The organism is Paracoccus sp. DMF-8, from assembly GCF_029309835.1.
Classification (GTDB): Bacteria; Pseudomonadota; Alphaproteobacteria; order Rhodobacterales; family Rhodobacteraceae; genus Paracoccus.
Genome location: NZ_JARJHL010000011.1, coordinates 1 through 386,329 on the forward strand (window position 1 = coordinate 1; position 386,329 = coordinate 386,329).

Sequence of the window (386,329 nt, forward strand, 5' to 3'; positions counted from 1 at the left end):
AAACCCATCGCCGGCAAGAAGAAATAAGGGGGCACAGGAATGGCACGCGATAAGACCCGCATCAAGCGCAAGGAACGCAAGAACATCGCTTCGGGCGTCGCGCATGTGAATTCGTCGTTCAACAACACCAAGATCCTGATCTCGGACGTGCAGGGCAATGCGATCTCGTGGTCGTCGGCCGGCACCATGGGTTTCAAGGGTTCGCGGAAATCGACCCCCTATGCCGCGCAGATGGCCGCAGAAGATGCAGGCAAGAAAGCGCAGGAACACGGCGTCCGCACGCTGGAAGTTGAAGTTCAGGGCCCCGGTTCGGGTCGTGAATCGGCCCTGCGCGCGCTGGCTGCTGTCGGGTTCAACATCACCGCGATCCGTGACGTCAGCCCCATCGCGCATAACGGCTGCCGCCCACCAAAGCGCCGCCGCGTCTGATTTCGGACAAATTCAGGCGTCCTGCGCATTTTGCGCGGGGCGCTCTATTCGCATTTCACCTCGGGCGTTCCCGGCTTTCGGACATGGGCTGGGAACTGGTATGGAGGCCAACGCATGATCCGCAAGAATTGGGCTGAACTGATCAAGCCGACCCAGCTTGACATCAAGCCTGGTGCAGATGCGACCCGCGTGGCGACCGTCGTCGCCGAACCGCTGGAGCGGGGCTTTGGCCTGACGCTTGGCAACGCGCTGCGCCGTATCCTGCTGTCGTCGCTGCAAGGCGCGGCAATCACCTCGGTCCAGATCGACAACGTCCTGCACGAGTTTTCCTCGGTCGCGGGCGTGCGCGAGGATGTGACCGATATCGTCCTGAACCTCAAGGGCGTCACGCTGCGCATGGATGTCGACACGCCCAAGCGCCTGACGCTCTCGGCCAAGGGTCCGGGCGAGGTGCGCGCTGGCGACATCACCGAAACCGCAGGCATCCAGGTCCTGAACCGCGACCACGTCATCTGTCACCTTGACGAGGGGGCGGAACTGCACATGGAACTGACCGTCCAGAACGGCAAGGGCTATGTCGCGGCCGACAAGAACCGTCCCGAGGATGCGCCCATCGGCCTGATTCCGATCGACGCGATCTTTTCGCCGGTGAAACGTGTCAGCTACGAAGTCACGCCCACCCGCGAAGGCCAGGTGCTGGATTGCGACAAGCTGACGATGAAGGTCGAAACCGACGGTTCGCTGACCCCGGAAGATGCCGTGGCCTATGCCGCGCGCATCCTGCAGGATCAGCTGTCGGTCTTCGTGAACTTCGAAGAGCCCGAGCAGGCTGGCCACAAGGATGCCGACGACGGTCTGGAATTCGACCCGCGTCTGCTGAAAAAGGTCGATGAGCTTGAGCTTTCGGTCCGTTCGGCGAACTGCCTGAAGAACGACAACATCGTCTATATCGGCGATCTGATCCAGAAAACCGAGGCGGAGATGCTGCGCACCCCGAACTTCGGCCGCAAATCCCTGAATGAAATCAAGGAAGTGCTGTCGGGCATGGGCCTGCATCTGGGCATGGATGTCGTGGATTGGCCGCCGGAAAACATCGAAGACCTGGCCAAGCGTTTCGACGACCAGTTTTAAGGGAGTGGTGGGGTAAAACCCCACCCTACGACCACCGGTAGGGTGGGGTTTCACCCCACCTTTCCGAGCCCTGGGCAATCTTGCCCCAAGGAGAGTGGCCCGCACGCATGGGTTGCCCGGACAAAGCAAAAGACGTGAATAGGAGATCATCATGCGTCACGCCAGCGGTTACCGCCGCCTGAACCGTACCCACGAACACCGCAAGGCGATGTTCGCCAACATGGCCGGCTCACTCATCGAGCACGAGCAGATCAAGACGACCCTGCCCAAGGCCAAGGAACTGCGTCCGATCATCGAAAAGCTGATCACCCTTGCCAAGCGCGGCGATCTGCACGCCCGCCGTCAGGCCGCCTCGCAGCTGAAGCAGGATCAGCATGTCGCGCGCCTGTTCGAAATCCTCGGCCCGCGCTTCAAGGAACGCAATGGCGGTTACGTCCGCGTCCTGAAGGCCGGTTTCCGTTACGGCGACATGGCGCCGATGGCGATCATCGAATTCGTTGACCGTGACGTCAGCGCCAAGGGCGCTGCCGACCGCGCGCGGCTGGAAGCCGAAGAGGTTTCGGGCGAAGAATGATTCGCCTCGGCCGCTTCGCGGTCATGAAAACGATCCGGATACCCCGAAGATCTGTCTTCGGGGTATTATTTTTTCGTGATGGGTGCTGGCAGGCTCTGGGCGAAAAGTGACCGAAGGGCGATCAGGCAGCCAGTTGGCGCGGCGAAAACCGCAAAAGACCGCTGGAATCGCCAAAATCCATGCCTAAATGAAAAAGCATCAGAATCTTCGCCATCGTCCGGGTATTGTGGACTTTTTAACTTATTTCCGACTAGACTGGGCCATCCATACGATACTCATGGATGTCCCCGGGCACAATTTGTCTAAAGAGATATGTCTTCACGCGCTGAAATCAACGCAATCCTGCAAAAGCTGAGGAAGCTGTCCCCCTCGGGCTACTTCATCGGATTGCATATCCGTTTCGCTGCACCCCTCATGCAGTTCCAGACCTATCCGGAAAAGTGGTCTCAGCGCTATTCCGAACGCGCATACGCTTTGCGCGACCCCACGATCGCCTGGGGCTTTTCGACGACGGGCGCCTGTCGATGGAGCGTGTTGCCGATCCCGGATCCCTTTTCGATCCTGCAGGACGCCGCCGATCACGGCCTGACCTATGGACTTGCCCCATCGCACGGCCCGATGCAGTCGCGCACCATTGCCTGTTTCACACATAACAGGCGAGAATTCACGGATGACGAGATCGATGCGGTCTCGACCATGATACGACGGCTTCACGACATCACAGAGCCGCCGGAGAGCCTGACGAAGGCTCAACAAGAAGCCCTCCGGTGTATCGCGGAAGGGGATCGTCATGCGGCAGCGGCTGCTAAACTTGGGATCACGGAAAGCGCCTTCAAGGCGCGGCTGATATCGGCGCGGGAAAGACTGATGGCCCGCACGACGGCCGAGGCGCTGCAGCGGGCCAAGGATTACCGTCTTCTGTAGGGCGGTGCTCAATCGTTCGCATATGCCTGAGGGTTACCCCTAAACCCCAGGAGACGACCATGCAAACCACCACGCTTTCTTACTCGAACCTGCACAACCACGGCGAACTGTTCGCAAATGTCTTTCGCGCTCGCAAACAGAGCTTCATCATCCAGAAAAACTGGGATCTGCCCCAGACCGACGATATGGAGTTCGACCAGTATGACACCCCCTTCAGCCGTTGGGTGGCTATCCATGACTTCGACCGCGTCCTTGCCGGTGTCCGGCTGACCCCTTCGACCGCCCGCTGCGGCATGTATTCCTACATGATCCGCGATGCCCAACTGGGTCTTCTGGGCGGTTCGATCCCCAAGGACCTGCTGGATGATGTCGCGCCGGTCGAACCCGGCACATGGGAGGCCAGCCGCCTGTTCGTCGACCATTCGACCCCGCAGGCGCAGCGCCGCAGCGTCCACAAACACCTTCTGCAAGAGATGACCGGCTCTGCTCGCGCGCTTGGTGCGGTCAAGCTGGTCGCGCTGGTCGCGGCGACATGGCCGCGCTGGCTGCTGCCGACGGGTCTGGATGTCCAGCCTCTGGGTCGGGTGATGTGGATTGATGACGGCTATTTCCAATGCGTCTCGATCAACCTCGCGGCCAAGATGCACTAGGCCGATGCGGGCCGCGGGGGCTTTTACCCCCGCGGCCTCCGGCGTAACATCGCGCCATCATGGCAGATCTTTTCGACGGTCCGGAACCAGCCGCCCCTGCGGGCCGACCAGCCGCCAGGCCGCTGGCCGACCGCATCCGGCCGGCGCAACTGTCCGATGTCATCGGGCAGGCGAAGCTGCTTAGCCCGGACGGCCCGCTTGGCGCCATGCTGGCGGCGGGCAGCCTGTCGTCGCTGATCCTGTGGGGGCCGCCCGGTGTCGGCAAGACCACGATCGCGCGTCTGCTGGCGCGCAGATCGGACCGGCATTTCGTCCAGATCTCGGCGATCTTTTCGGGCGTCGCCGACCTGCGCAAGGTGTTCGAGGCGGCGCGGCTGCGCCACGATCAGGGCCGCGGCACGCTGTTGTTCGTGGATGAGATCCACCGTTTCAACAAGGCGCAACAGGACAGCTTCCTGCCCTATGTGGAGGATGGCACCATTGTTCTGGTCGGCGCCACCACGGAAAATCCCAGTTTCGAACTGAACGCGGCGCTGCTGTCGCGCGCGCAGGTGCTGATTCTGGAACGGCTGAGCCTGACCGATCTGGAACTGCTGGCGCAGCGGGCGGAAAAGGACATGGGCCGCGCGCTGCCGCTGACAGGCGAGGCGCGCGACCGCCTGCTGGAAATGGCGGACGGGGACGGGCGCGCCGCGCTGAACCTGATCGAACAGGTCATGGCCTGGAAGGTCACGGGCAAGCTGGATCCCGACGCCCTGTCGAAACGCCTGATGCGGCGCGCGGCGAAATACGACAAATCGGGCGATGAACATTACAACCTGATTTCCGCCCTGCACAAATCGGTGCGCGGCTCTGACCCGGATGCCGCGCTTTACTGGTTTGCCCGCATGCTGGAGGGGGGCGAGGATCCGCGCTATCTGGCCCGCCGCATCACCCGCATGGCGGTCGAGGATATCGGTCTGGCCGATCCCGCCGCGCAGCGTCACTGTCTGGATGCCTGGGCGCTTTACGAACGCCTTGGTTCCCCCGAGGGAGAGCTTGCCTTGGCGCAGGCCGTGGTTTACCTCGCCCTGGCGCCGAAATCCAACGCGGTCTATGTCGCCTACAAGGCCGCCCGCGATCTGGCGCGGCGCACGGGCAGCCAGATGCCGCCCGCCCATATCCTGAACGCCCCGACCGAATTGATGAAGGGGCAGGGCTACGGCGCGGGCTATGCCTATGACCATGATGCCGAAGACGGTTTTTCGGGGCAGAATTATTTTCCGGACGGCATGAACCGCCCGGTCCTCTATACGCCGGTCGAACGCGGATTCGAACGGGAACTGAAAAAGCGCGTGGAATGGTTCGCCGGCCTGCGCCAGAAGCGGCGCGGAGCGGAGCGCAAATGAACAACACATTCCTGCATGTCGCCCTGGGCGGCGCGATCGGTTCGGTTGCGCGCTACGGCGTCAATATCATGACGACGCGGCTGGCGCCGGGGCTGCCCTGGGGCACATTGACCGTGAATATTCTGGGCTCCCTGATCATGGGGCTGGTTGCGGCGTGGTTCGCCCTGCGCGGCGGGCAGCATCTGGCGCCTTTTGTGATGACCGGGGTTCTGGGCGGATTCACGACCTTTTCCGCCTTTTCGCTGGACACGATGACCCTGTGGGAACGCGGTGACCAGATGCTGGCCCTGGGCTATGTCTTCGGCTCGGTCATGCTGTCGCTGGCGGCCATCGCGCTTGGCCTTTCGGCCGGCCGGGCGTTGCTGGCATGAGCGCGGTTCAGGTGGTCCGCATCGGCGCGGACGAAGGCGACCAGCGGCTGGATCGCTGGCTGAAGCGGAAATTCCCGCAACTGACGCAGGGCGCCGTCGAAAAGATGTGCCGCACCGGGCAATTGCGCGTCGATGGTGGCCGGGTCAAGGCCAACACCCGGATCGAGGCGGGGCAGGAGGTCCGCGTGCCGCCGCTGCCGGATGCACCGCCCGAACCGCGCGCCCGCGCGGGTCAAGGCCCTGAACAGTTCGGATGCCGAGATGATTCAGGCTGCCGTGCTGTGGCGCGACGAACATGTCATTGCGCTGAACAAGCCGCCGGGCTTGCCGTCGCAGGGCGGATCGGGGCAGGGCAATCGTCACGTCGATGGCCTGACCGAGGCGCTGAAATTCGGCTACAAGGAACGGCCGAAACTGGTTCACCGGCTGGACAAGGACACCTCTGGCGTCCTGCTGCTGGCGCGCACCGACCGCGTCGCCCGCGCCCTGTCCGAGGCGTTTCGCCACCGTGCCACCCGCAAGATCTATTGGGCGGCGGTGGCGGGCGGTGCCGAGATCCGCGCATGGGTTCGATCAAATACGGGCTGGCCAAGGCGCCGGGGCGTGGGCGCATGGGCGAAGGCGAAAAGATGATCTGCGTCCATCCCGCCCGCCTGTCCGAGGTCGAGGGCGCAAAGCGCGCCCACAGCGATTATGCGGTGCTGGATGCGCTTGGCACGCGCGCGGCATGGGTCGCGCTGGTGCCGATCACCGGGCGCACCCATCAGCTGCGCGCCCATATGGCCGAAATCGGCCATCCGATTGTTGGCGATGGCAAATATGGCGGCTCGGGTCAGGAAAACCTGGGCGATGGCTGGGGGGCGCAACTGGGCGGCGAAATCAGCCGCAAGCTGCATCTGCATGCGCGATCCATCCGGTTCGAGCATCCGATCACGAAAAAGCCGGTCACCATCACCGCGCCGCTGCCCGAACATATGCTGCGCACCTGCGAAACCTCGGGCTGGTCGGAAAACGACGTGCCCGCCGATCCCTTTGCCGAGGAATGATGAAACTGGTCGTCTTTGACGTGGATGGAACGCTGGTCGACAGCCAGCAGATGATCGTCGGCTCGATGAATGCGGGTTTCGAGGATGCGGGCCTTGCGCCCATCGACCGCCAGCAGGTGCTGTCCATCGTCGGCCTGTCGCTACCTGTCGCCGTCGCCGAACTGACCCCGGATGTCGCGCCCGAAACCCGACCAAAGGTCGTTGACGGCTATCGCGCCGCCTTTCAACGCTCGCGCATGCACGAAGGCGCGCCGTTGTATCCGGGCGCGCAGGACTGCCTGGACATGCTGGCCGCCCGCGACGATATCCTGCTGGCCATCGCCACGGGCAAAAGCCGTCGCGGTCTGGATGCCCTGGTCGAGACGCATGGCTGGCAGCCGCTGTTCGTCAGCCGCCAGACGGCGGATTTCCACCCCTCGAAACCGCATCCGGCGATGTTGCAGGCGGCGCTGGACGAGGCGCGGGTTGCCGCGGATCGCGCGGTGATGGTCGGCGATACCGAATTCGACATCGCGATGGCGCTGTCCGCCGGGACCGGGGCTTATGGCGTCGGTTGGGGCTATCACCCGTCCGCGCGGCTGCTGTCGGCGGGTGCGGCGCTGGTCGCACCGGATTTCGCGGTGCTGTCGCGTGCCTTGCAGGAGTGGGCGGATGAGTGAGTGGAAAGCCCGCCGGTTCTGGAAACAGGCCAGTGTCACCCGTGAAGGGGACGGCTGGACGGTCTTGCTGGACGACAGGCCCCTGCGCACCCCCGGCAAGCAGCCGCTGATCGTCCCGACCGAAGCCTTGGCGCAGAGCCATTGCCGCCGAATGGGACGCGCAGGGCGATATCATCCAGCCCGGTCAGATGCCGCTGACCCGCGCGGCGAATTCCGCCATCGAAAAGGTCCGTCCCCAGCAGCAGGCGGTGGCGGCGATGCTGGCCGAATACGGTGGTTCCGACCTGCTGTCCTACCGCGCCGACCAGCCCGAGGCGCTGGTGCGTCGTCAGGCCGAAGGCTGGGACCCGCTGATCGACTGGGCGGCGACCGAACTGGGCGCGCCGATCCGCATCACCGCACGGGTCAGTGCATGTACCTCAGGACGATGACAGCCTGCGCAAATTGCGGGCAGAGGTCGATGCGCTGGACCCGTTCACCCTGACCGCGCTGCATGATCTGGTGACGCTGCCGGGGTCGCTGATCCTGGGTCTGGCCGTGCTGAAAGGCCGCCTGACAGCCGAGGAATCCCATGCGCTTGCCAGCATCGACGAAAAGTTCCAGGCCGAAAGATGGGGCGTCGATGACGAGGCAGAGGCGGCCGCAGCCGGGCGTTTGCAGGCAATTCGCGACGCCGAAAGGTTCTGGATGCTGCTGCAGGCCCAGGGGGGACCCAGCGTCAGCAGCCCAGAGCCTTGACGCCGGGGCGCGGGTTCCTTCATGCTGAATGTCGAGGACGCCGATATCACTGGGGCCCCCTCTGGATTGATCGGTGCGCCTATAAAAGGCGTTACCAAGGTCGCGCCATAAACATAACAGTGGGGAAATTCATGAAGAATACGGTCTTTCTCGGGTCAGTGACCGCTGCGGCGCTGGCGGCAGGCGCGGGCTTTGCCGCCGAAGGGGATACGCTGAAAGAGGTGCTGGCGCGGGGCGAACTGAACTGCGGCGTGAACACCGGCCTTGTCGGCTTTGCCGCGCCGGACGCCAATGGCAACTGGACGGGCTTTGACGTCGCCTTTTGCAAGGCGGTCGCGGCGGCCGTTCTGGGTGACCCGGCCAAGGTCAAATATGTTCCCACGACCGGCCAGACCCGCTTCACCGCCCTGTCCTCGGGCGAGGTCGACCTGCTGGCGCGCAACTCGACCTTTACCTTCCAGCGCGACACCGACCTCAAGCTGGACTTCATCGGCGTGAACTATTTCGACGGTCAGGGCTTCATGGTGCGCAAGGATCTGGGCGTCAGCTCGGCCAAGGAACTGGACGGCGCGACCGTCTGCATCCAGACCGGCACCACGACCGAACTGAACCTTGCCGACTACTTCAAGTCGAACAACATGAGCTATCAGCCGGTCAATATCGACAGCAACGCCGAAGGCGAGCAGCAGTATCTGGCTGGTGCCTGCGATGCCTATACGACCGATGCCTCGGGTCTGGCCGCGACGCGGGCGGCCTTTGCCGATCCGGAAAACCACATCATCCTGCCCGAGATCATCTCGAAAGAGCCGCTTGGGCCGGCGGTGCGCCACGGCGACAACAACTGGGGCGACATCACGCGCTGGACGCTGTTCGCGCTGATCGCGGCCGAAGAATATGGCGTGACCTCGGCCAATATCGACGAATTGGCGAAATCATCGACCAACCCCGAGGTGCAGCGTCTTCTGGGCACCACCGACGATCTGGGCAAGATGATCGGCCTGAATGCGGACTGGGCCAAGAACGCCATCAAGGCGGGCGGCAACTATGGCGAAATCTTTGCCGCCACGATCGGCGAACAGACCCCGATCGGTCTGGCGCGGGGCCTGAATGCGCAATGGACGCAGGGCGGCCTGATGTATGCGATGCCGTTCCGCTGATCGCATCTGCTGTCATCGCGATGTGCGGCCCCTGCGCTGCACATCGCCAAGGCAAAACGACTGAACAATAAAAACGTCCTGGCGGAACGGATGGCGCAAAGTCACCGTAGCCGGGGAACAGGGGAAAAACATGGTCGCAAACACGGAGGCGGTTGACCCGCCGTTCCGGTTGTCGATGCTTATCTATGATCGACGCTGCCGGGCTTTGACCATTCAGGCGGTCGTCTTCATTCTGGTCATGCTGGTCGCCGCCTGGCTGGTGCGCAATACGATCAACAACCTTGCCATCGTGGGCAGGCCTTCAGTTTTGATTTTCTTTTCCGACGCGCGGGTTACGATATCCCGCAACAGCTGATCCCCTATAATTCGGATGACACGCATCTGCGGGCGACCATGGTCGGCCTGCTGAACACCCTGCAGGTGTCGATTCTGGGCTGTATCGCCGCGACCGTTCTGGGGGCTTTGGTCGGTGTGCTGCGCCTGTCGTCGAACTGGCTGATTTCGCGGATCATGACCGTCTATGTCGAGGTTTTCCGCAACGTCCCCCTGCTGCTGTGGATTCTGGTGATCCTGGCGGCCTTTACCGAAATCCTGCCGCCGCCGAATGCCTATCGCGGCGAAACCCCGCAGGCGACGATGCTGCTGTTCGACACGATCGCGCCGACGAACCGCTATACGGCGGTGCCGACGCTGGCGATGACCGAACAGTCCCGGCGCGATCAGCCTGGGGCGCGAGACGCTGAACTGGGCATGGGTCGTCTTTGGCCTGGTGTTGCTGGCGGGGATCTATGTCCGTCGCCTGATTTCAGCCTGGGCCGGCCGCGTTCAGGACCAGACCGGGCGCCGCCCGACGACATGGTGGATGCAGATCGCTGTCTTTCTGGTGCCCTTCCTGCTGCTGACCTGGTATTTCGGCCTGCATCTGGAGCCGCCGGTGCTGCGCGGCTTCAACTTTACCGGCGGCATCAATCTGGACAATGCGTTCGTGGTGCTGTGGCTGGCGCTGACCCTGTATACGGCGTCCTTTATCGCGGAAATCGTGCGTTCGGGCATCATGGCCGTCAGTCGCGGCCAGTCCGAGGCCGCCGCCGCCCTTGGCCTGCGTCCCGGCCGCACCATGTCGCTGGTCATCCGGCCGCAGGCGCTGCGGGTCATCATTCCGCCGCTGATTTCGGACTATCTGAACCTGACCAAGAACTCGTCGTTGGCCATCGCCGTCGGCTTCATGGATCTGCGCGGCACGCTTGGCGGGACGACGCTGAACCAGACCGGACGGGAAATGGAGGCGATGATCCTGATGATGGGGATCTATCTGGCGCTCAGCCTGCTGATTTCCGGCGGGATGAATTTCTATAACAGCCGCGTCAAGCTGAAGGAGCGTTGAGATGAGCGAGACACACGCCCAAACCACCGCTTACGTCCGCGACATGATGATCCCGCCCGAACCACCGCCCGCATCCGCCGCGGGGCCGGTGCTGTGGCTGCGCAAGAACCTGTTTTCCGGCCCGGCTGAACATTGCCCTGACCGTCGCCGGTGTGGCGATCATCTGGGCGGTTTTCAATCTGGTCTGGCCGTGGTTTGCCCATGCTGTCTGGAACGCGTCGAGCATCAACGAATGCCGCCAGATCATCGCCGAAAGATGGGGGCCGGATGCACATGGCGCCTGTTTCGCGGTGATCCGCGAACGCTGGCATCAGTTCATGTTCGGCTTTTATCCACGCCCCGAATACTGGCGCCCGACGCTGGCCTTTGGTGCGCTGTTTCTGGCCCCGACGCCGGTTCTGTTCGGCGACAACCAACGTATCCGCCGCATCGTCATGGCGATTGCCGTGATCGTGACCGTTGTTCTGCGCCAGTTGCTGCAGGCCACGACCGGGCAGTTGGTCTTTGTCGCGGTGCTGCTGCTGGCGTGGGTCGCGCTGAACGAAATGCTGCCGCGCGCGGCGCTGCTGGCCACGGTCTGCTATCCGTTGCTGAGCGTCTGGCTGCTGTGGGGTGGCTCGATCTGGACCGAGGTCGGGGTTCTGGCAGGCTTTGTCCTGGGCTTTGTCGTCTGGCTGCTGCGGTCGGACAGGCTGGGCATGCTGGCCGTCGCCGCCGGGGCGGTCGTGACCGTGCTGTGGTGGCTGTTCGCGAACGCCGCCTTTGCCGGGCTGCTGCATGGCATCGCGCCGATTGCCCTGCGCGCCGTCCCCTCGACCCAGTTCGGCGGCTTTGTGCTGGCGATCACCATCGGCGTATCAGCCATTGCCATGTCGCTGCCTCTGGGGGTGATCTCCGGCGCTGGCGCGGCGTTCCGATCTGCCCATCGTGAAAACATTCGCGGTGATGTTCATCGAATTCATCCGGGGCGTGCCGCTGATCACGCTGCTGTTCGTGGCGTCCTTGCTGCTGAACTATTTCCTCGCCGCCGGGCACCAGTTTCGACATCATCCTGCGCGTCATCATCATGGTCACGCTGTTCGCCGCCGCCTATATGGCCGAGGTGATCCGGGGCGGTCTGGCCGCCCTGCTCGCGCGGCCAGTATGAGGCCGCGGATGCCCTGGGGCTGGACTACTGGAAGGCGCAGCGCCTGATCATCCAGCCGCAGGCGCTGAAGATCAGTATCCCTGGCATCGTGTCCACCTTCATCGGGGTGTTCAAGGACACCACGCTTGTCACCTTCGTCGGCCTGTTCGACCCGCTCAAGGCGATGGCCGACACCGTGCGCGCCAGCTTTGAATGGAAGGGCGCCTATTGGGAGCCCTATGTCTTTACCGGTGCCATCTTCTTCATCCTCTGCTTTGGCATGTCGCGATATTCCATGTATCTCGAACGCAAGCTGAAGCGCGACCATCGCTGAGAGGTATTCACATGAGCCAACAACAGACCCTCGCGCCGCTGACCGATGGCGATTACGCGATCGAGATCCGCAACATGAACAAGTGGTATGGCACGTTCCATGTGCTGCGCGACATCAACCTGTCGGTGACGCGCGGCGAACGGATCGTCATCGCCGGGCCTTCGGGTTCGGGGAAATCGACCATGATCCGCTGCATCAACCGGCTGGAGGAACACCAGAAGGGCCATATCTTCGTCGATGGCGTCGAACTGACCAACGACCTGAAAAACATCGACAAGGTGCGTTCGGATGTCGGCATGGTGTTCCAGCATTTCAATCTGTTCCCGCATCTGACCGTGCTGGAAAACTGCACGCTGGCTCCGATCCGGGTGCGCAAGGTTCCCAAACGGCAGGCCGAGGAAACGGCCATGCATTTCCTTGAAAAGGTCCGCATCCCCGAACAGGCCAGCAAATACCCCGGCCAGCTGTCGGGCGGTCAGCAGCAGCGCGTCGCCATCGCGCGGTCGCTGTGCATGCAGCCCAAGATCATGCTGTTCGACGAACCGACATCCGCCCTCGACCCCGAGATGATCAAGGAGGTTCTGGACACCATGATCGAACTGGCCGAGGACGGCATGACCATGCTGTGCGTGACCCATGAAATGGGTTTCGCGCAGGCCGTGGCGCATCGGGTCATTTTCATGGATCAGGGCCAGATCGTCGAACAGAACACCCCGACCGAGTTTTTCAACAACCCGCAGTCGGAACGCACGAAACTGTTCCTCAGCCAGATCCTGGGGCACTGAAACGCGGGTTGCCGCACCGGCACGGCCCGGTCTATGGTGCGGCATCTTGCTGCCTTGGGGGTTTCTGAATGAACCAGATGCTGTTTTTGATGCTTGGTCTTGCCGGTCTGGCGGGGCTGGGCGCGCTGATGTCCAGCAATGACGACAACGAACCCCCCGAAGACCCCGAAGATCCCTATGGTGACCGCGAGGTCATCGAAGGCACCAGAGACGAAGACGTCGACGACACCATCACCGGATCAGACGCGGATGAGGCGATCCTGGCCTATGACGGCGACGATCTGGTCGATGGCGGCGCGGGCGACGACCGGATCTGGACCGGCTATGGCAACGATACCGTCGCGGCGGCGGCCGGTAACGATCTGGTCTATCTGGGTGGCGACGACGACCTGTATGGTGCCTATAATCCCGGTTTCGACGAAGGCCAGGACACGATTTCCGGCGGCAGCGGTCGGGATGTCATCATCACCAACGGCGGCACGCATGAAATCTATGGCGATGGCAATCCCAACGACGTCAACGACAATGACGACGATTATGGCAGCAATGATTCCATCTACGACAATGGCGGCACGGTCTATGTCGAAGGCGGTTACGGGGACGATCTGATCTGGTCGCCCGACGCTTCCGACCCCGAGGCCCCGGATACCCTGCTGGGCGGCGATGGTGCCGATACGATCTATGCGGGTGCCTATGATATCGTCGATGGCGAACGCGGCAGCGATGTCTATATCCTCGACGGCACGGCCGGCGGTCCCGCCGATATCACCTGGGGCGGCAATGACCGGATTCAGGTGCTGCTGCCCGACGGATATGAGGGCGAGGGCGAAGTCGCCTTTGAACAGGATGGCGACGACGTGGTGATGACCGTGGACGGCAATCAGATCGCCGTCCTGCGTGATGCGGATGTCAGGGATGTGCGCCACACCATCATCAGCGAAGACGACCTGCCGGTTCCGCCCTGGGTCGAGGGCAGCTAAGGCCCCGCTGGCGCAGGAAAAAGGTCCGGCGCAGGACAAAAGGCCCGCCCCGTTCGTCGGGGCGGGCCTTGTCGATTCCGGGCGGCGCTGGCGTCAGACGGCTGCCTTGCGCGATTCATCCAGATAGATCTCGCGCAGGCGGGTCGCGACCGGGCCGGGGGTGCCGGTGCCGACCTTCACGCCATCGACCTCGACCACCGGCATGACGAAGGCCGATGCCGAGGTAAAGAATGCCTCATCCGCGGCCTGCGCCTCGGCGATGGAAAAGCTGCGTTCCTCGATCTGCAACTGCGCCTCGCGGGCGAAACGCAGCAGGGATGCGCGGGTGATGCCGTGCAGGATGTCGTTGGACAGCGCGCGGGTGATGATCTTGCCGCCCTTGACAATATAGGTGTTGTTCGAGGTGCCTTCGGTCACCAGCCCGTCCTCGACGAACCAGGCGTCATCGACGCCGCGATGCTTGGCCTCCATCTTGGCCAGCGACGGATACAGCAGTTGCACGGTCTTGATGTCGCGGCGGTGCCAGCGCAGATCGGGGATGGAAATCACCTTGATGCCGATCTTGGCCTGCGGGTTGTCGGCCAGACCGGGTTTCGATTGCGTGAACATCACCACGGTCGCGGGCGTGTCGTCAGGCGGAAAGGCGAAATCGCGGTCGCCGGGATTGCCGCGCGTGACCTGCAGATAGACCATGCCTTCGTCGATGTCGTTCAGTTCGACCAGCTTGCGATGGGCGTCCAGATATTGCGCCTCTGTCAGGGGGTTGGTCATCTGCAATTCGTTCAGGGAACGGGTCAGCCGGGTCATATGGGCCGCGAAATCCAGCAGTTTGCCGCCCAGCACGCTGGTCACCTCGTAAACCCCGTCACCCATGACGAAACCGCGGTCGAAGATCGACACCTTGGCCTCTGTCTCGGGCAGGTATTCGCCGTCAAGGTAAACTGTGCGCGCCATGTTGTCCTATCCTTTTGTGATGTGCCGCCGACCTGTTCGGGTTTACCCCCGTTCTGGTCCGGCGCAACAGGTTTCGCCGGGTTCCTGACCATTTGGTGGTGAATGCGGGTGCAGAAACAGGTGTGGGTCATGCTGCGGATGCGAAATGTCCTTGAAGGTGTCGGGGCAATAATCTAACGATCAGGCAGCAATCTGCGACATATCATTGCCAAAGAGGTTTGCATGTCCTTTCGCACCCAACCCCCCGCGCCCGCCCGTCTGAACCGCTGCCAGCTTTTCGGCCCCGGCTCGCGCGAGGCGCTGTTTGAAAAGATGGCGGGGTCTGCGGCGGATGTGATCAACCTCGATCTGGAAGATTCCGTCGCCCTCGACGATAAGCCGCAGGCGCGCAGGAACATCATTCAGGCCATCGGCGATATTGATTGGGGCAACAAGACGCTTTCGGTGCGCATCAACGGGTTGGACACGCCCTTCTGGTATCGCGATGTCGTCGATCTGCTGGAACAGGCGGGCGACCGGCTGGACCAGATCATGATCCCCAAGGTCGGCAATGCGGCGGACGTCTATGCCGTCGATGCGCTGGTCACCGCGATTGAATCCGCCAAGGGCCGGGCCAAGCGAGATCAGCCCGGAGGTCATCATCGAAACCGCCGCAGGCATCGCCCATGTCGAAGAGATCGCGGCCTCCAGCCCGCGCCTGCAGGCGATGAGCCTTGGCGCCGCCGATTTCGCGGCCAGCATGGGCATGGCCACGACCGGCATCGGCGGCACACAGGAAAACTATTACATGGCGCGCGAAGGCCAGAAATACTGGTCCGATCCGTGGCACTGGGCGCAGGCCGCGATTGTCGCCGCCTGCCGCACCCATGGCGTGCTGCCGGTTGACGGGCCTTTCGGCGATTTCAGCGATGAAGAGGGCTTCCGCGCGCAGGCCCTGCGTTCGGCGACTCTGGGCATGGTCGGGAAATGGGCGATTCACCCCAAGCAGGTCGCTCTGGCCAATGAAATTTTCTCTCCCGGTGAAAAAGCGGTGAAAGAAGCGCAGGAAATTCTATCTGCGATGGAAGATGCGAAAAAAAGTGGTGCCGGAGCGACGGTATACAGAGGTCGACTTGTTGACATCGCGTCCATTCGTCAGGCACAAGTGATCGTGCGGCAGGCAGAGTTGATCGCCAGCCAGCAATAGAATGCCCGGGCGGCCGTGCGGGAGGCACCGCTGCCCAATCGAGGGAGGGAGACAGGCCCTGCGCCAGCGCGGGGCCTGTTGCGCTCTGTGCCCCCCGATCACATGTCCGGTGACGCGCCGGTCAGAAATCGAACAGATCCGACAGAAAGGATTCGCGGCGCTTGCCGTGATGGCCCCGCCCGTCGCGCCCGTCGCGATCATCGCTGTAATAGCGGCGGTCGTCGTCGTCATGGCGGCTGTCGCGCCGATCATCACGCCTGTCGTCACGCCGATCTTCCCTGCGGTCATCACGTCTGTCATCGCGCCGGTCGCTGTCACGCCCGCCCGCCGCGCGTTCGACGATCTTGTCCAGCTCGCCCCGGTCCAGCCAGACGCCCCGGCATTTCGGGCAATAGTCGATCTCGACTCCGTTGCGGTCGGCCATGACCAGGGTTTCACCGTCGATCGGGCATTGCATGATGCGTTCCTTCCTGATGTCGCGGGTTCGACATGGGCGCGCGGCGCGGGTGCTGCAAGGGGCTGGCTTAACCGTGATCGGCGGCAGGCGCTCAATCCGCGGGAATCCGCGGAGTGGCCGCGACAAGCTGCCGCGTCGCGGGATGGCCGGGCGCGGTCATGACCTGTCCGGTCGGGCCGGTTTCGACGATCCGCCCCTGATCCATGATGCAGATCCGGTCGGTGATGCGGCGCACCACGGACAGGTCGTGGCTGATGAACAGATAGGCCAGCCCGTGATCGCGCCGCAGCCAGGCCAGCAGGTCCAGCACCTGCGCGCGGACGCGGACATCCAGCGCGCTGACCGCCTCATCCAGCACGATCAGGCGCGGGCGGATGACCAGCGCGCGGGCGATGGCGATGCGCTGGCGCTGGCCGCCCGAAAACTCGTGCGGAAAGCGGCGCAGGGCATCGCGGGGGATGCCGACCTCGGCCAGCGCCTGCGTCACCCGCGCGCGCCAGTCGGCGGGGCGGCCGGTCAGGTGAAAGGGTTCGGCGACCAGATCCTCGACCCGCCAGCGCGGATCGAAGCCGCCACAGGGATCCTGAAAGACGCATTGCACCATCGCGCGCAGATCGCGGCCCATCCGTCCGGCGCGCACCGGCTGGCCGTCCAGCAGGATCTGCCCGCCCTGCAGCGGATCCAGCCCGAGGATCATGCGCGTCAGCGTCGATTTCCCGCAGCCCGATGGCCCGACCAGCCCAAGCGATTCGCCCGCATGCAGGGTCAGGCTGACATGATCCACCGCGCGCAGATGCCTTGGCGTGCCGAACCAGCCGCCGGGCAGGGCGTAATCGCGCACCGCGTCCTGCACCTGCACCAGCGGCGGCCCGATCTGCGCCGCAACCGCCGCCGGCTGGTGGTCCGAGGCCGCGAAAAGTTCGCGCGTATAGGCGTGGCGGGGCTGGCGGAACAGGGTCCGGGCCGGGCCCGCCTCGACGATCCGGCCGTCCTGCATCACCGCCACGCGATCCGCGATTCCGGCGGTCACGGCAAGGTCATGGGTGATCAGCAGCAGCGCCATGCCCTCGTCCCGGACAAGGCCGCGCAGCAGGTCAAGGATCCGGGCCTGCGTCGTCACATCCAGCGCGGTCGTCGGCTCATCCGCGATCAGCAGGTCGGGGCGCAGGGCGATCGCCATCGCAATCGCGACGCGCTGGCGCTGACCGCCCGACAGCTCATGCGGATAGAGCGACAGGGAAAGCGCGGGGCCGGGCAGGCCGACGCGGTCCAGCCGGTCCCGCGCCTGTGCCTGCGCGGTGCGGCGGTCGGCGCCGGTATGGATGCGGATGACCTCGGCCACCTGATCGCCGATGGTCATCAGCGGGTTCAGCGCGGTCATCGGCTCCTGAAAGATCATGGCGATGCGCTTGCCGCGGATGCGGCACAGCTCATCCTCGGGCAGGGACAGCAGGTCGCGCCCGTCCAGCGTGACCCGGCCTGTCGCGCGCGCGCCCTGCGGCAGCAGGCCGATCAGGGCCAGCGCAGTCATCGACTTGCCCGAGCCGCTTTCCCCGACCAGCCCGGTGACCTGACCCGGTTCCAGCCGCAGATCGACGCCTTGCAGGACGCTGCGGCCGGCGATGGTGACGGACAGGTTGCCGGCCTCGATCATTCCGCGCCGCCGTTGTTGCGGGTCAGTCTGGGGTCCAGCGCATCGCGCAGGCCATCGCCCAGCAGGTTCAGCCCCAGCACGGTCAGGACGATGCACAGCCCCGGAATGATCGCGACATGGGGCGCCATCATCGCCATCGTCTGCGATTCCGCCAGCATCCGCCCCCAACTGGGCAGCGGAGGCTGTGCGCCAAGGCCGACATAGCTCAGCCCCGCCTCGGCCAGGATGCCAAGGCTGAACTGGATCGTGGCCTGCACGATCAGCAGGTTTGCGACATTGGGCAGGATATGTTCCAGGCTGATCCGCGCATCGCCCTTGCCCGCGACATGGGCGGCGCGGATATAGTCCAGCGTCCAGACCGGCAGCGCCGCCCCGCGTGTCACCCGCGCGAAAACCGGGATGTTGAAGATGCCGATGGCGATGATCGCATTCACCGCCGACGGGCCATAGGCCGCGGTGATCAGGATCGCGATGACCAGACTGGGAAAGGCAAAGACCAGATCGTTGCCGCGCATCACCACCTCGTCCAGCCAGCCGCCGCGCCGGGCCGCCGCGACCAGCCCCGAGGGCACGCCGACCCCCGCCCCGATCCCCACCGCGACCAGCGCCACTGTGATGGAAACCCGCGCGCCCACCATCAGCATCGACAGGATGTCGCGCCCCAGATGATCGGTCCCCAGCAGATGCGCGGCCGAGGGCGGCCGCAGCCGTTCCGCGACGCTGATCTGCGTGACGTCCCAGGGCGTCCAGACCAGCGACAGCAGCGCGGCCAGCAGGATCGCGGCAAAGATCGCGCCGCCACCAGATCGCGCAGCCTCTATCTGCGGCGCAGCCTCGGGTCGGTGGCGGCATAGGCCAGATCGACCAGAAAGGTCACCAGAATGACCGCCGCGACCAGCACCAGAACCGCCGATTGCACGGTGATCAGGTCGCGCTGGTTGATCGCCTGAAAGATCATCCGGCCCAGACCGGGCAGGGAAAAGACGTTTTCGATGATGATCGCCCCGGCCAGCAAAAAGGAAAACTGCATCCCCATGATCGTCAGCACCGGGATCAGCGCATTGCGCAGCGCATGGCGGCGCAGGGCGCGCCCGGCCGAAAGCCCCTTGGCGCGGGCGGTGCGGATGAAGTCCTGATCCATCACCTCGATCAGGGCGGAACGCAGGACGCGGGCCAGAATCGCCGCCTGCGGCAGGGCCAGCGCGACCATGGGCAGGATCAGCGCACGCAGGGCGGCGGCAGGGTCGCCCCAGCCGGGAAACCCGCCCGAGGGCAGCAGCCGCCATTGCACGGCAAAGACCAGAACCAGCAGGATCGCGAACCAGAAATTCGGCAGCGCAATGCCAAGCTGGGTCGCTGCCATGACCGTGGCATCGCTGCGGGTTCCCCGGCGCGCGGCGGCGCAGATGGCCACGGGAAACGCGATCAGCACCGACAACGCCAGCGCCCCCGCCGCCAGCGGCAGCGACACCTGCATCCGGTCCAGGATCATCTGCCCGATCGGTGTCCTGTAGGTAAAGCTGGTGCCGAAATCCCCGCTCCAGAACCCCGCCCAGCCAATGCGCGTAGCGCAGCGCAAAGGGCTGGTCCAGACCCATCTGCTGGCGCAGCGAGGCCAGCGTTTCGGGTTGCGCACCGGTCCCCAGCACATAGCTGGCCGGATCGCCTGGCACCATCTCGACCACCGAAAACACCACGAGGGATGACGCCAGCAGGCTGAGGCCGAACGAAATCAGCCGCCGCAGCAGATAGCGCGTCATGGCGCGGCCCCCGGGAAACCGGATGCAAGGGTGCGGGCCTTTGTCGCGGCACCTCGATCTTGCCGATCAGGGGCATGTCGTCGTCGGGCGAAACGGTATGACGCTCGATCAGGCGATGGACATGGGGCGCGCCGGGGCCTTTGTGCAGTTTCGCAAGTTCCTCGGTGACGGTGGAATCGGCCTTGGTGCGGCGCATGTTGTGGCGGACATATTCGTCCCAGGTCGCGATATGATAGCTTTCCGACCAGATCGCCGGGTTTTCCAGATCGCGCAGCAGCGCCCAGTTGCGCGCCCGTCGCGGCGGCGGATGTTGCGGCGCCGGGCCATCAGCTCAAGGAATTCGGGCGCATCCTGCTGGTCGATGTGATAGTCGATCATGACCATGATCGGCCCCGACCGCCCGCGCAGATCCAGCCGCAATTCGGGTTCGCGAAAGCGGTTGGCCGGGTCCAGATCCAGCGTGCCGAATTCGGGGACGGACAGCCAGCGCCCGACCAGTGCGCCGATCAGCAGCGGCACGGCGGCCAGCGCCAGTGCGGTATCCGTCCCCGATGCGCTGGCGACCGAACCCCAGATCCACGACCCCGCCGCCATCCCGCCAAAGGTCGCGGTCTGATACAGCGCCAGCGCCCGCGCCACGACCCAGCGCGGCGTCGACAACTGGACCGAGACATTGAACAGCGACAGCGCCATGACCCTGCCCATCCCGGCGGGCAGGATCGCCAGCCCCTGCAGCCAGATGCTGTCGGTAAAGGCCAGCGCCAGCGCCGCCACCACGAAACTGGCGAATGAAATCTGGACGATGATTTCATTCGACAGCCTTTCGCGGATGATCGGATTGGCGACCGCCCCCAGAATGGCGCCGACGCCGTAGCAGCCCAGCAACATCCCGAACAACAGCGACCCGCCCTCGGCATGGATTTCGCGACCAGCGGCAGCAGCACCGGGATCGAGACGGCGGAAAAGCCGAACAGCCCCGCCCGGATCAGCACGCGCACCAGATTGGGCGACAGCGCGACATGGCGCAGCCCCGCACCGACCGCGCTGACGAAAGGCTCGCGCGAGATTTCGCGCTTTGGCGCAGGCGGTCGCCACAGCAGCAGCGCCGCCATCAGGGGAATATAGCTGAGCGCATTGACACGAAAGCCGCAGCCGCCCCCCAGGCCGCCGTAATGATCCCGCCCGCCGCGGGCCCGACGCTGCGCATCAGGTTGAACCCGACCGAATTCAGCGTCACCGCGCCGGGCAGATCCTCGCGCGGGACCAGATCGCCCATGCTGGCCTGCCAGGGCGGGTTATACAGCGCCTGACCCATGCCGATCAGAAAGGTGAACGCCAGCAGCAGCCAGGGCGTCATCAGCCCCGTCCATGCCGCCACCGCCAGCAGCGCCGAAACGATTGCCATAAAGGCCTGCGCCCCGATCAGCAGCGTGCGGCGGTCGAAATTGTCGGCCAGCGCGCCAGAGGCCAGCGCGAACAGCATGATCGGCAGCGTGTTCGACGCCTGCACCAGCGCGATCAGCGTCGGCGAATCCGTCAGTTGCGTCATCATCCAGGCGGCGCCCACCGCCTGCACCAGCCCGCCGAAATTCGAAACCAGGGTGGCCGACCACAGCGTGCGGAAATCCTTGTGGCGAAACGGGGCGAGCGGATTCTTGCGATCGGACAAAGCTGGCATTCCGGTATGGTGACGGCCCTAACTTAACACTGACGCGCCCGGCTGCAATCTTGGCCAGGGATGCCGCAAATCCGGGCAGGTCAGGCCGTCGCGATTCTGTCGATTCGGTTCTTTCTTTCACGTTTTCGGACTATCCGTGAATATTTCGTCAGATATTCGCCATGTTGCCGGATGATCTTGCGTGTAATTCCTGGTGGACGGGCTGAAACGGGATTTCTTTTCACGCCGAACGCCTATCCTTGCCAAAGGAAAGCGATCAGCCGAACAGGGGGAGCGTCGGGTCATGAAAGTCATCATTCTGGGTGCGGGCGTCATCGGGGTCACCTCGGCATGGTATCTGGCCCGCGCGGGCCATGACGTCACGGTGATCGACCGCCAGACCGGCCCCGCGCTGGAAACCAGCTTCGCCAATGCCGGAGAGATTTCGCCGGGCTATTCCTCGCCCTGGGCGGCGCCGGGCGTGCCGCAAAAGGCGATCAAATGGATGTTCCAGCGCCATGCGCCGCTGGTTCTGCAGCCGCGTTTCGACATGCAGCGCGCCAGTTGGATGGCGCAGATGCTGAAGAACTGCACCGCCTCGGCCTATGCGCTGAACAAAAGCCGGATGGTGCGTCTGGCCGAATACAGCCGCGACTGCCTGCGCGACCTGCGCATGGAAACCGGCATCCATTATGACGAACGCACGCAGGGCACCTTGCAACTGTTCCGCAGCCAGAAACAGATCGACGCGGCGGCCAAGGATATCGCGGTGCTGCAGGCCGACGGCGTCCCCTTCGAGGTGCTGGACACCGATGGCTGCGTGGCTGCCGAACCGGGGCTGGCCGCATCGCGCGACCGGATCGTCGGCGGGTTGCGCCTGCCGGGCGATGAAACCGGCGATTGCTTCAAATTCACCAACAACCTTGCCGAAATGGCGCGGGCGGCGGGCGTGACCTTTCAATGGGGCGTCGATATCCGCGCGCTGCACGCCGATGGCGGGCGGATCACCGGGGTCGAAACCGATCAGGGCATGATGAGCGCCGACCGCTATGTCGTGGCCCTAGGGTCCTATTCGCCTTTCCTTGTCCGGCATCTGGGGCTGAAACTGCCGATCTATCCGCTGAAAGGCTATTCGCTGACCATCCCGGTCGTCGATACGGATCGCGCGCCGGTGTCGACCGTCATGGATGAAACCTACAAGATCGCGATCACCCGGCTGGGCGACCGGATCCGCGTCGGCGGGTTGGCCGAAATCGCCGGTTTCGACATGCGCCTGAACCCCCGCCGCCGCGAAACGCTGGAGCTGTCGGTGGGCGATCTGTTCGGTGGCGCGGGCGATCTGCGCCGGGCGGATTTCTGGTGCGGGTTGCGCCCGATGACGCCGGACGGCACGCCCATCGTCGGTGCGACGCATCTGCCGAACCTTTACCTGAACAGCGGTCACGGCACCGCGGGCTGGACGATGGCCGCAGGCTCGGGCCGGGTGCTGGCCGATCTGATGTCGGGCCGCGCCCCGGAAATCGAATCCGAGGATCTGGGCTATGTCCGTTACACGCGCGGCACGCGGCGCAGCCATCCCGTCGCGCAGCCCCAACCGGCGCGCGCCTAGGGCAGAAGGCGGGGCAAAACGCAGCCTGTGGGCAACAGTCTTGTGACGAAAGGTGAGGCGATTCTGGGATGCTCTTGACGATTCACCGGGTTAACTGACCTTTAGCCTGCAAATCGAATCGTGCGGGGGCGCGCGCAGCCATGCTTGCCGCCTTCGCCACTGCTGCCCCGGCCGCGATGCCTGTCGCGCCGCTGCGTTACGAAGGAAGAAAAAAATGCGTACCGCCCCGCTCATGCTGATTCTGGCGTTGGGTCTGGCCGCCTGCACGGACCAGACGCCTGCCAACTCGACCACCTCGACCGTGACGACCACGCCCGCGATCTATCAGGCCCGTGTCGATCAGGGGCCGAATGGCGAACCGATCACGATCCCCGCCATCCGCCCCGCTTATCTGAGCGAACGCAACATGCGTCAGCGCGTGGCCTATAACGGCCCCGAGGCACCCGGTTCGATCGTTGTCGATCCCTATTCGCGTTTCCTCTATCACGTCATGCCCAATGGCGAGGCGATGCGCTACAGCGTCGCCGTCGGCCGTGCGGGCAAGGGTTTCGCGGGCGAGGCGACGATTCAGCGCAAGGCGGCATGGCCGTCCTGGACCCCCACCGCCAATATGGTGCGGACCGAACCCGAGCTGTATGGTCATCTGGCGGGCGGCGTGAAAGGCGGCGCCGACAATCCGTTGGGCTCGCGCGCGCTGTATCTGTATCAGGGCAGCGCCGATACGATGTATCGCATCCATGGCACGATGGACCCCAGTTCCATCGGCAAGGCGACCTCGGCCGGTTGTATCCGCCTGTTCAACCAGGACGTGATGGACCTGTTCAACGAGGTGCCGCGCGGCACCTATGTCAAGGTCCGCTCGGCCGCCGAAAGCCGCATGTATGAGGGCGAACTGGTCGAGACGCCGGATGGCTACATGGTTTCGCCCGCCGAATATCAGGCCCAGCAGGCCGCGCTGGCAGAACGTCAGGCGGCAGCCGCCGCGCGCAAACGCTAAGCGGCCCTGCCCTGACAACGACAGTTGCGCGCCCTGGCCAGTCCGGGGCGCGTTTTCCATTGGCGGGACGGTTTGCAAAGCGCGCGGGCTTTGCTATCCCTTGCCCGCGCTGATGTTGATACCCGCCCTTTCCCTGTTCCGGTTTCCGCCACGATGCGACGTTTTCTGTTGGCTGCCCTGATTGCCCTCACCGCTGTGCCGGCTTTCGCCGCGCCGGTTTCCGCGCGCGAAGCGGCCGATGCCGGACCGGCAACCCCGACCGCTGCCGCCGAAAGCGCGGACCGGCGCTGCACCGCTGACGGGCGGGTCTGCATCGCGCTGGCCAACTATGTCCCCGATGTCTGCCGCGCCATCGAGCTGGCCTCGGCCCAGCATGGCATCGACCCGCATTTTCTGGCGCGGCTGCTGTGGAAGGAAAGCCTGTTCGAGGCGGGTGCGATCAGCCCGGCGGGCGCGCAGGGGATCGCGCAATTCATGCCCGGCACGGCCGATATCGTCGGGCTGGACGATCCCTTCAACCCGGCGAAATCCATCGACATCTCGGCCCGCTACCTGCGCCAGTTGACCGATGGTTTCGGCAATATCGGGCTGGCCGCCGTCGCCTATAACGGCGGCGAAAACCGCGCCGCCCGCTACAAGCAGCAGGGCGGCAGGCTGCCTTGGGAAACGCTGGATTACGTCGAGGCGATCACCGGCCATTCCGCCGATGTCTGGCGGCTTGAACCGCCCGATGCCGACAAGCTGGACCTGCGTCTGGACAAGGACAAGGAATTCTTTCCCGCCTGTGTCACGCTGGCCGGCAACCGCACGATCCGCGAATTCCAGACCCCGCAACGCGCATGGCCCTGGGGCGTGATCGTCGCCTCGCATCCCAGCAGGGCGGGGGTGAACCAGCAGATCACGCGGCTGAACCGCCAGTTGCGCCCGATTCTGGGCGGCAAACGGGTCAGCTATCTGCAACGCCGCCTGTCGGCCGGCGGGCGGCGCGTCTATACCGCCCAGATCGGCTACGAAACCCGCAACGAGGCGCTGGCCTTTTGCAACCGGCTGAAATCCTTGGGTGGCCGCTGTCTGGTGCTGAAGAATTAATCCTGCCAGCGCAGCCCGGCCAGATCATTGGCGGGCATCGGGGCGTCCTGCCACAGCCCCTGCAACCCGGCATCGGCAACGCCGACCTTTGGCAGTTGGAACAGCCAGCCATTGACGTAATCCGCCGCGATCAGTTCCTGCGCCTGACGCAGCAAGGCGCTGCGTTCGTCGGGATCGACGGTGGCTTTCAGTTGCGCCATGACCTGCTGAAATTCGGGGCGGGCGTAGTGGAAATAATAATCCTCGCGGGCGTAGATGCCGATATCCATCGGCTCGACATGGCTGATGATCGTCAGGTCGAAATCACCGCCCTTGAACACGGTTTCCAGCCATTGCGCCCATTCCATATTGGTGATCGCGGTCCGGATGCCGACCGCGCGCAACTGCGCCGCGATGATTTCGCCGCCGCGCCGGGCATAGGGCGGGGGCGGCAGCGCCAGCCGCAGGTTCAGGTCTGATGCGCCCGCCTCGGCCAGCAGCTTTTTCGACAGTTCGGGGTCGTAAGCGGACAGGCCGGTCAGGTCGACATAATCGGGATGCATCGGCGCGAAATGCGTGCCGATGGGCGTGGCGACTCCGAACATCGCGCCGTCGATCACGTCCTGCCGGTTGATCGCATGGCTGATCGCCTGCCGGATGCGGATATCGTCCAGCGGCTTTTGCGCGTTGTTCATGGCCAGGATCGTTTCGCCTTCGGTCGTGCCGATGATGACCTTGAAACGCGGGTCCGATTCGATCTGGGGCAGGGTTTCGACGGCGGGATAGTTCGGAAAGGCATCGACATCGCCCGCCATGATCGCGGCAAAGGCCGCCGTCGGATCGGCGATGAAACGAAAGGTGGCATTGGTGATCGCGGGCGTGTCGCCCCAGTAGTCCGCGAACGCCTCCAGCCGGATGCTGTCGCCCTGCCGCCAGCCCGCCAGCCGATAGGGGCCGGTGCCGATGGGGGCGGTCGCGGCCTGATCCGCGCTGGCCGGGTCCGAGATCACCGCATCGCCCCGAGCCATGTTATAGGCAAAGCCGCCATCGGGCGCGTTCAGCGTGACGCGGACGGTCCGGGGGTCGATGGCCTCGACCGTTTCGATGCCCTGGAACAGTTCCTTTTGCGCGTTGGTGCTGTTTTCGGCGCGGGCGCGGTCCAGCGTGAACACCACATCCGATGCGTCAAAGGCGCTGCCGTCGTGAAAGCTGACGCCTTCGCGCAGGTGAAAGACATAGGTGCGGCCGTCATCCAGCACCTCCCATGAAGTGGCCAGCGCGGGCTGGACCGCGCCATCGGCCGCGATGCGGGTCAGGCCCTGAAAGATGTTGCCATAGGTGATTTCATCCACCGCCGCCGCCGCCCCCGATGTCGGGTCAAGGTTTGGCGGCTCCAGCACCATGCCGATCGTCACATCGTCGCGTGCCTGTGCCAGACCGGCGGTCAGAGCCAGCAGCGCGGTCGAAAGGGTAAGGCGAAAGATCATCTGTGTCCCCCGGGTGAGCGCCCGTATGCGGGGCCTGTGTCGCGGGCATATTTCAGCGCAAATGCGCCGGGATCAAGCTTTGGGTTCGGTCAGTTGCTGCACGAAGCCCGCGCACATCAGCCATAGCGAGGTGATGATCAGCCCCCAATGCGCCCAGCTTTCGGGGTGGAAATCGACAAAGGTCGCCCAACCGGCAAAGAACACCCAACCCGCCGTCATCGGCAGCGAAATCGCGCGCCAGCGTTTGGTGCGGACCGGGTGGATGAACTTGATATTGGTGAACATCGCATAGGTCAGGATCACGACCACCGCCAGGCTGACCCACCATGCGGGTTGCAGCGCGAACAGCACCAGCACCACCATGTTCCAGCAGCCGGGAAAGCCCGCGAATGAAAAATCACGGGTTTTCATGCGGGTATCAACGAAATACAGGACCGATCCATAGACGATCACGATAATCGCGAACCACCCCGTCCAGCCCGGCAACAGCCCCGACCCGAACAGGGCAAAGGCCGGGATGAAGACATAGGTCAGATAGTCGATGATCAGGTCCATCAACACGCCGTCATAGGTCGGCCAGTGTTTCTTGACCCCGTAAAGCCGCGCCAGCGGGCCGTCGATGCCATCGACGATCAGCGCGATCAGCAGCCAGAAAAACATCTGCGACCATTCGCCCTGGACCGCGGCCAGAATGGCAAGCATCGACCAGATCGCGCCGGTGGCGGTCAGCAGGTGGACGGACAGGGCTTTGATGCGCGGCGTTTTGATAAGGGGACTCATGGCCGCCGTTACTGTCACCGAATCGACGCATCCGCAAGAATTGTCTGGGGCTGACAGAAGGAAAGCGGCAAATGCGCGGTATTTTTACCCGATTCACGCGGCGGATTCAGATCAGGAATTCGTCGCGGCCATAGCCTTGCAGATATAAAAGCGCCGTCAGATCGCCATGATTGACCCGGATGCTGACCTGTGCCGCGACCGATGGCTTGGCATGCAGCGCAACCCTCGTCCCGGCAAGCTGCAACATGCCCAGATCATTCGCGCCGTCGCCCACCGCAATCGCATCCTGCGGCGTCAGGCCGCGTGCGGCGGCGATGTCATGCAGGGCCTCGACCTTGGCCTCGCGGCCCAGAACCGGCAGGCCGACATGGCCGGTCAGCACGCCGTCATCGGACAAAAGCGTGTTGGCGCGGTCTTCGTCAAAGCCCAGCATTTTCGCGACCGGGCCGGTGAATTCCAGAAACCCGCCGGACACCAGCGCCGCATAGGCGCCCTGTCCGCGCATCGTCGCGACCAGTTCGCGCCCGCCGGGGGCCAGCGTGATGCGTTCCGCCAGCACCTGCGCAATCACCGATTCGTTCAGCCCGGCCAGCAGGCCGACACGCTCGATCAGGGCCTCGTGGAAATTCAGCTCTCCGTTCATGGCGCGGGCGGTGATGGCGGCGACCCGTTCGCCGACACCGGCGAAATCGGCCAGTTCGTCGATGCATTCCTGCTGGATCATGGTCGAATCCATATCGGCGATCAGGATCGCCTTGCGCCGCGTGGCGGTCGGCTGGATGGCCATGTCAAAGCCAAGGGCCTGCATGTTTTCCCATTCCTGCCAGAAATCGCCGGGGATCTGGTCGACGGGGAATTCTGCAGCGATTCCAGGGGCAAGCCAGATCGTATGGCCACCCTGCCAGCGGTCGCGCAAAGCGTCGATGATGCTGTCGGAAAGATCGGCGCGCGTCGGCGCGGCCAGAAGCGTGATGGTCTGCACGGCGGTTTCCCCAAGGCTGGACGGGCGGGCTGGTCGCGCCATTCGGTAGACCAGCCGTGGCAATTTCGCCAGTGCAAAGGTGGCGCGGAAAGAAAGTCGAAAGCGACCCATTTTCGCTCTTGCGCGACTCGGACCTTGGGTCTAGTGCGGTCAGCGGGACACCTCGCCCCAACGCGAGGCTATATACCTGGAAGGGTAGAACATGACTGCACAAGCACCGGCAACGCGGCCGGCGAATCCGCGTTTTTCCTCGGGCCCCTGCGCCAAAATCCCCGCATTTGATCTGAACATGCTTTCCGACGCGCCTTTGGGCCGCTCGCATCGTTCCGCTGTGGGCAAGGCAAAGCTGGCCGAGGCGATTGATCTGACCCGTGACATTCTGGGCGTGCCCGCGGATTACCGCATCGGCATCGTGCCCGCGTCGGATACCGGCGCCGTCGAAATGGCCCTGTGGTCGCTGCTGGGCGCGCGGCCTGTGGAAATGCTGGCCTGGGAAAGCTTTGGCGAAGGCTGGGTCACCGATGTCGTCAAGCAGCTGAAGCTGGACGCGGTGGTGCGCAAGGCCCCCTATGGCGAGATCGTCGATTTCGCGCAGGTCGATTTCGCGCGTGATGTGGTGTTCACCTGGAACGGCACGACCTCGGGCGTGCGGGTGCCGAATGGCGATGTGATCCCGGCGGACCGTCAGGGGCTGACCATCTGCGACGCGACCAGCGCGGCATTCGCGATGGATCTGCCCTTTGACAAGCTGGATGTGGTGACCTTCAGCTGGCAGAAGGTTCTGGGCGGCGAGGGCGCGCATGGCGTCCTGATCCTGTCGCCCCGCGCGGTCGAGCGGCTGGAGACTTATACCCCGGCATGGCCGCTGCCCAAGATTTTCCGCATGACCAAGGGCGGCAAGCTGATCGAGGGGATTTTCAAGGGCGAGACGATCAACACGCCTTCGATGCTGTGCGTCGAAGATTATCTGGTCGCGCTGAAATGGGCGCAGGCCCTGGGCGGGAAAGAGGCGCTGTTTGCGCGGTCGAACGCCAATGCGGCGGCGGTGCGCGATTTCATCGCGGACAGGGATTGGATTGCGGATCTGGCGGTGGACCCGGCGACGGCCTCGAACACTTCGGTCTGCGTGCGGTTCACGGATGCGCGGATCAAGGATGGCGCGGCTTTTGCCAAGACGGTCGCCAAGCGGCTGGAGAAGGAAGGCGTGGCGCTGGATGCCGGTGCCTATCGCGATGCGCCTGCCGGTCTGCGGATCTGGTGCGGTGCGACGGTGGAAACGTCCGATGTCGTGGCGCTGATGCCCTGGATCGAATGGGCCTTCAACGCCGAGATCGCGGCGCAGGCCTGATTTTTCCGTCCCGGCCGTGGCCGGGGGCGCTGCCCTCGGACCCCCGGGGTATTTCAGTGATGAAGAAGGGATGACGGGTTGGCCCGGTCGGTCCCGCATATCCAGAGGATAGAGAAGATGCCCAAGGTTCTTGTTTCGGACAAGCTTTCGGAAACCGCCGTCCAGATTTTCCGTGATCGCGGGGTTGATGTCGATTACCTGCCGGATGTCGGCAAGGACAAGGAAAAGCTGGCCGAGATCATCGGTCAATATGACGGTCTGGCCATTCGTTCGGCGACCAAGGTGACCGAGAAGCTGTTGGCCAATGCGACCAATCTGAAGGTGATCGCGCGGGCCGGGATCGGGGTGGATAACGTCGATATTCCGGCAGCTTCGCGCAAGGGTGTGATCGTGATGAACACGCCGTTCGGCAACAGCGTCACCACCGCCGAACATGCGATTGCGATGATGTTTGCCGTGGCGCGGCAATTGCCCGAGGCCAGCGCCAGCACCCGCGAGGGAAAGTGGGAAAAGAACCGCTTTATGGGCGTCGAGGTTTTCAACAAGACGCTTGGCGTGATCGGTGCGGGCAATATCGGGTCGATCGTCATCGACCGTGCGCTTGGGCTGCGGATGAAGGTTCTGGCCTATGACCCCTTTCTGTCGGAAGAGCGGGCGACCGAGCTGGGCGTGAAGAAGGTCGAGCTGGACGAGTTGCTGGGCAAGGCGGATTTCATCACCTTTCATGTGCCGCTGACCGAAAAGACCCGCAACATCCTGTCGCGCGAGGCGATTGCCAGGCTGAAGCCCGGCGTGCGCGTCATCAACTGTGCCCGTGGCGGGCTGGTCGATGAGGAGGCGCTGGCCGAGGCCTTGAAGGAGGGTCGGGTGGCCGGCGCGGCCTTTGACGTCTTTGCGGTCGAGCCTGCCACGGATTCGCCGCTGTTCGGCCTGCCGAATGTCGTCGTGACGCCGCATCTGGGTGCCTCGACCAATGAGGCGCAGGAAAATGTCGCCTTGCAGGTGGCGGAACAGATGTCGGATTACCTGCTGACCGGGGCGGTGCAGAACGCGCTGAACATGCCTTCGGTCACGGCGGAGGAAGCGGCGGTCATGGGGCCGTGGATCAAGCTGGCCAGCCATCTGGGCAGCTTTGTCGGGCAGATGACCGATGAGCCGATCAAGGCCATCAACATCCTGTATGACGGTGTCGCCGCGACGATGAACCTGAATGCGCTGAACGCGGCGGTGATCGCGGGTCTGATGAAGGCCTCGAACCCTGACATGAACATGGTGTCAGCCCCGGTTGCCGCGAAAGAGCGCGGCATCCAGATCGCGACCACGCATCAGGACAAGCAGGGGATTTTCGACGGCTACATCAAGGTCACCGTCGTCACGGACGCGCGTGAGCGGTCGATTGCGGGCACGGTTTTTTCGGATGGCAAGCCGCGTTTCATCCAGATCCGCGGAATCAATGTCGATGCCGAGATCGGGGCGCATATGCTGTATACCCGCAACAAGGACGTGCCGGGCGTGATCGGTGCGCTTGGGATGACCCTGGGCGATCTGGGCGTGAACATCGCGAACTTTACCCTTGGCCGGTCCAAGGCCGGGGATGATGCCATCGCGATCCTGTATCTGGACGAGCCGATTGCCGAAAGCGCGCTGGCCGCGTTGTCGGCGACCGGCAAGTTCCTGCAGGTCCGGCCGATGCAGTTCGAGGTCTGATCGGCCCCGAAGCTGCTTGACCCGAAGTTCGACCCCGGCCACCAATGGCCGGGGTTTTCGATCCAGGAGAGCGGGATGACCATCCATGCCATCGGCGACATTCACGGAGAGCTGGACAAGCTGCGCGATCTTCATGCCCGGATCGAGGCGCGGGCCGGTCGTGATGCGCAGATCGTCCATGTCGGCGACCTGATCGACCGGGGGCCGGATTCGCGCGGTGTCGTCGAATATCTGCGCGAAGGGCAGGCGCGGGGGCGGAACTGGATGGTGCTGCGCGGCAATCATGACCGCTTTCTGCCGCGCTTTCTGGAAAATCCGGAATGGGTCGATCCGGCGCTGAGCCATCCGCTGACATGGCCGGTACATCACGGGTTGGGCGCGGCGGCGACACTGGCGAAGCTATGGCATCTCGCCCGATCAGACGCTGGCCCAGACCCATGCCGAGGCCCTGCGCCGCGTGCCTGCCGAACATGCCGAATGGCTGGCCGCGCTGCCTTTGTGGTATCTGCAGCCGCAGGCGCTTTTCGTCCATGCCGGCGTGCGGCCGGGGGTCGATCTGGCCGATCAGGACGAACAGGATCTGGTCTGGATCCGGCGCGAATTCCTGGAGATCGCCGCTAGATCATGGCGTGCTGGTCGTTCACGGCCATACCCCGGTCGGCGCGGTCGAGCATCACGGCAACCGGCTGGCCATCGACACCGGCGCGGTCTTTGGCAGGCAGTTGACGGCGGTCGAGATTTCGGATCGTGGCATTGCGGTTTTGGGGCCGGATGGCGCGGTTGCGGTCGAGGTATTGCCTTGACGCGCTGATGCGCGATCTGTCGGTATCTGGCGGTTCGCATTGATGCCGATTTCAGGTTTTTTACCCATTTTCTGCGTTATTCATTTGGAAATCCCGAAGATTTACCTTCAAGGCATTGCAATCAATGTGCCGCGAAATCCTGGCTGACGACAGCCGGAATGGATGCGGAAAGCCTCGGGCACTGGCGAAAAGGACAGGCATAAACCCTGAAAGATTTGTTGTTTTGACACAGGGTTTTGCGCAAATGGACAAAGCCGGTGGAATTTTGCCGATTCCCGTTTTTGCGTTCATCCAAAGGAGAGTCCCATGCCAGATCCCATTCTGACAATCGAAGGCGGCCGTGCCACCGAAGGCGGTTATATCGACTTTGTTTTGCGACTGTCCGAGCCGGCTTTGGATGCCGTGACGGTGAATTTCAACACATTGTCCGGGACCGGCGAACGGGGCGTGGATGTTTATGGCTCCAGCTCTTATCCGCTGGCGGGGACCGTTACCTTTACCCCCGGCCAGACTACCGCAACCCTGCGTATTCGCGCCGACAGTGAAAGTCAGGATGAGATGGATGAAAGCGTCCATCTGGAACTGAGCAATCCCAATGGCGCGCGTTTCGAAGGCCTGAACACCAGTATTTCCGCTGTGGGATGGGTTCTGGACAATGACGGTCCGGGCAATAACCACGCCATCGAGGTTTCCAATCCGATCGTGGTCGAGGGCACGGGGCAGGCGCTTTTCACCATCAGCCTGTCGCAACCCTATGCCGAGGATCGCAGCTTTACCTATCGCACCCATGATGGCAGCGCCGTGGCGGGGTCGGATTATGTCGCGCGGACCGGAACCGTGACATTCCTGGCCGGCCAGACCGAAGCTGTCGTTGCCGTCAACATCGTCAACAACAATATCGCCGAAGCGACCGAGAATTTCTTTCTTTCGGTCGAAGGGGCGCATGGCGTGGCCGGAGCGACGGGCACGGCGCGCATTCAGGACACCGACGGCCCGCAGCCGATCCTGTCCATCGAAGGCGGTTATGCGACCGAGGGCGGTTATATTCCCTTTACCATCCGTCTTTCGCAACCTGCGACCGATGCGGTTACGGTCGATTTCGACACCCTGTCGGGCGCGGCCGAGCAGGGCGTCGACGTATACGGCTCAAGCTCCTATCCGTTGAACGGCACAATCGTCTTTCAGCCGGGGCAGACCGTCCGCACGATCTATATCAGGTCCGACAGTGAAAGCGTGGATGAAATGGACGAGGATTTCACCGTCCATCTGACCAATCCCACGAATGCCGGATTTGGCAATGGCAATCATACGATCAGCGCCACGGGCTGGGTTCTGGACAATGACGGTCCGACGAACAACCGCGCCATTTCGGTGTCCAGCCCCGTCGTCGTCGAAGAAGCGGGGCAGGCGGTTTTCACCATCAGCCTGTCGCAACCCTATACGGATGACCGGACCTTTACCTTTCAGACGCAGGATGGCAGCGCGCGGGCCGGATCGGATTATGTCGCCCGCACCGGGACGGTCACCTTTCTGGCCGGGCAGACCGAGGCTGTGGTTCGTGCCAATCTGATCAATGACAATATTGCCGAGGCGGCTGAAAGCTTCGGCCTGATCGTGACCGGGGCGCATGGTGTTGCGGGGGCCGCGGGCACGGCGCGGATTCAGGATACCGATGACAGCCTGCCCGTGCTTTCCATCGAAGGCGGGCGCGCGACCGAAGGGGGCTATATCCCCTTTGTCATCCGGCTGTCCCAACCGGCCAGCGATGCCGTGACGGTGAGTTTCGACACATTGTCCGGCACGGCCGAGCGTGGCAGCGATGTCTATTCTTCCAGCTCTTATCCCTTGTCGGGGACCATTACCTTCCAGCCCGGACAGACCGAACGGACGATCTATATCCGCTCTGACAGCGACAGCATCGACGAAATCGACGAAAGCTTTTTCGTCGAGCTGCGCAACCCTTCGGGGGCGACATTCGGCAATGGCAACCAGCGGCTGGTCGCCACGGGCTGGGTTCTGGACAATGACGGGCCGGGGATCAACCGCAGCATCGCGGTGTCAGATGCCGATGTTCGCGAAGGGCCGGGCGGTCGCGTTGCGGTCTTTGTCGTCGAACTGTCGCAGGCTGCGACGACGGCCGTGACGGTCAGCTATGAAACCGTCGCGGGCACGGCGCTTGCCGGGTCGGATTTCACGGCCTCGCGCGGCACTATCACCTTTCAGCCGGGCCAGACCCGGATCGAGATTCCCGTCGCAATCACCTATGATCTGCAGCTTGAGGATACCGAGCGGTTCTATCTGCGCGTCGCACCGCCCTTTCCGGCAGAGATTTCCTCGCGCACCACGATCGCGACGGGAACGGGGACGATCCATGACGGGACGCTGCGCGGCACCGCGGGCCATGACGTGCTGACCGGCACCGCCATTGGCGAGCGGATCGAGGGGTTCGCGGGCAATGACCATCTGCGCGGGATGGGGGGCAGTGACATCCTGTCCGGCGGTGCGGGCAATGATACGCTGGACGGGGGCGCCGGGGCCGACCGGTTGATCGGCGGTGCGGGCAATGACGTCTATATCGTCGATGCGCAGGACACCATCGTCGAGGTCGCGGGCGGTGGGGTCGATACCGTGCGGGCCGCGCACAGCTATCAACTGACGGCTCACGTCGAAAACCTGGTGCTGATCGGTGCGGGCAATATCAACGGCACCGGCAATTCCGCCGCCAACTGGCTGTATGGCAATGCCGGGCGCAATATTCTGGCGGGTCTTGGCGGCAATGACACCTATGTCATCGGCGCAGGCGACATTGTCCGCGAAGTTGCGAACCAGGGTCATGATACCGTCCGGGCCAATTTTTCCTATACGCTGACCGCGAATGTCGAGGCGCTGGTCCTGCTGGGCAATGGCCACCTGACCGGCACCGGCAACGGACTGGGCAACAACCTGACCGGCAATGCGGGCAATAACCGGCTGAGCGGTCTTGGCGGCAATGATACGCTGATCGGTGCCGGCGGGCATGACACGCTCTTGGGCGGGAATGGCAATGACCTGCTGAACGGCGGCGTCGGCAACGATGTCCTGAACGGCGGCAACGGTCATGATTCCCTGTTGGGCGGGGCGGGCAATGACCAGTTGCTGGGGCTGGCGGGTAATGACGTGCTGAACGGTGGTGCGGGTCATGACACGCTGAACGGCGGGATCGGCAACGACATCCTGACCGGGGCCGGGGGCAATGACCGGCTGATCGGCGGTGCCGGTGTCGACCGGCTGATCGGTGGCGCGGGCACGGATATCATGACCGGCGGCGCGGATCGCGATGTCTTTGTCTTTACCGCGATTTCGGACAGCCGGCCCGGTGTTGCGCGCGACCGCATCACCGATTTTCAGGTCGGGGTGGATGATATCGACCTGCGCCAGATCGACGCCAATGCGCGTTTGGGCGGGAATCAGGACTTCAGCTTTTCGGGGATGCAGGCGCAGGCCCATTCGGTCTGGTATATGCAGGCGGGTGCAGATCTTGTGGTGCGGGCCGATGTGACGGGCGACCGCATTGCCGATTTCGAACTGCTGCTGACCGGCGTGTCGCGACTGACGGCGGCGGATTTCCTGCTGTAAGGGGCATTGCCAGCCCGACCGGCGCAGCGATGAGGCCGATGGCCGGGGCAACCCGCAACTTTGGTATGAATAACGCCCCGGCCCATGCTTTGGCCGGGGCGTTTTCATCGCCGTTGCGCAACGGATTTGTGTCGGTGTGCCCCTGAACGGTGCAATATGGTGGACAATCCGACCGCTGCGAAGTATCTCCGCACCACCTGAAAATGATGAACATGCAGCCGACGTTGAAAATCGCGAAATACAATCTGGGTCAGATCGTGCGGCACCGGGAACATCCGTTCCGCGGGGTGGTGTTTGATGTCGATCCGGAATTCGCGAACACCGAGGAATGGTATGAATCCATCCCCGAAGAGGCGCGTCCGGCCCGCAATCAGCCCTTTTACCATCTCTATGCGGAAACCGAGGCGACCTATTACGTCGCATATGTTTCCGAACAGAATCTGGTGCCCGATTCTTCGGGCGAGCCGCTGGAACACCCCGAGGTCACCGCGATGTTCGGTGAGTTTGAAGACGGCCGCTATCCGCTGCATCTGCACCTGAACTGATTCTTGCCATGGTGCCCGGGGCTGTCCGTCAGGACAGCGCCAGTTGCGCGGGGGCGCGGCCCGGATCGCTGTCCTGATCGGGCACGGTAAAGGCCAGCACATTGCGACGGTCTTCCCGGATGTAGCGAATCGAATGGGTCAGCCCCTGGATCAGGGACCAGCCGAAACCGCCTTCGGGCAGTTCGGCGACCAGCCCGGCATCCAGTTGGCGGCCGCGCATTTCGATCTGGTAATCCGGGCCGCGCAGGCAGGAATCGGGCAGCGGCACGCCGTCATCGGTCACCGCGCAGATCAGCCCGTTGTCCTGACGGATCACGCATAGATGGATCAACGGCACGTCGCGCGTCCCTGCGCCATCCGGCCGGTCTGAAAATTCGGTCCGGGCCGGGATCGACATGATTTGGACGCCATGTTCGCAGATGTTGTTCAGAACCTCGGCCAATGCCAGTTCCAGACGGCCGATGACATCATCATCCGCATAGGGCTGAAACCGTCCCTTCAGCTCCATCAGGGCGGATCGGATCGCCGAACTGTCGGCGCGAAAGACGCGATGAAACATCGGTTGGCGCCGAAAGTCCTGACGCAGCGCCCCCCGTGAAAAAGAGATGATCCCCCTCATTCCTTGTCACCTTCCTGCGTGGGTTGCTGCGGTGCGTTGCCGTCGGCATTGGGACGGATGTCGAACACCAGATCCATCCGCGTCAGCCTGAAGACCCGTTCGACATTCGGCGTCAGCCCGGTCAACTCCAGCTTGCGGCCTTGCGGCATTGATTTCAGCACCGCGATCACGGCGCCAAGGCCCGAACTGTCCATGAAATTGACATTGCGCAGGTCCAGCATCACCAACCCTTTGGCCTGAGGGGTGATTTCGCGCATACGGTCCTTGAATGCCGTTGCGATTGCCGCATCCAGACGGGGTTCTTCAACCTCGACCAGATGATATTCGCGCAAAGGGACGACCTTCAGTTTCATTGGTGATCCTAAATCAATTCTGTTCCCGGGCCACGATATCCAAAAAGGATTACCGGATCGTAAGCACAATCTGACCTTTCCGGCAGGTGCGGATCTTGTTTGCCTAATGTGTTGTAATGGAATATGAAAATATCTGTTTCGACGCTCTGATTGGCCTCGGGCAAATGTATCAAGTTTTATATGTCATCTGAATTTCATCCGGCCGGGATATGCGGCGGCGCTTTGCACCGCGCTGCACCAGCGCCTGATCCGGGACGGGGCAGCCATGGCAGGGGATGTCGTGGCCCATCTGCGCGGGCATGGCCTGAAGGGTCCGGGGCTGGTGGCGCAATTGGTCGTCACGCGCGACGGCCGACGCTACGCAACGCCAGAGATGACGTTGACGGTCATGGATCGCGGGGCCATACCCCGGACCCAGTTGCGCCGCTTTGCCGATGACCTGATCGCCGGGCTGGCGCCATCCAAAGATTGACGTGTGGATGAGAGCGGGGACCTGTCATGAGCCATGATTTTCGCGCAACCGGATTTGGGCTGCCGCAGGCTGGGTCCGCAACCATCGGCGGCACGGGTCACGTTGCGGGCCATGTTGCGGGTCATGTCACGGGCCATCCCTCTGGCCCGGTGATGCGGGCAACCCATACCGAGCGTCGCGATGCGCCCGAGGGGCGTGGCACCCCCTATGAGATCGCCGTCGGCGACAGTTTTCGCGGCACCATCGGCACCGCTTACGATCAGGACTGGATCCGCATCGTCATCCCTGCCGGGCAGACGGTGCGGATCAATCTGGATGGCACGGGCGCCGGTGCGCTGACCGATCCCTATCTGCGCCTGTATGACGCCAATGGCCAGATGATCGCGCGGGATGACGATTCCGGCCCCGGATGGAATTCCATGCTGGAATATTACACGGCGACGGGCGGCGTTTTCTATATCGCGGCAGAGGCCTATTCCAGCAGGACCGGCGCCCATACGATTTCCACCACCAATCTCCGCACGGTCCTGCCCACGCAACCCTATACGATGACCGAAATCGCCCATCAGCTGACGGATGGTTTCTGGAACAGCGTGGGTGCCGCGCGCAGGTCGTTCAACGTGGCGCCGGGCGGCGGGCTGGATGTCGATATCGCGGGGCTGACGGCGCTTGGACAGACATTTGCGCGGGCGGCGCTGACGGCGTGGGAACAGGCCATCGGCATCAGTTTTCGCTACAATGTCGCGGGCAGCGCGTCGCATATCGTCTTTGACGACAAATATGATGGCGCCTATTCGACCTCGACGACCATCGGGAACCGCATTCTCAGTTCCTTCGTGAATGTCAGCACCGACTGGCTGGCGACCTATGGCGGCGGTTTCGACACCTACAGCTACCAGACCTATCTGCACGAGATCGGCCATGCGCTCGGGCTGGGACATGCCGGAAACTACAATGGCGCGGCGGTCTATGGGGTGGACAACCATTATGCCAATGACAGTTGGCAGGCGACGCTGATGTCCTATTTCGACCAGAGCCAGAACAGTTACGTCAACGCCAGCCGCGCCTTTACCGTGACGCCGATGGTTGCCGATCTGATCGCCGTGCGCGATCTGTATGGCCCGGCGCGTCTGCGTGTCGGGGATAGCGTTTACGGCGAAACGACCAATCTGGGCGGCAATTACGCGCGGCTGGCCGCGATGCTGCGCGACCCGTCGCAGCGCGATTACATCACCTTTACCATTCAGGATGATGGCGGGCGCGACCGGCTGGAATTCGGGTCGGATGGCGCAGATCAGGTGATCCGGCTGGTGCAGGGCAGCGCGTCGAACATCTATGGGCTGATAGGCAATATGCGCATCGCCCATGGCACCATCATCGAGGATGTCGTCGCCGGGCGCGGCAATGACCGCGTGATCGGCAATGTCGCCGACAACCGGCTGTGGGGCGGTCTGGGCCATGACACGCTGGAAGGCGGCGCGGGCAATGACACGCTTTACGGTGGTTTTGGCAATGACCGGCTGATCGGCGGCGCGGGCAATGACAGCTATGTCGTTCTGGGCGACGACATCATCGTCGAGACCGCGGGCGGCGGCATCGACACGGTGACCATTCTGGACCGCAACTATGCGCTTGGCGACCATCTGGAGCGGCTGGTGATCGGTGGCACGGGCGTCTTCGGTGGCTGGGGCAATGCGCTGGACAATGTGCTGACGGGCAATGGCATGAACAACCGGCTGTTCGGCCGTGGCGGGCATGACAGCCTTGTCGGCGGCTTTGGTCACGACACGCTGGAAGGCGGCGCGGGCAGGGATACCCTGACCGGGGGGCCGGGCGCCGATCTGCTGCGCGGCGGGATGGGCAACGACACCTATAACGCCGATGCGCTTGACCAGATCGTCGAAAACGCTGGGCAGGGCATTGATACGGTGCGCATCGCGGGCGACCATGCGCTTGGCGCCAATCTGGAACATCTGGTCCTGACCGGGACCGGGGGTTTTACCGGGCGCGGCAATGCGCTGAACAATATCCTGAACGGCAATGCGGGCAACAACCTGCTGGTCGGCGCCATCGGCCATGACACGCTGAACGGCGGCCTGGGCGACGACAGCCTGCGCGGCGGTCTGGGCGAGGATACATTCATCTATGCCGCGGGCCGCGATGCCATTCTGGATTTCCAGAACGATATCGACACGATCCGGCTGAACAACGCGTTATGGGGCAACCGCGACCTGAGCGTTGCGCAGGTGATCGACATGGCAACCGTGGTCAACGGCAATACCGTTTTTAACTTTGGCAATGGCAATGTGCTGAGAATCGCCGGTCTTGGAAATGCCAATGCGCTGATCGACGATCTGGTGATCTTCTAGGCACAGCCCGGATATCCCGGCGTTCGCGGGGTTCCATTCCGCAGCCCCGCCCCGTCCCCCGGGTCCGGGCTGCATGTTTTTGCGCGTCATCTGCATAATTTTTACGCATCTGCCCCTTTCCGGTCAGCTTCTTGGAACTGGTCCCCCTGCTGCGCTCTTGGGTTCATGGACAAGGCGGGCGGGATTGTCAGGCTTGGGGACGAAGACGTAGCGAGGTGCGGCCATGTATTTTGACGAGATGTTCGACGGCGACCATGTCCGCAATCCCTATGCGCTGCTGTCGGAATGGATCGACACCATGCCCGCCGAGTTTCGTCAGATGAAACAGGCCGAGGCAGAGGCCCTGTTTCGCCGCATCGGCATCACCTTTGCCGTCTATGGCGAAGGCGGCGACCCGGATCGCCTGATGCCCGTTGACATGCTGCCCCGCGTTTTCATGCAAAGCGAATGGCGCAGGCTGGAACGCGGGATCAAGCAACGCGCCCGTGCGCTGAATGCCTTTCTGCGCGATGTTTACGGTCGCGGCGAAATCATCCGGGCGGGCCGGGTGCCGGCCAGTCTGGTCTATCGCAACGTGGCCTATGAAAAGGCGGTGGTGGGTTTCGTGCCGCCGCGCGGGGTGTTTTCCCATATCGTCGGCATCGACATCGTGCGCACCGGCGCCAATGACTTCATGGTGCTGGAAGACAACTGCCGCACGCCCTCGGGCGTCAGCTATATGCTGGAAAACCGGGAAATCATGATGCGCATGTTCCCCTCGCTGTTTCGCAACAACAAGATCGAACCGGTGGACAGCTACCCCGGAGGTCCTGCGCCGCACCCTTGCATCCGTCGCGCCTGCCAAATGCAACGGCCAGCCGACGGTCGTGATCCTGACGCCGGGCCCCTATAACAGCGCCTATTACGAACATTCATTCGCTTGCCAACCTGATGGGCGTCGAACTGGTCGAGGGCAGCGACCTGTTCGTCGATGGCGAATATGTCTATATGCGCACGACGACCGGGCCAAAGCGGGTCGATGTGATCTATCGCCGGATCGACGACGCTTCCTTGATCCGCTGTGTTTCCGCCGCGATTCCGTTCTGGGCGTTCCGGGGCTGATGGATGTTTATCGTTCCGGCGCCGTCTCGATTGCCTCGGCGCCGGGTGCCGGGGTCGCGGATGACAAGGCGATCTATATCTTTGTCCCCGAAATGATCCGCTTTTATCTGGGCGAAGAACCGATCCTGAAAAACGTCGATACCTGGGCGCTGTGGCGCGATGATGACTATAAATACGTCATGGACAATCTGGCCGATCTGGTCGTGAAAGAGGTCCACGGATCAGGCGGTTACGGGATGCTGATCGGCCCCAAGGCGACCAAGGCAGAGATCGAGGATTTCGCCCTGCGCATCCGCGCCAATCCGTCGAACTACATCGCCCAGCCCACCCTGTCGCTGTCGACCTGCCCGGTTTTCGTCGACGAAGGCGTGGCACCCCGCCATGTCGATCTGCGGCCCTTCTGCCTGTGTGGCGACCGGGTCGAACTGGTGCCGGGCGGGCTGACGCGGGTCGCGATGCGAGAGGGGTCTTTGGTCGTCAACTCGTCGCAGGGCGGGGCGTCAAGGACACCTGGGTTCTGACGGAATAAGGGGGACAAGCCATGCTCAGCCGCACCGCCTCGCATCTGTTCTGGATCGGTCGCTATCTGGAGCGCAGCGAAACCGCCGCGCGCCTGCTGGATGTCGGCGCCCGCATCACCCTGATCCCTTCGACCGCCGAAGGTTATGAAAACGAATGGAATTCCCTGCTGCGCGCATCTGGCACGGCAGAGGCGTTTTCGACGAAATATGCCGAGGTCAATCAGGAAAACATCGAAAGCTTCATGTTCTTTGACCGCTGCAATCCGTCATCGGTCGCGTCCTGTCTGGAAAAGGCGCGCGAAGGGGCGCGGATCGTGCGGACCGCGCTGACCAGTCAGGTCTGGGATGCGCTGAACACGGCCTATCAGGAATTGCGCGCGCTGGAACGCATCCCCCGGTCGCGGCTGGACACCGCCATGCTGACCGATTTCACGACGCGCCACACCTCGACCGTGCGGGGCGCGATCAACGCGACGCAGCTGCGCAACGACGGCTGGCATTTCATGAATCTGGGCTATGATCTGGAACGCGCCGACGCCACCGCGCGGCTGCTGGACGTGAAATATTTCGTGCTGCTGCCGCGCGTGGAGATTCGTGGGTTCCGGTCTGGACAACTACCAGTGGCAGGTGATCCTGCGCGCGCTGTCGGCGCATCGGGCGTTTCACTGGGCCTATGGCGGCGATATCACGGCGGCGCAGGTCGCGGATTTCCTGATCCTCAACCCCGAAAGCCCGCGTTCGCTGATGACCGCCCTGACCGAGGCCGTGGCCCATCTGTCGGGGCTGGTCGCGCGCTATGGGCCGGGCGTGCCCGCCACGGCGCATGATCTGGCCCGCCAGACGCTGGAGGATCTGAAGGGCCATGAAATCGGGGGCATCTTTGACGATGGCCTGCATGAATTCCTGACCTGGTTCATCCGTGAAATCGGCAGCGTCGCCAATGCCGTGCAGGATGATTACCTGAGCGGGCGGGCGTGAGCGGGACAGGGAAAGGGACAGGGCATGAAGCTGCAGATCGTTCATGAAACCACCTATCGCTATCAGGCGCCGATTCTGGGGCTGGTGCAAAGCCTGCGCCTGACCCCTTCGGTGTTCGAGGGCCAGCGCGTCGCAAGCTGGGACATTTCTGTTTCGGACGGACAGCGCGGCGCGGGTTTCCGCGACGGCGCAGGCGACTGGATCGAGGCCTGGACCATGCGCGGCGCCTGCGAGGAAGTCACGGTTTCCGTCCTTGGTCAGGTCGAAACCCGTGACACGGCGGGCGTGCTGCGCGGTCATCGCGAAATCATCAACCCGCTGGTCTATCTGCGTTCGACCGCGCCGACGACGCCGGATGACGCCCTGCGCGATCTGGCGGCGGGCAAAGGCGGCACGGATGGCACGGACACCGCCCACCGGCTGGCCGAGACCGTGGGTCAGGCCATCGCCTTTCTGCCGGGCGTGACCGAAACCACGACCACCGCCGCGCAGGCGCTGGCGCTTGGCTCGGGCGTCTGTCAAGATCACGCCCATGTGCTGATCACCTGCGCGCGGTTGTCGGGGCTGCCGGCGCGCTATGTCTCGGGCTATCTGCATTCGACGATCGACGGCGAACCGCATGACGCGGCCCATGCCTGGGCGGAAATCCACACCGGGACATTGGGCTGGGTCGGATTCGACTCGGCCAACCGATGCTGTCCGGATGACCGTTATGTGCGGCTTGGTTCGGGATTTGACGCAGCGGATGCGGCGCCGGTGGTCGGCGTGACCCTGGGTCGCGGCGCCGAAAGTCTGGATGTGCGTGTGCAGGTGCAGGAAATGGATCAGTAAGCCAAACGTCAGATTGGCCCAAAAGCCGGATTGATCCCGGTCCGGCCATGCCGCACAAACAGGCAGAGGGGGGCAAGTTGTGACCTGTGATCGCCGGACGATTTGAATGACCTATTGCGTCGGTTTGAAACTGAACGAAGGCCTGGTGCTGTTGTCGGACACGCGCACCAATGCGGGGCTGGACAATATTTCGACCTATCGGAAAATGTTCTTTTTCGAGGAACCGGGCGAGCGCGCCATCGTCATCATGACGGCGGGCAGCCTGTCGGTGACCCAGACCACCATCGCCCGCCTGCACGAGGCGATCAGCGACCCGGATGCCGACGAAAACACCTCGATCATGAAAGCCGGGTCGATGCTGCGCATTGCCACGATCATCGGCGACACGCTGCTGGATACGCGGCGCGAGATCGCCGAACACATGCGCGACATGCAGGGCATGGCGCCCTCGGCCAGCATGATCGTCGCGGGCCAGCGCCGGGACGGCCATATGCGCCTGTTCCTGATTTACCCAGAGGGCAATTTCATCGAAGCGACCGATGACACGCCCTTTCTGCAGATCGGCGAACATAAATACGGCAAGCCCATTCTGGACCGCGTCGTGCGCCCCGACACCAGCCTGCAGGACGCGCAAAAGGCGGTGCTGCTGTCGATGGATTCGACGCTGCGCTCGAACCTGTCGGTCGGCATGCCGCTGGATCTGGCGGTGATCCGCGCGGATGATCTGCGCATCTCGACCAGCCGCCGGATCGAGGAAGGCGACCCGGCATTCATGGAAATGTCTGTGGCCTGGTCGAACGCCCTGCGCGAAAGCTTCATCAAGATCCGGATCTGAGCGCCGGCGGTTCCAGACCGCAGGCGTCAGGCCTTGCCCGCCTGCAGGTCCTTGAGTTCGTAAAGCAGCGCCAGCGCCTCTCTCGGGGTCATGGCATCGGGGGAAATCTCGCGCAGGCGGTCATCCACGGGCGACGTTCTGGGCGCGGGGGCAGGGGCCGCCGTCGGGGCCGCGCGAAACAGCGGCAGATCGTCCAGCAGCGCGGCGGGACGGGCCGCGCCGTCGCGTTCGCCGCTTTCCAGCGCGGTCAGGATTTCGCGTGCGCGTTCGACCACGGACCCCGGCAGGCCCGCCAGCCGCGCGACCTGCACGCCATAGCTGCGATCCGCCGCGCCCTTGCGGACCTCGTGCAGGAAAATCACCTCGCCTTCCCATTCGCGCACCGCGACGGTGGCGTTTTCGACGCCGGGCAGGCGGGCCGATAGCGCGGTCATTTCGTGGTAATGGGTGGCGAACAGCGCGCGGCAGCGGTTGGTGGCGTGCAGATGCTCCATCACCGCCCAGGCAATCGACAGTCCGTCCCAGGTCGCGGTGCCGCGCCCGATTTCGTCCAGAATGACCAGCGCATTGCCATCGGCCTGATTGAGGATGGCGGCGGTTTCGACCATTTCCACCATGAAGGTGGATCGCCCCCGCGCCAGATCATCGGCCGCGCCGACGCGGCTGAACAACTGGCTGACCAATCCGATATGGGCCGATGTCGCGGGCACGAATGCCCCCGCCTGCGCCAGCACGGCAATCAGGGCATTCTGGCGCAGAAAGGTCGATTTACCCGCCATGTTCGGCCCGGTCAGCAGCCAGATCGCGGGGGTCGCGCCGCTGGTCAGCGCGCAGTCATTGGCGACGAATGCCTGCCCCTTGCGCTTCAGCGCGCGTTCCACGACCGGGTGGCGGCCGCCCTGAATGTCAAAGGCGCGGCTGTCGTCGACATGGGGGCGCACCCAGCCCTCGGCCATGGCCAGATCGGCAAAAGCGGCCTGCAGGTCGATTTCGGCCAGCGCACGCGCCGCCTGCCCGATGGGGCCGGACTGGTCCAGAACCGCGGCGGTCAGGCGGGCAAAGATCGCGCGCTCGATCTCCAGCGCACGGTCGCGGGCGTTGAGGATGCGGGTTTCCAGTTCCGACAGTTCGACCGTGGTGAAACGGATCTGGTTGGCGGTGGTCTGGCGGTGGATGAAACGTTCGTTCAGCGGTGCGGCCAGCATGCGTTCGGCATGGGTCGTCGTGGTTTCGATGAAATAGCCCAGAACGTTGTTGTGTTTGATCTTGAGGCTGGAAATCCCGGTGTCGCGGATGAACTCCGCCTGCATCCCGGCGACGACGCCACGCCCTTCGTCGCGCAAGCGGCGGGTTTCGTCCAGTTCCGCGTCATGGCCCGGCGCGACGAAACCGCCATCGCGGGCCAGCAAGGGTGGTTCGGCCACCAGCGCATCGTCCAGCAGGTCGATCAGATCCTCATGGCCGACCAGCGCGCGGGCGGCGTCGCGCAGGATATCGCCCGCATCACCCGGCAGCAGCGCCGCAATCGCCGCGCCCTGCGTCAACCCGGCGCGGATCGCGGCCAGATCGCGCGGTCCGCCCCGGTCCAGCGCCAGCCGCGACAGCGCGCGATCCATGTCGGGCACGCGCGCCAGCGTGTCGCGCAGATCGGCGGTCAGGCGCGGGGCATCCGTCAGAAAGGCGACAGCGGATTGCCGGGCGTGGATTTCGCCCAGATCGCGGGATGGCGCGCTGATGCGGCGGTCCAGCAGCCGCGCCCCCGCCGCCGTCACGCTGCGGTCGATGGCGGCCAGCAATGAACCCTCGCGCCCGCCCGACAGCGCCTGTGTCAGTTCCAGATTGCGCCGGGTCGCGGCGTCGATCTGCATCGCGCCGCCCGAGGGTTCGCGCACGGGATGGCGCAGCAGGGGCAGGCGGCCCTTTTGCGTCAGTTCCAGATAATCGGCAATCGCGCCCATCGCGGACAGTTCGGCCCGGCCAAAGCTGCCGAACCCGTCCAGAGAGGCGACACCGAACAGCCTTGACAACCGCCGCGCCCCCGCCGCGCTGTCAAAGGATAGCGCGGGCAGTTCGGTCAGCGCCGTGCCGCTGTCGCGGGCCAGTTCGTCCAGCCTGCTGCCCTCGACCGCCAGCAATTCGCGGGGCGCGTGCCGCGCCAGTTCCAGGCCAAGCCGCATGGCGGGGCAGGGGGCCACGCGAAACGCGCCGGTGGAAATATCGACCCATGCCAGCGCCGATTCGTCGCGCACCGTGGCAAAGGCCGCCAGAAAGTTGTGGCGGCGGGCTTCGAGCAGCGATTCCTCGGTCAGGGTGCCGGGGGTGACCAGACGCACGACATCGCGGGCGACGACGGATTTGCTGCCGCGCTTTTTGGCCTCGGCCGGGTCCTCCATCTGTTCGGCGATGGCGACGCGAAACCCCTTGCGGATCAGGGTCAGCAGATAGCTTTCGGCGGCGTGATAGGGGACGCCGCACATCGGGATCGGCTCTCCCAGATGGCTGCCGCGCTTGGTCAGGGCGATGTCCAGCGCGGCCGATGCGGCAATCGCGTCGTCAAAGAACATCTCGTAGAAATCGCCCATGCGGTAGAACAGCAGCGCACCGGGATTCGCCTCGCGGATTGCAAGATACTGGGCCATCATCGGGGTGGGCTGATCGGACATCGGGCGTCTCTGGCAAGGGATTGGCTGTTCTTAGACGCTGGCGCGCGGCTTTGGAACCGCTGGAAAGAAGCGACGTGCCCGGTCTTGAAGGCGATGATTCGACAGCGGAAACATGGCCGGCGGGTTCGTGTTGGCGAAAAATTGCTGAAATATCGCCCGATATATCGGGGGCCATCGGCGTAAACCTGCTGAAAAGACAGGTGACGCGATTTAAGCACGGTTTATGATTGACCGTAATCTGCCGTGTGGCCCGCGTTTTGGGCTCTTTGACGCGACAGCATGAGTGTTTTTAGCGAGTTCGAAGAAAATGGCGACCATTGCGGGGACTGGCGGGGCGGGCGCGCTGATCGGCGCGTCCGCCGGTGTGTTTATCGCTGCCGGGGAAGGCACCGATACGGATAACGGCGGCGATGCGCCGGCGTTTTACGCGTTCAAATCTCTGACCACGGTCGAATCCGGCCATGCCGATGGTGCGATGGCGGCGATCGTTGACGGCATCGGATTCAACATCCACGCCGGGGAAGGCAATGACACGATCAGCCCCGATGATGTCCCTGCGGTGGCGCGGATGGGCGCCCCGGACATTCCCGGCTTTACCCGCGGCACGCTGATCCTCTGCCCCGAAGGAGAGCGTCGGGTCGAGGATCTGCGCGTCGGCGATATCGTCCGCACCTGCGACAACGGCGACCGCGCCATCCGACGGATCGGGCGTTGCGGCCTGACACTGTTTCCGGAACTGCGCGATGGCGAGGTTCCGGCTTCGGCCCGGCCATTGATCCCCGGCCGCAAGGCCCGGCGTCTGGTCGAACGCCACGCAAGACACGGCCGCCCATTGCTGGATGGACGGATATAAGCAACGGCAGGCAAACGGAAGGATGCGGGGATGAGCTTTGATGCAATCGCTGATATGCAACCGGTGCTGACGCTGTTTACCGCCGCTACCGCAAGCGGCGAGGGGGACAGCTATCGCCTGAATGATCGTTTCGTCGAAGGGATGCGCCAGCATCTGCGCGACTGGCCCGGCCCCGTCCGTGTCGTGATGCGCGACAGCGGGCCGGGCGAATATCCCGGCAGCCGTCTGCATCCTGTCGCGACGCTGGATTACGCGGTGGTCCTGCTGCCGCCCGGGGTGCCGCTGGAATCGGCGCTGGTGGCCGAACCCGGCGTGGTCATGGCCGATGCCGATCTGCCCGACCACCTGCCGCTGGCCCGCGCCGCGCGGCGCCTTGGGCTGGGCGTGGTCTTTGGCGTCGAACAGACGCTGCAGACCCGGCTGCGCGCCGTGATGCACAACCGCAGCAAAAGCCTGGGCCGCAGGCTGTGGTCGGCGGGCTGGAACCTGCGTCAGGAATACCGCCTGCGCCGCGCCCTGCGCGATGCCGATGGCGTGCAGCTGAACGGCTATCCCGTGTCGCGCGAATATGCCTGCCTGAACCGCAATGCCATGCGCTTTCTGGACAATCGCATGCGCCGCGACATGCTGGCCGATCATGCGGATCTGGCGGCGCGCCGGGCTTATCTGACCGGTGGCGGCCCCCTGCGGCTGGTCCATTCCGGCCGGTTGGAGCCGTGGCTGGGTGCGCAGAACCTGATCCCGCTGGCCGATGCCCTGCGCAGTCGTGCGATTCCCTTTACTCTTGTGATCGAGGGGCGTGGCAGCCTGTCCGACCACATCCGCGACCAGATCGCCGCGCGCGGGCTGGGCGATCATGTCACCCTGCCGGGTCTCGTCCCGTTCGAGCGCGTGCTGGTCCCGATGTTTCGCCGTCAGGCCGATCTGCTGATCAGTTGCCGCGTGCAGGCCGAACCTTCGGGCGTCTTTGTCGAGGCGATGGCCAGCGGCCTGCCGGTGCTGGGCTATGAAAACCTCATGCTGTCACCGCTGATCCGCGACAGTGGCGGGGGCTGGACCGTGCCGATGGACGATCTGGCGGGGATGGTGCAGGTGATCGACGGGCTGAACCGCAATCGCCGCCGCCTGACCGAACGGTCCGAGGCGGCGCTGGATTACGCCCGCCGCCATGATTTCGAAACCGAATTCAGGGCGCGGACGACCCCATCTGCATCAGGTCTTTGTCAGGACCCGCCCCGAGCCGATCGTCCTTGGCGCATTGCTGCGATGGCGTGACCCGGCAAAATCGTGAAGCCTTTGGCATAGCGCGCGGCCAGCCGTCTGGGGTTGGACAGCATCCGCCACATCCATTCCATCCGGGCCTGTCGCAGCAGTTTCGGCGCGCGCCTCTGATGGCCGGACAGAAAATCCAGCCCCGCCCCGATCGAGGCAAGGCCGACCCCTTGCAGCGCGTCGCGTGCGCGGATGGCAAAACGTTCCTGCCGGGGCGCGCCAAGCGCCAGCAGGCACAGCCGCGCGCCGGATGTGCGGATCATGCCGATGACCTGATCGGCCTCGGCCCCGTCGGGGTCAAAGGGGAAGCCGGGGGCGTGGCGCAGCACGATGTTCAGGCCCGTCACCAGTTCCTGCAACCGCCGGCCCGCCTTGTCCATCAGATCGTCATTGCCGCCGATCAGCGCCACCGGCCAGCCGCCCGCCGCCGCGACCTGCATCAGCGGCACCACCAGATCCGACCCCGGCACCAGCGAGATGCGTTCCCCCGCCAGCCGCGACAGCCAGACGATGGGATTGCCATCGGCGCAGATCATGTCATGGGCCATATAGGCGCGCCCGAAGGCCCCATCCTCGCCCAGCCTTTGCAGGTGATCGACGTTCAGCGTGGCAATGGCAAAGCCACGGCCCGCCCGCAGATGGTCCCGCACGCCGTCCAGCAGGCTTGCGCTGTCGCGAATGTTGATCCCGACGGTCACCCCGTCGGCAAAACGGAACTGCATCTTGCCCCTTGCCCCGGCTGTTTCATTTCCCGGCTATCCCATGCAGAGCATGGCCCCGGCCCTGCGCGAATTCAATCCTGGACGTCAGGCATGGTTTCCAAAAGCTTTATGACAGGCGGGGAAGGCGCCCGGCCCCTGACGGTGAAAAGCCGCTCCGGCGCCGAAGAATTGACTCTGGCCGCCATCGCCATGATCCTTGGCCTGAACATGGTCGATCTGGTCACGGATGCACCGCCCGCCGGATGTCCAAAGGCAGCCGTTTTGCCCCGGATGGCGCGACAAAAGCGCCCGGTCTGACGAAAAAGACAGGATTGAACGCAGTCCTTTAGACGCTAGGTCGCCAAGAGGGTATATAAGCGGGAAATCGCCGGTTGAGTCGTTGCTCATCATGACCGGCACCTGCCAGAAGTTTTTAGTTTGAGGGTGTCGATAATGTCTTTGGATCGCACGACTGCCGCGCAGAATGTCGAACTGGGCGTGGAATCGACCGATATCGCGATTGTCGGCATGGCCGCGCAACTGCCCGGTTCGCAGGATGTGTCCGAATATTGGGACAACCTGTGCAAAGGCGTCGAATCGATCCGGCGGCTGTCCGAGGACGACCTGCTGGCCGCGGGCGAATCCCGTGGCCGGATGCGGGATCCGAATTACGTCCCCTCTGCTGCGGTCCTGCAGGAATTCGACGGGTTCGACGCGGAATTCTTTGGGCTGTCCCCCAAGGAAGCCGCGATCATGGACCCCCAGCACCGCAAGTTTCTGGAAACCTGCTGGCACGCGCTGGAAGACGCCGCCCATACCCCCGAAAGCTTTGGCCGCCCCATCGGCGTCTATGCCGGTTGCGGCATGGGCAGCTATTTCTATTGGAACGTCTGTTCCAACCGCGATCTGGTCGACAATGTCGGGCATTTCCTGCTGCGCCACACCGGCAATGACAAGGATTTCCTGTCCACCCGCGTCAGCCATGTCCTTGACCTGACCGGGCCAAGCGTGAACGTCCAGACGGCCTGTTCGACCTCGCTGGTGGCGATCCATACGGCTTGCCAGTCGCTGCTGTCGGGCGATTGCGACATGGCGCTGGCCGGTGGCGTGACCATCGAAATGCCCCATGCGCGCGGCTATCTGTATAAAGAAAACGAAATCCTGTCGCCGGACGGTCATTGCCACGCAGCTGACCATCGCGCGCAGGGCACGGTCTTTGGTTCGGGCGCGGCGGTCGTGGTGCTGCGGCGTCTGTCGGATGCGCTGGCCGATGGCGATCATATATGGGCCGTCATCAAGGGCGGCGCGCTGAACAATGACGGCGCGGCCAAGGCGGGCTATCTGGCGCCAAGCGTCGAAGGCCAGGCCAGGGCGATTTCCGAGGCGCTGGTGATGTCCGGCGTGACCTCGGACAGCGTGGGCTATGTCGAATGTCACGGCACCGGCACGGCGCTTGGCGACCCGATCGAGGTGGCCGCGCTGAATCAGGCGTTCGAACGTGTGCAGGAGCGTCCGCGCAGCGGGCCGTGCTATATCGGCTCGGTCAAGACGAATATCGGCCATCTGGACACGGCGGCGGGCGGGGCCAGCCTGATCAAGGCGGCGCTGTCCGTCCACCACGCAAAAATCCCGCCCAGTCTGGGGTATGAGCGCCCGAACCCCGCGATTGATTTCGAAAACGGTCCGTTTCAGGTCGCGGACCGGCTGATCGAATGGGACAGCCCGCTGCGCCGCGCGGGCATCAACTCGCTTGGCGTCGGCGGCACCAATGCGCATGTGGTGGTGCAGCAACCCCCCGTTCAGGCCCCGGCAGCCGAGTCTGACTGGCCGTTCCACATCATCACGGTTTCGGCCCGGACCAAGGCCGCACTGGATGCCAATTCGACCGCGCTGGCCGAATGGCTGACCGCTCATCCGGGCACCGATATGGCCGATCTGTCATTCACCCTGACCCGAGGGCGCCGCCGTTTCGACCGCCGCCGCGTGCTGGTCGCCCGCGACACGGCCGAGGCCGCGCGGCTGCTGGCCGCCCCCGATCCGCAACTGGTGTTCGACCACCAGCCGGTCGACAATGATGCGGGTGTCGTTTTCATGCTGCCGGGCGGTGGTGCGCAATATGCGGGCATGGCGCGCGATCTGTATGCGACCGAGCCGGTTTTCCGCGAATGGATGGATCGCGGTCTGGCCCATATGGCCAAAGCCACGGGCGAGGATCTGAGGGGGCTATGGCTGCCTGCGGATGCCGACCGGGCCGAGGCGGATCGCAAGCTGCTGAAACCCTCGATCCAGCTCCCTTTGCTGATGATCGCCGAATATGCGCTGGCGCAGTTGTGGATCAGTTGGGGCGTCCAGCCCGCCGCGCTGATCGGCCATTCGATGGGCGAAAACACCGCCGCCTGTATCGCGGGCGTCATGTCGTTCGAGGATTGCATCGGGCTGGTCCATCTGCGCGGCCAGTTGTTCGATACCGTGCCGGCTGGCGGCATGATCAGCGTCGAACTGGACCCCGCCGATTTCGCGGCAGAGGTCGACAGCCTTGAACTGGACCTTGCCGCCGTCAACGCGCCGGGCCTGTCGGTCGTGTCCGGTCCCGATGACGAGCTGGACGCCTTCACGGCGCTGATGGCCGCGCGCGGGGTGCAGGTGCAGCGCATCGCGATCTCGATTGCTGCCCATTCACGGATGCTGACGCCGATTTTGGGGCGTTTCCGTGACTACCTGACCAAAATCCGGCTGAGCCCCCCGCAGATCCCGATCATTTCCAACCGCACCGGCGTCGAACTGACCGATCAGCAGGCGGTGGACCCGGATTACTGGGTCGCCCATCTGCGCGGCACCGTCCATTTCGCCGATGGCATCGACCATTTGGCGCGGCAGGGCGACCGGGTTTTCCTTGAGGTCGGGCCGGGCCGCGCGATGAAGGTCATGGCGCAATCCCATGCCGATATCGGCGCGCATCAGGTGATTTCGACCCTGCGTCACCGCGACCATGCGGTGGGCGATGACGTCTATTTCGTGCTGGCGCTGGCCCGTGTCTGGGCGGCGGGCGTCGCGATCGACTGGGGTCAGATCTGGGGCGGCATCCAGCGCCGCCGCCTGTCGCTGCCGGGCTATCGGTTCCAGCGCAAGCGCTATTTCATCGAACGCGCCACCACCGACGCCGCCGCGACCGGGGTCGAGGACCTGCTGCGCATCGAAAATCCCGCCGAATGGGGCTGGCGTCCCGCATGGCGTCTGGCCGCGCCGCGCGTCGAAATCGGCGCGGATGGCCGCCCGGTTGCGGACGGGTCGCGCCGCTATCTGGTCTTCATGGATGATGCGGGGCTGGGCGAACGCCTGACCGCCAGCCTGCGCGCGGCGGGTCAGCAGGTCGCGACCGTGGCCGCCGGTGACCGCTTTACCGATCTGGGCGAGGGCGCCTTTACCCTGCCCCAGATCCGACCGCGAGGGTATGAGATGCTGCTGGCCGCGCTGATCCAGCAGGATCGCGCCCCCGACCGCATCCTGCATCTGTGGTCGTCCACGGCGCAGGACAAATTCCGCCCCGGCTCCAGCATCCTGAACGCGCGGTTGGAGCGTGGTTTCTTCAGCCTGCTGCATCTGACGCAGGCAATCGGCGCCGAACTGCCCGATACCCCGGTCGACCTGATCGCCGTCACCAGCGACGCGCTGAGCGTGGCGGGCGAAGCGGCCGCCCATCCCGAAAAGGCGACGGCGCTTGGCGTCATCCGCGTCGCCCCGCATGAGATGGCGGGGATCACCACGCGGCTGGTCGATATCCGCATCCCGCAGGCGCCGCGCGCGGGCTTTGGCCGCGGCGGGGGCGACGGCAGCCAGATCGACGCCATCGCCGCCCATCTGCTGGAAGAGGCGCTGTCCGCCCCCACCGGCCAGACCGCCCCCACCGGCCAGACCACCGTCGCATGGCGCGACGGTCGGCGCTTTGAACAGGGGCTGGAACGGGTCGCCCTGCCCGAAACGGCTCCCGAAACCGCAGCGGCGATCCAGCCCGGCCAGACCTGCCTGATCACCGGCGGTTTCGGTGGTATCGGCCAGACCATCGCGCGCGATCTGGCCGCGCGGGGCGGCGCGAAACTGGCCCTGCTGACGCGCGGCAAGCTGACCGATCCCCGGGTTCAGGCGGCGGTCGCCGAAGTGCAGGCCATGGGCGCCGAGGTCCTGCCGATCCGCGCCGAGGTCACCAGCCCCGAGGATATGCGCCGCGCGGTGGCCGCGGCGCGCGAACACTTTGGCTCGGTCGATGTGGTGCTGCATGCCGCCGGGATCACCCGCGACAGCCTGATCGCGGCCAAGAATGACGATGATGCACGGGATGTGCTGGCCCCGAAACTGCTGGGCACGCAGGCGCTGCAGGCGGCGCTGGCCGAACATCCCGCGCAGATGGTGGTGCTGTTTTCATCGACCAGTTCGGTGATCGGTGCTGCGGGTCAGGTCGATTATGTCGCCGCGAACGAATATCTGAACGCGGTGGCACGTTCGGCGCCTGCGGGCTTTGGCCGGACGCTGGCGATCAACTGGGGTGTCTGGGCCGACGCCGGCATGGCCGCGCGCGCGGCCGGTATCGCCGGCGCGACCCCCGACATCGCCGGTGCCCCGGTCCCGCGCCCCTTGCTGGACGAGGCGCTGCCGCTGCCCGGTGGGCGCCAGTTCCGCAAGCTTTTGCGGATCGAGGATTGGATCATCGGCGGCCACCGCACCGCGCAGGGTCAGGCGCTGATGCCCGGCACGGGCTGGGTCGAGCTGATCGCCGAGGCGGCGGTCGAGGCGGGGCTGGCCATGCCCGTCGCCATCCGCGATCTGGAATTCATGCGGCCCGTCATGGTGCCCGATGGCGGCGCGGCACTGGTGACGGTGCGGGTAGAAACCGAAGGCGGTCGCCTGCGCGTCAATATTCTGGAGGACCCGACCAGCGAACCCAATGTCACCGCGCTGATTTCCACCGCCGACAGCGCGCCGCAATGGCCGCTGGCCGTGCCGGGCGACTGGCAACAGGACGGCGGCGGGCAGGCGCTGCGGTCCGCGCAGGACAGCCAGATGCGGTTCGGGCAACGCTGGCAGGTGCTGCGCCGCTACCGCATCGACGGCGACCACGGCAGCGCCGAACTGGCGCTGGATGCGGCCTTTGCCGCCGATCTGCAACAGGGCTATATCCTGCATCCGGCGCTGCTGGACATCGCAACGGGCTGGGCGATGGAACTGATCGAGGGCTGGCGCCCGGATCACCTCTGGGCCCCGATGAGCTATGGCCAGATCGTCATTCACCGCCCGATGGGCGGCCATGTCATCAGCCATATCCGCAATGCCGGGGTGAATACGGCGGCATCCGGGATGGCGGAATTCGACATTACCCTGACCCTGCCCGACGGCACGGTCTGCGTGGAGATCAAGGGCTTTTCGATCCGTCGCCTCCAGGGTGGTTTCGGTGCGGCCCGCAAGGTCGAACCGGCACGGCCGCTGTCGCCCGCCGAACGCAGGCTGCACCACAATATCTCGCAGGGGATTCCGGCGGCGCTTGGCCCGTCGATGCTGGAGCGGGCGCTGGCGACCGGGCTGGGGCAGGTCTTTGTTTCCTCGCTGGATCTGCCCGCGCTGGTGGCAGAGGCCGCGCTGACCGAGGAAGCGCAATCGACCGAAGGCGGCTTTGAACGCCCCGATCTGGACGCCGATTTCGTCGCGCCGGAACCGGGTGTCCAGACCGAACTGGCGCAGATCTGGTCCGAGCTTCTGGGCATCGCGCAGATCGGCGCGGCGGACAGCTTTTTCGACCTTGGCGGCCATTCGCTGATCGCGGTCCGCATGTTCGGCGCGGTGCGCAAGGCGATGGGCATCGACCTGCCGATTTCCACCCTGTTCGAGGCGCCGACCATCGGCGAATTGGGCGCGCTGATCGAATCGCGCATCGGCCCGCGCGATACGGGTGGCGCGGTGCAGGAACTGCGCCCGGTGGCCGTCGCTGGCGACCGGCCCGCGCGGCGTTTCGTCGTCGATATGGGCGGGCGCGACGGTGCCACGCCCTTCTTCATGGTCGCGGGCATGTTCGGCAATGTCATGAACCTGCGCCAGATGGCGCAACGTCTTGGCACGGATCGGAAATTCTATGGCCTGCAGGCGCGCGGCCTGTTTGGCGACGACAGGCCCCATGACAGTTTCACTGACGCCGCGCGCGACTATATCGACGAGGTCATGCAGGTCCAGCCCGAAGGCCCCTATCTGCTGGGCGGCTTTTCGGGCGGCGGGCTGATCGCGCTGGAAATGGCGCGGCTGTTGCGCGAACGCGGGCAAGAGGTTGCCCAGCTTGTCATGCTGGACACGCCCCTGCCGATGCGCCCCTCTCTGTCCAGACAGGATAAGCTGTTGATCCGGCTGGCGGAAATGCGCGAACAGGGACCGGCATTCGTCGGCAACTGGCTGCAGGGCAAACGGGCCTACAAGCAGAAGATGCGTGACCGCGAACGCGCGGGCCTGCCCGAGGGCGAGGGCGTTTTCCACGATCTGGCCATCGAGGCCGCCTTTCGCGCCGCCCTGCCCAAGGTGCAACTGGCCGAATGGGACGGGCCGGTGGCGATGTTCCGGCCGCCGCTGGACCGGCGCTGGAAGGTTTCGGGCGGGAAATGGGTCACGGCGGGGCGCGAATACCTGCTGGAGGATAACGGCTGGTCCGACTGGATGCCGCAACTGCGCGTGATCGAGGTGCCGGGCGACCATGATTCCGTGGTGCTGGAACCGAATGTCCGCCGTCTGGCCTCGGTCCTGCGCGATATCCTGCGCGAGGCCGATACCGATACCTACAGCCGCGCCGAGGCCGCAGAATGACCGGACCCGTCCTGAACACAATCGTCCTGAATTTCCGCACGCCCAACCTGTCGATCATGGCGGTCGAAGGCGCGCTGCGCGAGATGCAGGGTATCGCGGGCGGCGTCACGCTGGTCGATAATGACGGCGGCGGCGATGGCTCGCTGGAAAAAGATGCAGGCAGAGGCGCGGGCGCGGGGCTGGCTGGATGACGGCCGGCTGGTCATCGTCAGTTCGGGGCATAATGGCGGCTTTGGTGCGGGCAACAATTTCGGCATCCGTCGCGGCGTGCCGCCCGACGGGGCGCGCGCCGATCTGGTTTACCTGCTGAATTCCGACGCGATCCCGCAGCCCGGCGCGATCCGCGTGCTGGTCGATTATCTGGCCGCCCATCCGCAGGCGGGCATTGCCTGTTCGCGCATTCGCGGCATGGATGGCGAACCGCATCAGACGGCCTTCCGCTTTCCCTCGACCGCCGGAGAGTTTGAGGCGACCATCAAGACCGGCCCGGTCTCCAGACTGCTGCGCAACCGTATCGTCGCCATGCCGCAGCCGCTGGAATCGCTGCGGGTGGATTGGTCGGCAGGGGCCTCGATGATGATCCGCATGGATGTGCTGGACCAGATCGGCCTGTTTGACGAAGGATTTTTCCTGTATTTCGAAGAAACCGACCTGTGCCGCCGTGCCGCCGATGCGGGATGGCAGACGCATTACGTCTATGACAGCGAAATCGCCCATATCGGTTCCGCCAGCACCGGCATGAAGCGTTGGGCGCGGGTGCCCGATTGCTGGTATGACAGCCGCCGCCGCTGGTTCGAAAACACCGCGGCCGGGCCGGGGCGCTGGTGACGACCCTGGCCAATCTGTCCGGCACGGCGCTGTGGCGTCTGCGCTGCACGCTACAGCGTCGCGAAACAGGTGTGCCCAAGGGCCATATGGCCCGGATGGCGCGCACGCGCTGAGAAATGCGCGGCCACAGCTCCGGCATATTGAAAAGGCCAGCATTTTGAAAGGGTTGAGTGATGACCGAATTTTCCGCCATTCTGGTCGGCAATGGATCGCTTTTGCGCCACGCGGCCGAGGTTCTGATGTCTCGGGGGCATCGCATTGTCGCGGTGGTGACGCGCAACGCCGATCTGCGGGACTGGGCCAGGCGCGCAGGTCTGCAGGTCGAGGATCAGGACGCCCCGGTGGCGGCAGATGTCGCCGGGCGCGGACCGGCTGTTCTAAGCGTGGCAGAACCTGTCGATCCTGAAGCCCGAGATGCTGGCGCGCGGGCGTTCCGGGCGCGATCAATTTCCACGACGGCCCGTTGCCGCGCATGGCCGGGCTGAACGCGCCGGTCTGGGGGATCATTCAGGGCCAGACCGGCCACGGCATCACTGGCACATGATCGACGGCGGCGTCGACGAAGGCGATATTCTGGCCCAACGCCATTTCCCGATTGCGGGCGATGACAATGCCCTGACGCTGAATGCCCGCTGTTTCGCGCGCGGGGCCGAAGCCGCCCCCGGCGATCGCCGTCCGGATGCTGGAAAACGGCGCGCCGATCCGCCAGAAGCAGGACCTGTCGCTGCGCAGCTATCTGGCCCGGGACCGGCGGCCCGAAAACGCCATCGGTCCTTGATCTGGGCCGGCCGGGTGCGGGCCATTCTGGATCTGGTGCGGGGTCTGGATCATGGCGGCTGTGGAACCCGCTGGCCGAACCCAGAAACTGATGCTGCCCTGCAGGAATGATCCTGCCGGTGCGCGGGGCGGAATTCGTCGAAGGCGCAGGCCAGCCGGGCCGGGTGTTGGATCCGCACGGGCGACAGCGTGACCGTCGCCTGTGCCGATGGCGCGGTGCGGCTGGATCTGGATGCGCAGGCGGCTTTTGTCGGCGAAACCGTGGCGGTGCTGACGCCGGAACAGCGCGCGGCGCTGACGCAGGCGGGTGACCGGGCGGCAAAACAGGACGGTTTCTGGCGCAAGCGGCTGTTTTTGATGAACCCGGCGGTGCTGCCCGGTGTTTCGGCGCCGCAGGCGCCGCGCGAACGGGTCGCGCTTGGTGCGGCATCGGGGGATCAGGCGCTGGCGGTGGTCGTGGCGGTGCTGGCGCGCCTTGCCGGGCTGACCGAAACCGGCTTTGGCCTGCGTCCGGACGGGGTCGATCTGTATCCGGGGATCAGTTCGGATTGGGTGCCGCTGGCGGTCAATGCCGCGCCGAAATCAACATTTCCACCCTGACCGAGACGCTGAGCGCGCAACTGGGCGACATCCGCCAGCGCGGCGTCTTTGCCGATGACCTGCTGCGCCGCGCGCCGAATTGCGCGACCGCGCCCGCCCGGATCTGGCCATCGACCTGCGCGGCGATGCGCCCGCCGATGGCGCGGCCCTGCGGGTGACGCTGGCCGAAGGGCAGGAGCTGGATCGACTATGACCCGGCCGGATTTCGCCCGCGCGCGCCGAACGTGCGGCGACGGCGATGCGCGTGGGCTTTGCCCTGCCGGGCGATACCGCCCTGCGCGATATTCCCGTGCTGACCGATGCGGAACGCAGCGCCCTGCTGCACGGCCGCAGCGACACCGCGGTCGAGGTTGCGCCCGAATGCATGCACGAAGTCATCGCCCGCAGCCTTGCCGCCGACCCCGATGCGGTGGCGCTGGTCTTTGAAAACCGCATGATGACGCGGGGCGAGCTGGATCGCGCCTCGAACGCGCTGGCGGCGCAACTGGTCGCGCTTGGCGTCGGGCCGGACAAGCCGGTGGGGATTTTCGCCAAACGCTCGCCTGAAATGGTGATCGGGGCGCTGGCGATCCTCAAGGCGGGGGGCGCCTATGTGCCGCTGGACCCGGATTATCCCGCTGATCGCATTGCGATTTATGTCGAAGACAGCGGCGCGTCCATCGTGCTGGCGCAGGACGGTCTGGCGGGCCAACTGCCGCCCCATGGCGCACAGGTCGTGACCATCCCGACCGCGATTCCGGCCCATGACACGCCGGTTCCCGCGACGAGGGTGACGGGCGCGAACCTTGCCTATCTGATCTTTACCTCGGGTTCGACGGGTCGGCCCAAAGGCGTGATGATCGAACATCGCAATGTCACGAATTTCTTTGTCGGCATGGATGAATTCATCCCGCATCAGCCGGGCGATGCCTGGCTGGCGGTGACCAGCCTGTCATTCGACATTTCCGTGCTGGAGATTTTCTGGACGCTGGCGCGCGGCATGAAGCTGGTCATCGCGGGCGAGGAATCGCGGCTGGCGGTGTCGGGCAGCGGCCATCGCGGTGTGCCCGGCGGGATGGAATTCAGTCTGTTCTACTGGGGCAATGACGACGGCCCCGGCCCGCAGAAATACAAGCTGCTGCTGGATGGCGCGCGTTTCGCCGATGAAAACGGCTTTGTCGCTGTCTGGACGCCGGAACGCCATTTCCACGCATTCGGCGGCCCCTATCCGAACCCCTCGGTTTCCGGCGCGGCGGTGGCTGCGGTGACGAAAAACATCGGCGTGCGCGCGGGTAGCTGCGTCTTGCCGCTGCATCACCCCGCCCGCGTGGCCGAGGAATGGGCCGTGATCGACAACCTGACCGGCGGTCGTGCGGGTCTGGCGATCGCCTCGGGCTGGCAGCCGGATGATTTCGTGCTGCGCCCGGAAAACACGCCGCCGAACAACAAAACCTCGATGATCGAGGGCATCGACCAGTTGCGCCGTTTGTGGCGGGGCGAGGCTGTGCCATTTGCCCGCAACGACGGCAAGACGCATGATGTCGTGACGCAGCCGCGCCCGGTCCAGCCCGAACTGCCCCTGTGGATGACCGTCGCGGGCAATCCCGACACATGGCGCGAGGCCGGGCGCCTTGGCATGAACGTGCTGACCCATCTGCTGGGCCAAAGCATCGCCGTGGTCGAGGAACGCATCAAGGATTACCACGCCGCCCTGCGCGAGGCGGGCCATGATCCCGAGGATTTCACCGTCACGCTGATGCTGCACACCTGTTTGGCCGATGACCGCGAAACCGCGCGCGACATCGCCCGTGAACCGATGAAGGCCTATCTGCGCTCTGCCGCCGCGCTGGTGAAGCAATATGCCTGGGACTTCCCGGCCTTTCGCCGCCCCGAAGGCATGTCGAACCCGATGGCCATCGACCTTGGTTCGCTGACCGAGGATGAAATGGACGGCATCCTTGAATTCGCCTTCCTGCGCTATTTCGAGGATTCGGGCCTGTTCGGGTCGCTGGACGATGCGGTCGCGCGGGTCGAGCATCTGAAAGCCATCGGCGTGGGCGAGATCGCCTGCCTGATCGACTATGGCATCGCGCCCGCGCAGGTGGTTCAGGGCTTTCCGCTGCTGGCCGAACTGCGCGCCACGGTGAACCGGAATGCCGAGGATGATGGCGATTATTCCATCGCCGCCCAGATCCGCCGGCATCAGGTCACGCATCTGCAATGCACCCCCAGCATGGGCCGGATTCTGGTGTCAGATCAACTTGTTGCGCAGCAGTTGGGCCGGTTGACATGCATGATGCTGGGGGGCGAGGCGCTGCCGCCGTCGCTGCTGGCCGACATCCGCGGCGTGACCAATGCCCGGATTTTGAACATGTATGGCCCGACCGAAACGACGATCTGGTCCACCGTGGCCGATTTGTCGAACAGGGCCGAGGTGACGCCTGGCCGTCCCATCGCCAATACCCAGATCTATGTGCTGGACAGCGAAGGCAACCCCGTGCCCCCCGACGCTCAGGGCGAATTGTGGATCGGCGGGCATGGCGTCACGCGCGGCTATTGGCGGCGCGACGATCTGACGGCTGCCGCCTTCCGCCCCGATCCCTTTGTTCAGCCGGATCGCGTGGCCCCCGGCGGCGAGCGGATGTACAGGACGGGCGATCTGGTGCAATGGCGCGAGGATGGCTTGCTGGATTACATCGGCCGCGCCGATCATCAGATCAAGCTGCGCGGTTTCCGCATCGAGTTGGGAGAGATCGAGACGGCACTGAACGCGCTGCCCGGCGTGCGCGAGGCCGTCGCCATCGTGCGCGAAGACACGCCCGGCGACCGTCGTCTGGTCGCCTATGTCACAGGCAGCCAGATCCCCGACGAAACGCGGATGCGCGAGGCGCTGACCACGCATCTGCCGGGCCATATGGTTCCCGGACGCATCGTCGCGCTGGACCGCATGCCGCTGACCCCGAACCGCAAGATCGACCGCAAGCAATTGCCCGCCCCCGCCGCAGCGGGGCGCGCGCAGCCGCAATCGCTGACGGCGCCGGTCGCGCCTGCACCACAGCCCCCGATTGCCCCCCCGATTGCGCCGCCGGTCGCGCCCGGGGCGACGCCCGCGAACCAGCCGGAAACCCCCGTCGCGGATAGCGGTGCCGCCGATCTGGCCGAGGGCGTTCTGGCGATCTGGAAGGAAACGCTTGGCGTCCCGCATATTGCTGCGCGCGATAATTTCTTTGCGCTTGGCGGGCATTCGCTGCTGGCGATCCAGTTACACCGGACGCTGCGCGACCGGCTTGGGCTGGCGCGGCTTGGCGTGACGGATATCTTCCGCTTCCCGGTCTTTGACGCCTTCCAGAAACATGTCGCGAAACTGGCCCCCACGGGCGGCGCGGTTCCGGCGGCACCCCGCCCCATGCCAGAGCCTGCGCGGCCTGTCGCCGCCCAACCCGTTACCGCTCCGCCGCCCGTCGTATCCCAACCGGTGGCGCCGCCGCTGGTCGCCGCCGTCACCCCGGCCGCGCCGCCCGCCGCCCCGGCGGCGGGGGCTGCGGATGACACCATGGCGCGACGCCGCGCCCTGCGCGCCCAGCTTCGCGGCAACGGTTGAGCGTCGCGGGCGCGGCGAAATTACAGGCGCTGGCCCGGCACATTGCCGCGCCGGGGCTTTTCTGCGCGGTTGCCCCCATCGACATGGCGACACCGGCGTTGCTGCCCGATGAACTGGCCTGCGTCGCGCGGGCCATACCCCGCAGGCGCCACGAATTCGCGGTTGGGCGGATGGTGTTGCGCCACGCGCTGCATCTGGCGGGGCACAAACTGCCCGCGGCACAGCCGATTGTTGCCAGATCCGACCGCCAGCCTGATCTGCCGCCGGGGCTGCGGGCCAGTCTGTCGCATAGCCGCGACTATTGCATCGCTGTCGCGGCAAGCGATCCGGCCCTGTGTCCGGGTGTCGATATCGAACGGATGGCTGCGGACCGGCCCGATGATCTGGCGCAGGTGATCGCGCCCTGGCGCCAGAGGCCGCCGGTTGCGGATGCCGAGCTGCTGGCCTTCAGCGCGAAAGAATCGCTGTTCAAAAGCCAATATCCCGAAACCGGGATGATGCTGGATTTTACCGATGCGGCCCTGGCCCTGTCCGGGCATCGGATGCGTGCGCGGCTGGCCTGCGGGCGATTTCTGTCAGGTGCCTGGGGGCAGGCCGCCGGGCATTTTCTGGTGATCAGTTGGCGCACCCGGCAAACAGACGGGCCGGAATTTTTGCCGAAGGATTGACATCGCGGCGGGCCAGCGCCCGCGGCCTTGCCGCGTGTTTCATAGCGGTCTGCGCGGCGGTGATCATGCAGACCGGCCCTGCCCGCGATACAGGGGCGGCCGCATCATCACGTATCGCAGATCGGTGAATCGTCGGCCCCTGACGCGGCGGCGCGGCGATTTCATGGCAGAGGAAGTGATGCGAAAGCGGCGGAAAAGTGTTGACAATGCGTCCGATTCGTAGATTCATCTGGCGTGTTATCTACTTATACGTGTGACATTTTGGACGGTACGGATTGGTATAGGCAGCTAGTTGCCGAGTTGCATGACAGTTTGAGCGATTTTGGGCCTGTATAAAACCATTCTGATAAGTTTGCTTTAATCCTGAACCAATTTCAGGACAATTAACCTCAAGGTAACGGTCTGCAGATTACGCTGTGGTTGTGGACCTGACCGAAACAATTGGATGGCAAGGAAGGAGTACGAAACTGCTGGGAACTCTTTTCATATCCGCTGCTACAGCATCTGCCGCCGCCGTTGGCCTGACGGCTCTGCTGGACATTTCGCTGCTGATGGGCCTGCTGGTCTATTCGGTCGTCGGCGCTGCGACCATGATCTTGCTGTCCTGGCGGCGTTTTCTTCTGTCCGAGCGGGAAGAGGAAAATGGGCACTGGGTTGGCGCCAATGCCCATCGTGGCTACGTTTCGCTTTCCGTTGAACGGCGGCAGTAGTCAGTAGCCCGTCCCGCGAAGCACGACCGCGACCGTTTGCAGGATGATCCTGGTGTCGTTGCGCAGGCTCAGGTTGGCCGTATAGGCTGCGTCGAAGTTCGCGCGAGCGGCAAAGGTGCTGTCATTGCGATCCGAGATTTGCCACAGGCCGGTGACGCCGGGGCGCAGGTGGTAGTAATCGGCGCCCGGATACAGTTGGGCCTGTTCCAGCAACATCGGACGCGGCCCGACGATGCTCATATCCCCGATGAGCACGTTCCAAAGCTGCGGCAGTTCGTCCATCGACGATTTGCGCAGAAAACGCCCGAAGCGGGTGATGCGGGGGTCTTTTTTCAGCTTTTGCGTCAGGTCCCATTCGGCCCGGGCCAGTGGGTTGCTTTGCAGATGGGCTTCGAGCTGGGCATCCGCGTTCGGCACCATGCTGCGCAATTTCCACAGACGGAAGCTGCGGCCCGAACGACCGACGCGCAATTGCGAATAGAACGGCGAATGCCCGTCCGTCGCGACCAGAATCGACAGGATCAGAAGCACCGGCACGACGATCGGAAGCGCCAGCACGACGAGCAGAATATCCAGCGGACGCTTGATGAAACGTGCATGGACGGATTTTATCCCTGTCGGAAGCCCGTCGAAACCCGTGTTGGTCTGAAAATTGCTAAACTCGATCTTTCGGGGATCGTTCGCAGAAAGATTGATTTCATGCTTCATCGTTACGCCCGCAACTAAAGTACTGTCGCAGTATAGTCCTGCATTTTAATAAAACTAGATCTAACCACCCCGCTGTCGAAAAGGACAGGTTTAATATTTTTCAATGGCTTACAGGGGATCGAGAGGCCCGCGAAATGAACATTTGTCCAGTTTTGTCAAGTTTGCCGGGATCGCTCTTTGCGGGTATCGCCTTAATGGCGATGAATATAATCAAGATCAACTTCAGGTTGTAGATTGCATATCATTTGCACATGTTCCGATCGCAGAAATTGCGGCATGTGCCTGGGTCATTTGTATTCGATCAGCCCTGATTTGCGGCCCAGCACCCGGCGCAGATGGTATTCGGCGATGCCAAGCGCCTCGGGGAACTTGCCCAGCATATTGAAGGCGGCGCGGGCCCATTTGTCCTGCGGATCGCTGTCGCGCCGTGCCATGCGGACAATCTGGGCGGGATAGATCAGCAGCGCCAGCAGGAACCACGGCTGGACCAGCGCCAGCAGCAGGATCACCGGCAGCAGCCCCGCCCAGATTGCCGCGCGCCGCGTTTCACGCTTCCAGAAACCTTCGGGGCCGTTGCGATAGCGCCAGGAGACCTCGGCAAAGGCGTGGCCGGTGCGGCGGTTGCGTTTCCACCATTGCGAAAACCGCGTCATGGCCGCGTCATGCAGGGTCATGTCGCTGTCGATGCGCCGGATCTGCCAGCCCGCGCGGGCCAGACGCAGGCACATCTCTGGTTCCTCGCCCGCGATCAGGGTCGGGTCATAGCCGCCGACTTCCGCGATCGCCGCGCGTCGGGCCAGCATGTCGCCCCCCACCGCCTGCGCCGGGCCGATCGGCGTGTTCCATTCCGCATCGCAGATCCGGTTATAGATCGAGGCTTCGGGAAAGCGTTCGCGCCTGCGCCCGGCGACGACGCCAAGCCGGGGATTGGCGGCCATTTCGGCCAGCGCGCGGTCCAGCCATTGGCCGTCGACCTCGCAATCGCCATCGACGAATTGCACGAATTCGCTGTTGCCGACACGCGCGAAACCGGCGTTGCGGGCGCGTGCGGCGGTAAAGGGGCGGGACATGTCCGGGGACACGACTTCGGCCCCCAGATCCAGCGCGCGGGCGGTGCTGCCATCGGTCGATCCCGAATCGACATAGACCACCCGCGACACCCGCGACGCAAGCGAGGTCAGGCAGCGGACCAGCCGTTCCCCTTCATTGCGTCCGATGGCAATCGCCGTAACGTCAGGAGAATTCTTTGCCAAATCGGTCATGTCTCTATTAATTGTATTGGCGATTCCGGCTGTCGCCTGCATGACGGCGACGGTATCATGCGTGGGTTGAGGGTATCGCAGGCAATGGGCCGCTTACCGAGGGATACGATGTTGACAGGCGTGAGCCAAGAGGGAAGCGACATGGATGATTCGACGCGGGTCGAGGCCGTTTCGTCGACCCCGGTCGCCGCCCCGGCCGGGGATGGTCCCGAAGAGCCGTCTGCCGCCGGGAATCTGTGGGACCGCACCCGTTTCCGCCCTTCTCGCAAGGGCGGCGTCGCGATGACGCGCGTCCAACAGGCCGAACATGAAAAGCGTATCGCCATGCTGCGCACCCGGATCATGCGCGAGATGCGCGAAAGGGGCTGGAACCGTCTGGCCGTGATGCCGGTGACCGCAGGGGCCGGGGCAACTACGCTGGCCGTCGATCTGACCCGGATGATTATCCGCCACCGGGGCACACGGGTCATGCTGATCGACGCCAATCTGGGCAATCCGGCGATTGCCGCGCGCATCGGGGTCGAGGGTTGCGGTTCGCTGTCCCGCGCCGTTCAGGCGGGCGAGGATCTGTCGCGGATCCTGCAGGTCCTGCCCGATCAGCGCAATCTGGCTGTGCTGGCGCCCTCTGAACCCGAAAGCGAGGCCTCGGAATTCCTGCAGGGGGGCCGCCTGCCCGCCGCGCTGCGCAGGCTGGCCGAAAACGATCCGGCCCATGTCACGCTGATCGACACCGCGCCGCTTCTGGGCACCGATGTCGGCATTGCCGCATTGCCGCTGGTCGATGCGATCCTGCTGGTCGCCGATGCGCGCCGCACGACGGCGGCGGATATGAAGGAATGCGAACGCCTGCTGGTCGATATGCCGCCGCTGATGGGCGTCGTTCTGAACAAGACATCAAGTTAGGTCTGGCACGTTGGGACCCATTCAATCCATTCAAGACCTGATTTCCCTGATCATGCGGCGGCTGCCGGTGATCATGACCATTCTGGCGATCGGCATTCTGGGCGCGCTGTATCTGGCCGTCACCTCGCCCCGCGTCTACGAGGCGGTTGCGGTCATCCAGATCGAGGCGCCGGCCATCGTCGATTCGACCAATGACGCGGGCCTGCCGGCGGCCCGGCGCGTGCAGTTGATCGAACAAAGGCTGATGGTGCGCGCCAATGTGCTGGACGTGATCGAGCGGCATCAGCTGTATGTCGGCCTGCCCCTGTCCGAGAATGCAAAGATCGCGCTGTTCCGCGGTTCGACCCGGATCGAAAGCGTTCAGGCGACGGGGCGCGACCCCACCAGCGGCGCCTCTCTGGTGGCGATCGTGATTTCGGTCCAGGCGGAAACCGCGCAAAAGGCTGCGGATCTGGCCAATGATTTCGCCGATTCGATCATCGGTCAGGACGAGGCGAGCCGCGAGGCCCGCGTTCAGGAAACCCGCGAATTCCTGCTGGCGGAAGAACGTCGGATCGAACGCGAACTGGATGCCCACGGCCGCCGCATGGCCGATTACAACACCCAGAACGAAGACGCGTTGCCGAGCGCGCAGGAATATATCCAGCAGGAACTGACCCAACTGGCCGAGCAGGAGGCCGCGCTCGACCGCGAAATCATGTCGCTGGACCGCGAGCGGCTGGCGGTTCGGGCCGGCGACGGGATGGGGCTCGGGCGCACGGTCAGCTCGCTCGCGCAGCAGCTTCGCGTGGCGGAACTGGAACTGGCGCAGGCGCGCCGCACCTTTTCGGCCGACCACCCCGAAATTGCGCGGCTGGAAGCAAACATCAGCCGCCTGTCGGAGGGCGGCGTCAGCGAGCCGTCGGGGATCGTCCAGCAGGTGCAGCTGATCGACACGCAGTTGCAGCAGTTGCGCCAGCAGATCGCCCAGATCTCTGCGCGGCAGGGCGAAATCGAACGCGCCCGCGCCCGCACCCCCGAGGTGCGTCGCGAAGTCGAACAGATGACCCGCGAACAGATGCGCCTGCAGGACCGCTATGCGGAAACCTCGCGTCGTCTGGCCGAGGTCGAGATGCTGCAATCCTTGCAGGAAAACAATCAGGTCGAACGCTTCGTGGTGCTGGAACGCGCCGTGCCGCCCGAATATCCGGCCCTGTCGGGGCGCAAGAAAAGCGCGCTTCTGGGCGGTTTGGTGACCTTGATGATCGCCGGGGGGGTGGCCTTGTTGCTGGACCTGCGCCAGCCGGTGCTGCGCAGTTCCAGCCAGTTCATCGCGGCGACCGGGCTGCGGCCGGTGGTGGAACTGGCCTATGTGCCGGATGAAAAAGACCTGCTGACGACCCGGATCACATGGTATTATCTGGCCTGTCTGACGGTCGCGACGCTGATCGCGATGGTCTGGCTGGCCGGATACCTGCCCGGCGTGCCGTCGCCCGGCGTCGTCGGCCCGATGGGGTCCGGGGGCGCGTGAACCCATCTCCGGGACGCCGCTGAAGCGCCCCGAGACGTCGCGCGGCAGGCTGGCGATACGCACGGCATTCTTGCCGCGCAAGCCATGCCGCCGGTGAGCCATATTCCGATGGTCAGTCGGGCTGGCCGCCGTGCCCTGTGGCTGCATGCCGACAGGACCGCGCCTGTTTGCGCTCGCATCGCGAAAACCGGGGCGCGGCTTGCGTTTTCGGCCCATGGCCCGGCGATACCCCCTTGTGCATCCCCCGCCGTTTCGCTTTCTGGACGCAGTTTGAGCGGATCACGGCATGAGGGGGAAATCAGGGTATGGACGACAACACACCGCGCCAGTCGCGCATCACGGCAGAAGAGGCGCTGGCCTATCACCTTGAACCGCGGCCGGGCAAATATGACATCGTGGCCTCGACCCCCATGGCGACGCAGCGCGACCTGTCGCTGGCCTATTCGCCGGGGGTTGCCGTTCCGGTTCAGGCCATCGCCGAACGCCCGGAAACCGCCTATGACTATACCGTCAAGGGCAATATGGTCGCGGTCGTGTCGAATGGCACATCCATTCTGGGGCTGGGCAATCTGGGCGCGCTGGCATCCAAACCGGTGATGGAAGGCAAGGCCGTCCTGTTCAAGCGTTTCGCCGATGTGAACGCCATCGACATCGAACTGGACACGCTGGACGCCGATGAAATCATCAAGGCCGTCCATCTGATGTCGCCCACCTTTGGCGGCATCAATCTGGAAGATATCAAGGCGCCCGAATGTTTCATCATCGAACAGCGGCTCAAGGAAATCTGCGATATCCCGGTGTTCCACGACGACCAGCACGGCACGGCGGTCATCTGCGCGGCCGGGCTGATCAACGCGCTGGAACTGTCCGGCAAGCGGATCGAGGATGTGAAGATCGTCCTGAACGGTGCGGGCGCGGCAGGCATCGCCTGTCTGGAACTGGTCAAGACCATGGGCGCGCGGCATGAAAACTGCATCATGTGCGACACCAAGGGCGTCATCTGGCAGGGCCGCACCGAAGGCATGAACCAGTGGAAATCGGCCCATGCCGTCAAGACCGACGCCCGCACGCTGGAAGACGCGATGAAGGGCGCCGATGTCTTTCTGGGCGTGTCGGCCAAGGGCGCGGTGACGCAGGACATGGTCGCTTCGATGGCCGAAAATCCGGTGATCTTCGCGATGGCGAACCCCGATCCCGAAATCACCCCCGAGGATGCCCATGCCGTCCGCCCCGACGCCATCGTCGCGACCGGCCGCAGCGATTATCCCAATCAGGTCAACAACGTCTTGGGCTTTCCCTATCTGTTCCGGGGCGCGCTGGACATCCATGCCCGCGCCATCAACGATGAGATGAAGATCGCCTGTGCCGAGGCTCTGGCCATGCTCGCGCGAGAGGACGTGCCCGACGAGGTCGCGGTCGCCTATGGCCGCAAGCTGCAATTCGGCCGCGATTACATCATCCCGACGCCCTTTGATCCGCGTCTGATCCATGTCGTGCCGCCCGCCGTCGCCAAGGCCGGGATGGATACCGGCGTGGCCCGCCGCCCGATCATCGACATGGATAGCTATGTCCAGTCGCTGAAGGCCCGGATGGACCCGACCGCGACGATCCTGCAGGGCATCCACGCCCGCGCGCGTCAGGCGCAGGCGCGCATGATCTTTGCCGAAGGCGACGACCCGCGCGTGCTGCGCGCCGCCGTGGCCTGGCAGCGCGGCGGCATGGGCCAGTCCATCGTCGTCGGCCGCGAGGCGGATGTGCGCGAAAAGCTGGAAGCCGCCGGTCTGGGCGATGCGGTGCGTGAACTGACCATCGCCAATGCCAGCAATTCGCGCCATCTGGATGCCTATCATCAGGCGCTGTATACGCGGCTGCAACGCAGGGGTTTCGACCGCGAGGATGCCAACAAGCTGGCCAACCGCGACCGCCATGTCTTTGCCGCGCTGATGCTGAAACACGGCCACGGCGACGGTCTGGTGACCGGCGCGACGCGCAAGAACGCGCATGTTCTGGCCCAGATCGGCAATGTCTTTGACGTGACGCCCGCCGATGGCGCGGTCGGGATCACCGCCGTCCTGCTGAATGGCCGCATCGTGCTGATGGGCGATACGCTGGTCCATGAATGGCCCGAAGACGAGGACCTGGCCGATATCGCGACCCGTGGCGCCCATGTCGCCCGCGAACTGGGGCTGGAGCCGCGCGTGGCCTTTCTGTCATTCTCGAACTTTGGCTATCCGGTCAGCGAGCGCGCCGTGAAAATGGCCCGCGCGACCGAGGTGCTGGACCGCCGCAAGGTCGATTTCGAATATGAGGGCGAAATGACCGTAGACGTCGCGCTGAACCCGGCGGCGGCGGCGAAATACCCGTTCTCGCGCCTGACGGATGTTGCGAATGTGCTGGTGGTGCCGGCGCGGCATTCGGCCTCGATCTCGGTCAAGCTGTTGCAGGAAATGGCCGGGGCGACGGTGATCGGCCCGATCCTGACCGGCGTGCCGCAACCGATCCAGATCTGCGGGACGAATTCGACGGTGAACGACATCCTGAACATGGCCGCGATTGCGGCGGGCAAGCTGGGTCAGGTCAAGTGATAGGGGGCCCTTTTTCTGATAGCGTCAAGTATTCTCCGCGGCACGCCTTGTTGGCCTCATTCCCGCTCAAGTGCCTGTGAGATAGGATATGCCAGATTATAAAGCTATCGATTCGGAGCGCAAATGAGGGGCATTGAAGAAGAGGCGCAGGCGCAGCTGGAAGCATATATTTCTGCCAATAAGGCGTTGGGGGTCAATTTCAAACGCCCCGACGGTATGGGGCAATTGGCGGTCAAAGCCGCTGAGCTGGACTTGGAAAAGGATATGGGGCTGCTTGGCGAGTGGCGTGAGGTTTCGTGTAGCAGCGACTGGAGCTTCACCGATGCAAGGCTTCTACGAAGCGCACGCCTGGATGCCGCAGAGGCAAAATATCGCTCTGCGCAGGCAAGTAGGTTCGCTTGGTATGCAATGAGTTCGGCCGCCAAAACATATTATGCGTGCTTTATTCTGATCGTGCTGAACCTTGGGCAATTTGGCTTGATCTGGTGGCTCTTAGCGCGACAAAGCTAGGGTCTGGACTCATTGAGTTTCAAAGCCAGTAGATGACGAGGGCAGCAAGTGCGATTGCTGACAAGAATACCTTGGGGCAACGGTCGTACCGGGTCGCCACACGCCTCCAATCCTTGAGCCTGCCGAACATGATCTCGATCCGGTTGCGCCGTTTGTACCGGCGCTTGTCGTACTTGACGGTTTTCTTCCGCTGCTTCCGGCCTGGGATGCAGGCGCGTATCCCTTTGTCTTTCAACGCTTCTCTGAACCAGTCGGCGTCATAGCCGCGATCCCCGAGCAGCCAATCGACATCCGGCAGGCTGCTCAGCAATGCCCGCGCGCCGATGTAATCGCTGACCTGTCCGGCAGTGACGAACAGGTTGAGGGCGCCCCTGGCTGTCGCAGATGGCGTGCAACTTGGTGTTCATGCCGCCCTTGGTGCGACCAATCAGGCGCCCACGCCCCCTTTTTCACGCCCATGCTGGTCGCGGTGCGGTGGGCCTTCAGGTAAGTGGCGTCGATCATCACGGTCTTCTCTTCGCCGTGCCCGGCCGCCAGACCCGCCATCATTTGGGCAAAGATGCCCTTGTCGCTCCACCGCTTCCAACGGTTGTATAGTGTCTTGTGCGGGCCATAGGCTGCCGGGGCATCGCGCCACCGTAAGCCATTGCGATTGATGAAGATAATCCCGCTTACACGCGTCGATCATCGACGCGAGGCTACCGTGGGACTTGGGAAGAAGGCTCAAGACGCGCCATCTGCGCGTCCGTCAACCAAAAAAGATCCAGACATGGTCACCGCTCGCTTTTCGAACCGTGGATCACGCCGCCAGTCGGAAATCAATGGGTCCTGAGCCTGGATGTCATATCTGCCCTGCTGCCCCAATTCACCGCGTTCGGACTGGCGTTGGCGTTCGCGGAACCGGGCGCGGTCGGCGTCGGTGTATTCGCCCTGACAGCGATGGCAGCAGACGCCCGGCTCAAACTCAGGGCGTTGTTTGTCGGCGGGGGACAGCGGGCGGCGGCAGGCGTGGCACAGATCGTAATCGCCCTGTTTCAGCCCGTGGCCCAGGCTGACGCGCTTGTCGAATACGAAACATTCGCCCTGCCACAGGCTGTCTTGCTGCGGCACGTCCTCCAGATATTTCAGGATGCCGCCTTTTAGGTGAAAGACCTGATCGACGCCTTGCGACATCAGATAATTCGTCGATTTTTCACAGCGGATGCCGCCGGTGCAGAACATCGCGATGCGCTTGTTGTGAAAGCGATGGGCGTTTTCTTCCCACCATGCGGGGAAATCGCGAAAGCTGCGGGTCCGGGGATCGACGGCGCCCGCGAATGTGCCGATTTCGACCTCGTAATCGTTGCGGGTGTCGATGACGGCCACGTCGGGGGCGCTGATCAGGGCGTTCCAGTCCTGCGGATCGACATAGCGGCCGACGGCGGCGGTGGGGTCGACATCGGGCTGGCCCATGGTGACGATCTCGCGCTTCAGCCGCACCTTCATCCGGCCAAAGGGCATTTCGGCGGCGCTGCTTTCCTTCCATTCCAGCCCCGCGCAGCCGGGCAGGGCGCGGATATGGGTCAGCACGGCGTCGATCCCCGCGCGGCTGCCCGCGATGGTGCCATTGATCCCCTCGCGCGCCAGAAGCAGGGTGCCGCGAATACCGTTTGCCTCGCAGCAATCCAGCAAGGGACCGCGTAGCGCGGCGGGATCGGCAAGGCGGGTAAAGTGATACAGGGCGGCGACGGTGAACATTTCGGCCCCTTGCACCAAGTTCGCCGGTGGCGCAAGCGATCCCTGTCGTGATCGCAGCAATTTGCTTGCAGCCGGTCGGAAAAGCCGCGAACCTAGACGCCCTGACCAGAGGAGCGGGACGAGGCTGCCGGGCATGAGCATATGGGGGCGCTGATGGGCAATGCATTGATCGTCATCGATATGCAGGTGGATTTCTGCCCCGGCGGCGCGCTGGCCGTGGCGGGTGGGGACGACCTGGTCGCACCGATCAACGCCATGATGCGCGACTATGATGCCGTCATCCTGACGCAGGACTGGCATCCGGCCAATCACAGCAGCTTTGCCGACAATCACCCCGGCGCGGCGCCTTTTTCGCTGGTGGAGATGCCCTATGGCCCGCAGGTGCTGTGGCCGCGCCATTGCGTCATCGGCTCGGGTGGCGCCGATCTGGTGCCGGGACTGGACACCAGCCTTGCCGATCTGGTGCTGCGCAAGGGCTTTTGCCCGGAAATCGACAGCTATTCGGCCTTTTTCGAAAATGACCACAGCACGGCCACCGGGCTGGCGGGCTATCTGGGCGAAAGAGGTCTGAGCCATCTGACATTCGTTGGCCTTGCCCTGGATTTCTGCGTCGCCTGGTCGGCAATCGACGCGGTGAAACTGGGCTTTGGGGCGGCCGTGGTCGAAAGCGCCTGCCGGGCCATCGACCTGGACGGATCGCTGGAACAGGCGCGCCGCAACATGTGCGCCGCAGGAGTGACAATCGCATGATAACCCCGACCGTCGATATCGCGACGCGCGTATACAACCATAAATGGAAAATCGACCCGATCGTCCGTTCGCTGATCGACACCGACTTTTACAAGCTGTTGATGTGTCAGTCGATTTTTCGGAACCGTCCTGATACGAATGTGCAGTTCCAGCTGATCAACCGCACCAAATCCATCCGTCTGGCCGATATCATCGACGAAAGCGAATTGCGCCAGCAACTGGATTATGTGCGCGGGCTGTCGCTGTCGCGGGGGGAAAGCACATGGCTGCGCGGCAATACCTTTTATGGCAAGCGCCAGATGTTCCGCCCCGATTTCATGGAGTTTCTGGAAAACCTGCAACTGCCGCCCTATCGGCTGGAAAAGAAGGACGGGCAATACGAACTGACCTTTGAAGGCAAATGGCCCGAAGTCATGCTGTGGGAAATTCCTGCGCTGGCGATCATCATGGAACTGCGCTCCCGCGCCGTGCTGAACGATATGGGCCGGTTCGAATTGCAGGTGCTTTACGCCCGCGCCATGACCCGGATCTGGGAAAAGATCGAGGAATTGCGCAAGCTTAGTCCCGATCTGCGCATTGCCGATTTCGGAACGCGGCGGCGCCACAGCTTTCTGTGGCAGGACTGGTGCGTTCAGGCGATGATCGAGGGGCTGGGCGATACGCGCTTTACCGGGACCTCGAACTGCCTGATCGCGATGCGCCGCGATATCGAGGCGATCGGCACCAACGCCCATGAATTGCCGATGGTCTATGCCGCCCTTGCCGAAAACGAGGATGCCCTGCGGCAGGCCCCCTATCGCGTTCTGGCCGACTGGCACGAGGAACATGACGGCAACCTGCGCATCATCTTGCCCGACACCTATGGCACGCGCAATTTTCTGGAACATGCGCCCGACTGGCTGGCGGGCTGGACCGGGATCCGGGTCGATTCCGGTGACCCCGCAGAGGGGGCAGAGCGCGCCATCGCCTGGTGGACCAGCCGTGGCGAAGATCCGCGCGACAAGCTGATCATCTTTTCCGACGGGCTGGATGTCGCCAAGATTGCCGAGCTGTTCCACCGCTTTCATGGCCGGGTCAAGGTCAGCTTTGGCTGGGGCACCTTGCTGACGAATGATTTCCGCGATCTGGTGCCGGACAATCAACTGGCGCCGTTTTCACTGGTCTGCAAGGCCGTGGCCGCGAATGGCCGGCCCACCGTCAAGCTTTCGGACAATCCCGAAAAGGCAACCGGCCCCAAGGACCAGATCGAACGTTACAAGCAGGTGTTCGGCGTCGGCGCGCAAAGATCGGTCGCCGTCGAGGTCTGAGCGGTCCTGAAACGGAAAAGCCCCGGCCGTTTGATACGGCCGGGGTTTTCAATTCGTATTCCGGCGCCGATCAGCCGCGCCCGGCGCCTTGCAATTCGCGCCCGTTGGCGGCGTGGCGTTGTGCCAGTTTGCGCCCTTCGCGGCCCGTGCCGATCGGACGCGCCGCTGCGAATTCGTGATCCGCATCGGTCAGTTCCGGGAACAGCGCAATCATTTCCGCGCGCGCTGCCGGATCGACGGCCCGCAGCGCCTCGGTTCCGGTGAACAGCGACTCGGTCGCGGCGCCTTCGGACAGGATGATTTCGTGCTGGTCGAACAGCAGGTGGAAATATTCCAGATCTTCGGCGCTGTCGTCGATGTCGATACCGTCGATATCGGTCAGGAACTTGGCGGCGATCAGCACCTCGGTTTCGCCCATCATGCGGGCCGCGATTTTCGAGCTGATCAGAATGCGGTGCTGCTGCGAGACATACAGATCGCGTTCCGGCAGGTTCTGGCCAAGCGCGCCGGCCCGGATGCGGACGGGGCGCAGTTTCGGGAACATCTGCAGCAGTTCGGAACCCATCTTTTTCGAGCCGATCCAGCGCAGCGGCTGCAGCCCGTTGTCACGGGTGACGACCAGATCGCCGACCTTCAGATCCTCGACCGCGACATTGCCGCGATCCGTCAGGATCATGGTGCCGTTGCGAAAGCAGATGAACGCCGGGGCGTTGTCCATCTGGTAACGCGACGTATCAAGATGCGTAAAATCGTTTTGGGCGACGGATGTGATCTGAATGGATTGTATGGGTTTGGTGGTCAGCGCCTCGATCTCTTGCGCCGTTGCCCCGTGAGGCGGCGGCACAAGCCCGAGATTGCCAAGCGTGTCCTGCACCACGCGCAGCAGGACGTTCTGCGCCACAGTTCCGTCCGTGTATGTCACCGTCCCGCGATAAAGGATGCCGGTGTCGATTTCGACCGTGCCGCCCACATGCGTCACAGGATCGTCGCGGTCGGAACGGTTGGACATATTGTCGAAGGGAATCAACCCGTCCGAGTTTGAATCATACAGCGAAACTTCGTTGATGTTGCGCGCAAGCGGATTGTCGGCGCTTCCGAAGGTCTGACCGACCAGCTCCCCCGCGCGCTCAGCGCCGGCGGTGGGAGTGCCGTTGTTATACTCGGTCGGATCCAGGTCGCGATGGTGTCCCAGTAAAATGACACCGATTGTGGTGGTCGTCGGCATGGTATTTCCACTCTTTCACAGCAACCCAGAAATTGAGTTGCGACAAGTTGAACATTTGAACCTATGGGCGCGCTGACTGCCTTGGATATTGGCCATGACCTCGTCCGAAAGCGTCGGAGAGAGCAGCCGTGTGCACCCGCCAGAAACCCAATCAATACGCAAATTACAGCAGGTTTCCAGCTGTCGGAAAAGCTGGGTAATGAAACCAGCTTTATTGAAATTTTTCTAATTTTTTACCAGTCTTTGGGTGGTGTGCTGGTGTTCAGCCCCCGGAAACCCGTGGGCGGGCTGGCGATGAGGCTGCCCGCCCGACACGGTATGTCGTCTAGATCCGGTCGCGCCAGCGATTGACCAGCGGGTAACGGCGATCCAGCCAGAATGCCTTGGTGGAGATGCGCGGGCCGGGTGCGGCCTGATAGCGTTTCCATTCGCTGATATACAAAAGCTTTTCGATTTTTGCGACGGTTTCGGCATCGAAACCCTGCGCGACCAGATCGGCGAGCGACTGGTCCTTTTCCACCAGACCCTCAAGGATGGCATCCAGCACCTCGTAAGGGGGCAGGCTGTCCTGATCCTTTTGGTCGGGGCGCAGCTCGGCCGAGGGGGGTTTGGTGATGATGCGGGGCGGAATGACCTCTCCGGCGCGGCCCAGCATCCAGTCGCGGTGATTGGCGTTGCGCCAGCGGCAGGTTTCAAAGACGCGGGTTTTATACAGGTCCTTGATCGGGTTATAGCCGCCCGCCATGTCGCCATAGATCGTGCAATAGCCGACCGCGACCTCGGACTTGTTGCCGGTGGTCAGCAGCAGCGCGCCGAATTTGTTGGAAATCGCCATCAGCATGACGCCGCGCAGGCGGGACTGGATGTTTTCCTCGGTGATGTCGGGGGTGGTGCCCGCCATCAGATGGGCCAGCGCGCCAGACACGGCATCGCGGGCGCTGTCGATATGGACCTCATCCATCTTCGCGCCGATGCGGGCGGCGCAATCGGCTGCATCCTCAAGGCTTTCGGCCGATGTGAACTCGCTTGGCAGCATCACGCATTGGACGTTTTCGGGGCCGATGGCATCGGCGGCGATGGTCGCGACCAGCGCCAGATCGATCCCGCCCGACATGCCCAGAAGCGCCCTGGAAAAGCCGGATTTGCGCATGTAGTCGCGCAGGCCCAGCATCATCGCCTGATAATCCTGTTCCCATTCGTCGGGCTGGGGGTCCATCTGGCCCGGCTCTGCCCGCCAACCCGCATCGGTGTTCACGAAATCCAGATCGACCAGCATCTCGGCAAAGGGTGCCAGTTGCATGACCTTGACCGCGCCGCCATTCGGGCCGGGGTTCAGCACGAAACTGGCGCCGTCATAGACCTGATCGTCCTGCCCCCCGACCGAGTTCAGATAGACCAGCGGCAGGCCGGATTCGACGACGCGGCCGACCATATGGCCCATGCGCAGGTCCAGCTTGCTGCGGTGATAGGGGCTGCCGTTCGGGACCAGCAGGATTTCCGCCCCGGTTTCCGCCAGCGTTTCCGTGACCTCGGGCCACCAGCTGTCTTCGCAGATCGGGCTGCCGATGCGGACCGGGCCAAGGCGGTAGGGGCCAGAGATCGGGCCGGGATCGAACAGGCGCAATTCGTCGAACAACTGCTTGTGCGGCAGGTTGTGTTTCAGCACGCGGGCGACGATCTGGCCGCCTTGCAGGATGTAATAGGCGTTGAACAGCTTGCCGCCATCCGCCAGAGGTCCGCCGATGCCGATCGCCGGGCCATCTGCACAGTCGCGGGCCAGATCCGCGATCACCCGCATCGCATCGCGGGTGAATGCCGGTTTCAGCACCAGATCCTGCGTCTGATAGCCGGTCACGAACATCTCGGGCAGGGCCAGCATGTCCGCGCCGCGCGCCTTGGCGGTTTCCCATGCCGCGCGCGCCTTTTGCGCATTGCCGGACAGATCGCCCACGGTCGGGTTCAACTGGCCCAGAGTGATGCGGAAGCGTTCGGTCATGGCGGTCTCCGTGGTTCCTTCGCATTGTTGATAGGCGAGGCGGCGCGAAAGGAAAAGTCGGCCTTTGCGCCCGCTGGCCTCATGCGGTAAACCCGGTGAAAACACGGCCAACGGAAATATGGCCAGCGAAAACACGGGCAACCCGGTAGGAGAGCAGGGCGATGAAGGCAGCGATTGCCATTGCGGCGGTATTTCTGGCAAGCGCCGGGATGGCTGCTGCGGAATCGGTCATCACCAAGCAATATGATGACGGCGGCGTCTACGAAGGCACCTTCCGCAACGGCAAGCAGCACGGGCGCGGCACCTATACGCTGCCCAACGGCTATTCCTATACCGGCGATTGGGTCGAGGGTGAAATTCTGGGGCAGGGCAAGGCGAGCTTTCCCAATGGTTCCGTCTACGAAGGCGCCTTTGCCCAGGGCAAGCCGAACGGCAAGGGCCAGATCACCTATGCCGATGGCGGCACCTATGAAGGCGATTGGCTGGACGGCGAGATCACCGGGCAGGGCGTGGCGCGCTATGCCAATGGTTCCGTCTACGAAGGCGGTTTCCTGAACGCGCTGCACAATGGCAAGGGCGTGCTGACCCAGCCCAACGGCTACCGCTACGAAGGCGATTGGGTGCGCGGCGCCAAGGAGGGGCAGGGCAAGATCACCTATCCCGACGGCGCGGTCTATGACGGCGGAATGCTGGCCAACCAGCGCGCCGGTCAGGGCACGCTGACCATGCCGGACGGGCTGACCTATACCGGCGGATGGGCCGCAGGCCAGATGAGCGGCGAGGGCAAGCTGGTCCAGACCTCGGGCGACACCTACGAGGGCCGCATGGCCAATGGCAAGCGCGAGGGCGAGGGCGTCGCCACCTATCAGAACGGCGACCGCTATGAAGGCACGTTCCGCAATGACCGGCGCGAGGGGCGCGGCGTCTTTACCGGCACCGATGGCTATGCCTATGACGGCACCTGGGTCGATGGCCGGATGGAGGGCGCGGGCCGCATCACCTACCCGGATGGCGCGGTCTATGACGGTGCCTTGCTGAACGACCTGCCCGAAGGCAAGGGCCGCATCACCTATCCCGACGGTTCGACCTATGAAGGCGATTGGGTCGCGGGCGTGATCGAAGGGCAGGGCACCGCCAGATATGCCAATGGGCTGGTCTATGAAGGCGGCTTCCGCAATGCCCGCAACGACGGTCAGGGCCGCATGGTCTATCCCGATGGCTATGTCTATAACGGCGCCTGGCGCGAGGGGCAGCGCCACGGCGAAGGTCAGGCCACCTATCCCGACGGCACCACCTATGACGGCCATTTCGTCGATGGCCTGCGCGAAGGCCGTGGCCGCCTGATCACCCCCAACGGTTTCCGCTACGAAGGGAGCTGGAAGGCCGGGGAAATCGACGGCGAAGGCACGGCCACCTATCCGAACGGCGATGTCTATACCGGCAATTTCGTCGCGGCCAAGCGTCAGGGCGCGGGCGTCATGCGCTATGCCACGGGTCAGGTCGCGGCAGGCGAATGGGAAGACAACCGCCCCGTCCGCCTTGATCCCGAACAATCCGTCAACGCCCCGGCAACAGAGGCCGAAACCGCCCCGGCCGACACCCCCGAGACGCAGGTCCCGGACGAGCCCGATCAGTGAATTCGTCGCGCTGCCCGTGACGGCGGCGGTCATGTCGCGACATGCTGCGCTGAAGGGCGGCGCAATGGCACAGGCGCATATGACGACCAAGGATCGCAGCCGGGCCGACGACGCCTTGCCCTGCGGTCCCAAGGGGCGACGGAACGGCCTGTCCCCTTGGCGTCATGGACGGAACCGGAAAACTTTCCGTCCCGCAGCATATTCGGAACAGGCGACCGGGGCGTCCGGGTCTGTCGCTGCCTGTGCGGGTGGGCGTGATTGGCTGCCGGCGACCTTTGGGCGGCAGGGCTGGCATTCCGGAAAAGCAGGCGTTGCGGATTGGCGGTCGCAATGCCAAGAATGCGGCCGGAACGACCCTGAAACGGAGCCCGTCATGACACCTTTCAACAGGCCGGTGGGCCTGTCGCTTTGCGCGCTGATGGCGCTCGCGACGCCCGGACTTGCACAGGATGAGACGCCCCGGCCCGCCGAGCAGGCTGCGGTCGCCTCTGTCGCCACCTGCGGCGGCGAGACTGCCGCCTGGATCGCTAATGCGGCGGATGGATCGGATGTCTCGGGTGCCGAAAGCCCCCTGCAGATGTCGGTCGGCGCCCATGCCCAGGGCGGTGCGCTGATCGGTTTCCGCGTCACGGGCGAAAGCGAAGGCGTCCGGATCGAGGCCGTCTCGAACGATGGCGATCCCAGCATCGTGCTGCTGACCGCCGATGGCGACAGCATTGCGGAAAACGACGATGCCGGGGGCACGCTGAATTCGCGGATCGAAACCACGCTTGGGCCGGGCGATTACTGCGTGCGTGTCCAGTCATTTGACGGGGGCGGCGTGGCGGCGCAGGTGCAGGTCGGCACGCAGGACCAGCCCCGGCTGTTCGAAGACAACGTCAGCGCAAGCGACCGCATCGGGACCTGCAACGCCTCGACCGAGATGGTCGAACTGATGCCGGGCGATCTGGATCAGGGGCTTGAGAATGGCCGCGTTTCGCTGGCCGTTCCGGGCAATCGGGTCAGCTATCTGCGCTTCGATCTGGCCAAACCCACGGCGCTGACGCTGCGCGCGGAATCGGACCGGCTGGACCCGACGGTCGTGCTGTTCGACTTTGCCGGTCAGCGGCTGGCGGAAAACGACGACGCGGATGGCACCAATTCGCGGCTGGATTTCCCCGCCCAGCTTGAGGCGGGCAGCTATTGCCTTGCCGTCACGGCGCTGACGGCGGGCGAACAGGACATTCAGGTTTCGGCCGAGAAACTGGACGCGGAAAGCTTTCTGGCGGGGGCTTACCGTCGCGGCGAAATCGTCCCCCCGTTCGATGGCGATTTCCCGGTGACCCAACTGGATCTGGCCAAGCCCGCGCATACCCCCGTCCTGCTGGGGGGCAGCGCGCAGTGGTTCACCTTTCAGATCGACCGCAACGCGGTCGTCGTGATCGAGGCCTATGGCTCCCTGTCCGGCGCCGATCCGAAACTGGCGCTGTTTGGCGAAAACGGCGCAGTTCTGGCCGAAAACGATGATTACGGCGATTCGCGCGATTCCCGTTTGCCGCCGACCAGGCTGGCACCGGGCCGCTATATGATCGCGCTGACCGATGTCGGCGCGTCAGGCTTTGCCAGCGGTTCGGCGCGTGCCGTGGCACTGGTGACCGAAAGCTATCTGCGCGCCGAATAGGCGCGGCGATATCCGTTGACAGGCGCCGGTCCGGTTTCGGGCCGGCGTTTTCATGTCCGGCCGGGTGACAATCCGGGATGGGTGTTGCGAAAAGAATGGTTTACAGAGAAAAATGGATTTGTGACAGGTTAACTATCTCTTAATTCTTTGCTCCATTCCTTGCGCGTTTCATGGATATATTCGGTTTTGAGTGGGTGATTCTTTTGGTGAGTGTAATTTGATGCTCATGTTGGGCACGCTATTGGGGCTGGTATTCGGTGGTTTGGCGCTTGATGCGACCATCAATGCCACCAATTCCGACAGGGAAAATGACGACCCCGGCGAAAATCCGGGTGAAAATCTGGGCGAGAATCCCGGTCACAATTCCACGCCCGGAGACACGCTGACCGGCACCTCGGGCGACGATTGGCTGGGCGGCACGGATCGCGACGACCACCTGATCGGCGGCGCGGGCGATGACGATCTGTTCGGCGGTCAGGGCCATGACAGGCTGGAGGGTGGCGACGGCAATGACTGGCTGCATGGCGATGGCGATTACGGCCCCGGTGGGGATGACCTGCTGATCGGCGGCAATGGCGACGACATGCTGGCCGGTGACAATGGCAATGACACCTTGCTGGGCGGTGCGGGCGACGACAGCCTGATGGGCGGCGATGGCGATGACAGCCTTGTTGCCGGACCAGGCCATGACACGCTGATGGGCGGCGCGGGCAATGACACGCTGATCGCCGGGCCGGGCGAAGATGACCTGTCCGGCGGCCTTGGCGACGACCTGCTGATCGGTTCGGACAGCCCCGGTCGTGCGTGGATGCATGGCGGCGAAGGCGACGATACGATCATCGGCCATGACGATGACTTCATCGAAGGGGGCGAGGGCAATGACCTGTTCATTCTGGCCGCCGACAGCCCCGCCACGCCGCCGCTGATCGGCGATTACGATGCGCGTTTTGACCGCATCGAAATCTGGATCGACCGCCAGCCCGGTGACGCCGAACCCTGGATTTCGGTCGCGACCGATGATGACGGGATGAGCGTGATCAGCGTTGACGATATCGCCGTCGGCCGGGTTGCGGGCTCTGCGGTCGAATTGCGCGATCTGATCGTGACGCGGATGACGGGCGCCTGATTCAGCTTTTCTTTTGCTGCGTTTGGCGCTATAGCCCCTCGATCCGTTTGGGAAACCGGGCGGTTTGCATGACGGACCTTGCTGGACGACATCCCGGCCTGTGCCCGAAACCCTTGTTTCTGAAAGGAGATCCGATGTCGATCACTGCCGAGGAAAAAGCTCGCGTCATGAGCGAATTCGCAACCAAGCAAGGCGACACCGGTTCGCCCGAGGTTCAGGTCGCGATTCTGTCCAGCCGCATCGCCACCCTGACCGAGCATTTCAAGACCCATAAAAAAGACAACCACTCGCGTCGTGGTCTGCTGATGATGGTCGCGCAGCGCCGCAAGCTGCTGGACTATCTGAAGCGCAAGGAAGAAGCGCGCTATACCGCGCTGATCGCGAAACTGGGTCTGCGCCGCTGATCCGTTCGCCGATTTCGGACGACGCGCCCGTGGCTTATGCTGCGGGCGTTTTCTTTTGTCGGACAGGGTAGGGGCGGCATGGCGGCACTGGCGTTTTCGGCAGATCTGGGGCTGCTCTGGCCCGGTCTTGCACCTGACAGGGCGATTTCACGCGCGGCGGCGGCAGGGTTCACCGCGATCGAACTGCATTGGCCCGATGCAGGGGACATTCCCGCGATCCGCGCCGCGCTGGACCGGACCGGCCTGCCGCTGCTGGGGCTGAACACGGCGCGCGGCGATGTCGCAGCGGGCGAATTCGGTCTGTCGGCGCTGCCCGGCCGGTCGGATCAGGCGCGCGCGGCAATCGAGGACGCACTGGCCAAGGCCCGCGCCCTGAACGCCCGCGCCGTCCATGTCATGGCAGGCAAGGCGCAGGGCGATGCCGCGCAGGCGGGTTTTGTCGCGGCGCTGCGCCATGCCAGCGATCTGGCCGCGCCCCACGGCATCACCGTTTTGATCGAGCCGCTGAACCACAGGGATGTTCCCGGCTATTTCCTGACCGACCCGGCCCATGCGGCGGCGATCATTGCCGAAACCGGGCGCGACAATATCCGGGTCATGCTGGACTGCTATCACATGGGGATGAACGGGCTGGACCCTTTGGCGGTGCAGGCCGCATTGGGCGATCTGGTCGGCCATGTCCAGTTCGCCGCCGTTCCCGACCGAACCGAGCCTGACCACGGCCGGATCGACTATGCCGACCTGCTGCCCCGGATGGCGCAGGCCGGCTATCGCGGCTGGTTCGGCGCCGAATATCGCCCGTGCGGCGATACCGCTGCGGGGCTGGGCTGGATGAAGGGCTTTGCTGCGGGGCGAGCCGGGTCGAACGGCTGACGCTGCCATCCGACCTCATCAGGTCCGGGTCGGGATATCACCTGCATCCCGCTGGCCGTCGAAGGCGGGCGTCCGGCTATTCCGGCACCCCTCCGCTGTCGGATCCGATGGTCAAGGGTTCCGGCAGCGTCAGGATCAACGGTCGCGGGGTGATGCGTATCGGCGATCAAACCGCGCATGGCGGCCGAATTGTGGCCGGGATTCCCACGCTTATATCCGATTGATTCCCCGTCAGCCCATTCGAACGTCTGAAGGAGCTTCAGGACCACATTCTCCGACGCGGGTTGGAGTGACCGGCACCGGCCGTCCTTGCAAAGACCCAGCTGAATCTGCTCAGGTTAAGGCGCTAATCCCCCTGTCCGACCCTTGACTGCAGCGGCAGCAACAATGCTGTCGTAATCTATTGCCCCCAGCCCCCTCTATCGAGATCCATGCTCGTCGGGATTACCCCCAGGATATTAAGACGTATCTCGACCTCCTGCGCGCGCTCAATTCCCTCCTTTGAATAAGACGGATGGCCTTCAACGGCCTGCCAAAGCGTGGATTGCGGCACGATCAGAGTGCCGCCATTCATGGGCTGCACAATCTCGGCCTCAGGAACTTCTGCCGGCGCCAGAGAAAATGGCACCCAGCCCATCCAGCCGATTCCCTCACGGCTACGATCCAGGGGGTGTTGGTCCATGTAATAATGCATGGGCCCAAATCTGATATGGTGGGGGCGACGCCAGCGCGTGATGATATCGAGCAGATCCGCTCCGCTTTGCGCATCAATCTTTATGGCCGGGCGGCTTTTGTATATCTCTCCGGACAGCATTGTCGGCTGTTGGACGCCGGAATCAGAATCCCACCATGTATAGTCGAAATCGTAAAGACGTTCACTTGCCTCGTTCACCCAGATCTGATTCATCCCCTCCATGTTTCGATTTGCTTCGCGAAATTTTTCCAGGAACTCATCTTTCCGGGCCTGCAGACTGATCGGCCGCTCATGTTCGTTCCACTGAGCGGTCCATTCCACATTGAATGCGGGGATCTTTCTCATCCGGGCAAGCAGATCAAGAAAGCTATCCGCTTCCGTGTCGAAATTCGTTTGTAACTGCGGAAACTTGGCGACCAAAGTCAGATCCAATCGCTGTGTCATCAGGAAACCTATGCTGTGAAGGGGCGATATTCTCGTTCAATGCGCCACCAACCGGAGTTGAGGAATATCTGGTAGACGTAGGGGCGTTGTTGCAGAACTCTCTTCTCTGAGGGGTTCCCATCGTGAATCCAGTGGGCTACGCCCCTGGGATGAGTAATCCTGAGCGCAGCCGCTACCGCAGGACGAACTGGACATCCTGCAAGGATGCCTTGAGGCGTCGGGGGTCGTTGCTGATCTGGCTGGACAAGGACATGGTGTGGCTGGCGCCCAGGGCTGGTCGTAATGGTCGGCCGCCGGTGTTCTCCGATGCCGCGATCCAGTTCTGCCTGATGGTGAAGGTCCTGTTCGGGCTTCCGCTTCGGCAAACAACCGGGATGGTGGCGAGCATCCTGTCGATGGCCGGGCTCGACTGGCCGGTTCCGGATTTTTCGACCCTGAGCTGCAGGCAGAGGAGCATCGAAGTGCAGATATCGAGCCGCCGTGCACCGGGGCCGCTGAACCTGCTGGTGGACAGCACGGGGATCAGGTTCCCCGGCGACGGGGAATGGCTGGCGCGCAAGCATGGCACCCGCCGCCGACGCCAGTATCGCAAGGTCCATCTGGCGATGGCCCCTGTCACCGGTGACATCCGGGCGGTGGAATTCACCTCCAGCGACAAGGGCGATAGCCCCATTCTGCCTCACCTGCTCGACCAGATCCCACCTGATGAGCAGATTGGCACCGTGACCGGGGACGGCGCCTTCGACACAAGACGCTGCCACACTGCGATCCTCGAACGCGGTGGCACGGCGGTCATACCCATACGCAAGAACGGACGACGATGGCGGCAGGACTGCCCTGCCGCCGCTGTCCGCAACGAGATCCTCCGGGCAACCCAACGCCCGGGCAGGACCATATGGAGGCGCTGGTCGGGTATCACGCCCGAAGCAGGATCGAAGCCAGGATGCGGTGTCTCAAGGCATTCGGTGAACGCATCGCATCCAGAGACCCGGACCGCCAAACCGCCGAGATCCATATCCGCGTCGCTCTGATGAACCGATCCAATGCCCTCGGCTCCGCCGAGATCGAACGCGTGGCATGAAACAAACGGGGAAAGGGGCACCGGCGCTAACACCCTGACTTCTGCAACAACGCCGTTGCGACGCTAAAGCGGTGCGGATGTTGTGATTTGGTCCTCTTCAATGCACATGCTTGGATTGCATCTACCGTGTTGGCGCATCTTGATCTGCAACCACATTTTCAAAGAAATAAAATCCCATAGGCGAGCGGCGATGAAATTAGCCATTTGAAGCCGTTCAAGAGCACGCGAAACGCAAAGCGGAGCGCAATACCGAAGGGTGATCCGCGGGAACCCGCTGAGGAGCTTGTAACGTGCAGGCCATCCGCGCACCTGTCTGTGGCGCAGGTCAACCTTGCCTCTGATCTGGCGCCCTCGCGGCTTTCAAAAAGGCGTTTCATCGGCCTAATATGGGGCATGAATCTTCGACTTTCAGCTTTTCCCCTTCGCCCCGAGCGGGTGCATGAAGCCTGCGGGCCGATGGCAATCGGCTTTGCGGTGATCGCTGCGGCGCAGGCCGGTCATATCCTGTGGGTCCGCGACAGCTGGCGGCCCGAGATGATCGCACCTAGCGGCCTGAGCCCCTGGCTGGATCCTGCGCGCATCACGATAGCCCTGACAGCGGATCAGACCGAAACCCTGGCAGTGGCCGAGGAAGGCCTGCGCGATGGTGCTGTCGATCTGGTCGTCCTGGAGCTGACGGCACCTGTCGGTCTCACCGCCGGACGCAGATTGCAACTGGCGGCGCAGGCCGGACACACCACCGGGCTTTGCCTGATCCCCGAGGGCATGGGCAGTCCGGCGGCAGAGACGCGCTGGAGATGCGCTGCCATTTCCGACCCCGATCCGACCGAAGACTCGACTCTTCAAAACTGGCAGCTTATCAAGAACAAATCGGGAACAATTGGGTCTTGGCATGTTCGATGGAGCCGCGCGGCGCGTCGTCTCACTGTGGTTTCCCGGGCTGGCGAGTGACCGGGCACTGCGGGCGCGTGCTGCCCTCGGGCCTTTTGCGCTGACGATCCATCAACACAACACCAACAGGATCCATTGTTTGAACGCGGCAGCTGAGCGGTTTGGTTTGCATGTGGGGATGGCCGTTTCGGATGCCCGTGCCTTTTGTCCCGACCTGCAAAGCCGGACCGCCGACCCTATGGCCGACCGGCGCTTTCTGACCGGGCTGCGACGATGGGCGACGCGCTATTGCCCTTGGGTCGGGCTTGAGGGGAACGGTCTGGTTTTGGACATCACCGGCTCGGCCCATCTGTTCGGTGGCGAGTCGGGGCTGATCGACAGCCTGCGTCACCGCCTGACCCGCGCCGGGCTGACGGTGCAGATCGGGCTGGGTGATACGCGCGGCGGCGCATGGGCGCTTGCGCATTATGGCGGTGGTATGGCGCAGCCGGGCCAGCCCTTGGCCGCGCTTGGCCCCTTGCCGGTCGCGGCGCTGAGGCTGGAGGCTGAAACCGTCACCGCGCTGCAACGGCTTGGGCTGCGCACGATCGCGCAGCTTGAGGCTACGGCCCGCGCGCCCTTGGCGCGGCGTTTCGGACCGGAGCTGCTTCGGCGGCTGGATCAGGCCCTGGGCAGAGAGCCAGAGCAGATCTCGCCGGACCCCGACCCGCCGCATTATGGCGTGCGGATCAGCCTGCCCGATCCCATTGGGCTTGAGGCGGATGTCACGGCGGGAACCGCGCGCTTGCTGGAACGCCGTTGCAGCAAGCTGGCCGGACACGGCACAGGCGCGCGCGTGCTGGAATTGACGCTGCGCCGGGTCGATCAACAGGCCGAACGGGTGGAACTGCGCCTTGCCCGCGCCATGCGCGACCCCGCGCGCATCCTGCCGCTGTTCGCCCGGTGCATCGGCACGGTTGATTCGGGCTTCGGCATTGACCAGTTACGGCTGGAGGCAACACAGGTCGAGCCGTTGCCAACCGAACAGATCGGCACGGGCGATGCAGCCCGGGCGGACAGGCTGGACGATCTGATCACCCGCATCGGCACCCGCATCGGGATCGACAATATCCGCCGTTTTCACCCTGCCGACAGCCATATCCCCGAGCATGGCTTTACCCTTGTGCCTGCGGCCTGTTCCCGCCCCAAACCATTCTCGCCGCCCGCGCACCCCCGGCCGCTGATCCTGTTTCCGCCGGAACCGATCACCGCCACCGGCCCGCATCCGCCGCAGAGGTTTCGGTGGCGGCGCATGCAAGTGGACATATTGCGCGCGACGGGGCCTGAACGGATCGCCCCTGAATGGTGGCGCGATGACCCGAACTGGCGCAGCGGCATCCGCGATTACTGGCGCATCGAAACCATGCAGGGTCGGCGGCTGTGGCTGTTTCATACGCCGCAAAACCCCGGTTGGTTCGTGCAGGGGGAATTCGCATGATGCAGCCTGATACCCCCACCCCCGATTATGCCGAACTTTGCGTCACCTCGAATTTTACCTTTCTGACCGGGGCCTCGCACCCCGAGGAATATGTTGCGCGGGCCGCCGAACTGGGGCTGGCCGCCATCGCCATTACCGACCGCAATTCTCTGGCCGGGGTGGTGCGGGCCTATAGCGCGCTGCGCGAATTGCAGCGTGCGGTGGATGAAGCATTGCCGATCCGGTCGCAGCACCGGACGGATACATGCTCGCGGCAGGAAATCGGCACGCCCGAGGATCTCCCCCGCCCGGCTGCGGCCAGTCTGCCCCGGCTGATCATTGGCTGCCGTCTGGTGCTGTCAGACAGCGCGGTGGAGTGGCTGGCGCTGCCGGGCGACCTTGCCGCATATCAGCGCCTGACCCGGCTTCTGACCCTTGGCAAACGGCGCGCGGGTAAGGGCGAATGCCGGCTTACCCTGCAAGATCTGCTGCAAGGCGGCGCAGGTCTGATCCTGATTGCACTGCCGCAGGGCATGGCCGGGGCACAGGATATTCAAAAGGTGGTCCGGCACTTTCCCGGCTTTGTCTATCTGGGGGCTGCGCCGCGCTATGACGGCTCGGATCAGGCATGGTTTGACATCTGTGCGCGCCACGCACGGGATTGCGGTGCGCCGATGGTCGCGGTGGGCGATGTGCTGATGCACCGCGCGGCGCGGCGCCCGTTGGCGGATGTGCTGACCTGCCTGCGCGTCAGTTGCACCATCGACGATATCGGCACCCGCGCCTTGCCCAATGCCGAGCGCCGCCTGAAAGGCGCGCCCGATATGGCGCGGTTGTTTCGCCATCATCCCGATGCCCTGAGCCGCACGCTGGAAATCGCCGCCCGCTGCCGTTTCAGCCTGTCCGAACTGAAATACCAGTATCCTGATGAGGTCACCGAAGGCGGCGAAGCCCCGATGGACCGGCTGCGCCGCCTCGCGCAAGATGGCCTTGCCCGGCGCTATCCACAAGGTGCGTCGGCCCGCGCGCTTGGGCTGCTGGAAAAAGAGCTTGCCGTGGTCGAAGAGTTGAACTTCCCCGCCTATTTTCTGACCGTCCACGATATCGTCCAATACGCCCGCAGTCAGGGGATCCTGTGTCAGGGGCGCGGGTCGGCGGCGAATTCGATCCTGTGCTATCTGCTGGGCATCACCGATGTCTCGCCTGACACAATCGGCATGGTGTTCGAACGCTTCATCTCGCGCCATCGGGGCGAGCCGCCCGATATCGACGTCGATTTCGAACATGAACGCCGCGAAGAGGTGATCCAGTGGATCTATAGCAAATACGGTCGCCACCGCGCCGGGCTTTGCGCCACGGTGATCCATTTCCGGTCCCGCGCCGCGATCCGCGAGGTCGGCAAGGTGATGGGGCTTAGTCAGGATGTTACGGGGGGCCTCTCGGGGCAGATCTGGGGCCACTCAAGCGACGGCCCCGATCCTGTCCGTATCCGCGAACTGGGCCTGAACCCCGATGACCGTCGTCTGGCCCTGACCCTGCGCCTGATCCGCGAAATCATCGGCTTTCCACGCCATCTGTCGCAGCATGTCGGCGGCTTCGTCATCACCAAAGGCCGGCTGGACGAACTTTGCCCGATCGAAAACGCCGCAATGGAGGACCGCACCCTGATCGAATGGGACAAGGACGATATCGACGCGCTCGGCATCCTGAAGGTCGATGTGCTGGCGCTTGGCATGCTGACCTGTATCCGCAAGGCGTTCGACCTGCTGAAAACCCATGAAAATCAGCATTTCCGCCTTGATACCGTCCCGCCCGAGGATCCCGCGACCTACAGGATGTTGCAGGCTGCCGACGCTGTTGGGGTGTTTCAGGTCGAAAGCCGGGCGCAGATGAATTTCCTGCCCCGCATGAAGCCGCGCGAATTCTATGATCTGGTAATCGAGGTCGCCATCGTCCGCCCCGGACCCATTCAGGGCGGCATGGTACAGCCCTATCTGCGCCGCAGGCAGGGCCTTGAACAGCCCGAACCCTTTGGCCCCGCGCTGGCAGAGGTCACCAAACGCACCCTCGGCGTGCCGCTGTTTCAGGAACAGGCCTTGCAGATCGCGGTCGTCGGCGCGGGCTATACCGCAGAAGAGGCCGATCACCTGCGCCGCGCGCTGGCGTCGTTTCGGCGCATGGGCACGATTGGGGAACATCGCGACAAGTTCATCACCGGCATGCTGGCGCGCGGCTATTCCCCCGAAATCGCGGCCCGGTGTTTTTCCCAGATCGAGGGCTTTGCCGATTACGGCTTTCCCGAAAGCCATGCGGCGGCCTTCGCGCTGCTGGTCTATGTTTCGGCCTGGCTGAAACGCCATCATCCGGCGGTCTTTGCCTGTGCGCTGCTGAATGCGCAGCCGATGGGATTTTATGCCCCCGCCCAGATCGTGCGCGATGCGCGGGACCACCGGGTCGAGATCCGCCCGGTCTGCGTCAATGCAAGCCTGTGGGACAACAGCCTTGAGCGGCGGCATGATGGCACCCTGGCGCTGCGACTCGGCTTTCGCCAGATCAAGGGCTTCCGCCAGGACGATGCCGACTGGATCGCGGCGGCGCGGGGCAATGGCTACCCGGATCCGCAGGCGCTGTGGCTGCGCGCGGGCATAGCACCTGCCATTCTGGAACGCTTGGCCGAGGCGGATGCATTTTCGGGGATGCGCCTGACCCGGCGCGAGGCGCTTTGGCAGGTGCGCGCCATTCACGGGCAGGCGCCGCTGCCGCTCTTCAACGATCCGATCGACGGCGAGGCGATTGCCGAGCCACCCGCCGCCCTGCCCCCGATGCATATCGGCGAAGAGGTGGTCGAGGATTACGTCGCCACCCGCCTGACCCTGCGCGCCCACCCGATGGCCCTTTTGCGCCCGGACCTGCCGGGGCTGACCCCGCATGACGCGCTGCGCACCTCGCCCTTGCGCCGGACCACGGTCTGCGGTCTGGTCATCACCCGCCAGCGCCCCGGCACAGCCTCGGGCGTCGTGTTCCTGACGCTTGAGGATGAAACCGGGGTCAGCAATGTGGTGGTCTGGCGCAAGGTATTTGAACGCTATCGCCGTTCGGTCATGGGCGGGCGGCTGTTGCGCGTGACGGGGCGGCTGCAACGCGAAGGAATCGTGACCCATCTGATCGCCGAAGGGATCGAGGACGTGTCGTCTCTGCTTGCGACTCTGGGCCATCCCCTGGCAGATGCCATCGCGCAGACCACGCCCCAGACCGACAGCGCCCCGCGCGCGCGTCCGATGGCACGCGCGCACCACCCCCGCGAGCAGGCAAAGCGACTGTTCCCAAGCCGGGATTTCCATTAAGCGGGGCTCAGACCGTCTTCGGTAAGACCCTTGTCCCTTCTTGCCCGCCATCATGTGCCTGACATTATCGAACGCAGGCTCTCATCGTCAGGGCAGTTACAACGGACCGACACGATCAGAGCACCTCGCGCCGGGTTCAGATCCGGTGATCAGCTTCGGTTGCGGCTTCCGTTGCCCGCAGAAGCGTACAGGCATCTGTTTCCAGCGCACGCGAAAACACGATCCGTTCGACAACATCGATCCAACGTTCGCCACTCTCGATCCTGACGACAAGCGATTAGTGACAACGCAATCTTTGTGCCAGTTCGGCCTGGGTCAGGCCAGCGGCCTGCCGGGCGGCAATCAGCGCCCGGCAAAGCGCCGCGTGACCATTGCTTCTGATGGTTCTGGCCTCCCGAGGCAAAAGGGAGCCGCTGCCCAGCACCGCAAACTGCAGGGCAGCGGCGAGGATGAGCGCGTTGACCGCCGCAAGATCAGGTCTGGCGGTTTCCACACCTGGACCGAGGAACAGGCTCAGAAATTCCGCGACCACCACGCCAGCGGCACGGTTGCCCGGATGGCGTTTGAACTGATCGTCGGCACGGGAGCGGCCCGGCAGGATGTGCGGGCCATGGACTGCATGAACATTAAGGGCGGGAATATCTGGTATCGCCGAATCAAGACTGGGCAGGATGTTGAGCTTCCGCTGGAATACCTGCCCGAGCTTGTGACCGAACTTCGCCAGCTTCTGCCGACGCAGGCGACATTCATTCTGAACCGAGACGGCAACCCCAATGTGACCGAGAGTTTCGGAAACTGGTTCGCCGATCAGTGCAGCGATGCCGGATTGCCTGATGAGTGCCGGGCGCATGGGCTGCGCAAGTATGGCGCGACCCGTCTTGCGGATCAGGGCGCTTCTGAATTTCAGATTATGGCCATTCTTGCGCACAAGATCCCGCCAAGAGGCCCGGCGCTACGTCCAAGCCGAAAATCGCGTGAAGTTGGCTGCTGATGCCCTGGCGCTACTTCAATGTCCAACACCTACACCCGTTGGACAAAACGAGCAGGTAAAACCATGAAATGAATTTGGTGGTGAGCCCAACAGGATTCGAACCTGTGACCCACTGATTAAAAGTCAGTTGCTCTACCAACTGAGCTATGGGCCCATCACAGGGCGCCTGACTAGTGGCCGATGCGAATGGGGTCAAGAGGAAAAACGAATGATCTGGTGGAATCTTTTTCCAGGGCCTATATCGCCGGGATGAGCACGCAAACCTACCGGCAAACCTCTTTCGGCCTGCCTTTCATGAAGATGCATGGGCTGGGCAATGACTTCGTGGTGATCGACCTGCGTGCGGGGGGCGATCTGCCTGATGCTGGGCTGGTCACGCGCATTGCAGACCGCCATCGTGGCGTGGGGTTTGACCAGCTTGCGGTGATCGGATCCGATGACGAATCCGACGCGCGGCTGACCTTTTTCAATGCCGACGGCACGCTGTCGGCGGCTTGTGGCAACGCGACGCGCTGCATTGCGCGTTGGCTGATGGATGAAACGGGGGCGCAAAACCTGCGGCTGCGCACCGATCATGCCGTGCTTCTGGCCGAGGATGCGGGGGCGGGCTGACGCGGGTCAACATGGGCGCTCCGGTTCTGGACTGGCAGGCGATTCCCCTGGCGCAAGAGGTCGATACGCTGCATCTGCCGGTGCCGGGCGATCCGGTCGCGACGGGCATGGGCAATCCGCATATGACCTTTTTCGTCGATGACGCGGCCGCCGTGGACCTTGAGTCCTTTGGCCGCCGGAACGAACACCACCCGCTGTATCCGCAGCGCACCAATGTCGAGGTCGTGCAGGTGCTGTCCGACCGCGAGATCCTGCTGCGGATCTGGGAACGCGGGACGGGGCCGACGCTGGCCTCGGGGTCGTGTTCCTGCGCGGCGGCGGTTGCGGCGGCGCGGCGCGGGCTGACCGGGCGGCGCGTGACCGTGAACGTCCCCGGTGGCCAGCTGGATATCGACTGGCGCGAGGATGGCGTGTGGATGACCGCGCCCACCGCGCATGTCTTTGACGGGATCTGGCGCGAATGACCCAAGACGCGCCCATTTTCGCAACGCTTGGCTGTCGCCTGAACGCCTATGAAACCGAGGCGATGCGCGAGATGGCCGAGGCTGCCGGCCTGCATGGCGCGGTGGTCGTGAACACCTGCGCCGTCACCGCCGAGGCGGTGCGCAAGGCCCGTCAGGAAATCCGCCGTCTGGCCCGCGAAAACCCCGGCGCGCCCGTCATCGTCACCGGCTGCGCCGCCCAGACCGAACCCGAGACCTTCGCCGCCATGCCAGAGGTCACGCGGGTCATCGGCAACCATGAAAAGATGCAGCCCGCGACATGGGAACAGTTGCGTTCGCCCAACATGGCCCCCGACCTGATCGGCGAGACGGAAAAGATCCGCGTCGATGACATCATGTCGGTGCGCGAAACGGCGGGCCATCTGATCGACGGTTTCGGCCGTCACCGCGCCTATGTGCAGGTCCAGAACGGCTGCGATCACCGCTGCACCTTCTGCATCATCCCCTATGGCCGGGGCAATTCGCGTTCCGTCCCGGCGGGGGTCGTCGTCGAGCAGATCAAGCGGTTGCGCGACCGGGGTTTCAACGAGGTCGTGCTGACCGGCGTCGACCTGACCAGTTGGGGTGCCGATCTGCCGGGGACGCCGCGGCTTGGCGATCTGGTCATGCGCATCCTGCGTCTGGTGCCGGACCTGTCGCGCCTGCGCATCAGCAGCATTGACAGCATCGAGGCCGACGACAACCTGATGCTGGCCATCGCGACCGAACCGCGCCTGATGCCGCATCTGCACCTGTCCTTGCAGGCGGGCGATGACATGATCCTGAAACGGATGAAGCGCCGCCACCTGCGCGATGACGCCATCCGTTTCTGCGAGGATGCCCGCCGTCTGCGCCCCGGCATCGTCTTTGGCGCCGATATCATCGCCGGTTTCCCCACGGAAACCGAGGCGATGTTTGAAAACAGTCTGAAGCTGGTCGATGACTGCGGCCTGACCTTTCTGCACGTTTTCCCCTATTCCGCCCGCAAGGGCACGCCTGCCGCGCGGATGCCGCGCGTGCCGGGTCAGGCGATCAAGGAACGCGCCGCGCGTCTGCGGGCGGCTGGCGACGCGGCCCTGACCCGCCATCTGCAGGCCGAGGTCGGCCAGACCCTGCGCGTATTGACCGAAGGCCCGCGCCTTGGCCGGACCGAACGCTTTACCGAGGTCGCCTTTGACCGCGACATGCCCGAGGGCACGCTGATGGATGTCACCATCCGCGGCCATGACGGCGCGCGGCTGGTCGCCTGATGCAGGTGCTGCTGCACGGCAGCCTGATGGCGGACCGTGCCAGCACGAATCGCGAAATCGAACGCGCCTTTGGCCTGCCGGACCGCAGCATCACCAGCCCTGAATCGCTGCTGAACGCGCTGGCCACGCATCCGCCCGCCCGTGTCATCTGGCAAGGTCACGGTGCTGCGGTCGCGGCGCTTGGGCTATATGCCGACCGGATCGAGGCCGCACTGGGCCGGTTGGAGCAGTTCGATCTGGATATCGACTGATCGTGCCGGGGCGGCTGGTCGCGCCAGTGGACCGGCCGGGCAGCCTTTGCGGTTTTGCGTGGTCTGCCTGACGGCTGCCGCATCGACCTTTATTCCGGGCGACCGCGCGACATGGTCGTCCGCCGGATTGTCATCACCCTGTCATCCGGCTGCGCAATCAACGACCTGCTTGTCTGCGTCGGACGCGCCATGCCATCCTTGATCGTGCCAAGCTGAGCCGAACCGCCCATGCCGGGATCCAGAATGTCCCCAGCCACGCCGCAGACCGGAACCTTTGCCGAGGTATTCCGGGCCTTTCTGAAACTGGGCCTGACCTCTTTCGGCGGGCCGATCGCGCATCTGGGCTTTTTCCGGGATGAGCTGATCGCACGGCGCAAATGGTTGTCCGACAGCGATTATGCCGATCTGGTCGCCCTGTGCCAGTTCCTGCCCGGCCCGACCTCGAGTCAGGTGGGCTTTGCGCTTGGCCTGATGCGGGCGGGGTGGCGAGGGGCGCTGGCGGCCTTTGTGGGCTTCACGCTGCCATCGGCGCTGATGCTGACCGCCTTGGCGCTGGCGGCCAGCCGGTTTCAGGCGCTGCCCGACAGCGGCGTGCTGCAGGGGTTGAAAATCGTCGCGGTGGCGGTCGTCGCGCAGGCGGTGCTGGGCATGGCGCGCAGCCTGTGCCCTGACGCGCCGCGCGCGGGGATTGCGGTGGCGGCGCTGGTGGTGCTGGCGCTGATGCCCGGTGCCTTTGCCATGCTGGCGGTGATCGTGCTGGGCGGCGCGGCGGGGCTGGTCCTGTGCCGTGCCACGCCGCAGGAACCTGCGCTGGCGGCATTTCCCGTCAGCCGCCGGGCGGGGGGGGCGGCGCTGCTGGCCTTTGTCGCGGGCTTTGTGCTGCTGCCGCTGCTGGCGCCCCTTGGCCACGGGCTGGCGATGATCGACGGCTTTTTCCGCGCCGGATCGCTGGTCTTTGGCGGTGGTCATGTCGTCCTGCCCCTGCTGCAGGCGGAAACCGTCGCGCAGGGCCGGGTCGCGCCGGATCTGTTTCTGGCCGGTTACGGTCTGGCGCAGGCGGTGCCGGGGCCGCTGTTCACCTTTGCCGCATGGCTGGGCGCGGTGGGCGATCTGCCGCCGAATGGCATTGCGGGCGCGGTGGTCGCGCTGCTGGCGCTGTTCGCGCCCGGCTTTCTGCTGCTGGTCGCGGCCTTTCCCTTCTGGTCGGCGCTGCGCCGCCAGCCCCGCGCGCAAAATGTCATGCAAGGGGCGAATGCGGCGGTGGTGGGCGTGCTGGCGCTGGCCCTGTATGACCCGGTTTTTACCAGCGCGATCAAGGGAAAGCCCGATTTCGCGCTGGCCGTCCTGTGCTTTGTCGCGCTGACCGCCTTTCGCCTGCCGCCCTGGGTGGTGGTGCTGGCGGGCGGGCTGGCCGGGGTGGCGCTGCCTGTGGCCGCATGATCGCCACTTGCCGCCGACCCGCGAATGAGACCAGACTGTCACCATATGGATGGCGAACCGCAATCGTGGCAAAGGGGGACAGCATGGCGGACAAGGCGACGATCTATGATATCGGTCTGGACAGGAATCCGGCCAATTTCGTGCAGCTTTCCCCGCTCAGCTTCATCCGGCGCACCGCGCAGATCTATCCGGACCTGACCGCCGTGGTCTATAACGACCTGCGCCGCACCTGGGCCGAAACCTACGCCCGCTGTTGCCGCGTCGCGGGCGCGCTGGCCGGGCGCGGGATCGGCAAGGGCGACACCGTTTCCGTCATCGCCGCCAATATCCCCGAGATGTTCGAGGCCCATTTCGCCATCCCCATGACGGGCGCGGTCCTGAACACCATCAATTCCCGTCTGGATGCCGAGGCGATCGCCTTTATCCTCAACCATGCCGAGGCAAAGGTCCTGCTGGTCGATCCCGAATTTGCCGAAGTCGTGGACCGCGCCATCAAGATCGCCCACCGCCCCGATATGCTGGTCGTCGATATCCTGGACCCGTCCTTCGCGGGCGGGCAGCGGATCGGGCGCATCACCTATGACGACCTGCTGGCCGAAGGCGACCCGAATTTCGCATGGGTCATGCCGGGCGACGAATGGGACGCGATCAGCCTGAACTATACATCCGGCACGACCGGCGATCCCAAGGGCGTCGTCTATCACCACCGGGGCGCGGCGCTGAATGCCATGTCGAACATCATCACATGGGGCATGGGCCATCATGCGCGCTATCTGTGGACGCTGCCGATGTTTCACTGCAACGGCTGGTGTTTTCCCTGGACGATTGCCGCCAATGCGGGCGTGTCGATCTGCCTGCGTGCCGTCCGGGCCGAGCCGATCTTCCAGCTGTTCCGCGATGAAAATGTCACGCATTTCTGCGGTGCGCCCATCGTCCTGAACATGCTGGTTCACGCACCCGATGAGCTGAAGGATTTCGACCACGAGATCAAGGTGATGACCGCAGGCGCCCCGCCCCCCGCCGCCGTCATCATGAACATGGAGGCGATGGGCGTCGATGTGACCCAGGTTTACGGGCTGACCGAAACCTATGGCCCTTCGGTCGTCAGCGCATGGCAGGGGAAATGGGACGCGCTGGATGCGGATGCCCGGTCGCGGATGAAGGCCCGGCAGGGCGTCAAGAATGTCGTCTTGGACGACATGATGGTCGCCGACCCCGCCACGCTGGAACCCGTGCCCGATGACGGCGTGACGATCGGTGAAATCTTCATGCGCGGCAACAATGTCATGAAAGGCTATGTGAAAAACCCCACGGCGACGGCCAAAGCCTTTGGCGGCGGCTGGTTCGCCTCGGGCGATCTGGGGGTGATGCATCCCGATGGCTATGTCGAGATCAAGGACCGGTCGAAGGATATCATCATCTCGGGCGGGGAAAACATTTCCTCGGTCGAGGTCGAGGACGTGCTGTATCGCCACCCCGCCGTGATGGAGGCGGCGGTGGTCGCGCGGCCGGATGAAAAATGGGGCGAAACGCCTTGCGCCTTTGTCACGGTGAAACCCGGCCAGCAGATCACCGAAACCGACCTGCTGGAATTCTGCCGCCAGCATATGGCGCGCTTCAAGGTGCCAAAGACCGTCGTCTTTACCGAATTGCCCAAGACCTCGACCGGCAAGGTGCAGAAATTCGTGCTGCGCGACCGGGCGCGGGCGCTTGGGGATCAGGGTGGCGGTGCGGGGTTCTGAACCGGCGGCAGGGGGGCGTTGCGCCCCTGATTCTGTCTGATCGCAGACCGCGCGCCGCACCGCGCAACCACCGGGCGAAACGCTGGCGGCGCGACCGTGCCGGGCGACGCCGCGCGCCCCTCTGCTGCCCCGGTCCGGGGCCCGATCTGTGCCGGCGGCCAGCGGCGCGGATTGTTCATCCAACTGATATAACTCGTATTTTCGTGGCCGAAATCCAACGATCACGCTTCCGGCATCAAGCGCACTTGCGCAAGGCCGCCATTCTGTAATGATCGAAACAGGGACGCGCGAAAAGACCGACATAACGGACAACTGGCCCGGCAGGAAACCGGCATCGCAGGGGGAGGGAGCCTGAAGATGACTTCGGAAATGACCACCACGCAGATCGACCGCATGTGGGGGCTGATGCAGCGCGCGCAGCAACTGGGTATCAGCGCCCACAGCAATGCGCTGGCCAAGGCGACGGGATCGGAATTTTCCGTCGTCGATGCCTCGACCGTCAGCGAAGCCTATCTGCGCGCCATGTTGGATCTGGCGCAGCGCCCCTGGGATCTGGTGACCTATCAGCATGAGGTCATGCGCGATGTCGGCAAGGCCTGGATGAACGCATGGCGCGCGACGGAAAGCGAAGGCCCGGCCGACCGGCGATTCCGCGATGCGAAATGGGATGAAAACCCCGCCAACCGCGGTATGCGCGACGCCCATCTGGCGCTGGAGGCCGCGACCGACCGCCTGCTGTCCACCCTGCCAAGCGGCACCAAGGAACAGTTGCGCGTGCAATTCTATACCCGCCAACTGCTCAGCGCGCTGTCGCCCAGCAACTTTCTGATGCTGAACCCCGCCGCCCGCGACCGTTTCATGCGCACCGAAGGCGACAGCCTGCTGGACGGGCTGGAAAACCTGCTGAACGATATCGAACGCGGCGACGGGCGGCTGGATATCGCGACCAACGACACCTCTGCCTTCGAGGTCGGCCGCGATCTGGCGACGACGCCCGGTCAGGTGATCTATCAGAACGAATTGATGCAGCTCATCCATTACGCGCCGCTGACGGAAAAGCAGTTCAGGCGCCCGCTGCTGTTCGTGCCGCCCTGGATCAACAAATACTATATTTTCGACATGAAGCCCGACAACAGCATGGTGCGCTACATGCTGGAACAGGGGCACAGCGTCTTTCTGATTTCATGGGTCAACCCGACCCGCGAACATGGTCATCTGAGTTTCGAGGATTACATGCGGCTTGGTCCCCTGACCGCGCTGGACCAGATCACCAAGGCGACCGGGGAAAAGGAATTCGATATCCTCGGCTTTTGCATCGGCGGCATTCTGGTCACCGCGACACTGGCCTATATGGCGGCAAGGGGCGACAAGCGCATCAAGACCGCGACGACGCTGGCCACGATGGTCGATTTCACCGATGTCGGTGAAATCGGCGTCTTCATCGACCGCGAAAGGGTCGAGGCGCTGCGTCACCACATGGCGGAAAAGGGCTATCTGGAAAATCACCATCTGCAGGACATGTTTTCGATGATCCGCGAAAACGATCTGGTGTGGTCCTTCCATGTCATGAACTATCTGATGGGGCGCAAGCCCCCGGCCTTTGACCTGCTGTTCTGGAATTCGGACAGCACCCGCCTGCCGGCCGCGATGCTGCTGTGGTATCTGGAAAAGATCTATATCGAGAACGGCTTGCGCAAACCCGGCCATCTGACCATGGACGGCGTGCCGATCGACATCAGCAAGATCGACATCCCCTTTTACGTCCTGTCCACCAAAGAGGACCATATCGCCGTCTGGACCTCGGTCTATCCGACGACGCAACTGCTGGGGGGCGATACGACCTTTGTTCTGGGCGGCTCGGGCCATATCGCGGGAGTCATCAACCCGCCCGCGACACGCCCGAAATACGGCTATTGGACGCGGCCCGACTATCCGCAAAATCCGGCCGAATGGCTGTCGGGGGCGGAACGCCACGAAGGTTCGTGGTGGCCGCATTGGGCGAACTGGATCGCGGCTCTCAGCCCCGGGGACCAGGTGCCCGCCTATCAGCCCGGCAAGGGCAGGCTGAAGCCCATCGAGCCCGCACCGGGCAGCTATGTCCGCGCCCCGTGATGGCCATTGCCGCGACGCGGTGACGACTGTTGCCGCGATACAGCGAGGGCGCTTTTCGGGGCGCCGCACCGCTGCGCTTGACTGATGCGGCCGCGCCACAGGCTGGTCGTCACGCAATCGTTATTCCTTGCGCATCCGGCCCCTGATCCGGCGGTTTATCCGCTGGATTGTCGTTTCAACCGACTGAAACACGCATGAAATCGCAAATGACGCGCCCGCGATCCCGCGTGATCGTTGCGGGACGGCGCCGCGCGCGGCGCAATCGCGTATGGGTTCCGCATATTTCGCGACCCGGCGGAACGATTGACGCAAGACAGGCGGCTGCCTATTTTTCTGCGGTGCAGCATCGTTCTGGCGCTGCAATTGGATCGCTGATCAGGGAAAGGGCACAGGCAGGTTGCCGTCATGTTCGAAGCCGCGCGCAATTCGATTTTCCGGCGCTCGCTGTCGGGGCTGGATATCCGGAACCCGGACGGGTTGCAGATCACGCTGCGCGGCCTGTCGCCGCGCGACGTCCAGCAACATCAGGACCACCTGCAACGCCTGACCCCCGAAGACCGCCGCCTGCGCTTTCACAGCGCCATGAGCGATGGCGCGATCATCGATTACGCCCATCGTCTGGACTGGAGCCATGCCTATATCTTCGGCATTTTCGTCGATGGCATCCTGCGCGGCGTGGGTGAGCTGGTGCGGATCGACGACACCAACGAAGGCGAGCTTTCGGTGTCCGTCGAAAAGGAATTCCAGAAGGCCGGTCTGGGCCGCATCCTGACCCGCGCGCTGGTCGTCGCGGGCCGGAAACTGGGCCTGAAACGCATCCGCATGCTGTATGTCCGCGAAAATACCAGGATGAAGGCGCTGGCCAACAATCTGGGCGCAACGTCGCAATACGCCCATGACGTGATGGAAGGCGTGGTGTCGATCGACGCCGATGCCGACGCCGGCGACCAGCCCCTGCGCGCCGGTTGAACCGCTGCGGCGCGGCACCGCGCCAGCGGCCTGCGTGCCCCCATTCGAACATTCAGGTTTCATTCACCAGATGCGTTCTGGCCAGCTTGACTCTGCCATCGCGCGAATGTCAGGCTTGACCCTGGACAGCCCGACCGGAACAGGGGCTGCGGGAGAAAATCAGGGGGAAGATTTCCACGAAAAAGGTGCTTGTTGCGGCGGTGTTCGGCCTTGCCGCATCGGTTGCCGCCCATGCCGATGGCGTGGTGGATGTGTCCAATGTGAACAGCGATCTGATCGCGACCGCGGATGACAAGAAATATACCATCGCCACCGTGGTCAAGGTCGACGGCATCGCCTGGTTCGACCGGATGCGCGACGGGGTGGAACAGTTCAAGGGTGACACCGGCCATGATGTCTGGATGATCGGCCCGTCGCAGGCCGATGCGGCGGCGCAGGTGCAGATCGTCGAAAACCTGATCGCGCAGGGCGTCGATGCGATCACCATCGTGCCCTTTTCGGTCGAAGCGGTCGAACCCGTGCTGAAAAAGGCCCGCGATGCCGGGATCGTGGTGATTTCTCACGAGGCGTCGAACATCCAGAACGTCGATTACGATATCGAGGCATTCGACAACCTCGCCTATGGCGCCAACCTGATGAAGGTTCTGGGCGAGGCGACCGGGGGCAAGGGCAAATATGTCGCCACCGTCGGCAGCCTGACCTCGAAAAGCCAGATGGAATGGATCGACGGCGCGGTGGCTTACCAGCAGGAACATTTCCCCGAAATGTCCGAGGCGATGGGCCGTCTGGAAACCTATGACGACGCCAATCAGGATTACACCAAGCTGAAAGAGGCGATGACCGCTCATCCCGATATCGTGGGCATCGTCGGCGGGCCGATGCCGACCTCGGCCGGTGCGGGCCGGATGATCGCCGAAGGCGGGCTGAAGGGCAAGGTGCATTTCGCGGGCACCGGGCTGCCCTCGGTCGCGGGCGAATATCTGGCGAATGGCGATATCGGCTATATCCAGTTCTGGGATCCGGCCGTCGCGGGCTATGCCATGAACATGCTGGCCGTCGCCGCGCTGGAAGGAAAGCGTGACCAGATCGCCGCAGGTCTGAATCTGGGTCTGGAAGGTTATGACAGCCTGATTGCCCCGGTCGAAGGCCAGCCGAACATCCTGTATGGTGCCGGTTGGGTCGGCGTGACCGCCGAAAACATGGCCGATTACGACTTTTGATCGCAACGGCCGGGGCTGGTTGTCCGGCCCCGGTCTGCACACGGCCCGACTACGGATCTCGGATACGGATCGAATCATGGCGCCCTTGATCGAGCTACGCGGCATCACCAAACGCTTCGGCGGGGTGACCGCTCTGGATGACGTTTCGCTGCGGATCGAACCGGGCGAGATTCATTGCCTTGCCGGGGAAAACGGGTCGGGCAAATCGACGATCATCAAGGTGATATCTGGGGTCTATACGCCCGATCAGGGCGAAATCCTGATCGACGGCACAGCCGTTGGCGCGCTGTCGCCGCCCCTGTCCATCGCCCATGGCATTCAGGTCATCTATCAGGATTTTTCGCTGTTTCCGACGCTGACGGTGGCGGAAAACATCGTGCTGAACAGCCTGCTCAAGGACGGGCGGCGCGCAATCAACTGGCGCGTCGCCCGCCGCGATGCCATCGAGGTTCTGGAAAGGCTGGGCGTCCAGCTTGACCCGTCGGCGACGGTGGAAACGCTGCCGACCTCGGGGCGGCAGATCGTGGCGATTGCCCGCGCGGTGCTGGCCGATGCGCGGCTGATCATCATGGACGAACCCACCACCGCCCTGACGGGAAAAGAGGTGGACAACCTGTTCCGCATCGTCCGCGATCTGCAATATCATGGAATCGCGGTGCTTTTCGTCAGCCACAAGATGCGCGAGATGCTGGAGATCAGCGAAAGGCTGACCGTGTTCCGCAATGGCCGCAAAGTCGCCGAAGGCCCGATTTCCGAATTCGACGAACCGGCGATCACCCGCGCCATGACCGGCCGCGACCTGACCGCGCGCCGCTATGACTGGGTGCCGACCCGTGGCATGCCCCGGCTGGAACTGCGCAGCCTGACCGTGCCCGGCGAAATCTACGACATCAATCTGGCGCTGATGCCGGGCGAGGTCGTGGGCGTGTCCGGCCTGATCGGCTCGGGCCGGACGGAACTTGCGCTTGCGCTGTTCGGGATGCGGCCCGGCTACCGGGGCGAGATCTGGCTGGACGGCAAGCCCGCGCATCTGCAGACCGTGCAGCAGGCCATCACCGAAGGCATCGCCTATGTCCCCGAGGACCGGCTGAGCGAGGGGCTGTTTCTGCCCAGATCGATTCAGGACAATGCCATCGCGGGTTCGATCCCCGGCTATTCGCGCGGCGGGTTGCTGGATTTCCGCCGCGCCCGTGCCGACACGCTGGACATGTTCAAGGCGATGCAGATCGCCGCGCCGGGCACGGATGCCGCCGTCAGCACGCTGTCGGGGGGCAATCAGCAGCGCGTCGTGATCGGGCGCTGGCTGATGACCGGCGCGCGCGTCCTGATCCTGAACGGGCCGACGGTGGGGGTCGATGTCGGATCCAAGGCACAGATTCACGCGATCATTCATGGCCTTGCCCGCGACAAGGGGCTGGCCGTCCTGATGATTTCCGACGACCTGCCCGAACTGGTGCAGAACTGCAACCGCGTCGTCCATATGCAGCAGGGCCGCCTGACCGGCGAGCTGTCGGGCGATGCGCTGACCGAGGATGCGGTCGGCGACAAACTGCGTTTCCGGGGGTAGGGGATGAGGCTTGCAGCAAGCAGCGACATGGTGATTGCGGCGATCCTGATCGTCGCCATGGTGGTGATCGGACTGATCAACCCGGCCTTCTGGTCGCTGGACAATCTTTTCAGTCTGCTGAAGTCGAATGTCGTCATCGGCATCATGGCGCTGGCGGTGCTGCTGGTGATGCTGTCGGGCGGCATCGACGTGTCATTCACCGCATTCGCCGTGGCGGGCATGTATCTGACCGTTCGGACGATGGTCGATATCGGCTATGACGGCGTCGTCCTGCCCCTGCTGGCCGCGACCGGGATCGGCGCGGCGCTTGGGCTGGTCAATGCGCTGATCGTCCACAAGCTGCGGATGATCCCGCTGATCGTGACGCTTGGCACCGGGGCGGTGGTGCGCGGGCTGGTGCTGGGTCTGGTCGGCACCTCCATCGTCAATATCAACAAGATGCCCAGGGAACTGATCGCATTCGGTCGCAGCGATATCCTGACCATGACCAATGCCGGGGGCACGACATTCGGCCTGACCGCGATGCTGCCGATCTATCTGGGGCTGGCGCTGGTGCTGCATCTGGTGCTGACGCGCACGCTGATCGGGCGTTCCGTCTATGCCTATGGCGCATCGCCCGAGGCGGCGAAGCGCGTCGGTTTCCCGATCGGGCGGACGCTGGTGTTCGTCTATGTCACGGCGGGCGCGCTGGCCGGGCTGGCGGGCATCTTGCAAAGCGCGATGATCTGGCAGGCCAACCCCCGCGATTTTCTGGGCTGGGAACTGGACGTGATCGCCGCTGTCGTGCTGGGCGGCGCCTCGATCTTTGGCGGGCGCGGGACGGTTCTGGGCACGGTGCTGGGGGTGTTCATTCTGGTGATGATCAAGAATTCGCTGATCCTCATGGGGATCGAAACGACCTGGCAGCGGGTCGTGGTAGGCGGCATGCTGATCGCGGCCACGGCGCTGACCGCGCTGCGCGATCGCAAGGCGCTGGTATAGGGGGCGCCGATGACCACCGAAACCACCCCCGCAAAACCCGCGCCCCAAAAGACAGAAACGAAACGCAACTGGTTCGACACCAACCTGCAACTGGCGGTCGTCTGCGTGCTGATCTTTGTCGTCATGGCGCTGCTGAACCCGCGCTTTCTGACGCCCTACAACTTTCAATCCATGGGCTTTTTCGCGCCAGAGCTGGGGATTCTGGCCATCGCCATGATGATCGCCATGCTGACCGGCGGGATCGACCTGTCGGTCGTGGCGATTGCGAACCTTGCCGGGATCGCGGCCGGCCTGTGGTTTCAAAAGGCAGGCACCGGCGGCATCGGCATGGTTGTCGGCGGCGTGGCGATTGCGCTGATCGCGGGCACGCTGGCGGGCCTGTTCAACGGGCTGGTCATCGCGAAACTGCGCGTCACGCCGATTCTGGCGACGCTTGGGTCGGGACAGGTCTTTACCGGCCTTGCTGTCGTGCTGACGGGCGGGCCCGCCATCGTCGGTTTCCCGCAGGCGTGGAATGCCATCGGCAATGCCAAGCTGGCGGGCGTGCCGGTGCCGCTGGTGATCTTTGCGGTGATCTGCGTGGCGACCTGGGCGCTGCTGGCGCGCACGCCCTTTGGCCTGAACCTGATGCTGATCGGCACGAACCCCAAGGCGGCGGTCTTTGCCGGGCTGCGGCGCAGCCGGATGATCCTGTATAGCTATGCCTTTACCGGCTTTCTGGCGGCGATTGCGGGCATCCTGCTGTCGGCGCGGACCAATGCCGCGAAATCCGATTACGGCGCATCCTATCTGTTGCAGGCGGTGCTGATCGCGGTTCTGGGCGGGACCAATCCGGCGGGCGGCAAGGGGTCGGTGCTTGGGGTGGCGCTGGCGCTGATTTCGCTGGTGCTGCTGTCGTCGGGGTTCCAGATGATGCGGGTGTCGCTGCATATGATTGACTTCATCTGGGGCGCCTTCCTGATTCTGGTCATTGCGCTGAATGCCTGGCGCAACCGCAAATCCGAAGGATAGCCATGGTGGTTTCGATCCCGCTTTTCCGCGAACTCGCGGCGGATGCACCGCGCATCATCGCCACCGCCCAGGGCATGAGCGCCAGCCTGCGCCGCTATCCGACAGGCATCGAATCGCTGACCATCGCCACGCCGCGCGGATGGGTCGAGCTGTTGCCCTGGCTGGGCCAGATGGTCTGGGATGCGGAATTCGACGGGGTGCGGCTGACCATGGGCAGCCCGTTCGAGGCGCCGCGCCCGGCGCGCGTCATCGTCGAAACCTATGGCTGTCTGGCCTTTCACAGCGGGCTGCTGCGCAACGGCTGCCCCGGTCCGGGCGACGACCACCTGCTGCATGGCGAAATGGCCTGCGCCACGATGGATTCCGCGCGGCTGGAAATCGGCACGGACGGGCAGGGGCCGTTCATGCGGCTGGCGGGGCATGTCGATCACATCATGGGCTTTGGCCCGAATTACCGGGCGGAACCTTCGGTCATGGTCAGGCCCGATGCGACGGTATTCGACATGGCGATGCGGGTGACGAACCGCAGCTTTGCGCCGATGGATCTGATGTATATGGCCCATGCGAATTTCGGTTTCGTGCCGGGCGGGCGCATCCATCAGGCGGCGCCCTGGACGCCGGATCGCACCCGCGTCCGCACCGCCATTCCCGCGCATGTCCCGGCGACGCCCGCCTATCGCGCCTTTCTGGACGAACTGGCCGCCCGGCCCGACGCGATGGAGCGGCTGGACCAGCCGGAGCGCTATGATCCCGAACAGGTTTTCTACATCGAACAGCCCGCGACCGATGCCGCCGGCCTGACCCATCTGATGCTGGAACGCCCCGAGGGCGACGGTTTCGTGATGACCTATGCGCCTGCGGAATTTCCGAAACTGGTGCGTTGGGTGCTGGTCAATGGCGATGCGCAGGTGGCGGCTTTCGCGCTGCCCTCGACCTGCTATCCCGAAGGCTTTTCGGCCGAACAGGCGGCGGGCCGCGTGCGGCAGCTTGCGCCCGCCGAAACGGCCGCGTTTTCCGTCAGCATGGGCTATGCCGACCGGGCGGCGGCGCAGGATATCGCCGCGCGCATCGCGGGTTTGAACAAAGGATAGGATGATGGCGGGCCGGATTGGCGTGATCGGATCGAATATGGTTGACCTTGTGACCTATGTCACGCGGATGCCCGAACGCGGCGAAACCATCGAGGCGCCCAGTTTCGACATGGGTTACGGCGGCAAGGGCGCCAATCAGGCGGTCGCGGCGGCGCGGCTTGGGTCGGATGTGATGATGCTGACGCGGGTCGGGGATGACATCTTTGGTCAGGGCGTGCTGGAAAACCTGCGCGAACAGGGCATCGACGTGACCCATTCCGCCAAGGTGCCGGGCATGGCGAACGGCGTCGCCCCGATCTTTGTCGAACCGTCGGGCGAAAACCTGATCGTCATCGTCAAGGGCGCCAATGCCACCCTGTCCCCCGCCGATATCGACGCGGCGGCGGATGATCTGAAACGCTGCGACCTGATCCTGCTGCAGTTGGAAATCCCGCTGGATGCTGTCTATCATGCCGTTGCTTTCGCTGCGGAAAACGGCATCACCTCGATCCTGAACCCGGCGCCCGCCGCGCCCGATCTGGATGTGTCGCGGCTGAAGGGGCTGGGCTGGTTCTGCCCCAATGAAACCGAACTGGCCCTGTTGACCGGCCTGCCCACCGAAACCGAGGATGACATCACCGCAGCCGCCCGCGCCCTGATCGCGCGCGGCATCGAAAATGTCGTGGTGACGCTTGGCGCGCGCGGGGCGCGGCTGGTGACCGGGGACAGCGTCACCCGGATCGCGCCGGTGCCGGTCACGCCGGTCGATACGACCGGGGCGGGGGATGCGTTCATCGGGGCGTTTGCGCATTTCCACGCGGGCGGTGCCGCGCCGCAGGATGCGCTGGCGCAGGCCGCGCGTTATGCGGCGCTGTCGATCACCCGGCGCGGGACGCAGAAATCCTATGCCACGCCCGACGAATTCGCCGCATTCGCCGCATCCCATCCCGGCTGAGCCACCGCGCGCGCCGGGTCCAGACAGTCGATCAGCCGCCGCCCAAGCGGGCCGGGCCTGCGATGCGCGGGCCATGCCGCGACGACGGTGCGGACGGGGTGGAACTGCATATCCTCGCAGGTCAGGGCCACGACCTCGCCGCGCCTGATTTCCGCCTCGAAGGTGCGGGTGCCGGAAAAGCACCAGCCCAGCCCCGCCTTGACCATATGCTTGATCCTTTCGACATCGTTCACCGTCCAGACATCGGTTGAAAACAGCCGCCCGACGCGCTCCATGTCGATGCGGGGCGAACCGACGTAATAGATCTGGCGCTCGCGGTCGAAGGCGCTCATCGGCAGGGGCCGGGGCAGGCGGGTCAGGCGGTGGCCCGTGGCGCAGACCGGGCCCAGAGTCTCGCTGCCCAGATGCCGTGCCGCGATATCCGACGGAATCGCGGCAGCCAGCGTCAGGGCAAAGTCGATGCCGCCGTCGCGCAGATCATCCCACAGCGTCGCCAGCGAGGAATTGAAGAACTGGATCCGCGTCTGCGGATGTTCGGCGGAAAAATCGGCCAGCGCGCGGATCAGGTCCGCCTGCGGAAGCAGCACATCGACCAGCACGCGCAGCCGCGTTTCCTGCCCCTTTTCCAGCGACACCGCATGAGAGGTAAAGCCGCGCGCCCGTTCGACCACCGCGCGCGCCTCGGCCAGCAGGGCGCGGCCGCGTTCGGTCAGTTCGGACCGGTGCGGGCCGCTCCCCAGCAGGGCAAATCCGCAATGGCTTTCCAACTGCGCCAGCGAATAGCTGATCGAGGAAATCGGGCGCCGCAATTCCCGCGACGCGGCGGTCAGCCCGCCATGATCGACGACGGCGCAAAAGGCGGTCAGGTGATCGACAAGGTTGGGGTGCATTTCAAGAAACCTGAAAGAACTTTGCTATTCTTTTCGGTTTACCGGAAAGCAAATGCAATGCTAGCCTTTCCAGACATCCAGAGGTCGCAGATCGACCTGCAAGACTGTTTTGGGAGGAGCAGCCTATGCACGGAGCATTCGCGCCGCTTTCGCGGTGCCATCCTGACATCCGGTGCCGCGCATGAGCGGTGCGAAACAGGGCGATGATGTCCTTGTCTGCGACCATGTCCTGCGGCGTTTCGGCGGTGTCGTCGCGCTGAAGGACGTGTCCGTCGCGATCAGGCGCGGCGAGATTTTCGGGCTGGTCGGCCCCAATGGCTCGGGCAAGACGACGCTGGTCAATGCGGTGACGGGTTTCTATCCCCCGCAAGAGGGCCGCATCACGCTGGACGGCACCCGGATCAACGGGTTGAAACCCTATCGCATCGCCGCGATGGGCGTGGCGCGGACGTTCCAGAACGTCGCGCTGTTTCACGGCATGAGCGTGTTGGACAACATCCTGATGGGCCGCCACATCTATATGAAGCCCAATCCGCTGGCCTCGCTGTTCTACCCGTGGTGGGCGCGGCGCGAGGAAATCGCCCATCGCCGCAAGGTCGAGGAGGTCATCGACCTGCTGCAACTGGCGCCCGCGCGCGATGAGCATGTCGACGTCATTCCCCTGGGCCTGCAAAAGCGCGTCGAACTGGCCCGCGCGCTCTGCGCCGAACCGCGCCTGCTGGTGCTGGACGAACCGATGGCGGGCATGAATCAGGAAGAAAAGGAATATATGGTCCGCTTCATTCTGGATGCGCAGGAGGAACTGGGCCTGACCGTCCTGATCATCGAACATCACATGGATGTCGTGACCGGCATCTGCGACCGCGTGCTGGTCCTGAACAACGGTCGGGAAATCGCGCAAGGCCCGGCGCGCGAGGCGATCGCGCAGCCGCAGGTGATCGAGGCCTATATCGGAAAGCCCCGCGATGCTGCATGAACCCTTTGACACAGGCGCGTCCCGCGCGCTGCATCCGAACTGGCAGGATGGTGACCATCTGCTGGCGATCCTGGCCCGCAATGCCGCCCAACACCCCGATGAGATCGCCATGCGCGAACGCGACCGGGGCATCTGGCATGAATATTCATGGGCCGATTACCTGAAGGCCGTCACCGAATTCGCCGCCGGGCTGGAAAGCCGTGGCATCGCGCCGGGGGATGTCGTGCTGGTGATCGGGGAAAATCGCCCGAACCTGTATTTTGCGATGCTGGGGATCTGTGCCCTGCGCGCCATCCCCTCGCCCGCCTATTCCGATGCCCTGACCGAAGAACTGGCCGCGCAGATGGCGCGCGAAAACATCCGCGTGGCGATTGCCGAGGATCAGGAACAGGTCGACAAGCTGCGCGAGGCGCAGGCCAGCTATCCGGGCCTGTCGCTGATCATCTATGACGATCCGCGCGGGCTGAAGGGGCGCGAGCCTGATGGTGTCGCGGGCATCGACGATATCCGTGCCGCCGGTGCCGCGCGGTTGGCGGCTGACCCGGCACTGGCGGGCGATCTGATCGCGCGGCCTTCGATCCATGATGTCGCGGTGCTGATGCATTCGTCCGGCACGACCGGCGCGCCCAAGGAGATTCCCCTGAAACATGGCCATGTCCTGTCGGGTGTCAGGAACGCTGCCGCCGCCGGATATTTCCGGCAGGGCGAGGTTCATATGGCCTATCTGCCGATGGCCTGGGTCGGCGATTTCATCTTTTCCATCGGCGCCGCGATCGAACTGCGTTTCAGCGTCAACATCCCCGAAGATCAGGAAACCGCCGCGCATGACCTGCGGGAAATCGCGCCGACGCTGTATTTCTCCAGCCCGCGGGCGTGGTCGGCGATGCTGACGCGGGTGCAGGTCGGCATGGCCGAAACCGGGGGGCTGAAACGGCGGCTGTATGATTACTTCATGCCCCGCGCCATGGCCGCCGAACGCGCCAAGCTGGATGGCCAGCCCGTGCGGATGGGCGCGCTGACCCGGCGTTTGGGCGAAATTCTGGTCTATGGCCCCTTGCGCGACCGGCTTGGGCTGGCCCGCGTCGAACGTGCCTATACCGCCGGCGAGGCGATTGGCGAGGATGTTTTCCTGTGGTTCCGCGCCCTTGGCCTGAACCTGCGCCAGTTCTATGGCCAGACCGAAAACTGCGCGCTCGCCGTCGCGCAAAAGCCCGAAGACATCTCGCTGACCACGGTCGGGCGGCCTTTCCCCGGCGTCGAGATGAAGATCGACGAACATGGCGAAATCCTGTTGCGCGGCGACAATATCTTTGACGGTTATTTCCAGAACCCGAAATCCACGGCCGAGGCGCTGGTCGATGGCTGGCTGCATACCGGCGACGCCGGGCAGGTCGAACCGGACGGGCAGCTTGTGGTTCTGGGCCGGGTGTCCGAGGTGGTGGAAAAGGCTGACGGCACCCGTTTTATCGCGACCTATATCGAAAACCGTCTGAAATTTTCGCCCCATATCAAGGACGCGGCGGTGATCGGCAAGGGCCGCGATATCCTGACCGCGATCATCTGCATCGACTTTCAGGCGGTGGGGCAATGGGCGCAGGAAAACGGCGTGGCCTATACCTCCTATGCCGAATTGTCGCAGCAGCCCGCCGTCTATGACCTGATCGCCCGCGAGATCGCCGAGGTGAATGCGCATCTGCCGCATGGCCTGTCGGTGGCGCGTTTCGTCAACCTGCACAAGGAATTCGACCCCGACGACGGCGAGGTCACCCGGACCCGCAAACTGAAACGCAATGTCATCGACGACCGTTATGGCCCGATCATTCAGGCGATGAACGACGGCGCGTCGCAAATCGATTTCAAGGCACGGATCACCTATGAAAATGGCCAGACGGGTTCGCTGGATCGCGTGTTGCGGCTGGCCGATGTGCAGGGGGCGGCGTGATGGCCTATTTCTTTGAACTGCTGATCAACGGTGCGCTGACCGGGCTGATGTATTCGCTGGTCGCACTGGGTTTTGTGCTGATCTACAAATCGGCGGGCGTGCCGAACCTTGCGCAGGGCGCGGTGGTGATGACGGCGGCTTATGCGGTCTGGATGTTCATGTCCATGGGCCTGCCGCTGTTTCTGGCGATCCCCGCCGCGATGGTCGTGATGTTCCTGTTCGGTCTGGTGGTCGAAAGGTTGCTGCTGCGGCGCATGGTCGGCCAGCCGGTGATCATGGTCGTGATGCTGACGCTTGGTCTGGATATCCTGCTGCGCGGTCTGGTGCCGGGTGTGCTGGGCTCGACACCGAAACCGCTGGACCTTGGCATCAGCTTTGCCCCCGTCATCGTCGGAGACGTGTTCATCAACCGCACCTATCTGATCGGCGGCGTGATCGCGCTGGCGCTGGTCGGGGCCTCGCTGGCGTTCTTTCGCACAAGGCTGGGGACCAAGTTGCGCGCCGTGTCGGACGACCATATTTCCAGCTGGGCGGTGGGTATTTCGGTCGAGCGCGCCATCGGGATTTCCTGGGGCCTTGCCGGGATCACGGCGGTGGTCGCGGGCACGCTGTGGGGTTCGGCGCAGGGCGTCGACTGGACGCTGTCGGCGCTGCTGTTCCCGGCGATTGCCGTGGTCATTCTGGGCGGCATCGATTCCATTCCCGGCGTGCTGGTCGGGGGCATTCTGGTCGGCGTGCTGGGCTCGGTCATTCCCGGCTATCTCGACAGTATCGTGGGGGGCGGGACGCGTGATGTCGTGACCTCGCTGATCATCCTGTTCACCATCATGGTCCGGCCCTTCGGCATCTTCGGACGTGAAGACATCGAGAGGATCTGACCGATGTTCTACCGCCTCTCTGGAACCTATCACACGAGCTATGAATCCGACCGCCGGTTGTGGAAGATCCCGGCCGACCGCTGGCTGGTTCTGGCTGTCCTGGTCATCGCGGTTCTGGCGCCCCTGTTCGTGGCGCCGCTGTATCTGGGCAGCTATGTCCTGCCCTGGGTGATCTGGTCGGCGGCGGCGCTGTCCCTGACCCTGCTGATGGGCATGGCCGGGCAGTTGCATTTCGGCTTTGCTGCGGTGATGGCGATCGGCGCCTATGCCTCGATCCACCTTGTCCGGGCAGGGGTGCCGTTTGAAATCGCGCTGGTCCTGTCGGGGCTGATATCCGCCGCCATCGGCGCGGTGTTCGGCGCGGCCGCCCTGCGGGTCAAGGGGCTGTATCTGGTCATGGCGACGCTGGCCATGCAATATCTGGTCGACTGGACCGTGGTGAACGTGCCCGCGATTTCCGGCGGCGCCCATGCGACGCTGCGCACGCCTGCCGTGAATTTCCTGTTCATGCCCATCGACAGCCTGTCTGCGCGCTACTGGCTGGCGCTTGGCTGGGTCGTCTTGCTGACCCTGTTTTGCCTGAACGTCCGCCGCACCAGTTTCGGCCGCGCGCTGGTCGCGATCCGGGACAAGGATTTCGCCGCCGCCGTCATCGGCGTCGATCCGTTCAAGACCAAGCTGATGGCGTTCTTCACCTCGTCCTTCATGGGCGGCGTGACCGGCGCGATCCTGGCATTCTGCTATTATCGCGCGGTGACGCCGGAACAATTCGGCTTCAACGTGTCGATCCAACTGGTGGCGATGGTGTTGGTCGGGGGCCTGGGGTCGGTGATCGGGTCCTATCTGGGCGCGGGCTTCGTGCTGCTGGCGCCGATCTTCCTGACCAACTTCATCGCCGGGCTTGCGCAAGCGGGTTGGGTGCCGGTCAGCCAGAATTTTCTGTCGCACCTGCCCCTGATGATCTACGGCGCGATGATTATCGGATTCCTGCTGTTCGAGCCGTTGGGACTGGCGAAAATCTACGACAACATCCGCAAATATTTCCTGGTCTGGCCATTCCGCCACGCCAAAAGCTGACAACCCTGGGGAGGGGGATGCGTAAAATGGGAGGGAACAAGATGAACTGGATGCGCAAGGCGGCATTGTCATCGGTGCTGGCGCTTGGCCTGACGGCCGGTCCCGTCACCACTGCGATGGCCGAGGAAATCAAGTTCGGCCTGCTGCAGGATTTCACGGCGGTCTATACCTTCGTGACCGGGCAATACAATCAGGGGCAACAGGATTACCTGACCCTGATCAACGAAGAGGGCGGCATCGGCGGCAATACCTTTACCGCCATCGTCCGCGACACCGGCAACCAGCCGCAACGCGGGATCGAGGCCTATAACCGCGCCAAGGAAGAAGGCGCGATCCTGTTCGATTTCCTGTCCACCCCGGTTTCCGCCGCGATTCTGGATCAGGCCAATGCCGACAACCGCATCGTCATCACCCCCGCGCATGGCCGGGGCGATGCGTCCGACGGGTCGGTGTTCCTCTATATCTTCCCGATGATGGCGACCTATTGGGCGCAGGCCGCCAACCTGATCGACTATATCAAGACCCATGACGGCGGGCTGGAAGGCAAGAAGATCGCTATCGTCCATATTGACAGCCCCTTTGGCCGCGAGCCGCTGCCGATCCTTGACGCTTTGGCGGAACAGGAAAAATTCGAGTACCGCGCCTTTCCCTATGCCTCGCCGGGCAATGAACAATCCGCCGCATGGTCCGAGGTGCGCCGCTATCGCCCCGATCACGTCCTGATCTGGGGCGCGGGTGGCGGTCAGGCGGTGTCGGTGCGCACCGCGATCCAGAACGGCGTGCGTCCCGAACAGATCCTGTCGGTGATCTGGCTGGCCGAAACCGACGCCGCCAATGTCGGCCCGATGATGAAAGGCGTGAAACGGTTTGAGGCGACGGCCTCGGGCACCGATCACCCGATCATCCAGCGCATTCAGGAAAAGGTCATCACGCCGGGCAAGGGCTCGGGCGATGCGGCCAATGTCGGCACCAGCTATTACAACCTTGGCGTCGCGACCATGGCGGTTTCCGTCGAGGCCGCGCGGCTTGGTCTGGAAGCGGGCGGCCCGCTGACCGGCGAAACGCTGAAGGCCGGTTTTGAACAGATCGCGGGCTATGACGCCGAAGGGCTGATGCCCGCCATCACCATCACCGGCGCCGACCATCAGGGCGGTGGCGCGGGTCGCGTCTCGCAATGGGACGGCGCGGCATGGGTGCCGGTGTCCGACTGGCACGCCGCCTATCCCGAACTGGTCCGCGCCGAGATCGAGGAATCGGCCGCCAAATACGGCGCGGGGAACTGATCCCATGCCCGCGCTGGTTCTGGAAAACGTCGAGGTCATCTATGACAAGGTGTTCCTTGCCATCAAAGGTGTCTCGCTTGACATCGGAGAGGGCGAAATGGTCGCCCTGCTTGGCTCGAACGGCGCGGGGAAATCGACGACGCTGAAATCCATCTCGGGGCTTTTGGGCCCCGAGCGCGGGCTGGTCACGCGCGGCGATGTGACCTGGGACGGGCGGTCGATCATCGCGATGGGCGCGCCGGAACGGGTCGCCTCGGGGCTGGTCCATGTGCTGGAAGGGCGGCGGATCTTCGGCCATCTGACGCCGGATGAAAACCTGATCGCCGCCTGGCGCGGCGGAAATTCGGGTCGTTTCAATGAACTGCGCGAACAGGTCTATGCCTATTTCCCGCGCCTGAAGGAACGCATCAAATCCAAGGCGGGCTATCTGTCGGGCGGCGAACAGCAGATGCTGGCGATTGGCCGGGCGCTGATGACCGAACCCGAGCTGATCATGCTGGACGAACCTTCGCTTGGCCTGTCGCCGCTGCTGGTTCAGGAAATCTTCGGCATCATTTCCGAAATCAACGCGCGTGAAAAGCTGTCGGTGCTGCTGGTCGAACAGAATGCGGCGGCGACGCTGGACATCGTCGACCGCGCCTATCTGATCGAACAGGGGCAGGTCGTCATGTCGGGCGCGGCGGATGTGCTGAAAGCCAACCCGGATGTTCAGGATTTCTATCTGGGCGGCGCGGGCAAGGTCGATTACCGCAATGTCAAACATTACCGCCGCCGCAAGCGCTGGCTGGCCTGATCCGCCATGTCAAAGAAGATGACTGATAAAAAGATGGAGCGTTTCCAATGACAAACGCGCTTTATGACCCGTCCGAGGGACGATCCCCGCAGGACCGCGAACAGGATCAGTTGGCCCGGCTGAACGCCCAGATCGCCCGGATGCGGCAGGGGCAGCCCTTTTGGGCGGAGCGGCTGGACGGCACGCCGCTTGGCAGTCTTGCCGAAATGGCGGCGCTGCCGGTGCTGCGCAAATCCGATCTGGTTCAGATGCAGGCCGGGACGCCGCCCTTTGGCGGGCTGAACGGCAATCCGGTGGGCAGCCTGCGGCGGCTGTTCATGTCCCCCGGCCCGATTTTCGACCCCGAGGGGCGGGGGCCTGACTGGTGGGGTTCGGCCCGCGCGCTGCATGCGGCGGGGGTGCGGCCGGGCGATATCGCGCTGAACACCTTTTCCTATCACCTGACCCCTGCCGCCTTCATTTTCGAGGCGGGGCTGGACGCCATCGGTTGCCCGGTCATCCCGGCAGGCCCCGGCAATACCGCCGACCAGCTGGCCGCCATCGCCCATTTCCGCCCGCGCGTCTACATCGGCGTGCCCGATTTCCTGAAGATCCTGATCGACAAGGCGGATGAGACGGGGGCGGATCGCTCCTCGCTGGAAATCGGCATGGTGACGGGGGCGGCGCTGCCGGGATCCCTGCGCGCGGAACTGGCGGGCAGGGGGATTGCGGTGCGGCAATGCTATGGCACCGCCGATCTGGGGATCATCGCCTATGAAACCGGCGACCGGAACCTGACACATCCGGGCATGGTGCTGAACGAAAACGCCATCGTCGAAATCGTCCGTCCCGGCACCGGCGATCCGGTGGCCGATGGCGAGGTCGGCGAAATCGTCGTGACCCGTCTGGATGCCGATTACCCGCTGCTGCGTTTCGCGACCGGCGACATGTCGGCGATCCTGACTGATCCCGCGCCGGATGATGGCCGCACCAACCGCCGCATCAAGGGCTGGATGGGCCGCGCCGATCAGGCGACCAAGGTCAAGGGCATGTTCGTGCGCCCCGAACAGGTTGCGGCCATCGCCCGCGCCGTGCCCGGCTGCGGCCGTCTGCGGCTGGAGGTCAGGCGGGACGGCGAACAGGACCGGATGCAGCTTTTGGCCGAACATGCCGATCCGGCGGCGCAGGCGGCGCTGCGCGATTGCCTGTCCGAAATCACCCGGCTGAAAGGCGCGGTGACGGTCGTGGCGCCGGGCAGCCTGCCGAATGACGGGCTGGTCATCGCAGATCTTCGCCGCTAGGGCGCCGGTTTCGGGCATTTTCCCGCCCAGGCTGAACGCGACGTTCCGGAAAAAGCCGGTGAAACACGCGAAATCCCGCCTTTGGTGGGGCAGGGCGGCGGCAAGATGCTGCCGCCGCGATTTTGCGCCCCGCCCGATCTGAGGCACATTCGACAGACCCGCGCGCTCTTGCGGGTTGTCAATGCAGATGGGATATCGTGACCACGACAGACCGCCCGAACCGCGATGCGGGCCGCATCCGCCATGCCGCCACCCGGTGGTTGCGCGCATGACGGTGATTGCGATCCAGCTTTGCACCTATCGGCGACCTCAGGTCGTCGAAACGCTGGCCTCGCTGGCCCGCCAGCGCGTGCCGGGCGCGGATCTGCATCTGTTCGTGATCGACAATGACGAAACCGAAAGCGCGCGCGACCGGGTGGTCGCGGCGGCGGAACGGTTGCCCTTTGGCTACAGCTATCTGCACGCGCCCGCCCGCAATATCGCGATTGCCCGCAACGCCTGTCTGGATGCGGCGGGGGATGCGGACTGGATCGCCTCGATCGACGATGACGAAATCGCGCCCGAGGGCTGGCTGGCGCGGCTGTTTGCCCGCGCGACCGACAGCGGCGCCGATGGGGTCTTTGGCCCGATCCGTGCGGCCTATCCGCTGGATGCGCCGAAATGGATGCGCGATCTGGCGCCGCATTCGCGCAGCTATGGCCCGCGCCAGCCCCATCCGCGCACCGGCAATACCGGCAATGCCCTGCTGCGCTGGCGCGGCGCGCCCTGGCAGGATCGCCGTTTCGACCCCCTGCGCGGGCGCACGGGCGGCGAAGATATCGCCTTTTTCAGCGCGCTTCACGATATGGGCGCGCGTTTCGCGATTGCCCCCGATGCCGAGGTGGTCGAGCCGGTCGAACGGCACCGCCTGCAACTGGAATGGCTGGCCCATCGCCGGTTCCGCACGGGGCAAAGCCATGTCGCGGTGGCCGGCTCGCGGCTGGCGCGCTCTCGCTTGGGGATGGGCGGGCTGCTGTTGTCGGCGGCGGTGCAGGCGGCCTGTTGTCAGGCCATGCAGTTCCTGACCAGCCATAACGAAGCCCGCCGGAACCACTGGTTCCTGCGCCGCCAGCAGTTTCGAGGCACCTGCGCCGGGCTGATGGGCCGCGAAGAGCGGCTGTTTCACAGCCGCCCCGATCCATAGACCGCGCCCGATCCTGCCTAGACGATCAGGATATCCAGCTGGTTGAAAAGCGCGTTGTTTTGCAGGTCGGCGACCATCACCGACGCCGCACCGCCCGCGCCATCGACATCGAACCACAGCGTCTTGTCCGTGCTGCGCAGGATGAAACGGTCGTCGGCATCCTGGCCGGTGTTGAAATTGCCGGTGCGGAACTGGCCGGCCGCAAGCACTCCGGCCGTCAACCCGCCGCCAAAGGCGGAACCGACGATGCGGATGACGTCGTTGTTGCCCATGCCGCGCCCGAAATCCTGAATCACGTCGCCGATGTCGTCCAGGCTTTGGAAGACAAAGACATCATTGCCCGCCCCGCCGCGCAGGGTATCGACACCCTCGCCGCCGATCAGCTGGTCATTGCCTGCGGCACCGAACAGAAAGTCATTTCCGCCCCGTCCGTTCAGCAGGTTGTTCGATGCGTTGCCGGTGATGCGATCCGCGCCATAGGCCGAACCGACCACGTTTTCGACGTTCAGATAGCTGTCGCCCGTCGCGGATCCGCCGCATTCACGGCCGTCCAGAAAGACGATGGCCCCGGCCGATCCGGCCAGATTCACGACATCGACGCCCGCGCCGCCGTCAAAGGTTTCGGCATTGGCCGAATTGATCAGCCGGTCGTTTCCGTCGCCGCCCAGGATATTGCCGATCACCGTGCCACCGCGCCCGTCAAAGACGTCATTGCCCGCCCCAAGCTGGACATCGCCGATCAGGGTGCCGGTGTTGCGCACCATGTCGTTGCCGGTTCCAAGCATGATCGAAACCGTGCCCTGTATGATTCCGGTATTGGTCAGCGAAAAGTTCGAAGCGCCGCTGATGCTCAGCCCCGCACCGGTGCCAAAGATCTGGCCTGTATTGGTCAGCGACTGGCTCTGACCCGCGCTGCCCACGAAATAGACCCCGTAAGTGGATCCCGAAATCACCCCCGCGTTGGTCACGGAAGACTGGTCGCCATAGATGCGCGCGGCATAGGTGCCCGACAGAAAGCCGCCTTGATCGACGATAAGCCTGTTCGCGAAATCCGTGGTGCCGTCGCCAAGCTGTATGGCGTTGCTGTTGCCGCTGACCGTGCCGCGCACCCAGACATGATTGCCGCCGACCAGCGACTGGATGCCGTCGCTGGTCGTTGAATTGATCAGCGCGTAGTCGGGAACCAGCGACTGCCCGCCGTTGACCGTGTATCTTACGCCTGCACCGTTTGAGCTGCCAAGAATCGTTGCCATGTCTTCCTCCTGAAACATCAGATGAGAAGTCCGCAAGGCGCCGCCTTGCATGGGAAAGTTCCGTCCTTGTCAATGGATGGCAGTGCCGGATGTCACGCTCCGCCCGCGTTCGATGATATGGGCGTGGCATCAGGCGCCTGTCCGGGGCGCGATTGCCCGCGGGTAAAGTTTACTCCTGCCCAGGTCAAAACCAAACAGAAGTTTTGCGCCCCATGCGGAAAGCTCAGGGATTTTGCGCGGCCTGTTCGCGCATCCAGTCCCGCGCTGCGGCAAGCACGCTGTCATGGGTCGCGCGCCCGATCCATTCGCCCAGTTCGGTGTGCAGGCCGGCATAATCGGCCGTGCCGGGCCGCGCCGCCAGCGCGATGCAATCGGTCCCGGTTCCCGTGGCCGTGCCGGTCGAAATCGCCATGCCGATCTGGATGATCGCGGCGGTCCGGGCCTCTGCCGCGATGGTCAGGGCCTCGATCATGGCGCGGTCGGTCAGACCCGCGTCAAGGCGCAGCGCGATATTGATCGTGCCATAGGCGGGCAGGTCGTGGTCATGCAGGGCCCGGCGGTGGCCGACGCGTTCGGCATTGCCAAGTCCGACGGTCGCCGTGCAGGACACGCTGCCCGCGCTGGCCTGACGGAACCGCGCGACCGCGCGCGAGGTCATCATCGCGACCGCAGGCGGGCCGTCCAGCGCGGTGACCTGATGCGCCAGCCAGCCCTCGGCATCCAGATCGGGGGTCAGGTCACTGTTGCGCACCTCGCGCCACAGGATGCGTTCGGCGGTGACAAAGCCGGGGCGATGGGGGGCAAAGGACAGGACGCGCATCGGCCCGCCCAGATCGGCGATCAGCCAGGGTTCGCACAGGGTCAGTTTCATAGCCGGGCCAAAGGCTGAAAGACCGGCCCCTGCGGCGTTTCCTCGAACCAGCCCGAGATGCCGAAGGCGCGGGCGAGGTGGTCGGGCGACAGCACGGCGCGCGGGGCGTCATCGGCGGTGATGCGGCCCTGTTCCAGCAGCACCAGCCGCGTGCAATGGCGCACCGCCAGCCCCAGATCATGCAGCGAGGCGATGACGCAGCGGCCTTCGTCGGCCAGGGCGCGAAAGGTTTCCATGGCGGTGATCTGATGGGCCGGGTCAAGGCCCGCGATCGGTTCATCCGCCATCAGGACGGGCGTATCCTGCGCCAGCGCGCGGGCGATCAGGACGCGGGCCAGCTCGCCCCCCGACAGTTCGGTGGCGGGGCGGTCGGCCAGCGCAGTGACGCCCATCCGCGCCATCGCGCGGGCGATATGGGCCTGATCGGCATCGGGGCGGCGGTGCGGGATCCGGCCAAGCCGGACCAGATCGGCGGCGCTGACCGGCCAGGCGATGTCGCGGCCCTGCGGCATCCATGCCGCCGCCAGCGCCCGCCGCGCCGCAGGCAGTTCCGCCAGCGACGACCGCCCCCCGGCCGCGATCAGCCCCAGTGCCGCGCGCATCAGCGTGGTCTTGCCCGCGCCATTCGGCCCGATCAGCCCGACGAATTCGCCCGGCCCGACCGACAGGCTGGCGCGGTCCAGCGTGACGCGCGCGCCGCGCCGCACGGTCAGGTCGGTCAGGGTCAGGCCGCTTTCCGTCATCCCCCGCTCCTTTGTCGCCAGATCAGGTGCAGGAACACCGGGGCGCCGACCAGCGCGGTCAGCACGCCCAGCTTCAGGTCGCGTTCGGGCAGGACCAGCCGCACCGCGATATCGGCAGCCAGCACCATCGCCGCCCCGCCAAGCGCGGATGCCCCCAGCAGGCGCGCGGGTTGCGCGCCCACCCGGCGGCGCAGCAGATGCGGCACGACCAGCCCGACGAAACCGATGGCGCCCGCCACCGCCACCGCTGCGCCCACGCTGGCCGCGACCCCCAGCACCACCCGCAGGCGCAGCCGGGGCAGGTCGATACCAAGCGATGCGGCGGCATCCTCGCCCAATGTCAGGGCGTTCAGGCCGCGCCCCACGCCCGCCAGCGCCAGCCAGCCGGCCGCCATGACCGGGGCGGCGATGGCGACATGCAGCCACGACCGGTCCGCCAGCGACCCCATCATCCAGAACACGATTTCATTGGCCGCATAGGGGTTCGGCGACAGGTTCAGCACCAGCGAGGTCGCCGCCCCCGCCAGCGCCGACACCGCGATACCGGCCAGAATCAGCGCAAGGCTTTGCCCGCCCGGCCCGGCCAGCAGCATGATCGCCATGACCGCCAGCAGCGCGCCCGCCAGCGCCGCCAGCGGCAGCGCCAGCGCGAAGGTCGCGGCCAGCCCGGTCTGCAGGGCCAGCACCGCGCCAAGCGCCGCCGAAGACGACACCCCGATCAGCCCCGGCTCGGCCAGCGGATTGCGCAGATAGCCCTGAATCGCCGCCCCCGACAGGCCAAGGCTGGCTCCGACCATCACCGCCAGCACGGCGCGGGGCAGGCGGATTTCCTGCATGACCAGCACCAGCGGCCCGTCGCCCCCGAAAATCGCGGCGATGCTTTCGCCGATCCGCGCATCGGCCGGGCCGATCAGCACCGACAGGGCGAACAGCGCAAGGCACAGCAGCGTCAGGGGCAGGATCGGCGATCTCATTTCACGGCCCCGGCCCTGTTCTCTGCGGCCAGTTCGGCGGCCAGCGTGGCGGCTTGTGGCAGGCCGCAGATCCAGTCGCGGTCGGGCACCGGGTGCCAATCCGCCTGCAGGCGGCGCAGGGCGGGATGGGTCAGGATTTCCTCGGAGCGAGAGGGCGTCGCGTAGCGTTGGCCGGGGATGATCAGCGCGGGTTGCTGCATCACCAGCACCTCCAGCGGCAGGTTGCCGCCGTAATCCATGCCCAAACGGTCGGTCAGCAGGGTCAGGCCCGCCTGCCGTTGCACATCCCCGGCAAAGGTCAGGCTGCCGGTCGTGTAGCCGTTGGGATTGTAGTTCACCGCAACCGGACCCGTCCCCGGACCCGGCAGCGCGGCCAGCGCGGCGTCGAAACCGGCCAGCACCTGCGCCGCGCGATCCGGGCTGTCCAGCAGGGTGCCCATCCGACCCACCAGCCCGCGCACCTCGGCCAGCGTGTTCGCGGTGGGCAGGGTTTCGACCCGCAGGCCAAGCCGGCGCAGCATCCGCAGGGTTTCGGGGTTGGTATAATCCCCCGCCAGCACCAGATCGGGGCGCAGCAGATAGATTTCCTCGGCCCGGCCGTGGTGGGCGGGCAGGGCGCGGGCCTGTTCGGCCATCAGCGACACCATCGGATCGGCGGCCAGCGGCGACAGCGCAAGGATCTGTCCCGGCCGCGCGACCAGCAGCGCCAGCTGATCGGTGCACAGGTTCAGCGACACCACCCGCTGCGGCGCCTGCGCCGTTGCCGCACCGGCCAGACAGCATGTCAGAGCGATCTGTCGGATGATGCGGGGCAGGACGGCGACTCCTTTCAGGACGGTTGTGGATAGGCGGGCGCGGGTCGCGCTGTCAATCGCACAGGCCCCGCAACCCTTTGCCGGTGGGGGCCGGGCGCCAGCGGGTCGGACCGACCTGTAGCCCCGGCCATATGGCCGCCAAGGCCGGTTTTATCATGGCGCATGGCCGGTTTACCCACGGTTTCGGCGATTTGTCGCGCCCGCGGCAGCCGTCGCGGCGACGTGAGGGAACCCGACCGCTTCGGGAACGGTTTTTCTGCCAGCTACCATTTCAGGCGCGACACTGGGTAGCGAAACCGGGCGGCCCGGACACGGCCGCTCTCTCTTGTCCCGCCCCGGCCCCCGCCGGGGCGGTTCGTGTATCGGCGCGCGTCCTGATGTCTGATCCCGACGCTGGCTTGTCTCGACAGGGGCGCGCCCGGCGGCTAGGGTCGTCGCGCGACAAAAGGAAGCCCCCATGTTCACGCTTGCCACCTGGAACATCAACTCTGTCCGACTTCGCGAGGGGCTGGTTGCGCGGCTTTTGCGCGACGAGGCGCCGGATATCCTGTGCCTGCAGGAATGCAAAAGCCCGGTGGACAAGATCCCCGTCGAACAGTTCCACGCGCTTGGCTATACCCACATGGTCGCGCGCGGGCAAAGGGCTATAACGGCGTCGCCATCCTGTCGCGCATCCCGATCGAGGATGCGGGCGATCGCGATTACGCCAGCCTTGGCCACGCCCGCCATGTCGCCGCGCGCCTGCCTTCGGGCATCGTGATCCACAATTTCTATGTCCCGGCGGGGGGCGATATTCCCGACCGTGAACAGAACGTCAAATTCGGGCAAAAGCTGGATTTCCTGACGGAAATGCGCGACGCATTCCACGCCGACAACCCCGTGCGTTCGATCATGGTCGGCGATCTGAACATCGCGCCCCGCGAAGATGACGTGTGGAATCACAAGGCCCTGCTGAAGATCGTCAGCCACACGCCCATCGAAGTCGAACATCTGGCCGCCGCGCAGGATGCCGGGAAATGGGTCGATATCACCCGCAAGGATATCCCCGAAGGCCGCCTTTATTCGTGGTGGAGCTATCGCGCCAGGGATTGGGACGCCGCCGACAAGGGCCGCCGTCTGGACCATGTCTGGGCCACGCCCGATATCGCCAATGCCGGCCACGGCAGCCGCGTCCTGCGCGATGTCCGGGGCTGGGATCAGCCAAGCGACCATGTTCCGGTGCTGGCCAGCTTCGATCTGACGCCCTGACGCCACACCCGCCCTTGGCGCGGGCCGGGCCGCACCTATATTCTGCCAAAGCACACAGACGATTACGGGAACCGACCACCATGCTGCTGACCGATTCAGCCGAGACACAGCCCAACACCGCCGATCTCATCAAGGATGTGACCGAGGCGAGTTTCATGCAGGACGTTGTCGAGCGCTCGATGGAGGTGCCGGTCATCGTCGATTTCTGGGCGCCGTGGTGCGGCCCCTGCAAGACGCTTGGCCCCCAGCTAGAGGCCGAGGTCGCCCGCGCCAAGGGCCGCGTTGCCATGGCCAAGGTCAATGTCGATGAAAACCAGATGATCGCCAGCCAGTTGCGCGTGCAGTCGATCCCGACGGTCTATGCCTTTTTCCAGGGCCAGCCGGTCGATGCCTTTCAGGGCGCGATCCCGCAAAGCCAGATCAAGCAATTCGTCGAAAAGCTGATCCAGCTTGGCGGTGACGATGGTGGCCTTGGCGCCGCGCTGGAAGCCGCCGAAACCATGCTGGACGAAGGCGCCCATGACGACGCCGCCGAAACCTTTGCCGCGATTCTGGGCGAAGAACCCGAAAACCCGCAGGCCTGGGGCGGTCTGATCCGCGCCCGTCTGGCCGGTGGCGATCTGACGGCCGCCGAAGACGCGCTGTCGCAGGTCCCCGCCGCCGCCGCCAATGCCGCCCCGGTCGAGGCCGCGCGTGCCCGGTTGCAGCTTGCCCGGCAGGCGGAATCGGCTGGCCCGCTGGATGACCTGAAAGCCCGCATCGACGCCGACCCGACCGACCAGCAGGCGCGTTTCGATTACGCCACCGCGCTGCATGCCGGGGGCGATGTCGAGCAGGCCATCGACCAGTTGCTCGAAGCGTTCCGCCGGGACCGCGAATGGAATGACGGCGCGGCCAAGGCCCAGCTCATCACCATCTTCGATGCGCTGAAACCCACCGACCCGGTTGCGCAAAAGGGGCGGCGACGGCTGTCATCGCTGATCTTCTCATGATTGCGCGGCGGTTCGATCTGCCGCAGACCCTGCCACTGTTCCCGCTTGCGGGGGCGGTGCTGATGCCGCGCGGTCGCCTGCCCCTGCAGATCTACGAACCCCGATATCTGCAAATGGTCGAAGACAGCCTGCGCACCCCGCAGCGCCTGATCGGGATGATCCAGCCACAGGAAAACGGGCTGGACGATCTGGCGGGCGTCGGCTGCGCGGGCCGCATCGCCGCCTTTTCCGAAGCGGATGACGGGCGCTACATGATTACCCTGCGCGCCATTTCCCGCTTTCGCCTGACCGAGGTTCAGCCCGGATTTACCCCCTATCTTCAGGGGATGTGGACTGGTCCGGCTATCGCCGCGACATGTCCAACATGGCCGAGGCCGATACCCGGCTTGACCGCGACAGCTTTCTGGAACGCCTGCGCCGCTACGCCGAGGCGCATGAGCTGGCCACCGATTGGGAAGTCGCCCAGACCGTCGAGGATGAGATGCTGGTCAATTCCCTTTCGATGGCGCTGCCCTTCGGTCTGGAAGAAAAACAGGCCCTGCTGGAGGCACACACCCTTGCAGAACGGCGCGAGTTGCTGGACGGGTTGATGGAATATTCGCTGCGCGGCGGCGACAACGAGGAAACGATCCAGTGAGCCAGGACAACGACACGACACCCGAACGCCGCCGCCAGTTCGACCGCCACATGCTGGAGGCGCTGGTCTGCCCGGTCACCCATGCGCCGCTTGCCTATGACGCGACCCGGCAGGAACTGGTCTCGAAAGCGGCGGGTCTGGCCTTTCCGATCCGCGACGGCATCCCGATCATGCTGGTCGGCGAGGCCCGGCAGATCAAGGCCGATTGAGCGCAAACGCCGGGCATTCGACCCGGCGTTTTCTTGACGATCAGCGGTTTACAGCCCGGCCGCCTCATCCGTGCCCAGCATGATGTTCAGGTTCTGGACCGCGGCGCCAGATGCGCCCTTGCCCAGATTGTCCAGCACGGCGACCAGCACCGCACAGCCGTTTTCGTCATTGCCATGCACCGAAATTTCCAGCCGGTTCGTGCCGTTCAGCCGGGTCGGGACGACCCGCGCCTCGGGGGCGACGACACTGACGAATTGCTGTCCCGCATAATGCGCCGCCAGCGCGTCATGCAGCGCCGCCAGCCTGCGCCCGTTCAGATGCAACGGCACCTGCACCGCCATGCCCTGCGCGAAATTCCCGACCGAAGGGGCAAAGACCGGGCGCCCCGACAGCCCGGCATATTTCACGATTTCCGGCAAATGCTTGTGCTGCTGCGCCAGGGCATAGACAAAGGCATCCGGGGCCTCGCCGCGTTCATATTCGCCGATCAGATCCTTGCCGCCACCGGTGTAGCCGGACACCGCATTGATTGACAAAGCCTCGGCCGGATCGACCAGCCCGGCAGCGACCAAAGGCGCCAGCAGCGAAATCGCGCCGGTCGAATAGCAGCCGGGGTTTGACACCAGCCGGGCATCCGCAATCCGGGCGCGCGCGGTCGCAGTCAGTTCCGCGAAACCAAAGACCCAATCCGGATCAACCCGATGCGCGGTCGAGGCGTCGATGAACCGCACCGCCAGACCATCCGCCAGCGCCACAGCCTCTCGCGCGGCGGCATCCGGCAGGCACAGGATCGCGACATCGGCAGCGGCCAGCGCCGCGCGCCGGGCATCGGCATCCTTTCGGCGCGCGGGATCGACCTGGATCAGCTCGATATCGGCGCGCTGCATCAGCCGCTCGCGGATCTGCAGACCCGTGGTGCCAGCCTCGCCATCGATAAAGACCTTATGTGCCATGCGCGCCTCCTGATGTCCGGGCAACCGCGCCCGCCGACTCGGCTGTCAATTAGCGCGCCCAAGCGGCAACAGCAACGGCAGCGGGGCGCGCAACATCGCTGCGCGCGGCCAGCCTGTCAGATCTGGCAGATTTCCGACCGGGTCAGGAATCGCTTTTCGCGACCATTGTCCAAGCTGAACATGCCGCCCCGCCCGGGCACGACATCAATGATCAGCCTGGTATGCTTCCAGGCCCCATATTGGGGCCCCGAGATATAGAAAGGCATCCCCCCGATCTCGCCCATCTGGACGTCATGATCGGCAATGCGGAACTCGCCCTGCGGATAACACATGGGCGACGACCCATCGCAGCACCCGCCCGACTGGTGAAACAGCACCGGCCCGTGATCTTCGATGATTTCGGCCAGCAATTCCAACGCGGCAGGCGTGGCGCTGACCTGATCCAGTTTCTCTTTCATGAAAATACCCCCGCCGGAGGCGCAGGCCCCGCCATCGGCGGGGCCGCTTTCTTGCTTAGAAAAAGCCCAGTTTCTTGGGCGAATAGCTGACCAGCATGTTCTTGGTCTGCTGGTAGTGGTCCAGCATCATCTTGTGGGTTTCGCGACCGATACCCGACTGCTTGTAGCCACCGAATGCCGCATGGGCCGGATAGGCGTGGTAGCAGTTGGTCCAGACACGGCCGGCCTTGATGCCGCGACCCATGCGGAAACAGGTGTTGGCATCGCGCGACCACACGCCCGAACCAAGGCCGTACAGCGTGTCATTGGCGATCTCCAGGGCCTCGGCTTCGTCCTTGAAGGTGGTCACCGACACGACCGGGCCAAAGATTTCTTCCTGGAAAATCCGCATCTTGTTGTTGCCGCGGAAGATGGTCGGCTCGATATAATAGCCGCCCGACAGCTCGCCGCCCAGATCGGCAGCCTTGCCGCCGGTCAGAACCTCGGCGCCTTCCTGACGACCGATGTCCAGATAGGACATGATCTTTTCTTTCTGCTCGCTGGATGCCTGCGCGCCGATCATGGTGGCTGCATCGCGCGGGTCGCCCTGCGTGATCGCCTGAACGCGTTTGACGGCGCGTTCCATGAAGCGGTCATAGATCGATTCCTCGATCAGCACGCGCGACGGGCAGGTGCAGACCTCGCCCTGGTTCAGCGCGAACATCGCGAAACCTTCCAGCGCCTTGTCAAAGAAATCATCGTCTTCGCGCGCCACGTCGGCAAAGAAGATGTTCGGGGATTTGCCGCCCAGTTCCAGCGTGACCGGGATCAGGTTTTCCGCCGCATATTGCATGATCAGACGGCCGGTCGAGGTTTCGCCGGTGAATGCGATCTTGGCGATGCGCGGGTTCGAGGCCAGGGGCTTGCCTGCTTCCGTGCCGAAACCGTTGACGATGTTCAGCACACCCGGCGGCAGCAGGTCGCCGATGACGCTGATCCACACCATGATCGAGGCCGGGGTCTGTTCGGCCGGCTTGATGACGACGCAGTTGCCGGCAGCCAGCGCGGGCGCCAGTTTCCAGCAGGCCATCAGCAGCGGAAAATTCCACGGGATGATCTGGCCGACAACGCCCAGAGGCTCGTGGAAGTGATATGCAACGGTGTCGCTGTCGATTTCCGACAGGGTGCCTTCCTGCGCGCGCAGGACCCCGGCGAAATAGCGGAAATGGTCGATGGCCAGCGGCACGTCAGCGGCCATGGTTTCACGGATCGGCTTGCCGTTGTCCCAGGTTTCCGCCGTGGCCAGCAGCTCCAGGTTCTGTTCCATCCGGTCGGCGATCTTCAGCAGGATGTTCGCGCGCTCGGTCGGCGAGGTATGGCCCCATTTGTCCTTGGCGGCATGGGCGGCGTCCAGCGCCAGTTCGATGTCATCGGCGTTCGAACGGGCGATTTCGCCGATTTCGACGCCGGTGATCGGGGTGGTGTTGGTGAAATACTTGCCCGAGCGCGGTGCGGCCCAATCGCCGTTGATGTAGTTGTCATAGCGCTTGGCAAAGGGGGTGACGTTCACGCCTTTGAATTCATGCGTCTGGTCGTTTGGCATCTCTCTCTCCCTATAAAATCCGGCCCTCCAGCCGGGATATGGATCAGACTGGGCAATGGTGCCGCGATGCGTCAACGGGCGCATTCGCGCCGCGGTGCAGAATGTGTTTCACGATTGAGACAGTCGGCCGGGGTTTTCGTCGATCCCCAGCCTGGACATGCGCCGATACATCGTTGCACGCCCGATCCCAAGCGCCCTTGCAGCGGCGGACACATTGCCTTCGGCCCGGGCCAGCGCCCCCATCAGGGCGGCGCGTTCGGCCCGGGCCAGTTCGGGTGATTCGTCTGTGCGGCCCAGAATGTCGCCCGCCGGACGGGGGCGCAGGCTGCCTTCCTTTTCCAGCCCGAAGGCCCGGCGCGCGGCCCGGTTCGCGCCGATGGTCAGGTCGTCCTGATCGACGGCCAGCAGCAGCGCCGATTCCCCTGCCGCCGGATGCTGGGCGACGATGATCCGCGCATCGGGGAAAGAGGCCCGGAAAAACGCCGCTTCGATCATCCGCGCGGTCTGTGCGACCTGCGCCGAAATCAGCGCGTTCCACTGTTCGCTGCCATCGGATCGGGCATTGCTGACATCCAGCGCCGCGATGATGCGCCCGTCCGGTCCCCAGATCGGGGCGTCGATGCAGGACACGCCGATATTGCGGGCATAGAAATGGTCGTCGCGGTGGATAACCACCTGACGTTCCTCGATCAGACAGGTGCCGATGCCGTTCGTGCCCTCGATCTCCTCGGACCAGTTGACGCCCCGGCACAGGCCCCATTCCTGAAAAGCTGCCGCATCGCCATCGCTGACGCGCTGTTCCAGCACGATGCCACGCGCGTCGGTCAGCAGCACATTGCGGCCGGTCGGGCAGACAAGCTGGAAAAGCTGGTCAAGCTGCGGCCCCGCGACGGACAGGAACTTGCCCATTTCGTCCCGACGCAGGGCCAGTTCCGCATCGCTCAGCCGTTGGCGGGCCTGCGCGCGGGCCGGGTCCAGCCCGTGCTTGACGATCGACCGCCGCCAACTGGCCGCAAGCCGCGTCACCGCCCCCGGCGATTGCGACGCGGATGAGACTCGGTCTTCGTGACGGGTTTCCTGACGCGCTTCGGGCAAGGCTTCCTCCCCCCTTACTCGACCAGGGGATTATCACGCAGTCGGACCCATCCGGCAAGTCTCGCCTTTTCGGCAGGGTAAATGCTGCGTGAACGGCGGTCTTGCGCCCATCCCCGGCGGTGTCGCCGGGGCCGCGCGGGGCGGCTTTGGTCAGGACGGTTTCGCGTGACTTGCCGCAGGCAGGTCAAGCCGCGACATCGTGCAGGCCCAGACACCCCGCGCACAGCGGATCAGGGTGACGCCCTTCTTTGCGGCGATGGGCGTCGCCCCCTGCATCACGGGGCGATGCGCACCGTTCCGCCATCCGTCCAGGCGCGGAATTCGGGGCGATACATATCCTCGACGCTGGCGGCGGGGTGGCGGAAGGTGCCCGGCGTCACCGCGCGGACGATATAGGCCAGCCGGAACGGCTCGGCGCTGGACCAGCTCAGCGAGGCCGCGAAACGGTCCTGCCGGAATTCGGCCATATCGGTGCCGTTCATCGCTTCGAGCCAGCTCAGCGCGGAAATATCGCCCGCCTGCAACAGGTTCGGGTTGTCGATTTCGAACCCGGCGGGCAGGGGGTCTGTCACCATCAGCCGCCCCCCGTCCGAGCTGTCGGGCCGCACCGTGACGACCGTGACCATGCGCGTGCCCAGCCCGACCTCGGCCGGGTCCAGCGCCGCGCCCTCCATCGAATAATAGTCGCGGGTGATCGCATAGCCCTTGCCGCCCGCAGCCGGGGCCGCCAGCGGTTGGCCGGTGGCGGTCAGCGTGACCTCGATGGGCGTGGTGCCGGGATTGGCCAGCGCCGCGCCTTCGGGCAGGGTCGCCACGGCGGAACTTAGCGCCGCGCCGTTCAGGGTCAGTGCGCTGGCGTCCTCGGACAGGCTTTCGGCGGCCAGCACCGACCAGACCAGTTCCTGCGTGGACCGGTAGATGCGGTTTTCCTGTTGCCGCGCCAGTTGTTCGGCCACATCCAGCGTCAGCCGGTTCAGGTCGAATGCTGTGCTGCCCGCCTCGGATGCCAGCGACAGCAGCGCCAGCTTGTCGCGCAGATAGGTGCCGTAATCGCTGCGCCAGACCCGTTTTTCCGGGGGCGCCTGCATTGCCAGATCATAGGCGCGGCCAAACATCGCATCGGCGCGCGGCTGGTCGCCATAGGCCGCCAGCGCCGCCCCGATATGGCCCGCCGACATGGGCGTCCTGAAGGCTTCGGGCGCGGTATCGGCATAGTAGCGCAGATCGCCGATGGTCGCGGCCCTTTCGCGGGCCAGCACGGCGACGGCATAGGCCAGCGCGGCGTTTTCATCGGCGGATGCGGAATTCGGGTCGGTCGCGTAATTCACCCGGTTGCGCAGGTTGTCGATGGCCGATCTGAAGGCATTGTCCGGCACCTGATGGCCGGTTTCACGCGCCCGCGACAGAAAATCGGTGACATAGGCATCCAGCCACAGATCGCCCGAATCCGCCGACCACATGCCGAAACTGCCGCCCGAGGTCTGGCGCGTCAGGATCCGGGCCACGGCATCCTCGATGGATGTGGGGTTGGGGTTGTTGGTCTCGATCCCCTCCAGCACGGACAGGCGCGGCAGATACAGCAGCGGCAGCGCGACAGAGGTCGTCTGTTCCGTGCAGCCATAGGGGTAGCGTTCCAGCGCGGCCAGCGCGCCCGCCACGTCCAGTTTCGCGTAATTGCCGACCGCCATGGACAGATCGGCGCCGGGCATCAGCCCCTGCGTCAGCGACATGGGCACCGTCAGGCTGGCGCCGGGGGCCAGCACCAGACGGTCCTGCCGCTGGATATCGGGTTCGTTCATCGCGACCAGCATCGCGATATCCTTGGTCAGTTCCTCGCCGCCCGGCGTGGTCAGCGTCAGGCGCATCCGCACAAGGCCGGTGCGGTCCTGCGCGGTGATCGGGACGTTCAGCCGCGCCTCGCCCTTTTCCGTCAGGGTGACGCTGTCTTGCGTCGGGGCGGCATCGACGGCGGCGTCGCCTTCGGTCTGGGTGATCGCGATGCGGGCCTGACCGGCGGGGCCGCTGGCATGGGTCAGCCGCAGCCCGATTTCGGCGCTGTCGCCCGGCGCCAGAAAGGCCGGGGCGGTCACGGTCATCACCACCGGGTCGCGCGACAGGATCGTCGCATCGGCCTGACCGATGCCGGTTTGCGACCACACGACCGCCATGACGCGGATTTCGCCGTTGAAATCCGGCACCGGGATGTCGACCTGCGCCGTCCCGTCCGGGCCAAGCGTGACCGGGCCGGAAAACCAGCTCATCAGCTTTTCGGTGGGGGGCGGGGCGTCGCTGCCCGACACCTGCGCATCGCCGCCTTCGCGCAGGGCGCCATCGGGCGCGCCGGTGGGCAGGATCAGCCGCCCATACAGATCGCGCAGCGCAACCCCAAGCCGGCGCTGGCCGAAATAGTGTTTCGACGGATCGGGCGGGGTGAAGGAGGTCAGGTTCAGGATTCCCTGATCGACCGCCGCAATCGTGGCATGGACGGTTTCGCCCTGTTCCGCGCCGTCAACCCTCAGCGTCACGGTGGCATTGCCGCGCGGGCGGATTTCGGTCGGGATCTCCAGACTGGCCTTCAGCGCGCGATTGCCCGGATCGACGGCGGCATGGGCAAGGCCAAGCGCGCGGGCGGGCATCCGGTCGCCCGGTAGCAGATTGTCCAGCGGACGGATCGCGCTGACCGTCACATAGACGCCCGCGCCCCATTCATCGGTCACGGGCAGGTCGATGGTGTTTTCGCCCGCCTTCAGATCGACCATCTGCAAGGACACGATATCGCCCGACAGGACCGACACGATCCCCGTGCCATCGGCCAGCGCATCGACCGTCACCCGCGCGGTGTCGCCGCTGCGATAGGCGGGCTTGTCCAGCGCAACCTTGAGCCGGTCGGGCGTATCGGTGCCGGAACTGGCCACGCCCCAACCCGCATAAAAGCTGGTCGAGGCACCGGCCCCGCCCTCGCCCGCGATTTCGGCGACCAGTTCATAGCTGCCCCATTCGACGGGAACCGCGATTTCGGCCGGGGTGTTGCCGGTCTCGACGGTGCCGCCGCCGATGCGGTTGCGGCGGGTGATCGCTTCCCACTGCCACTGGCCGTTCAGCGAATACCATTCATATTGGGTTTCGACCCGGTTCACGACCCAGTTGATTTGCGCGGCCTGCGGTTGCAGGTCGGGGCCTGCGGCGATCAGGGCAAAGCGCGCCTCGGTCCCTTCGGCGACGGTCATGTCCTCGAACAGGGGGCGGATGCCGGGGATCGGCTGGTCCGGCATCACCAGTTTCGATGTGCTGCGTTCGACCGGACGGCCCGCCCCTTCGCGGACATTGACGGTCAGCCGCGCCTCGACCGGACGCTGACCCAGGGTCTCGGCGTCGGGCAGCGTGATATCGGTCTGGAAATGACCCTGCGCATCGGTTGCGCCGCCAGGGATGCTGTCGGCCGTGGGCTGGGCATCGCTGTCATGGCGGCCAAAGCTGTAGCCCGCAAAGGCATCCAGCGTGCGGCGCGGCACCATCCACAAGGCGCCTTCGACCGGCAATTCCGCCGCAGGGGCACCGAACAGCCAGCGTGCGTCCAGCGACAGGCGCATCGGCTGGCCCGCCGTCGCGGGGGCATCATCCGCCCCGTCGGTTACCGAAACCGTGGGCGTGAAATCAATGCGTTCGGGCAGGAAATCCTCGACCAGCACGCGGGCGGATGCCAGCGCGGGGCCGTTCGCTTCGGCACGGATATCCAGCCGCCATGTGCCGCGCGGGGCATTGGCGGGCAGGGTCCATGACAACACATAGCCGCCCGCGCCCGCGTCGGTCAGGGGCACGCGGGCCTGTTCGACCCCATCGGGGCGCAGGATGACGCCGGTCAGCGGCAGTTGCGCCAGCGCGTGAACCGATGTGTCGCGGGCCAGAACCGTGGCATTGATGGTTTCGCCGACGCGGTAGGCGCCCCGGTCGGTGGTCGCGAAGACGTCGATGGGCGGCGCGGGCGGCTGGCCTTCGACCCCGCGATCCGACAGGTCGAATTCGGGATCGGTCAGCGACAGGAAAGCCATGTCGGTCGGCGCGCGATCCGCCCCCTGACCCTGCCACGCGGTCACCGTCAGCAGCGCGGGCGCCGCCCCGTCGCGGCCAAGCGACAGGCCGGGGGCAAAGCGCACGATGCCCTGATCGTCGGTCGCGGCGCGGGCCAGAACCTCGTTCGCGCGGGAAATCAGCGCGACCTCGGCCCCCTGCACCGCCCGGGTGGTGGCAAGGCTGCGCACGGCGACGGTCAGCCCGTTGTTGCCCGACAGCGTGCTGATGCCGAAATCGGAAATCACGAACCATTGCGTCGCGGCGCCGGTATCGCCCGGATTTTCGCCGGTGACGGTGGCTTGCAACACGTAGATGCCCGGCGCCAGATCGCCGGCCTCGGCGGCGATGGGCAGGCGGGTCGTCACCTCGGCATTGCGGGTGCTGCCATCGGCGGGTTGCGGCACCGCCGCCGTCCCCTTCCAGATGGTCGAGGCGATGCGGTCACCGAAATAATCCATCTCCCAACTGTCCAGAGGGGTGGCGAACATGCCTTCGGACATGGTGCGCAGCAGGTTGCGGTCGGACATGCGCATCAACACCAGATCCAGCAGATCGGCATTGACCGTGACCACCCCCAGCCCCTGATCCCCGCCCGAGGGCAGGACATAGGCCCGCCCCGGAAAGCGGACCGAGGGGTCGCGGTCGCGGATATAGCTGCGCAGGGTGACATCGCGGGCCAGCACCTCGCCATCGCTGGCGGGCAGACCGGCGCGCAGGGTGATTTCCAGTTCCTGGCCAAAGGTCAGCCCGCTGATGCACAGATCCCGGCCCGATGCGGTGACGGTCATGTCCTGCGCGGGCAGGCGCAGGAAATCGGCGTAATCCAGCCCGGCATTCAACTGGCGCGACATGGTCACGCAATAGCGCGGGTTGGTGCTGTCGGTCGTTGCCTGACTGTCGGTCACGCGCATCCCGTTGCGGTCCTGCGATTTTTGCAGCGCATCGGCGATGCCCGCGTCATTCGGCGCCAGTCCGGCGGCCAGCCGCAGCACGCCCAGCCCGTCCTGCCCCCGGCCCATGCGTTCATAGGCGGCGGCCAGCCAGTTCAGGGCGCGGGCGGCGGTCGCGTCGTCATCGGCGCGCAGATAGGCATTGGTCGCGGCCATGGCGATGCTGCGCGAGCGCGCGCCATCGCTGGTCTCGCCCTCGGTCAGCATCAGCCGGGCAAGGTTCGACCAGTCTTCGGGGCGGTCGCGTTGGGCGGTGACAAGGCCGGTCATGCGGGTCGCCGTCGCGACATCGCCGATTGCCTCGGCCCGGGCCGAGGCGGCGGCGGGGTCCAGTTCATCGCCCGGCGGATACATCGCGGCCATCGACAGCGCCTGCGCCCGCGCCGCCTGCCGGTCGGATTCGGTGATGAAACGGGCGGCGGCATTGGCGCGGCGGCTGGCCAGCGCCATCGATTCGGCCGGGGTCGTGACCATGCGGCCCGACAGCGCGGCGGCGAAGGGCGTCGGCGCGCCCGCGCGGTCATCTTTCGGGAAACAGGCGCGGGCCTGGCCGTTGAAGGTCAGCCCGTTGCAACTGTCCAGATTGAGACAGGCATTCACGCAGGCCTGCAAGGTCGTGTCAAAGATCGGCCCCAGATCGCCGCCCGGCATGTCATAGCCGGCGGTCAGATCCAGCCGGCGCTCGGGCAGCAGGGTCATCGGATTCTGTTGGGGATCTTGTTGAGCCATCACCGTTTGCGGCAGGCCAAGCCCCAGACCAATCAGCGATGCGGCAAGGATGTTCCTGAAAAGCTGTGACATGCGTTTCCCCGATGCTGATCCCGAAAGCAGTCCGAAGCGGCGGGCCGCACCCGTCCGACCCTGTCGGATTTGTCTCATCCGGCGGGGGTTTTGGCAATCACTCCCATTCCAGTTCGGCATAGGCCGTGGCGGCATTGCGGGCGGTCACGGCGTCGAAATCCAGCCATTCCGGCGCCAGATCCTGCATGGCGGCGACGGTTTCGGGGATGGCTGCGGACAGGGCCGCGCCCTGGGCGATCTGGTCGCGGATGGTCGCGCGCAGGCGGTCCAGATAGCGGCGCCCGGGCGCGGTGGCAGCGTCCCAGCTATCGCTGACGGGGCCGTGACCGGGCACGATCAGGCGCGGCGGGGCGCCATCCGGCCCCTGCGGCGGGCCAAGGTCGATCCAGTCCAGCCAGCCGCTCAGCGACCCGTCGATGCTGGGCGTCAGCCCCCCCTGAAACACCAGATCGCCGGTGAACAGGGTGCCGGTCGCGCTGTCCAGCACGGTCATGTCATTGTCGGTATGGGCAGGCGGGACAGGCGTCAGGATCAGGTCGCGCGCGCCAAGGTCGATGACCTGCCTTGCCCCGATCGTGATATCGACGGCAACCAGCCGCGTGCCCGCCAGCGCCCCCGTGCCGATCTGGTCGGGGATGGATCGCAGCCAGCTTTCCCCGCGCAGGGCCAGCGCATCGGGCAGGCGGGCATTGGCGGTGACGCGGGCGCCCGCCTCGGCAAAGACCTCGGCGCCCAGAATGTGGTCGGGGTGCATATGGGTCAGGATGACATGGCTGACGGGGCGGTCGCTGTGCTGGCGGATGGCGGCATACAGGGCCTCGCCCTGCGCGCGGCTGGCGCCGGGGTCGATGACCGCGATGCTGTCGCCGATGACGACGCCCAGATTGGCGATCCAGCCCCGGTTTTCCGCCGAGATCTGGCCCGCCGCACCCTGATGCAGCCAGACACCATCCGCGATTTCGGCCAGTTCCAGCGCGGCCAGATCCTGCGTCGGCACGCAATCCTGCCCCTGCGCCGACAGGTCGGGGTGACGCGCCAGCCAGTCTCGCGCGATGGTTTCGGCCCCCGCGATACAGGCCTGCAGGTCCGGCGCATCGCCCGCAGGCAGCAGCCGCGATTCGCAGGCCTCTGGCGCGGAAATCAGGCAGGCAGTCAAGACAACGTGATACATGGCACCCCGATCACATAGACTTTTCCACGTCTTTCAACCAATTCGACCGCTGATATACGACCTTTGGGTGGTTGACTGAAAGCCTGCACAACCTAACATTCATCTAATCGCACGACCATGCGGTGCCATCAATCGGAGGAGTTGACTTATGGCCTGGACCAAACCCACCCTGAAGGAAATCGCCTGCGGCATGGAAATCAACATGTACGCACCGGCAGAGGATGAGCCCGTTCTGTTCTGATTGAACAATTCGCGCAATCCTTGCCCTGCCCGGACAATCTACGGGCAGGGCTGCTTTCTGGTATCTGACTGAATGCAAATCATCATTCTGGGCGCGGGGGCCGGTGGCGGTCTTCCCCAATGGAACTGCGGATGCCGCAATTGCGATGCGGCGCGGGCGGGCCGGATCCCGGCAATGACGCAAAGCAGCATCGCGGTCAGTGCCGATGGCCTGAACTGGGCTGTGATCAATGCGTCCCCCGATCTGCGCGAACAGCTGGGGGCAACGCGGGCGCTGCATCCGACGGGGTTGCGGGTTTCGCCGATTCGCTCGGTTCTGGTGACGAATGGCGATCTTGACCATGTCGCGGGCCTGTTGACGCTGCGCGAAAGCCAGCCCTTTGATCTGTTCGCGACACCTGCAATTCAGGCGGTTCTGGCCGAGAACCCGATTTTTCAGGCCATGAACCCGCAATTCGTCACCCGCAAGCCGGTGGCGCTGGACCAGCCCTTTGCGCTGCTGCCCGGCCTGACGGCACGGCTTTTCGCGGTGCCCGGAAAGGTGCCGCTGTATCTGGAGGGTGAAGACGTGCAGACCGATCTGCTGGGCGAACAGACCGTTGGCGTCGAACTGACGGCACAGGACGGTGCCGGACAACAGGGCAGGCGCGCCTATTACATTCCCGGCTGCGCCACGGTTCCCGACTGGCTGAAAGCCCGCATCGACGGGGCGGATCTGCTGATGTTCGACGGCACCCTGTGGCAGGATGATGAAATGATCCGCGCGGGTCTGGGCCGGAAAACCGGCCGCCGCATGGGCCATGCCCCGGTTTCGGGCGCGGATGGCAGCATTGCGGCGCTGGACGGCGTCCGGCTGGGGCAGCGCATCTTTGTCCATATGAACAATTCGAACCCGCTTGCCGATCCGGGCAGCCCTGAAACCGCGCAGGCCGTGGCCGCCGGCTGGCAGATCGGTCGCGACGGGATGGAGATTTCCGCATGAACGCCCCCAAGGTCAACGCCCCCCAATCGCGCGCCGAATTCGAACAGCGCCTGCGCCGCATCGGGGATGAGCGTTACCACGACAAGCACCCTTTTCACGCGCGTCTGCACGGCGGCCAATGCACCCCGGACGAGGTGCGGGCCTGGGTCATCAACCGCTGGCAGTATCAGTCGCGTATCCCGATGAAGGACGCGGCCTTTCTGTCGCGTGTCACCGACCCCGACCTGCGCCGCCGCTGGCGGTCGCGGATCGAGGATCATGACGGCGGCGTCACCGAAGGCGGCGGCATCCGGCGCTGGCTGGCGCTGGCCGGCGCGGTGGGGCTTGATCCGGATTATGTGGCCAGCGGCGTCGGCGTGATGCCGGCCACGCGCTTTGCCGTCGATGCCTATGTCCGCTTTGTCCGCGACATGCCCCTGCTGGATGCGGTCGCGGCCAGCCTGACGGAAATGTTCGCGCCCAAGATCCACACCGAACGGATCGAAGGGTTGCTGAAACATTACGATTTCGCCGATGACACCAGCCTTGCCTATTTCCGCAACCGTCTGACAGAGGCGCCAAAGGACGTGGCATTCGGCCTGAACTATGTGCTGGACCACGCCGATACGCTGGAAAAACAGGATGCGGCGGCGGCGGCGCTGACCTTCAAGACGGATGTGTTGTGGGCGCAGCTTGACGCGCTGTGGCATGGCTATGTTGAGGGCAATATCCCCCCCGGCGCATGGCGCCCGGATGAGGGTCTGGCGAAAGGTTCCGCCACGCCATGAACGCCCCGCAGCAGCCACCCGCCACTGCAGATCTGGACGACGCCGCCATTCCCTATCTGCCGCGCGGCGTGCGGCTGCAGGATGACCGGGTGCGCGGCATCCGTGTGCTTCAGGCGCCGGAACGCGCGATGCAACTGGATGCGGTGGGGGATGCGATCCTGTCCGAACTGGACGGGGAAACCGGCCTTGGCGCGCTGATCGACCGGCTGGCGCAGAAATATGACGCACCGCGCGACCAGATCGCCGAAGATGTCCGGGGCTTTCTGAATGGTCTGATCGACCGCCGCATGGTCTTCGTAAGGGGGCGTGAATGAAACAAGATCGTGCCGAAGATATTCGCGGCAATCCGGTAACGCCGGGCCTGCCCATGGCGATGCTGGCCGAACTGACGCATCGCTGTCCGCTGGCTTGCCCCTATTGTTCCAATCCGGTCGAACTGAGCCGCGCCTCGTCGGAAATGACGGCGGATGAATGGGGTTCGGTCTTTCGGCAGGCGGCGGATCTGGGGATCTTGCAGGTGCATCTGTCGGGCGGCGAACCCGCCTCGCGCCGGGACCTGACCGAAATCGTGCGCCATGCCCGCGATGCCGGGCTTTACGTCAACCTGATCACCTCGGGGATCGGCCTGACCGAGGCGCGCCTGCGTGAACTGGATCACGCCGGCGTCGATCACGTCCAGCTTTCGCTGCAGGGGATCAACGCCGAAATGGCCGACTGGATCGGCGGCTACAAGGGCGGTTTCGACCGCAAGATGCAGGTCGCCGAATGGATCGGGCAGATCGGCTTTCCCCTGACCGTGAACGCGGTGGTGCATCGCCAGAACATGGACCGCCTGCCCGAGATGATCGAGATGGCCGTGAACCTTGGCGCCCGCCGGATCGAGGTCGCAACCGTGCAGTTCCACGGCTGGGCGGACCTGAACCGCAAGACGCTGATGCCGACGATGGCGCAGGCCATGCAGGCGCGCGCCGTGGTGAACGAGGCGCGGGCGCGGCTGCGCGGGCGGCTGGTCATCGACTATGTTCCCGCCGACCACCACGCGAAATTCCCGAAAAGCTGCATGGGGGGCTGGGGCTCGACCGGGCTGAACGTCACGCCCGAAGGGCTGGTCCTGCCCTGCCACGCCGCCCAGACCATCCCGAATCTGGATTTCGACAATGTGCGCGAGGTGCCCTGGCGATGATCTGGCAGTTCGGCAGCGCCTTCAACGCCTTTCGCGGCACGGCATGGATGCCCGATCCCTGCCAGAGCTGCGAACGCCGCGATATCGACTTTGGCGGCTGCCGCTGTCAGGCGATGGCGATGGCGGGCGATCCGACGGCGACCGATCCGGTCTGTTCGCGTTCAAGTTTCCACGCCGAGTTGCAGGCCCGCGCTGACGAAGATTCCGCAAGCACCGATGTTGCGCTGGTCTATCGCCGCATGCCACGCGAGCAACGGCCATGATGCGGGGGCTGATCGGGGCGCCGATCCGGGCGCTGGCCTGCGCGCTGTTGCTGGCCTTGCCGGGTGCCGCGCTGGCGCAAGCTGTCGGGGTGGAAAACCCGCTGCAGCCTTCGCCGGAATGGGACGATATGCGCTCTGCCGTGATCGGCACGGATGACGAGCCGATCATCGACCCCGCGATTCTTGATCTGTCCGCGCCCTTCCGGGCCGACAATCCGGCGCTGGTCCCGGTCCGCATCACCCAACCCGAAGGCGCCCCGGCCATCGTTGCGCTGGCGCTGGTCATCGACCACAACCCCGCGCCGGTCGCCGCCGAATTCACCTTTGGCCCCGCGCTGATGCCGCTGGATTTCGAGGTGCGGGTCCGGGTCGATGCCTATTCCGACGTGCGCGCCATCGCGACGCTGGCCGATGGGCGCAAGGTCATGGCCGGGCGCTTTGTCCGGGCCTCGGGCGGGTGTGCGGCGCCTGCGGGCAAGAGCATGGATCAGGTCCGCGCCACCATGGGCGAGATGCGTTTTCGCCGGACCGAGGATCAGGGCCGCGACAGTGGCACGCTGATGATCCGACACCCGAATTTTTCCGGCCTTCAGCGCGATCAGGTGACGTTGCTGACCATCCCCGCCGAATTCATCCAGACCTTGCAGGTCCGGCAGGGTCAGGACGAACTGTTCACGATGGACGCCGGAATCTCGATTTCGGAAGACCCGGTCTTTCGTTTCGCCTATAATGACGGCGATGCCCCTGTGACCGTCCATGCCCAGGATACCGATGGGCGGGTCTGGGACGCCCGATTTTGATCTTTCGCGACGTTGCTGCGCAACCTGTTGGCAGCGACAGGTCAGGCTGCCCTCGTGCTGGTCACGGTCTGGCCGACACGCAGATCTGCTACCAAAGTCGTAGATGGCGCGCATAGCCCACTTGCGCAAAGCGGGGCGTGACGTAAGATTGCAGCCAAGCCGGACGGGCCTTCCCGTCTGTCTCGTTTTTGGGAGGAAAACGATGACAACCATAGCTACGCAGGAAAAATCGAACCAGCCGCGCCCGTCGGCGGATCGTGTCCGTGAAATTCTGATCGTCGATGACCACCCGCTGATGTGCGATGCGCTGGCACTGACATTGAAGATCAGCTTTGGCCTGAAAAATGTCCGCACGGCCCGCAGCCTGTCGGCGGCGGTTGAACAGATCCGCACGCTTGGCGCGCCGGATGCGGTGATCCTGGACCTGAACCTGCCCGATGCGCGCGGCTCCGAAGGGTTGGTGACGCTGCGCCGTCAGATCCCCGATGTGCCGATCACGATGATTTCTGCCGATCTGGAAAACGCCATGATCGGGGCCGCGATGGCTGCGGGGGCGCAGGGTTATATTTCCAAATCGCTTGGCCGCGAGGCGCTGGTCGACAGCCTGCGCCGCATGTGGGACGGCGAGCGCGTCACCCCCGAAGGCTATGAACCCGATGCCGCAGGCGAAGAAGACGGTGCCCGCGTCGAACTGGCCCGCCGTTTCGCCAGCCTGACGCCGCAGCAGATGAAGATCCTGCGCCTGATCTGTCAGGGCAAGGCGAACAAGGAAATCAGCTACGAGCTGTCCATCGCCGAAGCGACGGTCAAGACGCATATCACCGCGATCATGTCCAAGATCAACGCGCGGCGCCGCACGCAGGCCGTCCTGCTGGCCAACACCGTCCGCCTGTTCGAGCCGACATGATCCCGACGACAGGGCAAGCGACGGGGCAGGGCATCCGGGCAATGCGTCCGGCGCCGGGGCATGATATGATCCGGGGTGCGACATGATGCAGGGCATGCAGGGTGCAACCGCGCCTTGGCCGATGCGGCGTGACGTGGCGGCGATATCGCTGGCCGCGCCCGTCGTTGTCACGGCGGATGAAAGCAGCGAGGATGCGGCCGCCGATCTGCTGGCCCGGATCGCGCCCGCGAAACCGGGGCTGGTGCTGATCTTCGCCTCGGACGGCAAGCATCTGTTGCCGCTGTCGCGCCGCCTGCAACCCGAATTGCCCGATGGCTGCCAGATCGTCGGCTGTTCCTCGGCCGGGGAAATCGGGCCGGGCGGCTATTGCGCCGGCACGGTCACGGCCATCGCCTTTCCCGCGCAAAGCTTTCGCGCGGCGGTCTGCGTGCTGCCCGAACAGGAACATATCCCGGTGTCGCGCTGGATGTCGCAACTGCGCCAGTTCCGCACCGGCTTTGCCCATGATCCGCGCCGCGCGGCATTCGGCATCCTGCTGGCCGATGGCTCTGCCGGGCACGAGGACGTGCTGGTCGCCACGCTGGATGCGACGATCCCCGGCGTGCCGGTGGTCGGCGGATCCTCGGCGGACGGGCTGCGCTTTGGCCGGACCTGCCAGATCGTGAATGGCGAGGATCGGGCCGGGGCCGCGATCTTCATTCTTGTCGAAACCGATTTCGCCGTGTCGGAAATCACCTTTGCCCATTTCAGCGCGACGGCGGACCGGGCGGTGGTGACGGCCGCCGATCCGCAGAACCGCACCATTCTGGAACTGAACGCCGAACCCGCCGCCGTGGAATATGCGCGGCTGGCGCGGCTGGCCCCGGACAATCTGACACCCACCGATTTCGCCCGCCACCCGCTGATCCTGCGCGTCGGGCGGCGCAACCATGTCCGTGCCATTCGCGGGGTCACCCCCGACGGCGGGCTGGAACTGATGTCCGCGATCGAGGCGGGCACGATCCTGCGCCTTGGCCGGGTCGAGGGGCTGACCCAGGGCTTTGCCGATGCCGTGGACCGGCTGCCGCGCCCGCCGGTGATGGTGCTGGGCTTTGACTGCGTGCTGCGCCGCCTTGCGCTGGAACGCGCGGGCCTGCGCGATGAAATGTCGGGGATTTTCCGGCGTTATCGCGTCGCCGGCTTCAACACCTATGGCGAACAGCACAGCGGCATGCATGTCAACCAGACCTTTGTGGGCATGGCCATCGTGCCGCCCACCCCGACATGATGGCCCCGACATGATGCTGCACCGGCTGGAGGACAGCCCTGAACGGCGTGTCGAGAAACTGAACCGCATCACCGATGTGCTGATCGACCGCATCGACCGGCTGGAGGACAGCCGGGGATCAGCATGGTCGATGTTTCAGGCCGCCGTCGCGCTGGAGCAAGAGGTCGAGGCCCGCACCCGCCAACTGGAACGCGCGCTGGCCGATCTGTCGGAAAAGAACCGCGAACTGGCCGTGGCCCGCGCCGCGGCCGAAGAAGCGAACCGGTCGAAAACCCGCTTTCTGCGCGCGGCCAGCCATGACCTGCTGCAACCCTTGTCTGCGGCGCGGCTGTTTCTGACTGCGCTGACCGATACCGAACTGGACCCGCTGCAAAAGGAACTGGCCGAACGCCTGACCGGCGCCTTCGAATCGGTCGAGGAACTGATGCATGCGGTTCTGGACATCTCGCGGCTGGACAGCCAGCGTATCGAATTCCACCGCAAACCCGTCAACCTTGGTGAAATGCTGCGCCGTCTGGCGGTCGAATATGCCCCCATGGCCGAGGTCCGGGGGCTGGCGCTGACCTTTGTGCCGACCTCGGTGGTGGTGGACAGCGACCCGACATTCCTGCGGCGCATCGCGCAGAATCTGATCTCGAACGCGATCAAATACACCGAATCGGGGCGGGTGCTGGTCGGTGTGCGTCGGCGCGGCCAGCAGGCCTGGCTGGAGATCTGGGACACCGGCATCGGCATCCCGGCCGAGGATCGCAGCCGCATCTTTGACGAATTCCAGCGCGTCGGCCGCGAAGGCACCGCGCCCGGCATGGGGCTGGGCCTGTCGATCGTGCGCCGCGCCTGCGCCAAGCTGGCCCATCCCATCGCCGTCGACAGCGAACAGGGACGCGGCACGGTCTTTCGCGTCGGCCTGCCGCTGGTCGCCCCGGTCGAGGAATTGCACACCGTCGCCGTCGCGGATTCCGCCGATACGCTGCGCGGCCGTGTCGTGCTGGTCGTCGAAAACGACCCCAGCATGCGCCGCGCCTATGAACTGGTCTTGCGCGACCAACTGGGCATGGTGCCGCGCATCGCGGGGGGGACTTCCGAGGCGCTGGCCACGATGGGCGACGAACCGCCCGATCTGATTCTGGCCGATTACAATCTGGACAATGGCGAAACCGGATTGCAGGCGATTTCCCAATTGCGAGAGGCCGCGCAAAGCGGCATTCCGGCGATCATGGTCACCGCGCAACGCGATGCGGATATCACCCGCGCCTGCGCCAGCATCGACGTGCCCCTGATGGAAAAGCCCGTCCGCAGCGAAGAGCTGCGCGATGCTGTTGCAGCGCGTCCTGACCTAAGACAAAGGGACCAGCCATCCGGGCATCGGCTTTTGCCGCGCCGCAAGCGGATGCAGGCTGGACCATATCGGAGGGAGAGACCGAGATGAAGATATTGCGCCCGCTGGCGCTCTGGGCCGCTTTGGCGACCGGCCTGGGCCTTGCACCCGCTTTCGCAGACGAGGCAGGTGAACTGGTATTTGCCGAACGCGGCCCCCGGCAGCTTGGCGACAGGACGATCACATGGCGGCTGGATGTCGCAGGCCCCGCCACGGTCGAGGGCTTTGTGCCGGTCACCGACGGGCGCATCGAACTGGCGGAAGCCGTCGATGCCTCGGACGGGGAAGCGGTGCTGGAACTGCACGAAGACACGCCGCATCTCAAACGCACGATCGGCCCCTATCCCGTGTCGGGCGGCGATCCGGCGCTGGTGTTCTTTCTGGAAACCACGGCCCGCGAAATGGCCCGGATCACCGGCGGCAGCCCGTTCTACATCCGCAACCGCATCAAGGATGCCGTCTTTCGCGGCGGCGAGGTGGTCGAGGTGGACGGCACCCGCAAGGCCGTCTTTCGCCCCTTTCAGGATGACAAGAACAAGGACCGCATGGCCGGTTTCGACACGCTGGAGCTGACCTTCGACGTGGCCGATCCGAAACAGCCGATCTCCAGCATGGTCGCCGCGACCAGCGCCGAGGGGCTGGGCTTTCGCATATCCATGGTGCGGCAATGAAACGGCTGGCCCTGACCCTTGCGCTGATCGCCCCGGTTTCGGCCCATGCGCAGGCGGTGAACGACTATCCGACCAATGCGCGGGCCGATTACGTCTTTGTCTGCATGTCGACGAACGGCCAGACCCGCGACATGCTGGACCGCTGTTCCTGCGCCATCGACCAGATTTCGGAAATCCTGCCCTATGACAAATATGTCGAGGCGGAAACCGTGATGCGGATGCGCCAGACCACGGGCGAACGCTCGGGCATGTTCCGGCAGGGCGGGCGCATGGCCGGAATCGTGGGCGAATTCCGCCGCGCCGAGGCCGAGGCGGAAATCCTGTGCTTCTGACCCCGACCTGACACCGCGTTACTGGACAAGCGGGCCCTTTTGGGGTCTTTTGCCCGGTATCCGAGCGAAAGAGGTGGTCATGGATCTGGGGATCAGGGGCAAGCGCGGCCTTGTCTGCGCGGCGTCGAAAGGGTTGGGTCGCGGCTGTGCCGAGGCCCTGGCCGAGGCGGGCGTGGATCTGGTCATCAACGCCCGCAGCGCCGATACGCTGGAACGCACGGCCGCCGAAATCGCGGCGCGTCACGGCGTCCGCGTCATTCCGGTCGCGGCAGATATCACCACCGAACAGGGCCGCGCCGCCGTGCTGGCCGCCGTGGGTCAGGCCGATATCCTTGTCACCAATGCGGGCGGTCCGCCGCCCGGCAAATGGACCGACTGGACGCGCGACGATTTCATCCGGGTGATCGATGCCAATATGCTGACCGCCGTTGCGCTGATGCAGGCCTTGGTGCCGGGCATGGCGGAACGGGGCTGGGGGCGGGTGGTCAATATCACCTCGCAATCCGTGCGCTCGCCCATCGACGTGCTGGGCCTGTCGAATTCGGCGCGGCTTGGCCTGACCGGCTTTGTCGCGGGCATGTCGCGGGCGGTCGCGCCGAACGGCGTCTGCGTGAACAACCTGCTGCCCGGCATCCATGCCACCGACCGGGCCGAAGGGCTGGACAGCGGCGTGGCCCGCGCACAGGGCATTTCCATCGAACAGGCGCGTGAAAACCGCAAGGCCGCGATTCCCACCCGCAGCTATGGCACGGCCGAGGATTTCGGCGCCACCTGCGCCTTCATGTGCAGCCAGCACGCGCGTTTCATGGTCGGCCAGAACATCATGCTGGACGGCGGCGCGGCGAATATCTCGGTCTGACCGGATGGTGCAGCCCCCGCAAGACAGCGCCAGACTGGAGGTCGCGGGCCTGTGTCGCGATTTCGCGGGGCGGCGGGTGGTCGATGACGTGTCATTCGCCGTCCGCCCGGGCGAGGTCGCCTGCCTGCTTGGCCCTTCGGGCTGCGGGAAATCGACGACCCTGCGGCTGGTCGCGGGGGTGGACCGGCAGGATGCGGGCGTGGTGCGCGTCGATGGGCGGGCGATCAGCGATGACGCGACCCATATGCCGCCCGAACGCCGCGCCATCGGCATGATGTTTCAGGATTTCGCGCTGTTTCCGCATCTGACGGTTGCCGAAAACGTGGGTTTCGGCCTGCCCGGCGGGGCGCGGCGGAATGCGGATCGCGTTGCCGATCTGCTGGCCCGCGTCCGCTTGCAAAGCCATGCCCGCGATTACCCGCACGCCCTGTCCGGTGGCGAACAGCAGCGCGTCGCGCTGGCCCGCGCGCTGGCGCCGCGTCCGGGGATCCTGCTGATGGACGAGCCGTTTTCCGGGCTGGACGAACGTCTGCGCGACGGCATCCGCGACGAAACCCTTGCGCTGCTCAAGGACGAAGGCACCGCCGTTCTGCTGGTCACCCATGACCCGCAAGAGGCGATGCGCATGGCCGATCAGATCCTGCTGATGCGCGGCGGCCGCATCGTCCAGCGCGGCGCGCCCTATAATATCTACAACGCCCCGTTGGACCGGCAGGCTGCGGCGTTTTTTTCCGATGTGAACGTGCTGGATGGCCAGTCGTGGGGGGCGCTGACCGAAACCGCCTTTGGCGAATTCCTGACGCCCGGCCTGCCCGATGGCACGCCCGTCGAAATCGTCGTGCGCCCGCAGCATGTCCATATCGATTTCGACCGCAACGGCAATGGCCCCCTGCCCACGGCCGAAACCGGGATGGGCGCCCGTGCCCGCGTCCTGCGGGCGCGCTTCATGGGGCGTGAATCGCTGGTCGAATTCCAGTTGGATCAGGGCCGCTTTGATCAGGTGGGCGCGCGGATAAACGCCGTGCTGCCGGGGGTGTTTCTGCCGAAACCCGGCACCCGCATGTGGCTGACCCTGCGCCGTGACCGCGTCTTCGTCTTTCCGCGCGGCGAGGCGCTGGCCGCGTCCGGCAGGACCGCAGCGGAATAAAGCACTTGCCCGGCGCGCGAACTCTGTCTAAGACTTTTGGCTGAGTGGGAGACGCTGGCGCAAGTCAGGGCCGAAGGAGCAACCGCCCCGGTAAACTCTCAGGCAAAAAGACCACTCGCGACGACAAGCTCTGGAGAGTGGCGCCCGCGCCCGCCGAAGGGATAACGATCTCAGGCGCCCGTTGAGGGCAGGGACAGAGGGGGCATCTTTTGCGGCCATCAGGCCGCGCTGTTGCGGCAGGTGATGCTTTGGGGGCTGTCATGGGCGAATTGCGCCGGACCGAATTACACGATCTGCACATCGCGCGTGGCGCGAAAATGGTGCCCTTTGCCGGGTGGGACATGCCCGTCCAATACCCGATGGGCGTGATGGGCGAACATCTGCATTGCCGCGCCCATGCCGGGCTGTTCGATGTCAGCCATATGGGTCAGGTGATCCTGCGCGGCTATGATGTCGCGGCGCGGCTGGAAACGCTGGTTCCGGCGGATATTCAGGGGCTTGGCGCGTGGCGTCAGCGTTACGGGCTGTTCACCGCGCCGAATGGCGGCGTGCTGGACGATCTGATGATCGCGAACAAGGGCGATCACCTGTATTTGGTCATCAACGCCGCCTGTGCCGATCAGGACATTGCCCATCTGCGCCAGTTGCAGGGCGTCACGGTCGAGGTCATCGACCAGTCCCTGCTGGCGCTGCAAGGCCCGGATGCCGAACCCGTGCTGGCCCGGCTGATCCCTGCCGTGGCTGATCTGCGTTTCATGGACTCGCGCAATGTCGACTGGCAGGGCACGGAATTGTGGATCAGCCGCTCGGGCTATACCGGAGAGGACGGTTTCGAGATTTCCGTGCCGCATGACCGCGCCCGCGCGCTGGCCGATGCGCTGCTGGACCAGCCAGAGGTCGCGCTGATCGGTCTGGGTGCCCGCGACAGCCTGCGGCTGGAGGCCGGGATGCCGCTGTATGGGCATGACATGGACGACGGAACGACGCCTGCTGCGGCGGCGCTTGGCTGGTCGATCCCCGAGCTGCGCCGCAATGGAGGCGCGCGGGCCGGTGGTTTTCCGGGGGCGGATGTGATCCTGGCCGAGCTTGATGCCGGGCCTGCCGTCACCCGTCGCGGCTTGCGCCCCGAAGGTCGCGCCCCGATCCGCGAGGGTGTCGGGATTTTCGCGGCGGCCGAAGGTGGCGCGCCGATCGGCCGCGTGCGCTCGGGCGGGTTCGGGCCTTCGGTCGGCGGTCCCGTCGCGATGGCCGAACTGCCCGCCGATCTGTCCGAAGGCGCCACGGTTTTCGCCGAGTTGCGCGGCAAGCGCCTGCCCGTGACGGTCGCGGCCCTGCCCTTTATCCAGCCACATTACAAACGCTAGGAGCATTCCATGCTGAAATATACCGAAGATCACGAATGGCTGCGCGCCGAGGGCGACGAGATCACCGTCGGCATCACCGCCCATGCCAGCGAGCAGTTGGGCGATGTCGTTTTCATCGAACTGCCCGAGGTCGGCCGCGAGGTCGAGGCGGGCGAGGAAATCGTGGTCATCGAATCGGTCAAGGCGGCATCCGACATCACCGCCCCTGTCGCGGGGGTGATTACGGCGGTGAATGACGCGCTGGCCGATGCGCCGGGCGATGTGAATGCCGATCCGCTGGCGGCCTGGTTCTTTCGCATCAAGCCCGCCGATGCCGCGGCGGTCGATGGCTTCATGAATGAGGCCGCCTATCAGGCGCTGATCGGCTGACGTCGCCGCCCTTTTGGGTATTTGGATGATGAAGAAAGGCGGGGCCGGGGTGCGGGCCCGCCGTGGCATGACAGATCAGGGCCTGATGATGGCAAAGTGGATCCCTACCGATTACAATCCCGATGATTTTGCGAACCGGCGGCATATCGGGCCTTCGCCGGCAGAGATGGCCGAGATGCTGGCGGCGGTTGGCGTGCCGGATCTGGAGGCGCTGATCGCGCAGACGGTTCCCGCGCAGATCCGGCAAGAGGCGGGTCTGGACTGGCCCGCCTTGTCGGAATCGGCCCTGCTGGCGCGGATGCGTGAGGTGGCCGGGCGCAATCGCGTGATGACCAACCTGATCGGGCAGGGCTATTACGGCACGGTCACGCCGCCTGCGATCCAGCGCAATATTCTGGAAAACCCGGCCTGGTATACGGCCTATACGCCCTATCAGCCCGAGATCGCGCAGGGGCGGCTGGAGGCCTTGCTGAATTATCAGACCATGGTGTCGGATCTGACGGGCCTGCCGGTTGCCAATGCCAGTCTGCTGGATGAGGCGACGGCGGCGGCCGAGGCGATGACCATGGCGCAGCGGGGCGCCAAATCCAGGGCGCGGGCGTTTTTCGTCGACCGCAACCTGCATGAGCAGGTGATCGCGGTCATCCGCACCCGTGCCGAGCCGTTGGGGATCGAGGTGATCCTGGGTGCGCCCGAGGATTTGGATGCCGCCTCGGTCTTTGGCGCGATTTTCCAGTATCCGGGGACCTATGGGCATTTGCGCGATCTGACGGATGATTGCGCGGCGCTGCATGGCGCGGGGGCCACAGCGATTGTCGCGACGGATCTGCTGGCGCTGTGTCTGCTGAAGGAACCGGGCGCGATGGGGGCGGATATCGCGGTTGGCTCGTCGCAGCGGTTCGGGGTGCCGATGGGGTATGGCGGCCCTCATGCCGCGTTCATGGCCTGTCGCGATGAGCTGAAGCGGGCGATGCCGGGGCGGATCGTCGGCGTCGGCATCGACGCCAAGGGCAACAAGGCCTATCGCCTGTCCCTGCAGACCCGCGAGCAGCATATTCGCCGCGAAAAGGCCACGTCCAACGTCTGCACAGCGCAGGCCTTGCTGGCGGTGATGGCCTCGTTCTACGCGGTGTTTCACGGGCCTGTCGGGTTGCGGGCGATTGCGCAGCGCGTGCATCTGCATGCGGTGACGCTGGCCAATGCGCTGCGCGAGGCGGGGGCAGAGGTCGCGCCGGATGCGTTTTTCGACACGATCACGGTGCGCGTCGGCGTCGGGCAGGCGGGCATTCTGGCCGCCGCCCGGCATCGCGGTATCAACCTGCGCAAGGTCGGGCGGGATCGTGTCGGGATTTCGGTGGATGAGACGACCGATGCGGATGTCATCGTCCGTGTGCTGGACGCCTTTGGCATCACGGAGGCGGCGGTGCCGGCCGATGCGCCCGCGATCCCCGAGGGTTTGTTGCGTGACAGCGATTATCTGACCCATCCGGTGTTCCACATGAACCGCGCAGAATCCGAGATGATGCGCTATATGCGCCGTCTGTCCGACCGCGATCTGGCGCTGGATCGCGCGATGATCCCCTTGGGTTCCTGCACGATGAAGCTGAATGCCGCAGCCGAGATGATGCCGCTGACATGGCCCGAATTCGGCGCGCTGCACCCCTTTGCGCCGCAGGATCAGGCGGCGGGCTATCACGAGATGTTTGCCGATCTGTCGGACAAGCTGTGCCGGATCACCGGCTATGACGCGTTTTCCTTGCAGCCGAACAGCGGCGCTCAGGGCGAATATGCCGGGCTTTTGACGATTGCCGCCTATCACAAATCGCGGGGCGAGGATCGCGATATCTGCCTGATCCCGGTTTCTGCCCATGGCACCAACCCGGCCAGCGCGCAGATGTGCGGGATGAAGGTCGTGGTCGTCAAATCCGCCCCGAATGGCGATATCGATCTGGAAGATTTCGCCGACAAGGCCGCCAAGGCAGGCGACCGGCTGGCGGCGGTGATGATCACCTATCCCAGCACCCATGGCGTGTTCGAGGATACCGTGCGCGAGGTTTGCCGGCATCACCCATGACCACGGCGGGCAGGTCTATATCGACGGCGCGAATATGAATGCGCTGGTCGGTCTGGTGCGGCCCGGCGATGTCGGCGGCGATGTCAGCCATCTGAACATGCACAAGACCTTTGCCATTCCGCATGGCGGTGGTGGTCCCGGCATGGGGCCGATCGGGGTCAAGGCGCATCTGGCGCCATTTCTGCCCGCCGACCCCCGAATGGGTGAGGGGGCGGTCAGCGCGGCGCCTTGGGGATCTGCGTCGATCCTGCTGATTTCATGGGCCTATATCCTGATGATGGGCGGCGAGGGGCTGACGCAGGCAACGCGCGTCGCGATCCTGAATGCCAATTACATCGCCAGCCGGTTGCAGGCCGCCTATCCGGTGCTGTTCATGGGCAACCGGGGCCGCGTCGCGCATGAATGTATTCTGGACACGCGTCCCTTTGCCGAATTTGGCGTGACCGTGGACGATATCGCCAAGCGTCTGGTCGATAACGGTTTCCATGCCCCGACGATGAGCTGGCCGGTGGCGGGCACCTTGATGGTGGAACCGACGGAATCGGAAACCAAGGCGGAAATCGACCGTTTCATCACCGCCCTGCTGGCCATCCGGGACGAGATCGCCGATGTCGCCGAAGGCCGCATCGCGGCCGAAGACAGCCCCCTGCGCCACGCCCCCCACACGGTCGAGGATCTGGTCGCCGACTGGGACCGCGCCTATTCGCGCGAACAGGGCTGTTTCCCGGCGGGGGCGTTCCGGGTGGACAAATACTGGCCCCTCGTTGGGCGGGTGGACAATGCCTATGGCGACCGCAACCTGATCTGCACCTGCCCCCCGGTCGAGGATTACGCGCAGGCCGCACAGTAAGCCGCCCCGCCAGTGACCGCAGTCTGACGGCTGCGGTCACTGGCATGACCTTTTGGCATTCGACCGGATTCGAGTTGGGGGTTTGAGCCCATTGCGGACAGTCTTGCCCGGCTACTGATACTCCTCCCCTTCATCACCGTAGATGCCGGCGCTGAGGTCTTCAGCAAGTTGGCGCAGTAGCTTGCGAAGAAAGCTGCTTGGCTCATCGAAGTCTCGCGATGCGTTTACAGAGGCGCGGCCGTCGCTCCATCGCAGCGCACGGACCCATGCCTGCGCCTCCTCAACCCAAATTTCAGCGTCACCGTCGGTCGATGTCCTGCTGATCCGTTCGCCACTTTCCGGGTTCACAACCGAGCGCTCTGCTTCTTGAGAAAGGCGCAACAGAGGGTGCTTGGCAACAACCCCTTTCCATTCCTGAAGAGTGACCGCAGCACCTTTCGCTCTCTCTAGATGGATACAGTATGCCATTTCACTATCGCCCCCCGCTAAACAGTTTGAATGACTGTTTTGTCCCGCATAGCAGACATTATCATTGCGATCCGATCCGCGTTGAATTCTGACGGAAAATCATGGTCGGGGTGTCTGCAAAAGCCGTGGGGTCGGTCAGCCGCCTTCGAAATAGCGCAGGCCCTTGACCACCAGATCGGCGATGGAATTCGCGCCCAGTTTTTCCTTCAGCACAAGGCTGACGTTCGACACGGTCTTGTAGCTGATGCAGGCGCGGTCGGCGATGTCGCGATAGGACAGGCCGTCGGTGATCATGCCCTGGATTTCCTCTTCCCTTGGGGTCAGGCGGGTGCCGGTCTTGCTGCGGGCGCCGGGGACGTTCATCAGCGCGATCTGGGTTGCCAGCCGCGTGTCCAGATAGTTGTCGCCGCGCAGGACCTGCGTGATCGCGGTGCAGACCTCGGACGGGGCCGAATCCTTGTTGATCAGGCCGTTCGCGCCCGCCTCCAGCGCGCGGCGGGCCAGGATCGGGCTGCGGTGCATGGTGAAAACCAGCATCGGAATACCGGGGTCCAGCCTGCGGATGCGGGTGATCAGCTTGATGCCCGCGACCTTATGGTCGCCGAATGTCAGGTCCACGACGATGATGTCGGGGCGGTTGTTGCGCCATGCCCGCCAGCCGTCGATGACGCTGGCCGCCGTCGCGATTTCGCAGGGGAAATTCACGCGCAGGATGCGTTCCCACCCCTCGACCACGACGGGGTGGTCGTCGATGATCAGGACGCGGGGGACCTTGTGGCCGTTCTTGGCGGGGGCTTCGCTCAGCGCATTCATTCGAGTGGCATCCTTAGTTCGGTCAGGGTCCAGCCTTCGTCCCGCCAGGGCGGCAGATAGGTGCCGCCAAGGGCGCGGGCGCGGTCGCGTATGCCGATCTGCCCCATGCTGGGGCTGGCGTTCAAGCCGGGGCCGATGCCGTTGTCGGCGACGCGGGTGACGATGGCGCCGCTGCCGCGCAACAGCTTCAACGAGACCCGGATATGGTCCGCCTGTCCGTGACGCAAGGCATTCAGCACGCTTTCACGCACGAAACGATAGATCGACAATTCACCCAGATGACTCGTTGATACGCCCTTATCCGCCGAAAGTGTGATGCGGCCCTCGGGCGCGATTTCCGACAGCGAGGCGACCAGTTCTTCCAGCAGCTCGCTGAGGCTGGCGTCGCCGGCCAGCATCGGACGCAGGTCGTTGATCGCGTCGCGGGTGCCGCGCTGGACCTCGGCGGCGTGGCGGGCGATGGCGTCCAGCGCCTCGTTCAACTGGGCAAGGCCGGGGCCGGTGACCTGCGTCGCGGCGGCTTCGGCCTGCTGGACGGCGGCGCGGACCGCGAACAGCAGGGGGCCCATTTCGTCATGCAGATCGGATGCGATGGCGGCGCGTTCGGCCTCGGACAGGTTGATCAGCCGGGCCTGCAACAGATCGTTTTCCGCCCGCTGCGCCTGCAGGTGCGAGGGCAAGCTCGTTCACGCGGCTTCGGCAAGGCTGGCCAGTTCGACGAACTGGCTGTCCGGCGCGCGCCGGGTCAGGTCGCCCGCCTGAATATGGGCCATGGCATCCTGCACCAGTTGCAGGCGCCGCAGGACAAAGACGGTCAGGCCGACGGCCAGCGCGATCAGCGACAGGGCGGTGCCGATCAGCACCGGCAGGACGATGCGGAAATCCTCCCATGCTTCGGCGATTTCGTCATTCGGGTCGGTCGAGATATGCAGGAACCCCAGCACGTTCGGATAGCGGGTGATGGCCAGGCGATCCTCGCTCATCTCGGGGCGCATCAGGGCCGCGAACCAGGCGGGCGGCGGGTCCTCATCCTGAGGTTCCGGCATGGTCGGGCGCATAGATCGGGTCACCCGCGGGTCGGTGATATCAGCGGCGACATGGCGCAACCCGTCCAGTTCATCGGCAAGCTGGCGGGCAATCGCCATGGTATCATCGGTGCCGCGCGTTTCCTGCGGCAGGCGCATGCTGGCCGAGGCGCGGGCGATGCCATAGGCGGACTGGATTTCCTGATTCACCGCCTCGCGCGCGTTGACGATCAGGATGGTCGCCACGGCGACGCATCAAAGCAGCCCGAATACCGCCGAGACCAGACCGACCAGCAGCCGGATCGGGATACGGCGCTGGAACATCGTGCCGACAAGGCCCGAGGTCTGCTCGGCACGGCCGATCTGGGCGCTCTGGCTCATTCGCCGACCCTGGGCTCTGGGGTTTCGGCGGCGTCGGGGTGGCCCGAGAGGGCGGCCTCTGCGGCGGCGGGGTGATCGACCCCGGCGCGGCGCTGGACCAGATATTGCTGGACGATCGGGCCGAAACTTTCGCCGTCGCGCAGCGCATCGGGGCGCGACAGGTCATCCAGAAGCTGCGTCAGGGGCAGGTCGGGGTCATTGGCATGCACCTCATACCAAAGCTGGGCGGCGCGGTTGACGACCATGCGCGCGCTTTCGCGATATTGCGCATCCAGCGCCGTCAGCCGCGGTTCGATATCCGCGCGGGGCGTGTCGGTGATGCGGGCCAGAAAACCGGCGGGATCTTCGGTATCGCCGATTTCCAGCCACGCGCTGCCTTGCGCCGGCGACGCGGCGGTGGTTTCGGCAGCAGTTTCCGAAGCAGCGGGCAGGGTTTCATCTTCATCCTGACGACATGCGGACAGGGTCGCGGCGGCCATGATCAGGGCGGCCACGACGGCGGTTGTGCTGGGTCGCTTGGGAACCATTCCGTGCGCCTCCCGCCGACAGAAGATGATTCGCGGGCGCTGTCGTCCCGATTTTCGAAAGTTAGGTCCACCTTAGGTTTTAGACAACCTGCGAACCTTCGCACAATGGTATGACGCATTCGCTGTTGACACACGAAACCCCCTGATTTGGGCAGGGTAAATCCCCTGTCAAAGTCGGGTCATCACCCATCAAGACGGCAGGGGTGGCTGGTGTTTCAATCAACATGGTTGGCGCAGGAGGATTGCCGACTTCCGGTCGTGGAGGCGACCCGGAGATCGCGACAGGCGCCTATTGCCGAATGGGGAGAGAGAACGTGATGAACAGACTAGCACGAAACGGGATGCGTCAGACATCGGCGCTTGCGCTGACGATAGCGCTTGGCGTCGCGGCGGGACCCGCGCTGGCCAATGACCAGCTGGTCGAGCTGGCCAAGGACCCGGCGAACTGGGTCATGACCGGTCGCGACTACAACGCGCAGAACTATTCGGAAATGACCGAAATCAACAAGGAAAACGTCAAGCAGCTGCGCCCGGCATGGTCGTTCTCGACCGGCGTTCTGCATGGGCACGAAGGCACGCCGCTGGTCGTCGGTGACAAGATGTATGTCCATACGCCTTTCCCGAACACCGTCTTTGCGCTGGATCTGAACGATCCGGGCCATATCCTGTGGCAAAACAAGCCCAAGCAGAACCCGACCGCGCGGACCGTTGCCTGCTGTGACGTGGTGAACCGCGGTCTGGCCTATTGGCCGGGCGACGACAGCCGTGGCCCTCTGGTGTTCCGCACCCAGCTTGACGGTCAGGTCGTCGCGATGGATGCCGAAAGCGGCGAAACGGTCTGGGCGATGGAAGTCGCCGACATCCGCGTCGGCGCGACCCTGACCATCGCACCCTATGTCATCAAGGACATGGTTGTGATCGGTTCCTCGGGCGCCGAACTGGGGGTTCGCGGTTATGTCACGGCGCTTGACGTGAAAACCGGCGAACAGCGCTGGCGTGCCTTTGCGACCGGCCCGGACGAAGAACTGCTGCTGGCGGATGACTTCAACGCGCCGAACCCGCATTACGGTCAGAAAAATCTGGGCACGGAGACCTGGGAAGGCGAAGCCTGGAAAATCGGCGGCGGCACCAACTGGGGTTGGTATGCCTATGACCCCGAAGAGGATCTGTTCTATTACGGTTCGGGCAACCCGGCGCCGTGGAACGAAACCATGCGTCCGGGCGACAACAAATGGACCATGGCGATCTGGGGCCGTGAGGCCACCACGGGCGAGGCGAAATTCGCCTATCAGAAAACCCCGCATGACGAATGGGACTATGCCGGCGTCAACGTCATGATGCTGTCGGTGCAGAAGGACAAGGAAGGCAACGAACGCAAGCTGCTGACCCACCCCGACCGCAACGGCATCGTCTATACGCTGGACCGCACCAATGGCGACCTGGTTTCGGCCGACAAGATGGACGATACGGTCAACTGGGTGAAAGAGGTCAATCTGGAAACCGGCCTGCCGCTGCGCGATCCGGAATTCGGCACGCGCATGGACCACATGGCCCGCGACATCTGTCCTTCGGCGATGGGTTACCACAACCAGGGCCATGACAGCTATGACCCGGAACGCGAACTGTTCTTTATGGGGATCAACCATATCTGCATGGATTGGGAACCGTTCATGCTGCCCTACCGTGCCGGCCAGTTCTTTGTCGGTGCGACGCTGAACATGTATCCGGGACCGAAAGGCGACCGTCAGAACGCCCTGGGTCTGGGTCAGATCAAGGCCTATAACGCCATCTCGGGCGAGATGAAATGGGAGCACATGGAACGCTTTGCCGTCTGGGGCGGCACCATGGCGACCGCTGGCGGCCTGACCTTCTACGGCACGCTGGACGGCTTCATCAAGGCGCGTGACAGCGACACGGGCGACCTGCTGTGGAAATTCAAGCTGCCCTCGGGCGTGATCGGTCACCCGATGACCTATCAGCACGATGGTCGCCAATATGTCGCCATTTACTACGGCGTCGGCGGCTGGCCGGGTGTGGGTCTGGTCTTTGACCTTGCCGACCCGACGGCTGGTCTGGGTTCTGTCGGTGCCTTCAAACGCCTGCAGGAATACACTCAGATGGGCGGCGGCATCATGGTCTTCTCGATCGATGGCGAAGGCCCGTATTCTGACCCGATGGTTGGTGAATACGTGTCGGGTCAGCCTGCCTGATCTGGCGATGACGGACAGTCGGCCGGGCGACGGCCGACTGCACCTGACCTGAAAATCTGGAGAGATGACATGAAACCCCTTGCTCTGCGTGGTGCCCTGATCGGCACCGCATTGATGGCGCTGCCCCTGGCCGCATCGGCCGAAGGCGCCGCCGAGGTTGACCCGAATGCCCTGCGCGTCTGCGCCTCGACCAAGGACGCGCCCTATTCGGACAGGGACGGTTCCGGTTTTGAAAACCGCATCGCCGCCGTTCTGGCCGAAGAAACCGGGATGACGCTGGATCTGGTGATGATCGACAAGGATGCGATCTATCTGGTTCGCGACGGTGTCGATGAAAACCTGTGCGACGTGCTGGTGGGCGTCGATGCGGGCGACGAGCGGTTGCTGACCTCTGATCCCTATTACAAGACCGGCTATGCGCTGGTGTCCCGTCAGGATCGCAACTTCGACGGCGACACCTGGCAGTCGGTGGATCAGGAAGGCTTCAACACCTTTGCCATGCGCTATCACACCCCGGCGGAAACGATCCTGAAATATACGGGTCGCTACGAATACAACATGATCTACCACGCCTCGCTGTCGAACTTCGAGGACCGGCGCAACAAATACACCCAGATCCCGGCTTCGCTGGTGGTGTCCGAAGTGTCGGCGGGCAATGCCGATCTGGGCATCATCTTTGCCCCGGAAGCCGCGCGTTACGTCCGCGACAGCCGCGAACCGCTGAAGATGACGCTGATCACCAACGGGATCGAGCGTGCGGACGGTGTCGTCATCCCGCTGCAATACGAACAGGCCGTGGGCATCGCGAAATCGCGTCCGGAACTGGTCGAACCCATCAACAAGGCGCTGGTCTCTGGCAAGGACAAGATTGACGCCATCCTGAAAGAGGAGGGCATCCCGACGATGCCGCTAAGCTGAATATGAACCAACACAGCAAAACGAAGCTTGCCCTTGTGGCAGCCGCAGCGATCCTGGCGGGCAGCGCAGCATTCGCGCAGCAGCAGTTCTACAATATCGTGGACGGATCGCCGCTGAGCTTCGACGACGCCATGGAAGAAGGCCGTGATACCGAAGCCGTGAAACATTTCATGGAAACGGGCGAAAATCTTTACAATGAAAGCGAAGATCCCGAAGTCATGGCCGAGGCGGAAGACCTGTATCTGGCGATGTGTTCGGGGTGTCACGGCCATTATGCCGAGGGCAAGATCGGCCCCGGCCTGAATGACGACTACTGGACCTATCCCAGCAACGACACCGATGTTGGCCTGTTTTCAACGCTGTATGGCGGGGCGACGGGTCAGATGGGGCCGATGTGGGGGTCGCTGACGCTGGATGAAATGCTGCACACGATGGCCTGGGTGCGGCACCTCTATGTCGGCGAGCCGAACACTGCGGGCTGGCTGACCGAGGAACAGCGCGCCCGTTTCACCCCTTTCAAACCCAAGGAAAAGGACAAGGCTGACAGCGAACAGTCCTGACCCGGCACCACCCCTCCGGGCGGCCTGTTCGCCCGGCAGGACCCTGCAAGGCAATCATTCCTGAGGAGGAGGACAGATGAAAAAGATCGCCCTGACACTTGCCGCCGCATTCGCCCTGTCGGGCCCGGCGCTGGCCTATGACGGCACCAACTGCAAGGCGCCCGGCAACTGCTGGGAACCCAAGCCCGGCTACCCCGAAAAGGTCGAAGGGTCGCAATACGACCCGCAGCACGACCCGGCCGAGCTGAACAAGCAGACCGAGGCGCTGGCCAATATGCAGCAGCGCAACGAATGGCGCATCTACAACGCCAAAAAGACCGGCACCTTCGAATTCGACGTCAAGAAGATCGAAGGCTACGACGAGACTGCGGCTCCTCCTGCCGAATAAGCAGGTGGATGCGCTGCGCATGGGAATCTCTTCGCCAAGGGACTTTCTCCAGACCATGCGCAGCGCGCCCCGAAGGACGAGGACATGATGGCTGACATTTCCGGCAACACCACCGTCGGCCATGCCGAATGGCGCGATCGTTTTCAACAGGCCGAGACCGCGCTGAACGGCGTGGTCATCGGCCAGACCCGCGCGGTGCGGCTGATCCTGCTGTCGGTGCTGTGCCGTGGCCATGTGCTGCTGGCGGGCGATGTCGGCACCGGCAAGACGACGCTGCTGCGCGCCGTGGCCCGGATCATCGGCGGCCCCTATGCCCGGATCGAGGGCACGGTGGACCTGCTGCCGACCGACATGCTCTATACCGCCCATATCGACGACGACGGCCGCCCGCGCATCGAACCCGGCCCCGTGCTGTCGCAGGGCGAAGATCTGTCGATCTTTTTCTTCAACGAAATCAACCGCGCGCGCCCTCAGGTCCATGCGCTGCTGTTGCGGCTGATGGCCGAACGCAGCCTGACCGCCTTTCGTCGCGAATGGACATTCCCGCATCTGCAGGTCTTTGCCGACCGCAACCAGATCGAACGGGACGAAACATTCGAATTGCCCGCCGCCGCCCGCGACCGTTTCATGATCGAGGTGCCGGTGAACGCGCCGACCGACCCGGACCAGCGCATCGCCCTGGCCTTCGACACGCGCTTTCACGACACCGACAGCCTGATCGCGACCCTGCCGCAGGGGCTGCTGTCGTTCCGGCAGTTGAACGGGCTGGCGCGCGAGATCCAGGACGTGACCTTCGCCAGCCCGACCCTGCAACGCTATGTCCTTGACCTGTCCGAGGCCCTGCGCGACCCCGCCGCCGCCGGGCTGGAGGTGCAGGGGCTGGACGTGGCGCGGCTGGTGCGCGGCGGCGTCAGCCCGCGCGGGTTGCAGGCGCTGGTGCGCGCGGCCCGTGCCGCCGCATGGCTGGACGGGCGCGATGCGGTGATGCCGCAGGATCTGCGGCAGGTTCTGGCCCCGGTCATGGGGCATCGCATTTTCCTGACGCCGGGGTTTGAACCCCGCCGCGAAACCATCGTGCCGGCGCTGGTTCAGGCCGCCTTCGACAAGATCCCGGTGCCTGCCTCATGACAGCCGACCCGGCCGAAATCAGCCTGTTCGACGCGCTCGCATGGCGGTTGCGCGCGGCGCTGCCCGGCCATCATCCGGGGCCGCATCGCGCGCGGATGCGCGGTGCGGGGGATGCCTTTGCCGATGTCGCGCCGCTGCTGGCCCATCCCGATCCGCGCCGGCTGGATGTGCGGCGTTCGATCACCGATCCCTTCGGGACGATGTTCGTGCGCCGCTTTGAAACCCGGACCGATCTGGTGCTGCATATGCTGCTGGACGCATCGGCCTCGCTGTCGGCGGGGGCGCGTTCCGACCGGCAGGGGCTGGCCGCGCTGCTGGTTGCGGGCTTTGCGCAGGCGGCGTTTCGCGGCGGCGATCTGTTCGCCCTGACGGCGGTCGGCGGCGATGCGGTGCTGGCGCAGACCCCGCGCGCCCGCCGCGCCGGTCTGGGCGCCGAATTGCGCGAAGAGGTGCGGGCGATGGTGCCCGCCGGTTCCGGCGTCTCCGGCCTGTGCGAGGCGGCGGCGGCCCTGCCGCAAAGCCGCGTTCTGGTCACCCTGCTGTCGGATTTCGACCACACCCCGGATGAGCTGGACCGGCTGCTGTCGGCGCTGGACCCGCGCCCGGTCCTGCCGATCTGGCTGCGCGACAGCGGTCTGGAAAACCCGCCCGGCCGCTTTGGTCTGGCCGAGGGCCGTGACCCCGAAACCGGGCGGCGGCGGACCTTTCTGACGACGCGGAAATGGGCCGCGCGGCAGGCGCGGGCCGCGCAGGATCACCGCGCGGCGCTGATGTCGGTCTTTGCCGATCACGGGCTGCATCCGGTTGAAATCCTTGACCGCGTCGATGTCGGCGATCTGGTCGCGGCGCTTGCGGGGGCGACCGGATGAGGATCTGGCTGGCGCCTGTCCTGCTGTCGCCTGCCGTGGCGGATGCCGCCCCCGGCGGCGTGCGGGTGGCGATCCTTGCCGATCACGGCCTGTTTCCCGCTGCGCCCCCCGGCCGCGTCACGACGCCTGCACCTGCGGGGGCTGCGGCATGAGGCTGTGGCTGATCCTTGCCCTGCTGCCGCTGCCCGCGCTGGCAGAGGTCACGGCCGACAATCCCCGGTTGCATGGCTGGTGGCTGGGCGATCAACTGGAGCAGCGCGTCCGGATCGACCTGCCGCCGGGCGTTACGCTGGATCCGGCCTCGCTGCCCCGGCCGCGTGCGGTGGAATACTGGCTGGACCTGCACTCCGTCACGACCCGCGACACCGACAGCGGGGTCGAGGTCATCCTGCACTGGCAGAATTTCTATTCTCCGCTGGAACCCAGCCTGCGGGAAGTCCCCGCCAGCCCCCTGATGCTCAGCGATGGCAGCCGCGTGCAACTGCCCGGCTTCAATTTCGTCAGCTCTCCGCTGCGGCCGATTCTGGCGCCGTCCTCGCCCGACCAGCTTTTGCCGGATGCGCGTTACCGGCTGATCGACCCGCTGCCCGCGCGGGTGGGGCTGGCGGCTTCGGTTCTGGCGCTGCTGGCGACGCTGGCCGCGCTGGCGTGGCATCAGGGCTGGTGGCCGTTCCATGCGCGCCCGGCGCGGCCCCTGACCTGGACCCGGCGGCGCATCGCGCGGCTTGGCGATGCGCCTGCGGCGCGGCTGCGGCAGGAACTGCACCGGGGGCTGGATGCGGCCTACGGAAGGGTGCTGATCGGCCCGGACCTGCCGGGTTTCATCGAACGGCGCCCCGAATTCACGGGCCTGACCGACCGGCTTGGCGGGTTTTTCGCGGGGTCGGATGATGCCTTTTACCGCGCCGCTGGCCGCGATGGCGACGGGGCGGAACTGCGCGCGCTGGCCCGCGACCTCGCGGCGGTCGAAAGGGGGCGGGCATGATCGGCTTTACCTGGCCGCTGGTGCTGCTGGCCCTGCCGCTGGCGCTGCTGCCGCTGTTCAGGCGCTGGCTGCGGCCGTCCATGGTGACGCGGCTGGACCTGCGCCCGCGCGACGGCGCATCCGCGCTGATCGACCGGGGGCTGACCGCGATGGGGATGCTGGGGATCGCCGCGCTGATCGTCGGCATCGCCGGGCCGTTCCTGCGCGGCAGCACCGTGCCCCATCGCGGCATCGGGGCGAATATCGTGCTGCTGATCGACCGTTCGTCCAGCATGGACGACACTTTCGCGGGCCGCGCGCCAAGCGGGGCCGAGGAAAGCAAATCCAGCGCCGCCCGCCGCATCCTGCTGGATTTCATCACCCATCGTCCCGATGATCGCGTTGGTATTGCCGCGTTCTCGACCTCGCCCATGCAGGTGTTGCCGATGACGCAAAGCCGCAGCGCCATTTCGGCGGCGATCGCCGCGCAAGGCGAACGCGGCCTGTCGCAGACCGATATCGGGCGCGGGCTGGTGCTGGCCATGCGCATGCTGGAGGACACGGCCGCAGACGGCTCGCGCGCCATCGTCATGGTCTCGGACGGGGCGGGCGTCATCGCGCCGGAGGTGCAAGAGGTCATGGTCGAAGAGGCCCGCCGCCGCAGCATCAACCTGTATTGGCTGTATCTGCGCACCGCCGGATCGCGGGGGATCTTCGACATTCCCGCCCCGGGCGAGGTCGACACCGCGCAGCGCCGCCCCGAACGCCATCTGCATCTGCTGTTGCAACGTCTCGGCCTGTCCTATCAGGCGTTCGAGGCCGACAGCCCCGACGCCGTGGCCCAGGCCGTCGCCGAAATCGACAAGCTGGAGGCGCATCCGATCCTGACCGAACGGCAGGTGCCGCGCCGTGATCTGGACGGGTTCGCCCGGTTGCTGGCCGCGCTTTGTGCCGCCGGTCTGACCGTTGCCCGTTGGCTGGAACGCGATTACGCCCCGCGCCCCGCTAAACCCGCACTGGTGCGGGCATGAGGCGGCTGATCTTTGCCCTGTTGGTGCTGCTGGTCGCGGGTTCCGCGGGCGCGACGGGCTGGTTCGGCTGGCGGGTCTGGGGCGATCATGCCGACAACCGCGCGATCCGCGATCTGGCCGCCGGGCGCGCGGCCGAACCGCGCGATGGTGCCGACCCGCGCGTCGCCCATGCCCGCATCCTGTTTCTGGCCCGGCGCGACCGCATCCCCGAGGCCGAGGCGCTGGTCCCCGCCCTGTCGGGTGCCGCGCCCGCCCTGCAATCGGGCGCGCGCATGACCATTGCCAACGCCCGGATGCGGCGCGGCTATGACGCGCTGGAGGCGCGGGATCTGGACGGCGCGATGGCCGAGGTCAATCTGGCCAAATCCGCCTATCGCGACGCCCTGCGCGCCGATCCGGGCAATTTCGACGCCAAGGTCAATCTGGAACTGGCGACCCGCCTGTTCCGCGACCTGCCGCGCGAAGGCAATGACGGCGAGGAAAACCCCGACATCAAGCCGTCGGAACTGTGGACCGATCTGCCCGGCCTGCCACGGGGCGCGCCATGAACCGCCCAATCCTGAACCGCCGCATCCTGAAACGCCCAATCCTGCAACGCATGGCCTTGCCCGCGCTGGCCGGGCTGCTGGCGCTGGCCGCGCTGGCCGATCCCAAACTGCCGATGACGCGCGATCTGCGCGATGCGCTGGTGGTGGTCGATGTCACGCGCTCGATGAATGTGCGCGACATGGACGGGGTTTCGCGGCTGGATGCAACGCGCGACACCTTGCTGCAATGGGTCTCGGGCCTGCCCTGCGGCAGTCGCATCGGGTTGGCGATCTTTACCGAACGCCGCAGCCTGACCCTGTTCGAGCCGGTCGAGATCTGCGCCGATTACGCCAGCATCGCAGGCAGCCTGCAGGCGATGAGCTGGCGCATGGCATGGGAAGGCGACAGCATGATCGCCAAGGGGCTGAACCATGCGCTGACCCGCGCACAGGGCTTTGGCGTGCCGCTGGTTCTGATCACCGACGGGCAAGAGGCCCCGCCCTTGCCCTATGCCGGTCCCGATGCCTGGCGCGGCGACAGCCCCGGCGGGGTGATCGTGGGGGCGGGGGGCGACACCCCCGCGCCGATCCCGATGTTCGACGATCTGGGCCGCGAAACCGGCTTTTACGGGCCGAATGACGTGCAGCACGCGCCAAGCCGGGTCGGCCCCTGCCCGCAGATGCGACGGAACGTCCGGGCTATCATCCGCGCCAGAACCCCTATGGCGAATCCGATCTGGAAGGCGTCGAACATCTGTCCGCCCTGCGCGCCGATTACCTGCGCGCGCTGGCCCAGGAACGCGGTCTGGGCTTTGTCCGCCTTGGCGAAGGCGCGGCGGCCCTGGATGCGGCATTGGCGGCCAACGCGCCCCGACGCAGCACCCGCACCCTGCGCGGGCTGGGCCCGCTGCTTGGCCTTGCTGCCCTGATCGCGCTTGGCGCGGCATGGCCGACGGGCCGGGCGCGATCAGGCCGGTCAGATGGCCCGCGTAACCCATCCCCAACCATGTCAAGACAGGAGAAACTGACATGATGACGCGACTTTGTGCCCTTGCGATATCGGCGGCGCTGGCGCTGCCCGCCTTCGCGCATGGGCCGACCCCACAGACCGCGACCAAGAACATTCAGGTCGATGCCGCGCCGGATGTGGTCTGGACGCTGGTCAAGGATCCCTCGAAACTGGCCGAATGGCACCCCGACGTGAAATCCATCGCCATGGAAGGCGAAGGCAAGGGCGCGCGCCGCACCGTCGAATTCGAAACCGGCACGCTGGTCGATGGCATCGACAATATCAACGACGAAAACATGAGTATCCGCTGGCGACTTGGCACCGAAGCGATCGAGGTTTTCCCGGTCAGCTTCTACACCAACGACATCACCGTGACCCCGGACGGCGCGGGTTCGGACATCAAATGGCACGCCAGCTTTTTTCGCGCCGACACGACCAACGAACCCGAGGAACGCTTCAGCGACGAAGCCGCGGTGACTGCGATGGACGCCTATATCAGCCACGGTCTTGACGGGCTGAAGGCCGCTCTGGACGGCGAATCCGGTTCCTGACACTGGACAGCGCGCCCCTTGCGCCGGATGCTGGGCAGATGCGGATGGCGACCGCATCAGGCCCGGCAGGATCCGCGAAAGGGGCGCGACATGGCAGAATATCAGGCGCAGGCACGGCAGGAAAATTTCCGCTTTTCGTCGCTTGCGCAGGTGATGGCGGCGGCTTCGGCAGAACGCTCGGGCGACCAGCTGGCCGGGATTGCCGCCGACAGCGCCCTGCAACGGGTGGCGGCGCGGCGGGTGCTGATGGATCTGCCCCTGACAACCTTTCTGAACGAGGCGCTTGTCCCCTACGAAGATGACGAGGTCACGCGGCTGATCATCGACAACCATGACGCGGCGGCATTTGCACCCCTGTCCGCGATGACGGTGGGCGATCTGCGCGACTGGCTGCTGTCGCCCGAAACCGATGCGGCGGCCCTGGCCCGTGTCGCGCCGGGGCTGACGCCCGAAATGATCGCCGCCGTGTCGAAGCTGATGCGCAATCAGGATCTGATCCGGGTCGGGCGCAAGCCGGAAATCGTCACCGCATTCCGCAACACCATCGGCCAGCGCGGCACGCTGTCCACGCGGCTGCAGCCGAACCACCCCGCCGACGATCCGCGCGGCATCGCGGTGTCGATCCTTGACGGGCTGCTGCATGGCGCGGGCGATGCGGTGATCGGGATCAACCCGGCCTCGGACAATCTGGCGAATTGCCGCGATCTGCTGATCGTGCTGGACGATCTGCGCCAGCGTTTCGACATTCCGACCCAGAATTGCGTGCTGACCCATGTCACCAATTCGCTGGAACTGCTGGAACGCGGCGCGCCGGTCGATCTGATCTTTCAGTCCATCGCGGGCACGCAGGCCGCGAACGAAGGGTTCGGCGTCACCCTGTCCATGCTGGCCGAGGCGCAGGCGGCGGGCCTTGCCGCCCGGCGCGGCAGTATCGGGCAGGATGTGATGTATTTCGAAACCGGGCAGGGTTCGGCCCTGTCAGCGGATGCCCATCACGGCGTCGATCAGCAAACGCTGGAGGTCCGGGCGCAGGCCGTCGCCCGCGCCTTTCGCCCGCTGCTGGTCAATACGGTCGTGGGCTTCATCGGCCCGGAATATCTGTTCGACGGCAAGCAGATCATCCGCGCGGGCCTTGAGGATCATTTCTGCGGCAAATTGCTGGGCCTGCCGATGGGCGTCGATGTCTGCTACACCAACCATTCCGAGGCCGATCAGGACGATATGGACAGCCTTGCCACCCTGCTGGTCGATGCGGGCGTCAGCTTTCTGATCACCGTGCCGGGGGCCGATGACGTGATGCTGGGTTATCAAAGCCTTGCCTTCGACGATCTGGCCTATCTGCGCGAGGTGTCGGGCCGCAAGCCCGCCCCGGAATTTGAAAACTGGCTGGACCGGATGGGGCTGGCGCGCGGCATGGGCGCCCGTGCCTTGCCCGATGCCGGTGATCTGGCCCGCAGGTTGGGGCTGCCCGCATGACCGATCCCGTCACGCGCTTTCCGGGTCTGAGCCGCCTGACCCCCGCCCGCGTCCGGCTGGACGCCCGCGCCGGGCCGGTGCCGATGCGCGATCTGCTGGCCTTTCAGGAAGACCACGCCGCCGCCCGCGACGTGATCCACAGCAGCGCCGACTGGCAGGCGATTGCGCGCGATCTGGCGCCCTTGGACAGTATTCAGGTCAGCAGTCGCGCGCAGGGCCGTGCCGAATATCTGCGCCGCCCCGATCTGGGCCGCAGGCTGGCGCCGGGGCAGGATCTGCCCTGCGGCAACCCGCCGCTGGTCGTCGTTCTGGCCGATGGGTTGTCGGCACAGGCGCTGGACCGGCATGGCGCGGCGGTGGTTCATGCGCTGGCCGCGCGCCTGCCGGAACTGGCGCGGCAGCCGGTGGTGCTGGCCAGCGGCGCGCGGGTCGCGCTTGGCGATGACATCGGTGCGGCGATGGGGGCCGGAATGGTGCTGGTCCTGATCGGTGAACGGCCGGGGCTGACCGTCGCCGACAGTCTGGGTGCCTATCTGACGATGGCGCCGCGCCCCGGTCTGCGCGACAATGCCCGCAATTGCGTGTCAAACATCCATGACCGGGGCGGGCTGTCGCATGACCGCGCCGCCGACCGGCTGAGCTGGCTGATCACGGCCGCGCGCAATCTGGGCCAGACCGGCATCGCGCTGAAGGACGGCAGCGCCGACGCCCTGCCGCTGGACGATCCGCACCCCGGCAGCCTGACCGGGGATTAGCCCCGCCCGTGGGTTACACCGGGCCATCCCTTTGCCGCCCTGTATGTGCGCATGATTGCAACCGTCGCCTGCGCATCCGGGTCGGGGGCGGGGGGGCATTGGGGGCATGGGGCCTGCCCGGAAACGGTGGCGCATATTGGCGCGATCTATGGGCATTGCTGCGACCCGGACGGGTCCATGCCGATCCGATCCAGCGGATGGCGGGACTAAACGCCCATCACCCTTAAACGCCCGCCACCTTTAAACGCCCATCACCTTGCTGGCCGCGCTTTCGGGCCAATGGGCAAAGGGCAGGACGCCGCCCTTGCTGCGGCTTTCGGCGACGCGGGCCAGATCGACCGTCGCCTTGACCCAACCGGGCTGGTCCATCTCGCCGATCGCGACGATGCCGTTTTCGGGCCACAAACCATCCGGCGGACCATAGATCGCTGCGGCGCCCCGGTTTTCGTCGATGGCGGGATTCCAGTCGACATTGCCCACGGTCGGCGATTGCACCACGACGCATTGGCTTTCCAGCGCGCGGGCCATGGCGCCGATGCGGACGCGGTTATAGCCCGCGACGGTATCGGTGCAGGACGGCACCAGCAGGATTTCAACCCCGGCCTGAGCCAGTTCGCGGGCCAGCAGGGGGAATTCGCTGTCATAGCAGATCAGGATGCCAAGCCGCCCGACGGGCGTGTCGAAGACGCGCAATCCGGGGGCTGCGACGACGTCCCAGTCCTCGCGTTCGAACCGGGTCATGATCTGCTTGTCCTGATGCCCGATCCGGCCATCCGGGCCGAACAGCACGGCGCGGTTCACCGGGCGCGTGTCGTTGGGGCGCGGGCCATCGAAATGCGGCCCCGAAGCCGCAAGGATATGCACCCCATGCCTTGCCGCCAATGCCACATGCAAGGCGTCGCGGGCATCGGCATGGCGGGCGACCTCGTGCAGGGATTGTTCCAGATCCCGCGCGATTTCGGGACCGCCAAGCGAGGCCAGTTCCATCGCGCCATATTCGGGAAACAGCAGCAGGTCGCAATCAGCGGCATCCTGAACCCACCGCGTCACCTTGGCGGCATAGTCGTCAAAGCTGTCGAACCAGTCGAAAGGATAGGCAGAGGTGGCGATGCGAACCTGAGTCACAGCTCTTTCATCCAGAATTGCAGGGGTTTGCGGGTGGATGCGGGTTCCCCGATATCCTTCCAGTCGAATTCGGCGATGACGCCGGGCAGCGGCGCATAGCCGCGTTTGCGCCAGAACCCGTCCAAGGGGCGGTAATCGGCGGGGCGCATCGGGTGATCGGCCGGGCGCTTGACGCTGGCGAATGCGCTGTAGCGGCGGCCAAGGCTGCGGGCCTGCGCCTCGCGCCCGTCGAAAAAGACATGGCCCAGACCATGGCCGCGATATTCGGGCAGCAGGACCGATTCCGAACAGTAAAAGATCTGATCCAGCTTTTCCGGGCGATGGGCAAAGGCTGCGGCGAAATCCGCGGCGTGATCTTCCATCGGGGCGCCGGTCGAGGCGCCGATCATCCGGTCGCCGTCCCAGGCCGTCACGACGACGGCGCCGGGCGCCTGATAGACTTTCAGATAGTCGCGTTCGTAATCCAGATCGCCGTCGTAAAGGTAAGGCCAGTCACGGAAAACCGCGATGCGCAGCCGCGCCAGATCCTCCAGCGCGGGGGCGACGTCATGGCCTGTCAGAACGCGGGTGGTGATCATCCGACGACCTGACGCGTCCATTCGTTCAGGTTGTAATAGGTGGTGACGCGGGTGATCTTGCCGCCCTTGACGTCAAAAAACGTGCCTGCGGGCAGGCGATAGGTCTGGCCGTTCGCTTCCGGCAGGCCCTCATCCGTTTTCAGATAGGTGCCGTTCACGACGAATTCCGCCGCCGCCCGGTCGCCCGATCTGTTGGCGAACACGACGATATCCGTCAGCAGTTCCTTGTAGCTGCTGGTCATATGCGCGTTGAATTCGCGAAACATCTCGATGCCTTTGCGGACACCGCCTTCGTTGACGTGATGTTCCACGTCATCGGCCAGCATTTTCAGCATGTCGTCGGTGCGGCCTTCGTTGAAGGCCTGATAATAGGCGGTGATGAGCGCTTTCGTGTCCATCGTGATCTCCTGTCGGTTTCAAGGGGTTTTAGCCGGTTCGCGCGCCCCGGTCACTTACATCCTTTGGTTTAGGCGGTGGCTTTGCGTCAGGGCGGTGGATTTTCCGCGCGCCTTCTGCGAACAAGGCGCCATCGCCCAAGGACAGGAGCCCGCGATGACCGCCCAAGGACCGCGCCAGATCGACTGTTTCAAGGCCTATGACGTGCGTGGCAGGCTGGGAATGGAACTGGACGAGGATGTGGCCTATCGCATCGGTCGTGCCTTTGCGCAGGCGCAGGGCGCGCGGGATGTGGTGGTCGGGCGCGACAGCCGCGACAGCTCGCCCGCGCTGGCTGCGGCGCTGATCCGGGGGCTGACCGACGGCGGCGCGGATGTGCGCGATCTGGGGCTGGCCGGGACCGAGGAGATGTATTTCGCCACCGCCCGTTCCGGCGCCGATGGCGGGATCGAGGTCACCGCGTCCCATAACCCCATCGACTACAACGGCATGAAGCTGGTCGGCGCGGGCGCCCGTCCGCTGGACCCCGCGACCGAATTCGCCGATCTGGCCGCGCTGGCGCAATCGGGCGATTTCGCGCCCGCCGACCGTCAGGGCACAACCCGCGATTTCGGTCAGGCCCGCGCGGATTACGCCCGCGCATTGGTCGATTTCATCGACGTTACCGTGCTGCGGCCGATGGTGGTGCTGGTCAATGCCGGGAATGGCACGGCGGGGCCGACCTTTGACGCGATTGCCGCCGAACTGGACAGGCGCGGCGCCCCCTTGCGCTTCATCCGCATCCATCACGACCCGGACGGCAGCTTTCCGGTCGGTATCCCGAACCCGCTTTTGCCCGAAAACCAGCCGATGACGGCGGATGCGGTGCGCGAACATGGCGCGGATCTGGGCGTGGCCTGGGATGGCGATTTCGACCGCTGTTTCTTTTTCGACGAAACCGGGCGCTTTATCCCCGGCGAATATATCGTGGGCCTGCTGGCGGCGGCCTTTCTGGAAAAATCGCCGGGCGAAAAGATCGTCCATGACCCGCGCGTGGTCCTGAACACCCGCGATGTGATTGCGGCGGCGGGCGGGCGGGCGGTGCAGGCCCGCACCGGCCATGCCTTTGTCAAAAAGGCCATGCGAGAGGCGGGCGCGATCTATGGCGGCGAGATGTCGGCGCATCACTATTTCCGCGATTTCGCCTTTGCCGACAGCGGGATGATCCCCTGGCTGCTGGTCGTGGAACTGCTGTCGCGCAAGGGCGTGGCGCTGTCGCAACTGCTGTCCGAACGGATGCGGGCCTTTCCGTCCTCGGGGGAAATCAACTTTCGTCTGGACGACCCGCAGGCCGCGATGGCGCGGGTCATCGACCATTTCGCGCCGGACGCGCTGCGCCGCGACGATACCGATGGCACCAGCCTGGAATTCGCGGGTTGGCGGTTCAACCTGCGCAGTTCGAACACCGAACCCGTGGTGCGGCTGAATGTGGAATCGGTGGGCGATGCCGCGCTGGTGCGCGACCGCGCGGCGGAAATCGGGGCGATGTTGCGAAACGGCTAAGGCGGCTCAGCGCGAGGGCAGCGCCGGGCCGGGGCGGGCTGGCGGCAATTTGCCCGCCGCGCCCTTTTGGCTGATGGCCGCGGGGCCGGGGGCCTGTGTCGGCTGCCGCGCCGGGGCGGGCGGCAGGTTCAGCAGCGATTCGTGATGGGCTATCGCCTCTTCCAGATCGTCGAACAGGGTCAGGTGGCCCCGGTCCAGCACCGCGCCCATGTTGCACATCGACCGCACCATCCCCATCGAATGCGAGACGACGACCGCGCCCGATTGGCTCATCCGGTCGGCAAAGACGCTTTGCGATTTGGCCCGGAATTCGGCATCGCCGACGCTGGTCACCTCATCCACCAGATAGGTGTCGAACTTGATCCCCATGCTGGTCCCCATCGCCAGACGCGAGCGCATCCCCGATGAATAGGTCCCGAAGGGCTGGTAGAAATGCGCGCCAAGATCAGCGAATTCAGCGACATAGCTGATCAGCTCATCGGTGTCGACGCCATAGATGCGCGCGACGAAACGGACGTTTTGCGCGCCGGTCAGTTCGGGGTGGAAACTGCCCGCAAAGCCCACCGGCCAGGAAATCGTCCCGGTCGAAACGATGCGCCCATAGGTCGGCGAGATCGTGCCCGCGATCATGCGCAGCAGCGTCGATTTCCCCGCGCCATTCCGCCCCAGCAGCGCAACCGAGGCGCCGGTCGGGAAAACCGCGTTGATATTGTCGGCAACCAGCGACCGGTTGCCGTTGCGGCGAAAGACCTTGGTCAGGTTTTCCAGCCGGATCATCGGATCAACCGCGGTCGCGGACGCTGTAATAGACCAGCGTCATGATCGACCAGCCGATCAGCAGCAGGCCCGCCGTCAGCGCCAGCAGGCGCAGCCTTTGGGGTTGGGTCGAGGCCCGGGCCACGCGCGGCGTGATATGCGGGGCCAGATAGCGCGACTGGCGCTGCGCCTCGACCAGCGCGGATCTGTAAGCGATGCGGGCACCGCGATAGGCGGCTTCGGCGAATTCGCGGTCAACGGCCAGTTTTTCATATTCGGCGACCAGTTGGGCATAGCTTTCGCCGCCCGGCCCGTGGCCTTCCTCGCCGAATTTCGCGCGCTCGCGGGCGATCAGGTTCTGCAGCGCGTCGATTTTCTTTTGCGACTGGATGACGCGGTTGTCATCGGCGCGGACATTGTTGTCCAGCAGCAGGTCGTGCTGGACCATCTGTTCGGCCAGCTGCGCCTGCAATCCGCTGAGAATGCCCATCTGCCCGGCCAGATCGGCCTGCGGGTCGACGATCTGGGTTTCCATCCGATAGGCGGTCATGGCCTGCCGCGCCAAGGTCAGCTCGACCCGCGATTTTTCCAGCTCTTCGCGGGCCATGCGGGTCGCGTCCTCCCGCGCCACCGACGACAGTTCGTTGATCTTGTCGGTGCTTTCCTCAAGGATCGCCTGCGCGATGTCGCGGGCATCCTGCGGGGTAAAGGCGCTGACGTTCAGCGTGATCAGCCCGGTCGCGCTGTCGTAATAGATCTGGACCTGACGCTGCCAGAAATCGGTCAGATCCTCGATCGTGCCGTCGGGGTCATAGGCAAAGACAAAGTCATTCGGCCATTGCTGCGAAAACTTGTCGCGCAGATCCAGCTGTTCGTCGACCTTTTCGACCATATCGGCGCTGCGGATATACTGATACAGGATATCCGTGTCCGAGGCCCCGCCAGAGCCGCCCCCCAGTGCCGCCAGACCGCCCAGCAGGTCGATCGAGGGCTGGGCGTCCTCTTGCCGCACGGAAAACCCCAGGGATGAGACATATTGATCCGTGGCGCGGTTCCACAGATACCAGGCGGCGATCAGGCTGGGCAGGATGACGACGGCGATGAAACTGGCCAGCAACATCCAGTGCCTGCGCCGGGGCGCGGCGGCATGGACCGGGCTGCGCACGGGCTGCGCGGGGGCTGCTGGTGGCGGGCTTGCGGGGCGGGCGACCTGCTGCTGGCCTGCCGGGCGGGGCGCCAATGCGCCTGCGGCGGCGGGGGTTGCGCCTGCGGCGGCGGGGGTTGCGGCGGCAGGGGCTGCGGGGGGCGCGGCGGCGCGCATCTGCATCGGGCGGGCCTTGAAGGGACCGGCCCCCTGCTGCTGACCGCCGATCCGGGCGGCGCGGGCGGCCTGCATCGGGCGTGCGGTAAAGGGACGCACCTCATCCCCCCCGGCGGCCTGTTCGGCGGCGGCGCGGCGCGCGGCCATGGCTGCGGCACCGGGGCGCTGTTGCGGGTTCGGCTTGCCGTCCTGTGGTCCTGCGCCCTGTCGCTGGATGCGGGGACCGCCATCCGCACCTGCCGCGTCGGATTGATCGGCCCGGCGTTCTGGCCGCCCTTCGGTGGGATCGGAGTTCTGGGACACGGCGGTCAGGCTTTCGCTGGTTTACCTTTTCCGCGCAGTTGTTACATATTGCCGTTCGCCAAGACCAGCCTTTGCATTCACATGTCCGACATCCCCGACCCCAATTCCAATACGGGCACAAGCCCAGGTGACCGGCCGGGACCAGAGCCGCAGCGGGCCTATCTGCGCGCGCATCAGACGCCCCGGCCCCGCTTTCAGATGGGGCGGATCATCGCCGCGCTGATGCTGCGCGAGATGGCGACGACCTATGGCAAGTCGGCGGGCGGCTATGTCTGGGCCCTGCTGGAGCCGGTCCTGGGCATTGCGCTGCTGTCGACGGTATTCGCACTTTCCTTTCACAAACCGGCACTTGGCACGAATTTTCCGCTGTTCTACGCCTCGGGGTTCCTGCCCTTCATCATGTTCAACGACATGTCGAACAAGACGGCGGCGTCGATCCGTTTCTCGCGTCCGTTCCTGGCCTATCCAAGCGTCACCTTCATGGATGCGATACTGGCGCGGATGATCCTGAACACGATGACGCATGCCTGCGTGATCGGGATCGTCCTGGCCGGAATCATCATCATCTTTCAGTTGCCGATGAACGTCCGCATCGGTCCGGTCCTCGAATCACTGATGATGGTGGTGATGCTGGGGGTCGGTATCGGCGTGCTGAACTGTTACCTCATCACCTCATTCCCGGTCTGGGAACGGATCTGGCACATTCTGACGCGACCGCTGTTTCTGGTTTCGGGCGTGTTCTTTACCTATGACATGATGCCGCCGATCGCGCAGAATATCCTGTGGTATAATCCGCTGATCCATTGCGTCGGCATGATGCGGCGCGGGCTGTATCCCACCTATGAGGGCAGCTATATCAGCATCTCCTATGTCTTTGGCCTGTCGGCGGTCCTGCTGTTCTTTGGCCTGCTTCTGCTGCTGCGCAACTATCGCGACCTGATGGAACGCTAAAGCAGGAAGTCGTTGCCCGACAGGATGGTGACGCCCGGCAGGCGGATCGTCAGATCGGCCGCGCCATCGCCGTTCACATCCACGCCAACCACCGCCGCACCCTGTTCGACGCTGTATCTGACCTGCCCCGCGCTACGCGTGAAATCAGCCGTTCCGATATAGCTGAAGCCCATCCCGCGCATGTCGATCCTGTCCATGCTGCGCGTGAAATCCGCAATCGTATCGGTCGAGCGGTCGAAATGTCCCGCAGCGTTGAAGACAAAGAAATCCGCCCCGATCCCGCCGATCAGCCAGTCGCTGCCCGGCCCGCCGATCAGCGTGTCGGATCCCGAGCTCCCCTCCAGCCGGTCGTTGCCGATGCTGCCGTCCAGCCGGTCATTGCCCGCGCCCCCCTGCAGCGTGTCATTGCCCGCCTCGCCGAACAATTGATCGTTGCCCGCATTTCCACGGATCATGTCATGGCCGAAACCGCCATAAATCCGGTCGATCCCGCCGCTGCCGATCAGCGTGTCGTTGCCCGCGCCACCGTAAAGCGTATTGTTGCCCGGCCCGGCGCGGATCAGGTCATGGCCGTCGCCGCCAAGCAGCAGGTCATTGCCGCTGCCGCCGTGGATCGTGTCCTTGCCCGCGCCGCCCCGCAGCAGGTCGTTCCCGTCGCCGCCGCGCAGCAGGTCCGTGCCCATGCCGCCGTCCAGCGTGTCATTGCCCCCCTCGCCCAGCAGGGTGTCATTGCCAAGCCCGCCAAGGATCGAGTCATTGCCAAGGCCGCCCCGGATGCTGTCATTGCCCCATTCGCCGAAAAGCCGGTCATTGCCCGCGCCGCCGAACAGGATATCGTTACCATTTCCGCCGCGGATCGTGTCATTGCCCAGCTCGCCATGGATCGTGTCGTTGCCCGTGCGGCCGTAGATCAGATCATCGCCCGGTCCGGCAAAGACCAGATCGTCCCCGGCGCCCGCATCGACCGTGTCCCGCCCGCCGCCGGAACGGATCGTGTCATTGCCGATCCCGCCTGAAATATTGTCATTGCCGCCCCCGGTCGTCAGCAGGTCGTCACCATTGCCGCCCCACAGCCGGTTCGAGCCGAGCAGATCGGTGATCGTGTCATTGCCGATCCCGCCATACAGGTGATCGTCGCCCGCCTCGCCAAAGATGCGGTCATTTCCAGCCTCGCCGTGAAGGGTGTCGTTGCCGGCGCCGCCATACAGGATATCGTCGCCCGTATTGCCCCACAGCCGGTCATTGCCGATGTCGCCGCGCAGGGTGTCGTTTCCGTCGCCGCCATAAAGGCTGTCATTGCCCGCGCCGCCCACCATCAGATCATGCCCCGCACCGCCGCGCAGCGCATCGTCGCCCTGTTCCCCCATCAGCGTGTCGTTGCCATTGCCGCCAAACAGCGTGTCATTGCCCTGTCCACCGGCCAGATATTCGTTGCCGATCAAGCCATAGATCAGATCATGCCCCGCCATCCCGTAAAACCGCGTCAGGCCCGGACCGCCCAGCAGAGTGTCGTTCCAGCCCGTGCCATAGACGGCATTGACCATCAGCGCGGGCGGGTAATGGGCATGGGGAAACATCGCATCGGTGAACCATGACGTCGCCAGCGGCCCGCCTGATGCGGAATGGATGTCGATCACCACATCGCCGTAAAAGATCTTGATGCCATAGGCCTGCGGTTTCATGATCAGTTGCAGCGTGCTGCGGACCATGCCCAGATTGGTCAGGTCCAGCCTGTCGATGCCCGGCTGGAAATCGCGAATGGCGATGCGGCCCACGCCCATCGGGCTGGCCACGAACAGATCGGCCCCCGCCCCCCCGGTCAGCGCGACCGATCCGCTGCCCGCGATCAGGATGTCGTCGCCATCGCCGCCCGAGATGCTCAGCGTGCCGTCGCCCGCCATCAGCAGGTCGCTGCCCGATGTGCCCGTGACATGGCCCGGACCGACGGTCGTGGTCAGCCCGATTGCGCCGGGGTCAAAGCTGAACTGGGTGATCCCGGCTTCGGTTTTCGAGGTCACGAACAGCGCGATCTTGCCGCCGATGACCTGCGCGGTGATCGAGGCGACCTTGGCCAGCGACATCCCGTCCTGATCGGCCAGCGTGGTCAGATGCAGCAACCGGCCGCCGGGCATGATGGTAAAGACCGAAATGCCGTCGTCATTGCCCCCCGCAAAGATATAGGAGCGCCCGCCAAGCGTCACCGTTTCCAGCGCGGTGACCCCGGAAAAGCGGGTCGTGCGTTCGTCGATGACATGATCGACCGGAAACAGTGTCCCCGCCGCCGTCAGCCGCATCGTGGTCAGCGATGAACTTTCCCCCGAGGCGACCACCAGAAAGGTCACCCCCTGAATGGTCATCGCCTTGACCTGCGTGGGTTTTTCCAGGCCGATACCGTTTTGCGCGCTCAGCATCCGGGCGATGCCCAGGCCGCCGTCAGCGTCGATGCGCTGGACCAGAACGGCATTGGCCAGGGCAGAGACGGTGACCAGATACTGGTTCTGACCGGCCCGGACGACCAGCATGTCGTCGATCTCGGTGCGCGACAGGGTGCCGTTGAAGGGCAGGCTGTAGCGGTTCGCCAGCGTCAGCGACCCGTCGCCGCCCATTTTCCAGGTGTCGTAACCGGTCATGCCGTTGCGGGCTGAAACCAGAAAATCACCCGCCGGCGTCGAATATTGCGCCAGTTCGATCACGTCATTGGCCAGCCCGCCGGTTCCGGGAAACCTGAAGCTGGCGCCAAAGGCCCCGGCGCCTTCCAGCGCGGCGCCAAAGCTGGTGCCGAGACGGATGCCGGTGCCCATGACCACATCCTTGCCGCCGATCCTGATCACCTCGATCTTCGGGGCATCGACATAGGCCATCGCCATGCCATAGGGGCGGCCGCCCAGATAGGAAATCGGCGCATCCGCCGATGCCAGCGCAAAGGCGGCCATGCCGCCGCCGATATGCGTGGCACTGATCAGGCGCCAGCCCGTATCCGTCCACACGACCGCAAGGTCAGTTATGTTGACCGAATAGGCTTCGTCCGAAGCCAGATAGGTCGCAATGTGCCGAAGCTGCACCACGTCAAACGATCCACCGAATTTTCATCCACACCGGGGGTCAGGCTAGGATTGGCGGGTTAACAATGTGTCGATATGCGGGCCGATCTAAGGCACAGTTTCGCTTGCATTTTAGTCTTGTTCTGGGCATCGGCCTTGTTTTTCCGGCCCTGCTCGGCCATAGCGTCCCTGACATGGGCTGCAAATGACGAGTGATCGATGCAGATTGAAACGACGGCGCTTGCGGGGGTTCTGATCCTGACGCCCAGGCGTCACGGCGACGCCCGTGGATTTTTCTCGGAAAGCTGGAACCGCAGGGCCCTGGAAGGGGCCGGGGTTCATCTGCCCGAATTCGTGCAGGACAATCATTCCTTTTCCACGGCCGTCAACACCCTGAGGGGGCTGCATTTTCAGTCGCCCCCCCATGCGCAGGGCAAGCTGGTGCGCTGCGGGCGCGGGCGGCTGTTCGATGTCGCGGTCGATATCCGCAAGGGCAGCCCGACCTATGGTCAATGGGTGGGCGAAGAGCTGTCCTTTGAAAACGGTCGCCAGCTTTGGATCCCGGCGGGTTTCCTGCACGGCTTTGCCACGCGCGAACCGGATACGGAAATTGTCTACAAATGCACCGATTTTTACAGCACCGACTGCGATGGCGGCGTGGCCTGGGATCTGGTCGGCATCGAATGGGGCTGGGCGGCGATCCGATTCTGTCGGCCAAGGATACGACGGCGGTGAAACTGGCCGATTTCGACAGCCCCTTTACCTATGAGGCGCGGGCATGAAGATCCTTGTCACGGGTGGCGCGGGCTTCATCGGTTCGGCCGTGGTGCGGCTGGCCGTGGCGCGGGGGCATCAGGTCGTCAACCTGGACGCGCTGACCTATGCCGCCAATCTGGAAAACGTCGCCTCGGTCGCGGATTCGCCCGATTACAGCTTTGAGCAGGCCGATATCCGCGACCGTGCCGCACTGGACCGCATTCTGGACCAGCACCGCCCTGACGCGATCATGCATCTGGCCGCCGAAAGCCATGTCGACCGCTCGATCGACGGGCCGGGCGCTTTCGTGGAAACCAATGTGACCGGCACCTACAACCTGCTGGAGGCCGCACGCGCCCATTGGACCGCGCAGGGCAGGCCGCAGGATTTCCGCTTTCACCACATCTCGACCGATGAGGTTTTCGGCTCGCTTGGCGCGGATGGGCAGTTCACCGAAACCACGCCCTATGACCCGCGCAGCCCCTATTCGGCGTCCAAGGCGGCCTCGGATCATCTGGTCCGCGCCTGGCACGAAACCTATGGGCTGCCGGTCGTTTTGACGAATTGTTCCAACAATTACGGGCCGTTCCACTTCCCCGAAAAGCTGGTGCCGGTCGTCATCCTGAACGCGCTGCATGGCCGCCCGATTCCGGTCTACGGCGATGGCGGCAATATCCGCGACTGGCTGTATGTCGAAGATCACGCTGATGCGCTGCTGCTGGTTCTGGAAAAGGGCGAAATCGGCCGCAGCTACAATATCGGCGGCGAGAACGAGGCGAAGAACATCGACCTCGTCCGCACGATCTGCGCCGAAATGGACCGGTTGCGCCCCGATGCCGCGCCGCATGACCGGCTGATCACCTTTGTCACCGACCGGCCCGGCCATGATCGCCGCTATGCCATCGACCCGACCCGCATCCGCACCGAACTGGGCTGGCGCCCCTCGGTCACGGTCGAACAGGGGCTGCGCCGCACCGTCGAATGGTATCTGGAAAATCAGGATTGGTGGCGCCCGCTGCTGGACCGTCAGGGTGTCGGCGAAAGGCTGGGCAAGGCATGAGCGGGCTTCTGGTTTTCGGCAGGACCGGGCAGGTCGCCACCGAATTGGCGCGGCTTGCACCCGATGCCCGCTTTCTGGGCCGCGCGGATGCCGATCTGACCGATCCCGCCGCCTGCGCCGCCGCCATTCGCGATTCGGGCTGCGCGGCGGTGATCAACGCGGCGGCCTATACCGCGGTCGACAAGGCTGAAAGCGATCAGGGCACCGCCCGCGCGGTCAATGCGCTGGCCCCTGCCGCGATGGCCAGGACGGCGGCTCTGGCGGGCGTGCCCTTTGTGCAGATCTCGACCGATTACGTTTTCGACGGCAGCGGCACGGCGCCCTGGCGGGAAAGCGACCCGACCGGCCCGCTTGGCGTTTATGGCGCGACCAAGCTGGACGGCGAACAGGCGATTGCGGCGGCGGGCGGCCAATGGGCGGTGCTGCGCACCTCCTGGGTGTTTTCGGCCCATGGTGCGAATTTCGTGAAAACCATGCTGCGCCTTGGCGCCGAGCGCGACGAGTTGCGCGTCGTCGCCGACCAGCATGGCGGGCCAACGCCGGCGCGCGATATTGCCGCCGCCTGCCTGACCATGGCTCAGGCGATGCGGGCGGATCCGGGGCGTGGCGGGACCTATCATTTCTCGGGCGCGCCGGACACGAACTGGTCCGGTTTTGCGCGCGAAATCATGGCGATGGCGGGGTTGACCTGCCGGGTCACCGATATCGCGACCGCCGATTACCCGACCCCGGCGCGACGTCCGGGCAATTCGCGCCTGAACTGCGACCTGATCGCGCGCGATTTCGGCATCGCGCGTCCCGACTGGCGGGCCGGTCTGTCCGAAGTGCTGAAGGATCTGGGACGATGAGCAACACGACATTGCCGCGCAAGGGCATCATTCTGGCCGGCGGATCGGGCACGCGGCTGTATCCGATCACCATGGGCATTTCGAAACAGCTTTTGCCGGTCTACGACAAGCCCATGATTTATTATCCGATTTCGGTCATGATGTTGGCCGGGATCCGCGATATCGCGATCATCACCACCCCGGACGATCAAAGCCAGTTCCAGCGTCTGCTGGGTAGCGGCGAACAATGGGGCGTGCGGTTCGAATGGATCGTGCAGCCTTCCCCCGACGGGCTGGCGCAGGCCTATATCCTGGCCGAGGATTTTCTGGCCGGGGCGCCCTCGGCCATGGTCTTGGGCGATAACATCTTTTTCGGGCAGGGCTTGCAGAATTTGCTTGGCGCTGCGGATGCCCGGACCAGCGGCGGCACGGTATTCGGCTACCGCGTCGCCGATCCGGAACGCTATGGCGTCGTCGCCTTTGGCGAAGATGGTCAGGCCCATGCGATCATCGAAAAGCCCGCGGTGCCGCCGTCGAATTACGCGGTGACCGGTCTTTATTTCCTGGACGCCGAAGCCCTGGCCCGCGCGCGTCAGGTCAAGCCTTCGGCGCGTGGAGAGCTGGAAATCACCACGCTGCTGGAAACCTATCTGCATGAAGGCAACCTGACGGTCGAGCGCATGGGTCGCGGCTATGCCTGGCTGGACACCGGCACCCATGAAAGCCTGCTGGATGCGGGAAATTTCGTGCGCACGCTTGAGCGTCGGCAGGGTTTGCAAACCGGCTGCCCTGATGAAATCGCCTTTGAAAGGGGCTGGATCGATGCCGATGCCCTGCGCGAACGGGCCCGCAAATTCGCCAAGAATGACTATGGGTTGTATCTGTCGCGCCTGATCCCCTGAACCTCCGTTCAGACCGGATCAGCAGGGTCGGAAATTCGCGAGATCCGGGTTTCCGGCCAAGGCGTGATTGGTGACGAAGCCGCGCTTCAGCCCGACCGGATCCGCAAACGCCCGGCAAGTGCGGCGGCCATGACGGCCGCGGTTCCGCTGCGCGTCTGCCGATAAAGCCCCATGCGGATGAATGCCGCTATCATGGCGGGTCCCGGACGTTCCAGCGCATGTCCGAAACGGTGCAGCAGGTCCCTGTTTTCGGGGGTCAGCAACTCCTGAACCGGCATCAATGCAGCCTGATTTTGCCGCAGCCATCCGGCAAAGGTTCCATCGGTCAGCATGTTCAGCCGCGCGGCCCGCGCGCGCGTCGTGTCGTTGCGGCCCATCAGGTTCTCGGGATGCTGGCGATACAGCAGGACCTGCGCGCGATCCCGCATCATCGCCGCGCCGGCACCGGACATGCAGCTGATAGATCCACCAGTCATGCGATATGATTCCGGCCTCCCGTGCCGCCCGCGTCGCCCGGCGCAACAATGCGGCGGCCGACTGGTTCAGCACCGTCGTATTGCCGGGCAGACACGCCTGAATCAGCGCATTGCGAAAGCGCAGCGGCCGGACAAAGGCGGGGGCGGGGGCGACAGGATTCAGCGCCTCGTCGCAGATCGTGGTGCGGGCGGCATAAACGGCAGGGCCGTTCTGATCCTTCAGAAACCTTGCGGCGCGTTCAAGTTTATCGGGCAGCCAGACATCGTCCTGATCGCTGAGCGCCAACCAGTGATCGGGATCCGCCTGTTCGATCAGGTGCAGGAAGTTGCTGGTCGAACCCCGCCCCGGTCCGCCGATGATCCTGACCCGCCCGGCAGGATGCGACGATGCAAATCCCGCGCGAAATATCCAATGTGTCATCCGTCGACCCATCGTCCGAAATCAGCAGCCGCCAGTCCGCGAATGTTTGAGCGGCGAAACTGTTCAGTTGCGGCTGCAGGAATCTTGCGCCCTGATAGGTCGCAAGCGCGATCGTGATGGGTGGCGGCACTGTCTGGTCCGTTTGGGTTGCCCGCAAGAATTAATGTGCTGGACGGTGTGATGCCAGCCCTGACATCGCTTGAAACGCAGCCAAAGTCATGCGGGAGAATTACCCTATTGCCGGGCAATATCCTCGACCAGAACGTTCCTGACATCGGTGCCGCTGGCCTCTTGCGCCGCAGCAAGCAAGACGGCGCGCAATTCCTGCATCTGGACGTCCGAGGTGAAGTTGCCATTGAACCCTCCCGTATTGGCCCGGATCATGAGCGCGCGCAGCAGCGCGTCGCGCAGCCGGTGTTCTTGCGCGTTGATCCGTTCCGTCGCCTCTTGCGGCAACTCAAGCACCAGCGACAGGATCATCGTGCCCGAGACCTGGCCGTTTTGCATCAGGGGCACAAAGAACTGCGTTGGGAATTTGAACCAAGTCAGTTCCGTTTCGCTGTCGTCCTTTTGCGCTTCCTTGCCAGTGTCGGCAGGTTCCCCGGCTGCCTGCTCCTGGGTGGCTTCCTTTTGCGGTTTCAGAAACATGCCGCCTGCCGCGCCCCCGGCAAGGGCGGCAAGCGCCAGAATGACGAACAGGATTTTCTTTTTCATCAGAGGGCCTCAGTAGGGCAGAATGATATCGGCGATCTGCTGGCCGTAACGGGGTTGCTGCACGTCGGAAATCTGTCCGCGACCGCCATAGGAAATGCGCGCGCCGGCGATGCGATCATAGGCGATTTCGTTGCGGCGCCCGATGTCAGAGGGGCGCACGAAGCCGCTGACCGTCAATTCGCGGATTTCATAATTCACGCGAACCTCCTGCGAACCCTGAATGTGCAGGACGCCATTCGGCAACACGTCGATGACGGTGGCCGCCACGCGCAGCGTCAGTTTTTCGCGGCGCGAGATATTGCCCGTGCCCTTGAACGAGGATGACGAATCCGCCTCGACCATATCGGCCATCGACGCCCCTTCGGGCAGTTTCCTGTCGATGCGTTGGAGCAGGCCGACCATCGACGGAATGCTGACTTCGTCCGCCGATGATCTGGAGCGGCCCGACGTGTTCTGGAACTCGGCGCGGTCGTTGATCTCGATCGCGACGGTCAGGATGTCGCCGCGCTGACCGGCACGGCGATCCCCGACCAGCGACATCGGCCTGGTCGTCCAAAGCGAAGCGGCGCCGGTCGCGGTCTGCGGCAGCGGCGGTTCCGAATATGCCGCCGCCGTCATGGCCTGAAATTCCTCGGTTTGCTGGGCCGAGGTCATATCGGGGACGCTGCCCACATTGGCCACCCGCGCGCAGCCGCTGGCACCGACCGCGACGGCAATCCCGAGAAGAGCGGAAACAGACGATTTCTTCATCATGTGAATACTCATTTTTTCTGAACGATGACCGTGCCGTCCGGCTCGACGCGGCCTGAAACGGTGGTGCGCGATGAAAGATTCATGACGCGGATGACCTGACCGGCCTGTCCCGGCTCCAGCGCGCGGCCTTCGGCCTCGATCCGCATCAAGGGGGTCTGATAGGCCAGCCGGATGACCTGATTGCGGGCGACCAGCACGGGTTCGATCAAACGAGAGGGATGGATCGGCCGGCCTTCGTAAATCATCGCCCGGGTTTGCATGCCCAGCACCTCGCCAAGGCTTGCGCCCCTGGGGTCGTCCGAGGGCTGGATGAGGACATCTTCATCCTGAATGACGGTTCCCGCAGCAAGCGTGCGTGCGGCAACCAGCGTATCGGCGAAAGCCGGGGCGGCGATCAGCGCCAATGGAATGACAAGCCAGCGCATCAGCGGATCTGCACCGTCGTGCCCAGCATCTGGTCGGCGGCCGTGATCACCTTGGAGTTCATTTCATAGCCCTGCTGCGCCTTGATCAGCTCGGTGATCTCGCGGACCGGATCAACCGAGCTTTCTTCGAGATAGCCGTTGCGCAGCACGCCAAGGCCTTCGTCCTCCGGCATGGCGACCTGCGGCGCGCCCGAGGCAGGGGTTTCCAGAAACAGATTCGATCCGATCGCCTCGAGACCCTTTTCGTTGACGAAATTCGCAAGCGTGAACTGACCCAGGTTTTCGGGTTCGACCCGGTCGTTGAAATAGGCGAACACCTCGCCATTCGGGTTGATCGCGATGCTGCGGGCGTCGGCGGGAATGGTGATGCCCGGCGCAACCGGATAGCCGTCCGAGGTGACGATCAGCCCATCCGCCGAGCGTTTCAGGCCACCGTCGCGGGTATAGGCCGACATGCCCGAAGGCAGCGTCACCTCAAGATAGCCATTGCCGTCGATGGCGACGTCCAGCTCGCCCCGCGTTTCGTGCAGCGGTCCCTGGGCCAGCACGACGCTGACGGCCGTCGGGCGCACCCCCAGACCCATCTGGACGCCGGTCGGCACCATCGTGCCTTCGGTCGAGGTCAGCGTGCCGGGGCGCACGGCCTGCTGATAGTAGAGATCGGCAAATTCGGCGCGGCGGGCGTTATAGCCGGTGGTGGACATGTTCGCGAGGTTGTTCGAAATGACCTCGACCCGGGTTTGCTGGGCGTTCATGCCGGTGGCGGCGATCTGAAGGGCTCTCATCGGGTTACCTTTCAACGAGTAAGCGAGGTGATGACGGTCCGGATGCGCTGGTCTTCGCGATCCAGAAAGCTTTGGCCCAGCTCATAGGCGCGCTGAACCTCGATCATGCGGGTGATTTCCAGAACCGGGTCGACGTTCGATTCCTCCAGAAAGCCCTGACGCACGCGGGGATCCTCCAGCGGTTCGGGGTTGTTGCCGGGGGTGAACAGGGTTCCTTCCTGATGCAGCAGTTCCGAAGGGTCGGGCGCGGCATAGACGCCGATCCGACCTATCGGCTGATCGTCTGCGGATATCGTGCCGTCGACACCGATTCCGACATTTCTGACGCCTGCGGGAATGGCGATCGGGGCCCGGCCGTCGTCCAGCAGCGCATTGCCGGCCATATCGACCAGTTCGCCGTCGGCATTGGGCGTAAAGGCGCCGGCGCGGGTCAGGCGCGGCCCTTCGGCAGTCTGGACCATGAAGAAACCTTCGCCCTCAAGCGCGATATCGAACTGGCCGTTGGTCTGGGTCAGGACGCCGGGGCTCAGATCGACCATCCGTCCGCGCGCATTGGCCATGGCCAGCGTTTCCCCGCGACGGTCCAGCGACACCATGTATTCGGTGAAGACCACACCTTCGCGGCGAAAGCCGTTCGTGTTCGCGTTGGCGATATTGTTAGCCACGGTGCGCATTTCGCGCATCAGGCCCGATTGCCGGGTCAATGCGGCATAGATGGCGTTTTCCATGGGTCAGCCTCCGCTGATCAGGGGGATGATCTGGTCGGTGAAAAGCCCGACAGGATTCGCCGTCATGAAGCTCATCGTGACCCAGAACACGACCAGCATCAGGCCGACCTTGGGCACGAAGGTCAGTGTCATTTCCTGAACCGAGGTCAGCGCCTGAAACAGGCCGATGACCACGCCCGTCACAAGGGCGGCCAGCAGCAGCGGCGCGGCCATGCGGACTGCGATCCATAAAGCCCGGCGCGTCAGGTCAAAGATGAGATCTTCGGGCATCTCGGCCTCAGACCGGCATCCGCAGGATTTCCTGATAGGCTTCGACCACCTTGTCGCGGATCGCCGTGGCGGTTTCCAATGCGACTTCGGCGCGGGCGATGGCCTGGACCAGATCATGGGTTTCGGCCTGTCCGGTCATTGCTGCGGTCGCGGTCGTGTCGACGCCTTGCATGACGCGCGCGAATTCGGTTGCGGCATTGGTCATGCCCTGCGGCAGCGATTCGGCCTCGGGGGCGATCGAGGGCAGCGCGCGACTATAGGCAGAGATGGCAGAGGTTGCTGAAATCATGGGATGTGCCTTTCTAGCGGCGGATCAGATCAAGAAGGGAAGAGTTCATCTGGCGCGATTGCTCAAACACGCGCAGGTTCGCCTCATAACTGCGGCTCGCCTCTCGCAGATCGGCGATTTCGACGATCAGATCGACGTTCGAACCGGCGTAATAACCATCATCATTGGCCATCGGATGCGCCGGGTCATAGACCTGCGGCAGTTCCCGCGTATCCAGCCGGGTCGGGCTGGGTTCGACGCCGCCGGTGCGGGTGCCGCCATCGACCGCCTGCTGAAAGGTCACCAGCTTGCGCCGATAGCCGGGCGTGTCGATATTGGCGATGTTTTCCGATACATGGCGGAGTCGGACGGCCTGGGCCTTCATGCCCGAAATGGCGATCTGGCTGGCCGAGAGGGTGTCTGACACGGGCTGATTCCTTTACGCGCGGCGGCCGATGCTGGTGCGGATCAGGCCAAGCGAGGTTTTCGTGACTGTCAGCGCCAGATCGAATTCGCGTTTGGCATCGGCCAGGCGGAACATCTCATCCTCGATCGAGACGGTGTTGCCGTTCGGCGCGGGTTCGCCATCCGCATCAATCAGGCGCGACGCACCCATGCCCCAGCCCGAACCCGGGATATGGCGATCATGGGTGGCGCGCAGGCCCGTCGGCGCCGTTTCGTCATAAGAGCGGGCAAAACCGGCCAGATCCTTTGCGCGATAATCCGGGGTATCCGCATTCGCGACATTGGTGGCGATCAGCCGCTGGCGTTTTGCGCCATGGGCGATCAGGGCATCCGCCATCCGAAGCGTATCGATTCGTTCAAACACAGAAATCTCCCATCCGTCGATAACCCGGTCTTAACCCCGATAGGTTTAGAAACCGTTTCGAAGGGCGCGGATTTCAGAACGGAAGGGCACGGGAATTGGAACGAATTCTCTCGATCACCTCGCGGATCAGGCAGATGCGGCCCGTCCGCTATTATGGCGCGGTGCATGCGATTCAGGCGGGGGTGGTGCTGGTCGCAGGGCTGAACGACCATGCCGCATTGGGGGATCGCGTGCGATTCGACATGCCCGGCGGCGCGGAACTGGCAGGCGAAATCATCGCGCTGGAGGGGCGAATCGCATCGGTCCTGACCGAGGGCCCGGCAGAGGGGCTGCATATCGGCGCGCGTGCCGAACTGCTGTTTTCCCCCGCCATCGCGCCATCGGAAAGCTGGGTCGGACGAATCATCGACCCCTTTGGCCGGCCGCTGGATGGTCGGCCGCTTGGCGCTGGCCCGGCGGAACGACCCTATCGCGCGGCCCTGCCGCCCGCCGCAACGCGCAAGCGGTTGGGGACAAGGCTGGCGACGGGGCTGGCGATCTTTGACACCTTGCTGCCCTTGGTGCGGGGGCAGCGGGTGGGCCTGTTCGCGGGTTCCGGTGTCGGGAAATCGACGCTTTTGTCCAATCTTGCCAAGGGGGTTGCGGCGGATGTCGTGGTGATCGCCATGATCGGCGAGCGGGGGCGGGAATTGCGTGAATTCGTCGAATCGGTTCTGGGCCCCGAAGGGATGGCGCGGGCGGTTGTCGTCGCGGCAACCTCGGATCAGTCGCCGCTGATGCGCCGGCGCTGTGCCTGGGCCGGGATGAGCGTGGCCGAACATTTCCGGGATCAGGGCAAGCATGTGCTTTTTCTGGCCGATTCCATCACCCGCTTTGCCGAGGCGCATCGCGAAATCGCCCTGGCGGGCGGTGAAAGCCCCCAGCTATCGCGGCTTTCCGCCCTCGACCTCGAACCTGATCATGGCTCTGGCGGAACGTTCCGGGCCGGGGCCCGAGGGGGCGGGGGATATCACCGGGATCTTTTCGGTGCTGGTCGCCGGTTCGGATATGGAGGAGCCGGTGGCCGATATCCTGCGCGGCGTGCTGGATGGCCATGTCGTGCTGGATCGCGCGATTGCGGAACGGGGGCGTTTCCCGGCGATCGACGTGCTGCGCTCGGTGTCGCGGTCCTTGCCGCATGCTGCGACATCCGACGAAAACCGCATGATTGCAAAGGCCCGCGCCATGCTGGGCTCCTATTCGGAATCCGAACTGATGATTCGCGCCGGCCTGTATTCCCCCGGCTCTGACCCGATTCTGGACGAGGCGGTTCGCCTTTATCCGGGGCTGGACCATTTCGTGACGCTGGCCAGCCCCTCTGTCGCGCAGAGCTTTGCGATGCTGGGCGAAAGCCTGTCGCCCGGCGCGGCGCGCGGCGGTGCGCGGGGTTAGGAATTCATTGGCACAGCCGCCAGCCGCCGTTGCGCGGCTTCACGTCGAAATGCAGGTGATCGTCATGGGCGGCATTGGCGCCGGGGCCCAGAACCGTGGTGAAATACAGGCAGGCGGCGCTGCGGATCGCCGCCTGAAAGGCTTCGGCCAGATCGCCGCTATCCTGTCGCGGCGTGATGTCGAACCGCGAACCGTCGGAAAATCCGAAAGCCATGATATCAAAGGCATTTCCGGTCGCATGTTCGGACAGATCGCCGCCGCCCCCGTTCCCGATCACATCGCGGCATTGATAGGTAGAGCCGGGTTCGATGGTGGTCAGACGTGCCGCGCCGGGCAGAAAATGCGTGGCGGGCAGCAAATGGTCGCGGGACCAGAACGCGAGTTGCCGGGCGGTCTCGCAGCGCATCACCGGCGCACCCGAAAGGGTCAGGCCGGGCAGGATCTCCGATATCCGGAGGGGGCGTTCCATGCCGCAGCCGGGCTGGTCGGTTTCGCGGATGGCGGGCAGTTCCTCATATCTGCTGCCAAGGGAATAGAGCGTCAAAAGGCAGGCGGAATAGGCAAACTCATCCTCGGGCGGGATGGTCGCGGGGGGCGTCTGGTCCGCGTCATTCCCGGACGGCGCCGGATCGCCCTGTTCGGCTGCGGCGGGTTCATCGGTCGCGGGGGCGTCTTCGGTTGTCGCTGGCCCCGATTGCGGGGGCCTTGCGGGATCTGTGGCGGGGTCGGGCGTCTGTGCGGTATCGGGCTTGGGTGCCGGGCGATCGGCTGCGGTTTCCTGTGCCATTGCGGGCAGGCCAAGCGCCAAAAGCGCAAGGGCGATCCGGGCGCCGCGCCACATCCTAGTGACCTGTCCGCGCGGCGTTCGCCGGGGTCACGACCGTATCCGCAGGCGGTGCGGCACGACGGCGCGGCGGGGCTGTCGGCGACAGGGTGGGTTGCGGGCTTTCGCTTGCCACGGGTGCGGCGGGCAGGGTGGTCGTGGTGATCGTGCCTGCGGCATGTGCCGGGGAAACTGCAGTGGGATCGGTCGGGACGCCTTCGGGACCGACAGCCTGCGCGATGGCCGATGACAGGGGATCCGCCCCATCCACCGGCGCCACCGGCAATGTGGATGAGGGGGATTGGCCGGCCACCGTTTCGGCGACCGCCGCCGCCGCAGGTGTCTGGTCGGGCAGGGCCGTCACGGCGGCGGGTGCGGTTTCGTTCGGTGCGTCAGGTGTTTTTGGCGTGTCGGGCGTCGCGGGTTGTGGCGCGGACATGTCGACGATCCGGGGGCGGGCCATGGGCCGCGTGGCGCTGACCGAAACGACGGTCGTGGCCACCGCTGCCGAGGTCGTCGCGGCGGGTGTCGTCACCCCAGTCACATCTGCGATGGCTGACCCGGGGCCAGGAATTCGACGACGGTCTTGCCGGACTGCACCATGCCCGCCAGTTCCCGCGCGTCCCAGTTGGTCAGGCGCACACAGCCATTCGACTGGCTGACGAACAGCTTTGACGGGGTCGCGGTGCCGTGGATGCCATAGGTCGGCTGCGACAGGTCGATCCAGACATTGCCGACGGGGCCGTTCGGTCCGGGCGGAATCGTCAGGACGCGGTCATTGTTGCCCTGCTTGAAATTCCGGTTGGGGTTGTAGGTATAGACCGGGTCCAGTGCGACCGCATCGACCGTATGGGTGCCATGCGGCGACGGCGTCTGATCAGAGCCGACGGTCGCCGGATAATCGGCAACCATCCGGCCGCGGTCATCATGGGCCGCAACCCGGCGGGTCGCCTTGTCGATGATGATGCGCGCAACCTTGCCGCGAATCGGCTTGGCCGGGACGGTTGCCTGAATCGTGGCGCCGGGAACAAAGGCGATGCCGGGGTTCAGCCTGACCAGAAACTTTTCGTCCATGTGAAAGCGTTCGGCCAGCTTTTCCTCGATCGAGGTATAGCCCTGAGAGGTCATCTTGGCCTTTTCGCCGTAGTCCGAGGGGATGTTGTCGACCAGCCCATAGCTGTCTTCGTCGGTGATCGTATAGGTCATGGTCAGCGGTTCGGCGGCAAAGGGCTGCAGCAACTGCCAGACCACCGGGCTCATCCGCCCGTCCGCCGGGCAGACCGGCACGGGCGCTGAAAGGCCTTGATGGCGCTCGCTCATCCCGCCGCGCCAGCCATCGACCACGCCGGGCGAAATGCCCGACCGGTCCAGCAGGATCTGCACCCTGGCGGTGATCGCCGACTGCCCCGAAGGCAGGTCGCCGCACTGATAATCCGCAGCCTCGATATCGGCGTGTGGTGAAGCGCAGCGCCGTGGCCGTCTGCGCAGGAGCTGGAGCCTGTCGCCAGCGGCGGACACGCCAGCGTTTCGGCAGAAAATGCGGCCTGCCACACCCAGAAAACACTGCGCACTGGGTGATGCCGGAAACGGCTGCGGGTCAGATGCGGCAGCAATCCTGCGCACGGGCAAGGATCGGGGCTTTGGTCTACGGACGGCTCCGGGGCTGCTCGGAACGTTTTTTTCGCTTCGGCGGGCGCTTGTCCGCCGCGTTGCAAGCGCGGTGGGATCACGATTGATTCAAGACAGCGTTCTGGGGGAGACGGTGGCGACAAAGCCGCGCCACACCCGGTCAGGGTGATGGCCGCGGCATCAGATCGTCGAGTTCAGCGTATAGCCTTCGCGGAAATACTGGCGTGAAACCGTGACCGCGACGGCATCGGCCCAATAGGTCCGTTCGATCATCAGCACCGGCGCACCCGCAGAGCGCATGCACCGACCCACGAAATCAGGCAGTTGCGCCGTATTCGTCGCGGACACTTTCATGGTTCCGTGGTTCCAGGAGACATTGGCCGACAGCCATTCATGCGGCGAAACCCGGTCCAGATCGGCAAGGGCGAAGCCCGGTGCGGCCTCGGATTGACCCAACGCAATTCGCAGCAATAGGCTGGTCATCGAGCCAGATGGATGGCATGGCTTCACTCGCGGGCATGCCGCAGCCAAGGATCAACTGCCGGGCGACCTTGTCGCAGGAATTGTCAGATCGCGCCCGACAAGCCGAGTAGCCATACAGGGCGCCGCGCGCCTCGATTTCGTCGCGGATAAAGATCTTGGGCAGCGTCGATTGCTGCGGCGGGTGCTGTGCGACCCTTGTGCCGACCTTGCGCCGCCGTTCCAGCAGGCCGCTTTCGGCCAGCGAGGTCAATGCCCGGTTGATCGTCGCCCGCGCGCAGCCGAATTCGGCAGCCAGCGTTGTTTCGGTGGGGATCAGCGTGCCCGGCCATTGGCCATTTCGGATCCGCGAAAGAACCTCGGATTGTACTGCCTGCCACGTCATCATGCGGCGAGTTCCCTTTACCTGCTCGGGCGATATCGGAGTCGGCGTGGAACGATCAGTTAAGACATTGATGCTATTCATGTTCATTATAGGGTAAACGGGGCGGTTTGACTATGCATCATTAACATAAACATATACAAGGTTATGTTATAATGAACCGACGGGTTTACATCAATAGCTTTGCTGAATACCTGATTTCCGGCATACGCAATCACCTTGTCGAGGATTGACATTCCGGCAATGCGGGCAGAAGCCTTCCGGATTGCGAGAATTTTCAGCGAATAGGTCGAAAATGACGGATTCAAGCGCAACGCGCATGGCCGCGCCGACGGCGACGGCCTGGACCGTTCTGGTTGCTCTCAGCCTGTGCCACATGGTCAATGATGTGATGCAGTCGATGTTGTCGGCGATTTATCCGCTGCTGCGACAGGAATTCGACCTCAGCTATCGCCAGATCGGGCATATCACCTTTGCCTTCCAGTTCACCGCCTCGATGCTGCAGCCGCTGGTGGGGATCGTGACCGACAAGCATCCGATGCCCCGGTCGCTGGCGCTTGGCATGGGTTCGACCTTCATCGGGGTGATGATGCTGGCGCTTGCGGAAAGCTACGGGTTTTTGCTGGTCGGCGCGATGCTGATCGGCATCGGATCGGCGGTGTTTCACCCGGAAAGCTCGCGTGTGGCGCGCACCGCATCGGGGGGGCGGTTCGGGACGGCGCAGTCGCTGTTCCAGCTGGGCGGCAATTTCGGTCAGGCGCTTGGCCCGCTGCTGGCGGCCTTTCTGGTCGTGCCCTTCGGGCGCCCCTCGATCGTCTTTGTCGCTGTGGCCGCCGCGATCGGGACGATGGTGCTGTATCGCATCGGATCTCGGGCCGAGGGGCGGCGACGCGCCACCGCCGTCACCGGCCAACGCCCGCCCCTGCCGCTGCCGAAACCCGTTGTCGTGCGCGCGATCATCGTGCTGGCGATCCTGACCTTTACCAAGAACATCTATACCGCCAGCCTGTCGAGCTATTACACCTTTTTCCTGATCGAGAAATTCGGCGTGTCCGAACAGACCTCGCAGCTCATGCTGTTCCTGTTTCTGGGCGGGATGGCGGCGGGTGTCATGCTGGGCGGGCTGGTCGGCGACCGGGTCGGGCCGCTCAAGGTGATCTGGTTCTCGATCCTCGGCGTGCTGCCCTTTACGCTGGCGCTGCCCCATGTCGGGTTCGAGGCGACGGCGATTCTCAGCGTCGTCATCGGGCTGATCCTTGCCTCGGCCTTTCCGGCCATTGTGGTCTTTGCGCAGGAACTGGTGCCCGGCCGGACCGGCATGATCGCGGGCATCTTTTTCGGCTTTGCCCTTGGCATGGGCGGGGTTGCCGCCGCCGTTCTGGGCGAGGTCGCGGACGCACGCGGCATCGAATATGTCTATTGGATCTGTTCGTTCCTGCCGTTGCTTGGCGTGCTGACGATCCTGCTGCCCAGGTCGATGCACAGGCTGCGCTGATGGCCCCCGTTCCGAAGGCCCCGGTCACGCGGGTCTTTCACATCAGCCCCGAGTGGTGCGGGCAGGAACGCGTGACGCAGGCCTTTCGCCTGAACGGCTACCGCGCGCTGTGCGACGACAGCGGCGCGGTGGCCCGTGACATCGTCTTTTCGCAGGCGACGGGCCGCGCGGCCCTGACGCGCTGGCCGCGCATCTGCCTGTTCACCGGCCTCTATGCCGCCAGCCCCGCATGGCAGCCCCCGCTGGAGGCATGGCGCCGGTTCGCATGGCTGGACCGGACCTTTCCCCGCGCCGCCTTCATCCTGACCACGCGCGACCCCGAGGGCTGGATTCTGGATCGCCTGACCCGCGACGGCGGCGCGCTGGCCCGCTGCCATGCCCGGCATCTGGACGTTGCCCCCGATGCCTTGCCCGACATCTGGCAGGCCGATTGGCACGCCCATCAGGCTGCGGTTCAGGCCCATTTCGGCGATGATCCCCGGCTGATCCGCGTGGATATCGACCGCGAAACCCCGGCCGACCTGTGCCGCAGGATGGCCGCGCTGATGCCCTTGAAACCGTGCCTGCGGGGCGGGCGTGGCTGCCTGAAACCGACGCGGCCAAGGGCCTGCTGTCCCTGCTGGAGACCGCGCCGGAACCGGCGCCCTCGATGCCGCTGATATCGCGCGCGATATCGCGGATTTCTGCCTTGCCGGGCTGTCGCCGGATGGCACGGGAACCGAGGCGGTCTCGCGCTATTCCTGCCACTGGGACGGCGGCGATCAGCTGCGCGGGCGGCATGGCGCGGTATTGCCGATTGCCCTGACCGGCGCGGGAAACGGCACCGGCACGCGGCGCATCGCGGTCGCCGATCTGGACCTGCATTTCAAACAGGGGCGGCTGGCGGGTGTCATCAACGATGTGCTGCGTCTTGGCCGCGCCGATCCGATCCGCGTCGATATGGAGGATTCGCGCTGGATGGGCTCGCCCGATGGCAAACCCCTTGGCGCGCCCGTCCTGTGCCGCAACCGCCGCGCCGGCGCGCGCAATGTCGTCCTTTGGCCGCTGCCGGGGCAGCACGATATCGGCCTGCCGGGCTTTGACCCCGCTGCGCGCCCCGATCCGATCCCCTTCGAGGACAAGCTGGACAAGGTGCTCTGGCGCGGCATGATTTCCGGCAATCTGGTGACGGGCGAACGCCGCCCCGGTCTGCCGTCCTTTCATTTCCTGAACGATCTGGAACAGGCGGGCGATGACCCTGCCGCGCGGGCCGAGGCTTGGGACAAGCTGTCGCGCACCTCTCGGCTGGCGTTCGTGCGGGCCTGGATCGACCATCCCGATTTCGATATCGGCGTCGTCATGGCCTGGCGCTTCCGCGGTTTTGCCGATGACCCGCTGCTGGCCCCCTATTGCCGCCCGCGCGCGGGGCGCGGTCTGATGAATCGCTACCGTTATCAGCTGTATATGGCGGGTTACGATCACGGCTCGAATTTCATCGGCGCCATCGACAGCCAGTCGGTGCTGCTGAAGGAAGAAGACGGTTGGGAAGTGTTTTATTCCGGACGCTTCAAACCGTGGATACATTATATACCGCTGGAACGGTATTGCGCCGATATTGCCGAAAAACTGGCCTGGGCGCGCGAAAACCCCAACAAATGCAAAGAGATGTCGCAGGCCGCGCGGGTTCAGGCCGCCTATCTGCGCGACCCCGCGATCCGGCGGATGGCCTTGACCCATATCCTCGACGGAATCGGCGGGGCGGGTTAATCAGGCCACAACCCGAGGAGATGACATGACCACGATCAAGGCCACCCCGATCACCGCCGCAGCCTTTGCCCCCTTTGGCGAGGTCCTGACCGCCCGCGATACGCCCAGCAAGATGATCAATGCCGGGAAATGCGAACGCCATCATGCGCTGGCCACCGTGCAGCGCGGCGGGGGCGAGGCGATCATTTCCATCTTCCGTTCCGAACCCGTCAGCCTGCCCTATGAATGCCGGTTGCTGGAACGCCACCCGCTTGGCTCTCAGGCCTTCATGCCGTTGGGCGACCAGCCCTGGCTGTCGGTGGTCGCCCCGGACGAAGGCGGCAGGCCCGGCCAGCCGCTGGCCTTTATCGTGCCCGCAGGCGTGGGCGTGAACCTGCATGCGGGAACCTGGCACGGGGTGCTGACACCCCTGGACCATGCCGCCGATTTTCTGGTCGTGGACCGCGAAGGCGATGGCGTGAACCTTGAGGAAGTCGTGATTCCCGGCGTGACGATCACCCGATGAAAACCTTTCCCGACCTGAGTTTCGAGGAAGCGGCACGGGCACGCGGCGCGCGCATCATCGCGGGCGTCGACGAGGTCGGGCGCGGCCCGCTGGCCGGGCCGGTGGTCGCGGCGGCGGTGATTCTGGCCGGGCCGCTGCCCCCCGGCATCAATGATTCGAAACAGACCAGCGCGCGCCGGCGCGAAAATCTGGCCGAATGGATCATGGAGCATTGCATCTGGGGGCACGGCCTTGCCGATGTCGCCGAAATCGACCGGCTGAACATCTACCACGCCTCGCATCTGGCGATGTGCCGCGCGGTGGAACGGCTGGCCCAGCATCCGCGCGGTATGATGCCCGATTACGTTCTGGTCGATGGCAAGGCGGTCCCGTAGGCGTTGCAGATCCCGGCCGAGGGAATCATCAAGGGCGATGCCCGTTCGCTATCGATCGCGGCAGCCTCGATCGTGGCCAAGGTGCTGCGCGATCGGATCATGGTGGATTTGGCGCAACAGCATCCCGGCTATGGCTGGGAGAAAAACGCGGGTTATCCGACAGCGCAGCATCGCGAATCTATCCACAGGCTGGGGATAACTCTACATCATCGGCGTTCGTTCAAACCCATCCACAACATCTTGTGTAAAGACCAAAAGCCAAGTTGTTGATTCAATAAAGAAATTGACGGCGAATCGGCTCTGACTCATCATAAGCGGCATACCAGATCGGCGAATAACAGCCGGCAGATGAGGCAGTGATGACGAAAACCCAATCGACCCGGAGCGCCGGGCCGCAGGACCTTCCTGTGAACTCCATTCTGGCTGGCGACTGTATTCAGGTCATGAACAGCCTGCCTGAAAACAGCGTGGACCTGATCTTTGCAGACCCGCCATACAACCTGCAGTTGCGCGGCGATCTGCATCGCCCCGACAATTCCAAGGTCGATGCCGTTGATGACCATTGGGACCAGTTTTCTGGCTTTGCGGCCTATGACCAGTTCACCCGCGAATGGCTGGCCGCCGCGCGCCGCGTGCTGAAACCCGATGGGGCGATCTGGGTGATCGGGTCCTATCACAATATTTTCCGCGTCGGATCGGCGCTGCAGGATGCCGGTTACTGGATCCTGAACGATGTGATCTGGCGCAAGTCCAACCCGATGCCGAACTTTCGCGGCAAGCGTCTGACCAACGCCCATGAAACGATGATCTGGGCCAGCAAATCCGAAGGCGCGAAATACACATTCAACTACGAGGCGCTGAAATCTCTGAACGAAGGGGTTCAGATGCGTTCCGATTGGGTGCTGCCGATCTGCACCGGCGGCGAAAGGCTGAAGGACGCGAATGGCGGCAAGGCCCATCCGACGCAAAAGCCCGAATCGCTGCTGCATCGCGTGCTGATCGGTTCGACCAACCCCGGCGATGTCGTGCTGGACCCGTTCTTCGGCACCGGCACGACCGGCGCCGTCGCCAAGATGCTGGGCCGCAATTTCATCGGGATCGAACGCGAGGACGCCTATCGCGCCATCGCGCAAAAGCGTCTGGACCGGGTGCGCCGTCTGGATGCCTCGGCGCTGGCCACGACCACCGGCAAGCGGGCAGAGCCGCGCGTGCCCTTTGGTCAGGTGGTCGAGCGCGGCATGCTGCGTCCGGGCGAGGAACTGTATTCGCTGGACAACCGCCACAAGGTCAAGGTGCGCGCCGATGGCAGCCTGATCGGCGATGACGTCAAGGGCTCGATCCATCAGGTCGGCGCGGCACTGCAACGCGCGCCGTCCTGCAATGGCTGGACCTATTGGCATTTCCAGCGCGAGGGTCAGATGGTCCCCATCGACATCCTGCGCCAGCAGATCCGCGCGGAAATGCAGGCCGACGAAACCGGCCGCCCGAACTGATCCGACACAGGAATTGCGTTTCGCCGAGTCCCGCTTGCCGTGAGTTCCGCACGGCCGGGACCAAACTTGCCCCGCCTTTTGCATCGGTCCGCCGGTGCCAAGGGCGGGGACTTTTCGTTTTCCCCTTGCCGTGGCATTCAGGCGCGATGACGCATCCCTATGACGACCTTCCCGACAGCGCCTTCTGGCGCAGCGCCGTGGCCGAGGCGGGGCCGCAGGCGCTGGAGGGGATCTTCACGCCGAAATTCCCGCTGGACCGCAGCGCGGCGATTGCCACGGCGGGCAGTTGCTTCGCCCAGCATATCGGGCGGGCGCTGCGCCGGGCCGGGCTGAACGTGCTGGACGCCGAACCCGCGCCTGCGGGCAGGCCGAAGCGCGTCGCCGAGGCCTATGGCTACGGCGTCTATTCGGCGCGTTACGGCAATATCTATACGACCCGGCAACTGGTCCAGCTGATCCGTGACGCGATGGCGGGCCGTGTCGATCCCGCCGATATCTGGACCCGCGACGGGCGTTTCCATGACGCGCTGCGCCCGACCGTCGAGCCGGGCGGGCTGGCCTCCTTGGACGAGGCGGTGGCCTTGCGTCGGGCCCATCTGCGCGCGGTGCTGGGGATGCTGCGCAAGGCGTCGCATTTCGTGTTCACGCTTGGGCTGACGGAATGCTGGGCGGATCGCGAAACGGGCCGGGTCTGGCCGACCTGTCCGGGCGTGGTGGCGGGCGAATTCGACCCCGCGCAGCACGAATTCCTGAACCTTGGCTGGCAGGATGTCATGGCCGATCTGGCGCTGGCCCGCGGGCTGTTGCAGGATCTGCATCCGGGGATGAAGATGATCCTGACGGTGTCGCCCGTGCCGCTGACCGCGACCGCATCGGGGCGGCACGTCCTGCCCGCGACCAGCCGGTCCAAGGCGGTGCTGCTGGCCGCCGCCAATGAATTCGCGGCCGGGCATGATGATGTCGATTACTTTCCGTCCTATGAAATCGTGACCAACCCGGCGGCGCGCGGCGGGTTTTTCGCCCCGAACCTGCGCGAGGTGACGCAAGCCGGCGTCGATACCGTCATCGCGACGTTTCTGGGCGCCCATGGCATCGACGCTCCCGCGCCGCAGCCGCTGGAGGTCGACACCCCGACCGACACCACTCCCGCCGAAGATGTCATCTGCGAGGAAATCCTGCTGGAGGCGCTGCGCAAATGATGCCGCGCAACCCTTTGGTGATCGGCAATTCGCATACTGCGGCGGTGCGGATCGCGCTGCGCGACGGGCCCGGACGCTGGCCCGGTTTCGACCCGGATATCTTTGCCATGCCGGGGGGCACGCTGTTCAGGCTGGAACTGCGTGACCGCGCATTCGTGCCGACCGATGCCGAGACGAAAAAGCAGATGGTCTTTTACAACGGCGTGCCGGAACTGCCGCTGTCGGGCTATGACGGCTTTGTCGTGCTGGGGGGCATTTCCTTCAAACAGATCGCCGAATTGCAGGCGACGCATCGCAGCGGCGATTTCCCCTCGGTCCGGGCGGGCAAGGCCTGCCGTCTGGTCTCGACCGGCTTTGTCGATGCGATGATGCAGCGCCGGATCGCCGATTCCTCGGCGCTGCGGGTCATGCGCGCGCTGCATGGGCTGGGTCAGGGGCCGGTGGTATTCATGGATACGGTCTTTCCTTCGGCCGAGGCGCATGTGGGGGCCAAGGGTTTCAGGACCTATGTCGAAATGGTCGCGCGCGGCGATGGTGCGGCCTTTCACGCGCGCTATATCGACCTTTTGGACCGCGAAATCGGCGATGCGGCGATCCGGCTGCCGCAGCCTGCTGAAACCGTCGTTGACGGGCTGTTCACCGCGCCGGAATGGATGCGCGGCTCGATACGGCTGAACCCGCATGACGACGTGCCCCATGACGCGGATGATTACGGCCATGCCAATGCCAGCTATGGCGCCTTGCAGGTGGATGCGGTGATCCGGGCCTTTGCTGCGCTATAGCGCGCCGCAGGATATTGTTTCGCGGCGCTATAGCGCACCGCGCGGGGGCGGGTTTTCGCCGCGGGTATAGGGCGCCCAATCCGCGATCTCGGGATAGAACTGGCGCCGCCATGCGCGGACGCGCGGGTTCATGCGCCGCCGCCAGACCGGCGGGATCATCGCGACAAAGGTCATCGCGGGATAGCCGAACGGCAGTTGCGGGGCATCTTCCTGCGAATAGGTCTGCAACAGGGGAAAGCGGCGGTCGGGTTTGTAATGGTGATCCGAATGGCGTTGCAGGTTGATCAGCAGCCAGTTCGACGCGGTATGCGAGGCATTCCAGCTATGACGCGGCAGGACATGTTCATATTTGCCATTGCCCAGATATTTGCGCGTCAGGCCGTAATGTTCGACGTAATTGGTCAGCTCCAACTGCCAGATCGCGACAAAGGCCTGCCAGATGAACAGCAACAGCCCCGTCCCGCCACCCAAGACCAGGGCCAGCGCCAGCATCGCCAGTTGCAGCGCCCCGTAGCGCCAGAACGGGTTGCGCAGATCAAAGGCCGACCGTCCCGACCGCGTCAGCCGCGCGGTTTCGGCGCGCCATGCGCTGGCCGGGCAATCGGCCGAGACACGCAGGAAGTAGCGGAAAAAGCCTTCGTTATACCGTGCCGTCACCGCATCGCGGGGCGTCGCCACCCAAGAATGATGCACCAGCAGATGTTCGGTGCGGAAATGCGAATAGAGCGTCGAGGCCAGCAGCAGATCGCCCAGCCACCGCTCTGCCCGGTTGCGCTGGTGCAGCAGCTCATGGGCGTAAACCATGCCGATGGTGCCGGAACTGACGCCGATGCCGAAAAACAGCCCCAGCTTTTCAGGGCCGCCCAGATGCCCCTGCCGCGTGACATACCAGATCGTGCCAAAGATCAGAGCCGCCTGAACCGGAAACCAGATCAAGGTGATGGCGCGATACCAGAACAGATGTTCCTCGGGCGTTTGGGGATCGGGGTTTTCGCCGTTCAGCCCCAGCACCAGATCCATGAAGGTGACCAGATACCACGCATAGGCGGGCAGGGTCAGGAACCACCAGCCGCCCTTGAGTGCCGCCAGCACCGTCAGGGGGATCATGCCAAGCGACATCCAGAAGGGCAGGGCGTCGATCAGCCGGTGGCGCAGCGGTTGGGTCATGTCAGGCTCCGGGCAGGGCTGGTTGCGGTGGGATCTGCCGGACAGGCCAGCGACCAGACCTTGCGCATCAGGCCGGGCAGCGCCTCTGGGTCGAATTCGTCCAGGGGACAGCCTGCCGCGCGTCGCTGGCGTCGCAAGGGGGCGGCCATCACTGTAAGCTCCAGCGCGAAATGGGTAAAGATGCGGCGCACCGCGCCGACCTGACGCCAGTCGGCGGGGGCGGGCGGGGGCAGGTCGCTGCCGTCCCACCCGGTCGAGGGGAAGGCCAGCGTGCCGCCCAGCAGGCCCTTGGGCGCGCGTTCCTCGACCAGAACGGCGCTGTTCGTCAGCCCGACCCAGGCAATGCCCCGACGTTCGGGTTTCGGCTTTTTCGGGGATTTGCGCGGCAGATCGGCGGCAATGCCCCGCGCGCGGGCGTCACAATCGTCCGTCAGGGGACAGATCGTGCAGGCCGGGCTGCGCGGCGTGCAGATCGTCGCGCCCAGATCCATCGCGGCCTGCGCGAAATCGCCCGGCCGCTTTTGCGGGGTCAGGGTCGCGGCCAGATCGCGCAAAACAGGCTTGGCGGCGGGCATCGGGGTTTCGACGGCAAACAGCCGCGCCGTGACACGTTCGACATTGCCGTCGACCACGGTTTCAGGCGCGTCATGGGCGATCGCCGCAATCGCGGCCGAGGTATAGGGGCCGACGCCGGGCAGCCCGGCCAGCCCCTCGCGCGTGGTCGGAAAGCCGCCCTGCGCCGCGACCTGACGGGCGCAGGCGACCAGATTGCGGGCGCGGGCGTAATAGCCCAGACCCGCCCATTCGGCCATGACCTGCGCATCATCGGCGCGGGCCAGATCCTCGACCGTTGGCCACAGCGTCGTAAAGCGTTCGAAATAGGATTTCACCGCCGCGACAGTGGTTTGCTGCAACATGATTTCCGACAGCCAGACGCGATAGGGGTCGCCGCGCCCCGCGCCGGGCGGGACGCGCCAGGGCAGCTTGCGGGCGTGGCGGTCATACCAGCCGAGCAGCCGTGTCGCGATCACTGAGCTTTCACGCAATTTTCAGACCTTGTCTCTGGCAAATGGATGCGGGGCGGTCCAGACTGCGGCGCAGTTTAACCATGCGGTTCCAGATGGCCCAGACCAAAGCCAAGCACAATGCCGACAACCGCCGCAACGATGCTGGCCTGCGCCGTCGCATGCGCGGCTTTGAAACGGCGGCGGCGCTGGTTGCAACCCCGGTGCGGGCGGTCGGTGAGACGCGCGGCTTTGCCGTGGCGCGGCTGTTGACCAACTGGGCCGAGGTGGTCGGCCCCGAGCTTGCGCAATCGACCCGCCCCGTCCGCATCAGCCACGGGCGCGGTTTTGGCGCGACGCTGACCCTGCTGGTGCAGGGCGCCCATGCCCCCCTGATCGAAATGCAAAAGGACCGCATCAGGGAAAAGGTGAACGCCTGCTACGGCTTCAACGCGGTGTCGCGCATCACCCTGACCCAGACCGCGCCCACCGGCTTTGCCGAGGGGCAGGCCAGCTTTGACCACGGGCCGAAGGAACCCCGCCGTCGCCCGCCCAGCCCCGAAGCCTGCCGGCAGGCCGAGGCCATCGCCGGCGGTTTTCAAGATCCCGTCCTGTCCGCCGCAATCCGGCAGATGGCGCTGAACACCATGTCCAAAACGGACGACAACGACCGAAAGGCACGCAGATGACCCTTGACCGCCCCTTCTTCATGGTGGCCGCCGCCGCCGCGATTTCGGCTCTTACCTTTGGCCCGGCGCTGGCGCAGGACGCCGCCCCCGCCCAGGGCGAAACCGCGCAGGCCAGCCAGGAAGCCCCCGAGGGCAAGGTCCTGCCCGACATCGTGCTGGGCCAGGAAAGCGCGCCGGTCACCTTCATCGAATATGCCAGCTTCACCTGCAGCCATTGCCGCGATTTCCACAACAACAACTTTGACAAGCTGAAGACGGAATATATCGACACCGGCAAGGTCAAGTTCATCCAGCGCGATGTCTATTTCGACGCGGTCGGCCTGTGGGCGGGCGTGCTGGCGCGCTGCGGCGGTGACGACAAATATTACGCGGTCTCGGACCTGCTGTTCACCGAACAGACGACCTGGCTGGCGGGCAAGACCGGCGAGGAAATCGCCACGAACCTGCGCAAGATCGGCGCCAAGGCGGGCATGGCGCCCGACCAGATGGAAGCCTGCTGGAACAACCAGCAGACCGTCGCCGATCTGGTCACGACCTTCCAGACCAACGCAGGCGGCGACAAGATCGAAGGCACGCCGACCTTCATCATCAATGGCGAAACCGTCCACAACCAACCTTAGGAATCGCTGAAGGAGGTTCTGGACGCCAAGGTTGCGGCAGCGGGCTGATAGGCCGTGAAGCCTCTGGCCGGGCTGAAAGTCGTTGAACTGGCACGGATTCTGGCTGGCCCCTGGGCCGGTCAGACGCTTGCCGATCTGGGGGCCGAGGTCATCAAGGTCGAAGCCCCCGAAGGCGATGACACCCGCCGTTGGAGGCCGCCCTTCATCACCCGCGACGGCGACGAAAGCGCGGCCTATTTCCACGCGACCAATCGCGGCAAGGCATCCGTCACCGCCGATTTCCGCACGGCCGAGGGGCAGGCCAAGGTCCGCGACCTGATCCGCGACGCCGATGTCGTGCTGGAAAACTTCAAGCTGGGCGGGCTGGCGAAATACGGGCTGGATCATGCGTCGCTGGCGCAGGTGAACCCGCGGCTTGTCTATTGCTCGATCACCGGCTTCGGGCAGACCGGCCCCTATGCGGCCCGCGCGGGTTACGATTACATCATTCAGGGCATGTCCGGCCTGATGAGCGTGACCGGCGCGCCCGATGGCCAGCCGCAAAAGGTCGGCGTGCCGGTCGCTCGATATTTTCACGGGCATCTATGCCGTCGTCGGCATTCTGGCGGCGCTGCATCAGCGACAGACCACGGGCCGGGGCCAACGTATCGATATGGCGCTGTTCGATGTCGCGACGGCGGTGATGGCCAATCAGGCGATGAACTATCTGGCGACGGGGACGGCACCGCAGCGGCTTGGCAATGCCCATCCCCAATCTGGTGCCCTATGCGGTCTTTGACTGCGCCGATGCCTGGATCATCATCGCGACCGGAAATGACGGGCAATATCGCCGGCCTGTGCGCCGGTTCTGGGCCTGCCCGCGCTGGCCGATGCGCCCGATGTCCACGACCAACGCCCAACGCACATCGCCAACCGCGAGAGCCGACGGCGGCCCTGTCATCCGTGACGAAACTGTGGAAACGCGACGAGCTGCTGGCCGCCTGTGAATCGCAGAGCGTGCCCGCCGGTCCGATCAACGACATGGCCGATGTCTTCGCCGATCCCCAGATCATCGCGCGGGGCCTGCAAATCGCCCCCGAAGGCATCCCCGGCGTCCGCACCCCCATCGTCTTTTCCGATTCGGAACTGTCGCTGGACCGGGCGTCCCCGCGTCTTGGGCAGGACGATTAAAGCCCGAGCGCGGCAAGCTCGTCGGCCAGCGGCGCCGCATCGTCCAGACGCAAGCGCACCGGCAGGGTCAGCACCTTGGGGCGAAAGCTGCGGGGCAGGCGCACGGCGTCCTTTTCGGTGGTGACAAGCTGGGTGCCGGTCAGCCGCGCCTCGGTTTCCAGACGGGTCAGCAGGGCCTGGGTAAAGGGCTGGTGATCCTCCAGCGCCTCGGCCCGGATGATCTGGGCGCCAAGGCCGGACAGCGTGGCAAAGAATTTCTGCGGATGGCCGATCCCGGCAAAGGCCAGAACGCGCAGGTCGTGCCAGTCCATGCCCATCTGCAACGGATCCAGCGAACCGGTCAGCCGCGCCACGCCTGATGCCGCATCGCCCCAGTTGTCCGCGAACCGCGCCTGCGCGGCGGCGTCGCCGATGGTCAGCAGCAGATCGGCGCGGGCAAGGCCGCGCGCGACGGGTTCGCGCAGCGGGCCTGCGGGCAGGCACAGCCCGTTGCCGAAACCACGCGCGGCATCGGCGACGACCAGCGATAGGTCGTGATGCAGCGACGGGTCCTGAAAGCCGTCGTCCAGCACGATCACCTGCGCGCCATCCGCCACCGCCGCCTCTGCGCCCGCCACGCGGTCATCTGCGACCCAGACCGGCGCGAAGGATGACATCAGCAGCGGCTCATCCCCGACCTGCGCGGCCTTGTGCCGGCGCTCATCGACGCGCAACGGTCCCTTTTCGCTGCCGCCAAAGCCGCGAGAAACGATCTGCACCCGCACCCCGCGCTGGTCCAGCATCTGCGCCAGCATGATGACGGTCGGCGTCTTGCCGGTGCCGCCCGCGTTGATATTGCCGATGCAGATCACCGGCACGCCGACGCGCCTGCGCGACCCGCGCGCCAGCCGCCGGGCCGTGCCCGTGGCGTAAAGCGCGCCAAGCGGCGACAGCGCGCGGGCAGCCAGTCCGGGCTTGCGGTCGTTCCAGAACCGGGGCGCGCGCAGCGTCACTGGCCGCGCCCCGATCGCGCCCAGCACCGTGGCGGCGATATGGCGGATGACCGCCGCGCCGCCGGTGCTGACGCCCCTGGCATTCTGTGCCAGAACCGCGGCCTGATCGGCGGCGGACAGGTCGTTCAGGGCCTTGCGCAGCCCTTCGGCATCGGGAACGGGACGCGCCGCCCCCGCGCCGTCAAGTTGCGCCCATTCGGCCTCGAACGGGCCGGGCAGGGGGCCGTGGATGATGGCCGAGCCAAGCGCCGCCGGTTCAAAGGGATGGCGGGGGGGCAGGCCCTCGCCCTCGATCAGCGTGCCGCCCATGAAACAGACCGGCGCCAGCCGATACCACAGGCCCATTTCGTCATCCTCTTCGGCGATGAGGATCTGGTCATCCGCGCAGGGGTCTTCGTCATCGGAACGCAGCACCACGGCCATCCCCATTTCCGCAGCCATTTCCGTCAGTTCGGGGATGATCCGTCCGGGCACGCCCGCCGGGATCAGCATGGCGCGGTGGTTGTATTGCAGCATCTCCTGATGGGCGGCGATTGCGACATGCGCCTCGGGGATGGTGGGCGAGGCGGCCAGCCAGATGTGGCGCTCGCGCAGCAACTGGGCCATGACCAGCCGTTCGGGCTCATTGCCGCGCAGGGGCGCGCGAATATCGGTCACCGGCCCTGTCACCTCGATCGCGGCCCGGCGGCCGCCAAGGTCGCGGGCCAGCGTGGCCGAAGGCTGGTCGGGGGCCAGGATATGGTCGATGCGCGAAAACAGGCTGCGCGTCAGGCTGTTTTTCCAGAAGCCGCGCCGGTTCTGGCCGGTCAGGCGCGATTCGGCCATGATGATCGGGGCGTGGCGATGGGCGAAATCCGCGATCAGCGCGGCGGGCAGATCCTCGCCCAGAATCAGCAGGGCGGCGGGGTCCAGTTGCGCGGTCATGCGCGTGGCGCTGGCGGCGTCGGGCAGGGGCGGCATCCGCAATGTCCCGCGCGGCAGCCCGTCCAGGCTGGTCCCGCCCCCCGAAATCAGGATGCGCAGATCCGGGCGCGAGGATCGCAGCGCCTGCAGCACGGGCGCCAGCGCCGCAGGATCGTCGGCGCCGCTTTCCAGATGCACGAACAGCAAAGGCCCCGGCCCCGGCAACTGGCCGGGTTCGGGGATCGCGACATCCTCGGTTGCGGGAAAGGTCTTGCGCAGGTGCAGCCACAGCGCCAGCTTGCCCGCGCTGTCATGCAGCGCCGCCAATCCGGGTCAGCCGCCCAGCTTTTCGGTGGCGCTGGCCTCGATCTCTTCGTCGCGCAGGCGATGCAGATGGGCGATGAAATAGCGGGTCTGGGCGCTGTCCACGGTGCGCTGCGCCTCGGCCTTCCAGGCGGCATGGGCGGCTTGGTAATTGGGGAAAACGCCGACGACGTGGATCTTGTCGGGGTCGCGGAATTCGGTCCGCGCGGAATCGACAAGCTCTCCGCCGAAGACGAGGTGAAGACGTTGCGTCATGCTCTTGCTCTCGTGCTGGGTGATCGGCGCGAACTTAGCCGAGCATATCGCCGCAACCAAGGCTATTTCCTAAAAACCTTGGGGCTTTGCGTTTGCGTCGAATCACCGCCGGGGCTATGGATGAAGAAGGGCCGGGATGGTCAGGTTCAGTTTGTTAACTCGTGCGTGGTTGTGTGGTGGCACGCGCGATAGAAGGGTTCCGGCCTTAGGGGGGCTGGGACCCTTCATTATTTCCCGCCTGACGTCGCGTCGCACCGCATCTTTTCGCGTGACTTTCGGAGCCCTGTCAGTGCAGCGGATCTGGCTGTCCGGACGCCCGTTTGCGGGCGGAACCGGCATTGGGGCGGTGGTGCGGGCGGCGGGACTTGAACCCGCACAGGCTTGCGCCCCAGGGAGTTTAAGTCCCATGCGTCTACCATTCCGCCACGCCCGCAAGTTGTTTCTGACTAGCGCGCCTTGGGTTACCGCGCAAGCGCGGCGACACACATAGGGCGTGTCGTCAATAGCTGCGCGTGGGGCGGTCGAAAACCTTGCGGCCCATCAGGCTGCCGACCAGTTCGACCATCAGCCGCGCCGTCTTGCCGCGTTCATCCAGAAAGGGGTTCAGCTCGACCAGATCCAGCGAGGTGACCAGCGCGCTTTCGTGCAGCAGTTCCATCACCAGATGCGCCTCGCGGAAGGTGGCGCCGCCGGGGACGGTGGTGCCGACGGCGGGGGCGATCGCGGGGTCCAGGAAATCGACATCAAGGCTGACATGCAGCATGCCGTTTTCCGCCCTGACGCGGTCCAGAAATTCGCGCAAGGGCGCGACAATGCCGCGTTCGTCCAGCACGCGCATGTCGTTCACGATGATGTCGGTCTGCATCAGCGCGGCATTTTCGGCGGGATCGACGCTGCGGATACCGAACATGCAGATGTTTTCCTGCGGGATCCGCAGCGGAAAGGGGAGCAGCGGATCAAAGCCCGCGCGCCCGGCCGCATAGGCCATCGGCGTGCCGTGCAGATTGCCCGAACTCGTCGTCTCGAAACTGTGGAAATCGCTGTGCGCGTCCAGCCAGATCACGAATTGCGGACGGTTCAGCGCCTTGGCCTGCGCGGCGACCCCCGCGACCGTCCCCAGGGACAGCGCATGGTCCCCGCCCAGAAAGATCGGCATGCCGTCAACCATTGCGGCGGTGCCTGCCGCGGCCAGCGCCTCGGTCCAGGCGATGATTTCGGGCAGATGGTGAATGGCAGCATTCGGGTGGCTGGCGGGGCGCAGCGGCGTCGGAGCGACGTCGCCGCGATCCTCGACCGTGTGGCCCAGTTCTTGCAGGGTCTGGGCGATGCCCGCGACGCGATAGGCCGCCGGCCCCATGACGCAGCCGGGGCGGCGCTGGCCTTCGTCGACGGGGGCGCCGATCAGGATGCAATGGGTCATGGCTTTTCCTGCTGATGGATGGGTCGGGGTCAGGATGCCGCCAGTTCGGGCAAAGGTCCACCGGCAGCCTTGCCCGTCGATGCAGAAAAAAGCCGCCACGCATCGCGCGGGCGCCTGAATTCGGAAAGCTCCGGGCCTAGCTGCGGATGCCCTTGAACCGCTCCTGCCATTCGTCGCGCTGTTCGTCGCTGATCTTGGCGAACATCACATCCGGCGTGGTAAAGGCATGACCGGCGGGCAGCGCCTGCAACGCGGTCGCGATATCGCCCGGCCAGTCGCGGTTCCCGGTGCCCATCGCGGCCAGCATCTGATCGGCGGCAAAGGGGATGAAGGGCGCCGACAGCACCGCATACAGCCGGATCAGGTTCAGCCCAAGCCGCACCTGCATCGCGGCCTTTTCCGGGTCCGTCTTGTAGGTGGACCAGGGCGCGGCGGATTGCAGGTATTCATTGCCCAGAACCCAGATTGCGCGCAGTTCGGCGGCGGATTTGCGGACCTCCATATGGTCCATGAAGCCCTCATAGGCGTGGATGCGGGTGGCCAGCGCCGCGATCAGCGCCTCTTCCTCGGGACCATAGCTGCCGCCTTCGGGCACCACCTCGCCGAATTTCGAGCGGCAGAATTTGGTGATGCGGCTGACGAAATTGCCCAGCACATCGGCCAGGTCCTTGTTCACCGACTGCTGGAAATTGTCCCAGGTGAATTCGCTGTCACCCGATTCCGGCGCGTGGGACAAAAGCCACCAGCGCCAGTAATCGGCGGGCAGGATCGACAGCGCCTGATCCATGAACACCCCGCGCCCCTGGCTGGTGCTGAATTGCCCGCCGTCATAGGTCAGGTAGTTGAAGCTCTTGATGTAATCGACCAGCTTCCACGGTTCACCCGAGCCGATGATCGTCGCCGGAAAGGACAGCGTATGGAAAGGCACGTTATCCTTGCCCATGAACTGGGTATAGGTGACGTCCCCCGCGCCTTCGTCCAGTCGCCACCAGCGCCGCCATGCGCTGTCGGGTTCGCCGCGCCTGTCGGTGCCTTCGGCGGTGGCGGCGATATATTCGATGGGGGCGTCGAACCAGACGTAAAAGACCTTGCCCTCCATCCCCGGCCAGGGCTGGTCGCCCTTTTTCACCGGGATGCCCCAATGCAGGTCGCGGGTGATGCCCCGGTCCTGCAGGCCGTCGCCGTCATTCAGCCATTTGCGCGCGATCGAGGTGGTCAGGATCGGCCAGTCGGTCTTGCTGTCGATCCATGCCGCGATCTGGTCCTTCAGCGCGCGCTGGCGCAGATAGAGATGCTTGGTCGTGCGCACCTCAAGGTTCGTGCTGCCGGAAATCGCGGAACGCGGGTCGATCAGGTCGGTCGGGTCCAACTGCTTGGTGCAGTTTTCGCACTGATCCCCGCGCGCTTTGTCGTAACCGCAGTTGGGGCAGGTGCCCTCGATATAGCGGTCGGGCAGGAAACGGCCGTCGTCAATGGAATAGACCTGTTTTTCCTCGACCTCGGAAATCCAGCCGTTTTCGTCCAGCTTGCCCGCGAAATGCTGGGTCAGCCCGTGGTTGCGCTGGCTGGACGACCGCCCGAAATGGTCGAATGACAGGCCGAAGTTGCGCGCGATTTCGGCCTGAACCTCGTGCATTTCGGCACAGAACACCTCGACCGGCTGGCCTGCCTTGGCGGCGGCCAGTTCGGCGGGCGTGCCATGTTCGTCGGTGGCGCAGATGAACATCACCTCATGCCCGCGCCCGCGCAGGTATCGCGCAAACAGGTCCGCCGGCAGTTGCGAGCCGACCAGATTGCCGAGGTGCTTGATCCCGTTGATGTAGGGGATCGCCGAGGTGATGAGATGCCGGGCCATGTGCGCGTCCTGAAAAACCTGCGGGACTCTTAGCGTCAGGTGCCCGCCTTGACCAGATGCCAGCCGTTCCCGCGCAGCGCATGTCAGGATGAGCGTTTTGCGGGCCGGACAACCTGCAGCATCGAAAAACTTGCGGATCTGACGTGGCGGGCATAGTATCCGAACGAGCGTTTGACAAAAAACCTGCGCAGAACCGTCACGCAAAGATCGGCTGAACGTCATGAAACTTTCTTATGGGCCGATGCGGCCACCGTCATTCTATCTGTCATGGGTGCTGGCACTGACCCTGGGCGCGCTGATCGCCGATCTGGTGCTGAGCGATTCCATCACCCAGGTTTTCAAGGAAAATCACAGCATCGAAGGCATGTCGGCCATTCTGTTGCTGGTGGCGGCGGGCATGTGGTTCGGCTTTGGCGCCCATCGCCGCCAACCGCGCGACTGGCATATTCCGGTCATCCTGATCCTGATGGCGCTGCGCGAACTGGATTTTGACAAGGCCTTCACGACCGAGGGCATCTTGCAGCTTCGCCTGTATTCGGGCGCGGCGCCGCTGTGGGAAAAGGCCATCGGGGCGTTTTTCGTCCTGCTGATCCTGATCTGCGGCCTGCGGCTGGCATGGTTCAACCTGCCCCGCTGGTTTCGGGGGCTGCGCAGGGGCGATCCGACCAGTTGGCTGGTCGGCGCATCGAGCGTGCTGCTGATCGTGGCGAAATCGCTGGACGGGATCGACCGCAAGCTCGCGCCCTTCGGCATCAGTTTTTCACGCGATTTCGTCACCCAATCCGGCCGATTCGAGGAGCTGATGGAGATGGTGATGGCGATCCTGCTGATTCAGGCCGTCATCTATTACGCAAGGCCGGTGCGTGATCTGGGCGCGCAGCGATCCGGTCAGGCGGATCGCGGCAAGTTCAGCGCGCGGCGGATCACGCGGTCCACGGCCGCGCTTGTCGGCAGCGCGCCCGACAGCGCATCGCCGACGGGCACCCAACTGGCCTCCAGCGCGTCATCGCCTGCGACGGGAAAGCCCTCCAGATAGTCGCACAGCACCGCCGCCAGCAGGAAATGAAAGCGCAGCGTGCCATCCTCGCCGTGCTGAATCACATCGACATTGTCCAGATAGGCCAGCGGACGGGCGGTGACGCCGGTTTCCTCGACCAGTTCGCGGGCGGCGGCGTCCAGCGCGGTCTCGCCCGGCTCGACATGGCCGCCCGGAAAACCCCAAAGCCCGGCGTCCGGCGGATTTTTCCGCCGCACCAGCAGCACCTGACCGTCGCGGATCACCACCGCCAGCGCGGCAAGACGGGGGTAAGATGGCGCAGCGGTTGTCGTCATGTCTATCCGGGCGTGGCGCCGACACTGTTCAGGATGGACTGGCGCATCGCGGCTTTTTGCTCGTCGATGGCGGTGGCCAGTCCTGCCTCGAACTCTTCACGGTTGAAATATTCGTCCAGTTTGACAACGGCATAATCAACGGCCAGCCAGCCCACGACCGCGCCGGCAACACCGCCGACGACGGTGCCCACCGGGCCGACGACGCTGCCTGCCGCCGCACCTGCCGCCGCCGCGCCGCCGATGCCGCCTGCCTTGCCCAGACCCTTGGCCGCCGCCTTGGCGGCGGTTGCGGCCACGACTTTCTTGGCGATGGGTTTGACGATGGCGACGACCGCCACGGTCGCCGAAGCCGAGGCCAGCGGGGCGGTGACCAGCATCCGCCGCTGTGCATCGTGCAGCGATTTTTCGATTGCGTCGGTCAGGGGCTGGCCGGTGGTTTCGGCCAGTCTCTCGCCTTCGCGCGTGAAGGCATCGGTGACGGTTGTGCGATAGATCTCGGTCAGCGCGGCCATCTCGGCGCTGTGACGATCCTCGAACCCGGCAAACAGATGTTGGCGCATCAGGCTGCCGACTTCTTCCTCGATGCCAAGCGTTTCCGCGCCTGCCGCCAGCAATTCGGCATATTGGCCCCAGACCGAATAATGAAAATCGGCATAGGCGGGAATCGCGGCATGGACGGGCCGGAACATGCGGTCCAGCGCCGGGTCCAGATGGGCCGCGACCGCCTGTGCGCCCGCCTGCCTTGCGCGGGTTTCGATCTGGCCCAACTGTTGCTGCGTCAGGCTGGCCGGCGCCGGGGGCGCGTCGGGCAGGGGGCGCAGCAGGGCCAGACCGACCAGAATCAGCGTGGCCGCGATCAGGACCAGAATCGTCGCCCAGAAGTAAAAGCCGATCCCGCGTCCCGTCGGCCTGGTCGTGGCGGGTGAAAGCGGGTTCATGCGCGCAGCCTGACGAGGTTGAAAGTCGTGGCAATATCGCCGAAAAACCGGCCAATCGCCATGAATATCAGCGCATTATAGACAAACAGCAAGGCCGCGCCGCCCCAGATCCTGTTCAGCGATTTCAGCATCCAGCGGATCGCGGCTTCCAGCAGTTGCAGCGCGCTCAGCGCCTCGATCATGCCGTCGCGGCGGGCGGGCAGTTCCTGCAAGGCGGCGTTCAGCACCTGCGCGAAACTGCCCGCGTCCAGATAGGCGGGGGGCGGCAGGATGTTTTGCTGCATCCAGAAATGGACAAGGCAAAAGGGCAGCGCGACACCCGCCGCGACCCAAGCGCTGGCCGAAACCGCGAATTCCGGGCGCAATTCGCGCGCGGCGATGCGGCGCAGGGCGGCCACCGCGGCCAGCGTGCAAAGCCCAAGCGCGGCGGCCAGCAGCAGTTCCGCGCCATGGGCGCCAAGCGCGAAATGAAAGACGCCCAGAGTGATCGCGCCCGCCTCGACCACGGCCAGAATCGCGCCGCTGATCCGTCCGGTGAACCAGTGCTTATAGCGCGATTGCGGCAGAAAGACGCTTTCGCGCAGGGCCAGAACCAGACGGATGCGGCGCTGCCAGATACCTGCGCCGACCAGCAGAAAGGCGGCCAAAGGGGCGATCATCGCGGCCGGGGTCGCGGGATAGCCCACGCGCCACAGGGCAAACAGCAGCGCACAGCAGGCCCCCGCCAGGATCTCGGGCCAGAAGCCCGCCGGTTCGCGGGCCGCAGCCACCTTAGCGGCGACGGTCGCGGCGCGAACTCATGGGCTGGAATGCGACGCTGACATGCGCCTCGCAATAGGGTTTGCCGGGTTGGCTGGGCATGCCGCAGAACCAGAATTTTTCCGTCGCGGGGTCGCCGATCGGCCATTTGCAGGTCCGCTCGGTCAGCTCCATCAGGGTCAGCTTGCGCGATTTCTTTTCGATCTCGCGGACCGAGGCCAGCGTTTCGGGGCTGATTTCATTCGTCGGCACCGGGGGCAGGGGCTGGCCGGCCGGGATCACGGTGCGGCGCAATTGCGGTTGCGGCGCGGTTTCGGCCACCGGTGCGGGCTCGGCCGCGGGTTCTTCGACCGGGCGGGGCTGCGGTTCGGGCGCGGGCTTGGCCGCAGGCGCGGGTTTCGGCGCGGCGGTTGCAGCGGGTTCGGGGGCCGGTGCGGGCGCTGCGGCGGGTTGCGCGGCTGCCGGGGCCGGGGTTTCGTCATTGCGGTTCGACAGGCCAAGCCGGTGGACCTTGCCGATCACGGCGTTGCGGGTCACGCCGCCAAGCTCTTTTGCAATCTGGCTGGCCGATTGGCCTTCGGACCACATGCGTTTCAGCGTTTCGACGCGTTCATCCGTCCAGGACATGACTTGCCTTTCCATTCCGGGCGCGGATCGCCCGAGAGACTTGTTGCGGCTTTAATTCTGCGAGGCCCGCATCTAATACGGGATGCACTGAAATACCCGCACAACCCGGCAAATTCAAGGAGCGCCGATGCGCGACCCCGCGACTACCCCAGAATTTTCCGATTTCGGCGTGCGCCGCTTTGGCCGCGTCAACTGGATCGGCCTGTATACGCTGTGCCGGCGCGAGACGATGCGCTTTATGTCCGTGTGGCAGCAGACGATCTTTGCGCCCCTGATGACGGCCGCGCTGTTCGTCACCGTTTTCGCCCTGGCGATGGGCGAGGGGCGCGGCGCGGTCATGGGCCTGCCCTATCTGGAATTCCTTGGCCCCGGCATCCTGATGATGACGGTGATCCAGAATGCCTTTGCGAATACCTCGTCTTCGATGATTTCGGCCAAGATGCAGGGCAATATCGTCGATACGCTGATGCCGCCGCTGTCGGCGGGGGAAATCCTGACCGGCTATCTGACCGGCGCGCTGATCCGGGCGCTGATCGTCGCGGCCGTGATCGCGGCGGGCATGGCGCTGGCGATCGGGCAGGGCGTTGCCCATCCGGTCTGGGCGCTGGTCTTTGTCGTGCTGGGCGCGCTGCTGATGGGCGGGCTGGGGTTGCTGGGCGGGATCATCGCGCAGAAATTCGACCAGATGGCGGTCATCACGAATTTCATCGTGACGCCGCTGTCCTTTCTGTCGGGCACCTTCTATTCCGTGCAGGCCCTGCCCGAGCCTTTCCGCACGCTGGCCCATTGGAACCCGATCTTTTTCCTGATCGACGGGGCGCGCTATGGTTTCGTTGGCGTCAGTGACGCGCCGGTCTGGCGCGGCTTTTGCGTGGTGCTGGTCTCGGTTCTGGTCGTCGGCTTCATCGCCTGGCGCTGGCTCAGGACAGGCTATCGGATGAAGCCATGACCAAAAGCCCGTCCCGCGTCGCCAGGACCGAGGGGTTTTCGCGCATCACCGCCCACCACCGCGACAGGACCTGATATTCGGCCAGCACTTCTGCCCCTTCGCGGGCAGAGGCAAAGGCGTCGATCATCCCCGCCAGATGCAGGTCGCCAAGCGTCGGGTTCTGTGCCGAATTCGGGGCGACCAGCCTGTCCAGCGCGGCCAGCACCTTGCGGCTGGCATCCAGCCCGGCGTGGATGCGCCAATGTTCGACCTCATACCCCTTGGCCGGGGAAAAGACCGCGTTGGTATAGACCTGACGGACCAGCGGGTCATAGCCGTAGTTGTCCGCGACCTCGATCACCTGCGCCATGCGGGCGCGGCGGATCGGGCCTTTGGGTTGCAGTTTCGGGCCGTCGAAGGCCTCGTCCAGATAGCGGCAGATCGCGCCGGTTTCATAGATCGCGAAATCGCCATGTTCCAGCGCGGGCACCTTGCCGAAGGGATGCAGCGCCAGATGGTCGTCGGGCAGCGGGCCAAAGGGGTCGATTTCCGCCCATTCAGCCGTCAGGCCCTTGGCATGCAGGACCATGCGGGCAATGCGGGAATAGACGCTGTAGCGGTAGCCGTGCAGGATGATGCTCATGCGCGCGTCATAGCAAATGTGGCGGGCCGGGAAAATACGATCTGTTGTGTCGGGAATATATAGCGGATCTTGAAAAATGCCGGGTTGCGTCCCGCGGTTTGGCGGCGCAGGAAAAGGGCGGCCTGTCGTCAGCCCGCCCGTCGAGGAAGGAAAACCATGCAAATCCCCTTTGTTGCCGTCATCTTCGTCATTCTGGCAGGTGCCTGCATTTCCATTCAGGCACCGATCAACGCGGCCCTTGGGCGCGCGGTGCAAAGCCCGCTGGTCGCGGCGGCGATTTCCTTTGCCGTGGGTTTCGTGCTGCTGACGCTGGCGGCCTTTGCCTCGGGCGACGGGCGCGGGTTTGCCACCGCCTTTCGTCAGGACTGGAAGCTGTGGCTGGGCGGCATTCTGGGCGCCTTTTACGTCTGGACCATCGTCTGGACCCTGCCGCGCATGGGCGTCGTCACCGCGATCTGCGCCATGGCGCTTGGCCAGATGGTCGCGGCGATCATTCTGGACCGTGTCGGGGCCTTTGGCCTGCCGGTGCGCGAGGTCTCGATCCCGCGCATCGTGGCGGCGCTGATGGTGGCGGGCGGGTTGGTGCTGTCGCGGTTCTAAGCCCGCTTGCGAATCTGCGATTTCCGCGATATGCGGGCGCCATGATCATCCGGACCGCCCTTTCCATCCGTCCCCGACGTTGACATTCAACGCCCGATCACGCCTGCCTTTTCCAAACATCGCCAACGCCGCCCTGCGCGGCTGATCCCTGCAAAGGATATCGCCATGATTCCGCATGTTTTGCCGACCTATAACCGCGCCGATCTTGCCTTTGAACGGGGCGAGGGTTCCTGGGCCATCGCGACCGACGGGACGCGATATCTGGATCTGGGCGCCGGGATCGCGGTCAATGTGCTGGGCCATGCCAACCCCGATCTGGTCGCGGCGCTGACTGAACAGGCGGGCAGGATCTGGCATGTATCCAACCTGTATCACATCCCGCAGCAGGAAAAGCTGGCCGATCAACTGGTCGAAAGCACCTTTGCCGATACGGTTTTCTTTACCAATTCCGGCACCGAGGCCGCCGAACTGGCGATCAAGATGGTGCGCAAATACTGGACCGATCAGGGCCAGCCCGACCGGATCGAGATCCTGACCTTTGAAGGTGCGTTCCATGGTCGTTCGACCGGGGCGATTGCCGCTGCCGGGTCGGAAAAGATGGTCGCGGGTTACGGCCCCCTGATGCCCGGTTTTCGCAGCCTGCCTTGGGGCGATATCGACGCTTTGAAAGCCGCGATCAGTGACCAGACCGCCGCTGTCATGCTGGAACCCTTGCAGGGCGAAGGCGGCATCCGCCCGCTGCCCGATGCCGATCTGGCCGCCATCCGGGCGCTTTGCGACCAGACCGGCGCGCTGCTGGTCTTGGACGAGGTGCAATGCGGCATGGGCCGGACCGGCAAGCTGTTTGCCCATGAATGGGCGGGCATCACGCCCGACATCATGATGGTCGCCAAGGGTATCGGCGGCGGGTTCCCCCTGGGCGCCGTTCTGGCCACCGAAAAGGCGGCGAAAGCGATGGTCGCGGGCAGCCATGGTTCGACCTATGGCGGCAACCCGCTGGCCTGCGCGGTCGGTGCCCGCGTCATGGATATCGTCGCCACCCCCGAATTTCTGGCCGAGGTGAACCGCAAGGCCGCCCTGTTCCGCCAGAAGCTGGAATCGCTGGTCGCCGCCCATCCCGCCGTGTTCGACAGCGTGCGCGGTCAGGGCCTGATGCTGGGCCTGAAGCTGAAAATCGCGCCCGCCGATCTGGTCAAGGCCGGTTACGCCGAACATCTGCTGACCGTTCCCGCCGCCGACAACACCCTGCGCCTGCTGCCGCCCCTGAACATCGCGGACGAAGATATCGCCGAGGCCGTGGCCCGGCTGGACCGGGCTGCGGGGCGGCTGGATGGCTGAGGACCAGCAACCCGATGCCAGCGAAGGGGCGGGGGTCACCTATGACTTCCGCCCGGTCGCGCATGGCGACATGATCCTGCTGGCGCGCTGGCTGCGCGAACCCGTGGTTGCGGCATGGTGGCGCGACCCGGTGCGTCAGCTTGCCGAAATCCAGCAGGATCTGGCCAATCCGCAGATGGAACAGGTCATTGTCACCGCCGACGGCGACCCCATCGCCTATGCCCAGGTCTACGAAGTCCACGCCTTTGACGCCCCGCATCTGGCCGCGCAGCCGCAGGGCGCGCTGGCCATCGACTGCTTTGCAGGACCCGAGGGGCTGGGGCATGGCAAGGCATGGCTGCGCGAACTGGGCGACCGCCTGCTGTCAGGCGCATTCGTCATCGTCGTCGATCCCGAACCCGGCAATATGCGCGCGGTCGCGGCCTATCAGGGCGCGGGCTTTACGGATCGCGGCATGGGCAATGACGCTCAGGGCAACCCGGCCCGGATCATGACGCGCCACCGATGAGGCGTGCAAAATCCGCACCAGAATCCCCGGTTTGCCTGTCGTTCCCCACTTGACCCGCCACCCGCCTTCTTGCTTGGCTCGCGGGATGCATCTGAAAGCCAATGTCACATGAACAGTTTCCTTGATATCCACACCACCGAAAAATCCGAACTGCGCGGCATGATCGAAAGCGCCCGCCGCATGAAAGAGGCGCGCAATGGCCGGCCCAAGGGCGCCCCGGACGACGAGCTGCCGCTGAAAAACCGCATGGTCGCGCTGATTTTCGAAAAGCCCTCGACCCGGACCCGCGTCAGCTTCGACCTTGGCGTGCGCCAGATGGGCGGGCAGACGATGGTGCTGTCGGGGACGGAACTGCAACTGGGGCATGGCGAAACCATCGCCGACACCGCCCGCGTGCTGTCGCGCTATGTCGACCTGATCATGATCCGCACCTTCGAGGAAGCGACCCTGCAGGAAATGGCCGAATATGCCGATGTGCCGGTCATCAACGGGCTGACGAACCGCACCCACCCCTGCCAGATCATGGCCGATGTCCTGACCTATGAGGAACACCGTGGCCCCATCGCGGGCAAGAAAGTCGTCTGGTCGGGCGATGGCAACAATGTCTGTGCCAGCCTGATTCAGGCTGCGGGGCAATTCGGTTTCGACTTTACCTTTACCGGCCCGGCGGCGCTGGACCCGGAACGGGTCTGGATGGATTTCGCCCGCGAACAGGGGGTGGCCGCTGAAATCCAGCGCGATCCGGCCAAGGCCGTGGCGGGGGCGGATCTGGTGGTCACCGATACCTGGGTGTCGATGCATGATCCGCAATCCGCCAAGGAACGCCGCCACAACCAGTTGCGCGGCTATCAGGTCAATAAAAAGCTGATGGCCCATGCCAAGCCGGATGCGCTGTTCATGCATTGCCTGCCCGCCCATCGCGAGGACGAGGTCACCAGCGCCGTCATGGACGGCCCGCACTCCGTGGTCTTTGATGAGGCTGAAAACCGCCTGCACGCGCAAAAGGCGGTAATGCGCTGGTGCCTGAACGTCTGAAAACCCGGTGATGATCTTCCCTGCCGGGCTGCGGCGGGGAACGTCGCTGGCCCCCGCGCGATGCGGGCCGTTCTATCCCGTCCCATCCCGGCTGATGGCCCCGATCAATGGCCCCGATCAATGGCATGGGCGATCATCGCGGGCACCTGGGCGGCGAGGCCGATAGGGGGCAGGACGACGCCTTCGAATTCCGCCTCGGCCAGGGCGCGGGGCAGGTCCTGGGTGACATGGTCCGCGCGCGTCGCAAAAAACGGCAGGCAGATCGCGCGCTGCCCGAATCCACGCGCGGATTCAAAGATATGCGGGGCTTCCTCGACAAAGCCGCAGGCGGTGCGGGCGACATGGGGGATCAGCTTTTCGGCCAGCGCATAGACCGCTTCGGCGGGTGCCCGCGACCGCCCCGAACCGTGACCCGCGATCATCACGCCCGTCTCTGCCAGCCGCCAGCCCTGCGCGGCGGCGGCCTCGGTCAGCAAGGCCAGCGCAAGCTGCGCCAGACCCGGATCGGCGCCGAAAGGGGGCAGGATGCGGGGCGCGCCAGCCTCGATTCCGGCCCCCACCTCGGCCAGCCTGCGCGGCAGTTCGACCCGCGTGAACCAGCCCCCGGCCATGAACATCGGATAGACCAGCAGGCCGCGCCCGGCGCCGGCCTTGCCGACGGAGGCCGCGACCGCGCGCTCCAGCGCGCCGGGCATGGCCAGCGTCGCGCCCCGGACATCGCGCGCGCCCAGCATGGCCGAAACCTTCGCCGCCAGCCCCTCGACCGCCTGTTGCTGGCCTTCCGGGTCGCCCGGCTGGCCGTGGGCGACGATGAGGATGGCGGGCTCAGTCACGAAAGGATGTCGCGAAAGGTTCGGGAATATCGAATTCCTGCAAGGCCCGCGCCCGCGCCATGGCCGACATCTTGCGCGCCGTCTTGTCGACGATGCGGACCATTTCATCGGGTTCGCGCGTCCCCGCAAAGGGACCCATATACCAGCGGATAAAGGTGAAACAGGCGACATCCTCCAGCGCCTGCACATCGGGGTCGCGCTTGATCCCCTGTTTCATCAGCATCTTTTCGGCATGGTGCACCGCACCGTCATCATAACCGGCATCGCGCATGATGCCCGCGACGCGGGCGGCGTGGCGGCGGCCCTGTTCGGTGCGCCAGGCCAGATAGCCCGCGCGGTCCATCGGGAAATCGGCGCGGGGCAGGGTCCAGCGTTCGATATGCTGGCCCCGGCAGGCGATGCGCAGGGGGGCGTCCGCATCGGGATACAGCAGCTCCTGTTCGGCGGTCATGCGCTGGCCATAGAGCAGTTCGGCAGGCTGGCCGTCGGTCAGGTGCGGGTCTTGGGCATTGGCCTTGTCGATGGCGTCGAAGGCGGTCTGAAGGCGGGACATCTGGGGCTCCGGATTTGGCTGGGGTCATTTTGCCGCAGCAGGCCGGGGCGTCAATCGCATTGCCGAGGATGCGGCGCGGCAATAGCCTGTCGCCATGATGTCTTGGGTCGAATTCATCGCGGCGCTGGCCGCATTTCTGGCGGCGCATATGGTGCCCGTCCGCCTGAAGGGACCGCTGACCGCGTTGCTTGGGCGGCGCGGCTATATCATCGCCTTCAGCCTGCTGTCGCTGGCCTTGCTGTATTGGCTGATCATGGCCGCAGGCCGCGCGCCACATGTCGCGTTCTGGCCACAGCAGGAATGGATGCGCTGGCTGGTCAATATCGTGATGCCGCTGGCTTTTCTGCTGGGCGCGACCTGCGGCATGGCAGGGATCCTGACCGGCTTTGCGCTGTGGTCGGGCGCGCATCTGATCGCGAACGGAGACCTTGCCCATGTCATCCTGTTCGGGCTGATGCTGGCCTATGCGCTGGCCGGTCTGGCCCGCGCAAGGCCCGCATTCCGGCCAAGGCCGACGCCCCTGCGCATCGTGACCGGACTGGGGCTGTGGGCGGTTGTCTGGCATCTCCACACCGCCGTCATCGGCGTGTCGCCCATGCCCTAGGGGCGAAAATCCGGGGGCACGCGGTCGCGCCCCTCCAGCACCAGATCGGCGATCATGCCGGCCACGGCGGGGGCCATGCCAAAGCCGATCTTGAACCCGCCATTCGCGACGAACCGCCCGGGCCGCCCCGGCCAGCCCCGACCAGCGGCGCGCGGGATCTGGCGCGCGGACGCAGCCCTGCCCAACGGTCGATCACCTCGGCCCCTTCCAGCGCGGGGCACAGGCGGCGGGCCAGGTCGATCAACTCGTCCAGTTGACCATCTGTCCCCAGCCCGTCGCTTTCGCGTTCCGAGGTCGACCCGATCCCCACCGTCCCGTCGCCATGGGGCACGATATGCAGTGCCTCGGCAAAGACCTGCGGCGCGTCGCACGCGTCGAAACGCAGCAGCGCCGACTGGCCCTTGACGCCATTGCCGCCGAATTCGGCCAGCCCCTGCGCGCCGGTCGCCCAGATCATCGTGTCATCGGGGGCGGGCGTACCCTCGATCACCTCGGCGCCGGCGGCCCGCAGGGCGGCGGCCAGCGCGGCCAGTGCGCGGCGCGGATTCAGCCGCGCGGTCAGGTTGTCGAACAGCCACAGCCCGTCCGGGCTTTCGGGGATCAGGGCCGCATCGGGGCTGTCCAGAATTTCCAGCCGCGCCCATTCGGGCCAGTTCCGGCGCGCGGCGGCGATGCGGTCCCGGATGCGCGGCAGGGTCGCGGCGGCCAGCGGTTGCAGGCGGCCGGTGCGCCCGTAACCGGGATCTGTCTCCCCCGCTGCGGCGATGCCGGCCCACCAGTCGGCGGCGCCGGCCAGCGCCTCCAGCTGCACCTGTTTCTTGTCATTCCAGTTTTCAGGCGCATGGGGGGCCAGCGCGCCGACGGTGCCGCCCGACGATCCCGCGCCGATCTGCCGCGCTTCGAACAGGCGGACGGGGGCGCCGCGCCGGGTCAGTTCCCATGCGCAGGACAGGCCGAAAATGCCGCCGCCCGCGATCGTCACGGGTTTTTCGCTTGCCATTCCGCCGCCCTTTCCGCATCTGCCCCGAAACGCCGGAGTTAGCGCGAATGACCGCCACGGACCAGAGCCAGCCCGATGCAACCGATCCCGCGCTGGAATGGCGCGAGGGCGGGATTCCCGTCTCGACCCGCTTTGACGACCCCTATTTCAGTCTGGCGGGGGGGCTGGATGAGACGCGCCATGTCTTTCTGGCCGGAAACGATCTGCCCGCGCGGCTGCGGCCGGGGTTGCATATCGCCGAACTGGGCTTTGGCACCGGGCTGAACCTGCTGGCGCTGGCGCAGATGGCGGGGGATATGGCCCTGCGCTACACCTCGTTCGAGGGGTTTCCGATGAGCGTGGCGGAGCTGGCCCGTGCCCATGGCGCTTTTCCCGAACTGGCCGATCTGGCCGCAGAGCTGCGCGCGGGCTGGTCCGCCCCACGGTTTCGCCTGCGCCGGATCGAGGTCGAGATCATCACCGGCGATGTCCGCGCCAGTTTGCCCGACTGGCCGGGCCGCGCGGATGTCTGGTTCCTGGACGGTTTTTCCCCCGCCAAGAACCCGGATATGTGGGGCGAGGATGTGATGGCCGGGGTCGGGCGCCACACCGCGCCGGGCGGCACGTTCGCGACCTATACCGCTGCGGGCCATGTCCGCCGCGCCCTGCAGGCGGCGGGGTTCGCGGTCGAAAGGGCGCCGGGTTTCGCGGGCAAACGGCATATGAGCCGGGGGCGGATGCCGGGTTAGGCGCGCGCGCCCCGCAGGATCAGCCCCGGGGGCCGCCGCGACGATCCCGGCGCACCTCAGGGATATGGCTGGGCCGGAACTTCGTGGCCGGATGGGGCGGCTGGCCGCGTGTCCGGTTCCAGAAGGCGGTGCCGCCGCGCCGCAGGAACAGCGGCAGCGTCAGCAGGATGCCCGCGACAAAGCCGCCGTTATGCGCCCAATAGGCCACCCCGGAATCGGCGCCGCTGGTCAGCCCCATGATCAGTTGCAGCCCGAACCAGACCAGCAGGATCACCCATGCCGGAACGACAATGCGGCGGATCAGGATGATGATGATCGCGATCACGTCGATGCGGGCGCGCGGAAACAGCAGCAGATAGCCCCCCATCACCCCGGCAATCGCCCCCGAGGCCCCGACCATCGGCACCGTCGAATAAGGATCGGTCACAACCTGCGCCAGCGCCGCCAGCATGCCGCAGGCAAGGTAAAAGACCAGAAAGCCGGCATGGCCCATCTGGTCCTCCATATTGTCGCCAAAGACCCATAAAAACAGCATGTTGCCTAGAATATGCAGCAACCCGCCATGCAGGAACATATGGGTGACCAGCGCGGGCAGGCGCATGCCTTCGGTGATGGCCAGCGGATACAGCGCGTTTTCGACCCAAAGCCGCAGCATATTGCCGCCCCAGCTTTCGGTCAGGACATAGATCAGCAGGTTCAGCGCGATCAGCCCGATGGTGACATAGGGCGTCCGGGACGATGGATTGTGATCGCGGATCGGAAACATGCGCGGCTTTCGGGTAAAGTCACAGGCTGCCCCGCCATGGGCCGCCGCGCAAGTGGCAGCGGCCGCCACCCCGGAATTCCGGGGATGACGGGCCTTAGCTGGCCAGCGTCCTGCTGCCCATCGCCAGATATTTCTCGCGGCGCGACCGGATTAGATCGGCGGGGGACATGCCGTCCATTTCGCCCAGCATATCCGCAATCGCGCGGCCGACGGCGCTGATCGCGGCCTGCGGGTCGCGCTGTGCGCCGCCCATCGGTTCGGGAATGATCTGGTCGATGACGCCCAGCTTTTTCAGGTCCTGCGCGGTCAGGCGCAGCGCCTCGGCCGCTTCGCGCATCTTTTCGGCGTCCTTCCACAGGATCGAGGCGCAGCCTTCGGGCGAGATCACCGAATAGATCGAATGTTCCAGCATGGCGACGCGGTTGCCGGTGGCAAAGGCCACGGCGCCGCCGGACCCCCCCTCGCCGATGATGACAGACACCAGCGGCACGCCGATCTGCAGGCATTTTTCGGTGGAACGGGCGATGGCTTCGGACTGGCCGCGTTCCTCGGCACCCTTGCCGGGATAGGCGCCCGGCGTGTCGACCAATGTGATCACAGGCAGGTGAAAGCGATGCGCCAGATCCATCAGGCGGATCGCCTTGCGGTAGCCTTCAGGGCGGGCCATGCCGAAATTATGATGGATGCGGGTCTTGGTGTCATTGCCCTTTTCATGGCCGATCACCACGCAAGGCGCATCGTTGAAACGCGCCAGACCGCCCATGACGGCGTGATCCTCGCCAAAGGCGCGATCACCGGCCAGGGGGGTGTATTCGGTGAAAAGCGCCTGAATATACTGGCTGCAATGGGGCCGGTTCGGGTGGCGCGCGACCTGCGCCTTGCGCCACGGGTCAAGGTTCTTGTAAAGGTCGCGCAGCAGGTCATCGGCCTTTTTGTCCAGCGCGGATGCCTCTTTCTCCAGATCGACGCCTTCGCCCTTGGTGGCCAGAACACGAAGCTCTTCGGCCTTGCCTTCGATATCGGCAAGGGGCTTTTCGAAATCGAGATAGGTCATCCGTTGCTCCGGTGCGTGGACAGTCGTGGCCTATATGCGGTGCATAGGGCGGAATTGCAACTTTCAGGTGGCAGTCCAGCGGGCCAGCGCGGCGTCGTCGCTGTCCCTGGCCGTGACCCATGCGCCGGGGCCGTCGGCGGTGATTTCGCGCTTCCAGAAGGGCGCGCGGGATTTCAGCCAGTCCATCAGGAATTCCGCCCCCTGAAAGGCTGCGGCGCGGTGGCGGGCAGCGGTGGCGACCATCATGATCGGCTGACCGACGGCGATCAGGCCGTAACGGTGGATGACCAGCCAGTCCGACAGGCCGAACCTGTCGGCGGCCCTGCGCCCGTAATCGTTCAGCAGGTTTTCGGTCATGCCGGGGTAATGTTCGATTTCCAGCCCGGTCAGGCGCCCCCCTTCGCCCCGGACCAGCCCGGAAAAGGTGACGATCGCACCCGCGCCCTTGCCGAAACCCGCCAGTTCTGCGGCAAGGTCAAAGGCTGCGGTCTGGACGCGGGCGACCATCCTAGCCCCCGGTCATCGGCGGGAAAAAGGCGATCTCGCGCGCGCCCGTGATCGGCGTGTCCAGTTCGGCCAGTTCCTGATCGACCGCGCAGCGCACCGCCTGCATGTCGGCAAAGGCCAGCGCGTGCCAGTCATCCATCGCCGCAAGCTGCGCAACCAGTTCGGCAACGGTCGCGGCTTCGGTTTCGATCCGTTCCCTGGGCTGGCCGATGCGTTCGCGCAGCCATGCGAAATACAGGACATCAACCTGCATCGCGGTCACGCAGATAGGGTTTGGCCTTGACGAAATAATCCCAGCCCGTGATGGCGGTCAGCGCCGCCGCGATCCAGATCAGCGCCAGCCCCGCCTGCGTCGCCAGATCCGACCAGCTGTCGGACCATGGCAGGCTGGTTTCGCCGACCAGCGGCGGATGGCCGGTTTCGTAATAATTCAGCCCGGTGCCCAGAAACAGCACGGCAATCGCCACCATCTGAAAGGTGGTTTTCCATTTGGCGATCCTGGTGACCTTGAGCTTGCTGGCATTGGCGCCCAGGAATTCGCGCAGGCCGGACACAAAGACCTCGCGGAACAGGATCACGGTCGCGGGCAGGATCAGCCAGGGGTTCATGCCGGAATAGCCGGTGATGACGACCAGCGCGATCACCACCATCGCCTTGTCGGCAATCGGGTCCATCGCCGCGCCAAAGCGGCTTTCCTGCCCCCATTTCCGGGCCAGATGGCCGTCGAACCAATCGGTCACGGCGGCGATCAGGAACAGGGCAAGGGCTGCGAAATCGGCCTCTGGCCTGCTGAAGCAGAAAAACATCAGCGGCACCAGAGGCGCCGCGATCAGCCGCAGAAGGGTCAGGATATTTGGCAAGGTCCAGCGCATGCGCGCAATCTAGGGCTTTGCGGCGGCGGGGGGAAGGGGGCAGTCATCCGCAAGGACCCGCCCATCCCGCCGACAGAGCTTGCCCCCGCTCCGGTGCCGGTCCAAGACGGGTGCGTAATGAGTTGAAAGGATCGGCCATGACCCAACCGGAACGGAAACAACCCTGGTATCGCAGCTGGCAAAAGCTTGCGGCTGCGCTGATCGTGGCGGTCGCCTTGGCGCCCTTTGCCGCGATGATGCTTGGCAAGCCCTTTCTGCCGTCTCCGGCATGGGCGGAAAGGTCGCAGACGGCCGCGCTGATCGCGGGCGGATTGATTGCCGTGTTCTTTGCGATCTGGGTCGCGGGGGCGATGTTTCCGCATTACCATCCCCTGCGCCGGATCGTGGCCCGGCTGGCCTTTGCGGGCGCGGGATTCGCCCTTGGCCTGCTGGTGGTTTCCGTCACCGCGCCGATGGCGATGGCGCTGGTCGCGGGGCAGCAGACGCAGATCACCTATGTCGTCGACAATGTGCCACGCTATGACCGGCGCGGCTGCCGCGGTTCCGTCGAACTGCAGGACATGCCGCCGATCTACGACAGCCTGTGCGGCATCCGGTCCGAGGTCCGCAGCAAGCTGGCGCGCGGACATCGGATCGCGGTCGAGGGGCGTGGCACCGCGATGGGCCTGTTTCCACAGCGGATCGTCACCGCGCGCTGAGGGCTAGCCCGCGTTGAAATGGTCGTGGATTTTCCGGGCCAGCGATTCGCTGATCCCGTCGACGGCCATCAGATCGGGCATACCAGCGCGGCTGACCGCCTTGGCGCTGCCGAAATGCGCCAGCAGCGCGCGTTTGCGCGATGCGCCGACCCCCGCGATTTCGTCCAGAGGGTTCGCCATCACCGATTTCGCCCGCCGCGCGCGGTGGGTGCCGATGGCCCAACGATGCGCCTCATCCCGCAGGCGCTGGATGAAATACAGGACCGGATCATTCATCGCCAGGGCAAAGGGGCGCTGGCCGGGACGGTGGAATTCTTCCTTGCCGTGATCGCGGTCGACGCCCTTGGCGACGCCCAGAACGGGGATGTCGTCGACCCCCATCTCGACCATGATTTCATGAACCGCGCTGATCTGCCCCGCGCCGCCGTCGATCAGCAGCAGGTCGGGCCAGGCTTCGGTCCGGCGATCCGGGTCGTCTTTCAGCAGGCGGGCAAAGCGGCGGGTCAGCACCTCTTTCATCATGCCGAAGTCGTCGCCGGGGGTGATTTCCGTCCCCTTGATGTTGAACTTGCGATACTGGTTCTTCATCCAGCCATCGGGCCCGGATACGACCATGCCGCCCACGGCATTGGTGCCCTGGATATGGCTGTTGTCATAGATCTCGATCCGGCGGGGCGGGGCGTGCAGGTCCAGCTTTTCCGCCAGACCATCCAGCAGGCGCATCTGAGTCGCGCTTTCCGACATGCGGCGGGCCAGCGATCTGCGGGCATTGCGCAGGGCGTTTTCCACCAGCTCGGATTTTTCGCCGCGTTGGGGGACGCCGATGGTCACGCGACGCCCCGCGCGTTCCGACAGAATGTCGGTCAGCAGATCCTGATCCTCGACCCCGTGGGACAGCAGGATCATGCGGGGGGGCACCTTGCCATCGTAGAACTGCGCCAGAAAGGCCTGCATCACCTCATCATGTGATTCGGCACCGCCAAGCCGGGGATAAAAGTCGCGGTTCCCCCAATTTTGATTGCCACGGATGAAGAAAACCTGAACGCAGGCCTGTCCGTTTTCCATATACAGCGCGAAGATATCGGCCTCGGGGACGCCGCGCGGGTTGATCGCCTGCACCGATTGCACGGCGGTCAGCGCCTTGATGCGGTCGCGCAGGGCGGCGGCGCGTTCGTATTCCATATCCTCGGACGCCTGCGCCATCTGGGCCGCAAGCTCGGCCTGAATGCTGGTCGATTTGCCCTGCAAGAAGCGTTCGGCATCCGACACCAGCGCCTGATAATCGGCCAGCCCGATCCGGCCCACGCAGGGACCGGCGCAGCGCTTGATCTGAAACAGCAGGCAGGGCCGGGTGCGCGACTGAAAGGTCGCATCCGTGCAGGATCGCAGTTGGAACACCCGCTGCAACTGGTTCAGCGTCCGGTTCACCGCGCCCGCGCTGGCAAAGGGGCCGTAGTAATCGCCCGGCTCCGATTTGGCGCCGCGATGTTTCTTGATCTGGGCGAATTCGTGGGATTTCGCGACCAGGATATTCGGGAACGACTTGTCATCGCGCAGCAGCACGTTGTAGCGGGGCTTGAGCTGCTTGATGAGGTTCTGTTCCAGCAGCAGCGCCTCGGTTTCGGTGCGCGTGGTCAGGAACATCATGGAACAGGTTTCGCGGATCATCCGGGCGATGCGCCCCGAATGGCCGGTCATCCGCGCATAGTTCGACACCCGCGCGCGCAGGTTCCGGGCCTTGCCGACATACAGAACCGCGCCCTGATGATCCAGCATCCGGTAGACGCCGGGGCTGCCGTCAAGGTTGCGGACATAGTCCTGGATCAGGGCGCTTCCGGTCAGGCCAGCGGGCCGCTCGGGTGCCTTTTCTGGGGGTGCGTCGGTCATGCTGTTAACAAAGTGATTCCCGCGACTGGCTGCAAGTTCCGAAGGGTGAGATCAAGGCGAAACCTATCCACGGAATCTGTGGATAACTTTGTGGAGAAAGGTTCAATCACAGAGTGTAACCCGCGGCTCACCGGGTTTTCGATGGTTTGCTTAAAAAATAGGCATCTTTTAAGTGCATTGAAAATAAAGGAAATTTTATGTGATAATCGCAAGCCGCTGATATTCCGAGTGTTTTTCTGACGGAACCGTGACGGATAGGTGAAAGGTGCACAACTTGTCGCAGCCCCTGCGTGTGCGGCCTATTCCACGCCCAGAATATCCGGGGTGCGCCAGCCCAGATGCTGCCCGCCATCGACGCAGATCAACTGTCCCGTGACCGAGGGCGAATCGAGGAAAAAACCCACTGCCGCCGTCACATCCGCAGCATCCGCGCCGCGTTCCAGAATGGTCGCGGCGCGCTGGCGGGCAAAGTGATCGGCGGATTGGCGGATGCCCTGCATGGTCGGTCCCGGCCCGATGGCATTGACGCGGATATCGGGCGCCAGCTCTCGCGCGGCGGTCTGTGTCAATGTCCACAGCCCGGCCTTGGCCAGCGAATAGGTCATGAATTCCGGCGTCGGTTTCAGCACGCGCTGATCGACCATATTGATGATCAACCCCTGCGCGACAGGTTCGGCCCCGCTGCGGTCGGCGGCGGGGACCTGCGCGGCAAAGGCCTGCGTCAGCAGAAAAGGCGCCTGCAGGTTCGAATGGAAATGCCGCCGCCAGCTTTCGCGGCTGGCCGTGCGGATATTGTCATATTCAAAGATCGAGGCGCTGTTGACCAGCACCCGCAACGGGCCAAGCGCCTCTGTGACGCGCGGCACCAGTGCCTCGGCCGCGTCCAGATCCAGCAGATCGGCCTGAAAGGTTTCGGCGCGGACGCCAAGGGCGCGGGCCTCGGTCGCGGTGGCCAGGGCGTCTTCGGCCGAGCCGTTGTAATGGATCGCCACATCCATGCCGCGCCCGGCCAGATACAGGGCGATCGCCCGGCCAAGACGGCGGCCGGCGCCGGTCACGAGTGCGGTCATCGGATGCCTCCCTAGCGGCGTTTGATGCCCAGGAAGCGGGCGATGGTGCGGCGAACGGCGGGACCGGCCAACAGCGCCAGCGCCACCATGATCAGCAGGAAGGTCAGGACGATCTTGACCATCAGCCGCGAATCCCGAACCGCATTTCAGCGGCGCGACGTTCGGCGGCCTCGACGAAATCATCGGCGCTGAGACCAAAGCGGCGCAGCAGCGGCACACGCTGGCCATAGGGCAGGAAGGCGACATCCTTGCCGTAAAGTTCGCGCATCTTGGGGATCAGATGGCCGATGCCGTCGGCAAGGCCCAGTTCGACCGCCTGATTGCCGGTCCAGATATCGCCGGTGAACAGGTCGGTATCCGGCGCCAGCCGGTTGCCGCGCCGCTGGCGGACGTAATCCTTGAACGTCTCGTGCATGGGTTCCAGCAGGCGGTTCAGGCGTGCGACATCTTCGGGTTTTTGCGGCTGGAACGGGTCCAGCATGGATTTCGAGCGCCCGGCGGTATGGACGCGCCGTTCGATCCCGTAGCGCTGGATCAGTTCGGTAAAGCCGAAGCCCGCCGAAATCACCCCGATCGACCCCAGGACAGAGGTCGCATCGGCCCAGATCCGGTCGCCCGCGCAGGCCAGCCAATAGCCGCCGGAAGCCGCGACATCCTCGACAAAGATATGCACCGGCATGTCCAGCTCATCCCCCAGGCGGCGGATGCGGGCGGCGATCAGGCTGGATTGCACCGGCGATCCGCCGGGAGAGTTCACGGCAATCGCCACGGCCACCGGCTTGCGGCGGCGGAAGGCACGTTCCAGCATCGGCGCGACCGAGGCATCCGACAGCGATGTGCCGCGTGTGGACATGCCGATTGGCCCTTGCAGGCGGATGACGGCGACGGTGGGCTTGCGCGTGATGAACGGGATTCTCGTGCCCTCCGACATAGGCGCGCGGGGCAGGGCTGGCAAGGGATCGGCGCGGGTTGCCGCGAAGTCCCGCAGGCAAAGTTCCGCACGGGGCGGGCCGAAATGAAAAACGCGCCCCAAAGGGCGCGTTCCATGTCGTTGATCCTGCGGCGATCAATGTGTTTCGTCGCGGTGTTTGATCGGCCACCACAGGCGCTTGTTGGTCAGATAGAGCAGCGCCGACAGCACGATCAGGAACAGGACCGAAACCAGACCGACCTGTTTGCGGTCCATCAGCTTCGGTTCCGCCGTCCACATCAGGAAGGCCGCCACGTCCTGCGCCATCTGATCGACGGTCGCGGGCGTGCCGTCTTCGTAGGTGACCTGATCGTCCATCAGCGGTTGCGGCATCTGGATCCAGTTACCGGCAAAGGCGGCGTTGTGATACAGCGTCGTCCCGGCCTCTTCCTTGGTTTCGCCGTCATAGCCGACCAGAACCGCGTGGATGTATTCCGGGCCGCCGATCCCGTTCACAAGCTGCGAAAGACCGGTGCCGTAGGGGCCGTGAAAGCCGGCGCGCGCCTTGGCCATCAGCGACAGATCGGGACCCATGCCATCGGCGTGGGGGATCGTCGGGAAATGGTCGGTGACGACGCGGGGACGTTCTTCGCCGGTTTCGGCGTCGATGATCGGGTTCAGGTTCGCGGCATAGGCCTTGACCTGATCTTCGGGCAGGCCGACGCCATTCGGGTCGGACAGCGTGCGGATCGGGACGTAGCGCAGACCGTGGCAGGCCGCGCAGACCTCGGTATAGACCTGAAGGCCGCGTTGCAGCTGGAACTGGTCGAACTTGCCAAAGGGACCTTCGAAGCTGAAGGAGATGTCTTCGATATGCGCGGCGGCATGCAGATCGCCTTCTTCGGCAGCATGTTCACCTTCGGCGGCCGGGGCAGCTTCGTCCTCGGCGGCCGCAGCTTCTTCAGCGGGGGCTTCCTCGGCTGCCGGGGCAGCGTCGGTTTCCGCAGGCGCTTCCTCTGCTGCGGGGGCTTCGGCCTCTGCCTCGGGGGCGGCGGCTTCGGCTTCTGCGGCCGGTTCCTCTGCTTCGGGTTCCGCGACGGGCGCCTCTGCTGCGGGTTCCTCTACCGCGCTTTCTTCGGCGGCGGCCGGGGCGGCCTCTGCTTCCGGGGCGGTCTCCGCTTCTGCTTCGGGTGCGGATTCGGTTGACGCGGCTTCCGGTGCGGCTTCTGCTTCGGGCGCGGCTGCGCCCGAATGATAGCTGGACCCGGCAGGGGCGGTGACGCCCGGTGCCGTGCTGTTGTCCTGCGCCATGACACCGCCTGCCAAGGCAACCGTCAGGGCCGCAACAGCCGTGAGCGTCGTGTTTCTCAGGGTCATTGTTGCCTCTCCTTACTCGGCAGGATGGGTTTGGGCGCCGTAATGCGCGTCAAAGTCTTCCTCGATCGTCTGCGGCATCGGCAGCGGCTTTTCGACCACGCCCAGAATCGGCAGGATGATGAGGAAATAGGCGAACCAATAGGCTGCGCCGGCCAGCGAGATATAGGGATAGATCCCTTCTGCAGGCATGGCACCGGCCCAGGTCAGGACGACAAAGTTCACCGCAAACAGCCAGAACCACCACTTGAATTGCGGACGGAAACGGCCCGAACGCACGCGCGAGGTGTCAAGCCACGGCACCAGTGCCAGCACGATGATCGCGCCGAACATCGCCAGAACGCCAAAGAATTTCGCGTCGATGATGCCGAAGGACAGCCAGTTGACCAGCATGACCAGCCAGACATCGGCGGTGAAGGCACGCAGGATCGCGTAGAAGGGCAGGAAATACCATTCCGGCACGATATGCGCGGGCGTGACCAGCGGGTTCGCCTCGATATAGTTGTCGGGGTGGCCCAGGTAGTTCGGCATGAAGCCCACGATCGCGAAGAACACGACCAGGACGATGGCCAGGCCGACGAGGTCCTTGATGACGAAATAGGGCCAGAAGGGCAGGGTGTCTTTCCGGGCGACCTCTTTCGATTCGCGACGGACCTCGACCCCGGTCGGGTTGTTGTTGCCGGTGGTGTGGAAGGCCCAGATATGGACGATGACCAGCGCGGCGATCACGAAGGGCAGCAGATAATGCAGCGAGAAGAAGCGGTTGAGCGTCGCGTTGTCGACAGCCGGTCCGCCGAGCAGCCAGGTCTGGATCGACTCGCCCACGCCGGGGATCGCGCCGAACAGGCCGGTGATCACGGTCGCGCCCCAGAAGGACATCTGACCCCAGGGCAGCACATAGCCCATGAATGCGGTTGCCATCATCAACAGATAGATCAGCATGCCGACGATCCAGGTGATCTCGCGCGGGGCCTTGTAGCTGCCGTAGTAAAGGCCGCGAAAGATGTGGATATAGACGGCAAAGAAGAACAGCGAGGCGCCGTTGGCATGCAGGTAACGCAGCATGTAGCCGCCGTTCACGTTGCGCATGATATGTTCGACCGAGGCAAAGGCCAGATCGACATGCGGCGTGTAGTGCATCACCAGAACGATGCCGGTAACGATCTGAAGTGCAAGGCAAAATGCCAGCACGATGCCCCAGATCCACCACCAGTTCAGGTTCTTGGGGGTGGGGATCATGATCGTGTCGTAAACCAGGCCGATGACAGGCAGCCTGCGACCAAGCCAGCGCTCGAAAGCGGTCTTGGGCTCGTAGTGGTCGTGGGGAATTCCAGCCATGTGCCTCTCCTCAGCCCAGCTTGATGGTGGTTTCGTTCAGGAAAGCGGCGACGGGAACATGCAGGTTCTGCGGTGCCGGACCTCTGCGGATGCGACCCGAGGTGTCGTAATGCGAACCGTGGCAGGGGCAGAACCAGCCGCCGAAATCGCCCGCGCCGTCGCCGATCGGAACGCAGCCCAGATGGGTGCAGACGCCGATCATCACCAGCCATTCGCCCGCTTCGTCCAGCGTGCGGTTTTCGTCCAGCGCGGGTTCGCCCGGCTTGTTGGCGTTTTCGGCGTCCTGGTCGATGAGCTGGTTCAGCTCGACCGCACGGCCATCGGTGATTTCCGCTTCGGTGCGGCGGCGGATGAACACGGGCTTGCCCAGCCACTTCACGGTCAGCTGCGTGCCGACGGCAACACCGCTGACATCAACCTCGATCGAGCTGAGTGCCTGGACATCCGCCGAAGGGTTCATCTGGTTGACAAGGGTCCAGGCGGCCGCCCCGGCCGCGACGGTGCCGGCACCGGCCGTCGCGTAATAAAGAAAATCTCTCCGAGTGGCGCCGTGATCGCCTGCGTGTTCGTCTGCGTGGGACACGATCAGATCTCCAATTCTGCCCGTAGGGCTATACGGCTATACGACAGTATGGGCCGCGTTTTGCGCGACCTTCGCGGGGCGGTTGTAGCGATCAAAATCCTGTCAGTCCAGCGCCCGCCAGCCATCAAACCGGGGCAATCCGCCGCAACTGTGGGATTTTGGGCGCGCAATTCCGCTTTGCATTTGGTCAAAGGCAGCGGATTCACCCCTGACGCGAGGCCGGAGCGCCCGACATTGCGGTGATCGCGCCAACAAATCCGCTGCGACGGTGAGTCGCAGCCTTTGCCGCGAGAAAGGATTCGTTTTCGCGACAATCGCATGACGGCAAGGCGTGGCGATATCCCCCCTACAGCAGACCCTGCGCCCGAAAGCTGAGTTCGCGGGATTTTCCGATGATCAGATGATCGTGGACGGTGATTTCCATCACTTCGGCCGCGTCGATGATGCGGCGGGTCATGATCATATCCGCTTCCGAAGGCGAGGGATCGCCCGAGGGGTGATTGTGGACCAGAATCAGGGCGCTTGCGTTCAGTTCCAACGCCCGGCGGACGATTTCGCGCGGATAGACCGGGACATGGTTGACCGTGCCCTTGGCCTGTTCTTCATCCGCGACCAGCACGTTCTTGCGGTCCAGATAGAGGATGCGGAAATGTTCGATCTCGGCATGGGCCATCGCCGTGTGGCAGTAATCGACCAGTGCATCCCAACTGCTGAGAACGGGGCGGTTCATCACCTTGGACCGCGCCAGCCGGCCCGCCGCCGCCTCGACGATCTTGAGTTCCTGAACCACGGCCGGGCCGACGCCGGAAATCGCGGTCAGCCGTGCGGGGCTGGCCGACAGCACACGGTTGAAATCGCCGAAATGGTCCAGAAGCCGACGCGCCAGCGGTTTCACATCCCGCCGGGGGATGGCGCGGAATAGGACGAGTTCCAGCAATTCGTAATCGGGCATGGCCGCGGCGCCGCCGGACATGAATCTTTCGCGCAGGCGGGCGCGGTGATCCGCGATATAGCTGGGCAAACGCCCCGCGCCCTTGGGCAGCAGGGCGACGGGACCCGCCTCATTGCCGCCGATGACCACCGGAGCGGAGTGGCCGAACAGCGGTAATGGGGCTTCGTCGAAGGCATGATTCTTGTCCATGCCCCAGCTTTGCAGATGAGTGGTGAAAAATGCGTTAACGGGCCCCGAAGGGCCCGTTGGTCAACCTTTCATCTCATCCCAGAAATTCTTGATCTTCTGGAAGAAGCCCGAGGTTTGCGGGTTGTTGTCGGCCTGGATCGCTTCGAATTCGCGCAGCAGTTCCTTTTGCCGCGCGGTCAGGTTCACGGGGGTTTCGACGGTCAGCTCGATCAGCATGTCGCCATGATCGCCCTGCATTCCCGCGCCGTGACGCAGGGGCGGCATGCCCTTGCCGCGCAGGCGCATCTGCCGCCCGGTCTGGGTTCCCGCAGGCACCTTGACGCGCGAACGTCCGCCTTCGATCGTCGGAACCTCGATTTCGCCGCCAAGGGTCGCGGTCGCCATGCTGACCGGAACCGCGCAGGCCAGCATCTTGCCGTCGCGCTGAAAGATCGCGTGTTCCTTGACCTCGATGAAGATATACAGGTCGCCCGAGGGGCCGCCGCGCATGCCGGCCTCGCCCTCGCCCGCCAGACGGATGCGGGTGCCGGTTTCGACGCCCGCCGGGATGTTGACGGACAGGCTGCGGTCCTTTTCAATGCGACCGGCGCCGTGGCAACTGGTGCAGGGGTTCTTGATGATCTGGCCCTGACCGCCGCAGGTCGGGCAGGTGCGTTCGACCGTAAAGAAACCCTGGCTGGCGCGGACCTTGCCCATGCCCGCACAGGTCGGACAGGTGGCCGGATCGACCGCGCCCTCGGCGCCGGTGCCGTTGCAGGCGGTGCAGGCAACCGAGCCGGGAAGGGTGATGGTCTTTTGCAGACCATTATATGCCTCTTCCAGGGTGACGCGCAGGTTGTAGCGCAGATCCTGGCCACGGCTGGCGCGCGAGCGCCCGCCGGGCTGGCCGCCGCGACCCATGAAGTCGCCGAACAGATCCTCGAACACATCGGCAAAGGCCGAACCGAAATCGCCGCCGGGCTGGCCGCCGCGCCCGAAACCGCCACCGCCGTTTTCAAAGGCGGCATGGCCGAAACGGTCGTAGGCCGCCTTGCGCTGGCCGTCTTTCAGGCAGTCATAAGCCTCGTTCACTTCCTTGAAGGCGGCTTCGGACACCTTGCAATCCCGATTGCGGTCGGGGTGCAGTTCCTTGGCCTTTGAACGATAGGCTTTCTTGATTTCATCGGCCGAGGCAGCTTTCGTGACACCCAGCACGTCGTAATAATCACGTTTTGCCATGTGGTTCCCGCAGGGGCCTTTCATGTGAATGACCGGCCCTGCGCCTGTGCGTCATGGGCCGGTCTTGTGTCATCCGGATCGCTTACTTGCGCTTGTCTTCGCCAAGGTCCTCGAAATCGGCATCGACGATTTCATCGTCCACGTCGCGGGGACCGGGTTCGCCATCGGCGCTGTCACCGGCTTCGGACTGGCTGGCCTTGTAGATCGCCTCGCCCAGTTTCATCGAGGCGTCCATCAGGTTCTGAATGGCGCCCTTGATCTTGCCGGCATCATCTGACTTGAGCGCGTCTTCCAGAGCGCCGATCGCCAGTTCGATCACTTCGACGGTCGAGCCGTCGACCTTGTCGCCATGTTCTTCCAGCGATTTCCGGGTCGTGTGAACAAGGCTTTCGGCCTGATTGCGGGCCTCGACCAGTTCCTTGCGGGCCTTGTCGGCTTCGGCATTCGCCTCGGCGTCCTTGACCATCTTCTCGATATCTTCGTCGGACAGACCGCCCGAGGCCTGGATCGTGATCTTCTGTTCCTTGCCCGTGCCCTTGTCCTTGGCCGAAACCGAGACGATGCCGTTGGCGTCGATGTCAAAGGTCACTTCGATCTGCGGCATGCCGCGCGGTGCGGGCGGGATGTTTTCAAGGTTGAACTGACCCAGCAGCTTGTTGTCGGCCGCCATTTCGCGTTCGCCCTGGAACACCCGGATGGTCACGGCGTTCTGGTTGTCTTCCGCGGTCGAAAAGATCTGCGACTTTTTCGTCGGGATCGTCGTGTTGCGGTCGATCAGGCGGGTGAAGACACCGCCAAGCGTTTCGATGCCAAGCGACAGCGGCGTCACGTCCAGCAGGACCACGTCCTTGACGTCGCCTTGCAGAACGCCGGCCTGAACGGCGGCGCCCAGAGCCACGACCTCGTCGGGGTTCACGCCCTTATGCGGTTCCTTGCCAAAGAATTCGGTGACGGCTTCGATGACCTTGGGCATGCGGGTCTGACCGCCGACCAGAATCACCTCGTCGATGTCGGCCTTGGACATGCCGGCGTCTTTCAGGGCTTCCTGAACCGGCTTCATGGTGCGCTTGATCAGGTCGCCGACCAAGCTGTCCAGCTTGGCGCGGGTCAGTTTCATGACCAGGTGCAGCGGCGTGCCGTTCTGCGCATCCATGGTGATGAAGGGCAGGTTGATTTCGGTCTGGTTCGAGCTGGACAGTTCGATCTTGGCCTTTTCAGCCGCCTCTTTCAGGCGCTGCAGGGCCATCTTGTCCTTGGTCAGGTCGTTGCCATGCTCTTTCTTGAACTCATCCGCGAGATAGTTGACGACGCGCATGTCGAAATCTTCACCACCCAGGAAGGTGTCGCCGTTCGTGGATTTTACCTCGAACAGGCCATCGTCGATTTCCAGAATGGTGATGTCGAAGGTGCCGCCGCCAAGGTCATAGACCGCGATGGTTTTCGATTCCTTTTTGTCCAGACCATAGGCCAGCGCGGCGGCGGTCGGTTCGTTGATGATGCGCAGAACCTCAAGGCCCGCGATCTTGCCCGCGTCCTTGGTCGCCTGACGCTGCGCGTCGTTGAAATAGGCGGGAACCGTGATGACGGCCTGCGTGACGGGTTCGCCCAGATAGCTTTCGGCGGTTTCCTTCATCTTTTGCAGGGTGACGGCGCTGATCTGGGCGGGCGAATAGTTTTCGCCGCGTGCCTCGACCCAGGCATCGCCATTGCCGCCATCGACGATGTCATAGGGAACCAGACCCTTGTCCTTTTCCACCTCGGCGTCAGAGACCTTGCGGCCGATCAGGCGCTTGACGGCGAAAATCGTGTTGGTCGGGTTGGTCACGGCCTGACGTTTCGCAGGCTGGCCCACCAGACGTTCGTTTTCGGTGAATGCGACGATCGAGGGGGTCGTGCGCGCACCCTCGGAGTTTTCGATGACCTTGGGTTGGCTGCCGTCCATGATGGCGACGCAGCTGTTGGTCGTGCCCAGGTCGATGCCGATAACTTTAGACATATACCATATCCTCTCTTGCGGCGATTTGACGGCCCTCAGATCCTGTCCGGCCTCTGGGACCTAATCCCTGATGAACACCGACGGAACCTTGCAGCCCCGTGGCGGCTCGCAACTCTATATAGGGTGACGAAACCGGGCTGCAAGCGGTCAGGAACAGATGATTTTGCAGATCTTCACCGCCGGTCAGACCGTGCCGATGAAGCGTTCCGGCAGCAGATGCAGGTCGCCATCGACGAACCAGTCGATCTTGTACATGCCGGTGCGGCCTTCCTTGAAACTGTCGATGACGCGCTGGCGATGGCGCGAGAAATCAAAGGCATTTTCGTCGTCGATGATGCGCTGGCGCAGAAAGGCGTTCGACACCATCAGATAGGTCTGTTCCGACCATGCCCAACTGCCCGCGCCGACGATGACCTCTTGCCCCTCGCCGTCCTTGAAACGCAGCTTCAGCCGGTCGCGGTGGCGGTTGATGTGAAACATCTGGTCGAACCATTTCAGGTGGAACGTATACAGATTCGGGTCCAGATGGATCTGGTGATAGGACGATCCATGCCCATCCGGGCCCCAGATGATCGGCACCGAGGTCATGCTGGGCTTCGTATACCAGCCGTTCATCCGCACATAGCGGCGCTGCGCGAACATCGGGCGGGAATAATCGTAGTCGTTTTCCTGATCGAAGCGGTGGCACAGCTCCAGCCCAAGGGCGGTGATCACCTCTTGTTCGCGGGGGATGCCCAGAATGTAATCGACCAGCCCCGCGCCGTGCTGCGGGTCCAGCACCAGGATTTCATCGACATCGTTCCACACCACCCGCTGATAGCGTTCGGTCAGTTCGGAACAAAAGGTGCTGAGCCAGACAAAGCGGTCCTGATCCAGTCGCGGGTTCAGGGGATCGCGTTCGATTTCGATGACATTGCAGTCGCCCGCCATCTCATGCGCATAGGGCTGGGGGCCGTGGGTGATGATATACAGGTGCTCCGGCGCGACATGCTTGCGGTAATGGCGCAGCCAGATATCCAGAAAGAACTGGTCGTTATAGACCATCGTGACAAAGGCGACGGACATCTGCGCGCGTCACTTTGGCAAAAAGATCGCGGCGTGCTTGCCGGCGCGGACATATTCGTAATTCCGCGCCTCCATGAATTCGCGCTGTTCGGCGATGTCGCGGCCGGCAAGGTTGGCGACGACAATGGGGCGGTCGTTTTCCAGCACCTTTTCCGCGCCGCGCAGGGCATAGATTTTCTGGCCGGGCGTATCCAGATGGATCAGGCCAAGGTTCTTGATGCCCAGACCGTCGATGGTGGCGGACTGCAGCTTGCCGCCGTCGCGCCGCAGATAGGTCGCTTCGGACAGGCGGTCGGGCCGCGAACTGGCGCGGGTCATGGCCGAGGTTCCATCGTCGATGATGCAATCATGCAGCACCACCTGAGAGGTCTTGAGATTGGCCTTGATCGTGCGGCGCAGCGGATCCTGCATGACCTTTTGCGGCTCGACCAGATGCAGTTTCGAGGGGGCAAGAAAGCGGTGCATGACCAGCCCCGACAGGCCGGTATAGCTGCCGACATCCAGCAAGGCCCGTCCGTTCAGATCGGGCAGCAGATCGAACAGTTGCACGAACAGCACCGGGTCCGGCACCGTGTGACGGGTCGCGATTTTCAGTTGATAGCCGTCAAAGGCCGCCTAGGGCAGCGCGATCTGAAAGACCTCATCCTCGTAAAAGACGGGACAGGTGCCGTCGATGGGGTTGGATTGCAGCCCGACCTGATGCTCCAGCCTGACCAGCAGGCGGCTGGCCTGTTCCAGCAGTTCGGCGCCTTGCAGCGTGGTTTCCGCCACGGCAGGATCCCCGGTTGCAAGTTCCAGATGCTGTTCGGTACTGTCTTTACTCATGACCCGTTTCCCCAAGATTGGCGGATTTCCGCTTATCTTGGCGGTGGCTGACGGGCAAGTGCAGAATAATCCGCTGTGATGGATAAGCCGCACCCGGATCCGGTCAGGCTGAACGCCGGGCCGCGCGCAAGAAAGGCATGTTTACCTGCCCGCCGCCTTTATTTGCCCGCCGACCAGCTTGCCGACATGGCGTTGCGGGTGACGAATTCCGCCATCAGCCCGATCATCAGCACGGCAAGGCCGACATAGATCGGATATTCCAGATTGGAATTGCGCGGGGCGTAATTGATGAAGGTGAAGCCGCGCGTCTGGTCCACGATATGGAACAGCGGGTTCCAGTCGAACATCTTCAGCATGAAGGGGGGCAGGGTGTTCGCCACGAACATCTTGCCCGATGCGATCATGTTGATGCGCTGGAAAAGCTGGGTCAGGATCTTTGTGCCCTGCGGCCACCACGGGCGCAGGGCCAGAAAGACCAGGCCGACGGTCGCGCCCGAAAACCAGGCCAGCAGCAGCATCGCGTAACAGGCCAGCGGCTGGTCCAGCGTGATCGGCTTGACCAGAACGTGATAGCCCCACAGCAGCACAAAGATCGAAATCGTCTGCCGATACAGCACCGCCAGCGCGGCGGCCGTGATCATCACGGCGGTGCTCAGCGGGCCGTGCTTGGTCAGCCCGCCGACCCCGCCCGCACCGACACCCGCGACCGCGCCCATGGTCTGGGAATAGGTCATGAACATGAAAATGCCGGACATGATATACAGGATGAAATCGCCCCGGATCGGCGAATTGCGCACACCCATGATCATGTAGATGCCGTAAAAGCCCAGAATGAACAGGCTGGATTGCACGATCGTCATCAGCAGGCCGACGACGGCATTCGCATGTTCCTTGCGCAGATCATAGACCGTGACATGATAGATCAGCGCCAGCGTGGTGAACGCGGCCTCCACCATGTTGCGATTTCGGCGCGCTGTGAACATGAATGCGATCGACCGTGCTGTGTTTGACCCGGGCGGCTTGCCCATCCCGTCCCGGCGGATCATAAGAGGCCGCGCGACGGGGTTCAATCGGGTTACACCCTTCCGCCGCCGGGCGGGAAAGGATTTTACATGCAATCTGAATCAATGATGATCGAACTGCGCCGTCTGGCGCTGGAGGCCGGGGCCCGGATCATGGAAATCTATGGCGCCGATGATTTCGAGGTCCGCGCCAAATCCGACGCTTCGCCCGTGACCGAGGCGGATGAGGCCGCCGATGCGCTGATTTCCGCCGGTCTGCGCGCCGCTTTCCCCGATATTCCGCTGGTAACCGAAGAACAGGCCGCGACCCATGGTCAGACCCTGTCCACCTTCCTGATTGTCGATCCGCTGGACGGCACCAAGGAATTCGTCCAGCGCCGTGGCGATTTCACCGTCAATATCGCCTATGTCGTCGACGGCACCCCGGTTCTGGGCGTGGTCTATGCCCCGGCCAGGGAACGGCTGTTCTACACCACCGCCGAAGGAGGCGCGGTCGAGGAAAAGGGCCCGTTCGGCCCGACGCCGGGCGAGGTCGCCCCGATCGGCGTCAACTCGACTCTCGACAACCGCGCGCTGATGGTCGTCGCCTCGAAATCGCACCGCGATCAGGCGACGGACGACTATATCGGCCAATATGGCGTGCGCGACATGACCAGCGCGGGGTCGTCGCTGAAATTCTGTCTGGTCGCGACCGGAGAGGCGGATCTGTATCCCCGCCTTGGCCGCACCATGGAATGGGACACGGCGGCCGGCGATGCGGTTTTGCGCGCGGCAGGCGGGCAGGTCGTGCGGTTCGACGATCACACGCCGCTGGCCTATGGCAAGCCGGGCTTTGACAATCCGTTCTTCATCGCCTTTGCGCCGGGCGTCCTGCTGGTGAAGGGCTGAGCCTTGTCCACCGTCATCGTCATTCCCGCGCGCTACCAGTCCTCGCGCTATCCGGGCAAGCCGCTGGTCGCGCTGAAGGGCGCCTCCGGGCGCGAACTCAGCCTGATCCAGCGCAGCTGGATGGCCGCGCAAGAGGTCGCCGGTATTGATCGTGTCGTCGTCGCGACCGATGACGACCGCATCCGCGACCATGCGCAGGGATTCGGGGCCGAGGTCGTGATGACCTCGCCCGCCGCGCGCAATGGCACGGAACGCTGCGCCGAGGCGGTGACCAATCTGGGCATCGCCCCCGAAATCGTCGTGAACCTGCAAGGCGACGCGCCGCTGACCCCCGCATGGTTCATCGAGGATCTGGTCACCGGGCTGCGCGCCGATCCCGGCGCCGATGTGGCGACCCCGGTGCTGCAATGCACGGGCGCGATGCGCGCCGATCTGATCGAGGATCGCAGGCAGGGCCGCGTCGGCGGCACCACGGCGGTCTTTGGCCATGACAATCGCGCGATGTATTTTTCCAAAGAGGTCATCCCCTATGCGGGCGGCGATTACGGCGACGATCAGCCGACGCCGGTGTTCCACCATGTCGGCGTCTATGCCTATCGTCCCGCCGCGCTGGCCGAATACGCGACCTGGGACGAAGGCCGCGCCGAGGTGCTGGAGGGGCTGGAGCAGTTGCGTTTCCTTGAACGCGGCCGCCGCGTGCTTTGCGTCCCGGTCGAGGCGCGGGGGCGCGAGTTCTGGGAACTGAACAACCCCTCTGACGTGGCGCGTATCGAACAGATGATGCACCGCATGGGACTGGATTGAGCGGGCAGGTCCAATCGACGGCAGGGGCCACGGCCCCGACCCGTCTGCCGCGTCTCAGCATCGTCATCCTGTCCCGTCACCGTCCGCAGGCGCTGGCGCTGTGCCTTGCGGCGCTGGAACGGCAGGATCATCCCGATTTCGAACTGGTGCTGGTCGCGGATCCGGCGGGTCTGGACCTGCGCCCGGACCTGAACATCAAGCGCATCTCCTTTGACCGGGCGAATGTCTCGGCGGCGCGCAATCTGGGGATCGCGCAGGCTGCGGGGCAGGTGATTGCCTTTATCGACGACGATGCGCTGGCGCCGCCGAACTGGGCGCGGCGGCTTTGTGCGGGTTTCGCCGATCCGCGCGTGATCGCGGCGACGGGGTTCACCCGTGGGCCTGACGGGCTGTCATGGCAGGCGCAGGGCGAACGCATCGCGCCAAGCGGGGAAACATTCGCGATTGCCGTGGCCGACAGGGTCGGCCTTGGCCCGCGCGACGGCTGCCCGGTCAGCACCATCGGCACGAATTGCGCCTTTCGCCGTGACGCGCTGCTGGCGATTGGCGGTTTCGACCCGGCGTTTCGCTATTTTCTGGATGAAAGCGACGTGAACATGCGCATGGCCGCCCGCTTTCCCGACGCGCTGACCGCCATCATTCCGGATGCCGAGGTGATCCACGGCATTGCCGCAGGTCCGCAACGCGCCGCGCAGGGCGTGCCGCGCAGCCTGACGGATATCGGCCGCTCTGCCGTGATCTTTGCCCAGAGGTATCGGGCGAGCCTGCCGCCGCTGGAACTGGAACAGCGGCAACGGCTTTGCGGCATATGCTGGGGGGGCGGCTAGGCCCGCTTGGCGTGGGGCGCCTGCTGGCCAGCCTGCGCCGGGGCATGGCCGAGGCGCTGCACCACCCGCCGCCCGCGCCACCCGCACCGATCCGGGCGGAGGATCGCGATTTTCTGCCCCTGAACGCGGTCCCGCTTGCCGACGCTGCGCCACTGGTGCTGACCGGCTGGCACTGGCAGGCCGCCAGGCTGCGCGCCCGCGCCGCGCAGGCCGTGGCCGCCGGCCGCACCGCCTGCCTGCTGCTGCTGACCCCGACCATCCTGCCCCATGAGCTGACCCTGACCCCCGGTGGCTGGTGGGAACAGCGTGGCGGGCTTTGGGGGCAGGTGAAAAGTTCCCGACCATTCGCCGTCCGCCTGCGTCGCAGCCGCAATCTGCTGGTTTCACGCTTTCAGGCGGCGATGATTCGCCGATTTGTAGGCAACGGGCCAGAAAGCCTGCGGAAAAGTAAAGCAGATCAATATTCTACCGACGGCAACCAATTCACCAATCTTTAGTTGATCCATCGCAGGGTGACACATAAACACACCCTCAAGGATCGTGCGTAAACGCATCAGGAGAAGATCGTAATGACTCGTAAGGTCACCAAAGCCATTTTCCCCGTCGCGGGACTTGGGACGCGCTTTCTGCCGGCGACAAAAAGTATTCCCAAGGAAATCATGACCTTGGTGGATCGCCCCCTGATTCAATACGCCATCGACGAGGCGCGTGAGGCGGGCATCACCGAATTCATCTTTGTCACCTCGCGGGGCAAGGGCGCGCTGGAAGATTACTTCGACCACGCGCATGAGCTGGAATCGAGCCTCAAGAAATCCGGCAAGACCGAACTGCTGGACATTCTGCGCGGCACCAATATGGACAGCGGCGCCATTGCCTATGTGCGTCAGCACAAGGCGCTTGGTCTGGGCCATGCCGTCTGGTGCGCCCGTCGCCTGCTGGGCGACGAACCCGTTGCCGTCATCCTGACCGATGACGTCATCATGGGTGAACCGCCCTGCCTGCAACAGATGGTCGAAGCCTATAAGGAAACCGGCGGCACCATGGTTGCGACCATGGAGGTGCCGATCGAAAAGACCAAGGCCTACGGTGTTCTGGACATTGCCGAGGATATGGGCGCCATCGTCCGCGCCAAGGGCATGGTCGAAAAGCCCAAGGAAAACCCGCCCTCGAACCTCGCGGTGATCGGGCGTTACATCCTTGCGCCGACGGTGATGGACAACCTGAACAAGCTGAAACAGGGCGCGGGCGGGGAAATCCAGTTGACCGATGCCATCGCCGACGAAATCGACGAAGGCCGTGGCGTCTACGGTCTGCGCTTTCGCGGCCAGCGTTTCGACTGCGGGTCCAAGGCCGGGTTCCTGCAGGCGACCGTGGCATTCGGTCTGGCGCGCGACGAACTGAAGGATGAATTCGCCGAATATCTGCATGACATCATGTCGATGCGCAAAGCCGCCGAATAACCATGGCGGACAGGGTTCTGGTGACGGGCGGCGCGGGCTATATCGGCTCGCACGCCTGCAAGGCATTGAAAGCGGCGGGGTTCATCCCCGTCACCTATGACAACCTCTGCACAGGCTGGGAACAGGCGGTCAAATTCGGCCCCTTTGAACGCGGCGACCTGATGGACCGGGCGCGGCTGGATCAGGTGCTGGCCGAACACCGCCCCATCGCCGTCATGCATTTCGCCGCCCTCAGCCAGGTGGGCGAGGCGATGCGGGAACCGGGCAAATACTGGCGCGGCAATGTCACGGCCTCGCTGTCCTTGATCGAGGCGGTGATTGCCGCAGGCATCCGCGATTTCGTCTTTTCGTCGACCTGCGCGACCTATGGCGATCATGACGGCGTGGTGCTGGACGAAAACACCCCGCAGACGCCGCTGAACGCCTATGGCGCCAGCAAGCGCGCGATTGAAGACATGCTGAAGGATTTCGGCGCCTCGGACAGGTTGCGCTCGGTGATCTTTCGCTATTTCAACGTCGCGGGCGCGGATCCCGATGGCGAGGTCGGCGAATTCCACCAGCCCGAAACCCACCTGATTCCGCTGATTCTGGATGCCGTTGACGGCAAGCGTCCGGCGCTGACCATCCACGGCACCGATTACCCGACCAAAGACGGCACCTGCATCCGCGACTATGTCCATGTCATGGATCTGGTCGATGCCCATGTGCTGGGTCTGAAACGTCTGCGCGAAGGCCGGATCATCCCCGATGGCGGGACCGAGGTGTTCTGTCTGGGCACCGGCAACGGCTTTTCCGTGCGCGAGGTCATCGACCATTCGCGCCATGTGACCAACAGGACCGTGCCGATGACCGAAGGGCCGCGCCGCGCCGGTGATGCGGTCAAGCTGGTCTGCGGCAGCGAACGGGCCATGTCGGATCTTGGCTGGCAGCCGGATCGTTCGACCCTGCCGCAGATGATTGCCGATGCGTGGCGCTGGCACCAGAACGGCGGTTATGACCGCTGAACCGGGCATCCTGCTGGATGTCTCGCGGCTGGTCTCGCGTCTTGGGCGGGGTCCGCTGACCGGCATCGACCGGGTCGAGGCCGAATGGCTGGACCATCTGCAGGGCCGCGATCACCTGTTGCTGTGCCGGGTTTCCGGCGGGCAGCTTTTGCTGCCGCCGGCCGCTGGTGCCCTGCTGCTCGGCTGGTCGGCGGGCGATCTGTCGGACCTGCCCGCGCCCGGCCTGCTGGACCGGTTGCGCGGGCGCAATGGCGCCCCTCACCGCGCGCAGGCCGCGCTGCGCCGCATGGCGGTGGCCGCAACGACGCGCCGCGCGCATGGGCTTGGCGACAGGGCGGCGGCGCGGCTTGGGGCAGGGGCGGTTTATCTGAACCTGGGCCATGCAAACTGGGACCGCCGCGTCTTTGCCGCGCTGTCCCCCTTGCACCGGGCCGTGCTGATCCATGACACGATCCCGCTGGACCACCCCGAATTCACCCGCAAGGGCCAGTCACAGGTCTTTCGCGACCGCTTCATGGTTGCGGTCGGCATGGCGGATCTGGTGCTGACGGTATCGCAGGCCAGCGCCGATGCGGTTGCCCTGTGGCGGGGCAGGCTGGCCATCGCCCGCCGCGCGCCGATCGTCGCGACGCCCATCGGTACAAGGCTGGCGCCCGCCGGAAACCCGCCGCAGGGGCTGGACCTGACGCGGCCCTTTTTCGTCACCCTTGGCACGATCGAGCCGCGCAAGAACCATGCCCTGCTGCTGGATGTCTGGGACCGTCTTGCCCGCGATCTGCCGCCCGCCGATCTGCCGCGCCTGTTCATCATCGGACGCCGGGGGTGGGAAAACCACGACACATTTGCCCGTCTGGACGCCCTGCCGCAGGACGGTCCGGTGCGCGAATTCAACGATCTGGACGATGCGACCGTCGCGGCATTGCTGGAACGCAGCTACGGCCTGCTGATGCCAAGCCGGGCCGAGGGCTTCGGCCTGCCCCTGACCGAGGCGGCCGGGCGCGGCATCCCGGTGCTGGCCACGCCCCTTGCCGCCGCGCGCGAAATGCTGGGCGATTACGCGATCTGGCTGGACCCGGACGATCCCGCCGCATGGGCCGAAACCATCCTGCGCATGGCGAAAGAATCGCGCCAGCGACTGCCGCAATACGGGAATGTTACCTGGCAACAACACTTTGAAAGTGTGCATCGCGTCATTGATGAAGCAAGGCGACTGGTCTATCAGACTGGTTAACGGGGTGGTCGGGCATTGGTGCGCATTATCAGGAAAATAAAGCGCAGGCTGAAGATGCGTGCCCACAGGCAATACCTGCTGGGCCGTGCCATCCGTCGTCGCCGCAGGCTGCACCCCATCGTCAACCGCACCCGCCAGATCGGGCGGGGCGATATCCTGCTGTTCATGACGCTGCGCAATGAAAAGCCGCGCCTGGCCTATTTTCTGGACTATTACCGGCGGCTTGGCGTCCAGCATTTTCTGGTCGTCGACAACGATTCCGATGATGGCAGCGGGGAATATCTGGCGGGCCAGCCCGATATTTCAGTCTGGTCCACGCGCGCCAGCTACAAGGACAGCCGCTTTGGCATGGACTGGATGAACTACCTGCTGCGGCGCCATGGCAGCGGGCATTGGTGTCTGACGGTCGATCCCGACGAATTTCTGGTCTATCCACATTGCGATACGCGGCCCCTGCGGGCGCTGACCGACTGGCTGGATGCCTCGACGATCAAATCCTTTTCCGCGATGCTGCTGGACATGTATCCCAAGGGCCAGATCACCGAACAACCCTATGTCGAAGGGCAGAACCCCTTTGAAATCGCCTGCTGGTTCGATCCGGCGAATTACGCGATCCGCAAGAATGGCGAATTCGGCAATCTGTGGATTCAGGGCGGGCCGCGCGGCCGTGTCTTTTTCCCCGAGGATCCGCAGAACGCCCCCGCGCTGAACAAGATCCCGCTGGTCCGGTGGGAACGGTCCTATGCCTATGCCAGCTCGACCCATATGCTGCTGCCGCGCTCGCTGAACCTCGTCTATGACGAGGATGGCGGCGAAAAGGCCTCGGGGTGCCTGCTGCATGCGAAATTCCTGTCCACCTTCGTCGCCAAATCGGCCGAAGAACTGGACCGCCAGCAGCATTATGCCGACAGTCAGGAATACCGCGCCTATCATTCCGCGTTGAAGGATGACATCGACCTGTGGTGCGACCAGTCGCGGCGCTTCGACGACTGGCGCCAGCTTGAGGACCTTGGCCTGATTTCCAAGGGCAACTGGGCATGACGATGGCGGTGGCGGGCGGCAGGCAGGTCAAGCTGGGCGTGGTGATGCTGTGCCACAACGAACTGGCGCTGGCCGCGCGCATGGTGCGGACCTGGGTCACGGGCGGGGCGGCGGTGTCGGTCCATGTCGATGCCCGCACCCCCGATGCCGAGGTGGCCGGGATGCAGGCCGCGCTGGCCGATCAGCGCGATGTCGTCTTTTGCCGCAGGCGGCCCTGCGAATGGGGCATGTTCGGCATGGTCGACGCCACACAAGAGGCGGCGGCGATGCTGCTGGACCGTTTCGAGCATGTTACCCATGTGCTGCTGGTCTCGGGCTCTTGCCTGCCGCTGCGTCCGATTGCCGATCTGGTCGCCTTTCTGCAACGCCACCCGCAGCGCGACTTTCTGGAAAGCGTCACGGCGGTTGATGTCGGCTGGACCGTCGGCGGCTTGAACGAGGAACGCTTTACCCTGCGTTTTCCGTTTTCCTTTCGCCACCGGCGCTGGCTTTTCGACAATTATGTTGACCTGCAACGCCGGTTGCGGGTGCGGCGCAGGATCCCCGAAGGCATCGTGCCGCATCTGGGATCGCAATGGTGGTGCCTGACGCGGGGCACGCTGACTGCGATCCTGACCGATCCGCGCCGCCCGGAATTCGACCGCTATTTCCAGCGGGTCTGGGTGCCGGATGAAAGCTATTTCCAGACGCTGGCGCGGCGCCATTCGGTGAATATCGAAAGCCGGTCGCTGACGCTGGCGAAATTCGACGATCAGGGCAAACCCTATATCTTCTACGAAGATCACCGCCAGATGCTGGAGGAATCGGGCTGTTTCATCGCCCGCAAGATCTGGCCCCATGCAACCGGGCTTTACGATTATTTTCCGCGCCCGGCAGGGGTCGCGCCATCCGCCGCCGAACCGCAGCCCGCGCGGATCGGGCGGCTGATCAACCGGGCGGTGGCGCGGCGCAATCTGGGGCGGCCGGGGCTGTATATGCAAAGCCGCTTTCCCAGACAGGACTGCGAAAACGGCAAGACCGCCGCGCCCTATGCGGTGCTTTACGGCTTTTCCGACATGTTCCCCGGCTTTCAGGAATGGCTGCAGGCCCGCGTCGATGCCGATGTCCATGGCCATCTGCTGGCCCCGGACGAGGTCGAATTCGCGGGCGGGGCGCAGGTCGGGCCGGGGGCGCTGCCGAACAGTGCGGCGCTGCGCGATCTGGACCCAAAGGGCTTTCTGGCCAACCTGATCCGCGCCTCGAACCGGACCCAGATCTGGCAGTTCAGCCCGCGCGACCGCCAGAATCTGAACTGGTTCATGGCCACCGACCCCAATGCCCGGCTATTTGTGATCACAGGGGCATGGGCGCTGCCCCTGTATCAATCCGGCATGCCCTTTGACGATGTGCGGCGGATCGCGGCGATCCTGCAGCGCAAGGAAACGGACATGCTGGCCGTGCTGCAATCGGTCTGGCTCAAGGCGCGGGTGCACAGCTGGAACCTTGCCGATTTCTCGGCCCGGCCGGCGGCGGCGCTGCAAACCGTGGTGCAGCGCCTTGGCGGAGAGCCGGCGCAGGCCGCGGATCCGCCTGCGATCCGCGATCTGACGGGCATCGGGCGCTTTTTCCAGCGTCTGCGCAACGCGGGGCTGCGCCCGCAGAACATGGGTGATTTCGCGGTCGAAGAACCGCCACAAAAGGCAGGGCCGACATGAGCGACAGTCCCAAATTCAAGCGTTTCGTGATCTTTGCCGAAATGCGCACCGGCTCGAACCTGCTGGAAGCGACGCTGAACGCGCTGAAGCGCGTCACCTGCTTTGGCGAGGCCTTCAACCCCTATATGATGGGCTGGCCCGACAAGGACGAACTGAAGGGCATCACCCGCGCCGAGCGCGAGGCCGATCCCCTGCGCCTGCTGGCTGCGCTGTGGGACAAGCCCAACCACCTGCCGGGCTTTCGCTATTTCCACGACCATGACCCGCGCGTGTTCGACGCGATCATGGACGACCGCGAATGCGCCAAGATCATCCTGACGCGCAATCCGGTGGACAGCTATGTCTCGACCGTGCTGGCGCGCGAAACCAACCAGTGGAAGCTGAACGAGACAGAGACCCCGATCCCCGCCGCGATCCGTTTCGACGGCGACGAATTCCGCCGCGATCTGTCCGCGATCGAGGAATTTCAGCTGCGCGTGCTGAACCGCTTGCAGACCAGCGGGCAGGCCGGGTTCTGGTTGGGGTATGAGGATTTGCGCGACGCCGATGTGATGACCGGCCTGCTGCATTGGCTGGGCCGCACCGATCTGGAACGGGTCGAGCCTGCCAATGATCAGGTGCCCCAGAACCCGCGCGAACTGGCGGAAAAGGTCACGAATTTCGACGAGATGCAGGCCGATCTGGCGCAGCTTGATCCGTTCATGCTGCGCCGCATCCCGAATTTCGAACCGCGCCGCGGCCCGAATGTTCCCGGATTCGTCGGTGCCGATGCGGGGCGGGGCATCCTGTTCATGCCGGTCAAGGGCGGGCCGGCCGATGCCGTGATCCAGTGGTTGCGCGCGCAGGGCCGGCTGGAACGCAGCTTCAACCAGAACAGCCTGCGCCAGTGGAAACGCGACCGTCCGGGGCATCGCAGCTTTACCGTGCTGCGCCACCCCCTGTTCCGGGCATGGACCGCGTTTCAGGCGCTGCTGACCGGCAAGAACGCCGACCAGCGCCAGATGATGCGTCAGGTTTACCGCGTCAACCTGCCTGCGGACATGGATATCCCTGCCATGACGCAATCCGAAACCATTGATCGTTTTGGGGAATTTCTGGACTTTCTGCGCCGCAACCTGAATGCGCAGACGACGCTGGCCGTTCACCCCGGTTGGGCCAGCCAGTCCGAGGTCCTGCAGGGCTTTGCGCGCTTTTCCCCGCCCGATTTCGTGATCCGCGAAGATGATCTGGCGCGGGGGCTGGGCTGGGTGGCCGACAGCACGGCGGTGGCGGGCGACGGCGCGCCAAGGCCGGAAACCATGCCCGCCTTCATCGACAAGCCGCGCCTGCACAAGGCCGCCCGCGCGGCCTATCTGCGCGATTACGTTGCCTTTGGCTTTGAATGACGCCAACCCTGCGGCGTCATCGCCTTGCGCTGGCGGGCGTGGCGGATGCCCAGTTGACGTTCGCGCCAGATGATCGCGATTCCCGCCGCGACGACGATGGCCGAACCGGTCAGCATGGTCAGCGTCGGGGCTTCGTTGAAACCGACATAGCCGATCACCAGCGCCAGCAGGATCGAGGCATATTCGAACGGCGCCACCAGCGAGGCATCGGCATGGCGATAGGCCGAGGTCAGCAGGATCTGCCCGATCCCGCCCAGCAGGCCCGTGGCGATCATCATCACCAGCGTCCACCCCGTCGGCACCACCCAGCCAAAGGGCAGCGTGGTCAGCGCCAGCAGCGATGAGGTGATCGAAAACCAGAAAACGATGACCACCGTGCGTTCTTCCTGCACCAGCTTGCGGATGAAGATCTGGGCCAGCGCCGAACAGCTTGCCCCTGACAGGGCCAGCACCGCGCCAAGCGTCTGCGCCGTCGTCAGATGCGCGCTGTCGACGCCGAACCGGGGCAGCAGGACGATGACCACGCCGATCAGCCCGACCAGCACGGAAATCAGGCGAAAGGCGCGCACATCCTCGCCCAGAAACATCGCGGCAAAGATGACGGTCAGCAGGGGTGCGGCATAGCCGATGGCCGTCGCCTCGGGGAAAGGCAGATAGCCAAGGGCGGCAAAGTTCAGCGCCATCGCCGAGGTGCCGATAAAGCCGCGATAGAAATGTTTCATCGGCTGGCGGGTGCCGACGCCCTGCCGCAGTTCCCGCCGGATCGCCAGCCAGATGACGATCACCGGAATCGCGAAAAAGGACCGGAAAAACACCTGCTCCCCCGGTGGCGCCGCGTCCGAGGTCGCCTTGATCAGCGCGGCCATCAGGGTAAAGACGATAACGCTGGACAGTTTCAGGGCGATGCCCTTGCCTGACTGGCTCATGACAACCTTTCGACCGCCCAGAGGGCGGCATCTGCGACGGCGGGATCGGGGTCCTGGGTCAGGCGCTGCGCGCTGGCCCGCAATTCGGGGCGGCCGGAATTTCCGATGGCATACAGAACATTGCGCACGATCCGGTCGCGCCCGATGCGCTTGATCGGCGACCCGGAAAAGCGTTCGCGAAATCCGGCATCGTCCAGCGCCGCCAGATCGGCCAGGTCGGGGGCGCGATGGGGGCCGTGATAGCGCAGTTCGCTGGCCTCTTGCGCGAATTTGTTCCAGGGGCAGGCGGCAAGGCAATCGTCGCAGCCATAGATCCGGTTGCCCAGTTGCGGGCGGAATTCGGCCGGGACGGGCCCCTTGTGTTCGATTGTCAGATAGGAAATGCAGCGCCGCGCATCCAGTTGATAGGGCGCCGGAAAGGCATTGGTCGGGCAGGCGTCCAGACAGGCGCGGCAATTGCCGCAATGCGACACCTCGGCGCCGTCACCGGGCAGGTCGATGGTGGTAAAGATCGAACCCAGAAAGAACCAGCTGCCAAGGCGGCGCGACAGGAGGTTGGTGTGCTTGCCCTGCCAGCCCAGACCTGCCGCCTGCGCCAGCGGCTTTTCCATGACCGGGGCGGTGTCGACAAAGACCTTGATCTGTTCGCCGGGGCGCTGGTCCAGCAGCCAGCGACCGACGCGCTTCAGCCGCTTCTTGACCAGATCGTGGTAATCGCGGCCCTGCGCATAGACGCTGATCGCGCCCTTGTCGGACTGGCCGACGGTGTCCATCGGGTCGTAGCCCGGCGTATACAGTTCGGCCAGCATGATGACGGAACGCGCCTCGGGCCATAGCGCGGCGGGGCTGGCGCGCCAGTGGCTGCGCTCGGCCATCCAGCCCATGTCGCCGTGGCGGCCCTGTTCCAGAAAGGCGGCCAGCCGTTCGGGCAGGGCGGGGACCGCGTCGGGGCGGCAGATGCCGATGTCGGAAAACCCCTCGCTCCGCGCATGGTCCTGCAGCCGCGCCTTCGACGCGGCCGGGGTTTCAGAAATCGAGTTCGGCATAATGCGGCGCCGGGGGCACGCCCGGCAGGTGATCGGCCAGCAGGCTGCGAAAGGCGGGGCGCGACTTGATCGTCGCATACCATTCCTGCAGCAGTTCCGACCGGGTCCAGTCCACGTCCGAGATATAATCCAGACAGGAAAAATGCGCCGCCGCCGTGAAATCGGCCAGCGTCATCGTCGGCCCGGCCAGCCAGCGGCGGGTTTCCAGCAGCCCGGTCAGGTAATCCATATGATCCTTGATTGCCCGAAGGCCCGCCTTGACGGTGCGGCTGTCGGGGTAACCGGCCTTCATCACCTTTTTCCAGACGCGTTCGGTCATCACCGGCTGCGTCACCTCGGCGTTGAATTTGTCGTCGAACCACGCGCACAACCGGCGCACCTCGTAGCGGTCGGCGGGCGCGGTCGGCATCAGGGCCGGAATCGGATAGGTTTCATCCAGATATTCGCAGATCGCCTGGCTTTCGGCCAGCAGGCGGCCATCCATGCGCAGCACCGGCAGCTTGCCCGCCGGGTTGCGGCGCAGCAGTTCCGAGCCGGGTTCCCAATAGCGATCCTCGACCAGTTCGACCTCGATCCGCTTTTCGCCCAGAACCAGCCGGACCTTGCGGCAATAGGGCGACAGCGGGATGTGGTAAAGGCGGATGGTCTGCGAAGAGGACGAGGTATTCATTGCGCGGCTGGACCCGGACTTGTGGCTTTGGGCGGTGATACGCCCGCGGCTCTTGCGTTTCAACCGCGACGCATTGCCGATCCGGGATCAGCAGGCGTTTTCGCGCAGCGACAGCCCAGGGCAGCGGTCGCGCCCGTCGCGCGCGATGGTCGCCGCGCCATCGGCAATGGCCCTTGTGCGGCGCGATCCGGTATCGGGTCTGCGGCTTTTCGGGGCGGGCAGGATGCTGGCCAGCGCGGCGGCCTGACGGGTGGTCAGCTTGTCGGGCGTGGTGCCGAAATGGTGGCGCGCGGCGGCGTGGATGCCAAAGACGCCGGGGCCGAATTCGGCGACGTTCAGATAGACCTCGACGATGCGGCGCTTGGACCACAGGGCCTCGATCAGCGGGGTATAGGCGGTTTCCAGAACCTTGCGCGGCCAGCTGCGGCCCTGCCACAGATAGACGTTCTTGGCCGTCTGCTGGCTGAGGGTCGAGGCGCCGCGCGACGATCCCGAAGCCACGACCTTGCGGATTTCGGTCATGTCGAAACCCCAGTGATTGCAGAAATTCGCATCCTCGGCCGCGACGACGGAACGGATCATCACCGGCGCGATGTCGTGATAGCGGGTCCATTGCCGCGCGGTGCCGGGATGCTGGCGGGTTTCGGCCACGATGGTCCATGTCGTCGGCGGGTTTATCATGCTGTAAAACAGCACCAGCCCGACCATCAGCGCGGCAAAGCGCAGCCCAAGCCAGCGGACCCAACCCCAGAGCCACGCAAATAGGCCCCGAAACAAGCTGTTCCGGGACCGGCGTTCCGTATCAGAGAGGTTGCCACCCTGCCGCATGGGGGCGTGGTGTCATGATGACGGTGACAAGGTCAAGCGTTGACAGCAGACTGCGCGGGCGAGGCTGCTGAAATCAGCGCCCGATGGGGCCGGGATCGGGGACCGGGGGCACGTCGGTCGTGGGGGCCGCAGGCGGCGCGTCGGTGTCGGTGCCAGTGTTAGTGTTCGTGTTGGCGCCGGGTTGCGGTGCGACGGTTTCGTGCAGCCTGCCGCCCGCAAAGGCCTCGCGCAGGCGGTCTTCATCGGCATTCGACAGCGAGCTTTGCAGGACGCGGCCACGTTTGTTGAAAGCCTCGATCCGGGGCAGGACCTTGTCGGCCGTGACCTTGCGCAGTAGCACGAAAACCGCCGAGCCGCCGGGGACGACGGCATGGCTGACCTCGCGCATGAAATCGTCATTGATGCCGATATCGGTGAAGCGCCCGGCAATCGCGCCGGATGCCGCGCCCACCGCCGCGCCAAGCAGCGGGTTCAGGAACAGCACCCCGACCAGCGCGCCCCAGAAGCCGCCGCCGACCGCGCCCGCGGCGGTCAGGTTGACCGCCTGATGCAGGCGGATGTCATCTTCGGAACTGCGGGTGGCGACGACGACGTCATCCATTTCCAGCAGGTATTCCTTTTGCATCTTGACCAGTTCGGCGCGTAGCTCGAACCCGGTTGGCTCATCTTCGAATGCGATGACGATCAGATCGGACATGAGGGATTTACCTTGTGAGATTTCGGCTGTGACGGCCAACGCCGTGGCTGGCGGCTCTGTTCCGCCGCGCCTGCGTATTGTGCAGAGATTACATAAAATATCTGGAAAAGCGGTTCAGTTGTTAATCTTACGTTCACACCTGCAAGCGTAGAACATGGATGTGCAACGGGAAACGCGCCCGTATGTGGCCGCAAGGCCGAAGGTGGAACTGGTGTGGATCTGCCGCAGGCCCGTGATCGTGCCGCGGCAATCGAAAGGGGCGGCATGGCTGCCGCCCTTTTCTGTAACACCGGCCTGCCTTGTCGGCCTATTCGGCGGGGATGGCGTCGTTTTCGGCCACATCGGCCAGTGGGTATTTCAGATGCGCCAGCATCTCGGTCGGGCAGATCTGCAGGAAGTTGGCTTTTTCGGTTTCCCAATGGTTCAGGATCTCGGCACCCTTCAGGGACCCGGTTTCCTTGACATGGGTTTCGATCAGTTCCTTCAACTGGGCTTCCCAATGTGCATGTCCGATGGGGCAGGTCACCAGCGTTTCCGGGTTGATATAATCCGGCGCAATGCCGTCGGGATCATACAGATAGGCCATGCCGCCGGTCATGCCCGCGCCGAAATTTGCGCCGATCCGGCCCAGAATCACCGCCACGCCGCCGGTCATATATTCGCAACCATTGGTGCCGCAGCCCTCGATCACCACCTTCGCGCCCGAGTTGCGGACGGCAAAGCGTTCGCCCGCACGGCCCGCCGCGAACAGATAGCCATCGGTCGCGCCATACAGGACCGTGTTGCCGATGATCGTGTTGTCGGCGGCGACCAGCGGGCTGTCCATCGGCGGGCGCACGGTGATGGTGCCACCCGACAGGCCCTTGCCGACATAGTCGTTGGCATCGCCCGAAACCTCGATCTTCAGCCCCGGCGCGGCAAAGGCGCCAAGCGACTGGCCCGCCGAACCCGTCAGCCGCACGGTCAGGTGATCGGGTTGCAGTTTGTTGCGCATCCCGAAGGTCGAGACGATCATGCTGGAGGTCCGCGTCCCCACCGTGCGCAGCGTGTTGCGCACCGCATAGGACAGCTGCATTTTCTCGCCATCGCTGAAGAACCGCTCCGCATCGCGGATGATTTCGGCATCCAGCGTGTCCATCACGGCATTGCGCGGTTTGGAACGGTCATAGACGATCTTGTCCGCGCCATCGACAGTGATCAGCAGCGGGTTCAGGTCGAGATCGTCCAGCGATTTGTCGCCACGGCTGACCTGCGTCAGCAGATCGGCGCGGCCGATCACTTCGTCCAGCGAACGCGCGCCGATGCTGGCCAGCACCTCGCGCACTTCGGTCGCGTAGAAGGTGATCAGGTTCACGACCTTGTCCGCGCTGCCGGTGAACATGGCGCGCAGCTTTTCATCCTGCGTGCAGACGCCGACGGGGCAGGTGTTCGACTGGCACTGGCGCACCATGATGCAGCCCATCGCGATCAGGGCGGCGGTGCCGATGCCATATTCCTCGGCCCCCATCATCGCGGCCATGACGATGTCGCGGCCCGTGCGCAGCCCGCCATCGGTGCGCAGGGTGACGCGTTCGCGCAGCTTGTTCATCGCCAGAACCTGATGCGCCTCGGTCAGGCCCATTTCCCAGGGCAGGCCCGCGAATTTGATCGATGTCGCGGGGCTGGCGCCCGTGCCGCCGTTATGGCCCGACACCAGAATGATATCGGCCTTGGCCTTGGCCACACCCGCCGCAATCGTGCCGACCCCGGACGAGGCCACCAGCTTGACGGTGATCTTGGCGCGCGGGTTGATCTGTTTCAGGTCATAGATCAGCTGCGCCAGATCCTCGATACTGTAGATATCGTGGTGCGGCGGGGGCGAGATCAGCGTCACGCCCTTGGTCGAGTGGCGCAGGCGGGCGATCAGATCGGTGACCTTCATCCCCGGCAACTGGCCGCCCTCGCCGGGTTTGGCACCTTGGGCGACCTTGATTTCCAACTCCTCGCAGGCGTTCAGATATTCCGCCGTGACGCCAAAACGGCCCGAGGCAACCTGCTTGATCTTGGCACAGGGGTTGTCGCCATTCGGCAGCGGGTGGCTGTGGGCCGGATCCTCGCCGCCCTCGCCGCTGTCGGATTTTGCGCCGATGCGGTTCATGGCGATGTTCAGCGTCATATGCGCCTCGGGCGACAGCGCGCCGGGCGACATCCCCGGCGTCACGAAACGCTTGCGGATGCTGGTGATGCTTTCGACTTCCTCGATGGGCACGGGTTTGCCAAGCGATTTGATATCCAGCAGGTCGCGGATATGGATCGGCGGATTGGCCCGCATCTGCGCGGAATATTGTTTCCAGATATCATAGGACGCCTTGTCGCAGGCGAGTTGCAGCAGGCGCATGGTGTTGGCTTCCCATGCGTGTTTTTCGCCAGATCGCCGCGCCTTGTAGAAACCGCCGACCGGCAGCAGCCCGACCGCATCCTGACCAAAGCCCTTTGCCATGCGCCTCGATCAGCTTGGCCTGCGCCGTGCAGGCCGATGCCGGAAATCCGCGACTGCATGCCGGGGAAATATTCGGCGACCATGGCGCGGCTCAGGCCGACCGCCTCAAAGTTCAGGCCGCCGCGATAGGACGACAGGACCGAAATCCCCATTTTCGCCATGATCTTCAGCAGGCCCGCGTCGATGGCGTGGCGATACAGGTCCATGATGTCCTTCAGCTCACCCGCCAGCAGGCCGCGTTCGATCCGGTCGGCCAGCGTGGCCTGCGCCAGATAGGGGTTCACCGTGGTCGCGCCGCAGCCGATCAGCACCGCGAAATCATGCGGGTCGATGCAGTCGGATGCACGGACGTTCAGCGCGCAGAAGGTGCGCAGCCCCTTGCGGGTCAGCCAGCCGTGAACCGCGCTGGTCGCCGTGATCATCGGCACGCCGATGCGGGCATCGCTGATGCCTTCGTCGGTCAGGATGATATGGCCTTCGCCCGAACGCACGGCATCCTCTGCCTCGGCGCGGATCCGGGCCAGCGCCTCGCCCAGTGCATCCGGCCCGCCATCGGCGGCAAAGGTGCAGTCGATTTTCGTGACCTGTTCGCCGAACATCACGGACAGCGCCTCGAATTCACGATCGGCCAGGAAGGGGCTTTCCAGCATGGTGATTTCGGTCTGGGACGAGCTTTCCTCCAGCACGTTTTTCAGGTTGCCGAACCGCGTGCGCAGGCTCATCACGCGGTTTTCGCGCAAGCTGTCGATGGGCGGGTTGGTGACCTGGCTGAAGTTCTGGCGGAAGTAATGCGACAGCGGCCGATACTGGCGCGACAGCACCGCAGGCGGCGTGTCATCCCCCATCGAGGCCAGCGCCTCCTTGCCGTCCTCGCCCATCGGGGCCAACACCTGTTCGATCAGTTCGACCGTATAGCCCGCCGCGATCTGGCGGCGGCGCAGGTCGTCGCCCGCATGCAGCGGCAGTTCGTCCAGCTGGGCCATTTCCTCGGACGGCTGGATGACTTTTTCGACCCAATCGCCAAAGGGCAGGCTGGCGGCCAGCGTGTCCTTCATCTCGCGGTCGTGATAGAGGCGACCTTCGGCCATATCGACGGCGATCATCTGGCCGGGGCCAAGCGCGCCTTTTTCGACGACAAAAGCCTCGTTCACGGGGACCATGCCGATTTCCGAACCGGCGATCAGCAGCTTGTCCTGCGTCACGACATAGCGCATCGGGCGCAAGCCGTTGCGGTCCAGACCGCCGCAGACCCAACGGCCATCGGTCATGGCCAGCGCCGCCGGACCGTCCCAGGGTTCCATGATCGAATTGCAATAGGCATACATGTCGGCCCATGCGCGCGGCATGTCGGTCGTGGCCTTTGACCATGCTTCGGGCACCAGAATCGTCTTGACCATCGGGGCCGAACGGCCCGAGCGGACCAGAACCTCGAACACCGCATCCAGCGCCGCCGAATCCGACGACCCGCCCGGCACGATCGGTTTGATTTCGTCCGCCATCTCGCCAGCGGCATTGCTGGCCATGCGGATTTCATGGCTGCGCAGCCAGTTCAGGTTGCCTTTCAGCGTGTTGATTTCGCCGTTATGGGCCAGCATGCGGAAAGGCTGGGCCAGCCACCATTGCGGGAAAGTATTGGTCGAATAACGCTGGTGATAGATCGCGAATGACGATTCGAACCGTTCATCCTTGAGGTCGGGATAGAATTCCGCGACCTGTTCGGCCAGCATCATGCCCTTGTAGATGATCGACCGGCAGGACAGCGAGGCGAAGTAAAGCCCCGCGATCTGCGCTGCAATCGCCGCGCGTTCGATGCGGCGGCGGATGATATACAGCTCGCGTTCAAAGCGGATCTCGTCGATGTCCTTTTCGCAGCGGATCAGGATCTGTTCGATTTCGGGGCGCGTCGCATTGGCCTTTTCGCCCAGAACGCTGGTGTTCACGGGGACGTGGCGCCAGCCGTAGATATAGTGTCCCATGCGCAGGACTTCGGATCTGACGATGGTCCGGCAGCGTTCTTGCGCGGCAAAATCGGTGCGGGGCAGGAACACCTGGCCGACGGCGATCAGTTTCGACTTGTCGGGTTCATGCCCGGTGCGGCGGACCTGATCGTAAAAGAAGGGGACGGGGATCTGGACATGGATGCCCGCGCCGTCGCCGGTCTTGCCATCGGCATCGACCGCGCCACGGTGCCAGATCGCTTTCAGCGCGTCGATGCCGCTTTCGACGACCTTGCGGCTTGGCTTGCCCTCGATGGACACGACCAGCCCGACGCCGCAGGACGAATGTTCGTCTTCCTCGCGATACAGCGAATTCTGCGCCATCCAGTCGCGGCGGGCCTGCTCTGCGGCTTCCCAGTTGCTGTCGAATTCGGTCATGGCTTGGCTCCCTTCAGGCGGGGTTGGCTGGATCGGATGCGGGATCGGCGAAGAGCGCCTCGACCTCTGCTCCGGTCAGTTTTTCGGTGGGACCGGCAAAACCCCATGCGTCGGGTTTGCTGTCGAAATAGATTTCGTGGGCCAGCCGCATGTCGGACAGATCGTCCAGCAGGCCCGCCGACAGGTAATAATCGCTGCCCGGCTGGTTCATGCGAAACCACAGGGACGAACCGCAGCGGCGGCAAAAGGACCGGCTGGCCCATTCCGACGAGACATAGGTTTCCACCCATTCCGCCCCGGTCACCGTCAGCGCATCGGCGGGCACCATCACGGTCATCGACATCGCGCCATTGTTGCGCCGGCAGCTATCGCAATGGCAGGCGTGCAGATCGGCGCCCAGATCGCGCATCTGCACGCCCACCGCCCCGCACAGGCAGCGGCCGCTGCGGTCATGCAGCAGGGCGCCGGTCACAGCTTTGCCCCGGATTGCAGCGGGTCGCTGGCGCGGACCATCTGCAGGTCGCAGTCATATTGCGGCGTGGTGTCGCCGAAACCGGGCTGGCCGGGAAAGGCAAAGCGCACGGGCGTGTCGTTGTCTTCGACCGCATTGCCGGTCCAGTCGGTCGATTTTTCGGTCCCGCCATAGAAACGGCCATGGGCGCGGCTGATGAACTGGCTGCCCTGACGGTGGATCAGCAGATCGCCGGATTCGCTGTAGGTTTTCAGGTCGAACTGCGTGACCTCCAGCGCGACGCCGCTGATTTCGGTCGTTTCGCCGGTCAGGATGTCATGGCCGACATGGTGCAGACGCTCGCCCGTGTTCGAGACGGTCCAGAAATCGAAATCGTCGCGCCCGCTGTCCAGCAGGGTCGAGAAAGACGCATGGTCGGGTGAATCGTCCACCAGCGTATCGGCCAGCCCGGACAGCAGGTTGCGGCTTTGCATCCAGCGGGTTTCGACGTCGATGCGCGATTCATAGACCGGCCCGTCGGGGGTAAAGATCGTGACGCGCTGATCGCCCGCCTGATCGGCGGTGCAACGATAGTGCTGCGACACGGTGCAACTGCGGTTCTGGACGGTGATTTCCAGCGTGCAGCCAGCGGGCGGCGTGAAAATACCTGCGGCGGCAGCGGGTTGTGCCGAAAGGGTCATCATTGCTGCCGTAACTCCAAAGGCGGCGGTCAGAATCGGCATCGGGGAAAAGAAGTTACGAAACATCTGCATCCTGCCTTTCGTCATTCCGCCGCGATGCGCGACGCATTGGTCAGATATTCGGCGATGCTGTCGGCGGCTTCGCGGCCGTCGCGGATCGCCCAGACAACCAGACTTGCGCCGCGCACGATATCGCCCACGGCATAGACGCCGGGCAGGCTGGTCGCATGGGTCTGGAAATCGGCCTTGATCGTGCCCCAACGGGTGACCTCCAGCCCGTCGACACCCCACAGGCGCGGGATTTCTTCGGGTTCAAAGCCAAGCGCCTTGATGACCAGATCGGCGGGTTCGTCGTAATCGGCGCCCTCGATCAGTTCGGGGCTGCGGCGGCCCGACACATCGGGGGCGCCAAGCCGCATCTTGTGCACCCGGACCGATCCCACGCGCGGATCTCCCACGCGCGGATCGCCGTCCACGTCGATTTCCTGCGCGGTCGCGGCTTCGCCGGTGACATGGCCCGCGAAGGCGCCGGGGGCGGACAGCCAGACGAATTCGACGCCCTCTTCCTCGGCGTTTTGAACCTCGCGCTGCGAGCCGGGCATATTGGCGCGGTCGCGGCGATACAGGCATTTCACCGACGTCGCGCCCTGACGGATCGCGGTGCGCACGCAATCCATCGCGGTATCGCCGCCGCCGATGACGACGACGTTCTTGCCCTGGGCGTTCAGTTCGCCATCTTCGAAATCGGGAACCTCGTCGCCCAGATCGACCTTGTTCGAGGCGGTCAGGTAATCCAGCGCCCGCACGACCCCGCGTGCATCGGCATTGTCGATGTCCAGATCGCGGGTCTTGTAAACGCCGGTCGCGATCAGCACCGCATCATGGCGGCCCCGGATCGCGTCAAAGCTGATATCCTCGCCGACATTCTGGTTCAGCACGAATTCGACCCCGCCCTGCGCCAGATGGGCATTGCGGCGTTCGACCACGTCCTTTTCCAGCTTGAAGCCGGGGATGCCATAGATCAGCAGCCCGCCCGCGCGGTCGTGGCGGTCATAGACGGTGACCTGAAAGCCCATGCGGCGCAGGCGGTCGGCGGCGGCCAGCCCGCCCGGACCCGCGCCGATGATGCCGATGGATTCGGCACGTTCGACCGATGGCGCGATGGCGCGGACCCAGCCCTGTTCCCATGCCGTGTCGGTGATGTATTTTTCGATCGCGCCGATGGTGACGGTGCCATGGCCGGATTGTTCGATGACGCAATTGCCTTCGCACAACCGGTCCTGCGGGCAGATGCGGCCGCAGATTTCGGGGAAAGTGTTGGTTTCCTGCGACCGCAGATAGGCTTCTTCGGTGCGGCCTTCGGCGGTCAGGTGCAGCCAGTCGGGGATATTGTTGTGCAGCGGGCAATGCGACTGGCAATAGGGCACGCCGCATTGGCTGCAGCGGCTGGCCTGTTCGGTCGCCTTCGCCTCGGCGAATTCACGGTAGATTTCGTGAAAATCATGCGAGCGGTCTGCCGCGTCACGTTTCTCGGGCATCTCGCGGCCGATCGTGACGAATTTCAGCATCTTTTGCGTGGCCATTGCTGCGCATCCCCGGTGAACAATCCTTGTCCACAGGGAATACGCGCTGGCCCCGTCAATTAAAAGTCAGTTCTGCTTACCTATTTTACGTTTTCCAGGCCCGGCGGGTTAATTTTTTCCGCTGATGGGTGAAAAATAGGTCAGCAAGATTTACCCAATTGTCGCCAGCCCCAGCAAAGCCACGCTGCCGACGATGATTCGCCACCAGGCGAACAGGGCATATCCATGTGCGGAAATATAACCCAGAACGCCCTTGACGACGACGATGGCGGCCAGAAAGGCGCAGACAAAGCCGATGATGACATTGGACAGGGCCGCCCCTTCCAGCAGGTCCCGGTTCTTCATCAGGTCATAGGTGAAGGCGCCCAGCATGGTTGGCATGGACAAATAAAAGCTGAACTCTGCTGCGGAACGCTTGTCCGCGCCCAGAAGCAGCGCGCCAACGATGGTCGAGCCGGAACGCGACACGCCGGGGATCAGCGCCAGACATTGGAACAGGCCGATCTTGATCGCCATGGGCAGGGGAAAATCCTCGGCCCGGAAATGGCGCGGATGATCGGCCAGCTTGTCCACGACCAGCAGGATCACGCCGCCGACGATCAGCATCGCGGCAACCAGCGCGGGCGTTTCGAACAGCACCGATTTGATGAAACCATGCAGCAACACGCCGACAAAGGCCGCAGGCAGAAAGGCCAGCAGCGCGCCGGTCAGGAACCGCCGCGATTCACTGTTATGGCTGGCGGTCGTGATCAGATGCCACAGCTTGGTCGAATAGACCCCCAGCACCGCCAGAATCGCACCCAACTGGATCAGCACCTCAAAGGTGCGGCCGGGCGAATCGAATCCCAGAAAATGGCCGACAAGCAAAAGATGCCCTGTCGAGGAAACCGGGATGAATTCGGTCAGCCCTTCGAGCAGCCCCAGAATGGCCGCGACGATCGTGTTGTGTTCCATCAGTTCCGGCGCAGTTGCTTGGCTGTGTCGATGATCGATTCGTATTGGCCAAGCGGGCGGAAGCGCCACAGATATTCACCGATCACGGCACCTGTCGCGGTCGGCTCGATCCCCAGATCCGCAAAGCCGGGCGTGTCCTGGCCGCGGATATTGTCGTGGCGCAGTTGCCTGACCTGATCCCTGGTCAGGATGCGGTTGGTCAGCAGCCCGCCCGACACGACCTGCACCGCGTCCAGAACGCCGCCCATGATCCCCGCCATCCACAGCGGCAGGCCCAGAATCAGGCGGCGGCGGTCGACGGTCTTCAGGACCTGCTGCGCGATTTCGCGCATGGACATGACATCGGGACCGGCCAGTTCATAGATGCCGGGCTGCAGCCTGCCTTCGGCGCCCATCGCGCCGACGCGGGCGACATCCATGACATAGACCGGCTGGAGCCTTGCCCCGGCGCCCGGAACCGCAAGGATCGGGCCAAAGCGGGTCATGCCGGCCAGGCGGTTGTAGAAGCTGTCGTCCGAACCAAAGATCACCGAGGGACGCAGGATCACCGCATCCGCGCGATGTTCCAGCACGGCGGCTTCGCCCTGCCCCTTGGTCGCGGCATAGCGGCTGTCCGATCCTGCATCGGCACCAAGCGCCGAGACATGGACCAGATGGGGCACAGCCAGTTGCGCCGACAGCCGCGAGATCCGGCCCGCAGCTTCGACATGAACGGCGTCAAAGGTGTTGCGCCCCTGACGGACGATGATGCCGACGCAGTTCACGACGGCATCCGCATCGGTCATCGCGGCCTGCACCGACAGGTCGTCGCGGACGTTGCAAAAGACCGGCTCGACCTGACCCGGCGCACCATAGGTGCGCACAACCCCGGCCTCGTTCGGCCTGCGGACGGCGACGCGGACGCGCCAGCCCTGTTCGGCCAGCATTCGCGTGATCTGCCGGCCAAGGAACCCCGAGCCGCCATAAACGGTGACCAGTTTCGCTACGGACATGCGCCGCTCCTTTGGTAGGTGCCCTCCCGCTCATTACCCAAGCTGCCCGCCAGCGGCAAGCACCGTGCGGCGCCCTGTCACGGGCACAGCGGCGGAAACACCGGGGATCGTCGCGATTTTCACCCCGCACCGAAAGCTGTGGCAGAAAGAAATGAAGAATTTGCAAAATTTCTGTCATGGCCCCGTTGACACCCCTGCGGGCTGGGTCTAAATCCCGCCTCCACAACACCGGCCCAGGTGGCGGAATTGGTAGACGCGCACGGTTCAGGTCCGTGTGCCGCAAGGCGTGGAGGTTCGAGTCCTCTTCTGGGCACCATTAAAAAGCCCGTGATCCCGAAACGGATCGCGGGCTTTTTAATTTTCCGGACATGGCCCGAAATATGGCCCGAAAACGCCATCTGCGGGGCGGATATGTTCAGCGAACTGTCATCCACAAGATATGGAACTGTTCCCGCTGTTATGCGGCGGTGTCACAATCATCCGCTAGATATGCTGCTGAACAGCATTGCATTGGGGATGGCCATGAACCCCTGGTGGAAGACCTCTGTCACGATCAACCGCGCCCTATGCGGCAACAAGACCGAACCCTTGTGCTCGCGCGTCTATCGCCAGCAACCTTCGGCGGCGCGGTCGGCCTTTATCCGGGCCATGGATCTGTTCTTCAAGGAACAGGACCATTGCGCGATGATCCATTCGCGCTGGAACGAACTGCACGACGCCTGCACGATGGCGCAGGATGTGGGGCGCATCCGGGCTGGAATGTGACCGCGAAAAGGGATTAGACGGGGCCAGACAGATTTCCGGGGCCCCCGCATGAGCATCCATCTTTACCAGCACGACCTGCCTGACGATCTTGACCTTGGGCCGGTGGTTGCGATCGACACCGAAACCATGGGGCTGGACCCGCGCCGCGACCGGCTGTGTCTGGTGCAGATGTCGTCGGGCGATGGTGCCGCGCATCTGGTCCAGATCGCCCGTGACCAGCGCGAGGCGCCCAATCTGGTGCGGATGTTGGCCGATCCCGATGTGCTGAAACTGTTCCATTACGGGCGTTTCGACATTGCCGCGCTGGAGGCGGCCTTTGGCGTCGTCACCGCGCCCGTCTGGTGCACCAAGATCGCGTCCAAGATGGTGCGGACCTTCACCGACCGGCACGGGCTGAAATACCTGCTGTCCGAACTGGTGGGCGTCGATATTTCCAAGCAGCAGCAGACCAGTGACTGGGGCGCGGCGGATCTGACCGATGCGCAGCTGGAATACGCGGCCTCGGACGTGCTGTATCTGCACAGGCTCAAGGCCGAACTGGAAAGGCGGCTGGAGCGCGAGGGCCGGACCGGCCTGGCGCAGGCCTGTTTCGATTTCCTGCCCGCCCGCGCCCATCTGGATCTGATGGGGTGGGGGGATGAAAATGACATTTTCCGGCATTAGATAGCTGCCATGAACGCATATATCGACACCGCCCGCCGCGTCATCACCACCGAAGCCGAAGGTCTGGCCCGGTTGGCTGACAGCCTTGATGACGGCTTTGCCCGCGCGATTGAACTGATCCTGGCGGCGAAAGGCCGCGTGATCGTGTCGGGCATGGGCAAATCCGGTCATATCGGGCGCAAGATCGCGGCGACATTCGCATCCACGGGGACGCCCGCGCAATTCGTCCACCCGGCCGAGGCCAGCCATGGCGATCTGGGCATGGTCACGCAGGGCGATGTCGCGCTGGTGCTGTCGAATTCCGGCGAAACGCCCGAACTGGCCGATCTGATCGCCCATACCCGGCGCTTTCAGATCCCGCTGATCGGCGTCGCCAGCAAGGCGCAATCGACGCTGCTGCGTCAGGCCGATGTGGCGCTGGTCCTGCCCGCCGCGCCCGAGGCCTGCGGGACCGGGATCGTGCCTTCGACCTCGACCACGATGACATTGGCGCTTGGCGATGCCCTCGCGATCGCGCTGATGGAACATCGCAAGTTCACCCCCGAACATTTCCGCACCTTCCACCCCGGCGGCAAGCTGGGGGCGCGGCTGTCGCGGGTCGGCGACCTGATGCATCGCGACATTCCGCTGGTCGCGGAAAACGCGCCGATGTCGGATGCGCTGCTGGTCATCAGCCAAAAGGGTTTCGGCGTCACCGGCGTCACCGATGGCAGCGGCGCGCTGGTTGGCATCATCACCGACGGCGACCTTCGCCGCCATATGCAGGGGCTGCTGGACCAGACCGCGGCGCAGGTGATGACCCGCAATCCGCGCACCATCCAATCCGACGCGCTGGCCGAATCCGCGCTGGCCGAGATGCAGGACCGCAAGATCACCAGCCTGTTCGCGGTTCAGGACGGGCGGCCCGTCGGCATCCTGCATATCCACGATTTCCTGCGGATCGGGGCGGTCTGAGATGACGCGGACCCGGATCGTCGGCTGGCTGCGCGTGATCCTGCCGCTGACGGCGCTGGTGATCCTGTCGACGCTGTTCCTGCTCGGCAGGAAACCCGAACCGGGCGCGTCGCTGCCCTATGCCGATGTCACGCCCGAGGAACTGGCCGCGCGCCCGCAGATCACCCAGCCCCGCTTTGCCGGGGTTGCCGGCGACGGGACGGAAATCGCGGTCGAGGCGAAAAGCGCATCCCCCGGACAGCAGGACGGGCGCAGCACCGTGGATGAGGTGCGGCTGACCCTGACCGGCACCGATGGCGTCGTCGCCCATGTCGATGCGCAGCAGGGCGAGATGATGGGCCAGCAGTTGCGGCTGGCCGATGATGTCCGCATGGATACCTCGACCGGATGGGTGCTGACCTCGCAGGAATTGCTGGCCGAACTGGATCAGGGCACGCTGCGCTCCGACAGCCGGGTCGATGTCACTGCCCCGTTCGGCGAGCTGACGGCAGGCGGGATGACGCTGCGCCGCACGCCTGACGGGGCCGGCAACCATGTTCTTGATTTGAATGGTGGAGTGCGGATGTTATATCGCCCGTGATCCGCTGATGCTGCTGACTCGCCGGCCTGACCCTGGCCGGGCGTCCCTTGAAAGGGTTTCCGATGCCTCGATTCCTTTGCGCTGCCTTCGCCGCTCTGGCCCTGATGCTGCCTTTTTCGGCGGTGGGGCAAAGCGTCAGCTTTGGCCAGCGCGCGGATGTGAAGGCCCCGGTCGAGGTGACGGCCGACAATCTGTCGGTCGATCAGGCCAGCGGGCTGGCGACATTCACCGGCAATGTCGTGATCGGGCAGGGGGCGATGCGGCTGGCGGCGGACAAGGTGACCGTGACCTATGCGCAGGGCGGCCAGAACCGTATCAGCGCGCTGCAGGCCACCGGCAATGTCACGCTGGTCAACGGTCCCGACGCGGCCGAGGCGGCGCGCGCCGATTACAGCGTCGACAGCGGCAATGTCATCCTGACCGGCGATGTCGTGCTGACGCAGGGCCAGAATGTCCTGTCGGGCGAAACGGTCGAGGTGAACCTTGCCACCGGCACCGCCAATGTCGCGGGTCGCGTGCGTTCGGTCTTTCAGCCGGAATCCCGCCCATGAGCGTGGTCGGGGCAGGGCAGGGCGATGGCGCAACCGGCCTGGGCGCAACCGGCCTGAATGTGCGCGGGCTGCGCAAAAGCTATCGCAACCGCCCGGTGATCCGCGATGTGTCGATGGAACTGGCGCGGGGCGAGGTCGTGGCGCTGCTGGGGCCGAACGGTTCGGGCAAGACGACATGCTTTTACTGTATCGCCGGGCTGGTCGCGCCGGATGCGGGGCAGGTGCTGATCGACGGCGCGAATGCCATCGCCTTGCCGATGTTCCGTCGCGCCCGCATGGGCATCGGCTATCTGCCGCAGGAAATGTCGATCTTTCGCGGCCTGACGGTCGAACAGAACATCAATTCCGTGCTGGAACTGGTCACCCGCAACGCCCATCACTGTCAGGAACGGCTGGAGGAGTTGCTGGGCGATTTTTCCATCGGCCATCTGCGCGGCGCATCGGCCATGGCGCTGTCGGGGGGCGAAAGGCGGCGGGTCGAGATCGCGCGCTGCCTTGCGGCAAATCCGCGCTATCTGTTGCTGGACGAACCCTTTGCCGGGGTCGATCCGATTGCCGTCGCTGAAATCCGCGGTCTGGTCCATGACCTGAAAAGCCGTGGCATCGGCGTGTTGATCACCGATCACAACGTCCGCGAAACCCTTGGGATCGTGGACCGCGCCTATATTCTGCACGACGGCCATGTCCTGCGTTCCGGCACGGCCGAGGAAATCGTCGCCGACCCGCAGGTCCGTCAGGTCTATCTGGGCGAAGGCTTTCGCATGGGCTGATGGTTGTGCGCGGCGCGGTCCTGCGCGCATGACGCGAATCCGCCGGTTCATCCATGCCCGTTGACAGATGCGCGGACCTGTCCCCAAATGAGGTGATGGGAACGTGGCCTTGGCTTCTCTTTCCCAGACACATCCCGACCGGCGCGGGTCGGACGCTCTGCGCCCAAGGGCAACCGAAAGGACATAACATCATGCGCTACCAAATCAGCGGAAAACAGATCGATGTCGGCGAAGCACTGGCCTCGCATGTCAAAACCGAACTGGGTGCCACGGTCGAGAAATACTCGCAGCGGCCGACGGATGCGACGGTGACGTTTTCGCGCAGCGCTCATGAGTTTCTTTGCGATTCGGTTGTGCATCTGTCCACCGGCCTGACCGCGCAGGCGCAGGGCCGGGCCACCGAAATCTATGCGGCATTCGAACAAAGCCGCGAACGCATGGACAAGCAGCTTCGCCGCTACAAGCGCCGGATCAAGGATCACAAGAAGGATCGGGTCGAACCGGTTGCCTTTGAAACCGCCGGGCTGTATGTGCTCGCCTCTGATGAAGATCAGTGGGAAATGAAAGACGACGGTCTGCCCCAGCCCATGATCATCGCTGAAATGGAAACCCGGGTTCCCACCCTTTCCGTCGGCGAAGCGGTCATGCAGATGGAACTGGCAGGCAAGCCGCTTTTCGTGTTCCGCAACGAACAACATGGTGGCGTGAACGTCGTCTATGCCCGCGAAGATGGCAACGTCGGCTGGATTGATCCCCGCAACCTCACGAACTGAACCGCTGCACCCGCAGCAAGTCGTCCCGGTTGCCATTTGCAGCCGGGACTGGGATAATTGGATATGCAGATCGTAGATATTCTGGCCCCGGCGGCGGTCAAGACACTCTCGCAGACGACCAGCAAGAAACGCCTTTTCCAGGATATCGCGGAAATGGCACGCCAGGTCTACGGCGTCGATGCCGTGCAGACGCTGGATGCGCTGCAGGAACGCGAAAGCCTTGGGCCGACCGGCGTGGGTCATGGCGTGGCCCTGCCCCATGCCCGGCTGCATGGGCTGGACCATGTCGTGGGGCTGTTCCTGCGTCTGGACAAGCCGCTTGATTTCGATGCCGTGGACCGCCAGCCGGTCGATCTGATCTTTGCGCTGCTCGCGCCCAAGAATACCGGCGTCGATCACCTCAAGGCGCTGGCGCTGGTGTCGCGGACGCTGCGCGATCAGGATCTGCGCGCCAAGCTGCGGGTGAATGACGATGCGGTAACGCTGCATGCGCTGCTGTCCGCCGCGCCGGGCATCAAGGCCGCGTAATTTTCCCGCAAGAGTTGCTGATTTCGGCGCGGGGATGGGCTATGCTGTCCCCGTTCCGTTCGTATCAAGTGGAGGTGATGCAAGATGGACAAGAAATCCCCGCCCCCCGCGCAACCGACCAGCACCGGGCGTTTCCGTCATTTCGTCCGGCAAGAGCGTGAATCGGGCATTCACCCCGCCATTCGCGCCCTGCATTCCCGCGCCAAGGGCGAGGCGGTCGGCCAGGGCCGCGCCGTTCAATATGCGCGGATCGAACGCGGCCACACGGCCTGATTGCGGTCTGCGCCAAAGCAAAACCGGGCCAAAGCAAAACCGGCCGGGGCGCGTTGCCCGGCCGGTTTTTTTCATGCCTGCGTGATACGTCTTAGCTGCGCACCAGCTTTTCATAGATATCCGACACCTCGCGCGCGATCGGGCCGACGGTAAAGCTGTAATCGCCGATCTGGGCGACCGGGGTGACCTCGGCCGCGGTGCCGGTCAGCCAGCATTCTTCGAAATCGGCCAGTTCCTCGGGCAGGATGCGGCGTTCGTGAACGGTGCGGCCCGCGTCCTTCAGCAAGGCGATGATGGTCTGGCGGGTGATTCCGTTCAGGAAACGGTCGGCCAGCGGGGTGTGGACCTCACCGCCCTTGGTGAAAAAGATGTTGGCGCCGGTCGCCTCGGCCACGAAACCCTCCCAGTCCATGAACAGCGCATCCGAACAGCCTTTTGCCTCGGCGGCGTGTTTCGACATGGTGCAGATCATGTAAAGCCCCGCTGCCTTGGCTGCGGTCGGGATGGTTTCGGGGCTGGGACGCTTCCATTTCGCGATGTCCAGTTTCGCGCCCTGCCATTTCGCATCGCCGTAGTAATTGCCCCATTCCCAGGCGGCGATGGCGATGCGCACCGGGTTGCCCTTGGCCGAGACGCCCATCTCGGGGCCGGAACCGCGCCACATCACCGCGCGGACATAGGCGTCGGTGAAGCCGTTGGCCTGCAGCACCTGTTCCTTGGCCGCGTCGATTTCCTCGGCCGTGAGGGGTGATGGCATGTCCAGCAGCCGCGCCGATTCGATCAGGCGCAGCGAATGTTCATGGCCCTTGAAGATCTTGCCGGCATAGCAACGCTCGCCTTCGAAAACAGAGCTGGCATAGTGCAGGGCGTGGGTCAGGATATGCACCTGCGCATCGCGCCAATCGACCAGTTCGCCATCCAGCCAGATTTTCCCGTCACGATCGTCATAAGCGCCAGCCATTACCTTGTTCTCCGCTTTAGTTAAGAATGTTGCGCGGTTATCCGGTTCAATCGGAATAAAGTTGCCCAACTTGTCATTCCGGCTATCCATTCGTGATTGGAAAGTCAACAAGTCTGACGTAATAAGTGCCAGCACATCACGGGTATCGCAGGGGTCGCCATGCAAAAAGAGGGTTCTATCGTCGGGAATCACAGCGAAAATCTGCTGTTTCTGACCGATGACCAGATCCGGCAGGGGATCGAGGCGCTGTATTTTTCCTATCGCGCCTTTACCTCGGACCCCGATCTGATCCTGCAGGACATCAACTATGGCCGCGCCCATCACCGGGCGCTGTATTTCATCAACCGCGAACCGGGGCTGACGGTGACCGCGCTTTTGGATGTGCTGCGCGTGACCAAGCAATCGCTGAACCGCGTCCTGCGCACCCTGATCGAGGACGGGCTGGTCGACAGCCGCGTCGGCCGCCGTGACCGCCGCGAAAGGTTGCTGTTCCTGACCGAAAAGGGGCAGGAGCTGGAACGCCGCCTGTCCGAACCGCAACGCGCGCGGGTGCGCAGCGCCTATCGCAACGCGGGGCCTCAGGCGGTTGCCGGGTTTCGTCAGGTGCTGGAATCCATGATGGATCGCGATACCCTGCGCCAGTTCCACGCGATGCGCGACGACGCCCAGCAATGAGCCCAGCAATGAGATCCGCCGAATGAGCCAGCCGGAAACGCATATCCTTGTCGTCGATGACGACGAACGTATCCGTGCGCTGCTGGGCAAGTTCCTGCGCCGCAACGATTATCTGGTAACGACGGCGCGTGATGCCGAACAGGCGCGGCGGCTGTTGTCGGGTCTGGAATTCGACCTGATCGTGCTGGACGTGATGATGCCGGGCGAAGATGGCTATTCCCTGACCCGCAGCCTGCGCAAGAAACGCGCCACGCCGATCCTGCTCTTGACCGCCAAGGGTGAAACCGGCGACCGGATCGAGGGGCTGGAAAGCGGCGCCGACGACTATCTGCCCAAGCCCTTCGACCCGCGCGAATTGTTGCTGCGGATCGGCGCGATCCTGCGCCGCGTGCCGGTGTCAGAGGCAAAGGGGCCGCAGTTCCTGACCCTTGGTCGTCTGCGCTATGACATTGAAAAAAGCGAACTTTGGCAGGGTGAAAATCTGATCCGCCTGACCGGGACGGAACAGGCGCTGATGCGCAGGTTGGCCGCATCGGTGGGCGAGGCGGTCAGCCGCGCCGATCTGATCGAGGATCTGGGCCGCGCGCCCGCTGATGATGCAGGCGAAAATTCCGAACGCGCCATTGACGTTCAGATCACCCGCCTGCGCCGCAAGATCGAACTGGACCCGAAAGAGCCGCGTTTCCTGCAGACCGTGCGGGGCACCGGCTATATGCTGGTGCCCGACTAGGCCGGCAGGCTCAGGCCGCTTCGCGTTCCGGATACAGCGCCCAAAGCGCCAGCAGCGGCGCGTCGTCTGCGGATTTCATCGCATGGACGACATTGGGCGGGTTGTAGAAGCTGCCGCCCATGCCGGGGGTGAACCAGTCCGGACCGCTGTGGTTGCGGAACTGGCCGGGCGACAGGACCAGATAGGTTTCCTCGGGTTTGTGCTGGTGGTCGGGATAGCGCGTGGCGGGGGCCAGCAGGCTGAGACCGATCCAGACATCCCCGCGATGTTCGATCCCGCCGGGGCCAATCAGCATGGCATTGGCGTGGTTGTCGTCGAATTCCGGGGTGGTATCGCCTTCGCGCCCCGAAGGGCGCCAGCACATCAGCGGCGCCAATTCGCGCAACGCGTCAAACAGCGCATCCAGATCGGCGGCGCCCGTCGGTTGGTTCAGCGCGGGTTCCAGCCATGAACAGACGGGCAATTCGGCGGGGGCGGCCCCGCCCTCGACCGCCTGGGCCAGCGCCTGTTCGATCCTGTCCAGCGATATTGCCGCCGCGGGTTCCGGCGCGCGCGCCCGCATGGCGGGCAGGGCGGTATCGACAAGGCGTTGAAGTGCTGCGGGGCGCGGCATGGTGGCCTCCAGGGCAATGACACGGGGCATGGAACATGAACGGCCGCGGCAGGGCAATCCCCGCCGGTCGCGGCATCCGCCAAAGGTCGCAGATGCGACAGGGGGCCAGATGCGACAGGGGGCCAGATGCGACAAGGGGCAGGTCCCGCGACCCGCCCCTTGCCCCTGTGTCTGTGCCGCTGCGTTACGATCAGGCCAGACGGCCGTGGCAATGCTTGAACTTTTCGCCCGAGCCGCAGGGGCAGGGGTCATTGCGCGAGGGGTTGCCCCAGGTTGTCGGGTCGCCCGCGTCAAAGCCCGGCGCGCGTGCGCTTGGTTCGCCGCCCTCGGCTTCTTCGTGGGTGGCCTGCATCTGGCGTTGCGCGGCGGCCTGTTGTTCGGCGTATTCGCGGATCATCTGTTCACGTTCGGCATCGGTCAGCGGGCGGATGCGTGCCAGTTGCTGCGTGACCGCGCCGCGCAGGCCGTCCAGCAGGCGTTCGAACAGTTGGAAGCCTTCGGTCTTGTATTCGGACAGCGGGTCGCGCTGCGCATAGCCGCGGAAACCCACGACGGAACGCAGATGTTCCAGCGTGATCAGATGTTCGCGCCATTTGCCGTCGATCTGTTGCAGCAGGATCTGCTTTTCGATCTGGTTCATGTTTTCGGCGCCGAACTGTTCGATTTTCTGCGCCATATAGTCGTCGGTCGCGGCCAGAATTTTTTCGGCCACGCTTTCCTGATCGACGCCGTCTTCCTCTATCCAGTCGGTGATCGGCAGGTCCATGTTCAGCCGGTCGATCACGGCGCCTTTCAACCCCGTCACATCCCATTGTTCCGCATAGGATTTCGCGGGCATGAATTCCTCGACCAGATCGTCGATCACCTGTTCGCGCATGTCGCGGGTGATGTCGCTGACGTCTTCGGATTGCATGATTTCCAGACGCTGGCTGAAGATCGCCTTGCGCTGGTCGTTCATCACATCGTCGAATTTCAGCAATTGCTTGCGGATGTCGAAGTTGCGGCCTTCGACCTTGGCCTGGGCGCGTTCCAGCGATTTGTTCACCCAGGGGTGAATGATCGCCTCGCCTTCCTTCATGCCAAGCGTGGACAGCACCTTGTCCAGCCGTTCCGAGCCGAAGATCCGCATCAGGTCGTCTTCCAGCGACAGGAAGAACAACGAGCGGCCGGGGTCGCCCTGACGGCCCGAGCGGCCGCGCAGCTGGTTGTCGATGCGGCGGCTTTCGTGGCGTTCGGTCGACAGGACGAACAGCCCGCCCGCGTCCAGAACCGCCTGTTTTTCCGCGGCGTGCTCGGCTTCGATACGGGCGCGCAATTCGTCGGGATGGGCCTCGGGGTCGGCGGCCAGCGCCTCCATCACCTTCATCTCGACATTGCCGCCCAGCTGGATGTCGGTGCCGCGACCCGCCATGTTGGTGGCAATGGTGACGGCGCCCAGCTTGCCCGCGTCGGCGACGATCTTCGCCTCTTGTTCGTGCTGGCGCGCGTTCAGGACGTTATGGGCGATGCCCTGCTGGGTCAGGATATTCGCCAGCATTTCTGATTTCTCGATCGAGGTGGTGCCGACCAGAACCGGCTGGCCCTTGGCATGGGCCTCTTTCAGGGCCTCGATCACGGCATCGTATTTCTCGGCCGCCGTGCGGTAAACGCGGTCATGTTCGTCGATGCGCTGGATCGGGCGGTTGGTCGGAACCTCGACCACGCCCAGCTTATAGATCTCGGCGAATTCCTCGGCCTCGGTGGCGGCGGTGCCGGTCATGCCCGACAGCTTGTCATACAGGCGGAAATAGTTCTGGAAGGTGACCGAGGCCAGCGTCACGTTCTCGGGCTGGATGGTGACGCGTTCCTTGGCCTCGATGGCCTGATGCAACCCGTCGGACAGGCGACGGCCCTTCATCATCCGGCCGGTGAATTCGTCGATCAGGACAATTTCATCGTCGCGCACGATGTAATGCTGGTCCTTCTGGAACAGCTTGTGCGCGCGCAGGGCCTGGTTGATGTGGTGGACGATGGTGGTCGATTCCGGGTCATACAGCGTCTGCCCTTCGGGCAGGACGCCCGCCTCGTGCAGGCGGTTCTCCAGATATTCGTTGCCCTCTTCGGTATAGGTCGCGTTGCGGGTCTTTTCGTCCAGCGTGTAATGGTCGGGCGTCAGTTCCGGGATGAAGGCATCCAGCGTCACATACAGTTCCGAACGGTCCTGCGAGGGGCCGGAAATGATCAGCGGCGTGCGCGCCTCGTCGATCAGGATGCTGTCCACCTCGTCGACGATGGCAAAGAAATGCCCGCGCTGCGTCATCTGGTCGATGGCGCCCTTCATATTGTCGCGCAGGTAGTCAAAGCCCAGTTCGTTGTTCGTCGCATAGGTCACGTCGGCCTGATAGGCCGCGCGCTTTTCCTCGTCGGGCTGGAACGGGTAGACGACGCCGGTGGTCAGGCCAAGGGCGCCGAACACCTTGCTCATCCATTCGCCGTCGCGTTTGGCAAGGTAGTCGTTCACGGTGACGACATGCACGCCCTTGCCCGCCAGCGCGTTCAGATAGGCGGGGAAGGTCGCCATCAGCGTCTTGCCCTCACCCGTTTTCATTTCGGAAATATTGCCCTGATGCAGGAAAATCCCGCCCATCAGCTGCACATCGAAGGCGCGCAGGCCAAGCGCGCGGCGCGCGCCTTCGCGACAATTGGCAAAGGCCTCGGGCAGCAGCTTGTCCAGGCTTTCGCCGGATTGCGCGCGGCCCTGCAATTCGCGGGTCTTGCCGATCAGATCCGCATCCGACATCGCCTGAAACTGCGGTTCCAGTGCGTTGATCTGTGCGACGATGGGGCGGGTTGCCTTGATCTTGCGGTCGTTGGGCGTACCGAAGACCTTCTTAGCCAGAGTTCCGAAGCCGAGCATATGAGCCTTCAAATTCGTGTATCGGGATGCACTGCGCCTTTCGGCCACTTGCCCGCACCATCGGCCTTGCCCTATCACTGGGCGGCAATAATGGCGGCGGGCGCGCATTATCGGTTGCGCCGGATGTATGCCTCGACCGTCCAACTGTCAACGCTTGCGCCGGTCTGCCGTCCCGCATACCCGGCCCGGCATGGGGAATAAGATGATGAAACCGATCTTTGCGGTCGCGATCCTGACTGCTGCGCCGGCTTTTGCACAGGACGCCGACACCGTTGTCGCGACCGTCAATGGCCAGACCATCACGCTTGGCCAGATGATCGCGATGAAGGAAGGGCTGAATGATCCCTCGACCGCGAACCTGCCGGATTCCGTGCTGTGGGAACTGATGCTGGACCAGATGATCCGCCAGACCGCCGTGGGCCAGCCCCGCGCCGAGGCCCTGACCAAGCGTGACGAGGCCGCGCTGGAAATCGACCGCCGCGCCTATCTGGCCGGTGCCGCGCTGGAGGAAATCGCGACGCCCGATCCGACCGACGACGAAATGCGCGCCATCTATGACCGTCTGGTCGGCGATGATGGCGAGGCCCGGATCGAATACAACGCCGCCCATATTCTGGTGAAAACCGAAGACGAGGCCAAGGCGATCGAGGCGGAACTGGCGGGCGGCGCCGATTTCGGCACGCTGGCCGAACAGAAATCGACCGACAATTCTTCGGCCAACAAGGGCGATCTGGGCTGGTTCCAGCCCGCCCAGATGGTCGCCCCCTTTGCCGAGGCCGTGCAGGCGCTGAAACCCGGCGAACTGTCGAAACCCGTCGAAACCCAATTCGGCTGGCATGTCATCAAGCTGAATGAAACCCGCAATGTCGAGCCGCCGAAATACGAAGAGGTCAAGGAACAGCTTGCCATTCAGGTTCGCCGCGAGCGTGTGGAAAGCCAGATCCAGAAAAGCGTTGACGAAGCCACGATAGAAAAGGTCGAAGGGATCGACCCGGCCCTGTTGGGCAAGACCGAACTGCTGGAGCAATAAGATCATGGCAAAGGGCGACAAAAAGCTGAAAAATCTCAGCGAAGCCGACAAGGTCAAGGAACTGAAGCGGCGCCTGAAAAAGCTGAAGGCCAAGGGCGCCGATGCCGTGACCGGGGCTGTCGCGGGCGTCGAAGGCGCGGTTGCGGCGGCGGTGACCCGCGTCGCTTCGGCCAAGGCGGGGAAAAAGCTGTCTCCGCTGGCGCCGGCGCGTTTCCCGACCATGCCGGTGATTGCGGGCGTCGAATTCGCATCCGGCGCGGCGGGCGTGAAATACAAGGGCCGCACCGATGTCACGCTGATCCGTCTGGCGCCCGGCACGGCGATTGCCGGGGCCTTCACGAAATCCTCGACCCGCGCGGCATCCATTCTGGATTGCCAGCAAAAGCTGGCGGCCCATGCCGAAAGCGACGGCGGCGCGGCGATTGTCGTGAACTCGGGCAATGCCAATGCCTTTACCGGCGCGGCGGGGCAGGCCTCGGTCAATGCGGTGACGGCGGCGGTGGCGCGCGCGACCGGCGTGCCGCAGGGCCGGGTGTTTTCCTCGTCCACCGGCGTCATCGGCGAGCCGCTGCCCCATGACCGCATCGTGGCGATGGTCGGCGATCTGGCGGGCAAGCTGGATGCGAACGGGCTGAAAGGTGCGGCCGAGGCGATCATGACCACCGACACCTTCCCGAAAGGTGCCGCGGCCGAGGTGCAGGGCGAAGGCGGCACGATCCGCATCGCGGGCATTGCCAAGGGCTCGGGGATGATTGCCCCCGATATGGCGACGATGCTGGTCTATATCTTTACCGATGCGAAAATCTCGGCGCCGGTTTTGCAAAAGATCGTGTCGAAACAGGTCGGCGACACCTTCAACGCGATTACCGTGGACAGCGATACCTCGACCTCGGATGCGCTGATCGTGGCGGCGACGGGCAAATCCGATGCCGCGCCGCTCGCCGATATGCGCAGCAAACCCGCGCGCGAATTCACGGCGGCCCTGCGCGGGGTCATGCTGGATCTGGCCCAGCAGGTCGTCCGTGATGGCGAGGGTGCCACGAAATTCGTCGAGGTTCAGGTCACGGGCGCGGCCAGCAAATCCGATGCGAACAAGGTCGCGCTGGCGATTGCCAATTCGCCCCTGGTCAAGACCGCCATCGCGGGCGAGGATGCGAATTGGGGCCGTGTCGTCATGGCCGTCGGCAAATCCGGCGCACAGGCCGACCGCGACAGGCTGACGATCCGTTTCGGCGATCTGGTGCTGGCCGAAAAGGGTTGGCGCGCCCCCGATTACGACGAGGAAAAGACCAGCGCCTATATGAAGCGCGACAATCTGGTGATCGGTGTCGATCTGGGGCTGGGCGACGCGGCGCGCACGGTCTGGACCTGCGATCTGACGCATGGCTACATCGACATCAACGCGGATTACCGGTCGTGAAAATCACTCTGGTCGCGGCCGTGGCGCTGATAGATGCGGATGGCCGCGTGCTTCTGGCCCAACGCCCCGAAGGCAAAACGCTTGCGGGGCTGTGGGAATTTCCCGGCGGCAAGGTCGATCCCAGCGAAACCCCGAACAGGCGCTGATCCGTGAACTGCACGAAGAGCTGGGCATTGATACCTGGACCTCGTGCCTTGCGCCGCTGACATTCGCCAGCCACAGCTATGATGATTTCCATCTGCTGATGCCGCTTTATGCCTGTCGGCGCTGGAATGGCACGCCAATCCCGCAAGAGGGTCAGAAACTGGCCTGGGTTCGTGCGCTTGATCTGGGCAAATACGACATGCCGCCCGCCGATCTGCCGCTGATTCCCATTCTGCGCGACTGGCTGTAATCGGAACAATACGCGCGGCGCAGAAAAATAGTGTAAATGCGCATCATTTCTGCACCGCGGCGCATATAAAATATTAACTTCCCGAAAATTTTATGAAGATACTATGAAACTCAGAGGGAGGAGGAGTGGACATGATTCGCACGGTCACGATCGGAAGCTGTATTTCAGTCCAGGGTATCTTTGAACGTCAGGCGTCCAACGGAAATATTGTGGTCCGGGTCGGCACCAAGACTTACGAAGGTAAACCTGTCATTTCCTGACGTCAAAAGCCGTTGTAACGATTTCCGAACGAGGTGTTGGGGAAACCGGCGCCTCGTTTTTTGATGGCCGGTTCGCGGCAAAAGTTTGTAGCATAAGAAAAGGGCGCCCCGAAAGGCGCCCTTTTGTCGATTGGCAAGGGGGCTTGGACATTACAGCTGGCGCTGCACTTCCTCGCGCTCGAAAATCTCGATGATATCGCCCTTGCGGATATCGTCGTAGTTTTCAAAGGCCATGCCGCATTCCTGACCGGATTGCACTTCCTTGACCTCATCCTTGAAGCGTTTGAGCGTCTTGAGCGTGCCTTCGTGGATCACCACGTTGTCGCGCAGCAGGCGCACGCCAGCCGAACGGCGGGCAGCGCCAGCCCGGTGACCAGACAGCCCGCAACCATGCCGACGCCCGAAACCCGGAAGGTTTCGCGGATCTCGGCATAGCCGATGAAATGCTCGCGCACCTCGGCGGACAGCAGGCCCGAGGCCGCCGCTTTCACGTCATCCACCAGATCGTAGATGATCGAGTAATAGCGGATTTCCACGCCTTTCTGGTTTGCTGCATTGCGCGCGGGGGCGTTGGCACGGACGTTGAAGCCGATGACCGGCGCGCCCTGAGGCTTCGGCCAGGCCGATATCGGATGCGGTGATCGCGCCGACGCCGTAATGCAGGACGCGCACGCGAACCTCGTCGTTGCCGATCTTTTCCAGCGCCCGGACGATCGCTTCGGCCGAACCCTGCACGTCGGCCTTGACGACGACCGGCAGCTCGGCGACGCTTTCATCGGCCTTGGCCTTGGCCAGCATCTGGTCCAGCGTGATCGCGGCACCGGCGGCGGCGCGTTTGTCCTTGGCGGCCTGTTCGCGGTAATCGGCGATTTCACGGGCCTGCGCCTCGGTTTCGACGACGTTCAGCACATCGCCCGCTTCGGGCGTGCCGTTCAGGCCCAGCACCTCGACCGGGACCGAAGGTCCGGCCTCTTCGACGCGGTCGCCCTTGTCGTTTATCAGCGCGCGGACCTTGCCCTATTGTTCGCCGACGACAAAGATGTCGCCGCGTTTCAGCGTGCCGTTCTGGACCAGAACGGTGGCGACGGGACCACGGCCCACGTCCAGCTGCGCCTCGATCACCGCGCCCATGGCGGGGCGGTCGGGGTTGGCTTTCAATCCCAGGATTTCGGCTTGCAGCGCGATGGCTTCCAGCAGGTTGTCCAGGCCCTGACCGGTCTTGGCCGAGATCTCGATATCCTGCACATCGCCGGACAGGGCTTCGACGACAACCTCGTGTTGCAGCAGGTCGGTGCGGACCTTTTGCGGGTTGGCGGCGGGCTTGTCGACCTTGTTGATGGCGACGATCATCGGGACACCGGCGGCCTTGGCGTGGTTGATCGCCTCGACCGTCTGCGGCATCACGGCGTCATCGGCGGCAACCACCAGAACGACGATATCCGTGACCTGAGCCCCGCGCGCCCGCATCGAGGTGAACGCGGCGTGGCCCGGCGTATCCAGGAAGGTCAGCAGCGCACCGGAATCGGTGCGGACCTGATAGGCGCCGATGTGCTGGGTGATGCCACCGGCTTCGCCCGCGACGACATTCGCCTTGCGGATCGCGTCCAGCAGCGAGGTCTTGCCGTGGTCGACATGGCCCATGATCGTGATGATCGGGGCGCGCGGCTGCAGATCTTCGGCCTTGTCCTGAACCTGATCAATGACCTGTTCCACGTCCGAATCCGACACGCGCACGGTGCGGTGGCCGAATTCCTCGATCACCAGCTCGGCGGTATCGGCGTCGATCGCCTGGTTCGCCGTGACCATCATGCCCATGCGCATCAGCGATTTGACGACATCGGGCGTGCGTTCGGCCATGCGGTTGGCCAGTTCCGACACGACGATGGTTTCCGGCAGCTGCACATCGCGCACCTGCTTTTCGGCGCGGGTCGCACCGCCCATCGCCTTCTGGCGGGCCTTTTCCTGCTTCCGCTTCATCGCGGCAAGGCTGCGCTGACGCCCGCCTTCGCCATCGCCAAGTGCCTGGCTGATCGACAGCTTGCCGGTGCGGCGGCTGTCATCACGGCCCTTGTTTCGGTTGTTGCTGTCGTCGCTGCGGGTATCGCGTTCACGATCCGGCTGCTTGCGCGGCCCGGTCGAGCTGACGCCCTTGGTTTCGGCGCGCGAGGCTGCGGCCTCGGCAGCGGCGCGGTCCGCCGGCGTGGCGGGTTTCGCGGCGGCTGCGGGCTTGGCGCGGACCTCTTCTTTCTTCTGGGCGCGCAGTTCCGCCTCGCGGGCTTTGCGCGCGTCCTCTTCTTCCTTCAGGCGCAGGGCCTCAAGACGTTCGCGCTCTTCACGCTCTTTCGCCTCGATTTCGGCGCGGCGACGCTCGCGTTCTTCCTCGCGGGCCTTTTCGTCGGCGGCGCGCTGTGCGGCCTCTTCGACCTCGCGCTGCTTGGCGGCGCGCAGGGCGGCCAGACGGCGCTCCATCTCGGCATCCGAGATCCCGGCGGGACGTTTCGACGGATCACCAGAGACCGCCGAGCCCGAGCGTGACGCATTGCCGCCAGCCGCACCGGGCTTGCCCGGCACGACGACGCGCTTGCGTTTGGTCTCGACAACCACATTATGGGTCCGGCCGTGGCTGAAGCTTTGCTTCACATGGCCCGAACGGCCAGCACCACCACTACCAAGACCCAGGGGTTTCTTTCCGTCACTATCGCTCATTCCGATCTTCAATCCTTCCCGGCGGAGCTTCCGCCGTCATGCCCGCGCAGACCTGTCAGCCTGCTTGCGTCCCTGATGACGCGTTCCGTCAGGCCCCCCGGCGCAAGCGCGCTGTGTATGACATGATCGCGTCCAAAGGACAAACCCAATTCTGATGCGGTCAGGCAGCCGAACCAGCGTCCACCCTCGGGTGTCCACAGCTTGCCTTTTCCGCGTTCCGACCCGTCCGATGCCTGCAGCAGAACCTTGGCCCTGCCCTGTGCAAGCCAGTCCTTGACCTTCTCGAATCCGGCGACCGCATCGCCCGCTTTTCTGGACAGCGAAACCAGCCCGACAATGCGCTGCGCGAGGCCCGTTTCGATCAGGTCCAGAAGGTCGTCGGAGGCGCTGACCGGGGCCTTTGCGCCGCGCGCAAACAGCCCCTTTTTCATCGCTTTCCCCAATATAGTGCGATCGGCCGTCACCCAGAAGCCCCGGCCGGGCAATTTTTCCGCCAGATCCGGCACCACCGTGCCATCGGGTCCGGCGACAAAACGGATCAGCCCGTGTTTCGGCCCGACATCGCCCGTGACGATGCAGCGCCGATCAGGCGTCTCGCGGTCCTTGGTCCGGCCCCCGCGTGTCATCCATTGTCCGGGGCGTTACACCCCGGCCTCCTCGGTGTCGTCCTCGGCGCCGTCTTCGGACGCGTCGGATTCCAGCTCGGTCGGATCGACCCAGCCCAGCATGATTCGCGCGGTCATGATCAGGGTCTGCGCATCTTCCAGCGATACGCCAAAGCCTTCCAGCAACCCGTCGTCCTTGACGCGCTGGCCGTCCACGGTCGTCCAGCCGCCCGCCAGTTCCCAATCGGCGCAGGTGGCGAAATCTTCCAGCGTCTTGATGTCGTCCTTGGCCAGCGCCTCGACCATCTGGGGCGTCAGCCCTTCGAATTCGATCAGGCTGTCTTCGACCCCCAGGGCGCGGGCGTTTTCCAGCGCGGCGCGGTTCGCGGCCTCCAGATGTTCGCGGGCGCGGGTCTGCAGTTCCTCGGCGGTGGCTTCGTCCACGCCTTCGATGGACAGCAGTTCATCCGATTCGACATAGGCGACTTCTTCCAGGTTGGTGAAGCCTTCGGCGACCAGCAACTGGGCAAAGAATTCGTCCAGATCCAGCGCGTCGATGAACAGCTGGGTGCGGGCGTTGAATTCGGCCTGACGGCGCTTGGATTCTTCTTCCTCGGTGAGGATGTCGATATCCAGCCCGGTCAGCTGGCTGGCCAGGCGGACGTTCTGGCCGCGACGGCCGATGGCCAGCGAAAGCTGTTCGTCGGGCACCACCACCTCGATGCGCGAGGCGTCTTCGTCGATGACGACCTTGGCGACCTCGGCCGGTTGCAGCGCGTTCACAAGGAAGGTCGCCGCATCCTCGTTCCACGGGATGATGTCGATCTTTTCGCCCTGCAATTCGCCGACGACGGCCTGAACGCGCGATCCGCGCATACCGACGCAGGCGCCGACCGGGTCGATCGAGTTGTCATAGGAAACCACGGCGATCTTGGCGCGCGAACCGGGGTCGCGGGCCACGGCCTTGATTTCGATGACGCCGTCATAGATTTCCGGCACTTCCATCTTGAACAGTTCCGCCATGAATTGCGGATCGGTGCGCGACAGGAAGATCTGCGGGCCGCGCGCTTCGCGGCGCACGTCCTTGACATAGGCGCGGATGCGGTCGTTCGGGCGATAGCTTTCGCGGCCGATCTTCTCGTTGCGGCGCAGGATCGCCTCGCCACGGCCGACATCGACGATGATATTGCCGTATTCCTCGCGTTTCACGACGCCGTTGATGATGGTGCCGGCGCGGTCCTTGAATTCTTCATACTGGCGGTCACGCTCGGCCTCGCGGACGCGCTGCAGGATGACCTGTTTCGCGGATTGCGCGGCGATGCGGCCCAGTTCGACCGGGGGCACCTGTTCCTGGAACACGTCGCCGATCTGCGGGCCGCCGGCGAAATCTTCGATCCGGGCGCCGTCGCGCGACCAGAAGCTGTCCGCATTGCGCGATTTTTCGAAATAGGGCCGGGCCTGCTGGGCCGAGAACTGGGCCTGATAGTTTTCCAGTTCCTCGTCCTCGACGACGGTGCGGACGCGGGTGAAGGTGGCATTGCCGGTCTTGCGGTCGATCCGCACCCGGATATCCATTTCCGAGCCGTAGCGCGACTTTGCCGCGCGGGCCAGACTGTCTTCCATCGCTTCGATGACCAGTTCGGGTTCGATCATCTTTTCGCGCGCGACGGCTTCGGCCGTCTGCAGCAGTTCAAGCTGGTTCGCGGAGGTGATTGCCATGGATCAATCCTTCGAATCGCCGGTTTCGCCGGCTTCGGTTTCGATGTCGTCGAATGCGGTTTCGTCAAGATTGTCGATCTCGACCCCCGCGTCTTTTTTCTGGCGCAGCATTTCGGCGATCAGATCATCCGTCAGGACGAGTTTCGCATCGCTGAGCCAGTCGAAATTCAGCCCGATCGTGCCTTCCTCGACATTGATCAGGACCTCGTCGCCTTCGACGCCCGCCAGCATCCCCTTGAATCGCTTGCGGCCGTCGATGGCCTGATTCGTTTCCAGCCGCACCTCGTAACCTTCAAAGGTTTCGAAATCCTTGAGCCGGGTCAGCGGGCGGTCGATGCCGGGGCTGCTGACTTCCAGATGATGATTATCCTCGATCGGGTCCTCGACATCCAGCGTCGCGCTGACGGCGGTGGAAATATCCGCGCAGTCATCGACGTTGATGCCGCCCTCGGGGCGGTCGGCCATGATCTGGAGCGTCGCGGTCTTGCCGCCCTGCAAGCGGACGCGGACCAGTTCAAAGCCCAGATCCTCGATCACCGGGCGGATGATCTCGGCCAGACGCCGGTCGATGGCGGTCTTGGCGATGAGGTCGCTCATGTGGTCTCCAAATACGAAAAACGGGCCGTTGCGGCCCGTGCGTCTTACCGGTGGGCAGGTTGTGGAAGCCTGCGCCGCTGTTGAACGCCATATAGACCCGGCGGGCGCCAATTGCAAGCAATCCCTGTCGGGCAACCATCAGAATAAGGCCGCGGCATTTCAGCCCCGGTTCCGGCGGTCGCAAAGGGTCAGCGCATCCCGTCCATGATGCGCACCAGTTCGGCGGTGATTCGCGGCTCGGACAGGGCGTGGCCGGATGCGGGCACCAGCCGCAGGTCGCAGCGCGCCCAGCCCTGCGCCAGATCCCATGCGCTTTGCGGCGGGCAGATCATGTCATAGCGGCCCTGCACGACATAGGCGGGCAGGTGTTCGATGCGGTGGCGGTCGCGCAGCAACTGGCCATCGTCCAGAAAGCAGTCGTTGAAGAAATAGTGATTTTCCAGCCGCGCAAAGGTGCGCGCATAGGCCGGAGGCGCATGGCCGGGGCCGGTGATGTCCAGCCCGGCCAGCGCGTTTTCCCACATCAGCCAAGGCATGGCAAAGCGTGTCTCGCGGGTCGGATCGTCGCAGAACAGGCGGCGGTGATAGGCCGCGATCAGGTCGTCATGTTCGCTGTCCGGGATCGGCGCGCAGAACCCGGCCCAACGGTCGGGAAAGAACCGCGCCGCGCCGCCTGCGTAAAACCAGTCCAGTTCCCGCCGCATGCCCAGAAAAACCCCGCGCAGCACCAGCGCGGTGACGGATTCGGGATGGGCCTGGGCATGGGCCAGCGCTAGCGTCGCCCCCCAACTGCCGCCGAACAGGATCGCGGGGCCGATGCCCAGCACCTTGCGCAGGGTTTCGATATCCGCGACCAGATGGGCGGTGGTATTGGCCACGACCGAGGCATGGGGCCGTGAACGCCCGCAGCCGCGCTGGTCGAACAGGATCGCGCGGTAATGCGTCGGGTCGAAAAAGCGCCGCATATAGGGGCTGCAGCCGCCGCCCGGCCCGCCATGCAGGACGATCACCGGGACGCCATCGGGATTGCCCGATTGCTCGACATGCAGCTCGTGGCCGTCGCCGGTGGGCACCATGCGCTGGTCGTAAGGCTCGACCTGGGGGTGAAGCCTGCCATGTGACGGAAAGCCGCCGATTTGCCCTGCCAATCTGTCCATGACATGACTATACAACGGCGCGCGCGCGCCCGCCACTCGAAGGACGACAAGATGAACACCGATACCCGCCAAAGCAGCATCGACCCGGCAGAGGTGGCGAAGTTTCAGGCCATGGCGCGCGAATGGTGGGATCCGAACGGCAAGTTCAAGCCGCTGCATATGCTGAACCCCACCCGGCTGGATTATGTCGCGACCCAGATCGCGGCGCAGTTCGGGCTGGACCGGCGCGCGCCGCTGCCCTTTCAGGGGTTGCGGATTCTGGATATCGGCTGCGGCGGCGGGCTGATGTCGGAACCGATGGCGCGGCTTGGCGCGACGGTCACGGGCGCCGATGCGGCGCCCGGCAATATCGCGGTTGCCGCCCTGCACGCCGAGGAACAGGGGCTGGCGATTGATTACCGCAACGAAACCGCCGAGGCGCTGGCCGCGCAGGGGCGCGAATTCGATGTCGTGATGGCGCTGGAAATCGTCGAACATGTCGCCGATCCGCAGGCCTTCATCCAGACCTGCCACGATCTGCTGCGTCCGGGCGGGATGCTGATCGGCTCGACCCTGAACCGCACGGCGCGCAGCTTTGCCGCCGCGATTGTCGGGGCGGAATGGGTGATGCGCTGGCTGCCCAAGGGCACGCATGACTGGCGCCGCTTCATCACCCCGGGCGAGTTGCAGCAGATGGCCGGGGCCGCCGGGCTGGACCCGGTGGACCGTGCGGGCATGGTCTTCAACCCTCTGGGGTGGAGCTGGTCGCTGTCGTCGCGCGACCTGTCGGTCAACTATCTGCTGACCGCTGTTCGCCCCGGCTGATCGCCGTTTCCTCCAGCCGTTTGCGCAGCATCCGCAGCACGGGCAGGGTGGTGCGGACCCGTTCCGCGCCGACATCGCGCACGACATCGGCAATCTTGGGCATCAGCGCGGCCAGCGCCGCATCGCGCGCGGCCCGGCCCGCCGGGCTGATCGACACCAGCTTGCGCCGGGCATCGTCCCAATCGGGGCGGATATGGATGTGGCCCGCCCATTCCAGCCGTGACAGGGTGTTCGTCATCGCGCCCCGCGTGACGTGAAAGGCATCGGCCAGTTCGGCGGGGGTGCGTTCGACATTCAGATGCGCCAGCAGGTTCAGCACCGAGAAATGCGAAATCCGCATGCCGCCGGGCAGGGCCTTGGACACCAGTTCGCGCGCCAGTTGATCGGCGATGAACACCTCGGCAAACAGCGACGCTGCAAGGGCATCGGTCGGCTGATCGCCGGCATTGCCAAAGGGTGGGGGCGGGGCGGTCTTGTCGGTCATGGTCCGTCGAATGCGCGGTCGTGGGTCAGGGATGGGACGCGGGACCGTGCCTTATCAATGGCCTGCAGGTCAAGTGATGCGATGGTCACACCCGGCTCAGCGCCGCCGTCGGTGATGATTTCACCCCAAGGCGCGACGGCCAGCGAATGGCCCCAGGTCCGGCGCGGGCGGGCGTCGGGCGTGTGCGGCGTCGGATGCAGGCCGGTCTGGGCGGGGGCCAGCACAAAGCAGCCCGTTTCGATGGCGCGGGCGCGCAGCAGCACCTCCCAATGGGCGGCGCCGGTGGTGTCGTTGAAGGCGGCGGGCACGGTCAGGATGCGCGCGCCCGATTGCGCCAGCGCCCGATACAGATAGGCAAAGCGCAGATCGTAGCAGACCGACATGCCGATCGGCAGCGGGCCGTCGGCAACCACCGCCTGCGTTCCGGGCCGGAAGCCTGCGGATTCGCGATAGCTTTCGCTGTCGGAAATCGTCACGTCGAACATGTGCAGCTTGTCATAGCGCGCCGCGATCGCGCCATCCGGCGCGATCAGAAAGCTGCGGTTCACAAACCGGTCGTCCTGCGCATCGCCCGATTTCAGCGACAGCGACCCGATCAGCAGCCAGATTCCCAGATCCGCCGCCTGCGTCCGCAGGGCGGCCAGCGTCGCATCCTCGGCCTCTCGGGTCAGGACGCGGTCTTTCCACGCGCGGTCGGGGCTGAGGATATTCGTCGCCTCGGGCGTCAGGACAAACCCGGCGCCAGCGCCCGCGGCCTCGGCGATGAAACCCTGCGTGACGGACAGGTTCGCTGCCGGATCGTCGCTGACGCAAAGCTGGACAAGTCCGGCGGACAAGCTGGAGTGATCGTTCATCTGGTGACCTCTGGGCCGATTCGCTGCTGGCGGAGGGGGTGGCAGGTGTCAGGGCGGGCGCCGGGCAAGTCGCCCGGCTGATCGCAGACGGCGGCATGTTGCGTCATGCCGCCCCTTTGGGCAAGTGCGGATGCCGGTTTCAGGCCCTGCGCCGCTCAGGCGGCCAGCATCGGGTCCAGACCGCCCCGCGCATCCAGCGCATGCAGGTCGTCGCTGCCCCCGATATGCTGGCCGTCGATAAAGATCTGCGGAACCGAACGGCGGCCACCCGCGCGCTGCATCATCGCATCGCGCAGGGTGGGATCGCGCGAAACGTCGGTTTCCTGATAGTCGACCCCCTTGGTTTTCAGTAACGCCTTGGCGCGGATGCAATAGGGGCAGGTGGGGGTGGTGTAGATTTCGACCTTGGCCATGAGGGTTCCTTTGACTGCTTTTCTGCCTATCTAGGGATCCTTGACCGCGCGCGCCAGAACCGCGACGCGGACCGGCCCCGATCCGGCATCCAGCAACGCCTGTGCGCAGGTGCCAAGCGTCGCGCCCGAGGCCATCACGTCATCCACCAGCAGGACCGGCCGGCCGGCGATCAGCGGCACCAAGGCCGGCCGGACCCGGATCGAGCCCTGCAGATTGGCGAATCGCTCGACCGCGCCGCGATGATCCTGCGGCGGCGTGTGGCGGTGGCGTTGCAAAAGACCCGGCATCAGATCCAGCCCGTGCTGCCGCGCGACCCGCCCGGCCAGCAGTTCCGCCTGATTGTAACGCCGGTGGAACAGCCGCCGCAGATGCAGCGGCACCGGCGCCACCACCATCCGGGGCATGATCAGGGGCGTCGCCGCATCGGCCAGCCAGTCTCCAAGCGCCCCCGCGATATCCAGCCGGTCGCCATGTTTCAGCATCAGCACCAGCTTGCGCCCCGCACCGCGATAGGTCATCGCCGCGCGTCCCCGGAGCCAGGGGCGCGGCGTGGCCAGACATTCGTCGCAATGGATCACATCTTCGGCAAAACTGCCATCGCCGGGCAGGGGCGTGCCGCAGCAGGCGCAGGCCGCGCCCGCGATGAAATCCGTCTCTCGCCAGCAGGCCGGACACAGCGCGCCCGTCTGACCCACCGTTTCGCCGCAGCCCATGCATTGCGGCGGATAGACGATCCGCAATGCGCCTTTCATCAGGCTGCGAAGGCTTCTAATGTGCAGGCCCATGAATACCCCGTCCGAACCTTCCCCCGTCGCTTCGCCCGGTCTGGTCGACCGCGCCGCCCTGACCCGATACCGCGCCCGCGCCGACCGCCGCGGGTTCGAACCGTTCCTGCACGAACTCGCCCTGACCGAGGTGCAGGATAGGCTGTCAGAGGTTAACAGAAGGTTTAGCGACGTCGCGATTGTGACGGGCGCGCCGGATTTCTGGCGGGCCGCCTTTCCGGAGGCGCTGGTCGTGGCCGATGATGACACGCTGGCGCTGCAACCGCAGGCCCATGATCTGGTGATCCACGCGCTGGCCCTGCATTGGGCCAATGATCCGGTCGGCCAGATGATCCAGTCGGCCCGCGCCCTGCGCCCGGATGGGCTGTTCATCGCGGCCATGCTGGGCGGTGACACGCTGACCGAATTGCGCGACAGCCTGACCCGCGCCGAGGCTCAGGTCGTTTCCGGCCTGTCCCCGCGCATCCTGCCGATGGGCGAAATTCGCGATCTGGGCGGGCTGCTGGCGCGGTCGGGACTGGCGCTGACGGTGGCCGATCAGTTCCCGCAGCGCACCAGCTATCGCGACCTGTTCCACCTGGCCGCCGACCTGCGCGCGATGGGGGAAACCAATGCGCTGGCAGCGCGGACACGCGGCCTGACGCGGCGCGATGTTGTGCTGCGCGCCGCCGAAATCTATCAGGCGGATCATCCCGATCCCGACCATCCCGGCAGGGTCGTCGCCACATTCGATCTGGTCTTTCTGACCGGATGGGCGCCCGCCGACAACCAGCAAAAGCCACTGCGCCCCGGATCGGCCCGCATGCCGCTTGCCGAGGCGCTGGCCAGCAAGAGGACCGATCCGTGACCACCCGCCAGGACGACCGTTCCGGTCAGGACGCCAGCCCGCGCCTTGCCGATCACCCCGCCTTGCCGCAGCCGAAAATCGGCATCCTGATCGCCAATCTGGGCACGCCGGACGCGACCGATTACTGGTCCATGCGCCGCTATCTCAGCGAATTTTTGTCCGACAAGCGGGTGATCGACTATCCGGCGTGGAAATGGCAGCCGCTGTTGCAGGGGATCATCCTGACCAAGCGGCCCTTTACCTCGGGTGCGAATTACAAGCTGATCTGGAACAACGAGGCCGACGAAAGCCCGCTGATGACGATCACCAAATCGCAGGTTGCGGCGATTTCGGATCGCGCGCGGGCGCTGTGGGGCGACCGGGTGATGGTCGATTTCTGCATGCGCTACGGCAACCCCTCGACCCCTGCGGTGGTGGATCGGATGGTCAGGGCGGGCTGCGAAAGGATCGTCTTTCTGCCGCTGTATCCGCAATATTCGGGATCGACGACGGCATCGGCCAATGACCAGTTCTTCCGCGCGCTGATGACCCAGAAATGGCAGCCCGCCAGCCGCACCGTGCCGCCCTATTTCGACCGTGCCGACTATATCGACGCGCTGGCCCGATCGGTCGAGCGCGCCCTGCAGGGCCGGGTGCCGCCGAGGCTGGTCGCCAGCTATCACGGCATGCCCGAACGCTACCTGAAGGAAGGCGACCCCTATCATTGCCAATGTCAAAAGACCTCGCGGCTGTTGCAGGCGCGGCTTGGCTGGCCGGATGGGGTGATCGACACGACATTCCAGTCGGTGTTCGGTTCCGAGGAATGGCTGAAACCCTATACGGTCAAGCATGTGGCCGAACTGGCGCAGCGCGGCATCACCGATATCGCGGTGATTTCCCCGGCCTTTTCCGCCGATTGCATCGAGACGCTGGAGGAGATTCAGGGCGAGATCCAGGAAGCCTTTACCCATGCCGGCGGCCGGAATTTCACCTATATCCCCTGCCTGAACGACGATCCGGCGCATATCGACATGCTGATGACGCTGATCGGGGAAAATCTGGCGGGCTGGATCTGATCCGCACGCGCATTAAGCGGATCTTCATCTCTTGCCCCCATGCTGGCCCTAGAGGCGGATCAGGAGGGGCAAGGGGATATGAAAAACGGGGCCGAAGCCCCGTCTGAATGTCGCGCGATGCGGTTTTTTTACAGCAGAACGACCTGCGTGCCGACCTTGGTCAGGTCGAACAACTGCTTGATGTGTTCGTTATACAGACCGACGCAACCGTTCGAGGATTTGCGCCCGATCTTGCGCGTGTCATGCGTGCCGTGGATGCGGTAATATTGCCAGCTCAGCCACAGGGCATGGGTGCCCATCGGGTTGTTCGGATCGCCCGGCGGGACGTAATCGGGCCATTCGGGATTGCGTTCCTTCATCGACGGGGTGGGCGCCCAGCTGGGGCCTTCGACCTTGCGGATGATTTCGGTCCGGCCGGTGCGGGTCAGTTCCGCGCTGACCGGAACCGAGGTCGGGAACAGCTTGTAGGTCGCGCCGTCCTCGGACCAGAAATGCAATGCGCGTGAATTCAGATCGACCAGAACGGCGCCATTGGTCAGGCTGGAGAAATGGGGCCGCCAGTCCTGCATGTGGAAACTGGAAATGTTGCGCCGCGAATCCTGCGTCGCATCATATTGCACCATGCCCGCATCCGGCGTGGCCCCCATCGCGCCGGTGCTTTGCAGCGGCTGGCCGGTATAGGGGTCGATGGCTTGCGCCAACGCGGGGGCGGCCAGACCGGCGGTCGCGCCGACGGCCATGGTCGTGGTCAGAAAGGTCCGGCGGGTGACCGCCGGTCGTTTCGGGTTGGACATCTTGACGCTCCTGCTTGCATGTCGGACCGAATCGACCGGCCCTCATGTCCCGATATATGCCTCATGGCTTGCGATTTAGGCCCGCAGGACCGTCGGTTGCAATGCAAACTGGCGTCATTGCCACATGGTTGTCGCCAGATGTGACCTTCACGCAATCTTGGGTTTGAACGCTGCGGGCCGCTTCGCTATGGCTGAGGCAAAAGAATTGCGGGACAGAAGACATGTTCAAGCTCAAATCCCTGGCCTTGGTTGCGATCCTGGCCCTGGCGGCCTGCCAGTCGGCGGCCCCCCCTCAGGTCGGGCCGGATGGACAGGCCGCGCCGGTGGCCTACAGGATCACGCCTCGCGAAAGCGCCGCGATTCCGGGCCGCGTTCTGGGGCAGATCAATATGTTGCGCGCCAATATCGGCGCGGCCCCGCTGGTCCAGAGCCCGCAGCTTGATGCGGCATCGGTCGCCCATGCGCGCGACATGTCGGCGCAGAACCGGGCCTGGCATTTCGGTTCGGACGGGTCGTCGCCGCTGGATCGCATCCGCAACGCCGGCTATTTCGGCACGCTGATCGGCGAAAACATCAGCGAGACCTATGAAAACGACATCGTCACGCTGAACGCCTGGATGCAGACCCGCGAAACCCGCGACATCATCATGGACAATAGCGCGACGCAGCTTGGCCTTGGCTGGTATCAGGAACCCTCGGGCAAGATCTGGTGGGTGCTGATCACCGGTCGCTGATGTCGCGGCCGCGCGCCGAGGGGCTATCATGGCCCCGATGATCCGCCGCCGCGCTGTGCGCGCCATCCTGCTGACGCCCGAGGCCCGGGTCCTGCTGATGCGGATCGCGGTTCAGGGCCGATGCTTCTGGATCGCGCCGGGCGGCGGTATTCAGGCGCGCGAGACTGCGGCGCAGGCGCTGCATCGCGAATTGTCCGAAGAACTGGGTCTGGAACCGCGCCCGCTTGGCCCGCTTTTGCGGCGGCGCGAGCATCAGACCACGCTTTATGGTCAACGCTGGTGCCAATACGAAGAATTCTTTCTGATCCCCATCACCCGGTTTCAGCCGCGGATGCGGGACCGGATCGAGGCGAAAAGCCTGCGCGAATTCCGCTGGTGGCATCTGGATGAGCTGGCCGATACGGCAGAGCAGGTCACGCCCACCGGCCTGCACCGCATCGTCACCGACTATCTGCGCGATGGCCCGCCGTCGACGGCGCCCGGGATCGAACAGATCATCGACCCCGAGTGAAAAGCGGGCCGTGCATTGGCCAGCCGACCTGTCTGGAAAGGCAAAGGCCCCGACGCGATGCCGGGGCCTTGGGTTCAACGGGCTGTCCTTGTCGCGGGCGCGCGGGCGGGATCGGGCCGTGCCTGGCGCCACGGCGGGCAAGGTCAGGGGTAGATGAAGATCGGCACGCCGGGGCGCAGCATCGCATAGATGTCTTCGATTTCGTCATCAGAGACCGCGATGCAGCCGGCCGTCCAGTCGGGGCGGTTGATCGCGCGGCCTTCCGGCCCAAGACCGTGGATCATGATGTCGCCACCGGGGCGCAGACCGGCCAGTGTCGCGAGGTTGGCATCCTGCGTGTTGGGATAAGAGATCCCGACCGACAGGTGATAGCGGCTGTTGGGGTTGAAGCGGTTGATGAAATAGGTGCCTTCGGGCGTGCGGCCGTCGCCTTCGTATTGCTTGTGGCCGATGGGTTGATTGCCCGTGCTGATGTTGTAGCTTTTCAGCACGGTCCGGCCGCTGACCAGATGCATGCGCCGATCGCCCTTGTTCACGACGATCTGCGTGACCGGCGGGCCGTCATAGCTTCTGAATTTGTTGACCGTGGTCGTTCGCGCTGGCGGGGTCGAGCCGCAGGCCGCCACCACGCCAACAAGGATCAGCGCCGAAATGACGCGGAAAATTCTGTTCATCACTGCCCGAATCCGCTGTTTTGCGAGTTTCTTCTTTGATGATTGAATACCAGATCCGTTAAGAAAGTTCTAGCTTCGGCGAAATTCCGCTGCAATTTCGACATGAGGAGTCCAGCGGAACTGATCCACCGCGTAAAGGCGCGTAATCGCGAAACCTTTCTCGGCCAGAATCCGCGCATCCCTTGCGAATCCGATGGGTTCGCAGCTGATCCACGCCACCTGTCTCACATCCGAAGCCGCGATCTGATGCGCCTGCGCCTCGGCACCCGCGCGCGGCGGGTCGATCACGATTGCGTCATAACCGGCCAGCTCGGCGGGAAGCAGCGGGTTCCGGGCCAGATCGCGGATCTCTGTCGTGATGCGATGCAGGCCCTGCGCCCCACGCCATGCCGAATCGAGCGCCTTGAGCGGGGCGGCCAGACCTTCGACGGCATGGATTTCGGCCCGTTCGGCAAGCGGCAGGGAAAAGGTGCCGCAACCCGCGAACAGATCCAGCACCCGGCCCGCATCGCTGACGATGTCGCGCAGGACGGTGACCAGTGCGGCCTCGCCTTCGCGCGTCGCCTGCAGAAAGCCCGCGGGTGGGGGCACGACCTGCGCCCGGCCCATCGGCACGGCGGGCGGGCGGCGGGTGATCGGCTGGTCGCCCCAGTTCAACCGTGCCAGATCGCCCTGATCGGCCAACCCGGCCAGTGTCGAAAACAGCGCGGGGTCCATCGCCTTGCCGCCCTGTGCGGTCACGTCCAGCCCGGCCGGGGTTTCGATCACGGTCAGGTCCATCTCCCCCTGCCGCGAGGCGCCCGCCGTCACGATCCGGCGCAGCAGCGGCAGCGCCGACAGGATCGCCGGGCGCAGCACGCGGCAATCGGTGACATCGACGATCACATCGGAGGCGCGCGCATGAAAGCCCAGCAACGCGCCCTTTTTCGTGCGCCGCCCCGACAGGACCGCCCGCCTGCGCGACCGCGCGGGCGAGGTGCTGACGCCCTGCACGCGCCCCGGAACGCCTTGCGCGCGCAGCGCGGCGTCGACCTGTTCGGCCTTCCAGCTTTTGACGAAATCATCGCTGGCATGCATCAGCGAACAGCCCCCGCAGGCGCGGTAATGCGGGCAATCGGCGCGCACCCGGTCGGGCGAGGGCGTGATGATCCGGGGCGACGGGATGCGGCCATCCACAGCCTCGCCCTCGATCACCTCGCCGGGCAGGACCAGCGCGGCAAGAGCCTGATCGCCCGCCGCATTGCGCGCCACGCCGTCGCCGCGACGGCCCAGCCTGTCGATCTGCCACCTTTCGGGCTGTAACCGCGTCACTCGGCGGCCTCGGTCGCGGAGTCTTCGTCCTCGGTGCCCAGAAAACCGCCGGATTGGCGGTTCCAGTAGCGCGCATAGGTGCCGTTCAGCGCCAGCAGTTCGGCATGGCTGCCCTGTTCGACGATGCGGCCCTGTTCCAGCACGATGATGCGGTCCAGTTCGGCGATGGTGGACAGGCGATGCGCGATGGCCAGCACCGTCTTGCCCCGCATCACGCGCAGCAGGGCGTCCTGCACCTGCGCCTCGACCTCGCTGTCCAGCGCGCTGGTCGCCTCGTCCAGCACGAGGATCGGCGCATCTTTCAGGAAGGCGCGGGCCAGCGCGATACGCTGGCGCTGCCCGCCCGACAGCTTGACGCCGCGTTCGCCCAGATGCGCGTCATAGCCCGTGCGGCCCATATGGTCCTGAAGTGTGAGGATGAATTCATGCGCCTCGGCCGCCTTGGCGGCCTCTATCATCTGTTCCTCTGATGCGCCGGGGCGGCCATACAGGATGTTTTCCCTGGCCGAGCGGTTGAACATCGCCGTTTCCTGCGTGACCATCGCGATATTGCGGCGCAGGCTTTCCTGCGTCACGTCGCGCAGGTCGTGGCCGTCGATCCTGACCGCGCCCTTTTCGACGTCGTAAAGCCGCAAAAGCAGCGCGACCAGCGTCGATTTTCCGGCACCCGAGGCGCCGACGATGCCGATTTTCTGGCCCGGCAGGATCTGCAGGTCGATATCCTGAATCCCGCCCGAACCGCGACCATAGCTGAATCCGGCATGGTCGAAATCGACCCGGCCCTGCGCGCGGTCCAGCACCAGCGCATCGGGTTTGTCGGTCAGGCCATGCGGGGGCGAGAGGGTCTTCATCCCGTCCTCGACCTCGCCCACAGAACCCCAGACCCCCATCAGCGCCATGCTGACCCATCCGGTCATCTGCGACAGGCGCATCGAAATCGCCCCGGCGGCGGCGATATCGCCCGCCGTGGCCAACCCGTCGCGCCACAGCATCAGCGTGCCGCCGATCAGCACCACCGGCAGCGCCCCCGCGATGAACATCAGCGAAAAGCGGAACCAAGTGCTGACCCGCCCGAAATCCAGCGCCCGTTCGCGGAAACCGGCCATGGCGCTCAGTGCGACGCGGTCCTCGTGGTCGTCATGGGCGAACAGCTTGACGGTCTTGATATTGGTGATCGTGTCGACGACCTGCCCGGTGACCAGCGCGCGGGCGGATGCGCGTTGCGCCGACCGCGACCGGATGCGCGGCAGGAAAAAGCGGATCAGGGCCAGATAGGACAGCAGCCACACGACCATCGCCACCGCGCCCCAGCCATCGACGGTGATCAGAAACGCCGCCGATCCCAGGATCGAGGCCAGTGCGAAAGCCACCACGTTCACGAATTCGGTGGCGACATCGGTGACGGCGCGCGCGGTCTGGGTCTGTTTCTGGGCGATACGGCCCGCAAAGTCGTTGTCGAAAAAGGTCACCGAATGGCCCATCGTCCAGCGGTGCAGCCGCGACAGGACCAGCGGGAACAGGTTCGGCCCGATGATGACGCTGGATGACGCCGTGGACAGGCCAAAGATCGTCGGGCGGATGACCAGGAAAAAGACCACAAAGCCCGTGATCAGCGACCAGTGGTTCGGGATCAGCGTGCCGGGGGTCGACCCCACAACGGCGTCGATCACCTTGCCCAGCAACACGGCCGAGATGATATCGGCAATCCCGCTCAGCGCCGAGGCGATCGCGGCCACCGTCAGCCCGCCCCAGTGCCCCGACAGGCACCAGCGGAAAAAGGCCAGCAGCTTTTGCGGCGGGGGGCCGTCCGCGGGGCGGAAAGCGTCGATCATGCGGGCAAACAGATTATGCATCTTTCGCTATGCTTTTCCTTTCCGGGGCGGCGTCTGCGGCCGCCCTCGCGATGTCCAGCAGGCTGTCATGCCCGGCCTGAAAATCGCTCTCAATCCAATGGTCCCGGGCCGCGTTCAGGGCGCGGCCAAGCCGGGGACCGTTCAGTTCCGGCATCAGATCCGTCGCCTGCAGCGGAAAGATCTGACGGCTGGCGTCGTCGATCAGGCCGCGCCAGCCTGCGGGCAGGGGCATGCCCTGCGCATGGCGCAGCACGGCCAGTTGGCGCGCGCGATCCGCGCCCATCAGAAAGGCGGTGCGTTGCAGGCTGTCGGCACCCGCCTTGCGCAATTCGTCCAGTTGCGCGGTTTCGTCATTCGCCAGCTTCAGCGCCTGCCGGGGGTTGTTGCCCCCCAAAGCCGCCAGCCGCAGCAGCCAGTCGGGGGCAAGGCCCGCTGCCTGCTCTGCCGCGATCAGGTCGGGGATCAGGCCGGTCCGGGCGCCGGGCAGGACCCGTGCCAGAACGCCGCAATCCTGCATCAGTTCCAGCGCATCGACCGGGTCGGGGGCCAGCAGGAGTTTGCGCAGTTCGGCCCGGATGCGTTCCTTCGACAGCCGCGCAAGGCCGGGGGCAAGGTCGCGGATCGCGGCCAGCGCCGTGGGATCGGCGCGGCCCGGCCTGCCATACCAGGCGTGAAAGCGGAAAAAGCGCAGGATGCGCAGGTAATCTTCGGCGATGCGGTCGCAGGCCTGCCCGATAAAGCGCAAGCGCCGCGCCCGCAGATCGGGCAGGCCGCCGACCGGGTCCAGCACCGTGCCGTCGCCCTGCGCGTAAAGCGCGTTCATGGTGAAATCGCGGCGGCGCGCGTCCTCGGCCACATCGGTCGCATAGGCGACGGTGGCGTTGCGGCCATCGGTTTCGACGTCGCGGCGGAATGTCGTGATCTCATAGCTTGCGCCATCCGGCGTCAGCAGGGTGACGGTGCCGTGGCGAATGCCGGTCGGGATGGTGCGCAGCCCGGCAGACCGGGCCAGTTCCATCACCTGTTCGGGGTGCGCATCGCTGGCCATGTCGATATCGGCGATGGGTTCGCCCATCAGCGCATTGCGGACCGCGCCGCCGACGATCAGCGCCTGATGGCCGCCCGCGGCCAGCATGGCGATGATCTGCTGCAGGCCCGGCTGCTTCAGGAAGGCCGCCGTGATGTGGGGGGGCGTGATGCGGGGGTGTCGCCGGTCATGCGTTCAGCCTGCGGGCCAGCGCGTGCAGCACGCGCGCCGTCGCGCCCCAGATGTAATAGGGGCCAAAGGGCACGATCTGATAGGCCCGCCATTCACCGCGCCACAGCCGCTTTTCGATGCGGTAATTCGCCGGGTCGGCAATATGGCCGAAGGGGACGGAAAAGGCCTCTGCGACCTCTCCGGCTTCGGGGATGGGGGTGAAGGGGCCGTGAATCAGGCCGATCACCGGGGTCATGGAAAAGCCCGTGACGGTGCGGTGCGGGGGCATCAGGCCCAGCACCTCGACCTGCGCGGGGTCGAGGCCGACCTCCTCGCGGGCCTCTCGCAACGCGGCGGCGGTTTCATCGGCGTCACCGGGATCGACCTTGCCGCCGGGCAGGGCGATCTGGCCGGGATGATGGCGCAGCGCGGCTGAACGTTTGGTCAGCACCAGCCGCCCGCTGTCCTGATGGAACGCGGCCAGCACGCCCGCCGGGCGCAGGGTCACGTCGGGCACCTGCGCCGCAGGCGTCAGATCGAAATCCGAGGTCGGCGCGGCCGGAATCTCCAGCGCCGCCAACAGCCGGTCGCGCACCGAAGATCCCGCCATGTTCACTCGGCCGCCCGATTCTGTGCCATATTCTCCGCCGCCGAAGGCAGGGGATTGCCGTCGGCATCGACCGTTGCCTCGAACCCCAGGCTTTGCGGGTCGAATTCGTAATGCGCGCCGCAGAACTGGCAATCCGCCGTGACGCGGCCCTGATCGTTGGTCATCCGGCCGATATCCTTGGCCGAATAGATCGACAGCGTGCCGCGCACCTTGTCGGCATTGCACGAACAGCCGAATTCCACGCGCTGCGGGTCGAAAACGCGCGGCGCTTCTTCGTGGAACAGGCGCACGAGCAGGTCGGTGGGCGCGACCGAAGGGCCGATCAGCTCGATTTCCTCGACCGTGTCCAAGAGCAGGTTGGCGCGGTTCCAGTCTTCGGATTCGGTGCCCTGCAGGATGTCGGCGGATTGGATCAGCCCGTCTTCGCCGGTGCCGCCCGCGCCTTCGGGCATGGGTTGGGCGGGCAGGGTCTGCAGCATCACGCCACCCGCGCGCCAGCGCTGGCGGTCACCGGCCAGTTGCGAACAGCCTGCGGCCAGCGCGAAACGGGTGGGCAGCTGTTCGGATTGCGCGAAATAGGTTTCCGCACAGGCTGCCAGCGAACCGCCCGCCAAAGGGGTCATGCCCTGATAGGGCGTCGTGCCGTGGCCCTGGTCGATCAGCACCGCGAAATAGCCCTGACCGATCTGGTCGAAGGCGGGCGTATCCGCATCCAGCCGCTCTGCGTCAAAGCTGGCCCAGGCCCGGATGCGGGCGGGGGCGCCGTCTTCCTCGGGGGCGTAGTAATCGGTGGCGATGGTGCGGATCGGGCCGTTGCCGCGCACCTGCAGGCTCAGTTTCCAGCGCAGTTTCACGGTCTGGCCGATCAGCGCGGTCAGTTGGGCCAGTTCGGCGACCAGCGCGCCGACCTGCGCGGGATAGTCGTGGCGCGACAGGATATGTTCCAGCACGCCGTCCAGCCGCGCGATGCGGCCCCGGACGCCCGAGCGGTCCAACTGGAACGGCAGGATGGTGTCGTCCCAGGCAATCTGGTTGATCTTGGTCATGGAATGCCTTTCGGAATGTCTGATGCGCACCATCCCCCCAAAAAGGGTGATGCGGGGGGTGATGCGGGTTGCCCCCAATATAGTCGGCGCGCCGGAAACCCCAAGGGGTTAGCGCCAGACAGCGCCCCGCCATGCAGCCGCCGCATCGCAGGGGACAGCCGGGCGCGGGGCGGGGCGCGGGATCATTGCGGCAGGAAACTGCCGCTCAGCGCGCGGATATGGTCATGCACGCGCCGCGCCGCTGGGCCCATTTCACCATCCTGCCGCCGGATCAGATACCATGTCCGCTGGATCGGCAGCCCGATCGCCCGGATCGAGGCCAGCCGCCCGCTATGCAGTTCCTCGGTCACGGTATGGGCGGAAATCAGGGCGATGCCCAGCCCCGCGATCACCGCCTGCTTGATCGTTTCGTTGCTGCCCATCTCGATCGCGCGCCAGAGGATGCCGTCGCCGATCCGGTCCAGAAAGCGCGTGGTCAGGATATGCGTGCCAGAACCTTCCTCGCGCATCAGGAAGGTTTCCGAAAACAGATCGGCGGGCATGGCCGGGTCGGACCGGGTCAGCGGATGGTCGGGCGGGGCGATGATGATATAGGGATGCGGTCCGATGGGATCGGCCACGACCGGCATATTGCGCGGCGGGCGTCCCAGAACGACCATGTCGACGGCATTGCCCGCCAGCGCCAGCAGCATCTGATCGCGGCTGCCGATGCGCAGCGTCACCTCGATATCCGCAAAGGCGCGGCGCAGCCGGGCCACCAGCCGGGGCGCGAAATATTTCCCCGTGGCAATCACCCCCAAAGCCACGCTGCCGGTCTGGCCGCCTTGCAGCGCCGAGACCCGCCGCGCGCAGGTTTCCAGCGCGATATTGATCTGGGATTCGGCGTCCAGCAGGGCCTGACCTTCGTGTGTCGGCACGAAATTCCCATGCGCCCCCCGGCGCAGCAGCGGGCTGCCGACCAGATCCTCCAGCGTGCGGATCTGGCCATGCACCGCCGGAGGGCTCAGCCCCAGATCGCCCGCCGCCGCGGTCAGCGTGCCCTGCGTCGCGACCGCGCGCAGGGCACGCAGTTGACGCAGGGTCAGCGCGTTCATATGCAGCATTCACTTTTCCTGAATCTGATTTTAATTTTTTTAAATGTTCCTGAAAAACTGATTGTGTCAACAATGCGCGCGCCTATCGCTTTGAGGGGGCGCTTCGAGGGGGGAGGTTGGCTGTCCGCGTGATCGACACCGCAGGGATTCCCGAAAGATTTCAGGGGCTGATGACCGCGCTGGCACAGGCCGCGCGGCAATTGGCGACACTCATCCGTCAAGGCGAGGCCGACGGCGGGCCGTTGCATCACCGCGCCGATGCGCTGTTTCGCGATGCGCTGCGCGATGCGGGCATCCGCTGGTATGCCTGCGACGGTCAGGACGATGCGCGGGAACTGTCGCCATCGGGCGATCTGGCCGTTGCGCTGGACCCGCTGGAAGGCGACGGCGATGGGGCCGCGAGCCGGTGCACGACATTCGACACCAATATCGACACCAATACTGTGGTCGGCACGATCTTTTCCGTCTTTGCCGCAGCCGACACGGCCGGGGCCAGCTTTCTGCGCCCCGCCCGCGATCAGCTTGCGGCGGGCTATGTCATCTATGGGCCGGCTTGCTGTCTGGTGGTGACCTTCGGGGCGGGCACCCGGATGTATCGGCTGAACCCCGACAGCGGCGTTTTCGAACCGGTCCGCGACCGGGTGGTGCTGGACGGCTGTTCGGCGGAATTCGCGATCAATGCCGCGAATTACCGGCATTGGCCCAGCCCGGTGCGGGCCTATATCGACGATTGCCTGGCCGGGGTGGATGGGCCGCGCGAACAGAATTTCAACATGCGCTGGACCGCCAGCCTGGTCGCCGAAACCCACCGTATCCTGATGCGCGGCGGGATCTATCTGTATCCCCCCGACAGCCGCAAGGGCTGTGAAAAGGGCCGGTTGCGCATGGTCCATCAATGCGCGCCGATCGCCTTTGTGGTCGAACAGGCGGGGGGGCGCGCGACCAATGGATCGGAATCGATTCTGGCGGGGCGGGCGGGCAGCCTGCAGGAACGCACGCCCTTTGTCTTTGGATCGGGCGACAAGGTCGACCGCGTCGCCGCCTATCACGATCTGCCCGAACCCGAGGTCTCGGCCCTGTTCGGCAATCGCGGCCTGTTCCGCGCCTGAGGAGACGGTATGAGCAAGAAGCACCCCATCATCTCGGTCACGGGGTCGTCCGGCGCGGGCACGACGACGATCAAGAACACATTCGACCAGATCCTGCGGCGCGAGGGCATTACATCCGTGTCGATCGGCGGTGATGCCTTTCACCGCTACGACCGCGCCGCGATGCAGGCCGAACTGGCCCGCAGGCAGCAGGCGGGCGACCAGACCTTCAGCCATTTCAGCATCGACGCCAATGAGCTGGACAAGCTGGAGGAGGTCTTTCGCATCTATGGCGAAACCGGCGGCGGGGTGACGCGGACCTATGTCCATGACGATGCCGAGGCCGCGCTATGGGGCTGCCCGCCCGGCACGTTCACACCTCGGACGCCGTTCGAAAGCGGCTCGGACCTGTTGTTTTACGAAGGGCTGCACGGTGCGGTGATCGACGAGAGCGCGGGCCTGAACATCGCCCGCCATGCGGATCTGAAGATCGGGGTCGTGCCCGTCATCAATCTGGAATGGATCCAGAAGATCCACCGCGACCGCGCCGCGCGCGGCTATTCGACCGAGGCGGTGACCGACACCATCCTGCGCCGGATGCATGCCTATGTGCATGTCATCTGTCCGCAGTTCGAACATACCGACATCAATTTCCAGCGGGTGCCGGTCGTCGATACCTCGGACCCCTTCATCGCGCGCTGGATCCCGACGGCGGATGAAAGTCTGGTGGTGATCCGGTTCAAGAACCCGCGCGGCATCGATTTCCCCTATCTGACGCAGATGATTGCCGGGTCATGGATGAGCCGCGCCAATTCCATCGTCATTCCGGGCCCCAAGATGGACCTGGCGATGCAACTGATCCTGACGCCTCTGGTCGCGCGGATCGTCAGCGATTCACGCCGCGCGCGCAGGGGGGCATAAGGGGGCATGTGGCCGGGCGGGGGTTTCACACCCCGCACCCCCGTGGGGTATTTCCATGATGAAGAAAGGGGGCTGACAGGCTGGCCTGCCGGATGATTTTGCGGTGGCCTGCCGGTTGACGCCCGCGCGGTTTCGACCATATCGGGTGGAAACCTGCGGGCCTGTCCGAGTCTTTGTCCGGGCGGGTCCGATATAGACGGCAGCCGCGAGAAAAGGACCGCCATGACGTTTGACCGCAAGATCAGGATTGCCCCGTCCATTCTGTCCGCCGATTTCGCCGATTTCGGCCGCGAGATCCGGGCGGTCGAGGAACAGGGCGCGGATTGGGTTCATGTCGATGTGATGGACGGGCATTTCGTGCCGAACCTGACCTTTGGGCCGCCTGCCGTGAAGGCCTTTCGCAAGCATGTCACGACCTTCATGGACGTGCATCTGATGATCGCCCCCGTCGATCCCTATATCGAGGCTTATGCCGAGGCCGGGGCCGATCTGATCACCGCCCATGTCGAGGCCGGGCCGCATATCCACCGCACGCTTCAGGCGATCCGGGCGACGGGCAGGAAGGCGGGCGTGGCGCTGAACCCCGGCACCCCGGCCGAGGCGGTCGCGCATGTGCTGGACCTGGCTGATCTGGTTTGCGTGATGACGGTGAACCCCGGTTTCGGCGGGCAGAAATTCATCGACATGACCGGAAAGGTCCGTCGTCTGCGCGAGATGATCGGGGACCGTCCCGTGCATATCGAGATCGACGGCGGGGTCGATCCCGGCACCGCGCCGATGCTGGTTCAGGCGGGTGCGGATGTGCTGGTTGCCGGGTCTGCGGTGTTCCGGGGCGGCTCGGTTTCGAATTCCGCGCCCTATGGCGAGAATATGCGGGCCATCCGTGCCGCGGCCGAGGCCGCGCTATAGGGTGGGTGGCCGTATCCGTTAAGGGGCGAAAACGCTTCCTGGCGGGTTTGCGGGGGCAGCCGTATTTCGAATCGGCGCGGGCGTTGCCGCGCCGGCTGTTCGGTTGCGGGCGGCCCTGTCGGTAGCGTTCCGCCGGGTGGGGCAGGGCTGTTCCAGTTTCACAGCGAGGATGTCGCCCTGACCGTTGCCGGGGTCGCCATGCTGCAGGTCCGCGCCGAATGCCGCCCGACGCTGCCCTGATGCCTGAATTGACGGGTGGGGGATCATGGTTGTCGCGCGTTCGTGAATGGCGCCATCGGCGCTGTCGTCTTGGTTTGGCTGGTGATTATTCTGGCGCGCGGCCTGCTGCCTTTGCCGGTTTGAGCAGTTGAGTTGGTGGTTTTTTAATCTTTCCCCGCTAGTCGGGTTTGGGGTTCGATTTTGGAGGTGACATTCTCAGATGACTGGTGCGTCCGGCTGTCCGGACGGATGGCTGTTTCCTGTCGGCGGTTGGGCGTCTAAGGTCCGCGTCAACCGATCGTCCAGCAGGGCCGCAGATGACAGCACCGCAGCACCGCAGCGCCCTCGGGGCGGTTTACCGGAGTCTCAGCCATGTGGCGGGGGCGGTGCTGCCGCTTGTGGCGGCATGGAAGGGCGCGGATTTTCGTCAGAGGCTGGGGCGGGATGGTCCGCCGTCGCAGCCGGGCGGCCTGTGGGTTCATGGCGCAAGCGTCGGAGAGCTGGCCTCGGCCCGGGTGCTGATCGCGGCGCTGGCGCAGGAATTTCCCGTGACGGTGACGTCAAACAGCCTGACGGGGCGCGATGCGGCGCGGGACTGGGGCTTTCGGGCCTGTCTTGCGCCGCTGGATGTGCCGGGCGCGCTGCGCGGTTTTCTGGACCGCGTGCAGCCCGCCGTTCAGGTCACGATCGAAAATGAGATCTGGCCGAACCGCGCCGCCGCGTTGCGTGCGCGGGGTGTTCCGCAGGTCGTGATCGGGGCGCGGATGTCGGCGCGTTCAGCGCGGCGCTGGTCGCGGATGCCGGGGCTGATTGCGCCGGTTCTGGCCGGAATCGACGCGCTTTCCGCGCAGGATCACGCGACCGAGGCGCGGCTGCTGGATCTGGGATTGCTCCCGGGGGCCCTGGTCGGGCGTTTGCAGTTGAAACTGCTGGCCCCTGCTGCCGTGACGCCGGGGCCGGGCGGGCCGTGGCGCGACCGGACGATACTGGCCGCCTCGACCCATGAGGGTGAGGAGGCGGTCATTCTGGACGGCTGGCTGCGCGCCCGCGCCGCCGATCCGGCGCTGCGGCTGATCTTCGCCCCGCGTCATCCGCTGCGCGGGGACGAGGTTGCGGCGATGATCGCGGGGGCGGGGACTGGCGTTCCAACGGCGCAGTCAGGGGGGCGATGAATCCGCGCCGCTGCTGCTGGCCGATACGATGGGGGAAATGGCGCGCTGGTATGACCGCGCGGCGATCTGTGTCACGGGCGGGGCGTTTACCGATCGCGGCGGCCATACCCCGTGGGAGCCGGCGGCCCATTGCTGCGCCATCCTGCACGGGCCGCATGTCGAAAATTTTTCCAGTGATTACCGTGCATTGGAGGCGGCAGGCGCGAGCCTTGAGGTCTCTGCCGACAGTTTGGGTGATGTGCTGACCGCGCTGGCGGGGGATGCGTCGCGACGCGCGCGGATGGGGCAGGCGGCGCGGGCCGTGCTGATGCGCGATGCGGGCGACCCGGCCCCGCTGCTGGACCGGATCTGCGTGCTGGCCCGGGCCGGACTTGCAACTGACCGTTGATCTGCCGATATCTGTGATGAAAGGAGAGTTCGCATGATCCGCTATGCGCTGCGCTGCGAGAACCATCACGATTTCGACGGCTGGTTCCGGTCCTCGGACGGGTTTGACGCCCTGCGCGCCGAAGGGCAGGTGAGCTGCACGATCTGCGGCTCGACCGTTGTGGAAAAGACGCTGATGGCGCCGGGGATTGCGGGCGCGGGTCAGGGGGCCGATTTGCAGGCGCCGCGGGATGAGCGCGAAACCATGCTGGGTCGGCTGCGCGAACATATTGAAAAGAATTCAGAATATGTCGGCATGTCTTTTGCGGCCGAGGCGCGGGCCATGCATGACGGCGACCGTCCCGAACGCGCGATTCATGGCGTGGCCCATCCCGACGAGGCCCGCAAGCTGATCGAGGACGGCATCCCCGTCGCCCCCTTGCCCTTTATCCCGCGCCAGCGCGCGAACTGAGCCGTCCCTTGGGTATTTGGGTGATGAAGAAAGGCGGGTCTTTATCCCGCATGGGCGTGTTGTCGTTTCCGTTTCGCGGCGGGGCTGTTGGCGCCTGTATTCAGACCCGCGTTCCGCGCACCCGGGTTTCGCGCAGCACCGGGGTGTCGCCAAGCATGCCAAAGCGGATCACGTCGCCCCGCATTCCCGGCTGCAACCGGCCCCGATCCCTCAGGCCTGCCGCGCGGGCGGGATTGGCGGTGACGGTGGCGATGGCGCGGGGCAGGTCGTCCCAGATCCGCGACAGGATCATCGCCCCCGCCAGCAGGCCCGCCGGGACGTAATCCGAGGACAGGATGTCCAGCAGCCCCTGCCGCGCCAGATCGGCGGCCGAGACATTGCCCGAATGCGACCCGCCCCGGATCAGGTTCGGCGCGCCCATGATGACCATCATGGCGTGGTCATGGCAGGCGCGCGCGGCCTCGACCGTGGTCGGGAATTCGGCCAGACGGATGCCGTAGCCGGCAGAGGTCGCGACCTGTTCGGCGGTGGTGTCATCATGGCTGGCCAGCACTGCGCCGAGGCGGCGGGCGGTGGCGACGGTTTCGGCCTCGTGCCGGGCGCCAATGCGGGCGCGCAGATTGCGCAGCCGGGTGATGTGATCGGCAAATTCGGCATCGCTCAGCGCATATTTGCCCTGCACATATTGCGCGAGCTTGGTCACGTCGCGGAATTGGCGCTGGCCGGGGGTGTGGTCCATCAGGCTGATGATGCCGACGCGGTCCCGTTCGGTGAATTCGGCGATTTCATCCAGCAGGGTTTCGGAACAGACCTCGGCCCGTAGATGCAGGAAATGGCTGATGCGCAGGGCGCCGCTGGCCCGGATCTCCATCAGCTCATCGGCCAGTTGGCGGGCATAGGCGGCGTAATCGTCCTGTTTCTCGGACGGGATCGAGCCGATGCGCATCGCGTCGAAGACCGTGGTGATGCCGCAGCCCGCCAGTTCCGCATCATGGGCCAGAATCGCGCTGGCATGGGGCCAGTTCACGCCGGGGCGCGGGCGCAGGTGGCGTTCCAGATTGTCGGTGTGCAGCTCGACCATGCCGGGGGCCAGAAAGTCGCCCTGCATGTCCAGTGCGCCTGCGGGCAGGTCGGGGCCGTCCAGCAGATCCGCGATCAGGCCGTCCTTGATGACAAGGCCGCCGGGCCGGGTGGCGTCGGGCAGGATCAGGCGGGCATTGGCAAGAATGACAGATGACATGGGCAACTTTTGACAGAGGATGGCAGGGTGGCCGCGTTTCAGCTCGCGGCGATCAGGCTGTCCACCCATTCCGGCACGATTTTCGTCGCGGGCCCTTCGATCCGTTCGGCAAAGTCGCGGCTGACCGCCGATGTGGCCAGATTCCACCCGACCGTGTGGACGCCCTTGCGGCGTGCGTGCTGGGCCAGCCCCGCCGCCGGATAGACCTGGCCCGAGGTGCCGATGGCGGCGAAGACATCGGCCTGTTCGACGGCCTGCCAGATTTCGTCCATGCGATAGGGGATTTCACCGAACCAGACGATATCGGGACGGGTCGCGGTCCGGGCGCAGGCGGGGCAGGGGTCGGTGGCGGCCATGACGGCAGGTGCGGGCCAGCGCTGGCCGCAGGCCGCGCAAAGCGCGTTGTTCAGCGCGCCGTGCATGTGGATCACCCCGGTCGAGCCGCCACGTTCATGCAGGTCGTCGACATTCTGGGTGATCAGGACCAGTTCGGCGTGACCCGCCAGCCGGGCCAGCGCGCGATGGGCGGCATTGGGTTGGGCGGCGGTCGGCCTGCGCCCGGCGCTCGTTGTAGAAACGCTGGACGAGTTCGGGATGCCGGGCAAAGCCTTCGGGGGTTGCGACCTCCTCGATCCGGTGGTTTTCCCACAGCCCGTCGCTGGCGCGAAAGGTGCGCAGGCCGCTTTCCGCGGAAATGCCCGCGCCGGTCAGGATGGTCACGCGCATCGGATCAGATCAGCGGGCGCAATAGGCTTCGGCGGTGCTGGCAAAATTCTTGTAGCGCGCCCAGAATGCGTTGTCGGCATTGCTTTTGGACATGCGGACCTCCTGCGCGCGATGCGGATCCTTGAAGAAATCGGCGGCGCGGCGCTGGTCGGAACGCGACAGCGTCATGTCGGCGACCTGCTGGATACAGCCGCACAGCGCGGTGCTGCGGGCGTTGCGGTCGGACCGCATGCAGGCCGAATCGATCGGCCCCGCAACGGCCAAGGGGGCGGTCAGGATCACCGCGGCGGCGGCGATCATCAGGCGGCTTTTCATCTCTGTCTCCTCGGTTTCTGCCCTGGCGCAGGGGCTTTTCGCCCTCTGTGATCCGCGCCGGTTCGTCCCGCAACCCTAGCAGAAGAGCGTATTCGTCTCAATTCCGCAGGGTGGACAACAGGTCGTGCAGGCGGTCCGGCGCCGCGCAAGATATGCCGCAGTCCTTGCGGGTCCGGCCCGGAAAGGCGAGGGGCAGGCTAGTTCGCGGGTTCGGGTGGATAGCCTGCGTCGCGAATCACCTGTTCGGCGCGGGCGCCGTCCAGCCCTTCGACCGTGACGCTGTGTTCGGACAGATCGGTGGTGGCGCGGCCGCCGGCATCGGCCACGGCTTTTTCGATGGTGGCGGTGCAGTGGCCACAGCTCATATCGGCGACGGTGAATTTCATCGGGCGCTCCTTGGGGCGGCAGGTCATGGTTGGGCGCATCGTCCCGCCTGCCCCGGCGAAATGCAAGCATCCGCAGGCGCCCGGCTGGCCCCCCCCCGGCTGGCCCCCCGGCTGGCCCCGTTGTCCTTTGCCGATGATCGGCGTAGAAGATACGGGACGCTGCCCGAAGCGGGCGGTTTCCCGTCCGGTCCGCCCGTCTGGGCAGGCGGACAAAGACCGACCAGATCCCCTGAACAAAGCTGCGTGACGAGGTGATTGCCTGCCCGCTGCCCCCCGGCAGCGGTCCTGACCCGAACGGCCCCGTGACGGGGGCGCGACCAACCCTGATCGTGGATGCCGACATGGTTCCCCAAATAGCCCCGCAGAACTTTCGAGGCGCGATCCTGATGGTGCTTTCGATGGCGTTTTTCGCCGCCGAGGACACATTCATCAAGATCCTGACCGGCAACCTGCCCTATCTGCAGGTGCTGACCAGCGTGGGCGTGCTGGGTTTCGCGGTGTTTTTCGCGATGCTCCGGCTGAAGGGCGGGCGGTTCCTGACGCGCGATCTGCTGGACCCGGTCGTGGTACTGCGCACCCTGGGCGAGGTCGTCGGCTCGATCGCCTTTGTCATCGCGCTTGCGCTGAGCGATCTGTCCACGACCTCGGCAATCCCGCAGGCGCTGCCCCTGATGGTGGTTCTGGGCGCGGCCCTGTTTCTGGGCGAGCCGGTCGGATGGCGGCGCTGGTCGGCGATCTGCGCGGGCTTTATCGGCGTGCTTCTGATCATCCGGCCCGGCGGCGAAGGGTTTACCCTGGTGTCGCTGCTGGCCTTGCTGGGGGTCGTGGGGCTGGCCGTGCGCGATCTGGTGACGCGGCGGATCCCGTCGCATATCCATTCGGATCAGGTCAGCGCGCTGGCCTTTCTGGCGCTGGCGGGGGCGTCGATGCTGCTGGCGGCGATCATGGGGCAGGGGTTTGTCGTCCCCACGGTGCCGCAGGCGTCGATGATCGCGATCTGCATCGTCTTTGGCGTGACGGGCTATTCGCTGCTGGTTGCGGCGACCCGGATCAGCGAAATCGCGGCCATCGCCCCCTATCGCTACACCCGGCTGGTCTTTGCCCTGATTCTGGCCTTTTTCGTCTTTGGCGAACGTCCGGACGGGATGACGCTGATCGGTGCGGTGATCGTCGTCGCCTCGGGCTGCTATACCATGTGGCGCGAGGCCCGCCAAAAGCGCGCGCGGCTGCGACAGGCGGGCTTTGTCACGCTGGATGACTAGAGCCTTTCGAATCCTCTTCCCGCAGCGCATTTCGCCCTGTATAGCCCGGCCATGACCGACCTTGATCTCATCCGCAACTTCTCGATCGTGGCCCATATCGACCACGGGAAATCCACCCTTGCCGATCGTCTGATCCAGATGACGGGCACGGTCGCCGAGCGCGACATGAAAGCCCAGTTGCTGGACAGCATGGATATCGAGCGCGAGCGGGGCATCACGATCAAGGCCAACACCGTGCGCATCGACTATCCGGCAAAGGACGGCAAGCAATACGTCCTGAACCTGATCGACACGCCGGGCCATGTCGATTTCGCCTATGAGGTCAGCCGGTCCATGCGCGCAGTTGAAGGCAGCCTGCTGGTCGTCGACGCCAGTCAGGGGGTCGAGGCGCAGACGCTGGCCAATGTCTATCAGGCTATCGACGCCAACCACGACATCGTGCCGGTCCTGAACAAGATCGACCTGCCCGCCGCCGACCCCGACCGCGTCAAGGAAAACATCGAGGATGTGATCGGCATCGACGCATCCGACGCGATTGAAATTTCGGCGAAAACCGGCCTTGGCATTCCCGATGTGCTGGAAGCCATCGTCACCCGCCTGCCCGCCCCCAAGGGCGACCGCGACGCGCCGCTCAAGGCGATGCTGGTCGATTCGTGGTATGACGCCTATCTGGGCGTCGTCGTCATGATCCGCGTCATGGATGGTGTCATCCGCAAGGGCGACCGCATCCGCATGATGCAGACCGGCGCGATCTACGGCATCGACAAGCTGGCTGTGCTGCGTCCGCAGATGCAGGACATCCCCGAACTGGGTCCGGGCGAGATCGGCGTGCTGACCGCGTCCATCAAGCAGGTCCGCGACACCCGCGTCGGCGACACCATCACCCATGAGCGCAAGGGCGCGGATGAACCTTTGCCCGGCTTCAAACCCGCGCAGCCGGTGGTGTTCTGTGGGCTGTTCCTCGTCGATGCCAATGATTTCGAGGCCCTGCGCGACGCCATCGAGAAACTGGCGCTGAACGACGCCAGCTTCAGCTACGAGATGGAGACCTCTGCCGCGCTTGGTTTCGGTTTCCGCTGCGGCTTCCTGGGGCTTTTGCACCTTGAGGTGATCCGCGACCGTCTGGAACGCGAATACGATCTGGACCTGATCACCACGGCGCCGTCCGTGGTCTTCAAGCTGCACATGAAGGACGGCGAGGTCCGCGACCTGCACAACCCCGCCGACATGCCCGACCTGACCTATGTCGACCATATCGAGGAGCCGCGCATCAAGGCGACGATCATGGTCCCCGACGAATATCTGGGCGATGTGCTGAAACTGTGCCAAGACCGCCGCGGCATCCAGATGGACCTGACCTATGCCGGCAGCCGCGCCATGGTCGTCTATGACCTGCCGCTGGCCGAGGTGGTTTTCGACTTCTACGACCGGCTGAAATCGGTGACCAAGGGCTATGCCAGCTTCGACTATCAGATCAGCGAATACCGCGAGGATTTTCTGGTCAAGATGTCGATCCTTGTGAACGACGAACCGGTCGATGCGCTGTCGATCATGATCCACCGCGACCGCGCCGAAGCGCGCGGCCGCGTCATGGTCGAAAAGCTGAAAGAGCTGATCCCGCGGCACATGTTCAAGATCCCGATCCAGGCGGCCATCGGCGCGCGGGTGATCGCCCGCGAAACCCTGTCCGCGATGCGCAAGGACGTGACCGCCAAATGCTATGGCGGCGATGCGACGCGGAAAAAGAAGCTGCTGGAAAAGCAGAAGGCGGGTAAAAAGAAGATGCGCCAGTTCGGCAAGGTCGAGATCCCGCAGACGGCATTCATTCAGGCGTTGAAGATGGATAATTAGGCGCGTTCACCGGGTGGTGGGGTGAAACCCCACCCTACGCGGTGAGCCGCCCTGCCTTGATGTCGCGATGGATCGAGGAATACCGCCAGTCCTCGGGGCGTGCCACCAGCCCGTGTTTTACCGGATCGAGCCAGCAGTAGTGCAGATGCGCGGTGAAATCGGCCCGGTCACGGATATGATGTTCCCAGAACCGCCGTTGCCACAACCCGGCATCACCTTTCGCGATCTTGGACGGCGACCGTAGGGTGGGGTTCCACCCCACCGTTTCCCGGACAGCCCGCGTGAACCGCGACTTGATCGCACCCCAACGCACCGAATAATCGCAATCCCCATCCGGCAGGCGCCAGATGCAATGCAGGTGGTCTGGCAGGACGACACAGGCCTCGATCTCGAAAGGGCGTTCGGCACGGGTGACGCGCGTGGCCTCGCGCAGCAAGCCGATCTGATCGACCAGCAGCGAACTGCCGCGCTGCGCCAGCGCGACGGTGAAAAAGATCGGGGTGCCGGGGCGGCGGGGGCGAAGGTAGCGCGACATGGCCCATGATCGCGCAAGATGGTTAAGAAATTACTATTTGCGCTTGCCGCCCGGCAGCCACATGGCCATCCAGCTGTCGATCCAGATCTTTTGCCAGTCTTTCATCATCTGTCTTTGAGCTTTGCTCATCTCGGCCATCATCTGGCCGCGGGCCGCGCCGGTGATGCTGTTGGCGGCGGAAAGCCATGCGCTCATCCAGGGGTTTTTCATCTCATTCTCCTGACATGCGAGGCTTCATTCTGCCCTGCCGCCGCACCCCCTACAAGGACCGTGATGCGGGCTTCGCACCGGAACCCACCGAATGCGGCATGTCCGACCAAAGCCCCCTGTCCCTGTCCCGCGACTTGACAGGACCGAACGGCGGCGTCCAACTGTGCCCGCCGAAAACAACCGGCGGAGGTATGGCGGATGGGCGAAACGCAGGCGGGGCAGCACAGGGTCGTGGTGATCGGCGCGGGCTTTGCGGGGCTGCATGCCGTGATGGGGCTGCAGGGCGCGGGCTGCGACATCACGCTGATCGACCAGCGCAACCACCATCTGTTCCAGCCGCTGCTGTATCAGGTGGCGACGACACTGCTGGCGACCTCGGATATCGCCTGGCCGATCCGCTCGCTGCTGAGGGATCGCAAGGATGTCACGACCCTGCTGGGCACCGTCACCGACATCGACCGCGACGCGAAACAGGTGGTGCTGAAGGATGGCGGCCGCATTCCCTATGACACGCTGATCGTCGCGACCGGCGCGCGCCACGCCTGTTTCGGCAATGACGGGTGGGAGACCCATGCCCCCGGCCTGAAAACGCTCGAGGATGCGACGACGATCCGCCGCCGCCTGCTGCTGGCCTTCGAGCGGGCCGAGCGCACCGACGACCCGGCCGAACGCGATGCGCTGCTGACCTTTGCCGTGATCGGCGCGGGACCGACGGGGGTCGAACTGGTCGGCATCATCGCCGAACTGGCCCATCGCGTCCTGCCGCGCGAATTCCGCCGCGTCGATACGCGCAAGGCCCGCGTCCTGCTGATCGAGGCAGGGCCCGCGATCCTGCCCAGCTTCAGCCGCGGCCTGTCGGATTACGCGGCCCGCGCGCTGCAGCGGCAGGGGGTCGAGATCATGCTGGGCGATCCCGTCACCGAATGTTCGGCGCGCGGCATTGTCGTCGCGGGCCAGACCATCCCGTCGCGCACGATTGTCTGGGCGGCGGGCGTGCAGGCGTCCCGCGCCCGCGACTGGCTGAAGGCAGAAGGCGACCGGGCGGGCAGGGTGATCGTGACGCCGGAACTGGCGCTTGCCGACGATCCTGCGGTTTTCGTGCTGGGCGATACCGCCCATGTCACCAGCGACGGCAAGCAGGTGCCGGGGGTCGCACCCGCCGCCAAGCAACAGGGCAACCATGCCGCCCGCGTCATCCGCAGCCGCCTGACCGGCAAGCCTGCGCCCGCGCCCTTCCGCTATCGCAACATGGGCAATCTGGCGACCATCGGGCGCAACTCGGCGGTGATCGAATACGGCCGTTTCCGCATGAGCGGCTGGCTCGCCTGGTGGCTGTGGGGCTTTGCCCATGTCTATTTCCTGATCAATGCGCGGTCGCGGCTGTCGGTCGCGCTCAGCTGGCTGTGGGTCTTTCTGTCGCGCAACAGCACCGCGCGGCTGATCACCCAGAACGAGCCGCGCCGCCGCGCCGCGCCGCCGGACAAGCCCCCGGAATAGCGACCTTGCAGGCAGGGACAGCAGCGCTTAGCCTCGCCCGATGCGGGAGGAGCCACATCACATGACCAGATCCAAGGCAGGGTGCGCATGACATTGCTGTTCACCCATCCCTCGGCCTTTGACCATGCCGAACCGCCGGGGCACCCCGAGCAGGTCGGGCGGATCCGCGCGGTGATAGACGCCCTGCAAGGCGCGGCGGTCGATCCGCGCGAGGCGCCGGTCGCGGACCGCGCCGATATCCTGCGCTGCCACCCCGAAAGCTATCTGGAACGCATCGAGGCATCGGTCCCGCGCGAAGGCTGGGCCATGCTGGACGGCGACACCTATATGTCCCCCGGCAGTCTGGAACCCGTGCTGCGCGCCGTCGGCGGGGCCTGCGCGGCGGTCGATGCGGTGCTGTCGGGCCGCGCGCCCAATGCCTTTGTCGCCATGCGCCCGCCCGGTCACCATGCCGAACGCGAAACCCCGATGGGGTTCTGCCTGTTCGGCACCGTCGCGATTGCCGCGAAACGCGCGCTGGACCATCACCGGCTGGACCGCGTCGCCGTGCTGGATTTCGACGTCCACCACGGCAATGGCGCGCAGGCGCTGCTGTGGGACGAGGGCCGCGCCTTTTTCGCCTCGACCCACCAGCAGCCGCTGTTTCCGGGCACGGGCAGCGCGGACGAGGTCGGCGCGCATGGCCAGGTCCTGAACATTCCCCTGCCGCCCGGCAGCGGCGGCAGCCATGCCCGCGCGGCATGGGCGCGGATCTGCGAAAGGGTGGTTGCCTGGCGGCCCCGGCTGATCCTGATTTCGGCCGGGTTCGACGCCCATCGCGACGATCCGCTGGCCAGCCTTGACTGGGACGAAAGCGATTTCACCGCCATTACCCGGATGATCTGCGATGCCGCGACAATGGTCTCTGCCCCGGTGGTATCCGCGCTGGAAGGGGGCTATGATCTGGACGCTCTGGGCCGCTCTGTGCGCGCCCATGTCGATGTTCTGGCAGAGGTGTTCTAGATGACCGAGATCAAGGATTTGTCCTTCGAAGACGCAATGAAGGAGCTTGAGGCGACAGTCGGCAAGCTGGAACATGGCGAGGCCACGCTGGAGGAATCCATCCGCCTGTATGAACGCGGCGCCGCCCTGCGCAAACATTGCGACGACGTGCTGCGCGCGGCCGAGGAACGGGTGGAAAAGATCACCCTAGCCGCGAATGGTCAGCCATCGGGCGCGACGACGGCCGAAGGTCTGTAACCCATGAAATCGCGGATGGATGAGGTCAGGACGCAGGTCGCGGCCGCGCTGGATCAGGCTGTTCTGGCGTTGCCTGCGGGTGAATTGCGCGATGCGATGTTTTACGCCTGTCAGGGCGGCAAGCGTATCCGGGCCTGTCTGGTGATGGAATCGGCGCGGCTGCATGGCGTCCCTGACAGCGCCGCGCTGCCCGTCGCCGCGGCGGTCGAGGCGCTGCATGCCTACAGCCTCGTCCATGACGACCTGCCCGCGATGGATGACGACGACCTGCGGCGCGGCCAGCCGACCGTCCATGTCCGCTGGTCCGAGGCGACGGCGATTCTGGCCGGTGACGCCTTGCAGACGCTGGCATTCGACCTGCTGCTGCGCCCGGAAACCGGCACCCCCGCCGTGCAGGTCGCGCTGGCCCGCGCCTTTGCCGATGCCATCGGTGCGCGGGGCATGGTCTATGGCCAGATGCTGGATATTGCCGCCGAAACCGCGCCTGATCCGCTGACGCTGGACCAGATCACCCGGCTGCAGGCGGGCAAGACCGGCGCATTGATCGAATTTTTCCGCAATGTCCGGGGCGCTGCTGGCCGGGGCCGATCCGGCCCCCCTGCGCGATTACGCCCGCAATCTGGGGCTGGCCTTCCAGATCGCTGATGACATCCTGGACGTCACCGGCGATGAGGCGCAGACCGGCAAACGCGTGGGCAAGGACGATGCGGCGGGCAAGGCGACATTCGTGTCCTTGCTGGGGCTGGAAGGCGCGCGGGCCCGTGCGCGGGAACTGGTGGCGGCGGGCGATGCCGCGCTTATGACCTATGGTGACAGGGCGGGAAACTTGCGTGAACTGGCGCGTTTCGTTATCGACCGCTACGCGTGAACAGAACCGCCACCCGAAAAGGGCCAGCCGATGACCGATCAGCCGAACCGTCCCCTGACCCCCGTTCTTGACCGGGTGGGCCTGCCCTCTGATCTCAAGGGGCTGACGGATCGCGAATTGCGCCAACTGGCCGATGAATTGCGCGCGGAAACCATCAGCGCCGTGTCCGAAACCGGCGGGCATCTGGGCGCGGGGCTGGGCGTCGTCGAACTGACCGTGGCGCTGCATGCGGTGTTCGACACCCCGCGCGACAAGATCATCTGGGACGTGGGCCATCAGTGCTATCCGCACAAGATCCTGACCGGACGGCGCGACCGCATCCGCACCCTGCGCATGGAAAACGGGCTGTCGGGTTTCACCAAGCGGTCGGAAAGCGCCTTTGATCCCTTTGGGGCGGGGCATAGCTCGACCTCGATCAGCGCGGCTTTGGGCTTTGCCATGGCGCGCGAACTGGGCGGCGATCCGGGCGATGCGATTGCCGTGATCGGCGATGGCGCCATGAGCGCGGGCATGGCCTTCGAGGCGCTGAACAACGCCGGTCATCTGGGCAAGCGGCTGTTCGTCATTCTGAACGACAATGAAATGTCGATCGCCCCGCCCACCGGCGCGCTGTCATCCTATCTGACCCGGCTTTACACCGGCGGCCCCTTTCAGGAATTGAAGGCCGCCGCCAAGGGCGCCGTCAGCCTGCTGCCGCCGCCGATGCAGGAAGGCGCCAAACGCGCCAAGGAAATGCTGAAAGGCATGGCCGTCGGCGGCACCCTGTTCGAGGAACTGGGCTTTTCCTATATCGGCCCCGTCGATGGGCATGACCTGGACCAGTTGCTGCCCTTGCTGCGCACCGTGCGCGCCCGCGCCGACGGTCCGGTTCTGATTCATGCCGTGACCAAAAAGGGCAAGGGCTATGCCCCGGCCGAACATTCCGCCGACAAGGGCCACGCCCGTGGCCGCTTCGACGTGGCGACCGGCGCGCAGGCGAAATCGAAATCGAACGCGCCCAGCTATACCTCGGTCTTTGCCCGCGCCCTGGTGGATCAGGCGGCGCGCGATGACAGGATCGTCGCCGTGACGGCGGCCATGCCCGATGGCACCGGGTTGAATATGTTCGCCGAACGCTTTCCGCGTCGCTGTTTCGACGTGGGTATCGCCGAACAGCATGCCGTGACCTTTTCGGCGGGGCTGGCGGCGGGGGGCATGAAACCCTTTTGCGCGCTGTATTCGACCTTTCTGCAACGCGGCTACGATCAGGTCGTGCATGATGTCGCGATCCAGCGCCTGCCGGTGCGCTTTGCCATTGACCGCGCCGGTCTGGTCGGCGCCGATGGCGCGACCCATGCCGGGGCCTATGACGTGGCCTTTCTGGCGAACCTACCCGGCATGGTCGTCATGGCCGCCGCGGATGAGGCCGAACTGGTCCATATGGTCGCGACCGCCGCCGCCCATGACGACGGCCCCATCGCCTTTCGCTATCCGCGCGGCGAAGGCATGGGGGTCGAGATGCCCGAACGCGGCATTCCCTCGGAAATCGGCAAGGCCCGCGTCATTGCCGAGGGCAAGCGCGTCGCCATCCTGTCATTCGGCACCCGTCTGGCCGAGGTCATGCGCGCCCGCGAGGCATTGGGCGCGCGCGGCATCACCCCCACCGTGGTCGATGCGCGTTTCGCCAAACCGCTGGACCGCGACCTGATCCTGCGCCTTGCCGCCACGCATGAGGCACTGATCACCATCGAGGAGGGCGCGGTCGGTGGCTTCGGCAGCCTTGTCGCACAGCTTTTGTCGGACGCAGGCGTGTTCGACCACGGGTTGCGTTTCCGCCAGATGGTGCTGCCCGACACATTCATCGACCATGCCAGCCCCGAAGCGATGTATCGCGACGCCCGCATGAACGCCCCCGATATCGAGGCCAGGGTGCTTGATGTGCTGGGCGTGGCCCAGATCGCGGACAAAAGGGCATAGGCGCCGTTTGACGACACACGCGCGGAACTGTTGTCCCGCGCGTGATTTTGGCATGGCTGCGGTGGCGCGCGGTTACTGAACCAGCGCCTTGCCGTTCTGCCGGTGGCGGACCGCCAGTTTCCGGCCCTGACGCGCCGAGGTCAGGAAACGCACGGATTCGGGGACAAATGTCTCATCCGCCAGTTCGGGGAAGATCGCCAGAATCTCGTTGCGGGCGGCCTGCGACAGCATGTCCAGAGCGGTCGCGCCGGTGTAAAGCGATTCCGTTTCCGCACCGTTCGAGATGACGATTTCGTGCTGGTCGAACAGCAGGTGGAAGTATTCGACGCTGTCCTGATCCTGCACGATATCGACCCCGTCCAGTTGCAAAAGCTGCTTGGCCGCGACCAGAACCTCATCGGTGTCGAACATGCGATGCGCGACCCGCGATCTGATCAGAATGCGGTGCTGCGGTGACACGATCAGATCCTGTGCGGGAATATTCGCAGCCAGCGCCCCGGCACGAAGCCGGATCGGGCGCAGCACGGGGTTGGCCATCAGCGCCAGCGGACCAAGGCGGCGCGCGCCGATCCAGCGCAGGGTCTGCAGGCCACGGTCGCGGGTCATGATCCGCATTCCCGCGACCAGATCCTCGACGGCGACAGGGCCATGTTCGGTCTGGATCAGGGTGCCGCGCGCAAAGCAGACGACATCCAGCGTGCCATTGCCTTCGGCGACGTTCAGTGTGACACGGTCGATCACCGTCTGCCCCAGATCGGTGGTCGCGCGCACCGTGGCTGCGATCAGTGCGAAAGGCGCCCCCAGGACGGGGCCAAGGTCGCTGGCGATATCGTCGATTGCATCGGCCAGACCGGACGTGATTTCGGACAGCGGCACATCCACCAGTTCGATGTCTTCACCCAGCACGTTGACGCTGACCGTGGCGCCAAGGCGATCTTCTGCAAGCTCTTGATCCGAAACGATATAGGTTGAGCCATCGCCGGCGCGCAGCGCGTGACCCTCGATGTCGTTCACCTGGACGTTGATGCCTGCCAGCCCTTCAACACCCACGACGACATTGGCCGTCGACAGCACCACCGGCCCGATGCAGCTGCCGGTGATATCGCCCCCCGCGGTCGGCACGGTGACGGTTTCGCCCGTTTCGGCAATCGTGCCATCGCCGCCCTGATTGGTCGCGCTGATGTCGCCGGTGGTTTCGGTTGAACCGGTAAAGAAGTCGTTCAGCAGATGTTGTGAGTTCGTGTCGATGACCCAGGCATCGACATCAAGTGTCAGCAGGTCGTTGGGGACCTGGGCAATATATGGCATGCGGCATTCCCTCCCTTGAACACGGGGCAGATTGACTTAAATTTTGGGGATGCCAAAAAATGAACTCGGAGATTGATACAGACGGTGTCCCCATCGATGAAGGGACGCTCTCAGGATGATTCGATCCAAATCCCTTCTCGCATAGATTGCTATGTTTGCGTTGGGGAAATCAATACTATTTTAACGAATTTTTAAGGGGTTATTTTGCGGCGCACGAATGAATGCGCTTCTGCTGGTGCGCGGATCAGGGATCCCGGCAGAATTTCGGGTTTCGCCGGGCTGTCACGGCTGATAGCTATTTTACCGATACCCCCGTTCGCCGACCACGCCGCATGACCCAATTCACGCACCCCGACGCCCATCCCGACGATCCGCATTACATCAGCCGTTCGGGCTGGTTGCGCGCCGCCGTGCTGGGGGCGAATGACGGGATCGTGTCGATCGGGTCGCTGATCGTCGGCGTCGCTTCGGTTTCGGGGGAACATGGGGCGGTGATCGTGGCGGGGATCGCGGGGCTGGTCGCCGGGGCGATGTCGATGGCGGCGGGGGAATATGTTTCCGGTTCGTCGCAATCGGATATCGAGCGCGCCGATATTCACCGCGAACGCCGCGCCTTGCATGCCGACCCGGATATCGAGCTGGAGGAGCTGATCTCGATCTACGAATCGCGGGGGCTGGCGCCCGATACCGCGCGGCTGGTCGCGGTCGAACTGACCGAACATGACGCGCTTGGCGCCCATTTGCGCGACGAACTGGGCATGTCCGATATACATGCCGCAAACTCCTTTGTCGCGGCGCTGGCTTCGGGGGTGACGTTCACGGTCGCGGGGGCGATCCCCTTGATGGGCGCGGTGTTGGCACCTGCCGGAATGTTGATCGTGACGGTGCTGGTTGCGACCTTGCTTGCGCTGGCCGCTCTTGGGATGATCGGGGCCAGGGCAGGTGGTGCGCCGGTCGGCCGCGCGGTCGTGCGGGTCATCATCTGGGGCGTGGTCGCGATTATCGCGACGGCGCTGATCAGCAGGGTTTTCGGCGTCACCGCCGGTTAGAGAGTTCTGGATGCTGCGCGGATTGATCCTGATAACTGTGCTGGCCGCCGCCCCCGTTCTGGCGACCCCGGCATCGACCACGCCCGAGGCCCTGCTGCCGTCGCGCGCGGATGTCAGCGGGGTTGCCGCGCATGACGTGCTGAACCTGCGCGCCGAACCCAATGCCGAGGGCTGCGATTCTGGGCACGCTGCCCGCCGATGCCAAAGGGGTCGAGATCGTGCATTTCGACCCGACCGGGCAATGGGCGCGGGTCAGCCTGGGCGAGATTTCCAGGTTGGGCCTCGGGGCGGTTTCTGGTGATGGACCGCACCACTGGACGCCGGGCAAGCTGCCCTCGGGGATGCGCTGCCATGGGACAGAGCCGTTCTGGTCGCTGAACGAGGTCGATGGCCGGATGAGCTATGCCGAACCCGACGGCCAGCCCCGCGATCTGGAACTGCGCCGCGTTCTGGACCGTGGCATGGCCGAAGACGCGATGCGCGCCCTGATCGCGGGCGACGACAGGGGCCGCGTCACGGCGGTTGTCCAGCCCGGCCTCTGTTCGGACGGCATGTCCGACCGCGATTTCGGCCTGTCGGCGACGGTCATTCTGGACGGCGGCGATCAGCCCTCGCGGATGCTGAACGGCTGTTGTTCGGTGGCGCGCCAAGGCAGATAACCCATATATGGCTGGCAGAGCCGCCGAAGCGCGATGGCGGGGTCGTCGTCCGGCGTGGGATGTCGGCGTGACCCCGGTTTCAGCCGTTTTCATCCCGCGCCAGCGCCGCCAGCCCGGCGCGGTAATCGGGATACAGCAATTCCACGCCCAACTCGTCGCGGATGCGGCAGTTCGACACGCGCTTGCTTTCGGAATAAAAGCTGCGCGCCATGGGGGTCATCTCTGCCGTGGCGAAATCCTCCAGCGGGGGCAGGGGCAGGCCGGCGATTTCGGCGGCATGGGCGATGATATCCTCGGGGGGGCGGGGTCGTCGTCGCAGACGTTATAGACCGCGCCGGCGCTGGGGCGGTCCAGCGATGCCAGCAACACCCGCGCGATATCCTGCACATGGATGCGCGAAAAGATCTGGCCGGGTTTCACGATCCGCCGCGCCGTGCCCGAGCGCAGTTTCGCAAAGGGCCCGCGCCCCGGCCCATAGATCCCGGCCAGCCGAAAGATATGCAGCGCCAGCCCGTGTTCGCGGGCCAGATGCTGCCATGCCTGTTCGGCGGCGACACGTTCCTGACCGCGCAGGGTCGAAGGCGTCAGCGCGTCGCCTTCATCGACCCAATCGCCCTGACGGTCGCCATAGACGCCGGTCGTGGACAGATAGCCGATCCATGCGGGCCGGGCGCTGGCGATATCGTCGCGATAGGCCATCAGCGCCGGATCGCCGTGGCGGTCGGGCGCGGCGGTGACCAGCAGCGCGTCGGCCCGTGCGATGGCGCGGCGCACCGCGTCATCCTGACCGGGCCAGCGCAGCGCATCCGCGCCGCTGGCCGCGACGCGCGGCAGGTTGTTGCGGGTCGTTCCCGTCACCTGCCAGCCGCGCCGGATCAGTTCGGGCGTCAGCCAGCCCGCCGAATAGCCGTGACCCAGCACGACCATGCGTTTTTGCCCATCCATGCTCATGCAATGCCCCGCATGATCTCGGCCGCCATCCGGAACGAGCGGATGCGTTTGTCCGGGTCGTGGATATTGCCGGTCAGGATCAGCTCATCCGGTTGATATTTTTCAATGAAACCGCGCAACTGCTGTTCGACGGCCTGCGGCGATCCGACCGCCGTGATCGCCAGCGCCTGATTGACAAGGCGCTGATAGGCCTCGGGGACCTCGACGCCGATATCCTCGACGGGTTTCGGCAACAGGCCGGGGTTGCCCATGCGCAGCCGGGCGAATTGCAACTGCTGGCTGGTGCGCAGGAAATGCGCCTCGTCATCGGTGGGGGCGGCGACGACGTTCACGGCCAGCATGAAATGCGGCCTGGTGCCCCATTGGGTTTCCTGAAAACGCTCGCGATAGAGCGTCACGGCCTGATCCAGATCGCCCGGCGCGAAATGGCTGGCAAAGGCATAGGGCAGGCCCAGAACCGCCGCCAGACTGGCCCCGTAAAGGGAGGATCCCAGGATCCAGACCGGCACATCGCTGCCCTGACCGGGCCATGCGTTGACACCCGCAGCGGGACGTTCGGGGCCAAGATAGCCCAGCAATTCGACGACATTGTTCGGGAAATCGTCGTTGTTTTGCATATTGCGGCGCAGGGCCTGCATGACCGCCCCGTCGCCGCCCGGCGCCCGTCCCAGCCCCAGGTCGATGCGCGGCCCGTGGATCGCGGCCAGCGTGCCGAATTGTTCGGCGATCTGCAGGGCGGAATGGTTGGGCAGCATGATCCCCCCCGCGCCGATCCGCATGGTCCGGGTATGTCCGGCAATATGGCCGATCAGAACGGATGTCGCCGCGCTGGCGATGCCTTTCATATTATGGTGTTCGGCCAGCCAGTAGCGGTGATAGCCCGCCACCTCGGCGGCCTGCGCCAGCTTCACGGATGAGGCGATGGCCTGGGAAATGTCGAAACCTTCGCCAACGGGGCTGAGGTCAAGGATGGAATATTGCATCGGATCGCTTTCCTGTCTTTGACCATCACATAGGAAGGAATGCAGCCGCTTGCCAGTTCCCCGGCCCGCTGGCAAAGTTCGCCCAACGCAGGAGAGCGCGATGACCGACGACAACCGGGTGCTTCCGGTCAAGACCCCCGATCCCATCGGCAACGAACAATTCAACGACCCCGTGGCTGCCGTGGACCGGCTGACCCGGCTTTACGACCGCGCCACGGAATTTCTGCTGAGCCATTTTCAGCGCACGCTGGACGGCGAAGCCCCGACCGCGCGCTATCGCGCCTTTTATCCCGAATTGCGGCTGACGACATCCAGCCATTCGCGCACGGATCTGCGGCTGGCCTTTGGTCATGTCGCGCTGCCGGGCAGCTATTCGACCTCGATCACCCGGCCGGCGCTGTTTCGCGACTATCTGGTCGAACAGATCGGGTTGTTGATGCGCAACCACAATGTCCCGATCGTGGTGACGGACAGCGACACGCCGATGCCGGTGCATTTTGCCGTGGCCGCGCGCAGCAGCCTGAACGTCCCGCAGGAAGGCGTGCTGAACTATTCGCTGCGCGATGTGTTTGATGTGCCCGACCTTGGCACGACGAATGATGATATCGTCAACGGGACCTCGGGACCGAATGCCGATGGCAGCCAGCCACTGGGGCCCTTTACCGCGCAGCGCGTCGATTATTCGCTGGCCCGGCTGGAACATTACACCGCGACCTCGCCCGAGCATTTCCAGAATTTCGTGATGTTCACGAATTACCAGTTCTATGTCGATGAGTTCGAGGCCTTTGCCCGCCGCGTTCTGGCCGATCCGGATTCCGGCTATACCGAATTCGTCGGCCCCGGAAACAGCATCGTCCGCGACCCGCAGGAACTGCTGGCGACGGGCGCCAAGACGCCGCAGATGCCCGCCTATCACCTGAAACGGCCGGGCCATGACGGGATCACGCTGGTCAATATCGGGGTCGGCCCGTCGAATGCGAAAACCGCAACCGACCACATCGCCGTTCTGCGCCCCCATGCCTGGCTGATGGTCGGCCATTGCGCGGGGCTGCGCAACAGCCAGCAGCTTGGCGATTTCGTCCTGGCCCATGCCTATCTGCGCGAAGATCACGTCCTGGACGACGACCTGCCGGTCTGGGTGCCGATCCCCGCGCTGGCCGAGGTGCAGGTCGCCCTGCAGGAAGCCGTCGCCGAAGTCACCCAACTGGAAGGCTATGAGCTGAAGCGGATCATGCGCACCGGCACCGTCGCCACCATCGACAACCGCAACTGGGAGTTGCGCGACAATTCCGGCCCGGTGCAGCGGCTGTCGCAATCGCGGGCGGTTGCGCTGGACATGGAAAGCGCGACCATCGCCGCCAACGGCTTTCGTTTCCGGGTGCCCTATGGGACGCTGCTGTGCGTGTCGGACAAGCCCTTGCACGGGGAACTGAAACTGCCGGGCATGGCCACCGCCTTTTATCGCAGCCAGGTCGCAAACCATCTGCTGATCGGCATCCGCGCCATGGAAAAGCTGCGCGCGACGCCGCTCGAGCGGATTCACTCCCGCAAACTGCGCAGTTTCAACGAAACGGCCTTTCTTTAGCGCCGGATCGGCGCCTATTGGCCGTGGCGCACCTGTTCGTTCAGGTTTGACGCGGGAAAACGCTTGAAAATTGCATAAAAACCTTGTGTAGCGGGCGCAGTGCCGCCAAGGTGGCGCCCAACATTTCCCACCAAGGGGACAACGAGGAGACAGAGATGGCCGTGGCCAACAGCAAACCGATGACGAAAACCCAGCTTGTCGCAACTCTGGCCGACGAAATGGGCAGCGACAAGAAAACCGCGACCGCGGCGCTGGATGCGATTTCGTCTGTCGTGACCCGTGTCGTCGCCGAAGGCGGTGCCGTGACGATCCCCGGCATCGGCAAAGTCGCCTGCCGTGCGCGTCCCGAGCGTCAGGTCCGCAATCCGCAAACCCAGGAAATGATGACCAAACCGGCTGACAAGGTCGTCAAGGTCACCATCGCCAAGGCGCTGAAAGACAGCGTCAACGCCTGATCCGGGCTCCGGGGCTTGGCAAACCGGAATTTTCAGGGTCGCGCCTTGTGCGCGGCCCTTTTTCATGCCGGCGATGGCTGTCCGTTTCGCCTTTGGGTTGTTTCGCGGGCCGGCGCCGCGTCCCGCGTGTCTTTGGGAATCGACCGACTGTTCAGCGTCTGAAAATTGATGGCGTCTTTTGCATCCTCGGACGGGGCCGATGCAGCGGCATGGTTGCGCCCGCACCGTTTCGCCCGTTAATGAGACGCAAAATCCGGGGAACACAGATGAGCAGCGGCTTCAACCCATTCAGGGGCATTCCGAAACACGGGTTGGGCGCCCTGACCGGCCTGTTTCTGGGGCTGGGCGCCGTTCAGGCGCAGGAAATCAACATCCCCGGCCCGGCAGGTCCCCTGATGGCCGAAGCCATCGCGGTCGCGGGCAGCCGTGACGTCGTCGTCATCATTCCGGGCTCTGGCCCCATCGACCGCGACGGCAACGGCCCGGCGGTGGGGATCGTGTCCGACCTGTATCGCCAGATGGCCGAGGGGCTGGCCGAACGGGGCATTGCCTCGATCCGGGTGGACAAGCGCGGCTTTGGCGCCAGCGCCGCAGCCTCGGCCGAACCTGCGGATATCAACATCGCGAATTACGCGCAGGACATGCGGGGCTGGGTCGAAAAGGCGCGCGATCTGGCGCCCTGCGTCTGGCTGGCCGGTCATTCCGAAGGCGGGTTGGTCGCGCTGGTCGCGGCGCAGGATCCGCCTGCAGGGCTGTGCGGCGTCATCCTGCTGGCGACGCCGGGCCAGCCCATCGGGCAGTTGATGATCCGGCAGATGGACAACCTGCCCGCGATGACCCGGCTGATGCCCGAATTGCGCGATATCGTCGCCGATCTGGAGGATGGCCGGACCCGCCCGGTGCAGGACATCTCTCCGGCGCTGCGGACGATCTTTGCGCCGGGGTTGCAGGATTACATGGTCGGGCTGTTCCAATATGACCCCGCCGGGGTTGCGGCCGAATGGCATGGCCCGGTCCTGATCCTGCAGGGCGCGCGCGATTTTCAGGTCACGCCGCAGGATGCGCAGAAACTGGCCGATGCCATGCCGCAGGCGCAACTGGTCCTGCTGCCGCAGGCGACCCATATGCTGAAACTGGACATTCCGGGACAGCCCTTTGCGACCTATGGCAATCCCGCGCTGCCCCCCGATCCGCTGCTGCTGCCCGCGATCACCGATTTCATCGCCGCGAACCGCCCCTGACAGGACCACCCCGGCCGAAACATCCGACGCCTTGCCCTTGTCCCCCTGCTGTGCCAGCAACAGGGATCTGCGGCAGGGGGTCTGTCGCAGGCAGCATTTCGGCAGGAACAGCATGGATCTTCGTTCGGTCATCATGGGCGTGACCTTCGCCTTTGTCTGGGCCTCGGCCTTTACGACGACGCGCATCATCGTCACCGCCGCGCCGCCGCTGACCGCGCTGACCCTGCGCTTTGCGCTGTCGGCGGCGCTGGCGATCGGGCTGGCGCTGGCGATGGGCCAGAGCTTTCGGCTGAGCCGCGCCGAATGGCGCGCGGTCGTCCTGTTCGGGATCTGCCAGAACGCGCTGTATCTGGGGCTGAACTGGGTCGCCATGCAATGGGTCGAGGCCTCTGCCGCCTCGATCATCGCTTCGATGATGCCGCTGATCGTGGCCTTTCTGGGCTGGGCCGCGCTTGGCGACCGGCTGCGGCCGATGGCCTTTGTCGGGCTGCTGGTCGGGGTGCTGGGCGTCGCGCTGATCATGGGAGTGCGGCTGCAGCACGGGCTGAGCATTCCCGGCACGATCCTGTGCCTGCTGGCCGCGGTCGCGCTGGCCATCGCCACGCTGAGCGCGCGGGGCGCCAGCGGCAGCCGCAACATGATGATGATCGTCGGCCTGCAGATGGCGGTCGGTTCGCTGTCGCTGGCCTTGCCCGCCGCGCTGATGGAATGGGGCCAGCCCGTCGCCTATAGCTGGACGCTGCTTTACGCCTTTGTCTATACGGTAGTCGCGCCGGGGATCGCCGCGACCTGGATCTGGTTTCTGCTGGTCAACCGCATCGGCGCCGTCCGCGCCGCGACCTATCATTTCCTGTCGCCCTTTTTCGGTGTCCTTGTCGCCGCCATCGTGCTGGGCGAACGCTTTGGCTTTACCGATGCGGCGGGCGCGCTGATCATCGCGGCGGGGATCCTGATGGTGCAGCGGTCGAAACTGCCCGCTCAGCCCGCCGCATCCTCGGCGTCCATCCGGCGGGTCGAGGGCAGTTCGCGGTAGCGATCGACCCATGCCGCCATCGCGGGCGGCATCGGCGGCAGCATGTCCGCGAATGTCGCAAACGGCCCCCCGATCAGCAGATCGGCGGCACAGGGGCTGTCGCCAAGCAGCCACGGCCGGTCCTGCAGCGCCTCGTCGATGCGGGTCAGCATGGTCGCGTAATCGCGGAAACTGTCGTGGAAAACGGGGCTTTCCACCCCGGCAAAGCGGATCGCCACCACCGCCTCGACCACGCCCTGATAGTAAAACAGCCATGACAGATAGGCGCCGCGTTGCGGATGCCCGACGGGGCGGCCCAAGTCGCTTTCGGGGAAAAGATCGGTCAGATACAGGATGATCGCCCCCCTTTCCCGGACCTGCGTATCGCCATCGACCAGATAGGGCACCTTGCCTTCGGGATGGGGGTTCGCGGGATCCACCGCACCCGCACCACCCATCCGCCGGATCGAGACGTTGCGGATATCGACGCGGTTCGCGATGCCCATTTCGCGCAGCAATTGCACCACGGTCGAGGAACGGCTGTTCGGCGCATGATAAACTGTCAGGCATGATTGTCTGCTGTTTCTGATGGGGTCAGTATGCACCCCGCTGCTGACAGTTTCCGGCAGGAGGAGACATGGCAGAGGATATGGCCCGCACCGACCGCCTGATGCGCCTGATGGAATGCCTGCGCCGCCTGCCCGCGCCGGTCACCGCCGCGCGCCTGGCAGATGAAACCGGGGTCAGCCTGCGCCAGCTTTACCGCGACATCGCCACCCTGCGCGCCGGTGGCGCCCTGATCGACGGCGCGGCGGGCGTCGGCTACACCCTGACCGAAGACAGCGCCCTGCCGCCGCAAAGCTTCTCGCGTCTGGAGATCGAGGCGCTGCTGCTGGCCGTGGCCGAGCTGCGCCATATGGGCGATGGCGATCTGTCCCGCGCCGGAGAGGCGGCGATGGCGCGCATCATCGCGACCCTGCCCGAACGCCAAAGCCAGCAGGCGCTGCATGCCGTGATGCGCAGTTTCCGCGAAACCCGCCAGCGCGCCCGCCCTGTGATCGACATGGACATGCTGCGTGCCGCCTGCTGGGATGAAACATCTGTGGTGATGACCTATCGCGACTTGCAGGATCGGGTGACGCAGCGCGAGATCTGGCCGCTTGCGCTCAGCTATTCCGACCAGTCGCTGATGCTGCTGGCCCATTGCCGGATGCGCCAGGATTTCCGCCTGTTCCACGTCCACCGCATCATCTGCGCCAGCCCTGGCGGCAGCAGTTTCCGCCCGCGCCGCGCCGGGCTGCTGCGCGAATATCGCCGGCGGTGGCTGGAAGAATGCCCGGAACATAAACGGAGCGGCTGAAAAACGCGGCGCGTGGGGTAATATCTGGGGCATGCGCCCCGATACCATCCTTTTTTAGACCGAAGCGGGGCTTTACTGTCCGGCGGGGGATGTCCACATCGACCCGCTGCGGTCTGTGGCGCGCGGGCTGATCACCCATGCCCACAGCGATCACGCCCGTCCCGGTCAGGTCCTGCCGGTGCCGCTTGGGCCGTATCGCGCAACGAAAAAGGGCCGCTGACGCGGCCCCTGATCCCAAACCTTCGGCTTCGATCAGAAGCGGAAGTTCACGCCCAGTTTTACGTTGTTGTATTTCGCGGTCGCTTCGGTCTGGATCCCGCCGGCGTCGGACACCGTTTCCTTGCCGAAGTTCGCGTATTCATATTCGCCGGTGATCGACACGCGTTCGGTCAGTTGCTTTTCAGCGCCCAGACCGACGATATAGCCGCTGCGCGAGATGCTGTCGTTGATCGCGGCGGTGCCGGGAACGCTGGCGCCGGTGACTTCGTAATCGACCTTGGCGCGGGCTGCACCGATGATACCATAGACCAACGTGTCGGGCGTGACGGCGTAGCCGGTTTTGAAGCGCAGGCCGACGATGTTCTTGATCTTGGACTTCGCGCTGACGCCGCCGTCATTCGAGAAGGAATCTTCGATATTGCCCGCCTCATAGCCCAGTTCCGGACCAAAGACCCAGTTGTCTTTCTGCCAGCGGTAACCGATGCGCAGGCCGCCGTTCACGCCGCTGAGGTCCAGCTTGTCGTAATTGGTGACGGCACCCTCGCCCTGAGCCAGACCGATGCGGTCTTCACCACCGAAGGCATAGCCAAGCGTCGCACCGGCATAGGCGCCCGCCCAGTTGCCGACCGGCGCGGTTTCGACGATGGGCGAAACGGCGGGTTCGACGACGGGGGCGATGAAGCCACCGGCATGTGCCGCAACGCCAAGAGCGATCGACAGGGGAGCGGCGGCGACGGTGGATTTCACGAAGCTGCGAATGGTCATATTATAATCTCCGGCGATCATGCGGCGCCTGAATTGGGGGCGGGCATTGACGGTTGGTTGTCTGTTGGTCAGGAACTTAGGGCAGCTATCCCCCGCGGACAAGGCGCGCGCCGCTGCGCGCGGGTGGTTTTGCGGAAAAGCGCGGCATCTGTGCAACAAACCCATATGGATCGGGTTTTCCCTGAAAAACCGTTGCCATGCGGACAGAAAATTCACTGAAATTTGAACTATATATCCAGATTTTCAACGCTCAGGGCGTTTTGCTGGATGAATTCGCGCCGGGGTTCGACGACATCGCCCATCAGCTTGGTGAAAATGTCGTCGGCATCGCTGACATCATCGATCTGCACCTGCAGCATGGTGCGCGCGACCGGGTCCAGCGTGGTTTCCCAAAGCTGGTCGGGGTTCATTTCGCCCAGACCCTTGTAGCGTTGCAGCGACAGGCCCTTTTCCCCTTCCAGAAAGATCGCCGACAGCAGGCTGATGGGGCCGTGGATCGGGACTTCGCGTTCCTTGCGGATCAGTTGCGCGGGCTGGCCGTAGATTTCCTGCAGCGACTGCGTCGTCGTGCCAAGGCGCCGGCTTTCGGCGGAATGCAGCATCGGGCCGTCCAGACTGCGCAATTCCCCGACGCCGCGCAGCACGCGCGACACGCGGATGCCCCCGTCCTGCGCCGGGCGTCCGGTCCAGCCACGCTCGAATTCTTCGGCGATCAGGTCCAGACGGGCGGCGACGGCGGTGGCGACGCTCTAGGCGTCCGCCTCGACCCGACCGGGCAGCAGGGCGCCTGCGATGGCGGCCTGTTCGGTGATGTGGATCGGGTAATGCGTCGGATAGGCGCGCAGGATGCGGCGGGCCAGACGCGCCTCTTCGACGACGCGGGTCAGATCGGCGCCCGAGATTTCCTCGCCCGAGCCGAGGCGCAGGCTGGCGCCCTCGACCCCCTGCTGGATCAGGTAATCTTCCAGTGCGGCCTCGTCCTTCAGATAGACTTCGGACCGGCCACGCGCGACCTTGTACAGCGGCGGTTGGGCGATATACAGGTGCCCGGCCTCGATCAGCTGCGGCATCTGGCGGAAGAAGAAGGTCAGCAGCAGCGTGCGGATATGGCGCGCCGTCCACGTCGGCATCGGTCATGATGACGATCTTGCTGCAGCGCAGCTTGTCCAGATTGAATTCGTCGCGCCCGATCCCGGTGCCAAGCGCGGTGATCAGCGTGCCGATCATGTCCGACGACAGCATCCGGTCGAAACGCGCGCGTTCGACGTTCAGGATTTTCCCGGCGCAGGGGCAGGACCGCCCTGATTCTGGCGCGAGCGCCCCTGTTTCGCCGAACCACCGGCCGAGGTCACCTCGACGATGAAGATTTCGGACAGGGCGGGTCCTTTTCCTGACAATCGGCCAGCTTGCCGGGCAGGGATGCGACATCCATCGCCGTTTTGCGGCGGGTCAGTTCGCGGGCCTTGCGGGCGGCTTCGCGGGCCAAAGCGGCCTCGATGATCTTGCCGACGATGGATTTCGCCTCGTTCGGGTTTTCCTCGAACCACTCGGCCAGCTTTTCGTTGACCAGGCTTTCGACCGCCGGGCGCACCTCGCTGGACACCAGCTTGTCTTTGGTCTGGCTGGAGAATTTCGGGTCGGGCACCTTGACCGACAGCACGCAGGTCAGACCCTCGCGGGCGTCGTCGCCGGTGAAATCGACCTTTTCGCGTTTCGCGATGCCGCTGGTCTGGGCGTAGCTGTTGATCACGCGGGTCAGCGCACCACGGAAACCGGCCAGATGGGTGCCGCCGTCGCGCTGAGGGATGTTGTTGGTAAAGGGCAGCACGGTTTCGTGGTAGCTGTCGTTCCACCACATCGCGACCTCGACCCCGATCCCGTTCTTTTCGCCGGTGATGAAGATCGGTTCCGGCATCACCGCCGTCTTGGAGCGGTCGATGTATTTGACGAATTCGCGGACGCCGCCTTCGTAATGCAGTTCGGTCTTGTGCTCTTCGGCGTGGCGTTCGTCTTCCAGAATGATGCGGACGCCCGAATTCAGGAATGCCAGTTCACGCAGGCGGTTTTCCAGCGTGGTATATTTGAATTCGCGGTCGGAAAACGTCCCGTCAGGGCTGTCTTCCTTGCTGGAGGCCAGAAAGCGCACCTCGGTCCCGGTTTCGCCGGGCGCGGCGTCGCCCACGACGCGCAGATGTTCGACCGTATCGCCATGTTCGAAACGGGCGTAATGTTCCTTGCCATTGCGCCAGATGCGCAGTTCCAGCCAGTCGGACAGGGCGTTCACGACGGACACCCCGACCCCGTGCAGACCGCCCGAGACCTTATAGCTGTTGCTGTCGAATTTCCCGCCCGCGTGCAGTTGGGTCATGATGACCTCGGCCGCAGAAACGCCTTCGGTCGGGTGCAGATCGACCGGGATGCCGCGCCCGTTGTCGCGCACCGAAACGCTGCTGTCGGCGTGGATTTTCACCTGAACGTAATCGGCATGACCGGCCAGCGCCTCGTCGATGCCGTTGTCCACGACCTCATAGACCATGTGATGCAGGCCCGACCCGTCGTCGGTGTCGCCGATATACATGCCCGGACGTTTGCGAACCGCCTCCAGGCCCTTGAGAACCTTGATGGAATCCGCGCCATATTCGGCGGGTGTCGGGTTGTCTGCGCTCATGCGAAAATCATCCTGCCTTGCGTGCGGCATTTATAGTGTCGTGATACGGGAATGTCACGGGAGAGACGCTATATTTGGTGGTTTCAGCCTGAAAAATCAAGGCTTCGGCGGGGCGCGCGCTGCGGCCTCAGGCCAGCTCCGTCCTGATCCAGCAGCGTCCGCCCGTCGCGGCTTTCGATTTCGATGACCCAAAGATCCGGGTCGCGGGCCGAATGGCGGGCGATTTCGGCGTCGATGTCGCGCTCTGGCGCCTGTTTCAGCGGCACCCACCGGCGCCGGTCGCTGTCCAGATCCCATTCCCGCGCCCAAAGCCCGGCCTGACCGTCCAGCATCGCGCATTTGACCATGACCGCGCCTGCATTGTCGTCGCCGTGGCGGGTGACATAGGCCGGGATATCGGCCAGCCCGAGCCGCGTCAGATAGGCGGAAACCCAGATCCCCGTCGCAAGCCGCGCCTCAGCCATCGCCATCGCGGAAATTCAGGCCCATTTCGTCATAGCGTTCGGCCTCGTCCAGCCAGTTTTCGCGGACCTTGACCTGCAGGAACAGATGCGCCGGGCGGCCCATGAATTCGGCCAGTTCCTCGCGCGCGGCCTGGCTGATCGCCTTGATCGTCTCGCCGCCCTTGCCCAGAACGATGCCCTTGTGACCGGGGCGGGCGACATAGATGATCTGGTCGATCCGGGCAGAACCGTCCTTGCGTTCTTCCCATTTTTCGGTTTCGACGGTCAGTTGATAGGGGATTTCCTCGTGCAGGCGCAGGGTCAGCTTTTCGCGGGTGATTTCGGCGGCGATCACGCGCATCGGCAGATCGGCGACCTGATCCTCGGGGTAAAGCCAGTCGTGTTCGGGCAGGTTGTCGGCCAGCCAGTCCAGCAGATCGTCGCAGCCATAGCCCTTTTCGGCGGAAATCATGAAGCTGCGGGTGAAACCATAGGCCTCGTTCATCTGCTGGGTCAGGGCCAGCAGGTTTTCCGCCTTGACCCGGTCGATCTTGTTGATGACCAGCGCGACCGGCGTCTTGACGTTCTGCGCGACCAGTTGGTCGATGATCGCCTGCGTGCCATCGGTCAGGCCGCGATGCGCCTCGACCAGCAGCAAGATGACATCGGCATCGGCGGCGCCGCCCCAGGCGGCCTTGACCATGGACCGGTCCAGACGGCGGCGCGGGCGGAAGATGCCGGGCGTATCGACAAAGACGATCTGCGCCGCACCATGCACCGCGATGCCGCGAATGCGGGCGCGGGTGGTCTGGACCTTATGCGTCACGATCGAGACCTTGGCCCCGACCATGCGGTTCAGCAGCGTCGATTTTCCGGCATTGGGTTCGCCGATCAGGGCGACGAAACCGGCGCGGGTCGGGGTGTCATTCATGTCGGGCTCACTCATGGCTGGACCTCGATCTGTTCAAGCAGGGCCTGCGCGGCAAGCTGTTCTATGCTGCGTTTCGTTCCGGTGCCGCGTGCGGATGCGGCGCGGCCATCGTCCAGTTCGACGCGGATTTCGAATTCGGGGCGTGGTCGGGACCGCTGCGGTCGGTCTGGACATAGCGCGGCGGCGTCATGCCCTGCGCCTGCGCCCATTCCTGCAAGGCGGTTTTCGCGTCGCGGCTGTCCTGATCGACCGTCGCCAGACGCGAGGCCCACAGCCGCAGCACCACCGCCTTGGCCGCATCGAAACCGGCGTCCAGATAGATCGCGGCCAGAACCGCCTCCATCGCGTCCGCGAGCAGGGCTTCCTGCGGCGGCCGCCGGAAATCATTTCCGACCGGCCCAGTTTCAAGACATCGCCCAGACCGATTTCGCGCGCGACGGCGGCGCAGGTTTCGCCGCGCACCAGCGCGTTGTAGCTGGGTGCAAGGTGCCCTTCGGTCGCCTTGCGGTCGGCCAGCACCAGCGCCTCGGCCATGGTCAGGCCCAGAACGCGGTCGCCCAGAAACTCCAGCCGCTGGTTGTCGGGCCGGGTCGCGCTGGCGACCGAGCCATGCGTCAGCGCCCGGCTGAGCAGTTCGGGCCGTGCGAAGTCATGCCCAAGCCTTGCCGAAAAGGCGCGGATATCCTCGGACAGTTTCAATGCACGCTCTTGAGGAAGCGGTCGGGACGCCATGTCCAGAAGTATAGCAGGGATTTCCCGGCAGAGGAAAACAGGATCAGGTCAGCGCGACCGATCAGATATTCTTTCGGAACGTAACCCAGACCGCCGATCTGTGGGGGGAAACGCGAATCTTCGGAATTGTCGCGGTTGTCGCCCATGAAGAAATACTGACCTTCGGGCACCGTGAATTCCGGGGTGTTGTCGGCATAGGCGGCATTGGTGATGTTCAGCACGTCATGCCTGACGCCGTTCGGCAGGGTTTCCGTCGCCCGCTCGACCCGGCATTCGCCGCCCTGCGGGACCGGATCGTTGGAACAGGAGGGCAGTTGCTGGCCCGGACCCTGCGGTTCCTTGGGTTCGGTGAAAAAGCCGTTCGGTTCCTGCGGGACGGGCGTTCCGTTGATGATGACGATGCCGTTTTGCATCTGGATGCGGTCGCCGGGCATGCCGATCAGGCGCTTGATGAAATCGACATCCTTGGTCGGGTGGCGGAACACCACGACATCGCCGCGTTCCGGTTCGCGTTCCAGAATCCGCCCCGAAATCGGGCAGATCGAAAACGGGCAGGAGACCGCCGAATAGCCATAGGCCATCTTGTTCACGAACAGGAAATCACCGATCAGCAGCGTGTCCTTCATCGACCCCGAAGGGATCCAGAAGGGTTGAAAGAACAGCGTCCGAAAGATCCCGGCGATGATCAGCGCCCAGAAGATCGTCTTGACGGTCTCCCAAAGGCCATTTTCCTTGCGTGCGGTCTTGTCGGCCATGTTCTGCCTGTGTCCCGTGGTAAAGCTTCGGGCGTTCATGGTCCCCGCGATGGGGGAAAGTCAAGCGCGGGCTTGCGCCATGCAAGCAGGCGTGACGGGTGGTTCCGGGATGGTTTCGGGCGGTCAGCCGGGATTTGCGGGGCTTGGGGCTGGACCCGGCCGCGCCTCGATCACCACGAATGCCTGCGCCCGGGGGTGGTCGTCGGTCAGGGTGACATGGACGACGGCATGATGGCCTGCGGGGGTCATCGCGGCCAGCCGCTCGGCCGCCCATCCGGTCAGCGCCATGACGGGCTGGCCGGTCGCAAGGTTCGTCACCGCCATGTCGCGCCATGAAATCCCCATGGCCAGCCCGGTGCCAAGCGCCTTGGAACAGGCCTCTTTCGCGGCCCAACGCTTGGCCAGCGTCCCCGCCTCATCCTTGCGGGCGGCGGCCTTGCGCAATTCGGTTTCGGTAAAGACGCGGTTGCGGAAACGGTCGCCAAACCGGTCCAGCGTGCCCTGAATCCGTTCGATATTCGCCAGATCGGTGCCGATGCCCAGGATCATCGTTCCGCTGGTTTCTTGTCAGAGGACACATCGCCCGTCTGCGAATTCAGTTCAATGCTGATGACGTGCAGGGTGGTTTGATCGCCGCCGATCGCGGTTTCGACGGGAAAGGTCAGGGTCAGGCCCGTGACGGGGTCATAGGCCGAGGTGCGGCCCGCGAAATCCAGCCGGGCAAAGCCATCGCCGTCGCTGTCCTGCACGATGACACAGCGGCGCCCGCCGACCTCGTCGCGCGGCCCCATCAGCACCAGCAGGCGATAGGGCGTGCCTGCGGGTTCGATCATGTCCAGCTTGGCGATGCGGATTTCGCCATTGGCATAGGTCGCGGAATTGTCCTGCCACGGCTCGACAATCGCATCGGGATCGAAACCGCGCGCGAATGCGTCGCGGCATCCCATCACCGGCTCGGCCTGCGCGGCGACCGCGCCCAGAAGCAGCGCGGTCAAAGACATGGCGGCTTTCACGCGCGCGCCTCGTCCATGCGGGCGCGCATTTCGCGGATGGCACCGCCAAGGCCGGTAAAGACCGCCTCGGCGATCAGGAAATGGCCGATGTTCAGCTCGGCGATCTGGGGAATGGCGGCGATGGGGCCGACGGTGTCCAAGGTCAGGCCGTGGCCCGCGTGGACCTCCAACCCCAAAGACGCGGCCAGTTCAGCGCCCTGTTTCAGCGCGGCCAGTTCTGAGTCGCGTTCGGCATGGCGGCCTTCGGTGTCCAGATCGCAATAAAGGCCGGTGTGCAGTTCCACGACGGCGGCACCGATGCGGGCGGCGGCTTCGATCTGGCGCGGTTCGTGGCCGATGAACAGCGACACGCGGCTGCCGATGTCGCGCAAGGGCGCGATATATTCGGCAAGGCGGCGTTCGTCGCCCAGAACGTCCAGCCCCCCTTCGGTCGTGCGCTCTTGCCGTTTTTCGGGGACCAGACAGACGGCATGGGGGCGGTGGCGCAGGGCGATCTGCTGCATTTCCCCGGTCGCGGCCATTTCAAGGTTCAGCGGCACGCCGATTTCGGTCGACAGCCGGGCGATATCGCTGTCGGTGATGTGGCGGCGATCCTCGCGCAGATGGGCGGTGATGCCATCGGCGCCCGCATCTTCGGCAATCCGCGCAGCGCGCAGCGGATCGGGCCAGGGCGTGCCCCGGGCGTTGCGGATGGTCGCGACGTGATCGATATTGACGCCAAGGCGCAGCATGGTTTCCCCTCCGGTAGTCGCGGGCAGGTTAGCCCAAGCCTTTGGCGGGGGCGAGTCCCGTCGCAGCGACCCACCAGCCGGGACGCGCCAGCGCCTGTGCGGCGGATTGCGCGGCGGTCGGATCGGGGAAAATGCCGAAACAGGTGGCGCCGGAACCCGACATGCGCGCGATCATGGCGCCCGCATCCGTCAGCGATTTCAGGCAGTTGTCGATTTCCGGCAGCAGGGCCGCGGCGGGCGGTTCCAGATCGTTGCGGCAGCCATGCAGGAAATCGACCAGCGCAGGCAGGTCGGGCCATTCGGGCAGATCCGCAGGCATGGGCGTATTGTCGCGCCGGGCCAGCGCCTTGAACACGGCGGGGGTGGACAGGGCATGGCCGGGGTTGACCAGAACCATGTGAAAGGGGGGCAGGGGCGGGATCGGGTCCAGAACCTCGCCCAACCCGCGCATCCTGACCGGGGCCGATCTGATGCAGACCGGCACATCCGCGCCAAGCGTTTCGGGCTGCGCCGGGCGCCCCCCCGCCGCGCGCAGCACCGCCGCCGCATCCGCCGATCCGCCGCCGATCCCCGAGGCGACGGGCAGGTTCTTTTCCAGCGTGATCGCCGCATCCAGCCCCGCCAGACGGGCCGCGCGCAGGCACAGATTGTCACCATCCGCCGCCAGCCCATCGGCGAAAGGTCCGGTGATCCGCAGCGACAGGGGGCCGGGGGCCAGCGTCACGCGGTCGCCCAGACCGGCAAAGACCACCAGCGAATCCAGCAGGTGATAGCCGTCGGCGCGCTGGCCGGTGACATGCAGGGTCAGGTTGATCTTGGCCGGGGCAAGCGTCGAGACCGCCCTGGCGGGCAGCGGCCCATTCGGCATCTGCGGCAGGCGCGTCCTGTTCGCCGCCGGAACGGCGGCCCGCATCATCCGGCACTCGCCCGCCATTGGCCTTTTCCTCGGACAGGACCGCGTCAAGACCGCGTTCCAGCTTGGCGCGGATGCGGGTTTCCTCGGCCTCTGTTTCGGGCTTCAGGCTCAGCGCGCGGTGCCATTGAATCTCGGCCTCGCGCTTGCGGCCGACCATCCAGTAGATATCGCCCATATGGTCGTTGACCAGCGGATCGCTGGCCATCAGCGCGACCGAGCGTTCCATCGGCGCCACGGCGTCGTCGTAGCGGCCAAGGCGGAAATAGGCCCAGGCCAGCGAATCAAGGATATATCCGTCGTCGGGGCTGAGTTCGACGGCGCGCTGGATCATCGGCAGCGCCTCGTCCAGACGTTCGTCGCGGTCGACAAGGCTGTAGCCCAGATAGTTCAGGACGGTCGCGGAATTGGGCTGGATTTCCAGCGCGGCGCGGAAATCGGCCTCGGCCTTCGGGAACTGGCCGGACCGTTCCAGCGCGATGCCGCGCGCATAAAGCGGAAACCAGCGCAGATTGCCCGCGTCTTTCAGCAGGCTCAGCGCCTTGTCATAGGCGGGCACGGCCTGGGCGAATTTGTCCTGCTGGCGCAACAGGTCGCCAAGCGCGATCCAGCCCTGCGCCAGTTCGGGATGGGCGGCGGTCAGCGCCAGCGCGGCCTTTTCTGCATCGTCCAGACGTTCGGCACGGGCCAGCGCGTCGATGCGGGTCAGTTCGGCGATGGGGCGCATGTCGCCCATTTCGCGCAGGGCGTCGAATTCCGCCTCGGCCAGATCATATTGGCCGAACATCTGCAAAAGCTGGGCGGTCAGCAGGCGGGCCTCGCCCAGATCGGGGGCCAGATATTCGGCCAGTCGCGATTGCAAGAGCGACAGCGGGTCCGGTTCGTCGGTTGCGGCAAGGGCTGCGGCAAAGGTCAGAAAGACCTGCGCCATGCCTTCGGCCGGGGTTTCGACCATGTCGAAGGGCAGGGTTTCGCCCGCGTTCAGCCGGTCGCGCATGGCGATCAGGCCGGGTTCGTCGGGAAAGCCCGGCTGACCTTCCAGCAGGGTGGCGGCGGTGGCGTTCTGTTCCAGTTGCGACAGGATCTGCACCCGCGCGATCACGCCCAGAATATGGTCGGCCGCCGCGCCCGAGGTCAGCAGGCGGTCGGCGTTTTCGTAATCGCCGACCATCGCCTTGGCCAAGGCCAACTGGTAATTCACGATGGGCCGCGCGCCGGGAATGCGGGCCAGTTCGTCAAAGGCCGCTTCGCTATCGGCGGCACGCCCGGCCCCCAGCAGTGCCCAGGCCCTGAGCAGCCCGTCCAGCAGGTTGTTTTCACTGGGCGTTCCCTGCGACAGCGAGGCAAGGCCGGGGTTCTGGTCAAAGGCCTGAATCAGCGCATCCCACTGGCCGTCATGCGCCAGCTTGGCCCAGTTGATCAGGCCCGCAAGTTCGGTCCCGCTGCCCGATTGCGTGCTTTGCGATGCCATCGCCATGGCCTCGTCCAGCTGGCCCGCCGAAATCATCGACACCAGCGCGCTGTCCAGCAGATAGGGGTCGCTGCCATCCTGCGACAGCGCGCGATTGTAGTAATCGGCGGCCACGCGAAAGTCATTGTCCAGCGCGGCAAGGCGCCCGGCCAGATAGGGACCGGCCAGCCCGCGCGTCAGGGGCGCGGGCAGTTCCTGGCTTTGCTGGTCCGGGGTCGCCTCTGGCGCTTCCTGAGCGTGAAGCGGGGTCGAGATCAGCGCGATCAGCGCCAGCGGAAGCAATCTGATATTCACGAGTTGCGGCCCGAATGTGACATGTTCAGCGCAGACCCTAGCGGTCGGCGCCGATGAGGGCAACGGCGGGCGGCCGGATCGGCCTGCCCTTGCGCATCACATATTCGGGTAGTTCGGCCCGTCGCCCCCCTGCGGCGTCGTCCAGTTGATGTTCTGCGACGGATCCTTGATGTCGCAGGTCTTGCAATGGACGCAGTTCTGGAAGTTGATGACGAAACGGGGGCCGTTTTCATCCTCCAGCACCTCGTAGACGCCTGCGGGGCAATAGCGTTGCGCGGGTTCGGCATAGACCGGCAGATTCACCGAAATCGGGACCGAGGCATCTTTCAGCCGCAGGTGGCAGGGCTGGGATTCCTCGTGGTTGGTAAAGCTGAAACTGACGTTGGTCAGGCGGTCGAACGACAGCTTGCCGTCGGGTTTGGGATAGTCGATCGGCTGGAAATCGGCGGCCTTGCCGGTCGCTTCGGCGTCGGTCTTGCCATGTTTCCAGGTGCCAAGCGGGTTCCAGCCGGTGATATTGGCGACCCACATGTCGAAGCCGCCCAGCATCAGGCTGGGATACAGACCCAGTTTCGACCAGACCGGCTTGACGTTGCGCACGGGTTTCAGGTCGCGGGCGATGGCGCCGGTGCGGACCTCGGTTTCGTAATCGGTCAACTCGTCGCCTTCACGGCCGGCGGCGATGGCGGCGGCGGCGGCCTCGGCCGCGGCGATGCCGGACAGCATGGCGTTATGGTTGCCCTTGATGCGCGGGACGTTGACCAGACCGGCCGAACAGCCCAGCAGGACCGCGCCCGGCACGGTCAGTTTCGGGATCGACTGCCAGCCGCCTTCGGAAATGGCCCGCGCGCCATAGGCGACGCGCTTGCCGCCTTCCAGCAGTTCGGCGACCAGCGGGTGGTGCTTGAAACGCTGGAATTCCATATAGGGATACAGATAGGGGTTTTTATAGTTCAGGTGGACGACGAAGCCGACCAGAACCTGATTGTTGCCAAGGTGATAGACGAAACTGCCGCCGCCCGCATTCTTGCCAAGCGGCCAGCCCATCGTATGGGTCACGGTGCCGGGGCGGGATTTCGCCGGGTCGATGTCCCAGATTTCCTTCATGCCGATGCCAAATTTCTGCGGCTCGTGACCGGCGGACAGATCGTAGTTCTGGATCAGTTCCTTGGCCAGCGATCCGCGCACGCCCTCGCAGATAAAGACGTATTTGCCGCGCAGTTCCATCCCCGGCTCGTAATGGGGGCCGGGGGTGCCGTCAGGGTTCAGGCCCATTTCACCCGCGACGACGCCCGCGACCCGGTTGCCGTCCATGACCAGCGCGCTTGCCGCCATGCCGGGGAAAATCTCGACCTCCAGCGCCTCGGCCTGTTCGGCCAGCCAGCGGCAGACATTGCCCATCGACACGATATATTTGCCGTGGTTCGACATCAGCGGCGGCATCGGCCAGTTCGGCACGCGGATCTGGCCCGCCTCGCCCAGGACGTAGAAATTATCTTCGGTCACAGGGGTTTCGATGGGGGCGCCCATCTCGCGCCAGTCGGGCAGCAGCCGGTCCAGCCCCGAGACGTCCAGAACCGCGCCCGACAGGATATGCGCCCCGATTTCCGAGCCCTTTTCCAGCACCACGACCGACAGGTCCGGATTGACCTGTTTCAGCCGAATCGCCGCCGAAAGACCTGACGGACCACCACCGACTATGACGACGTCATAATCCATCGACTCGCGGGTCATGTCGGTCATCGCTTGGGTCCTCCTGCCTGGCAATGCATCTTGCAACGGGGCACAGGTAAACCGGATTTTTCCATTGGGCAACGCCACAAACCGTCTATTTCCCACGCGAAACCGGCAAAGACGGCGATATGTCGCAAGGTTTGGTCCCTGCCTTTGCCATGGGCAGGCTGTTGCTTGCCCTGCTGTCAACAGGCTTGCATGACCTGCTGGAAACGTCCACGATACCCATCGGATTTTTCTGAACGCCCCTGCCGGAATGGTGGGGGCGTTCGATCAACATTGCTGTGCAACTGCCGCCGGAAGGACTGGAATGGAGAAGATATTGATGACCCGTGCAGGCTTCGCCCAGTTGGACGAAGAACTGCGTGTTCTCAGGTCGGAAGAGCGTCCCGCCGTGATCCGCGCCATCGCCGAGGCGCGCGAACATGGCGACCTTTCGGAAAATGCGGAATACCACGCCGCCCGCGAAAAGCAGAGCTTTGTCGAAGGCCGCATCAAGGAGCTGGAAGGTCTGATTTCGCGCGCCGAAGTCATCGACCCGGCGAAACTGTCGGGCAGCGTCAAATTCGGCGCGACCGTCCGTCTGGTCGACGAAGACAGCGAGGAAGAGCGCACCTATCAGATCGTCGGCGAGGCCGAGGCCGATCTGGAGCGGGGATTGCTGAACATCCGTTCACCGCTGGCGCGCGCGCTGATCGGCAAGGACGAAGGCGACAGCGTCGAGGTCGTCACCCCCGGCGGCCAGAAGGGGTATGAGATCCTTTCGGTCGAATACAAGTAAACCGTGGGCGGCATGATGGGTTTGGGACAGGACAGGCTGGTTCGGATCGGCGCCATCGCCACCGGGGTCTGGTTGCTGGTCGTCCTGATTGCGTCGGTATTCGGCTATGAGGACGGCGGGCGCAGTCTGGCGCAAAGGCTGGTCGCGCTGGCCGGTGTGCTGATGCCGGTCGCGCTGATCTGGCTGGCCGTCTGGATCGCGCGCGCGCTGGACGAATTGCGGACCGAGGCGGCGCATCTGCGCGCCCAGTTGGCGATGGCACGGTCGGATGACGCTGCGGGCCTGCCCGCCGCGCAGCGTCCTTTGCCAGCCGCCGCGCCCTTGCCAGCCGCGCCTGCGACAGCCGCCCCCGCTACGCCAGCCGCCGCGCCTGCGCGGCCCGCCCCGGCGCCGACACGCGCTGCGCCGCGCGCCCCGGCGCCCGCCGATGGGCGGCAGGCCAGCCTTGGGCTGGACGCGCCCGCGCCCCCCGAACTGGAACCCTATGAACTGGTCGCCGCGCTGAATTTTCCCGATGGACCCGACGACCGCGTGGCGATCGCCGCGCTGCGCAAGGGGCTGGCCGATCCCGAACTGGCGCGGCTGATTCGCGCCGCGCAGGATGTGGTGACGCTGCTGGCCGGGCAGGGGGTCTATATGGACGACATGCGCGCCGAAACGCTGCATCCCGCGCTGTGGCGCCGTTTCGCCTGTGGCGCGCGCGGGACCGAGGTGGTCGATCTGTCGCTGGACGCGGACGAGGCATCCTTGCAGACCGCCGCCGGCATGCTGCGGTGGGACGAGGTGTTTCGCGATGTCGCGCATCACTTTCTGCGCCACTTCGACCGGGTGATGAGCCGCGCCGCCGAAGATTATGACGATCAGGCGCTGGCGGCCCTGTCGGATACGCGATCCGGTCGCGCCTTTACCCTGCTGGCGCAGGTCACGGGGATGGTGGGCAGCCCGGTAGAGGTCGCAGCGCAAGGCGCATGATCCGCGCCTTGCCCGAGAGCAACCTCGACCACGGCCAGCCGATGCGCGCCTGCGCGATCTGGGTGAACCCAAGCGACTGATACAGGGCCAGCGCGGCGCGATTGCGCGGTGCGACCTCGGCCCGCAGACCGGCAAAGCCGCGTGCGGCGGCCTCGGCCGTGGCGGCGCGGACCAGCGGCGGCGCGATGCCCCGGCCACGCCACGCCGGGGCGACGACGATTCCGTCGATCACCATCTCGTCACTGGCAGGGCCGGCACGATGCAGCCGGGTCGCGGCGTTCAGGATGCGCCCGGTGCCACCCGGCCAGATGGCCTGGATCTGCGCAGGCTCTGGCCCGAACAGCCCGCCCGACGCGTCCCGCAGGCCTATCACCCCGATCAGCGCGCCATCCGCCTCGGCCGAGAGGGCGCGGAAGGGATGCAGGCAGCGCAGCAGCAGCGCCTGACCGCGCGCCGCGCGCACCGGCAGGGGCAGGATCTGGCGGCCAAAGGCCCGCCAATACAGCGCCACCGCATCCTCGGCCTGTGCCGGGGCGATGCCGCGCCGGATGATTTCGGACCCGCTGCGGGGCTGATTCTGGCCAATGCGGCCGGGGGCGGCGGCGTATGGCAGGTGCTGGGGGTCAGGTTGGCGTGTCGCATGGCCCCCCTTTAACCTTTCCGGCGGTGCTTGTCTTGGTCGCGGGCTTCCGTCAGATTGGCCGCTGTCCGATCCAAACAAGTTTCCGCCATGTCTCCGATTCCACAATCCGCCCCGACGGCGAAAGCGCCGGAGGTCAGCCCGGACGTTGCCCGCGTTCTGGCCCGCAGCCCTGCGGCCTGTTTCCGTCAGGGCACTATCCAGTCGCTGCCCTTCATGCTGGTCATCCTGCCCTTTGGCCTGCTGTTCGGCGTCGTCGCGACCGAGGCCGGGCTGCACATCACCCAGACCATGGGCTTTTCGATTCTGGTGCTGGCGGGGGCGTCGCAGTTCACTGCCGTGCAACTGCTGGTCGATCAGGCGCCGACCATCGTCATCATCCTGTCGGCGCTGGCGGTGAACCTGCGCATGGCGATGTATTCGGCATCGCTGGTGCCGTGGATCGGTAGCGCCAGCCCACGTGCGCGGGGTGTTGTCGCCTATCTGCTGATCGACCAGACCTATGCGCTGTCGATCCGTGAATATGAGAAATATCCGGATCTGACGGTCCGCCAGCGGCTGGCCTATTTCTTTGGTACCTGCCTGACCTGCTGCCTGCCGTGGTCGATTGCCACCTATCTGGGCGCGACCATCGGCAGCGCGATCCCCGAAAGCTGGGCGCTGGATTTCGTCATCCCGATCACCTTTCTGGCGATGATCGCGCCGATTTTGCGGACGGCGGCGCATATGGCGGCGGCGCTGGTTGCGATTGTCGCGGCACTGGGCTTTTCCTTCATGCCCTCGGGCACCGGGATGCTGATTGCCGCGCCTTTGGGCATGGCGACGGGCGCGCTGTTCGAAACCTGGATGGCGCGGCAAAAGGCGAAGGGGGCAGGCCATGTCTGATCTGAAGATCTGGTTCGTCATCGTGGTGCTGGGCATCGGCACCTATCTGCTGCGCTGGTCCTTTCTGGGCGCCATCGGCAACCGCCCGATCCCGGTCTGGGCGGAACGGATGCTGCGCTATACCGCCGTCGCGGTCCTGCCCGCGCTGGTCGCGCCGCTGGTCGTCTGGCCCGCCGCGACCGAAGGTCAGCCCGATCCCGCCCGACTGACCGCCGCCGCCGCGACGATCCTGGTCGGGCTGTTCACGCGCAACACGCTGGCCGCCATCCTTGGCGGGGGCGGGACGCTGTTTGCGATGCTCTATCTGCTGGGATGACAAAACGGGGCGCAACGGCCCCTCTTTCCATCCCGTCAGCGGTCCACCAGCTTACTGCGTATGCAGCTGCCCGTCAGTCCCGTAACCCCGGATCTCGCCGCTTTTCTGGCGCAGCAGGACGTTGTGGTTATTCGCCGGATCGCCATCCATATGACGTTTCGAGGTGACGCCGGGCAGGGTCAGGAACCATCGCCGCAGCTTCACCGGGTTGAAGCCCGTCGGCGCGGCTTCGAACCCCGGCACGCGACGCAGCACCTGACCGGTCGAGACCGCGCAAAAGCTTTTGTTGGTCGGGCCCCGCTGTTCGGCGGCACGGATCGCCGCCTCTGCCACCTGCGGGGAAACAAGGATCGTATCCTCGGCCACCCAATAGGTTTCGCGGGCGTGGTAGTCGATGTAGAAATTCTTGAAATTCGGGGTGATGCCATACAGCACGTCATGGCGTTCCGGGATCGAGGGATGTTCCCACGACCCCGCCGGGTCAAAGATCACCCGCTGGCTGCCATTGATCATCAGCGCCGAATGGCCGCCTTCGCCGCGCGGAATGCCGATCACGGTCAGCAGCGTGATGGACGGCGGTTCGTTCGAGACATAGCGCGCGCGGCGCAGGGAATCGTCACTGGCCCATTTGTTGTCTGCACCGCAGGCCGCAAGCACGGCCGGCACGGTCAGCGCCAGAAAGCTACGCCGTTGCATCTGTCAGGAAGCTCCGTCCGGGTTTCGGGAAATCTTGGCCGGTCAGCCGTTTGCCAGCGCCATGAAAATCAGCACGCAGATCGACAGGATCACGACCCATTGCGCCGTTTTCAGAAAGCCGGTGAAAGTTTTTTGCTGTTCGCGGACATCCATCTCGCCGACGACGTGGTGCTTGACTTCGTGATGCGTGGCCATGTTCCAACCCTGATCGCTTGAATATTCGGCAAAGGGATAGCGCAATGCGCAGGCTCTGTCACGCCCCCAAAGGGTGGCCCCGTCCTTATTCGTGCCGACGGCACGCAGCTGACCCGTTGCGGCAAGGTGGTTGATATGGCCGACCGCCTCGACCAGCGCCAGACCATAGGTGTCGGCGTCGATGCGGCGGCGATACAGGATGTCGAAACAGCCCGCGGCGGTGCGCGGCGATCTGCGCAGGGCCTCGACAATACGGGCCAGCGCGGTTTCGTGGTTTTCGATCAGCGCGCGCAGGCGGTGGGGCAGGCCGGTAAAGACCATGCCGTGACCGGGCAGGACAAGCTGGTCGGGCCGGGCATGGGGCAGCAACCTGCGGCAGCTTTCCATCCAGTCGCCGACCGTATCGGCCAGGGGTTCGGTCGGATAGACGCCCAGATTGGGGGAAATCGACGGCAAAAGCTGGTCCCCGCCGATCACCAGATCATCCGTTTCGGACCATAGCGTGACATGTTCGGGCGCATGGCCATTGCCCATCCGGACCCGCCAGTCGCGCCCGCCGGCGCGCAGCAGGTCGCCTTCGGCCAGACGGGTAAAGCCGGGGGCAGGGGGTGGCGGACATCGGCGGTGTTATAGGGCCGTTCCTGCGCGCGCTGTTGCAGCAGGTCAGGCTCCATCCCGGCGCGGCGCCAGAACGCCAGCGCCTGCGGGGTCGGGCGGTCCTGCACATCCAGGATCTGCATGCGCGCCATCAGCCATGCGGTGCGGCTGGTCCACAGATCGGCGCCCCGGTCGATGAACCAGCCTGCAAGGCCGATATGGTCGCCGTGGTGATGCGTCGCAATGACGCGCCCGACCGGGCGCCCGGCCAGCGGGCCGTCCAGCAAGACCTGCCAGTGCCGCGCGGCTGGTGCGCGAATCGAAACCGGTGTCGATCACCGTCCGGCCTTCGCCTTCGTCCAGCACATAGACATTGACGTGGTTCAGGCGCATCGGCAGCGGCATCCGGGCCCACAGGATGCCCGGCGCGATTTCGACCGTCTGGCCGGGCGCGGGTGGCGCCTCGGCGGCGAAGCGCAGCATCAGTGCGCCAGCCCCGCCAGCGTGTCGTCGCTGACCAGCCGCAGATCGGCCAGCCCCGCCCGCGCCTCGACCAGATCCGAGGCATAGCGGGGCAGCAGGCGGGTGACGAAAATCCGCGCCAGAGCAATGCGCTGTTCGTCGCCGGTATTCGCAGCGCGCAGGTGGAAATGCGCGCCCAGAACCCGGGCAAAGGCCGACAGATAGGGCACGGCACCGCTGAAGCGGTCGTCCATTCCCGCGTCCAGCATCTCCTGCGTGGCTTCGCGCAGGGTTTCGGCGGCCTGCCAGACCTGATTGGCCAGATCGGGCAGCTTGTCCTGCGCGGCCTTGGCGCCGTCCAGAATTTCATCCAGCAAGGCCATGGCGGCGGCACCGTCATCCGACAGCTTGCGCCCGACCAGATCCATCGCCTGAATGCCGTTGGTGCCTTCGTAGATGGGCGTGATGCGGACATCGCGGAAATACTGGGCGGCGCCGGTTTCCTCGATATAGCCCATGCCGCCATGGACCTGAACGGCGGTATCGGACACGCGCACGCCGACATCTGTGCCATAAAGCCTTGGCGATCGGCGTCAGAAAGGCCCCGCGCGCGGCCCATTCCCGCGCTGCCCGTGCCGCGCGCCATGTCCAAGGCCACGCCGCAGGCCGGACAGATCGCGCGGGCGGCAAAGATTTCAGCGCGCGCGGTGGCCAGCATCCGGCGCACATCAGGATGGGCGATGATCGCGCCCATCTGCTTGCGCTCGGCGGCATATTCGACGGCCTGTTGCAGCGCGGCCTCGGCCACGCCGACGCCCTGCGCGCCGACGCCAAGCCGCGCGCTGTTCATCATCGTGAACATCGCCGCCATGCCCTTGTGTTCCTGACCGACCAGCCAGCCGGTCGCGCCCTCAAAGCTCATGACGCAGGTCGGGCTGCCGTGGATGCCCAGCTTGTGTTCCAGACTGACGACGCGCAGGCTGTTCGCGACGCCCGGATTGCCGTTTTCGTCGGGGATCAGTTTCGGGACCATGAACAGGCTGATGCCGCGCGTGCCGGCACCGCCGTCGGGCAGCCGCGCCAGCACCAGATGGCAGACGTTTTGCGTCACATCGCTGTCGCCCCAGGTGATAAAGATCTTTTGCCCGGTGATGCGATAGGTGCCGTCATCGGCGCGTTCGGCCCTGGTGGTCAGCGCGCCGACGTCCGAACCGGCCTGCGGTTCGGTCAGGTTCATCGTCCCCGACCATTCGCCCGAATTCAGTTTGGGCAGATACAGCGATTTGATGTCGTCGCTGGCGTGATGTTCCAGCGCGTCGATCTGACCCTGCGTCAACAGCGAATTCAATTGCAGCGCCAGACAGGCGCCCGACAGCATTTCATTGACCGCGACGCCAAGCGATTGCGGCAGGCCCATGCCGCCGTGTTCCGGGTCGGCGGACAGGCCGATCCAGCCCCCTTCGGCCATCGCCTGAAAGCCTGCGCATAGCCCGGAGACGACCGCAGCACCCCGTTTTCCAGCCGCGCCGGATGCAGGTCGCCCGCGCGGTTCAGGGGGCGTAAACATCGATGCGATGCGCGCCCGCCTCGGTCAGGACGGCCAGTGCCATATCGGCGGAACTGTCGGAAAAAGCGTCATTTCCCGATAACTCATCATAGCCGACGATGTCGGTCAGGATGAAGTTCATCTGAGCTATCGGGGCACGATATGACATGCAAGTCTCTTCCCTTGATGGCGAATTTAGGCTTTTACCAAACGAAACGATGACGACCCGTTCAATTTAGCCCGATACCGACTTCCAGCAACATCTACCCGACGTCAATTCAGGAAACCCAGATGGTCACGACTCTCATCCTTAAGGCTGATGACCGCGGTATCAAGGCGGCATGTGACTTGCTGGCGGAAGGTGCCTGTGTCGCGCTGCCGACCGAAACCGTCTATGGCCTTGCCGCCGATGCCACGAACGGCAAGGCGGTGGCGGGGATCTATGCGGCCAAGGGGCGGCCTGCCTTCAACCCGCTGATCGTGCATCTGCCCGATGCCGAAAGCGTCCTGGGGATTGCCGAAATGGGGCCGCAGGCGCGGCTGCTGGCGGCGCGTTTCTGGCCGGGCGCGCTGACGATGGTGCTGCCTTTGCGGGCGGATGCCGGGATTGCGTCGCTGGTGACGGCGGGCTTGCCGACGATCGGCGTGCGGGTGCCCGCCCATCCCGTCGCGCGGCGGTTGCTGCGCGCCTTTGGCCGCCCGCTGGCCGCGCCTTCGGCGAACCCCTCGGGGCGGATCAGCCCGACCAGCGCGGCCCATGTCGCCGATCCCGACACCGGGCTGGGCGGGCGGATCGCGGCGGTGCTGGATGGCGGCGATTGCCCGGTCGGCGTCGGATCGACGATCATCGGCTGGTCCGATGACGGCCGCCCCGCGCTGCTGCGCCACGGCGGCATCCCGGCAGAGGATATCGAAACCCTGCTGGGCACCACGCTGCTGCGGCCGGAATCGGATCAGACGGCGCCCAGCTCTCCGGGTCAGTTGTCCAGCCATTACGCGCCGCGTGTGGCGCTGCGGCTGAATGCGGATCGGGCGGGGCCGTGCGAAACGCTGATCGGCTTCGGACCTGTTGCCGCGCCCCTGTCCCTGTCGGAACGCGGCGATCTGGCCGAGGCGGCGGCGCGGCTGTTCGACATCCTGCACCGTGCCGATGCGCTTGGCCTGCCGATTGCGGTCGCCCCGGTGCCCGATCACGGTCTGGGCGCGGCGATCAACGACCGCCTGCGCCGGGCCGCCGCGCCGCGTGGCTGAGCGTCAGGCGTGACGGAACTTCAGGCGTGACCCGCTGACGGCGACAGCAGCAAGGGGTCGATCCCCATGTCGCGCAGCGCCAGCATCCATTTCGCGTCATTGTCGGTGCCAAAGACGATCTCGTCCCCGCGTTCCGACGTCAGCCAGCCGTTCTGCAGAATCTCGTTATCCAACTGCCCCGGCCCCCAACCAGCATAGCCAAGCGCCAGAACCGCCGGTTCGGGGCCAAGGCCCGCCGCGAAATCTTCCAGAATGTTGCGGGTCGTGGTCATCACCAGATCGTCGTCGATGCGGACCGTGCCTTCGGGATCGGCGTGATCGGGATCGTCGCCCACAGCTTCGGCGCGGTGCAGGACAAAGCCGCGACCAGGTTCGACCGGCCCGCCAAAGCGCACGGGAATGTCGCGGGTGGCATGGCCCGGACCGATGCCCAACTGTTCCAGCAGTTGCGGAAACCGCACATCGGGCAGGGCGCGGTTCACCACCAGCCCCATCGCGCCGTCATCGGAATGGGCGCAGATCAGGATGACCGTGCGTTCAAAGCGCGGATCAAGCATGCCGGGCATGGCGATCAGCAATTTGCCTGTCAGATTGCTTGATGTGTCCATCCGGGTTCTCTCCTGTGCGTTCCGTCCCAAGATCGGGGCTTGGGGCGCGATCCGCAAGGGATTGGCGAAGTTGTGACTTACCCTGTGGCCAATGCGCGGCTATCTGTCTGGCTATGAAAGCGATTGCCCTTTTCCTGATCGGCTCTTTGAGCTTTGGCGCGGCTGCGATGGCACAGGCGCTGTTCGAACCGCCTGCTGGCGGCATGTCGGGCGGCGCCTCGGCCGGGGCAGAGACCCGCGCAGAGGCCGGCGGCGGCGATGGGCTGGCCGTCTGGCGGCGGGCCTTTGACGCACCGGCCGAGCCGGGGCTGATCTCTGCGCGGCTGCTGCCGGGATGGGAACTGACCAATGGCAATCGCATGGTGGCGCTGGAATTGCGTTTGCAACCGGGCTGGAAAACCTATTGGCGCAGCCCCGGCGATACCGGCGTGCCGCCCGAATTCGACTGGACCGGATCGGATAATCTGGGCACCGTCGCGGTGCATTGGCCGCGTCCCGAAATGATCGAATCCGGTGGCGAAATCACCTTGGGTTATCACGAATTGCTGGTGCTGCCGATCGAGGTGACCCCCGCCGACCCCGATGCGCCCCTGACCCTGCGCGGCAGCGTCGATTTCGGCCTGTGTCTGGATATCTGCGTCCCCGGCCATGCCACGCTGGAGGCAGGCACCGCGCAACCCGATCCCGATCCGCGCATTCAGGCGGCGCTGGACCGCGTGCCCGACCCCTCGGACCTGCCCCTGACCTGCCGGATCGAGGAAATCCCGGACGGGATGCGGGTTTCCGCGACGGTCGATCAGCCGCAGGAACGGACGGGCGAAACGGCGGTGGCGATGGAACTGGACGATGCGAATGTCTGGGTGTCGCAGCCCGAAACGCGGCGCGACGGCGGCCATCTGACCGCCGCATCCGATTTCATCGACGAGACGGGCAAGCCCTTTGCGCTGGACCCCGACCGCCTGCGCATCACGCTGATTTCCGGCGATGACGCGCAGGAAATCACCGGCTGCGACAGCGTCAGCCAAGGCGCCGCCAAGAATTTCTAAGCCCGCGTCGGCAGGGGGGATCTGTTTCCCCCGGATCATCCCGGCGGATATCCACGCCTTTTGGCCTGTTTCACCGCAGGTCTGGACCGCCCGTCACGGGTCGATCCGCGCCGACAGCGACAGCAGATCGGCCCATGCCTCGCGCTTGGCCGCAGGAGTGCGCAGCAGATAGGACGGGTGCGTCATCGGCAGGGCGGGGCGGCCGAAGGCGGTGGTCCAGTTGCCGCGCAGGCGCAGGATGCCCTGTCGGATCACCTGCGGATCCAGCGCCGCCTGACAGGGGGTGTTGCCCATCAGCACGATGACCTCGGGGTCGACCAGATCGACGTGACGGGCCAGAAAGGGCAGCATCACGGCGACCTCGCCGGGTTCGGGGCGGCGGTTGCCGGGGGGGCGCCATGTCAGGACATTGGCGATATACAGCGCGCGTTCGGCATCGACGGCATCGCGGGCCAAATGGATCGCCGCGAACATCCGGTCCAGAAGCTGCCCGGCGCGCCCGACAAAGGGCAGGCCGCGCAGGTCCTCTTCCTCGCCCGGGGCTTCGCCGATGACCATGACGCGGGCCTTGGGGTTGCCATCGGCGAAACAGAAATTCCGGGCGCCCTTGCGCAATTCGATGCCGTCGAAACCGCGCTGCGCCTCGGCCAGTTCTTCCAGCGTGGTGGCGGCGGCGGCAAGGCGGGTCGCGATGGTGACCTGTTCGGCCAGCGCATCCGCCGCGGCTGCGGCAGGCGTCGGCGGGCGGGGGGCGGATTGCGGCGCGGCGGTGGCGATGGGCGCACGGGCGGCGCTGCGTTCGGCCTCGGCCGCCCGGGCCTCGTCATAGCGGTCGATGGGTTCGTCAAGGCATGGCTCATCCGCGCCCAGCTCTGCCTGCCATTGCAGCAAAGCCAGCGCGGTTTCCGCGTCCAGCGCAGATCCCCGGTAACTCAGATCGCTCATGCGCGAAAGCTAGGGCCAAGCGGCGCGCGCGGCAAGCGGCGGCGCTATTGCGGCTGGTTGACCGGGGTCGTGCCGCCGCCCATGCCGATCAGCCGCTGGATCAGCGGCTGCGCGGTCGGGCCGACGCGGTCGCAGGCGGCCGGGTCGTCCAGCAGCTTGAAGGCGGGGCCGTAATAGCTGCGGTCATAGGCCGTCGGGTCCATGCCCAGCCTTGCGGCCAGCCGGTCGCCGGTGCCGGTGATCAGCGCCCATTCCCCGTTCGAGATTTCATAACCCGGACAGTTCGAGGTGATGACATTGACATTGGCCAGTTCGGCGATCAGGGCCTTGGCCTCGGCATCCGACAATCGGGACACATCGGGCAGGCTGACCGTGATGCCGCCATCGGCCCAAACCGGCGCTGCCCAAACTGGCGCTGCGATGAAAATCCCGGCCAGGGCGGCTTTCCAGAATCGCATCATATCCCCTTCAGTCGTCGCATTCTGCGGCCATCCCGCCCGATCCCGGCCCAAGTCGCAACCCAATTCGACGTGAGCCAGGTGTCAGCCCGGGGCGGTGCAGGGCCGTCGGATGGCCGCCCTGCGCCGTCCCGCCATCGGTCACACAGGCTGACGCAACGGCAGATTTTCCTTTTGCCTGAAATGCCTGACGGCCGGGGCGGTCGGCTATTGATCCCGTCCGGCAGGGCTGCCACGCTTTGCGCGGCCATATCCGGCCGTTCACATGAAGGAGATATTCATGCGTGAAATCTTTATCGGCACGATGGAAAAATGCGTCAATGCGCTGGTCGTTCTGGCCGCCATCGGGATCGTCATCGCCGCGCTGGTCGTGATGTTCAGCGGGGCCTCGGGCGGTGGCTTCCTGCAGGGGCTTGGCGTCCTGGTGTTCGGCGCCCTGTATCTGCTGCTGATCTTTGGCGGGATCTATCTGGCGCTTGGCATCTATGACAACACCCGCCGCACCGCCATCGCGACCGAAGAACTGGCCCGCCGCTGATCGCGGCCTTGCCGGACCAGCCAGCACCCCGCCAGCCGTCCCGGTCCGGCCCATTCCGCCATGCGCGATCCGGGCCGTCCTGTCCGGGCCGTCTTGACGATTCCGGGCCCCGGCTATAGGCGAAATGCCAGCATTCCCCTACGCAATCCCTGCAAAAGGACGATCCCGATGACCACCTATTCCTTGCTCATCCTGCCCGGCGACGGCATCGGTCCCGAAGTCATGGCCGAAGTGCGCAAGGTCATTTCGTGGTTCGAAACCAGCCGCGGCCTGAAATTCGACGTCAGCGAGGATCTGGTCGGCGGCGCCGCCTATGACGTCCACGGCAAGCCCCTGTCCGATGCGACGATGGCAAAGGCGCAATCGGTCGATGCGGTCCTGCTGGGCGCGGTCGGCGGGCCGAAATACGACAATCTGGATTTCAGCGTGAAACCCGAACGCGGCCTCTTGCGCCTGCGCAAGGAAATGGACCTGTTCGCGAACCTGCGCCCCGCGCAATGCTTTGACGCGCTGGCCGATTTTTCGTCGCTGAAACCCGAAGTCGTGGCCGGTCTGGATATCCTGATCGTGCGCGAACTGACCAGCGGCATCTATTTCGGCCAGCCGCGCGGCATTCAGGACGACAACGATCCCGCGAACGAAGGCGGTCGCGTCGGCATCAACACGCAGCGCTACACCTCGGGCGAAATCCGCCGGGTCGCGCGTTCGGCGTTCGAACTGGCCCGCAAGCGCGGCAACCGTGTCTGTTCGATGGAAAAGGCCAATGTCATGGAATCCGGCATTCTGTGGCGCGAAGAGGTCGAATGGGTCCACAAGAACGAATTCTCCGATGTCGAGCTGTCGCATATGTATGCCGACAACGGTGCGATGCAGCTGGTCCGCAACCCGCGCCAGTTCGACGTGATCGTGACCGATAACCTGTTTGGCGATATCCTGTCGGATGCGGCGGCGATGCTGACCGGCTCGCTTGGCATGCTGCCCTCGGCCAGCCTTGGCGCGCCGATGGAAAACGGCCGCCCCAAGGCGATGTATGAGCCGGTCCACGGCTCCGCCCCCGATATCGCGGGGCAGGGCAAGGCCAACCCGATCGCCTGCATCCTGTCGTTCGCCATGGCGCTGCGCTATTCCTATGACGAAGGCGCCAATGCCGACCTGCTTGAAAAGGCGGTGGAAAAGGTGCTGGCCGATGGCGTGCGCACCGGCGATCTGCTGGGGCCGCAAGGGGGCACTGCCGTTTCGACCGCTGAAATGGGCGACAAGATCGTTCAGGCGCTTGGCGCGCTGGCCTGAACCCGTGGCCTGATCCGGCAACCCGCGCGTCTGCGCCGGTTGCCGGTCCTGCATGCGATCCATGATGACCGCCGGGCGAAAGCTCATCCGCCCGTTCCCCTGATGGCTGACGCCGCCCCGGCTGGCCGGGTCCCGGCACGCTTGTCGGATCCCTGCCGGTCATCGGTTCGGGCCGGGCATCCTGCCGCGTGAAAGGCAGGATCGCGCGCCCATGACGCAGGAATGGGCAAAGAACCGTCATCGCGTCGCCGGCCGCCTTGCTCATCGGGCTTGCGCACAGGTAAGATGGCGACCGGGCAGACCGCCTTTCGATTGCAGGGCCATCCGGCCGAAAAGACATTGGGTGGACCGAAATGAACATACCCGCCTTGGGGGCATTTCAGCGCGCATTGAAGTCCCGTGGCACCTCGCGCTTTCCGAACAAGGCCGATTCCCGGGATCAGGACGGGTTGCTGTTTCCTTCGGTCACGCCGTCCTTTCATCTGGTGCCGGGGCAGCGGATCTTTACCATCGGTTCCTGTTTCGCCCGCAATGTCGAAGATTTCCTGACCGATTTCGATGTCCCGACCCGGCGCTTTTCCGTGCAGAAAAGCGAATGGGCCAGCCGTCCCAACGGGCTGCTGAACGAATATAACGCGGGCACGATTGCGCAGCGCATGATCTGGGCCGTCGAAGGCCGGCCCACCGCAGACATGCCCGGCACCCTGATCGGACCCGAAGACGACACGCTGGACCTGCTGCTGCCGACCGCGCCCGGCGTACGCGCGCGCGTGCGCTGGCACGGCGCAAGGAAATCGACGCGGTTTATGCCGAACTGCCGGGCAGCCGGGTGGTGACGATCACCCTTGGCCTGACCGAATGCTGGTATGACAACGAAACCCGGACATTCCTGAACCGGATGCCGCCCGCTGCGGTGTTGCGCGGCAGCGGGGGCGGGCGCTATCGTTTCCGCAACCTGGAATTTGGCGAATGCGTCAGGCAGCTGGAATCCGCGATGCAGGCGGTGCTGTCGGACGATGACCGCCATATCATCCTGACCGTGTCGCCCGTGCCGCTGCAAACCACCTTTACCGGGCAGGATTGCGTGACCGCCAACATGCGTTCCAAGGCGGTGCTGCGGGCGGTGGCCGACCGGCTTTGCACGGTTTTCGCGGGTCGTGTCGATTATTTCCCCAGCTATGAAATCGCCATGTCGGGCGGCTTGCAGGCCTTTTGCGATGACAATGTCCATGCCCGCGTGCCGGTGGTGAAGCGCATCGTTGACCATCTGTTCGCGACCTATCTGCCGGTGGCGGAAAGCGTTGCCGAATAGTCAGGGCGCGTGGCCCCGTGCGGCGTGATCGTTGCCGCAAACCGGCGAAGAACGGGGATCGGGCGTGACAGGGCTGTTGCAATTCCGGCTTTCGCGTTAGAGGTGGCCACGCTTGCCCGGAGCAAACCCTTCTATCAGCCAAAAGGCACGAGATTTGCCCTAGGGTCAGGACTCGTTCTGGTCACAGCCAGAACAAGACCGTTGCGGCGAGCATGATGGCTGAGAAGAAGGTTTCCGGGCACCGGTCGTATCGGGTGGCGACATATGAGGAGGATCAGAAAACAGTCCAGTGGACTGTTTTCCCGACGATTGGCCAATCCTTCAACCGCCCAAACATGATCTCGATGCGGTTGCGCCGTTTGTCATATTTGACGGCCTTCTTACGGGCCTTCCGGCCGGGGATGCAGGCCTTTATCCCCTTGTCTTTCAACGCTTCTCTGAACCAGTCGGCGTCATAGCCTCTATCGGCCAGCAGCCATCCCGCCTTCGGTAGGCTCCCCAGAAGCGCCGCCGCGCCGGTGTAATCGCTGACCTGACCCGCCGACATGAAGAACCCGATCGGCCGCCCCTTGGCGTCGGAAACAGCGTGCAGTCTGGTGTTCCGTTCTTCGGGGAAGCTGTCCCCCGGACAGTTTCCTGATCCTTCGAACCCTTTGGTTCGCCCGATCTGGCGCGCACGCCCCCCTTTTTGACCCGCAGGCTCGACGCCGTGCGGTGCGCCTTGAGGTACTTGCGCAGGCTCTCTCGAACGCATGGCGTTCGCCTGCTCACATCGATCATGATGGACTTGTGTGGCGCGCTCGGCGGCCAGGCCCACCATGATCCTGGCGAAGACCCCGCGTTCGTGGCCTCTCTCGGACCAGTGGCGTTCAGCCACTCACCTCCAACGCTTCCACCTGTTGCAGAGGGTCTTGGCCAGGCCATATTCCTGCGGCGCATCACGCCAGCGCAAGCCATTGCGATTGATGAATATTATGCCGCTCAGGACGCGGCGGTCATCGACGCGGGCCTTGCCATGGCTCTTCGGAAAGAAAGGCTTGATGCCTTCCATCTGGGCGTCCGAAAGCCAGTAAAGGTTGCTCATTGTGCAGTCTCCTTGCAGAGCCTGAATCATGCCAAAGGTCTGAAATCAATGGGGCCTGAGCCTATGGCACGGTGCGGATTCTCAGCGACCATGTGCGGATGCGCAAGGCCAAGCAATTCGTCGAAAAGGAAACCGAATCCAACTGCCCGATCTATCGCTATCGGTATCTGCTGCAATGGGCGGCGAACTATCTGCGCCCGGTCAATACGCCGGGCTGGTATCAGGACATGTTCACCGGCATCCGTGAAGATCAGTGGGCGGCCGATTTTTCGAACCTGACCTGCACGATCCACGCCGAAGGCTCGCAGCAGGTCGCCAGTCTGACCGATGAGCTGCGCGTCACCTATTGTTTCCGCGATCCGATCGCGCGCGCCTTCAGCCATGCGAAATTCCACCAGCGTTTCGCCGGGCGCAGCAGCGATCTGGGCGCGCTTGGCACCGATGAGTTGCGCGCGCTGCTGCTGTCGCCGAATATCCTGCCGCAATCGCAGACCGAAACCCATGTCGAAACGCTGGTTTCCGCCCTGGGCGAGGAACGCGTCCGCCTGATCCAGTGCGAAGACATGTGGACCGACCCGGAAATGACCACCGAAAACATCTGCACCTTTCTGGGCATTCCGCCGCTGGAAGGCGATATCCCGCTGGAGCCGGTGAACGTCGGTCCCGAGGCGTCGATGACACCGGAACTGGAAGCCGTGTTCCGCGATGTCTTTGGCCCCTTTGCCGAAGCGAACGCCCGCATCCGCGAAAAATACGCGCATCTGATGATTTCCTGACCACAGGACAGGCAGCAAAGAGCGCCGCGCCCGGCGGCCCTTTTGCATTGTTCGGGGATGGGGTTCAGCCCAGACCCAGCTTGCCGCGCAGCGTCGCCAGATCTTCGGCCAGGGTGTTGACCTTGACGGACAGGACGTTGCGATCCTCGTCGGTCAGTTCTTCATAGGACACGAAGCCGCCGTCCGCGCTGCGGTATTTTTCCAGCACGACATCGACATCCTTGAAATTCGCATCGACCTTGGACACGAATTCGGCCTCGCTCTCGGCGATCAGCGGGCGCAGCAGGTCATAGATCTTTTGCGAACCGTCAAAGTTCGCGCGGAAGTCCCACAGGTCGGTGTGGCTGTAGCGGTCTTCCTCGCCCGAGATCTTGGTCGCCGCGACTTCCTCCATCAACACGGCGGCACCGCCCACGACGACCTCGGGCGGAAAGGTCAGTTCGTTGATGCGGTTGTTCAGATCCTCGATATCCTTTTGCAGCCGATCGGCATATTCGGTCAGCCCCTCGGTCGAGTTCTGTTCCCACAGACCGTATTCGATGCGGTGAAAGCCGGTGAATTTCGGATCCTGTTCGGCCTGTTCGTAATCATCGGCGCGGGCGTCGATGGACACGTCGAGATCCGAGAAAAGCTCGGCAATCGGTTCGATCTTTTCATAGCTGGTGCGGGTCGGGGCAAACAGCGACTTGGCCTTTTCCACGTCGCCCGCCTTGACGGCATCGGTGAATGCCCTGGAATCCTCGACCAGTTTCGCGGTGTTTTCAGCGACATAGATTTTATAGTCGGACAGCGGCCCGACCAGATCCAGCGAGGCATCCTGCGCATGTGCAGCCAGCGACCAGCCGCCAAGGGCCAGCGCCAGTGCTGTGGTTTTCAGGAAGTTAGCGACCATTTTCACGCTCCGTATGTTGTGCTTGGTCTTGTCTTTCGGCTTGGCGGGTCAGGCCCGTCTGGCTGCGTCGATCAGGCGCGATCCCAGATATTCCCCGGCATCGCGCACGCCCGGAACGGCAAAGAAATAGCCGCCCCCGATGGGTTTGATATATTCCTCCAGCGGTTCGCCGTTCAGCAGGTTCTGGACATGGATGAAGCCCTTTTCCAGATCCGCCTGATAGCAGATGAACAAAAGCCCCTGATCCAGCTGGCCGTTCTTCATCACGCCGCGCGAATAGTTGAAGGGGCGGCGCAGCATCAGATGCGCGTCGCTTTCTGCCGTGCGCGGGTTCGCCAGACGGATATGGCTGTCGGCGAAGGTCACGGCCGCATCGGGGTCGGCGGCGTAATCGGGCACGTCATGTTCCGTCGCATCCGCAGGCCCGTCCATCGGCGCACCGCTGTCCTTGCGGCGGCCAAAGATGTCTTCCTGTTCCTTCAGCGGCGTGCGGTCCCATCGTTCGACCATGTTGCGGATGATGCGCACGGCCTGATAGCTGCCGCCATGCGCCCATTCGGGTTCATCCGGGGCGCTGACCCAGACCACCCGGTCCATCAGTTCGGCATCGCTGCTGTCGGGATTGGCCGAACCGTCGCGAAAGCCCAGGAAATTGCGCGCGCTGGCGGTCTTGCCGGTCGCGTCGGGCAATTCGGGCGGCACCGATCCCTCGACCATCCAGCGCATGACCAGGAATTCCGACAGGTTTTTGACGATATCGCGCAGGGCATGGATATTGGCGTCCTGAATATTGGCGCAGAACTGGATCGAGATATCGCCGTGGCACAGCGATGATTCCAGCGCGTCATTCGGGAATTGCACCATGCGTTGCAGGCGGACCGGTTTCAGCGGGCGCAGTTCGGGCATCCGGTCGAACAGCGAATCGCCCAAAGCCAGCGTGATCGTCTGGTTGTCGGGCGACACCACCGGCCCCAGCAGGCCGGGATCGGCCGGGGGCAGTTTCGGGTCGCGTCCCGGGACCGGCCCGCCAAGCGTCAGGAATGCCGCGCGTTCGGTCAGCAGTTTCAGCATCCGTTCCACATCGTCCAGCGATGATGCGACCACGTCAAAGGCCGCCATGATCCCGTTGGCCGGGCGCGGCGTGACGATGCCCGCCTGATGGATGCCGTGAAAGGGCACCTGCTGCGCGGCGGTGACCGCGTCGGCATGGGGGGCCTCCTGCACGGCGCCGGGCTGGTCCGGTGCCAGCGCGCGGGCGAATGCCGTGTGACCTGCCATGATCCCGGTCACGCCCGCGCCAAGGGCCTGCAGCACCTGACGGCGCGCGAGGCCTTTGGCCGCAAGGCTGGCGGAAGGGGTGGGCGTCGTCGTCATCTCAGCTCATTCCGATCTTGCCCTGCGCCTCGGTCAGGGTGGCCTGAAGGGCGGTGAATTTCCGGGCCAGTTCGGCGCGCTGCGCCTCGGTCACCGTGGCATAGGGGGCGAAACCTTCGGCGGTTTGCAGCGCCATCAGGTCGCCGTGGATGCGGTCCAGTTCGGCGGCCAGCCTTTCGTCCAGCGCGGGATCGACGCCGACCAGAACCGGCCGGATCAGCCCGACCAGCTTGGCGATGCCATCGGTGCTGGCGGCCAGATCCTCCAGATCGTTGCCGGCATAAAGGTTCTGGCCGTGCGGCACGAAAGCCTCGGCCAGTTGTGCGGCCATGTCGCCGGGCAGGGCGGCCAGCAGTTGCGGGTCGATCTGCATCTCTTTCATGCGCGCCGACAGGGTTTGCAGATCGCTGACCAGCCGGTCGGCCACGGGCTGCAGCCCGTCGGTCGAATTGTCGTGGAACAGCCCGTATTCGATGCGGTGATAGCCGGTGAATGCGGGGTCGGATTCGCGGCCCTCCAGATAGGTGGCCATCGGGTCGATGGCGTTTTCCAGATCGGAAATGCGCGACACCAGCGGTTCGATGCGGCGGTAAGGCAGGTGGGCGGCTTTCCATGCGGCGCGGGCGGCGTCCAGATCGCCCGCCGCGATGGCGGTTTGCAGGGTCTGGGCGTCCTTGATCGCGGCATTGCCCTGCATGACCAGATAGACGCGATATTCGGCCAGCGGGCCCAGGAATTTGCGCAGCGTGACCTCGGACGCGGCGGCGCTGGCCTCGTCCGAGGGGGTGACGGTCAGCTTGCCGCGCGGGTTCGACAAGAGGCCGCAGGTGATTTCGTATTCGCCGGGCTGCAGTTGCACGGTCAGCACCTGCTGAAACCCGGGCGCGATGTTTTCGCGTTCGGCGACGACCATGACGCCGTCCAGAATTTCCCACTCGATCGGCCGGTCCGAGGCGTTGACGATGTCGAAACTGCGCTTGCCGCCGGGCAGGGTGATATCCATCGGGTCGCAGGTTTTCGCGCCCACCGTGACCACCATGTCCGAGGTCCGGCCCTGATTGGCGCGCATGTTCTGCTCCGTCGCGAACCAGAAGGTCGCGGCGCCCGCGACGACCAGCAGGGCGGCGCCCGCGATCGCCAGTTTCATCCCGCGTGGCCTGCCTGTTTCGGGGCTGTCCGGTTCGCTCATGTCAGTTACGTCCTGCGGTGCTGGTCGGGTTGGTATGGGCCGGTGCTGCCCCTGCGGTGGGCGTCATCGGGCGAAGGAAAAGGAACAGGGTGACGGCCAGAAACACCAGCCAGACAAGCGCCTCGCCCACCGTCGGGGCCTCGCGATAGCCCAGAAGGCCGGACAGGACGGTGCCGAGCGGGCTGGATTCGGGCAGCGTGGCGCCGAGGTCATAGACCCGGCCCTGCAAGCCGTTCCAGATGCCCGCCTCGTGGAATGCCTTGACCGTTCCGGCCAGCAGCCCCGCCGCGACGAACAGGATAAAGACCCCGGTCCAGCGAAAGAACCGCGCCAGATTCAGCCGCAAGGCACCTGCATAGATCGCCCAACCGGCCCCGACCGACACCAGCAGGCCCAGAAGCGCGCCGACCGGCGCGGCGGCATCGCGGCTTTGCTGAAAGATCGCCAGCAGGAAAAACACCGATTCCAGCCCTTCGCGCGCGACGGCGAAAAAGACCATGCCGATCAGCGCCCATGTCGCGCCGATGCCGGTGCGCCGTTCCAGCGCGTGGTCGATGCCGTGATGCAGTTCGGAACGGATGTTGCGCGCCGCGCGCCGCATCCAGAACACCATGCCGACCAGCACGGCGACGGCCAGCAGGCCGATCAGCCCCTCGAACAGTTCCTGCGCCTTTTGCGGAAAGCTGGCGCTGACCAGTTGCAGCCCCGCACCCACGAACAGCGCCAGCGCGGCGGCCAGAAAGACGCCGACCCAGATCGCGGGCAGCCAGTCCTGCCGTCCGGTCTGGCGCAGATAGCCTGCGATGATGCCGACGATCAGGGCGGCCTCCAGCCCCTCGCGCAGCATGATCAGAAACGGAGCAAGCATCGCCCTCTTTCCTGCTGGATCGCACGGCGGCAGCCGGGACGGCCAGAAGATCCGGGTGGGCGGAAGATCCGGGGGTCGGGGCGCCGCGATGCGGCTGACTCATGCCAGCGGGCCACCCCTCTGGCAGCGGCGATCTGATGCCTGTCCCGGGGAAATGTCAATCCTGACTGAAAGAATAGGGGAATGCCGCCAGCGCATGGCCATGCGGCAGGGGATCAGTTGAAACGCCGCAGGAACTGTTCCGCCCCAAGCGAAACCTGCGCGGGCAGGCCGTAAGTGTCGACCAGCACATAGGCCGAGCGGTCGCGTTCAAAGACGGCGACCGAATTGCCGCGATAGTCGAAGGCGCTTGGTTGCAGGTCGGGTCCGGTTGTGTCGCGGGCGACGGAAAACAGCATCACCTCGCCCATGTCGGGGGTGTCCAGCAGCAAGGCCAGCGCAGGGCGGTTCGGGGTCGCGACGATCTGGACATCGCGCACCATCCAGTCATGCGGCAGCGGCGGCAGCGCGACGCCCAGACTGGCCGCGATCACCTGCGGATCGCTGGCGGGACGGCCCTTGCCCGGCAAAAGCGCGCGGTTGAGATCAAGCGCCGCCTGCGCATCCAGCGCGGTTTCGGCCAGCGGCAGGACATGGGCCGCCACGGCCGCGCCCCTCGGTTCGGACCAGAGGGCATGGCCCAGCCATCCCAGACCGAACAGCGTCACGGCGGCGGCAAGGGGCCGCATCCGGCGCAGCCGGTGGCTGGCGCGCAGGTTGCGTTCCAGCCGCGCCGCACCGCGCCGCATCTGGTCGGGCAGGGGCGCATCGACGGTGCCGCAGGCCAGCCGCAACCCTTCATGGATGCGCAGATCGGCCATCGCCTCGGCCGCGCGGTCCGGATGGGCGGCCAGATGATCGGCCAGCGCGAAACGCTGCCGGGCATCAAGCCGGCCGGTCAGCAGGGCGTGGATGTCGCCTTCGGGGATGTCGTCACGATGCCGGGTCATCTGCCTGTCCTTTCGCCTGTTTCCGCCTGCCGCCGCCGACGACGCGCAGATGGGGGGCGGGTTCGTCCTCGAACCGGCGCAGGCTGGCGCGGGCGCGGCCGACGCGCGACATCACCGTGCCGGCGGGCACGCCCAGCACCTCGGCCGCCTCGACCATGCTGAACCCTTCCAGCGCGACCAGATGCAGCGCTTCGCGCTGTTCGCGGGGCAGGGCCAGAAAGGCGCCGCGCAGTTGTGCCAGACGCGCCGCCTGTTCCCCCGCCGGGATCGCAAAGCCGGGATTCAGTTCGGCCCATGCCTGATCGCGCGCCTCGGATGCGATGCGGCTGCGGGTCTGGTCGATGAAATGGTTGTGCAGGATCGCCATCAGCCAGACCCGCAGGTCGGCGCCTTCGCGAAACTGCCTGCGCCGTTCATAGGCGCGCAGCATCGCCCCCTGCACCAGATCGTCGGCATCCTGCCCGGCACGCGCCAGCACCCGCGCATAGCGGCGCAGGCCGGGCAGGTGGCTGACGATATCGAAGGTTGGGCGCCCCATATGAATCTAGCTTTCGTTGCTGTGCGGTGCAGGTGTCTTGTCCGTCGCCGCGTCTTTTGTCAGGTCGGCATCGCCAAGGTAGCGCAGATTTTGTTCGCGCAGTCTTGCCGCTGCATCGTCGTAAAGAAAGGGCAGAAAGGCGTAGCGCCGCCCGCGCGTCACCCGGCTGACCCGGTGCAGCAGCGAACAGGAAAACACCACCGCCCCGCCCACAGGCGCCTTGCAGCTGCGCGGGCCATATTCGGGAAAGCCGACCTCTCCGCCGTCGAAATCGTCGTTGAGATTGATCGACACGGCAAAGCGGCGATGCGCCGTCCCCGCCGTGGTATTGTCGCGATGGGCCGAGAAATGGCCGCCGTCCTCAGCCGCATAGCAGGCGACGATATAACGCTCCATCCGGGTGACGGCGAATTGATGGGCCTTGGTGATTTCCGGGACGACGCGGCGCAGGAAACGGGTCTGGATGGCGGCGATCAGGTCCTTGTCGCGGATGTTGCAATCCTTGCGCTGCTTGAAGCTGCTGTCCTGCATGGGCACGGTGCGCCCGTCCACCTGCCGCATGAAGCCGCTTTCCGCGCCGCCTTCGGCCTCGTAAAGCCGGATCAGGTGGCGGCACAGCTCTGGTTCAAAGACGCGGGGCAGAAACAGGATCGGGGCCTGCAACTCGATCCCGCTGAAACGCGCGGGGGGCGGCAGGGTGGCCAGCAGGTCGATGACGCAGGCCGCGCAACCGCCGTCCTCCTGAAAGGGGATGGTCGCGATCACCCGCATCGTCGGGTCGATGACGATCCAGCACCGACCCAGCACCAGCGGCGTATCCTTGGCCAGCGTGTCCGGCGGCACCACGCCATAGCGGCGGGCGGCCAGCAGGTCGAAATCCCAAAAGAACCGATAGCCCGGCGTGCGGTTTGCCAGCCGCCCGGTCTGTTCATCGGCGGGATCGTTGCTGACCCCGAAAAAGCTGGCGTGACGGTCGTCGAACAGATCGGGACGCGACAGGACCGCCTTCAGCGCGTTCTGCGCCAGCCCGTCCCCGGCGCTGCCGAAAAAGCACAGGACCAGATAGCGCCCCGCTGCGGAATCGAAACTATAGCGCGGGTTTTGCGGGCTGCGCTGGACAAAGCCCGGTGCCGGATCGCCCGCGGCAGGTCTGGAATCTGCCGTGCCCGGTGAAAATGCGTTCATCTGTATCGCCATCAACACGTTTCCCCTGCATACGGAGCGGGGGTGCCATCTCATCCCGCCCGTTTTGCGCGGGGTTGAGGGGGCAGGGGAAACCATGTGCCGATGTGGCCCCGGCAGCATTCGGGCCTTGCCGCGCAGCGAACAGGGGCGGTAGCGGAAATCATCTGCGCCGTTTTGCAGGTGCAGGCGGGAGCCTGCCAGAAGGTCGCGGTTCAGGCGGACAGGCGCTTGCGCAGGGGACAGAAATCGCGTGCTGTCCGGGGCAGCGGATCAGGGCGAAACATGTGACATTTTCCGTGCAATGCCGGGGCCGGGTCCGCTGTTCCGGCTGCCCTTTCGTGACCGTGAAACCGACGCGCAGGCGATCCGCCGGTTCAGCACCTTCGGGTGCAGGTCTGGCTATGGTGACGCGGGGCGGGGGCGCGGCTGTGGTGATGACGCCCTCCGATTCCCGTGGGCACAATAAAAAGCGGGCATCCGGCGATGCGGATGCCCGCGCAGGTGGGCGGAGGTGGCGACCGTGATTGCGGCATCGCGATTGCGACATCGCGATTCTGGCACCACGATTCTGGCCCGGTCGCCTTGCCTGATCAGCCGCAATAGTCGCGCAGCACCGCCTTGGTTCCTTCGGTCCACAGCCTGTCCAGCCATTGCGCAAAGGCTGCGGAAAACTCGGCATCATTGGCCAGATTGCCATAGACGGCGGGCTGTTCCAGCCAGCTTTGCGGGCGCGACCGCGCGGCTTGCGACAGGGTGGTCAGCGCGTTCCAATTCGGATCATTCGGCGCGATCACCGCGCCGCTGTCCGTCGTGCCGTGGCAATAGCGGCACCACAGCGCCGACACCAGCGCCAGCCCCCGGACCGAGCCGCCGACCGCGCGCGCATCGCGCACCGATGGCAGGATGAATTTCGGCTGGCGGTTCGATCCGTCCAGACACAGGCGGCGGACCGTATCGGCGACCTCGGGGTTGGAAAAGCGGTTGCGGATCAGGTCGTAATAGGCCGGGATATCCGTATCGGGGACGGGGGGCACATAGGGGATGACCTCACCCCTTTCGACGCGGTCCAGAAAGGCGGAAACCAGCGGGTCGGCCATCGCCTCATGCACCAGCTCGATATCCATCAGCCCGGCCGGATAGGCGATGATCGCATGGCCGCCGTTCAGGATGCGGATCTTCATCATCTCATAGGCGTGGACCTGATCGGAAAAGGTCACGCCGACCCGTTCCGAGGGCGGGCGGCCTGCGGGGAAATTGTCCTGGACCACCCATTGACGGAACGGCTCGCAGGTGACGGGAACCGGATCGCTCAGGCCGAAACCGGCGGCGAGGGCGCGTTCGCGCGGGCCGGTCGCGGGGGTGATGCGGTCGACCATCGCATTCGGAAAGGCGACATTGGCGTCGATCCGGGCGGCCAGTTCGGGGTCCGACAGGCGGGCAAGGCCCACGACCGCCGAATGGGTGACATGGCCGTTTTCCGGCAGGTTGTCGCAGCACATCACGGTAAAGGGCGGGATGCCCGCCGCCCGCCGCGCCTTCAGCGCCGCGACGATGGCACCAAAGGCCGTGGCGGGGCTGTCGGGGCGCGCGGCATCGGCGCGGATTTCGGGGGCCGTCGGGTCAAACCGGCCCGTATTCGCGTCGATGAAATAGCCGCCTTCGGTCACGGTCAGGGACACGATGCGGATTTCGGGGCGGCTCATCGCGGCGATCAGCGCGGCATTGTCGGGCTGGACGGGCAGAAAGTCGATCATCGCGCCGATGCGCCGGCAGGTCTTGCCCGCCGGGTCCAGTTCGATCACCGTGGACAGGCAATCCTGCCCGCGCAGCGCATCGCGCATGGCGGCATCGGGCGCGCGCACGCCTGCGCCGATGATTGCCCAGTCATGGCCCAGCCCCAGATTGAACAGGTCGTCCAGATAGACGGCCATATGGGCGCGGTGGAAATTGCCCAGCCCGATATGGACGATGCCGGGGGTCAGTGCCCCGCGATCATAGCGGGGCATTTGGGTCGGGGTGTCAGAAGGCATGTCTCGGATCTTCCGGTTGTCGGGATGGCCGTCTTGTCGGGATGGTTGTCAGAGCGCCAATCCGTCGGCGTTGAAGCGGTAAAGCCGGTCGGCCTGCGGTTCCAGGCTGATGCGGTCGCCGTGATGCAGGTTCTGTTCGCCAGAGACGCGGACGGTCAGTTCGCCCGCCTCATCCGTGACGACCTTCAGGAAAGTGTCGGAGCCCAGATGTTCGGCCAGCCCGATGGTGCCGTTCCAGCGCCCGCCTGTCGTCACGGCCAGATGTTCGGGGCGCACGCCAAGCGTCACGCAGCTTTCGCGGGCGGCCTGATCGCCGGTGATGAAATTCATCTTGGGGCTGCCGATGAAACCCGCGACGAACAGGTTGCGGGGGCTGCGATACAGGTCCAGCGGGCTGCCGACCTGTTCGATGCGGCCGGCGTTCAGCACCACGATCTTGTCGGCCATGGTCATCGCCTCGACCTGATCGTGGGTGACATAGATCATCGTGGTTTTCAGGGTCTGATGCAGTTCGGAAATTTCCTGCCGCATGGTCACGCGCAGCGCCGCATCAAGGTTCGACAGCGGTTCGTCGAACAGGAAGGCCGCCGGTTCGCGCACGATGGCGCGGCCGATGGCGACGCGCTGGCGCTGGCCGCCCGACAACTGCCCCGGACGGCGGTCCAGATAATTGGTCAGGTTCAGGATGCGCGCGGCGTTTTCGACCTTGGCATCCTGTTGCGCCTTGTCCATCCCCGCCATCTTCAGCGGAAAGGCGATGTTCTTGCGCACCGTCATATGCGGGTAAAGCGCATAGGATTGAAACACCATCGCCAGCCCGCGCTTGCCCGGCGGCGTATCCGTCGCATCCGTCCCGTCGATGCGGATCTGGCCCGAAGTGATGTCTTCGAGCCCCGCGATCAGCCGCAGCAGCGTCGATTTCCCGCAGCCCGAAGGCCCGACGAAGACGACGAATTCGCCATCGTTGATGTCGAGGTCAAGCGGCGGGATCACATTGACCTCGCCAAAGCTTTTGGTGACCGATGAAAGGGTGATCTGTCCCATCTCTACCTCACTTCACCGCGCCGAAGGTCAGGCCGCGGACGAGTTGTTTCTGGCTGAACCAGCCAAGGATCAGGATCGGCGCGATCGCCATGGTCGATGCGGCCGAAAGTTTTGCGTAAAACAGCCCCTCGGGCGATGAATAGCTGGCGATGAACTGGGTCAGCGGTGCCGCCTTTGACGTGGTCAGTTGCAGGGTCCAGAATGCTTCGTTCCACGCCAGGATGATGTTCAGAAGCAGCGTGGATGCGATGCCGGGGATCGCCATCGGCGTCAGCACATGGATGATTTCATGGCGCAGGGATGCACCGTCGACACGGGCCGCTTCCAGGATTTCGCCGGGGATTTCCTTGAAATAGGTATAGAGCATCCAGATCACGATGGGCAGGTTGACCATGGTCAGCACGCCGATCAGGCCGATATGGGTGTCCAGCAGCCGGAAATCGCGAAACAGCAGATACAGCGGCACCAGAACACCCACGGCGGGCATCATCTTGGTCGACAGCATCCACATCAACAGATCCTTGGTCCGCCGCCCCGGCACAAAGGCCATGGACCACGCGGCGGGGATCGCGATGACCAGCGCCAGCGCGGTTGATCCAAGCGAGATGATGACCGAATTCCAGAAATGCCGCGCATAGTTCGAGCGTTCCTGAACATCGTGATAGCTTTGCAGCGTCCAGTCCGACATCAGCACCTGCAGGGGCGTCCTGATCGCATCGCCTTCGGATTTGAACGACAGGATGATGATCCACAGGATCGGGAAGAAAATCAGGAAACCGATGGTCCATGCGGCGATGGTGACGACGGCCTGACGGGTGGGCGAGGTTTTGCGTGCCATCCTCAGCTCTCCAGATTCCGGCCGATCATCCGCATCAGGAAGATCGCCACGATATTGGCCAGAATGACCGCGATGATGCCGCCCGCCGAACCGCCGCCGACATCGTAGTTCAGCAGCGACTGCGCATAGACAAGAAAGGGCAGGTTGGTCGATGCCGTGCCCGGCCCGCCATTGGTCGTGACCAGAATTTCGGCGAAAACCGACAGCAGGAAAATCGTCTGGATCAGGATGACCACGGTGATCGAGCGCGTCAGATGCGGCAGGACCAGATGGATGAAACGGTTGAACCAGCTTGCGCCGTCCATTTCGGCCGCCTCCATCTGTTCGCGGTCAAGGCTTTGCAGCGCGGTCAGCAGGATCAGCGTGGCAAAGGGCAGCCAGCTCCATGCGACGATCAGGATGATGGACGCGAGCGGCGCCTGCGACAGAAAATCATAGGGCTGCATGCCCAAAGCCTTGGCGATATGGGCGAACATGCCGTTCACGGGGTTCATGAACATGTTTTTCCACACCAGCGCGGACACGGTCGGCATGACGAAGAACGGCGCGATCACCATCACCCGCACGATGCCCTGCCCCTTGAACGGCTGGTCCAGCAGCAGGGCCAGCGCGATGCCGCCGACCGTCGTGATGCACAACACACCGCCGACCAGCAGCAGGGTATTCGTCAGCGCCGACCAGAAGGCGGGTTGGTTGACGAAATAATAATAGTTGTCGAAACCGGCCCATGTCTCCATCCCCGGCATCAACAGGTTGTAGCGCAGGAAGCTGAAGTAAAGCGTCATCCCCAAAGGCACGATCATCCACAAGAACAACAGGATGACGGCCGGAGAGACCATGAGACGCGCTGCCGTCCGAGAATGTTCGGTTGCCATGGCGATACCCGTAAGACTGGAAAAAATGTGGCGCGGGACCCTGTTCAAGGAGGGAGAGGCAGGCCCCGCGCCGGGGCTGTGACGCTTACTTGATGTAGCCCGAGCGGGTCATCTCGTTCGTCACCAGCGCCTGAGCTTGCGACAGCGCCTGATCCGCCGTCGTCGACCCGGCCAGGGCTGCCGAAAACATCTGCCCGACCGCCGTGCCCAGCCCCTGGAATTCGGGGATCGCGACGAATTGCACGCCGATATAGGGCACGTCATGCACCGCCGGATGGGTCGGATCGGCCGAATTGATCAGATCCAGCGTCATCTTGGCAAAGGGGACTTTCTGGTATTCGGGGTTGTCATACAGCGACTGGCGCGTGCCCGGCGGGACGTTGGCCCAGCCCTCGTTTTCGGCGACCAGCGCCAGATATTCCTTGGACGTGGCCCATGCGACAAAGGTTTTCGCCGCATCGGCTTTCGTGCTGGATGCCGGGATGGCCAGGTTCCATGCCCACAGCCAGTTGCCGCGCTTGCCCAGCCCGTTGTCGGGCGCCAGCGCAAAGCCGACCTTGTCCGCGACCGTCGATTCCGCCGGGTTGGTGACAAAGGACGCCGCGACCGTCGCGTCGATCCACATGCCGCATTTGCCCTGCTGGAACAGCGACAGGTTTTCGTTGAACCCGTTGCTGGACGCGCCCGGAGGGCCGTAGTTGTTCATCAGGTCCAGATAGAAATTCAGTGTGTCCTTCCACGGCTGCTGGTCGAACTGGGGTTTCCAGTCCATGTCGAACCAGCTTGCGCCGAAACTGTTCGACATCGCCGTCAGAAATGCCATGTTTTCGCCCCAACCGGCCTTGCCGCGCAGGCAGATGCCATAGACCTCATTGCCCTTGTCGGTCATCTTTTCGGCGGCTTCGCGGATGAATTCCCAGGTCGGCGCCTCGGGCATCTCCAGCCCGGCCTGTTCCATCAGGTCGGTGCGATACATCACCATCGAGCTTTCGCCGTAAAACGGCGCGGCAATCAACTGGTCATCGACGGTCAACCCGCCCCGGATTGCGGGCAGCAGGTCGTCCACGTCATATTCGGCGGGCAGGTCGTTCAGCGACATCAGCCAGCCCTGCTTGCCCCAGATCGGCGCCTCATAGGTGCCGATGGTCAGCACGTCGAACTGGCCGCCCTTGGTGGCGATATCGGTCGTAACGCGCTGGCGCAGGATGTTTTCTTCCAGCGTGACCCATTCGACCTTGATGTCGGGATGGGCCTCGTTGAAGGCGGGCATCAGCTTTTGCATGCGGATCATGTCGCCATTGTTCACCGTGGCGACGGTGATGGTGGTCTCGGCAAGGCCTGCCCCTGCGAACATGGCCAGTGCCGACGCGCCCATCAGCGCGCGGATATTCATCTGCATTGTCTTCCCTCCCTTTCAAGCAATGAGCATTTGATCGCTTGATGGGCAAATACTCACACATGGGCGCTGAAATGCAAACACTTTTGTCGTAGTTTTTTGACGTTCATGTCCAAAGGGCGGGGGCAGGGTTCAGGCCAGCAGGGCCTGCGCGGTCCGTTCGTCGGTGACCAGACCGTTGATAATACGCGATTTCATGGCGCCCAGAATGGCCGGAACCTTGCTGTCGCCCGCCGCCACCCCGATCGAGGGGCGATCCAGCCCCGGCGCGACCCGGATGCCGCCGGTGCGGCGGTTCGTGCCGACATCCAGATAACGACCCTGCGGATCAAAGACCCAACCCGCGACTTCGCCGACCGCGCCCGCCGCGCGCATGTCCTGCAATTCGTCCAGCGACAAAAACCCGTCGGCGCGCAGGGGCGCGTCATCCGACATCTGGCCCACCCCGACAAAGACCACATCGGCACTCTGCGCCAGATCGACGACGCGGCGCACCGGCGGCAGGCTGTGAAAGGCGGCATGTTCCTGGGGCGAGGTGCTGATCACCGGGACCGGCATCGGGTAATGCGGCGCGCGGACCTTGTCGGCGACGCGCATCACCACGTCGAAGAAGCTGGCCGAGCCGTCGGGGGCGATATTGCCGATCAGCGAGACAAGTTTATGTTGTTGCGCCTCGGTCGGGGTCAGTTCCTCGGCCAGACCGCGCAGGGCGCGGCCGGTGCCCAGACCGATGACCAGCGGCTCGGGCATGCGCAGGAACCGTTCCAGTTCCGCCGCCGCTGCGCCCGCGATGGCCAGCACCGGATCCGCGCCCGCGGGCAGCGAGGGCATGACCCGGCAGCGCCCCAGATCAAAGCGGCTGCGCAGGCGGCTTTCCATCTCCATGCAGGCGCCGATGCGGTGGTTCAGGCGGACATGGATCAGCCCTTCGGCCATGGCGCGGCTGACCAGACGCTGCGCGCGCTGGCGGCTGATGCCCAGTTCCGTCGCGATCTGGTCCTGCGTCAGCCCGCCGACGTAATACAGCCAGCCCGCGCGCGCGGCATCATCCTGTGGCGTCGGCTCGGCCCCGGACGGGTTCATGTCGCTCTCCTCAACTCGGGCGCCAGCAATTCGGGTGCCAGCCGAAAGAAATCGGCGAAATCGGCGAAATGCAGGTCAGGCCGGGCGTCATCCGGCTCGGGCGGCGTATCGCCCCGCATATGGCTGCCCCCGGTAAAGCGCCAGACCGCCATTCCTGCGGCCCTTGCGGCGCGGATACCGGTCAGGCTGTCTTCGATCACCAGACAGTCGCGGGGCGGGACGCCCATCCGGGACGCGGCATGCAGGAACAGATCGAGGGCGGGTTTGCCCCGCGCCACCTCGCTGGCGGTGAAGGTGAGATTGCGCAGACGATCCCACAGCCCGACCTGCTGCAGCGAAAATTCCGCCCGGCGCGGGCTGGACGAGGTCGCAACGCAAAAGGGAATGGCCAGCGCGTCCAGCACCTGCGGCACGCCCGGCATCACCTGCAATTCGCGGCGAAAGGCGTCCAGCAGGCGCTCGCGATACTGATCCTCGAAGGCGGGGGGCAGGTCGATGCCGAAATCGCGCCGGATCTCGGCCAGAACGGTGGGATAGCTGCGGCCCAGAAACCGTTGGGCGACATAGCCCAGGTCGATCGAGACCCCGAAATTCGCCAGTTCGGCCACCAGCATGCGGGCGCTGATGATCTCGCTGTCGATCAGCACGCCGTCGCAATCCAGAACAAGAAGTTTGGGGGCAGGGGTCATGGTTTCAGTTAACAGCCCGAAAGCCCCACCGAAAGCGCGAAGATTGCGGGGCGCCTGCGGGACCGGGTTGCGTGGCCGGGGCTGGCGCGGCACAGTTTGCCACGGCTGCGGTCATAAGAAATCAACGTTTTCTTTAGAAAGATCGGGCATGGTCGCGATGGCGAAGGGCGGGGAAAAAGCGAATGGGCGATAGGGACGCGGGCGGCGTCATGATCCGGATCGGCGGTTGGGCAGGGCCGGTTCTGCCGCTGCTGATGGGGCTTTTGCTGGCGGCGGCATCGCTGACGCCATCGCTGATTCCGCGCGGAACGGTGGCGCAGGGGGTGCTGGCGGGAGCCTCGATGGCACTGGGCTATCTGGTCACGCAATTCGTGCTGGCGCTGTGGCGGTCGCTGGAAATTCCGGTCCTGCGGGGCGCGGGGGCGCGTGCGGCGCATCTGGTTGTCGCGGTTCCCGTGCTGGGCCTGCTGCTGTTCTGTCTGCTGCGCGCGCGAAGCTGGCAGAACGATATCCGCCACCGCATGGGCCTGTCAGAGCTGGAGGTGGTCAATACCCTGCGCATGGCGATGATCGCCCTGGCGGTTTTCCTGGCGCTTTATGTGATCGGGCTGCTGATTCAGGGGTTGTTCAACCTGCTGCGGCGGCGGCTGGCCCGTCACATTCCGACGCGCAGCGCCGATGTTCTGGGCCTGCTTTTGTCCGCGCTGGTGATTTTGATCGTCACCCGCGACGGTGTCGTGGGCGCGCTGATGCGCTTTGCCGATCCGTCCTATGCCGCCGCCCAGCACCTGACCCACCCCGAGGCGGCTGAACCGGTCGAGCCATGGCGCCCCGGATCGGCCGAATCGCTGGTTTCATGGGATCTGATGGGCAAGCCGGGGCGTGATTTCGTGCGCGGCGGGCCGGATGCGCGGGCGATCCAGACCTTCAACGGCCGTCCCGCGAAACAGCCGCTGCGCATCTATGTCGGTCTGGCGCAGGACAGCGATCCGCAGGTCCGCGCCCGGATCGCCTTCGATGAAATGCAGCGTGTCGGCGCCTTTGAACGCAGGATTCTGGTCGTCTCCAGCCCGACGGGAACCGGCTGGATGGACCCGGCCAGCTATGACGCGCTGGAATATATGCATGACGGCGATGTCGCGACGGTTGCGGTGCAATATTCCTATCTGCAAAGCCCTCTGGCCCTGATATTCGAGGCGGATTCCGGTCTGGATCAGGCCGCCGCGCTGGTGCAGCTGGTCTATGAACACTGGGCCGCCATGCCCCGCGATCAGCGGCCGCAGCTTTACATGCACGGGATTTCACTGGGTTCGTGGTCGTCGATGTATGCGTTCAATGTCTTTCAGATGATGAACGAACCGATCAACGGGGCGCTGTGGGTCGGGCCGCCCTTCCCCTCGACGCTGTGGAATCAGGCGAATGCGGCGCGTCAGCCCGACAGCCCCTTTGTCCTGCCGGTGGTCGATGACGGGCAGGTGATCCGCTATGCCAGCCAATATGCCAAGCCGCTGCGGCTGCATCATGGCTGGGGCCGGATGCGCGTCCTGTTCCTGCAATATGCCAGCGATCCGATCGTCTTTTACAGCGCATCCTCTGCCTGGCGCGAACCGGTCTGGATGCGCGAGCCGAAGGCCCCGGATGTGTCGCCCCTGCTGTCCTTTACCCCGATCGTGACGCAGTTGCAGTTGACGGTGGATCTGGCCCTCAGCACCTCGACGCCGCCGGGTTATGGCCATGTCTATCACGTCCATGACTATATCGACGCCTGGTCCGCCGTGACCCGGCCCGATCATTGGGACGGCGCGGCGGCCACCCGGCTCAAGGCGCATTGCGGGCAAGGGGGGCTGCTGGGTTGCGCAAACGGTTCGTGATCGCTGCGGCGCTTGTTCTGGGCGTGATCGCGGCGATGCTGGGGGTGAATACGGCGCGCAACGCCGCAGGCTGGCAACCGGTGACGCAAACCCCGGCCGAGCGGCTGGCGCTGCTGGCTCCCCGCTGGCGGCTGATCCAGCCCGAGGGCGCCGGCCCGTTCCGCGCGGCCATTCTGATGTCCGGCTGCGACGGGGTGCATGACAACATGGACCTCTGGGCGCGGCAGATGGTCGCCCTGGGTCGTGCCGCCCTGATCGTCGACAGCCACGGCCCGCGCGGTCTGGACAGGATGCAGTCCTGGCGCGCGGTCTGCGCCGCGCAGCTTCTGACCGGGGCCGAACGCGCGGGCGATATCGCCGTGGCGCAGGCGGCGCTGGCCGCGATGCCGCAGATCGACCCCCGTGACATGCTGTTGCTGGGCGCCTCGCATGGCGGTTGGTCGGTGATGGAATATCTGGACCTGCTGGACAGCGGCGACCTGCCGCCGGGTCTTGGGCAATGGCCGGTGCCCGCCGAACGGCTTGCGGCCGGGATCGGGCCTGTCGTGCTGCTTTACCCCTATTGCGGCGTGATCAGCCGCGCCGGTGATGCGGAATGGCCCGCGCATGTCCGCGCGCTGATGATCCTGTCATCCGAGGATCGCATCGTGGATACGGCAAAATGCGAAACCATGGCGCAGGGGCTGATCGCGGGCGGCGCGGATATCAGGCTGAGCGTGCTGCAGGGCGCCGATCACGGTTTTGACCAGCGCGAACATTCGGTCCTGTCCTCGCTGGCTTATGTGCAGGATTACGTCGATCAGACGGCTGCGCTGATTGATGAGTTTGTCCGTGGGGCAGAGGTCGCTGCTGCAGGCGACTGAACCCGCAGCGCGCTGACAAGGCGTCCGGGGGCAGGTGATTCGCGGCAGGCGGTTAATAGGCCCGAGGGCCGCGTCTGGTGGCATGGCCGTCCTTTTCACACGCGGCTGAACCCGACCGGATCTGCACAGTGACGTTTCGTCTCAGATATCTGCGGGTGCGCGTTTTCGCCCGGATGTTCACGATCGCGTCATGGCGAAACACGGCGCTTGATTGGGATCGGTTCCGGCTGGCAGGTCGCCGCTCTGGCGCGAAAGACGGGCAGCGAGGGGCGGGCGAATGCCGCCCCTTTTGCCGTTTCGCGACAGCGACCGCCGGGGCCTTTCTGACGCCACTTGCCCCGGCGGTTTCGGCCATGAACCAGCCTTTCCCGCGCAGCGCAAAACCCCGTAATTCACCGGCTCGACGAAAAATGATTGACGTCTATCATTTTTGCTGCACTCTGATCCGCAGGGAGGAGGCCGGGAATGAAAAAGCCGACGCTGCGGGACGTGGCGCGGATGGCTGGTGTCAGCTATGCCACCGCGGATCGCGTGCTGAATGCGCGGGGCGGAGTCGCGGAAAAATCCGTGCTGCGGGTCCGCAGTGCCATCGAGGCCCTGGGCTATGAACGCGATCAGCAGGCCGCGAACCTGTCGCGCCGCCGCACCTATGAATTCCTGTTTCTGCTGCCGCGCGGCGATCACAGCTTTTTCCGCGTCCTTGGCGATTGCGTGCGCGCGCAATCGGCCCTGCGTCAGGCGGACCGCATCCGCATCACCATCCGCGAACTGCCCGCGCTGGAACCGGCCCCGCTGGCGGACGAACTGACGCGGCTGCGCCCCGAGGACTTCGACTGTCTGGCGCTGGTCGGCATCGAAACCCCCGGCATCGCCCTGCAGATCGAACGGCTGGCGGCGGGCGGGATGCCGGTCGTGACGCTGATCGGCGACGCCGCAGCCGCCGCCCGTGCCGCCTATGTCGGGATCGACAACAGCGTGGCGGGGCGGACGGCGGGGCGGCTGATCCGGCTGGCCCACACCGGCAGGCGGGGCCGCATCCTGCCGATCATCGGCGCCTATACCGCCCGCGATCACCGCGAACGGCTGGACGGTGCCCGCGCCGTTCTGGCCGAGGCCCATGCCGGGCTGGACATTCTGCCCCCGCTGGTCGTCCAGGACCGCCCCGAGGTGATGGAACATGCGGTCAGCGCCGCTTTGGCCGAAAACCCGGACGTGACGGGGATCTATTCGATGGGGGCGGGCAACCGCGCCCTGATCCGCATCCTGGCGCATCTGCCCGCGCCGCGCCCTTTCGTGGTGCTGCACGACCTGACCCCGGTGACCCGTCCGGGGCTGGAGCGCGCCTTGATCGACGCGGTCATCGACCAGCGCCCCGCGACCGAGGTCTCGACCGCGCTGGATCTGATGAGGGCGCTGGCGGATGGCAAGCAGATCCCACCCGACGCCGGGCAGATCACCCCGGCGATCTATCTGAAAGACAACCTGCCGCATCCCGGCAGCGAAAAGGAAAATCCATGAGCGGTTACTTCGACGCGATTGCCCCGCTGGCCTATGACCCCGATGGCGACGGCCCCGGCTTTCGCCATTACAACCCCGACGAAATCGTCCTGGGCAAGCGGATGGAGGATCATCTGCGCTTTGCCGTCGCCTATTGGCACAGCTTCGTGTGGGAAGGCGGCGATCCCTTTGGCGGGCGGACCTTTGACCGGCCGTGGTTTCCCGCCGATACGATGGAACTGGCCCGCGCCCGCGCCGATGCCGCCTTTGACCTGTTTCGCATCCTTGGCGTGCCCTATTTCTGCTTTCACGACCACGACGTGCGCCCCGAAGGTGCCAGCCTGACCGAAAGCCGCGACCGTCTGAACCGCATCGCCGATCTCTTTGCCGAAAAGATGGCGGCGGGCGGGCCGAAACTCTTGTGGGGCACGGCCAATCTGTTTTCCAACCGCCGCTATATGTCCGGCGCCGCGACCAATCCCGACCCGGATGTCTTTGCCTATTCGGCGGCGACCGTGCGCGCCTGCATGGATGTGACGCATCGGCTGAATGGCGAAAACTACGTCCTCTGGGGCGGTCGCGAAGGGTATGAGACGCTGCTGAACACCGATATCGGGCAGGAACTGGACCAGATGGGCCGCTTTCTGTCGCTGGTCGTCGATTACAAGCACAAGATCGGGTTCAAGGGCACGATCCTGATCGAACCCAAGCCACAGGAACCGACCAAGCATCAATATGATTACGATGTCGGCAATGTTTACGGCTTTTTACGCCGCTACGGTCTGGAAAACGAGGTCAGGCTGAACATCGAACAGGGCCATGCGATCCTTGCCGGGCACACGTTCGAACATGAACTGGCGCTGGCTGCGGCTCTGGGGATTTTTGGTTCGATCGACATGAACCGCAACGATTATCAATCGGGTTGGGACACCGACCAGTTCCCGAACAATGTCCCCGAAACCGCGCTGGCCTATTACGAAGTGCTGAAGGCGGGCGGCTTTACCACTGGCGGCACGAATTTCGACGCCAAGCTGCGCCGTCAGTCGCTGGACCCCGAGGATCTGGTCATGGCCCATGCCGGTGCCATGGATGTCTGCGCGCGCGGCCTGAAGGCGGCGGCAAGGATGCTGGAAGACGACCGGCTAGAGACCGCGCGCCGCGACCGCTATGCCGCTTGGCAGGGGGCAGAGGCGCAGGCCATGCTGGCGCCCGGCGCCACGCTGGACGCCATCGCCGACGCGGCCGAGGCACGCGGGCTGGATCCGCAGCCGGTGTCCGGCCGGCAGGAGCGGCTGGAAAATCTGGTCAATCGCTATGTGTAGGAAAGGGGTTCGGGCATGAAGACGATCAAGGGGCCTGCGCTGTTTCTGGCGCAATTCGCGGGTGATGACGCGCCCTTCAATTCGTGGGACAGCATCACGAAATGGGCCGCCGATTGCGGCTATATCGGCGTGCAGGTGCCCAGTTGGGACGGGCGGCTTATCGACCTGTCCCGCGCCGCCGAAAGCCGTGATTATTGTGACGAATTCAAAGGGGTGGCGGCTGAAAACGGCATTCAGGTGACCGAGCTTTCGACCCATCTGCAGGGCCAGCTGGTCGCCACCCACCCGGCCTATGATGAGGCATTCGACGGCTTTACCATCCCCGAGATGCGCGGCAATCCCAAGGCGCGGCAGGAATGGGCGGTGGATCAGGTCCGCAAGGCCCTGACCGCCAGCCGTCACATGGGGCTGACGGCGATGGCCAGTTTCTCGGGCGCGCTGGCATGGCCCTTTGTCTACCCCTGGCCGCAGCGCCCGGCGGGTCTGGTCGAGGCGGCCTTTGACGAACTCGCCCGCCGCTGGCACCCGATTCTGGATCACGCCGAAGATTGCGGGGTCGATATCTGCTATGAAATCCACCCCGGCGAAGACCTGCATGACGGCGACAGCTTTGAAATGTTTCTGGACCGGGTCGGCAATCATGCGCGGGCGAACATGTTGTATGACCCTTCGCATTACATCCTGCAATGCCTTGATTATCTGGATAATATCGACATTTACCGCGACCGGATCCGGATGTTCCACGTCAAGGATGCCGAGTTCAACCCGACCGGCCGCAAGGGCGTCTATGGCGGGTTCCAGCCTTGGGTGAACCGCGCGGGCCGTTTCCGCAGTCTGGGCGACGGGCAGGTCGATTTCGGCGCGGTGTTTTCAAAAATGGCGGCGAATGATTTCGATGGCTGGGCGGTCGTCGAATGGGAATGCTACCTGAAACACCCCGAGGATGGCGCCCGCGAAGGCGCGGCATTCGTGCGCGACCATATCATCCGCGTGACGGACAAGGCCTTTGACGATTTCGCGGATGGCGGCACGGATGATGCCGCCAACCGCCGCATGCTGGGGATTTCGTGATGGCCGAACGTATCAGACTGGGCATGGTGGGTGGTGGCAAGGACGCCTTTATCGGGGGCGTCCACCGTATCGCCGCGCGGTTGGACGGGGAATTCGATCTGGTGGCGGGGGCCTTGTCCTCGACCCCCGAAAGGGCGCGGGACAGCGGCGCGGCGCTTGGGCTGGACCCGGCGCGCTGCTACGCGGATTTCGAACAGATGGCACAGGCGGAATCCACGCGCCCCGACGGCATCCGCGCCGTGGCGATCGTCACGCCCAACCACATGCATGCCGCCCCCGCGATGGCATTTCTGAAACGCGGCATTCATGTCATCTGCGACAAGCCGCTGACTGCGACGATGGATCAGGCGCAGGCGCTGGCGGCGGCTGTGGCCGAGGCGCAGGCCCTGTTCATCCTGACCCACAACTACACCGCCTATCCGATGATCCGGCAGGCCCGTGACATGGTCGCGCGGGGCGATCTGGGGCAGATCCGCGTCGTGCAGGTCGAATATGCGCAGGACTGGCTGACCGAAGCCGCCGACAGCGGCAACAAACAGGCCGAATGGCGCACCGATCCCGAACGCTCGGGCGCGGGGGGCGCGATTGGCGATATCGGCACCCATGCCCATAACCTTGCCTGTTTCGTGACCGGCCAGAAGGTCGAAAGCCTTGCCGCCGATCTGCAAAGCTTCGTGCCGGGGCGGCGGGTCGATGACAATGCCAACATCCTGCTGCGGTTCGACGGCGGGGCGCGCGGGATGCTGTGGTGCTCGCAGGTCGCGCCGGGTTGCGAAAACGGTTTGCGGCTGCGGATCTTTGGCGACAAGGGCGGGCTGGAATGGGGGCAAGAGGACCCGAATTATCTGTGGTTCACCCCCTTTGGCGACGCCAAGCGCCTGCTGACCCGGCGCGGCGCGGGCGCGACCGACGCGGCCAATGCCGTCAGCCGCACGCCCGGCGGCCATCCCGAGGGCTATCTGGAAGGTTTCGCCAATATCTACACGGCAGCAGCGGCGGCGATCCGCGCGGCGGATGCGGGCCAGACCCCGGACCTGTCCCTGCTGCCGGGGATAGAGGCCGGGCTGGACGGCATGCGTTTCATCCGCGCCTGCATCCGATCCGCGCAATCGAATGCCTCATGGGTCGCGCCATGACCGTGCTGGCCCTGCAATCCGTCAGCCGCAGCTTCGGCCCGATCGAGGTGCTGCACGACGTCGATATCGCCCTGCAACCGGGCCGCGTCCATGCGCTGATCGGCGAAAACGGCGCGGGCAAATCGACCACGATGAAGATCATGACCGGCTATCAGCCCCCCAGTTCCGGGCAGGTGCTGGTCGATGGCCAGCCCATCGCCTTCGCCACCATGGGGCAGGCCGAGGATCTGGGGATTTCCCTGATCCATCAGGAATTCAACCTTGCCGAACAGTTGACGGTCGAACAGAACATCTTTCTTGGCCGCGAGCTGAAACGCGGGTTCCTGCTGGATAAATCCGCGATGCGGGCGAAAACGCGCGAGCTGCTGGACCGGCTGGATTGCCGGGTTTCGCCCGACCGCATCGTGTCGACCCTGTCGAATTCCGACAAGCAGATGGTCGAAATCGCCAAGGCCCTGCTGCGCGATACCCGCGTGTTGATCATGGACGAGCCGACCGCCGTGCTGACCCGCGCCGAAACCGCCGTCTTGATGCGGCAGGTGCGGGCGCTGCGCGAACAGGGGGCGGCGGTGCTGTTCACCTCGCACAAGCTGGACGAGGTGCAGGAGATCGCCGACGACCTGACCATCATGCGCGACGGCCGCGTCGTCTGGACCGGCCCCGCCGCCGAAATGGACCAGCACCAGATGGCCAATGCCATGGTCGGGCGCGAGGTGCTGGACCTGTTCCCGCCCAAGAACAGCACGTCCGGCGAGATCATCCTGCAGGTCGAAAACCTGACCGTCCCCGGCCATGCCGAAGCCATCAGCCTGACCCTGCGCAAGGGCGAGATTCTGGGCGTCGCGGGCCTGATCCGGATCCGGGCGCACCGAGACGTTCGAGGGTCTGGCCGGTCTGCGCCCCGCCACCGGCACTGTCCGCATCAAGGGCCAGCCGGTGCGCATCACCCATCCCTAGGACGCGCTGGATCACGGCCTGTCCTACCTGACCGAGGACCGCAAGACCCGCGGCCTGCTGCTGAAAAAGGGCCTGCGCGACAACCTGACCCTGCAAGCCCTGTCGCGTTTCGGCGGGTTCTTCCTGGACAAACCGGCCGAGGAACGCGCGCTGGATCAGGCGATCCGCGATTTCGACATTCGCGGCGCCCGCACCGCCACCGTCGGCAACCTGTCGGGCGGCAATCAGCAGAAACTGCTGTTTGCGAAAACCATGCTGTCCGACCCCGACATCATCATCATCGACGAACCCACGCGCGGCATCGACATCGGCACCAAACAGCAGATGTATGGCTTTATCCGCAGCCTTGCCGATCAGGGCCGCGCCATCGTCGTCATCTCATCCGAAATGCAAGAGGTCATCGGCCTGTCCGACCGCGTCCTTGTCATGCGCCAGGGCCGCATCGCCGGCGAACTGACCGGACCGGATGCCACCGAAGATGCCATCGTCCGCCTTGCCATGGGGGTGACCGCCGCCCCCGCACAGGAGAACATCGCATGAGCGATATCGCAAAGCCCACCGCCAGATTGCAGATGTCGGTGATCGGCCCCGTGCTGGCGCTGATCGTCCTGATCGTCGCGGGCGCGCTGATGAACCCGAATTTTCTGGCCTGGGACAATATTACCAATGTGCTGGCGCGCTCCGCCTTTATCGGCATCATCGCGGTCGGCATGACCTTTGTGATCACAGCGGGCGGGCTGGACCTGTCGGTCGGCTCCATGGCGGCCTTCATCGCCGGGCTGATGATCCTTGTGATGAACAGCGCGCTGCCCGTGATGGGCGTCGGCGTGCCGATCATCCTGCTGGGCATGGCCGTCGCGCTGGCCGCCGGGCTGGTCGCGGGCTTTCTGAACGGCATCCTGATCACAAGGCTGGGGATCGAGGCCTTCATCGTCACCCTTGGCTCGATGGGCATCTACCGCAGCCTTGTTACATGGCTGGCCGATGGCGGCACGCTGTCGCTGGATTTCAGCCTGCGCAGCTTTTACCAGCCGGTCTATTACGGCGGCATCTTCGGGATTTCCTGGCCGATCATCGTCTTTGCCGTGGTGGTCGTGATCGGCGAGATCCTGATGCGCTCGACCGCCTTCGGCCGCCATTGCGCCGCCATCGGATCGAACGATCAGGTTGCGAAATATTCCAGCGTCCGCGTCGCCCGTGTGCGGCTGGCGACCTATGTGATGCTGGGGCTGCTGGTCGGGGTGGCCACGATCATGTATGTCCCCCGGCTCGGCTCGGCCTCCGCCTCGACCGGGGTCCTGTGGGAGCTGGAGGCGATTGCCGCCGTCATCATCGGCGGCACCGCGCTCAAGGGCGGTTTCGGCAGGGTCTGGGGCACGGTGATCGGCGTGCTGATCCTTGTCCTGATCGGCAATATCCTGAACCTGACCGATTTCGTGTCACCCTATCTGAACGGCGCCATCCAGGGCGCGATCATCATTCTCGCTGTGGTTTTGCAGCGCGAAGCCAAATCCGGGACCTGAACCCGGACCACCAAGGAGGAGGAAGCAATGAAACATTTCACCAAGGGGCTCATCCCGTCGCTGGCGCTTTCGCTGGCACTGGCCGTCCCGGCCATGGCGCAGGATACCAAGGTCATCGGCGTGTCCATTCCCGCCGCGACCCATGGCTGGGCGGGCGGCATGAACTATTTCGCGAAAACCACGGTCGAGCGGCTGGAAGAAGCCTATCCGCAACTGGATTTCGTTCTGGCCACCGCATCCGACCCGGCCAAACAGGTCAGCGACATCGAAGACATGGTCGCCACCCGCAACATCGACGCGCTGGTCGTCCTGCCCTTTGAATCCGAACCGCTGACGGGCCCGGTCCAGAACGTCAAGGCGTCGGGCGCATGGATCACGGTCGTCGACCGTGGCCTTGCGGTCGATGGCATCCAGGACCTCTATGTCGCGGGCGACAACCCCGGCTTCGGCCGCGTCGCGGGCGAATATGTCGCCGGTGCCCTGCCCGAAGGTGGCAAGATCGTTGTCCTGCGCGGCATCCCGACCACCATCGACAACGAACGGGTCGAAGGCTTCCAGGCCGCCATCGACGGCAAGAACATCGAAATCATCGGCATGGAACACGGTGACTGGAACCGCGACAAGGCCTTTACCGTCATGCAGGACTTCCTGTCGAAACACCCCCAGATCGACGCGGTCTGGGCCTCGGATGACGATATGGCCGTGGGCGTTCTGGCCGCGATCGAGGCCGCAAACCGTCAGGACATCAAATTCGTCCCTGGCGGCGCCGGGATGAAGGAAATGGTCAAGCGCACCATGGACGGCGATGCGATGATCCCGGCCAATGTCACCTATCCGCCGGCCATGATCGCCACCGCGATTGAAATCACGGCGGTCGGCATGGTCTCATCGGCGCCGGTCGCAGGCGATTTCATCATCGGCTCGACCCTCGTCACCCCCGAAAACGCCGAAGGCTACTACTTCCCCGACAGCCCCTTCTAAGGCGGGAATCATCAACATCGCATGGCCGGGCGCGCCCCCGGCCATGCCGATGGCACAGCCGCCCCCGCGCGGCCCTTTCGCATTCTCTATCACATAAATACCCAACAGCAGCGGATCCGCCGTCCCGAGCTGTTTCCAAAGGGCGAAAGGACGCCAGACTCACCACGCCAACAGTGCGGCGGTGGGCGGGATTCCGTCTGTCCACGCCTGTCGCGGCCGCGATCCCGTGATCTGCGGCGATAACCTGCCACCCCGCGCAAGACCCGGCCAACCCGACCTCCCCGCCATTCAGGCCCGGAACGGCCCAATCCGGCGCAAGCAGTTGTATTAAAAACATTCCAGCGCAAAACCTGCCTGCCGGGAATCGCGGATATTCCGGCCGATCCGGACTGCCTCAATCACCGGCGATGCTGCCTGAAAAAGACATTCAGGATGAAAAAAATTGCGCGACAGGAAAATTTTTATTTGCCAATGGCCAAAGCAGGCGCATTCTGTCCGCAACAGGCCGCAAGCAGCCTGACACATAGCCAACAGGCGGATGGAAGCATGTGCCGGTCGTTTGAAACGCGCCGTCGGCACTACCAACGAGGGAGCTACACATGGAACAAGCCGCAGTCCCGTTCTTTGCGGAACAGGTGACTTTGAACTCGGTCGTGCAAAACCTCATCTACGGGTCCGGCACGGTGGGTGCGATCATGGTGGTGGTCGGTCTTCTGATGATCGACGCGGGCACCACGCGCAGCAACAGTCTCTTCAACTCCACCATCGAAAAGACGGTGGGGTTTTTTCTTGGTTTCGCGACCTATTTCTTCATCGGCTTCGGCTTCTGGGCGGGCCAGTATTACGTGATGGAGGGCGCGACCCTTGGTGACGCGCTCAAGGACTGGTGGCTGGGTGGCGCGCTGTCGAACGGCGTGGCGCAGCATGTCGATCCGGGCGTGTTCCCCGGTCTGAACAACTTCCAGATCTTTATCTTCTTCTTGGCCTGCT

347 protein-coding genes, 3 tRNA genes, 38 pseudogenes and 1 riboswitch are annotated in these 386,329 nt (G+C 64.7%); of the genes and pseudogenes, 215 read left to right on the forward strand and 173 right to left on the reverse strand.

Annotation, left to right across the window (positions count from 1 at the left end):
• Positions 1-39 precede the first annotated feature (39 nt).
• The 17 genes and pseudogenes from rpsK (at position 40) to PE067_RS11610 (ending at position 13,676) form a co-directional block, all read left to right on the forward strand.
• Positions 40-429 carry a 30S ribosomal protein S11 gene (rpsK, locus tag PE067_RS11540; RefSeq protein WP_276189525.1) on the forward strand — a complete coding sequence of 130 codons (390 nt, stop codon included), beginning with the start codon at positions 40-42 and terminating at the stop codon, positions 427-429.
• A gap of 114 nt (positions 430-543) precedes the next feature.
• Positions 544-1,560, forward strand: coding sequence for a DNA-directed RNA polymerase subunit alpha (locus tag PE067_RS11545; RefSeq protein WP_276189526.1), 1,017 nt, complete (start codon positions 544-546; stop codon positions 1,558-1,560).
• A 151-nt stretch (positions 1,561-1,711) separates the two neighbouring features.
• Positions 1,712-2,134 carry a 50S ribosomal protein L17 gene (gene rplQ / locus PE067_RS11550; protein ID WP_276189527.1) on the forward strand — a complete coding sequence of 141 codons (423 nt, stop codon included), beginning with the start codon at positions 1,712-1,714 and terminating at the stop codon, positions 2,132-2,134.
• A gap of 312 nt (positions 2,135-2,446) precedes the next feature.
• A complete protein-coding gene (locus PE067_RS11555) occupies positions 2,447-3,058 on the forward strand; it encodes an autoinducer binding domain-containing protein (protein ID WP_276189528.1) in 612 nt (203 codons plus the stop codon).
• 59 nt (positions 3,059-3,117) lie between these two features.
• Positions 3,118-3,708: an acyl-homoserine-lactone synthase gene (locus tag PE067_RS11560; protein ID WP_276189529.1), complete on the forward strand. Its 591-nt coding sequence runs from the start codon at positions 3,118-3,120 to the stop codon at positions 3,706-3,708.
• Between the two features lie 59 nt (positions 3,709-3,767).
• Complete coding sequence (locus PE067_RS11565) at positions 3,768-5,096, forward strand: replication-associated recombination protein A (RefSeq protein WP_276189530.1); 1,329 nt, start codon at positions 3,768-3,770, stop codon at positions 5,094-5,096.
• Positions 5,093-5,467, forward strand: coding sequence for a fluoride efflux transporter CrcB (gene crcB, locus PE067_RS11570; protein WP_276189531.1), 375 nt, complete (start codon positions 5,093-5,095; stop codon positions 5,465-5,467). The genes PE067_RS11565 and crcB overlap by 4 nt, the downstream gene beginning before the upstream one ends.
• Positions 5,464-6,513 (forward strand): annotated as a pseudogene (locus PE067_RS11575) (RluA family pseudouridine synthase). The gene crcB and the pseudogene PE067_RS11575 overlap by 4 nt, the downstream one beginning before the upstream one ends.
• The gene (locus PE067_RS11580; protein WP_276189532.1) at positions 6,513-7,172 is read left to right on the forward strand and encodes an HAD-IA family hydrolase; all 660 of its coding nucleotides are present in this window, start codon (positions 6,513-6,515) and stop codon (positions 7,170-7,172) included. Before PE067_RS11575 ends, PE067_RS11580 begins: the two are co-directional and overlap by 1 nt.
• Positions 7,165-7,248 (forward strand): annotated as a pseudogene (locus PE067_RS21865) (ATPase); the annotation flags it as partial. The gene PE067_RS11580 and the pseudogene PE067_RS21865, both read left to right, overlap by 8 nt.
• Positions 7,249-7,360: 112 nt before the next feature.
• Positions 7,361-7,603 carry an ATP12 family protein gene (locus tag PE067_RS21870; protein WP_346429688.1) on the forward strand — a complete coding sequence of 81 codons (243 nt, stop codon included), beginning with the start codon at positions 7,361-7,363 and terminating at the stop codon, positions 7,601-7,603.
• Positions 7,581-7,910 carry a hypothetical protein gene (locus PE067_RS21875; RefSeq protein WP_346429689.1) on the forward strand — a complete coding sequence of 110 codons (330 nt, stop codon included), beginning with the start codon at positions 7,581-7,583 and terminating at the stop codon, positions 7,908-7,910. Before PE067_RS21870 ends, PE067_RS21875 begins: the two co-directional genes overlap by 23 nt.
• 131 nt (positions 7,911-8,041) lie before the next feature.
• Positions 8,042-9,067: an amino acid ABC transporter substrate-binding protein gene (locus PE067_RS11590; RefSeq protein WP_276189533.1), complete on the forward strand. Its 1,026-nt coding sequence runs from the start codon at positions 8,042-8,044 to the stop codon at positions 9,065-9,067.
• A 130-nt stretch (positions 9,068-9,197) separates the two neighbouring features.
• Positions 9,198-10,451: pseudogene (locus PE067_RS11595) on the forward strand (ABC transporter permease subunit).
• A gap of 812 nt (positions 10,452-11,263) precedes the next feature.
• Positions 11,264-11,911 (forward strand): annotated as a pseudogene (locus tag PE067_RS11600) (amino acid ABC transporter permease); the annotation flags it as partial.
• 11 nt (positions 11,912-11,922) lie between these two features.
• The gene (locus tag PE067_RS11605) at positions 11,923-12,696 is read left to right on the forward strand and encodes an amino acid ABC transporter ATP-binding protein (RefSeq protein ID WP_276189534.1); all 774 of its coding nucleotides are present in this window, start codon (positions 11,923-11,925) and stop codon (positions 12,694-12,696) included.
• Positions 12,697-12,773: 77 nt separating this feature from the next.
• Positions 12,774-13,676 (forward strand): calcium-binding protein, encoded by a 903-nt coding sequence (locus tag PE067_RS11610; RefSeq protein WP_276189535.1) that lies wholly within the window; start codon positions 12,774-12,776, stop codon positions 13,674-13,676.
• A 93-nt stretch (positions 13,677-13,769) separates the two neighbouring features.
• Here the strand turns inward: PE067_RS11610 and PE067_RS11615 are convergent, their stop codons facing one another.
• Positions 13,770-14,630, reverse strand: coding sequence for a D-amino-acid transaminase (locus PE067_RS11615; protein WP_276189536.1), 861 nt, complete (start codon positions 14,628-14,630; stop codon positions 13,770-13,772).
• Between the two features lie 222 nt (positions 14,631-14,852).
• Between PE067_RS11615 and PE067_RS11620 the strand changes: the two are divergent.
• Positions 14,853-15,816: pseudogene (locus tag PE067_RS11620) on the forward strand (L-malyl-CoA/beta-methylmalyl-CoA lyase).
• A 121-nt stretch (positions 15,817-15,937) separates the two neighbouring features.
• Here the strand turns inward: PE067_RS11620 and PE067_RS11625 are convergent.
• The 5 genes and pseudogenes from PE067_RS11625 to PE067_RS11645 all read right to left on the reverse strand — a co-directional run.
• Complete coding sequence (locus PE067_RS11625; RefSeq protein ID WP_276189537.1) at positions 15,938-16,273, reverse strand: zf-TFIIB domain-containing protein; 336 nt, start codon at positions 16,271-16,273, stop codon at positions 15,938-15,940.
• A 91-nt stretch (positions 16,274-16,364) separates the two neighbouring features.
• Entirely contained in the window at positions 16,365-17,927 is a 1,563-nt protein-coding gene (locus tag PE067_RS11630) for an ABC transporter ATP-binding protein (protein ID WP_276189538.1), read from the reverse strand.
• Positions 17,924-18,748, reverse strand: a complete 825-nt coding sequence (locus PE067_RS11635) for an ABC transporter permease (protein ID WP_276190015.1) — start codon at positions 18,746-18,748, stop codon at positions 17,924-17,926. The genes PE067_RS11630 and PE067_RS11635 overlap by 4 nt, the downstream gene beginning before the upstream one ends.
• Positions 18,745-19,687 (reverse strand): annotated as a pseudogene (locus PE067_RS11640) (ABC transporter permease). The gene PE067_RS11635 and the pseudogene PE067_RS11640 overlap by 4 nt, the downstream one beginning before the upstream one ends.
• A 67-nt stretch (positions 19,688-19,754) precedes the next feature.
• Positions 19,755-21,365 (reverse strand): annotated as a pseudogene (locus PE067_RS11645) (MFS transporter); the annotation flags it as partial.
• A 283-nt stretch (positions 21,366-21,648) separates the two neighbouring features.
• On the opposite strand from PE067_RS11645, the gene PE067_RS11650 reads away from it, so the two are divergent.
• The 3 genes from PE067_RS11650 (at position 21,649) to PE067_RS11660 (ending at position 25,039) form a co-directional block, all read left to right on the forward strand.
• Positions 21,649-22,953, forward strand: a complete 1,305-nt coding sequence (locus PE067_RS11650; protein WP_276189539.1) for a D-amino acid dehydrogenase — start codon at positions 21,649-21,651, stop codon at positions 22,951-22,953.
• A gap of 214 nt (positions 22,954-23,167) precedes the next feature.
• On the forward strand, positions 23,168-23,950 hold the full coding sequence (locus PE067_RS11655; RefSeq protein WP_276189540.1) for a L,D-transpeptidase: 783 nt from the start codon (positions 23,168-23,170) through the stop codon (positions 23,948-23,950).
• Positions 23,951-24,103: 153 nt separating this feature from the next.
• Positions 24,104-25,039, forward strand: a complete 936-nt coding sequence (locus PE067_RS11660; RefSeq protein ID WP_276189541.1) for a lytic transglycosylase domain-containing protein — start codon at positions 24,104-24,106, stop codon at positions 25,037-25,039.
• Here the strand turns inward: PE067_RS11660 and PE067_RS11665 are convergent.
• The 3 genes from PE067_RS11665 to serB form a co-directional block, all read right to left on the reverse strand.
• A complete protein-coding gene (locus tag PE067_RS11665) occupies positions 25,036-26,505 on the reverse strand; it encodes an ABC transporter substrate-binding protein (protein ID WP_276189542.1) in 1,470 nt (489 codons plus the stop codon). The genes PE067_RS11660 and PE067_RS11665 overlap by 4 nt on opposite strands.
• A 72-nt stretch (positions 26,506-26,577) precedes the next feature.
• Positions 26,578-27,285 (reverse strand): phosphatidylcholine synthase, encoded by a 708-nt coding sequence (locus PE067_RS11670; RefSeq protein ID WP_276189543.1) that lies wholly within the window; start codon positions 27,283-27,285, stop codon positions 26,578-26,580.
• A 106-nt stretch (positions 27,286-27,391) separates the two neighbouring features.
• Positions 27,392-28,267 (reverse strand): phosphoserine phosphatase SerB, encoded by an 876-nt coding sequence (gene serB / locus PE067_RS11675; RefSeq protein WP_276190017.1) that lies wholly within the window; start codon positions 28,265-28,267, stop codon positions 27,392-27,394.
• Between the two features lie 202 nt (positions 28,268-28,469).
• On the opposite strand from serB, the gene PE067_RS11680 reads away from it, so the two are divergent.
• The 6 genes from PE067_RS11680 to hspQ all read left to right on the forward strand — a co-directional run bounded on the left by PE067_RS11680 (position 28,470) and on the right by hspQ (position 36,285).
• A complete protein-coding gene (locus PE067_RS11680; protein ID WP_276189544.1) occupies positions 28,470-29,615 on the forward strand; it encodes a phosphoserine transaminase in 1,146 nt (381 codons plus the stop codon).
• Positions 29,616-29,732: 117 nt separating this feature from the next.
• Complete coding sequence (gene serA, locus PE067_RS11685) at positions 29,733-31,322, forward strand: phosphoglycerate dehydrogenase (RefSeq protein WP_276189545.1); 1,590 nt, start codon at positions 29,733-29,735, stop codon at positions 31,320-31,322.
• Positions 31,323-31,397: 75 nt separating this feature from the next.
• On the forward strand, positions 31,398-31,943 hold the full coding sequence (locus tag PE067_RS11690; protein ID WP_346429690.1) for a metallophosphoesterase: 546 nt from the start codon (positions 31,398-31,400) through the stop codon (positions 31,941-31,943).
• A gap of 8 nt (positions 31,944-31,951) precedes the next feature.
• The gene (locus PE067_RS21880) at positions 31,952-32,125 is read left to right on the forward strand and encodes a hypothetical protein (RefSeq protein ID WP_346429691.1); all 174 of its coding nucleotides are present in this window, start codon (positions 31,952-31,954) and stop codon (positions 32,123-32,125) included.
• A 306-nt stretch (positions 32,126-32,431) separates the two neighbouring features.
• Entirely contained in the window at positions 32,432-35,740 is a 3,309-nt protein-coding gene (locus PE067_RS11695; RefSeq protein WP_276189546.1) for a Calx-beta domain-containing protein, read from the forward strand.
• Positions 35,741-35,952: 212 nt separating this feature from the next.
• Complete coding sequence (hspQ, locus tag PE067_RS11700; protein ID WP_276189547.1) at positions 35,953-36,285, forward strand: heat shock protein HspQ; 333 nt, start codon at positions 35,953-35,955, stop codon at positions 36,283-36,285.
• A gap of 28 nt (positions 36,286-36,313) precedes the next feature.
• On the opposite strand, the gene PE067_RS11705 is transcribed toward hspQ, so the two are convergent.
• Both PE067_RS11705 and PE067_RS11710 read right to left on the reverse strand, forming a co-directional pair.
• On the reverse strand, positions 36,314-36,904 hold the full coding sequence (locus PE067_RS11705) for an ATP-binding protein (protein ID WP_276189548.1): 591 nt from the start codon (positions 36,902-36,904) through the stop codon (positions 36,314-36,316).
• Complete coding sequence (locus PE067_RS11710; RefSeq protein WP_276189549.1) at positions 36,901-37,257, reverse strand: STAS domain-containing protein; 357 nt, start codon at positions 37,255-37,257, stop codon at positions 36,901-36,903. The genes PE067_RS11705 and PE067_RS11710 overlap by 4 nt, the downstream gene beginning before the upstream one ends.
• Before the next feature lie 265 nt (positions 37,258-37,522).
• Between PE067_RS11710 and PE067_RS11715 the strand changes: the two genes are divergently transcribed.
• The 6 genes and pseudogenes from PE067_RS11715 (at position 37,523) to PE067_RS11745 (ending at position 44,364) form a co-directional block, all read left to right on the forward strand.
• On the forward strand, positions 37,523-37,729 hold the full coding sequence (locus tag PE067_RS11715; protein ID WP_276189550.1) for a hypothetical protein: 207 nt from the start codon (positions 37,523-37,525) through the stop codon (positions 37,727-37,729).
• Positions 37,730-37,755: 26 nt separating this feature from the next.
• Positions 37,756-40,098 (forward strand): M10 family metallopeptidase, encoded by a 2,343-nt coding sequence (locus PE067_RS11720; protein WP_276189551.1) that lies wholly within the window; start codon positions 37,756-37,758, stop codon positions 40,096-40,098.
• A 223-nt stretch (positions 40,099-40,321) separates the two neighbouring features.
• Positions 40,322-41,728, forward strand: a pseudogene (locus tag PE067_RS11725) (circularly permuted type 2 ATP-grasp protein).
• A gap of 12 nt (positions 41,729-41,740) precedes the next feature.
• Positions 41,741-42,698: pseudogene (locus PE067_RS21885) on the forward strand (alpha-E domain-containing protein).
• A gap of 24 nt (positions 42,699-42,722) precedes the next feature.
• Entirely contained in the window at positions 42,723-43,529 is an 807-nt protein-coding gene (locus PE067_RS11740) for a transglutaminase family protein (RefSeq protein WP_276189553.1), read from the forward strand.
• 106 nt (positions 43,530-43,635) lie between these two features.
• On the forward strand, positions 43,636-44,364 hold the full coding sequence (locus tag PE067_RS11745) for a peptidase (protein WP_276189554.1): 729 nt from the start codon (positions 43,636-43,638) through the stop codon (positions 44,362-44,364).
• A 26-nt stretch (positions 44,365-44,390) separates the two neighbouring features.
• On the opposite strand, the gene mutS is transcribed toward PE067_RS11745, so the two are convergent.
• On the reverse strand, positions 44,391-47,027 hold the full coding sequence (mutS, locus tag PE067_RS11750) for a DNA mismatch repair protein MutS (RefSeq protein ID WP_276189555.1): 2,637 nt from the start codon (positions 47,025-47,027) through the stop codon (positions 44,391-44,393).
• Between the two features lie 307 nt (positions 47,028-47,334).
• Between mutS and PE067_RS11755 the strand changes: the two genes are divergently transcribed.
• Together PE067_RS11755 and PE067_RS11760 are read left to right on the forward strand one after the other, a co-directional pair.
• Positions 47,335-47,880 (forward strand): Hint domain-containing protein, encoded by a 546-nt coding sequence (locus PE067_RS11755; protein ID WP_276189556.1) that lies wholly within the window; start codon positions 47,335-47,337, stop codon positions 47,878-47,880.
• A gap of 30 nt (positions 47,881-47,910) precedes the next feature.
• Complete coding sequence (locus tag PE067_RS11760; protein ID WP_276189557.1) at positions 47,911-49,155, forward strand: glycosyltransferase; 1,245 nt, start codon at positions 47,911-47,913, stop codon at positions 49,153-49,155.
• Here the strand turns inward: PE067_RS11760 and PE067_RS11765 are convergent.
• Positions 49,104-49,874: a WecB/TagA/CpsF family glycosyltransferase gene (locus PE067_RS11765; RefSeq protein WP_276189558.1), complete on the reverse strand. Its 771-nt coding sequence runs from the start codon at positions 49,872-49,874 to the stop codon at positions 49,104-49,106. The genes PE067_RS11760 and PE067_RS11765 overlap by 52 nt on opposite strands.
• A 141-nt stretch (positions 49,875-50,015) precedes the next feature.
• On the opposite strand from PE067_RS11765, the gene PE067_RS11770 reads away from it, so the two are divergent.
• The 10 genes from PE067_RS11770 to PE067_RS11815 all read left to right on the forward strand — a co-directional run bounded on the left by PE067_RS11770 (position 50,016) and on the right by PE067_RS11815 (position 63,850).
• The gene (locus PE067_RS11770) at positions 50,016-50,171 is read left to right on the forward strand and encodes a hypothetical protein (RefSeq protein ID WP_276189559.1); all 156 of its coding nucleotides are present in this window, start codon (positions 50,016-50,018) and stop codon (positions 50,169-50,171) included.
• 135 nt (positions 50,172-50,306) lie between these two features.
• Positions 50,307-56,687, forward strand: coding sequence for a type I polyketide synthase (locus PE067_RS11775; protein WP_276189560.1), 6,381 nt, complete (start codon positions 50,307-50,309; stop codon positions 56,685-56,687).
• Positions 56,684-56,878: a hypothetical protein gene (locus PE067_RS11780; RefSeq protein ID WP_276189561.1), complete on the forward strand. Its 195-nt coding sequence runs from the start codon at positions 56,684-56,686 to the stop codon at positions 56,876-56,878. The genes PE067_RS11775 and PE067_RS11780 overlap by 4 nt, the downstream gene beginning before the upstream one ends.
• Positions 56,823-57,515: a glycosyltransferase family 2 protein gene (locus tag PE067_RS11785; RefSeq protein ID WP_276189562.1), complete on the forward strand. Its 693-nt coding sequence runs from the start codon at positions 56,823-56,825 to the stop codon at positions 57,513-57,515. Before PE067_RS11780 ends, PE067_RS11785 begins: the two co-directional genes overlap by 56 nt.
• A 173-nt stretch (positions 57,516-57,688) precedes the next feature.
• Entirely contained in the window at positions 57,689-58,000 is a 312-nt protein-coding gene (locus PE067_RS11790) for a hypothetical protein (RefSeq protein WP_276189563.1), read from the forward strand.
• A 140-nt stretch (positions 58,001-58,140) separates the two neighbouring features.
• Positions 58,141-58,293 (forward strand): hypothetical protein, encoded by a 153-nt coding sequence (locus PE067_RS11795; protein WP_276189564.1) that lies wholly within the window; start codon positions 58,141-58,143, stop codon positions 58,291-58,293.
• A 188-nt stretch (positions 58,294-58,481) separates the two neighbouring features.
• Entirely contained in the window at positions 58,482-58,892 is a 411-nt protein-coding gene (locus PE067_RS11800) for a hypothetical protein (protein WP_276189565.1), read from the forward strand.
• A gap of 238 nt (positions 58,893-59,130) precedes the next feature.
• On the forward strand, positions 59,131-62,472 hold the full coding sequence (locus PE067_RS11805; RefSeq protein ID WP_276189566.1) for a MupA/Atu3671 family FMN-dependent luciferase-like monooxygenase: 3,342 nt from the start codon (positions 59,131-59,133) through the stop codon (positions 62,470-62,472).
• Positions 62,469-63,140: a 4-phosphopantetheinyl transferase gene (locus PE067_RS11810; RefSeq protein WP_276189567.1), complete on the forward strand. Its 672-nt coding sequence runs from the start codon at positions 62,469-62,471 to the stop codon at positions 63,138-63,140. Before PE067_RS11805 ends, PE067_RS11810 begins: the two co-directional genes overlap by 4 nt.
• Positions 63,141-63,556: 416 nt before the next feature.
• Positions 63,557-63,850 (forward strand): hypothetical protein, encoded by a 294-nt coding sequence (locus PE067_RS11815; RefSeq protein ID WP_276189568.1) that lies wholly within the window; start codon positions 63,557-63,559, stop codon positions 63,848-63,850.
• On the opposite strand, the gene PE067_RS11820 is transcribed toward PE067_RS11815, so the two are convergent.
• Positions 63,851-64,558 (reverse strand): sugar transferase, encoded by a 708-nt coding sequence (locus PE067_RS11820; protein WP_276189569.1) that lies wholly within the window; start codon positions 64,556-64,558, stop codon positions 63,851-63,853. It lies immediately after the preceding gene.
• A gap of 287 nt (positions 64,559-64,845) precedes the next feature.
• Positions 64,846-65,820: a glycosyltransferase gene (locus PE067_RS11825; RefSeq protein WP_276189570.1), complete on the reverse strand. Its 975-nt coding sequence runs from the start codon at positions 65,818-65,820 to the stop codon at positions 64,846-64,848.
• 141 nt (positions 65,821-65,961) lie between these two features.
• On the opposite strand from PE067_RS11825, the gene PE067_RS11830 reads away from it, so the two are divergent.
• From PE067_RS11830 to PE067_RS11845, 4 genes are all read left to right on the forward strand, one after another.
• Positions 65,962-66,723, forward strand: a complete 762-nt coding sequence (locus tag PE067_RS11830; RefSeq protein ID WP_276189571.1) for a chromosome partitioning protein — start codon at positions 65,962-65,964, stop codon at positions 66,721-66,723.
• A 73-nt stretch (positions 66,724-66,796) separates the two neighbouring features.
• The gene (locus tag PE067_RS11835; protein WP_276189572.1) at positions 66,797-68,233 is read left to right on the forward strand and encodes a lipopolysaccharide biosynthesis protein; all 1,437 of its coding nucleotides are present in this window, start codon (positions 66,797-66,799) and stop codon (positions 68,231-68,233) included.
• Positions 68,234-68,538: 305 nt separating this feature from the next.
• Positions 68,539-70,818, forward strand: coding sequence for an NADP-dependent malic enzyme (locus PE067_RS11840; RefSeq protein WP_276189573.1), 2,280 nt, complete (start codon positions 68,539-68,541; stop codon positions 70,816-70,818).
• A gap of 123 nt (positions 70,819-70,941) precedes the next feature.
• On the forward strand, positions 70,942-71,328 hold the full coding sequence (locus tag PE067_RS11845; RefSeq protein WP_276189574.1) for a hypothetical protein: 387 nt from the start codon (positions 70,942-70,944) through the stop codon (positions 71,326-71,328).
• 19 nt (positions 71,329-71,347) lie between these two features.
• On the opposite strand, the pseudogene PE067_RS11850 reads toward PE067_RS11845, so the two are convergent.
• Both PE067_RS11850 and PE067_RS11855 read right to left on the reverse strand, forming a co-directional pair.
• A pseudogene (locus PE067_RS11850) lies at positions 71,348-72,065 on the reverse strand (IS5 family transposase).
• Positions 72,052-73,065, reverse strand: coding sequence for a rhodanese-related sulfurtransferase (locus tag PE067_RS11855; RefSeq protein WP_276189575.1), 1,014 nt, complete (start codon positions 73,063-73,065; stop codon positions 72,052-72,054). Before PE067_RS11855 ends, PE067_RS11850 begins: the two are co-directional and overlap by 14 nt.
• Positions 73,066-73,218: 153 nt before the next feature.
• On the opposite strand from PE067_RS11855, the gene pncA reads away from it, so the two are divergent.
• Positions 73,219-73,815: a bifunctional nicotinamidase/pyrazinamidase gene (gene pncA / locus PE067_RS11860; RefSeq protein WP_276189576.1), complete on the forward strand. Its 597-nt coding sequence runs from the start codon at positions 73,219-73,221 to the stop codon at positions 73,813-73,815.
• Entirely contained in the window at positions 73,812-75,122 is a 1,311-nt protein-coding gene (pncB, locus tag PE067_RS11865) for a nicotinate phosphoribosyltransferase (RefSeq protein ID WP_276189577.1), read from the forward strand. Before pncA ends, pncB begins: the two co-directional genes overlap by 4 nt.
• A gap of 70 nt (positions 75,123-75,192) precedes the next feature.
• Here the strand turns inward: pncB and PE067_RS11870 are convergent, their stop codons facing one another.
• Both PE067_RS11870 and PE067_RS11875 read right to left on the reverse strand, forming a co-directional pair.
• On the reverse strand, positions 75,193-76,347 hold the full coding sequence (locus tag PE067_RS11870; protein ID WP_276189578.1) for a Hint domain-containing protein: 1,155 nt from the start codon (positions 76,345-76,347) through the stop codon (positions 75,193-75,195).
• Between the two features lie 325 nt (positions 76,348-76,672).
• On the reverse strand, positions 76,673-78,343 hold the full coding sequence (locus tag PE067_RS11875; RefSeq protein ID WP_276189579.1) for an NAD+ synthase: 1,671 nt from the start codon (positions 78,341-78,343) through the stop codon (positions 76,673-76,675).
• Between the two features lie 161 nt (positions 78,344-78,504).
• Here PE067_RS11875 and PE067_RS11880 point away from each other — a divergent pair, with 161 nt between their 5' ends.
• The 6 genes from PE067_RS11880 to PE067_RS11905 all read left to right on the forward strand — a co-directional run bounded on the left by PE067_RS11880 (position 78,505) and on the right by PE067_RS11905 (position 84,267).
• Positions 78,505-79,980 carry a 2-isopropylmalate synthase gene (locus PE067_RS11880; protein ID WP_276189580.1) on the forward strand — a complete coding sequence of 492 codons (1,476 nt, stop codon included), beginning with the start codon at positions 78,505-78,507 and terminating at the stop codon, positions 79,978-79,980.
• 373 nt (positions 79,981-80,353) lie between these two features.
• Positions 80,354-81,640 carry a hypothetical protein gene (locus PE067_RS11885; RefSeq protein WP_276189581.1) on the forward strand — a complete coding sequence of 429 codons (1,287 nt, stop codon included), beginning with the start codon at positions 80,354-80,356 and terminating at the stop codon, positions 81,638-81,640.
• A 220-nt stretch (positions 81,641-81,860) separates the two neighbouring features.
• Positions 81,861-82,766: a calcium-binding protein gene (locus PE067_RS11890; protein ID WP_276189582.1), complete on the forward strand. Its 906-nt coding sequence runs from the start codon at positions 81,861-81,863 to the stop codon at positions 82,764-82,766.
• 134 nt (positions 82,767-82,900) lie between these two features.
• Complete coding sequence (gene rpsO, locus PE067_RS11895; protein WP_276189583.1) at positions 82,901-83,170, forward strand: 30S ribosomal protein S15; 270 nt, start codon at positions 82,901-82,903, stop codon at positions 83,168-83,170.
• 78 nt (positions 83,171-83,248) lie between these two features.
• Positions 83,249-84,043: a TIM barrel protein gene (locus PE067_RS11900; RefSeq protein ID WP_276189584.1), complete on the forward strand. Its 795-nt coding sequence runs from the start codon at positions 83,249-83,251 to the stop codon at positions 84,041-84,043.
• Positions 84,044-84,150: 107 nt separating this feature from the next.
• On the forward strand, positions 84,151-84,267 hold the full coding sequence (locus PE067_RS11905) for a PAAR domain-containing protein (protein WP_276189585.1): 117 nt from the start codon (positions 84,151-84,153) through the stop codon (positions 84,265-84,267).
• A gap of 176 nt (positions 84,268-84,443) precedes the next feature.
• Here the strand turns inward: PE067_RS11905 and PE067_RS11910 are convergent, their stop codons facing one another.
• Positions 84,444-85,181, reverse strand: a complete 738-nt coding sequence (locus PE067_RS11910) for an Imm52 family immunity protein (protein WP_276189586.1) — start codon at positions 85,179-85,181, stop codon at positions 84,444-84,446.
• Positions 85,182-85,330: 149 nt separating this feature from the next.
• Between PE067_RS11910 and PE067_RS11915 the strand changes: the two are divergent.
• From PE067_RS11915 to PE067_RS11940, 5 genes and pseudogenes are all read left to right on the forward strand, one after another.
• Positions 85,331-86,262: pseudogene (locus PE067_RS11915) on the forward strand (IS5 family transposase).
• 315 nt (positions 86,263-86,577) lie between these two features.
• Positions 86,578-87,213: a hypothetical protein gene (locus PE067_RS11920; RefSeq protein WP_346429692.1), complete on the forward strand. Its 636-nt coding sequence runs from the start codon at positions 86,578-86,580 to the stop codon at positions 87,211-87,213.
• Positions 87,155-88,630: a DNA polymerase Y family protein gene (locus PE067_RS11925; protein WP_276189587.1), complete on the forward strand. Its 1,476-nt coding sequence runs from the start codon at positions 87,155-87,157 to the stop codon at positions 88,628-88,630. Before PE067_RS11920 ends, PE067_RS11925 begins: the two co-directional genes overlap by 59 nt.
• Positions 88,627-91,953 (forward strand): error-prone DNA polymerase, encoded by a 3,327-nt coding sequence (locus PE067_RS11930; RefSeq protein ID WP_276189588.1) that lies wholly within the window; start codon positions 88,627-88,629, stop codon positions 91,951-91,953. The genes PE067_RS11925 and PE067_RS11930 overlap by 4 nt, the downstream gene beginning before the upstream one ends.
• A gap of 145 nt (positions 91,954-92,098) precedes the next feature.
• Positions 92,099-92,944 carry a tyrosine-type recombinase/integrase gene (locus PE067_RS11940; protein ID WP_346429693.1) on the forward strand — a complete coding sequence of 282 codons (846 nt, stop codon included), beginning with the start codon at positions 92,099-92,101 and terminating at the stop codon, positions 92,942-92,944.
• Between the two features lie 78 nt (positions 92,945-93,022).
• Here PE067_RS11940 and PE067_RS11945 read toward each other — a convergent pair.
• Positions 93,023-93,098: transfer RNA gene (locus tag PE067_RS11945), tRNA-Lys, on the reverse strand.
• Positions 93,099-93,193: 95 nt separating this feature from the next.
• On the opposite strand from PE067_RS11945, the pseudogene dapF reads away from it, so the two are divergent.
• The 13 genes and pseudogenes from dapF (at position 93,194) to rbsK (ending at position 108,606) form a co-directional block, all read left to right on the forward strand.
• A pseudogene (dapF, locus tag PE067_RS11950) lies at positions 93,194-94,020 on the forward strand (diaminopimelate epimerase).
• Positions 94,017-95,288, forward strand: a complete 1,272-nt coding sequence (mtaB, locus tag PE067_RS11955) for a tRNA (N(6)-L-threonylcarbamoyladenosine(37)-C(2))-methylthiotransferase MtaB (protein ID WP_276189590.1) — start codon at positions 94,017-94,019, stop codon at positions 95,286-95,288. Before dapF ends, mtaB begins: the two are co-directional and overlap by 4 nt.
• Positions 95,288-95,539: a hypothetical protein gene (locus PE067_RS11960; protein WP_276189591.1), complete on the forward strand. Its 252-nt coding sequence runs from the start codon at positions 95,288-95,290 to the stop codon at positions 95,537-95,539. The genes mtaB and PE067_RS11960 overlap by 1 nt, the downstream gene beginning before the upstream one ends.
• 243 nt (positions 95,540-95,782) lie before the next feature.
• A complete protein-coding gene (gene chrA / locus PE067_RS11965) occupies positions 95,783-96,979 on the forward strand; it encodes a chromate efflux transporter (RefSeq protein WP_276189592.1) in 1,197 nt (398 codons plus the stop codon).
• A gap of 83 nt (positions 96,980-97,062) precedes the next feature.
• Positions 97,063-98,721 carry an acyl-CoA synthetase gene (locus tag PE067_RS11970; protein ID WP_276189593.1) on the forward strand — a complete coding sequence of 553 codons (1,659 nt, stop codon included), beginning with the start codon at positions 97,063-97,065 and terminating at the stop codon, positions 98,719-98,721.
• Positions 98,722-99,090: 369 nt separating this feature from the next.
• Positions 99,091-100,833 (forward strand): class I poly(R)-hydroxyalkanoic acid synthase, encoded by a 1,743-nt coding sequence (gene phaC, locus PE067_RS11975; RefSeq protein WP_276189594.1) that lies wholly within the window; start codon positions 99,091-99,093, stop codon positions 100,831-100,833.
• A 405-nt stretch (positions 100,834-101,238) separates the two neighbouring features.
• Positions 101,239-101,802, forward strand: coding sequence for a GNAT family N-acetyltransferase (locus PE067_RS11980; protein WP_276189595.1), 564 nt, complete (start codon positions 101,239-101,241; stop codon positions 101,800-101,802).
• Positions 101,803-101,987: 185 nt separating this feature from the next.
• Entirely contained in the window at positions 101,988-103,022 is a 1,035-nt protein-coding gene (locus tag PE067_RS11985) for an autoinducer 2 ABC transporter substrate-binding protein (protein WP_276189596.1), read from the forward strand.
• Between the two features lie 76 nt (positions 103,023-103,098).
• Positions 103,099-104,589, forward strand: a complete 1,491-nt coding sequence (locus tag PE067_RS11990) for a sugar ABC transporter ATP-binding protein (RefSeq protein WP_276189597.1) — start codon at positions 103,099-103,101, stop codon at positions 104,587-104,589.
• A gap of 3 nt (positions 104,590-104,592) precedes the next feature.
• Entirely contained in the window at positions 104,593-105,570 is a 978-nt protein-coding gene (locus PE067_RS11995) for an ABC transporter permease (RefSeq protein WP_276189598.1), read from the forward strand.
• Between the two features lie 9 nt (positions 105,571-105,579).
• Positions 105,580-106,581, forward strand: a complete 1,002-nt coding sequence (locus PE067_RS12000) for an ABC transporter permease (protein ID WP_276189599.1) — start codon at positions 105,580-105,582, stop codon at positions 106,579-106,581.
• Between the two features lie 2 nt (positions 106,582-106,583).
• Positions 106,584-107,672, forward strand: coding sequence for a DUF4432 family protein (locus PE067_RS12005; protein WP_276189600.1), 1,089 nt, complete (start codon positions 106,584-106,586; stop codon positions 107,670-107,672).
• Between the two features lie 4 nt (positions 107,673-107,676).
• The gene (gene rbsK / locus PE067_RS12010; protein WP_276189601.1) at positions 107,677-108,606 is read left to right on the forward strand and encodes a ribokinase; all 930 of its coding nucleotides are present in this window, start codon (positions 107,677-107,679) and stop codon (positions 108,604-108,606) included.
• Here rbsK and PE067_RS12015 read toward each other — a convergent pair.
• The gene (locus PE067_RS12015) at positions 108,555-109,496 is read right to left on the reverse strand and encodes a LysR family transcriptional regulator (RefSeq protein WP_276189602.1); all 942 of its coding nucleotides are present in this window, start codon (positions 109,494-109,496) and stop codon (positions 108,555-108,557) included. The two genes, rbsK and PE067_RS12015, sit on opposite strands and share 52 nt — an antisense overlap.
• Positions 109,497-109,677: 181 nt before the next feature.
• Here PE067_RS12015 and PE067_RS12020 point away from each other — a divergent pair, with 181 nt between their 5' ends.
• From PE067_RS12020 to PE067_RS12055, 8 genes are all read left to right on the forward strand, one after another.
• Complete coding sequence (locus tag PE067_RS12020; RefSeq protein WP_276189603.1) at positions 109,678-110,472, forward strand: ABC transporter ATP-binding protein; 795 nt, start codon at positions 109,678-109,680, stop codon at positions 110,470-110,472.
• Entirely contained in the window at positions 110,462-112,414 is a 1,953-nt protein-coding gene (locus PE067_RS12025; RefSeq protein WP_276189604.1) for an AMP-binding protein, read from the forward strand. Before PE067_RS12020 ends, PE067_RS12025 begins: the two co-directional genes overlap by 11 nt.
• Complete coding sequence (locus PE067_RS12030) at positions 112,414-113,292, forward strand: branched-chain amino acid ABC transporter permease (protein ID WP_276189605.1); 879 nt, start codon at positions 112,414-112,416, stop codon at positions 113,290-113,292. Before PE067_RS12025 ends, PE067_RS12030 begins: the two co-directional genes overlap by 1 nt.
• 3 nt (positions 113,293-113,295) lie before the next feature.
• Positions 113,296-114,369, forward strand: coding sequence for a branched-chain amino acid ABC transporter permease (locus PE067_RS12035; protein ID WP_276189606.1), 1,074 nt, complete (start codon positions 113,296-113,298; stop codon positions 114,367-114,369).
• A 41-nt stretch (positions 114,370-114,410) separates the two neighbouring features.
• On the forward strand, positions 114,411-115,652 hold the full coding sequence (locus PE067_RS12040; RefSeq protein WP_276189607.1) for an ABC transporter substrate-binding protein: 1,242 nt from the start codon (positions 114,411-114,413) through the stop codon (positions 115,650-115,652).
• 4 nt (positions 115,653-115,656) lie between these two features.
• Positions 115,657-116,445 (forward strand): ABC transporter ATP-binding protein, encoded by a 789-nt coding sequence (locus PE067_RS12045; RefSeq protein WP_276189608.1) that lies wholly within the window; start codon positions 115,657-115,659, stop codon positions 116,443-116,445.
• 47 nt (positions 116,446-116,492) lie between these two features.
• Positions 116,493-117,725 carry an AMP-binding protein gene (locus PE067_RS12050; protein ID WP_276189609.1) on the forward strand — a complete coding sequence of 411 codons (1,233 nt, stop codon included), beginning with the start codon at positions 116,493-116,495 and terminating at the stop codon, positions 117,723-117,725.
• 268 nt (positions 117,726-117,993) lie between these two features.
• Positions 117,994-118,908 (forward strand): glycosyltransferase family 2 protein, encoded by a 915-nt coding sequence (locus PE067_RS12055; protein ID WP_276189610.1) that lies wholly within the window; start codon positions 117,994-117,996, stop codon positions 118,906-118,908.
• 17 nt (positions 118,909-118,925) lie between these two features.
• On the opposite strand, the gene PE067_RS12060 is transcribed toward PE067_RS12055, so the two are convergent.
• From PE067_RS12060 to PE067_RS12080, 5 genes are all read right to left on the reverse strand, one after another.
• Complete coding sequence (locus tag PE067_RS12060; protein ID WP_276189611.1) at positions 118,926-120,161, reverse strand: calcium-binding protein; 1,236 nt, start codon at positions 120,159-120,161, stop codon at positions 118,926-118,928.
• Positions 120,162-120,384: 223 nt separating this feature from the next.
• On the reverse strand, positions 120,385-121,032 hold the full coding sequence (locus PE067_RS12065) for an adenosylcobinamide amidohydrolase (protein WP_276189612.1): 648 nt from the start codon (positions 121,030-121,032) through the stop codon (positions 120,385-120,387).
• Positions 121,029-121,775: an ABC transporter ATP-binding protein gene (locus PE067_RS12070; protein ID WP_276189613.1), complete on the reverse strand. Its 747-nt coding sequence runs from the start codon at positions 121,773-121,775 to the stop codon at positions 121,029-121,031. Before PE067_RS12070 ends, PE067_RS12065 begins: the two co-directional genes overlap by 4 nt.
• Positions 121,772-122,749 (reverse strand): iron ABC transporter permease, encoded by a 978-nt coding sequence (locus PE067_RS12075; protein ID WP_276189614.1) that lies wholly within the window; start codon positions 122,747-122,749, stop codon positions 121,772-121,774. Before PE067_RS12075 ends, PE067_RS12070 begins: the two co-directional genes overlap by 4 nt.
• Complete coding sequence (locus PE067_RS12080; protein WP_276189615.1) at positions 122,746-123,489, reverse strand: ABC transporter substrate-binding protein; 744 nt, start codon at positions 123,487-123,489, stop codon at positions 122,746-122,748. The genes PE067_RS12075 and PE067_RS12080 overlap by 4 nt, the downstream gene beginning before the upstream one ends.
• Before the next feature lie 532 nt (positions 123,490-124,021).
• On the opposite strand from PE067_RS12080, the pseudogene PE067_RS12085 reads away from it, so the two are divergent.
• The 4 genes and pseudogenes from PE067_RS12085 to PE067_RS12100 all read left to right on the forward strand — a co-directional run bounded on the left by PE067_RS12085 (position 124,022) and on the right by PE067_RS12100 (position 126,650).
• A pseudogene (locus PE067_RS12085) lies at positions 124,022-124,812 on the forward strand (exodeoxyribonuclease III).
• Between the two features lie 80 nt (positions 124,813-124,892).
• Positions 124,893-125,804 (forward strand): thioredoxin, encoded by a 912-nt coding sequence (trxA, locus tag PE067_RS12090; protein WP_276189616.1) that lies wholly within the window; start codon positions 124,893-124,895, stop codon positions 125,802-125,804.
• Positions 125,804-126,441: pseudogene (locus tag PE067_RS12095) on the forward strand (LON peptidase substrate-binding domain-containing protein). Before trxA ends, PE067_RS12095 begins: the two are co-directional and overlap by 1 nt.
• A gap of 50 nt (positions 126,442-126,491) precedes the next feature.
• Positions 126,492-126,650, forward strand: a complete 159-nt coding sequence (locus PE067_RS12100; protein ID WP_276190021.1) for a Trm112 family protein — start codon at positions 126,492-126,494, stop codon at positions 126,648-126,650.
• A gap of 48 nt (positions 126,651-126,698) precedes the next feature.
• On the opposite strand, the gene argC is transcribed toward PE067_RS12100, so the two are convergent.
• The 6 genes from argC to PE067_RS12130 form a co-directional block, all read right to left on the reverse strand.
• Positions 126,699-127,604 carry an N-acetyl-gamma-glutamyl-phosphate reductase gene (gene argC / locus PE067_RS12105; protein ID WP_276189617.1) on the reverse strand — a complete coding sequence of 302 codons (906 nt, stop codon included), beginning with the start codon at positions 127,602-127,604 and terminating at the stop codon, positions 126,699-126,701.
• Between the two features lie 116 nt (positions 127,605-127,720).
• The gene (locus PE067_RS12110; RefSeq protein ID WP_276189618.1) at positions 127,721-128,062 is read right to left on the reverse strand and encodes a DUF779 domain-containing protein; all 342 of its coding nucleotides are present in this window, start codon (positions 128,060-128,062) and stop codon (positions 127,721-127,723) included.
• A 55-nt stretch (positions 128,063-128,117) separates the two neighbouring features.
• Positions 128,118-129,644, reverse strand: a complete 1,527-nt coding sequence (adh, locus tag PE067_RS12115) for an aldehyde dehydrogenase (protein ID WP_276189619.1) — start codon at positions 129,642-129,644, stop codon at positions 128,118-128,120.
• Between the two features lie 108 nt (positions 129,645-129,752).
• A complete protein-coding gene (locus PE067_RS12120; RefSeq protein WP_276189620.1) occupies positions 129,753-130,739 on the reverse strand; it encodes a GAF domain-containing protein in 987 nt (328 codons plus the stop codon).
• Between the two features lie 275 nt (positions 130,740-131,014).
• Positions 131,015-136,561 (reverse strand): alpha-2-macroglobulin family protein, encoded by a 5,547-nt coding sequence (locus PE067_RS12125; RefSeq protein WP_276189621.1) that lies wholly within the window; start codon positions 136,559-136,561, stop codon positions 131,015-131,017.
• Positions 136,562-136,658: 97 nt separating this feature from the next.
• Positions 136,659-137,732 carry a quinoprotein relay system zinc metallohydrolase 2 gene (locus PE067_RS12130; RefSeq protein WP_276189622.1) on the reverse strand — a complete coding sequence of 358 codons (1,074 nt, stop codon included), beginning with the start codon at positions 137,730-137,732 and terminating at the stop codon, positions 136,659-136,661.
• 148 nt (positions 137,733-137,880) lie between these two features.
• On the opposite strand from PE067_RS12130, the gene pqqA reads away from it, so the two are divergent.
• From pqqA to gcvP, 16 genes and pseudogenes are all read left to right on the forward strand, one after another.
• Positions 137,881-137,973, forward strand: coding sequence for a pyrroloquinoline quinone precursor peptide PqqA (gene pqqA, locus PE067_RS12135; RefSeq protein WP_076522366.1), 93 nt, complete (start codon positions 137,881-137,883; stop codon positions 137,971-137,973).
• A 72-nt stretch (positions 137,974-138,045) separates the two neighbouring features.
• The gene (pqqB, locus tag PE067_RS12140) at positions 138,046-138,954 is read left to right on the forward strand and encodes a pyrroloquinoline quinone biosynthesis protein PqqB (RefSeq protein WP_276189623.1); all 909 of its coding nucleotides are present in this window, start codon (positions 138,046-138,048) and stop codon (positions 138,952-138,954) included.
• Positions 138,951-139,721, forward strand: a complete 771-nt coding sequence (gene pqqC, locus PE067_RS12145; protein ID WP_276189624.1) for a pyrroloquinoline-quinone synthase PqqC — start codon at positions 138,951-138,953, stop codon at positions 139,719-139,721. The genes pqqB and pqqC overlap by 4 nt, the downstream gene beginning before the upstream one ends.
• Positions 139,718-140,035: a pyrroloquinoline quinone biosynthesis peptide chaperone PqqD gene (gene pqqD / locus PE067_RS12150; RefSeq protein ID WP_276189625.1), complete on the forward strand. Its 318-nt coding sequence runs from the start codon at positions 139,718-139,720 to the stop codon at positions 140,033-140,035. The genes pqqC and pqqD overlap by 4 nt, the downstream gene beginning before the upstream one ends.
• Positions 140,032-141,167 (forward strand): annotated as a pseudogene (gene pqqE, locus PE067_RS12155) (pyrroloquinoline quinone biosynthesis protein PqqE). The gene pqqD and the pseudogene pqqE overlap by 4 nt, the downstream one beginning before the upstream one ends.
• A complete protein-coding gene (locus PE067_RS12160) occupies positions 141,167-141,967 on the forward strand; it encodes a quinoprotein dehydrogenase-associated SoxYZ-like carrier (RefSeq protein WP_276189626.1) in 801 nt (266 codons plus the stop codon). The pseudogene pqqE and the gene PE067_RS12160 overlap by 1 nt, the downstream one beginning before the upstream one ends.
• 202 nt (positions 141,968-142,169) lie before the next feature.
• A complete protein-coding gene (locus tag PE067_RS12165; RefSeq protein WP_276189627.1) occupies positions 142,170-142,874 on the forward strand; it encodes a response regulator transcription factor in 705 nt (234 codons plus the stop codon).
• 94 nt (positions 142,875-142,968) lie between these two features.
• Positions 142,969-144,141 carry an FIST N-terminal domain-containing protein gene (locus PE067_RS12170; RefSeq protein ID WP_276189628.1) on the forward strand — a complete coding sequence of 391 codons (1,173 nt, stop codon included), beginning with the start codon at positions 142,969-142,971 and terminating at the stop codon, positions 144,139-144,141.
• Positions 144,142-144,151: 10 nt separating this feature from the next.
• A complete protein-coding gene (locus tag PE067_RS12175) occupies positions 144,152-145,570 on the forward strand; it encodes a hybrid sensor histidine kinase/response regulator (RefSeq protein WP_276189629.1) in 1,419 nt (472 codons plus the stop codon).
• Positions 145,567-146,190, forward strand: coding sequence for a hypothetical protein (locus PE067_RS12180; protein WP_276189630.1), 624 nt, complete (start codon positions 145,567-145,569; stop codon positions 146,188-146,190). The genes PE067_RS12175 and PE067_RS12180 overlap by 4 nt, the downstream gene beginning before the upstream one ends.
• Positions 146,187-146,522 carry a hypothetical protein gene (locus PE067_RS12185; RefSeq protein ID WP_276189631.1) on the forward strand — a complete coding sequence of 112 codons (336 nt, stop codon included), beginning with the start codon at positions 146,187-146,189 and terminating at the stop codon, positions 146,520-146,522. The genes PE067_RS12180 and PE067_RS12185 overlap by 4 nt, the downstream gene beginning before the upstream one ends.
• A 79-nt stretch (positions 146,523-146,601) precedes the next feature.
• A complete protein-coding gene (locus PE067_RS12190; protein WP_276189632.1) occupies positions 146,602-147,381 on the forward strand; it encodes an SDR family oxidoreductase in 780 nt (259 codons plus the stop codon).
• A 4-nt stretch (positions 147,382-147,385) separates the two neighbouring features.
• Positions 147,386-148,528 (forward strand): ABC transporter ATP-binding protein, encoded by a 1,143-nt coding sequence (locus PE067_RS12195; RefSeq protein WP_276189633.1) that lies wholly within the window; start codon positions 147,386-147,388, stop codon positions 148,526-148,528.
• Between the two features lie 35 nt (positions 148,529-148,563).
• Positions 148,564-148,652: riboswitch (glycine riboswitch) on the forward strand.
• Positions 148,653-148,788: 136 nt separating this feature from the next.
• A complete protein-coding gene (gcvT, locus tag PE067_RS12200; protein ID WP_276190023.1) occupies positions 148,789-149,892 on the forward strand; it encodes a glycine cleavage system aminomethyltransferase GcvT in 1,104 nt (367 codons plus the stop codon).
• 9 nt (positions 149,893-149,901) lie between these two features.
• Positions 149,902-150,261 carry a glycine cleavage system protein GcvH gene (gene gcvH / locus PE067_RS12205; RefSeq protein ID WP_276189634.1) on the forward strand — a complete coding sequence of 120 codons (360 nt, stop codon included), beginning with the start codon at positions 149,902-149,904 and terminating at the stop codon, positions 150,259-150,261.
• An 88-nt stretch (positions 150,262-150,349) separates the two neighbouring features.
• Positions 150,350-153,185 (forward strand): annotated as a pseudogene (gene gcvP, locus PE067_RS12210) (aminomethyl-transferring glycine dehydrogenase).
• Positions 153,186-153,296: 111 nt separating this feature from the next.
• Here gcvP and PE067_RS12215 read toward each other — a convergent pair.
• From PE067_RS12215 to PE067_RS12240, 6 genes are all read right to left on the reverse strand, one after another.
• The gene (locus PE067_RS12215) at positions 153,297-153,653 is read right to left on the reverse strand and encodes a hypothetical protein (protein WP_276189635.1); all 357 of its coding nucleotides are present in this window, start codon (positions 153,651-153,653) and stop codon (positions 153,297-153,299) included.
• Between the two features lie 135 nt (positions 153,654-153,788).
• The gene (locus PE067_RS12220; protein ID WP_276189636.1) at positions 153,789-154,466 is read right to left on the reverse strand and encodes a response regulator transcription factor; all 678 of its coding nucleotides are present in this window, start codon (positions 154,464-154,466) and stop codon (positions 153,789-153,791) included.
• Positions 154,463-155,146, reverse strand: a complete 684-nt coding sequence (locus tag PE067_RS12225) for a histidine kinase (protein WP_276189637.1) — start codon at positions 155,144-155,146, stop codon at positions 154,463-154,465. The genes PE067_RS12220 and PE067_RS12225 overlap by 4 nt, the downstream gene beginning before the upstream one ends.
• 6 nt (positions 155,147-155,152) lie before the next feature.
• A complete protein-coding gene (locus PE067_RS12230) occupies positions 155,153-155,737 on the reverse strand; it encodes a LapD/MoxY N-terminal periplasmic domain-containing protein (RefSeq protein WP_276189638.1) in 585 nt (194 codons plus the stop codon).
• Positions 155,738-155,746: 9 nt separating this feature from the next.
• Complete coding sequence (locus tag PE067_RS12235) at positions 155,747-155,872, reverse strand: hypothetical protein (RefSeq protein ID WP_276189639.1); 126 nt, start codon at positions 155,870-155,872, stop codon at positions 155,747-155,749.
• Positions 155,869-156,399: a protein moxZ gene (locus PE067_RS12240; protein ID WP_276189640.1), complete on the reverse strand. Its 531-nt coding sequence runs from the start codon at positions 156,397-156,399 to the stop codon at positions 155,869-155,871. The genes PE067_RS12235 and PE067_RS12240 overlap by 4 nt, the downstream gene beginning before the upstream one ends.
• Before the next feature lie 341 nt (positions 156,400-156,740).
• Between PE067_RS12240 and PE067_RS12245 the strand changes: the two genes are divergently transcribed.
• From PE067_RS12245 to eutC, 14 genes and pseudogenes are all read left to right on the forward strand, one after another.
• Positions 156,741-158,609 (forward strand): methanol/ethanol family PQQ-dependent dehydrogenase, encoded by a 1,869-nt coding sequence (locus PE067_RS12245; protein ID WP_276189641.1) that lies wholly within the window; start codon positions 156,741-156,743, stop codon positions 158,607-158,609.
• 69 nt (positions 158,610-158,678) lie between these two features.
• Entirely contained in the window at positions 158,679-159,527 is an 849-nt protein-coding gene (moxJ, locus tag PE067_RS12250) for a methanol oxidation system protein MoxJ (RefSeq protein WP_276189642.1), read from the forward strand.
• Between the two features lie 83 nt (positions 159,528-159,610).
• Positions 159,611-160,087 (forward strand): annotated as a pseudogene (gene moxG, locus PE067_RS12255) (cytochrome c(L), periplasmic); the annotation flags it as partial.
• A gap of 76 nt (positions 160,088-160,163) precedes the next feature.
• Positions 160,164-160,475, forward strand: a complete 312-nt coding sequence (locus PE067_RS12260; RefSeq protein ID WP_276189643.1) for a methanol dehydrogenase — start codon at positions 160,164-160,166, stop codon at positions 160,473-160,475.
• Positions 160,476-160,562: 87 nt separating this feature from the next.
• Entirely contained in the window at positions 160,563-161,603 is a 1,041-nt protein-coding gene (locus tag PE067_RS12265) for a MoxR family ATPase (protein WP_276189644.1), read from the forward strand.
• Positions 161,600-162,472 carry a hypothetical protein gene (locus tag PE067_RS12270; protein WP_276189645.1) on the forward strand — a complete coding sequence of 291 codons (873 nt, stop codon included), beginning with the start codon at positions 161,600-161,602 and terminating at the stop codon, positions 162,470-162,472. The genes PE067_RS12265 and PE067_RS12270 overlap by 4 nt, the downstream gene beginning before the upstream one ends.
• Complete coding sequence (locus tag PE067_RS12275; RefSeq protein ID WP_276189646.1) at positions 162,469-162,624, forward strand: hypothetical protein; 156 nt, start codon at positions 162,469-162,471, stop codon at positions 162,622-162,624. Before PE067_RS12270 ends, PE067_RS12275 begins: the two co-directional genes overlap by 4 nt.
• Positions 162,621-163,457: a nonribosomal peptide synthetase MxaA gene (locus PE067_RS12280; RefSeq protein WP_276189647.1), complete on the forward strand. Its 837-nt coding sequence runs from the start codon at positions 162,621-162,623 to the stop codon at positions 163,455-163,457. Before PE067_RS12275 ends, PE067_RS12280 begins: the two co-directional genes overlap by 4 nt.
• Positions 163,454-164,467, forward strand: coding sequence for a VWA domain-containing protein (locus tag PE067_RS12285; RefSeq protein ID WP_276189648.1), 1,014 nt, complete (start codon positions 163,454-163,456; stop codon positions 164,465-164,467). Before PE067_RS12280 ends, PE067_RS12285 begins: the two co-directional genes overlap by 4 nt.
• On the forward strand, positions 164,464-165,015 hold the full coding sequence (locus PE067_RS12290; RefSeq protein ID WP_276189649.1) for a hypothetical protein: 552 nt from the start codon (positions 164,464-164,466) through the stop codon (positions 165,013-165,015). Before PE067_RS12285 ends, PE067_RS12290 begins: the two co-directional genes overlap by 4 nt.
• Complete coding sequence (locus PE067_RS12295; protein ID WP_276189650.1) at positions 165,012-165,923, forward strand: VWA domain-containing protein; 912 nt, start codon at positions 165,012-165,014, stop codon at positions 165,921-165,923. Before PE067_RS12290 ends, PE067_RS12295 begins: the two co-directional genes overlap by 4 nt.
• Positions 165,924-166,023: 100 nt before the next feature.
• Positions 166,024-166,554, forward strand: coding sequence for an SRPBCC family protein (locus PE067_RS12300; RefSeq protein ID WP_276189652.1), 531 nt, complete (start codon positions 166,024-166,026; stop codon positions 166,552-166,554).
• A 90-nt stretch (positions 166,555-166,644) separates the two neighbouring features.
• Positions 166,645-168,030, forward strand: a complete 1,386-nt coding sequence (locus PE067_RS12305) for an ethanolamine ammonia-lyase subunit EutB (RefSeq protein WP_276189653.1) — start codon at positions 166,645-166,647, stop codon at positions 168,028-168,030.
• The gene (gene eutC, locus PE067_RS12310) at positions 168,027-168,785 is read left to right on the forward strand and encodes an ethanolamine ammonia-lyase subunit EutC (protein ID WP_276189654.1); all 759 of its coding nucleotides are present in this window, start codon (positions 168,027-168,029) and stop codon (positions 168,783-168,785) included. The genes PE067_RS12305 and eutC overlap by 4 nt, the downstream gene beginning before the upstream one ends.
• Before the next feature lie 240 nt (positions 168,786-169,025).
• Here the strand turns inward: eutC and PE067_RS12315 are convergent, their stop codons facing one another.
• The 3 genes from PE067_RS12315 to PE067_RS12325 are packed head-to-tail and all read right to left on the reverse strand — an operon-like array spanning position 169,026 to position 170,886.
• Complete coding sequence (locus PE067_RS12315) at positions 169,026-169,910, reverse strand: carbon-nitrogen hydrolase family protein (RefSeq protein ID WP_276189655.1); 885 nt, start codon at positions 169,908-169,910, stop codon at positions 169,026-169,028.
• Positions 169,907-170,488 (reverse strand): GNAT family N-acetyltransferase, encoded by a 582-nt coding sequence (locus PE067_RS12320; RefSeq protein ID WP_276189656.1) that lies wholly within the window; start codon positions 170,486-170,488, stop codon positions 169,907-169,909. The genes PE067_RS12315 and PE067_RS12320 overlap by 4 nt, the downstream gene beginning before the upstream one ends.
• On the reverse strand, positions 170,485-170,886 hold the full coding sequence (locus tag PE067_RS12325; protein ID WP_276189657.1) for a ketosteroid isomerase-related protein: 402 nt from the start codon (positions 170,884-170,886) through the stop codon (positions 170,485-170,487). The genes PE067_RS12320 and PE067_RS12325 overlap by 4 nt, the downstream gene beginning before the upstream one ends.
• 154 nt (positions 170,887-171,040) lie before the next feature.
• On the opposite strand from PE067_RS12325, the gene PE067_RS12330 reads away from it, so the two are divergent.
• Positions 171,041-172,426 (forward strand): phosphomannomutase, encoded by a 1,386-nt coding sequence (locus PE067_RS12330; RefSeq protein WP_276189658.1) that lies wholly within the window; start codon positions 171,041-171,043, stop codon positions 172,424-172,426.
• Positions 172,427-172,432: 6 nt separating this feature from the next.
• Here the strand turns inward: PE067_RS12330 and PE067_RS12335 are convergent, their stop codons facing one another.
• Both PE067_RS12335 and PE067_RS12340 read right to left on the reverse strand, forming a co-directional pair.
• On the reverse strand, positions 172,433-173,203 hold the full coding sequence (locus PE067_RS12335; protein WP_346429694.1) for an ABC transporter ATP-binding protein: 771 nt from the start codon (positions 173,201-173,203) through the stop codon (positions 172,433-172,435).
• Between the two features lie 4 nt (positions 173,204-173,207).
• Positions 173,208-174,806 (reverse strand): capsule biosynthesis protein, encoded by a 1,599-nt coding sequence (locus PE067_RS12340; protein WP_276189659.1) that lies wholly within the window; start codon positions 174,804-174,806, stop codon positions 173,208-173,210.
• A gap of 198 nt (positions 174,807-175,004) precedes the next feature.
• On the opposite strand from PE067_RS12340, the gene PE067_RS12345 reads away from it, so the two are divergent.
• Positions 175,005-175,757 (forward strand): ABC transporter permease, encoded by a 753-nt coding sequence (locus PE067_RS12345; RefSeq protein ID WP_276189660.1) that lies wholly within the window; start codon positions 175,005-175,007, stop codon positions 175,755-175,757.
• Here PE067_RS12345 and PE067_RS12350 read toward each other — a convergent pair.
• Positions 175,754-178,822 carry a calcium-binding protein gene (locus tag PE067_RS12350; protein WP_276189661.1) on the reverse strand — a complete coding sequence of 1,023 codons (3,069 nt, stop codon included), beginning with the start codon at positions 178,820-178,822 and terminating at the stop codon, positions 175,754-175,756. The genes PE067_RS12345 and PE067_RS12350 overlap by 4 nt on opposite strands.
• A gap of 195 nt (positions 178,823-179,017) precedes the next feature.
• On the opposite strand from PE067_RS12350, the pseudogene rfbC reads away from it, so the two are divergent.
• From rfbC to rfbA, 4 genes and pseudogenes are all read left to right on the forward strand, one after another.
• Positions 179,018-179,580, forward strand: a pseudogene (rfbC, locus tag PE067_RS12355) (dTDP-4-dehydrorhamnose 3,5-epimerase).
• Complete coding sequence (rfbB, locus tag PE067_RS12360; protein ID WP_276189662.1) at positions 179,577-180,614, forward strand: dTDP-glucose 4,6-dehydratase; 1,038 nt, start codon at positions 179,577-179,579, stop codon at positions 180,612-180,614. Before rfbC ends, rfbB begins: the two are co-directional and overlap by 4 nt.
• Complete coding sequence (gene rfbD, locus PE067_RS12365; RefSeq protein ID WP_276189663.1) at positions 180,611-181,462, forward strand: dTDP-4-dehydrorhamnose reductase; 852 nt, start codon at positions 180,611-180,613, stop codon at positions 181,460-181,462. Before rfbB ends, rfbD begins: the two co-directional genes overlap by 4 nt.
• Complete coding sequence (rfbA, locus tag PE067_RS12370; protein ID WP_276189664.1) at positions 181,459-182,343, forward strand: glucose-1-phosphate thymidylyltransferase RfbA; 885 nt, start codon at positions 181,459-181,461, stop codon at positions 182,341-182,343. Before rfbD ends, rfbA begins: the two co-directional genes overlap by 4 nt.
• Before the next feature lie 86 nt (positions 182,344-182,429).
• On the opposite strand, the gene PE067_RS12375 is transcribed toward rfbA, so the two are convergent.
• The 10 genes from PE067_RS12375 to PE067_RS12420 all read right to left on the reverse strand — a co-directional run bounded on the left by PE067_RS12375 (position 182,430) and on the right by PE067_RS12420 (position 187,985).
• On the reverse strand, positions 182,430-182,795 hold the full coding sequence (locus PE067_RS12375; protein WP_276189665.1) for a hypothetical protein: 366 nt from the start codon (positions 182,793-182,795) through the stop codon (positions 182,430-182,432).
• A gap of 679 nt (positions 182,796-183,474) precedes the next feature.
• Entirely contained in the window at positions 183,475-183,954 is a 480-nt protein-coding gene (locus PE067_RS12380) for a hypothetical protein (protein WP_276189666.1), read from the reverse strand.
• Between the two features lie 9 nt (positions 183,955-183,963).
• Positions 183,964-184,704 (reverse strand): flagellar basal body L-ring protein FlgH, encoded by a 741-nt coding sequence (gene flgH, locus PE067_RS12385; RefSeq protein WP_276190024.1) that lies wholly within the window; start codon positions 184,702-184,704, stop codon positions 183,964-183,966.
• An 11-nt stretch (positions 184,705-184,715) separates the two neighbouring features.
• Entirely contained in the window at positions 184,716-185,132 is a 417-nt protein-coding gene (gene flgA / locus PE067_RS12390; RefSeq protein ID WP_276189667.1) for a flagellar basal body P-ring formation chaperone FlgA, read from the reverse strand.
• Positions 185,132-185,917, reverse strand: a complete 786-nt coding sequence (gene flgG / locus PE067_RS12395; RefSeq protein ID WP_276189668.1) for a flagellar basal-body rod protein FlgG — start codon at positions 185,915-185,917, stop codon at positions 185,132-185,134. The genes flgA and flgG overlap by 1 nt, the downstream gene beginning before the upstream one ends.
• An 11-nt stretch (positions 185,918-185,928) precedes the next feature.
• Entirely contained in the window at positions 185,929-186,645 is a 717-nt protein-coding gene (locus tag PE067_RS12400; RefSeq protein ID WP_276189669.1) for a flagellar hook-basal body complex protein, read from the reverse strand.
• Between the two features lie 3 nt (positions 186,646-186,648).
• Entirely contained in the window at positions 186,649-186,915 is a 267-nt protein-coding gene (locus PE067_RS12405) for a flagellar biosynthetic protein FliQ (protein ID WP_276189670.1), read from the reverse strand.
• A gap of 7 nt (positions 186,916-186,922) precedes the next feature.
• Positions 186,923-187,204: a flagellar hook-basal body complex protein FliE gene (locus tag PE067_RS12410; protein WP_276189671.1), complete on the reverse strand. Its 282-nt coding sequence runs from the start codon at positions 187,202-187,204 to the stop codon at positions 186,923-186,925.
• A gap of 13 nt (positions 187,205-187,217) precedes the next feature.
• Positions 187,218-187,610 carry a flagellar basal body rod protein FlgC gene (flgC, locus tag PE067_RS12415; RefSeq protein ID WP_276189673.1) on the reverse strand — a complete coding sequence of 131 codons (393 nt, stop codon included), beginning with the start codon at positions 187,608-187,610 and terminating at the stop codon, positions 187,218-187,220.
• A 12-nt stretch (positions 187,611-187,622) separates the two neighbouring features.
• Positions 187,623-187,985, reverse strand: a complete 363-nt coding sequence (locus tag PE067_RS12420) for a FlgB family protein (protein ID WP_276190026.1) — start codon at positions 187,983-187,985, stop codon at positions 187,623-187,625.
• A gap of 161 nt (positions 187,986-188,146) precedes the next feature.
• Here PE067_RS12420 and PE067_RS12425 point away from each other — a divergent pair.
• Positions 188,147-189,443 (forward strand): annotated as a pseudogene (locus PE067_RS12425) (FliI/YscN family ATPase).
• A 4-nt stretch (positions 189,444-189,447) separates the two neighbouring features.
• Here PE067_RS12425 and PE067_RS12430 read toward each other — a convergent pair.
• The 5 genes from PE067_RS12430 to PE067_RS12450 all read right to left on the reverse strand — a co-directional run bounded on the left by PE067_RS12430 (position 189,448) and on the right by PE067_RS12450 (position 192,763).
• Positions 189,448-190,284, reverse strand: a complete 837-nt coding sequence (locus PE067_RS12430; protein ID WP_276189674.1) for an extensin family protein — start codon at positions 190,282-190,284, stop codon at positions 189,448-189,450.
• A gap of 1 nt (position 190,285) precedes the next feature.
• On the reverse strand, positions 190,286-190,801 hold the full coding sequence (locus tag PE067_RS12435; protein WP_276189675.1) for a hypothetical protein: 516 nt from the start codon (positions 190,799-190,801) through the stop codon (positions 190,286-190,288).
• A 5-nt stretch (positions 190,802-190,806) separates the two neighbouring features.
• Positions 190,807-191,784 (reverse strand): L,D-transpeptidase, encoded by a 978-nt coding sequence (locus PE067_RS12440; RefSeq protein ID WP_276189676.1) that lies wholly within the window; start codon positions 191,782-191,784, stop codon positions 190,807-190,809.
• Positions 191,785-192,075: 291 nt separating this feature from the next.
• Positions 192,076-192,378: a UTRA domain-containing protein gene (locus PE067_RS21890; protein ID WP_346429695.1), complete on the reverse strand. Its 303-nt coding sequence runs from the start codon at positions 192,376-192,378 to the stop codon at positions 192,076-192,078.
• Entirely contained in the window at positions 192,287-192,763 is a 477-nt protein-coding gene (locus PE067_RS12450; RefSeq protein ID WP_276189678.1) for a GntR family transcriptional regulator, read from the reverse strand. Before PE067_RS12450 ends, PE067_RS21890 begins: the two co-directional genes overlap by 92 nt.
• 289 nt (positions 192,764-193,052) lie before the next feature.
• On the opposite strand from PE067_RS12450, the gene PE067_RS12455 reads away from it, so the two are divergent.
• From PE067_RS12455 to PE067_RS12490, 8 genes and pseudogenes are all read left to right on the forward strand, one after another.
• Positions 193,053-194,252, forward strand: a complete 1,200-nt coding sequence (locus PE067_RS12455; RefSeq protein WP_276189680.1) for an MFS transporter — start codon at positions 193,053-193,055, stop codon at positions 194,250-194,252.
• Positions 194,252-194,911 carry a hypothetical protein gene (locus PE067_RS12460; RefSeq protein ID WP_276189681.1) on the forward strand — a complete coding sequence of 220 codons (660 nt, stop codon included), beginning with the start codon at positions 194,252-194,254 and terminating at the stop codon, positions 194,909-194,911. The genes PE067_RS12455 and PE067_RS12460 overlap by 1 nt, the downstream gene beginning before the upstream one ends.
• Before the next feature lie 130 nt (positions 194,912-195,041).
• Positions 195,042-195,998, forward strand: a complete 957-nt coding sequence (locus PE067_RS12465) for a glycosyl transferase family 90 (RefSeq protein ID WP_276189682.1) — start codon at positions 195,042-195,044, stop codon at positions 195,996-195,998.
• A 25-nt stretch (positions 195,999-196,023) separates the two neighbouring features.
• Positions 196,024-196,503, forward strand: a complete 480-nt coding sequence (locus PE067_RS12470; RefSeq protein ID WP_276189684.1) for an ureidoglycolate lyase — start codon at positions 196,024-196,026, stop codon at positions 196,501-196,503.
• Positions 196,500-197,147, forward strand: a pseudogene (locus PE067_RS12475) (ribonuclease HII). Before PE067_RS12470 ends, PE067_RS12475 begins: the two are co-directional and overlap by 4 nt.
• Positions 197,148-197,236: 89 nt before the next feature.
• The gene (locus tag PE067_RS12480) at positions 197,237-198,370 is read left to right on the forward strand and encodes a site-specific DNA-methyltransferase (protein WP_276189685.1); all 1,134 of its coding nucleotides are present in this window, start codon (positions 197,237-197,239) and stop codon (positions 198,368-198,370) included.
• Positions 198,371-198,516: 146 nt separating this feature from the next.
• The gene (locus PE067_RS12485) at positions 198,517-199,569 is read left to right on the forward strand and encodes a GSCFA domain-containing protein (protein ID WP_276189686.1); all 1,053 of its coding nucleotides are present in this window, start codon (positions 198,517-198,519) and stop codon (positions 199,567-199,569) included.
• Positions 199,566-200,351, forward strand: coding sequence for a hypothetical protein (locus PE067_RS12490; RefSeq protein ID WP_276189687.1), 786 nt, complete (start codon positions 199,566-199,568; stop codon positions 200,349-200,351). Before PE067_RS12485 ends, PE067_RS12490 begins: the two co-directional genes overlap by 4 nt.
• A 27-nt stretch (positions 200,352-200,378) precedes the next feature.
• Here PE067_RS12490 and PE067_RS12495 read toward each other — a convergent pair whose 3' ends face one another.
• Complete coding sequence (locus tag PE067_RS12495) at positions 200,379-201,518, reverse strand: alkane 1-monooxygenase (protein WP_276189689.1); 1,140 nt, start codon at positions 201,516-201,518, stop codon at positions 200,379-200,381.
• On the reverse strand, positions 201,515-202,564 hold the full coding sequence (locus PE067_RS12500; RefSeq protein WP_276189690.1) for an A/G-specific adenine glycosylase: 1,050 nt from the start codon (positions 202,562-202,564) through the stop codon (positions 201,515-201,517). Before PE067_RS12500 ends, PE067_RS12495 begins: the two co-directional genes overlap by 4 nt.
• A 140-nt stretch (positions 202,565-202,704) precedes the next feature.
• On the opposite strand from PE067_RS12500, the gene PE067_RS12505 reads away from it, so the two are divergent.
• The 3 genes and pseudogenes from PE067_RS12505 (at position 202,705) to PE067_RS12515 (ending at position 205,001) form a co-directional block, all read left to right on the forward strand.
• Positions 202,705-203,211, forward strand: a complete 507-nt coding sequence (locus tag PE067_RS12505; RefSeq protein WP_276190028.1) for a DUF721 domain-containing protein — start codon at positions 202,705-202,707, stop codon at positions 203,209-203,211.
• Positions 203,208-203,831 (forward strand): DsbA family protein, encoded by a 624-nt coding sequence (locus PE067_RS12510; protein WP_276189691.1) that lies wholly within the window; start codon positions 203,208-203,210, stop codon positions 203,829-203,831. The genes PE067_RS12505 and PE067_RS12510 overlap by 4 nt, the downstream gene beginning before the upstream one ends.
• 54 nt (positions 203,832-203,885) lie before the next feature.
• Positions 203,886-205,001: pseudogene (locus PE067_RS12515) on the forward strand (CaiB/BaiF CoA-transferase family protein).
• Here PE067_RS12515 and lpxK read toward each other — a convergent pair.
• The 10 genes and pseudogenes from lpxK to PE067_RS12565 all read right to left on the reverse strand — a co-directional run bounded on the left by lpxK (position 204,998) and on the right by PE067_RS12565 (position 214,406).
• Complete coding sequence (lpxK, locus tag PE067_RS12520; protein WP_276190030.1) at positions 204,998-205,993, reverse strand: tetraacyldisaccharide 4'-kinase; 996 nt, start codon at positions 205,991-205,993, stop codon at positions 204,998-205,000. The pseudogene PE067_RS12515 and the gene lpxK overlap by 4 nt on opposite strands.
• Before the next feature lie 669 nt (positions 205,994-206,662).
• Positions 206,663-207,094: pseudogene (locus PE067_RS12525) on the reverse strand (glycosyltransferase N-terminal domain-containing protein); the annotation flags it as partial.
• A gap of 135 nt (positions 207,095-207,229) precedes the next feature.
• Positions 207,230-207,475, reverse strand: a complete 246-nt coding sequence (locus PE067_RS12530; RefSeq protein ID WP_276189694.1) for a DUF4170 domain-containing protein — start codon at positions 207,473-207,475, stop codon at positions 207,230-207,232.
• Positions 207,476-207,822: 347 nt separating this feature from the next.
• Positions 207,823-207,908 (reverse strand) — tRNA-Leu (locus PE067_RS12535).
• A gap of 66 nt (positions 207,909-207,974) precedes the next feature.
• Positions 207,975-208,895, reverse strand: coding sequence for an arginase (rocF, locus tag PE067_RS12540; RefSeq protein WP_276189696.1), 921 nt, complete (start codon positions 208,893-208,895; stop codon positions 207,975-207,977).
• Positions 208,896-209,031: 136 nt separating this feature from the next.
• Positions 209,032-210,750, reverse strand: a complete 1,719-nt coding sequence (gene metG, locus PE067_RS12545; RefSeq protein WP_276189697.1) for a methionine--tRNA ligase — start codon at positions 210,748-210,750, stop codon at positions 209,032-209,034.
• Between the two features lie 888 nt (positions 210,751-211,638).
• Entirely contained in the window at positions 211,639-212,082 is a 444-nt protein-coding gene (locus PE067_RS12550; protein WP_276189698.1) for an NUDIX hydrolase, read from the reverse strand.
• A 2-nt stretch (positions 212,083-212,084) separates the two neighbouring features.
• A complete protein-coding gene (locus tag PE067_RS12555) occupies positions 212,085-213,020 on the reverse strand; it encodes a hypothetical protein (RefSeq protein WP_276189700.1) in 936 nt (311 codons plus the stop codon).
• The gene (locus PE067_RS12560; RefSeq protein WP_276189701.1) at positions 213,017-213,790 is read right to left on the reverse strand and encodes a hypothetical protein; all 774 of its coding nucleotides are present in this window, start codon (positions 213,788-213,790) and stop codon (positions 213,017-213,019) included. Before PE067_RS12560 ends, PE067_RS12555 begins: the two co-directional genes overlap by 4 nt.
• 1 nt (position 213,791) lies before the next feature.
• Positions 213,792-214,406, reverse strand: coding sequence for a GcrA family cell cycle regulator (locus tag PE067_RS12565; RefSeq protein ID WP_276189703.1), 615 nt, complete (start codon positions 214,404-214,406; stop codon positions 213,792-213,794).
• Between the two features lie 127 nt (positions 214,407-214,533).
• Between PE067_RS12565 and PE067_RS12570 the strand changes: the two genes are divergently transcribed.
• Positions 214,534-215,355, forward strand: a complete 822-nt coding sequence (locus PE067_RS12570) for an ABC transporter permease (protein ID WP_276189705.1) — start codon at positions 214,534-214,536, stop codon at positions 215,353-215,355.
• Here PE067_RS12570 and PE067_RS12575 read toward each other — a convergent pair.
• Positions 215,327-215,977: a glutathione S-transferase family protein gene (locus PE067_RS12575; RefSeq protein WP_276189707.1), complete on the reverse strand. Its 651-nt coding sequence runs from the start codon at positions 215,975-215,977 to the stop codon at positions 215,327-215,329. The two genes, PE067_RS12570 and PE067_RS12575, sit on opposite strands and share 29 nt — an antisense overlap.
• 156 nt (positions 215,978-216,133) lie before the next feature.
• On the opposite strand from PE067_RS12575, the gene PE067_RS12580 reads away from it, so the two are divergent.
• The 4 genes from PE067_RS12580 to argF all read left to right on the forward strand — a co-directional run bounded on the left by PE067_RS12580 (position 216,134) and on the right by argF (position 219,458).
• Positions 216,134-216,577, forward strand: coding sequence for a DMT family transporter (locus tag PE067_RS12580; RefSeq protein ID WP_276189709.1), 444 nt, complete (start codon positions 216,134-216,136; stop codon positions 216,575-216,577).
• A 165-nt stretch (positions 216,578-216,742) separates the two neighbouring features.
• A complete protein-coding gene (locus PE067_RS12585; protein ID WP_276189711.1) occupies positions 216,743-217,915 on the forward strand; it encodes an aspartate aminotransferase family protein in 1,173 nt (390 codons plus the stop codon).
• The gene (locus tag PE067_RS12590) at positions 217,908-218,423 is read left to right on the forward strand and encodes a GNAT family N-acetyltransferase (RefSeq protein ID WP_276189712.1); all 516 of its coding nucleotides are present in this window, start codon (positions 217,908-217,910) and stop codon (positions 218,421-218,423) included. The genes PE067_RS12585 and PE067_RS12590 overlap by 8 nt, the downstream gene beginning before the upstream one ends.
• Positions 218,424-218,531: 108 nt before the next feature.
• On the forward strand, positions 218,532-219,458 hold the full coding sequence (argF, locus tag PE067_RS12595; RefSeq protein ID WP_276189714.1) for an ornithine carbamoyltransferase: 927 nt from the start codon (positions 218,532-218,534) through the stop codon (positions 219,456-219,458).
• A 104-nt stretch (positions 219,459-219,562) separates the two neighbouring features.
• On the opposite strand, the gene PE067_RS12600 is transcribed toward argF, so the two are convergent.
• Both PE067_RS12600 and PE067_RS12605 read right to left on the reverse strand, forming a co-directional pair.
• Positions 219,563-220,291: a CbiX/SirB N-terminal domain-containing protein gene (locus PE067_RS12600; protein WP_276189715.1), complete on the reverse strand. Its 729-nt coding sequence runs from the start codon at positions 220,289-220,291 to the stop codon at positions 219,563-219,565.
• A complete protein-coding gene (locus tag PE067_RS12605) occupies positions 220,284-220,844 on the reverse strand; it encodes a DUF4202 domain-containing protein (protein ID WP_276189717.1) in 561 nt (186 codons plus the stop codon). Before PE067_RS12605 ends, PE067_RS12600 begins: the two co-directional genes overlap by 8 nt.
• 97 nt (positions 220,845-220,941) lie before the next feature.
• On the opposite strand from PE067_RS12605, the gene PE067_RS12610 reads away from it, so the two are divergent.
• Entirely contained in the window at positions 220,942-221,448 is a 507-nt protein-coding gene (locus tag PE067_RS12610) for an NnrU family protein (RefSeq protein ID WP_276189719.1), read from the forward strand.
• Here PE067_RS12610 and PE067_RS12615 read toward each other — a convergent pair.
• Positions 221,445-222,448 (reverse strand): annotated as a pseudogene (locus PE067_RS12615) (FAD-dependent oxidoreductase). The gene PE067_RS12610 and the pseudogene PE067_RS12615 overlap by 4 nt on opposite strands.
• A 47-nt stretch (positions 222,449-222,495) precedes the next feature.
• Here PE067_RS12615 and mnmD point away from each other — a divergent pair.
• A complete protein-coding gene (mnmD, locus tag PE067_RS12620; RefSeq protein ID WP_276189721.1) occupies positions 222,496-223,176 on the forward strand; it encodes a tRNA (5-methylaminomethyl-2-thiouridine)(34)-methyltransferase MnmD in 681 nt (226 codons plus the stop codon).
• A gap of 19 nt (positions 223,177-223,195) precedes the next feature.
• Here mnmD and PE067_RS12625 read toward each other — a convergent pair whose 3' ends face one another.
• The 5 genes from PE067_RS12625 to pgsA form a co-directional block, all read right to left on the reverse strand.
• Entirely contained in the window at positions 223,196-223,942 is a 747-nt protein-coding gene (locus PE067_RS12625) for a rhomboid family intramembrane serine protease (RefSeq protein WP_276189723.1), read from the reverse strand.
• Between the two features lie 94 nt (positions 223,943-224,036).
• Positions 224,037-224,996 (reverse strand): acetyl-CoA carboxylase carboxyltransferase subunit alpha, encoded by a 960-nt coding sequence (locus PE067_RS12630; protein WP_276189725.1) that lies wholly within the window; start codon positions 224,994-224,996, stop codon positions 224,037-224,039.
• Positions 224,997-225,059: 63 nt separating this feature from the next.
• On the reverse strand, positions 225,060-225,503 hold the full coding sequence (locus PE067_RS12635) for a molybdenum cofactor biosynthesis protein MoaE (RefSeq protein WP_276189727.1): 444 nt from the start codon (positions 225,501-225,503) through the stop codon (positions 225,060-225,062).
• Between the two features lies 1 nt (position 225,504).
• The gene (moaD, locus tag PE067_RS12640) at positions 225,505-225,756 is read right to left on the reverse strand and encodes a molybdopterin converting factor subunit 1 (RefSeq protein ID WP_276189729.1); all 252 of its coding nucleotides are present in this window, start codon (positions 225,754-225,756) and stop codon (positions 225,505-225,507) included.
• Complete coding sequence (pgsA, locus tag PE067_RS12645) at positions 225,746-226,375, reverse strand: CDP-diacylglycerol--glycerol-3-phosphate 3-phosphatidyltransferase (protein WP_276189730.1); 630 nt, start codon at positions 226,373-226,375, stop codon at positions 225,746-225,748. Before pgsA ends, moaD begins: the two co-directional genes overlap by 11 nt.
• A gap of 137 nt (positions 226,376-226,512) precedes the next feature.
• Here pgsA and PE067_RS12650 point away from each other — a divergent pair, with 137 nt between their 5' ends.
• On the forward strand, positions 226,513-227,073 hold the full coding sequence (locus PE067_RS12650) for a hypothetical protein (protein WP_276189731.1): 561 nt from the start codon (positions 226,513-226,515) through the stop codon (positions 227,071-227,073).
• A gap of 3 nt (positions 227,074-227,076) precedes the next feature.
• Here PE067_RS12650 and uvrC read toward each other — a convergent pair whose 3' ends face one another.
• The 13 genes from uvrC to PE067_RS12715 all read right to left on the reverse strand — a co-directional run bounded on the left by uvrC (position 227,077) and on the right by PE067_RS12715 (position 241,436).
• On the reverse strand, positions 227,077-228,960 hold the full coding sequence (gene uvrC, locus PE067_RS12655) for an excinuclease ABC subunit UvrC (protein ID WP_276189733.1): 1,884 nt from the start codon (positions 228,958-228,960) through the stop codon (positions 227,077-227,079).
• A 299-nt stretch (positions 228,961-229,259) separates the two neighbouring features.
• Positions 229,260-230,030, reverse strand: a complete 771-nt coding sequence (locus PE067_RS12660) for an SDR family oxidoreductase (RefSeq protein ID WP_276189735.1) — start codon at positions 230,028-230,030, stop codon at positions 229,260-229,262.
• Positions 230,031-230,151: 121 nt separating this feature from the next.
• On the reverse strand, positions 230,152-230,961 hold the full coding sequence (locus tag PE067_RS12665; RefSeq protein WP_276190032.1) for a S49 family peptidase: 810 nt from the start codon (positions 230,959-230,961) through the stop codon (positions 230,152-230,154).
• A gap of 135 nt (positions 230,962-231,096) precedes the next feature.
• The gene (locus tag PE067_RS21895) at positions 231,097-232,317 is read right to left on the reverse strand and encodes a cytochrome c1 (RefSeq protein ID WP_346429696.1); all 1,221 of its coding nucleotides are present in this window, start codon (positions 232,315-232,317) and stop codon (positions 231,097-231,099) included.
• A gap of 12 nt (positions 232,318-232,329) precedes the next feature.
• On the reverse strand, positions 232,330-233,652 hold the full coding sequence (petB, locus tag PE067_RS12675; RefSeq protein ID WP_276189737.1) for a cytochrome b: 1,323 nt from the start codon (positions 233,650-233,652) through the stop codon (positions 232,330-232,332).
• A gap of 10 nt (positions 233,653-233,662) precedes the next feature.
• Positions 233,663-234,235 carry a ubiquinol-cytochrome c reductase iron-sulfur subunit gene (gene petA / locus PE067_RS12680; RefSeq protein ID WP_276189739.1) on the reverse strand — a complete coding sequence of 191 codons (573 nt, stop codon included), beginning with the start codon at positions 234,233-234,235 and terminating at the stop codon, positions 233,663-233,665.
• Positions 234,236-234,581: 346 nt separating this feature from the next.
• Positions 234,582-235,376, reverse strand: a complete 795-nt coding sequence (radC, locus tag PE067_RS12685) for a DNA repair protein RadC (protein ID WP_276189741.1) — start codon at positions 235,374-235,376, stop codon at positions 234,582-234,584.
• A gap of 60 nt (positions 235,377-235,436) precedes the next feature.
• The gene (dnaJ, locus tag PE067_RS12690) at positions 235,437-236,594 is read right to left on the reverse strand and encodes a molecular chaperone DnaJ (protein WP_276189742.1); all 1,158 of its coding nucleotides are present in this window, start codon (positions 236,592-236,594) and stop codon (positions 235,437-235,439) included.
• Between the two features lie 82 nt (positions 236,595-236,676).
• On the reverse strand, positions 236,677-238,590 hold the full coding sequence (dnaK, locus tag PE067_RS12695) for a molecular chaperone DnaK (RefSeq protein ID WP_276189744.1): 1,914 nt from the start codon (positions 238,588-238,590) through the stop codon (positions 236,677-236,679).
• A 183-nt stretch (positions 238,591-238,773) separates the two neighbouring features.
• A complete protein-coding gene (locus PE067_RS12700; protein ID WP_276189746.1) occupies positions 238,774-239,655 on the reverse strand; it encodes a hypothetical protein in 882 nt (293 codons plus the stop codon).
• Positions 239,656-239,664: 9 nt separating this feature from the next.
• Positions 239,665-240,213: a hypothetical protein gene (locus PE067_RS12705; protein WP_276189748.1), complete on the reverse strand. Its 549-nt coding sequence runs from the start codon at positions 240,211-240,213 to the stop codon at positions 239,665-239,667.
• Positions 240,214-240,270: 57 nt separating this feature from the next.
• On the reverse strand, positions 240,271-240,480 hold the full coding sequence (locus PE067_RS12710; protein ID WP_276189750.1) for a hypothetical protein: 210 nt from the start codon (positions 240,478-240,480) through the stop codon (positions 240,271-240,273).
• A 158-nt stretch (positions 240,481-240,638) separates the two neighbouring features.
• On the reverse strand, positions 240,639-241,436 hold the full coding sequence (locus PE067_RS12715) for an ABC transporter (RefSeq protein ID WP_276189752.1): 798 nt from the start codon (positions 241,434-241,436) through the stop codon (positions 240,639-240,641).
• Between the two features lie 156 nt (positions 241,437-241,592).
• On the opposite strand from PE067_RS12715, the gene cysQ reads away from it, so the two are divergent.
• From cysQ to PE067_RS12765, 10 genes are all read left to right on the forward strand, one after another.
• Positions 241,593-242,390, forward strand: coding sequence for a 3'(2'),5'-bisphosphate nucleotidase CysQ (gene cysQ / locus PE067_RS12720; RefSeq protein ID WP_276189754.1), 798 nt, complete (start codon positions 241,593-241,595; stop codon positions 242,388-242,390).
• 3 nt (positions 242,391-242,393) lie between these two features.
• A complete protein-coding gene (locus PE067_RS12725) occupies positions 242,394-243,194 on the forward strand; it encodes a 3-deoxy-manno-octulosonate cytidylyltransferase (protein ID WP_276189756.1) in 801 nt (266 codons plus the stop codon).
• The gene (locus PE067_RS12730) at positions 243,191-244,021 is read left to right on the forward strand and encodes a glycosyltransferase family A protein (RefSeq protein WP_276189758.1); all 831 of its coding nucleotides are present in this window, start codon (positions 243,191-243,193) and stop codon (positions 244,019-244,021) included. The genes PE067_RS12725 and PE067_RS12730 overlap by 4 nt, the downstream gene beginning before the upstream one ends.
• A complete protein-coding gene (locus PE067_RS12735) occupies positions 244,003-244,518 on the forward strand; it encodes a hypothetical protein (protein WP_276189760.1) in 516 nt (171 codons plus the stop codon). Before PE067_RS12730 ends, PE067_RS12735 begins: the two co-directional genes overlap by 19 nt.
• A gap of 72 nt (positions 244,519-244,590) precedes the next feature.
• Positions 244,591-245,481 carry a UTP--glucose-1-phosphate uridylyltransferase gene (locus PE067_RS12740; RefSeq protein ID WP_276189762.1) on the forward strand — a complete coding sequence of 297 codons (891 nt, stop codon included), beginning with the start codon at positions 244,591-244,593 and terminating at the stop codon, positions 245,479-245,481.
• Positions 245,482-245,483: 2 nt separating this feature from the next.
• Positions 245,484-246,485, forward strand: a complete 1,002-nt coding sequence (galE, locus tag PE067_RS12745) for a UDP-glucose 4-epimerase GalE (RefSeq protein WP_276189764.1) — start codon at positions 245,484-245,486, stop codon at positions 246,483-246,485.
• Complete coding sequence (locus tag PE067_RS12750; RefSeq protein WP_276189766.1) at positions 246,475-247,716, forward strand: glycosyltransferase family 1 protein; 1,242 nt, start codon at positions 246,475-246,477, stop codon at positions 247,714-247,716. Before galE ends, PE067_RS12750 begins: the two co-directional genes overlap by 11 nt.
• A gap of 54 nt (positions 247,717-247,770) precedes the next feature.
• A complete protein-coding gene (locus PE067_RS12755) occupies positions 247,771-248,757 on the forward strand; it encodes a glycosyltransferase family 2 protein (protein ID WP_276189767.1) in 987 nt (328 codons plus the stop codon).
• Positions 248,754-250,451, forward strand: a complete 1,698-nt coding sequence (locus tag PE067_RS12760) for a beta-1,6-N-acetylglucosaminyltransferase (protein ID WP_276189770.1) — start codon at positions 248,754-248,756, stop codon at positions 250,449-250,451. The genes PE067_RS12755 and PE067_RS12760 overlap by 4 nt, the downstream gene beginning before the upstream one ends.
• Positions 250,448-251,836, forward strand: coding sequence for a hypothetical protein (locus PE067_RS12765; RefSeq protein ID WP_276189772.1), 1,389 nt, complete (start codon positions 250,448-250,450; stop codon positions 251,834-251,836). Before PE067_RS12760 ends, PE067_RS12765 begins: the two co-directional genes overlap by 4 nt.
• Here the strand turns inward: PE067_RS12765 and PE067_RS12770 are convergent.
• From PE067_RS12770 to PE067_RS12820, 11 genes and pseudogenes are all read right to left on the reverse strand, one after another.
• Complete coding sequence (locus PE067_RS12770; protein WP_276189774.1) at positions 251,812-252,762, reverse strand: DMT family transporter; 951 nt, start codon at positions 252,760-252,762, stop codon at positions 251,812-251,814. The two genes, PE067_RS12765 and PE067_RS12770, sit on opposite strands and share 25 nt — an antisense overlap.
• Positions 252,759-253,808 carry a tRNA epoxyqueuosine(34) reductase QueG gene (queG, locus tag PE067_RS12775; protein ID WP_276189776.1) on the reverse strand — a complete coding sequence of 350 codons (1,050 nt, stop codon included), beginning with the start codon at positions 253,806-253,808 and terminating at the stop codon, positions 252,759-252,761. Before queG ends, PE067_RS12770 begins: the two co-directional genes overlap by 4 nt.
• On the reverse strand, positions 253,789-254,478 hold the full coding sequence (locus tag PE067_RS12780) for a glutathione S-transferase family protein (protein ID WP_276190034.1): 690 nt from the start codon (positions 254,476-254,478) through the stop codon (positions 253,789-253,791). Before PE067_RS12780 ends, queG begins: the two co-directional genes overlap by 20 nt.
• A gap of 87 nt (positions 254,479-254,565) precedes the next feature.
• The gene (gene mtgA, locus PE067_RS12785) at positions 254,566-255,255 is read right to left on the reverse strand and encodes a monofunctional biosynthetic peptidoglycan transglycosylase (protein ID WP_276189778.1); all 690 of its coding nucleotides are present in this window, start codon (positions 255,253-255,255) and stop codon (positions 254,566-254,568) included.
• A 124-nt stretch (positions 255,256-255,379) separates the two neighbouring features.
• Entirely contained in the window at positions 255,380-256,003 is a 624-nt protein-coding gene (locus tag PE067_RS12790; RefSeq protein ID WP_276189780.1) for a DUF1269 domain-containing protein, read from the reverse strand.
• Between the two features lie 307 nt (positions 256,004-256,310).
• A pseudogene (gene gltB, locus PE067_RS12795) lies at positions 256,311-260,857 on the reverse strand (glutamate synthase large subunit).
• A gap of 13 nt (positions 260,858-260,870) precedes the next feature.
• Positions 260,871-261,329 carry a GFA family protein gene (locus PE067_RS12800; RefSeq protein ID WP_276189782.1) on the reverse strand — a complete coding sequence of 153 codons (459 nt, stop codon included), beginning with the start codon at positions 261,327-261,329 and terminating at the stop codon, positions 260,871-260,873.
• Entirely contained in the window at positions 261,326-262,075 is a 750-nt protein-coding gene (locus PE067_RS12805; protein WP_276189784.1) for a hypothetical protein, read from the reverse strand. Before PE067_RS12805 ends, PE067_RS12800 begins: the two co-directional genes overlap by 4 nt.
• Before the next feature lie 17 nt (positions 262,076-262,092).
• Positions 262,093-263,592 carry an NAD(P)-dependent oxidoreductase gene (locus PE067_RS12810; protein WP_276189786.1) on the reverse strand — a complete coding sequence of 500 codons (1,500 nt, stop codon included), beginning with the start codon at positions 263,590-263,592 and terminating at the stop codon, positions 262,093-262,095.
• Between the two features lie 150 nt (positions 263,593-263,742).
• Positions 263,743-264,549: an undecaprenyl-diphosphate phosphatase gene (locus PE067_RS12815; RefSeq protein ID WP_276190036.1), complete on the reverse strand. Its 807-nt coding sequence runs from the start codon at positions 264,547-264,549 to the stop codon at positions 263,743-263,745.
• A complete protein-coding gene (locus PE067_RS12820; RefSeq protein ID WP_276189788.1) occupies positions 264,546-265,538 on the reverse strand; it encodes a complex I NDUFA9 subunit family protein in 993 nt (330 codons plus the stop codon). The genes PE067_RS12815 and PE067_RS12820 overlap by 4 nt, the downstream gene beginning before the upstream one ends.
• A 231-nt stretch (positions 265,539-265,769) precedes the next feature.
• Here PE067_RS12820 and PE067_RS12825 point away from each other — a divergent pair.
• From PE067_RS12825 to PE067_RS12870, 10 genes are all read left to right on the forward strand, one after another.
• Positions 265,770-265,854 (forward strand) — tRNA-Leu (locus tag PE067_RS12825).
• 206 nt (positions 265,855-266,060) lie between these two features.
• Positions 266,061-266,303, forward strand: a complete 243-nt coding sequence (locus tag PE067_RS12830) for a hypothetical protein (RefSeq protein WP_276189790.1) — start codon at positions 266,061-266,063, stop codon at positions 266,301-266,303.
• Positions 266,304-266,351: 48 nt separating this feature from the next.
• Complete coding sequence (locus PE067_RS12835) at positions 266,352-266,966, forward strand: ribonuclease H-like domain-containing protein (protein ID WP_276189792.1); 615 nt, start codon at positions 266,352-266,354, stop codon at positions 266,964-266,966.
• Positions 266,967-266,975: 9 nt separating this feature from the next.
• A complete protein-coding gene (locus tag PE067_RS12840) occupies positions 266,976-267,920 on the forward strand; it encodes a KpsF/GutQ family sugar-phosphate isomerase (protein WP_276189794.1) in 945 nt (314 codons plus the stop codon).
• Between the two features lies 1 nt (position 267,921).
• Positions 267,922-268,500: an LPS export ABC transporter periplasmic protein LptC gene (gene lptC, locus PE067_RS12845; protein ID WP_276189796.1), complete on the forward strand. Its 579-nt coding sequence runs from the start codon at positions 267,922-267,924 to the stop codon at positions 268,498-268,500.
• A 62-nt stretch (positions 268,501-268,562) separates the two neighbouring features.
• Positions 268,563-269,051, forward strand: a complete 489-nt coding sequence (gene lptA, locus PE067_RS12850; RefSeq protein WP_276189797.1) for a lipopolysaccharide transport periplasmic protein LptA — start codon at positions 268,563-268,565, stop codon at positions 269,049-269,051.
• Complete coding sequence (gene lptB, locus PE067_RS12855) at positions 269,048-269,821, forward strand: LPS export ABC transporter ATP-binding protein (protein WP_276189801.1); 774 nt, start codon at positions 269,048-269,050, stop codon at positions 269,819-269,821. Before lptA ends, lptB begins: the two co-directional genes overlap by 4 nt.
• A 191-nt stretch (positions 269,822-270,012) precedes the next feature.
• Positions 270,013-270,594: a ribosome-associated translation inhibitor RaiA gene (gene raiA / locus PE067_RS12860; RefSeq protein WP_276190038.1), complete on the forward strand. Its 582-nt coding sequence runs from the start codon at positions 270,013-270,015 to the stop codon at positions 270,592-270,594.
• 63 nt (positions 270,595-270,657) lie between these two features.
• Positions 270,658-271,122, forward strand: coding sequence for a PTS sugar transporter subunit IIA (locus PE067_RS12865; protein WP_276189807.1), 465 nt, complete (start codon positions 270,658-270,660; stop codon positions 271,120-271,122).
• A gap of 84 nt (positions 271,123-271,206) precedes the next feature.
• Positions 271,207-271,395, forward strand: a complete 189-nt coding sequence (locus PE067_RS12870; protein ID WP_276189808.1) for a hypothetical protein — start codon at positions 271,207-271,209, stop codon at positions 271,393-271,395.
• 91 nt (positions 271,396-271,486) lie between these two features.
• Here PE067_RS12870 and PE067_RS12875 read toward each other — a convergent pair whose 3' ends face one another.
• Positions 271,487-272,356 carry a branched-chain amino acid aminotransferase gene (locus PE067_RS12875; protein WP_276189810.1) on the reverse strand — a complete coding sequence of 290 codons (870 nt, stop codon included), beginning with the start codon at positions 272,354-272,356 and terminating at the stop codon, positions 271,487-271,489.
• Between the two features lie 159 nt (positions 272,357-272,515).
• Here PE067_RS12875 and PE067_RS12880 point away from each other — a divergent pair, with 159 nt between their 5' ends.
• Together PE067_RS12880 and PE067_RS12885 are read left to right on the forward strand one after the other, a co-directional pair.
• Positions 272,516-273,031 carry a MarR family transcriptional regulator gene (locus PE067_RS12880; RefSeq protein WP_276189812.1) on the forward strand — a complete coding sequence of 172 codons (516 nt, stop codon included), beginning with the start codon at positions 272,516-272,518 and terminating at the stop codon, positions 273,029-273,031.
• 22 nt (positions 273,032-273,053) lie between these two features.
• Positions 273,054-273,761 carry a response regulator gene (locus PE067_RS12885; RefSeq protein WP_276189814.1) on the forward strand — a complete coding sequence of 236 codons (708 nt, stop codon included), beginning with the start codon at positions 273,054-273,056 and terminating at the stop codon, positions 273,759-273,761.
• Between the two features lie 10 nt (positions 273,762-273,771).
• Here the strand turns inward: PE067_RS12885 and PE067_RS12890 are convergent, their stop codons facing one another.
• Positions 273,772-274,374, reverse strand: a complete 603-nt coding sequence (locus PE067_RS12890; protein WP_276189816.1) for a dimethylsulfonioproprionate lyase family protein — start codon at positions 274,372-274,374, stop codon at positions 273,772-273,774.
• A 190-nt stretch (positions 274,375-274,564) separates the two neighbouring features.
• Positions 274,565-277,270 carry a preprotein translocase subunit SecA gene (gene secA / locus PE067_RS12895; RefSeq protein WP_276189817.1) on the reverse strand — a complete coding sequence of 902 codons (2,706 nt, stop codon included), beginning with the start codon at positions 277,268-277,270 and terminating at the stop codon, positions 274,565-274,567.
• Positions 277,271-277,475: 205 nt separating this feature from the next.
• On the opposite strand from secA, the gene PE067_RS12900 reads away from it, so the two are divergent.
• The 3 genes and pseudogenes from PE067_RS12900 to PE067_RS12910 all read left to right on the forward strand — a co-directional run bounded on the left by PE067_RS12900 (position 277,476) and on the right by PE067_RS12910 (position 280,114).
• Complete coding sequence (locus tag PE067_RS12900) at positions 277,476-278,300, forward strand: peptidylprolyl isomerase (RefSeq protein ID WP_276189818.1); 825 nt, start codon at positions 277,476-277,478, stop codon at positions 278,298-278,300.
• A gap of 4 nt (positions 278,301-278,304) precedes the next feature.
• Positions 278,305-279,720, forward strand: a complete 1,416-nt coding sequence (gene argJ, locus PE067_RS12905) for a bifunctional glutamate N-acetyltransferase/amino-acid acetyltransferase ArgJ (protein ID WP_276189819.1) — start codon at positions 278,305-278,307, stop codon at positions 279,718-279,720.
• A pseudogene (locus PE067_RS12910) lies at positions 279,717-280,114 on the forward strand ((deoxy)nucleoside triphosphate pyrophosphohydrolase). The gene argJ and the pseudogene PE067_RS12910 overlap by 4 nt, the downstream one beginning before the upstream one ends.
• 410 nt (positions 280,115-280,524) lie before the next feature.
• Here the strand turns inward: PE067_RS12910 and PE067_RS12915 are convergent.
• From PE067_RS12915 to pip, 8 genes are all read right to left on the reverse strand, one after another.
• Positions 280,525-280,713 carry a hypothetical protein gene (locus tag PE067_RS12915; RefSeq protein WP_276189821.1) on the reverse strand — a complete coding sequence of 63 codons (189 nt, stop codon included), beginning with the start codon at positions 280,711-280,713 and terminating at the stop codon, positions 280,525-280,527.
• Entirely contained in the window at positions 280,686-280,910 is a 225-nt protein-coding gene (locus PE067_RS12920; RefSeq protein ID WP_276189822.1) for a hypothetical protein, read from the reverse strand. Before PE067_RS12920 ends, PE067_RS12915 begins: the two co-directional genes overlap by 28 nt.
• A complete protein-coding gene (locus tag PE067_RS12925) occupies positions 280,867-281,319 on the reverse strand; it encodes a hypothetical protein (protein WP_276189823.1) in 453 nt (150 codons plus the stop codon). Before PE067_RS12925 ends, PE067_RS12920 begins: the two co-directional genes overlap by 44 nt.
• A 72-nt stretch (positions 281,320-281,391) precedes the next feature.
• Entirely contained in the window at positions 281,392-283,080 is a 1,689-nt protein-coding gene (gene infB, locus PE067_RS12930; RefSeq protein WP_276189825.1) for a translation initiation factor IF-2, read from the reverse strand.
• Positions 283,081-283,088: 8 nt separating this feature from the next.
• Positions 283,089-283,706 (reverse strand): RNA-binding protein, encoded by a 618-nt coding sequence (locus PE067_RS12935; protein WP_276189827.1) that lies wholly within the window; start codon positions 283,704-283,706, stop codon positions 283,089-283,091.
• 15 nt (positions 283,707-283,721) lie between these two features.
• Entirely contained in the window at positions 283,722-285,404 is a 1,683-nt protein-coding gene (nusA, locus tag PE067_RS12940) for a transcription termination factor NusA (protein WP_276189829.1), read from the reverse strand.
• A 3-nt stretch (positions 285,405-285,407) separates the two neighbouring features.
• Complete coding sequence (rimP, locus tag PE067_RS12945) at positions 285,408-286,001, reverse strand: ribosome maturation factor RimP (RefSeq protein WP_276189831.1); 594 nt, start codon at positions 285,999-286,001, stop codon at positions 285,408-285,410.
• Positions 286,002-286,189: 188 nt separating this feature from the next.
• Positions 286,190-287,158, reverse strand: coding sequence for a prolyl aminopeptidase (gene pip / locus PE067_RS12950; protein WP_276189833.1), 969 nt, complete (start codon positions 287,156-287,158; stop codon positions 286,190-286,192).
• A gap of 51 nt (positions 287,159-287,209) precedes the next feature.
• Between pip and ubiG the strand changes: the two genes are divergently transcribed.
• The gene (ubiG, locus tag PE067_RS12955) at positions 287,210-287,962 is read left to right on the forward strand and encodes a bifunctional 2-polyprenyl-6-hydroxyphenol methylase/3-demethylubiquinol 3-O-methyltransferase UbiG (RefSeq protein ID WP_276189835.1); all 753 of its coding nucleotides are present in this window, start codon (positions 287,210-287,212) and stop codon (positions 287,960-287,962) included.
• On the opposite strand, the gene PE067_RS12960 is transcribed toward ubiG, so the two are convergent.
• The 4 genes from PE067_RS12960 to PE067_RS12975 all read right to left on the reverse strand — a co-directional run bounded on the left by PE067_RS12960 (position 287,928) and on the right by PE067_RS12975 (position 290,499).
• Positions 287,928-288,446, reverse strand: coding sequence for a MarR family transcriptional regulator (locus PE067_RS12960; RefSeq protein ID WP_276189838.1), 519 nt, complete (start codon positions 288,444-288,446; stop codon positions 287,928-287,930). The genes ubiG and PE067_RS12960 overlap by 35 nt on opposite strands.
• Entirely contained in the window at positions 288,443-289,282 is an 840-nt protein-coding gene (locus tag PE067_RS12965; protein ID WP_276190040.1) for a carbon-nitrogen hydrolase family protein, read from the reverse strand. The genes PE067_RS12960 and PE067_RS12965 overlap by 4 nt, the downstream gene beginning before the upstream one ends.
• 173 nt (positions 289,283-289,455) lie before the next feature.
• The gene (gene grxC / locus PE067_RS12970) at positions 289,456-289,713 is read right to left on the reverse strand and encodes a glutaredoxin 3 (RefSeq protein WP_276189839.1); all 258 of its coding nucleotides are present in this window, start codon (positions 289,711-289,713) and stop codon (positions 289,456-289,458) included.
• Between the two features lie 30 nt (positions 289,714-289,743).
• Positions 289,744-290,499, reverse strand: a complete 756-nt coding sequence (locus tag PE067_RS12975; protein WP_276189841.1) for a ComF family protein — start codon at positions 290,497-290,499, stop codon at positions 289,744-289,746.
• Between PE067_RS12975 and PE067_RS12980 the strand changes: the two genes are divergently transcribed.
• A complete protein-coding gene (locus PE067_RS12980) occupies positions 290,498-291,346 on the forward strand; it encodes a methyltransferase domain-containing protein (protein WP_276189846.1) in 849 nt (282 codons plus the stop codon). The genes PE067_RS12975 and PE067_RS12980 overlap by 2 nt on opposite strands.
• Positions 291,343-292,401 (forward strand): ferrochelatase, encoded by a 1,059-nt coding sequence (gene hemH, locus PE067_RS12985; protein WP_276189855.1) that lies wholly within the window; start codon positions 291,343-291,345, stop codon positions 292,399-292,401. The genes PE067_RS12980 and hemH overlap by 4 nt, the downstream gene beginning before the upstream one ends.
• A gap of 128 nt (positions 292,402-292,529) precedes the next feature.
• Here hemH and PE067_RS12990 read toward each other — a convergent pair whose 3' ends face one another.
• Complete coding sequence (locus tag PE067_RS12990) at positions 292,530-293,195, reverse strand: L,D-transpeptidase family protein (protein ID WP_276189860.1); 666 nt, start codon at positions 293,193-293,195, stop codon at positions 292,530-292,532.
• Between the two features lie 221 nt (positions 293,196-293,416).
• Here PE067_RS12990 and PE067_RS12995 point away from each other — a divergent pair, with 221 nt between their 5' ends.
• Together PE067_RS12995 and PE067_RS13000 are read left to right on the forward strand one after the other, a co-directional pair.
• A complete protein-coding gene (locus PE067_RS12995) occupies positions 293,417-293,929 on the forward strand; it encodes a CAP domain-containing protein (RefSeq protein WP_276189862.1) in 513 nt (170 codons plus the stop codon).
• Positions 293,930-293,957: 28 nt separating this feature from the next.
• Positions 293,958-294,440 carry an NUDIX domain-containing protein gene (locus tag PE067_RS13000; protein WP_276189863.1) on the forward strand — a complete coding sequence of 161 codons (483 nt, stop codon included), beginning with the start codon at positions 293,958-293,960 and terminating at the stop codon, positions 294,438-294,440.
• Between the two features lie 143 nt (positions 294,441-294,583).
• On the opposite strand, the gene PE067_RS13005 is transcribed toward PE067_RS13000, so the two are convergent.
• The 7 genes from PE067_RS13005 to PE067_RS13035 form a co-directional block, all read right to left on the reverse strand.
• Positions 294,584-295,114 carry a L,D-transpeptidase family protein gene (locus PE067_RS13005; RefSeq protein WP_276189864.1) on the reverse strand — a complete coding sequence of 177 codons (531 nt, stop codon included), beginning with the start codon at positions 295,112-295,114 and terminating at the stop codon, positions 294,584-294,586.
• 69 nt (positions 295,115-295,183) lie between these two features.
• Positions 295,184-296,425, reverse strand: coding sequence for a methyltransferase (locus PE067_RS13010; RefSeq protein WP_276189865.1), 1,242 nt, complete (start codon positions 296,423-296,425; stop codon positions 295,184-295,186).
• Positions 296,422-298,278 (reverse strand): ABC transporter ATP-binding protein, encoded by a 1,857-nt coding sequence (locus PE067_RS13015; RefSeq protein WP_276189866.1) that lies wholly within the window; start codon positions 298,276-298,278, stop codon positions 296,422-296,424. Before PE067_RS13015 ends, PE067_RS13010 begins: the two co-directional genes overlap by 4 nt.
• Positions 298,271-299,413: a CCA tRNA nucleotidyltransferase gene (locus PE067_RS13020; RefSeq protein WP_276189867.1), complete on the reverse strand. Its 1,143-nt coding sequence runs from the start codon at positions 299,411-299,413 to the stop codon at positions 298,271-298,273. The genes PE067_RS13015 and PE067_RS13020 overlap by 8 nt, the downstream gene beginning before the upstream one ends.
• Before the next feature lie 79 nt (positions 299,414-299,492).
• A complete protein-coding gene (locus PE067_RS13025) occupies positions 299,493-300,086 on the reverse strand; it encodes a CoA pyrophosphatase (RefSeq protein ID WP_276189868.1) in 594 nt (197 codons plus the stop codon).
• A 2-nt stretch (positions 300,087-300,088) separates the two neighbouring features.
• The gene (locus tag PE067_RS13030; RefSeq protein WP_276189870.1) at positions 300,089-301,132 is read right to left on the reverse strand and encodes an Hsp33 family molecular chaperone HslO; all 1,044 of its coding nucleotides are present in this window, start codon (positions 301,130-301,132) and stop codon (positions 300,089-300,091) included.
• Positions 301,133-301,314: 182 nt separating this feature from the next.
• Positions 301,315-302,235, reverse strand: coding sequence for a LysR family transcriptional regulator (locus tag PE067_RS13035; RefSeq protein WP_276189871.1), 921 nt, complete (start codon positions 302,233-302,235; stop codon positions 301,315-301,317).
• A gap of 161 nt (positions 302,236-302,396) precedes the next feature.
• Between PE067_RS13035 and PE067_RS13040 the strand changes: the two genes are divergently transcribed.
• The 6 genes from PE067_RS13040 (at position 302,397) to PE067_RS13065 (ending at position 307,373) form a co-directional block, all read left to right on the forward strand.
• A complete protein-coding gene (locus PE067_RS13040) occupies positions 302,397-303,335 on the forward strand; it encodes a fructose-1,6-bisphosphatase (protein WP_276190041.1) in 939 nt (312 codons plus the stop codon).
• 9 nt (positions 303,336-303,344) lie between these two features.
• Positions 303,345-304,235, forward strand: a complete 891-nt coding sequence (locus PE067_RS13045; protein ID WP_276189872.1) for a phosphoribulokinase — start codon at positions 303,345-303,347, stop codon at positions 304,233-304,235.
• A 222-nt stretch (positions 304,236-304,457) separates the two neighbouring features.
• Positions 304,458-305,144 carry a ribulose-phosphate 3-epimerase gene (rpe, locus tag PE067_RS13050; RefSeq protein ID WP_276189874.1) on the forward strand — a complete coding sequence of 229 codons (687 nt, stop codon included), beginning with the start codon at positions 304,458-304,460 and terminating at the stop codon, positions 305,142-305,144.
• A gap of 536 nt (positions 305,145-305,680) precedes the next feature.
• Entirely contained in the window at positions 305,681-306,535 is an 855-nt protein-coding gene (locus tag PE067_RS13055) for a glycosyltransferase N-terminal domain-containing protein (protein WP_276189876.1), read from the forward strand.
• A gap of 37 nt (positions 306,536-306,572) precedes the next feature.
• Positions 306,573-306,923 carry a hypothetical protein gene (locus tag PE067_RS13060; RefSeq protein ID WP_276189879.1) on the forward strand — a complete coding sequence of 117 codons (351 nt, stop codon included), beginning with the start codon at positions 306,573-306,575 and terminating at the stop codon, positions 306,921-306,923.
• Positions 306,924-306,956: 33 nt separating this feature from the next.
• The gene (locus tag PE067_RS13065) at positions 306,957-307,373 is read left to right on the forward strand and encodes a DUF1178 family protein (RefSeq protein ID WP_276189881.1); all 417 of its coding nucleotides are present in this window, start codon (positions 306,957-306,959) and stop codon (positions 307,371-307,373) included.
• A gap of 100 nt (positions 307,374-307,473) precedes the next feature.
• On the opposite strand, the gene PE067_RS13070 is transcribed toward PE067_RS13065, so the two are convergent.
• From PE067_RS13070 to PE067_RS13085, 4 genes and pseudogenes are all read right to left on the reverse strand, one after another.
• On the reverse strand, positions 307,474-308,613 hold the full coding sequence (locus PE067_RS13070; protein WP_276189884.1) for an alpha-D-ribose 1-methylphosphonate 5-triphosphate diphosphatase: 1,140 nt from the start codon (positions 308,611-308,613) through the stop codon (positions 307,474-307,476).
• A 38-nt stretch (positions 308,614-308,651) separates the two neighbouring features.
• Positions 308,652-309,339: pseudogene (locus tag PE067_RS13075) on the reverse strand (NAD-dependent deacylase).
• 9 nt (positions 309,340-309,348) lie between these two features.
• Positions 309,349-309,654, reverse strand: coding sequence for a hypothetical protein (locus tag PE067_RS13080; RefSeq protein WP_276189886.1), 306 nt, complete (start codon positions 309,652-309,654; stop codon positions 309,349-309,351).
• 197 nt (positions 309,655-309,851) lie between these two features.
• The gene (locus PE067_RS13085; RefSeq protein ID WP_276189888.1) at positions 309,852-310,040 is read right to left on the reverse strand and encodes a heavy-metal-associated domain-containing protein; all 189 of its coding nucleotides are present in this window, start codon (positions 310,038-310,040) and stop codon (positions 309,852-309,854) included.
• Positions 310,041-310,381: 341 nt separating this feature from the next.
• Here PE067_RS13085 and PE067_RS13090 point away from each other — a divergent pair, with 341 nt between their 5' ends.
• Positions 310,382-311,302: a DMT family transporter gene (locus PE067_RS13090; RefSeq protein WP_276189890.1), complete on the forward strand. Its 921-nt coding sequence runs from the start codon at positions 310,382-310,384 to the stop codon at positions 311,300-311,302.
• A 51-nt stretch (positions 311,303-311,353) separates the two neighbouring features.
• A complete protein-coding gene (gene lepA / locus PE067_RS13095) occupies positions 311,354-313,153 on the forward strand; it encodes a translation elongation factor 4 (protein ID WP_276189892.1) in 1,800 nt (599 codons plus the stop codon).
• Positions 313,154-313,187: 34 nt separating this feature from the next.
• Here the strand turns inward: lepA and PE067_RS13100 are convergent, their stop codons facing one another.
• Together PE067_RS13100 and PE067_RS13105 are read right to left on the reverse strand one after the other, a co-directional pair.
• Complete coding sequence (locus PE067_RS13100; protein ID WP_276189894.1) at positions 313,188-313,688, reverse strand: transposase; 501 nt, start codon at positions 313,686-313,688, stop codon at positions 313,188-313,190.
• A gap of 33 nt (positions 313,689-313,721) precedes the next feature.
• Positions 313,722-313,898 (reverse strand): hypothetical protein, encoded by a 177-nt coding sequence (locus PE067_RS13105; protein ID WP_276189896.1) that lies wholly within the window; start codon positions 313,896-313,898, stop codon positions 313,722-313,724.
• A 162-nt stretch (positions 313,899-314,060) separates the two neighbouring features.
• Here PE067_RS13105 and PE067_RS13110 point away from each other — a divergent pair.
• From PE067_RS13110 to dxs, 5 genes and pseudogenes are all read left to right on the forward strand, one after another.
• Positions 314,061-315,395: pseudogene (locus tag PE067_RS13110) on the forward strand (NAD(P)/FAD-dependent oxidoreductase); the annotation flags it as partial.
• Between the two features lie 87 nt (positions 315,396-315,482).
• Positions 315,483-316,397, forward strand: coding sequence for a histone deacetylase family protein (locus PE067_RS13115; RefSeq protein WP_276189899.1), 915 nt, complete (start codon positions 315,483-315,485; stop codon positions 316,395-316,397).
• The gene (locus PE067_RS13120; RefSeq protein ID WP_276189902.1) at positions 316,398-316,634 is read left to right on the forward strand and encodes an exodeoxyribonuclease VII small subunit; all 237 of its coding nucleotides are present in this window, start codon (positions 316,398-316,400) and stop codon (positions 316,632-316,634) included.
• Positions 316,635-316,637: 3 nt separating this feature from the next.
• Positions 316,638-317,502 (forward strand): annotated as a pseudogene (locus PE067_RS13125) (polyprenyl synthetase family protein).
• A 30-nt stretch (positions 317,503-317,532) separates the two neighbouring features.
• Positions 317,533-319,458, forward strand: coding sequence for a 1-deoxy-D-xylulose-5-phosphate synthase (dxs, locus tag PE067_RS13130; protein ID WP_276189905.1), 1,926 nt, complete (start codon positions 317,533-317,535; stop codon positions 319,456-319,458).
• 72 nt (positions 319,459-319,530) lie between these two features.
• On the opposite strand, the gene PE067_RS13135 is transcribed toward dxs, so the two are convergent.
• Complete coding sequence (locus tag PE067_RS13135) at positions 319,531-320,766, reverse strand: Hint domain-containing protein (RefSeq protein ID WP_276189908.1); 1,236 nt, start codon at positions 320,764-320,766, stop codon at positions 319,531-319,533.
• Positions 320,767-321,098: 332 nt separating this feature from the next.
• On the opposite strand from PE067_RS13135, the gene PE067_RS13140 reads away from it, so the two are divergent.
• Together PE067_RS13140 and PE067_RS13145 are read left to right on the forward strand one after the other, a co-directional pair.
• Complete coding sequence (locus PE067_RS13140) at positions 321,099-321,815, forward strand: VIT family protein (protein ID WP_276189911.1); 717 nt, start codon at positions 321,099-321,101, stop codon at positions 321,813-321,815.
• 161 nt (positions 321,816-321,976) lie between these two features.
• Positions 321,977-322,474 (forward strand): peptide-binding protein, encoded by a 498-nt coding sequence (locus PE067_RS13145; RefSeq protein ID WP_276189914.1) that lies wholly within the window; start codon positions 321,977-321,979, stop codon positions 322,472-322,474.
• Positions 322,475-322,553: 79 nt separating this feature from the next.
• Here the strand turns inward: PE067_RS13145 and PE067_RS13150 are convergent.
• Both PE067_RS13150 and PE067_RS13155 read right to left on the reverse strand, forming a co-directional pair.
• Positions 322,554-323,419, reverse strand: a pseudogene (locus tag PE067_RS13150) (SDR family oxidoreductase).
• A 2-nt stretch (positions 323,420-323,421) separates the two neighbouring features.
• Positions 323,422-324,408, reverse strand: a complete 987-nt coding sequence (locus tag PE067_RS13155; RefSeq protein ID WP_276189917.1) for an LLM class flavin-dependent oxidoreductase — start codon at positions 324,406-324,408, stop codon at positions 323,422-323,424.
• A 100-nt stretch (positions 324,409-324,508) separates the two neighbouring features.
• Here PE067_RS13155 and PE067_RS13160 point away from each other — a divergent pair, with 100 nt between their 5' ends.
• The 4 genes from PE067_RS13160 (at position 324,509) to PE067_RS13175 (ending at position 328,722) form a co-directional block, all read left to right on the forward strand.
• Complete coding sequence (locus PE067_RS13160) at positions 324,509-325,993, forward strand: AMP nucleosidase (protein WP_276189919.1); 1,485 nt, start codon at positions 324,509-324,511, stop codon at positions 325,991-325,993.
• A 155-nt stretch (positions 325,994-326,148) separates the two neighbouring features.
• Positions 326,149-326,448 (forward strand): HU family DNA-binding protein, encoded by a 300-nt coding sequence (locus PE067_RS13165; RefSeq protein ID WP_276189920.1) that lies wholly within the window; start codon positions 326,149-326,151, stop codon positions 326,446-326,448.
• 266 nt (positions 326,449-326,714) lie between these two features.
• A complete protein-coding gene (locus PE067_RS13170) occupies positions 326,715-327,689 on the forward strand; it encodes an alpha/beta fold hydrolase (RefSeq protein WP_276189921.1) in 975 nt (324 codons plus the stop codon).
• Positions 327,690-327,801: 112 nt separating this feature from the next.
• Positions 327,802-328,722, forward strand: coding sequence for a DMT family transporter (locus tag PE067_RS13175; RefSeq protein WP_276189923.1), 921 nt, complete (start codon positions 327,802-327,804; stop codon positions 328,720-328,722).
• Here the strand turns inward: PE067_RS13175 and PE067_RS13180 are convergent.
• On the reverse strand, positions 328,668-329,306 hold the full coding sequence (locus tag PE067_RS13180; RefSeq protein ID WP_276189925.1) for a glutathione S-transferase family protein: 639 nt from the start codon (positions 329,304-329,306) through the stop codon (positions 328,668-328,670). The genes PE067_RS13175 and PE067_RS13180 overlap by 55 nt on opposite strands.
• Before the next feature lie 44 nt (positions 329,307-329,350).
• On the opposite strand from PE067_RS13180, the gene PE067_RS13185 reads away from it, so the two are divergent.
• Together PE067_RS13185 and PE067_RS13190 are read left to right on the forward strand one after the other, a co-directional pair.
• On the forward strand, positions 329,351-330,061 hold the full coding sequence (locus PE067_RS13185) for a YafY family protein (RefSeq protein ID WP_276190043.1): 711 nt from the start codon (positions 329,351-329,353) through the stop codon (positions 330,059-330,061).
• A 31-nt stretch (positions 330,062-330,092) separates the two neighbouring features.
• A pseudogene (locus PE067_RS13190) lies at positions 330,093-330,227 on the forward strand (DNA ligase-associated DEXH box helicase); the annotation flags it as partial.
• An 86-nt stretch (positions 330,228-330,313) separates the two neighbouring features.
• Here PE067_RS13190 and PE067_RS13195 read toward each other — a convergent pair.
• The 12 genes and pseudogenes from PE067_RS13195 to PE067_RS13250 form a co-directional block, all read right to left on the reverse strand.
• A complete protein-coding gene (locus tag PE067_RS13195; protein ID WP_276189926.1) occupies positions 330,314-331,045 on the reverse strand; it encodes an outer membrane beta-barrel protein in 732 nt (243 codons plus the stop codon).
• Between the two features lie 227 nt (positions 331,046-331,272).
• Positions 331,273-333,713: pseudogene (gyrB, locus tag PE067_RS13200) on the reverse strand (DNA topoisomerase (ATP-hydrolyzing) subunit B).
• 83 nt (positions 333,714-333,796) lie between these two features.
• The gene (locus PE067_RS13205) at positions 333,797-334,177 is read right to left on the reverse strand and encodes a DUF1491 family protein (RefSeq protein WP_276190045.1); all 381 of its coding nucleotides are present in this window, start codon (positions 334,175-334,177) and stop codon (positions 333,797-333,799) included.
• Positions 334,170-335,102, reverse strand: a complete 933-nt coding sequence (gene era, locus PE067_RS13210; RefSeq protein ID WP_276189928.1) for a GTPase Era — start codon at positions 335,100-335,102, stop codon at positions 334,170-334,172. The genes PE067_RS13205 and era overlap by 8 nt, the downstream gene beginning before the upstream one ends.
• Positions 335,099-335,786, reverse strand: a pseudogene (gene rnc, locus PE067_RS13215) (ribonuclease III). Before rnc ends, era begins: the two are co-directional and overlap by 4 nt.
• Positions 335,783-336,574 carry a signal peptidase I gene (gene lepB / locus PE067_RS13220; RefSeq protein WP_276189930.1) on the reverse strand — a complete coding sequence of 264 codons (792 nt, stop codon included), beginning with the start codon at positions 336,572-336,574 and terminating at the stop codon, positions 335,783-335,785. The pseudogene rnc and the gene lepB overlap by 4 nt, the downstream one beginning before the upstream one ends.
• Before the next feature lie 123 nt (positions 336,575-336,697).
• Positions 336,698-337,123: a holo-ACP synthase gene (acpS, locus tag PE067_RS13225; RefSeq protein WP_276189932.1), complete on the reverse strand. Its 426-nt coding sequence runs from the start codon at positions 337,121-337,123 to the stop codon at positions 336,698-336,700.
• Positions 337,120-337,575, reverse strand: a complete 456-nt coding sequence (locus PE067_RS13230; RefSeq protein WP_276189934.1) for a hypothetical protein — start codon at positions 337,573-337,575, stop codon at positions 337,120-337,122. Before PE067_RS13230 ends, acpS begins: the two co-directional genes overlap by 4 nt.
• 8 nt (positions 337,576-337,583) lie before the next feature.
• Positions 337,584-338,318: a pyridoxine 5'-phosphate synthase gene (locus PE067_RS13235; protein WP_276189936.1), complete on the reverse strand. Its 735-nt coding sequence runs from the start codon at positions 338,316-338,318 to the stop codon at positions 337,584-337,586.
• 28 nt (positions 338,319-338,346) lie between these two features.
• Positions 338,347-339,186 carry a 4-(cytidine 5'-diphospho)-2-C-methyl-D-erythritol kinase gene (locus PE067_RS13240; protein ID WP_276189938.1) on the reverse strand — a complete coding sequence of 280 codons (840 nt, stop codon included), beginning with the start codon at positions 339,184-339,186 and terminating at the stop codon, positions 338,347-338,349.
• A 190-nt stretch (positions 339,187-339,376) separates the two neighbouring features.
• Positions 339,377-340,738: pseudogene (locus tag PE067_RS21900) on the reverse strand (tetratricopeptide repeat protein); the annotation flags it as partial.
• 354 nt (positions 340,739-341,092) lie between these two features.
• The gene (locus tag PE067_RS13250) at positions 341,093-342,739 is read right to left on the reverse strand and encodes an electron transfer flavoprotein-ubiquinone oxidoreductase (RefSeq protein WP_276189940.1); all 1,647 of its coding nucleotides are present in this window, start codon (positions 342,737-342,739) and stop codon (positions 341,093-341,095) included.
• Positions 342,740-343,040: 301 nt separating this feature from the next.
• Between PE067_RS13250 and greA the strand changes: the two genes are divergently transcribed.
• On the forward strand, positions 343,041-343,511 hold the full coding sequence (gene greA / locus PE067_RS13255; RefSeq protein WP_276189942.1) for a transcription elongation factor GreA: 471 nt from the start codon (positions 343,041-343,043) through the stop codon (positions 343,509-343,511).
• Between the two features lie 12 nt (positions 343,512-343,523).
• Positions 343,524-344,483 (forward strand): hypothetical protein, encoded by a 960-nt coding sequence (locus tag PE067_RS13260; protein ID WP_276189944.1) that lies wholly within the window; start codon positions 343,524-343,526, stop codon positions 344,481-344,483.
• Here PE067_RS13260 and PE067_RS13265 read toward each other — a convergent pair.
• Entirely contained in the window at positions 344,434-344,994 is a 561-nt protein-coding gene (locus PE067_RS13265) for a GNAT family N-acetyltransferase (protein WP_276189947.1), read from the reverse strand. The genes PE067_RS13260 and PE067_RS13265 overlap by 50 nt on opposite strands.
• A gap of 219 nt (positions 344,995-345,213) precedes the next feature.
• On the opposite strand from PE067_RS13265, the gene PE067_RS13270 reads away from it, so the two are divergent.
• The gene (locus tag PE067_RS13270) at positions 345,214-346,008 is read left to right on the forward strand and encodes an AzlC family ABC transporter permease (RefSeq protein ID WP_276189950.1); all 795 of its coding nucleotides are present in this window, start codon (positions 345,214-345,216) and stop codon (positions 346,006-346,008) included.
• Positions 346,001-346,324, forward strand: coding sequence for an AzlD domain-containing protein (locus PE067_RS13275; protein WP_276189952.1), 324 nt, complete (start codon positions 346,001-346,003; stop codon positions 346,322-346,324). The genes PE067_RS13270 and PE067_RS13275 overlap by 8 nt, the downstream gene beginning before the upstream one ends.
• A 51-nt stretch (positions 346,325-346,375) precedes the next feature.
• Here PE067_RS13275 and PE067_RS13280 read toward each other — a convergent pair whose 3' ends face one another.
• From PE067_RS13280 to PE067_RS13295, 4 genes and pseudogenes are all read right to left on the reverse strand, one after another.
• Positions 346,376-347,020 carry a hypothetical protein gene (locus PE067_RS13280; protein ID WP_276189954.1) on the reverse strand — a complete coding sequence of 215 codons (645 nt, stop codon included), beginning with the start codon at positions 347,018-347,020 and terminating at the stop codon, positions 346,376-346,378.
• 42 nt (positions 347,021-347,062) lie between these two features.
• Positions 347,063-347,215, reverse strand: a complete 153-nt coding sequence (locus tag PE067_RS13285; RefSeq protein ID WP_276190048.1) for an aa3-type cytochrome c oxidase subunit IV — start codon at positions 347,213-347,215, stop codon at positions 347,063-347,065.
• Between the two features lie 105 nt (positions 347,216-347,320).
• Positions 347,321-348,295 (reverse strand): annotated as a pseudogene (locus PE067_RS13290) (MBL fold metallo-hydrolase); the annotation flags it as partial.
• Positions 348,295-349,989, reverse strand: a pseudogene (locus PE067_RS13295) (acyl-CoA dehydrogenase). The pseudogenes PE067_RS13290 and PE067_RS13295, both read right to left, overlap by 1 nt.
• 122 nt (positions 349,990-350,111) lie before the next feature.
• Here PE067_RS13295 and PE067_RS13300 point away from each other — a divergent pair.
• Positions 350,112-351,071, forward strand: coding sequence for an L-threonylcarbamoyladenylate synthase (locus PE067_RS13300; protein ID WP_276189957.1), 960 nt, complete (start codon positions 350,112-350,114; stop codon positions 351,069-351,071).
• 20 nt (positions 351,072-351,091) lie between these two features.
• Here the strand turns inward: PE067_RS13300 and PE067_RS13305 are convergent, their stop codons facing one another.
• On the reverse strand, positions 351,092-351,679 hold the full coding sequence (locus PE067_RS13305) for a YqgE/AlgH family protein (RefSeq protein WP_276189959.1): 588 nt from the start codon (positions 351,677-351,679) through the stop codon (positions 351,092-351,094).
• 113 nt (positions 351,680-351,792) lie between these two features.
• On the opposite strand from PE067_RS13305, the gene PE067_RS13310 reads away from it, so the two are divergent.
• Positions 351,793-352,725, forward strand: a complete 933-nt coding sequence (locus tag PE067_RS13310) for a protein-disulfide reductase DsbD domain-containing protein (protein WP_276189960.1) — start codon at positions 351,793-351,795, stop codon at positions 352,723-352,725.
• Positions 352,726-352,818: 93 nt separating this feature from the next.
• Here PE067_RS13310 and PE067_RS13315 read toward each other — a convergent pair whose 3' ends face one another.
• Entirely contained in the window at positions 352,819-353,670 is an 852-nt protein-coding gene (locus PE067_RS13315) for a uracil-DNA glycosylase (RefSeq protein ID WP_276189962.1), read from the reverse strand.
• A gap of 44 nt (positions 353,671-353,714) precedes the next feature.
• A complete protein-coding gene (locus PE067_RS13320) occupies positions 353,715-354,128 on the reverse strand; it encodes a hypothetical protein (protein WP_276189965.1) in 414 nt (137 codons plus the stop codon).
• Between the two features lie 280 nt (positions 354,129-354,408).
• Here PE067_RS13320 and PE067_RS13325 point away from each other — a divergent pair, with 280 nt between their 5' ends.
• From PE067_RS13325 to PE067_RS13340, 4 genes are all read left to right on the forward strand, one after another.
• Positions 354,409-354,666, forward strand: coding sequence for a hypothetical protein (locus tag PE067_RS13325; protein ID WP_276189967.1), 258 nt, complete (start codon positions 354,409-354,411; stop codon positions 354,664-354,666).
• Between the two features lie 168 nt (positions 354,667-354,834).
• Positions 354,835-355,956: a 3-isopropylmalate dehydrogenase gene (gene leuB / locus PE067_RS13330; protein ID WP_276189969.1), complete on the forward strand. Its 1,122-nt coding sequence runs from the start codon at positions 354,835-354,837 to the stop codon at positions 355,954-355,956.
• 353 nt (positions 355,957-356,309) lie between these two features.
• Positions 356,310-356,792, forward strand: a complete 483-nt coding sequence (locus PE067_RS13335; RefSeq protein WP_276189971.1) for a GSCFA domain-containing protein — start codon at positions 356,310-356,312, stop codon at positions 356,790-356,792.
• A complete protein-coding gene (locus PE067_RS13340; protein WP_276190050.1) occupies positions 356,771-357,268 on the forward strand; it encodes a GSCFA domain-containing protein in 498 nt (165 codons plus the stop codon). The genes PE067_RS13335 and PE067_RS13340 overlap by 22 nt, the downstream gene beginning before the upstream one ends.
• Before the next feature lie 181 nt (positions 357,269-357,449).
• Here the strand turns inward: PE067_RS13340 and PE067_RS13345 are convergent.
• Positions 357,450-358,352: pseudogene (locus PE067_RS13345) on the reverse strand (IS5 family transposase).
• 71 nt (positions 358,353-358,423) lie between these two features.
• On the opposite strand from PE067_RS13345, the gene PE067_RS13350 reads away from it, so the two are divergent.
• Positions 358,424-359,128, forward strand: a complete 705-nt coding sequence (locus PE067_RS13350) for a sulfotransferase domain-containing protein (RefSeq protein ID WP_276189973.1) — start codon at positions 358,424-358,426, stop codon at positions 359,126-359,128.
• Between the two features lie 64 nt (positions 359,129-359,192).
• Here the strand turns inward: PE067_RS13350 and efeO (PE067_RS13355) are convergent, their stop codons facing one another.
• The 14 genes from efeO (PE067_RS13355) to PE067_RS13420 form a co-directional block, all read right to left on the reverse strand.
• The gene (gene efeO / locus PE067_RS13355; RefSeq protein ID WP_276189975.1) at positions 359,193-360,020 is read right to left on the reverse strand and encodes an iron uptake system protein EfeO; all 828 of its coding nucleotides are present in this window, start codon (positions 360,018-360,020) and stop codon (positions 359,193-359,195) included.
• A gap of 48 nt (positions 360,021-360,068) precedes the next feature.
• Positions 360,069-361,394: an iron uptake transporter deferrochelatase/peroxidase subunit gene (gene efeB, locus PE067_RS13360; RefSeq protein ID WP_276189977.1), complete on the reverse strand. Its 1,326-nt coding sequence runs from the start codon at positions 361,392-361,394 to the stop codon at positions 360,069-360,071.
• A 1-nt stretch (position 361,395) separates the two neighbouring features.
• On the reverse strand, positions 361,396-362,583 hold the full coding sequence (efeO, locus tag PE067_RS13365; RefSeq protein WP_276189979.1) for an iron uptake system protein EfeO: 1,188 nt from the start codon (positions 362,581-362,583) through the stop codon (positions 361,396-361,398).
• A gap of 1 nt (position 362,584) precedes the next feature.
• Positions 362,585-363,451: an iron uptake transporter permease EfeU gene (gene efeU / locus PE067_RS13370; protein ID WP_276189981.1), complete on the reverse strand. Its 867-nt coding sequence runs from the start codon at positions 363,449-363,451 to the stop codon at positions 362,585-362,587.
• Between the two features lie 215 nt (positions 363,452-363,666).
• On the reverse strand, positions 363,667-364,440 hold the full coding sequence (locus tag PE067_RS13375; RefSeq protein ID WP_276189983.1) for a hypothetical protein: 774 nt from the start codon (positions 364,438-364,440) through the stop codon (positions 363,667-363,669).
• A complete protein-coding gene (locus PE067_RS13380; RefSeq protein ID WP_276189985.1) occupies positions 364,424-364,978 on the reverse strand; it encodes a sigma-70 family RNA polymerase sigma factor in 555 nt (184 codons plus the stop codon). Before PE067_RS13380 ends, PE067_RS13375 begins: the two co-directional genes overlap by 17 nt.
• Positions 364,979-364,984: 6 nt before the next feature.
• Positions 364,985-366,163: a 2OG-Fe(II) oxygenase gene (locus PE067_RS13385; RefSeq protein ID WP_276189986.1), complete on the reverse strand. Its 1,179-nt coding sequence runs from the start codon at positions 366,161-366,163 to the stop codon at positions 364,985-364,987.
• 590 nt (positions 366,164-366,753) lie between these two features.
• Positions 366,754-368,193 (reverse strand): mannitol dehydrogenase family protein, encoded by a 1,440-nt coding sequence (locus PE067_RS13390; protein WP_276189988.1) that lies wholly within the window; start codon positions 368,191-368,193, stop codon positions 366,754-366,756.
• A 48-nt stretch (positions 368,194-368,241) separates the two neighbouring features.
• A complete protein-coding gene (locus PE067_RS13395; RefSeq protein WP_276189989.1) occupies positions 368,242-369,237 on the reverse strand; it encodes an ABC transporter ATP-binding protein in 996 nt (331 codons plus the stop codon).
• A 7-nt stretch (positions 369,238-369,244) separates the two neighbouring features.
• Positions 369,245-370,075: a carbohydrate ABC transporter permease gene (locus PE067_RS13400; protein WP_276189991.1), complete on the reverse strand. Its 831-nt coding sequence runs from the start codon at positions 370,073-370,075 to the stop codon at positions 369,245-369,247.
• Positions 370,076-370,077: 2 nt separating this feature from the next.
• The gene (locus PE067_RS13405; RefSeq protein WP_276189993.1) at positions 370,078-370,950 is read right to left on the reverse strand and encodes a sugar ABC transporter permease; all 873 of its coding nucleotides are present in this window, start codon (positions 370,948-370,950) and stop codon (positions 370,078-370,080) included.
• An 85-nt stretch (positions 370,951-371,035) separates the two neighbouring features.
• The gene (locus PE067_RS13410) at positions 371,036-372,349 is read right to left on the reverse strand and encodes a sugar ABC transporter substrate-binding protein (RefSeq protein WP_276189995.1); all 1,314 of its coding nucleotides are present in this window, start codon (positions 372,347-372,349) and stop codon (positions 371,036-371,038) included.
• Positions 372,350-372,478: 129 nt separating this feature from the next.
• Positions 372,479-373,429, reverse strand: a complete 951-nt coding sequence (locus tag PE067_RS13415) for a sugar-binding transcriptional regulator (protein ID WP_276189997.1) — start codon at positions 373,427-373,429, stop codon at positions 372,479-372,481.
• Positions 373,426-374,118, reverse strand: a complete 693-nt coding sequence (locus tag PE067_RS13420; RefSeq protein ID WP_276189999.1) for an HAD family hydrolase — start codon at positions 374,116-374,118, stop codon at positions 373,426-373,428. Before PE067_RS13420 ends, PE067_RS13415 begins: the two co-directional genes overlap by 4 nt.
• Before the next feature lie 182 nt (positions 374,119-374,300).
• Here PE067_RS13420 and PE067_RS13425 point away from each other — a divergent pair, with 182 nt between their 5' ends.
• The 10 genes and pseudogenes from PE067_RS13425 to PE067_RS13470 all read left to right on the forward strand — a co-directional run.
• A complete protein-coding gene (locus tag PE067_RS13425; RefSeq protein ID WP_276190000.1) occupies positions 374,301-375,989 on the forward strand; it encodes an alpha/beta-hydrolase family protein in 1,689 nt (562 codons plus the stop codon).
• Entirely contained in the window at positions 375,971-376,852 is an 882-nt protein-coding gene (locus PE067_RS13430) for a dienelactone hydrolase family protein (protein WP_276190003.1), read from the forward strand. Before PE067_RS13425 ends, PE067_RS13430 begins: the two co-directional genes overlap by 19 nt.
• A 465-nt stretch (positions 376,853-377,317) precedes the next feature.
• On the forward strand, positions 377,318-378,370 hold the full coding sequence (locus PE067_RS13435; protein WP_276190004.1) for a LacI family DNA-binding transcriptional regulator: 1,053 nt from the start codon (positions 377,318-377,320) through the stop codon (positions 378,368-378,370).
• Positions 378,367-379,671 (forward strand): xylose isomerase, encoded by a 1,305-nt coding sequence (gene xylA, locus PE067_RS13440; protein WP_276190007.1) that lies wholly within the window; start codon positions 378,367-378,369, stop codon positions 379,669-379,671. Before PE067_RS13435 ends, xylA begins: the two co-directional genes overlap by 4 nt.
• A gap of 15 nt (positions 379,672-379,686) precedes the next feature.
• Positions 379,687-380,742 (forward strand): sugar phosphate isomerase/epimerase, encoded by a 1,056-nt coding sequence (locus PE067_RS13445; protein ID WP_276190009.1) that lies wholly within the window; start codon positions 379,687-379,689, stop codon positions 380,740-380,742.
• Complete coding sequence (locus tag PE067_RS13450) at positions 380,742-381,878, forward strand: Gfo/Idh/MocA family oxidoreductase (RefSeq protein ID WP_276190010.1); 1,137 nt, start codon at positions 380,742-380,744, stop codon at positions 381,876-381,878. The genes PE067_RS13445 and PE067_RS13450 overlap by 1 nt, the downstream gene beginning before the upstream one ends.
• A pseudogene (locus PE067_RS13455) lies at positions 381,875-383,375 on the forward strand (sugar ABC transporter ATP-binding protein). The gene PE067_RS13450 and the pseudogene PE067_RS13455 overlap by 4 nt, the downstream one beginning before the upstream one ends.
• The gene (locus tag PE067_RS13460) at positions 383,372-384,358 is read left to right on the forward strand and encodes an ABC transporter permease (RefSeq protein ID WP_276190011.1); all 987 of its coding nucleotides are present in this window, start codon (positions 383,372-383,374) and stop codon (positions 384,356-384,358) included. Before PE067_RS13455 ends, PE067_RS13460 begins: the two are co-directional and overlap by 4 nt.
• A 27-nt stretch (positions 384,359-384,385) precedes the next feature.
• The gene (locus tag PE067_RS13465; RefSeq protein WP_276190013.1) at positions 384,386-385,339 is read left to right on the forward strand and encodes an ABC transporter substrate-binding protein; all 954 of its coding nucleotides are present in this window, start codon (positions 384,386-384,388) and stop codon (positions 385,337-385,339) included.
• Between the two features lie 599 nt (positions 385,340-385,938).
• Positions 385,939-386,329, forward strand: a pseudogene (locus PE067_RS13470) (ammonium transporter); the annotation flags it as partial.

What these genes read in the sequence shown, in the direction of transcription:
- rpsK (WP_276189525.1), top strand. Translation starts at nt 40, where the DNA reads ATGGCACGCGATAAGACCCGCATCAAGCGCAAGGAACGCAAGAACATC.
- PE067_RS11545 (WP_276189526.1), top strand. Translation starts at nt 544, where the DNA reads ATGATCCGCAAGAATTGGGCTGAACTGATCAAGCCGACCCAGCTTGAC.
- rplQ (WP_276189527.1), top strand. Translation starts at nt 1,712, where the DNA reads ATGCGTCACGCCAGCGGTTACCGCCGCCTGAACCGTACCCACGAACAC.
- PE067_RS11555 (WP_276189528.1), top strand. Translation starts at nt 2,447, where the DNA reads ATGTCTTCACGCGCTGAAATCAACGCAATCCTGCAAAAGCTGAGGAAG.
- PE067_RS11560 (WP_276189529.1), top strand. Translation starts at nt 3,118, where the DNA reads ATGCAAACCACCACGCTTTCTTACTCGAACCTGCACAACCACGGCGAA.
- PE067_RS11565 (WP_276189530.1), top strand. Translation starts at nt 3,768, where the DNA reads ATGGCAGATCTTTTCGACGGTCCGGAACCAGCCGCCCCTGCGGGCCGA.
- crcB (WP_276189531.1), top strand. Translation starts at nt 5,093, where the DNA reads ATGAACAACACATTCCTGCATGTCGCCCTGGGCGGCGCGATCGGTTCG.
- PE067_RS11580 (WP_276189532.1), top strand. Translation starts at nt 6,513, where the DNA reads ATGAAACTGGTCGTCTTTGACGTGGATGGAACGCTGGTCGACAGCCAG.
- PE067_RS21870 (WP_346429688.1), top strand. Translation starts at nt 7,361, where the DNA reads ATGCCGCTGACCCGCGCGGCGAATTCCGCCATCGAAAAGGTCCGTCCC.
- PE067_RS11590 (WP_276189533.1), top strand. Translation starts at nt 8,042, where the DNA reads ATGAAGAATACGGTCTTTCTCGGGTCAGTGACCGCTGCGGCGCTGGCG.
- PE067_RS11605 (WP_276189534.1), top strand. Translation starts at nt 11,923, where the DNA reads ATGAGCCAACAACAGACCCTCGCGCCGCTGACCGATGGCGATTACGCG.
- PE067_RS11610 (WP_276189535.1), top strand. Translation starts at nt 12,774, where the DNA reads ATGCTGTTTTTGATGCTTGGTCTTGCCGGTCTGGCGGGGCTGGGCGCG.
- PE067_RS11615 (WP_276189536.1), bottom strand. Translation starts at nt 14,630, where the DNA reads ATGGCGCGCACAGTTTACCTTGACGGCGAATACCTGCCCGAGACAGAG.
- PE067_RS11625 (WP_276189537.1), bottom strand. Translation starts at nt 16,273, where the DNA reads ATGCAATGCCCGATCGACGGTGAAACCCTGGTCATGGCCGACCGCAAC.
- PE067_RS11630 (WP_276189538.1), bottom strand. Translation starts at nt 17,927, where the DNA reads ATGATCGAGGCCGGCAACCTGTCCGTCACCATCGCCGGCCGCAGCGTC.
- PE067_RS11650 (WP_276189539.1), top strand. Translation starts at nt 21,649, where the DNA reads ATGAAAGTCATCATTCTGGGTGCGGGCGTCATCGGGGTCACCTCGGCA.
- PE067_RS11655 (WP_276189540.1), top strand. Translation starts at nt 23,168, where the DNA reads ATGCGTACCGCCCCGCTCATGCTGATTCTGGCGTTGGGTCTGGCCGCC.
- PE067_RS11660 (WP_276189541.1), top strand. Translation starts at nt 24,104, where the DNA reads ATGCGACGTTTTCTGTTGGCTGCCCTGATTGCCCTCACCGCTGTGCCG.
- PE067_RS11665 (WP_276189542.1), bottom strand. Translation starts at nt 26,505, where the DNA reads ATGATCTTTCGCCTTACCCTTTCGACCGCGCTGCTGGCTCTGACCGCC.
- PE067_RS11670 (WP_276189543.1), bottom strand. Translation starts at nt 27,285, where the DNA reads ATGAGTCCCCTTATCAAAACGCCGCGCATCAAAGCCCTGTCCGTCCAC.
- PE067_RS11680 (WP_276189544.1), top strand. Translation starts at nt 28,470, where the DNA reads ATGACTGCACAAGCACCGGCAACGCGGCCGGCGAATCCGCGTTTTTCC.
- serA (WP_276189545.1), top strand. Translation starts at nt 29,733, where the DNA reads ATGCCCAAGGTTCTTGTTTCGGACAAGCTTTCGGAAACCGCCGTCCAG.
- PE067_RS11690 (WP_346429690.1), top strand. Translation starts at nt 31,398, where the DNA reads ATGACCATCCATGCCATCGGCGACATTCACGGAGAGCTGGACAAGCTG.
- PE067_RS11695 (WP_276189546.1), top strand. Translation starts at nt 32,432, where the DNA reads ATGCCAGATCCCATTCTGACAATCGAAGGCGGCCGTGCCACCGAAGGC.
- hspQ (WP_276189547.1), top strand. Translation starts at nt 35,953, where the DNA reads ATGCAGCCGACGTTGAAAATCGCGAAATACAATCTGGGTCAGATCGTG.
- PE067_RS11705 (WP_276189548.1), bottom strand. Translation starts at nt 36,904, where the DNA reads ATGAGGGGGATCATCTCTTTTTCACGGGGGGCGCTGCGTCAGGACTTT.
- PE067_RS11710 (WP_276189549.1), bottom strand. Translation starts at nt 37,257, where the DNA reads ATGAAACTGAAGGTCGTCCCTTTGCGCGAATATCATCTGGTCGAGGTT.
- PE067_RS11715 (WP_276189550.1), top strand. Translation starts at nt 37,523, where the DNA reads ATGGCAGGGGATGTCGTGGCCCATCTGCGCGGGCATGGCCTGAAGGGT.
- PE067_RS11720 (WP_276189551.1), top strand. Translation starts at nt 37,756, where the DNA reads ATGAGCCATGATTTTCGCGCAACCGGATTTGGGCTGCCGCAGGCTGGG.
- PE067_RS11740 (WP_276189553.1), top strand. Translation starts at nt 42,723, where the DNA reads ATGAAGCTGCAGATCGTTCATGAAACCACCTATCGCTATCAGGCGCCG.
- PE067_RS11745 (WP_276189554.1), top strand. Translation starts at nt 43,636, where the DNA reads ATGACCTATTGCGTCGGTTTGAAACTGAACGAAGGCCTGGTGCTGTTG.
- mutS (WP_276189555.1), bottom strand. Translation starts at nt 47,027, where the DNA reads ATGTCCGATCAGCCCACCCCGATGATGGCCCAGTATCTTGCAATCCGC.
- PE067_RS11755 (WP_276189556.1), top strand. Translation starts at nt 47,335, where the DNA reads ATGGCGACCATTGCGGGGACTGGCGGGGCGGGCGCGCTGATCGGCGCG.
- PE067_RS11760 (WP_276189557.1), top strand. Translation starts at nt 47,911, where the DNA reads ATGAGCTTTGATGCAATCGCTGATATGCAACCGGTGCTGACGCTGTTT.
- PE067_RS11765 (WP_276189558.1), bottom strand. Translation starts at nt 49,874, where the DNA reads ATGCAGTTCCGTTTTGCCGACGGGGTGACCGTCGGGATCAACATTCGC.
- PE067_RS11775 (WP_276189560.1), top strand. Translation starts at nt 50,307, where the DNA reads ATGTCTTTGGATCGCACGACTGCCGCGCAGAATGTCGAACTGGGCGTG.
- PE067_RS11780 (WP_276189561.1), top strand. Translation starts at nt 56,684, where the DNA reads ATGACCGGACCCGTCCTGAACACAATCGTCCTGAATTTCCGCACGCCC.
- PE067_RS11785 (WP_276189562.1), top strand. Translation starts at nt 56,823, where the DNA reads ATGGCTCGCTGGAAAAAGATGCAGGCAGAGGCGCGGGCGCGGGGCTGG.
- PE067_RS11790 (WP_276189563.1), top strand. Translation starts at nt 57,689, where the DNA reads ATGACCGAATTTTCCGCCATTCTGGTCGGCAATGGATCGCTTTTGCGC.
- PE067_RS11795 (WP_276189564.1), top strand. Translation starts at nt 58,141, where the DNA reads ATGCCCGCTGTTTCGCGCGCGGGGCCGAAGCCGCCCCCGGCGATCGCC.
- PE067_RS11805 (WP_276189566.1), top strand. Translation starts at nt 59,131, where the DNA reads ATGCGCGTGGGCTTTGCCCTGCCGGGCGATACCGCCCTGCGCGATATT.
- PE067_RS11820 (WP_276189569.1), bottom strand. Translation starts at nt 64,558, where the DNA reads ATGAAGCATGAAATCAATCTTTCTGCGAACGATCCCCGAAAGATCGAG.
- PE067_RS11825 (WP_276189570.1), bottom strand. Translation starts at nt 65,820, where the DNA reads ATGACCGATTTGGCAAAGAATTCTCCTGACGTTACGGCGATTGCCATC.
- PE067_RS11830 (WP_276189571.1), top strand. Translation starts at nt 65,962, where the DNA reads ATGGATGATTCGACGCGGGTCGAGGCCGTTTCGTCGACCCCGGTCGCC.
- PE067_RS11835 (WP_276189572.1), top strand. Translation starts at nt 66,797, where the DNA reads ATGACCATTCTGGCGATCGGCATTCTGGGCGCGCTGTATCTGGCCGTC.
- PE067_RS11840 (WP_276189573.1), top strand. Translation starts at nt 68,539, where the DNA reads ATGGACGACAACACACCGCGCCAGTCGCGCATCACGGCAGAAGAGGCG.
- PE067_RS11845 (WP_276189574.1), top strand. Translation starts at nt 70,942, where the DNA reads ATGAGGGGCATTGAAGAAGAGGCGCAGGCGCAGCTGGAAGCATATATT.
- PE067_RS11855 (WP_276189575.1), bottom strand. Translation starts at nt 73,065, where the DNA reads ATGTTCACCGTCGCCGCCCTGTATCACTTTACCCGCCTTGCCGATCCC.
- pncA (WP_276189576.1), top strand. Translation starts at nt 73,219, where the DNA reads ATGGGCAATGCATTGATCGTCATCGATATGCAGGTGGATTTCTGCCCC.
- pncB (WP_276189577.1), top strand. Translation starts at nt 73,812, where the DNA reads ATGATAACCCCGACCGTCGATATCGCGACGCGCGTATACAACCATAAA.
- PE067_RS11870 (WP_276189578.1), bottom strand. Translation starts at nt 76,347, where the DNA reads ATGCCGACGACCACCACAATCGGTGTCATTTTACTGGGACACCATCGC.
- PE067_RS11875 (WP_276189579.1), bottom strand. Translation starts at nt 78,343, where the DNA reads ATGACCGAACGCTTCCGCATCACTCTGGGCCAGTTGAACCCGACCGTG.
- PE067_RS11880 (WP_276189580.1), top strand. Translation starts at nt 78,505, where the DNA reads ATGAAGGCAGCGATTGCCATTGCGGCGGTATTTCTGGCAAGCGCCGGG.
- PE067_RS11885 (WP_276189581.1), top strand. Translation starts at nt 80,354, where the DNA reads ATGACACCTTTCAACAGGCCGGTGGGCCTGTCGCTTTGCGCGCTGATG.
- PE067_RS11890 (WP_276189582.1), top strand. Translation starts at nt 81,861, where the DNA reads ATGCTCATGTTGGGCACGCTATTGGGGCTGGTATTCGGTGGTTTGGCG.
- rpsO (WP_276189583.1), top strand. Translation starts at nt 82,901, where the DNA reads ATGTCGATCACTGCCGAGGAAAAAGCTCGCGTCATGAGCGAATTCGCA.
- PE067_RS11900 (WP_276189584.1), top strand. Translation starts at nt 83,249, where the DNA reads ATGGCGGCACTGGCGTTTTCGGCAGATCTGGGGCTGCTCTGGCCCGGT.
- PE067_RS11905 (WP_276189585.1), top strand. Translation starts at nt 84,151, where the DNA reads ATGGTCAAGGGTTCCGGCAGCGTCAGGATCAACGGTCGCGGGGTGATG.
- PE067_RS11910 (WP_276189586.1), bottom strand. Translation starts at nt 85,181, where the DNA reads ATGACACAGCGATTGGATCTGACTTTGGTCGCCAAGTTTCCGCAGTTA.
- PE067_RS11925 (WP_276189587.1), top strand. Translation starts at nt 87,155, where the DNA reads ATGTTCGATGGAGCCGCGCGGCGCGTCGTCTCACTGTGGTTTCCCGGG.
- PE067_RS11930 (WP_276189588.1), top strand. Translation starts at nt 88,627, where the DNA reads ATGATGCAGCCTGATACCCCCACCCCCGATTATGCCGAACTTTGCGTC.
- mtaB (WP_276189590.1), top strand. Translation starts at nt 94,017, where the DNA reads ATGACCCAAGACGCGCCCATTTTCGCAACGCTTGGCTGTCGCCTGAAC.
- PE067_RS11960 (WP_276189591.1), top strand. Translation starts at nt 95,288, where the DNA reads ATGCAGGTGCTGCTGCACGGCAGCCTGATGGCGGACCGTGCCAGCACG.
- chrA (WP_276189592.1), top strand. Translation starts at nt 95,783, where the DNA reads ATGTCCCCAGCCACGCCGCAGACCGGAACCTTTGCCGAGGTATTCCGG.
- PE067_RS11970 (WP_276189593.1), top strand. Translation starts at nt 97,063, where the DNA reads ATGGCGGACAAGGCGACGATCTATGATATCGGTCTGGACAGGAATCCG.
- phaC (WP_276189594.1), top strand. Translation starts at nt 99,091, where the DNA reads ATGACCACCACGCAGATCGACCGCATGTGGGGGCTGATGCAGCGCGCG.
- PE067_RS11980 (WP_276189595.1), top strand. Translation starts at nt 101,239, where the DNA reads ATGTTCGAAGCCGCGCGCAATTCGATTTTCCGGCGCTCGCTGTCGGGG.
- PE067_RS11990 (WP_276189597.1), top strand. Translation starts at nt 103,099, where the DNA reads ATGGCGCCCTTGATCGAGCTACGCGGCATCACCAAACGCTTCGGCGGG.
- PE067_RS11995 (WP_276189598.1), top strand. Translation starts at nt 104,593, where the DNA reads ATGAGGCTTGCAGCAAGCAGCGACATGGTGATTGCGGCGATCCTGATC.
- PE067_RS12000 (WP_276189599.1), top strand. Translation starts at nt 105,580, where the DNA reads ATGACCACCGAAACCACCCCCGCAAAACCCGCGCCCCAAAAGACAGAA.
- PE067_RS12005 (WP_276189600.1), top strand. Translation starts at nt 106,584, where the DNA reads ATGGTGGTTTCGATCCCGCTTTTCCGCGAACTCGCGGCGGATGCACCG.
- rbsK (WP_276189601.1), top strand. Translation starts at nt 107,677, where the DNA reads ATGGCGGGCCGGATTGGCGTGATCGGATCGAATATGGTTGACCTTGTG.
- PE067_RS12015 (WP_276189602.1), bottom strand. Translation starts at nt 109,496, where the DNA reads ATGCACCCCAACCTTGTCGATCACCTGACCGCCTTTTGCGCCGTCGTC.
- PE067_RS12020 (WP_276189603.1), top strand. Translation starts at nt 109,678, where the DNA reads ATGAGCGGTGCGAAACAGGGCGATGATGTCCTTGTCTGCGACCATGTC.
- PE067_RS12025 (WP_276189604.1), top strand. Translation starts at nt 110,462, where the DNA reads ATGCTGCATGAACCCTTTGACACAGGCGCGTCCCGCGCGCTGCATCCG.
- PE067_RS12030 (WP_276189605.1), top strand. Translation starts at nt 112,414, where the DNA reads ATGGCCTATTTCTTTGAACTGCTGATCAACGGTGCGCTGACCGGGCTG.
- PE067_RS12035 (WP_276189606.1), top strand. Translation starts at nt 113,296, where the DNA reads ATGTTCTACCGCCTCTCTGGAACCTATCACACGAGCTATGAATCCGAC.
- PE067_RS12040 (WP_276189607.1), top strand. Translation starts at nt 114,411, where the DNA reads ATGAACTGGATGCGCAAGGCGGCATTGTCATCGGTGCTGGCGCTTGGC.
- PE067_RS12045 (WP_276189608.1), top strand. Translation starts at nt 115,657, where the DNA reads ATGCCCGCGCTGGTTCTGGAAAACGTCGAGGTCATCTATGACAAGGTG.
- PE067_RS12050 (WP_276189609.1), top strand. Translation starts at nt 116,493, where the DNA reads ATGACAAACGCGCTTTATGACCCGTCCGAGGGACGATCCCCGCAGGAC.
- PE067_RS12055 (WP_276189610.1), top strand. Translation starts at nt 117,994, where the DNA reads ATGACGGTGATTGCGATCCAGCTTTGCACCTATCGGCGACCTCAGGTC.
- PE067_RS12060 (WP_276189611.1), bottom strand. Translation starts at nt 120,161, where the DNA reads ATGGCAACGATTCTTGGCAGCTCAAACGGTGCAGGCGTAAGATACACG.
- PE067_RS12065 (WP_276189612.1), bottom strand. Translation starts at nt 121,032, where the DNA reads ATGAAACTGACCCTGTGCGAACCCTGGCTGATCGCCGATCTGGGCGGG.
- PE067_RS12070 (WP_276189613.1), bottom strand. Translation starts at nt 121,775, where the DNA reads ATGACGGAAAGCGGCCTGACCCTGACCGACCTGACCGTGCGGCGCGGC.
- PE067_RS12075 (WP_276189614.1), bottom strand. Translation starts at nt 122,749, where the DNA reads ATGAGATCGCCGATCCTGCCCCTGACGCTGCTGTGCCTTGCGCTGTTC.
- trxA (WP_276189616.1), top strand. Translation starts at nt 124,893, where the DNA reads ATGCTGCTGACCGATTCAGCCGAGACACAGCCCAACACCGCCGATCTC.
- PE067_RS12100 (WP_276190021.1), top strand. Translation starts at nt 126,492, where the DNA reads ATGCTGGAGGCGCTGGTCTGCCCGGTCACCCATGCGCCGCTTGCCTAT.
- argC (WP_276189617.1), bottom strand. Translation starts at nt 127,604, where the DNA reads ATGGCACATAAGGTCTTTATCGATGGCGAGGCTGGCACCACGGGTCTG.
- PE067_RS12110 (WP_276189618.1), bottom strand. Translation starts at nt 128,062, where the DNA reads ATGAAAGAGAAACTGGATCAGGTCAGCGCCACGCCTGCCGCGTTGGAA.
- adh (WP_276189619.1), bottom strand. Translation starts at nt 129,644, where the DNA reads ATGCCAAACGACCAGACGCATGAATTCAAAGGCGTGAACGTCACCCCC.
- PE067_RS12125 (WP_276189621.1), bottom strand. Translation starts at nt 136,561, where the DNA reads ATGTCACAGCTTTTCAGGAACATCCTTGCCGCATCGCTGATTGGTCTG.
- PE067_RS12130 (WP_276189622.1), bottom strand. Translation starts at nt 137,732, where the DNA reads ATGTATCACGTTGTCTTGACTGCCTGCCTGATTTCCGCGCCAGAGGCC.
- pqqA (WP_076522366.1), top strand. Translation starts at nt 137,881, where the DNA reads ATGGCCTGGACCAAACCCACCCTGAAGGAAATCGCCTGCGGCATGGAA.
- pqqB (WP_276189623.1), top strand. Translation starts at nt 138,046, where the DNA reads ATGCAAATCATCATTCTGGGCGCGGGGGCCGGTGGCGGTCTTCCCCAA.
- pqqC (WP_276189624.1), top strand. Translation starts at nt 138,951, where the DNA reads ATGAACGCCCCCAAGGTCAACGCCCCCCAATCGCGCGCCGAATTCGAA.
- pqqD (WP_276189625.1), top strand. Translation starts at nt 139,718, where the DNA reads ATGAACGCCCCGCAGCAGCCACCCGCCACTGCAGATCTGGACGACGCC.
- PE067_RS12160 (WP_276189626.1), top strand. Translation starts at nt 141,167, where the DNA reads ATGCGGGGGCTGATCGGGGCGCCGATCCGGGCGCTGGCCTGCGCGCTG.
- PE067_RS12165 (WP_276189627.1), top strand. Translation starts at nt 142,170, where the DNA reads ATGACAACCATAGCTACGCAGGAAAAATCGAACCAGCCGCGCCCGTCG.
- PE067_RS12170 (WP_276189628.1), top strand. Translation starts at nt 142,969, where the DNA reads ATGCAGGGTGCAACCGCGCCTTGGCCGATGCGGCGTGACGTGGCGGCG.
- PE067_RS12175 (WP_276189629.1), top strand. Translation starts at nt 144,152, where the DNA reads ATGATGCTGCACCGGCTGGAGGACAGCCCTGAACGGCGTGTCGAGAAA.
- PE067_RS12180 (WP_276189630.1), top strand. Translation starts at nt 145,567, where the DNA reads ATGAAGATATTGCGCCCGCTGGCGCTCTGGGCCGCTTTGGCGACCGGC.
- PE067_RS12185 (WP_276189631.1), top strand. Translation starts at nt 146,187, where the DNA reads ATGAAACGGCTGGCCCTGACCCTTGCGCTGATCGCCCCGGTTTCGGCC.
- PE067_RS12190 (WP_276189632.1), top strand. Translation starts at nt 146,602, where the DNA reads ATGGATCTGGGGATCAGGGGCAAGCGCGGCCTTGTCTGCGCGGCGTCG.
- PE067_RS12195 (WP_276189633.1), top strand. Translation starts at nt 147,386, where the DNA reads ATGGTGCAGCCCCCGCAAGACAGCGCCAGACTGGAGGTCGCGGGCCTG.
- gcvT (WP_276190023.1), top strand. Translation starts at nt 148,789, where the DNA reads ATGGGCGAATTGCGCCGGACCGAATTACACGATCTGCACATCGCGCGT.
- gcvH (WP_276189634.1), top strand. Translation starts at nt 149,902, where the DNA reads ATGCTGAAATATACCGAAGATCACGAATGGCTGCGCGCCGAGGGCGAC.
- PE067_RS12215 (WP_276189635.1), bottom strand. Translation starts at nt 153,653, where the DNA reads ATGGCATACTGTATCCATCTAGAGAGAGCGAAAGGTGCTGCGGTCACT.
- PE067_RS12220 (WP_276189636.1), bottom strand. Translation starts at nt 154,466, where the DNA reads ATGAATGCGCTGAGCGAAGCCCCCGCCAAGAACGGCCACAAGGTCCCC.
- PE067_RS12235 (WP_276189639.1), bottom strand. Translation starts at nt 155,872, where the DNA reads ATGAGCCAGAGCGCCCAGATCGGCCGTGCCGAGCAGACCTCGGGCCTT.
- PE067_RS12240 (WP_276189640.1), bottom strand. Translation starts at nt 156,399, where the DNA reads ATGGTTCCCAAGCGACCCAGCACAACCGCCGTCGTGGCCGCCCTGATC.
- PE067_RS12245 (WP_276189641.1), top strand. Translation starts at nt 156,741, where the DNA reads ATGCGTCAGACATCGGCGCTTGCGCTGACGATAGCGCTTGGCGTCGCG.
- moxJ (WP_276189642.1), top strand. Translation starts at nt 158,679, where the DNA reads ATGAAACCCCTTGCTCTGCGTGGTGCCCTGATCGGCACCGCATTGATG.
- PE067_RS12260 (WP_276189643.1), top strand. Translation starts at nt 160,164, where the DNA reads ATGAAAAAGATCGCCCTGACACTTGCCGCCGCATTCGCCCTGTCGGGC.
- PE067_RS12265 (WP_276189644.1), top strand. Translation starts at nt 160,563, where the DNA reads ATGGCTGACATTTCCGGCAACACCACCGTCGGCCATGCCGAATGGCGC.
- PE067_RS12270 (WP_276189645.1), top strand. Translation starts at nt 161,600, where the DNA reads ATGACAGCCGACCCGGCCGAAATCAGCCTGTTCGACGCGCTCGCATGG.
- PE067_RS12275 (WP_276189646.1), top strand. Translation starts at nt 162,469, where the DNA reads ATGAGGATCTGGCTGGCGCCTGTCCTGCTGTCGCCTGCCGTGGCGGAT.
- PE067_RS12280 (WP_276189647.1), top strand. Translation starts at nt 162,621, where the DNA reads ATGAGGCTGTGGCTGATCCTTGCCCTGCTGCCGCTGCCCGCGCTGGCA.
- PE067_RS12285 (WP_276189648.1), top strand. Translation starts at nt 163,454, where the DNA reads ATGATCGGCTTTACCTGGCCGCTGGTGCTGCTGGCCCTGCCGCTGGCG.
- PE067_RS12290 (WP_276189649.1), top strand. Translation starts at nt 164,464, where the DNA reads ATGAGGCGGCTGATCTTTGCCCTGTTGGTGCTGCTGGTCGCGGGTTCC.
- PE067_RS12295 (WP_276189650.1), top strand. Translation starts at nt 165,012, where the DNA reads ATGAACCGCCCAATCCTGAACCGCCGCATCCTGAAACGCCCAATCCTG.
- PE067_RS12300 (WP_276189652.1), top strand. Translation starts at nt 166,024, where the DNA reads ATGATGACGCGACTTTGTGCCCTTGCGATATCGGCGGCGCTGGCGCTG.
- PE067_RS12305 (WP_276189653.1), top strand. Translation starts at nt 166,645, where the DNA reads ATGGCAGAATATCAGGCGCAGGCACGGCAGGAAAATTTCCGCTTTTCG.
- eutC (WP_276189654.1), top strand. Translation starts at nt 168,027, where the DNA reads ATGACCGATCCCGTCACGCGCTTTCCGGGTCTGAGCCGCCTGACCCCC.
- PE067_RS12320 (WP_276189656.1), bottom strand. Translation starts at nt 170,488, where the DNA reads ATGATCACCACCCGCGTTCTGACAGGCCATGACGTCGCCCCCGCGCTG.
- PE067_RS12325 (WP_276189657.1), bottom strand. Translation starts at nt 170,886, where the DNA reads ATGGACACGAAAGCGCTCATCACCGCCTATTATCAGGCCTTCAACGAA.
- PE067_RS12330 (WP_276189658.1), top strand. Translation starts at nt 171,041, where the DNA reads ATGACCGCCCAAGGACCGCGCCAGATCGACTGTTTCAAGGCCTATGAC.
- PE067_RS12335 (WP_346429694.1), bottom strand. Translation starts at nt 173,203, where the DNA reads ATGATCCGGCTGGAAAACCTGACCAAGGTCTTTCGCCGCAACGGCAAC.
- PE067_RS12345 (WP_276189660.1), top strand. Translation starts at nt 175,005, where the DNA reads ATGGGGCGGATCATCGCCGCGCTGATGCTGCGCGAGATGGCGACGACC.
- rfbB (WP_276189662.1), top strand. Translation starts at nt 179,577, where the DNA reads ATGAAGATCCTTGTCACGGGTGGCGCGGGCTTCATCGGTTCGGCCGTG.
- rfbD (WP_276189663.1), top strand. Translation starts at nt 180,611, where the DNA reads ATGAGCGGGCTTCTGGTTTTCGGCAGGACCGGGCAGGTCGCCACCGAA.
- rfbA (WP_276189664.1), top strand. Translation starts at nt 181,459, where the DNA reads ATGAGCAACACGACATTGCCGCGCAAGGGCATCATTCTGGCCGGCGGA.
- PE067_RS12375 (WP_276189665.1), bottom strand. Translation starts at nt 182,795, where the DNA reads ATGTCCGGTGCCGGCGCGGCGATGATGCGGGATCGCGCGCAGGTCCTG.
- PE067_RS12380 (WP_276189666.1), bottom strand. Translation starts at nt 183,954, where the DNA reads ATGAAAAAGAAAATCCTGTTCGTCATTCTGGCGCTTGCCGCCCTTGCC.
- flgH (WP_276190024.1), bottom strand. Translation starts at nt 184,704, where the DNA reads ATGAAGAAATCGTCTGTTTCCGCTCTTCTCGGGATTGCCGTCGCGGTC.
- flgA (WP_276189667.1), bottom strand. Translation starts at nt 185,132, where the DNA reads ATGCGCTGGCTTGTCATTCCATTGGCGCTGATCGCCGCCCCGGCTTTC.
- flgG (WP_276189668.1), bottom strand. Translation starts at nt 185,917, where the DNA reads ATGAGAGCCCTTCAGATCGCCGCCACCGGCATGAACGCCCAGCAAACC.
- PE067_RS12400 (WP_276189669.1), bottom strand. Translation starts at nt 186,645, where the DNA reads ATGGAAAACGCCATCTATGCCGCATTGACCCGGCAATCGGGCCTGATG.
- PE067_RS12405 (WP_276189670.1), bottom strand. Translation starts at nt 186,915, where the DNA reads ATGCCCGAAGATCTCATCTTTGACCTGACGCGCCGGGCTTTATGGATC.
- PE067_RS12410 (WP_276189671.1), bottom strand. Translation starts at nt 187,204, where the DNA reads ATGATTTCAGCAACCTCTGCCATCTCTGCCTATAGTCGCGCGCTGCCC.
- PE067_RS12420 (WP_276190026.1), bottom strand. Translation starts at nt 187,985, where the DNA reads ATGGCGGATGCCCTGATCGCCCATGGCGCAAAACGCCAGCGGCTGATC.
- PE067_RS12430 (WP_276189674.1), bottom strand. Translation starts at nt 190,284, where the DNA reads ATGTGGCGCGGCGCCCGGATCGCCCTTGCGCTTTTGGCGCTTGGCCTG.
- PE067_RS21890 (WP_346429695.1), bottom strand. Translation starts at nt 192,378, where the DNA reads ATGACCAGCCTATTGCTGCGAATTGCGTTGGGTCAATCCGAGGCCGCA.
- PE067_RS12450 (WP_276189678.1), bottom strand. Translation starts at nt 192,763, where the DNA reads ATGATGACGTGGCAGGCAGTACAATCCGAGGTTCTTTCGCGGATCCGA.
- PE067_RS12455 (WP_276189680.1), top strand. Translation starts at nt 193,053, where the DNA reads ATGACGGATTCAAGCGCAACGCGCATGGCCGCGCCGACGGCGACGGCC.
- PE067_RS12460 (WP_276189681.1), top strand. Translation starts at nt 194,252, where the DNA reads ATGGCCCCCGTTCCGAAGGCCCCGGTCACGCGGGTCTTTCACATCAGC.
- PE067_RS12470 (WP_276189684.1), top strand. Translation starts at nt 196,024, where the DNA reads ATGACCACGATCAAGGCCACCCCGATCACCGCCGCAGCCTTTGCCCCC.
- PE067_RS12480 (WP_276189685.1), top strand. Translation starts at nt 197,237, where the DNA reads ATGACGAAAACCCAATCGACCCGGAGCGCCGGGCCGCAGGACCTTCCT.
- PE067_RS12485 (WP_276189686.1), top strand. Translation starts at nt 198,517, where the DNA reads ATGACGCATCCCTATGACGACCTTCCCGACAGCGCCTTCTGGCGCAGC.
- PE067_RS12490 (WP_276189687.1), top strand. Translation starts at nt 199,566, where the DNA reads ATGATGCCGCGCAACCCTTTGGTGATCGGCAATTCGCATACTGCGGCG.
- PE067_RS12495 (WP_276189689.1), bottom strand. Translation starts at nt 201,518, where the DNA reads ATGACCCAACCGCTGCGCCACCGGCTGATCGACGCCCTGCCCTTCTGG.
- PE067_RS12505 (WP_276190028.1), top strand. Translation starts at nt 202,705, where the DNA reads ATGCGCGGCTTTGAAACGGCGGCGGCGCTGGTTGCAACCCCGGTGCGG.
- PE067_RS12510 (WP_276189691.1), top strand. Translation starts at nt 203,208, where the DNA reads ATGACCCTTGACCGCCCCTTCTTCATGGTGGCCGCCGCCGCCGCGATT.
- PE067_RS12530 (WP_276189694.1), bottom strand. Translation starts at nt 207,475, where the DNA reads ATGACGCAACGTCTTCACCTCGTCTTCGGCGGAGAGCTTGTCGATTCC.
- rocF (WP_276189696.1), bottom strand. Translation starts at nt 208,895, where the DNA reads ATGACCCATTGCATCCTGATCGGCGCCCCCGTCGACGAAGGCCAGCGC.
- metG (WP_276189697.1), bottom strand. Translation starts at nt 210,750, where the DNA reads ATGGCCCGGCATCTCATCACCTCGGCGATCCCCTACATCAACGGGATC.
- PE067_RS12550 (WP_276189698.1), bottom strand. Translation starts at nt 212,082, where the DNA reads ATGACGACAACCGCTGCGCCATCTTACCCCCGTCTTGCCGCGCTGGCG.
- PE067_RS12555 (WP_276189700.1), bottom strand. Translation starts at nt 213,020, where the DNA reads ATGAACCCGCTTTCACCCGCCACGACCAGGCCGACGGGACGCGGGATC.
- PE067_RS12565 (WP_276189703.1), bottom strand. Translation starts at nt 214,406, where the DNA reads ATGTCCTGGACGGATGAACGCGTCGAAACGCTGAAACGCATGTGGTCC.
- PE067_RS12570 (WP_276189705.1), top strand. Translation starts at nt 214,534, where the DNA reads ATGCGCGACCCCGCGACTACCCCAGAATTTTCCGATTTCGGCGTGCGC.
- PE067_RS12575 (WP_276189707.1), bottom strand. Translation starts at nt 215,977, where the DNA reads ATGAGCATCATCCTGCACGGCTACCGCTACAGCGTCTATTCCCGCATT.
- PE067_RS12580 (WP_276189709.1), top strand. Translation starts at nt 216,134, where the DNA reads ATGCAAATCCCCTTTGTTGCCGTCATCTTCGTCATTCTGGCAGGTGCC.
- PE067_RS12585 (WP_276189711.1), top strand. Translation starts at nt 216,743, where the DNA reads ATGATTCCGCATGTTTTGCCGACCTATAACCGCGCCGATCTTGCCTTT.
- PE067_RS12590 (WP_276189712.1), top strand. Translation starts at nt 217,908, where the DNA reads ATGGCTGAGGACCAGCAACCCGATGCCAGCGAAGGGGCGGGGGTCACC.
- argF (WP_276189714.1), top strand. Translation starts at nt 218,532, where the DNA reads ATGAACAGTTTCCTTGATATCCACACCACCGAAAAATCCGAACTGCGC.
- PE067_RS12605 (WP_276189717.1), bottom strand. Translation starts at nt 220,844, where the DNA reads ATGTCCCGCCTTCAGACCGCCTTCGACGCCATCGACAAGGCCAATGCC.
- PE067_RS12610 (WP_276189719.1), top strand. Translation starts at nt 220,942, where the DNA reads ATGTCTTGGGTCGAATTCATCGCGGCGCTGGCCGCATTTCTGGCGGCG.
- mnmD (WP_276189721.1), top strand. Translation starts at nt 222,496, where the DNA reads ATGACCGCCACGGACCAGAGCCAGCCCGATGCAACCGATCCCGCGCTG.
- PE067_RS12625 (WP_276189723.1), bottom strand. Translation starts at nt 223,942, where the DNA reads ATGTTTCCGATCCGCGATCACAATCCATCGTCCCGGACGCCCTATGTC.
- PE067_RS12630 (WP_276189725.1), bottom strand. Translation starts at nt 224,996, where the DNA reads ATGACCTATCTCGATTTCGAAAAGCCCCTTGCCGATATCGAAGGCAAG.
- PE067_RS12635 (WP_276189727.1), bottom strand. Translation starts at nt 225,503, where the DNA reads ATGGTCGCCCGCGTCCAGACCGCAGCCTTTGACCTTGCCGCAGAACTG.
- moaD (WP_276189729.1), bottom strand. Translation starts at nt 225,756, where the DNA reads ATGCAGGTTGATGTCCTGTATTTCGCATGGCTGCGCGAACGCATCGGC.
- pgsA (WP_276189730.1), bottom strand. Translation starts at nt 226,375, where the DNA reads ATGCGCTGGACCTTGCCAAATATCCTGACCCTTCTGCGGCTGATCGCG.
- PE067_RS12650 (WP_276189731.1), top strand. Translation starts at nt 226,513, where the DNA reads ATGACCCAACCGGAACGGAAACAACCCTGGTATCGCAGCTGGCAAAAG.
- uvrC (WP_276189733.1), bottom strand. Translation starts at nt 228,960, where the DNA reads ATGACCGACGCACCCCCAGAAAAGGCACCCGAGCGGCCCGCTGGCCTG.
- PE067_RS12660 (WP_276189735.1), bottom strand. Translation starts at nt 230,030, where the DNA reads ATGACCGCACTCGTGACCGGCGCCGGCCGCCGTCTTGGCCGGGCGATC.
- PE067_RS12665 (WP_276190032.1), bottom strand. Translation starts at nt 230,961, where the DNA reads ATGTCGGAGGGCACGAGAATCCCGTTCATCACGCGCAAGCCCACCGTC.
- PE067_RS21895 (WP_346429696.1), bottom strand. Translation starts at nt 232,317, where the DNA reads ATGACCCTGAGAAACACGACGCTCACGGCTGTTGCGGCCCTGACGGTT.
- petB (WP_276189737.1), bottom strand. Translation starts at nt 233,652, where the DNA reads ATGGCTGGAATTCCCCACGACCACTACGAGCCCAAGACCGCTTTCGAG.
- radC (WP_276189741.1), bottom strand. Translation starts at nt 235,376, where the DNA reads ATGGACAAGAATCATGCCTTCGACGAAGCCCCATTACCGCTGTTCGGC.
- dnaJ (WP_276189742.1), bottom strand. Translation starts at nt 236,594, where the DNA reads ATGGCAAAACGTGATTATTACGACGTGCTGGGTGTCACGAAAGCTGCC.
- dnaK (WP_276189744.1), bottom strand. Translation starts at nt 238,590, where the DNA reads ATGTCTAAAGTTATCGGCATCGACCTGGGCACGACCAACAGCTGCGTC.
- PE067_RS12700 (WP_276189746.1), bottom strand. Translation starts at nt 239,655, where the DNA reads ATGTCCGTCGCCTTTGTCACGATGGTCTATAACGACCAGTTCTTTCTG.
- PE067_RS12710 (WP_276189750.1), bottom strand. Translation starts at nt 240,480, where the DNA reads ATGAGTAAAGACAGTACCGAACAGCATCTGGAACTTGCAACCGGGGAT.
- PE067_RS12715 (WP_276189752.1), bottom strand. Translation starts at nt 241,436, where the DNA reads ATGGTGGAGGCCGCGTTCACCACGCTGGCGCTGATCTATCATGTCACG.
- cysQ (WP_276189754.1), top strand. Translation starts at nt 241,593, where the DNA reads ATGCAATCTGAATCAATGATGATCGAACTGCGCCGTCTGGCGCTGGAG.
- PE067_RS12735 (WP_276189760.1), top strand. Translation starts at nt 244,003, where the DNA reads ATGCTGGGGGGGCGGCTAGGCCCGCTTGGCGTGGGGCGCCTGCTGGCC.
- PE067_RS12740 (WP_276189762.1), top strand. Translation starts at nt 244,591, where the DNA reads ATGACTCGTAAGGTCACCAAAGCCATTTTCCCCGTCGCGGGACTTGGG.
- galE (WP_276189764.1), top strand. Translation starts at nt 245,484, where the DNA reads ATGGCGGACAGGGTTCTGGTGACGGGCGGCGCGGGCTATATCGGCTCG.
- PE067_RS12750 (WP_276189766.1), top strand. Translation starts at nt 246,475, where the DNA reads ATGACCGCTGAACCGGGCATCCTGCTGGATGTCTCGCGGCTGGTCTCG.
- PE067_RS12755 (WP_276189767.1), top strand. Translation starts at nt 247,771, where the DNA reads ATGCGTGCCCACAGGCAATACCTGCTGGGCCGTGCCATCCGTCGTCGC.
- PE067_RS12760 (WP_276189770.1), top strand. Translation starts at nt 248,754, where the DNA reads ATGACGATGGCGGTGGCGGGCGGCAGGCAGGTCAAGCTGGGCGTGGTG.
- PE067_RS12765 (WP_276189772.1), top strand. Translation starts at nt 250,448, where the DNA reads ATGAGCGACAGTCCCAAATTCAAGCGTTTCGTGATCTTTGCCGAAATG.
- PE067_RS12770 (WP_276189774.1), bottom strand. Translation starts at nt 252,762, where the DNA reads ATGAGCCAGTCAGGCAAGGGCATCGCCCTGAAACTGTCCAGCGTTATC.
- queG (WP_276189776.1), bottom strand. Translation starts at nt 253,808, where the DNA reads ATGCCGAACTCGATTTCTGAAACCCCGGCCGCGTCGAAGGCGCGGCTG.
- PE067_RS12780 (WP_276190034.1), bottom strand. Translation starts at nt 254,478, where the DNA reads ATGAATACCTCGTCCTCTTCGCAGACCATCCGCCTTTACCACATCCCG.
- PE067_RS12790 (WP_276189780.1), bottom strand. Translation starts at nt 256,003, where the DNA reads ATGTCCGATCTGATCGTCATCGCATTCGAAGATGAGCCAACCGGGTTC.
- PE067_RS12805 (WP_276189784.1), bottom strand. Translation starts at nt 262,075, where the DNA reads ATGTTTCGTAACTTCTTTTCCCCGATGCCGATTCTGACCGCCGCCTTT.
- PE067_RS12810 (WP_276189786.1), bottom strand. Translation starts at nt 263,592, where the DNA reads ATGGCCACGCAAAAGATGCTGAAATTCGTCACGATCGGCCGCGAGATG.
- PE067_RS12820 (WP_276189788.1), bottom strand. Translation starts at nt 265,538, where the DNA reads ATGTCCGTAGCGAAACTGGTCACCGTTTATGGCGGCTCGGGGTTCCTT.
- PE067_RS12830 (WP_276189790.1), top strand. Translation starts at nt 266,061, where the DNA reads ATGAACCCCTGGTGGAAGACCTCTGTCACGATCAACCGCGCCCTATGC.
- PE067_RS12835 (WP_276189792.1), top strand. Translation starts at nt 266,352, where the DNA reads ATGAGCATCCATCTTTACCAGCACGACCTGCCTGACGATCTTGACCTT.
- PE067_RS12840 (WP_276189794.1), top strand. Translation starts at nt 266,976, where the DNA reads ATGAACGCATATATCGACACCGCCCGCCGCGTCATCACCACCGAAGCC.
- lptC (WP_276189796.1), top strand. Translation starts at nt 267,922, where the DNA reads ATGACGCGGACCCGGATCGTCGGCTGGCTGCGCGTGATCCTGCCGCTG.
- lptA (WP_276189797.1), top strand. Translation starts at nt 268,563, where the DNA reads ATGCCTCGATTCCTTTGCGCTGCCTTCGCCGCTCTGGCCCTGATGCTG.
- lptB (WP_276189801.1), top strand. Translation starts at nt 269,048, where the DNA reads ATGAGCGTGGTCGGGGCAGGGCAGGGCGATGGCGCAACCGGCCTGGGC.
- raiA (WP_276190038.1), top strand. Translation starts at nt 270,013, where the DNA reads ATGCGCTACCAAATCAGCGGAAAACAGATCGATGTCGGCGAAGCACTG.
- PE067_RS12865 (WP_276189807.1), top strand. Translation starts at nt 270,658, where the DNA reads ATGCAGATCGTAGATATTCTGGCCCCGGCGGCGGTCAAGACACTCTCG.
- PE067_RS12870 (WP_276189808.1), top strand. Translation starts at nt 271,207, where the DNA reads ATGGACAAGAAATCCCCGCCCCCCGCGCAACCGACCAGCACCGGGCGT.
- PE067_RS12875 (WP_276189810.1), bottom strand. Translation starts at nt 272,356, where the DNA reads ATGGCTGGCGCTTATGACGATCGTGACGGGAAAATCTGGCTGGATGGC.
- PE067_RS12880 (WP_276189812.1), top strand. Translation starts at nt 272,516, where the DNA reads ATGCAAAAAGAGGGTTCTATCGTCGGGAATCACAGCGAAAATCTGCTG.
- PE067_RS12885 (WP_276189814.1), top strand. Translation starts at nt 273,054, where the DNA reads ATGAGCCAGCCGGAAACGCATATCCTTGTCGTCGATGACGACGAACGT.
- PE067_RS12890 (WP_276189816.1), bottom strand. Translation starts at nt 274,374, where the DNA reads ATGCCGCGCCCCGCAGCACTTCAACGCCTTGTCGATACCGCCCTGCCC.
- secA (WP_276189817.1), bottom strand. Translation starts at nt 277,270, where the DNA reads ATGCTCGGCTTCGGAACTCTGGCTAAGAAGGTCTTCGGTACGCCCAAC.
- PE067_RS12900 (WP_276189818.1), top strand. Translation starts at nt 277,476, where the DNA reads ATGAAACCGATCTTTGCGGTCGCGATCCTGACTGCTGCGCCGGCTTTT.
- argJ (WP_276189819.1), top strand. Translation starts at nt 278,305, where the DNA reads ATGGCAAAGGGCGACAAAAAGCTGAAAAATCTCAGCGAAGCCGACAAG.
- infB (WP_276189825.1), bottom strand. Translation starts at nt 283,080, where the DNA reads ATGAGCGATAGTGACGGAAAGAAACCCCTGGGTCTTGGTAGTGGTGGT.
- PE067_RS12935 (WP_276189827.1), bottom strand. Translation starts at nt 283,706, where the DNA reads ATGACACGCGGGGGCCGGACCAAGGACCGCGAGACGCCTGATCGGCGC.
- nusA (WP_276189829.1), bottom strand. Translation starts at nt 285,404, where the DNA reads ATGGCAATCACCTCCGCGAACCAGCTTGAACTGCTGCAGACGGCCGAA.
- rimP (WP_276189831.1), bottom strand. Translation starts at nt 286,001, where the DNA reads ATGAGCGACCTCATCGCCAAGACCGCCATCGACCGGCGTCTGGCCGAG.
- pip (WP_276189833.1), bottom strand. Translation starts at nt 287,158, where the DNA reads ATGGACAGATTGGCAGGGCAAATCGGCGGCTTTCCGTCACATGGCAGG.
- ubiG (WP_276189835.1), top strand. Translation starts at nt 287,210, where the DNA reads ATGAACACCGATACCCGCCAAAGCAGCATCGACCCGGCAGAGGTGGCG.
- PE067_RS12960 (WP_276189838.1), bottom strand. Translation starts at nt 288,446, where the DNA reads ATGACCGACAAGACCGCCCCGCCCCCACCCTTTGGCAATGCCGGCGAT.
- grxC (WP_276189839.1), bottom strand. Translation starts at nt 289,713, where the DNA reads ATGGCCAAGGTCGAAATCTACACCACCCCCACCTGCCCCTATTGCATC.
- PE067_RS12980 (WP_276189846.1), top strand. Translation starts at nt 290,498, where the DNA reads ATGAATACCCCGTCCGAACCTTCCCCCGTCGCTTCGCCCGGTCTGGTC.
- PE067_RS12975 (WP_276189841.1), bottom strand. Translation starts at nt 290,499, where the DNA reads ATGGGCCTGCACATTAGAAGCCTTCGCAGCCTGATGAAAGGCGCATTG.
- PE067_RS12990 (WP_276189860.1), bottom strand. Translation starts at nt 293,195, where the DNA reads ATGTCCAACCCGAAACGACCGGCGGTCACCCGCCGGACCTTTCTGACC.
- PE067_RS12995 (WP_276189862.1), top strand. Translation starts at nt 293,417, where the DNA reads ATGTTCAAGCTCAAATCCCTGGCCTTGGTTGCGATCCTGGCCCTGGCG.
- PE067_RS13000 (WP_276189863.1), top strand. Translation starts at nt 293,958, where the DNA reads ATGGCCCCGATGATCCGCCGCCGCGCTGTGCGCGCCATCCTGCTGACG.
- PE067_RS13005 (WP_276189864.1), bottom strand. Translation starts at nt 295,114, where the DNA reads ATGAACAGAATTTTCCGCGTCATTTCGGCGCTGATCCTTGTTGGCGTG.
- PE067_RS13015 (WP_276189866.1), bottom strand. Translation starts at nt 298,278, where the DNA reads ATGCATAATCTGTTTGCCCGCATGATCGACGCTTTCCGCCCCGCGGAC.
- PE067_RS13020 (WP_276189867.1), bottom strand. Translation starts at nt 299,413, where the DNA reads ATGCTGGCCGCGGGCGGCCATCAGGCGCTGATCGTCGGCGGCGCGGTC.
- PE067_RS13025 (WP_276189868.1), bottom strand. Translation starts at nt 300,086, where the DNA reads ATGGCGGGATCTTCGGTGCGCGACCGGCTGTTGGCGGCGCTGGAGATT.
- PE067_RS13030 (WP_276189870.1), bottom strand. Translation starts at nt 301,132, where the DNA reads ATGACCAAGATCAACCAGATTGCCTGGGACGACACCATCCTGCCGTTC.
- PE067_RS13035 (WP_276189871.1), bottom strand. Translation starts at nt 302,235, where the DNA reads ATGCTGCATATGAACGCGCTGACCCTGCGTCAACTGCGTGCCCTGCGC.
- PE067_RS13040 (WP_276190041.1), top strand. Translation starts at nt 302,397, where the DNA reads ATGACCGCGCTGGCACAGGCCGCGCGGCAATTGGCGACACTCATCCGT.
- PE067_RS13045 (WP_276189872.1), top strand. Translation starts at nt 303,345, where the DNA reads ATGAGCAAGAAGCACCCCATCATCTCGGTCACGGGGTCGTCCGGCGCG.
- rpe (WP_276189874.1), top strand. Translation starts at nt 304,458, where the DNA reads ATGACGTTTGACCGCAAGATCAGGATTGCCCCGTCCATTCTGTCCGCC.
- PE067_RS13055 (WP_276189876.1), top strand. Translation starts at nt 305,681, where the DNA reads ATGACAGCACCGCAGCACCGCAGCGCCCTCGGGGCGGTTTACCGGAGT.
- PE067_RS13060 (WP_276189879.1), top strand. Translation starts at nt 306,573, where the DNA reads ATGGCGCGCTGGTATGACCGCGCGGCGATCTGTGTCACGGGCGGGGCG.
- PE067_RS13065 (WP_276189881.1), top strand. Translation starts at nt 306,957, where the DNA reads ATGATCCGCTATGCGCTGCGCTGCGAGAACCATCACGATTTCGACGGC.
- PE067_RS13070 (WP_276189884.1), bottom strand. Translation starts at nt 308,613, where the DNA reads ATGTCATCTGTCATTCTTGCCAATGCCCGCCTGATCCTGCCCGACGCC.
- PE067_RS13080 (WP_276189886.1), bottom strand. Translation starts at nt 309,654, where the DNA reads ATGAAAAGCCGCCTGATGATCGCCGCCGCCGCGGTGATCCTGACCGCC.
- PE067_RS13085 (WP_276189888.1), bottom strand. Translation starts at nt 310,040, where the DNA reads ATGAAATTCACCGTCGCCGATATGAGCTGTGGCCACTGCACCGCCACC.
- PE067_RS13090 (WP_276189890.1), top strand. Translation starts at nt 310,382, where the DNA reads ATGGTTCCCCAAATAGCCCCGCAGAACTTTCGAGGCGCGATCCTGATG.
- lepA (WP_276189892.1), top strand. Translation starts at nt 311,354, where the DNA reads ATGACCGACCTTGATCTCATCCGCAACTTCTCGATCGTGGCCCATATC.
- PE067_RS13100 (WP_276189894.1), bottom strand. Translation starts at nt 313,688, where the DNA reads ATGTCGCGCTACCTTCGCCCCCGCCGCCCCGGCACCCCGATCTTTTTC.
- PE067_RS13105 (WP_276189896.1), bottom strand. Translation starts at nt 313,898, where the DNA reads ATGAAAAACCCCTGGATGAGCGCATGGCTTTCCGCCGCCAACAGCATC.
- PE067_RS13115 (WP_276189899.1), top strand. Translation starts at nt 315,483, where the DNA reads ATGACATTGCTGTTCACCCATCCCTCGGCCTTTGACCATGCCGAACCG.
- PE067_RS13120 (WP_276189902.1), top strand. Translation starts at nt 316,398, where the DNA reads ATGACCGAGATCAAGGATTTGTCCTTCGAAGACGCAATGAAGGAGCTT.
- dxs (WP_276189905.1), top strand. Translation starts at nt 317,533, where the DNA reads ATGACCGATCAGCCGAACCGTCCCCTGACCCCCGTTCTTGACCGGGTG.
- PE067_RS13135 (WP_276189908.1), bottom strand. Translation starts at nt 320,766, where the DNA reads ATGCCATATATTGCCCAGGTCCCCAACGACCTGCTGACACTTGATGTC.
- PE067_RS13140 (WP_276189911.1), top strand. Translation starts at nt 321,099, where the DNA reads ATGACCCAATTCACGCACCCCGACGCCCATCCCGACGATCCGCATTAC.
- PE067_RS13145 (WP_276189914.1), top strand. Translation starts at nt 321,977, where the DNA reads ATGCCGAGGGCTGCGATTCTGGGCACGCTGCCCGCCGATGCCAAAGGG.
- PE067_RS13155 (WP_276189917.1), bottom strand. Translation starts at nt 324,408, where the DNA reads ATGCAATATTCCATCCTTGACCTCAGCCCCGTTGGCGAAGGTTTCGAC.
- PE067_RS13160 (WP_276189919.1), top strand. Translation starts at nt 324,509, where the DNA reads ATGACCGACGACAACCGGGTGCTTCCGGTCAAGACCCCCGATCCCATC.
- PE067_RS13165 (WP_276189920.1), top strand. Translation starts at nt 326,149, where the DNA reads ATGGCCGTGGCCAACAGCAAACCGATGACGAAAACCCAGCTTGTCGCA.
- PE067_RS13170 (WP_276189921.1), top strand. Translation starts at nt 326,715, where the DNA reads ATGAGCAGCGGCTTCAACCCATTCAGGGGCATTCCGAAACACGGGTTG.
- PE067_RS13175 (WP_276189923.1), top strand. Translation starts at nt 327,802, where the DNA reads ATGGATCTTCGTTCGGTCATCATGGGCGTGACCTTCGCCTTTGTCTGG.
- PE067_RS13185 (WP_276190043.1), top strand. Translation starts at nt 329,351, where the DNA reads ATGGCCCGCACCGACCGCCTGATGCGCCTGATGGAATGCCTGCGCCGC.
- PE067_RS13195 (WP_276189926.1), bottom strand. Translation starts at nt 331,045, where the DNA reads ATGACCATTCGCAGCTTCGTGAAATCCACCGTCGCCGCCGCTCCCCTG.
- PE067_RS13205 (WP_276190045.1), bottom strand. Translation starts at nt 334,177, where the DNA reads ATGGCTGAGGCGCGGCTTGCGACGGGGATCTGGGTTTCCGCCTATCTG.
- era (WP_276189928.1), bottom strand. Translation starts at nt 335,102, where the DNA reads ATGAGTGAGCCCGACATGAATGACACCCCGACCCGCGCCGGTTTCGTC.
- lepB (WP_276189930.1), bottom strand. Translation starts at nt 336,574, where the DNA reads ATGGCCGACAAGACCGCACGCAAGGAAAATGGCCTTTGGGAGACCGTC.
- acpS (WP_276189932.1), bottom strand. Translation starts at nt 337,123, where the DNA reads ATGATCCTGGGCATCGGCACCGATCTGGCGAATATCGAACGGATTCAG.
- PE067_RS13230 (WP_276189934.1), bottom strand. Translation starts at nt 337,575, where the DNA reads ATGTCTTTGACCGCGCTGCTTCTGGGCGCGGTCGCCGCGCAGGCCGAG.
- PE067_RS13235 (WP_276189936.1), bottom strand. Translation starts at nt 338,318, where the DNA reads ATGCTGCGCCTTGGCGTCAATATCGATCACGTCGCGACCATCCGCAAC.
- PE067_RS13240 (WP_276189938.1), bottom strand. Translation starts at nt 339,186, where the DNA reads ATGCCGAATGGGCCGCTGCCCGCCAGGGCGGTCTCGACGCTTGCCCCG.
- PE067_RS13250 (WP_276189940.1), bottom strand. Translation starts at nt 342,739, where the DNA reads ATGACCGACATGACCCGCGAGTCGATGGATTATGACGTCGTCATAGTC.
- greA (WP_276189942.1), top strand. Translation starts at nt 343,041, where the DNA reads ATGGAGAAGATATTGATGACCCGTGCAGGCTTCGCCCAGTTGGACGAA.
- PE067_RS13260 (WP_276189944.1), top strand. Translation starts at nt 343,524, where the DNA reads ATGATGGGTTTGGGACAGGACAGGCTGGTTCGGATCGGCGCCATCGCC.
- PE067_RS13270 (WP_276189950.1), top strand. Translation starts at nt 345,214, where the DNA reads ATGTCTCCGATTCCACAATCCGCCCCGACGGCGAAAGCGCCGGAGGTC.
- PE067_RS13275 (WP_276189952.1), top strand. Translation starts at nt 346,001, where the DNA reads ATGTCTGATCTGAAGATCTGGTTCGTCATCGTGGTGCTGGGCATCGGC.
- PE067_RS13280 (WP_276189954.1), bottom strand. Translation starts at nt 347,020, where the DNA reads ATGCAACGGCGTAGCTTTCTGGCGCTGACCGTGCCGGCCGTGCTTGCG.
- PE067_RS13285 (WP_276190048.1), bottom strand. Translation starts at nt 347,215, where the DNA reads ATGGCCACGCATCACGAAGTCAAGCACCACGTCGTCGGCGAGATGGAT.
- PE067_RS13300 (WP_276189957.1), top strand. Translation starts at nt 350,112, where the DNA reads ATGGTCACGACTCTCATCCTTAAGGCTGATGACCGCGGTATCAAGGCG.
- PE067_RS13305 (WP_276189959.1), bottom strand. Translation starts at nt 351,679, where the DNA reads ATGGACACATCAAGCAATCTGACAGGCAAATTGCTGATCGCCATGCCC.
- PE067_RS13310 (WP_276189960.1), top strand. Translation starts at nt 351,793, where the DNA reads ATGAAAGCGATTGCCCTTTTCCTGATCGGCTCTTTGAGCTTTGGCGCG.
- PE067_RS13315 (WP_276189962.1), bottom strand. Translation starts at nt 353,670, where the DNA reads ATGAGCGATCTGAGTTACCGGGGATCTGCGCTGGACGCGGAAACCGCG.
- PE067_RS13320 (WP_276189965.1), bottom strand. Translation starts at nt 354,128, where the DNA reads ATGCGATTCTGGAAAGCCGCCCTGGCCGGGATTTTCATCGCAGCGCCA.
- PE067_RS13325 (WP_276189967.1), top strand. Translation starts at nt 354,409, where the DNA reads ATGCGTGAAATCTTTATCGGCACGATGGAAAAATGCGTCAATGCGCTG.
- leuB (WP_276189969.1), top strand. Translation starts at nt 354,835, where the DNA reads ATGACCACCTATTCCTTGCTCATCCTGCCCGGCGACGGCATCGGTCCC.
- PE067_RS13335 (WP_276189971.1), top strand. Translation starts at nt 356,310, where the DNA reads ATGAACATACCCGCCTTGGGGGCATTTCAGCGCGCATTGAAGTCCCGT.
- efeO (WP_276189975.1), bottom strand. Translation starts at nt 360,020, where the DNA reads ATGGTCGCTAACTTCCTGAAAACCACAGCACTGGCGCTGGCCCTTGGC.
- efeB (WP_276189977.1), bottom strand. Translation starts at nt 361,394, where the DNA reads ATGACGACGACGCCCACCCCTTCCGCCAGCCTTGCGGCCAAAGGCCTC.
- efeO (WP_276189979.1), bottom strand. Translation starts at nt 362,583, where the DNA reads ATGAGCGAACCGGACAGCCCCGAAACAGGCAGGCCACGCGGGATGAAA.
- efeU (WP_276189981.1), bottom strand. Translation starts at nt 363,451, where the DNA reads ATGCTTGCTCCGTTTCTGATCATGCTGCGCGAGGGGCTGGAGGCCGCC.
- PE067_RS13375 (WP_276189983.1), bottom strand. Translation starts at nt 364,440, where the DNA reads ATGACCCGGCATCGTGACGACATCCCCGAAGGCGACATCCACGCCCTG.
- PE067_RS13380 (WP_276189985.1), bottom strand. Translation starts at nt 364,978, where the DNA reads ATGGGGCGCCCAACCTTCGATATCGTCAGCCACCTGCCCGGCCTGCGC.
- PE067_RS13385 (WP_276189986.1), bottom strand. Translation starts at nt 366,163, where the DNA reads ATGAACGCATTTTCACCGGGCACGGCAGATTCCAGACCTGCCGCGGGC.
- PE067_RS13390 (WP_276189988.1), bottom strand. Translation starts at nt 368,193, where the DNA reads ATGCCTTCTGACACCCCGACCCAAATGCCCCGCTATGATCGCGGGGCA.
- PE067_RS13395 (WP_276189989.1), bottom strand. Translation starts at nt 369,237, where the DNA reads ATGGGACAGATCACCCTTTCATCGGTCACCAAAAGCTTTGGCGAGGTC.
- PE067_RS13400 (WP_276189991.1), bottom strand. Translation starts at nt 370,075, where the DNA reads ATGGCACGCAAAACCTCGCCCACCCGTCAGGCCGTCGTCACCATCGCC.
- PE067_RS13405 (WP_276189993.1), bottom strand. Translation starts at nt 370,950, where the DNA reads ATGGCAACCGAACATTCTCGGACGGCAGCGCGTCTCATGGTCTCTCCG.
- PE067_RS13410 (WP_276189995.1), bottom strand. Translation starts at nt 372,349, where the DNA reads ATGCAGATGAATATCCGCGCGCTGATGGGCGCGTCGGCACTGGCCATG.
- PE067_RS13415 (WP_276189997.1), bottom strand. Translation starts at nt 373,429, where the DNA reads ATGAACCCGTCCGGGGCCGAGCCGACGCCACAGGATGATGCCGCGCGC.
- PE067_RS13420 (WP_276189999.1), bottom strand. Translation starts at nt 374,118, where the DNA reads ATGACCCCTGCCCCCAAACTTCTTGTTCTGGATTGCGACGGCGTGCTG.
- PE067_RS13425 (WP_276190000.1), top strand. Translation starts at nt 374,301, where the DNA reads ATGGGCGATAGGGACGCGGGCGGCGTCATGATCCGGATCGGCGGTTGG.
- PE067_RS13435 (WP_276190004.1), top strand. Translation starts at nt 377,318, where the DNA reads ATGAAAAAGCCGACGCTGCGGGACGTGGCGCGGATGGCTGGTGTCAGC.
- xylA (WP_276190007.1), top strand. Translation starts at nt 378,367, where the DNA reads ATGAGCGGTTACTTCGACGCGATTGCCCCGCTGGCCTATGACCCCGAT.
- PE067_RS13445 (WP_276190009.1), top strand. Translation starts at nt 379,687, where the DNA reads ATGAAGACGATCAAGGGGCCTGCGCTGTTTCTGGCGCAATTCGCGGGT.
- PE067_RS13450 (WP_276190010.1), top strand. Translation starts at nt 380,742, where the DNA reads ATGGCCGAACGTATCAGACTGGGCATGGTGGGTGGTGGCAAGGACGCC.
- PE067_RS13460 (WP_276190011.1), top strand. Translation starts at nt 383,372, where the DNA reads ATGAGCGATATCGCAAAGCCCACCGCCAGATTGCAGATGTCGGTGATC.
- PE067_RS13465 (WP_276190013.1), top strand. Translation starts at nt 384,386, where the DNA reads ATGAAACATTTCACCAAGGGGCTCATCCCGTCGCTGGCGCTTTCGCTG.